Origin of the sequence: Arcanobacterium hippocoleae (assembly GCF_040360365.1) — a bacterium.
Taxonomy (GTDB): domain Bacteria; phylum Actinomycetota; class Actinomycetes; order Actinomycetales; family Actinomycetaceae; genus Arcanobacterium_A; species Arcanobacterium_A hippocoleae_A.
Window position 1 is genome coordinate 807,403 of sequence record NZ_CP136412.1, and the last position, 461,373, is coordinate 1,268,775.

A 461,373-nucleotide genomic window follows, 5' to 3' on the forward strand; every position below is an offset into this window, starting at 1 on the left:
TCAGAATATCTTCAGACTGGCAACGCTGTGAAAGGATAATCGCATCCTCGTAGTTGTATCCGTTCCATGCCATAAACGCGACAAGCAGATTCTGGCCAAGGGCAAGCTCACCGCCAGCGGTTGCCGGGCCGTCGGCGATTAACGAGCCGCGCTCTACACGGTCGCCTTCAGAAACTGCGACACGCTGATTGGTGCAGTTTCCTGGATTTGACCGTTCAAACTTGGTCAGTTTGTAAATCTTGTAAGTACCGTCATCTTGTGCGACATGTACCGCATCGGCACTTACTTCTGTCACTACACCTGCAGCTTCCGCAACAGTGGCATCACGGCCGTCGACCGCTACCCGCGCTTCCATACCGGTACCCACAAGCGGAGCAACCGGGCGAATCAGCGGCACTGCCTGACGCTGCATGTTCGCGCCCATCAGTGCGCGGTTTGCGTCATCGTGCTCAAGGAATGGAATCATTGCCGTACCGACAGAACACATCTGACGTGCAGAAACGTCCATGTATCCTACTTCTGCCGGCGGAACAAGCGCCGGTTCGCCGCCGGGGAGACGGACAAGAACTTCCTCGTCTACAAAGTTTCCGTTTTCGTCAACTTTTGCAGATGCCTGTGCTACTGCGTAACGATCTTCATCGGCTGCATCGAGATAATCAATCTGATCAGTAACACGGCCGTCAACAACTTTCCGGTACGGAGTTTCGATAAATCCGAATGCGTTTACCCGTCCATAAGACGCGAGCGAACCAATCAGACCAATGTTCGGACCTTCAGGTGTTTCAATCGGGCACATCCGGCCGTAGTGGGATGGATGCACGTCACGCACTTCCATTGATGCGCGGTCACGGGAAAGACCGCCCGGGCCAAGTGCAGAAAGACGACGGCGGTGGGTGAGACCAGCAAGCGGATTGTTTTGATCCATAAACTGGGAAAGCTGTGAAGTTCCGAAGAATTCCTTAATTGCTGCCACGATTGGACGAATATTAATTAAGGACGACGGTGTAATCGCTTCAGCTTCCTGCGTGGTCATGCGTTCGCGAACCATCCGATCAAGCCGGGAAAGTCCAGTGCGGACCTGATTTTGAATCAGCTCTCCTACTGCGCGAATCCGGCGGTTTCCGAAGTGGTCAATATCGTCGGTTTCGAGTACCACTTCGCGGCCGCCTTCGACGTTCACCAACTTCGCTTCGCCAGCATGCAATGCCAAAAGGTAACGAAGGGTTGCGATGATATCGTCAAGTTTCAGCTGGCGAACAGTTGGGTCAATTTCCAGCCCGAGCTTCTTATTAATCTTATAGCGGCCGACCTTAGTCAAATCGTAACGCTTGTTATTAAAGTAGAAGTTCTTCAGCAGATTCCGTCCAGCTTCTGCAGTTGGCGGTTCACCCGGACGAAGCTTGCGATAAAGATCTTGAAGCGCGCCCTCTTGGGTGTCAATTGTATCTTTTTCCAGAGTTTCAATCATCACTGGGAAATCCTTGAAAGTTTCCCGGATTTCAGATTCGGTCATTCCGAGCGCTTTCAGGAAAATAGTGACTGACTGCTTGCGCTTGCGGTCGATACGAACGCCGACAATATCTTTCTTGTCAATCTCAAATTCGAGCCATGCACCGCGTGATGGGATAATCTTTGTCGCATAAATGAGCTTGTCTGTGCCCTTATCGACGGCACGCTCAAAGTACACACCTGGAGAACGTACAAGCTGTGAAACAACCACACGTTCGGTTCCGTTAACGATGAACGTTCCCTGCGGAGTCATGATTGGGAAATCGCCAATGAACGTGGTCTGTGACTTAATTTCTCCAGTCTCGTAGTTTTGGAATTCTGCCGTCACATAAAGTGCAGCAGAATAGGTCATGTCTTTATCTTTGCACTCGTTAATCGAAGCTTTCTCATCTTCAAGGTGCGGATTTGAAAGCACAAGACCCATCGTATGAGCAGTGTTCTCAATCGGAGAGACTTCGTCAAAGATTTCTTCAAGCCCAGATTTTTCGCCGGGATGCTCAGCTCGCCATTCGTCTGATCCAATCAACCAGCCATAGGAAGCAGTTTGGAGCGAGAGTAAATCTGGCACCCCCAACGGTTCGGTGAGTTTGGCGAAAGATACGCGGTTTGGTACAAGCTTGCCGTCTTTTACTAACGGTTTTTCAATATTTGATGAGGTGCGCGAAGCAGCCAAAGGATTTTCCTTCCCTGAGTCCGGTAAGGCTTAAATTTTCCAGAATCTGCTTGTCGATCTTGGTTCCCTTGCTTATTGCATAATCCCGAGGTACTCAATCTGGCGAAGTTTCAACCAAAAGTACTCAATCAGAAGTATTAATAGCAAGTATCAACGTACAGACACTGCACAAATCTCAACTTTATCGAAATAGGGTAAACAAATCCAGCCCCAACCACTATGGAAGAGGTCACAACACCTATGATTTTCGTAACCCTCGAAGCGCTGCAGCTGGTGTGAATGCCGCATCTTCATCGATATACGAAAATATTTAAATCGGTAATACCTTAACATGCACTTTTCCATGCGCAAAACTTCGCCTGATTACCTGCCAATATTTTCGTGCATCCGAATTTTTGCGTATCCGAATTTTCATGCTTCCGATGTCTGCCCAAACCGTAACTGACGGCAAAATGCTTGTGCGCCCACGTAAGTGATGGCGAAATCTGTATTTTTTAACGTAAGTGACGGCAAAATCGGTGGTTTTGATTCCCGACGGGAAAGCCGTCGTTATCACGAGCCTATGACCTGCGAGAATGCAAACGCTTCTGCCGGCAAAAATCCCAACCCAAGTTCTTGCCGCCACTTACGTAACGAAAATAAGTTTCAGCCACTAGTTACGTAAAGTTTTCTACTTCCTGCCACCAGTTACGTAGTGAAATGACTTCTTGCCACCACTTACGTAACTTTCTTAGTTCTTGCCACTTTCTTGTGTTAGTGAAATAAAAAGCCGTATCTGTTCGGGTGGAAAGCGGTGTTTTTGTATAGATCAAGCCTGACCGCTATGCAAAACACCGCTTGGAACCAGCCAAACCAGACCCAACTAAAAAGCACTGCATATTTTTGGGCTGCAAGACCGTATCCGTCGGATTAGTGAACTGGGAAACACATATCATCCCGCCGTACTCAAGCTGAACCTAAGCAATCAAACCTCGAGCAGGAATTGAATATAAACCGGGATAAAACCAGAACAAGACCATACAAGCAATTAAAAATACTTTCCATAAAATAATAACCGCTGCCCCTTCGCCACTTCCGCCGCGCCCTCACACCCATACACAAACAAACAAAAATCAGCATTCAGATGCAACTATTCCCTCCTGCTGAACATGTCAGCGAATCTGACCAATTCCACACTTAAATCCACAGTCCCCAAAAATCAGCAGAGCCATTAAAGCGAAATAGTCGAATTGTGGTATTTAATGCAATAGACTGGAAACAGCGCTTCGATGCAGCTGCGGAAAACGGGCAGCTGCAAGCAGCGAATTCAATTGATACCGTTCGAAAGAACGGATGAATCACAGGTATATTTCGAAAGAAAAATAATGAAAAAGACTATCTCCTTTGTTGTGCCTTGTTATAACTCGGCTGCCTATATGGACGCTTGTATCAAGTCGCTGCTTGGCGGACCTGATGTGGAAGTAATAATTGTTGATGACGGTTCCACAAAAGATAACACAGCGCAGAAAGCCGATGAATGGGCTGCACGGTATCCGGATATTATACGTGTGGTACATCAGGAAAATTCCGGGCACGGCGGTGCAGTAATGGCCGGACTGCACGCAGCAACCGGTACTTATTTCAAGGTTGTAGACTCCGATGATTGGCTGGATACGCATGCCCGTGATTTACTTTTGCTGAAACTTCGCAGCTTTATCCAAAATGATCAAAACGTCGATTTGGTTGTTACAAACTATGTGTATGAGCATGTCGCAAGCGGTACTCAGAAAGTGATTCGGTACCACGGAGCTTTACCGACTAACCGTTTAATTGATTGGCAAGGGATCGGGCATTTTTCTATTGGGCAGCACCTGTTAATGCATGCTTCCACGTTCCGCACAAAAGTACTCCGTGAGTCCGGTCTCGAACTTCCAAAGCACACTTTCTATGTCGATAACATTTATGTATTCCACACTCTCCCGCATGTAAAGAGTTTGTTCTATTTACCTGTTGATCTTTATCGTTATTTTATTGGCAGAGAAGATCAGTCAGTCAACGAATCTGTGATGGTTGGCCGGCTCGACCAGCAAATGCGTGTAACCAAACTGCTGGTTAGTGCGTATCATGTTCCGAAAGATATTGAGAGTCCGAAGCTTGCAAAATACATGATGCATTTTCTTTCGCTGATTGTAGCAGCGTCTTCTTCACTTGCGAATGTCAGCCCGCATGATAACGCTGCGGAATTAAAGGCGCAAATGTGGCGTGATATTTACGCGCACGATGTGCAAATGGCAAAGCAGATTTCACGCAACCCGCTGGTATTTGGTGCAAATTTGAAAACCCGTACCGGTAAGAAGCTTGGGATAAGTCTTTATCGGATTGCGCAAAAGCTTTACCGTTTTAATTAATCTTTTTCTTTCATTAACTGTGATACCGGAGAAGCTCGGTGTTTTCACCGGAAATATCAAATAGCTCAGTTCCGATTGGTACTGGGCTATTTTCTGTCAGCGGTACTGGGAGCGGTTTTAGTTTCGAAAATTTCGGTAATTCGGCGTTTGCATCAGTCTTTGTGTAAGTCTGGGCAGTCTAGATTTTTTGAGCCGTCTAATTGGGCTTTCGCAAGACTGTCCGCGATTAACTTTACGACTTTTCGGATTTTTTGCGGCGAGTGCCGGAGCTCAGGCGGCGGTAAGGCGGCAGTGAGGCGGCGGTAATCTCGAGTAACTTATGGTGTAATCGCTGCAGGTTTATCTAACCGACGGCAAATGTGCAGAAACTTACGTAAGCGGCAGCGTAATAGGCGGTTTTATTTCACGACGGCATTCTTTGCCGGTATTATGCGCCGGTGACCAGCATAAACCTAGGCTTCCCCGACGGAGATAATCGTGCCCCGGTTCTTACCGCTAGTGACACAGCAGGAATACGGTATTACATCACTTGTATCGCGCCAAATTCTTCCGTTGTTAATTCACATTGTTAATTCAAATCGCGAAATTAACTTCCCAGCGGTAGTTGTATGAAGTTTTCTAGTCATTTTCACCGGCTGCACAGCGAGAAATAACTCTTGCTGTTTGATATGCCCGATTGCCGAAGGCACCGGGATATGGAATCGGCTTATCAGCACACAAAACGGCCGCAAGTTCACGTGAATAATGGCGAAGCGGGCGCCGGGTTTTGCTGCACACCCTCCGTGCTCCTTGAAGTAGATAAGTAACAGCGGAGCAGGCGCGGGATTTTGGGTTGAGTTTGGTTATTTTGTTTTAAACATTGGTTTACAATTTCTAGTTGAAAATGTGACATTTGAAATAAATGGTGGCAGCCCCGGTAATAATTCGATAGATTACGGGCGATAGTGTTGAATACTTTAAGGGTTCGGGGTGATTGCGCTGATTATAAACCTACTTCCGCCCCAGCAGTGCTTTGCTCGGGGGGAGCAGTATTTTCGTGTTTTAACTTCACTGTCTGAACTGCTTTCATTTCAGCCCGGTTATCCTATCGCAGCGCGCCGCATTTTCCGCTGTATTCTCTTCGCTTCATCTCTGCATACTTCGTTTTTGCGTCCCCCTGTTTTTCTTGTAGTTTGCGACAGAAAATTTGTAAACTTTTTCATCTTTTTCTTGGAAAGCTGCTTGCCGGCCCTGATACTAGTGCCGGTACGGCTGGCAGTACAAGTAATGCTGGAGATACGGTGAAACCTGATTTTTGGGACAAAATCAGGTTTGCGGATACTATCGGATACGAAAATTTTTCTTGCAGCAAGTTTTCCGCCGCGGCGGGTTTGCATCCTACATTTAATATGCATGTTTTACGCGACGGCGCAGTCGGAGATAGTCACTGTGAAATGCTGATTTGGATTTGCGCTAAATATGTGCTGGTGACGGCTTTTATCTTGCGGATTTTGGTTTCTGGTTTTTTGCAAGTTTTGTTGACGGCAGTGCAATTGCAAGGATGCGGTCTGATGCAAAGAGAAGGGCGGCGCTGTTAAGTACTAAATTTTTTGCGGTGAAGAAGTTTGGAGCAGACAACACTCTAGATGTCAATTAAATAAATTGCCGCGGATAATTTCACCTCTACCAGCATGGTAATTACACTATTACGGGTGCATCATGATGCACATTTTAAACTTATGAAGATTTCTTTGGACGAAACAGTTCTTAAATTATCTTCCGAGATTACTTTTCGGAATTTATTTATTTATCGCGAGTTCATTTAAAGCTTCATTTTGCAAAATACACATATCAATAAATTAAAAGGAGTTGGTTCGTTATGAAACGAATCCGGTTTGCCGGCGCCCTCGCGCTTAGCTTCCTGCTTGCCTTTCCAGTAGGGGGTGCGGCTGTTGCAGCCGTGCCGCAAGGAAGCCAGCCTTATGAGCAGCTTTATGGCACTTGGACTTTTCCGGCGGGAAATCAACTATATGTATATCGCGGGATTCCATATTCAAATGCTGCGAATCAGATTGAGCTTACTTCCGCACTAGACAAGCGTATTAGCGACGTCGCCGTGTCAGCTGGAGGTTCTGAATCTGGAAAAAACATTATAGATTTTAATGGTAGAAATGGGAGTAAAGTTACAGCTTTCCAAGGTCTGACCTTTAAGCCCCAAACAACTGGTGCAAATAATGCCAAACTGACTATTAGCGGAACAGCTGCGCAGTATAGCAGCCATAAGGATACAGAAGCAGCTTTTTCAGCGTACTTCGTATACAAATCAAATGGTAACGGCTGGACTCCGAATTATCCGAATTATGACGCAGGCGAGAAATTCCCTGCATCGTTCTTTAAACTCAGAATTCGTCCGCAAAACATGTTGTTTCAGCCAGTAGTGGTGCCAGTTGAGCTTGAGCAAGGGGAAGTGACTGCTGAGAAAATTCAGTCCGCTGTAACGGTTACGCTGGATCAAGCTGCGCTATATGATCCGAAATCTATACAATTCGAAGACATTAAAAAAGCTAAGGAAGCAGCTCAGATTACCCTAACCAATTCTCAGCTTCCGGGTAATGAGCAAGCTCCGCAGGAAAACAGTGCCCAGCATAATGTGTCTGTAACTATCACCTATAACGATAATTCTACGGAAAACGCAATTGTGAAACTCACCGTTAATCCGAAAGATTCAGATGATGACGGCTATACAGACTACGTTGAAGGGCTAGCAAAGACGAACATTAATGATCCAAAGAGCTTCCCTGCAGCTCCGAAGATTCATGCACCTGTCAAAGGCGAAACACTTATTATGGGTGAAGGGATCCCAACCACCCAGGTCACAGTAATCCTTCCTAACGGGCAACAGAAAGCCGTCAAAGTTAACGGCGGCGGATACTGGTCGTACAAACTCCCTGCCGGCACAGCACTTGACCTTGGTCAAACAGTGACTGTAAGCGATGTTGCAGGCCGTCAAACCTCTGCAAACGTTGGTAAACCAACAACCGTGAATCCTCCGGTCGAAGGAGAAGATGCAGTAACTGGTACAGGGCAGCCTGGCACTCCATTGCGGGTGATGATTCCTGGTAAAGAGCTGGTCGACACTGTTGTTGGTAAGGATGGGCAGTGGTCTGCTCTTATTGGGCGAGGTCTGGAGATTGGGGAAACCGTAATTGTTTCTCAGCCATGGAAAGACCCGCTTACGGTCACGGTTAAAGCTAAGGAATCGCAGAATGTGACAGTGTCTGTTGATTACAATGTGCAGCGTGCTGATGGCGGTTTCGATCCGATTCCTGGTACAGCACGAACTGCTGTGCTTTCTCAGCCAGCATTGAATCCTGATGGATCTAATCTGAAAGTTGATGCGTCTAGTTATGCCGATAAGATGGTGAAAGACAATAAGGGTCTGCCGTATCTATTTACTGGTGTTGAGATTGATTCAAAAGCTTTTGTTGATGATCATGATAACAATCCTTTGACTGGTGAGATTGATCGTCATTTTGCGGGCGATATTGTGATTCATCTGATTTACCGGAAGGGATATCAGTCTGGTAAGCCGTTGACTCAGCCGGAGAAGCCGGAAGTAACTGAAATTTCCGGTACACCGTTGGTTCAGCCGGAGAAGCCTGAGGTGACGGAGATTTCCGGTACACCATTGATCCAGCCGGAAAAGCCGAAGGGTGAGATTGGTATTTCAGGCGATCCACTAATCCAACCGGAAAAGCCGAAGGGTGAGATTGGTATTTCAGGCGATCCACTAATCCAGCCAGAGAAGCCAAAGGGCGAGATTAGTGTTTCTGGTAATCCTTTGGTGCAGCCGGAGAAACCGGTATTAGATCCGGATACGGTGAAAGCTGCAAAGAGCGCTGAGCTGAGCAAAACCGGCAGCACCGCAGCCGGTCTGCTTGGAGCTGCTCTTGCACTGACGCTCCTTGGTGCTGTATCCCTGATAACTCGCCGGAAACTAGCATAAACCCGATTAATAAGCTAGTTTTCAATATTTTCCGGTAAAACCCGAGCCGGTGCTTTGGAAAATCCTCCAAAGCACCGGCTCATCGTATATTTACAAATCTGCAAAATAAAATCTGACTCCGATAAGACATCACCAACTGCACTGCCAAAACCGATTACGCACAAAGCAGCCATCCGCCAATCCACCACGGAAAAACTAAAGCGCTAGATTCGTCCGCGTTTACGATTGAGCAGGATACTCAACAGCTGCTTTAGTTTGCGCATTTCGCAGCCGTGTAATTTCCACTACCCCGCCAAGTGCAATCAGTCCGCAAACAAGCATTATCATTCCAAGCGAAGCAGAAATTCCAGTCCCCTCTCCAAGTATTACGATTCCGTAAAGTACTGCCACAACAGGGGAAGTGATTGTCATCGCCGCAACCACAACATCAGCTTTCCCAGTAGCATAACCTTGCTGTACCATCCACCCTGCAGTAATGCTGCCAAATATTAATACCAGCAGAATAATCCAGAACGACGGTAATACTAATACATTCTCCTGATGTGCATATTGTAAAAGAGTTTTTGCAAGCGCAGCTTCAAGACCGTAAAGCATTGCTCCGCCCGATCCCCAAAAAAGCGCGCGTAATTTCTTCGTTCCGCGCCAGCCGAGTGTTCCAAAGCTTGCACTTAGCAGGTAGATGATTGCTGATCCGATACTGATTTTTAGTAAATCGAGCTCTTCCGGAGAAGATGAATATTTCGAGACAATAATCGTAAAGATTGCGGTTGCAGATACTGTTGCACAAACCCAGGCAACTAGTGTTTTCCGCAGCCGAACTTTCTCTACACGATTCTGAATCAGTACTGACCAGGGGAATGCAAGCAGACCGACTGGCTGCACAATAGAAACTGGTGCGAAAACTAATGCGACAATCTGACAGATAAGAGAGACTCCAAGCAATCCTAAACCGAAAAGCCACTGCGGGCTGCGGATTGCGGTTAAAAACTTCGTGCTTTTAGCGCTTCTTTCTCTGGATTCCCGCTGAGCTGCCGATCAATTGTGCCATGCTGGTACTTTGCGGCAAGTGCAAAGCAAAATGAACCAACAACCTGGATAGCAATAGCGAGAGAGATACTTTGCGAAATCATATGGAGATTATTTCCTCTTTCGTTACTGAAACTGCCAGCGCAAATTAAGCACAGTACAATCCAAAGTCTACCGGCTCTCTCAGTTTAATACATTATAATGGGAGGCTGTAAACCAAACGGTTCCAGCCTCCCATTATTACTCGTAAAATAACAAGTTTTGTAACGATAATCAGCGGTTTCACACCGCAAAGATTACTTCAGGGTTACGGTTGCGCCTGCAGCTTCAAGCTTTTCCTTTGCAGCTTCAGCAGTTTCCTTGTTCACGCCTTCGAAGATTGCCTTTGGAGCAGATTCAACGAGTTCCTTAGCTTCTTTCAAGCCGAGGTTCGAATCAAGTTCACGAACAGCCTTGATGACCTGAATCTTCTTGTCGCCAGCTGCTTCGATCACAACGTCGAATTCGTCTTTTTCTTCTTCAGCAGCAACTTCGCCGCCTGCAGCTGGAGCAGCAGCAGCAACAGCAACTGGAGCAGCAGCTTCAACGTCGAATTCTTCTTCAAACTTCTTCACGAAGTCGTTGAGTTCTACAAGGGTGAGCTCCTTGAAAGCTTCAATGAGTTCTTCAGCGGTAAGCTTAGCCATGATTGGCCTTCCTTCCTGTGCCTACGCGAGGCAATTTTAATCTGATTATTTTCGCTGCTACCTGCTTAGGATGCAGCTTCCTGCTTCTCGCGCAGGGCGTCTACTGTGCGCACCGTCTTTACGAGCGGAGCGGTGAATACGTATGCAGCCTTGTAAAGCGAAGCTTTAACGGCTCCGGCAGTCTTGGCAAGAAGTACTTCACGGGATTCAAGATCGGCGAGTTTGCCAACTTCATTCGCGTCAAGGAAATTACCTTCAAGTACGCCGCCCTTGACTACAAGAGCTTCGTTTTCTTTTGCGAATTCTCGAACTGCTTTTGCAGCCGTGGCGATGTCGCCAGTAACGAATGCAAGCGCGGTCGGTCCGGTAAGAACTTCATCGAGACCTTCAACACCAGCTTCGCGGGCTGCAATCCGTGCAAGCGTATTCTTTGCAACAGTGTACTTAGCTTCGCTGCCCATTGCACGACGAAGAGTCTTCATCTGTGCTACGGTCAATCCGCGGTACTCAGTTACAAGAACTGCCGTCGAGTTACGAAAATCTTCCGTTAACTCTACAATCGCTGCAGACTTGTCGGTCCGTGCCATGGGACCTCCTTCCGAATCTTTGCCGCAGATTTGTGAACTTAGAAAAAGAACCCTCAGCGCACAAAGCACGAGGGTCAAATCTTGATGTATTTAATACTGCAAGAATTAAGTTCGTACCTGCGCTGGCTTCCAAAAGAAATTCACCCCGTTGGCAACGGGCGACCTGCGGTCTTAGGCATTGTTAAGAATATCTGAACACAAACATTGTAACAAGCGCTGCAGTGAGTTCGTGAGAGAAATAACTAGACATTCCGCTATCACGGGCTTTTTATCGGAAACACCGATTATCGAGTTGATTTTGAATTCGATGGAAAATCATTTCGACAGCCACAAGATTCTGCCCGCCCTCTGGAATAATCACATCGGCAAAACGCTTTGACGGTTCCACGTAAAGTTCATGCATTGGTTTGACTGTGCGCAAGTACTGCGCACGTACCGATTCAATCGAGCGGCCGCGCTCCGCAACATCACGCTGCATCCTGCGCAAAATCCGCACGTCTGCATCAGTGTCGACAAATAGTTTTAAATCAAAGAGCGAACGCAGCTCTGGTTCAGCAAAAATAAGAATTCCCTCGACGATAATGACAGGAGCAGGTTCGACTTGCATTTTTTCTGCACTGCGGTTGTGAACAGCAAAATCGTATACTGGAGATTCAATCGCCGCACCGTCGATTAACTGCTTCAGCTGGGAAATTAACAGCTGGTTGTCGAATGCTTCCGGCGCATCGTAGTTGATTTGGGTCCGCTGTTCAAAAGTGAGATGATCCTGGACGCAATAGTAGTTATCGTGATACATCACGGCAACGCTGCCGGAAAACCGGGATTTAATTGCATTAGTCAAGGTACTTTTTCCGCTGCCGGTACCTCCAGCAATGCCAATTACAAGTGACTGTGCCATTAAACGCCTACTTCAAGATTCAAACAGCTAACGCTTTCTTAACCAATTGTCGCAAATTCTGGTTTATTGGGCAAAATAGGTATTCAGATACAGCCGCAGCCAAATCAGACTCGCTGAACTCAAATTATCCATCGCAGCTTCAATCCCCTGCTAACCGCCGCCGCGTTATTTCCTTTTCGCAAAATCAGCAAAAATGGGGACAGCTGGATTCAGCTGCCCCCATTTGCGTTACAATCCGATAAATTGCAATGTGCTAAGTTAATTCGCGGCTCTCACTTTGCTTGCGGAAAAACACATCAGCACATCTTAGGAACGTACAAGTTTTGCAACGTCAAGCGGAATACCAGGTCCCATCGTAGTCGCCATGGTTCCTTTCAGAATATAGCGGCCTTTCGACGAGGACGGCTTCAAACGGAGAATCTCCGCAAAAGCTGCTTTGAAATTCTCAGCAAGCTTTTCTGAAGTAAATTCGGTATTACCGAGAATGATTGGAAGATTGCCATGCTTATCAACACGGAATTCAATTCGGCCGCCTTTAATATCAGAAACAGCCTTTGCGGTGTCCATAGTCACAGTACCTGTCTTTGGGTTCGGCATTAAACCGCGCGGACCGAGAATCCGACCAAGACGACCAACTTTGCCCATCATATCTGGGGTTGCAACAGCTGAATCGAAGTCGGTCCAACCGCCGGCAACCTTTGCAACGAGATCATCGTCGCCAACTTCATCCGCACCAGCTTCCAATGCAGCCTGCGCCCGCTCACCGGTAGCAAACACAATCACGCGGGCGGTCTTGCCCGTACCGTGCGGAAGCGAAACGGTACCGCGAACCATCTGGTCTGCCTTACGCGGATCTACGCCAAGGCGGAAAACAGCTTCCACGGTAGATGGGAACTTCGTAACTGAAGTTTTAATTGCAAGATCAACGGCTTCTTCCACGGAGTAGAGTGCTCCGTCTTGAATCAGCTCCGCAGCCTTGCGGTAGTTCTTTGAGCGCTTTGCCATTCTGCTTTTCTCCTTAAAATTTAGCAGCAGTGGTATAACGAGCCAGCTCCGGGCTCTACCACATCAATACTTTCAACAAGTATTGGAAATTCTTAGATTGCGTCGGTGGTAATACCCATCGAGCGAGCAGTACCAGCAATAATGCGAGCTGCATTGTCGATGTCGTTTGCGTTCAAATCCGGTTCTTTCAGCTTTGCGATTTCGCGAAGCTGCTCGGCGCTCACATGCCCGACTTTCTGCGACTGCGGCACACCGGAACCTTTCTTGATACCTGCGGCCTTCTTGAGCAAATCAGCAGCCGGAGGAGTCTTTGTTACGAAGGTGAATGAACGGTCTTCGTAAACTGTAATCTCCACTGGAATAACGTTTCCGCGCATGGATTCGGTCGCTTGATTATACGCGGTGCAGAACTCCATGATGTTCACACCGTGCTGACCCAATGCTGGGCCGACTGGTGGAGCTGGATTTGCAGCCCCTGCCTGAATCTGTAACTTGATCAGGCCTGCAACCTTCTTCTTTTTCTTCGGTGGCATTTATTGATCCTTTTTGTTGTTCTTACCGTCACATGGCAAAAGTAACGGCTCCGTCGATAAGCAGGAAAATGAAAATTTAGCGAAACTTCGCGCAATCAATCCATTTTCTTTACTTGACCGAAAGATAAATCGACCGGGGTTTCCTGGCCGACAAGTGTCATCAGCACAGTAAGCCGTTGGTTTACTGCATCAACCTGAGAAATTGTAGCCGGCAAACCGACCCAAGGTTCAGTGGTGAGCGTAACTGTTTCACCAACCTCGAATTCAACCTCAAGAGTCGGAGCGCCAGACTTAACCGGCTTACCAGCAGCAATAGCTTCATGTGCTGCCTCTTGTTCGATTGTTGGCGTGAGCATTTTCACTGCTTCATCGAAAGTCAGCGCGACTGGATTGCGTCCGTTTCCGACAAAACCGGTAACGCCGTTAGTTTCTTGAACCACACGCCACGAATCATCGGTCAGATCCATCCGAATCAAAGCGTATCCCGGAATCCGTACCCGCGATACCAGCTTATTCTGCCCCTTCTTAACTTCGATGACCTCTTCCATCGGGACATCAATCTGGAAAATATACTCTTCCATATTCATCGAATGAATACGTGATTCAATATCTTGCTTCACGCGCTTTTCGTAACCAGCATAAGTGTGGAGCACATACCAGCGGCCGGGAAGCCCTCTTAGCTTTGCACGCACCATCGCTTCAGTAACTATGCCATCGACTGGCTGATCTGAAGCTGCCGGACTTTCAGATGCAATTTCAGTTTCATCCGCAGTAACCAAATCGTCGTCTTTGACTTCTTCAGCTGCAGCATCGCCTAACACATCTGCTGCTTCCGATTGCGAATCGGCGCTAGTATCTTCATCGGCAGTGATGCGCTCTTCGTTTTCGGTTAGTGCATCTTGAGTTTCTTCAGCCATTACCTGTTTCCCGCCTTGTCCGGTTTCGATAATTCGAATTCTAAGTGTTATTGGTTTATTACTATTTCAGCAATTCATCGCTTCTTGAATCACACTCATGCGAATGCGGATTTCCCTGTATTTTATCCAACTTTCGATACCCGCTTGAAATCACAAGCCGGTATTAAGTTCGAAAAATTACGACGGACAGCCGCTCAAACACTTCAGCTTTAGCCAAAGACCCAGAACACCAGCTGCCCGAAGACAAGGTCAAGAATTCCGACGAAGATCATCACGATAATCAAGAAGCTAATGACGGTAAGAAACATTTGCCACAGCTCTTCCCAGCTTGGACGGCGAACTTTCTTAAACTCCGCTAGAACCTGCTTGAAAAAGTGATGATACGAGCAAAGAAGCTCTGCTTCTCCGTTGCGACTTCGTTCAACTCATTTTCCTCTCGGTTAATGTGGAAAACGGCCCGTATGGGCCGCTTTCTTCGCAGGGCAGGAGGGACTCGAACCCACAACCGCCGGTTTTGGAGACCGGTGCGCTACCAATTGCGCCACTACCCTAGTGCGGTATTTCGACTTACCGCATCGGCGAGCAGTTCAGATTATGCCTGATAATCAAGCATCTTCTATGTGAATTGCACAGCTCTAGAAATTATAGCTGTAAATAAAGATCAGAGCCAAATCTCGACCGCCGCTTTTAGACAAAAGTGCAAAAGCTCTCATTTATTATGATTATCTGCGTTATTTTAAATGATTTTTCGTGCGGAAACGGCAAGAAACTATCCTGCAATGCGCTAAGCAATTTAAAAAATAAACTTTTGCCGCAATTTTCCGCTGATTGATTTGATCTGCAAATTTTTATTGCCGTCGGCACAAACTTATCGGCGGGAAATATTAATCTCAACACTCACCGCCGGAAGAAAAACACCACTATCTAAAATCCGCAGCAGATATGCGCAAAAGTATGTCAACATTGTTTCATGAGTAATATTTATAAAACACCGCAGAGCCGAGCTTCAGTACGTCTCGGCGCATTACAAGAATCCGCAACTCTTGCCGTCGATGCGAAAGCAAAAGCTCTAAAAGCTGCAGGTAAACCGGTAATTGGTTTTGCTGCCGGGGAGCCTGATTTCCCTACTCCGGCTCCGATTGTGGCGGCCGCACTTGCAGCTGTACAAGATCCGAAGAATCACAAATACACTCCGGCGGTTGGGCTGCCGGAGCTGCGCAAAGTGATTGCGGAGAAAACTTTACGCGACTCTGGCGTAGAAGTTGATCCAGCAAATATTATCGTTACTAATGGCGGTAAACAGGCAGTTTTCCAGGCTTTTGCAGCAATCGTTTCCGATGGCGACGACGTAATTCTTCCAGCTCCATATTGGACAACCTACCCGGAAGTGATTCGGCTTTGCGGAGGAAATCCGATTGAAGTTTTCGCCGGCGCGGATCAGGAATATAAGGTGACCGTCGAACAGCTAAATGCTGCACTTACCGCGAAAACAAAGGCACTGCTGCTTTGCTCCCCATCGAACCCAACCGGCGCGGTTTACACTGCTGCAGAGATTAAGGCGATTGGTAAGTGGGCGCTTGAAAACGGCATCTGGGTGATTTCTGATGAAATCTATGAACATCTCGTGTACGACGGCGAAGTTTCGTATCTTCTCCGCGAAGTACCGGAGCTTGCAAATCAGACGATTATCGTAAACGGTGTGGCAAAAACCTATGCCATGACCGGATGGCGCGTCGGCTGGATGTACGGTCCGGCGGATGTGATTAAGAAAGCCGCCAATTTCCAGTCACACCTCACTTCAAATGTTGCCAATATTTCACAGCGGGCAGCTCTTGCCGCGCTTTCCGGCGACCAGGGCGTGGTGGAAGAGATGAAGCAGGCATTTAATCGCCGTCGGAAAAAGATGGTCGAAATGCTTCGCGAAATTGACGGTTTCGAAGTTCCCGAGCCGAAGGGCGCATTCTACGTTTTCCCGAATGTGGAGCAGTTGCTTGGAACGGAAATTAACGGCCGGACTGCGAATACATCTTCGGAACTTGCAGTGCTGATTCTTGAAGAAGCTGAAGTAGCGGTAGTTCCCGGAGAGGCATTCGGCGCTCCAGGATATCTGCGCTTCTCTTATCCGCTTTCAGACGATGCTCTTGAAGAAGGCATCACACGTTTACAAAAGCTGTTTGCATAATTTACTTGCATAATTCTTGCAGTTAATGCATCGTCAGAAAATAAAATGCTGGGCCGGGAAAATAATTCCAAGCCCAGCATTTTTATTCAATATGTCTATTCAATACGTCCAACGGTTCGATAAATAACCCAGCACGTACTGGCAGTAATGCTTACCGCTTCTGAACATACTTGATCGAATCAAGGGTCACAGCTGCGAGAATGATAATACCGGAGAATACGAACTGGAGATTCGTATCGATGCCAAGAATCGTCAGTGCATAGGTGAGTGCAGTAAAGATAGTCACACCGGTAACAACTCCGGAAATCTTACCGATACCGCCGGTAAACGAAACACCGCCGACCACACAAGCTGCAATCGCATCCATATCCCAGCCCTGTCCGTATGCGGCCGAACCAGAACCAATCATTCGCAGGCACTCAAGCCACGAACCGAACCCATAAAGCACACCTGCCATAATGAAAGCGCCCATTGTCACCCAAAAACAGAAATGCCGGAAACTGCTGCTGCATCCGGATTACCGCCGACAGCATAAAGATTCTTACCGAACTTCGTCTTATTCCAGATGAACCAGACAACAACGATTGCAATCAGTGCCCAAATAATGATTGTCGGAATTCCGGCAAGCGTCGGAATGAATGTCTGCGGAATTGCCTGATCGATTGCGCCGAAAGAAACACCCTTAGTTGCATACGTGACAATACCGAAAATAATCAGCATATTTGCCATTGTCGAAATGAATGGATGCATCTTAAATCTTGCCGTAAAGAAACCGGCAATCGATGTGAAAATCACGCATAAGATGATACAAACAATTAAGGCAAAGATTGACTTTGTAATCAAACCCCAAGCGGAGAAATCATAAGCAACCCCGAATACGGTACCGGTATTCGGACCGGCGTGCATGATGACAGTAGCGGCAACCATGCCCATACCAACCATTCGGCCAATCGAAAGATCAGTACCGGTAAGCAAAATCAATCCGGCCACACCGAGTGCGAGGTACATGCGCGGAGATGCCTGCTGCAAAATATTCAAAATATTTTGCTGCGTAAATAGCGAAGTATCTTTCAAAATCGGGGTGATGATTGCAAGGATTACGAAGATTATTGCAATCACGATAAACAGCCCTTTATTCAGTAAGAACTGTTTCGTATTAAAGGTATACTTGTAGTTTTCCCAGCGCTGCTTTTGATTTTGGGCAAACGAGAAACGTGAAAGACGAAGTAAATCAATCAAATGATATTTGTGCGAGTACGCCTCATGTTTGCGTGTCTTCAGCTCTTCAAGCTTCTGCTTGTAGCGCACTTTCGCATCAAAAACTTTATTCTTATAAACGTACTTTTCATCCTTGATTTCTTGGTTCAAGTCGCCCGAGTTGTTGTGCCGAATATCAGCCAGCGATTTCTCGTGTTCTTGCTTTAACTCAACCAAGCGCTGCTCATAGTCCAGCTTTGCCTGCACCTGCTCAGCTTTTACCGATTCTTCCACCGGTTTGTAATACTGCTGATTATAATTCTGCTCAAGATACGCTTCAGCTTCGCCGACGAGCTTCTGCACTTCCGGCCGATTCTGCGCTTCAATCTTCTTTGCTTCCGCCAGTTCCGCTTTGTCAGCATTAATCTGTGCAGTGCGCTCTTCTTTCGTCAAATGCTTATCTTCGCTAATAAGCTTGATATGGTTCCGCAGAGTTTGAATCTTGTAGGTGCCCTGTGCCCGCAGCGCATCTACTTTCCGCTGAATTTCACTAACATGTGCGTCAATTGGCGCAAGTAACTTTTCTTCTTCTTCATATGTGAGAATGCCGGAAGCATTCGCTGTAGTTGTTTCGCTCATCTTCTGCCTCCGTTACAGGTACTTTGCGCTGAGCTGCAAAAGTTCTTCTTGGTTAGTTTCTTTAGTGTTTACAATGCCTGCAAGATGACCATTTGACATCACACCGATACGATTTGTAATCCCTAAAATCTCCGGCATTTCGGAAGAAACGAGAATAATCGTCTTTCCTTCTTTTGCCATCTTGATAATCAGTTCATAAATTTCATATTTCGCACCAACATCGATACCGCGGGTCGGTTCATCCATCATGAAAACCAGCGGATTGCGCTCAAGCCACTTTCCGAAAATCACTTTCTGCTGATTTCCGCCGGAAAGCGAAGTAATCATATCTTCTGGTCCCATACATTTGGTATGCATGATTTTGATTTCGTTTTGCGTCGCCCGCACCATCTTTTTATCCGAAAGGGCCGGACCGAGCTTGTAATGCGAAAGATTTGCAATCGTTGTATTGAAAGTCAAATCGCCTTTTAGGAACAGGCCGTCGGCTTTTCGCTCTTCAGTAATCATCGCAAAGCCATAGTCCATCGCCTGCTTTGGATTTTCAAAGTTCATCAGGCGGTCATTGTAGTAAACACGGCCGGCTGCCCGGGTCCTTGTACCGAAGATTGTCTGCAGCAGTTCGCTTCGCCCGGCACCAACCAGACCGTAAAGCCCGAAAATTTCACCTTTGCGCACATCGAAACTGATATCTGTAAGATGCGGAGCATACTTCGTGGAAATATTCCGCACCGAAAGGATTGTATCGCCCGGTACATTATCGACGGCCGGAAAACGATTTTCCAGTGAACGTCCGACCATTGCCGCAATCAGTTCATCAAGATTCGTGTCTTTGGTGTCTTTAGTTGCCACAAGTTTACCGTCGCGCAGAACTGAAACCTGATCGCAGATCTCAAAGATTTCGTCCATCTTGTGTGAAATATAGACGAGTGAGATTCCCTGATCACGCAGCTTGCGCATCATCTGGAAGAGTTTGCGCACTTCCGGTTCGGTGAGCGAGGAGGTCGGCTCATCAAGCACAATAATTTTTGAGTTGTACGAAATCGCCTTGGCAATCTCACACATTTGCCGGGCGGAAACCGACATATTATGCATTGGCTGCGTTAAGTTTACCGTCATTCCAAGACTGCGGAAAAGAATTGCCGCTTCTTTCTTCATTCGGGCTTCATCAATCACGCCCATGGCGTTAGTTGGATATCTTCCAAGGAATAGGTTATCCACAACCGAACGCTCCAGACACTGGTTCAGTTCTTGGTGTACCATCGCAACGCCATTTTCCAGAGCGTCTTTTGGACCAGAGAACGCCACCTCGTGCCCGTCGAGAACTATAGTTCCTTCATCTTTTGATATGTGCCGAAAAGGCACTTCATCATCGTCGATTTTCCTGCACCGTTTTCGCCCATGAGCCCCATGATTGAGCCTCGTTTGACGTCGAAATTAATTTTATCGAGCACCCGATTGCGCCCGAATGATTTCGACATGCCGCGGATTGACAGGACGACGTCATCTTGTGCTGCTGACATTGCGTCTCCTCTTGATATTTCGTGATTCGGGGCTGTGAAGAACTTACTGCTTCACAACCCCGTTCACTTTAAATTAGCGTCTCTCTAAGCTGCTGCTTACTTCAAGAGCGCGGTATAAGAAGCTGCGTTATCTGTCTTCACCATATTGATTGCGAATGCATCGTATGCGTCTGGGTTGCCAAGACGGTTGGTGATATTAGATTCGGTCTGTCCGTCACCAGCAATGTATTCAACTTTCAGATTCAACAGCTTGTCGTATTTCTGAAGCAGCGGCTGATAGGTGGAGCCGAGGAAGTTATCAGCAGAGTTGTAGATGTTCAGCCAAACTTTCTTTTCCGGGCTCTTTGATGCATCAAGCTGCTTCGAAACAGGTTCGTAGGTAACTGTGGAATCTAAGAAATCTTTATAGTTATCTGCAGTTACTGCGAGGTTCAAAGCATAGTAGGAACGAGTTGCTTCGTCGTACTTGTAATCTTCTTTGGTCAGCACGTTGCCGGCGGCATCAGCCTTGCCGATGCCGGTATCGATATCTACACCGTCGAGAGCGTTGCGCAAAACACGAAGTGTGAGGTAAGCCTGTACATCAGCGTGCTGGGAAATCGTGCCGCCATAGCCTTCAGCGATTGCTGCCACTGCGTCAGAGTTTGCGTCATAACCGAAGGTTGGGACTTTCTCACCCTTCGACCAGCCGTTAAACATCGCCATGCCCATGCCGTCGTTATTAGAAATAACTACATCGATTTGTTCGCCGAAAGAAGCTGACCAGGTTGCAATTGCGTTTCCAGCGGTTGCTGCATCCCATGTTGCGCCTGCGGAATTCTTCATTTCCTGCGAAGCAAGTTCGCGAACTTTCAGACCGGCAACTTCACCATCTTTTACAGCTTTCTGAGATCCGTCAACATTTGTACCGACGGCTGCCGAATCAATACTTCCCCGTTTTCGACGGAAGTGCCAAGTGCCTTACGCACACCGCGGGTACGGGCAATAGAATCGTTATGACCCACATCGCCAATTGCAAGTACGTATCCGACTGTGCCGTCACCGTTGCGGTCAATCTTGTCTTTGTTTGCGGTGATGTATTCAGCAATCATCTTGCCTTGAAGTTCAGCACCTTGGTTTGCATCGAAGCCAACATAGTAGGTTTTGTCATTAAACTGCAATGCCTGCATATCGAGTTCACCAGTGGAGCTGTTTGATGGCTGGCGGTTAAACCAGACAAGCGGCTTCTGCGCGTTTGAAACACCAGAGGATGCTTCACCAGATTTACCTGAATCTGCAGAACCGCCTCCGCATGCTGCAAGAAGTGCAGATGCTGCAATCACTGCTGTCACTTTGAAGATGTTCTTCATGTTCCCTCCGTTGGGAAATCGCTGTGCATCATTGCACATATTTTTTTCGGACAAAAATTAAATTAGCACATTTCACACTGCGCTGAAAACTTATCTGACGAATTATGGAAAATTTTTTCGCAAGCTGCCGGCATTCCCGCTGGAAGGTTGAGAAAAAGTTTTTGATAAGTGTGTAAGAATACATTTCAGCGATTGCTGGAAAGATGAAATTTACTTTTCCGACCCGCGAAATTTACATTATGAAATTACCGATTCAGATGCCTCCGCCGGATTCGCAATAGCTGCCGGCCGAATACAATTTAACGGACGGCAAAACCGCGGTCTACCCAGGCTTGAGCTGCGGTGAGCCGGTTGAGCGCTTCCACCTTCCACTTCACCCGTGATTTCCGCGCTCCGGCAACAAGTGAAAGCGCAGTGCCGGCAGCTGAAGCCGCGAGCGCAGCTTCATCCACACTAGATCCAAGTATCTGGTACCAATCGTCGGTAATAGATTGCACACCGTCATAAATTTTTGGCGCCAAGGTTGGCAAAACACTCATGTGCCCAAGCAAACAGCCCCAATCGTTAACCCGATATCCCGGTCCAAGCGAATCAAGATCAAGTAAACCTGAGACACGTCTCGTAACCGAATTTACATAAATATTTGCTTCATAAAAATCACCATGCGTGGCAACTTTTGGTCCAAGATCAGCGGATGAAAGTAACTGGCGAATATCGCGGGCAATCTTCGCGCACTGCTGTGCATGCTCCGGCAGCGTGAGCGCGGCTGCGGCAGCATAATGCTCGCAGCGATCAACCCAGGCCGGGCGCTGTTTTAATCCGATAGCAGTGGGCGGAAGTGCTTCAATAATTCCTTCCAGGTCTCGTAAAACTGCGCGAGCGCCTGATTTTTCAAGACGTTTCTCAGATTGAATATGTTTTGAGCTAGCCGCAAGTACTCGTGAAAGCGGCACGCCCTCAAGCGCAGTCATCATTACAATTCCAACTTCACGCGCATAAATCTGCGGACAGTTTATGCCGGCTCCTTTGACTATTTTGAGCCGATACTCAAAATCAGCTTGTACCTGCGGGCGAATAGTTTTCGCAAAAATCGGCGGTTTGTTTTCACGTATTACACGCACCACTGCTCTGCGTGTCGGGCGGTAACCGATAAGTTCAAGTTCGACAGATTCACCAAGATATTGACTCATTTTTTCGACATCACAGGCAAGGTCAAGTGCCGGCAGTTCCGGGTCGTATGGAAATTCCCAAATATTTACTGCAGTGCTTCCCAGGCGGAGACGTTTCCCGCCCACCTCAAGCACTTTTTCTTCTTGGATTTGCGCCGTAGATGCGACGGCGTACAAATCACGGCGTTCAAATGGATTACGGACATCAATAATCACCGAATATCCAACTGAAATTCCAGCTCCGGGACGATGGTGAATCTGGTGCACACTCCATGAGCGCAAAATACCATGATCGGCAAAAGCCAACCGCAACATTTCACCGGCGCGCTTTGATGTGAGAAGAGCTAAGTCATCTGCTTCACTAGCTGTACGTGCAGAATCGAGAGACGCTGCGGTGAGAGATTGTATCGGATTTGCCATAGTTCTTTTATAAGTGAGAGCAGTGTAAGTGTCTAGCCATCGCACATCTTGTGAATATTCACCAGATTTTGGTTGAAAATTTATTGCCGGATTACACAAAATGCTGTTTTGCCGATTTAAGCTTTTCTCCGCGACGGGCGGCGATTTTCACTGTGCAAAATATTTGCCGTTTTTTTGATTAGGCGCTGTTTAATCGGCGATTAATCTTCATATTTGCGCATTTCCGCATCACGCGATTTCATTTCGCTTCTAAAGCGTATCGGCACAATATGGCGGTAGACTTATTGCATCGAAGTCATGATGATTAGAAACCGGTGAGCCGATTTTGGCTTTCAGGAAAACGATAAAAACGAAAATAGGCAGAAAACACAAATGAATCTCACTGATGAAGCTGTTATTGCGCTTGGAACCGAAGATAAAATTGATGCAATTTATACAACTCTTTTTAAAATCGACGGCGAGTTCGTGCGAATGCGCCGGATCGGCAGCCGTGATTCGGGAATCAGAGCACAAAACCCGGACGCAGATAATGCAGATAATGCAGATAATGCAGATAATGATCGTGCCGCATTTGTATTAATTCATGGTATTGGACTGTCCTCCGCATACATGCTTCCGCTTGCTGAAGAGCTGCACGAAATCGGGCAGGTACTGCTTTTTGATTTACCTGGTTTTGGAGATTTACCAGTATCCGGCAAACCGCAAACAATTTCCCGTCTCGCTGCAATTGTCAGCAAAAGTCTGAAACTGGCTGGAGTACAAAATGTGATTTTGGTAGGGCATTCGATGGGTGCGCAAATCGTAGTTGAGATGATGGCACAGAATCATTCTTTTAATCGGGCGTGCCTGATTGGTCCGCCCGTGAATGCCGCTGAGCGCTCGCTGCGGCAGGCACTTATCCGTTATCTCCAGTCAGCGTTTTACGAAAAGGCAGGACTCGTCGGGGTCGCAACCTGGTCTTATTTGCGTTCTGTGAAAACCTGGCTGGTGAAACTTCTTCCGCAGATGCTTGATTATCAGATTGAAAACCGGATCAGTGCGGTAAATCCGCACAGTTTAATCGGAATTCTTAGCGGAGAACACGATTATCTGGCTCCGGAATACTGGCTTGAGCAGCTTGCTGACTCTGCAGCCGGCACAGCATGGATTGGCAGGATTGCGGGAGCGGCGCACTCAACAATTTTCTCAAACGACGGTGAGGCGGCAAAAGCAATTGCGCGTTTGGTGACGCATCAAGAGACGCAGGCGCAAGCAGAATTTATCCATGAGGAAGCACGGCTTGCGCAAGACGCTTTCACCCGCAGTGCAAAGAATGAGAATCCGGAATTTGTTCCGGCAGGTACGGACTAATGTCGGCAAAATCAGCAGGACTAGTTCGCCGGATTATCTCCGCTGTCCGTGTTATCTCACATCGGGTTTGGCAGGTATTTCTTGACTACTGGTGGTATCTGCGCCACGCACTTCCGTTTCCGAATTGGCTGCGGCATGTACTGCAAACAAAAATTAAGCGCAGCGGCAGCACCTCGCACGATTCATTCTTTTCGGGAATCTTTTCTGCGATTAGTCAAAACGGCCCGCATTTGCATAATTCACTGCAAGATTATTCCCGTCGTACAAACAATTTTGCAGGTATCGATAATCTTTCAGCTGCCAACCGGCGCCGGATCCAGCCGCAGCGGCTATTAATCGTTTTTTACCTGGAATATACGAGGGAATCTCTTATTTTCGCGAACTGCGGCGGAATCTGTACGATTATGAAATTATTGAGATTGGGCAGCTTCGCCGGATGGATTTGCCTGTTGCCCAGCTTGCAAAAATCGTAATTTCCCAGTTGCAGAAAATCGAGCAGCCAATAATTTTGCTTGCTCACTCCAAAGGCGGACTTGTCGGACGCGCTGTTCTTGCCGCAAATCTCCCGCATATATACGGTATGGTTACTTTCGCGACACCATGGAATGGTTCTTCGCGTGCCGCGATATTTCCTCCGTATCATTCCATGCGGAGTCTGCTTCCTAATGGAAGCGACACGTTTTCCCCTTGGTCTGCTGCGCTTGAGAAAGAAATTGCCGGCAAGATTATCTCTATTACACCGCGCTGGGATTTTCACGTCCCAGAAGGATCATTTTTACAAGATGCGGTAAATATTCCGCTTTCACAAAGCGGGCATTTCCGTCCGCTCTATCACGCCGACGGGATTAGTGCACTGCGCAGTGCACTCACGCAGCTTAAATCCCGGATTCCAAACGACTAACTAGATTTCAATGCCGACGGTGACGGGTTCAGGAACAAGCTTGATTCCAAATTTTTCGAATACCCCGTCGCGCACCTGACGGGCAAGGGACACGATATCAGCAGCAGCTGCGTCTCCGCGATTTGTTAACGCAAGGGCGTGTTTCGTTGAAATCGACGCACTGCCCGGCAGCCCGAATCCTGGTTTGAAACCGGCATGAGTAATCAGCCAAGCTGCAGAGGTTTTTATTTGTCCGGCAACTTTCGGGGCAGCTGCACCAATCTGGTTTTTCGCCGCATTGTTTAATACATCGAATCGCGGCGCATCCTCAGGAAGCTGCATTGCTGTTTCTGCACTAATCACTGGATTCGTGAAGAAAGAACCAAGTGAGTAGGTATCGCGGTCGGAATCGTCAAGAATCATTCCTTTGCTTGTGCGCAGATTGAGCACCGCCGCACGGACTTCACTCGCCGGCACGCGTTCGCCAAGCTGCACCCCGAGATGTTTTGCAAGCTGTGCGTAACGAATCGGTTCGCTCAGGGTGGCTCTGCGGAGATGAAAATCAACATCGAGCACAATCCACCGCGGGCAGCTGCCCCACTCTCCGCTCAGGATTGACTCTTTCAAAACCGAATAGCGGTAGCCAAAATCAAGATCACTGAGGAAAAAGTGCGCTGCTGCCCAGTTTTCCGGTCAAGTGTTCGGACACTTGCAATTACTCCAGATACGTCTGCTCCGTAGGCGCCGATATTTTGTACTGGCGCTGCACCGGCCGTACCGGGAATCCCGGAAAGACATTCCAGGCCCATCCAACCGTGTTCAATCGCGTAGACAACAACATTATCCCAAGGCGTCCCAGCTGATACGCGAATGCGCGCCCCGCCGCAAGCATCTTCATCAAGCAGTGTAATCTCGGCACGAGTATCATGCACCACTACCCCGTTGAATTCAGTATCTCCTGCGAGAATATTTGATCCTCCGCCAACGACGAGCAGTTCTTTTTATCAGCATCCGCTGTTTTCAACGCTTCGATGAATTCTTCGCGAGTGCCCGTGTTCACCACTTCGGCAGCTTTTCCTCCCACCCGGATTGTGGTCATCTGTGCGAGTGCGGATGAATCTCTCCGATAGCGCATTGCAGGTACTGGAGGAATAGTTTTGGTTGGTTCGGTTTCTTCTGGAACTGCACAATACATAGTTCAAGCCTACCGCAAGATTTTTTCAAACCTACCGCAGTGCTGAATGCGAAATACACAAAACACGTGGAATATGCGGAATATGTGAAAAACTTGAAGCATGTGCACGCAACCGGCGGCAAGAACTAGTTTTTATCACGTAACCGGCGGCAAGAACTCCGCCTAAAATTTCCACCAACCACCACCCCTTACATTTCCGCTGGTCACAAGGTTACAAGAACGACGGAGCACACCGTCGGAAACCAAAACCACCCATTTTGCCGCCGCTTACGTTAAAATGCAGATTTCGCTGTTAATCCGAGTTACTGCTAATCCACGCTTCAGCCATATAACATATATAGCCAATACATACGATGTCCAAATTTGAATCACACACAATATAAGAAATTACCGGTAGTCACCCTGGCTGCTATTCTTTTGTTCGATTACGTAAATACAGTAACCCTGCAATCATGATACTTGCCCCAATGACAAGAATCGCGAATACTCCGGTGCTACCAGTCAAAGGCAAAGCCGGCATATCGTAGCGTTTATTTTCGATATCCAGTGGAACCACTATCGGAAAGGCAGCTTCTTTCCCCGCCGTTTTCCCAAATAGTATCCTTTGCTGCTGGCCAGTATAATCCGTTTCTACAATCTGATGAGCGGATATGGTAAGATACCAAATTTTCTCACTCTTCTGATATCCGCTAGGTGATTCTATCTCGGTAAGTTTATAGCGACCATCTTTAATCTCATTCATATCAGGTACTTTGAGTGCGGTAAATTTTGATTTCCCTACCGTATATTCCTGCCAATCTTTTGTTAAATTGAAGCTGCGGGTGTAGAAAAAGTTTTCATCGTCAATTTTCGTGAATTGAATTCGAAGTGCTCCGCCAGCTGGGAGCAGCAAGCATTTCCCATCCACCAGCTCAGTATCTTTACACGCATTATTTGGCTGGATCTTGCGGATATACAAATCCCGCTGAGCGGAAGTCTTTTCATTGCCGATTGTCAAAGAAGGCAGCACATGTGCCAAACTGTTCTCTTTCACGGCGCTATCAGCACCCCTAAGCTGATATGTTCCCTCTTCGCTCAACTCAAACTCAATCGGATCTATGTGCTTATATTCCGGCAAAGGCTGCTCTTCTTTAAGACGATAGATACCTGGGGTGAGATTATCGAAAAGGATTTTTCCTTCACTATTCGTGATGATACTATTTTCACCTTGTGTCGGATAGGCGGCGAATGTATTATCGGCAGTTTGCTTTTCTAACGCAAAAATAACTCCCGGCAACACAAATTGTTTCGCGGCGCTGCTATCCGTCACGTCTTTCTTCAGAATCTCCAACTCTGGAATTTTTTATTACTTATATCTACACAATTGAGATTTTTAATATTTTCATGTGCACACTTCTCTGCAGGCATTAAGTTTACGTTGGATCCTGTAAAGTTTTTCACCACCAGCTTCGAATCATCAGCAGAGTTTGATTCTACCATAAATGTCCATATCAAAGAGTCCATTTGCGGATAACCGTTTGGCACACGTATCTCCCTGAGTACATATTTCCCTGGAGATAATTGTTGGAAGTAGAAAGTATCGCCCGGCATCGACATCCCAACCGTTTCTACTCTATTATCCGGACCTTCAAGTCTGAACATAGATCCTACGAGCTTTTTTCCGCTGGCAAAATCTTTTTCGTAAGCCGTAAAGAAGGATAATATGTCTCTGGTGCAGGAAGATTCGGCAATTGCACAGTGTGTATACCTGCAGTATTGCTGGAGAAAATCTGGCCTGTTTTATCTCCCGCAGGTCCAAAAGTCACTGTACCATCTCGATCTACAGCCAACTTATAGAGATTGTTCTTTCCCGCAATGTATCCGCTAGGCGCTATTGTTTCTTGAATATAATACGTCGAAGGATAAGGTAAATTATCAAAGGTGTAAGTGCCGTCGGATAAGGTGACATTGCGCAGAAATGCACCTCTAGCCCCGTTTATGTCAGCAGCAAATAAGCTTAATACTGCTGGAGTTTGTGCAGCTTCTGCCTTAATCAGCTGTTTTGTGTTGGCATCAATCTTTTGGATTGTCACCTTAGTAGTTGGCGGAATCTGCGCCGCCCCCATCCCCATTGAGGGATAATGCCGCGCATAAATACCAGACGAAGTTTCCTAGAATCTACACGGCTAACCGCAATTCGGTTATGAAAAATGTTTGTTGATTCAATTCTGGCTGTGTTCTTGTAGAAAGGAGAATTTAAATTAATTTTTTCGTCTTATAGCGCAACAAAATAGTTTTATACCCATCAGGAGTTGCAGCTTCCCATGCACCATTGCGATTAGTCAAAGATTTAATATGAACACGCAGCCCATAGGCTCGATGTTTATCGTTAGGGGTGTACTCCGTCGGATCATTGTAGCGCCGCAGATCCGGTTCGCCATTCATGATGGAATTACGCATATTGTGAGGATCATCTGGCCAAATCCGAATAAGAGTTTCTGGATTATATGCATTCGTGGCGCCGTATCCTTGAGCAAGATAAATCTCGACATCTTTTTCATAATGTCTCTTATAGTTGGCCCACTAGTGTAATTTGCAATATTCGGTTCCTCGCTCCAATTCAGCTGCGGATTATCATTAAACGAATCACGCAGCCACAAATCTTGCGCTAAGACACTCTTCCCGCTGGCGTTAAGGAGAACCTCCCATGTAAGGTAGTCAAGTCCTTCTTCGTAGAGACTTTTCGTAATGATTCCATCTTTCATCCTCCGAAAATCGGCATCCCAATCAATCGCGGCACTTGTTTGAATCACGCTCTTCCGCGGACCTGCATAATCGTGCCCAATCCATGTATTCGTAAATTGAATATCTTTCTCTACTAAAGTTTGCGATGGATCAATAGGATTCAACAGATAGTTTGGACTTGGACTCACACCTCCACGGAACTGTTTAATATCACACCCTTTACCAATCGTGTCAATGAGCTCGTTTTTCCCGTCTCCATATGGGTTATATGCTACAATCCCGATATTCGCTACCGCACCATTGTATGAGCATCCTTTGATTGGCAATAAGTTCCCAATATCAAATGTTCCCGCAAGATCTATCGGACTGGCAGCCTTATCAGTAGCTACAAACGCCAGTTGCTTAGAATTAATCAGATAAACCTCCATCAGCGCCTGTGTTTTATCATTTGGAAACTTGGTGCTGTATATATACCCATACGGCTCGTTATAACTAATCTTTCCGTTAATACTGACTTCTTTCGGGAGTTCAAGCAAAAACTCGTCGCCTTTTTTGGTATTTGCAGGAAGCTTCCAACGCGTTGAAATATAGCTATCATATCCAACCACGTTGTTTGGATTTCCAACTTGGTTTTCTCCACGTTCATAGAAATCAAAAGTCATATGATCAATCGAGACAATGCCATATCTAGCTGGGTCAGCTGTAGGGTCTGGAAGATCAGGTGTCGGAGCAAGCTTACTCAAACTTAGCAGCATTGATCCTTGCACACTATCAAATTCTTTTGTTTGCGCCCATGTACCTTCTGCAGGCGTGTATGCAGGTGTATATTCAATTCGCTGCAACGTACCATTTTGAGATGAAAACTTATCCACATCTGCTATCACGATATTTCTTACTTCAGGGGCGATCTGAGCAGAGTAGGATTTCTTAGGAAAATCAGATTCTAAAATGAGTCTCTGCTCTAAACGATATTGCGGGTCGACATCATTCCAAAGTCGGGTGGCGGTGATATCTGCTTTCAGCGCTTCGACACTACTCGAACCCAAAGAATGATACATTTTTTCACTGCCAGCAGTCACAGTAGTAATTAGCTTGCTGATTGCTACACTTCCTGGAGGCACAGGTTGTGCAGCAGCAAAATTTACCATCCGTTTTTCAGTATGAGTATGACCAAAGCTATTGGTTTGCGGATTGGGACGTTCTAGGAGATATAGCGCAGCATTAGATTTTCCGCTCTGCAGTTCCTGTGTTTTATCAACTACCGGCCAAGGCTTCGGCAGAATATCATCGCCTTTTACCAGACTATTACCTTTAATCTGATCTAGTCGATTGTTAATATCTACTACTGTCCATTCAATTGTGTGTTCTGATATATAGCGACCAAAAATAGTACGATTCTCCTCAAGAATCGGGATTGCTACCGGCCCTTCATGCGGATCATAGTCAGGCAGCTGTGAACCATCCTGAACCTGCGGAGCTGCAATCACACGTTTTGCAATGGTGTCCGGGTTCGCATCTGCACCTAATCTGCTCTGATAGTTTCCTAACTGCACAAATAGATCGATGGCGTATGCAGGTTGTACGTGATTAACGGAAGTGGAGAAAGAGATGCGGGCTTCTTTGTTGGAATCACTTGGCTGCCAAGTAACAGCATACGTACCTAAACCGGAATTTTGCGGAGATTGCAGAGATTTTCCAGTCGGCTTAGTTAATCCCGATCCAGGCAAAGCAGCAATCGTGACGGTAGGCTTCAGCTGACTAAAAGGTTCACCCCTCGATCTCAGCGTCACATCCCAACTGATTCTGCTCAGCTTACGTCCATTCTGCGTAAGATGAGCATTGTATTTAACTTCAAATTCCACAGGCTGTGCAGAGTCAGTCACAGCAGCGTTCACAGATGCCGGCAAAGCCAGAGAACTCATTGCCAACGCCAGCATCAAAACGAATAGTGTTACCCGTACTTTTAGATATCCGAAGGCACGTTTCTTAAATTCCCGCACCATTATTTCACCTTCTCAATCTGGTTGTTTAACCACACAGCTATACTTCTCGTTTTCATGCGGTATCTTCTCTATTTGAGATCTGTTTTCGCCAATGCATAAACAGATCTCTTTTCATGTATTTCTCTTTTTGGGTTTTAACCGCACAAATCCGAAATTCCGAATAAGAATCATCTTTTTGCATAAGGTAACAAGAGTATCGATATTCGATTTTGTTTACGCAATCTGCGGTACAGTTAGCTCGGTAGTCATTGCAAGGATGTGCCAACGGCGCCGTCAGGGTTAACCAGGCGCATTTCAATCTAGTTAAGAGCGTTTCATGATGCTGCGATAAAAAATAGCGACCCAGATGTGAGGATTCGCTATTATCAAATAATGCAAAGTATGAAGATTCTGAGCAAACTGCAGGAATAATCCGCGTCAGCCTGCCCCCCCAGCGAGTCTTATGCAGGGGGCGCGGTGATATAAATGCACTGCCCTTTTATTCAAGGCGGCTTGCGCAATATCGCGATAAATCAGCAGCAAGATTGAAATACTTGGAGTTATATCTTGAAATAACTCCCGGCATTCAGTTGCTGCTTTTTGCTGCCGTAAATCATTAATATATGAAAATACAATTAAATACACCAAAACGTGCACATTGGGCTGCAACAGAAAAATCAGTGAACGCAGCTTTTTATTCTCAGACTCTCTGCCTAATATTTTCCTGATTTGTTTGTTCTTATCTGCATTGCGAGACGGTATGGCACAATCCATCAAACCGTTTTTCAGTTTGAAAGCGGAAAGCTTGACAGGAGCGCCCATGCTGATTCTTCCTTACTTGCACCTATGACTCACATTTTGTTCATAGGCATAGTGCCTATGAACGCGCCACATAGAAACATGCCATGTCTGGAGCTGATGTCGGAAACTATTAACCTGTACACAGTCAGAGTCCAGATTAGGTTTATTCAACGCACATTTTCTTGTAAACGGCAATGCATTCAAAAAATCAACCGCAGACATAACACCGTTTCAATGATAAGTGATAGCGCAATGCCTTGTCCACCCCCGCAACGATAGCTTCGAACTGCCGCAGATTATTCTTCATATCGTGAACGGAAGTAATTGAAATTTGAGTAATATCCAAGATTTATCGAAGTTAAGGTCACAAATACTAGTTCAGAAACGCACATGACATCTGGCATTTTCGCCTCAGCTCGGCAATCAACTTCTATCTTCACGCAGTACTTCAACATTATTTTCGAAATCAGTTATGCCGCTGTCAGAAAGGATTTTCGTTACATCATCGATGGAAATAATGCATTTTCACCACACGAAATAACTACGGAAACAGCCGACACCGCACAAGAAGCAGGAAACTTTTACGCAACTGACGGCAAGAAGCAGAAAACTTCACGCAATTGGCGGCGCAATACCTGCATCGCAGTTTCCTGAGTTTCGCAACCGGTGTAATATCAGCCGTGCCGTATTTCAGGCACTTCGTCTGACCGCTTTCCCGGCTGCTGCAAAACGCAAATTTGAATTTTCCGCACTGCGCAAATTCAGTACGTATTCAATTCCGCATTCATTTAGCAGATCTAGCTATAAGCCAAGCAACTGCTTTTTCACTGCCTCAAATTCCTCTTGCGAGATTACTCCAGCATCAAAAAGTTTCTTCATATCCAAGAGCTTTGCAGTGACATCGCTAAAACTTTGCTGCGGCTGCGGCTCATTCGCCGGATTCGGATTTTCTTCCGCTGACTGCGCGGCCGCTTGACCCGGCATTTGCGGAGCGTTTTCTCCTGCCGCAAAAGCGCTGTTTTGATTAACCGCAAAAGCGCTATTTTCCTGCGGCATTCCGCCCATCATCCCACCGACGGCGTTCATACCTAATCCGAGGAAAGCCATATCAGTTCCCCGCCGTTTTCACCCGCTGCTTGAATCCCGCGGGCAGCAGCTTGCTGGAAGAATGTATTTGCGCGATTACCGGAAAGCGCATCTGCCTTCTTCACGTCTTGCAGCAGTTTCCTGGTTTCTTCATCATATTCGATCGCAAGAATTGCGGTCTTGATAATCTCCAGACCGCGGCTCGTCTTCCATTGATAGGCAGCTTCTACTGCTGCAGAAAGTGAAGCGGCAAAGCCAAGTTGATCGCCTTGAATCCGCGCCATACGGTTCCCCTTGTCGGGGTTGTTTGTGTAATTCGCGAACGCCGCAGAAAGACTGCCCACGACTTCGTTAAAGAGTTGTTCTCCAGCCGGATTATCGAAATCAGCAAAATCAAACACCGGAGCATCTTGAGTCAGGTAAGTCACGGGGACGAAGTTACGGATAAAAAGAATCGGATCGACAATTCGCAGCGTATAGGTACCGCGCGTCACCGCTCCAACCTGCGTCCCGAAAAATGCGTCGTCCCAATAAATCTCAGATTGCGTTCCAAAGCGATTGTTTGGAATTTCCTTTAAATTCACATAGAATAGGAGCTGCTGCACAGCAGGAATTCCGCCGAACTTGAACTTTTCAAACGACTGCTTTATCAGCGCGTCAATCACACTATTTCCGGCAAAGATCGAGCGTGCATTCGGATCATTACTTTCGTAGATATAAGCGCCTGGCTGTGAAATAAGACCAGTAATTCCGCCGTCTTGCATTGTTACGACGGCAGTCCCCTCCGGCACGATAATCTTCGTGCCGTTGGTGATAACATTTTGGTTTCCTTTATAGTTTGCCCCGCGTTTGTTGTTAGTGCCCAGAAGAATCCCGGGAATACCCCGGCTGTAGGCGAAACTTCCGGCAGCGGTCCGAAAAAATCTTTCCACTGATCTGCGAAAGTCCCGCCGATTGATCCTGCGACTGCCTGTATAAAGCCCATTACAACTCCTGTCTCGGGAATTATTTTCCGTGTTTCTTAGAAATCAAATCATTTAAATCCGCCAGCCTGAAAACATTATTGTTTTCTTTCAGTCATATGCTACATCTTTTCTCTTCTTTAAAAGTAAAAAATTGTGAAGTGTTTCACTGTTCGTTAATCGCTGTTTAGCTGCTGTTTACAAACAAAAGCATTCACCTGCGGCACACGAAAATCAGCATAATAAAAACACAGCAGCCGCGCATTAACATTGGGGATGAGCATTGGCAGCACAGCGAAACTCTAACTTCAGCGCAAATGAGCTGTCCCCCGAAAGAAAGAACTGAGTTAGTCAATTCAACTTTCGGGGGACAATTACCGGAGTCTATCCAAATCTGAATATTCGCTGCAGGTTCAGCAAAAACTCGTCACTTTCGCAACTTTTTCCGGGTAGCTGCGGAGAATACTGTTCCGGCAGCTACCGCACCGAAAGCTAAGAATCCAAGACCAAGAACATCGGATGAACCAGTCTTTGCCAGCTGCTTACTGCCTGATTTCGACGCAGCACCCGACTTGTTGCTATCCGGCTTCGGCATAGCGCCCGAATTACCGGTATTCGGCTTCGCCGCAGCACCTGCAGCCGTGCAATCTACCTTTACCGTAAGACCATTCGCCGCAGATACAACTGTGCCGAAATCGGTAGCAACTGTTACCGGAAGATTAACTACACCAGTCTGCCCGGTACAAACACCGTCGAGCTTGAAATCTGCAACGGCTTGGCCTGCACCGTCGGTGGTGATGATAGATTTTTCAGCCGAAGCATCCGGTTCAAGAAGCGAATTCTGCACTGGGAAACTTCGCTTTACATCTCCGACAGTTACATGCACATTCTTCGTAATTCCAGGGCCTTCTGAGAACGATAAACCGCGCATTGGAATCGATAATGTATCTCCCGCATGCAGCGGATTTTCCGGCAGAGACAAACCGACTCCGCGCTTAAGATTCGCTGCAGCGAGCTTTGGTCCAGTCACTTTCTGCAGGTACGCGTTGAAAGCATCCCGGTCGAGCACCCCGAAAGTTGTGACTTTCAGTCCCGGATCAAAATAGCCGTCGCCGCCCTGGAGCACAAACGTCATTGAACCAACATTGTAGGTTTTGTTCATATCCATTGGCTTACCGTTGAGCATAATCGACGTGATTCGCTTGCCAGCCGGCTGAGCTGCGTCGTAAGTATAGGTGAGGTTCGACGAAGTTCCCATCCGGAGCATTGGACGTGAATTCTGCGAATTCAAACCAGTCTTCCACTGATTTTCAAGCGCTTGTTTGAATTGCGCACCAGTCACTGGCGCATAACCCATTTCATTCGAGAACGGCAGAGCCTGGAAAGTTTGCGCATAGGTGATTGTTCCGTTTTCCGGAATCAAATCCGTGCGCAGACCGCCAGCGTTGATCACACCGATGTCAACTGGATTTGTTCCGTCAATCTTTACTTGATCCAAAATCGAATCAGCAACCAAATTCCCGAGTGTAGATTCAATACCGCGGTTCGATCCGGCTTTCGGATCCTTATTTTCCGGTGCAAGATACACGCCGCGGCGCCATTCTGCTTTCACATTGGTAACGATTGGCTTCTTACCGGCTTCTTTCGACTTTTCCGCAGCTTGCTGCACCGAAACTGCAGCATCAGATTTAGTCAAGCAGTCTGGCCGGTCTTGCTTCACTTTCGCCACCACATCTTTTGCCGGAATCAGAATTGAATCGGCAGAAAGAATCTTCTTCTGCTTAGTATCGTAAGAAATTTGCACCAGACCTAAATTATCGGTATAGGAACCAGACGCAATACCAGCCAAAAGCGGATTATTTTGGTTATTCAGCTTCACTTTGGAATTTACAGCGTCAAATTCATATGGGACGTGAGTATCGCCGCCCATCAGCACATCTACTTCCGCAGGCATCTTTGCGAAATTGTTCTTCACATCGTCGTCAAGCATTGCAACCACAATGTCAGCTTTCTTTTCTGCTTTCAGTGCCTTTGCCTGCTTCGTGATTTCAGCAATCGGATCCGTAAACTTTAATCCCTTAGTAGCTTCCGGACTTAACTTATACGGCACATCTTGTGCAATTGCCCCGATGAATGCAACTTTCACTCCATTGAGATCTTCGATAATCATGTCTTTCAGGTATGGAGTATCTTTGCCGTTTTCCTGGTAATTTCCCATCCCTTTTACGTTCGCGCCGAGATAAGGGAACTTCACTTTTACAAAATCTGCAGGCTGCGAACCGTCAATCCGCGCCTTGAATACTTCCTGCCCCAAATCCAGTTCGTGATTTCCAATGGTTGAGGCGTCAACCGGTAAATAATTTAACGCAGCAATCGTCGGATTGTCTTTCTGCGCTCCGGACGTGAAAGGTGAAGCACCGATATTGTCGCCAAGGAGGGTAAAAGTAGCATTCGGATTATCGGCGCGTGCGTCTGCCAGGTAGCATCCGACTGCGGGAATACCAGCTTCCTTTACCGCACCTTTATTTTCCACTAATTCAATATGCCCGTGAATATCAGTCAGTTTATATAAATCGATTTTCACCACTCCCGGCTGCGGCGGCGAGTCCGGAGTTTCCGGAGCAGCTTGCGATACTGCCGGGACAAGCACCAGCGACAGCGCGAAAATGCCGCCCGCTAACGGGCGCATAAATTTATTTTTCATATTTTCTCCATCGAAATTAAAGAGAGCCGACACACATAAACTATCAACGGCGCTGCCGAGAAACAAGTTTTTTCCTGAAATTTCAATCGGCATTAACTTATTTTTTACGAACTTAAATTGGAATTCATCCAAGTTGGAAAAATCTCTGCAGCACAGTAAGCCGCGGAGATTTTTCTCCCTGAACTCGGTAAAACATCGGTATCACAGCATTGCGGCATTGCGGAAATCAATGTTCTTGGCGCAATCACAGCATCACGGAAATCAATGCAATCTCCGCAGTTATTTTGACAACTCTAGATTAAGCCCGCAATCGTTGGGAGCCACAGTGAAATCGCCGGAACAAACACCACAACGAAAAGCATGAGAATGATTCCGACTAAGAATTGCCAGAGCTTGCCTACGACCGGTTCAATTCGTAATCCTGCTACTTTTGCCCCGACGAAAAGTACATTCCCGACAGGCGGCGTGATTACCCCAACGGAAAGATTCATAACAATCATCGCGCCAAAATGCACTGGATGCACACCGAGTTCCGTAACGATTGGAAGAAAAATCGGAACAAAAATCAAAATCGCCGGAGTCGGATCCATGAACGTTCCGACAATGAGCATAATCAGCATAATGATAATTAAAATTCCCGTTTTTGAATCTGTAATTCCGAGCAGTCCGCTTGCAATCAAATCAGGAATCCGCGCGAAAGCCATCACCCAGGAAAGTCCGGATGATACTGCGACAAGGAACATCACTACCGCCGTCGTTTTTGTAGCAGTTAAGAGAATTCCCGGCAAATCTGACAGTTTCAACGTCCGGTATGCGAAGCTGAGCACCAGACAATACACCACGGCAATCGCAGAAGATTCAGTTGCAGTGAAGAAACCGCCCAAAATCCCGCCGATTACGATGATAATCATTAGCAGCGACGGAACAGCACGCCATAATGTCCGCAACACGACTTTTACCGGAGGCCGTTCACTTGCCTGGAGCACATTTTTCTTTTCATAGCGGTAATAGAGATAGATGGCGACAGCGAGACAGGCGCATACCCAAAGTAAGCCCGGACCGACTCCTGCCATGAACAATGCCGAAATAGATGTGGAAGAAACCAGTGAGTAGACGATAAAAGTGTTCGACGGCGGAATCAACATCCCAGAAGGAGCGGAAGCGACGTTTACTGCTGCCGTGTACGGGCGCGAATATCCGTCTTTTACCATTCGCGGATTCATAATCGTCCCGATTGCCGATGCAGCTGCGACGGCGGCGCCCGATACGGCTCCGAACATCGCATTTGCAACGATATTCGTCTGCGCCATCGAAGCCGGAGTTCGGCCGACTAAAACTTTTGCCGCATCAATCAACCGGCTTGCAATTCCGCCTTGGTTCATTAGCACACCGGCAAGAATAAAGAATGGAATTGCAAGCAGCGTAAAAGAATTCACACCAGTGAACATGCGCTGCGCAATTGACATTGCAGCAACATCCGGCGCCATCACTGCCATTGCAGCAAATACCGTCGGCAAACCGATTGCAATCGCAATCGGAACTGATGAGGCGATCAGCAAAATTATTCCAATTAAAAGAATTAAACCTGCGGCAGTGGTTGGAGTCATTGTCCTAATCCTTTCTGCTGATGCTGATGCTGAGCTGCTTCCGCTTCCGGTACGGGATAATTTGCTTCTTTTCCGGTACCAATCTCAATCAAGTGATAGATTGCGTATAGCGCAATTGCTGTTCCAGAAATCGGAATCACCAGATAAACCAAACCAATTGTAAGCGGCAGCGCCGTCAGGTTTTGCGACCAGGCATTAATTGCCGCATTTACACCGCCCCAAATAAAGACGACGGCTGCCAAAAGCAACGCAGCAAGGTGCGTCCAGAGGGCGAAAATACGTTCGTGACGTGCAGGGAATTTATGGGCAAGGAATTCAACAGCCATATGCCCGCGTTCGCCGTAAACATACGCAAGACCGAGGAAAGAGAGCCAGACGAATAAAATTTTTGCCAGTTCTTCCGACCAGGTTACAGGCGAGTTCAATATGAGACGGGAAAAACCTGCCACGTCGTAGTGAGAACTAACAGTGAAAACAGGATAATGCAAAGAACGCCCAGAAAACGATCTGTTGCGGCAAAAATTTTCTTCATTACTTCATCCTTTCCGTTGTGTCAGCACGCCGAATTTTCTCGTAGAGACTGCGCTGATAATCCGTTTGCAGGAATTCGTCAACAATCGGAGCTAATGCTGCAAAAAATGCCGCTGAATCGACTTCGTTAAACTTTGCACCGTTTTTCTCAGCAATTTTCTTTGATTCGGCAGTGTAGTCAATCCACAGTTTCGTGTGATAGTCCATCGAGCCGTACCATGCGGCATAGAAAAGCTCGCGGTCGGCTGCCGGCATCGCTTTCAGCAGGTCGTGACGCATAATCATGTAATCTAAACCAACCAGATGATTTGTGAATGAATAGTAAGGGGCAACTTCCATGTGCCGAGCGGTATTAAAAGAAACTTCATTGTTCTCCGCCCCGTCAAGCACACCTGCCTGCAATGCCGAATAGACTTCGCCGTAGGACAGCGGAGTTGCCGCTCCGCCCATTAGCTCAATCATCCGAATATGCATATCTGATTCCTGCACACGAATCTTTTTCCCTTTTAAATCCGCTGGAGTTTTCACCGGACCGTAGGTTGTGTAAATGTGGCGTGCTCCTTGCGTGTATCCGCCAAGCACAGTAATATTTTCGTTTTCTTCAATCGAAGCAAAAAGATCTCCCACAATTTTTGGATCTTTGAGCACTTTAATTTGCTGCTCCAGCGACGTAAATGTTGTTGGCATATTTAAGACGCGAAAATCCTGATTCACATTTTCGAGCTGCGTGCCGGAAACAATCGCCATTTCAATGGCGCCCGATTTCACCATCTGGAGTACTTCTTGCTGCGATCCAAGCTGCTCATTCGGGAATACTTCAACCTTGTAGCGGCCATTAGTTTTTGCACTTATTTCTGCACCGAATTTTGCCAAGGCTTTGAATGACGGGTGTTTTTCAGTTTGGTTCAATGCAATCTTAAAATATGTAACGCTGCCCTCATCCCCAACACTATCTAACTTGATTCCGCCGAATCCGGCACAGCCAGACAAGGCGAGTGTTAGACCAGCAGCGAGTACGGCGATAATCCGCCAATGTTTTTTCATTGGTGCTCCTTATAGCAACCGTCTTAGTTGCAGTCATGTCTTGCAATTTTCTGCTCTTATATCACCGTCTTCATTGCCGCAATACAAGAAACTTCGCAAGTGTTATCGTATCAGTCATTGTCACTAATTAAACCGGATTTGCGGACTTATTTTATAAATATGAATCGGTATTAATTCACCGCCGGATACAGCTGCTAAATTATTGCGAAGTTTGCAAACAGCTTCTGCAAAGACGGCAAACAGCTCTCCTTGCAAGTTCCAATGATGAATAGATGAATAACTTACAATCGCCGGCAGATTCAACTGATGCTGAGATAGGCGGCTTAGCAGATGGGCAGCGGATAAAACGTGTTATTTTTTTGGGGGGGTTGCTGTGTTGCTGCGCGGAAGCTACTCCGGACAATTACAGTTTCCCATTGCTGAGGTTTGGATCTTGTTCTGCCTTTCCAGTACTGCTTTTAAGTATAACTTTTACTATATCTTTTAAATACAGCTGATTGATTTTTTCGTCTTTCGGCGTAGTTTTTCAGTATTTATGCTGGTGAGAGCAGCAAAATTTTTCAAAACCTGCGGTGAGCAAAGTGCACAGACTGAAAGATTATCGGAATGTCCGCCAAGCTGCAAGCCGAAGTATTCAGCCCAATTGGAAAGAAACAGGTGAAACAAAAGTCTCCTGCACAGAAAACACTGTGCAGGAGACTTCAAAAACTAAAGCGAAAAACTAATCAGACCCACTATTTATCGTGTTTCACGATGATTAGTTGATTCGTTACAACGCGGGCAGAACTTCTTTAGTTCAAGACGATCTGGGTTGTTTCGACGGTTCTTCTTAGTAATATAGTTGCGCTCCTTGCAAACCTCGCATGCGAGGGTGATCTTGGGGCGAACGTCTGTTGACTTGCTAGCCACTGTTTTAGTCCTCACGTTCGGTTTGTGCGGGAAGCGGTATTGCTCCTCGTCGTAGCGGAGGCGGGGTTTGAACCCGCGACCTCACGATTATGAGTCGTGCGCTCTGACCAACTGAGCTACCCCGCCGCATCATTCTCTAATTATAAACATAGCCAGAAAATGAATAGAGCCCCGAAAGGGAATCGAACCCTTGACCTTCTCCTTACCATGGAGACGCTCTGCCGACTGAGCTATCGGGGCAGCGTTGAAAACCTTACCAAACATTGCCGATAAAATTCCAACTGATTCGCAAACATCAGCGGTGAAACTAATCACCACTCCTTGCGATTTGTGGCGGGTGAGGGATTCGAACCCCGAACCCGAAGGAGATGATTTACAGTCACCTGCATTTGGCCGCTCTGCAAACCCGCCAGTTCGTAAATGAACTCCAAACGATTTTCATTCACTCACGAGCATCCAGATTAGCACTTTCACCCCGGCTGTTGTCAAACTAAATACAACTATATGACACTATACACATCCGCACATTTGAGAGCAGTACGCACACTCGGAAAATATAATCGATTCAATTAAAGCTGCAAATTGAACTGAAAACAGCCAGACACACTAATCGTTCCGAAGCAGCCGCCGCAAAAAACAGTGCCGAAGCAGCTATATCTCCGGCACTGCGCAATTTTCATTCGCTGCAGGTGAATGCGCAAATACTAACCGCAAATCACCGCAAGCATCAATAAAGCTTTCCGTCGTGCGGTTCTCCGCGCGAAATTGCCGTCATCGTTTCCCGCTCCACAACCTTGATTTTCTCACGGCCCTGCGCTGCACCAAGCGAGCGTTCGTAGGATTCAAGCAATTCCCAACCATGCCAAGTGGTGTACCGCACTGCTCGTGATTCAAGCAGCTGGCGCATTGCCTCCCAGCCAATTTGTTCAGTGCCTGCATGCAGCAGATTTGCTTTATAGTCAGCTACCAGATTCGAAATCGTTTCCTGAGCATCAGATTTGGTTGATCCAATCAACCCGACCGGACCGCGCTTAATCCATCCTGTTGCATATAAACCATTCACAACTTCACCATCGCGCTGCGCAATCACACGTCCGCCAATATTCGGCACTACCCCTTTTCGTTCATCGAACGGTGCGCCCGGAATCGGTGAAGAGAAATATCCGATTGCACGATACACTGCCTGCACCGGATAATCACGATACTCGCCAGTGCCTTTTACTGTGCCGTCGCCCTGCAATGCGGTGCGTTCCATCCGAATCGCTTCCACATGCTCAGACCCGAGAATTTCCACGGGCTGCTGGAGCAAATGCAGATGAATTCTCCGTGAAGCAGTCTTCGGCTCCTCCTGGTCGAGAAGATAGTCAGTCATAATGTTCACTACTTGCCGAGTCATCTTCGAGTTTTCGACGGCACTCTCCGACGCTTCATCGTAGTCATAATCTTCTTCGTAAACGATAATATCCACATCCGGAACTTCGCCAAGCTCCCGCAATTCCATCGGCGTAAACTTAACTTGCGCCGGACCGCGCCGCCCGAATACATGCACATCCGTAACTGGAGATTTCCGCAATCCCTGTTCCACATTCTCCGGAATCTCTGTCACCATCAGGTCTTCCGGATGCTTTGCGAGAATTCGTGCCACATCAAGTGCAACATTCCCCACCCCAAGCACTGCAATCTCTTTCGCCTCCAGCGGCCAAGTCCGCGGCACATCCGGATGGCCGTCGTACCAGTAGACAAAATCGGCAGCGCCGTAAACTTCCGGCAAATCCGCACCCTTGATATTAAAAGGGCGGTCACGGTCTGCGCCAGTGGCAATAATGACTGCATCATAGTGCTCATGCAATTGGGCGAAGCTGACATCTTTCCCGACTTCCACATTCCCAACAAGGCGGATATCGCCGCGCTGCAAGATATTGTACAGAGCCTTAATAATCTGCTTAATTCTTGGATGGTCCGGAGCTACGCCGTAACGCACCAGACCATAAGGAGCCGGAAGCTTTTCATAGAGATCAATCTGCACATCAATATCAGATTTCGCAAGAATATCCGACGCATAAATTCCAGCCGGACCTGCACCAATAACAGCAACTTGCAACGGGCGATTTGTCAACTTTTTACCTTCTTTTTCGTCTTTACGCACCAATAGGCTTTTCTAATTCTCCCTATCTTACAAAAGGCACCGCACATAGGGATAGATAAAGCCGACGGCAGGTGATGAATTCGTCAAAAATCACTACCTGCCGCCGGCCGCAGAACTCAAACAGTTACAATCATGGAAACATCACAAATCCTGCGAGTATCTCAGTTTCCACCGCGTATTTACTCCTCACCCGGACCAAATTCACTGGTTTTTGCGTCAAGGCGGATTACGCCGTAAGTCCATCCATGCCGCCGGTATGCCGCACACGGCTGATTCGTTTCTGCATCAATGAAGAGATAGAACGGATGCCCGACAAGTTCCATTTCATAAAGCGCCTGATCAACAGGCATTGGCTTAGCTTCATAAAGCTTTTGCCGGACAATAACTGGAGAATCGCCAAGCTGAGTTTCTACTGTTTCTCCCGGCTTTGTCGGAACCTGCAGTGCTTCTTCCGCTGCCGCTTCCGATTCCTGATGCTGCACAGCCGAAAGCGATTCGAAAAGTGCATCGAAATCCAGTTCCCCGCCGCCGTTATCTACTTTTCCGCCTTTGCGATGATGATCCTTGCGGCGTTCATTTGCACGCCGCAGCTGTTCAATCAGCTTTTCCGAAGCCAAATCCAACGCGCTAATCCGATCAGCAGATTTTGCTTCCGCACGGACAACCGGCCCTTTATCGCGTAGGGTGATTTCAATCTTTTCCGAGAACTCAGCCTGCGCCGGATTCGGTTCGTGCGTAACCTCAACATCTACACGCTGTACTCGCGGAGCAAAAGCGCAATCTTTGCCAGCTTTTCCTCAACATGTTCGCGGAAACTCTCTGAAATCTCGGCATTCCGCCCTTTTACTACAAATTCCACGATGGCCTCCAAAATTTCGCTATGGATATTCAGTAATCACAAGCAACTCACCGCACCGGCCGCGATGCCGGCTTCCTTTCCTGTTGTTTTATTTATTCCGGCGATTCATCTAACCAGATTCAGATTACGCCTTAAACAACTGGTGAATTTCTTGTAATTAATATTTTAACACCAAAGTCTTTCCTGTGAGCCATGGCACGATTTTTTCCGCTCTTGGCGCACTTATTTTCACGACGGCGTATTATGTGCTGCAGATTATAATCTCCGGTTCAATATGCCGCTAAACGGCGTCAGCACACATGCACCTCAGTATTCGCAAAACAGAAAGCGCCAATCACTTCACCCCCAGCTGCTGCCGCAGCCCGCGCACTGCCAAGCAGGGTCGCTCCCGTCGTTAATACATCATCAACTAAAATTATTTGTTTTCCGTGCAAGTCAACAACCGATTTAACTCCTTGCGTTTTCCGATAGCGCGCCGCAAAATCAGCTGTTTTCCGAGGCAGAAATGGAATCTGTGCCCGCAGTTTCTCCAGCACGAGTTTGATCTGGAATTTTTTCCGAAGTGCTTCAACCGGTTCCGCAGCAAAAATTTTGCAAGCCCGCAACTCAGCTTCCATGCAATCAGCTGATTATCGAAACGTCTGCGGAACCCAGAAGGCGCATTTACGATTAACAGTTCGCTCCCAGCCGGATTGAGCTTCGGAAACAGCAATTTCAAATCCGCCTGCGCAGCGCACAATATTTGCTGCAGCTCTGCAATTTGCGTACACCAAATCGCGAGCGCCTGCTGTTCAAAGTCGGCAATATTACTGTGTTTCCACTTCACCACAATTTCTTTTACTGAACCGCGATACCGATTCGGTGAATAGACCGGAAAAATTGCAGTCAATATTTCTCCATTGCGCACTTTCCCCAGCTGCGGATGTAAATCTTGCGGCAAAGAAACGTCCGCAGCCGGTTCAGCCGGAGTTGTGAGATAAATTGCTCCTCCATCGACACGCTGCCAATCAGCACGAATTTCACTTTTACATCTGCCGCATAAATCCGCATCCGGTATCCCGCAAAGCAGGCAAGAGCGGGGAAAGATTAAATTAAGCACATCATCGATTAATTTTTGCAAACATTTCATCCCGCCAGATTAATGCTGCCGGGAATGAAACCGCATTTCATTTACATTGCTGTGAATTCGAAAGTCATTTCCCGCAAATTGTGGACAACCGCAATAACGAAATCATCCTGCCATTGCCATCATCCTGCCATTGCCGGCGAACTTACCCCCTCAGCAAACTTTCGCCATGCACCCGAAGCATACTCATAGAGCACCCCCATTTTATCTGCAAGCAAAACAGAGTTCTCCCCGCGGGCACCGGTAATTTCGACGGCGCCGTCCATGACATTCAAACTCTCATCCGGACCGCCGATCTGCACCTCCACTAAAGACTCACTCGAATTTAACGCATATCTGCCAAGCACCATCAGCTCAGCATCGCCGGTCCATACCAAATCATTCACATCCGCCAGGCGTTGGGCAAACGGCATAAACTCGCCCAGCTGCTGCGGCTGCCCACTCGAACTGCGTACAAGAGCTGCTGCGCAAATAACGGTCTTTCCGTCGCGATTATAAACAATTACCGCGCGGGAACCTTCGCGTGAGATTTTTACAAAATCAATATTTGCACCGGAAAGTTCGGGCACATGCACCTTTTCAACCCGGCCGCTGCCGCTATCAATTACAGCTAATTCACCCGCTGAAGTTCTTTCCCCGCTCCAAATCCAACCAGCAGAATCGATACTTGGCGGGATCAAATTATTCCCGCGAAGCACATCATGTAAAGAACCGTCTCCAAAATTAAGCTGGTAAAGCACTTTGGAATCGTTTCCGAGTGCAGCGCCATAATGCAAATCTTCGCCATAGCTGAGCGCAAGATCCGCAAGCCCAAGTCCCTTAGTGAAAGTTCCGGAAATCAGTTCTGTGAATTCTTGAGTTTTCCGAGAAACCCGCACAACCGCGTCATTTCGTAACGCAATAACCGGCGATTCCTGAAGCGGATAGGTGGTGAATTCTTGACTCGTCTCACCAGATATTTGCACACCGGAAGCTGTTAAAACTGCGTCTTGCGCGACATTCGCCGCACTGAAGCTAAGCCGATACTGTGCTTGCAAAGTTGCTATTGTTTCTTGCGGAAGCGCCGTCGCACCTGAAGAAAAATCAACTACCGCTACGGAATCGGTTGCCCGCACCTGCGTCCCGGCAACCACAACGTCCGGCGGAAGCACAGTCCGTACAGCTGCCGCGAGCCATTTTGCCGGTCCTTTTGCAAGACCGCGGGCAATTGATCCCGCAAGCCCCTGGCGCGGATACCACCGCACATCTGCAATCATGCTTCTTCCGCTCGAACTGGGGAAATACAATGGAGCTTCAACATAAAGCGAATCAAACAGTGAACGAGACATAATCAAACCATCGTCAAGCACAGCAATCCGCCATTCTCCATCAGGGTTCCGGATTAAGGAAAACTCAGCAGCAATTTGCGATTCCTGGCTTGCAGAAGTATAGAGACCATCTGCATCGATAGTTCCGAGCGCCGGAACCGAAACCCGAAAAGCACCGGACGGAGTTTGGGAAGAAGAAAATGTTTGACTATCAGGATATATCCGCACTGTTGTCAAAGGATTCCAATTAGCCGACATTTCTTGAGTTAAGAATTGCCGGGCAGCTTTAAAATCGTCAGATATCCCAACAGAGGATGCCCGCAAAAATCCGGCGATCACCTGCTCCGCAGTTGCGCCTTTCAGCGGTCCTTTCGGATCGAGAACCACTTTTCCTTCACTTTGCACAGCCCGTTCAGCGATTTGTACATCACCGCTGGTTGGAAGCCCCGAGCAGCTGGTGAGAATCAGCCCGAGCATAATTGCCAGCACCGCAAAACACACCCGCTGCGGATAATTGCGAATATTTTTACTCAACTTCATCCGCACCCTCATCCAGATTATCTGCTGCATTTTTTCCTGCGGGAGAGCAGCCGCATCCGAGTCAGTTCCGGCTGACTCCGCTGCTAACTCAGCTTTGATTTGTTCATTACCGAAATTTTTGGCGCTTTTATACTGAGTTTCCGCTTTCGCAGTTTCCTTTTTATCGTCCGCGGATTGCTCTGTTTGCGCGTCACGCAGGAAATTTTCTGCTTCGCATTGCGCTCATCTGAAAGCTGCAGCGCAGCCGCCGCAGCTGATTCCGGAATCCTGGAATCGCCGATATCAGGCACATCGCTAATCTCAGGTAAATCGCTAATCTCAGATCCGGTAACCGGAATCGGTTTTACCAGCTGAATCGGCTTAATATACGTGGCCGCGGGCGTTTTCGGGACCGTCAGCAAAAATACTGCACCCACCCCAAGCTCTCCTGCTGCTTCTAAACTCCCGCCATGAATTAATGCGTCTTCGCGGGCAATTGTCAAACCTAAACCGGTACCGCCCGTCTTTCGCACGCGGGAAGAATCAGCACGCCAGAAACGATCAAATACATGCGCAGCCTGTTCATCGCTCAAGCCAATGCCAGCATCACGCACCTCTATTCCTACCGCTGTCTCATTTCCAACTACATTTACATGCACCGGATTTCCGTCGGAATGTTCAAGCGCGTTAACCACAAGATTCCGCACGATGCGTTCAATTCGCCGCGGGTCAGCTTCCGCAATCGTATTCCCGGAAGCGGCTGTCCGTACAATCACACCGTTATCGACGGCCAGCGGATCTAATATCGCGACAATATTCCGGACGATTTCCGCAAGATCAGTTTCCTCAGTCGCCAACGCCATTGCACCGGCATCATAACGTGATATTTCAAGTAAATCTGTCAGCATTGTTTCCAAGTTAATTACCTGATCATGCTGTAATTCCGCTGAGCGTTTCAAAATTGGCGGTAATTCATCGCGTTTATCGTAAATCAGCTGTCCCGCCATTCGCATCGTTGTCACCGGAGAACGCAGTTCATGCGATACCGCAGATACGAAATTAGTTTGCAATGCTGACATCCGCTCAAGCTTTGCGAACTGGTCTTCAAGCGATGCTGCCATCAAGTTAAAGGATTTTGCGAGCTGCGCCAGTTCGTCGCTGCCGCTGACTTCCATTCGTGCGGTGAATTCTCCTTCGGCTAGCTGCCGCGCATTCTGGGAAGCCTCACGGACCGGGCGCAGTACAAGCCGCAAAATTGCATAAGTAAGCAGCGCAATAAGCATTCCAAATACTACAACAGCGACGGCTAACACCCGCTGAGTAGTTTGCAATAATTTCTGCTGTGTTTCCAGCGAAAAGATTGCATAAAACTCATATTGACCTGAGTTCGGAATGTAAATTGATGTCCCCATCAGCACACCGGGAACGTTTCCGATGTCCGGCTGCATGATTTTTACCGACTGCCAGGCAATATCTTTCGATTCCACGACGGCGCGCTTCAGCTCATCAGAAATCAGCGGATGAATTTTTGCTGCCGGAGCAGTTGCCGGTTCAACAATTTGATTCGTGTTTGCAGGCTGCCCTGGAGAACGCACCAGCAATGCCCCGAGCATTCCCCTGTTCCGATCGTACATTTTTGAAACAAGATTGTTCGCAACCTGCTGAGTCTGCCCGGATGCGGATACAGCTGCCGCCAAAAAGTTCGACTGCGCAGTATTTGCGTCTGCACTGAACTCTTGGATATAAGAAGTTGTCGCCTGGTGAAAAATAGAAGCACTGAGCTGCTTCGTAATTAAGATTCCAGCGAGAGCGGTAATGAGCAGTCCGCCGACAAGAATTATTGAAGCAACACGAATCCGCAGCGAAGAAGCCCAATATTCGGTAACTGCGTCAACCCACGAAGCGATTTTCTCGAATGGACTTAAAATCTCGGCTGCCGGATCAGGATCTGCAGCAACTCCGGAAAAAGGCTCACTGTACTCACTGCGCTCGCTAATATCATCGCTTTCAGCTCCCGCCGTCGGGATTGTTTCGCGGGGCGATGAGTGCACATCAGCGGCTGTGAAGCTGCTGCCGTAATCAGCTTTCCGGCTATTAAGCTCTTGTAGTCTCGGAGTCGCCGTCAATACATTTTCACCTTTTCTGATTCACGCGAACCGTTTACAAACGAATGATGCAATTTCATGAAACAGGTGCGCCGTACACCGGTTCTTACTCTCGGCCGGATCCTGCACGGTACCCAACACCGCGCACGGTCAATACCACTTCCGGATTATCCGGATCCCGCTCGACTTTCGCGCGCAGCCGCTGAATATGCACATTCACCAGACGTGTATCTGCACTATGCTTGTATCCCCACACAATTTCAAGGAGTTCTTCACGGGAAAATACTTGGAACGGTTTCCGCGCCAGCACTGTCAGCAGCTCAAACTCAAGCGGCGTTAAATGCAGCACCGTATCATTGCGGCGCACTTCATGTGCTGTGAGGTCAATCTGCAAATCTGCAATTTTCAGCGTCTCAGATTCCGGTTCGCGGCGGCGGAAACGAGTTTTGATTCGCGCAAGTAAGACAGAATTATCGAAAGGTTTCGTAACGTAATCATCCGCACCGGCTTCGAGCCCCTTTATTACATCCGTCGAATCTGTTTTTGCGCTCATCATGATAATCGGGACGTCGGATTCTTCACGCAGTCCGCGGCAAACAGAAACTCCGTCCAATCCGGGAAGCATTACGTCAAGCAATACTAAATCTGGATGTTCCGCACGGAAAATCGGGAGCACTTTCGCACCATTTGCACACACTGTAGCCGTGTATCCTTCCGATTCGAGCAGAATTGCCACCATCTCGGAAATACCTGGATCATCGTCCACCACAAGGATACGCTGGTTCATTTTCTCTGAATTCTCCCTACTTTACTTTTGCTGCGATTTTCAAATATTCGATTTTGCATCTGTTTTGCATTTGCACTCTTTTCCCGTTCAGCTGCGCGCACTGCCTGTATTCTTCTGATTGAACTTTTCGGGTCCGCAGCAGCAGCTTACCGCAATACACACTTACGATAGACCGCTGCACTGTACAAACACACCGTTGCAAGCACAAACGCCCCGGAAAATCACGGCATTGCGCAACCTGCATGAATCTATCTTACATATCTTTCGATATCTGCTGCTGATACTGCGGTCTGCCGTGTATCGGAATTCCGGATAAACGGTAAGATTCACAGCCGATTTCTCCGTTTATGCTGTACATATCCGCGGATTATATTCTCGCCGCCCGGATAGTGCAGATTTAATTTTCAAATTCATATAAACCTGAAATTACCTCGCTACCAGCTGAAACCAACACATTTACATATTGATTTCAGCTAGACTTTCCCTAGATTCCCGCAATTTTACTGCGAATCAACGAATATTCAGCCACCAGGAGCGCAGATGAACATTCCGCCTATAAATTACGACGGTAAAGATAGCGATAAGAAACCTGATAATCAGGACGGCCAGTCACAATCCAATGCTGTCGGAAATATTAATCAACAGGATAGTTTTGGATATGAAAAACCGGATGCAAGCAATTCAGATCAGCAGGATCTGGTGCAGCCGCCGCAATACAATGATTACAGCCAGTACGGACAATACGGGCAGTATGGTCAGTACGGAAAAGCTGATTCAAATGCGCAGGCTTTTACTTCCGGCTACCGCACAGTAATTCCAATGCGTCCGCTCGGAGTCGGCGATACGCTTGATTCGGTAATCCGCCTAATCAAGTTCAATCCAAAAGCTTTTATCATTTTCCCGCTCATTATTTCGGTAACTTTCAGCATCTTCTCGCTGCTGATTGAATCCGCAGTTGGTGAAACTTCGCTTTCGCCGATGTCTTCACTTTTCGACTTTAATCTGGAAAGTACTGATTCTCTCGACAGTTCCTACCCGGAACTTTTTAGTCTTGGTGCCCTTGGTGTAACTTTCTTTATTTCGATGGTATTTTCAATTGTCCAATATGCAATCTTAAACGTTGCCGGCACCCGTGTGACTATTGCTTCCGTACGCGGATATCATCTCTCGCTGCGCGATACATGGCAGCTTATCCGCCCGCGCTTTTGGAAGCTTTTCTTCCGCATCATCGGTCTGGTTATCCTAAACACTATTATTTTTTCGCTATTCATACTCATTCCGATAGCGGTAATTTTCGTGGGCACTTCTGCGCTGAGCGGCATATCTGACAGCAGCTTAATTCTCATCATAATTCTGGGCGTGTTTTTATTTATCACTGCCATCATCGCTGTTTACACCCGGCTGATGATTTCGTTCTCAGCTCTCGTTGCAGAGGACTGCGGACCGATTACCGCAATTAAGCGCTCGTGGAGTCTCACTCGCGGATCTTTTTGGCATATCTTCGCGCTAATCGCATTTTCTTTTGTCTTCGTGTCAGTAATCTTCTTTACGATTTCATTCTTCCTCGGATTCGCAGCATTATTTATCGCCGGCATATCCGAAGGTGCGGCGGCAGTCGGAATTATAATTTCCGCACTCACGGTATTGTTTATGGAAGTTTTCATTTACCCATTCTTCACAGCTCTCACGAATACGATATACGTGAATATGCGTTTTAAGAGAGAATTTCCATCAGCAGCTGCTCTATGAAGCAAGCGAACAATACGGCACCAGCACCGGCAGTGCCTTTCAGACACACAATGGTTCCTCACAGCTGTGAGTAACCAACTACTGCACTCTCATCACCAGGCACGATGATGAATGTACCGGTTATTTTCAATCCAAGACACAGCTTCCCCAAAGGAGCTGCAGTTATTGCTGCGAAAAATCCATTCCGAATTATTGGCATGATAATCAGCGGCGCCTTTTTGAAATCGACGGCACCGCTGATTCTCCAATCCGATTACACTCCGGCTGCTCCTGATGCGGAACAGGCACGCAAACTCGCAGTTGAAGAACTTTCACGAGTGAAATATCAAACGAACGATTCTCTCTGGGACCGATTATTGGAGTGGTTTTCATCGCTGCTGGATCGGCTGTTTTCGGGGCAGACAGGGTCGCTTTCAATTTCGGAAATTCTCACACTGGTACTAATTGGAATTGTAATTATCGCGTTGATTATTTTCGCATTTCGAATTGGGGTTCGTCTCCGAAATAAGAAGACTGAAAACCGAAAAGAAACCCAAAATCAAAGTTTATTCCTGAATGACTCGCGCTCTGCTGCGGAACTCTTTGCTGCAGCCGATTCAGCAGAGCAAGCCGAAGACTTCAGCACTGCCGCAATTGAGCGTTTCCGCGGTGTAATCAGAAATCTTGATGAACGCAAGCTAATCTTGCTTCATCCGGGGATGACTGCGTTCGAAGCAACAAGACAGGCAGTTGAATCCTGCGGCGCGCATGACTTATTTTTCGACTGCGCACAATGGTTCAACAATATTTTTTACGGCTCGGCTGAAGCTGATTTTACTGCTGCTGAACGTACTTCCCAGCTTGCACAGTATGTACGTGAATTTTCCGAAAACCGCCCAAAAGGTTTCCGCAACGGCGTGAATTCACGCCTCCGAGACAGTGAACAGCAGCAGATTGGAGGATTTTTCGAATGACTTCCGCAATCGCCGAAAAATCAAATTCACTGCCGACGGGAATCCAATTTTCTGCTGCAAAATCTGCCGGCAGCGGAAAGAAAAACGGAAAGTTCCCAACCGTTCTCGTCACGATTTTAGTGATTGCGATTATCGGCGCACTCGTTGCAAATACTTTTCTGCGGCAGGAAACAAATAACCGCTTTCTCAGCGCTGATTCGACTTCCGCCAACGGCGCCGGCGCACTTGCCGCGCTGCTGCGCAGCACCGGAGTTGAGTTTATCAATGTTGAAGATCAGCACAAGATATCGCAAATTTCGGATCAGAGCACAGTTGTGCTGGTTAATCCGGAATTTTTGCACGAATCAGATATCAAAAAATACAAGATTCCGGTGCCGCTGTGCTGCTGCTGGTGAATGAGTTCGGATATTTTCTTCCAGAATGGGGAATCGAAGCAACTACGGTGCAAGCGAAAACCGATTCACATAAGCTTTCAGAATCAAAAAATTCAGCACAACTATCGGAAAATACGCCTTTAGATTCGCCGTTCAGCTCGAAATGGGAGCGGTACTATAACCGTCATAAAGATGCACCCATTTTACCTGCCCGGTGCAACTTTGCTCCTGCGGTGCGCGCTGAAAAGATTGGTCCGGTCCAAGATATTTTCACCGGGTTTGACTTCAGTGAAGCGGCATGTTTCCGCACCGATTCGCGAAACGGAACAAAAGAAGCTGCGGCTGCGCTGATTTCCTCTGCAAAATACCCGAATGTGTACGCTTTTTCAGCACCAGTCACATTCACCAATGCATTTTTAGCACACGCAGGAAATGCCGCTTTTGCACTGAATTTACTCGGTGCAAAACCGACGCTTTACTGGGTGGAAAATTACAGCTCACCAGAGCAATTCGATGACAATTCAAACCCTGCAGACAGTGCGGAACTGCCGGAATGGATTTCAATTTTTGCGATCGCATCGCTTCTTTCCGGATTCTGGTTCGTACTCTATCAGGGGCGAAGATTCGGTAAGCTTGTCCCCGAACCGCTGCCGGTAGTGGTACCAAGCGGCGAGACAGATTTCGGCCGTGCGCAGCTCTATGCGCAAGGGAAAGACTTTACATATCTGGCACGAATCATCCGCAACGAGTTCTTAATGAAATATGCGAAAACAGAGCTAAATGGGGTGAATCCTGCTGAACAGAATGATCGGTCAATAGCTATCAGCAAGATAGTTGACACGCTGCACAAACGCAGCGGGCAATCGCCTGATTATCTCGCTGACGTACTTTTTCCCGTCCAATAAAAACAAAATCAGAATTGAAAATACTGCAAAAAGAACTCGCGGATTTAACAAAGGAACTGTAAATGAGCAATACAATGAACTCGAATCCGGCAGCAGTCCCGGCACAGTCTGCCGCTTTCGAAAAATTTCAGGCAATCCGATCTGAGATTGCGAAAGCGGTTGTCGGGCAGGAAGCTGCGGTAACTGCGATTTTAATCGGGCTATTAACTGATGGGCATGTGCTGCTTGAAGGCGTTCCGGGAACGGCAAAAACGCTTCTGGTAAAAGCGCTCGCCAAAGCCGTAAATCTTGAAACAAAGCGAGTTCAGTTCACCCCGGATTTAATGCCGGGAGATCTCACTGGTTCCTTAATCTACAATTCGGCAAGCGCTGAATTTACTTTCCGTCCCGGTCCGATATTCACCAATATCCTGCTCGCAGATGAAATCAATCGTACTCCGCCAAAAACACAATCAGCGCTGCTTGAGGCGATGGCTGAAAAGCAGGTCACGATAGATGGAGAGCCGCGTCCGCTTGCATCTCCATTCCTTGTAGTGGCTACGCAAAACCCGATCGAATATGAGGGGACGTACACTCTGCCGGAGGCGCAGCTTGACCGTTTTCTGCTAAAAATCAATCTCGACCTCCCTGCGGCGCCGGCAGAGCTGGAAATTCTCCGTCGGCATTCACAAAACTTTAATCCGATAAATCTTGACTCTGCCGGAATCGTCGGTATCGCAGCCGCAGATGATATCTTCACGGCACGGGAAGAAGTAAGCCGCGGAGAAATTCACGACGATATTTTGCACTATATTGTGCAGGTTGTGCATGCCACCCGAACTTCCCCAGCCACTGTCCTTGGAGTATCTCCGCGCGGCGGGGTAGCAATGTTAAATGTTGTCCGTGCATGGGCGTGGCTGAACGGGAGAAATTACGTAATTCCTGATGATGTGAAAGTACTCGCGCCAGCTGTGCTCACACACCGGATTAAGCTTGCTCCGGAAGCTGAACTTGATGGGCTCACTCCGGAAAATGTGATTTCTGCTGTTCTTGACACTGTGCCGGTGCCGCGCTGATGTTCATCTCGCGAAACGCCGTAATCGTCTCACTTGCCGCAATTCTTGCCGCACTGCTCACCCTGAATATCGGAGTGCTGCTGGCAGCCCATTGTGTTCTCGCGGCAGCCTGCCTGATTGATATCCTTGCTGCACCTTCGCCAAAATCACTGAATTTTGTGCGTACAGGCACGAAGAGCCTAAAACTCGGAGAAACCGTCGAACAGCAAATCACACTGGAAAATACTGCAAACCGGAAAGTGCGCGGCTGGTTTCGTGATTGCTGGCCGCCTTCCGCCGGTATTTCTTCCGATATTTTCGATTTTTCACTGGCTGCGGGAGAGCGAAAAGGATTTGCCGAACAGTTTACTCCGCACCGCCGCGGAACCCGCCATTCCGATTTTATTGCGATTCGGACGATCGGACCGCTGCGCTTAGCCGGCCGGCAGCGCTCTTTCTCAACCGACTGGGATTTACAGATACTTCCAGCGTTTTCATCACGAAAACATCTTCCCTCACGCATCAAACGGCTGCGTGAAATGGAAGGTCATTCGCTGCTGCTCGTCCGCGGTCAAGGCACAGAGTTTGATTCTTTACGTGAATATGTTGCCGGTGATGATGTGCGGGCAATTGATTGGAGATCCTCAGCAAGACTCGGGCAAACTCTCGTCCGGACCTGGCGTCCGCAGCGTGATCGGCGCATAGTGGTACTCTTGGATTCCGGACGTGCAGGAGCGATGCGTATTGGCAGTTTTCCAGCATTTGACGATTATATTGAGACAACACTCCTGCTTGCCGCGCTGGCGCAGCGTGCCGGCGATTCACTCGACGCATATGTGATCGACAGCTCCGTACGCGCCCGCATACGTGCAGGCGCAGACCGACTCGCAATTCACACAATTGCAAACACACTTGCTGATATTGCACCGATTCTTACTTTTACCGACTGGCAGCTTGCTCTTAACGAGATTAACCGCAATTCAAAACAAGCCGCACTCGTCGTAATTCTCACTGCAGCTAATCTTTCAAGTATTTCCGACGGTCTTCTCCGTATTATTCCGCAGCTTGCGAAAAATCATCGGGTGTTAGTTGCCGCACCGCAAAATCCGCAGCTTGTTAATTTCCCGGATTCAGATTCAGATTCAGATTCAGATCAAGAAGAACATGATGTTTATTTTGCTGCTGCAAAAGCTCGCTCTGAACTTGAACGAAATGCGGTAAATCAGCAGCTGGCGATGCTTGGATCTACAGTAGTCGCAGCAAGTCCGGAAGATTTACCAGTTCGCGTAGCTGACACCTACCTTGCACTAAAGGCACAGGGGCAGCTCTGATTAAATATTTACCCGCACCCGAAATTTGCAAAGAATCTTGCCGAAATATTTGGATAAACTGCGGGAAATCACCAAAGTACAGTTTCAGATAGTGAACAAACTGCAAGCGTGCAAGTTTGGTCATTGCCTGCTTTTCGATAGACTTAGAAACGGCGCGGCGGTCGCTTTGTCCGCGCGTTTTGTTGATTATTTTTAGGGAGATTCATGAGCGACACCAATATCACTCGTGCGATTGGACAGCAGGTACGCACCGTTTCCGGACGCAATCCGCAGTCTGCAAATCCACTCGAATACTGGGCAGCTGCCGCAAACGCCGTAGTAGCTAAACTCGCCGATAATTGGGAAAAGACAGAAGAAACCTACAACGCCACCCGGATGCAGCATTATTTCTCTGCGGAGTTTTTGATGGGGCGCGCGCTGCACAATAACCTTTCGAATCTTGGGATGATTGCGGATGCCGCAGCAGCCCTCAAAGAATACGGTCAAGAGCTTTCCGACGTACTCGAAGCTGAAAACGATGCAGCACTCGGTAACGGCGGTCTCGGCCGGCTTGCCGCCTGCTTCCTCGATTCTTGCGCTACTCTCGATTTGCCTGTCCGCGGATACGGCATCTTGTACCGTTACGGTTTGTTCAAACAATATTTTGCAGACGGTTTTCAAGAGGAAAAACCGGACGCATGGATGGAAGAAGGATATCCATTCGTCATCCGTCGTGAAGAAGAACAAAAACTTGTCCGGTATGCCGACCTCACCGTGCGGGCAATTCCTTACGATATGCCAATCACCGGATATGGCACGAATAATGTAAATACGCTGCGTCTTTGGAAATCTGAACCGATGGAAGACTTCGATTATAATGCGTTCAACTCGCAGCGCTTCACTGATGCAATTGTTGAACGCGAACGGGTAAACGATATTTGCCGTGTGCTCTACCCCAACGATTCTACTTTCGAAGGAAAAGTGCTGCGTGTGCGGCAGCAGTATTTCTTCTGTTCCGCATCATTGCAGGCGATTATCGAAAATGAAATCGCTAAGCGCGGCAGTGTAAATAAGTTTAGCGAGTTCAATTCAATCCAACTCAATGATACCCACCCGGTACTCGCAATCCCGGAGCTTATGCGAATTCTCCTCGATGAACACGGTTTAAGCTGGAATGAAGCATGGAATATTGTTTCACACACTTTTGCGTATACAAACCACACCGTGCTTGCCGAAGCTCTGGAGACTTGGGAAATCACAATTTTTGAACGCCTGTTCCCGCGGATTATGGAAATTATTCGCGAGATTGACCGCCGCTTCCGGGAAGAACTTGCTGCGCAAGGTTTCCATCCGGGAAAGATTGACTACATGGCCCCAATCGACGGCAACCGTGTGCGGATGGCTTGGATTGCGTGCTATGCAGCGTTTTCAATCAATGGTGTTGCGGCACTGCACACTGAGATTATTAAGGCCGACACACTCCACGATTGGCATGATATTTGGCCGGAAAAGTTCAACAACAAAACAAACGGGGTAACTCCGCGCCGTTGGCTGAATCAGTGCAATCCAAAACTTGCCGCCTTACTTACGGAACTTGCCGGATCCGATGCCTGGGTTCGGAACCTGGAAGAATTGCAGCAGCTGAAGAATTTTGCTAACGACGCATCCGTACTTGAGCGGATAAATACCATCAAATATGAGAATAAAGTTGCTTTTGCGAAATGGATTAAAGATCGGCAAGGTATCGAAATCGATCCAGAAGCGATTTTCGATGTGCAGATTAAACGTCTGCATGAATACAAGCGGCAGCTAATGAATGCGCTTTATATTCTCGACTTGTATTTCCGGATTAAAGATAATCCGAACGAAAACTTCCCAAAGCGGGTCTTTATTTTCGGCGCCAAAGCAGCTCCTGGATATGTCCGGGCAAAAGCTATTATCAAGTTAATCAATGAAATCGCTGCGCTTGTAAACAATGACGCAGAAGTTTCCAAGATTATCAAGGTAGTTTTTGTTGAAAACTACAATGTTTCCCCTGCTGAACATATCATCCCGGCAGCTGATGTCTCCGAGCAGATTTCCACTGCAGGCAAGGAAGCTTCCGGGACATCCAATATGAAGTTTATGATGAACGGGGCTTTAACCCTCGGCACAATGGATGGCGCAAATGTGGAAATTGTGGATGCTGTCGGTGCAGAAAACGCATATATTTTCGGTGCTGAAGTTGCAGAACTGCCAGAGCTGCGCAAGAGCTACACCCCATATGCAGCCGTCGAAAATACGCCAGGGCTGAAGCGTGTAATCGACGCGATTGCCGGCGGCATGCTTGACGACGGAGGCACAGGGTTATTCCACGATTTGCTCAACTCGCTGCTCGAAAATAATGGCTGGGAACCAGCGGATGTGTACTACGTACTCGGCGACTTTGCTGCGTACCGCGAGGCACGGGACCGGATGGCAAATGATTTCTTTGCTGACCGGCAGGCTTGGGCGAAGAAATGCTGGATTAATATCGTCGAATCCGGCCGGTTCTCCTCTGACCGGACGATCCGAGATTATGCCGAAGAAGTGTGGAAGATTCATCCGCATCGGATTTAAGCGAATCGGGATTATCCCAAGCTGAAGCAGTTCATGAAAATAGCTGAAATCGGTGCAGCACTGAAATTTTTCCGGCGCTGCACCGATTTTTGATTTTGCAGATCCTCACCCCTCCTTGCCCGCTCTGGAGATTCCTGCGCGAAATACTTCTGCTGCAAAGCACCCAAATTTTTCTGAAAAACTGTTGCTGAATACTGCTGGAATTATAAAAAGTAATTTCATCCGAAACTTTTCGGAAAATAGTTTTCAGCAAATAGTGAATCGCATAATCGGCTGCATCTAACTCACAATCCGGGTAAACCCCGTGGTCAATGGAATATTTCCGCGGAGAATTGCGGCGGAAAGGTCCGTTTTAAATCAGTGCTGATTATTAAAATTCCCTCCATATACAGGCGCTTTCGATTAAGCTAGATATCGGAACTGCACCTGAGAAAAAACTGCAGATTTATCTTGAGTATTTAAAGAAAGTGGCGGATATGATTAGCACGAAAGCCGTTTCCGAAACCCCGCAGACAGCACCATACAGTCCAGTCGGCCGGATTCCGATTGTTGATGTCGCCCCAAGTATTGAAAATGGTGCGTGGCCGGCAAAAGGAACTGAAAATGAATCGTTCCCGGTACAAGCGACAATCTTCCGTGAAGGACATGATTTGTTTGCCGCCGAGTGCGTCCTAATTGACCCGAAAGGAAAAGAAGCGCAAGTCTGCCCAATGGTCGATATCGCTCCGGGTTTGCGCCGCCACGAAGGCTGGCTGACTCCCACCTATCCAGGTAACTGGGAATTTTTGTTCGGGCATGGAGTGATCCGATAGCTACCTGGCGGCATAATGCTGAGATTAAACTTAATGCCGATATCGATGTCCAGCTCGTCTTTCTGGAAGCTATTGCGCTTTTTAAGCGGGCAATGAAAGCGATGCCGCGCGGAAGTCAGGAACGCCAGACAATGCGGGAAGCAATCAAGGCGATTTCCTACAAACGCGTACACAAAAATGTTCGTTTTGCAGCCGCCACCTCACCGGAAGTCAACGCCGCACTCACAAAATATCCTGTGCGCGATAGTCTCTCCGAATCAGCACGATACCAAGTAAATGTGGATCGGATTCGCGCACTTACAGGTTCATGGTACGAAATCTTCCCGCGTACCGTCGGCGCGAAATATGACGAAACAGCAAAGAAATGGATTTCAGGTACGCTGCGCACTGCCGCCGAAGATTTGCCGCGAATTGCCGGCATGGGTTTCGATGTAGTTTATCTGACCCCGATTCATCCAATTGGCGCTACAAACCGTAAGGGACGGAATAATACGCTGATTGCCGGTCCGGATGATCCCGGTTCTCCTTATGCAATTGGTTCAAAAGCCGGCGGACACGACGCAATTGAACCGTCGCTTGGAACGTTCGCAGATTTCGACTATTTCGTCTCACAGGCGAAAAGTCTTGGCTTGGAAGTTGCGCTTGACGTCGCGCTCCAATGTTCTCCGGATCATCCGTGGGTGAAAGATCATCCGCAATGGTTCACTACCCGCGCCGACGGCACCATCGCTTATGCCGAAAATCCGCCGAAGAAGTATCAGGATATTTACCCCTTAAACTTCGATAATGATCCTGAGGGAATTTATCACGAAATCGTGCGGGTACTTGAAAAGTGGGTGCGCCATGGCGTAACGATTTTCCGTGTAGACAATCCGCACACAAAACCCCTCAATTTCTGGCAGCGGCTGCTCAGCTATTTCCGGAATCATCATCCGGAGGTGATTTTCTTAGCAGAAGCATTCACCCAGCCGCCGATGATGCAGACTTTAGGCAAAATCGGATTTCACCAGTCATATTGTTATTTTGCGTGGCGAAATGAAAAACAAGAACTTGAAGAATATTTACATGAGCTTTCGCACATTACTGATCCGCAGATGCGTCCGGCGTTTTGGCCGACCACCCACGATATTCTCACGCCGTATATGCAGCGCGGCGGAAGCCCCGCTTTTGCAATTCGCGCAATTCTCGCAGCTACCGGCGCACCAACCTGGGGGATTTACTCTGGATATGAATTGATTGAAAACATCGCCCGCCCTGGTTTTGACGAGCAGATTGACAACGAAAAGTACGAGTTTAAGGCGCGTGATTTTTCACTTGCAAAGTACAATGGGATGGAGACGCTGCTGACGATGCTGAATGCAATTCGGAAACGCCATAAAGCTTTGCAGCGTTTACGCAACGTCTGGATTCACGGTTCAAGCTCAGATAAAATTCTCGTATTTTCAAAACTTGCCCGTGAAGAAGAAAATAACGGCAAGCAGGATCTGGTGCTTGTCGTAATAAACCTTGATCCGTATGCTTCACGTGAAGCGATTTTGCATCTTGATTTGCGGGCATTCCGCACTCAGGCACGCTGGGATAATGCGCCGGTACTCAAGGTTACTGACGAGCTCTCCGGCGAGACGTATCTGTGGAACGATCATCCGTACGTACGTCTTGATCCGCATGGGCAGGCAGCGCATATTCTCAATGTTGAAGTAGTGGGATAAGTTAAAGGAGCTAAATGTTGACTGCAAATCCCGCATTTTCCGGTCATCAGACGAACCCGGCTTATCGCCTTGCCGGTGAAGGACCAGGATTGTCGAATGATCCTGAGTGGTTTCGTACCGCAGTATTCTATGAAGTACTCCTGCGGGCTTTTGATGATTCGCGCGGTTCAGGTACTGGGGATTTTCGGGGACTAATTAACCGGTTAGATTACCTCCAGTGGCTTGGTATTGATTGTATTTGGATTCCGCCTTTCTTCCCCTCGCCAATGCGCGACGGCGGATATGATATTTCGGATTACACCGCCGTCGATCCAAAATATGGAACCTTACAGGACTTCTCGGAATTGGTTACAGCGGCACATTTTCGCGGAATTCGGGTCATCATTGATCTCGTTATTAACCATACTTCCGATCAGCATCCATGGTTTCTTTCTTCACGTGAAGATCCGGACGGTCCCTACGGAGATTTTTATGTGTGGCGTGATACCGACGAAGAATATGCTGATGCACGCATAATTTTTGTTGATACTGAAGAGTCGAATTGGACTTTTGACGCGCAGCGGCGCCAATTTTTCTGGCATCGTTTCTTTTCGCATCAACCTGATTTAAACTATGAAAATCCTGCTGTACGGGAAGCAATTTTTGAGATTGTCCGTTTCTGGTGCAAGTTCGGTATTGACGGTTTCCGGCTCGACGCAATTCCGTATCTTTTTGAAGAAGAGGGAACTAACTGCGAAAATCTGCCGAAAACACACGAGTTTCTGCGGGATTTGCGGGCACTGATCGATGCCGAATTCCCTGGGCGAATTTTGCTTGCGGAAGCAAATCAATGGCCGGAGGACGTTATCGAATATTACGGTACTGCCGCGGAACCAGAATGCCATATGTGCTTTCATTTTCCCGTTATGCCGCGCATTTTTTACGCATTACGGGATCAGCGTGCAAGCGCAATTCGGGAAATCCTTGAATCCACGCCTGAGATTCCCAATTCGGGTCAATGGGGTACTTTTTTGCGCAACCATGATGAGTTAACGCTGGAAATGGTTTCGACAGAAGAGCGTGAAAAAATGTACTCATGGTATGCAGAAGATCAGCGGATGCGTGCAAATATTGGAATTCGCCGCCGTCTTGCACCGCTGCTTGGAAATTCCCGTTCCGAAATCAAACTTGCAAATTCGCTGCTGCTCTCTTTACCGGGTTCGCCGTGTCTTTATTATGGCGACGAAATCGGGATGGGCGACAACATCTGGCTTCCAGATCGGGATTCTGTGCGGACTCCAATGCAATGGAGTCCGGACCGCAATGGCGGTTTCTCACTCGCTGATCCGGGAAAGCTTTATCTTCCGGTGAATCAGTCACTTGTCTATAATTATCAAGCTGTGAATGTTGAATCCCAACTCGCCCAGCCGGGTTCATTGCTGCATTGGACTAGGGGAATTTTAGAAGCCCGCCGCGCTTTCCCAGTACTCGGTAACGGAAATTTTCAGCTGCAGGAGTCAAATGATGAGGCGATTCTTGCTTTCACCCGCGCAAATACTGAACAGACCATTCTCTGTGTCATGAATTTAGCCGCAAACCCGCGCACAACAATAATCGATATTCCGCAGCTTTCCGGAGCGAATCTTTTGACGCTTTCGGCGGGGCAAGCTTCGGTGCTTTTAATAACGACGGCCGCGTGACCTTAAATCTCGGTTCACGGCAGTTTTACTGGCTGGTAGTAGCGGAAAATGAAGGGGAGGATTATCTCGGCACTTCCCTTTCAGCTGCAGATTAGCGAAGGGGAAGAACGGAATTGCAAAGTAATAATTCACAGGAGCTGTCAGCAAAGTCTGTAGCTAATCTTGAAAAACTGATTAACGAGTGGATTGGGAAAACACGGTGGTTTATTTCCGACCGGGCAAATCCGCAGGCGCATATTCTGCACGGGTACACACTAGCTTCTGATTTTACCTCTTCTACCACTTTGCTTATCGTGCGCAGCGGATCTGCAGATTACTTTCTGCCGATTACTTTAAGTATCACTGATCCGGAACTGCTTTCGGCCCTTTCTGAATACCCGGAGGCGGTACTGGGTTATCTTGATATTAATGGGCAGAATCTGGCTGTTATTGATTCAACTGAGCATCCGAAAGGGCAGATTACGCTGCTGCAGGCATGTCTCGGTGAGCTATCGGTACCGCAGCTTAGCGGCAGTGCACTGCGCGGTCAGCTTTCACAGCTTCCCGCGTTTAAGCGAATCGATAAGCTCCGCTCTGAACAGTCAAACACTTCAATCGTTTACGAATTTGAAACATCCGATGAAGCCGATAGTTCCGGCTTGATTATGAAGCTGTTTCGAATTGTCCACCCTGGTGAAAATCCTGATGTGCAGCTCCAGGCCGCACTTGATAAATTCGGTTCTGCAACCGTACCGAAACAGTATGGAAGTGCACGGGTGGAACTTGGCGCAGCCGGCAGCGCGCCGACAGCAGATGTACTTTCGGTGCAGGAATTTCTTACTGGGGCTAAGGATGCGTGGCAGGTCTTTCAGCAGGAGCTGGCTTCCGGAGTGCAAACACCGCAGAATCCGGAAGCGATTTTCGCACTCGGAGCAGTTACTGCCGATATTCATAGTGTGCTGGCTGAGTCTTTTCCGACCGTTCCGATACATTCCGATGCAAAAATCTGACTCGTGCCAAATGGGCGCATCAAGCCGAACTGGCAATCGCTGCAGCGCCGAATCTGGCAGTGAATCGGGAAACAATTGACGCAATTTTTGATGCTGCACTCGCTGTCGAATGGCCGCAGGCACAGCGGATTCACGGCGACTATCATCTTGGGCAAGTGCTGAACGTGCCGAAACGCGGATGGATTGCTCTCGATTTTGAGGAGAACCGCTAAAATCTTTAGCTGAGCGAAGTCAGCCTGGTTTGGCGCTGCGCGATGTGGCCGGAATGCTTCGTTCTTTTTCCTATGCTGCCGGCGCTGCAGAGCTGAGCGGGAAACCAAGCAGCACTACGCTCACGTGGGCGAATGAAGCAATAAAGCTGTTTCTTGCCGGATACGGCGTATTGTCTCCGGATGAAGCAGTGCTTCTTGACGCTCTGATTCTCGAAAAAGCATTGTACGAGGTAGTGTATGAGGCAACTTACCGTCCGCGTTGGCTGCAAATTCCGCTTCGCGGAGTCGGGAAGATTCTCGGTTCTCACCGCTATTAGCCGGAGCTTTAGTTTCCAGATATTTACCTGTTTAGAGCGTTGGATTCAGCGTGATTATTTCTTAATCCGCGAAAAGTGTGAGCTGAGACAATAAACGTAGTAATCTAGATGTATATTCAGATATGTCGTTTCGCTGATGAAACTTTTCAGAATCATATTGCAAAGCATATTGCTAATTCTGATTTGCTGCAGAAAGCAAAACACATCGCATTCATATGGAAAGAAGGCTGAAATGAGCCCTCAGGCAATTACCGTCGATACTGATGTTCTTAACGCCGTCTCGAATGGCGCTTATCATGCTCCGCACGATGTACTCGGAGCACATAGCGACGGAGAAAATATTACGATTCGTGTCATTAGGCAGTTCGCTGAAGAGGTATATATTGTTACCCCCGCAGGCGAGTTTCCAGCACAGCATGAGCATAATGGCGTGTGGGTGTGTGTGCTGCCGGATACGCAGATTCCTGACTATCGTGTGCGTGCAGTCTATGGCGACTCAGAGTACACTTCAGACGACGCCTACCGGTTCTTGCCGACTATCGGTGAAGTAGATAAGTATCTCTTCGCTGAAGGACGCCACGAAGAGCTTTGGAAAATGCTTGGCGCACATGTGCGCACCTATGATTCGGTGCTTGGCGAAGTGCATGGAACAAGTTTTTCCGTCTGGGCTCCGGCTGCGCGCTGTGTGCGGGTGGTCGGTGATTTTAACGGCTGGAATGGTATCACTGCCGCAATGCGCTGTCTGGGTGAAACTGGGATTTGGGAGATTTTCATTCCGAACGCAGCTGCAGGGAACCGGTACAAGTTTGAGATTCAATATCAAGACGGTTCTTGGCATCAGAAAGCTGATCCGTTAGCTCGTTGTACTGAAGTTCCGCCGTCGACGGCTTCAGTAATTACTGATTCAGATTTTGTGTGGTCAGATCAGGATTGGATGAATCAGCGTGAGCACACTAATCCGCATGCAGGTCCGGTTTCAGTGTACGAAGTGCATATCGGTTCATGGCGAAAGGGATTGAGTTACCGCGAACTGGCTGAACAGCTGATTGGGCACGTTAAATATCTCGGGTTTACGCATGTAGAGTTCCTGCCGGTGGCGGAACATCCATTCGGTCCTTCCTGGGGTTATCAGGTAACTTCGTATTATGCTCCGACGGCCCGTTTCGGCTCTCCCGATGATTTCCGGTATCTGATTAATGAACTTCATCAGGCGGGAATTGGGGTAATTATGGACTGGGTGCCTGCCCATTTTCCGAAAGATGAATGGGCGCTGGCGAAATTTGACGGTTCAGCTCTTTTCGAAGATCCGAACCCGCTGCGCGGAGAACATCCAGATTGGGGAACGTTAGTTTTCAACTTCGGCCGGAATCAGGTGCGAAACTTTTTAGTTGCAAACGCGCTTTACTGGTTTGATGAATTCCATATCGACGGGATTCGTGTCGATGCCGTCGCTTCAATGCTTTATCTTGACTATTCACGGGAAAATGGACGCTGGCAGCCAAATATTTACGGCGGCCGTGAGAATCTTGAAGCAATTTCTTTTATTCAGGAAGTTAATGCGACGGCTTACCGCAAGTTCCCCGGAATCATGATGATTGCTGAGGAGTCTACTTCGTGGGGCGGCGTTACGGGAATGACTGAAAACGGCGGTCTTGGCTACGGGCTGAAGTGGAATATGGGTTGGATGAATGATACGCTCCGGTATCTTCAGGAAAAGCCGATTAACCGTCGGTGGCATCATGGCGAGCTGACTTTCTCACTCGTTTACGCTTTCTCAGAACAGTTCCTCCTTCCGCTTTCGCATGACGAAGTTGTGCATGGGAAAGGATCGTTATATAACAAAATGCCTGGAGATCATTGGCAGAAGCTTGCGGGATTGCGGCTGCTCTACGCATATCAGTGGTCTCATCCCGGAAAACAGCTGCTCTTTATGGGGCAAGAGTTCGGACAGATTGATGAGTGGTCTGAGGCACGCTCGATTGACTGGTGGCTTACCGATAATCCGCAGCATGATGGTGTGATGAGCTGTGTGAAAGCGCTGAACGAAGTGTATAAAACGCATTCTGCACTCTGGTCGGATGATTTCAGCAATTCCGGTTTCGAGTGGATTGATGTAACCGACGGCGATCACAATGTGCTCTCATATCTGCGGAAATCTCGTGACGGCAGCGAACAAGTTGCAGTACTTTGTAATTTCTCCGGCGTCGCATACAACGATTACCGTGTCGGGCTGTCTGCGGGCGGCGCTTGGGATGAGATTTTTAATTCCGATGCTGCTGAATTCGGCGGATCGGGCGTAGGTAATCTTGGTCAGGTAACGGCAGAAGCGGTTGGCTGGAACGGGCGTCCGTTCTCCGCACAGGTACAGCTTCCGCCTTACGGGGTAGTGTTCCTCGCTCCGGCAAATAACAGTTAGGAAGGATTTATTGCAGTTTGCAGTGTTTGCTTTTTGCAGGCAGCTGCAAACTGCAGCCTGTTTCAGCTGCCTGCAGATGTTTATTACAGATTTCCGTACAGAAGAATCACTGCAGGCTGCTGAAATATTTTCGAATTTTTCAGGTATTCCATTCCCCGGAAGCGCACTGTGCCGAAAGTTTGGTTACGGGAATTTTCGCATCGGGAATTTTTGCACAAGGAAGTGAAATCTCAGCTATGGCAGGAAAAATTCGGCTTGAAGATATTGCAAAACAAGCAGGCGTCTCAACAGCCACTGTTTCACGCGTACTTAATGATAAAAACTCGTGGCGCCTGAAACACGTCATGCAGTGATTAAAGCATTAGATTTGCTCGGTTATGAACGGCCAGAAAAACTCCGTGAACGTTCCAGCGGGCTGATTGGGATGATTGTACCGGAACTGACAAACCCGATTTTTCCGATTTTTGTGCAGCAATTACAAACCGCAATGTCAATGCAGGGTTATACTCCGTTGCTTACTGCGCAGCATGCTGGTTCCACTACCGAACAAACTTATGTAGACGCAATGCTCGAGCATAACGTTGCCGGTATTATCTTCCTCTCCGGTCTGCATGCGGATTTAACTGCGAATCTTGACCATTATCAGCGGATTATTGAAAAGGGAATTCCATATGTGACGATTAACGGCGCCAATCCGGCACTGCAAAATCCTGATTTTAGCTGTGATGACCATTTTGCTGCCGCTCTTGCCGTACGGCACTTGATTTCGCAGGGACATACGCAAATTGGTTTGGCTACAGGTCCGATCCGTTTTGGTGTCTCACGGGCAAAGAGCGAAGCATATACCGCAACAATGCGCCGGCTCCTGCCAAATGTTGTTCCGAAACAAGAATATACACTTTATACGGTTGAAGGAGGTCAAGCCGCTGCCGCAGCGCTCCGCAAAAAGGGATGCACGGCAATGATTTTTGCTTCAGATGTGATGGCGCTTGGTGCGATTCGTTATTTTCAGAATATTGGTTTGGACGTACCGCGTGATGTTTCGGTAATCGGTTTTGATGATTCACAGTTTGCCGCATTCACAAATCCGCCGCTCACTACTTTGCACCAGCCGGTAAAAGCAATGGCAGATGCAGCTGTTGCGACACTGATTTCGATGATTCGCGGCGAAAAACCAGCATTTGAATCAATGAAATTCCCGCCGGAGTTAGTGGTTCGTGCTTCTACCGGCGCATTACAGAAGCGGCAGCAGTAACGCCAAATTTTGGCGAATATGCGAAAATCAGTTAGAAAAGCACGTTTGCAAGTGCACGTCGGGAACTTTTCACAAGTTCATGCTCTGCACCGAGCGTTTCAAAAAGTCTTAATATCCGTTCACGTGCTTTCTCCCGCTGTTCGCCGTCAACAGCAGCAATCACATCAATTAAACGCCGAAAAGCTGCGTCTGGACGCCCAAGCGCCATCTCAATATCAGCTGCGTCCAGATGCGGGGCGATATCTGCAAGATCAGCTTTTGCAGCTTTCATTAAGATTTCTTGCGCGAGATGTGAATCTCGATTCGGATTCAGCAGATCCATCCGCTGCAGTAACTCTACTTGCGCAAGTGCGGTCTTGGCTTCAAGATCATGCGGATTCTCTTTCAAAGCTTTTGCATATGCTGCCTGCGCACGCGGAAGATCACCTGCATTGAGCGCTGCATTCCCCTCCTGATGCAGCGGTGAAAGTTCCGGATCCGGCGGGGTTTGTTGATCTGCTGTTTCGGTTCCGTCAAGTACGCCGACGATTCCATATTGTGCTGCAGCAGCGAGCAGTTTTTCAATTGTTTGGATAATATCTTCTTCATTTGGAAGCCCTTGAAAGAGCGGAATCGGCTGCCCCTGGAGCAATGCGGCGGCGGCCGGCACAGCATTAACTCCAAAAGCTTGCGCCACTGCCGGCTGTTCATCAGTAGAAACGGTTCCCGCACCAAAGCGGCCTTGGTATTGCACCGCCAAATTTTCTACACTTTTCCGCAGTTTTTCAGAGTTCGGCGATTGCGCAGAATAGAATACGAGCACGAATGGTACCTGCGCGGAAAGTTCAAGCGTATCTTTGAGGTTCGTTTCATTCAATTTGCGTATCAGCGCACCAGCAATTTTTCCATTGTGATCTGCATTAACGAGATTTGCATTATCGTTTCCGGCTTTCCGGGCTGGCGCTGCAGCTGTTTTTGCAGCATTAGCCTGGGCAAGAGCACTTAAATCAACTGCTCCTGAAAGATTTACTGGGAAATTTTGCACCATTTTACTGCTCCTCTATTTCTTTTCTGCCAGACCGATTCGCTAATCCGGAACTCAATTTCTGTATTATAACGTGTTGCTAAATTTGTATCAGCAACTCGGTTAATAATATTTTCGACAACTTTCCTGATTAAAGATAAGAGCTACTCATTGGTAACAGATACGAGTGTCGGTGCTGTCGCACCAATAACTTCCACGGTCTGATTCTGCTGTTTTTTCGATGTATCTTTCGGCGGAAGATAGAATGCTGCAAGCAGTGTATAGCTTGCGGTGAGTTTTTCTTCACATCTACCTGCGGCTGATCTGCACTGCCGGAGGCTAGCGCACCGATTTCGCCTTTTAAACGCAGTGTTGCATTTTCATCACTGCGTTCTACCACGACGTTATATTTTATCTCGCCGGTAAGAATCGCACCGCCGCCTTCTGCCGGCACTAGCTGGAATCCTTTATCCCCAACTGCAGCTCCGGTTTGCACCGCTGCGAGCTGGCCAAGCGCATTTTTGAGCTGTTCGCGCTGTTCTTTAATCTGGGTAAAAATCGGGTCGCTTTCGTTAAATTTCGGTTCTTTTTGCTCGCCAGAATTGAGATATGCAGTGTAAGAATTCAGCAGCTGCGCCGGATCTGTCAGGTATTTTTCAGCTTTCCGAATCGTCTTTACATCGGTGAGGTTTGACTTCAACTTTGGAATTTTCAAATCTGGGAAAAGGTAGGTTTGCCCCCAGAGTGTATAAGCAGCACGTGCACTTTCCTGCACCCAGATGCTCATTGTCTGGAAATTCTGTTTTTCAGTTGGCTGATTCACACTCGCCGCGACACGCGGAAATTCAGTTCCGGCAGAAATCGGCACTGCTTTTGGATCAATTACGACGGCAGCGAGCGGATAGTTATCGCCGAGAATTTTTTCAGCCGATACTGTGCTTCCCGCTGAAACTTCGTTACTCCGCCAATTCGCACACCCAGTTGGGTGCTGTCAAGAGTTTTGTCAGCTTTTTCCAGATTTTCTTTTGCCTGTTTGAGAATAGTTTCAAAGTTCTCCGTACTGACGATTGGTTCAGCGATTCCAGTAGTTTTCACGGCTGGGACTTCAACTGCGTTTGCACATGCAGTAAGCCCAATTGCGAGCATCCCTGCAAGGATGATTTCGGCTGCTTTACGCATTGTTTCCACCGCCTTTTTGCAGTTCAGCTTGTTCCGATAATGTTTCTTCGCTTTGCGGGTCAATAAATTTATGATGCTGTTTTTCTTCCAGGGATTCATTTTGGGATTCACCGTGATTCTGATTTGGGATTTCATCGTCGGCAGCCGTGAAATTCCAGAGCGATTTCAATCTTCTGCGTTTTCTGTACCCGGATCCGCCGCAGTGTTATCCGGCATGATTGTTTGATCTGCTTCCGGGGCGGAATCTGCTTCTGCCGTTTCCCTGTTTTCGATTTTCTCCGCTTGCTTCTCCGGTTCGGGCACCGCTGTGCCCGTATCTTTGTCAGGTTCGGATGAAACCGGAATGACGATTCGATCTGCAGCAGAAAGTTCGCGTGCACGCAGCGCGCTCGTCCGCGAAGTTCCGGGTAAAATACTTGCACCAAAGGCACTTTCAGTGTGTTCGCGTTGAATTTTCCGGTCTGTTTCAGGTGCTGCCAAATCACCTTTGAAAATTGGCAGAACTTCAGTTAACGCTCCGGCTTGTGCTGCACGATGTGCTTTCCGGTTAGCTTCACGTTTCCGGAAATAGTTCACACGTGCACGCGACTGACTATCTGCAAAAAGCAGATAAACACCAACGAGCGAAATCAAAATCCCGATAATCACAACCTGTACCGTGGGAAATCCTTGCGCTTTTACCTGCCAGCGGATTGTAATATCCGGGGCGATTCCTGCAGTAGAAGCAGCAATAAAAGAGCGCTGCGTATTCGCCGGTACAGTGTACTCCAGCTTCAGCTTCTTACTTTCACGGCCAGATTTTTCCCACAAATCTGATTTTTCCATCACGAGAGTGCCGTCGCGCAGCAGCTGTGTATCTGTTTGCTGCACCTGCGCTTTTGCCGGCTTTGCGGAAACTTTCGCTTCAGTGCTCGTCTGCAATCCGGCAACTTGGGTTACACTCGATTCACCTACATAAGCCAAAACGTCTTCACTGCGTCCGATTGCCCAAAGCAGCTGTGTACCTGGCGGTGTATTTTTCGGGATGTCGGCGGTAATAGTCACGGGTGCGCCGTTATAAAGTCCAAGTACTCCCGGAGCAGTGGTAATAAATGTGGATTTTTCAGCTGCTGCTTTAACTTCTACTGATGTACTAGTACTGCGTATTGCCCCATATACAAGGGCGAAAAGCGACAGGAGTATTCCCAGCACACTTAACGTAATGCCGGCAATCCTTTTTATCGACAAATCTTTCAATTTCCACACTCACGTTTCAAAGTCTTGGCATTATTTTTTCCGCTGAAAACCGCTCGTTACCGCGTCTGTGCCGCTAAATCACTGCAAAATTCCTTAAGGATTTGAGTGTACGGCACTTCCAAACACATTGCTCTCAGTATAACGATTTAACAACAATTCTCGCATCCAGATTCTCGCCGAGAGCTAAACCATGAACATTACAAATTTAACTGATATAAGCACAAATCAGGAGACTAACGCAAAATTGCCCAATACCGCTGCCGCAAACATTTTCCGCAGGAATTAACTCAGAGCATTGAACTCATTTCGCTGGTAGTGTATCGTGCAGCTAAACACTATCGCCGCATCCGGCAGGAAACCAGTATCACAACTATCTTCCGCTCCAGCGCGCATCCTACTTGCGTTGGATAGTTCCGATAGGCTTGATTTGGATGATTCAAATTCTTTAATCTTTCACACAGATTTTAATGGAGGCATTATGAGCGATAATCAACAATTGTTTCCGGTAGTAATGCGCGGATACGATCGAGCACAAGTAGAAGCAAAAATAATGCAGCTGCAGCAGGCTCTCGAAACTACCCGTGCGCAGGTATCGCACCTTGACGCGCAAATTCTGCAGCTATCTGGCGAACTTGCCAAAGCGCATGAAGCTGTCCGCGAGCAGGAGCGGCCAAGTTATTCAGGGCTTGGCTCCCGCGTTGAACGTTTGCTTCGCTCGACGGAAGAACAGGCACTTGATGTAATGACACGCGCCCGGAAAGAAGCTGCAGAGATTGTCGCAAATGCGCAGAAAAAGGCGGATAACTTACGGGAAAGCGCCGAGTTGGAGAGCCAGGAAATCCTGCGGGAAGCGCGTGCAGAAGCTGCTGCCGTGAAAGCAGACGCACAGCAAAGCGCACATACCCAAACTGAAAATACCCGAATTATCAGCGAAGAAATGCTTTCTTCGGCAAAACGTGAGGCAAAAATGATTGCAGCAGAAGCGCAGACAAAAACAGCTGGATTATACTCTCAGGCTGAACATGAATCAGAACTGCTGCGCAAACAGGCAGCACAGGAAGTTACCGAACTTCGTTCGGCAACAGAAAGCGATGTCGCTAAAATGCGGAACGAAACCGAAGCCGAAGTGGCAAAATTACGTGCAGACGTGCAAGTAGAAGTGGCGCAAATTCGTGAAGAAGCTGCAAAGGAGATTGCTGCACGTGAAAGCGCATCGGCAAAAGCATTAGCTGATAAAGAAACTGAACTGCGCACTCAATCTGCACAATTGCTCGCACTCGCCCGTGAGCAGGTAAATGAGGCGGAAGCGCGGGTTGCCGCAGCAGCCAAACGCGCTACTGAAATGAACGAAACTACGCTTGCGCAATCAAAGGAAATCCTTGCGGCTGCTCACGCTGAAGCGCATGACATTCTGCTGCACGCGCAGGAAGAAGCCGCCCAGCTGCGTCAGGCAGCGGAAGCAGCCGCAGAAGCGGAAAAACAAAGTGCTAGCGCCCACGTTGCCTCACTGGAAGAACAACGAAAAATCTCAGTGCCTATCTTGAAGATATGCGCACGCTTCTCACAAATTCAACAGAATCTCTCGCAATCCGCAAGATTACCGAAAATTCTCCAGCCAGCACCGAATAATCAGAGGGATAAAATCGAAAATACGCCTGCGGATTTGGTGTTAAGCAGAAACAAACTCTGCAAGGATTTTCGCCAACGCCGCAGGCTGTTCATCCGCACTGAAATGTCCCGCATTCTCAATTTCAACAATTCGCGGGCGTTCTGCACGCAACGCCAGATTCATTAAATACTCAAGAGAACAGGTAACATCATCCGAACCGCGGACAAAATACACTGGCCCGTCGACAAGTTCTACTGCGTCTGTGCGGTCTAAACGGTTCGCCATCGCCCGCTGGATCCAAGCCAAAGCATCGCCTGGAATTTTCCGGAAACGCTGATCAAGCGAGGTCTGCACTTCTGCAGTCACATTCGGCGAAACCATCGTGGTAGTCCAATTGGCAACCGCTTCATAAGCCTGACCATTTTCCGCCATATCTGCCATGTTTTCACGGAATGCCCGCTTACCTTCATCGTCAGCACCGATACCGGTATCCATCAGCGCAAGACCGGCAATCATTTCCGGATATTGCGCCACGAATTCGGCAGCCACTGCACCGCCCATTGAAAGTCCGCCAATCTTAATCTGCGTAACACCAGCGTCATCAAGCACAGCTTTAATCGCGCTTGCATAAGCAGGAATACTCGGCGTTTCACTAAAATTCTCACCTGCCGGAGATTCGCCGAAACCCGGAGCATCTACGGTAATAATATCAACTTCTTGAAGATTCTCCCGGACTTGATCCCACATTGAGGAATCAAGCGGAAGAGCGTGAATCAATACCAGCGGGCACGAAGACGGAGCGCCGCTGCGTTTCATTGCAAGTTTTGTACTCATACTTTCACACTATCACTTTCCGAAACTGCGTGCTCGTCCGCGTGCCCTCCAACAGCTTGTATGCCAATGCCGTCGATCTGCTTGCCCCGCTTCCACACCAAACCAGCCTGCTTCAGTCCAAGCTACTTCGTGCGACTCCCCAACGAGAATCACACCATTACATCCCGGACAGACGTACTGCTTTTTTCCGCTGACAATATGATGTACCTTGTATTCAAAACCGTCGGCGCCCAATTCTGTATGCGTATACCCCATAATCGCTGCGGTGTTCAGCGGGCGAACCGCACGCTGATATTTCTTTGATTTACGCATCTCGCTCTCCCGATTTATTAATTACCCTGCAGCGAATCAAAATTGGGATTATCGTGCCGGCACCGAATCAACTGCAATTTTATCTGAAAATTACACTATTGTGCTGGGACCTGAATCGCCGCACCGGAAAAATCTGCGTATTACACCGCAGCTGCAAATCCCGCAATACTCACGATATAACCGCAGCTTTAGAATAATCGGTCTTCAGGGTTGTCGAAACCGCGCATCGCGTCGTAATCAAGCACCAGACATTCAATTCCGCGATCTTCCGCAAGCACCCGGGCCTGGGGTTTGATTTCCTGCGCCGCAAAAATACCGCGGATCGGCACAAGTGTGGAATCCCGCCCAAGATATTCAAGATAGCGTGTAAGCTGCTCTACACCGTCGATTTCACCGCGGCGTTTCACTTCGACGGCAATATGGCCACCAAGTGCATCGAGCACCATCAAATCGACAGGACCAATCGGTGTTGGATATTCGCGGCGTACGAGCTGCATCCCCGGGCCGATCAGTTCCACCTGTTCTGCCAACAGCTTCTGCAAATGTGCTTCCACGCCATCTTTTACCAGCCCCGGCTCAATTCCAAAAGCTTGTTCGATATCGTGATGAATTTGTGAAATTCGCACAACCAGCCGATCATTGGTTTTTCTGCTCGCAACATCCCATACCTGCACTGCACCCGCCGAAAGCTCCGCTGAATCCGGCTCGCGCACCGTCAACTGGCATGGCGCGCTCATCCAATTCAATGGCTTATAGGAACCGCCGTCGGTGTGTACCAACACGGAACCATCAGCTTTTATCATCAGTAAACGCGTCGCAAGTTCAAGATGCGCGTCAAGACGTCCGGAATAATCAACAGAACAATCGGCAACAACTAGCCGCACTGGGGTCTACTCCTCGGTATCTTTCCCGCCAGATTCCACAACCACCATAATGTAATCGGAATCGACGGTCACAAAACCATTACTCGTTACAATTTCTCCTGCACCGCCGTCAGCAGTACGATACCGAACTTTTCCTGGAATAATTACGGCAAGCAGCGGGGTATGCCCGGGAAGAATCCCGAGTTCACCTTCCGAAGCATTTATCACTACTTCCGAAACCTCTCCAGAGAAAAGTTCTCCAGACTGTGCTACTACTTCGAGCTTCATAAAATCCTCGGCTTAGTCTTCGCTCTGAATCTTCCGGTAAGCCTGCTCAATATCGTCAATCCCGCCAATATTGAAAAATGCCTGCTCTGGAATGTGGTCGTATTCGCCATCACAAATCCGACGGAAAGCTTCCACAGTTTCATCAATCGGCACAGTTGAACCTTCAACTCCGGTGAATTTCTTCGCAGTGTAAGTATTTTGCGAGAGATACTGCTCAATCCGGCGGGCGCGCGCTACCGTAACCTTATCTTCTTCCGAAAGTTCGTCCACACCAAGAATCGAGATAATATCCTGGAGTTCCTTATTCTTTTGCAGGATTGCTTTCACATGGGTTGCAGTATCGTAGTGTGCTTGTCCCACATATTGCGCGTCAAGAATCCGCGATGTAGAGGAAAGCGGATCCACTGCCGGATAAAGACCGCGGGAAGCAATATCGCGTGAAAGTTCCGTAGTCGCATCCAAATGTGCGAAAGTGGTGGCAGGAGCCGGATCAGTATAATCATCAGCCGGCACGTAAATTGCCTGCAGCGAGGTAATCGAATGCCCGCGGGTGGAAGTGATTCGCTCTTGCAGCGCACCCATTTCGTCGGCAAGAGTCGGCTGATACCCCACAGCCGACGGCATCCGCCCAAGCAGCGTGGAAACTTCCGAACCAGCCTGAGTAAAACGGAAGATATTATCAATGAAGAGCAGCACATCCTGATTTTGTACATCGCGGAAGTACTCTGCCATAGTCAGCCCGGAAAGCGCAATCCGCAGGCGCACCCCCGGCGGTTCATCCATCTGCCCAAAGACAAGAGCTGTCTTATCGAGCACGCCGGCATCTTCCATTTCATTAATCAGATCGTTGCCTTCACGGGTCCGCTCCCCCACGCCAGCAAAAACAGATACGCCGCCATGGTCTTGTGCTACACGCTGAATCATTTCCTGAATCAGCACTGTCTTGCCCACACCTGCACCGCCGAAGAGACCAATCTTTCCGCCCTGCACGTATGGGGTAAGCAAATCGATTACTTTAATGCCCGTCTCAAACATCTTAGTTTCCGGTTCAAGCTCGTCAAATGTCGGAGCTTTCCGGTGAATCGGCCAGCGTTCGGTGACTTCGAACTTTTCACCATCTTCAAGATTCAATGGTTCACCAGTCACATTAAAAACGTGACCCTTGGTAATATCTCCCACTGGCACCGTAATTGGCGCACCCGTATCAATCACGGTGGCGCCGCGCACAAGACCGTCGGTTGGCTTCATCGCAATAGTGCGCACAATATTATTTCCAAGATGCTGTGCCACTTCAAGCGTCATCTTTAGCTTTTTGTCTTCGCCGGCTTCACCTAAATCAACTTCAGTAATCAGCGCGTTATTGATATCTGGGAGCGCATCCGGTGGAAATTCGATATCCACAACTGCACCCACGACCTGTACGATACGGCCGGTGGAAACTTTCTGTGTTTCGTCTACGACGGTCATTGTCTCTTCCTTATTTCAATCCCGGCAACCGGGTTTTCGTTGACGGGACTACTTCCCCAGCGCATCCGCACCGGAAATAATCTCAGTAATTTCTGTAGTGATTTCAGCCTGACGAGCGTTATTCGCCAAACGAGTATATTTCTCAATCAATTCGTGCGCATTTTCGGTTGCGGAATGCATTGCCTGCTGCCGTGCAGCAAGCTCAGCAGCTGCCGACATAAGCATTACCGAATGCACACGCTGCCCAATATACATTGGAAGCAAGGCATCAAAAACTTCCTGTGCCGATGGTTCAAACTCGTAGAGCGGTGCTGAATCATCAACTCCGTCATCAAGATGCTGGGAGAGTTCCGCGCCCGCATCGACTACTTCCAACGGCAGCATCCGACGAATCTCAACTACTTGCGAAACCATCGAAACAAATTTCGATGAGACCACATGCAATTCACTTACACCGCCCGCTTCTGCCGGTGCAAGGAACAAATCCAAGAACAGGTGTGCAATTTCCCGTGATGTTGCGTCTTTCGGCTTATCGGAATCGCCAACCCAACTCTTTTCCACGGGTATACCGTGGAAACGGAAATGTGAATCACCACGACGGCCGGAAACAAAAAGCACCGGCTCCTTACCTTGCCCGCGCAGGTCTGCTAACAGTTTGTCAGCTTCACGCAAAACTGATGAAGAATACGCGCCAGCCATGCCGCGGTCGGAAGTAACCACAAACACAATCACCCGATTAGTGTCTTTCCGCTCTCTCACCAGAGGATGGTCAGCGTGTGCGTGAGCAGCAACTGTCGCGATTGAAGCAGTGAGCGCGCGCGTATAAGGATCTTGCCCAAGTGCAGCATCGCGCGCCTTGCCGATACGTGAAGCCGCAATCAGCTCCATAGCTCGGAAGACCTTTTCGAGCGTGCCGGTGGCTCGGATCTTTTGCTTATAGATACGCTGTTTGCCCGCCAATTTCAGCCTCGCTTCTTGCGAACAATCTGTTCTTGAGTCTTTTCAGCTTCCAACTCGCCTGTTTTGCTCTCGTCTTGTTCCGGCATGTATGCGGCTTTAAAAGACTTTGCAAAATCTTCAGCAGCAGTTGTTAGTGCTGCTTCCGTGGATTCTTCAAGTTTACCTGTTTCGCTTAAATCGTGAAGCACAGAAGTATTTTGCTCAAGGTATGCAAGGAACTGCGCTTCAAATTCATGAACCTTTTCAAGCGGCACTGCATCGAGATAGCCTTTGGTTCCAATCCAGACTGAAGCTACTTGATGTTCAATCGGATACGGAGTATATTGCGGCTGCTTCAGCAGTTCCATCAAACGCGCACCGCGGGTTAACTGCCGCTGTGTTGCCGCATCAAGATCCGAAGCGAACATTGCAAACGCGGCCTGTGCCCGATACTGCGCCAAAGTAATCTTCAACGTACCGGCAACTTTCTTCATTGCCTTGATTTGGGCATCACCGCCGACTCGCGACACCGAAATACCCACATCTACTGCCGGACGCTGATTCGAGTTGAACAAATCAGACTGCAGGAAAATCTGGCCGTCGGTAATCGAAATAACATTGGTCGGAATGTATGCCGAAACATCATTTGCTTTGGTTTCAATAATCGGCAAACCTGTCATTGAACCGCCGCCGAGTTCATCTGAAAGCTTTGCACAGCGTTCAAGGAGCCGTGAATGTAAGTAGAACACATCGCCGGGATATGCTTCACGCCCTGGGGGACGGCGCAGCAGCAGTGAAACTGAACGGTAAGCTTCTGCCTGCTTCGAAAGATCATCAAACACAATCAGCACGTGCTTGCCCTGATACATCCAATGCTGGCCGATTGCTGATCCGGTGTATGGAGCTAAATACTTATATCCGGCTGAATCGGAAGCCGGGGAGGCAACAATCGTCGTATATGCGAGGGCACCTGCGCGCTCGAGCGTTGCGCGCACCGATGCGATCGTTGAACCTTTCTGGCCGATTGCTACATATATACAGCGAACCTGTTTGCGCGGATCGCCAGTTTCCCAAGCAGACTTCTGATTCAGAATTGTGTCGATTGCAAGTGCTGTTTTTCCGGTCTTTCGGTCACCGATAATCAGCTGCCGCTGTCCGCGGCCAATCGGAATCATCGCGTCGATTGCTTTAATCCCCGTTTGCAATGGCTCATGTACTGACTTCCGCATCATCACGCCAGGAGCCTGCAGTTCAAGCGCACGGCGTTCTGTAATATCGGCAATCTCGCCAAGACCGTCTATTGGGTTGCCGAGCGGATCTACCACACGTCCCAAATATCCTTCACCGACGGGCACTGAAAGTACTTCACCCGTGCGGCGAACTTCCATTCCCTCTTCGATGCCGGCAAAATCGCCAAGTACAACGACGCCGATTTCGCGTTCCTCTAGGTTCATCGCCAAACCTAAAGTCCCATCTTCAAATTTCAAAAGCTCGTTTGCCATCGCGCCCGGCAGCCCTGATACACGGGCAATACCGTCGGCGGTAAGGGTAACGTGGCCAACCTCTTCGCTTGCTACTTTCGTTGGCTCGTAGGAGCTGACGAAAGAATCAAGCGCCGCCCGGATCTCGTCCGGCTGGATGGTTAGTTCAGCCATTCCTTCTATTCCTTCGCTCGAAGCAAAGTATGTTTTCTTGCTGATCTCGATATTTGCCGCTAAAGCGGCTTTGGCGAGTATCTCGAGAATACATACTTCGCAATAGATTTAGTTATATTTTTTCAATGAATCTTTAACCGCAGCCAGCCGTGTAGCTAAGGTGCCATCGATTACGTCGTCTTTGATATGGATTCGCAAGCCGCCGATAACGGACGGCTCAACTGTGGTATGCAGCCGAACCGGCTGGCCATAATGGGATTCCAAAATTTTTGCCAAACGATTCTCTTGTCCGCTGGACAGCGGAATCGCGCTCATCACCGCAGCGACCAGATGTTTTGCTTGGATTGCGCTGCGCTCCACATACCGGCTGAGCGAAGCAGCGATTGAGTAATGCGTAGTTCGGCGCACTGCATGTGAAATAAGGAATCTGCTGTACGGGTTCACGTTTGCAAAAACCTTTTCCACAAGCCGTGAGCGCTTTCCCCGCGCATAGTACGTATCGTTAAGCACAAGCCGCAATTCGCGCTGCTGTTTCAAAAGCCGCATACTGTGGTAAAGTTCTTCTTCCGTCTTTGAAAGAAGATCTTCCCGCTGCGCACCGATCAGCACTGTGTCGATACCAATCAGTTCAAGCGCCTGCACGAGGTCGCCCTCTTGCGCCCAGCTTTCACGCACAATTCCGAGGATTAAATCGAGAACAGGCCCTTCGACCTTTCCAGAAAAGACTGCACGGGCCAGCTCTGCGCGGTCTTGTGCGTCCCGTGAAAGATCTTCAAGTGCACCGCGCAAACTTCCGCTGCCGCCGATAATATCAGCCGAATCAAATATTACACGTGCATATTCGATTTCTTTTCCGGGACACGATCTGAGCAGCCCGCCCCACATTTCACTAATTCGCTGCAGTGCAGCTTCACTACTTGACCGCATTAATGCTCCTGCACATTGCTTACAGATTTTGCTGGGAGAGTCTCAGCCAGTTCATCAAGGAAGCGGTCGATAACCCGGGAAGCAAGAGCCTGATCAGTAACTGCTTCCCCTAAAATCTTCCCTGCAAGATCAGTCGCCAGACTGCCAAGATCAGATTTCAGTGTCCGGTTTGCAGCTTCAGTATCTGCACTGATTCGCTTCTTCGCCGCATCAACGATTGAAACCGCATCAAGACGTGCTTTACGCTGTGCTTCACTCACAATCGCTTTCGCATTATCTTGCGCTTTTTCGCGAACAAGCGCAGCTTCACGCTGAGCATCAACAATTTCTGCAGCAAGATTTTCACGCTCTGAAGCAATCTCAGCGCGCGCAATCTCAGCTGCCTTTAAACCATTCTCAATCTTCTCAGTGCGCTCATCAAGCGTCTGGATGAATGTCGGCCATGCAAACTTGTGGATTACCGTTGCGACGAAAACGAAAGCGAGTGTACCCCAAATCAAATCTGGAAGTGACGGTAAGAGCAGATGATAGAATCCGCCGCCGCCTTCCACTGCGAGAATATCACCCGTTCCAAACATACTTATGCTCCAAATACGAATCCGGCAGCAAAGCCGATAAGACCGAGGGCCTCTACGAATGCTACCGACAAGAACATATTCACACGCAAGTACCCTTTAATTTCCGGCTGACGCGCAGTTGCTTCTTGATTCTTTGCGCCGATCCAACCAATGCCAAGACCTGGACCGAGAGTAGCAATACCATAACCGATGGTGGCGATGTTACCAATCATTGGATTCTTTCCTTTTGTTTAGATTTCAGTGTGCTGAAATGGATAGGAAATGTAAGCAGCGCTGAGCATCGCAAAAATGTATGCCTGCAGTGCGCCTACAAAAAGCTCGAAGACAACAAAGATGATGCCGACGAGAAGAGTGATGGATCCGAGCCCGGCGCCAAGTGCACCGGAAATCGTGAAATAAAGATAGTGTGTGCCGAGGAAACACAAAACCAAAATGAAGTGACCAGCCACCATGTTTGCAAGCAGACGGACGGTGAGAGTTATTGGGCGCAGCACAAAGGTGGAGAAAAACTCAATCGGCACCATTAAAAAATACAGCGGCCACGGCACACCTGGGGGCATAAGCTGTTCTTTGAAGAACTTTAGACCGCGTGCTTTCAATCCTGCTGCGATAAACCCGAAATAGGCGGCTAGTGCAAACACAAGCGGCATCCCAATCAGCGAAGTACCGGCAATCTGTAATCCCGGGATTACGCCGGTGAGATTCATAAACAAAATCCCGAGGAATATTGTGAGCAAAAACGGCTGATATTTTTTCGCATTTTCCGCGCCAAGGATTTCTTCACCAATCTGCACCCGTGAGAAATCAATCAAAGATTCTACAGCGCCTTGTGCCCGCCCCGGCACCAATTTCGCACGCTGTGCATACACCACCATCACCAATGTCAAAACCAACACGGCAATTAAGCGCACCAAAATAATGCGGTTCATCTCGAATGGGGTCCCCGCGAAGAATAGCGGTGCCGGATTAAATTCGTGATCAAGAGTAGGGCCGCTGAAACCCGAATCACTACTTGCAGCGTTCAAGAGCGGAATCATTAAAGCACTGGGCAGAATAATCACTTTCGAAAATCCCTACACTCACGTTTGGTACCGATTCATACGTATCCTGGAAAAACTCTCCAAACAAGTTTTCCCAGGATGCTGCGAATCAATTTTGTAAAGCCTGACCTTTCTTACTTTACATGAGAAAACCGAAATACATCAAAGAATTATGACATTTTAGCTAAATCTCATTTAACTAATTCTGTTTTGCAAATTCGCATGTAAATTTTTCATTTCTATTTTACGTTTCAAAGTCGGGGCCGTCGGCGCGCATAATTACTGCCGATGTGCCTAACAAAGTGAGAATCACCGCTGCTACGAACCCAATTAGCAGTGCTTTTAGCGACGGATATCCCCACGAACTAATCAGCGGCATACACACCAACAGCATCGTTATTTTCAAAAAATACGCACAAGGCAGCGCATATTTTTGCAAACCTTGCAGAAAGCGATTAATTAATAAGTCAAAAAGCCAGGCAATACTGCTTGCAATCCCGACAATCCCCACGCCTAACCCAAAACCGGCTGCACTTCTCGGCATCCCATTCATCCAAAGAATCAGTACCGCAGCCGCACCGAATAAAATCACTATCAGCAGATTCAATAAAGCAACAGCTGCCAGTAACTCGTCGGCACTGCGCCGGTATCCCGGTTTTTTGCACTCACCTGCTGCATCTCCCATCCCGCCAAAATCTCTTAATTTTCCGTTCTCCCACAGATTTCTCTTTCCGCTGCCCGCAGTATTTCAGGTGCAGTGTAATTTTTCCGTTTCCCGAACATGGTATTAATTCAGTACTTTTACCGCACCGGATTCTATTTCCGTGCACGGTTCCCAAGCAGATTGGCTGTCCGACTCGCTATCTTCTTTATTTTCTTTGTCTTCTCTATCTTCTTTACCGCCGGCAGCCGCAGCCTCTCCTGCCGAAAGATTGTTACCCGTCGGATCAGAACCTGCTTTATTTACAGGTAAATGCGGCGAAAGCACCCGCGCCGTCGCGAATACCGCAAGTACGAAAGCAATACTCACCGGAATGAGCACCAGCCGCGCCGGAAAAATAACAAAGGCGATTGCGCTAAACGAAGCAATTGCCGCCCAAATATATAAGATTAAAACGGCAGTCAAATGTGAGTGCCCGCGGCGAAGCAGCCGATGATGCAAGTGCCCTGCATCCGCTTCAAACGGAGATTTCCCGTGGCTAACTCGGCGAATAACTGCCCAGCTCATATCAATAAGCGGAATTAAGAGCACCAGAACCGGTACAAAAAGCGGCATAAATGCCGGAACCGCCATGCGCGCGGTAAGATTTGCCGGATCAATCTGACCAGTTACGGTAATCGAAGCGCCCGCAATCACTGTTCCAAGCATTAACGCCCCCGAATCTCCCATAAATATGCGGGCTTGATGAAAATTATGCGGCAAGAATCCAACACAAATCCCAACAAGCACCGCCACCGCCGCCGCACCCATCGACGCATAATCACCGGGAGAAGATTCACGCACTAAATAGTAGGCATAACCAAAGAACGCAAGTGCCGCAATCGCCACCACACCTGCCGCCAGACCGTCAAGCCCGTCGATAAAATTCACCGCGTTCGCCGCTACAAGCACCACAAATATTGTGCTTAAAAGTGTTAACCGCTCAGATCCGATCGTTAAACCAAGCAGCGGCACGGAAAGAAGCTGCACGCCAAACCATGCCATAATCGCTGCAGAGAGAATCTCACCAGCAAGCTTCGCATACCAGTGCAACTCCCAAATATCGTCAATCACCCCAATCACACACATTGCTCCGGCGCCAAGCAGGATTCCCCACACGATCGATCCCTTCACAAATGTATTGGCAACAAACGGAATTTGTGAAGCGAGGATAAAGGTAATTGCCATCCCCAGATACATTGCGACACCGCCAAGCCTTGCAATCGGCACAGTATGCACATCACGTCCGCGAACCTGCGTAATCGCGCCCACAGCGAGCGCAATATGTAAAATGACCGGCACAAGCAGGTATGTAAATACGCCCGAGAGCAGCATTAAGAGCAAATAGACTCGCACATTACCTCCGTTAAACTTCTAAACTTCGGCGCCGGATTTTAATCCGGCAAACGCACACAATTGCTCCGACGGAATCGCGCCTTCGCGAATCACTTCGACCATATCCGGAGTTTCCAGATTAAATTTCAAAATTGTCGACGGCACTCCCCGCGGCTTTTCCCGCCGTCAAGATAGACACTCACCGATTCGCCAAGCTGCGCTTGCGCTTGCTGAATCGTCTGCGCCGGCGGCTGGCCGGTAATGTTCGCACTGGTTACTGCAAGCGGACCAGCCTGGGAAAGCAGTTTCAGTGCAATATGTTCGTCCGGCATCCGCAGCGCCACGGTACCATGAGTTTCACCTAAATCCCATCCGAGATTTTCTTTCGCTGGAAAAATCAACGTAAGCGCACCGGGCCAAAACTTTTCGGCAAGCAAACGCGCTTTTGGGTTAATCCATGCAGCAAGCGTTTCAGCCGTCGAAAAATCGGGTACGAGCACCGGAGGAGGCATCTGCCGTGTGCGCGATTTCGCTGCAAGCAATGCGTCAATTGCGGCAGAATTGAAAGGATTAGCGCCAATTCCATAAACCGTATCTGTCGGCAGGCAAACCACTTCGGAACTTTTAATAGCAGACATTGCTGCAGAAATCCCAATCTGATATTCTGCGCCAGTCATGTTAAAAATCATCATCTTCTCTTTTCTCATCCTCTCCAATACTATCCGTTCCCATCGTGTTTCTCACAAAAAGCCGTAATCTTAACGCACAGAAAGTTTAGATCTGCAAAGTCCGTCGGCGGCGATAAAATATCTAAATATTGTACGGCGGAATATTCCAGATATTCCAGATATTCCAGATATTCCAGCAGTCCGGTACTTTGACACTCGGTACTTTTCGGTATTCCAGCAGTCCGGTACTTCGGCACTCCAAGCAGTCCAGCAATCCAGCAAGAACTTTTTCACTGCGTAACTGGCGGCAAGACATAAAAAGTTACGTAACTGGCGGCGGGAAGAAGAAAACTTTCCGTAACTGGCGGCAAGAACTCATTTTCGTTACGTAACTGGCGGCAAGAACTTGGGTTGAGATTTTTACCGTCGGGAGCGTTTGCATTTCTGCAGGTCATGGGCTTAAAGTTGCGAGGGCTCTCCCGTCGGGAATAAAAACCATCCATTTCGCCCTAAATCTAAGCTTTCATCTAAGCTTTCCGCGCAATCAAGTAACGCGGTTTACCTGCGAGATCCAATTTCGTCTGGGCATTCGCAAATCCTGCGGCACGGGCAATTTCACAAACAGCCGCTCCCTGCTCATCAGCATGTTCCATAATTAACATTCCGCTTTCACGCAAAAGGCGTGCTGCACGGAAAATTAGTTTACGCGGGAAATCAAGCCCGTCGGCGCCGCCGCCAAAAGTGCTTCCTCCGGATCAGCCAGTACTTCTGGCGACAACTCGTGAGTTAACGGCACATACGGCGGATTCGAAACCACGACAGCCGCTTTCCCGATAAACTCACTAAACTCAGTCAACGCATCACCAATGCGGAAAGTCACCGGAGAGCCGTACGCAATATTATTTGTTTCCGCAAGCATAAAAGCATTCTCTGCTAACTCCACAGCATGCACATTCCGATTCTTCGTTTCAGTGGCGACGGCAAGCGCAATCGCCCCGGACCCTGTACAAAGATCAATAGTTAACGGATCTTTTTCGCCAATAAGCTGCAGCCGTTGTATCTCCGAAATCGCCTCGCCTGCAACGAGTTCCGTCTCCGGACGAACAATAAAAACACCCGGAACAGACTTTAACTCAAGATAACGAAACCACATTTTCCCAATTAAATGCTGGAGCGGAATTCGCTGCGCACGCTGCGAAACGAGAGATGAAAAATTAGCATATTGCTGCGGAGAAAATTCTGACGGCGCCAACGCAAGATGTTTTCCCAAAACATGCGCTGCAAGTGCACGCGCATCAACAGCAGGCGAAGGCACACCAGCAGCAGCCAATTCGCGTACAGCGCCGGCTAACGCTGCCGTCAGCTTCTGCTTTTGCTCCAATTCCATCCACCACCCATAAGGTTTCATGACATCTCAATTGTTTTAGATTTTTCGTATGAACTAAGACCCTTGAGTTTTAACTGCTGATCCTGCCGCCCAAGAGCGTTATCCAGCAGCGTGTTCCAGCCGTTCTGCTTCATCCAGATCACGCAGCGATTGAATCACTGCGTCAAGATTTCCGTTGATTACTGAATCAAGATTGTATGCTTTATATCCAGTCCGGTGATCAGAAATCCGATTCTCCGGAAAGTTATAGGTTCGAACCCGTTCAGAGCGATCGACGGTACGCACCTGGCTTCGCCGCTGATCTGCCTCTTTCGCTGCTTGCTCTTCCAGCTGCATCTGCCGAAGCCGCGCCCGCAGCACCCGCATTGCCGATTCACGATTCTTGATTTGCGACTTTTCATCTTGCATTGAAACAGTGATTCCAGTTGGCAAATGCGTAATTCGCACTGCTGAGTCAGTGGTGTTCACGCTCTGACCGCCAGGCCCGGATGAACGAAAAACATCAATCCGCAAATCGTTGTCATTAATTTCGATTTCCCCGGATCTTCCACCTCAGCGAAAACAAGTACCCCCGCAGCCGAAGTGTGCACCCGTCCTTGAGATTCGGTAACTGGCACACGCTGCACTCGGTGTACACCGGCTTCAAATTTTAGCCACGCCCAAACACCGTCAGCCGGGTCTGCTGGTACGCTTTTCGCTTTCACGGCAATTTGGACGTCCTTATATCCGCCCATATCTGTCGCAGTCGCATTGAGAATCTGCGTATTCCAGCCTTTAGTTTCGGCATAACGCTGATACATCCGCAATAAATCTGCCGCAAAAAGCGCAGACTCTTCCCCGCCTTCACCAGCTTTTACTTCAAGAATCACATCGCGTAAATCATCCGGATCGCGCGGAATCAGTGCATTGCGCAACGACTCTGCAGCAGATTCGTACGCAGCTTTCAGACGCGGCAGTTCCGCTGCAAAAAGCTCGCCATCTGCACCGCCAAGTTCTACAATTTCCTGAGTTTCAAGAAGATCTTGCTCAATCTGCAGCCAGTTCTGGTACCGCGATACTACTGGACCGAGCTGCGCATACCGACGTGAAAGTGAGCGCAGCTTATCGGGGTTAGCCAGCACTTCCGGGCTTGACATCTGCACTTCTAACTCGCGATATTCTTCAAGCATCGCCTGTGCAGCAGGATATTTCACCTCAGATAACAAATTGAGATTTTCAAAGCTCATTATTTTCCTTCATTCGCTCCTTCACGGTATCCGTCGGAAGCTGTTTTCAAAGTTAGCTTTCAAAGTTAGCGCCGGAACCGCAGCATGCTGTAAGAAATCACGGAGGGATTAGTTCTGGATACCCGGCGTAAATGCACTGAGCGCCGGCTTCCGCGGATTGCAAAAAGCCGGCGCTCAGCATAAAAGCTACTTCTTACGCTTACCGTAACGTGCTTCGAAGCGTGCCACACGGCCGCCGGTATCAAGAATCTTCTGCTTACCGGTATAGAACGGATGGCATGCTGAGCAGACGTCCACACGAAGATGCTCGGTAGCAAGAGTGGAGCGAGTATCAAACTCAGCACCGCAAGTGCAGCTCACGTGCACTGGGGTGTATTCAGGGTGGATTCCCTGTTTCATAATATTCTCCTTGGATCGTTTAGTGCTCTGGGTCCGATTTACACTTTCTTCGTACGGACGAAGGCAGATTGCGAAACAATATTCCAAAACAGCATTCCGGAAAATATTGCGCCGCCATAAAACGGTGAACCAGCAGCCGACGTTTTATTAAACCACTTTTTCCAATGAATAGCTAGATACGTGAGCGATTACTCAGCATCACGATTATTCTGCTCCATTGGCTTGCATTCCCCGCACAATTGAAACCAAAAATTCCTGATTCGACTCAGTTTTGCGCAGCCGCCCGAGAAGATAGTCAGAAGATTCTTGGACATCAAGTGTGCCCAGTGCGCGCCGTAAATGCCACACAATCTTCAGCTCTTCCGGGCTGAAGAGCTGTTCTTCACGCCGCGTTCCCGAAGCATTCACGTCAACTGCCGGGAAAATCCGCCGGTCAGCAAGCTGACGTGAGAGCCGCAGCTCCATATTGCCGGTGCCCTTAAACTCTTCGAAGATTACTTCATCCATCTTCGAACCAGTCTCAACAAGCGCTGAAGCAATGATTGTAAGCGATCCGCCGTCTTCAATATTCCGGGCCGCACCAAAAACTTTTTCGGCGGATAGAGTGCAGCTGCATCCACACCGCCAGAGAGAATCCTGCCTGAAGCCGGAGCAGCAAGGTTGTATGCGCGGGAAAGACGTGTAAGCGAGTCAAGCAGGATTACCACATCTTGCCCAAGTTCAACCAAACGCTTCGCCCGTTCAACAGCAAGTTCTGCCACGATTGTGTGATCGGAAGCCGGACGGTCAAAAGTCGAAGCAATCACTTCGCCTTTCACTAGCCGCTGCATATCCGTTACTTCTTCCGGACGTTCATCAACGAGCACCACCATCAAGTGCACATTCGGATTATTATTCGCGATAGCCACAGCCATTTGCTGCATAATCATCGTTTTACCTGCTTTTGGCGGAGAAACAATCAGCCCGCGCTGCCCTTTTCCAATTGGGGCAACAAGATCGATTATTCGAGTTGTGAGCGCATTTTTGTCGTCTCCATCCGCAGCATTTCCTGCGGGTAAAGCGGTGTAAGCTTGTTAAATTCGGGTCGGCTTGCTGCATCTTCCGGAGAAAGCCCGTTAATCGAAGTCACTTCCACCAGCGGGTTGTATTTATGCTGACGCTGCCCGCGGCGCGCCTGGCCTTCGGTTACACTGCGTACTGCACCGACAACAGCGTCACCGCGCCGCAAACCGTATTTTTTAATCGTCTGCTGGGAAACGTAAGCATCAGACTTACCCGGCAGGTATCCGCCAGTGCGCAGATAAGAATTTGTTCCAGCAGTATCGAGAATACCGGCAACTGGAATCAAAACGTCCTCATGCGTACTCTGCGGTTCGTTATTATTTTGGACGTCCTCATATTGAGATCCGTCATCGCTGTTATTGCGCCGATCATTATTGCGTTCGCGCCGGTCACGGCGATTATTCCGATCTCGCCGGTCACGACGGTTATTGCGTTCGCTGCGTTCGCGCCGATTGCGGTTCCGCACTCCATCATGATCACTGTCTTGATCACTATTTTCACTATTCCGTTTGCTTCCGGCACGACGTGCGGCTGCGTCGCCGAGAGCGTCAAGCGCAGCTTGCTTTTCCGCTGCTGTCATCTCGCTTTTTGGCTGATTTTCAAGATTCTTTCGATTGCGGCGCAGATTCTCACGTAAATCATTTTCGTTGTGATCCTCTCCGCTTGCCGCTTTGTCCGGATTTTCAGCGCCAGTATTTTCGGAAACTGGCACGATTACCTGATCCAGATTTTCCTTTCTGGTGCGACGGGCACGTGCAGGCTTTTCTGCAGTATCTGCACTAGCCGGCTGCAGCTGTGCGCCATCACTAAGCTTTTCTTTAATTGCCGCCACATAATCAGCCTTTCGCGATTTCGGCGGCATCTTAATGCCGAGTTGAGCTGCGCGCTCCTTCAATTCTGAAAGCAACATTGCGCTTACTTTACGCTCTGAATTGGCAGTTTCGTTCACGAGGTTCCTTCCCCGGGCGTCTCAAATAAGACGCTTGCTATGTCAATCGGGATTAATGGATAACATGCTCACACAAAATTTGGCGAGACATCTGATTCTGGATTGGCAACACGCGATAACAAGCAAAACTGTTCGCGGTCCAGTAGGTCTAAATCTGAGCGACCTTGGTTGCCTGAACATTATCCTACACAATGAACTGCCTTTTATGGAAATAATCGGCCCGGAACAAAATGACTATTATCACGCCGACGCAAAATATTCTGCATATCCGCTGCTGCACGAAATAAATTTCCAATCCGGACGGTATGTTTCACATGCCGGCTTATTCGCTGTTTCTCTTCCGGCTTATATTAATATTTACCGGATTGAAGCTGCGATTTACCGGATTGGAGGTGCGATTTGGATTGGCTGCACGGTGAAACCTGCAGCTGTTAAATTTTCCGGCATCTTCCCGCGCAGTTCAGCAAAAACTAATATTGCGGAACCATTTTGCACTCCGAGCGCCGGCCAGCCTGCTTTTTGCAGCGAGAAAAGCAAATTGGCAATATGGCTTGTTTCCGCTAGTTTACACAGCTCACTTCCCCATTCCAGAAAGGCTGCCCGCGATACTTCCCGCAGTAGCAGCGGCCGATGTTCAAGCGCGTAGCAAAGCAAACCCGCAGCATCGTCCGGAACTCCGAAAACTGAATGCGCCAAATTATTGCGGTGCCTGCTGGTTTCCCGGATAGTGATTAGGGTCAGCTTCAGTGTCGGATGAAGCACAAGCGAAGCTGTATTTTGAACAGGATTAGTTTGTGCTGCAATACTCACATTCATCTCAGTATTTTCGTTTTGCTGCTCATTGCGATCCGGCCAAGAGATTATCCCCCGCCGGTAAGTGCTGCAGCTAAACGGGAACCGTCAACATCGAAATCAGCAGCAAGACGGGCTAGCTGCGCAGCAGTGAAATCATTCGGATTCCCAAGTAGGCTCTTAACCAATAACAGCCCTGCAAGAACTTCTGCTTCACGTTCACCGAGACCGAGACCGCGCGGAATATTATTTCGCGCCACAAGTTCAATCCCAGCCGCGGGAAGCCCTAAATGCTCCAGCGTATACATCATTACTTTGATTACAAGATGATTCGCATCTTTTGGCAATTCATTACTTCCTTGCCCCAGAATCAACGCTTTTGCAGCACCCGTCGTCAGTGTCACTGCTGTTTCATCCCAGAAATCCAGGCTTAGCGCGAGACCCGAAAAAGCTGAATTATAAAGCAGCGCACTTGCAGGTACCCGCACACTGGCACGCTCAGCTACTATCCGCATGACCACTCTTCTCTTTTCCGTGATTGCACAAAACCAAAGTAATCGAGATTAATTTTCCAAAGATGCACCTGCAAGCACCAAGCGCCGCAGAAAAACACGGAAAGACACTCCCGAACCCGTAAGTTTGCACACAAACGCTTTTTACATTTTCTCCGGTGCGCTCACGCCAAGCAGACCTAAGCCATTCGCAAGTACCTGACCGGCTGCATCATTTAGCCACAAACGTGCCTGATGCACCGGATTGACTTCTTCATCTGCCCGCGGAGTGACACGAGACTTCGCATACCAGGCATGGTATGCCGCAGCAAGATCTTCGAGATAGCGTGCCACACGATGCGGCTCACGCAAAGTTGCTGCTTGCGCCACTACTTCCGGATATTTCGCGAGAGCTGCGAGCAGTTCTCCGTCGGCAGCGGTATCAAGCTTACCCGGATCAAAATCATCACGAGTAACTCCATGCTCTGCCGCATTGCGGTCAACTGAACATGTGCGCGCATGCGCATACTGGACATAATAAACCGGGTTATCGTTGCTGTGCGATGAGATGAGCGCAAGATCGATTTCGAGAGTTGTGTCCATTGCGGCACGAACAAGCGAGTAACGCGCCGCATCCACTCCAGCCGCATCAACCAAATCAGAGAGCACAACAATCGTGCCGGCACGTTTCGACATTTTCACCGGCTGACCGTCTTGGACAAGATTCACGAGCTGCCCGATGAGAATCTCAAGATTTTCACCTTTACCCGCAGTGTCGCCAAAGGCGCGTGCCATCGCATACATTCTGCCGATGTACCCGTGATGGTCAGCTCCGAGCATATAAATCGCATAGTCGGCTCCGCGCGAGCGCTTATCAAGATAATAGGCAAGGTCACCGGCAAAATAGGCGGCTTCTCCGTCGCTTTTAATTACCACTCGATCTTTATCATCACCAAAATCGGTGGTGCGGACCCATTTGGCGCCGTCTTTCTCATAAATCATGCCGGAATCTTCAAGACGCTTGATTGCTGCTGTTACCGCACCAGATTCATGCAGGGAATCCTCATGGAAAAACACATCAAAATCTACTCGGAAATCGCGTAATTCCTGCTTGATTTCACCGAACATCATATTCACACCGTGTTCACGGAAAAATTCTTGCGCCGCAGAATCATCCATTGCAGTGAGATCAGCTTCCGGATTCTCCGCAAGCACACGTGCAGCAATGTCGGTAATATACTGCCCGCCGTATCCGTCGGCTGGTACTTCGCGATTCCGTGCGCGCGCAAGAAGCGAAGCAGAGAATCTGTCTATTTGCGCACCGTGATCATTAAAATAGTATTCACGGGTAACTTTTTGCCCGACGGCTTCAAGGATCCGGGCGAGCGAATCACCGACGGCTGCCCAGCGGGCACCGCCGATATGTACTGGACCGGTCGGGTTCGCTGACACAAATTCGAGATTAACTTTCTTGCCTTGAGCGGCGTTGCTCCGGCCATACTGCGTCCCTTGAGTGAGGATAGTCCGAGCAAGCTCGCCGGCAGCCCGTGAATCAAGGGTGATATTAATAAAACCTGGACCAGCTGCTTCTGCTTTCGCAATTCCCGGATTTTCGAGAAGTCTTCCAATCAAAGTTTCAGCAAGCGCACGCGGATTTGTGCCGGCTTTCTTTGCCAGCTGCAAAGCGACATTTGTTGCCCAATCACCGTGTTCGCGCGAACGCGGGCGCTCAACTTTCACTTCGGATGGTATGTCTTGTGCAGCAAGGGAAATTTCACCATTTGCCGCAGCGGATGACAAAGTTTTTTGGATAAATGCAGATAATTCCTCTGGAGTCATGAAGTTATTCTATCGGCGCTAACGCTTTGCTCCCAAGCGCGCAGAACGTGAAATCCGGCAACAGTTTCGATAATTGCGCAGAATTTGCCGCAATGCTTTTCAAAGATTGCAGCGCTGCTTAGCTTGGAGATTAGCCGGCGCTAGACGAAAATTGTGATTATTCCGACGGTATCCGCAGATTCTGCAGATGCACAAATATTGCTATACTGTACGAGTTGCAAGATTCTTGCGTTTTGCAAACATGCTGGTGCAGTTGCTGTGTTTCAGCGCTGCAGATTAGCCCCGATAGCTCAGGGGATAGAGCGTCCGCCTCCGGAGCGGAAGGCCGCAGGTTCGAATCCTGTTCGGGGCACTGCCGGAAAAGCCTGGTATCTCAAAGGAAAAGAGATATCAGGCTTTTCTTATTAGTGAAAGCAACACAGCCGCAGCAAAACGCTCTGCAAGATTACACAGCCGGCAGCAAAATCCGCAAAATCATGCCGTATCTCAATAGCCGCAAGAGTTAAGGGCGATTACACGATTAAGGGCGGGCGATAATCCCTTTTTCATCATCCGCATATATTTTCCCTTTGTAGCGCGGATTCATAAAAGCTTCTTCAGTTAGAATCTCATCTACTTCCGCAGCGGTAAGCAATCCCATCTCCACCACTACTTCCTTCACCGACTTCCCCGTCCGGGCAGCTGCGCGGCCGACTACATCACCGTTATAATGCCCGATAACTTCGTTCAGGTATGTTACAACACCAATCGAGTTATAAACATGCGCCCGCATCACCTCAGGATTTGCACTAATGCCGTCGATACATTTCTCACGCAAAGTATCGCAAGCGCTAATTAGCAGCGATATTGATTCATTAATTGCCTGCGCTATCACAGGTTCCATCACATTCAGCTGCAGCTGTCCGGCTTCTGCTGCCATCGTCACAGTCACGTCATTCCCAATGACTTTGAAGCAAACCTGATTGACAACCTCGGGAATTACCGGATTTACCTTCGCCGGCATGATTGAAGATCCGGCTTGCCTTTGCGGCAGGTTAATTTCGTTTAAACCAGCCCGCGGACCTGATGAAAGCAAACGCAAATCATTTGAAATTTTCGAAAGTTTATGGGCAAGACGCTTCAGCGCAGCATGTACGCTCACATAGTCGCCGTTATCTGAAGTTGCTTCAATCAAATCAGGCGCAGAGACAATATCCAGCCCGGTTACTGCAGCGAGTTTCGCTGCTGCAGTTTCCGCATAATTCGGCGGAGTATTCAGTTTTGTTCCAATCGCAGTTGCTCCAAGATTCACATGCAGCAGATATTTGGAAACACACTCTAGGACTTCGATTTCTTCGCGCAGATTCGTGGCAAAACCATGAAATTCTTGTCCGAGCGTCATTGGGACAGCATCTTGCAGCTGGGTTCGCCCCATTTTTAACATGCCGGCAAATTCTGCACCTTTTCGATCAAGAGAATCTGCAAGCTGCGCTACACACGAATTCAGTTTGCGGACGGCTGCGTAAATCATCAAATGCAATCCCGTCGGATAGGCGTCGTTCGTGGATTGCGACTTATTTACGTGATCGTTCGGATTAATCACATCGTAACGCCCTTTTTCAAATCCAAGCAGTTCAAGAGCGAGATTTGCAATCACTTCGTTCGTGTTCATATTTACCGATGTGCCGGCACCGCCTTGGAATTGGTCTACCGGAAATTGGTCAAAGCATCGCTGCTTTTCGAGAATCTCGTCGCAGCCAGCCGCGATTGCCTGCACAATATCGTGCGGCAGTACATGCAGCTCTTCATTTGCTAGCGCACAGGCTTTCTTCACCTGCACCATTGCGGTTATGAACTCTTTCATGTCGCAAATTCTTTGGCCGGAAATTTGGAAATTCTCTATTGCACGAAGGGTGTGAATCCCGTAGTAAGCTTCCGCTGGCACTTCACGTTTACCAAGGAGATCTTCTTCAATACGATGAGCCATTTTCTTCCTTTCAAGCATCATTGCACAAAAAGTACTTTCCGACAGACGTTCCGCTAGTACTGTCTGTTTTCATGCTCTCACTTTGCAATTGCACTGACATTTTTGCGGCGGTGCACGATGTATTTCAGCATCAACCGCAGATTCTTTAAGCTTAGCGACGGATATCAGACAACATCAGACGGATATCAGAAGTTGTGTTCGCGTTTACCTTTCAAAATAATCGTAGCTGAGAACTTGGTGCAAAAAACATTGCAAACACTAAATTCGCTAAAATCTCGATCTAAAGAGAAGTGGAAAATACAAGTTGTTCTGAGATTCGAAAAAGTACAGTAAATTCCTAGTAAGTACCATCCCAGTAATAATTAATTACCCGTCGGGCGAGCGAGGGTTCGTCCGTAATAATCGCGTCTACCCCCATTTTCAGCAAACGTATCATTTCGTCGGCTTCATTTACTGTCCAAACATGCACTGCCTGACCGCGACGGTGGCACAGCTCAATCATCGCCGGCGTAACCACATGAATCTTTGTAAAAAGGCACGGCACTTGAATTGCCTGCACTCCGCGCTCCACACCGGGAACAAATCGATCCACGAGCGGCCAAAACCGTTTCGGCAGCTTCGATTCCAACACAAGCAACGCCATTGCACCTTTCCCAAGTGAGGTGACCACGCCGGGAAGCATTCGCCGCAGCATTTTCAAACGGGTTTCATTAAATGAGGAAAGGCTTACCCGCCCAACTGCATCTGCTTCCCGAATTGCACGGGCAAGGGGGCGGACTACGTGAAAATTTTTTGCGTCAATATTCAGCACAAGATCTGGATATTTCTTAAATACTTCAGCTAAACGCAGCGGAGTGTTTCCGGATTCGTCGTGTACTTTGCGAAGCTCTTCCCACGTATAGCTGGAAACTTTTCCATGCCCGTTTGTGGTTCGATCCAGAATCGGATCGTGAAAAGAATTACGACACCATCTTTTGTCGCTTGCGAATCAGTCTCAATATATCGGAAACCGAGTTTCTGCATTTTTGCAAATGCAGAAAGTGAGTTTTCTGGAGCTTCATTTCCTCCAGCGCGATGTGCTAAAACAATTGGCTTCTCAGCAATTTTCCATATCCGCTCATCAAGCGCAGGAGTCCGCCGTCGTGATTTCCAAAATTTCATAGACTTTCCCACTTCTCACCATTTCACAATGATTCGAAAGTTTTTATTGCATCAGCTGCATTTCTGGGTAATATCAATCGCGCCAAGCTCACTAATGAAACTAATCGGCTCAACTGGTTCCTGGGTATAATCTTTTGACGGACGAATTTCAAAATGCAGGTGACTCCCAGTGGACTGCCCGGAGCTGCCGACTTCGGCAATTTTTTCTCCAGCCTTCACCTTTTGACCAACTTTCACAAAAATACCGTCACGGTAGCTGTGCAAGTACCAAGTGTAGAAAACTTTGCCGTTAATCTCGTGTTTTATTCGAATATCGTTGTTTCCGGGAGTTTCGGAACCATCCATCACAACTTCACCGTCAGCTGCCGCATATATCGGCGTTCCTTTTGGAGCGGCGAAATCAACTCCGGTGTGAAACTCGGTTCCCCGCCCAAAAGGATTGGCGCGCATCCCAAATGGGGAGCTGATTCTATACGATCCGACCTGCATCGGAAAGAATACTGCATTATCGAAGTTTTCATAGGCACTGGCAAGATCGTTTGCTCCGCCTTTTGCAGCACAGCGAATCTTTCCCTGGTTTGCAGCAAGCTGCGTTTCAATCATCTTGGCGGTTTCCGCTGCACCCGCGGTTGGCTTTAACACATCTTCGCTGCTTTCAGCGGCCGAGCTATTAACCGTGTGAACGGTGTCAAGCACAGAATCTGCTGCGGCAAAACCGGGAGCGCCAACCGCATTCTGAACTTTAATCACGCCGACGGATGCTGTCACGAGAACGCCGGCGAGAGCAACCGCGGAAAGCGCCGGACTTTTCTGCACGAAATTTTTCAGAAACGACGAACTTTTCGAAGCGACACCAACAAATTTTGCGTTGAAATTCCGCCGCTCCCTTTCGCATGCAATCTTATTTTCCCGGACTGTTGGAATGGCTTCAGTAACATCTTCATTACCGGTGCATACCGCAGCTGCAGAGCTTTCCTTTGAATCCGGAGCCGAAAAACTAACCTGCAGCGGACTTGCGGCGCTGCCTGCAGCCTTAACCGCTTTAGTTTTATCAATCGCGGATTCTGCCCAATGACGGCCATTCATATCAGCAGATGACTCACAGCGCGCAAGCATCTGCGCTAAGCGTGCTTCTTTTTCTGCTCTGGTTAATCCGGTTCTTGACACTGCTGCTTCTTGATGCGGCTTTGCTTTCCGCTCAGCTGCTTCCCGCGCGAGACGAAGTTCTTTCCGGGAAGGTAAAGTTTTCCCGTTCCGAAACTCTTGTGCCACTTCATCTCCCTTTGCCAATTTTCTGATGTGTTTGCAGTTCAGAATTTACCGATAATCCCGAAAGTAACAGCTCTGCGAGATACAGTCACTTTTTCTCAACTGCACTTAATCATAACGGTTTGGTAACATCACGTCTACTGCCGTGAAAAATTGTGACGCACCCCAGATATCAAATTTATCCGGCACTCCTGAATACTGTTTACAAATACATTTTCAGGGGAAATCCGAAACGGTAATCTGCTAAATAATTTCATACGGTTTCTTTAATCAGCTGCTGACGCGCCTTTACACTTACACCCAGAACTTGCTAAATTTCACTTCAAATCAAGGTAATTTTTCAATATCCCGCGCGCGCTGGGACTATCGTCACTATTATTAAATATGTCGGGATTAACGCAGATCAAAATCGAGACTCGGAAAGCACAAGCAATGGTAGATCAGAATTTTGGACCAAACGAAGGATTCGTAGCTGAACTATACGCCAATTACCTCGAAGATAATTCAAGTGTCGGTGAACAATGGCGGGAAATGTTCCATCAGTGGAAGCGCAGCGGTGTCGCCGCGAAAACACGTATTGCCCCCGCAGCAGACGATAATCCGGCCCAAGCAGCACACACCGAATCATTTTCCGCTGAAGATATTGCGGCACAGCATGCCGTCCACGCTAAACAAGATCGCGAAGCCACTTCTGAAGCGTATGTTACACGTTCCGACCTGCCGCCAGCACCGCGTTCAGCAGCCCGCCCCGCACTTACTCCCTATACTGCAAAATATGATTCAGCTCCGAATCTTGCAGCGAATTTTTGCGAAGATAACGAAGAAATTCTGCCGTTAAAAGGCGCTGAACGCGGTTTGGCAAAAAATATGGACGCCTCGCTTTCAATTCCAACAGCTACTTCCGTCCGCGCTCTCCCGGCACGGATTATGTTCGATAACCGCACCGTGATTAATAAATATCTTTCCACCACCCGCGGCGGAAAAGTTTCGTTCACACATTTAATTGCATACGCAATGGTGGAAGCGCTGGCAGAGATGCCGGAGATGAATTATTCATACAAAATTGATGAAAAAGGGCGCCCAAACCTGGTCAAGCCGGCCCATATCAATCTCGGCTTAGCCATTGATGTAGTTAAATCCGACGGGACACGCACACTTGTGGTCCCAAATATTAAAGAAGCCGAACGGCTCACTTTTAGCAAATTTCTTACTGCATATGAAGATCTTGTCGAACGCGGCCGGAAAAATAAGCTCACAATTGCGGACTATCAAGGAACAACAGCATCGTTAACTAACCCTGGCGGATTCGGCACGGTACATTCAATTCCGCGTTTAATGAATGGGCAAGGTTTAATTATTGGTGTTGGTTCAATGACTTACCCGCCAGAATTTCAGGGAACATCAAATGCTGCAATTTCGCGGCTTGGTGTCTCAAAAGTAATGCATTTGACCTCCACATATGACCATCGCGTGATTCAGGGAGCTGCATCCGGCCGTTTTCTGCGTTTAATGGAGCAAAAACTGCTCGGGCTTGACGGATTCTATGAACGGATTTACATGGCATTGCGCATCCCGTTCAAACCTTTTGTTTGGGAACGCGATGTGGAATATGATGCGGAACGTGAAATGGGTAAACCGGCGCGGATTGCAGAGTTGATTCACGCCTACCGCTCCCGCGGCCATCTGATTGCAGATGTTGATCCGCTTTCTTTCCATGTCCGCCGCCATCCAGATCTTGAACTGAAATCTTACGGTTTGACTCTTTGGGATCTTGACCGCACTTTCCCCACCGGAGGTTTCGCCGGAACCACGCATGCCACGCTGCGTGAGATTCTCTCGCAATTACGCGAATCCTACTGCCGGACTGTCGGGATTGAATATATGCATATACAAGATCCGATTCAGCGCCGCTGGTTCCAGGAGCGTATCGAATGCCCAGCCCAACCAACTTCGAAGAAAATGCAGCTGAATATTTTGCAGCGCTTAAATCAGGCAGAAGCTTTCGAAGTGTTCCTGCAAACAAAATATGTCGGGCAAAAGCGTTTTTCACTTGAAGGCGGCGAATCATTAATTCCAGCTCTCGATATTATTTTGCAAGGAGCGGCACATGATGGACTAAGCGAAGCTGCTATCGGGATGGCGCATCGCGGGAGACTGAATGTACTCACCAATATTGCCGGCAAGTCTTATACCCAAATCTTCTCTGAATTTGACGGTATTTTCGATCCTGCAGCGCAGCAAGGTTCCGGCGACGTAAAGTACCATCTGGGAACTGAGGGAACATTTACTTCACTCGACGGCGAACAAATTTCAGTCTACCTCGCAGCAAATCCCTCACATCTTGAAGCAGCCGACGGCGTACTTGAAGGTGCAGTGCGCGCAAAGCAAGATCGTCTTGATACAGGCGACACATCTTACCCGATACTCCCAATCTTAATCCATGGAGATTCGGCATTCGCCGGTCAGGGCGTTGTGGCAGAAGTTCTGAATTACTCACAGCTTCCGGCATACCGCACAGGCGGCACGATTCATATCATTGTCAACAACCAGATTGGTTTCACGACGGCTCCCTCCCTGGCGCGTTCTTCACGTTACACCACCGATATTTCGAAAGGTCTGCAGTGCCCGATTTTCCACGTGAACGGCGACGATCCGGAAGCCGTCGTGCGTATGGCGCAGCTTGCATATGAGTACCGGCAGGAATTCCACAAGGATGTGCTTCTTGACATCACTTGTTACCGCAAACGCGGACATAATGAGGGCGACGATCCATCAATGACTCAGCCAATCATGTATTCGCTGGTGAACACGAAACGGACTACCCGCAATCTCTACACTGAAGCGTTAATTGGCCGCGGCGAACTTACTTCTGAACAATTTGAGCTGTTAGAAAAGGATTTCCAGCATTTGCTTGAAGCAGCATTCACCGAAGTTCGTGCTGCGGAAGAAAAGACGAAAGAAACTGGTACAGACACCGCTGCCGCCGTGCTTGGTTTGCCGAAAGCACAGGTTGAAGAAGGCTCGACTGTAGTCGGCTGGGAGTCCGCGGCAAGTTTGCAAGTTCTGGAGCGGATTGGTGATACGCACATAAATCCGCCGGAAGGTTTCGTCCTCCATAAAAAGATCGGCCAGCTTTTCGAGAAGCGTTCAAAGATGGCGCACGGAGGGAAAGTCGATTGGGGGTTTGGCGAACTTCTCGCTTTCGGTTCACTGCTGATTGATGGCGTGCCGGTACGTATCTCGGGTCAAGATTCACGCCGCGGAACTTTTGTGCAGCGCCACGCTACTGCCCATTGTATTGCAACCGGAAAAGAGTGGACCCCGCTGTCATGTCTCACTGCAGACCAGGCCGAGTTTAACATTTACGATTCATCACTCTCCGAATATTCTGTGCTCGCATTCGAGTATGGCTATTCTGTGGAACGTCCGGACGCACTCGTCCTTTGGGAAGCGCAGTTTGGCGATTTCGCTAACGGCGCTCAAACAGTAATTGATGAGTTCATTTCGTCGGCAGAACAAAAATGGGCGCAAAGCTCTGGTCTGGTAATGCTGCTCCCGCACGGTTACGAAGGGCAAGGTCCAGATCATTCTTCTGCACGGATTGAGCGTTATCTGCAGCTTTGTGCAGAAAATAATATGATTGTTGCCCAGCCTTCAACTCCGGCAAACTATTTCCATTTGCTGCGTACGCAGGCATTTACCCGTCCGCGCAAGCCTTTGATTGTTTTCACACCAAAGCAGCTATTACGCCGGAAAAGCGCGGTTTCACCGATTACAGACTTTTCGCACGGAAAGTTTTTGCCAGTAATTGGCGAGACTGATTCCAGCCTGCGTGATGTGAATCGGGTTCTGATTTGTTCCGGTCGGATTTACTATGATTTGCTGGAAGAACGTGAGAAACGCGGCGATACCCAAACGGCAATTATCCGCGTTGAACGGCTTTATCCTGATCCGACGGCTGAGCTGGGCGCAGAAGCTGCAAAATATCAAAATGCAGAATTTTTCTGGGTTCAGGATGAGCCGCAAAATCAAGGCCCGTGGAGCCATTTCGCGCTTGAAGTATTCCCGCAAATTGGGATTGTTCCGAAGCTGATTTCCCGTCCGCGGGCAGCTGCTCCCTCCACCGGGATTGCTGCAATTCACCGCGCACAGATTGCGAATATCCTCGCCCAGTCGTTTGCGCGGTAGAAGGTAGAAATCGATAGATTTTACCGCTGAGTTCTCGGGTGTTTTCGCACTGATAACTTTCGGGCATAAACAGCAAAACGGCGGCGGTTCGCAATTATTTTCGAATATGCCACCATTTTGCTGTATCTTGCTGCAGTATAAATGGCGGAAAACAACGAAATCTGTGAAAATTTGAATACGCGGAAGTACTCTCCAGCTAGTATGATTGAACTGCTGCCGATCAAAATGTTCTGATTGGCGTGCGAATTGTTTAACGACGGAGATTTCAGAAATCGGGATTCGATAGCGGCTTGCCGGGTATATTCGGAAGTAAACAGGAGGTGGATTGTGCGAAATAAACAGATTTTCTTCGTCGGAGATGAACTTATTTCCGGTATCGGTGATGACCGTGCACTCGGTTGGGTCGGCCGCGTGCTTGCCCGTACTGCTTTTGATCCGCCGATTCTTCCAATCGTGCTTTCATTCCCTGGGAAGCTACATCAGAGCTAACCCACCGCTGGCAGCGGGAAGTAGAGCCGCGTCTCGATCGCGAATCCGATAACCGCCTTGTGATTGGTCTTGGTTCACACGATCTTGATGCCGGTATTTCCTCTGCCCGTTCTCGTCTTTATCTTGCAAATTTGCTTGATAACGCTGAGCGGCTGCAGATTCAAACGTTTGTGGTTGGTCCGCCGCCGCGGCAGATTACACCGCCCGCGAAGTTAGTCTGCTTTCGCAATCTTATGCTGATGTCTGTGCCCGCCGAAACACAATTTATGTTGACACATTTTCTCCGCTGGTAAATCACGAACAGTGGAATACCGATATGTCTATTTCTGCAAGATACACACCGCGGCAGGCAGGATACGGTTTAATGGCATGGCTGGTGCTGCATCGCGGCTGGCATCAATGGCTCGGCTTACCGCAAAATACCGCGGGCATATAGGGGTATATAGAACGGTAGCGCAGGCCTTTCGGCAGCATAAGGAGAATCCGGTTCGGTTACTTTCTGCGAATAAACTCTCCGGATTTTCCGCACTGTTCAGCAGCTATCATTTGCCGCACTTTTATGTTTCATAAGGAGAGAGGAAGAATCATTTTATCCTGGCCGAATATTGGTTCTCCCCGCTGCCCCCTACGAAATTAGACTTCTTTACCTTCCAACATTCACACACAGTCGCGGTTCTCCCGCCTCTACGAAATTACTTTCAAAATTGATTCACCCGACTCCATCGGGCTAATCGCAATCCGATTAGCCACAAGCTGTTTTAACTCGGGCACATGGGAGACGATTCCAATCTTTCTGCCGTTGCGCTGGAGCGTCCGAAGTGTTTGCATTACTAACTCACGGATTCCGGCCGACAAAGTTCCAAAACCTTCATCGATGATTAAGGTTTCAATCCGAACTCCGCCCGTTTCTTCTTGCACTACTTCGGCAAGAGCAAGTGCAAGTGCAAGTGAAGTATAGAATGTTTCTCCTCCCGACAGGGATGTAGTTGGGCGGGCAGTATCTCCTAAAGGTGAACCGTCGCGATCAATAATATTTAAACCGAGGCCTGTTTTCTTTACTCTGCCGCTCTCCTCACTCCGAATTAATTCGTATCTGCCATTCGAAATTTCGCTCAGATGCGAATTAGCACGTGCAACCACCATTTCAAAACGCCGCAGCAGCACCCACATATCCAGCGGAATCCGGCTATTTTGCGAATCTGCGGCATTGGCAAGATCAGCTAGCCGTACAATTTTCGCACTTTTTTCGATTGTGAGATGCCACGCTTTTGCAGCTGTGAGTATTGACGGATAAAGACGCGCTGAATCTGTTTTGAACTGCCGTGAAGCAGCAGCTTTATCCGCACTCTTCTTCCGTTCGGAAACGAGTTCCGCTAATGTTTCTTTCCGCGCTGCGACATTTGGTTTCGGTTTTCCCGCTGCCGCAGCGAGACTTGGGTCGCTTAGCAGCACCTGGGTGCGCTGCAGTTTCTTCTCATAAGCATGAACTTTACTTTCAAGTGCTGTTTTTGCGCTGCTGTCAGGCGTGCTTTTTCCACTTCCGCTTGATCCGCAAAGGAACTTTCATTAATCGCAGCGATTGCATGCTGTGCTGTTTTTGCCAGGGATGCAAGAATTATGGTTAATTCCCGCTGCGATTTTAAAAGCTCTTCCAAAGCAGCACATTCGTTATTCAGAAAATTAAGCCAGTTTTCAATCGTGTCAGATTTTCCTTGATTTTGCTTTAGTTTTTGTTGTTTCGCAGAAAGTTGTGCGGTAATCACTTCCAGCTCAGCTGTAATCGCACGAGTATCTGCTACGATCGTACTGCGTTCTTCATGCAGTATTTCCGATTTTTTCGGAGAGCTGTGAGTTCATTTTCAACTGCCGGTATTTTATCTTGCGCTTGCGCAGCCGTATCAAGCGCTTCTTTCGCCTTTGCGATTTCATTCGCCGCACTTTGCGAATCTAAACTCGAAACTTTCTTTTTCATCTCGGTAAGCTGAATCTCGAATTTATTTTTCACTCCCAGCATGGCAGTTAGTGCAGCTTGCGCAGCATCAGCTTTCGCTTGTGCTGATTTTACTTTGGATTCACTGGGCAAATTATCGGTAGTTTTGGCAGGATTAGGATGTTCAGTAGCACCGCAGACTGGGCAGGAATCCCCATCCTGAAGTTTGGCAGCAAGATGCGCCGCGAATCCGTTCTGCCAATTTTTAAATTCTGCAGCATATTCTAACTTTGCGTCACGCAAATTCGCTGCAGCCGTAGAAAAGTTCGTGTCTGCAGCTGCAAGATCTTTTTCAATTTGGAAAATCGTATCGATTGCTTCCTGCTGTGCGATCTTTTTCTCAAAATCAACTGTGAGCTGTGTAATATTGGCGGCTAAATCCGAGCACTGAGCCAGGCGATGTTCCGCTTTTCGAATATTTTCCGGAATCGCAGCAATCTTCTCCGCAATCTTCGCTGTTTTTACATCAAGCTTTGCAAGCTGCTGCTGTAAAACAGCGATTCGTTTTTCATCTGTTTTTATTTCAGACTCAAGTTCGCATAATGTTTCAAACTTCGCGATCTCTTTGCGCAGAAACTTTTCCCGATTTTCCAACTCGAAAGTTATATTCTTGCTTTTATCCTGAACTGAATTTATTACTTCCAGCGGCAGCAGCTCCCGCTCTGCAGCTGATAATAATTCAGTTAATTCCGATGCTGCTTCGGGCAATAGCGCCGCCAAATTTTCGTCTTGATTATCCTGAGCCGCGCTGGAAGCAGAAGCGGAATACTTTTCCGAAAGCTGCAGATAAGGAACTTGGGATGCGGCCAGTTTGCTAACTTCATCCTGATAATCTGCAATTCGTGAATCAGGAAGTTTTGCCTGTTCGGATAAGTTCAGCATTTGCAGGTCAGTTTGCTGCTGTTCAGCGTACAGTTCAAGATCTTTTAATTCAGATTCGAGAGTCAATCGTTTTTCAATTAAAGCTAAAAGGGTTTCTTCTTCTCCAAGCAGCTTCCGGCAAGTTTCCTCAGCTAGCTGTGCTTTTTCAGCCATTTTTTGATCATCGCGGGCATTAGCCGCAAGCGTATTATGCGCAGCTGCGATTGCGGCAAGCAGTTTTTCCTCAAAATCTGCTGCCCCTGATTCAGGCTGCGTGAAAAATTCTGTTGACAGCTCCGTTACTCTGCGGAGTTCTTCTTCATCAATACCTTGAATCGTCATCCACGTTTGAATTGCATGTTGATAGTTCTGTTTTTCTCCGCAATCTCCTCGCGGCTTTTCTTCGCCCGCATCGTCAGTTTCGCAGTGAAGTCGCTGTATTTCTTTGTCCGAAAAATCGCCTCTAAGATTGGTTTACGTTCACTGGATTTTAGCCGCAAAAATTCAGCAAACTGCCCTTGCGGCAGAATCACAGTTTGTAAGAACTGATCCTTGCTTAAACCGATTATCCCTTCAATCAACGGGCGCACTTCACGTACCTGCACCGCAATTGCTTTCGCGTCATCCCAGTTCCGGGAAGCTGCTCCGTCCGGATTGATTTCCCACAGTTTTGCCGTCTCATTTACTTTCGTAAAATCTGATTCCGCATAACTGACATCCGAAACACTGTTATCTGACTCAGAAATTTTTTCTTCGCTTTCCGCTTCAGCCGCATCCAGCTTGGTGAACGCCGCACCCGATAAGTTCCGGAACTGACACTAAACACTAAATCAACCCAAGATTCGATAGTCGGATCTGTATGTGTGGAACGGATCCGAGTATTCGAAGAATCTTTACCTGCTACTGAACCGAATAATGCAAACGTAACTGCGTCGATTAAAGTAGATTTACCGCTCCCGGTGGGACCGTCGAAAAGAAACAAACCATCAGCAGCAAGCCGATCAAAATCAATCGCATATTCACCTTTAAACGGACCAATTCCGGAAAATTTTAAGCTGCGGATAATCATTATTTCACCTCACTTTCGGCAGTAATTTCTTCCCATATTTCGCGGATTAAATCTCTTTCTCCAGAATTTAATACCCGCCCGCCGGACTCTGCAAAAAACATTTCAATCACAGCCCGCGGCTGCTGCCGCAGCATCTCAAAATTATAGTCTGCAGCGGCAGCGCTGAATCCAACGTGACTCACTTGCACTAAATGCGGGAATCTGCGGCGAAGTACTGCAACTAAATCCCGCGGCCGTTCCCGATCCGTTACTTCAATTCGCACAAAATCATCACTGTAAATCGAAAACTCCGGAGATTTAAGCATCTGCGCAGCACTGCCGCGCAAAGTCTTTAGCTTGCGGTAAAAAGTATGCGGCACCAGCTCGACATGAGTTTGGCCAGATTCAGAAAAATCGATTACAGCCGTACTTTTTGGTGATTTTCTTCTGAAAACGAGAACGGAATCGGAGAGCCTGCATAACGCATTAATGGATCGGCAGCAGTACCAACTTTTTGAGGACGATGCAGGTGCCCAAGAGCAACATAGTCTAACGGGCCGAGTTTTTCTTCCCCAGCCGAAAGAGCTTCGCCGGCACTGAATCTATCCCGCCAATGCTCAAGTCGAGTTCCGATTCACTCTTCTCGCTTCCGCTGACAAAAGCATGCGCCATCGCGATTCGCGGAACTTGCAGTGCAGAATATTTTCCGCCGGAAATATCTTCACGTATCAGCGCACAAGCACGCTGAATCACTGCCGAATGTGAACGTGCAAGCAATTCTTCACCTGCAGCCAACCTGGCACGCTCCGTATCCGGATCGAGATATGGGATTCCGTAAACAATCGCACCAATTTCACCCTGCATATTTTTCAACGCAATCGGCTGCCCGCTGCGTAAAGAATCAGTTTGAATATATAACCCGTCGCGTAAAAACTGCGCTGCAAAACCGAGCCGGCGCGCAGAATCATGGTTTCCGGAAGTTATTAACACCTGCGTAAAATCAAGCAGCCGCGCAAGAATATCCTCCAGCAATTCAATCATTTGCAGCGCAGGTATCCCCCGATCATAAACATCTCCAGAAATAAGCACCGCATCGGCTTGCGATTCACGCGCTAAATCCACAAGAAAATCTCCCCAACGCGCAAAACTCTCGCTGAGATCATTTTCGTAAAACTTTCGGCCAAGATGCCAATCTGAAGTGTGAATGATTTTCATGTAAATAAGCTTATCTGCGTCCGCCCGGAAAATTTCCGTGCTTTTTCGAAAAAAGTAATAAAACCAAAGCCAGCTTAAGGAAAATTAACTCTAATCAAATTTCAAGAGAGTCCGCAAACCAATATTTTGCGCTTGTTACTCCCAATCAGACTTCCCTACCGCTGCGAGTAACCGCCGGAAAGAATTCACCCGCGCCCGCAAACGCATATCAGTTAACGTATCAAAAATACATTCAAGATCATTCTCACGATGCATACATCCGCGCGGGCACTCCCGAGCCAGATTCGCTAAATCGGGAAAACCATGCAGAAGTTCCGCTGCTCCAACATGCGCCAGCCCAAACGTCCGCACACCGGGAGTGTCAATCACAATCCCGCCGTCAGGCAAATCAAATGCCACTGCAGCAGTAGAAGTATGCCGTCCGCGCCCAGTAACCTCGTTCACTTCACCCGTCAGCCGTTCCGCTTTCGGAATCAGCGCATTAATCAATGTAGATTTTCCCACTCCGGAATGTCCCACAAGCACTGAAACGCTCCCCGCTGCTAATTCTTTAATTTCTGCAACTGCCAGTGAGTCAAGAAATTCATCACCGGTCTGCGGATCTGTCCCCGCAAGATGTGAAGTAACGATATCTAAATCAAGTACCCCATAGTGATCAATCAGCGGTTCCGGATCAGCTAAATCGCATTTCGTTAACACAAGAATCGGACGCATCCCGCCGTCATAGGCAGCCACCAAACATCTGTCAATCATTCCCAATCGCGGAGTAGGCTGCGCCATTGCCGTTACAATAAATAGCTGGCTCGCATTCGCCACCATCACACGTTCATTTCCAGCAGCCTCTCCCTCTTCTGAAGTACGCCGAAGCTGTGACGAACGCTGATCAACTGCAGCAATCCGCGCAAGTGTATCCTTTTGCCCGGAAAGATCACCAGTCATCGCACAAATATCGCCAATAACCACAGAACGATGCGGCAGCTCACGCGCTTTTACCGCAATCACTTTATTTCCGGAATCAAGCATCCGCACATGATAACGGCCGCGATCAATACGGTAAACCTGACCGCGCGGTTTTCCCGAATAATCCGGACGAATTTTCGTGCGGGGACGCGAACCTTTTCCCGGACGGACTTTCACCCGATCATCGTCAGTACCAATATCTCTGCGGCTCAACTTACACACCTGCCTGCGAAATCTCAGTGGCTGAAGCAACGGAAACTGCCTGCGATTCGGCAATCATTTTTTCCCAGAGTTCAACAAAATTCGGCATCGTTTTCGAAGTAGTTTCGATATTTTCCACTTCCACACCCGGAATCCGCAGACCAAGAATTGCACCAAAAGCCGCCATCCGATGATCTGCATATGAACTAAGTTTTGCGGCTTTATATCCGGAAATTTTCTCCGCCGGAGGCGTGATAAACAAATCATCGCCGACAATGCAAGCGCCGACTCCGACTTTTTCAAGTTCACACACCAGTGCAGTTAACCGGTCTGTCTCGTGACCGCGCAGCTGCCCAATATCCCGCAGCACAGAAGGACCGCCTGCAAAAGCGCAAACAGCAGCAAGAGTCGGCACAAGCTCACCAATCGCATGGCAGTCTAAATCAAGCGGGAAAATCTCTTCCGGACCCCGAAGAGTCAGGACTCCGCCGTCGTGCCGATACGCAGTTTGCGCGCCTTGCGCCGTAAATATCCGCACAAATTCATTCCCTGCCTGCGTGGTTTGCCTTGGCCAATTCGGTATTTTTATCTGCCCGCCCGTAATCATCGCAGCTGCTAAAAATGGTCCGGCATTTGAAAGATCACTCTCGACGGTAATTTCCGGAAGTTGGATGATTCCCGGAGACACCTGCCAAGTCGCTCCATCCGCACTGTATTCGGCGGTTACCTGCACTCCGCATTCACGCAGCACGGAAATAGTCATTTCAATATGCGGTAAAGACGGAAGCCGATCACCGCGATGACGCAAGGTTACTCCGCGATTAAAACACGCCCCGACAAGCAGCAATGCCGAAACGAACTGTGAAGATTTTGCAGCGTCAATTTCAATCTCGCCGCCGTCAACGAATCCCTGCCCAAGAATCTGTATCGGCAGAGTATCTCCGCCGATACCGCCGGCGCGCACCTCCACGCCAAGCTGACGCAGGCTGGAAATCGTTGCTGCCATCGGCCGTTTTCGAGCTTGCAAATCGCCATCAAGAATTGTTCTGCCTGCTGCAATTGCCGCTATCGGCGGAATGAAGCGCATTACTGTACCTGCAAGACCAGCATTAATTTCAGCACCGTGAAGTTTCCCCGGCTTTATCCGCAAACTTTTCACAACCGGCACGTTCTTTCGACCCGCACTGCCTGCCGTATCCGCAGTCTCAGCCGAATCTTTTGCACTGCCGCACAATTTCCGTAACCTGCTTTATGCGCAGCAGGATTTTCTGGCTCGCGGACTATCTGCGTAATTTGCACTCCCAAAGCGCGCAGCGCATTCACCATCAGCAGTGTATCGCGCGCATCCAGGGGATTGTGAATGACGGTAGAATCAGCACTGAGCGCAGCTAAAATTAAATACCGATTAGTAAGCGATTTTGAAGCGGGAACCGCGATCTCCGCATTAACGACGGTACCGTTTTTTAGTGCCGGAGCGGGCCAGAAGATCAATTCTTACTGTCCAATCTGATTGAGTTTATTTTCCACTGATGTTTGAATATCGCCAGCCCAGTTCTTCGCCCGCCAAACAGCAGACGGCCGGCCCTCACGATCATAGGCAGCGATGACTGCACCTCCGATAAGACCGGCGGCGGCAGCAAAACCAATAACGTCTTTCCGCTGCTGCTCGCCGCGGCTTTCCCAGAAAGGATTATTTGCAAGTGCTACCGGCACTTGCAGCATTCCAAGCAGTGCAGAGCTGAGTCGGGGAAACTTTGAAGCTGCGAGCGCTGCGCCGGCAAGAGTCATTGCAGCTCCGGTTGCGCGGGTAACCGCATCGGCACGCTCATCGTTTGGGAGATTGACACCAATCTTTGCGAAAATTTTCGCCAACTTCGCAATGCGTTCACGATGTGTTTCGGGATGAGCAGCAGCATCGATTCCCGAAATAATAAATGGGGCAGCAAGCATTGGACGGGCAATAGAGCGGATGAGGTTCATAATCAATCCTTCACGAGTTTAGTTCCAAGCAGAGAAAATTTGTACACCTGCTTAAATATTCTACAGATTCAAATCCCAAAATCTCCAGATTCAATCCGAAAAATGCAGAAAGCAGCCGGCACAGCCGCATATAACACAAATCAGATACCTGTTTTCCAGCGAAATATGCACAATGCAGTGCAGACTTCCGGAAAACGCTCGTAAATATTTGCTAAAATCTACCGGAACACAGCAGCTGCGAAACACCGCAGCCGCCTGCGGAAAACATTAAACTGGAACCGTCGAAACCTAAATAATAAATATCGGCAGATAGCGGCGCAGCCATCCGATAAGCTTAGAAGTACTATGGAAGAACTTACCGTCAACAATCAATCCCCCGGCAAGAATTCAGCACCAGGAAGAAATAAAAAATCTTAAAGACTGCAGCGGCTTCACACGCAAAGTCTGCAGATTCATTGGCGGATACTGCCAATGCCGAAAGCAAAATCGCGACGGGTGAAACAGACGCATTAGCGCGTTTCGAATCTGAAGCACTTGTATACCTAGATCAACTTTATTCAGCAGCACTGCAGCTAACTCGAAAACCACAGGATGCTGAAGATTTAGTCCAAGATACATATTTGAAAGCTTTTGCCGCATTTCACCAGTACAAGCCCGGCACAAATATTAAAGCCTGGCTTTATCGGATTCTGCACAATACTTTTATTTCGAACTATCGCAAATCCCAGCGCCGCCCGCAAGAAGCCTCCGGAGCCGAAATTGAGGATTGGCAAGAATACAAAGCAGCTTCACATCATCCAATCGGTCTTGAATCGGCCGAGGTTCAAGCATTAGAGAATCTCCCAAATGAGGAGATTCGTCAAGCCTTTGCGAAGCTGCCTGAAGATCGCCGGCAAGTTGTGCATTTAGCAGATATTGAGGGATTTTCTTATCAAGAGATTGCCGAAATTATGGGAACACCGATTGGCACCGTGATGTCGCGGTTAAACCGCGGGCGGAAACAATTACGTGAAATTTTGCGTGATTACGCTGCCGAACTTGGATACGGATTGGAAGTAGCAAAGTGAATTATGAATCAGAGGAGCTATTGCAGCGCTTGATTGAAGAATATTTTAGCGACGGTTCCAGATCTAATTTTGACCGGAGAAAGCCGGAAAATCGGAAAAATCAGGAAAACTGGGAAAATTGGAAAACCGATGATTGTAACTGTGCGGAGCTCCATGCAAACTTTTTCGAATTCATCGATCGCGAGCTGCCGTCCGCAGCATTAAATCGGCTGTTGCATCACGTAGCTAATTGCCCGGACTGTATTAAATGTTTAAGCGAAGAACAACGCATCCGCGAACTGATTCGAAAATCCGTGTCAGATCATGCACCGGTATCTTTACGAATCCGAATCACGCAGCAAATCACTCGTTTCAAGCAAGACTAAATCCTGCTTTTACGCTGCAGCCCGCGCAGGAGAAATCAGACTAATCAAATTGAGATTTAGTGTGAACTTTGTACGGATTTAGTGTTACAAAGCTGCGAACTGCGCTGCTTTTTGATTAAATGGGTAGGCAGTGCAAATTTTCCGCACACAAATTCTTGTGTGTTTATCGCAGCACGAAGGAGATTGATATGTCGAAGCGAGCAAACAAGCGCCGCACCCGCAAAAAGGGCGGAGCAAACCACGGCAAGCGTCCAAACGCATAAGCCATCTGAAAACTACGGCGCATATTGCGCGGAACTATCAGGTTCCCGCATCTGCAGGAGCGGATTTCGAAACTTTTGTTTCAAAGTTCGCTCCTTTTGCTGCCAGATATGTACCTTGCCGCCAGTTACGTCAGCTGATACCAATAACGCAAACAAAATGTGCAGCGCCTTTTTAACCGGGTCGATTTTGGCCGGTTCCAAGCGTTGTTTTTGCACAGCAGTCAGGCTTGATTTATGCAAAAACACCGCTTTCCACCCAAACAAACACCAGCTTCATCGCAGCAACACAAAAATACGAAACGCCGTCGATACATTTGCGGAAAGCGATATGCCGGCGCATCTGCGTTAATTCCAGAGCAGATTTTCTGACTTTCAATTCGTAAGCTCTTGATACAAAGCTTTGCGTTCAATCGCGTCGTACCAAAGCAATTCGATATCTTCAGTTGCAATGAAAGCGTTTTCGTCACCGGCGACAGCGCTTTGCACCAATATTTCTTTCCCCGGTTCATCTACTAAAAATGATTCGAACTTTGTAATCGGAATTGGTTCCGCTAAGTAAATTGCTGATTCCAAAACTTCGTCATCAGCTTCCGGCAAAGTGAGCAGCGAGTTCGCCACTTCCGCCACTGCAACGATTCTCCGAAAGCTGCAAGTATCCTCAAGACTCATCATCCGCAATGAATCATCCGCAGCAGCGAGTGTCGCCACATATTCAAGACCTTCCGCATCTTCGTCTGGAACTGCTTTGCATAAATTGGAAGTCACCCCATGCACCAAACGCGATGAAATATCAATACCACTTAAATCCGCAAGTTTGAACGGAACAAATATACGCATAATCTGATTCTACGCGAGCAAATCTCCATTGGTAATAAGTAACAATATTGTGACGTTATTCCTCACTTCTACTGCCGCAAATAGTGCGATGCGAATTGATAAACACAATATTCCAAGGTCAGAGCAAAATCACAGAAAAAACCGAAAACACCGCATAATTACTCACAATGATGTAATTTTTCAGCGCGTCAACAGCTGGTTTTACCCCGTATTCACAACTCAAAATTAAACCATAGACTTCTCTAATTAACACTTAAGCAACCGCAAATATCCGCTTGCTTTATCAGCTGCACACGACCGCACATTTTGTATTCACGCATATTGCGCAGGTAAAGGCACCCGCACAATATGCACTAAAACACATCTTTTTTGTAAAGGCCAAAAATGACACAAGCACCGATTAACACACAGTCCTTAAACTCCGATAATAGCGAATCCGCGCTGCCCGCTAAGCTGCCGTTAACAAAGAACTTACAAAACGATGAAGAAACAGCAAAGCTGCAGGAATTTGGCACTGTCCAGTATCTTCGCAGACCTCCGCGCAGCATAAAATCACGCTATCTCTCAGAACAGAACCGGCAGGAAAAGCCGGAACATATGCTTTTACAAAAGAGCACGAACTTTTCCAAAACGAGATAACAATAAATGAATTTGACCGTACGAGTTTTCACTACAATCGAGATCACAATTGGAAATACAGCCAAATTGTCGATTCGAAAACTGCTTCGGAACAAATTATTGGAATACTTCCGCCTGCCGAGAATTTTATTCACGTTATTATGGTGCATATTATTGATGTGCTTAACGGACAAAGACCAGCAAAACACTTGCAGACTTGGATGACACCGCAAGCTTATCAAGCCTTAATTCGCCGTACCCGCCTAGGAATGGCGATTCACGGCGGAGCTGCAAAATGCGCTGCACCGCGAATTAGGAAAATCCGCGTCTTCCACCCAACTCCCAATATTGCGGAAGCCGGAGTGGTTTTATTCGACGGACGCCGTATCCGCGGTGCAGCAATCCGGCTTGAAACTCGGAAAAACCGGTGGCACATTGCCGAGATTGAAGTGATATAGAAAGTTACCAAACTGCAGCCATAAATTATCCGTGTTTACTACTCCAGTCTGAATGAATCCCATTAGGCGGGTGCTAGCCTAATAAGGAAAAAGAGCTAAGCAGCAAAGCTGAGCAGCGAATATTTCGCACGCATCTCGGCTTCAGATAAGAGTCGCAGAGGGTAGATTATGGGATGGAATCAGCAGTTCATACAGATAATCACCAGGATTCTGGCTAATAAAGATTTACTTTCACAATCTGCAAAAAAGCTTTCGGAGCGACGGAAAAATCTTTATCCGCAAGAAAACAGCATTGAAGTATCGAAGATTATTGCACCGATTCCTGCAGCACATTCCGGAAACCATTTCACTGCGTCTGCATTCAAAAATATCGCTGCTTGGAGTTATTTACTGCCAAAATAGCTCCAAGCCTGCATAAAACTGAAAACACAGTACCCGATTCCGCAGACACAAAAACACTCACGACTCCTCCGCGAATTCTCGGGCTAGACGGGTTGCGCGCAATCGCAATGATTTTCGTGGTGTTTTACCATGTTTTTCCGCAAAAAGTTTCCGCCGGCTTCATCGGAGTTGATGTTTTCTTTGTCATCTCCGGATTTCTGATAACCGCCTTGCTTTTGCGGGAGAAATGCGTGAAAGGCAAGGTAGATATTTTCCCTTTCTGGATGCGGCGAATCAGACGAATTATGCCGGTTGTAATCCTGACAACTCTTACCGCGGGCGCACTTGCCGTCCTCATATCCATATTCGGTCCGCTTTCAAGCAAAGATGCGACGACGGGCTTACGCTGGCAGATTTTCGGAGCTTTGACTGGGACCTATAACTGGTTCGAAATTGCTCACAGCTCCTCATATTTTGACTCTGCAAATCCCCTGCTGCTCACTAACCTGTGGTCGCTTGCCGTCGAACTGCAGTTTTACATCATCTGGCCGCTAGTACTCATGCTGCTGACCCGAATTACTGCAAGCACGAAAATACATCTCACATTCACGCTTGCTGCAGCTGCCTCCGCCGCAATCTGGCATCAGATTTTATTAGTACAAGATTCTGCAAACGCCACCCGCGCTTATGTCGGTACCGACGCACACATATTTGGAATGATGATCGGAGCTTCACTTGCACTGGCAATTCCAAATATTATGACACATCCGCAAAAACCTGCCGCACGCTATTGGGGCTGGATTTCATTTTCGGCACTGATTTCCCTCACAATATTAGCGATTCTCGCTCAAGATTCAGCATGGTTTTATCCGTGGGGGATGGTACTTGCAGCTATTTTCTCTGCCCTGACCATCCGCGGTATCCTGCCCGATAATCAGCATGGTCCGGGCGCACTGCTCGGTAAAACTTTAGAAACTAAACCATGCAAATGGCTTGGTGTGCGTTCATACGGCATTTACCTCTGGCACTGGCCGCTGTGGGTAATCGGATACTATATTTTCGAGATAGACCGGACATTTCTTGCACTTGTGGTTATTTTATTTTCGGTATTCTTCGCCCATCTCTCCTATAAATACGTTGAAGAACCGATTCGCCGCGGTACTTTCACCCCTTGGATGAAAAATATTTTCGGCAAACGAACTAAGGTTACTGCTGCTGTTTCCGCTTTCTCTTTCGCTGCAGCTGCTCTCACCGCATACGGCATATTTACCTCAAGCGATCTCACAAGCGCGCAGCAGATAGTCACTGCCGGAGAAAAAATTTGCAGGCGCAAACACAGCCGCAAGCACCAAAGGAAAACGAAACAGATCAAAACAAAACAGATCAGAGCCGAACCTCTCCGGAAGCAGAATCCAAGAAAACACAAGAACATCCTGAACCGGAAAAATCTGAATCAGCAGCACCGCCAATCGGCGAGCTTGGAGTTATCCCGCAAGTAAACGGGACAGACGTGACAATAATTGGCGACTCAATCGCCCTCGCAGCTTCACACGAAATTCTTACACAGCTGCCGGGAACAATCATTGACGCCGCAGTCTCCCGCGCTGCAGCTTCCGCGCCCGCAATCACCCAAAAATGAAAGCAAACGGCACGCTGCGCAAATACGTTGTTATCGCGCTCGCCACAAATGGAGTGATTAAACCCGAGACTATTACCGAGTTGTTTAATATTGCCGGATCTGATCGGAAGTTTGTATTCGTCACCGGATATGCTCCAAGATACGCAACCTGGGTTCCGCAAGCCAATGCTGTAATTCACGATCTCGCAAAAAGAATCCCGACCAGGTTGCCGTCGCAGATTGGGCAGAAATTGCCCCGAATCATCGTTCTGAACTTGCAGGAGATCAAATCCATCCCGGGAAAGCCGCCGCGCAATACTACGCAAATGAAATTGTCCGCGCCCTAAATTCACTAGTTTGAAAGATAATTCGAATCCAATGCGTATTTCTGAACATGATTTTGCACTAAACTTGATGCGAAAGAGGGATATACTCATTCCGCAGCTTCACAAATTACTTGCCTAACTGTTTTATAATCTTGTAATGATGCACGCAAATTGATGCCTTAGATATTTTGAACCAATCTCGATACTTTCTCGACAAATACCGATTTTACTCAAATCAGAAATGGACACTTGAGCAATGAATGAAATTTCGGAAACGAGCCGTAACAAGCCGCAACACAAACTTGCTGCTGTGCATCAACGGAAGAAATCTAAAATGCGCACATTTTGGCAGATACTGTTGGCTGTATTTCTCTCGTTATTCCTGTTCTTCGGCTCTGCTTTGGCCACAGCTTACGTGAAGCTGCAGAGTAATATCAAACAGCACGATATTAGCAATTACTTCACCACAAAACGCCCGGAACCAGTAGTTCCGCTAGATCAAAAAGCTGGACAGCCGCTGAATATCCTGGTGCTTGGTTCAGATACCCGCGACGGACTCGCCGGATACGAGAATTCAGGTATTGGCGGGATGCGTTCAGATACAACAATGCTTGTGCACATCGCAGCAGATCGGAAGCGCGCCGAAATTATCTCCATCCCGCGTGACACTTTAGTCGATATCCCCTCCTGCGCACTTCCAAATGGGAAAAAGACACGAGCACAAAATAACGCGATGTTTAACTCCGCTTTTATGCTTGGCGGGAGTACCGGCGATGTTTCTGCTGCTGCCGCTTGCACTTTGCAAACTGTAGAGCAGCTTACCGGAGTACTTATCGACGGTTTTGTGGTAGTGAATTTCAATTCTTTCCGTGATGTTGTAAATGCAATCGGCGGCGTGGAGATGTGCTTTAACCGCGAGATTAGCGACTATGATGCAGCGCTGCTGCTTCCGGCTGGATGCCATAACCTTAACGGAGACCAGGCGCTTGGATTTGCCCGTGCCCGTCATTCTATCGGCGACGGGTCAGATTTGTCGCGTATTGGCCGTCAGCAAGAGCTTGTAGGGAAAATTGCGCAGAAGATCTTTAGCATGAATATATTTACCAATCTTCCGAAGCTATACCAGCTGACGGCAAGCGTAACCAGGAATCTCGACACTTCTGCAGGTATCGGCAATATTGACTGGCTTGCCGGACTCATGTATTCAATGCGTTCAATGAGCACAAACGAGATACAGTTTATTACTATGCCGAATGCTCCAGATAAGAAAGATCGGAACCGCGTCCGGCCAACCGCGCAAGCTGCGCAGATTTGGGAAGCATTACGCACAGATACTCCGATTCCGGAATCTGCAATCCCGTTAAAGAATCCGAACGACGAGAAAGTAACAGTAGATTCAGCCAAACCGGAAAATTCAACACAATCAGGCAGCGGGAATCCCGCCGTCGAGAACTCAGGAACTCAGAACCGTAAATCTGGAACGAACTGAAAGCAGCTCAGAAAATGCCAATGGACCATCAGAAATTGCCGCCATCTTTTCAACCTCGGCGTATTGTGAAACGGCCAAGTGCGCGGGGTGCGAAACGTGTCGGCAATGGGGCTTTACCAATTTTACACAGAGATAAAGATTCCCTCCGGAGTCCATTGCCGCGGCAAACAGGTGCGCCGCGTTCGGCGCAAGCTGATTACGAGAATAATTTCCCGCCGTCGTTCTATCCGCGTTCATCGCCGGCGCGTTCGATACCGGCTGCACAAAATATGCCGCATATTTCAACCCAAAATGAGGCACCGCGTTTAACCGATCCGGCTAAACAGCCGCTGCAAACCGGGATGAAATCCCGCAAACCGTTTACTGTAAAACGTTTTTTGCTGTTAGCACTAACATTAATTGTTGTTTGCGTTATTGCCGTTGGCTCTTGGGGATTTTATCTGTATCAGCATGGAGCAAATCAAATGCGCACTCTCGAAGCACTCTCAGGAGCTGCGAATACTCCGGGCACAACTTATCTGATTGCCGGTTCTGATCAGCGGCACGGCACGGCGGCAGAAGATATTCCGGGGCAGCGCTCCGATACGATTATGCTTTTACATATTCCAGACACCGGCACTCCGGCATTAATCTCAATTCCGCGCGATACCTATGCGGAAATTCCCGGGCACGGCGGAAATAAGATTAATGCGGCATTTTCAATCGGCGGCGCGAAATTACTGGTACAAACGGTTGAGCTGCTTTCCGGATTAACAATCGATCACTATATTGAGATTGGTATGGATGGCGTAGTACAGCTCACAGACGCCGTTGGCGGAATTAACCTGTGTTTCGATCGCGATGTTGAAGATCCGTATTCAGAATTGAAATGGACTGCCGGATGCCATGATGCCGACGGGCATACCGCTCTGGCGTTTTCGCGGATGCGGTACCAAGATCCGGAAGGAGATATCGGCAGAGCGAAAAGACAGCGCCAGGTAGTATCGAAAATTCTGGAAAAAGCCGTCTCAAAAGAAACAATTTTTAACCCGTTTCGGCAAAAGCATCTGGTTGAAGCAGGCGCGAGTATCCTGACTGTAGATCAAACAGATTCTCTCTGGGATGTGGGGATGGCTGCACTTTCGTTAAAAAAGGCGACAAGTTCCGGCGGAGTTACCGGTACTCCCCAATTAGCAGTTTAAATTACCGCACAGCAAAATTAGCCGGATCTGCAGTCCAGCTTGATCCGAAACGGATTGACATGTTTTGGAATGATTTACGTCAAGGCACTCTCAGCCCTGAAAAATATGAAACTATCCATGCAAGCAACAGCTAAAGCAAAGTTATTGCTACCGACGATGGCGCCTTGCACCAACAGTGTACACGGCGCCGTGCGGCATTAACCGCGACGGATCGAGTGAAGCCGGCATTGACCGCATTGTCAGAGTGAATTCAGCAGATTCACGGCTCGTCAGCTCTAGACGTCCGCCAATATTTTCTGCGAGTTCTTTCGCCACAGCTAAACCAATTCCGGTCGATCCGCCAGCGGATACCCCGCGCATGAAAATTATCGGCGCCAGTTCTTCTGAGATTCCTCCGCCTTGGTCTTTTACTTTAATCACAATCATTGAAGCTGATTTCAGTGCACGGACAGTCGTCTTTCCAGCACCGTATTTCAACGAGTTCTCAATTAATGTTGCAAGAATCTGTGCAAGCGATCCGGGAGTTGCGAGCACTATCGCATCTGTTTCAATTGCAAACTTCAGTTCTCTGCCGGCATGTTCGAAAATCCGCTCCCATTCATCTTTCTGCTGATGGAATATGTCGTCAATTGAAAGTGCCTCCATGTTTCCATGTGCAGCCTTTTTGGTTGAAGCCATCAGCTCATTTATTACTCCGCCAAGACGTTCAATCTGTTCAAGTGCAATATCAGTTTCGCTAATGATTTTGGGATCGTCGGTGAGATATTGAATCTCTTCAATTCGCATACTTAATGCGGTGAGCGGTGTTCGTAGTTGATGCGCCGCTGCAGCCGCAAATTGCCGTTCTGCTGCGATTCTGCCAGCCACCCGGTCTGCTGTCCGTTCCAGCTCCTGATTTACTAAATCGATTTCTTCGATTCCCGATGGGTGAATCTGCGGGCGGACTTGCGCAGCACCGAGTTGTTCCGCAGAAGCAGCAAGGTAAATTAGCGGTGCGGAAATTTTTCGCGACTGCCGCAGCGCGATCAGCACGCCGATGGTAAATGCTCCGATTATCAGTGAAATCGCAAAAAGTAAGAAAACGGCAATCTTTTTCCCGACCGGCCGCGAATCCATAACCACGGTAATACGGCCGCCATTTTGTGTCTGCCCGACTGCTCTGATTGCATAATCACTGTTTTGCGGCTGCTCACCAACTGTAAAACTTCCTTTACCGGGAGCATAGTATTCCAGGTAAAGCGGTTCCGATTCGCTCAAGAACCGATAATGTTCCAGCAGCCGCGCAGTGACCGGCTGTTCTAGTTCAAGCCGGCGGTCAATTACGGTGACGATTGCGGCGCTGCGTGCGGTAACACGCTGCTGAGCACTGCCGTGAATATTTAAGATTCCAAAAATTATTGCCGGGATTCCAAGAAAAAGCACCGAAACAGCAACCGAAATTGAAACCATTTGAATTGCTCTCCGCCGCATTTTTAAACCTCATATATCTTAGATTGCTGAAATCAGACTTATAAAACGGACGAAAGCCAGCTCGGCAAGCGAACTGGCTTTCTGGAAACGGCTTGCGCTTAAGCTTCGAAACGGAATCCCATTCCGCGAACGGTAGAAATATAGTGCGGATTATTCACATCATCTCCAAGCTTTCGCCGCAGCCAAGAAATATGCATATCGAGCTTTTTGGTTGATTCTTCGATTTCATTTCCCCAAACTGCCCGCATTAAATCTTCGCGCGAGACCACTGCACCAGCATGTTTCAATAGCTGTGTGAGCAAATCGAATTCTTTTGCAGTTAGTGCAAGCTCTTTCGAATCAACATATGCACGGTGTGCTTCAATATCGACACGAACGTTCTGCGCTGTAAACTCGCCATTTTCACCGCCCTCTCCGACACTTCGCCGGAGTAATGCCCGCACCCGTGCAAGCAGCTCAGCCAGGCGGAACGGCTTAGTAACATAGTCATCCGCGCCGGCGTCTAATCCCACAACCATGTCTACTTCCTCAGCGCGTGCTGTAAGAATTAAAATCGGGAAGCTCTTGCCATCTTGCCGAGCTTTCCGCGCAACATCAAGCCCATCCATATCAGGCAAGCCAAGATCCAGCACCACGAGATCAAACGCGCTATTCATCTGCGCGAGCGCCGCCTCACCGGTCCCAACAGGCACAACATCGTAACCTTCACGGGTTAACGCACGAACAAGCGGCTCGGAAATTGCCGAGTCGTCTTCAACAAGCAATACTTTCGTCATACTTGCCACTTTAGTAAAGAATTGTTCAAGGTCGCAATAGAAACAACGAAATCTAAGCTCTCGGACGATTTTTCAAATCAGAACTAAATAACTGCAGGCGGAAAATATTACAGATGTATCCGGCGGGAAACTATTTTCGGATTATTTCATAGAGTTTCAGCACTGCTTGCGTTTCAATTTCCCGCTGTGTTTCCCGTTGATCCCCGTTGTGTCTCCCGTTTCCGCCGTCTTACCGTTTCCCCACACGCACCTGGGCAGCTTCAATATTTCCGATTCCCTGCAGCTCTGGAATCTCGTACGGTTCGATAGTGTAGCGCTCAGAGTCCAGAGTTCGCAGCTTCCGGGCAGTTTCATAATCGACGAGAATTCCGTTCAGCGGTGCGACGTTGCAAAGACGCGATGCGAGATTCACTTTCGGCCCGTATACGTCGCCGAAACGCGAAACTACCCCGCCCCAAACTAAAGACGCACGCACATCCGGCATATGCGGATTTTCCCGCAGCGATTCAACGATTCCGTCGACGGAAGCAATTCCGGTAGCTAAATCGTCAGCAATATATAACACCGCATCGCCAACCATTTTTACTACACGCGCTCCATGCGTCGAAATCACATCGCGGCAGGTAAATTCGAAAGTTTGGATGAAGTCCACGAGTGCGTGCGGGGAAAGTTCACCCGAGCGGTGTGTAAATGAAACTAAGTCGACAAAACCAAGTGCCCGTTTCAAGGGCATTTCGCCGTCTCCGCCGCCGCGCTGTCCGTCGAGCTCGGTTTCAGAGCGGCGCAAAAGCGCTGCCAAATGCCGCCGCCACGCGTATTTCATTTGATATATTAAAAACTCTTCATACTGGTCAATTTGATCTAACAGCATATAGCGAGCTGAGATTTCATCAATTCCGTACCGGCCTTCAAATTCTTCAACAAGCGCTTCGTGCTGCCATAGCACCATCCGATCGGCGAGATGCGATTGCGCCCGAATTAATGAATTTAACGTATCAAAATCAGCTAATCCTGCTTCACGCATTTGTAAATGCGCGCGCATTACGTCGATATCGTAATCGGTAAAAGTTTCTGCTCCGGATTAACAACTCCGGGGAAACCCATTGCCCGCCAAAATCTACTAATCACATCTGTACCGCAGTTTAGTATCTGCGCAGCTTGCAGCAAGTTATACTTTGAAGTACCGCCCAGGAGCCTTGCTACGTGCTTTTCAACCGTAGTGGGTACAGGAGTTTGCTGCGGCACTTCAGACCCATCCAGTTCAGACATCACTCATTCACATTCTATTTGGCGAGTATCTCGCGGTTCTTCCCGACTCTCGGCAGTGCCGATTCGGCTTATTTTTCCTGACCACCCCACAAGCAACACTGTGGTAACGGTCACAAGTATAAATATAGCAGTAAATACTGTTCAAGAAAACCGGATTTGAAATTCTCGTTTTTACAATACTCTCAATGCACAGCTAAATAGAGAAATCGTTGGCGGAATCGCTAATCTGGAGATATGAAAAACGCCGAGATACTCAAATCGATCAGTTAGCAAACAAATACTTTCAAGATTGTTTGAACACAAACCCGGAATTAGTAACCGCAATTGGCCTGCCGGGAGCCAGCGAATCAGATTTTGCCGACAATTCTCCGGCAGGTCTCGCAGCGCAGGCTGAATTAAAACGTGAATGTTTGCGCAATCTTTACACGATTCTCCCGCAAGACGATATTGATATTGTGACAGCAAACTCATTGCGGCAAACACTTTCTACCGAGCTGGAATTGTATGACTTAGGTGAATTTGGAGATTTAAACAATATCGCTACTCCGCTGCAAAGCACTGCCGAAATTTTCGATAATATGCCGCAGACCGCAAAAGAAGATTGGGAATTAATTTGCACCCGTTTGGAGCGGGTCGCACCGGCGCTTCAAGGCTGGGAAGAAACTCTTTCCCTACGCGCCGCTAAAGGCGCACCCTCGCAATCCGGCAAGTAGAAATATGCATTGAACAAGCGAAACGCTACGCTGGTGAAAATTCCCCATTCACTGCTCTCGCCGCCAAAGGCGCTAAAGTCCATCCGGCGCTTGCATCCCAACTTTCAGAAAATTCGCAAGCAGCACGGCAGGGGTACGCTGAGCTTGCCGATTTTCTCGAATATCAGATAGCTCCGCACGCATCCGAAAAGGATAGTTTCGGCCGTGAACGCTATGAATTGCGCTCTTACCAGTTCCTTGGCGCTGCTGTAGACTTCGATGAAACATATGAATGGGCTGAATCGGAACTAATGCGAATCGATTCCGAACAGAAGCAGATTGCGCGCGATCTTTACGGCGACGGCGTAAGCGTCCGCGAAGCAATGGAAAAGCTGAATCACGACCCGGCGCGATTACTTCACGGAACCGCTGAGCTGCAGGCTTGGATGCAAGAAACTTCTGATGCAGCGCTTGATGTTTTATCAGGAAAACATTTCGATATTCCAGATGTACTGCACAAACTCGAATGTATGATTGCTCCGTCAGGTTCCGGCGGAATTTACTATACCGGGCCGACGGATGATTTCTCGCGCGGCGGGAGAATGTGGTGGTCTGTACCAGCAGGAACCGACACTTTCACTACCTGGCAGGAAAAACTACCGTGTATCACGAGGGAGTTCCCGGCCATCACCTGCAGATTGGGCTTACAACTTATCTGCAAGGTCAGTTAAATAACTGGCGCCGTCACGGTTCGTGGGTTTCCGGGCATGGAGAGGGCTGGGCGCTTTACGCTGAAGAATTAATGAGTGAACTCGGGTTTATGGATGAACCGGGAGAGCGGATGGGCGTGCTCGATTCAGAACGTCTCCGCACAGCTCGTGTACTGCTTGATATTGGAGTCCACCTTGAAAAGAATGCGCCGGCGAAGTATCAGCATCTTTCCCCTATCTGGAACCGGGACGTCGCCTGGGAATTTCTTCGGGAAAATGTGGCGATGGATTCAGCTTTCTTAAAATTCGAGCTAAACCGGTACCTCGGCTGGCCAGGGCAGGCACCTTCGTACAAGATTGGGCATCGGATTTGGAAAGAACTGCGTGCAGAAGCCCGCAAGCGCGCCGGGGCTGATTTTAACCTGAAAGATTGGCATATGCAGGCGCTCGCGATTGGTTCGGTTGGTTTGGATATTATGCGGGAGGCACTGCGATGAAACTCCTGCTTGCTTCGGCTTCTCCTGCCCGCCGGCAAACATTGATTTCGGCTGGAATCACTCCGCTTGTGGCAGTTTCGGATGTGTCTGAAGAATCCTTGCTTGCGGATCTGAAAACACGTGTTCACCATCCGAGCCCAGCTGAGCAGGTCCAACTGCTTGCGACGGCAAAGGCACGTGATGTCGCCGGAAAGTTCGTTAATCAAGCCGATACAGATAATCTGCACGATGCAAATATTTTCCAGAATTTTCCAGACAGTGCAAATCCGCTTATTCCGCGGGTGGTCATTGGCTGTGATTCAATGTTTTCTTTTGCCGGCGAAGTTGTTGGCAAGCCGCACACTCCAGAAGTTGCCCGAAACCGGCTGCAGCGGATGCGCGGAAATGTTGGCGAGCTGTATACGGGGCATTGCGCAATTGACACATTAACTGGTGCAGAAAGCACTGGAGTATCTTGCGCCCGCATACATATCAGCGATATGAGCGATAGCGAGATTGAAGCCTATATTGCTTCCGGTGAGCCGTTGGGGGTTGCTGGTTCTTTCACAATCGACGGATTCGGCGGTCCTTTTGTTGAGCGGATTGCAGGCGACCATCACGGCGTGGTCGGTATTTCACTTCCGCTGCTGCGGAAACTGCTCGGCGATTTTGGGATGAGCATTGTTGACTTTTGGGATATTCGCCAAGCTTAATCCGATTAGGGAGCTGTGCTAGGCGCTGTATAGAATCTGGCAGGTTTTCGCTAACGACGGCAGTGCGGGCTGGAAAGTGATTTCCAGCCCGCACTTTTATTTAGTTTTCCGGCATTTGATTTTGCCGATATCGCGCGATTACTCTTCGCGGCGGCGGGAAATAACTGCGCCCGCTCCGCAGAGCACTGTTGCAATACCAATCAGACCAAGTACGCCCGCACCAGTCTTTGCAAGGTTATTGGCTGCCTTTCGGGAATCCTGCGCTTTCGGATTCAGCTCTGGGCTATTCGGTTCTGCAGGCTGCAGTTCCGGAGTATCTGGATTTCCCGGAGTTCCCGGCACATCTGGGGTTCCGGGCAGATCCGGATTATGCGGCGTATCCGGTGTGCCTGGAGTTTCCGGTGTACCCGGTACATCTGGGTGCTGCACTTTTATCGAATATTCGGCAGTGAGCGTCCCCTTATGAGTGTTAATCCCGGTGACCGTCACCATTGCGGTTCCCTCTTGCGTGTCGCCGGTGTAGGTTACACGGTAGTTCACACCTGCAGTGAGCTGCTTACCATCCTTACCGGTTACAGTCACTTTTTCCGGACGTGCAGGATGATCCGCGTCAACCTGGGCAACGGTAAGCTCTGCCGGTGAAATTTCAATCTTGTATCCAAGCTCTGGATTATTGAGATCAATTACCGGTTTTGCCGTACGCAAGCGGATTTCTGCAGCGCTCACAAACATATTCGGCTTAGTATCGCTCACCGTCGCCTTTGGCACAAGCTTCACATAACGAGCCGCGTAGACTTTGTCGAATTGGGCAATCTTCCATTCAGCATTGTCACTCCATGTACCGCTGGCTGCCTTAGTGTATTGGTCATCTGCCGGCAGTTTCACTCCATCCGGCAGTGCCGCTCCGGTTGGATTATCCGTGCTGCTTACAAAGACGTCGTATGCAGTGATGGTGCCGTTGTTATTTCCGGCCGGGCGCGGCAGGTAGCGTAATGCTTCGATATCCGCTGGCTCTTTCAGAATCAGTACTGCCCAGCCTTTTTCTGCGAACTTTGCAGAATCGCCGTTGATTGGATTAGCTGCACCCCACGGAGTGTGCCATTTGGTGCTTGGATTTCCATCAATAGCCGCATCTTTCGAGTCATCTCCGCTAGTGTTTGCCTGGCTTCCCACTTCAATACGGGTGTCTGCAGGTTTTACGTCACGGGATGCATCATCATCGGCAAGCGGTTGATCTTGCCCAAGGAAGATTTGGAAAGTATTGCGTGCCTTGTGATCCTCAGCTTCAACAATCAGCCGGACTACACCCGCATATTCCGGCAGCAGTGTTACGGCTGCGTTGTCTTTTGCAGTGTAATCGAGTGCAGCGATTTTTTCAGCCGGAGTCATGTATTTCCAGGAGGAAAGTGTGGATTCTGGGAGTTCCGCCCCGTTTACCTGCAGCGAAGCGAGTTTAGCTGCGGTATTTGCAGTGACTCCGCTGCGCTCTGTACCTTTCAAAAGCACTTCCGAAATACCGGTGCAAGGTTTGCGCTTATCAAGATTTTCAGCTTTATTTGTGACTTCAATCTTCACGTAAGTTGCCGTCACCGGTTTCACTAACTTGTATGTGTACGGTTTAACGTTAGTTTTCTCTGCTCCCATCGTCTCAGCGGTTTCCACTGCAGTCCATGGACCGTTTGCTGATTCACTCACAAAGAACTTTGTGGTGCCGGCATCCGGATAACGTGCAGACCAGTTGTCTTTGTAGAAATAAATTCCGAATTCGGAGAATTCCTGCTGCGTATCGTATCCGAAGACGATTTCAGCCTTGTTATCGCCAGCCTGAGCTGCCTTATAGTTGGTCCAAACATTCGGATTTGTTCCCTCGTTAATCGCAGGAACAGCGGTCTTGCCGTCTTTGATTGCGGCAAGTGTGTCACTCTGTTGATTTTCCGGAATGTCCTGGGTGAGGGTGGAAGCAGCCGGAGCAAGATTCTTGCCGACGGAAACATTTTCCGCAACTACACGAATTGCCGCGCTGACCTTTAATTCCTTTCCGAAAACATTTGCTGTCCCGTCGATCTTCACTGTGCCGGCTTTGGCGTATGCGCTTTCAGCTGGCGAATTCCATTTCACCGGGAAGTTCGTGTTCAGAACTTTTCCGTCTGGCATAACTGCAGGGCGGGATGCGGGCAGCGCAGGGGCTTGCCCGATTGCGGTAACTGCCGAATAGTTCAGCACAGCACCGATGGTATTCAGCATTGTCACATTCACACTGATTTTATCGCCGAGTGAGGTGGTACCGGCGAGTGTGAAGCTGCCGTCAGCTGAAATCTGTTCCGGAGTTGCTTTTTCCCAAGTTACGTCGGCTTGCTTCGCAGTGCCGTCTTGCATTACAGCATCAATTTTTGCCGGGAGCTTTGGCTGCTGCCCAACCTGTACGTAATAGTTCCGCGGGAAGTGGTAGTAGCTCACTGCATTCTGTGTTTGCGTTCCAGCTTTCACTGCAGTTACGGTAACCGTCTTTGTTTCAAGACCGTCGGCGCTGATTGTAATTTCACACGGACCGGAAATCGTTGCCGCTTTTACAATCCCCAGGACTTTCCCGGCAAACGCCTTTCGTTTCGGAGAAAGATAGGAGGTGTGATCGGCTTGTTCACCGTTATCGGTGCCAACGATGCTGCAGCGGCCATTTGCGGTGAACGAAACTACATTTTCCGCATTTGGTACCGGCACACCATTTTCGTCGGTGATTGTGACATCAAGGTAGGCGAGATCTTCGTTATCTGCCTTGATTTCTTTCCGGTCAACTTGCACATCGAACTTTTTCGCAGCGCCGGCAGTCTGTACACGGCTGCGTCCAAGTGCTTTTTCAATCTTCTTGCCGGCAGAATCGTAACCGATAGCTTCCAGGGTGCCGTCTTGATATGGGACTTCCCAGGTGAGATAAAGATTCTTGTGTTCTGCTGTGTTCTTGTCTTGACCTTCGTAAATCTGGTACTTGTATCCAGCTGTGGTGGTCTTTTCAGCGAATGTTTTCTCTCCCAGCTTCTTCTTTTCACCATTCTTCGGGGTGAACCAAAGTTCCACTTTGCGTGCATCTGAGTAGACCACTACGGGAACCTTTTGCTCGGAACCATTCTTCTTCACTACATCAGAGTTCCATGCCGGAAGAATATGCAGGGTATGCGCTTTATCGTTCCATTGGCTCTGATAGAAATAGTAGGAATCTTTCGGGAAACCAGCCGTATCAATAATGCCGAAGTAGGAATTCTTTGGCGACGGCCATGCGCCTTTTGCGCCGGGGCTAGTACCGTTCCAGTGGGTTGGCTCGCCGATATAGTCAAACCCGGTCCAAACCATTTCACCGGCAACGAAGTCCCGCTTAATCACGTCGTACCATGCCGAACTAGCTTCTGCACCCCAATTTACTTTCGAAGCGTCATAAGAGGTAAGTTTCTTATCGCTAGTTTGCTGATTGTCACTTGTGCGGAGATAGAATCCGCGGCTGTTTACCGAAGACGCAGTTTCTGATCCATAGATGGGCCATTTTGGATATTCTCGATGCAGGGAATCATATTTATCCCCGCCAACATAATTCAGCCCGGCAGTACCGCCAGCTGTAACCAGTGAGTTCATCAGGCTCTTTGCCGAAGCTGATCCGCCTTTTAGCTGGTTATCCCCGCGGGTAACCGGACGGGTCTGATCAACAGCTTGCGCCCACTGAATCAAACTGGCTTGCTGCTGCACATAGTTACTCATATCTGTATGAGTTTGCGTCCCCTCGCCAATTTCATTTCCGAGCGACCACATAATCACACTTGGCGCATTAAAATCACGTTTTAGCGTCGTCTCAAGATCAAACTGCGCCCAAGTACTGCCGGCGGAAACATTTTCCAGTTTCGTCCCAGCAGGTACAGTTTGTGCAAAGAAACGCGAGTAGTCATTCCGATTTCCGTTCTTCGGATACTGCAGCCCATCAAAAATTTCTTCAATCAGCAGCATTCCCTTTTCATTCGCCAGTTCCACCAGGTCACGGGATGCCGGATTATGGGTCACGCGAATCGTGTTTGCCCCCATCTCCTGCAAAATATCAATCTGACGTTCAATTGCCCGCCGGTACGCTTTCGCACCGAGCGCACCTTGATCATGGTGCATTGAAACACCCTTCAGCTTCAGCTTTTTCCCGTTAAGTTCGAATCCGGTATTCGGATCAAACTTGGTCTGCCGGAAGCCGGTAACAGTGTCTACGGTGTCAAGTACTTTATCTCCCGCACTCACTTCAGTGGTGACTACGTAGAGCTGCGGATTGTCGAGATTCCACAGTTTTGGAGAATTAGCAGCAAGATCTTGCTTTTGCGTTGCCTTTGCACCCGGCTGCAGCTCCTGAGACGCGCTGACTGTACCGAGCACGGCACCATCTGCCTTTGCCTTAATTGTGTGCTTCACCGTCACACTCTTTGCAGCAGCACTTTCATTCTCGAGCACCGTCGCTACTTCGAGATTCAAAGTACCCGTACCCTTGTAATTTTCAATATTCTTCGCAGTAACTTTTACGCCGTTATGCGCCACATGCACCGGATCAGTGATTACTAGATCTACATCGCGGTAAATTCCCGAACCGGAATACCACCGGCTTGATGGAAGCTGGTGATTTACGCGCACTGCAAGCACATTATCCTGCCCAAACTTCACTGATTCCGTTACATCCACTGAGAACGGAGTATAGCCATAAGGATGATTAGCGAGCTGTGTACCGTTCAAATAAATCGCGGCGTCCATATAAATGCCGTCGAAATTTAAATTAATCCGCTTCCCTTGAGCTCTTCCGGCAATGGCAGCACTTTCCGGTACCAGCCGACACCGCCAGGCAAGTAACCGCTTTCGGCTTCACCAGACTGGGTAAATTCCTGCTCAATACTATAGTCATGCGGTAAATCAACGTTTTTCCAGGCGGAATCATCAAATTGCGGATTTTCTGCGCCGCTCTGCTCACCAAGAATAAACTTCCATCCGGAATTAATCGTCTGCAGGCGAGAGTGCAAATCAAGCACACTCACCTTTACATCCTCCGCATTTGATACCATCTGCGTGGAAGTGTTTAATTCCGCATAGTCCATCGCACCATAAGCTGCGGGAACCATTCCGATAGCAGCCACTGCACCTGCGGCTGCAAATGCTAACGCCCGCGGCCCGATTTGCCGTGTTCGGCTTATGCCCATACTTCTTCTCCTTAACACACCCTCGTGTAACCTTTTACCGCGTATATCTGCGGGCGGATTTGCCGGATTACCAGATTTTACCGTCCGAGATTTACGTGTTTGCAGTTTGGGAACTTTGCTGTGCTGCCGCAATGAAAATAAAAGAAATTATTTTCCAGATTTATTCAATCTGCAACGGTTTCTTGAAAGCTTCGCAGCGCGCCGTCGCACCGCACAACACCTTTCCGCCACACCTATACTAGCAAACTGCCAGTAAGATTATCCCGCCAAAAGTCTCAATAGCGTCCAGGAAGCGAAACAGCAGCAAAAACAGCCAAAGTTTTCTCCACACCGCAATTTGCAGGAACGCACTCAGATGCAAACATACAAATGAATTTTTGCATATACTGCTAAACATATCGTGCTGGACACTGCAAATTTCAGCCGCTGCTGAAGCACCGAAACTTATCCAGCAAAGGAGCTGAGAATTGCAAAAATCATCTTGGCGAAACATGCTGCAGCGCGGAAAAATAAAAAACGGTGGGTGATGACCGCATGGTGAAAAATCCGCCAATTCCCGCCAAAACGAAGTGGATAGTGATAGCATTTACAGCGATTATTGTGCTATATTTCAGTGTTATTTTTCTGAAAATGGTATATGACAAAAACGGCGGACTTCACAGTGCCGAGATTGTTGAATATTTCAAATCCGCAGGAGTAATCGCGAAAGACGAAAAAGTAATCGACAGCGAAAGCGAACGCAGTTCATTCAATGCCAGAGATCATCTGTTTCTTCCGCATAGGTGCATTGTGATAATGGACTATCCGCCTACCAGCCCCGCTGTGGAAAAAATTGCTCAGTATAACTCATACGGCGAAATCGATATTGCAGCGATTAATCAAAACGCCATGATTTTCAAAATGATCTACGGCGGAGAGACGATCTGCCGAAAATACGATTCTGACGATGACAGTTGGTATGCAGATAACAGCGCAATCATTGACGCATTCAGAAAATACAAAAAGTAACTTCACCGGCCAGCAGCTTCAGGCGCTGGCTGAGCGAACCAGCCGCGAACAGCGGGCTGCAATCACGCTCGGCCAATGCCTGAAGATATGCTGCTAATCATAAAACAATCAATTAAACGATACCGTCTTCCAAATCAGAGAAACGCCGATTTTGTGTTTCACGTTCACTCATCGGCACCCAGTCACGCTCCGGAGCGCCAATATATACTTGCCTTGGCCGTCCAATTTTTTGCTCCGGATCCAAAATCAGCTCGTGATATTGCGCAATCCAGCCCGGAAGCCGCCCTAAAGCAAACAATGGCGTGAACATCTGCGTCGGGAACCCCATTGCCTTATAGATTAACCCAGTGTAGAAGTCAACATTCGGGTAAAGATGCCGTTCAACGAAATAATCGTCATTCAACGCAAACTGCTCAAGTTCACGCGCCATATCAAACAGCTCCGAATCACCGCCGAGTTTATCGAGAATCTCGTCCGCCAGCTCTTTCACGATTGTGGCACGCGGATCATAATTCTTATACACACGATGCCCGAAGCCCATCAGCTTCACTGAATTCTGCTTATCTTTAACCTGATCAACGAAATCCGAAATCTGCAGTCCCTCTTCCCGAATCGAATGCAGCATGTTCAGCACTGCTTCATTCGCTCCGCCGTGCAGCGGCCCGGAAAGCGCTCCAACTCCGGCAGCCACTGAAGCATAGATACTTGCGTGTGAAGACCCAACCAGGCGCACCGTCGAAGTGGAACAATTCTGTTCATGATCCGCGTGCAAAATAAACAGTTTGTCAAGCGCATTCACTATAGTTGGATCAACATCGTGCGCCTGATACGGCAAACCGAAAGTCATCCGTAAGAAATCCTCAGTGTACGACTTCGCTGCATCCGGATAAAGCAGCGGAAGTCCCGTCGCCCGTTTCGAAGCATACGCAATCATCGTCGGCACTTTCGCCAGCAGCAGCACCGACGCAAGATCACGCTGATGCGAATCATGCGGATCAAGCGTATCTTCATAGTAAGTACCAAGACCGGCAATCCCTGCTTGCAGAATTGACATTGGATGCCCATGTGACGGGAAAGCTGTAAAGAACGAACGAAAATCTTCATGCAGCAGAGTATGGCGCTTAATGCGATGAATAAACGCGGCCAGCGAATTAGCGTCCGGAAGACGGCCGTAAATTAACAAATATGCCACTTCCAGGAACGAACAGTTCTTCGCGAGCTGTTCAATTGGATAGCCGCGATAGCGAAGAATCCCTTTCCCGCCGTCGATATATGTGATTTCCGAGGCGCAGGATGCCGTATTCGTAAAACCCGGATCTAGCGTAACGGTACCGGAAGTTTGCAGCAAGCCGTTAATTTTGAAACCATCATTACCTGCAGTTGCATGAATCCGCTCAAGTTCAAGCTCGTTCCCGTCGATTACTAATTTTGCACTTGGAGCCATGAGTTTGCCTTTCGTTATTTGCACTGTACCGGGCGTGCTGCACTGCTTTCAGTTTTGAATTTCACCCCAGTCGATTCGAATCAAATTGTGAGCGCACCTCGCAGCATTACGACTGCACCCAAATGCATTTCCCTACTGCCGAAAGCTATTTGCTGCTGCGAAAAGCTATTCGCCGCCAGGAAAAGCTGAGAGATTTGTGAACTTAAGACCAAGTTATTTTCAGCCTACTCTATTGCAAGCCGGCCCGCACCTAATATCTCAATATTAAGATTTTTTCGCTCTGCTCTGCGTGAACACATCGGCCTTAACCAAATCTGATTTCACTCCCGAACTGACGCCAGCACAGCATTTACGCTGCACAAGTAATCGCATTATTGAGTTTCCGCAGCGCAGCTAACGGCAAAATCAGATTCGTTACGTGAATTAACGGCGGCATGCCGGCACTGCGTAAGCGGCGGCGGGAAGCCGGTTTTGTTGCGTAAGCGGCGGCAAGAACTCAGGCTGTATTTTTCACCGTCGAAAGCGTTTACGTTTGTGCTGGTCACAGAGGCAAAGGAACGACGGCGCTCCCGTCGTTAATCAAAACTATCCATTTTGCCGCCAGTTACGTAACCTCACAGAGATTTTGCCGCCAGTTACGTAAGCCGGATACTTGCGGCGCACAAACAAAAACGCAAATAACCGCTAACGCCGCAGGTTAAATCAAAAGCAGAAGTAAACGGCAAAAATAAAAGCAAACGGCGGCCGCCGGCCGAAAAACCGGAAACCGCCGTAATTAAACCCAAGCAAAAATTTAACTATTTTGCGGCGGAAGCTTCGCAATTAACGGATGATCATGCTTAATCACACCCATCTTTGCCGCACCGCCCGGAGATCCAAGCTCATTAAAGAACTCCGCATTCGCATCGTAATATTCAGCCCACTCATCCGGTAAATCGTCTTCATAATAGATTGCTTCAGTTGGGCAAACTGGTTCGCAAGCACCGCAATCTACACACTCATCCGGATGAATATAAAGAGTCCGCTCGCCTTCATAGATACAATCCACAGGGCACTCATCTACGCATGCACGATCTTTAATATCCACGCAAGGCAAAGCAATCACGTAAGTCATGTTCTACTTCCTTTTCTAAACGACGGGATTGTCCGCAATTTCTAAATTTTCCCCAACTAAAGCCGCCTCACGAGCATCCGCTGCAAATCGTTCCGCATTTACTGCCGAACAGAAACCTGAATACTCGCTTTTCGATACACATCTTAGCGGGATTTCTTCCGAAATGCAGTGGCGATTGGCACAAATGCGAGAATCGGGGCAGCAAAAATCCAAATTCGGGATGCGAGCTGTTCCTGGATTGCGGTCACATCATTCTGCAATGGGAACAGCATAAATCCCGCAGTAACTGCCGCCGCAGCAACAAAATATCCCACTGCGCCGAATTTCCCGCCCAATTCGACGGCGAACCATCCGCCAGCCAGAATCAGCAACGCCGCGAGAATCATTCCTACCCACTCATAGTTAACCGGACCAATATGCGCAATGAGTGCTCCTACTGCAGCACACCCGCCGACAAAAACGCCGGCAATTACGCGAATGAGAACATCTGAAAAACGTTTCCGGCGAATGCTGGAATCTTCCTGAGCCGGCAGCGGTTTAAACAAATCAGATTGCACTAACGAATCTGCCTCAGGATTTTCAGCTGCTGCGGTTTCCGATATCCCGCTCACGCCTGGGCACCTTTCGCTTCACGTTTCTTTCGCGCCGCTTCACGTGCGCGGTCAATTGCTGAAAGATGAACTTTCCGCACCCGCACCACTTCGGGAGTAACTTCAATGCATTCGTCTTCAGCCGCAAACTCAATCGATTCTTCAAGTGTGAGTGTGCGTGCTGCCTGCAGACTTTCAAACACATCCGCTGTCGAAGAACGCATATTCGTCATTTCTTTCGCTTTGACGATGTTCACATCCATATCCTCGTTGCGCGGGTTTTCACCGACAACCTGCCCCTCATAGGTTTCTTCACCCGGCTTAACAAAAACGTTCCGCGGTCTTCAAGGCGCTGCAAAGAGAAAGAAGTAATCTGCCCGGAACGATCCGAAACAAGCGACCCGGTAGTTCGCGATTCAATCGCCCCCGCCCAAGGCTGATATCCCTCAGAAATAGAAGCGGCAATCCCTGTACCGCGGGTTTGGGTCAAGAATTGTGTCCGGAAACCAATCATTCCGCGCGACGGCACCACAAACTCCATCCGCACCCAACCGGTACCATGATTTGTCATTGTTGCCATTTGCCCTTTGCGCGCCGCCATCAGCTGTGTGACTGCACCCAAATATTCTTCCGGCACGTCAATTGTGGCACGTTCCCACGGCTCATGAATTTCGCCGTCGATTACCCGTTTCACTACTTGCGGTTTGCCGACTGTTAATTCAAATCCTTCGCGGCGCATGGTCTCCACAAGAATTGCGAGCGCCAGTTCTCCGCGGTCTTGCACTTCCCACGCATCCGGGCGTTCAGTTGGAAGCACCCGAATCGAAACATTGCCGACGAGTTCCTGGGTTAAACGGTCACGCACTTGCCGCGCTGTAAGCTTATGCCCTTTCACTTTTCCGGCAAGCGGCGAAGTGTTAATTCCGATTGTCATCGAAATTGCCGGGTCATCAATTTTAATCCGCGGGCGCGGGCGCGGATCTGCAAGATCTACGAGCGTCTGCCCGATTGTAATATTAGGGATACCGGCAATTGCCACGATTTCACCTGCACCTGCTGATTTTGCCGGCTTCCGTTCCAGCCCTTCGGTGCGCAGCAGCTCGGTTACATGTACCCGTTCAAGATTGCTTTCCGGACCGTCCATTAGCCCAACCCAAGTATTTGCTGTAAGCGTGCCGGAGTAAATTCGGCAAAGCGCGAGCCGCCCTAAAAACGGGGAAGCATCAAGGTTCGTCACTTGCGCTACCAGCGGAGCAGCTTCTTCATATTCCGGAGCTGGAATGTATTCAAGAATTGCCCGGAAAAGCGGTTCAAGATTCTGATTCTCAGGCAGTCCGCCGTCGGCTGGCTGTTTGGTATCAGCATATCCTGCCTTTGCGGCTGCAAAAATTGTTGGGATTTCAAGAATCCGGTCTAAATCAAGCCCGGCAGTATCTTCAATATCAGCGGCAAGCGAAAGCAGCAAATCTTGGGTTTCGCTGATGATTTCCGAAATTCGGGCATCTTGGCGATCCACCTTATTGATTACCGGAATCACCGGCAGATTTGCTTCCAAGGCTTTGCGCAGCACGAAACGGGTTTGCGGCAGCGGCCCTTCAGAAGCATCCACAAGCAGCACAACACCGTCAACCATTGAAAGCCCGCGTTCGACTTCGCCGGAAAAATCAGCGTGCCCGGGAGTATCAATCACATTAATTGTGATCCCATTTGGTGCGCCGAATTCTGCAGCCGACGGCCCGGTGTATGTGATTGCAGTGTTTTTTGCGAGAATCGTAATGCCTTTTTCCCGTTCCAGGTCACCCGAATCCATAATCCGCTCACCAGTTTTTTCGACGGTAGTATGCGAATCAAAAGCACCGCCCTGCCAGAGCATTGCATCCACCAGGGTAGTTTTTCCATGATCGACGTGAGCCACAATTGCCACATTCCGCAAATCCGTGCGCTGAGCCATATAAGTCCTTTTGTCTGCTTTAATGATTAGTCATTTCGATTGTCTGCCGAGTTGGTCTGTTTTATATCTGCTCATCAAATCGTTTCGGCAAGGCAGTTTTCCGCGTCTAAGTTTACGCACGCATTGGGATGAAAGACATGTCAGCAGCACTTATGCGCTAAGTATCACCAAAACAGCCGCAGCGCCGCTGTACTTCGGCGCACTGTAAGCTATCTTTCCAAGCGCCACAGCGGCGGCAAACACGAGAAACCGCTATCGATAGCTGACAATATGCAGGGAAACCAGCCGAAATATCCGCTGCGCAGCAGCTGCGGGCATTTGATCCGCAATCCAGCTCAAATGCCCGCAAAAATATTTACCCCTATTTTCATGTATCAAGCATCTGGTTTGCATATCCTTCACGAGCCGAAAGCAGCTGCCCGCCGGGCACAGCTTCAATCAGTTCCCGTGTGTAGTCAGTTTTTGGATTGGCAAACATTTCATCAGCCGATCCATATTCCACCAGATTTCCATGCTGCATTACCGCAATGTCGTCAGCATTTTCGCGCACCACAGCCAAATCGTGAGTAATAAACAAATAACTCAGCGAAAGGCGTGCCTGCAAATCATTGAGCAAATGCAGAATCTGGTCTTGCACCAGCACATCTAACGCCGATACGGCCTCATCAAGTACCACTACTTCCGGGCGTAATGCGAGCGCCCGCGCGATTGCCACACGCTGCCGCTGCCCTCCGGAAAGTTCGTTTGGGTATCGGCGCATTGCGCTGCGCGGCAGCGCCACCAAATCAAGCAGTTCCGCCACGCGGTCTTCGCGTTCTTTCTTTGTTCCCGCCTTGTGTGTACGCAGCGGTTCTTCAATACAGCGGAACACCGAATACATCGGATCAAGCGAACCGTATGGATTTTGAAACACCACCTGCATTTTCCGGCGCATTGCAAACTTTTCCTGCTTCGAGAGCGTATCTAAATCGGTTCCCTCAAAGTAGATTTTTCCTGAAGTGGGCTGAAGCAGCCCGAGAATCATATTTGCGACGGTAGATTTACCTGAACCGGATTCGCCCACCACCGCCAGTGTAGTGCCTTTGCGCAAACCGAAAGACACATCATTTACTGCAGTGAGTTTTCCGGCTGCGCCTTTCGCCCCGCGAATATCGAAAATCTTCGTTAAGTTCGCAATTCGGATTACGTCTTCTGTGGCGGTGGCGCCTTTATTTGCGCCCATCAGTTCTTCTTCCGAATTATGCCCGGCTGCGTGTGCAGACTGGATCCGGTGCGAAGCAAGCGACGGCGCAGCTTTCACTAACCGCTGCGTGTATGGGTGCTGCGGGTTTTGTAAAATATCGCGCGATGGTCCTGATTCCACAATCCGCCCGCGGTGCATCACGATTAGATGTGCGGCGCGTTCTGCTGCAAGCCCGAGATCGTGCGTAATAAAAGCACTGCCGTGCCGGTAGAGCGAGTCAATTCTGCAAGGTTATCGAGGATTCGCCGCTGCACTGTGACGTCAAGCGCTGAAGTCGGCTCATCAGCAATCAGCAGTTTGGGTTTGGAAACAAGTCCCATTGCGATTAACGCCCGCTGGCGCATTCCGCCCGAAAATTCGTGCGGATACTGCTTCGAACGGCGTTTCGCATCCGGCAGTCCGGCTGCTTCGAGTGCGGCAATTGCCCGCGCAGCAATCTGTTCTTTCGGCACGGCGCCGGTAGCATGCAGCCCCTCTTCCACCTGCGTGCCGATCCGCCACACCGGATTGAGGTTCGACATTGGATCTTGCGGCACCATCCCGATTTTCCGGCCGCGAATTCGGCTCATCTCTTTCTCCGGCAGATTCGTAATATCTGCGCCGTCGAATTCGATCCGCCCCGCTGTCACCTTGCCAGTGCCGGGAAGCAAGCCAATAATTGCAGCTGCCGTTGTCGATTTTCCGGAACCAGATTCACCGACGATTGCCACTGATTGCCCCGGATAAATCGTCAGCGATGCTCCGCGCACTGCCGGCACCATCCCGGTGGTTGACTGGAAAGCTACTTCCAGATCGGTAACCCGCAGCAGCGGCTGGCCTTGACCGCCCGTAGTTGGAACGAAATTATCGTTAACCGTCATTTCTTCCTCGCCTTCGGATCAAGTGCGTCACGCACCACGTCGCCCATCATAATAAAACTGAGCACGGTAAGCGCCAGCGCAATCGACGGATAGAACAAAATCATCGGATTCGTGCGCAGTGACGTTCGCGCTGCGCTAATATCCGCACCCCACGAAACCACATTAGTCGGCAAGCCCAGCCCAAGGAACGAAAGTGTTGCTTCGGTAACGATAAAAGTTCCAAGAGCGACGGTAGCGTACACAATCACCGGAGCTGCCGCATTCGGCAAAATATGCGAGGTGAGAATCTTCCATTCCGGCACGCCAAGTGCCCGTGCCGCTGTCACAAATTCTTCGTTCTTCGTTCCCATTACTGCGCCGCGGGTAATTCGCGCAATCTGCGGCCAGCCGAAAATACCGAGTACGAGCACCACCATCCACACGGTACGGTCTTCTTTGAAGAGCTGCATAATCACGATTGCACCGAGGACAAACGGGATTGCGAAGAAAATATCGGTTAAGCGCGAGAGCAGTGTATCCGCCCATTTTCCAATGTATCCAGCAAGTGCGCCGAAAATCACGCCGACGATAGTGACGAGCACCGTCGCCATTACCCCGACAACTACGGAAGTGCGGGCACCGTAAATTAAGCGTGCATAAATATCGCAGCCTTGCCGATTAAAACCGAATGGATGCCCGGCAGATGGGCCGTGCGAAGAATTTGCAAGTTCGCAAAACCGCGGATCGGTGGAGGTAAAGAGCTGCGGAACTGCTGCCATCACTAACACGATTGCGATAATTGCAGCCGAGACCCAAAAAAGCGGGCGTTTGCGTAAGTATTTCCAGGCTTCTCCCCACATCGAGGAGGGGGCGGATTCATCAGCTACTGCATCTACCGCACCAAGCCCGGTTTCGTCTATTTCATCTACAAAATGTGTTTGATCTTCATAAATCTCAGACATAGCGAATCCTTGGATCGAGAGCGGCATAGAGCAAATCAACCAGCAGGTTCATCACGATATAGACGAGAACCAGTACCGTCGTAAAGGAAACTACTGTGGTTGCTTCACCTTTAATAATGGCTTGATAGAGCGTACCGCCGACGCCGTTGATTGCGAAAATACCTTCGGTCACGATTGCTCCGCCCATCAGCGCACCAAGATCTGCACCGAGGAATGTAACGACGGGAATCAGCGAATTCCGCAGTACGTGGCGCGTGAGGACTTTCCGTGAGCCAAGACCTTTTGCCCGTGCTGTGCGCACATAGTCTGCCGTCAAATTTTCGGCTACTGATTGCCGCGTAAGCCGCAGTACGTAGGCGAACGAAGCCGAACCGAGCACAATTGCCGGCATTAACAGCGATTCGACGGAAACATTTCCGCCCACTGTTACCGGGAAAATACCGAGTTTCACGCCGAAAATATACTGCCACAGGAAGCCGATTACGAATGTCGGCACTGAGATTACGGTGAGGGAAATTACGAGAACAAAAGAATCAAAAATCCCGCCGCGGCGCAAGCCGGCAATAAACCCGAAAGTTACCCCAAGCACTGCTTCAAAAACGAGTGCCATACAAGCAAGCTGAATCGTGACCGGGAATGCTCCAAGGAGCACATCAAGTACCGGCCGGTTTGAGAAGGTCGTGCCGAAATCCAGTGTGAGTACGCCTTTGAGATAGAGCAGGTACTGCACGATTACCGGTTTATCGAGATTAAATTCGGCGCGAATTTTTTCCGCTACTGCCGGATTTAAGCCGCGGTCGCCGCCGAGTGCCTGCACCGGATCGCCTGGCATCAAAAATACCATCACATAAATCAAAAGCGTAGCTCCAAGAAATACCGGAATGGCTTGCAGCAGACGCCGGAGAATATACTTTGTCATTTTTCTACTTTCAAGTATGCGGAGGGCAGCTCCGAAAGCCGCCCTCCACACCTGGTTGCAGAGAATCTTCTGGATTACTTTTCAATCAAGTAATAGAGCGGCTGGCTGTCCCAGCCGAATTTAACATTCTTCACGGCTTCGCCGTAACCGCCGTTCACATTCGAATACCAGAGCGGAATTGCCGGAAGATCCTGCAGCAAAATCTCCTGAGCTTTTACGAAGCTCTTGTTTGCTTCTTCCACACTGCTTGCCGCATTGCCGGCAGCAAGGAGCTGATCGAATTCAGGATTATCGTATTGGCCGTCGTTTGAAGGCGCGCCCTTTGCATATAGCGGTCCGAGGAAGTTGAACAAACCTGGATAATCTGCCTGCCAGCCGGTACGGAAACCAGACATCAGCTTGTGGTTGCTGATATCGTCACGTACAGACTTGAAATCCGGGTACGGGTTTCCGATTGCTTCGATTCCGAGGGTGTTCTTAATTTGGTTGGTCACTGCATCAACCCATGCCTGGTGACCGCCGTCGGAGTTATAGGCGATGGAGAATTCACCTTCCCACGGAGAAATTGCGTTTGCTTTCTCCCAGTATTCTTTCGCTTTTGCGGCATCAAACTTCAGCACTTCATTTCCGGTGAGCGAATCGGTATAACCATCGATAACCGGGGAGGTGAAATCGGTAGCCGGAGTGCGGGTTTCTTGGAAAATTGTCTTGGTGATTTCTTCGCGGTCGATTGCCATTGAAAGCGCGGCACGACGGAGTTTGCCTTCTTCATTCATCCCGAAATGCGGTGCGTTCACATCGATTGAGAATGACTGGAAGATTGCAGCGGCCTGATTGATTGCACGGTCGCCGAGGTCGGCTTCATAAGATTCAAATGCGGAATCCGGTACTGCGTCGAGTACGTCCAGGTTACCGGCAAGAAGGTCGGCATATGCAGCATCTTGCGAATTGTAAATTTTAAAATCAATTCCGCCGTTCTTTGCTTCACGGGGGCCGCTGTATTCCGGATTCTTTACGAGCTTGATTGAAACGTTGTGTTCCCAGCCGTTTTCCGCAACCATATACGGCCCAGAGCTGACTGGCGCTTCACCGAAAGCCTCGAGATTTTCGAATGCTTTTTCCGGAAGCGGAGCAAATGCCGAGTATCCTAAGCGCAGCGGGAAATCCGCCACGGATTTGGAAAGTTCAACAGTGAAGGTTTGATCGTCTACCACTTTCAAGCCGGTAAGTTCCGGCACGTCCGCATTTTCTTCGGAGGTGTATCCTTTAACATCTTCAAGGAAGTAGCCTTGCGCCTGTGCATTCTTCGGGTTCGCCATGTAGTTCCATGAGTCCACAAAGTTCTTTGCAGTGAGCGGGGAGCCATCAGAGAACTTCAAATCTTTTTCAGCTTAATAGTGAAAAGGCTATTATTTTCGTTCGGCTCAATTGATTCTGCAAGTTCGTTTTCGGTGCTGCCGTCGGCCTTGTAGTAAACCAAGCCGGCGTTAATCATGTTCAAAATTCTGCCGCCGCCAACTTCGTTGGTAATGCCGGGAATCAGCGGATGCTGCGGCTCGGTTGCGTTGACGGTGATTACTGCGTTCGCGTCGCCGCCTTTAGCAGCATCCCCATTGTCAGAATTGCCGCAGGCGCTCAGTGCAAGTGCGCCGGCGAGAGCCAGACCAACAAGTTTCATCGTGCGTGTTTTCATTTTTCCTCCTGTGTGTACCGACAGGGAATCTGCACTTAATGCGAGATTCGAGATGCATCAGGACATCTTAGCGAATAAGTATACACACAATCGGATAATCCGTTATTGGGAAATGTTCGCAAATTACCGCCGCAAAGCGTTTTCAGCATCCCGCAAACCAGAACCAAAATCTGCATAATTATTCACAAACTGTGAAAGGTATGCAAAATCCGCTTCGGCCGCAAGCGCCTGCAGCACAGCTTCCGACACGTTATTACCTGCTAAATCGATATGTACACGAAGTATTTTTGACTGCGCTTTTTCTTTACTTACGATTGCTTTAATATTCATTTACTCGTTTTAGATTCGCGCGCATTGCAGGCAGCAAAATAGGAGAAATGTAAACTAAACCACAAAAAACATTGTTCACATATTGAGATGCAATTCCAGATTTTATTACAAGCGCGAAGATACCGAAAATCCCGCCGCAGCAAAAAACAAAGAAAAACAAGAACTTGCCGCAAATCAATGGCCCGCAATCTGCGGCCCGCACCCGGAAAGAACCCGCACCGCAGAAATTCAAACAGCCGCGCACCCAAATACTACAAAGCGCTCTAAATAACCAGCAGCCAGATTCCGCCGGCAACCGCCGCCGCACACGCCGCACAAATCGCAATATTTACAGTATTCCACTGCACTTTCCGTGCAATTATTGACCGCTCCGTCGGTCCGCGATAAAGATCTTTCGGATTCGTGTGCTTCCGATGCAGCTCACGCATTCCATAAACCAATTCCGGAATCTCAGCGACGGTAACTTGCAATTCATGCACACCAGCTTTATCCCACAGCGAAGCCCGCTCCCCTGCACATACTTTGCCCGTGCCGGAAAAGCACCAACACTATCGCGGTACAGACGCGGTTTGCGAAACTTGCCGCCGCCGCTGGATTCACCGGCACTACCCTGAACACCGCCGGAGTTTTCCGGCTTCGAAAAACTAGCCGAATCAGTACACACATCCGCTTCACTTGCAACAACCAACCCGAAGCGCGTATCCACATTTCGGAAAATCTCCCAATGAATCTCACGCGTTGAAAATACATTCACCAGCCGCAAACCAACCGGAGTAACTTCAAAATACGGCACCAAATACCAGTAATACGCCATAACGCTGATTCCCAAAGCAACAAGAACGGGTTCAACAGTGGCATGAGAAGCACGATCGAGATAAATCACCACCGCAAAGAATGCCGAAAAAGCAACAAAAACAGCAAACTTCCAGAACTGATTTCGCCCCCGCAAAACATACCGTGGCTCATCAGGCAGGGAGGATTCTTTCATCGGCGGCAAATATTCGAAACTCATAGTTCTATTCTGGCGGTCTTGTTTCATTGAACGCAATCCCAACATTGAAAATACCCCCGCATGAAGCATAATCCCCATTCCGGAACACGATTCCCGCTCAAAAAAACAATCACGATTCCCTGATTCCAAAGCGAAAACACGAAAAACACTTCCCGTCTTGAGCTGACTCACAAGACACAAGTCGCAGCCCTAGGGCGAAAGTACTAGGCTGAACGTGTGCACATTTTGAATCTTCTCAATCACGGTCCGCTCGATTATATGCTCGTCGACGCAATCCAACGCCGTCTCAACACCGAAGTCGGTACACTGCAGCACCCAGACACTTTCATCGCATGGGAAGCAAACGACGTATACACTGCCGGACGGCGCACAAAACCCGAAGATATCCCGAACCGCGGCATTCCAGTAATTCAAATGGATCGCGGCGGTTCCGTCACCTATCACGGTCCCGGTCAGCTCGTGTTATATCCAATCGTGAAAGTCCAGGCACCGCACGATACCGTACGGTTTGTACGCAATACCGAAAAAGCAATCATCCGCGCACTTGCAGCATACGGCATACACGGCGAGCAAGTTGCGGGACGTTCCGGAGTCTGGATTCGTAAACCCAATATCCAAGACGAAAAACTCTGCGCGATTGGAATTAAATTCGCACACGAAACCTCAATGCACGGCATAGCTTTTAATGTCACCACAGAACTTACGAAATTCATGGAAGTAGTTCCATGCGGAATCTCAGACGCCGGAGTCACATCCCTCAAAGCACAAGGCGCGGAAAGCAGTCTCACAAATGCACTGCACCGCCTTGCCCCGCAGCTGAACGCCGCCTATCAAGAATTCATTCTCCCGCAGCGGTTCAGCACCGAACTCACCGAATTAGACCCAAACACTTATCTTGAACGCGCCCGGAAAGATCTTGCATCACGGCAACTTCCGAAAAAACCGGCGTAGCATGGAAACCAAAGAATGAGGAGGAAAAGTGAGCCCCGCACCGCGCGTTGACCCAGATGGACGCAAACTCCTGCGCGTTGAAACACGCAATATGGAAACCCCAATTGAACAAAAACCAAAGTGGATTAAAACAACAGCTGCCGTCGGAAAAGAATACCGCGATATGCGCTCGCGGGTGCATGGCGCTTCCCTGCACACAGTCTGCGAAGAAGCAAACTGCCCGAATATTTATGAATGCTGGGAAGACCGCGAAGCCTCATTCTTAATTGGCGGAGATATTTGCACCCGGCGCTGCGATTTCTGCTTCATTAAAACCGGACGCCCAACCGAATACGATACCGACGAACCGCGGCGGGTAGCAGAAAAAGTCCGCGAAATGGAGCTAAATTACACCACAATTACCGGAGTTACACGCGACGATCTAGAAGATGGCGCTTCCTGGCTGTATGCCGAAACTTGCCGGCAGATTCACCAGCTTTCCCCAAATACCGGTGTAGAACTTTTAATTGACGATATGCGCGGCGGCGCACCGGCTTTGCAGCAAGTTTTTGACGCACGCCCGGAAGTTATCGCACATAATCTCGAAACAGTACCGCGGATTTTCAAGAAAATCCGTCCGGCTTTCCGTTACGAACGTTCACTTGATTTACTCACATTCGCTTCCGAAAACTCACTGATTACGAAATCGAATCTGATTCTCGGAATGGGCGAAACACACGATGAAGTGATTGCAACGATGCAAGATTTACACGACGCAGGATGCGATATTCTCACGATTACCCAATACTTGCGCCCCTCTGCACTGCACCATCCCATCGACCGCTGGGTAAAACCGCAAGAATTTATAGAACTAACCAAGATTGATATGAAATCGGCTTTGCCGGAATTATGGCAGGTCCGCTGGTAAGATCTTCGTACCGCTCCGGCACGCTCTGGGCGCGCGCAATGAAAGCGAAAGGATGGGAGATTCCCGCACATTTACGCGCAATCGGAAACGATACGACGGTACCGCGCCAAGAAGCCGCCTCGGTTTTAGCACGAATCCAAAACTAGGCAGCCCGCCGGATAAAATCCGCACCGCCGGATGAACAACACACCAAACCAAAAGTAACCGCAGCGCCTGCATGCCCTGCGGTTACTTTCATTTTCCGAACTGCACGAATCCGCATTAGCTGAAATCCCGAGTCAGCCCGTTAACTCTTCCCCAAAATTTCCGCGAGAGCTGCACGGTCAACTTTTCCATTCGGAGTACTTGGAAATTCCGGCAGTTCACAAACAAATTTCGGAATCTTATATCCAGCCAGCTTTCCGGCAGCAAAATCACGCAGCTCCGGCAAGGACGGCAGCTTCTTCCCCGCCTGCATCACAAAAGCAGCCGCAATCGCTTCGCCCCAACGTTCATCAGGAATTCCGACGACGGTACACTCCGAAACACCCGGATATTCACTAAGTATTCGCTCGACTTCTTCGGGGGCGACTTTTTCACCGCCGGTATTAATCAGATTGTGGATTCTGCCAGTTACCCAGAAATTCCCGTCGGAATCCACCCGCACCAAATCTCCGGTCCGCAGCCATTGCCCGATAAAAGCCCGTTCCGTTGCTTCCGGATTATTCCAGTATTCGGTAATCACACTCGGCCCGCAAAGCAGCAATTCGCCCACGCCGTTTTCTGCGTCAAGTCCGGTAGCCGGATCTACCACACGCGCAGCAATCCGCGGGAACGGAACACCAATTGAGCCGACAGCCCGCAGCGCATTTTCGCTTGAAAGGCAGCATCCTGACGCAGAAGTTTCAGTCATCCCCCAGACGTTAATCGGGCGCAGCCCAGCTGCAGCCATACGGTTAAGCAAACTTGCCGCAGCCGGCGCACCTCCAATCAACGGCAAGCGAAAGGATGAAAGGTCGCGTTTTGAAAAATCCGGATGATTCAGCATCGCGGCATAAATCGTCGGCACGCCAAACATCATCGCCGCGCGATACCGCTCAATCTGCGCAAGCAGCTTCTGCGGGTCGAACTCCCGCATAATCACCACCGTGCCGCCATGCGAGAAAAGATCAAGCGTAGTGCCGTTGAAACCGCCGATATGCGTCAGCGGCGCAACTACAATCTCAGTATCAGCCGTAGAATACTCAAATCCATCACGCAGATTCTGATTCCCCCAGTAAAGCTGCTCATGTGTAAGTCCCACTGCTTTTGGCACACCGGCAGATCCGGAAGTAAAAAGAATCGCCGCTAATCCGGCAGCATATTTGACCCTGCTCAGCAGCAATGAACCTGGTTTCGAATCATCTCGGCTGCTTGCAGCAAACTGCGAAATTTCTCCGCCCGCAGCCGAAAGTAAATTCCCGGGAAACTTGCGGTATGCCTGCGCAAAAGGCTGCGCTGGAAACTGCTGCAGTATTACCGAAGAATCTGCCGGCGCCTGCGGATCGTCGTCAATAAAGAAATACCCTTTCAAATCCCGGTTCGCAGATTTTCCGCTTTTTCACTTTGCCGAAATATCTTTTGTTCGTTTGCCGTCTCTGAATCCGTAATTACGACGCTCGGCGTGCAAATCTGCAGCATCTGCGCCAATTCGCGCCGCTGCAGCCGATAAGAAATCGGCACAAACACGGCGCCGATACGGCAGCAAGCCGCGTGAATCAGCAGATGATAAGGTGAATTTCGCGAAATCAGCACCACCCGCTCGCCGCTGCGCACATCGCACGAAAGCAGCAATTCCGCGATTTGCCGTGCAGCTTTTGCGCTCTCGCTAACCGTCCAAACCTGTTCCCCGTAAATCAGATTCGCACGATTCGGATGGGCAAGCGCTGCACGGTCGAGACTCTGCGCCGGATTGAAATGCGAACCATGAATTGCGGGAAACTCAGCATCTTTCCCGTCGAAATTTTCACGAAAATACATATTGGAGTTCCCATCGCCGCCGTAAATAATACGCTTAGGCGCCGGCATAATATTCTTTCAATGTTTTTGCAAGCCCAAGCAAATCTGCCGGTGCGCTAATTTCGCGTACGGAATGCATCGAAAGCAGCGGAATCCCCACATCAACAGTAACAATCCCAAGCCGTGCTGCCGTTGCGGGACCAATAGTAGAGCCGCAAGGCACGTCGTTATTTGAAACAAATTCCTGGGTCGGGGCCGCACTGGATTCACAAGCGCGCAGCCAGAGCGCAATCCCCTGCGCTTCCGTCGCGTAGCGCTGCTGCGAATTGATTTTCAAAATTGCACCGCCGCCGAGCACAGGATGGTGTGCCGGATCATGTTTTTCAGCCTTATTTGGATTGATTGAATGCGCAGCATCCGCCGAGATACAGGATGAGTTTGCAAGCATCTGCAGGAAAGCTTCCGCACTATCGCTGGAAAATTGCGCATTCGCGGAGCTGCGGCGCGATATAAGCGATGTACATATCCGACGCAAAATATGTTCCAGGAGCGGCCCTTCCGCACCGGTAAAAGTACTTGAACCGACCTCTTCATGATCGAAAGCCGCAAAAATCAGCACATCTCCATCGTATTCATTTGCTTCATGCGCATTTGCTTCATGTTCATCGTGCGAATCAGCAATTTCGGCGGCCGCACCCGCGGTAAGCGCAGCAGCTTCCTGAAAAGCATTTAACGCCGCAAAAACTGAGGAAAGATTATCTTGCCGTCCGGCAGCGAAGAAATCCGCCCCGCTCACACCGCCGAAAATCCGCGGCTGTTCTGCGTCGTAGGCGTACAAATCCATTCCGGCAATGCGGTTCGCGGCAACACCGGCAGATGCAGCTAGGTATTCAAATACGCTTTGTTCCCCAAGCGCCCAGACGGGATGATAATCAACTTGTAAAGACAGTTTCAAATCTGTGTTTTGTGTGCGGTCAAGGTGCGGTGCAAGCTGCGGAATAAACATTATCGGCGGAGTCTGTACTAAATGTGTCTCGCCGTCAATCGTGCTGATTTGCCCGGCAATTCCAAGATCACGATTGAGCCAGGAGTTAAGCAACGGTCCGCCGTAAATTTCGACATTCACTTGTGAAAATCCGAACGCGGCAGTGTCTGGATTAGGTTTAATCTTAAACGACGGAGAATCGTTATGCGATCCGACGATCCGAAATCCGGTATTCGGACCGATTTTCGACGGAAGCTGCCACGCAATCACCGCTCCGGAACGCTGTACGAATCCGCGGGTGCTCCCGATCCATTTTTCATGTTCATCTTGTTCAATAAAACCTGCTTTCCGCAGTTCTGCTGCTTCCCAGGCTGCCGCATGATATGAAGTTGGAGCAGCGCAAATGAACTGCGCAAAACTCTGCGCAAAATCGATTGGTGTAAGTACTTTCAAATTAGCCATATGGTCATTTTACGCGCATCGCGGCAATCCTTGTATTCAGCTCCGCATACATCCCGCCGGAGTTAAACCGTTTCCCGCAATCCAGAATCGTGTGCATTGGATGCCGTTTTTCTCCGTACCGTAAGCTTCCCGTTTTCGAATCTGCCGTAATTCAGCGCTACGGGGCGAATACCGGATAATCCGCGGATGCCGGACAATCCCAGAGAATAATCACCCAAGCGCACCAAGCAAAAATAACCACGCATCGTGCCCGGGGCGGATTACATCATAATGATTAGCTCCCGGCACAATCGCAATATTGAACGGTTCGCTCTGCGCATCTTTCGTATGCTGCACCGGCACAGTCATATCGGCTGAACCGTGGATTAAATCGAGATGATATCCGCGGGCAGAGAAGCCGTTAGCCCCGCCAATCCGCGCATAAAGCACTGCCGGATCATATTTCGCATACACATCCGGAATATAGTATGGGGAACCTCCAAGCCATTTTGCGAGCGCATTTTCGGTGAAGTTGGCAGATTCCTCAACTTCACGGCGCAAATCCAAAATCGGAGCTGCAGCCACACAGCGCGATACCGGTGTTTCCGGATCCAGCAATGCCCCAATAACAAAAATTGCCCCGAATGAATGCCCGAACCAGATTGCATCCGCAAAAGACGGAAGCCGGGTAAGCGTGGAAATATCTTCAAAAGTAATTTCCGGATTCCGTTCAGCCTGCCGATATTCAACTAAAGCGACACGGTATCCGGCTTCTCCGAGGGCAAGCGCAGCCGGACGCAGGTATTTTAATCTTCCGCTCCCGTTTAAACCGCCGCCGTGAACGGCAACTACCGCTCGGCCATCCTGCGGACCGTACCATTCAATAAACTGATCCGGATGCACACCGTACTTTTCGACTTCCTGGCTCGCAATATCAAGCGAAGCAAGGTCAAACATGACCTGCTTCTCCTGCATTTGCGAGTTTTGCGTCGAATTATTCACTTGAACGAGTATATGGCGCATACCTTGGAACCCGCGAATCAAAAAAGAAATCTTTAGCAAATTGAGACATTTATTGCGGATATTCATGCCGAAAGGCGAAGATTCAACTATTTTTCGAAACCGTCAAGTCCCTCAGGCCGGGTTACGTATTCCCGGATAAATCCGCGCTGCGCCGGTGAGCTTACCGAGTTCCGGTTGTAGTTTTCACGCACGAATTCGATTGCCGCATCCGGAGCCATTCCTTCAAATACCGCAATAATTGCGAGCGCCGTTCCGACTCGCCCTACTCCGGTCCGGCAAACTATTTCCACGCGTTCATTTTCTGAACGTTCCCATGCCTGGCGCAGCTGTGAAAGCGCATGTGAAGCGCGCCGCGGCAGCCGTTCATCAGGCCAGTCAATCATAATGTTTTCCGTCGAACCGGGAAACAGCGAGTAACTCGCAAATTCTTTTCCGGAAACAGTTGTGAGAACAAGTGAAAAATCTGCTTCTTCCGCCACCGGATTTTTCCATGAGCGCCCGCGGATTCTTCGCCCCGAAGGAAATTGCACCAGCCCGTCGTCGAGTTTCCAGTTTTCCATTTATCCGCCCTCACCTTTGCCAAAATCGTTATCGCCAGCGCATTTTCAACTGAAAGTTTTCAAGAAAGCGACACGCATGACACCGACAACAATCTTGCATCAATATTGCAATAGCTGTTTGTTCCACGATTCTAGCCATGCTGAACAACGACGAACCAAACCAAATGGCACTTTTAGCGGTTTTCTTGAGCGAGTTCACATATATATGCAATCATCTTCATAGATTTTCCCTGACCGGATATGTTCTGCGGCACCTCTTTCAATTTTTCGTTACACGCAAATTTCCAGTGCATTCAAAAAATAATTATGCAGCCGATTTTCAGCTGCGGTTCGGAAATATCCGGATAAAAGTTATCCGCATTGGATTACATTTATTTCCGCTCAGAAAAGAAATATCTTAATATCAAAACATTTTCGGAATAATCAGCTATACTTACTGCAAAGACGATGCAGCTGTTTCGTAAATTCACCAAACCGGGTTTACGAAGCGCACGAACACCAAATTCGCGGCGAAAACGGGAATAAGCTGTTCCCAAACGTGCAGCGATTCGATTTCCGCCGAATCGCATACAGCCGCACAGCCGCATCAAAACTGCAACCAACAAAATACACTTGAAAAGTCAGTTCCAGCTATCCAGCAGAAAAAGAAACCGAATCAAACTAAACAGTTAGCGCGATAAAACAAGCAAAGGGGCAGCGCAAAATGGCTCAGATTATCTACACCCACACCGACGAATCACCAATGCTGGCAACAGCATCCCTCCTGCCAATCGTCGAAGGCTTCACCAAACAAGCCGGAATCAAAGTGGAAATTGCCGATATCTCGCTCTCCGGGCGGATATTAGCAGCATTCAACGATTATCTCCCTGCGAGCAGCGCACCCTGACGCCCTAAACCATCTCGGAGCTATGACGCAAAATCCGACAGCAAATATTATCAAACTCCCCAATATTTCCGCCTCACTGCCGCAGCTGAAAGCGGCAATCGCTGAACTGCAGACTCACGGATACGCACTCCCGGACTATCCGGATAATCCGCATACTCCCGAAGCGGAAGATATTCGTATGCGTTACGACAGCGTAAAAGGTTCCGCCGTAAATCCGGTGCTGCGTGAAGGAAATTCTGACCGCCGCGCCCCGCTTGCCGTGAAAAACTTTGCCAAAACACATCCGCACCGCATGGGATCCTGGTCTGCCGATTCAAAAACTCGCGTTGCAACAATGCATGCAGGCGATTTCCGCGCCACTGAGCAGTCCGTTGCAATCGATTCTGACGGTACCGTCGAGATGGTACTTGTACATGACGACGGAACAGAAACCGTGCTGCGCTCCGATATCCCCGTAACCGCATCCGAGATTTTCGATCTTTCAAAAATGAGCTGTTCAGCTTTAGCACAATTCCTCACCGAACAGGTTGCTCTTGCCCGGAAGGAGGGCCTGCTTTTCTCAGCACATCTAAAAGCGACGATGATGAAAGTCTCTGACCCAATCATCTTCGGACATGTGGTCGAAAAATATTTCGCTGCTGTCTTTGCAAAATACGGCGCACGTTTAGCGGAAGCAGGCTTACAGGCGCGCGACGGGCTCGCCGCAATTTTCTCCGGTCTTGAAAAATTAGCAGACGGATCCGAGATCCGGGAAGCTTTCCTTACGGAGCTTTCTGCAGGCGCCGGACTTGCAATGGTAAATTCCGACAAGGGCATTACGAACCTGCATGTGCCATCTGATGTGATTGTCGATGCTTCAATGCCGGCGATGATCCGCAACTCCGGAAAGATGTGGAATCGCGAAGGCGAGGCACAAGATACGCTTGCCGTAATCCCTGATTCTTCATATGCGGGCGTGTACCGGACTGTGATTGCTGATTGTAAAAAACATGGCGCTTTTGACCCGGCAACTATGGGGTCTGTAGCAAACATCGGTTTGATGGCGCAAAAAGCAGAAGAGTACGGTTCGCATGATAAGACTTTCGAAATTCACAAATCCGGCCAGGTAGAACTGCGCCGCTCCAACGGAGAGGTACTGCTGAAAATCGCGGCTGCAGCCGGGGATATTGTGCGCGGATGCCAGACAAAAGACGCTCCAGTGCGCGATTGGGTATCGCTCGCAGTGCGCCGTGCACGCTTAACCGGAACCCCGGCAGTCTTTTGGCTTGATCCGTCGCGCGCGCATGATTCGCTGCTGAAACAAAAAGTCTGCGCATATCTGGCGCAAGAAGATACCGACGGAATTGAAATTCAGATTCTTTCACCGGAAGCTGCCGCCCAGTTCAGCGCGGATCGAATCCGTGCCGGGAAAGACACAATTTCAGTTACCGGGAATGTGCTGCGGGATTACCTCACTGACCTTTTCCCAATCCTCGAATTGGGAACTTCTGCAAAAATGCTTTCTGTTGTTCCGCTAATGGCTGGCGGAGGACTTTTCGAGACAGGAGCGGGCGGTTCTGCCCCAAAGCATGTCCAACAGCTTGTCCAAGAGAATCACTTACGTTGGGATTCGCTCGGAGAATTCTTAGCAATTGCTGAATCACTGCGCCAGCTGGCCCGCACCGACGGCAATCTGCAAGCCGAAATTCTCGCCGATACGCTCGATACCGCCACCGAACAGCTATTAACCGAAGGGAAGTCTCCGCAGCGCAGCACTGGCGAACTGGATAACCGCGGCTCACATGCATGGCTTGCCTTGCGGTGGGCGGAAAACCTCGCCGCGCAAACCCGCGATGTGCAGCTGGCAGAAAAATTTGCACCTTTTGCAAAATCATTGAGCGAAAATGCCGAAAAAATTATTGCCGAGCTTGCAGCGGTCCAGGGCAATCCCGTCGATATCGGCGGATACTATCATCCAGACCTTACGCTGCTCGCAAAAGTCATGCGCCCTTCACGGACGCTGAATGGAATCATTGATTCAATGCGCGGCTGATAAAATTATAGTTTCAAAATGAAATCAGCTATTTTGTTCAACTACGCTGTGCGCTTTTTCTTTTCAGATTCCATCTTTGCACAAGTATAATTGCCATATGACAAACGGAAATCCGCAGTGGCAGCAGTCTGCACCAAACTGGCAAGACCCGCAAAATAGTCGCGAACAAACTAATTGGCAAACAAACAGCCAAAATGCATGGCAGCAGCAAAATAGCTGGCATGCAAACAGCCAACAGCAGCAATGGAACCGCCAGCCGGGACTCTTCGGAATTACTTCCGAAGAGCGCACCTGGGCTATTTTGGCGCATATTTCTGCCATTATCGCAACATTTATTTCCGCAGGCTGGCTTTCTTTCATTGGTCCGCTGCTTGTGTGGGCCATTAAGAAAGATTCAAGTGCTTATGTCCGCAATTCGGCTGCGCAGTCGTTCAATTTCAACTTAAGTTTGTGGATCTTAAACGCTTTGGCATGGGTGCTGTTTTTCACAATTATTTTGATTCCAATCGCAATACTCATTTGGATCAGCACATTTATTTTGCTTCTTTGGCACCATATTAGAGCAGTAATTGCAGCGTCAAATAATCGGGTATACCATTACCCGCTGCAGTTGAAAATTCTAAGTTAATCCGCAGCGGCGGAAAGAAACAGTCAATTCTGCGTAACGATACATAATTATACGCAGCGATACATAACGATACGCAACTGGCGGAAAAACTTTTTCGCACCTAAGCGGCGGAAAGAACTCGTGATGCGATTTTCCGCAGTCAGGTGCGTTCAAGTTTCCGCTGCCGGATCCATAAACCAGAGCAAAATCCGCACTAACTGCTGCTGCCGTTAATCCTTTTACTTCCTCCCGAAGCAGCTGAAAATCGGCAGATAAGTTTTTAAACTGCAGTAAGTTCCGCAAGATCATATGGCGTATCCTGATATACGTAATAATTCAGCCAATTGGCATAAAGCAAATGCGCGTGCGAACGCCAGCGAAATACCGGCAGGTTTTCCGGATTCTCATCCGGGTAGTAATGTTTCGGCGGCGCAATCATCTTTCCCGCAGCTAAATCACGGCGATATTCGGCATCAAGCGTGTAAAGATCATACTCAGGATGCCCGGTGACAAAAATCTGCCTGCCGTTATCAGTTTTTAACAGATATATTCCCGCTTCACCGCTCTTCGCAAGTACTTTCAAATCAGAACATTTGGCTACCGCATTCGCATCAATATCGGTATGCCGTGAATGCGGAGCAGCAAACACTTCATCGAATCCGCGCAGCAGCGGTACAAATGGGTCGACCACGCGATGCTCGAAAACTCCAAACATTTTCTCAGCAAGCGGCTTCTTCTCAATCCCGTAATGGTAGTAAAGCCCAGCCTGCGCACCCCAACACACATGCATCGTCGAATAAACATTCGTGAGCGAAAAATCCATAATTTCTTTCAGCTCATCCCAGTAATCAACATCCGTGAAATCAAGATGTTCCACTGGTGCGCCAGTGATAATCATGCCGTCAAAACACTGCTTCTTCACCTGCGCAAAAGTACGGTAAAAAGCGTCAAGATGCGCTTGCGAAGTATTTTTCGAGTCGTGTGAAGCCGTCTTTAAAAGCGTGAAATTAACCTGCAGCGGACTATTTGCCAGCAGCCGTGCAAGCTGTGTTTCAGTCTGCGTCTTCGTTGGCATCAGATTCAGAATCAAAATTTCGATTGGGCGAATATCTTGCCCGACGGCACGTTCACGATGCATCACAAAAACGTTCTCTCTGCCGAGCACGTCGTACGCTGGTAAATTTTGCGGAATAATCAAAGGCATCGCATTCACCCTTTTAAACTTAGTTATCTTTGCTGCCGGAGGAGAAAAGCGCCAATTCGCTATGTCCTTAGACATCAGTTAACCATAGGAACAGAAAGAAACAGGAAATTGCACACACTGCGAGAAGCGGGAACCAGATTCCGGTTAATGCGAGCACGCTAACCGCTCCAGTTCCCGCTGGTCACTTCCTGATTGACTTACTGATCGGCTTGCTAATCAACTTGCTGATCGGCTTACTGATCAACTTTCGTTGCCAGAACCACGTCAAGATCTTGCAGCTCACCATTGCGGGCAATCGTAAGCGTCACCCGTTCACCCGACTTATATTGGCGCACATATCCGGTAAGCGAGACAGCCGACACAACTTTCCGCCCATTTACGGCAACAACCACATCACCCTCACGAAGTTTTGCATTTGCAGCCGGAGTGCCGGGCTGCACCGAGTCAATCTGTGCCCCCAAACGCTGCTCTGCGCCGTACCGTGCCACGCCGTCGCGAATAGTCACACCCAAATATGCATGTTCAGCTACACCATTTTCAATCAGCTGGTCAGCAATATTTTTCGCAAGATCAATCGGGATTGCAAACCCCAGCCCAATTGAACCTCCTTGCGCACTTTCACTTGCCTGAGTAGTTGCAATCGATGAAGCAATCCCAATCACACGTCCTTGCGCATCAAATACCGGCCCTCCGGAATTACCAGGATTCACAGCAGCATCAAGCTGAATCGCATTCGTCACTACGCGGGCATCACTGATATTCTGCGCCTCGCGGTTTAGCGTCTGCACTGGACGGTCAAGCGCAGACACAATACCGGAAGTCATCGTCGAACTTAAACCAAGCGGATTTCCGATAGCTGCTACTGGTTCGCCGACTTTTAACTCACTGGAATTTCCTAAAACCGCTACCGCAAGATCCGACGGCGGGTTTTCCAAGGAGATTACCGCCAAATCAGTAGCCGGATCCTTTCCGTCAAGTTTTGCCGCAAACAAGCGGCCGTCGGAAAGTTTGACCCAAATATCTTTTGCACCGCTAATCACATGATCATTGGTCAGAATATGACCCTCTTTATCAATAATTACCCCTGAACCGGCTGCACTGCCTGAATTCGACTGCGCATCAATTGCCACAACCGTCGGACCGACAGTTTTTGCAACTGCTTCCCAGTCAGGAGTTTTGCCGTCAGTTTTCACCACCGGTTCCGCTTTTGCTTCCGTGGTGGAAAACGTTGAAGGCCGTGTTCCGTCGTAGCGAATACTCATTATCCCCACTGACATAACGGTGCCCAGCAGTGCAGAAAGAATCATGCCGACAACAAACGCAGACCAGCTTGGACCGCGCCGTTTCCGCTGCTTCTTCGGAAGCGCCTGCAGGTACGGCAGACTTGCCGCGTTATCAGCACTATTCAGACCGGCATAATGCAAATCTGCCCCATTCTGGTTTGCGATATTATCCGGAGCGAAAGTCTGCCCGGATGCACTTGCAGCAGCAAATCTAGAATTATCGGCAGTCGGCTGAGTTTGCGGCCATATTTGCGGATTATTAACTGCCTGCTGTTCCTGGTGTGAATCTCCTTGCTGCGATTGGTTTTGCGGCAATAACGGCTGCGGCTGCGGTTCTTCCCGCAAGTTGGAATCAGGCGGTGTTTGATTCGTATCTGTTGAAAGCGGAACGGCTGCCGATTGTGTTTGAAAATCTTTCCCGCCGGAAAACTCAGCAGGTTCAGCATATTCAGTAGATTTAGCAGATTCAGCAGGTTTAACAGCCGAGTTGGAAGCTGCAGAGACTTCCGGCACTTCAGATACTTCGGATATTTCCGACACTTCCGAATTAAATTCTGCTGCAGCGTGATTGTGCTGCGCACTAACCGGATAGTTTCGAATCACCGGACGAAGTGCCGGACGAGTCTCCGGATGAAGCGCCTGCCGCTGCCGGGCATTTTCCGAGAGAGTGTCTGCGGGAGTATCAGTGGGAGTATCTGTAAGAGTATCCGCGGAAATTTCACTCACAGCATCCGCGCTAGCAGCGTCGGCAGCGCCAAATTGGTGCGTAAACTGCTCTCCGACGTGTTCGGTCTGTTCACTCGGATTCCCATCGCGATGATAATCTGCCAAACCTCCGCTATTGGGCGGCGTCGTATTTATTGGCGCTGCCGGAATCTCGTTTTCAAAGTTATTATCTTCAGAATTCATTTTTCCTGCCTTCCCTCGTTCGCTGCACACCATTTTAACAGTCTAAATTGCGGCAAAATATTTCAGCACAAGCAGCGGACAATCACAGCTTGTTTCGCATTAATCTAGGTTTATATCTAGGTATAAACTTAGATATAAACACTTTTTCTTCAAAGAACATCTAGCTTTTCTGAATATTTGCTGAAAATTACGCGAATGTGATTGATTTACTATTAAACTGTTTTCGGTAATTTTTCATGAATTGTTTCGCTTCATTCGCGGTATGCGTATTTATCCGGCGCTGCATATTTTTGTACCGCGGGTATCGGCGTACATAACTGACGGTAAAATCCTCGCGAGTTCACGTAACTGGTTGCAGAATCGGCTTTGACGGCTCTTCACATTTTCTTTGTGTTAGTGGCATGAAAAAGCCGGTGTTTCTTCGGGTGGAAAGCAGTGTTTTTGCATAGATCAAGCCTGACCGCTGTGCAAAAACACCGCTTGGAACCCGGCCAAACCGGACCCAACTAACATAACCGATGGCAAAATCCGTATTTTTTAACGCAACTGGTGGCAAAATGAGCATTTTTAAGTAACGACGGGAGAGCCGTCGGAACTTTAAGCTCGTGACCAGTACAAACGCAAGCACTTTCAACGGCAATAATTGCAGCCTGAGTTCCCGCCACCACTTACGTAACAAACCTGAGTTCCTGCCGTCGCTTACGTAGCGTAAGCGCGGGAAAGCTGCATTCTTGGCATGCACATTATTCACGATAACACCGCAAATCGGTTCACTATCAGAAAAAATCGGCTTACCGTCAAGGAATCGGTTCGCTATCCGGAAATCTGGAATTAGTTCAGCACACTTTGAATTTGATTCCGCAAACTCCGGCGCGCACTGCGAATCTGGCGCATAGATTCACCACGTAAGTTGAAATACACAATTTCCACTCCATTCGGCGGCTGCGCAAAAAATCTTCCAATTGGGAAAAACTTCCGGTAAACTCACGGAATTTCACTTTTGCACCAAGTGCCTGGGCATACCGGCGAAAATCAAATTCTTTTGCGGTACGGAAAACCCGTTCAAACACTGCTTCATCACCATCGCCGTATTCGAGCGTGGCGAAAATCGATCCTCCGCCGTCATCAAGCACCACCACCTGCAAATCTAATTCACGATTTTCTCCGCTGGTTTTCACAAGCGAACCAAGATCGTGAATAAAAGCAAGATCGCCGACGGCAGCGCGCACCGGCTCACGCCGCGCATATGCAATACCGATTGCTGTTGAGATATTACCGTCGATACCGGCAAGTCCGCGGTTTACATACACTTCTTGGCGCGCACAGCTGCCGTAAAGATTTACTTCGCGAATAATCGAAGATGCAGCGTAAAAAGTCGGAGTCGAGCTGTTCGCAAGTGCGATGGCGATTTCCGTTTGCCCGAGCCGCGGCGGCTTTTCAGCCGCTTTTCGTTTCATATCCTGCAGATTCGCAGCGCTTTCAGCAGATACAGCCGCAGCGTTTTCAGCATTCACCCTCTGCGCCGTATCACCGGCTGGAAGCTGCGCAAGATGTTTCGCAATTATCCGCCGCGCCTGGAGAGAAGCACGCTCCCACTTTTTGTACCAGTCTAAATCTGCCGTCAAATATGCACCAATATCGGCAAGATTAATAATCTGCGCCGCATGACCGCTGATATCGGTGAAAGTGGGCGGTTCATCTACCGCAATTACTTCGACATCATCACGGGAAAGTAATGCACTCACTTCACGTGTCAGTGTTGGATGCCCAACCATAATTACCCGTTCGATTTGCGAACCAAGACTGCTGTGAAGCAGCTGCGGATAAGCTATTATCGCCTGCGGAATCCGGCGCAGAGCACTTCCCGGTTCAGCAAGTACTGGAATCTGCCCAATTTGCGGCAGAAAATGCTGTACAAATTCCGCAGTTTTTTCAAGCGGCGAGGGGCCGGCAACAATTACCGTGAGTTTTAAGATGCCGGCAAGTTTCGGATTTAGTTTGCACTGCACAGGTGCTGCGAATTGCGTCTGCGCCGTCATCCTTTCAGCCGCAAAATCAGCAGCACCGCAGTTATCAAAATCATTACTTCCCTCCGGAAGCGGAAAACTGCTGTGCTTGCGGGATGCAAGATTCCATGGTGCGGCAGTATGCAGCGGCGGGGCAAAAGCAGCATTAAGCTGCACCGGACCCGGACCTTGCGCACCGGAAAACCCAATCCCGAGCGCGCTGCGTACAACGCGCCGAACCTGATTCCGCACTGCACGCATATCGGATATTCCTGCCGGCAAATCAACCAATTTCCGAACTGACCCGCGCAAAATCTGTGTTTGATCCGTGGTTTGCGTAGCACGCACCCCGCGCAGCTCATGCGGCCGATCAGCACTGATTACAATCATCGGCACTGCCGAGCAGCAAGCTTCTTCAACTGCCGGATGCAGATTCGCCACTGCCGAACCGGATGTGGTGACGACGGCAGCAGGCTTGCCTGCTTTCCCCATTCCCAGCGCAATAAACCCTGCTACACGCTCATCAGTTTCCACGTATAAATCAAGTATCCCCGCCGCTTCAGCCTGCGCAAGTGCAATCGCAAGCGGTGCAGAGCGCGATCCGGGACAGAGGATAAATTGGCGAATTCCCAGCCGAACTGCCGTCGCAATAATCTCCCGGGCGACGGAAGCAGAAAGTTCAATGACAGGAGTTTGCGCGTGGTTTTGGATCATTGGCACACTTCCATAAAAATCATCACAGATATAAATAACGATTAACGCCGAATTGAAGTTTACCCTCAGGCTAATCGATACGCCATCAGAGATGAACTCACATCCAGGAAATTCCGGCTGTGTTTTTTGCACAGCCGAAAGGCAGCAGCTGAACGATTCGAAGTTACCTAAAATTTTATTGTTACCTGAATCTTATCTTTACCTGAATCTGCCGGTATTTGTCTGCCGTCATTAAAAACCGGCGAAAACTCGGCTTAGCGTTTGAAAACTCGGCTTAGCGTTTTCAGCACCAAGTATTATTTACCGTTATCAGGTATTCACACTCATAAAATATTCACGCTCATACAGCATTCACGCTTACAGCTGGATGAAATTACCCGAATCACAGCGACGCCAATTTTAGGTGCAAATCTTTCCCGACCCATCCGTGTTCGCGGCAATACTCCCAAACTTCAGTAATCCGCTGCTGCCATTTTCGCCAAGTCGCAATACTCGGCAGCGGTGCTGAAAGTTTTTCACCATTAACTGAAACGGCAGAATATTCACCCCTTGATTCCCTGCCGCGATACGCTGCCAGCAATAAATCCGGGGTTACCTCCCGCACTATCAGCTTTCCCCGCGTGCAATCAACGGATGCGGGGTGACGTCACCGGAAAAAGTTTTGCCGTACCCAGCCCGCACGCGTAGCGTAAATTCGGAAGCGCTCCCGCCAGATGCAGGCCGCTTGCCAAACCGAGAGAACTTTCAAGCGCCGAACTAACCGCAGCCGGCATTTCAATTTCCTGAAGCAGCTCAAGCACAGCCCGCACACCCCCCAACGGTTGGTTTTTCACAATTATTAAGTCGGCAGCTTCTTGCGCACGTACCCGGAACGGATCTTCTGCGCGGCGAATCGACTCATCAGCAGCAATTTTAATTTGCGGATACCGCCGGCGAATTGCCGCTAAATCTACCACTTCCATACAGGGCTGTTCGGCGTATTCAAGCCCGCCGGCAGCTCGATGATACTGCGGTAAAAGCTCAAGCGCCGTTTGCAAATCCCAACGCCCATTCACATCAATTCGAATCTTCGCATTCTTCCCCAACGCGTCCCGTACAGCAGCAAGCCGGTTTAAATCGTCTTTCGGGTCTTGCCCGATTTCAGCCACTTTTACTTTTGCAGTATCCGCTCCCAAACCAAGCGCAATCTGTGCAGCTTCCGCGGCGCCAACCGCTGGAACAGTTACATTTACTGCGATTTCGCTGCGCTGCACGTTCACAGGTCCGTTTATTGCCGTATCCAATGCTCCCAGCAGCCAGCGCGCACTATATTTTGTACTGTAACCCCAAAAAGGTGAAAATTCGGCCCATCCGGCCGGACCATGCAGCAGCACACCGTTACGCACGGTAATTCCGCGAAATTGTACGCGCATTTCAAGCTCGTATATGAATGCCTGAATCTCACCTTGCTCCGCTGCGAGTCTGGTAAATACACTCGGCTGAAAAATTGTTTTGCCCATGAAACCAGCATAGCTGGCACAATAGAACTATGAATAAAGCAGTATTTACTCCGCTCCCAAAGCAATGTTCCGAAATTTTCGATCCGCGCAAATGGCGTGCCGTTCCTGGTTTTCCGGATTCCGATATCACTTACCATCGCGGCACAGCCCGCGAATTTGCTGCCGACGGCACAATAATTTCGGAGCATGACCTGCCAGTGGCAAGAATCGCATTCAACCGCCCGGAAGTTCGCAACGCTTTCCGGCCGGAAACTGTAGATCAGCTCTACCGCGCGATTGACCATGCCCGCTTGACCGGCGAAATTGGAGCTGTAATTCTCACCGGAAACGGACCGTCGGAAAAGGATGGCGGCTGGGCATTCTGCTCAGGCGGAGATCAACGGATTCGCGGACGCGATGGCTACCGTTACAACGGCGCTGCAGGTGAACATGCAGAAAACAGCATGGGAGAAATCAGCTCCGATGAAACAGCGTTGCGTGCACAACATGCCCAGCTGCGCCGCGCCGCAAATCCTGCACGTGCCGGCAGGCTGCACATTCTCGAGGTCCAACGTTTAATGCGCACTTCCGGGATGGTGTTTATCGGCGCAATTTCTGGTTGGGCAACCGGCGGCGGGCATTCACTCAATGTGGTCTGTGATCTTTCCGTCGCTTCCCTTGAACATGCCCGTTTTATGCAGGTGGATGCGAATGTTGGTTCTTTTGATGCCGGCTACGGCTCGGCACTGCTCGCACGCCAGATCGGCGATAAACGCGCCCGGGAAATCTTTTTCCTCGCTCGGGAATATTCCGCAAAAGACGCAGAAAAATGGGGTGTGGTGAATGAGACTGTACCGCACACAGAATTGGAAGAAAAAGCTCTCGAATATGCACGGATTTTAGCAACAAAATCTCCGCAAGCAATCAGAATGCTGAAATTCGCATTCAATCTTGCCGACGACGGGCTTGCCGGACAGCAGGTTTTCGCCGGTGAAGCCACCCGGCTCGCCTATATGACTGCAGAAGCCCAAGAAGGGCGGGATGCTTTCCTGGAAAAGCGCAGCCCGGACTGGAGTGACTTCCCGTATTATGCATAGGATTCAGGTAATTGCGGATAAATTCCAAAAAAATACCAGCAACGGCAAACACGAAATGATTGAAAATTCTCTTTGTACTGTAATCACTGCAGGGCGCAGCACTGCAGAACGATATTCGGCTGCAGCTGAAATTGCGCACGCCTATTATACCTGGCGTGAATGGCGTGACCAGCGGAAACAGCATGAATTTCTTGAGCGGCACCCAGATGAACCGATTCAAGATTTCCGATCCGGCAGCTGCAGTATCAACACCTGCCGCCATTCTGCGCCGCCGTCCCGCAAACCAATTTTCGTGGTCTCTCCTGAATCAGATCCGAATGAGTGTGCGAAAGAGGTTGCCAGGCTCGGGGTACCTTCCGGAACCGGCGTACTTCTGCGCACTTCCGGATCGACCTCCGGGCAGGGAAAAATTGTGGCGCTTTCGTGGGAAGCGCTTGAAGCATCCGCTGCAGCCGCACACGAGTATTTCGGCGGCGGCGGAGCTTGGATTAATGTGCTGCCGCTCTATCATATTGCCGGATTCCAAACGGTTTTCCGTTCGCTTTTTTCCGGATTTGAACCAATAATCGGCGACTTTACAACTTTCGCTGATTTTAAAGCAGCAACCGCTGCGAGTCCTGCCCCGCGACATTATCTTTCACAGGTACCGGCGCAGCTTGCACGCTTGCTTGCTTCTGTTCCTGCCGGCTCCCCGGAGAATCCCGGCGGCGCCAATAAAACCGCACAGCACGGTTCGGCAGAAAAATGCGGAATTGACGTAAATCTTGTTGGCGGATCTTCAATCAACATAGATTTGCTGCAGCGCGCAAACAAAATTGGAATGCGCACTGTTACCAGCTACGGCATGACTGAAACATGCGGCGGATGTGTGTACGACGGTCTTCCAATCGGCGATGTCCGGCTTTCGATTTCTCGGAGCGGGCAAATTTCGATTTGCTCAAAAGTGGTTTCGCTGGGATATTTGGGAAATCTTGCCGCACCAGATTTTTCCGAAGATCACGACGGCATGCGCTGGCACCACACCCGTGATTGGGGCGAGATTACACCTGCCGGCATCCTGCAGGTGAACGGCAGAATTGACGATGCAATCACTACCGGCGGACTAACTGTAATTCCGCAGCTAGTTGAAGATGCCATCGCCGCTTATTTTCATACACAATGCGTTGTGGTCGGAATTCCAAACAAAGATTGGGGAGAAGAAGTTATTGCAATCACTGCGCAGAAAATTCCGGCTGGCAGGGTGCGGGAATTTGTGAAAACACGATTCGAACACGGCTGGGAACCGCGGCAGGTTTATGCGCTTGCGGAAGTAATCAGCCCGCAGCCGGGGAAAATATTAATCGGCAGCTATCTTTTCCGCTAACTGCATCCGGAAAAATTAACCGCCGCGAGTTGGAAAAACTTGTAAATCACTTTCTTGAACGCAGCTCTATCCGATAATTTACCGAATGTGATTTTCCAGAATTCTGAATTAAACGAAAAATGCTTTTGTGAAAGAAATATTTATCCGATTGGATTCTTCAGCTGCAGAGAAAAGAATCGGCAGCTGACTATCTTGAAATCACAGCTGCGAATTACTGCGCGATTACGCTTGCAAACAGTTGGGCAATTGCAGTACCGCTATACTTAAAAGAAACAATTTTCGGAAAAGATGGAGAAATATGGCTACGTTTCATGATTGGGCCGAAGGAGCGCGGGTACGCACGCTTCCTGCAGCAATCGCGCCAGTAATTGCCGGAGCAGGCATCGCATTTTCTGAGGGCAAATTCTCGTTAATCCGCACGATTCTCGCTGCTGCTGTCGCGCTAATGCTGCAAATCGGCGTCAACTTCGCAAACGATTATTCCGACGGAATCCGCGGCACTGACCAATTCCGTTCCGGTCCGCCGCGTCTCACCGGCGGCGGAAAAGCCAGCCCGAAAACAGTATTCCGTGCAGCTCTTATTTCTTTCGCACTCGCTGCCGGATTCGGTGTCATTCTCGTTGCAGTTTCCGGAACATGGTGGCTGATTTCCGTCGGTGCTGCCGCAATCATCGCAGCATGGTTTTATACTGGCGGCAAACATCCTTACGGGTACAGCGGATTGGGTGAACTTTTTGTCCTGATTTTTTCGGCTATACGGCAACCGTCGGCACTGTTTACACCCAAAGTCTCACAATGCCGTATCTTGCCTGGATTGCCGGCACTGGAATTGGTTTGATTGCCTGCGCGCTGCTGATGGTGAACAATATCCGCGATATTCCAACCGATGAACTCTCAGGTAAACGTACGCTCGCTGTGCGCCTTGGTGCGAAACGCGCCCGAATTGTTTACTTCGCATTGCTGATAATCCCGTTCCTGTTGCTTGTGATTGGTTTCTTCCCGAAATATCCGATTATGCTCGGCGCTTTACTGCTTCTGCCGTGGGCGACGGAAATCGCGAAGCCGGTAATTCGCGGAGCAAAAGGACGCGATTTGATTTCCGCTCTCCGCCAAACTGGTTTCTACGAGATCGGGTATGCTCTGATAATCGCCGTCGGCATTATAATTGAAGAATTAACAGAGCTCGGAGCGCTAATCGGCACTGCTGTTGCGCTGATGGTCAGCGTATTCTGGCTCGCTTTCGAAATCACTTCGCACACAAAGCGGTTCCGGGGCCGTAACCTGCAAAATGTTGGCCCGCACCGGAGGCAAAAATATGCAAAACAGGCAAATTTACGGAAAATATTATCGCGGAATTCACGTCCGTTCAAGAAAGGGCCGCGTTCTTCACGAATCCAAAACCGTCGCCGAAAATAGTATTCACCGCATATTCTCCGCGGTTTAATCATGTTTTCTTCCGCAGAATCCGGAAAATACCTTGCCCTTGGCGAAAAATCTTTGCGCCAATAGCGTTCCGCTGCCGATTTCCCTTAGAATTTCCCTATGCCTCGTATTCTTTTAGTTTTAATCCTTTTGGCAATGACGATTTATTCGCTGATTGATTGCGCCCGCACCGACGAATCTGCGATGCCGGCGCGTATTAAGAAACCAATCTGGATTGCGGCAATAATCATAGTTCCGATTCTCGGACCGGCGCTGTGGCTAATTTTTAAAACACAGAAAATGCTCAAAACCGACTCGGGTTTCGGTACGGCAAATATTCCGGGAAAACTGCGGAAACACGGAAATTCCGAACCGTCTGGTCCGCTTGCACCAGATGATGATCCGGATTTTCTCTCCCGCCTTGAAGCGCAAAACCGCCGCCGCCAATACGAACAGAAAAAGCGGAAGAGCACCCCGAACAAGCAAAGCGCAAGAAACAGCATCCTGACGATGACGAAAAACCGCAAGGTTTATATCGTTAGAATGGCTATATCGTTAAACTAGCTGTTTTCTTACGCAAATCTTTCAGTTCCGTGAGGTTTTCTTCGCGGCAGCTGAAGTGCCCGGAACCATGTCGGCTGCGGCTGCCAGCAGGTGCGCGGCAGGCTCCCAGTAATTCAATGCCGTGAGCCGATTTCCTGCAAAAACTAAAGATGTGCATGATGCGAGAGAACATTCGCGTTTCCCTGGATGATGTGCAAGCGGTTTTCTTTCAATAAACCGCCGTATCGTCCAAATCGGCAGCTGGTGTGAAACAAGTACTGCTTCGCCGCCGCGCGCAGTCTCAAGAGCAAAACGAATCGCACGGCTCATTCGCGCCGCAACTTCAATATATGGTTCTCCCCATGAAGGCTGGAATGGGTTTCGATACCAAGACCAATACTTCGGATGAGCCAGTAGAAAAGGATTGTTGTTTACCTGCAAGCCTTCGAACTTATTATCTGCTTCGATTAAATCTGCGTTTTTCTGAATTTTCAGTCCGAAAGCCTGCGCTGTCGGTGTGCCCGTCTCTACCGCACGTTCGAGCGGAGAAGTGATGACGGCACGCACATCATGCCCTTCCGATTTGAATACTTTACCGAGTTCCTGCGCCATTTCTCTGCCAAGATTGGTGAGGTGAAAACCGTCGCGACGGCCATAGAGCACCCCGTCAGGGTTGTCTACTTCACCGTGCCGTACGAGATGTACGGTGGTTAATATTGGCGAATCTACATCTTCAAAACCGGACTGCATTTAGTTTTCCTTATTTAACAGTGCCTGACGGCTGCGAGAACTTCTTATCCTGAATCATGCCAATGCGCTCTCCGTGAATACAGATACCGCCGTATCTGTGCAATAAATACCGGAGAACGCAAAACCATGCTGTTCCTAACTTACCTGAATCAAACCAGCTTCGCTGCCAATCTGCCAAATTCAAGCGCCTCTTTCTGTGTAAGACGTTCAAAAAGATGCCGGCGAACCGATACCACATGATTCGGCGCAGCTTCTTCAAGACGTTTAAATCCAGCAGCAGTCAGACAGCAAATAATTCCCCGCCGATCTTCATTACATCGGCAGCGTTCAACAAGACCTGCATTCTCAAGCCGCTTCACGGTATGCGTAAGTCTTGAACGCGAGTGCACGACAGCTTCCGCGAGATCAGACATTCGCATCTTCCCGTCTTCTGTTTCACTAAGGTGCACCAGAATATCGTACTCATTGATTTGCAGTTCATTATCAGATTCAAGATCGGCGCTAATGCGCTCAAACATTATTGCAGTACCGCGCAAAATGCTCCGCCACGCCTGCTGTTCAGCATTGTTGAGCCACGGAACATTCTCGTTATTTGCCACGCTAAACCTCTTTCTATCATCTGCCAACATCGTACTGATGTACTTGTACTCATGTACTGCATCGCCGCTAACGTCAGCATTTACCGCATCCTGCTCGGCGTGACCGAACAGTGTTCAGTAATATTCAGTTGCGGCTGTGCAAGAAAATGTCACGAAACTTATCCCGTGTATCTCCGCTTTTAAAAGAAGCAGGAACGGCAGGAAAACAGTTTCAGTAAATAAGCTTCAATAAATAATAACTTAGCAGGTAAATGCAAAATTAGGACCAGACTATGGAATGAATCGTTCACCTAAATTCTACTTACCGGATACCTGATCTTATTAAATTGTTTTAGAGCCGATTCGTATTGCGGCTTATCGGTAAAGCGCGCTGCTGAAGCTGGGAGTACTTGCGTAACCGTTACCATTTTCCGTTTGCCCGGTGTATGTACTGTTATCGATAAAATGAATCGCAAACAGCATCAGTCAGCTTTGCGAAAAAGGAATCAGCACCGCCAACAAGCCGAGATACAGCTTGGAAGCAGCATATTATTACCGCTTATTACCGCTGCCTGGTTCTGAGTCTAGTCTGGATTTGTTAAAAATGAATATAGCAAAAGTTGCGGGTCCCGCAACGAGATCCGCAACTTGAAACTATTCAATGGCTGTGCCTTGAAATGCTGCTAAAGCTAAAGCGCGCTTACTTCTTGTTACGACGCTGATGACGTGTCTTGCGTAAAAGCTTGCGGTGCTTCTTCTTTGACATGCGCTTACGACGCTTCTTAATTACGGAACCCAAAGTTCACCTCCACGATTGTATTGCTTGAACAGAAAGTCCAAAACATATTGACCAAATCAAAAAGATTCAACAATTAGCTATGCTACCAAAGGTTTGGGCAGTGTTAAGAATTAGCCGAGAATTGTGCGTCTAATCGCTTAATTTACGGGGATGCTGATTCGTTACGTAACTGGCAGCGGGATGCGGAAAATTTTACGTAAGCCGCAGCGGGAAGTCAGTTATGTTACGTAAGCGGCGGCAAGAACTCAAGATGCAATTATTTCCGGCAGAAGCCTTTGTGTTTATGCTGTTCACAGGGTTAAGGTAACGACGGCTCTCCCGTCGTTAATCAAAACCGCGCATTTTGCCGCCAGTTACGTAAGCCGGTACTCGTAGCATAAACAAAAATGTGAAGCGCCGACAACTCCGAAACTGCAGAAAGTTTAACTAATTCAGGGGCAGACTTGAGTTATCTCAGGTCCGCCCCCAAATTTTTCTTAAATTATGAAACCATATCCGCAGTTAATGCAAAACTGACATAAATTCAGCAATCTAAAATTAAGCTGAAAACCAGTCCGCATTTCACAAGCCTGCTTTACTCAGCTGCTGCAGTTTCGGCTGCTTCGCCTTCTTCCGGTACGTCAAGCTGCGGAACAGCCACAACTACCACCGGTTCTTCCGCATCAGAGATTGCTTCCACATCTGCCGGAAGTTTCAAATCTGCCACCCGGATTGTGGTGCCGTCTTCAAGACCTTCCACATCTACCACAATGTTTTCCGGAATCTCAATTGCGGGAACCATCACGTCAAGCGTCATGAGTTCGACGGAAGCCACCGCGCCTCCTACAGGTTCGCCCTCAAGAATCACCGGCACATTCACTTCGACTTTCTGCTTTGCATCAACACGCAGGAAATCAAGATGCTCAATAATGCGCGAAAGCGGGTTGCGCTGAATATCTTTCACAAGCGCGAGTTCGATTTTACCTTCAACATCAATCTTCAGCAGTGCGTTCGCATTGTAACGCACATGCATGTAAATCTCGTGTGCATCAAAGTGGATATGCGCCGGTGCTTCATCTCCGCCGTAAAGCACTGCCGGGGTGCGGTCATCCCGGCGCAGCTGACGGGAAGCCCCTTTTCCAAATTCGTTCCGTACTTGCGCTTTAATAGTAGCTACCATTTTGGTTATCTCCTTTTCGAATTTTATTGAAACCGCCTCGAACGGAGACTACATCCGAAAAGATATAGACAACCGCGTCGATTACGGAATATGCCAACCGTCTTGCAGGTTGGTCATTTGCAGCACTGCGCACATTTCTCAGGATTATCTTTAAAAAAGCAAATGTGCACTTTCTGCGATTCCCTCGCCGAGGCAACCCGCTAATTTTATCCCGATTTTTTGCGAAAAACCAAGCTTTTCTGCAGAAGCTGTGCGCAAACACATACCCGTCTGGAGATAGTTAATATCCGGCAGAAATCTAACTGCAGCATGAAATCGCGATAAATAACGACGGCACCGCAGAATAGATCGGGTGCCGTCGTGAATATAAATAGTGATTAAAATTTTTTGTTCGCGCTTTAGTTTCGAATCAACACAACTTAGTAGGCTCCGTCGAACAGTGAAGTCACCGATCCGTCGTTGAATACTTCTTCAATCGCATGTGCAATTACCGGTGCGATTGAAAGTACTGTGAGCTGTTTGAAACGTTTTTCCGGACCGATTGGGAGCGTATCGGTCACGACTAGTTCACGCAGCCCAGATTCAGACAAGCGCTGCACGGCAGGATCAGAGAGCACGCCGTGCGTAGCGGCAACGATTACGTCTTTTGCGCCAGCTTCGAGCACTACATTTACGGCGCCCACGATTGTGCCTGCCGTATCAATCATATCGTCGACGATGATTGCGGTACGTCCGGAAACATCACCCACCACGCGGTTTGCTACCGCTTGATTCGGACGGGTAATATCACGAGTCTTATGCACGAATGCGAGCGGAATTCCGCCAAGGCGCTTCCCCACTGTTCAGCAACTTTAATTCGCCCTGCATCTGGGGAAACGATTACCGAGGAAGCCGGATCTACCCGAGTGCGCACATAGTCAACAAGCGTCGGCATTGCCCAAAGGTGATCGACCGGGCCGTCGAAGAACCCCTGGGTTTGTGCAGCATGTAAATCTACCGACATAATCCGTTCAGCACCGGCAGCTTTGAACAAATCTGCCATTAGCCGCGAAGAAATCGGTTCGCGTCCTTTGTGTTTCTTGTCTTGCCGCGCATAAGGGAACGACGGCACCACAACGGTGATTCGTTTTGCAGAAGCCCGCTTCGCCGCGTCAACCATGATGAGAGTTTCCATCATCCACTTATTAATTGGGCAAGACATTGCCTGCATGATAAACACATCCGTACCACGCACAGATTCATCAAACCGGACATAGATTTCGGAATTTGCGAAATCGTATGCAGTGATTGGCAGCAGCTCAATCCCAAGCTCTTTGGCAACAGCTTTTGCAAGATCCGGATGTGCGCGCCCCGAAGCCAATACAAGATGCTTCTCGCCGCTGGTGTGGATTCCCGTCATCGTACGCTTCCCATTCTTTTGATTCTGATTGACAGTGTTTTCTTGCGGTAGAGCCGCGTACAATTTGGAGATTTGGAAAATGAATTCTCGGATTGTATTTGGCTGCCACCTTCAAGCCTAATACTTTCCGATCCGCACAATCTGCGGTACTGAAATTTGTTTTCCAATTTTAGTTTTGCGCAGCAACAGTATCTTCCGCAGCGTTTCCATGAAAACCGTGTTTGAAAATAGCTGATTCCGCTTATATTTTTCAGTAATTATTTTTTGAATTTTGGAATATTCTGCAGAGTAACCTGCGAAAGTGATGTGTGAAAAATATTTTTCAACAGTGAACACAGATTTTTCATCCGCCAGCTAACTTTCGCAAAATGAAACCGGAACGGTGAGAATGAAGAAAAGTTAAGCGGTGCGGAGCAGCTGCGCGAATAAAAAAATAGCGTCTTTGCTTTGAATCTGATGAGTGTGAAGCATTCTCAGGCATTAACACACTATCCTCCAAACGGAAAGACGCCGTAAAACTCAATGTTAAAGCTTTAAATATATTTTCAATACTTGGAAAGCTGAAACATTTCCGCTCCCCACAAGGATTCGAACCTCGAATAACGGTTCCAAAGACCGCTGTGTTGCCATTACACCATGGGGGAATACGTGCTCTATTGTGCCATTTTCTTCCCGCAAATTTCTAATCAATTCAAAAATGCAGCACGTGAGACTTCTCGCACCATTTGGAAAAATTAGTCAAATATGCCTGAAATATATTCTCGCCATCCTCCGTGATTCCCTGTTTTATCGGGTTTCTGCGCGATACCGCTCCGTGCGGTTTAGAACGACGGCTGACCGCGGAGCTGAAGAAAAAATTCTTATTTGTGACAGATATCTAGCAGCTGGGTTTCATCTCAGCTTGGGAGAGGCGGAATCTGGCGGCTGCAGCATCAGAACACACGCCCTGGTCCAGAAGAACAAATAATCGAACTAATCAATAGCAATTGATGCAACCGCCAATAGCACGCTACCAGCCGGGATACCCTCTGCTAGTTAAGATTTTTCGCGCCGAAACATAGACCAAAGTGAAGTGGCGGGATACCTTGCTAGCTGAGATACAGGTGTATAGTAAAACCGAAAGGTGCAATTTCTGATTTGGATGATTTGGAGAAGTGAACCAAAACAGAAAATCTACCTCTCATCTGAAAATGGAAACTGGAACTCACCGACACAAAATGATGCACCCAGATTCCCAAGAGTTACCAATTTTAAGCAATTAACATTAGTTCACGGATTAGTTTTAGATTCGTTCCACTAAAATTTTGAGGAGCACAATGACCTTACAAGCTGAATCCTTATATAAAGCTTTCGGTAAAACTCAAGCGTTAAACGGAATGAGTTTTACCGCGCACACAAACCAGATGTTTGGCTTTGTTGGATCAAATGGCGCCGGTAAAACTACTACCATGCGGATTATCCTCGGCGTGCTGAAAGCTGATTCAGGAAAAGCGCTCTGCAATGGAAAAGAAATCGATTTCGCTGCCCGGAAGCGTTTTGGATACATGCCGGAAGAACGCGGGCTATATCCGCGGATGAAAGTGCAAGAACAACTCGAATATCTCGCAAAATTACAGGGAATGAACAAAACAGATGCGCGAAATGCTGCACTTTATTGGACTGAACGGCTCGGCATAGCAGCTCGGCGCAAAGACCAGGTGCAAGCGCTTTCACTTGGCAACCAACAGCGCGTGCAGCTCTGTGCAGCTTTGATTCACGATCCGGACTATCTGGTATTAGATGAACCATTTTCCGGGCTGGATCCCGTCGCCGTCACCACGATGAGTGAAGTATTGAAAGAAAAAGTTGCGCAGGGTGCGACGGTGATTTTCTCTTCGCATCAGCTTGATTTAGTGGAACGAATTTGTGACCGTGTGGGAATCTGTTCGCAGGGTGCAATTGTTTCCGAAGGTACAATTGACGAACTTCGCCGTACTGAAGAGTTGATTTACGATATCACCGTAGATCCGCAAGACGCAGAAAACGTCGGCCGTATCTTGAACAGCTTAGGTACGCAGATTACAGCTGACGCAGCAAAATCGAACAGAATCCGTGCAGTCCTCCCCGTCGGCATGAGTGAACAGCAGGTGCTGCGAGCTGTGCTGGATATCGCACCGGTACGCAGTTTTGAACACTATCGGCCGCACTTAAACGAGCTCTTCTCGAACGTAGTATCAGTACCAAACAGTGAAGATAAATCAGGCAGCGGCGGGAAATCCAACGCAAAGAAGAAATCACGCGGTCTTGCAGGTCTGTTCGGAGGGAAGTAGAACTATGCTGAAACACATTATTTTCCGTGAGTTTAAGGTACTCGTAAATACAAAATCGCAAATTATCGGCACACTTTTTACGGTTATTTTGATTCTTGCCGCCGGTATAGCCGGAAAGTACTTTCTCGATCAAAATGCCGATGAAGATACCGCGAACTCACCTGTATCAAAAGCGGAAGCCGTTTCCTTGGCGCCGGAGATGAAAGATCTGGAACAGATTCTCGACAGCACCGGGATAGTGTCTGCCGAAGTAATCACAGCACAAAGCGACTATTCTCAGTGGTTGAAAGATGAAGCCAAAAAGATACTCCGTCCGCAGCTACAGTGGTTGCCGGCACGCTTGATGCACCAAAAATAATTCAATATGGGGATAGCAGCGCAATGAAATTACTGCCCAGGCAGTGAAGCAGGCGCTTACGCTCTATCATGTAAACGAAATTACCGGCGGAGTGAGCCAAGATCAAGCAGCAAAAATTGCAGCTGTGATGAATGTGCCGGTAACTATTGTGACCGGATCAAGCAATTTGATTGGCGAGAATCCAATCGGATTCTTTACCGCAGTTGCCGCACAGGTTTTGCTTTTCTTCGCGGTGATAACTGGTCTTTCAACCATTTCCATCGGTGTGGTTGAAGAGAAGAGTTCGCGCGTGGTAGAGATTCTGCTTTCGTCAGTACGTCCGCGTACGCTTTTACTCGGGAAAATTCTTGGTATTGGCTTATTTGTGCTCCTGCAGCTTGCATTATATATTTCCGCTGCAGTAATTTCACTGAAGATTTCCGGGCTTTGGATGGGATTTGAGATTTCCGCGCTCATTGTGTGGATGATTGTTTGGATCCTGGTTGGTTTCTTCATTTTTGTCACCATCTCCGGCGGTATCTCAGCTACGGTTTCCCGGCAGGAAGATCTTGGCGGAATCATTACCCCAATCACCATTGGCATGATGATTCCGTTCTATCTCGGAATGTATCTTGTTCCGGCGTTACCTGATTCGATTTGGACAAAAGTACTTTCAATGATTCCCGGATTCTCGTCGTTTATTATGCCGGCCCGGCAGGCATTCGACACGGTTGAAACTTGGGAATTATTCCTCGCAGCCGGCATTGGAATCGTTTGTTTACCGCTGCTTGCAGCTCTTTCCGGAAAAATTTATGAAAACTCGATTCTCCGGATGGGCAAGCGGGTATCTCTTCGCGAAGCATTGTCCAAAAAATAATTCGGATTCAGCTTTTCAGTGATTTTTCCGCACATCCCAAATATTGCGAGGAGCCGTCGGCGTTTGGATTAATTTCCAAAAACCGACGGCTCCTTGTTTTACGCGCGATTACAAATGCACGCAGCAATATTTTCCGGGTTCCAAGCTTACTTCTTTGCGTTTTCGTGGCGTTCAGCAACTTCTAAAAGCTGTTTAATTCCGGCGCGAAGTTGGATTTCTGCTTCCTGACTAAAATTCTCAAGGAATTCCCGCTGCACTTCCAACAGCGCCTGCATTGCATTATCAACGGCTTTAATCCCTTTCCGGGTAGCTTTCACATAGACTACACGGCGATCTTTCTCATCGCGATTACGTTTCACATAACCATGTTTTTCCATCTGATCAATCCGATTTGTAATCGTACCGGATGTGACGAGTGTTTCTGCCATTAACTGACCGGCAGTACGCTGATGCGGTTTACCTGCACGGCGTAAAGCTGCAAGCATTTCAAATTCCCACGTTTCGAGTTTATAAGCAGCAAAAGTAACCCGCCGAATCTGCTCCACATATCGCCCCAACCGCAGTAATCGCGAGAAAACAGCAAGCGGACGCGCATCGAAATCTGGACGCTGCTCCTCCCAGGCAGTAACTATATGGTCTACTTCGTCTTCCATTGTTTCTTGAACTTTAGCGTTTTCCGCAGACGCAAATTTTTCTGTAATTTCATTCAAACCATTCGCTTCATTCGCGCCGCCCAAATCAGGTGTTAGATTCGCTTTCATCTGCTAAACTCCCTGTTTATCTCATCTGCAAAATACTTTTTGAAATATATCTTGATTATCAAGATATCGGGATTGCCGCCGGAAAACAATACTTTTCCCAAATTCGGCCAGACCAGCCGGATTTTAACCCCAGCGCTCGATTTCCGCTGCTGCTTCCATCCACTCAGCCTCAAGCGTTTCAATTTCCGCAGCTATTTCCGCAATTTCACGGCCGATTTGCGCTAGTTGTCCGTAATCTCCGCTCATCGCAAATTCAGCTTGCCGTATCCCAAGCTCTTCCTTTTGCCGATTGAGTTTGGAAATCTTCCGCTCAGCACGTTCAAGAGCTTTGCGTGCAAGACGTTCTTTCGCAGCGTCCTTAGTATTTTCAACATCGTTCGAAATACTGCTTTCACAGTTAACTCCGCCGGCAGCACCGTTATTTCGTTTCACGACGGCAGTCGGATTTTCGAAAGCGGCGCTATTCTGCGAAAGTTCAAGATACTCATCTACTCCGCGGGGTAAATCACGCACTGTACCCCCAATTACCGCCAGCTGCCGATCAGTGATTCGTTCAAGCAAATACCGATCATGCGAAACCGCAATTAACGTTCCCGGCCAGGAATCAAGCAAATCCTCAATAGCTGCAAGCGTATCAGTGTCAAGATCGTTTGTTGGCTCATCAAGGAGCAGCACATTCGGCTCTGCCACCAGCAGACGTAAAAGCTGCAGCCGCCGGCGCTCGCCTCCTGATAGTTCAGCAACACGAGTCCATGCACGTTCACGGGTGAATCCCAGACGCTCTACAAGCTGTCCGGCACTTATTTCGTGTTTCCCGACAATCACATGCGGCGCAATATCCTGCACTGATTCCACTACCCGGCGATGCCCGATTTCGTCGAGTTCTTTCGTTTCCTGTGAGAGTGTTGCAAGTTCTACCGTTTTTCCGTGTTTTACTTTTCCCCGCTGCGGCTGCAGGGTGCCGTTAAGCAATCCGAGCAGGGATGATTTACCTGCACCATTCCGCCCGAGGATTCCAATCCGTTCCCCTGGCGCGAGACGCAGTGTCACATCATGCAATGTTAGCTGCTCGGATCCCGACCATCCGAAATCTACATTAATCAGGTCAATTACATCTTTTCCAAGACGTGCCGACGCCATTTTTGTTAGTTCGATTGTGTCCCGCGGCGGCGGCTCTGCCGCAATTAACTCGTTCGCAGCTTCAATCCGGAATTTCGGTTTTGAAGTGCGTGCCGGAGCACCGCGGCGCAGCCATGCAAGTTCTTTGCGCAGTAAATTTTCCCGTTTCGCTGCAGCTTGCTGCGCTAACCGTGCCCGTTCAGCCCGCTGCAGAATATATGCCGCATATCCGCCTTCATATACTTCCACATGCCCCGGCTGCGGCTTTTCCCTCCCGGACCGTCATTACCGGGAATAACCTCCCACATTTGGGTACAAACAGCGTCAAGAAACCAGCGGTCGTGCGTGACCGCCACTAACGCGCCGATTCCGCGGGCGAAACGCTGGTTTAAATATTGTGCAAGATAAGTGACTCCTTCAATATCGAGATGATTTGTTGGTTCGTCAAGCACAAGCACCTCAGCCGGTGTGCTCAAAGTTGCCGCGAGTGCTACCCGGCGGCGCTGCCCGCCAGAAAGTTCGCCCACTTTTGCTGCAAGCGGCACATCTGGAATCAGACCGGCATGAATCTCACGAATATTTGCCTGCGACGCCCATTCGAAAGATTCAATATCACCATGAATTGCCTGCTCAACAGTGTGTTCCGGATTTAGCGAATCTGTTTGTGTCAGATATGCAAAACGAGTGCCTCCGGCCATTGTTACCCGCCCGGTTTCCGGAGAAAGCCGGCGCATCATCAGCTTCAGCAGTGTTGATTTTCCGCCGCCGTTCGGCCCAACCACACCGATACGTGAGCCATCTTCCAGGGAAAGATTCACATTTGCGAGAATTGGGCGTGATCCGAGCGTAATTCCGATACTTTCAATATTTAAGATGTGTGCCATTTATTTCTTGCTCTGTATTCTCTTTGCTTTTAAATTCTCTTTACATTTATTTTGGTTTACGCTTTTATCTGCATCTTAATACTGCAAATTTTAGTATTTTGCAGTGAATTCCGGCTGCATTTCAGATCTGCGGGCGTTTGCCCCGATTCTCCGGTTCCTAATATCTGATAATGTTTTCCGGCAGAAACTGCAGTATCTGCGGCCCCCTATTTAATATGCGCGCCAGCTGCCGGTCCCATTGCTGTGAGCACACCGAGCTGCGGGAAACGCAAACGCAGTGTTGCTGCAGTTTTTCTACCTGCGAAATTTCACACAGAATCGCGATCGACGGACCCGATCCGGAAAGAATCCGCCCGATTCCCGCTCCGTCGATTTCCGCAAAAATTTCGGCAAGATCCGGGCGGAGCAGCGCTGCCGGCTCCCAGAGATCGTTTTCGAAAGCTGCTGCCAGGTCAGTAAGTTTGCCTGCCGTAATTGCGTCAAGTATCGGCTGTGTGCTCGCCGGAACCGCAGGCGCTTCCGGAAATATTTCATCGAATTTCCGAAACACGCTTGGTGTTGCTAATCCTTGCGGATTGGTGAGAATCACCCATCCATGCATTATTTTCGAAGTTACCGGCAGGAGCTTTTCACCGCGCGAGGTACCGCGCGCAATTCCTCCGAGCAACGCAAAGGGATATCAGAACCGAGTTCCGCGCCGAGTTCCGCAAGTTTTATTCCGCTTAAACCTAATCCCCATAGTGCATTTAGTGCAGTTAGCGCAGCTGCCGCGTCTGCTGATCCTCCTGCCATTCCGCCGGCGACCGGGATTCGTTTGGTAACTATCAAATGTGCTCCCGCCTGCACGCCAGTCTCGCGCTGTAAAATCCGAGCTGCACGGATTACGAGATTAGTTTCATCTACCGGCAGATATTCGCCGAAACCGCGGATTTCCATAGTCACTTCACCGGTTTCGGTGTGAAACGCTTCCACATCGTCAAAAATATCGAGTGCTTCAAAAACAGTATCTAACGGGTGGAAACCGTCGGTACGGGGAGCTCCGACACGCAGCGCAAGATTCACTTTCGCGGGAGCTGAAACCTTAATACTCGAATCTTGTTTGAGAATCATTTTCGCCTTATCATCATTTTTTGTTGTTTGATTCCGGTTTGGACATTGCTTTACCGCTAAATAGTTATTAAATAGTTATTGCAGTTCTTTGGGCTGATTCGCTGTGCAATCCTGATTGCCGAATCTTGTTTTCCCAATACTGAATCCAGGTTCAGAAATGTTTTGCAATCTCTGCAAACTCGGCAACTGTAAGTGTTTCACCGCGGCGCTTCGGATCTATTTTTGCGGCCGTCAAGATTTCTTCCGCCCGCGCACCTGAACCTGCCCAGCCGCTCAGTGCCGCCCGCAATGTTTTCCGCCGCTGTGCAAAAGCCGCATCTACCACAGCAAACACTTTTTCGCGAGCGATACTTTCCGGTTGCGGTTTACGCTGAAAATGCACTAAAGCTGAATCTACGTTCGGCACCGGCCAAAATACGTTCCGCGAAATTTTTGCTCCGCGCCAAACCCGCCCATACCAGTTCGCTTTCACCGACGGCACCCCATAAGTGCGTGAACCTGGTTCCGCAGCGAGCCGATCCGCCACTTCTGCCTGCACCATTACGGTAAATTTTTCTAAACTTGGAATCACTTCCAGCAGCGTGAGCAGAATCGGTACTGCCGCGTTATACGGCAAATTTGCCACGAGATTTGCGGGAATAAACTGCACCGGCCCGGTTTCAGCGCTGCCCGGTAATTCCCGATAAGAGGGCGGCACTGCAAGGCTGTCTGCTCCGGTCACTTCCAGCGCGTCGAGTAATTGGACTGCAAAATTTGCTGCTGTGTCAGGAAGATTCGCTGCAACTGTCTTTGAAATCTGTTTCGCGAGTTTCGGATCGATTTCGACGGCGGAAACGTAAGCTCCGGTTTCGAGTAGTGCAAGCGTAAGCGAGCCAAGACCCGGTCCGATTTCGAGGACTTTATCTCCGGCCTGCACACCAGCGTCCCGCACAATTCTTCGTACTGTTGATCCGTCGTGCACAAAATTTTGGCCGAGTGTTTTCGTGGGGCGAATATCCAGCTCTGCCGCAATTTCACGAATTTGCGTTGGCCCGAGGAGCATTCCGGCATGAGATTGGGAACGGGCGGAAGCAGATTCCGTCGAAGCGGTGTCTTTTGTATCTTTACCGACTTGCGCATTGCCTGTTTCGCGTACACCAGTTCCGCCCGCAACCGCGGCGGCGGGAGAATTGTTTTGCTCAGAAAAATAACCAGGCACCGGCGAACTATCACCGCTGCCTGATGAAACTTGATTCGTCATAAGCCACATCTTACCTGATGTGAAAATATTGCTTAATACCAACCGACGGATTGCGAATGTGCCCAAGCGCCGCATGGGTTTCCATAACGTCCTTGGATATATCCTAGACCCCAGCGAATCTGCGTTGCCGGATTTGTCTGCCAGTCAGCACCGGCAGCTGCCATCTTCGAACCTGGAAGCGATTGCGGAATCCCATATGCGCCTGAAGACCGGTTCATTGCATGTGCGTTCCAACCGGATTCACGCTGCCAGAGGGCATCAAGGCAAGAGAACTGTTCTGCACCCCAACCGCGGCTTGCCAACATTTCTTGCGCAATCGCCCGTGCAGATCCGGGGCTTGGAGCCGGCCCTGCCGGCGGTGCGGCAATACTGCTGCTGTTTTTCGTATTTTCCTTTGTCCCAATCTTTGTGATTTGATCTACACGTGCCGTGGTAATAGCTTCGGCAACAATTTGCCGGCTAATTTCTTTTCCGTCACGGTATTTCACAGTGAAAGTGCGGGTTCCTTTTCCGTCGACACCTGCAGTGGAAATTTTCTTTTCACCTTTTGGCAGGCTTGAATCTTCTTCGTCTTTATTTTGGAAGCTATCGACAAACTCTTCAGCTGCAGTGGAGAACGTAATGCGCGAAATTGTGATTTCAGCACCATCAGTGAGTTTCGCGTTCAGCGGTACGGAAATTTCGTCTTGCCCGCCGAGCTTTATTTCAGCGTTTTCAAGAGCTTGTGCGATGGTCACACCGGAAAGTGACTGCAGTTTTTAGTTTTCCCGTCGACGTTTACCGTGTAAGCGATTTTTCTATCGCCTGTGCATCTGCTTTGGCAGCATTTACTTCCGAATTATCTGCATACGCCAACCCTTGGATTGCAGTGTTTCCAAGAGAGAATGCACCTGCTCCCACACTGAAAATTGATGTGACAGCTACGAGTGCGACGACGGCTGACCGCGCATGCCGGAAAAGACGGGGTTTCGGATAGATTTCCATCTCTGAAACCTGGGAAACGACAAGATGTTCGTTCATATATTCCGCGAAAGTTTTATTTGCGGCAGCAGAAAGCGCCGGTTCGGCTGCGGAGGGTTCGGCTGTAACCGATTCCGGTGCGGAAGCGGGAACCGGAATAGTTTTTTCAGACTGCGGGTGCTGCGGGTTTTCCGCTGCAGCTTTTGCCGCAACGCGCTCTGCTTCACGGCGTGCCCGGCGCGAGCCCGGCTTTGGCGCGGTACTGCACATCTCCAGAGCGGTTCGCTCCAGATTTTCAAGTGTGAAGTTTTGTGCATCCGTGTTCAGGGTTAAACTATGTTTTCCCAAAGGTTTCTCCAGCCAACTATGCCGATTACTTTTGCTTTCTCAGCTTGGGAAATCGGCACCTGTTACATTTCCTAGACTCATTGTAATCAAATTGTTACATAACTGTTAATCGGCTGAGATGAATCACACTTTCCCGCAGCTTTACTTTTGCCGAAAGCGCCACTTGCTTGCTGCAAAATAAGTTTGCCAAAATCGCCCGCACCGCACGATTCAGCGGCAAGAAAAAATTTCGGCAGCGGCTAATAATCCAGTTCATTTACTGCCGCACCAGGATCAGACGCAGTGTTGAACAGGAGTTCCGTCAGCTGCACATGCAATTCTTCCGCTTTCGGCACATCACGCAGCTCAAGCGGATCATCTGCAGAAGTTTCCAAAACCAGAGTACCGCAGCCGAAAATACGGTCGATGAAATCATATTCGTATGCCACATTTGAAATCCGCGAAAGCGGAATATCGTGACCTGTCTTTGAAATTATTCCGCGGCGGGTAATAATCCGCCGATTTGTGACGGTATAGGTGGAAGTATGCCACTTCAGCCAAGGCCAACCGAAAAAATCAAAATCAGGAGAATCCCAATCCCGACAATTATCCAGGTTACATAATGCGGCACATTTTCCGGCATAAAGATCAGCGCGGAAATCATCGCCGCAAGCACAATAAATAACAGCAGCACATTCTTAAAGAGCGCTTTGAAATGTTCGCGAGTATGCATAACCACAAATTCATCACGTCCAAGAATTCGCTTTGCACCTGCCATCAGATTCTTCCCTCCGCTTGTCCTATTGAATTTTATCCCCGTCGTTTATAAGACGTTTTATTCCAAACTATCCGTACCGTCGTCTCTATGCTCGCACACTAAACTGTTTCATGCCAGAATTTGCCCATTTCAAGAAATATTCCGCAAACCGCCTGATTATATTTTTCTCCGGCGCGCTTGCCCTCCCTCCGCAATTAACACCCGCAAAATCCGCGAACCGCTGCCGGCAATCACAACATAAAAGAATAATTTACAATTTCTTTACTGTTTCCATAGGGCTAAAGAACCTTTTATAGATAAAAACCAGACTTAAAATAAGCAGTATGAACCGCACGATTAACACCAGCACAAACAGCGCTGCAAGCATAAAATCTGCTCTCCGGAACACAAAAACCGCTTTCGCCAATACCGAAACCGCTGCCGCACACACGGAAAAAGCCGCACTCACCTACCGCGGAAAAGAATACACTTTCCCAATAATTCGCGGAACCGAAGGTGAGTGCGCAATCGACATATCGACGCTCCGCGAAACATCGGGGCTGATCACTTTTGACGACGGATACGGAAATACCGGTTCATGCAAATCAGCAATTACTTTTATCGACGGAGAAAAAGGAATCTTACGGTACCGCGGTATTCCAATTGAACAGCTTGCCGAAAATTCATCCTTTATCGAGGTAGCTGAACTGCTAATTTTCGGACAGCTCCCCGACCCGCAAGACCGTGCCGAATTCCGTTCACTGCTTACCGAAAACTCTTCACTGCATCGCGATATGCGCAAGCTTTTGACGGTTTTCCAGCACACGCGCACCCGATGGCAATTCTTTCTGCCGTAATTAACGCACTCCAAGCCTACGACCTTCCCCAAATCGGGATTGAAGACGATTCCGCATTCCGACGCGCTTCTGCGCTGCTGATTTCAAAAATCCGCACAATTGCAGCTGCCGCATACAAATCACACTTAGGCGAACCAATCATATATCCGCGCTACGACCTTTCATACGCCGAAAACCTCCTGCACATGATGTTCACACAGCCTTACCGCGACTACGAACCCACTCCCGAAGCTGCGCACGCTTTAAATATGTTTTTGGTCTTACACGCCGACCATGAACAAAACTGCTCTACTTCAACAGTGCGGATGGTCGCTTCCGGCGGAGCAAACCTTTACACCGCCATCTCTGCCGGAGTATCTGCACTTTGGGGGCAAAAACACGGCGGTGCAAATATGGCAGTAATCGATATGCTTGAACAGATCCACCGCGGGAACCTCACTCCGGCACGTTATGTTGAAACCGCAAAAGACAAAAATCACATATTCGCCTGATGGGCTTCGGACATCGGGTCTACCGCAATTTTGATCCGCGCGCGCAAGTATTGAAAAAGCAGCAGATGAACTGCTTGAAAAAATGCACATAAACGATCCGCTTCTCGATATTGCGCGGGAAATCGAAACTGCAGCCCTCGCCGACGATTATTTCACCGAACGAAAACTTTATCCGAATGTGGATTTCTACTCCGGAATTATTTTGCGTGCGCTTGGAATCCCGAAAGATATGTTTACAGTAATGTTCGCAATTGGGCGCACCCCTGGCTGGATTGCAAATTGGAAAGAGGCCGCGGAGAACCCAAATCAGCGAATTCACCGTCCGCGCCAAATCTACGTCGGGAAAACTAAGCAAGCTTGGCAGCCGAAAGAGCTGCGTTAAACCGATTTATTAAAGTCGCGTCAGATTCCATACACTTGGGCCGTAGTGCGGTTTAAGATTTCACACCAGCTTTCCAGCGATACTCCACGGCGATTTGCCATATATTGCGCCGTATAAACACATCCCCAGGGAGCATTCGGATGCCCGCGATACGGAACCGGGGTTAAATACGGCGCGTCAGTTTCAACCAAAATCAGTTCGGCGGGAAGCAAATCAAACGCCCGCTGCAAATACTCATTTACCGGATAGGTGAGCGGGCCGGCAAAGGAGGCATACCAGCCATTTTCTTTACAGAGTTGGGCAAGAGTTTCATCTCCGGAAAAACAATGAAATACGGTTTTTCCGGTGCGCCGTCGCGCCGTAAAATCTCCGCCACATCTTCATGCGCTTCACGGTCATGAATCTGCAGCGGCTTTCCCAACTCTTTCGCAAGCTGGATATGTGCGCGAAAAGAATCCTTTTGCGCCTGCTTTCCCGCCTCCGCAGTGCGGAAATAGTCAAGCCCTGTTTCGCCGACGGCAACCACTTGCGAATCGCGCGCCAGTTCCGCCGCATTCGCGATTGCACTTTCCAAATCAAATTCAAGATGATGCGGCTCAGGTTGATGTTCTAAACCGTCGGGAGATTTCTCGTACGCACCGGAATGCATTGCAGCTTCATTTGGATGGATCGCAATTGCCGCCCAAATATTCGGCACACGTTTCGCAAGCTCAAGAGTATGCGGAAATTCCGGAATTTCACATCCGGATGTGATTGCACCGCGCAAACCAGCGCGAGCCATTCCATCAAGCAGCGTCTGCTCAAGCAGCGGCATTAGAATCCGCCCGTCAGCATCGTATCGCTGCACAGCCGCTTCACCGGGATTAGGATCCGGATCAGCACTAATATGCGTATGATTATCGACGATCGGCACGTTTAACGGCTGCAGCGGAATCTCCGGCAGAAACCGTTTCTGATGCTTCTTCCCCATCTCGTTCCTGTATATTTTCGCTATGCGCCTGGCGCCGCTTACAGCCCCAGCAGTTCAAGCTCTTGGGCGATTATCGAATCGTCAAGCTTTACAAAAGCCGGCTTCGGTTTGGAAATTGGCGTACCCGGCTTTACGATTCGCCGCTCCCATTTCGGAGCTTTCGTGTAGTCCCCAGTGATAATCGGGAACTTGTGCCCGGAATCAATATCTTCAGTTTCCACAAGCTGCGGCATTGGCGCAATCGTGCCGTCGCCGCCAAGAACCGTATCAATCGTATTCGAAGAATGCGGCAAGAATACACACATCATCGTATTCAAATCAGACACCGCCTGGATCAGAGTGTTTAATACTGTCCCAAGGCGTTCCCGCAGCGATTCATCTTTCATCTTGAACGGCTCCGTTTTTGAAACGTACCCATTTGCTTCACCAACGAGCCGCATGATTTCCGTAAGTGCAGCGCGCTGCTGATGATTCGCAATAAAACCGCCGACGGTTTCAAATCCGGCATTAATCGTATCGAGCAGTTCACGATCGATATCTGCAAGCTCGCCCGCAGCCGGAATCTCACCAAAGTTCTTCGCAATCATTGCTGCAGTGCGGTTTACGAGATTCCCCCACCCTGCTACCAGCTCAGAGTTATTCCGGCGCACAAATTCTTCCCACGTAAAATCCGAATCGGAAGTTTCCGGCCCGGCAATCGAGATAAAATAACGCAAGGCATCCGGCTGATAGCGCGAAAGCACATCACGTACATAAATCACTACTGACTTCGACGAAGAGAACTTCTTCCCTCCATTGTCAGAAACTCGGAAGCTACCACTTGCGTTGGCAAGTTTAGTTCGCCAAATTCTCCGGCTTCTCCGCCGCGAGCGCCTTTACCGTTATATGCAAGCAGCTCTGCCGGCCAAATTTGGGAATGAAAGACGATATTATCTTTTCCCATAAAATAATAGGTGAGTGCTTCCGGATTTTGCCACCACTGTTTCCAGTCTTGCGCGGAACCAGTTCCGGTAAGTTCGCGCCGCCGCGCCCATTCAATCGAAGCTGAAAGATAACCAATCACCGCATCAAACCACACATAAAGGCGCTTATTTGGCTGATCTTCCCATCCTGGAACTGGAATTCCCCAGCTAATATCGCGGCTCATTGCGCGCGGACGTACGTCTTCAAGCAAATGCTTTGAGAAAGAAATAACGTTCGGACGCCATTTCCCTGCTTCTTCTACCTCGTCAAGCCAAACTTTGAGCGCTTCGGCAAGCGCCGGCAAATCGAGAAAATAATGTTTCGTAGTCTTAAATTCCGGGGTAAGCCCGGAAATCTTCGAAATCGGATTTACCAAATCCTGCGGATCAAGCTGATTTCCGCACGCATCGCACTGGTCGCCGCGCGCACCGTCGGTTCCGCAAAGCGGGCAAGTGCCTTCAATGTAGCGGTCCGGCAAGGTATTGCCCGTCTTTGGGTCAATTGCTACCGGCGTTTCCTGCACAATCATATATCCGTTATCGCGGCATCCGGCGAAGAGCTGCTGCACTACCTGCTCATGATTTACCGTAGTAGTACGGGTAAATAAATCATAGGAAAGCCCGAGATTTACAAGATCTTCAACAATAATCCGGTTGTTCTTATCGGCAAGCTCCTGCGGCGTCATTCCTTCTTTATCTGCAGCCACCATGATTGGCGTACCATGCTCATCAGTACCCGATACCATCAGCACATCGTGCCCAGCCATTCGCATATACCGCGAGAACACATCGGATGGCACACCGAAACCTGCCACGTGACCAATATGACGAGGGCCATTTGCGTACGGCCAAGCTACTGCAGAAAGAATTTTAGACATACTTCTAGGTTACGGCGTTTACCTTGTTTGAAGCGAATTATTCGGCGATTTTGTGCGCAATTGAGCAGGCGTTATCAGCAATTCAGCTTTAAATTCAGCCCTATTTTCCAGTTTTTTGCTTCTGTTCAGAACAGCAAAATATTTTCCGATTCCGGATTCGCTGATAGTTTATTTATTTACCAGATTTTAATTCCAAAGGGCCGGCAAAGCTAGAATAGTGCCAACATATTTCCGGTTTCCGGCAGGATTTACAAACATCTGCATGGAGAATTGAGAGGTTTGAAATGAGCAGCGAAAATCGTGCACTGATTATTGTCGACGTCCAGCTAGCCTTCTGTGAAGGCGGAGTTCTGGGTGTGACCGGCGGAAACGATACCGCCCGCAAGATTGCCGATTTCGTAACAAAAATGCCGACGAATACTCATTCATTGTCACTACCCAGGATTGGCATATTGATCCGGGGAAACATTTTTCCAATAATCCCGATTTTGCACACACCTGGCCGCTGCACGGTTTGGCCGGTACCGCAGAGGCTGAGCTGCATGCGGAGATAGCGGCGCTGCCTTTTCACGATTCAGTGAAGAAAGGCGAATACACCGGGGCATATTCCGGTTTTGAAGGGAAAATGATTCTGGCGAACCGCTGGAAACGATTCTGCGCAATCATCAGATTACCGCAGTTGACGTTGCGGGTATTTCTGAATCATTCTGCGTGAGATACACCGCACTTGATGCGCTGCGTATCGGCTGGCCGGTGCGTGTTTTCTCTGATTTAACTGTTCCCGTATCTGAGAAACTTGGATTGGAAGCCCGGAAAGAAATGGATGAAGCTGGTATCGAGCAGATTCCATCAAGTGAAGCTTTTGGTTTCTATCAGGAGCAAGAAAACGTCTCGGCTCCAAGCGATACAGAATCTAACCTGACTTCCGGAAAAATTTCCGGATTTACTTTTGGACGTGCAGATTCGTGGGGGAACGATTCGGATGATTCCTGGGACGATTTTGCCGATGAATCCGATGATGAGAGCTATGGCAGCGATTATGATGAAAACGGCGGATCGCGCTGGGATTTAGATGATTCCTGGAATTCTGACGACGCAGCTTGGGATGATTCCGATTCAGAGTGGGGCGAAGATTTTAATAACGACGGCTATCGCGCCGGTTTCGAATCAGAAAGTGCTGACGATCCCTCGCCTGATTCTGTGGAAGCAGAAATTGCGGCAGCTACCGGAAAAATGATTCCGGAGGAAACTGGTGCGGATTCTCCGGGGAAAGCAGCCGCCGTCGGCACGAAACAAATACGCGACGCGGAAAATGCGCCGCACCCGAAGATTAACGCAATGCCGGACGAAGACCTTTCCGCACTTGCAGATTTTGCCGATTTCGATCTTAATCTCGACGACTTCGACGATTTAAATATCGACTTTGATGAGGATATTGACTTTTCCGACGAAGCTACCGATGAAGATTTCGATTTTTCCGATATTGACTTTCGGTTCGATAAATAGTTCCTGCGATTAATTTGATCTGAAATAATCCGGAAAAATAGCGGGTTAAAAAATAGCGGGTTAAAAAATAGCGGGGTTCCTGAGTACTTAACTTCCAGAACCCCGCTAAGACATCCGCAGATTATCTGCTGACTGTTATTTTCCCTTTTCGCTTGCAGCTACTTTTCGCGAAGTCCACGGCCACCAGACCGGACGCCCGATATCGTAAACCAATCCTGGAATCAGCAGCGAACGCACAATAAAAGTATCAATCAGAATCCCCAATGCAACAATAATCGCCAGCTGCAGCATAAAGAGCAGCGGTACTACTCCAAGCGCCGCAAACGTCGCGGCAAGCACGATACCGGCAGAAGTGATTACCCCGCCGGTAACCGTCACCCCGCGAATCACACCAGAATGCGTATCGGATCTAATCGATTCCTCACGCACACGCGACATTAAGAAAATCGTGTAATCGATGCCGAGCGCGACAAGGAAAACAAAAGAGTAAATCGGCACAGTCGCATCAGCACCCGGATAATCAAGCACATAATCAAAAAGCAGTTTCGCAATGCCGAGAGTTGCCCCGAACGAAATCAAATTCGCGATAAGCAGCAGCAGCGGCGCGACGATTGAGCGCAGCAACAACATCAGCATAATAAAAATTACGCCAAGTACGACGGGCACAATCTTCTGAAAATCGCTATTTGCAGTATTTTGCGTGTCGAGCGCCTGCGCTGCCGGACCGCCGACCAACGCGTCCGGATCCATTTTATGCACCGCCGCCCGAATATCAGCCACAACCTTTCGTGAAGCAATATCTTCTGCCGGCATTTCCGTGGTCACATTCAAAAGAACTTTCCCATCCACAACGGTTGGCTCAGGGAGCTTATCTCCCGCTGCCTGCATCTGCATTGCGGCAGCGGCTTCCGGCGGGAGTCCTTGCGCACTGGAACCAGGATTTGGCTGCCCGTGCGCTGCTTGTTCTTGAGCTGTGACTTGTGCGCTTTGCGAACCTTGCGCACCTTGCGCACCTTGTACACCTTCAGGCATTCCTGCCGGCATTGCAGATTCGCTTTGCACTGCAACAGAATCAACTCCGGAAATCTGTTCAATCTCTGCCTTTGCCTGCGCAAACTTTTCTTTCGCCACAACCACCGTCGTCGGCTGAGAAGATCCTGCTGCAAACTTCTCTGCAAGCAGTTCAAAACCCGCCACAGCATCAGTCCGCTTCAGAAAAGAATCAAGCGTAGAAGTACCGGAAGCCCGGAAACTTGGGGCAAACGCCGCAAAAATAACGAGCACTGCCAGTACGCTAACCCACACTGGACGCGCCTTTTTCCCCACAAACTTTGCCGTTTTCCCCCAAAAACCATGATTTTCAAACAGCGCCGCTTCACCGTGCGCATGAACTTTAATTTTCGCCGGCCAGAACATGATTTTTTCGTGTCCGCGCGGCAATAACAAAATACCTGGAAGCAAAGTCAGCGCCGCAATCATTGCAAAAACAATCCCAATTGCCGCAATCGGACCAAGTGAAGCCGTCGAGGAAAGGTCAGAAATCATCAGTGTCAGCAAGCCGGCAATTACTGTGCCGCCGGAAGCGAGAATTGGCTCCCACGAACCTTTCACCGCAATCGCCATTGCACGCATCGGCGAATCCGCTGCTCCGATTTCTTCACGGTACCGCGCAATCATCAGCAAGCAGTAGTCAGTTGTCGCACCAATAACAAGAATTGCCAGAATACCTTGAGTTTGTGAATTAAGCGCAAACACGTCAGCTTTCGCCAGTTCAAAAACCACCCACACTGCCGCGCACAACGCGGCCATTGAAGTGAAAAGTACTGCAACCGGCATTAACACGTAACGGTACACAACCACCAAAATCACAAAGACCAGCGCCAGCGTTACCAGCAGCAAAGTTAAATCGATTCCGGCGAAAGCGGCAGTAAGGTCTGCAACAATCCCCGCCGGTCCGCTCACATTCACTTGCACATTTGCTGCGGCAAGATCCCCGGCAGCTGCTTCTGCACGAAGCACGGAAATTAACGTGTTCAGCTGCTTATTACCGTCGCTGTCAAGCTCATTTGCCTTTGCCGAGTCAATTGCAGCAGGCATTAGCGCCGCAGTGCGATCAGCATTAGGAATCACCGGAATTGGGTTGGAAATCAAATCTGCCAACTTCACACCATCGGAAATTTCAAGATTCGGAATCTTTTCGGCAAATTCTTTCAAAGCCGCAAACTGTTCTGCTGAAAGCTCTTCACCATCTTTCGAAGATGCTGCAAGTAAAGCTGGAATAGTCTGAGATTCGCTAAATTCTTTTGCCTGCTGGTCAGCAAGCGTGGATTCAGCCGATGCCGGCAAGAAAACCGCAGCATTATTTTCCGCCACGGTAGAAATTTTCCCTTGCGCCATTCCGCCAAAAGCTAATGCGGCAAGCCAAAGCAGCAATAAAAGAATCCGCAGCGGAATTGCTTTTTCGAGGTCAGAAAGTTGAGCATCCGATCTGTGCGCGTATGCATAAGTTCTCCAAATTCCAATCAGTAACAATCGAGAAACGGTAAAAATTAAACAACTTTTGTTTTGTAAACATTACCCTGCACATTTATCAAGAAAACGCTTCCGAAGAGAAAAGGGGCGCTATCTCACCTATTTACCGGAAAGTAATTATAGCAAAGCCAAAAATTCTTAACATTCGCGGGAATTACCGGATTTTCCGCCAACCGTTTCCGCGGGTGCAGATATTAAACATGGCGAAGCAGAGATTCTCATCTTCCAATCTGCTCCGCCCCGTAAAAGCTCGCTGCCGTGCTATCCCAAACTTATTCCTGTGCTGCAAGCGCAGCCTGAAAAAGTTCATTCTTCCGCAAACCATGTTTGCGCGCCACATAGCCTGCAGCATCCTTTAACCGCAGCCCGAGCCGCGACAGTTCAAGCACGTCCGGAACAAGAGCTGTGAGCAGCGAATGCGAATTATCAGCAGAACCGGGAGCACCCTCTACCACGACCGCAATTTCACCGCGCACTTCCCCGCTGTTTGCCCAATCTTGAAGTGCGCCGAGCCGATTCCGAATCACTTCCTCATGCACTTTCGTAAGTTCTCGGCAAATAGCCGCACGTCTTTCAGCGCCAAACGCCTCCGCCATATCAGCCAAAGTTTGTGCAAGGCGCCGAGGTGATTCAAAGAAAATCATTGTGCGCCGCTCATCGGCAAGTTCCATTAGCATTTTTCCCGCTCTCCGTCTTTCCGCGGTAAAAAGCCTTCAAAAGTAAAACGATTTGCAGGAATTCCCGAAATCGCCAAAGCAGTTACCGGCGCCGACGGGCCAGGAATAACTGTGAGAGCGGCACTTTCCCGGGCAGCAAGTGCCGCGAGCCGGTATCCGGGATCAGATACCGACGGCATGCCAGCGTCGCTCACCACGACTACACTCTTCCCAGCTTGTGAAGCGGCAATGAGTTCCGGGGCTTTTTCCGCTTCATTGTGGTCGTGGTAAGGAATTACCGGAGCATGAATCTTTACACCAAGGCGGCCAACCAGATTCAGCAGCCTCCGAGTATCTTCAGCCGCGATAATATCTGCCGTCGTAAGAGCTTCACGTAAGCGCGGTGAAGCGTCAGAATCGTTACCAAGAGGAGTGCCCGCGAGAATAATCATGCTTTTATCGTCTCATATCCGACTAGAAGTTTTATATCCTGCAGATTGTCGGATATTTTCCACCGCATTCGCAATACTCGCAGCAGGAACTTATTTTTGTTGCATCGGGGACGGCAATGCGCGTTTCCGCTGCGCAACTTATGGCGGGAAGTCAGGTTCGTTACATAAATTAACGACGGACATACCAACACCACGTAAGTAATGGCAAGAAGTCATTTTCATTACGTAACTGGTGGCAAGAACTTGGGCTGTATCTTTCACCGGCGAAAGCACTTGCGTTTGCGCTGGTCACAGGATCGCGATAACGACAGCACTCCCGTCGTTAATCAAAACTGCCGATTTCGCCACCACTTACGTAAACATACAGAGCATTTCGCCACCAGTTGCGTAGGCTCGTGCCCGTCTCAGTTCCGACGGACACACTCCCGCAGCTCGAAAATGTGCAGATCTTTTTCGTTGGGTCTGGTTTGGCCGGTTCCAAGCGGTGTTTTTGCACAGCGGTCAGGCTTGATCTATGCAAAAACACCGCTTTCCACCCGAACACGCACCGGCTTTTTATTCCACTAAGCCGGACAAAAATGCGAAAAGCCGTCAAAGCCGATCCCGCCACCAGTTACGTAATCACACAGGACATTTCGCCGCCGCTCACGTACAATCGCAAGTACTTCGCCGCCGGTTACGTCAGGCGACACTCGCGACGTAAACAAAAATAGGGCTAGCGAACAAAAGTTATTGATTTTGGGTTAGTAGTCGTTTTGGTATGGGGTGGATGTGTGAAGGTTGTCCAGTCGATTCCGATGCCTCACCGTTGGTGTACGGGCTAGCGGGGAAAGTTGGTGTTATTCAGGTTGAGATGGTTAATAGCCTTGCTTCAGCTGAACTCCAAACCCTAAAAAGGCATAAAAAAATCGGACCCCATTGTCCGCTTTCCTTGTTTGTTATTTACTTGTATTGAAATCCAGATTACTTATCACCTAAGATTTCTGCGTTCAATATTGCCTGGTAAGCTTTCGCTTCTACCATCTGGCTTCCACGAACTTCGTGGTGACGTGATTTCTTAAAGAAACGCATCTGCTATTCACCTCCTTTTATCAACTCCTTTCAAATATTTTCGGTATTTACCGCCCGTAAAAACAAGCGGTAAATTCTTTCAAGACCCAGCAGGCCTTTCGTCTTATATTCTACACCCTGTTTCCGGAACAGACACTATGGCATTAGGCACATACGGCAGCAAAGCTGCAGGGATTATCTCCGCATACCTCGCCGCAGCTGCACATATCCGCTAAGTAAACGCGCCCAGGTTTTCTCGCCAAGCCATTTCGGTGCAGCAAGATGCATTAGCTTTTGTACCGCAACGGTACGAACATCACAATATTTCAAAATCCCTTCCGGCCCGTGGCGATGCCCCACTCCAGAATCTTTCATTCCGCCGCTTGGCGCCGCAATCGACCCCCACGCTGCAGCATATCCGTCGTTCACATTCACCGATCCGGCGTTTATGCGTGCAGCAAGTGCTTCTCCCGCCCGTAAATCTCCCGTCCACACTGCACTGTTTAGCCCATACCGCGTATTATTCACGAGCCGCAGTGCTTCTTCGTCAGATTCCACCCGATATAGTGAAACCACAGGTCCGAAAGTTTCTTCGGCATAAATTTTCATCTGCGGCGTAACCCCGGTGAGAATTGTCGGCGCAACTGCGCGCTGAGAAATCTGCGGCAGCAGTTCTCCGCCTGCAAGTACCTGCGCCCCTTTGCGACGGCATCTTGCACATGCGAAAGCACTTTCGTTACCTGCGTATCAGAAATCAGCGGTCCGATATCGCTCTTCCAGTCCAGGGCCGCGTCTACTTTCAACTTGTTCGTCACCCGCACAAATTCGGAGACGAATTCATCCCAGATTTCGCTGCGGATATAAATCCGTTCCATCGAAACGCATAGCTGCCCAGACGAAGCGAAACTTGCCTTTGCGGCAGCTTTTGCGGCGCGCTTCACCGGAGCATCTGCACGCACAATCATCGCATTCTTCCCGCCAAGTTCAGCCGAATAACCGACTAGCTGCGCACCGGCGAGCGCACCAATTTCCTTTCCGGTTGCGGTTGATCCAGTGAACATCATGTAATCACATTCGGCAATCATTGCCGGCCCAAGTTCCCGCCCGGATCCAATCACAATCTGGAAAACACCGCTGGGCAGCCCGGCACGTGCAAGCAAAGCCGCAGCTGCGATTGCTGAGTAAGGCGTGAGCGAATCAGGTTTAAGTATGACGGTATTTCCAGCCATCAATGCGGCTGCCGCATCGGATATGGCGAGAGTCAGCGGATAGTTCCACGGTGAAATAACCGCAACCGCGCCTTTTGGCTGGTATTGCACGCAGGCGCGAGTCAATATCGGCACGGCGCCAGAAACACTTCGCGGACGCAGAAACTTTTCTGCATATTTCGCATAATAAAGTGTATTTGTTAATACGTCATACACTTCTTCATATGCTGAACCTCGCGACTTCCCATTTTCCCACTGCAGCACATCAAGTATCTCTTCACGAAATTTCAGCACTTCGTCCGCGAAGCGCGAAAGTATCCGCTTGCGTTCTTTAAATCCGACGTTTCGCCAGTGCGTTCCCGCCTCCCGTGCTGCAGCAAAAATCTGCGGGATATCGTCTGCAGCTACCGTAGGCAGAGAACCAATCTCGCTGCCGGTTAACGCCGCAAACTTAACTGCACTATTTGCTTCTCCAGCTGCGCCTTTCGCGCAAAATCTGCTCGGGTTGGGCGCGATTTTCGCCAGTGAAGCACGTGCTTGCTGATCAATCGCAGCAAATTTACGGGCGCGTTTTTGCGCGTATTTTTCCTGAACACTCTCACCTTGCACATACCCGCTGCGCACATACCCGCCGTGCGCACACTCTTCGGCACCTTGCGCATGTTTTTCAGTATAAAATTTTTCACTGTCTAATTTTTCAGCGTCTAATTTTTCACTGTCGATTTTTTCAGCGTCTAATTTTTCACTGTCGATTTTTTCAGCGTCAAAGGTTTTAGCGGCTTGCCCGCGCGGATTCACTTCAGTCATGAAACAATTCTGCCCGGAACGCAAACAAAATTGCAGCTGTTCACATTAATGCACACTAATATTCTCCGGCAGCGAACCAGCAAAACTGCTTATCTCATCCTCAAGACTTTAGTCCTTAACTGCGGTAGAGTTGGGAGCAGCAGATTTTAAGTTCAAAGGAGACAAAGATGTCTAGTCAGAAAACGGGATCAAACCTGAAATTAGTATTTCACGTAAACGAAAATGACCGCTGGCCGTTTACGCTCCGGTCTGTCAGCAATTTGGTTCACTCTGCAGAACACGGCAAAGCCGTCGTAGTGGTAAACGGCAGTGCTGTCCGCTCATTTTCCCAGCTTGAGCTAGAACCAATGCGTTTTGCGAAAATTAAGGAGTTAGCGGACGCCGGCGTAAGGTTCGTACTCTGCGAAGTCGCCTTAAATGAACGCCAAATTAAACGCGAACTCATCCCGGACTATGTGGAAACTGTGCCTGCCGGAATCGTCGAAATTGCAAAACTGCAAAGTGAAGGATACGGGTACGTAAAAGCATAATCAGTAAACGCGTAAATATACCGAAATTTACACCGTTATTCACAAAAGCAAATCTGCGTTTACATATCGTTTCAAACACAGACTTCCGCATATTTCATACCTGACTTTGCATAAAATACGCGCATGGATTCAGGCAATTCGCGCAAATAAGTTCACGAAAAATGTGTTTTCGAAATTCCAACTCAACTCTCACCCGTCGAAAACCATGAATTACAATGGTGCCGATGGAGAAAATTACGGATTCGCACAAGTACCTCTCGGCAACAGCGACGGAAGCTGCGCGCGAAACAGTAGGCGCATGGCTTGCCGCCAGTGAAGAATACCGTAATTTCACCGCGCAAATCTTGCGGGAACACCGTGTGGCCGGCCGAAAACTCACAGCCACCGTCGTGAATCTTCCGCATTCGCAACCGCGCTGGAGTATTCTTCCGCTCCCCGCACAAGCCGGGGTGATGCTTGCAGCCCGCGCCCGTTACGCGCGCACACATTTACTGCGCACTGAATTTGATGCGTTCTTGAAGCTCTTATCCGACGGCGGTGCGCGTGCTTACCGCGATGTTGAAGCTTTCAGCTCTCCGCAGTTCACAAATCACCCGCATGCGCTTCGGCAAGCAAAAATTGCCGGCGAGTTCCTGGTAAAACTCGCTGCAGAGGGGAAACGGATTGGATTTACCAGCGATGCAATTAATCTTCGCGAACTGCAGCGCCAGGAGGAAATCCCTGATTTGCAGGATGCGCTTGAAGATCGTTTCAATCTTGCCGCACTGCTTTCAATTTCAGATACTGACGAATCCGTTGAAAGAAAACCGCGCGCCGAAAAAGTTCGCGAGTCGAAAGCAGCTTGGAAGATAACCGCGCAACTCTCCCGGAAACCGAAAAATACCGGAACCTCACCCGGAATCACTGGAATCTACCGCAGCGGCAGCGGAATCTGAAATCACGAAAGTCAAGAAATTCGATGCTTTGAACCTCACTGCCGCCGAGTTTGCTGATTTACCAAAAATTATCAGCAAACTTGATTTGCTCGCAGCTGAACTAGCTGAATATCGGAATCACTGCGTTCAACTCGCTACCGAATTGCGCCGAGAATTAGCTTCCCAAACACTGCAAAAAACTGATCTTGACAAACTGATTCCTTTTAGCTGGCAGCCGTTGAAAATCGGGGTGCTGAAAAGTGCCGGAATCACGAATGTCGCAAATTTGCTTAGCAAAAATGCAAAAATCAGCTCCATTGCCGGAATCGGCGAGAAAACAGCACAAGCCGTGCTGGGAGCAGCTCACGCTTTGCAGCGCGATGTCCTCGCCGAAACTCCGACACGAATCGACGCAAATAATCCCTCACCAAAAGCCGAAGCATTACTGCAAGCGCTTATTGTGTGGGAACAAGTCCAAGCACAGCTCACTGCAGCAGACCGCACCGCGCTTTCTTTTGCCGCAGCAATTAAACCGCGAGTGCATCAGCTGAGTCTCGGTATAGATCGGGTGATTGTGGTGGGCCGTGCACGCCCCGCCGCCGATTTTGTAAAGTTCATTTCAGCAGCACGTAAGCTTGCCAAAAACTTCCACGGATTTAAAACCGGAAAAAATAATCTGCTTGATTCGCCGGTACAAAACGTTTGGCAAGAGTTTCAATCCCGAGCTGCTTCGTTTTATGCGCAAATGGCGGAAATCGGTATTCCGACTTCAGATTCGCAGCGAATTTCCGGCGATCTTCCAGAACAGGTAGTATCGCAGGTGCAAAATACCAAACTCAGCACATCGCTCTTAAAGGTCTCGCTGCGCGGATATCAAAATTTTGGCGCCCGCTTCATCACAGCACAAGAGAAAGTGATTCTCGGTGACGAGATGGGGCTGGGAAAAACACTTGAAGCGCTGGCTGTTGCGGCAGATATTTGCGAGCAAAGCAAAGCACATATCGTGGTAATCTGTCCGGCAGCCGTCGTTACTAACTGGATTCGTGAAATAGAGTCAAAAACTACTCTCCCCGGATATCGTCTTCATGGCAGCGCTCGGGAGATGGCCGCAAAGACTGGCTTCGCATCGGCGGGATTGGAGTTACCACCTATGAGAGTCTGGGCTGGTTTGTTCCGTGGCTAAACGCGCAGGCTCCGCATAATTTTTCACTTTCCTATGTAATTGCAGACGAAGCACACTATGTGAAAAATCAGGATGCGAAACGTTCCCAACGTACCTCGCATTTGCTGCAGCGCGCACGAATGGCAGTGCTGCTTACCGGAACTCCGATGGAAAATAATCCGAACGAATTTCGTACTTTGATTCGCTATATTCATCCGCATCTCGCTGGGGTGCAGTCGCTTCGTCCGCTGCATTTTCGCAAGAAAGTTGCCCCGATATATTTGCGGCGGACTCAAGCGGATGTACTTGATGAACTCCCTCCCTGATTGAGAATGAAGAATGGATTCCATTTTCGAAAACTGATCAAGAAATTTACGACGGCGCTGTGAAAGATCGAAACTTTATGGCGATACGTCAAGCTGCGATGATTTCAAGCGAGTCTGCGAAAATTGCACGAATTAAAGAACTTTTATCTGAAGCGAAAGCGAATGGGAAAAAAGCGATTGTTTACTCGTATTTTTTGCGTCCGCTTGAGGTGCTGCAGAAAGCGCTTGAAATCGAAAATGGCGATGAACTTGCAGCAGAAAATATCTCAGCGGTATCCACTGCGGATTCTGCTGCTATCCGCAGTGCCGATAGCGAAAATGCCGATAACGACGATATTGCCGTCGGCAATACGCATAATGTTCGCAGTTTGAAAGTTCATACCAGACCGAACTGGAGTGCAAATTCGTTGATTATTGGTCCGCTGACCGGGAGTGCGAGTCCCGACCAGCGGCAGGCAATGGTTGATAAACTCACTGCGGCCGATCCAGGCGCAGTATTGCTTGCACAAATTGGCGCAGGCGGGGTTGGGCTGAATATTCAAGCAGCGAACGTGGTGATTATTTGCGAACCGCAGCTGAAACCTACTACTGAATGGCAGGCAATTGCCCGATCTTATCGAATGGGGCAAACTTCTGCGGTGCACGTTTACCGGCTCCTTTCTGAAAAAGGGCTGGATGCGCTCCTTCACCGACGCCTTGCCGAAAAAGCAAATCTTTTCGATGAATACGCCGATGTTTCCGAGACGGCTCTCGCCGCCGAAGCGACAAAAGATCTTATCAGCCTGCTTACACAAAGTTAGAAAGTTAAATCGGGTTAGCTTAGCACTAATTGCTTCCAATACTTTTTGAGCATTGCAGAAAAGACTAATTGTCGCCTTATCTTTCTATCACTACTATGTCACTCTCGGTCAGCCTTTCTTCCTGCAACATTTTTATTCGCTCTTCATGAGTAAGCTTTGCGCCAAATTTTCATCTTTGACAATCACAGGTGCGAGCAGCCGGCATGACGAGATGGTGTTTGGAACGGACCGGTAGATACTGTCGGTCGTAATCACCTTTTCCAAATACTCTCAATGGCACAACTTCGGTCAGATTTGAGTCTGTCATCGCTGCTGTACAAATCCGCCTGTAGATATTTTCACCATGTCTACGGTTTGCCAAATTCCGGTGAGTATTAGTCTTTTTCACGCCGCATTTCGCGATTGAGTGCGCTATGTATTTACCAAATGTCTAGCCTCGGATCGAAGTAGCAGTTTTCTTCCGATAACAATCGATGCTCTGACGTTCGATGGCGTGCAGCTTTTATGTCATCAACGGGTGGCAAAGTTCAAAATATCACTATCTTTGCCGAGCGCAACTTCATTCGCCACATACACCTGCCAACCAGACACAGATGACAGCTTGAGTTGTGAACCATATCCGTCTCGTTTATTACGATTCACATAACAGTAGTAGTCAACTAACGACTTACTCAGCAATGAAATTTAACATGGCCGATTTCTCAGACTTAGTGATGAGGTCGGGTCTTGATTTCTAGGAATGCTATTTGAACTTGATATGCAGGAGCTCGCGCCTATGGACGCGCCGTTCTGGGCAACTGCAGCAGGTGTTGTATCCGGAATCTCTGCACTGTCTGGAGCCGCATATACCGTATTAAATCACTCGTTGCGGCGTCAATCATCGCAACCTAATCCCGCTACGATTCATTAGTGCTTAGTAATACTGATGAGCTTCTGTGAACCTGAACGTTCAGGTTCACAGAGTTCCTATAAGAAGTGATACGTATGAATAAGGAAGTGATACACATGAATAAGAAGAACATTCCTCAGGATGGTACTACCAGAGTGCCTGGATTCTCATTGCTCTCCTCGCGGCAATCTTCGTCATCGTTAAGTTTGTCAATGAGAACTTTAAATCTGGTGCCCTATACATTGCACTAGTAGCTACTCTTGCTGCTCTGGCATATATAGGCTTTCGGAATCGTCGAAATAGATAGTTATGGCAGAAGCAGCAATTGACTTTCGAGGATTTTCGAAGTCTTTTGGCTCAGCGGCCGCCATTAAAGATGTTTCGTTTACCATCAAACAGGTCGAGTTGCGGGACTCTTGGGAGAAAATGGAGCAGGTAAGAATACATGTTTATGTGGACTCCTTGGTCTTATTAAGCCAACGCTGGCGACGCACTCATTTTCAGCAGTCCATTTAAAACCCGTCGCAAGACAAACATCGCGGGAACTTCAATTGACGGCATGGGATTCATCCCTGCAGCGACTGTCAAACGTGAACTTATGATTTGGGCGCATGCACACAACGTCAGTAGCAGGCGAGTTAACCAGGTACTGGAGCAAGTAAGCCTCACAGATGCCCGTAACCCTTTCCCAAAACACAGAAAGTTCTGAATTCAGAATCAGGTTTCCGCTTCCAACCGCATTTCCCGCTCACGGGCATTTTGCCACCAGTTGCGTTAGCTTAGGAGGATTCTGCCACCAGTTGCGTAACCTCGCGGGCACTTCGTTATCAGTTACGTCAGCTCATGCCCGTCTCATTGCCGACGGATACAGTCCTGCAGCCCGAAAAATGTGAAACGCCCTTTTATTCGGATCCAATTAGCCAAATCCAAGCTGCATCTTTTATCCCGGTCCAGTTTAGCTGGTTCCAAGCGGTGTTTTGCACAGCGGTCAAACTTGATCTATACAAAAACATTGCTTTCCGCCTGAGCAAACACCAGTTTCATTGCGTTAACACCAACATCGAATCCGCAGCACCCACACCTCCTCCCAAAAACCAACCTATCCGCGGCACCGCACAAACACCAGCCCCGCAACACAATCCCAAAACTCTTTTGAATACTTCCTAGGCATAAAACAATCCTCTCAAAACCTCGGAACAAAACCTGGAACGGTTCACCGCACAAGCATCAACCTCACCGCGCAAACACCGCGAATATAAATATGAAGAACCGCTAAATTCGCAAACCGTCGGAAAAGAAAATACCGGCGTTTGCACATCCAGGGATCAAACAACCTAAAAATCGTTGAATTTTAAAGAAAATCTTCATACAATAGTGCAGAGTAAACCGCCCGGTCAAAACTAGATCACACCTGCAAAACCGCTAATATAAGCCAAAATCTTGTTCAAGACCACAAAAACTAAAGCTGAATATTACTATGAAAAAGGGCAGAATTAGCAATGGTAGGTAATCAGAAGCATTTAATATCCCTGGAGAAAAATGTCTAAGAGAAAAATCACGTTCATTTCCCTGGCATCCGCAGCAGGAGTACTCATCGTACTCCTCGCAGGATATCTCCTGTATTTCGGGCTTGGAGAACGTGCACTTCCCGGTGTAAAAATTGGCGAAATTGACGTTACCGGGAAAACGGCAAAAGAAATTGAAGCACAGTTAAACGACGTCGTAAAAACTGAGCAGATTAACTTTACCGGCAATAAACTTGCGAAAAAATCCGCAAAACTTACAGATCTTGGAATCACGCTCGAAACAGCAGCTGCAGCAAAATCAGCTCTCACTCCGAACAGCAGCTTCGGGAATTACTTCACGCTGCCATTCACCGGGAAAAAATCACACCAAAGCTAAACGTGAATCAGGATGCGCTCATCAAATACGCTTCGCAGCTCGCCGCCCAAATTACTGACGCAAAACCTGCCGTCGAGCCAAAAATTATTGCTGAAGGAGAAGAATTCAAAATTGTGTCAGGGCAATCCGGACTCGGAATTGACTCAAAATTCTTTCCAATGCTGCAGAACAACTCGTGAATCAGCAGAAATCAGTAGCTGCGAAAATTGAACTCTCCGAAATTAAACCAAAAATTTCCGAAGCTGAACTAAAAACAACAAAAGCTGCAGCTGAAAAATACGTCGCCAGCGAAGTTAGCATCACCGCTGGGAAAAGAACCATCAGCGCAGATAAGCCCACGCGCGTTAACTGGATTTCATTCGAAAACAACAAAGCTGTCTTAAATGAAGCTGCGCTGAAAAATGGCTCACCGATATCGCTAACCCGCTATCGAAAAAGCTGTCGCCGGCACACGCAATGTAACCAATTCCGGGAATGTCGTCGAAATAGTCAAAAAGCACAGGCAGAAGAAAAAGTCACAAATTTTGATGAAGTTTTTAAAACAATCAAAGACAACCTGCAAAAAGGGCAAAACACACAAGCTGCCCTAAATGTTGAAGTCGGCACAGAAACATGGAAAGACCGAATAATCGCTCCGGGTGCAGAAAACCTCACATATAAAGCGACCGTCGGAGAAAAATGGATTGACGTAAACCTTTCAACTTTTAAGATGACCGCTTACGAAGGCGCCACCCGCGTCCGCGGCCCAATCACCGTCGTTACAGGCGAATCAGAAACACCAACGATTACCGGAAAATACAAGATTTGGCACAAGACCAAAGTGCAGGATATGCGCGGCACACATCCCGACGGCACCGAATATCACGCAAAGACGTACCGTGGAATATGTTTTTCCACGGAGACTATGCAATTCACGGGGCACCCTGGTGGGGTCCGAATCAATGGGGTTTCCAAGGTTCCAGCGGCTGTGTAAACACGCCAACGCCGGACGCAAAATGGCTCTACAACTGGGCGCCGATGGGCACTGTGGTAGTAACGCACTACTGACGCTTCTGCTGCCGGCAACGATCCGGCAACGATATTGCATCCAACGCCCGCAGTTTGCACGTTCACACCGTACTAGGCAGAAATTGCTGCCGCTTACTATCCGCCCGATACTGCTTCGTCACGTAACTGGCGGCAAGAAGTTGTTTTCGTTACGCAAGTGATGGCGGGAAGTCAATTTCGTTACACAAGCGGCGGCAAGAACTTAGTCTGGGATTTTCACCGCCGAAATCGCTTGCGTTTATGCAGGTCACAAGCTCGAGATAACGACGGCGCTCCTACCATTACGAAAAACTGCGCACTTTGCCGCCAGTTACGTTAAAAAACGCAGATTCTGCCGCCAGTTACGTAAACCGCGGCACCCGCGGCAGAACGAATACATGAAGAGTCAATTAAGTTCCCCGTGCGGTATGCCGCATACCGCACGGCCGCACAGCACAATAACAACACAATATCGGCGCACAGCACAACAGCCGCACAATACACTGCCGCGAGCACTAATCTTTTCCGTACATCCGCCCGCATCAAACAAGCCGAACAGCTGCACTAACCGCAGCACACTCACAAAAAACAGCCGATTACATCCGCTTAACTCTTCATTACATCAGCAATTGCAGCAGCACCGTATATTCAGAGCCATCAACGGGGTGACACGTGCAAAATTCTAATAGAATTTTCCGCAGTATTATATCCTCAAAAGCGGTGATTATCATCTCCGCACATCCCCTATGGAAAAGCTAAATCTTTCCGGCATACTAGATGGAATGAAGCGCGAGCATGCGCTCGATCAATGCAAAAGATTTTAGTTCTTCGAAAACTCGATTAACTGCTATCGCTGGCAAAACGGTCGCAATATGCACAGCGCGTGCCCGGCTTCCACACTGGCCGCGGCACCTCTGCCGAGGCTATCAAAGCAGACAATACAAATCTGGAGGCTTCAGTGCATAAAATCGGTTTTGACCGTGAAAAATATATTTCCATGCAATCTCAGCACATTATGGCACGCAGAGACGAAATCGGCGGAAAACTCTATCTTGAGATGGGCGGAAAGCTCTTCGACGATATGCATGCTTCGCGCGTTCTTCCAGGCTTCACCCCCGACAATAAAATCGTGATGCTTGAACAGCTAAAAGATGAGATTGAAATCCTGATTGCCGTAAACACGATGGATCTTGAACGTCAAAAAATTCGCGCCGATCTTGGAATTTCATATGAAGACGACGTGCTCCGCCTGGTAGACGTATTCCGCGAACGCGGCTTCCTCGTCGAAAATATTGTCCTCACACGCGCCGATACCGATCCGCGGATTGCCGCCGAATTCCGCGAACGTCTCACAAAACTCGGTTTGAAGGTTTCTTTCCATTACACGATTTCCGGCTACCCGACGGACACAAAACGAATCGTCTCAGATGAAGGTTTTGGGAAAAATGAATACGCTGAAACTTCCCGAAATCTCGTGATTGTGACTGCACCTGGTCCCGGTTCAGGGAAGCTCGCAACTGCTCTTTCACAGGTTTATCATGAGCATCAGCGCGGGGTAAACGCGGGGTATGCAAAGTTTGAAACTTTCCCGATTTGGAATCTCCCGCTCGACCATCCGGTAAATATCGCCTATGAAGCCGCTACTGCAGATCTTGACGATGTGAACCTGATTGACCCGTTCCATCTTGAAGCTTACGGCAAGAAGTGCGTGAACTATAACCGCGATGTGGAAGCTTTCCCGCTCCTTGCAAAGCTGCTTACCAAGCTCACCGGTTCGTCTCCATACAAAAGCCCGACGGATATGGGCGTAAATATGGCAGGAATGTGTATTTCCGACGATCAAGTCTGCCGTGAAGCTTCAAAACAGGAAGTTATCCGCCGCTATTATAAAGCGCTCGTAGAAGAAAAAATAAACGATGCCGCTCCAGTACAATCTGCACGTATCGCTGTGATTATGAGCAAGTTGGGGCTTGAGCCGGAATACCGCCGCACAATTCAGCCTGCTCTCGATTTAGAAGCAGCCACCGATGCTCCGGCTTCCGCAATCGAACTTACCGACGGCACGATTATTACCGGAAAGACTTCTGAACTGCTTGGGTGCTCAGCAGCAATGCTGTTGAATGCGCTAAAACATCTTGCCGGAATTGACCGAGAAGTGAAGCTGCTTTCTCCGGATGCGATTGCGCCAATTCAAACACTGAAGACAAAGCATCTCGGATCGCAAAATCCGCGTCTGCATACCGACGAAGTACTTATTGCACTTTCCGTTTCGGCAGAGAATTCTGCAGATGCACGTCTCGCTCTCGGCAAACTCTCCGAGCTGCACGGATGCGATGTACACACCACGACAGTACTTGGCACAGTTGATGAAGGAATTTTCCGGAACCTAGGCTGCCTGGTAACTTCTGAGCCAAAGCGCTCAAAGAAAGGGCTTTATTGGAAACGCTAAAGTGTGCTCATAATTTAGTGTAAATAAATCCGGCACAGTTTTAATTTCAAGTTAACGACGGCTGCGGGGTGCTGCGAGTTCGAAACCAGAACTCGCACCACCCCGCAGTTTCACTCAATAGTGGAAGTAAAATTCTTACTTCGCCGCCCGCAGCACTGTAAATTTCGGATTACGCGCCAATTCGATTACTGCACCAAAGCGCTTTTCTAATTCTTGCCGGTAACGCAGATGTGAATTATGCACAAAATAGAGCAGCCCATTAGCAGCTAGTTTTGCAGCTGCCGCGTCGAGCAGGTGTTGGACTATTGTCGGATCAATTTCGGTACCTTGATGGAACGGCGGATTCAGGAACACAAGATCCATTTCTCCGTCGGGAATTGAATGTGCCGCATCATCCCATGAGATTTTCACGCGCCCGTCGAGAATCTCACTCAGCATTGTTAAATGCGTGGAAGTAACCGCATCTGCCGAAATATCAGTATCAAAAATTTTTGCGTTCACAAATACATCAGCAAGCGCACGCGAGACTAATCCGTTACCGCATCCTAAATCAAGAGCTGCGAACTCGCGCTGGCGCGCCTGCAGTTGGCGTTTTCCTGGCTGATCCTGACTCGCTAATTCACACAGCCGTAAAAATCGGCAATTGCCGTCTGGGCAAGGAATTCTCCGCCGTGATCGGGTTTCCCGCCGGAAAATACTCCGCCAACTCCGTAAAGCGCGGCAGGTTTTTCCTGGCAAGGTAATTTCATTTTTCCGATTACTGGATGATACGGATCAGCTTCTGCACTTGCGCCAAATCCGACCAAACACCGGAATTTACCGCGTCCGCGTGAAGCATGGACTTGACTGAAAACTTCCCCGATTACCGCATTTTGGTTTCGCGTCAGGTACTTATTATTACCGCCGGCAATAAATACTAAGCTGCCCGGTTGTTTTTCGCTGCTTTCAGAATTAGCAATAGTTCTTTTTCCGGCTAACGAGCGCACAAAATAGCGCAATTCTTCAAGCGATTTCGGCATTTCAGTAAGCGCTAAATCAATCTGTGCCGGCGCAATCCTCCCGTTGAAACCAGCATTTGCGTCATCAAAAAATATATCCAGCTGAATTTCTGTTTCGTAACCAGCCGCGAATACGCGCGCTCCGACACCGGCGGCATCAGCAATATCAAGGGCAGCAAAAGTCTGCAAAATATCACGTGAACCAATGAAAAGCCGCGCATCTTCATGTTTGCGCAAATGTGCTGCCGCAAAAGCAGTAAGTGATCCGTGCGGATCGGAAAACACCGCAATATCACGCACTTTCGAAAGTTCATTAGTTTCTGCGCGCGCAACATCGCAGATTAACTGATCAAGCGTCTGCATTAAATTCTCTCCCTACTGGATAACCCGGATATTCTGCGTAATTTCAGCAATCTAAATATTGCGGCAATCTGTATCATCTCAGCGTTATCAGTAACATCCAATCCGATTATATTTGCATAAATTCCGATAATTACTTGCGGCTCTTCGCAGCGTTATCCCAAAGATTTACGCCGGATTCAACCGCATAACGATCAATCAAAGCAAGCTCTGCAGCGCTAAATTCAAGATTTTGCGTTGCAGCAACCGAATTTTCCAGCTGTGCTGCCGATGAAGCTCCAACCAGCGCCGTCGTTACCGTCTTTTTCCTTGATCGCGTAAAATCCAGGCAATCGCCATCTGTGCTAAAGTCTGCCCGCGCTTTTGTGCAATTTCATTCAAGGCACGTACTCGCTCCAGCACTTTTGCAGTGAGCTGTTCTTTCCGCAGCTTCCCTGCAGCTATCCGCGAACCATCTGGAATCCCATTTAAGTATTTGTCAGTGAGCAAACCTTGCGCGAGCGGAACGAAAGCAATTACACCCATATTCTCCCGTGCCGCAACATCAAGCAGTGAGTCTTGCGTATTTCCTGTTTCTCCGTTGCTTTCGCTGCCTTCAATCCACCGATTCAACAGCGAATACGACGGCTGATGAATTGCTAACGGCGTTCCCAGTTCGCGTGCAATCTTTGCTGCCTGAGCTGCGGCATTTGCTGAATAGGAAGAAATTCCGATGTAATGCGCCTTTCCTTGCTGCACAATATCATGCAGGGCCAGCATCGTCTCTTCAAGATTCGTGTCTGGATCCGGGCGGTGATGATAGAAAATATCAACATAATCCAAACCCATCCGCTGTAAAGAACAATCCAGGGAACGCATCAAATATTGGCGCGAACCACCGAATCCGAGCGGACCGTCCCACATATCCCATCCGGCTTTGGTGGAAATAATCATTTCCGAGCGATGCGCCTGAAAATCCTTAGCGAGAATCCGCCCAAAGTTTTCTTCAGCTGAACCAAACGGCGGCCCGTAATTATTTGCTAAATCAAAATGAAATACCCCCAAATCAAATGCACGGCGGATGATTTCACGCTGTGTCTGGAAAGGACGGTCGTCGCCGAAATTATGCCAAAGCCCGAGAGCCACCCGCGGCAGCTGCAAACCGGTATTGCCGCAGCGCGCATAAACTGCCTGGTCGTAGCGGTGAGGTGCCGGGCGGTAATAAATATCGTTAATTCGCGAATCAGCCATGCCCTAATCTTTGCATCTTCGCAGCAAACGCGCCAAACACTTTAGCCGTCAGCGAGTTTCCAATTGCCAGTATTGCATTTTATATACCATCCAGATAATCAGTATTACCGTTCAAGTATCTAGTATTGATTTTTTACGATAGCTTCGTAAAAATTACCAGATTTGCTGCCGCCGCTTCGTACCAGGTGTCTTGTACGCACCCCTTACTTGCGCCGCCCGCTTTCGATTCGCAAAATCACTTCCGCTGCATTCATCTCACGTATTCATGAGATATGTATCAAAAATAAAAACGTTAACGATAAAACGATAACTAGGATAAATCAGGATAAGAATTTTCATTTCTCTTCAGCAGCAAAAGCAAAATGCACTACACACATTCCAAGCAGCATCAACACGCCGAAAATCGCGAATACACTTTGATAACCGAGCAGATCACGCAGCATCCCAAAAGGTTTTGAAAAGATAATATTCCCGCCAAAAGAGGTTACATAATATCCAATTAAATAGACCGTCGCCGTTAAACGTAAGTCGAATTGCTCGGTAATATATTCCATTATCCCCAGCACCAGCAGCGGCACCATCAGCGCATGAAACACTTTGGTAAGCATAATCAGCACAATAGAATCTGCAATTGCCGAGCTAAACACAATGAATGCCATCACGAAAGCTGCTGCAAGCACAATGCGTTTCGCCCCAAACTTCCGCAGCAAAACCGGAACCGCGACCATCAGCAGCGTCTCGCAGATAGCTTGTATTCCAACAAAAATTCCAAATACCCGCTGTCCGAGAGCCGGATTTTGAAAATGCGAAGTAAAGAAATCCGGAAACATTTGCGATTCGTAGATTTGATACATACTCCATGTGAGCAGTGAAAATCCCATTACTGCCCACAGTTTCGGGTTACGCAGAACAAGCTTTGTAGCTGCGAATACTGATAACGACGGTTCACGAAGCATTTCGCTGCCGCCCGCATTCCCCGCTTTCTGCGCTTCCGCCGGCACTGGTATTTCAACTTGCCAAAATAGCTGCACACCCAACAGAAAAACTCCAAGGATCGAGGAGACCCAAAAATCAGCAGCGGCTCTACCGTAAACAAAAATCCTGCACTGAGCAGCGCAATTGCATAACCGAAAGATCCCCACATCCGCATTCTTCCAAAAACAATTCCGGCACGGGCACAGAGCCGCCCAAAATAGGCTTCGAAAATTGCCATTGCACCTGCGAAACCGAATGCGAAAAACGCGGATCCGAGAATTACCCCAAGCAAAAAATTAGTTTGTAATAGCGGGCGGAAAATCCAGGTTGCAAAAGGACCATTACAAGCTGCAAGCAAACTTGTAAAAATCAAAATTTGCCGGCGCAAATCAAGTTTGTCTTGAATCGCCCCGTAAAGAAATAACACCACGACCGTCGCCACGGAATAAAACGAAAAGAAACTCCCCACTTCCGATCCGTTAAGCATAATTCCTCCGGATTCAGAGGTGAGCCAAATTTGGAAAAAGCCCCACCAGATAGCCCAAGATGTAAACAGGAGCAAAAAGCTAAGCGAACCGTAGCCATAACTTGTGTTCGTTTTCAGCACTGCTGCCAAGGAAACCGCCTTACCTGGGTTTGAGGGAAAATTTAGCAGGAAATAATAATGAGCACGCAAAAGTTAAGTCAGTTTAAAGCTGATTAATAAATTCTGCAATATTTGCCGCATATTGTGCGGGTGCGTAATCATTCCATCCAGATTCCGCTCCGGAAATTGAAAAATATTCGATATTCGCGTGTTTTGCAGCTAACTGGCGGGTTTCACGCGCAATTTTCCGCTCTTTTTCTGCCGCGAGTAATCGAATCGGCACATTTACGTTTGCAAGAGATTGTGTGCCGAATTCCGAAATCCACGAGAGATAGTGAAACTCTTGGGAAGAATCCGCTGCTGTTGGTTTTCTGCGTTTACCGGCAAAAGCAAAACGGGCACGTATTTTCGCCAAACTAATCTGCCGCGCACTTACTTTAAATTGCGGTTCGCTGAGGAAAAGTGCTGCCACTTTCTGCGGATTTACGTGATAGTAGTGCAGTGCAGCTGCAGCCGCATTTCCGGCAGCGGCAATTACTACCGGCTCGTTAATGTTTAAGGCTTGCAGATCTGCATTAATCAGCTGTGCAAGTGCACTAGTTTTTGCGTTTGCATCCCAATCACCCACAAAGCGCTCCTGCACGCCATGTAAATCCGGAGCAATAACTGCCCATAGTGCTGGAAGTGAATCAGCCACACGCCGCCAGACCAGGGCAGTTTCTTTCGCATTATGCAGCATTAAGAGAGCGGTCATTGATTTCCAGCTTTCTGAAACAATCCATTTTCTTTAAGTTTCCAATTTCGGCAAGGTTTCTAATTTGCACAAAGTTTTCAAAATCGAAAGTTTATGCACGCCGACGGTCAAGCAAGGCGTCGAGTGTGGTTCCTCCGCCGAGCACGTCCGAGCGCAGTTCTTCTTTTCCGGTCATCTTTGGCGCCGGATTTGCTGTTTCTAACGGGCCTTCGCCAATTCTCTCACCGATCCGTACCGGACGGTAGGGAACTTTGCAAGTTCCGCGCTTGCGTCAGCTGCAGCGGTGTACGGAGCAACTTTCCGCTTTTGAATTTTCGGCTTTAGAGTATAGCTCGGAGCATTTTGGGCCCGGGATGGAAAATTAGTTTGCAATTCTTCAGAAAGCGGCTTTTGTTTGCCTGCGGTGTGAGTTTTTCGCAGTTTGTGGGTTTTCGGAATTTCCGGAGCAGCGGCCGGGTTCATCCGCACTTGTAAATCTGGGTGTGCTGCGGCAGCGTCACCGGATTTTTCTGCAATCGCGTTAGGCGTTCCGACGGAAGATTTTTCTGCAGGTATCGGCGTATTTTCCGGCGCAGTGCGAACGTATCTTGCAGCGGATTTTACTGTACCGGTTTTTGCAGCAGCGGAAGAATTTTTCCCTGCAGTTTTGCGTTCTGCCCGCGGCGCTCAAGATTTCGGCGAAGTTTTTGGGCAGCTTTCGCGATAATCTTCTCGTCTGCAAGATTTTCCGCATGATATTGCCGATGCGCGTAGTTGAATCCGGCAGAGCTGAGTGTAGTAAGTACAGTCCCAGTTACCGGATACAGGACTGAGAGCTGCATTGCCGGTACTAAAATCCATGCAGTGACGGTGAGTGCGGCAAGCAGCAAGAGCGCGAAAAACATTTTTCGCTGCCGCGCATTGCGGTTCTGAATTCGTACTTTTGCCATCGCGCGGATGGAAGCGAGCTCGCGAATCTGGCTGCGCTGCTTTGGTTTCCGCTGCTGTGCCGAATCTTGTTTTGCACCAGAATCCATCTTCAAATCAGCGGGTTTTACCTGCACCGCAGCTGTTTCTACTTGCAGTGTCGGATTATTAACTTTTGCGTTAGCTTCATTGTTCGCCATTATGCGCTCCGAATAGTATATTTTCCCGCGTTCGAGTCCGTCGTTATGGTGCAGATTAATTCCGCGCAGATGTGAATTGCGCTCTGCTCGCGGCGTTGTATTGAGCATACGCAAGTCTGCCGCGAAGCGTTCGTCTATCACAGTGCGCACAAGAATTGCACGGCTCCGATTTATGGCTGGAATCACGGAAAGCATCACAAATGCGACTGCGATAGCTATAGCAATTCCTTCTCCACCCATACTATTTAACGTATGCAAAATATGCTGGGGTTTTCGATAGCATGTGAGGCGTGTTGCTGCTGTTTTTCACCACATTTTTTCGCAGAATTTCCCACTATTCACACTATTAACATCAGTCACATTTTTTGGAAGATAGAAAACCGTTTGGGTGAAAAATAAATTTTGGTACTCCGGAACACCGCAAGATAATTTCACCGTGTCAGCGGTCAATCACGATACACTCAACCATCTCTCCAACACTCACCAAACGTGTTTCTTCCGCCACCGCAATTAAACAGTTCGCTCGCGCCATCCCGGTGAGCAGCGGCCGCCCTGGGTTCCCAATTGGCTCGACAGTATACCCATGCCCGGGAGCCCCAACTACCCGGGCTTGCACATATTCGCGTTTTCCAAGCGGAGATTCCCACCCTTTCAGAATCCGCGCTTTCACCGCCCGCCGATCAATATGCGTATAACCAGCCATTTGGCGCAAAGCAGGCCGAATAAAAACTTCAAAACTTACAAGCGCCGCAGCAGGCGCACCCGGCAAACAGAAAATCGTAGTATCGCCAATCTTTCCTACACCAAGCTGTCTCCCTGGAAAAATGCCAACATTATCAAACCGCACCGACCCAAGCGGAGAGAGAACTTCTTTCAGCGTATCTCCGCCGCCATACGAAAGTCCGCCGGTAGTGATGATGATATCGGCGCGCACAAGCTGATCTTCGATTGCCTCGCGCAAAATCCGCGGATCATCCGGCACCGCCCCGACCCGGAATACCTGCCCGCCCGCATCCTTAGCAGCACTTGCAAGAGCATGCGAATTTGCGTCAAACACTTTCCCGCGGATTGCCGCACGGCCCGGCTCCTGGAGTTCATCGCCAATGGAGAGAACCACCACGCGAGGTTTTGGCCGAACTAACACCGCCGCATGTCCGGCTGAGGCAAGTACTGCTATCTGGCGGGAAGCAATCCGCACTCCTTGCCGGAGAATCACTTGCCCGGAAGCAAGATCTTCAGCGCGGGCCCGCACATTTTCTCCAACTGAAACCGCAGTATTAAAGGTCACCTGCGCTTCCCCGCCGTCGGTGCATTCAATCGGAACGACGGCATTGGCGCCCTCCGGCAGCGGCGCGCCTGAAGAAATTTTAATCGCCGTCTTTGCAACAATCGAAACCGGATCAGTGTAGTTCGCATAAACTTCTTCCAGCACTGGAAACGTCACCGGATTCACTTCCGAAGCACCTAACGTATCTGCAGCATTCACCGCATAACCGTCGCGCCCGGCTAAATCCAGCTGCGGCACATCCACAAGTGAAGAAACATCTTGCGCAAGAACACAATCAACCGAATCGGCAAGCGTCACTTCAAACGGCGGAAGCACCTTTGCTGCAGCCAGACACTCATTCTTATGCTCTGCCACCGTCTTCATTGAATCTCCTTCATCCGGTTATCATTTCCGGCTTTTACTGTATACTTTAATATTTTAGATTTTCCGAATTCGCAAAATCTGCAGCCGCACCAGTTTTCCAAACTGACACAATTTGGACGGACACATTATGCGGCTGCTCATATTGCCTCGAATATCTATTTATAACCAATATTCTTATAACCAATATTCAAAACGAAATACTTTCGCATCCAACTCTAATACAGATACAGCCAGATGAAAGTTCGAGTTTAAGTTTATTGTGCAGATATAAAGGCTTCCTGCGGCGCATACCCTATCGGCGAAATCTCCGGTTTGCACTGGAACTTACATGAGAGAATTGGATTATGCCGAATAACTCCCTGAATTTCCAGGAAATCTCAAATCTTGAATCCGAAGATGCAAAACAGCTGCTTCGGGCGAAAGTGCGTAAAATCCGCAAAAACCGTTCAGAACGCGAGCTTGCAGAATCTGGAAAACAGTGGATTGAAACTGCACTTGAATATGTGCGTGATTACTCGAAAGTTGCTGCTTTTATTTCAATTCCCGGTGAGCCGCCCACATATGAACTTTGCAAAGCGATTGCAGATTCCGGAAAAACTCTCCTCCTGCCGAAGCTCGGTCCGGGGCTCACCCGCGCCTGGGGATACTTTAAGGGCTTAGACGATTTGCAGCAGATGGCTCCCGGCCGGCCGCCGGAACCGTCAGGCGCCGCATTCGATAACGATGTGCTCGGCGATATTGACGTAATGCTTGTCCCGGCGCTGCTTGTTTCAAAATTCGGGGAACGTCTCGGGCAAGGCGGGGGCTGGTATGACCGCGCACTGAAGAAAGTCAAACCGGGGCTGCCGATTGGAGCGCTCGTTTTCCCGGAAGAATTTGTAGATTTTCACCTGCCGCAAGATGAATATGATATGCATATTCAGAATGTGATTCTTCCAAACCAGATTATTGAACTTTTCTGATTTGAAACTATTTCCGAATTCCGCCCTCCAGGTTCATTACGTATTTATTTCCTGCTTATTTTGCCCCGCCCCTGTTCCGCCGCAGACTTATCGGCGCCGGAGTTTATCCGCAATTGTTTATTCGCAATTGTTTGTCCACAATTAAATAATCTGAATTCTTTTTCCACAAGTTTCTTTTCCCGCCGGATATATATTGACAAATTCAATCAGAATCTATGCATGTTCATTAAACGCCGAAAAAACCAGTATCCGAAGCGCGATACACGGAAAGAAAACCGAGTGTCCCGTCGGCAAAATTCTCACCCATTTGGCACAGTCGGCGCACGCAAAACACCAGACCTACGCAAATACCGAGTTTCTTCACCGCTGCGCGCATTCGTCTGGAGATGGAAATACGCCGCGCTGATCCTAATCACCTTTTCCCTCCTGCAAACATTCCTCTCACTGGAGTCAAACGACGGAATCGGCAGTGTCAAAGTACTTACCGCAAATTCGGATATTGCGGCCGGTGAAAGCTTTCACCACAGCAACACCCGCATTCAGCTCTACCCCAAAGATGTTGTGCCGGAAAACTTCGTCCCAACAGCAGCAGAAATCGCAGGGAAAATTGCCAGCACCCCAATTTCCAAAGGGCTGCCGATTACTTTCACCCAAATTCTCGACGATAATTATTTAGCTAACGCTCCCGCCGGCACCGTAATCACTTCCGTAAATTTACGTGATGATATTTCTGTAAAATTACTCAAGCCAGGAAATCACGTGGAGCTTTATGCTCCAGCACATACCGCAGGAGCAGCTGCCCAACTGCTCACCAGCGATGCGGTGGTAGTTGGGAAACCTGCAGCAGCTGCCAATTCAACATTATTCGGAGAAACAGTTAAACCAAGAGTGCTCTATCTTGCAATAAAGAAAAGCGATGTTAATCTTATTCTTGGTTTGCATACAAACACACCGCTGCAAGCAGTGATTACGAAAAGCTAATCTGGAAAATTCTGCCGGCTTAAATGCAAATGCAATTTGCATCCGCATTGCAAATAGATTCGCCTCACCGCTATCAAATTCCGCAAATCCGAAATATGATAGCAGCGGCGCAGAACACGCGAACGAAAAAGCATTGAAAGGAAAACCATGCTTCAAGGATTCAAAGATTTCATCTCACGCGGCAATGTAATTGATCTCGCCGTCGGCGTGATTATCGGCGGCGCATTTACCCCAATCGTTTCGGCTCTCACCGACAAAATTCTCATGCCGCTTATCGCCGCAATCTTCGGCAAACCCAGCTTTGATCATGTACTGGAATTCAGCATAAACGGTTCACTGGTTCAACCCGGAATTTTAATTACTGCCGTGGTAAATTTTTTGATCATCGCTGCTGCACTCTACTTTTGTATCGTCATGCCGATGAATAAACTCAACGAAAAACGTAAAGGCAAACCAGAATCAGCCGCACCAGTACCGGCAGATGACGTTGCACTGCTTACCGAAATCCGAGATCTTCTCGCCGCAAAATAAGCACAAATACTAGAAACAAAACGCTAGGCATAAATTACGACGGAACACAGGCTACGCACACCGCAATCCGAACCACTCCCGAGAAATCCGCTTTACTGCTCTTATGCACTATTTACCCCTGCTTTCGGTTCACGGTTATCCGCAGCACAGCCCAAAGCTGCCCTTCCCCAAAAAGACCGCCTAAAATACAGCCGAAATAAACAGCAGCAAGTTACAATTTACCGAAATGCGGCGGCACTTGCGCCAAGATTTCTCTTTCATGTGCAGATAGCTTCCGGACACGGGCAGCTGCAGCAGCCCGCACGGCTAGTTCCTCCTTGGAATACAGCTTCGGATGCACTCCGCGCGCATCCGAAGCATGTACCGCCTCTTCAGGAACCGAAATTTCACCCCGTGCAAGCCGCTCCTGATCCACACGTGAAAGCATTACCGCACGTCTCCCTGTGCGAACTTTATTTTCATGCGGCAAAATCGGAGAAGCAGGAAAATCAAAATCACTCTTTGCAGCTGCCATCAACAAACCTCACTTCGCCAGCCCTGAACGCCGAACTACGTTCCGAAGCACCGCATCAATCTGCGCACCCTGACGTAAAATCCCAAGTTCAGCACGTAAATCTGCTATTAACTGGGATTCGCTGCGGGGAATCCGATCGCTTGCAATCCAGGCAAGCACATCATCAAGCTGATCATCGGTATATGCCGACAACTGCAAACCTGGGGTGAATATTGGACGCATCGTCCGCTCATGGGCAGCTTCCGATGTTCCCGGCCGATCCGGTGTTCCTTCCGGTGAATTTACTGCCGGAAGCGAGCTGTGAAAACCGTTATCTCCAACGTGCGCACTGTTCTGCGAATTTCGGGAAAGCGGCTCTTCAACCCAATATTCACCGTCAAGAATTGGCGGAACCAAATTTGTTTCACTTGCCGCACCATGCAGCGCCCGAAGCTTTTCCGCAATTTCTGCAGCTTGCCCTGCAGGATCAATAAAAAGCGAAGTAGATAAGGTTTGATACACGATCCATCCGCGCTCAGCCACAGCCGTCGGGAAGAAACGGTCACGCCGCCGCAGCGATTCTTCTTTCACGTATTCCGCGTCATCAATCAGCACTGCCAGCTCCCAATCCGGATTTACGCCAGCTTTCCCCACCACTAGCGGAAGTTTGCGTGAACCGGCAAAGCCATAATTATACCCAACCGCAAAACCCTGCTCACGCAGACGCTCCCCAAGGTCGGCAAGCAGCGGATTATCGGTATAAGTTTCCACATTCGAAGCGTTATTCACAGAATTTCCGGCAGCCGAAATCACCTGTGCCAGGAGCTTCGGCCCAGGAGTTACCACACGCGCAATATCAATTTCACCAACTCCCAGCGAAGAAACCACTGTCATCGATTTACGCGCAGCTTCAAGCGAATCCACTAAATCGAGGAATCCCCGCGATTCCTGCAGCTGCCCGAAAGAATGCAGTACCCGCCCATGCACTGTTTTCCCAAAACCTGGCGAAAGAATCACATGATCGCGGCGCAAACCGTAAGCCTGCGAAATATTCGCAACCACAAAAGGCTCCACCGTATTTTGTTTCATGAACCGTTCCAGAATCACTGAAGACGCTTTCGCATTATGCAGCGCTTTTCGAATCTGACGTGCATGTAAATCAGAAATCGTGATTACAGCTAACGAATCCGGATTCCGGTCAAGAGCATAATTCAAAATCACATCGACAACAGCGTCCACTTCTGCCTGCGGTGCTTCAATCGCTCCATCACCTCTTGCGGAAGGAACCCCGCGTCCGTCAACTACAATCAATTGTGCAGCATTCTTCTGCGGACAAGCCGGAATTGGTGCAAATACGTCTTCATATCCGTGTGCAATTAGCGCCCGCGAAGAAATTTCGTCATGCTGCGCACGTAAAGTCGGCAATTCGAGCACAGGAAAAATTTCTGCAAAACTTTGAAAAGCGCCGGCAGATCCCAACTCGGCAAACTCGATATTCCCGGATACAGCAAAATCTGGATTCTTCACCGCCGCAGTTTTATCATCCCCCGATTCTCCCGCCTCCGCAGCAGTTTTCACCGTATTTTCCGATAAACTTCGCTGCGGATTACCGTCGGAAGAATCCGAAACCTCACCAATTTTCCGGATCTTATTGCGAGACGCGAGTCTTTCACCAGTATTCACAATCTCATTCCGACGGCGATCCCCCGCAATAACCAGCTGGCGTCCGCGCAAAAGCGTCGAAATAACTGCCGCAAGCTCAGTACGTTCCGTAGTATCACAAAGCACAAGATCAACCCAACGCATTTGCGGAATATAATCCAACGCCAAAATCGGCGGCACAATCCAGATTGGCCGTGCAAGCTGCACCAGCCGCGGATAGGTTGCAATCACATCACGGAGCACCCCAACCCCGTACTTTGCAAGCAGCTGATCCAGCCGAAGTGTTTCATTCCGATGTGCTCGCGCATATGTTCGCATATTGTTGATTGCCGCAAGCTGTACCGGGCCGGCAAGTGAGTTTACATGATTCTCGTCAAGGGTTCGGAACTGTGCAAGCAGTGCGGAAATATCCCGCGGCCCAAGCGCAGCAAGCAACTTCGATTTCCGTAAAAGCTGTTCAAATACTGAGGAAGTAAAGGCAAGAGAAAACTCTGCTTCAATTGCTTCCCGCGCAACACCGCGGACACGTAAATCTTCTCCAAAGCTCTCAATGCCGAGAAGCCGAATCTTTTCCAACATCAAATTCCGCTCTGGAAGTGTTTCCATATGCGGCGCATCTGCAATAAGTGCGGCAGTTAAAACATTAATTTGTTCAAAACTCAGCGCAAAATAATCATGCGCACCGACTTCTGCTGCGAGCGCGGAAAGCTCCGCTGTGAGCAGCTTGCGGCTATCATGAATCTGTGTCATACCGCTGGGAAGAGTCGGCCATCCGGCATCTTTCGTATACCGCTTCCAGATTTCCCGCTGTTCCTCCACTTTCACAAGTTCACTGTGTACATCTGACGGCACAGCGCCGGGGCGGAGCATGTCTGTAAGATCTCGACGGTACATGCGTTTCTCAGAATGGCTTAAATTGAATCCGTTTTTTGCCCGCCATTCTTTCGTTGCCGTAACAGCAATCAGGTTTACAGCCGAAGTTTCAAAAATCTGCGGCAGGAAATAATCTAAACTGTGCGAAATTCCTTCAAACATCTCGATTTGCTCGAACCATTGCGCAGGAGTCTGCGCTTGATACAAACCGGTCTCACCGGCAGCACGGGCTGCCTGCGAACGAACCGCCGGCAAAATAGTTTCATGGATCCGGCGTGCACGTTCAATCGCTCCGGCTGCAGCTTCGTGATCGGTAATCTTACAATTAGCCCAGGCAGAGATTTCCGTTTCCCGATCAAAAATTCCAAGTTCTGCACCTCGGTGCAAATCAGCAATAACTTCGTCTTTTCCCGCCGCCTTAATCGCAGCGAGCGCTGCAGAGCGAAAACGAATCCGAGTGCGCGGCGCCTGATCAGAAGCCGTAAGATGCGCCAGCTTCACAAGTAAATCAGATACGCTTACACCCCAATCGGGATTAACTGTATGCAATTCCGCAACAAAGTTTGTTAACTGCCGGCGCGTCCGGGAAAGTTCTTCCCGCTGCTCTGCAACAACTTCTGCATTCACTTCCGGCTTCGGCAAACGCAATCCGGTCCGAATCCGCTGCGGCACACTTTCCATATCGGAAAAATCAAGCACCATATCCCCAAGACCAATATTTTCCAGCTCAGTTTTCACAGCAGCAGCTGAAGATCCTCTTGATGGAATAAAAATCAGCGACTTTCCGGACGCGGCAGCATCTGCCATAATCGAAGCCAAAGTTTCAGTCCGCCGGCTTCCCGCAGGCGCATCAATCACAATCGAACGCCCGGAAGCCACTGCTTCGACCACATCGAGCTCGGCGGGATCTAAATCTCCGGCGCCGCGTTCTACTTCTGGAAGCCGATCAGCTTTCATCCCAGGAGGAATTGGCGCACCCGTAATCTTCCGCAGCTTTTGATCCCCGGCAAGCGCAGCCGCAATCCCAGAATTTTTAATATACGGTTCCATCGCTTCAAGATCAGAAAGCATCACTTTCGAGGGGTGTGAAAGCAACCGATAATATTTTGATTTTCAAGCTTGAATCCCGGCAGGAATGCACGGGCTAATGCAGCAAGCTGCGCTAACGGTTCATCGATACCTGCAGAACGCTGCGCGATTTCACGCAGTTTCGCTACACGTTCCGGATCAATCCCGCCCAAACGCAGAGCGTGAATAACTTCCGGATTAATCGCGGCCTGCGTGGAGAGTTTCAGCTTTGCATCGCCATCAGGGAGAAATTCAACCCGAATCCCGCGCAGCATTGCCGGTACCGTTCGTTCTGTTGCTGTACGAATTGGAGTTTTGTTTTGCGGTTCGATTTTAGCTGCAGATTGCGAATTTAACTTCTGAAGATTTTCCGCTTCCTGATTAGCAGGCACAGTTTCAGATTCCGCAGCCGGATATTCCTTATCAATATCGTTCGGCTGTGTCTGCCCGTCTGCAGTTTCCGCAGCGGGTGCGGCGGTTCCGACTGTTGATTTTTCAGCTAATTTTTTATCTGCAAAATCCGCTGCAGACGAATCTGCAGCATTGATTACAGTATCCTGCTTCTGCTGCGCACTTTCGGCACCGGCACCGCTAACACCTTGCTGAAACTGCGGAAAATCCAGACGCAGTTCACCAGTTGCATCATAAGTTTCACCCGTCCATTCCGGGATTTCCTGCGGATCTAACTGCGGGAGTTCGGTCCAGCTAAGACGGCCGGCAGCAAGCGAAATTGGAGCAAATCCATGTTCTTCCGCAATATTGCGGGTAAGTTCACGTAACTGTGCGAGCTTTTCTTTAGCGCGCGCATAAGCTTTCGGTTCACGAATCAAAGAACTTAAACGGGTTTCCATATGGGCATAGAACTGTGCTGCACCAGTTGGATGGGCGCGTGTAATATCGATTTGCCCAAAATATCTTGCGGTAGTTTTCGCCGCAGCCTCCGCAGCGGTTTGCTCCTGCAATGCCTGAACCCATGCGGTATAAGCTGCAGCGGCAAGCTCCTCCTGGTTTTGTTCCGGCGTTTTCTGTTTAACAGAACTCTGCCCAGGAGTCCGCACCGGTTTTTCGCTTTTTCCGTCGCGATTTTTTCTTCGCTGCCGTTTTCAACCCGCATATTTTCCGAGTTTCGCGCTTTCCCGGTTTCACTGCTCATATCACTGCCACCGGATTGCGCAGCTGTATCGCGGATATTTTTGTTTGCTGTACTGCTGCTTTGATTCAGATCTGCAAACTGTTTCACCGTGCTCCCGGATTCATTATCACGAATATTTTCACCCGAATTCTGCACGGCAGTTTGGACCGCAGCTGCCGAGGTGTTTTCTGCCGGCTGCGTTTGCTTATTTTTTTACGACGGAATAAAGGACTCACGCATATTATCCTACCCAGAAAATATGCTGAGACGGCAGAAGCAGCGGCTGGTGCGCTTTCTTAGTCCGCGAAACTGTGAGCACGCACCTTGCAGGCGGGATGATTTTCCCGTACAGCATAATTTTTTCGATTTTCTGAAAGTAACCCCGGCGTCTAATCATGGCTTTCACATTTCAAACCTGCCTTAAATTTTGCAAATTTACGCATCGCAATAATTCCGTCGGCAATGAGAAAAATCAGCGCGCACCAAACAATTCCGGTACCAATCCAACGCTCTGCCGGCATCACTTCCCCAAGAATCACCACCCCAATTAACAGCTGCAGAATCGGGGTAATATATTGGATAAAACCGAGCGCACCAAGCGGAAGATTCTGCGAGGCTTTCGCAAAAAGCAGCAGCGGAATTGCCGTCAGAATTCCAGCGCCGATGAGTAAAAGCATGATTCGGATGATTTGTGTCCCGTCGTTATTTTCGATACCGGTAATAGCGATTTTTTGTACGTCGCTTTGTTTCCGAACCAGCAGATAACCAAGATAACCCAAAAGAAATGGGAGAATAGCCGCGTTTTCTACCACCATTCCCGCAAGCGGCGGTACTTGACGCGAAATTTTCTTTTTCACAAGCGCATAGAAGCCAAAACTAAAAGCGAGCACAAATGAAATCCATGGGAGTGTCCCCATCGCGAAAAGCAGATAACTCACTGCTGCAATCCCGCATCCCAACGCAGCTTTTTGCAGCACAGTGAGCCGCTCACGCAAAAGCAGCATGCCAAGAAACACCGTCACCAGCGGGTTGATGAAATAACCGAGCGCAGCGTCTGTAGTGTGCCCTGTTTGGACTGAATACACGTATACAGTCCAATTAATAATTATTAATACTCCCGCGAGTGCAAGCCGGATAAGGATTGCCCAATTCCGAATTAGCGGAATAACGGATTTAAGATTGCGCATTGCCGCCAGCACAATCACACAAGTCAGAAATGACCAGAACGAGCGGTGCACAATCACTTCAAGGGAACCAATATCTTTGAGAAACACAAAATAGAGCGGGAAGAATCCCCAGAGCAAATAGGTAGAAATCCCGATAAGCCACGGAGCAGCGCTCGAATTATTTCCGACGGCGCCGGATTTAAATCTGGTTTCAGTTTCTGCGACGGAACCGGCTCCTGCAATATCTTTCCTCATCCCGATACAACTCTCATTCCCGTATTTATACCGTTAACTTCGACTTTGCCAAGAGTGCTTTGCGTCTGACGACGTGTTTCATTACCAGCTTTCCCGCACCCGCAAATCGATTATTTCAATAATTAATTCACTGCCTAGTTTCCCGCAGCAAGCACTATTAATGCATTTTTGGAAAAATATTGTTTTCGAATATACAAAGCACGGAGTTGATTTTTTTATCTGACTTATTTGCAAAAAACAGCGGATATCCAGAAATCTGTGAACTTCTGTGTTGTACTTCTGCAAACTTCTGTGAACTTCTGTAAACTTTCGCAAACACCGCATATCGAATGCTCTTCCGCACCGGCATGAGGTGAAGCATTCCGCGATGAAAACAAATCAAACAGCAGAATATCGGTAAAATCCAAAACCAGGAACACCGTGCCGCTTCTTCCAGTTTGCTACAAGTGTTCAGATTCTTCCGGTTCAGCATAACAGTGCCCCCGAGAGGAATCGAACCTCCGACACCGGCTTTAGGAGAGCCGTGCTCTATCCACTGAGCTACGAGGGCAAGTACACCGCGATGAGAATTCCGGCGGCAATAAAACATCAGCACACGGGGGCGCAGCTTCAAAGCTAACACCGCTGCAACGCCGCTGCCGGAAATACACAACGAAACAATGCTCTACCACTTTAACGCAAACAGGCGCATTCACGCGAACTATTCGCATATCCTTCGCCGGCTTTTTATGCAAAACGGTGAATTCAAAATAAGCGCTGCTGCCGGAAAGTATTTCGTCTCCGAAAAATATCGCTCGCCAAATATATTTAATTACACCCAACGCGCCTAATCTGCCCGAGATATCTGCCGCATATATCTGCCTCGCCTGATCTGCCTAAACACATCAAATCTAATCAAATCCAAGAAATTTGCAGAACTATCACAATGTTATAGTTCCGTTAGAGTAGATGTTACAGCTGCCGAAACACCAAACCGAAAAGCCCGCACTTTCCGCTAAATCACGCACTTTAACCCGCCGCAGCCGCACACTCACACTCACACTCACTGCAGCAAACCCGTATTCACATTCACGCTCACACCCGCACCGCAAATACGCATCACCACTGATTCAAATATTGCGGCGCCACATCGTCGTGTTCGCGTACACGTTTCGGCACAAGAAATACCGGGCATTGCGCCAATTCAATCACTGCCTGCGAAGTAGAACCGAGAAGCATCCCGATAAAACCGCCGCGCCCGCGCGTACCAAGCACTAATAAATCAACTTCTTTCGAAACTTCCGCCAACATATTAACCGGATTTCCTTGAGTTAAATTAATCGTAACTTTTACTTCGCGCCCTTCATTAACCTCGGCAATCTGACTCTGAATTCCAGCATATACATCGTCATAAAACTCTTTTGAAAGCGTAAACTGCGGCACCCAACTTACTGCATCCACATTTACCGTACTTACCACCAACAATTCCGCGTTCCAGCGATCTGCCTCCCAGAATGCTCGTTGGAGCGCCATCTTCGCAGCCTCAGAACCATCTATTCCAACCGCAATTTTTTCACCGGCAAATGCTCTGCCAGCACATCTGCACCAACAACCACAGTCGGACAGCAGGCATGAGCCGGAAGCGTAGTTGTAACAGTACGAAGAATCCGATCAGAAATAGTGCCTTTTCGATTCACTCTCCCGCCAACTGCAATCAGTGCGACTTTCTTCGAAAGCTCCGCCAACTCCTCAGTGGCGTCACCCTCAATAATCCGCGAAGTTACCTCCACGCCGCGGCCAGAATACTTTTCGGTCAGGTCAGAAATCATTGCAGCTGCAGAGTCACGGAGAAGTTCCCCTCATGCGAGACGTCCGGTGCCCCAATCGGAAAATTATGCGCCGCATAATAGGGAAGTTCATACACGCAGACAAGGCACAGCTTCGCATTGCGCTTTACTGCCTGCTCAAATCCCCATTCTATCGCCGCCAGCGAAGGCTTGGATCCGTCTACACCCACTACAATTACATTTTCGTGTTTCACATTGACCTCCTTGTACATGCCGTTAACAGTTTAACGACGGCTGTGCAATCCGAACTTTTCGCAAATTTACTTCACAGTAAAATCGCAAATATATTTTCAATTCGGAAAATGAAACTTTCAGTAAATTTTCCCACAGCTTTAATTTGTGACACCAGTTACAGAATAATATTTAAACAGCGGAATACGCAAAACCACCTGCACGCAAGCAGCAGTAAAAACAACGGACTTGCTTCACTAACAGGGAAAACGGCTATTTTCACGCAACTGCCGGTATTAACATGTTTTCACTGCGCAACCAGCGGCGGGAAGCAGAAAATTCTACGTAAGTAGTGGCAAGAAGTGAAAAAGTTACGTAAGTGACGGCGGGAAGTAAAAACTTTACGTAACTGGCGGCAAGAACTTAATTTCGTTACGTAAGTAGTGGCAAGAACTTCGGCTGCGATTATTACCGTCGGAAGCGATTTCGTTTGTGCAGGTCACAGGCTCACAATAACGACGGCTCTCCCGTCGTTAATCAAAATTGCTTATTTTGCCACCAGCTACGTTAAAAAATACCCATTCCGCCACCAGCTACGTAAACTCACGCACATTTCACCGCAGTTACGTCAATCCGAATCAATCCGCCGTCAACCGCACAATCCCGCAAGGCAAAACATCCGCAAAGTTGAACTAAACACCAAAACGAATCTAATGATTTCCGCTAAATCAGCACAATCCGCACCGCACCACCAGTAAGGCGCAGCAATAAGAACGAAATAAAAGAGGATGGCCCTATGCGAGCCATCCTCTCAAACATAAATTATGCAGAAAAATTAATCTGCGTAATTACGGAACCCGAATAAACGTTGGTTTTCCATACAATGGAGTTTCACGGGTACCGGCAGATGTGGTCTGAGCCGCAATATGCATCCCATTGCCGGTATAAATTCCAACATGCCCCGGCCACCAAACAATATCGCCTGGCTGTGCCTGCGAAGCCGGCACACGCACGCCTGCTGCAGCCTGACCAGAACTTGTGCGCGGAAGTGCGACACCAGCATTGGCATAAACATAGCCAACAAAACCAGAGCAATCCCAACCAGCAGGAGTTGTCCCCCATAAACATACCGCGTACCAGCAAATTGGCGGGCAAAAGCTACAACCGCTGCTCCCCGCCCAGATGCAGGAACATTTGAATACGCTGCAACCTGCTTTTTCGGAGCCGCCGCCGTATTTGCGGCAACATCACTGCGTCTGCGATTTTCGGTACGTGCAGCTGGAGCAGCCGCCGTTTCAGCTGCTTTCGCTTCAACTTCCACCTGCGAAAAATCCCAGCCGGAACTTGCCTGCACACCAGTCTCAATCTCAACGGCAGGAGCTTCAAATACGGACTGTTCTGTTTCAAGTGAAACAGTAGCTGCCACTGCCTTTTCCGGCACATTTGCCTCAGCCTTTGCAGTTTCCGGAGCAGCAAACGCTATCGGAGAAGCGAACCCTACAAACGTACCCGCAATAGCTGCAGTAGCAAGCCCTTTCACGCCGTTACGCGATGCAAAGCTATTTAGCACTTCAACCTTTAGGTGACGACCTGCCATCAAAATACTCCAACGAATCTAAATACTCATTTACGAATCAAACGAGAATTTCCTTTTAAACTGGATTTATCATAACAATGGAGCAACGAATTATCACAATAATATAACAATGGAATACATCACAGGTTTATAACATTTACATAACAGCAGTTCACAGCCGATTTCAGTATATTCATCCGCACTCCAGCACATCACAAATATCTGCCGTGCACTATTACAGCGCTTACACCCAATCACAGCGCCTGCCGGTAAGACCCGAAATCAACACTGCAAAATCGAAAATATACCTTTTCCGAAAACCGAAAAAGCACGTTTTACTTTACGAAAATTCTCGCCGCCACCGCAGTCGGCACAGCAAGTTTTTCTGTACCCACATCTACGAACACGTCATCACCGGAAATCTCCCGCACAATCACTTCCGCTCCCGGAAGCAATCCTGCAGCATCGAAAAGCGCAATCTGTTCTTCATCAAGCTGCAGCATTTCCGCAAAACGAACAACCCGAACAGTTTCTATTCCGCCTACAGGAATCTTTACTTCAGCAAGCGAGATTAGCCCCAATTCTTCCACTGAAGCACTTTCCCGCTCTGAACTAGCCTGCACAGGAATCGGATTACCAAACGGGTCTGTTGCTGGAGAACCAACAGTCTCCGCCATGCGCGCGGCGACTTCATCCGAAATAGCATGCTCCCAACGGCATGCCTCAGCATGTATCTTCGCAAGCGGCATTTTCAGCACATCCATGAGAAAACACTCAGAAATACGGTGACGCCGCATCACATCCACGGCACGCATCCGCCCTTGTGCCGTAAATTCAATATGGCGCCCATCGGGCATCACCAATAAGCCGTCACGCTCTAAACGCGCAACCGTCTCCGAAACGGTCGGGCCAGACTGCCCCAACCGCTCCACAATCCGCGCCCGTAATGCCGGCACTCCTTCTTCCTCAAGTTCAAATACCGTCTTCAAATACATCTCGGTAGTATCAATCAATTCACTCATTGCCAACCCTTTCCGCAGAGACGTTTGCAGATATTCGAAAATACAGACTTGAAACCGCCAAAATACCAATCCGAATAAAACACCAATCCAAAAGCAGGTGAAATATTCTAAGTTTCCACAATCACGAAATACATGTTCTTTAGATAATGGTAACTAAGCGCACTATAGATAGCACGTACACAAATAAACGCACCAAATCCGTCACTTAAATCTCGTATTAGCGAATTAGAGCGCGAGTTCGGCTGGTTTTCTCCATCTGCACGAGGAGGAAACCAGCCGAACTATTCCTTTCTGCAATTATTACGCTCAAAGCTGCACTAATTCGCAAATTCCGGAAAGTTTCTGCGTCGATAAAATAAACACTGGCACACTTCCAAAACCTACCGTTTAGCTAATTCACTGCGAAGCAGATCTCAGCCATTCCGACGGCGGAAGCGAACTGAAATCCCGGAAACACTGAGGAATGCCGCAATTAACAGCAAACCAAACACACCAGCGCCGGTCTTTGCCAGCCCGGCACCAACCTTCTCTCCAGCTGCAGTGTCCGTGTCGAGAATCGGCACCTCCGGCTGCACTGGTTTACCGCCAGGCTTTTCTCCAGGTTTTCCGCTTGGGTTATCCTGATTGCCAGTACCTGGATTAGTACCAGGATCGCTGCCGCCTGGGTTCACAGCCTTATTCGGGAAATCGTGAGTCCAGCCAGTTACCGCATTAGGGGCAACTTGCACCCCTGCCGCCCCCTCCTTCAGCTGCGCAGTTACCTGAGCGGTGTAGTTCGGCGCTACAGTTGGCTGTACACCCGGCTTGAGCAGCGTCGAACCGATTAGATAATCGAAATACTCCGAGTCAGGTATAGTGAAAGTCATCTTCGCATCATCCCATATCGGTTCTTCCGGAGCTATCACTTTGCGGAAAGTATGAATCCACGGAATGAAATTACCCTCAGCGTCAAAGAAAGAATCTGCAAAATAGAACCCGTCGGCCGGTACAGCCGTAAAGCCGAGCTTTTCACCCGGTTTTGCTTCATAAACTCCCGGTTCGATATTTTTACCCGCAACCTGATAGTTCACACCATCAATTGCTGGAATCGTATATTTCAGCCCCTCATAAGCCGGCCCAATTGGATTTACAAGCTTCTTTTTCGGAGCAGTACCCTTAATAATCTGAAGTTCTCCAGCAGACATCACCTTTGAATCACCTACGCCAGGCTGTGCATTCAGACCTTCAAGACGAAGGTACTTAGCTTTCACATTCAAGGCAACAGTTTGCGCCTCAGCACCGCTAACAAAGGAACCAGCTGCGATCGGTTCACCCCAGCCCGCAGCATCTTCCGGCAGCTCTGCAGCAGCATAAATCTTAAAGTCTTTCACGCGGCCATTCACATTATTTTGACGCGGAGTGTAAACAAAACCGCACAGATTTACTGATTCGCCGCCAACTTGCAAATCAATATAGTGCGGAAAGTCTGGCGTACTCCCTTGCCACCGGGTATGCCAATAAGTATTCGGATCACCGTCGCCTGCCTTTTCTTTTGACCCATTAGGCTTTGGTTCACCAGACTTTTCTTCAGAATCAGCAGCAACAATCGCTGCCGGTGCAGCGGCAAGACCACAGACTGCCATTACCTTAACCCGCGCTTCAGAAGTTTCACCGCCTGCAGAAACTTTAAACACAAATTCAGCATCCCCGAGATACCATTCAGGCTTTGCCGGGAAAGTCACTTCAGCAGAATCATTAGCCGGAATCGAATCAATTGTTTTTGGCGCTGATTCAAATTCCCAACCGGATTTCTTCGGAGGCACTACTTTAATCCCCGTAAGCGGAACATCGGTACGATTCGTAACGGTTACAGTAATCGCCGCCATACCGGCAGCATCGGCTGACGGATACGCCTTTGACGGATTAGCTTCTGCCGCTGCGCTAAAGGAACGGGTTGAGCTCTTAATTGTCCAAACATCATCAGTCATATCATCCGGGAACTGTACAACTTCACCAGCGCTTGGCTTGGTATTCTTATCCGTTCCGTTAAAAGTGCGGAAATCTACGTGTTCTTCAGTTCCCGCAGCCACTGCAAGATGCTGCAGTGTTACAGCATTCACCACTTCGAAAGTGTCCTTACCAACTGGCAGCAGCATCCACTTCTGCGTATTACGCTCACTATAGTTACTATTACCAGCCTGGTTTCCGATATAGATCTTCGAGACATCCGCACATGGACGGGCTTCCGGACGAGCACCTACTTGCGTAACTGTTGATAGATGTTTATATCCAGAGACAACCGAGAGGCATTGGTTTGTTGTCATGTTCTTTAACTGGTAGTAATGATCAGGTGTGGAAGTAAGCGTCCATTCGTCGTTACCGCCAAGCTTTGCATTATCCAACAATTTGAGCGATTCACCATTTGGCTGCGAAATAGTATATAAACCATCAGCAAGCGGCTTCCGATTTACGTTCTCCCACATTGGGGAACGCTTAATCTTGGCAACACGTTTTGCTTTAAAGTCAGCATAGGTTGGATTGTCGGCAGGATTTCCGCCCTTCCACGTAATTTGAGCTACATAACGCATCGCTTCATAAATATCCGCTTCAACTTCATTTTCAGTCTGCTTCACACCGTTATCCGGCCAAATCGAGAGCTTCGCGCCGAGAATATTCTCAGTCTTCTTCACCACACCATCGTTACCAGCAAATATATTCACTCCAAAGTTTGGATCGTCATATAAAAACGCAGGTCCGTTTGCTTGAATCGGATATGGATTTGCACGAGCAAAATAAAGTTTCAAATTTGCGTTTACTAGCTTGTAATCATCATTCGCAAGTTGATTTGCAGAACGTCCTGAACCAAGCCAATGCTCTACGATGATATCTTTATCGAGCGTCACTGCCTTTGTAGACACGATACCGTCATTCCAAATCCGCAGTTTCTTACCCTTATTTTTCACATACTTATTGATGTCGTTAATGAAGTATGTAAACGCATCAGCACCCGTTGCCGCATCATTACCGGTCATCTTCTTTGCATATGCAGCTAGCTGCGGGTACGCAGCATAGTTGGCACCCATCAAATACTCATCTGCGCCCATATGCCAGTATTTGGTGGAGAACACGCCGTCGTACTCATCAATAAGCGTCTTGTAGAACTTCACTGCTTTCGGGTTAGTGATGTCAAGCCGATCAGCGTTACCGCGCCCAGCTTGATCTTTCAGCTGGAAGTCGGGCAAGTTTTCAAGCCAAACATTCATATGCCCTGGCGAATTGATTTCTGGAATTACGTCAATTCCGTAAGAATCTGCTTTCTGCACAAACTTCTTCACATCATCACGTGAATAGTAAGAGAAAGTATTTGCTACCGGGTATGCATCAGACTTTAGCTTCATTTCCATTAACACAGAATTAAGCTTCAAATCTGCCATTTCATTTAAGAATCGCTCAATCCACTCCGTAGAGAAATTAATCTGGCAGGCGCAGAGAGTAACACCGCGTTCAGCATAGGCGGGCGCATCTGTAACCGAACCGCCGGGGAGAGTCAAGCTCTGACGCAGCATCTGCGAAAGTGTGCGCGTACCCCAAAATGCACCGCGATTTTCCGCAGCAGTGATTTTCACTCCCGTATCGGAAATTTCAATCCTGTAACCTTCTTCACCGAAAGTATTCTTCTGAGATTCGTCGATTACAATTTCAACACCTTTACCTGAACTAACACCCTTAATCGCAGCGCCTTCAGTATAAGCATTCAATTCGTCAACCAGCAGCTGCGCACTCTTTGCAAACGATTCAGGACGCACAACGGCAGCATCTTGGGTGAGAGTCCACGATCCATTTGTGCGTACAAAATCGTTTTTGAGTGATGGAATCGTAGCCGGTACCGGAACGCCATGATATTCGTACTCGTAGTTTACGCTCTGTGCACCATAAAACTTGAAACCATTCTTCGGGGCAGCTACTACGGTTGTAGTGCCCGCTTTCAGAGTTTGTTCACCAGTTACAGCCGCATTGCCAATCTTGTATTCCACCCCTTCGACGGTTGGAATTATAATTTTTGCAGTGTCTTCACTTTGTGCCGGTTTTTTCGGGGTCACGATCGTTTCATTTTCAGCTGTTTTACAACTTCCCACTAAGCGAATTTCGCCGACGGAAGTGAGCTTTTGACTATTCACCAATGCAGACTTCGCCCGCAAAGTCACGAACTTTCCTGATTTTTCCGCATCGAATTTTACAAGCTGCGGGTCGTTTAAATCCTTGAATGTGCCGGCGGCAGCTTTCAAATTTTCCGTAAAAGCAGAATCTTGCGTAATTGCAGCGTCCGAAACATAAATTTCATACTGACCGACGATACCGTTCTTTGCACCTTCACCGCTGCTGCCCTGACGTTGAGTATATTCCAGTCCAGCGAAACTGCAACTTTGCAGATTCTCATCTTTATATGCACCCACCGTAATGAAATGCGGCCCAGGCGTTTCCCCGCCTGAATAATTGGTATGCCAATAGCTATTCACATTGCCATCAATTGCCGCTGCTGCCGGACCGCTCGGTTCCGGCTCGCCGCTGGTTTGTTCAGAATCAAAACCTGCAATATACAAATCTGAACCGCTGATATATTTATCAACTGCAGGAGCAGCGAGCGCAGCCGGCGCAGCTGCCGTGCCGAACACACCTCCGCTCAAAATAACGAGCGCCGCTGAAACCCCGGCAACTATCCTTTTCCGAAATGCAAAATCAACGTTTTTCACATATGCTCCTTCGAACCGTGTGCGCATTGTGTTTTATTCCCTGTTTCACGATTAGCCCGCGGCGGAAAAAGTTTCTACTACCCCGCTGCGCTGTACCGGATAATCCGAAATACCGGCAGCAATCAGACGCAGATACCCGTAAAATTCTTGCATCTATGCAATTATTTTCGAGAGCAGAAAACCACGCCGACGAGATATTCCAAGTATTCCATACCTCCCAGCTGCGCGCTAGCAAGATTCGAAATTCGTGAAAGCATTTAATCCGCTTTGCACATTTGCAAGTCCGGAGAATATAACTAACGACGGCTGCCCGGGAATATACCCTGCAGCCGTCGTTAAGAAAAATGATTTTATTTCGCTGAAGCCCGCCAAACTAAATTTTCGGCGGCGCCAGCTTCAATGCCTTCCATGCCTACAATGCATCCAATGCCTAAATGCATCCAATTCCGGATGGAAAATCACTGCAGCAGCGCTGCCTGAATTGGACCAATCAGAAAATAGATTACGAAAAGCAAAGCCACCACCCACATCAGCGGATGAACTTTTCGGCCGCGTCCCATCACAGCTTCCATAATTACGTACGCAATAAAGCCCACACCAATCCCGACGGTAATCGAGTAACCGAACGGCATGAACGCAATCGTAAGGAATGCCGGTACTGCGATTGAGAAATCATTCCAGTTAATTTCGGAAACCTGCATCATCATCAATACACCGACGGCAACAAGAGCCGGAGCCGCTGCTTCACTTGGCACAAGCGCAGCAAGAGGTGCGAGGAAAGTTGAAAGCAGAAAGAAAAGTCCGGTGAAAACTGAAGCCAGGCCGCTGCGGGCGCCGTCGGCAACACCGGAAGTGGACTCGACGAATGACGTGTTCGAGGAAACACCGCCCATTCCGCCTGCGATTGCCGCAATTGAATCAACGAAAAGAATTGCACGTGTGCGGGGCGGATTTCCGGCTTTATCAAGCAGCTTCCCTCAGAAGCCACAGCCACCATTGTTCCCATTGTGTCGAAGAAATCTGCAAGCATTACGGTAAACGCAAGCACTGCCACAGTGACTACGCCGAGTTTTTGGAACGGACCAGTAATGGAGAATTGCCCGAGCGTATCAAAATGCGGAATCTGAATCAGTGAGTCTTGCACGGTCGGCACGGAGCTGGCCCAGCCGCCAAGATTTTCTTCACTTTTTGCACCGATATGCACTGCAGCTTCAAGGATAAAAGCAAGCACTGTGGTGGAAACAATCCCAATTAAAATTGCTCCGGGCACGCGCCGCGCCATCAGAATAAATGTCAGGAAGAGACCCAGAATGAAAACAAACAGCGGCCAGGTGTCGATTGATCCGGCATTTCCGAAGTTGAGAAGTGTCGGACCGGCATTATTTCCTTTCACCAGCCCCGCATTGGAAAATCCAATCAGCGCAATAAACATGCCGATGCCGACGGAAATTGAGACACGTAAAAATTTTGGAATTGCGCGGAAAATTGCTTCACGCAAACCCGTGAGCACAAGCACGACGATGAAAATTCCTTCAATCACAATAATTCCCATGCCGTCTGCCCAAGTCATACCCGGGATTTGTACGAGCATGTATGCCACTACCGAGTTCAACCCCAGTCCGGCCGCAAGAGCGAGCGGGAAGTTTGCGACGGCACCCATTAGCAGCGTCATTACGCCGGCAACAAGCGCGGTACCGGCAGCAATTGCGACGATATTCGCTTCTGTACCGCCGCCAAGAAATGCGCCGGTGGAGTCCGGACCGGAAAGGATTATTGGGTTGAGTACAAGGATGTACACCATTGAGAGGAAAGTGACGAAACCGCCGCGTAATTCACGGCTAACGTTGGTACCGCGTGCGGTGAGTTCAAAAATTTTTTCCAAAAAATTAGCGGATGAGTTGTTTTGATTTTTCTGCTTTGCATGAGCAGTGCCATTTGTTGTATTCACGCATCTAGTTTGCTCGAAGCGCAAAAACACCTCAAGGCACGCTCAAATTATGAGCGTAAACTGTACATATAGTGAGATTTGTGGGCGCGCAGTGTGCTTAGCATTACTTTCACGGCACGATTAAGCGGGTTCTCGTATTTTGTTTGTTTGCACGGGGAGGGGAGGAAAAAGCCGGCGGATTTAGTGAGTCTTGCGATATGACGGGTTTAGTTGGGCTGCGGGTTTAGCGGGGTGGGCGGAACCGGTGGGTTTTAGTAAGGCGGGTGGTTTTAGTCAGGCTGCGGGTTTAGTCAGGCGGGCGGGTTTAGCGGATCTTGCGGCATGGCGTACGGCCGGGTGGGCAGTGAATGAACATCGTGCGGCGGGTGCTCGCGGGGATTTTGCTACCAGTTACGGCAGCTGATGCCCGCGGTAGCAACAAATTGTGCAGGTTCTTTTTAGCTGGGTCTGGTTCGGCCGGTTCCAAGCGGTGTTTTTGCACAGCGGTCAAGCTTGATCTATGCAAAAACACCGCTTTCCACCCCAATAAACACCAGATACATTGCACCAACCCAAGTAATCAATCCGCAGCACCGTACAACCAACAGCAAGAACTCATTCTCATTACGCAACTGGTGGCAAGAACTCGGGCTGTGGTTTTCACCGGCGGAAACGATTATATTTGCGCAGGTCACAGGCGTAAAGGAACGACGGTAATCCCGTCGTTAATCAAAACTACCCATTTCGCCACCACTTACGTAACCACACAGGGCATCTCGCCACCAGTTACGTTAAAAAATACGGATTATGCCGCTACTTACGTTAGCCAAACTAGATCCCGCCACCAGTTACGTGACACTGGGAAGAGAAAATGCCGTCAGTTACATTAGCCGGCACCTGCAGCACAAACAAACATATAAAACGCCGTATAAATCAATTCATCACTGCAGAGAGCTGAAAACCGAAATCTTTAAAATCTTCAAAGATTTAGATAATTATTCCGAATAATCAATTTCCAATTCATCAACTACCGGAACGGATTCAACCCAAAGCTGGCTCTGGTGGCGGACATCCGTCTCTGAATGCGCACCGCAGCCATGATCAAGCGAAACTACACGCCCGTCGAAAGGGGACCATTCATTTGCGCACACCCCAAATATTTGCCGCGCACTCCCAGCCATCTTCAAAAATATCCGCACATAGAACAAGGGGCTTTCGCATCGCGCGTTGCCTGATTCCGCGGACCCGCATCAGAGCGGTACCAGCGGCGAAATGCTGCTTTCCGCCCGGAATCAGAAAGAACCCGTACACGGCCGAGACCAATCTCCCATTGTTCTGCCGCGTCAAGATCCGCACCAGTTTCTTCATATCCTTGAATTAAGTCCGGATCATTGCGGTCCAGATTTGAATCATCCGGATTATATGGAAGCCGATCAGACGGGCCGACATCCTGCGGTGTAAGCCGATCCGCCCACGGAACCCATTCCGGAGCAAGCAGCGCTTCATCTCCTGGGCGAATCGAAATCTCATTTACCGTAACCTTGGTTTTCCGTGTAGCACGGGCAAGAGTAACAGTCCAATACCAGCCGCGATATCCCGGAAGCAAACATTCGAACGCGTGTGTAACCACGCGGTCTGCTTCCTGCCACATCCCGGCATGTTTCCCGATATTTTTCTCCGCCGTAGTCTCAGACAATGCTTCACGAGCCGCATCCACAGCTTCCGCAAGCACTTTTTCCTTTGCTACCCGCGCTTTTAGAAAAATCCGATTATTAGACATCAAAATCCTTCGCTAACTCACGCAGTGCCTGCGCAATACGGCTCCCATGATCAGGATAACGGCCGCGCCGCAGCTGATCTGAGGATGCGTCGAGAATTTTGATTAAGTCTTCAATGAGCGGAAGAATCTCTTCCGGCTTCCGCCGTGCCTGCTCGGCGAGCGATTTTTCTTTGCAATCACAGAAACCTGCAGCGCTGCCGGACCGCGGCGTGTATCGCCAACACCGTATTCAACCCGCACCCCCGGGCGCAAACGCACACCAAGCGGCACAGAACTCTTCGGGAGGTACACTTGGTTGCCGTCGTCACCTGCAATAAAACCAAAGCCCTTAGCGTCGTCAAAGAACTTCACTTTTCCAGTAGGCACTTCAAATCTCCATTCCGTTTTTTAAAGGCAAATCCTGCATTTGCTGCGTGACCTTGCTCGCTGCTGCACGCATGAAAGCATATTCTACCTTTTTATTTTTATTTTGCACGCCTTGCAGACCTCACGCCCATTTAAATTCTACACACACTGTATCTGCACGATTACATACATTTTCTGCACTTTATAATATGTTCCGACAGCACATAAGGCTTCCGCAAGTTTAAGTCTTTACTCAGTATCTCATCTTTTTCCGCACTTCCCTAGTCCGTTTGCGATTTTCACAATCTTCTGCACTTTGGTGAGCGGAGAAACGCATCCGCTGCACCCGAAACTGCTGTAAGAATACAGCAGAACGCGGGCTTTCGATTGCCTTGTACACCCTGCGAACCCGAAACTGCTGTAAGAATACAGCAGAACACGGGAGTACAGCGGAAAACAGCTGAATAAAATTACACCAAACACATCTTTCCGGTTCAGATTCACGCTACGCTCCTGGCGTGAGCGGAAAAAGCAAGAGAATTTTCGGGGTAACCCTTGATAGATTGATATAAATAAGAATATCCGATTGGAATTAACCAATATTCGTACCTTGTATTGACTTAATAAAGGAGAAAGTAATGGCCCGGAATCGAATCCTGCAAATTGGAGCCAGTTCGGCAGCGGCTCTTGCCCTGCTTTTTCTGCCGCAAACTGCTTTTGCGGAAAATCCGATTGAATTAGACAAAAATTTTGTTGATTCTGCGAATGTGATTGTTAACGAAAATGCCGTGCAAGATGAGATTATGAAAGTGCGCGGAGCAGATCTTTGGGTAGTTGTTGTGAAAGATTTTTCAGGAGCAGAAGCCGATGCCTGGACGAAGAAAACTTTTAAACTCTCCGGTCTGCAATCACACGACGGGCTGGTAGCTATCTCTACCGGCACTCGCGAACTCGGGGTTACTGCCGGCGGAAAAGATGGGATGACGAAAACTCTCCTTGACAAAGCCACGAACAAAGAAGTACTGAATCTTTTCAAAGAAAAAAATGGGACGACGGCATTAAATTGCTTGCACAGAATGTGAATACGCTCATCGAAGGAGGATTACTAAATTCGCTTGGATTTGGCGGAACCGCCGCAATTGTTGGCGGAGCGGCGGTTGTCGGCGGAGGAATCTGGCTCTTCTCGCGCCGGAAGAAAAACGTGCAGCTGCTGCCGAAGAACTATCGCTAAAAGAACTTTCTGAGAAAGCTTCACGTTCGCTGCTTTCTGTGGACGATTCTGTCCGTTCTGCTGCTGCAGAGCTTGAATTTGCGCGTGCAGAATTTGGAATCCAGGCAACTCAAGATTTCGAGTCGGCGCTTCGCAATGCAAAACAGGCGCTTGACCGTGGCTTCGCATTACGGCGTCTGCTTGAAGACCCGGATCCGGAAACGCCGGCACAGCAGCGCCAAATGAATAACGAAATTTTAGATTTGGTAAGTCAAGCGCAAACCGTACTTACCCGGCAGCAAAAAGGTTTTAATAAACTGCGGGATCTTGCAGCACGTGTGGATCAAAAATTCCCGAGCTGCGAACCCGCGCCAGCGAACTTCGCAGTCAGATTCCGCTGGCGGCATCAAAGATTGACCACCTTGCCCTAAAATATCCAGAATCAATGCTTCAGGCATTACGCCATTATCCCGATCAAATTGAATCTTTGCTCAAAGCAGTTGCGGAATCTCTCAACACAGCACAAGAGCAGCTCGCAGCAGGTGAAAGAAACAGCGCTGTGCCATATGCGAAGATGGGTGAAGAAACACTCAGCCAAGCAGCCGCGCTATTCGCACGGATAGATTCAGCATCCACCGAATTAGAAACCGCGAAGGAACGCTTTTCCGGAAATATTGCTTCCTGAATTCTGATATTGCCGACGCAAACCGCCTGAGCAATGGGAATCCGGAAATTGAAAGCGCAAAAGCGGCAGCCCAAGCAGTGATTGCACGTGCAAAATCAGCGAATAGCCCGGATTATCTTGCGCTGAACGAAGAACTGCAAGCAACTGAAGCAAAACTTGACGCAGCACTGGAGCAAGTTCGCGAAGCAGAAGAAATACGGGCACGTTTAAGCGCGAATACAAATGCCGCAATGCAAAGTGCGCAGATTGCAATTTCCGAAGCAGAAGATTTCATTAACCGATACCGCTCCGGCATAGGTGCAAACGCCCGCACTTTACTGGCTCGCGCCAAAGAGTACTATAACCAAGCCGGAACAGTTCCATTGGAAAATCAGATCACTTTGTATCAAAACGCAAATTCTGCTGCCCGGCAAAGCATTAACGCAGCTGAGCGAGCAATAAATAACCACGGCACGCATCGTGATTTCGGCTCCCGCGGCGGTTCAACCGGCGATTTTCTCGCCGGCATGATTGTGAGTTCCATACTTGACGGAATCTTCGACGGCGGAAACCGCGGAGGCAGCAGCGGATTCGGCGGTTTCTCCGGCGGAGATGGTTTCTCCGGCGGAGGCGGTTTCTCTGACGGCGGCAGTTTCCGGAAGGGATTCTAAAACACCATATTCAGTAAATTCGCCAAACGCCGAAAAACTAAAATAAAATGTGGCACCAAGCACTTTTTCGGTAACATCTATCACGGATACTGCTTAACCAATGACACTTTATTACGAAAGGGAAACTAATGACTGAAAAGCAATCAATCCTCGGACGTATCGGGCAGCTTGCACGCGCAAATATCAACGCCCTGCTTGATCGCGCTGAAGATCCGCAAAAAATGCTCGACCAAATGGTTCGGGATTACACCAACTCAATCGCTGAAGCAGAAGACGCAGTAGCTGTCACCGTCGGCAATCTGCGCCTTGCTGAAGCCGACTACCAGGAAGACATCAAGTCTGCCCGCGAATGGGGTCAGAAAGCTGCTGCTGCCGTAAAGAAAGCGAAAGAGCTTACCGAAGCCGGAAATTCTGACGGTGCCGCAAAGTTCAATAACCTTGCAAAGGTTGCACTCGAACGCCAAATTTCCGCAGAAAATGAAGCTAAAACCGCGGAGCCGCTAATCGCATCACAAGAAGAAGTGGTCGCAAAGCTCAAGGATGGTCTCACCAAGATGCGGAGCAAGCTTGATGATTTGCGCAATAAACGCGATCAGCTCGTAGCCCGCCAGAAATCTGTAGCGGCACAAAATCAAGTTCAGAAAGCTATGTCCTCAATTAATGTTCTCGATCCGACTTCCGAACTTGGCCGTTTTGAAGACAAGATTCGCCGCGAAGAAGCCTCGCTGCAGGGCGGGCAGAAATTTCCGCTGCAGCATTTGAAGATCCTTTTGCCGAACTTGAAATTTCTACCGCCGATGCAGAAGTAGAAGCGCGTCTTGCTGCGCTTACTGCAGGAGAAGAACCGAAGACAATCGAAGGACGCGATTTCACATCATACTAATTTTAATTGCCGCAGCACATAGCAGCACATAATTCAGCACTATTGCTGCGTGATTGAAATTGATTTAACTCTGAAGCGGTTGGGATAGCCGGCACATCCCAACCGCTTATATTTCGCTAAAGTTGAAAAGCAGCTCCGAAAACCGAATCGTGCCGCTAATAAGTGTACGATTCAACTATGAATATGATTTATTTTCTTATTGATGGTGAAAACATTGATGCCACTCTTGGGGTAAATATTCTCAAAAGATTCCCGCGCGGCGAAGAACGCCCCCGCTGGGATCGGGTACTTCGTTATGACCCGTGGAACGAATACGCTCACAACAGTGAAACCAAAAATATCGAACTGCCCGAGATTTCCAAAAATGAAGCGAACAGCAGTTCAATAGCTGCCGATTCGCAAGAACAGCACCATGTAACTCCGGCGATTTTTACAAACAGCATCCATCACGAGCAGAAAAATTATCTCGATCCGAATTCAGATAATTATCAAGAAACTGCTGAGACTGCCGCAAATACTGAAACTGCTGAAATAACCGCAAAGTATGAAACAGATTCCGCACAAAATCCGGCAGCAAAACCAGATGTCCGCGGGCTTTTCTTCCTAAACGCCTCCCAGCGTGTTGCAAAAAGTTTCGTGCAGGCACTTCTTGCCATCGGCTGGCAGCCAATCCTGCTCACTTCCGAAAATCCGGAACTGAAGATTGTCGACATCGGCATCCAAAAACCATTGAAGCAATTGTGCAGGAAAAACCGACAGCAAAGGTAGTAATCGCTTCACACGATGTAGACTACTTGCCGCAAATCGAAATGCTGCTAGATGCCGGGCATGATGTTGCAATACTTTGCTTCCGTGAATATCTTTCACTCTCACTTGCAGAACTCGAAGAACGCGGTCTAAAGATTATCGATCTTGAATACGATGTAGATGCATTCACGATTCCGCTATCCCGCGTATCTACAATCGATATTGACGAATACAACCCATACGAATTCATCTAGCATCCGCAGTTAGCGATGCAGCAACGTATTTTAACCGGATTCTGAAACAGTAATTTTTCAGAATTCATTATTCTTCCGAATTTGAAATATCTGGATTTATCCCTTTGAAAGATTCGAATCATTTCGGACGGCTAATAAAAATTCCGATTCAGGAAACTTTCAGAAAAGAGTTTAAAATGACCCTCATGGATGGAAAAAAGCACCTGAAGCGAAGATTCTCGTAGTTGACGACGAACCGAATATTCGTGAACTTCTCTCGGTTTCGCTGAAATTTGCCGGATTCGAAGTTGCGACAGCACAAGACGGAAAACAAGCGCTGGAAATTGAAAGCAAGTTTGCCGCAGATCTGGTTGTACTGGACATTATGCTTCCCGATATGGATGGTTTTGAAGTACTTCGCCATCTGCGCGAACGCAACTACCAGCTGCCAGTACTTTTCTTAACCGCAAAAGATGATGTCCAAGATAAAATTCAAGGCCTGACAGTGGGCGGGGATGACTATATCACTAAACCATTCTCACTTGAAGAAGTAATTGCTAGGATTCGTGCAGTGCTCCGCCGTACACAGCCAGTTACCGACGAAGCTTCAATTATCCGTTACCTTGATCTTGAATTGAACGAAGATTCCTATGAGGTAACACGTGCCGGGCGCTCTGTTGACCTCTCCCCGACAGAGTTTAAGCTGCTCCGCTATCTGATGGAAAACCAGGAACGTGTTGTCTCAAAAATTCAGATTCTCGATCACGTCTGGGATTATGCGTGGAACGGCGAAGTCTCAATCGTCGAATCGTATATTTCATATCTCCGCCGGAAAATAGATTCCCCAGAATCACTGGGAATTACCGATCCGGAGGAAGCTGCACGTATCGTTCCATTAATCCATACCAAACGCGGAATCGGTTATGTGCTGCGCGAAAATAAGTAAAATGCCTGCGGCAGGCAACAGTGAAAATCCAAAGTTTGCTGATATACACTTGAGAAGTTTTGAGCATCCCGAAATATGAACAATTCAAAGACGACTGCACATCGAAACCCAAAATTCTACCAAACGCTGTCTTGGAAGCTGGTTTTGGTTTTCATCGGCATGCTTTCCGTGGTATTAGTCGGTCTTTTAGCGTTGGTTGCGGTCACGCTGAAATCATATCTCATGAATGAACTAGACAAATCGCTTACTTCTTCCGGAAAAATTTTCGCTTCCCAAACTGTTGACCAACTAATTACCGGTTCCCAAAACCAGATTCTTCCATCAGATTTCTATTTCCGTATCGATTTATATGGAGCTGGTTCAGCGCAGTTAGCACATCCAACTGTTATCCAAAACTATGGCACTCCGGCTAACTCCGAGATACTTCTGCACACAGTTGACCCAAACCCGCGTACTGTTATGGGAACACATACCGATATTCCGTGGCGAATTATCACGATTAAGCTCACTTCCACAATCACCGGAAACACTATCGGCACCCTGCTGATTGCACACCACTTGCAGAATGTGTATGCGATGGTCGACAGCGTAGTGCGGATTATGGCGTTCCTCTCTGCAATTATTGTGCTTTTCGGGGCTTTCTCTGCATATATTTCAATCCAGCTTTCGCTCCGCCGGCTGCGCGATATCGAACAGGTAACTCACGCAGTAGCGGCCGGAGATTACTCAGTACGAGTACCGAGCCTGACGCAAGACGAATCTGAAATCTCGCTTCTCGGCAGTTCCATTAATGAAATGCTGCGGGCAATTGAACAATCTTTTGAGGCAAAGAAACTTTCCGAACAAAATATGCGGCGCTTCGTTTCCGATGCTTCCCATGAGCTGCGCACACCGCTCGCAACTGTTCGCGGATACGCTGAACTTTACCGTTTGGGCGGTGTTCCTGCTGAACAGGTTCGCCACGCTTTCGAACGGGTTGAATCGGAAGCATCACGAATGGCGAATCTTGTTGAAGATCTCCTGCAGCTTGCGCGGCTCGACGAAGGCCGGCAACTGCGCTTCACGCAAGTCGAGTTAGTCTCAACTGCGATGAACTCAGTGGCAGATTTCCTCGTGCGGTCGCCGAACCGTCCAGCATCTGTAATTTCACTTTCGGGGCACGAACTCGAACCAATCGTCATCAATGCCGACCAAGATCGAATCACACAACTAATCACGAATCTCCTCACCAATGTGATTACACATACACCCGACGGCACTGCCGTGGAAGTAGCGGTTGGTGTCAAAGATAAATCTGGTAAAGATATTGAGCCACATACCGATCTTACAAAAACTGCAGACTGTTATGCAGTGATTGAAGTCCGCGATCACGGACCGGGTATTAACCCAGAGGATAGCGAACGAATCTTCGAACGCTTCTACCGTACAGATTCTTCACGGTCACGCGACTCCGGCGGTACAGGGCTTGGTTTAGCAATTGTCGCCGCAATTTGTGCAGCACACGGCGGTTCAGCACGAATTCTGCAAACTCCCGGCGGCGGTTTAACCGTACAAATGAAATTTCCGTCGTTATTAACGAAAGCGACGGAAAAGGCGCGCTGTATTGCCGAGTCTGAAGGTACAATTTCAACTCATCTGCCGTCGCAAGTACAGGCAATCATTACTGGAGATTACAAAGTAGAATAGCGGAGCAGGCCTCCGGGCTGCAGCCAGAGAACCGGTTTAATCCGCAGGATTAGCGCTTTCCTGCGTGAGCATTGCGGCGATGTGTGCGCGGATTCTCTCCGTGAATTCTTCAGCATTTTCTCCCGAAAGTGCCCGCATTGGCTTACCGATATATAACGCCACCTCAGGATGGTTTAGTTTCGGAAAAGATGCCCCTACCGGCATTGCTTCGCTGCCGCCCGCCATTGCGATCGGCAAGACCGGCACATCAAATTTGATTGCAAGAGCAGCTGCTCCAGGTTTGAATTTTCCAAGGCTGCCATCACGCGAACGAGTTCCCTCCGGAAAGAGCAAAATCGGAATACCATCCCGCAGCAGCCGCCCCGTCATCCCGGCAGCAGCACCTGGTTTGAGTGTTTTCTTCCCCGGACGCTCTACCGGATAAGTGTTAAAAAATAGCGAAGTAAGCTTTGAAATCCCTCTCCGACGGTAAAAATAATCAGCTGCAGCGCCTGTTGCAAGATTCTGCGTGACATTATTTGGGAGCAGCGAAAAAACCATCGGCGCATCAAGATGTGACGTATGATTACCGACCACCACGAATGCGCCGCTCAGCTCGGCAGCATTTTCTGCACCTTCAACTTTTGTCTTTAATAAAGTTTTGATTGTCGGTCTGGTTACAATTGCCCGAACTGCTTTGCGCATATTCCGTTTCACAGCGCTATGGTAATCAGCGAGCGGGTGAAGCTGCTGGCTCATTCTTTGCATTCCTCCCCAGTGTTAACGCCGACCCTTATTTAGTTTACGCCCAATTTTCCGAAGCACACTATCTGGTAAATGTTTTACGAATAATGAGATGAAGCGAATTTTCCGGCCGGGAATAACAGTTGGCTTGCCTGCTTCCGCACCAGCTAATGCTGCGGATACAACCTCGTCGGCTTCCATCCAAACCCAATTCGGCAACGAACTATTTGATACACCGGTGCGTGAATGAAATTCTGTATGCACCCAGCTTGGAAGAAAAGAGACCACATGCACTCCAGTGCCTTCAAGTTCGGTATAGAGCGAATCTGACCAGAACTTGAGCATTGCTTTAATTGCCGAGTAAGCTCCCATCGGAACAAGCGCCGCGAACGATACCGTCGAAATGATTAAACCAGATCCGCGTTCTTTCATCGCAACAGCCGCAGCACCGCCAAGTTCCATCGGGGTAAGCGCCATCAATTCTGCACTGCGCCGGATACCGGAATAGTCGGTAGATGTCAGCCGGTCATAGCAGCCTGCCCCGGCATTGTTAATAAAGACCGTAACCGGCTTTGCCGAATCAAGAAGACGTGCCTTCACCTGTAAAAACCTTCTTTTTCAAGCAAATCGACGGCAATATATTCAACATCAACACCGTATTGTGTTTTGAGACGGGCTGCTGTTTCTGCAAGCCGCACTGCATCACGCGCAACAAGCACCACGTCAAGCCCGCGTTCAGCAAGCTGCCGGGCGAAAGCATAACCAATCCCCGAAGTACCGCCCGTCACTAATGCCCGTCCGGAAATTTCAACGCTCCTGCTTTTGCGGGAAGATCCGGCGATATTATTTTCCCGGCCAGCGTCCAACGCATTTTCCAATACGTTTTTCGATGCAGTTTTTTCCGTATTTCGGGCTGGTGTCTTCCGGATTAGCATATCCCGAATAGATGCAAAACTCTTTTCACACCATAAATTACCGCTTTTTTCATACACAATAAAATATCGCGAAAGTTTGCTGACATAGAATTCTCAGATCCGAGTTGATAGCTTTTCTTCACTCTACTAACTTAAAACAGTTCCCGGCCAAAAGAAATTGGAAACGGTATCATTCTTGGTACCATCTTACACATTCATTCTGAAATCAGGGCAGATTTCCTGCGAAATATAAGTATCCACGGAAATCCGCAGCGATACATTTTTAAAATATTTCATTCGCGAAATCCGGCAGCGTCGAGAAAAGTAGCTGCCGCGCAGCTTTCGGTATAGGATTTGTTTCGTCTCGTCTCTGGAGGATTGATGGAATCGAAAGACACCCCGCAGTGGGTATCACAAAGTTTTCTCCGCAGTATGCTGAATGCTGGAGCTGCTGCTTCCCGCGAAAATATTATTGCCTGCTGCGATGATTTGATTCGCGCATGGTGCGCTCCCGGCAGATTCGAGCACGGATTCCAACATTTGCTTGATATGCTTTCGCGTGTAGATTCACTCGCACCTGAAACCCCTAATGCTGATTTGGTCCGAATTGCGACATGGTTTCACGGAATAGTATTTTCAACCTCAGATATAAATGTGTACACACGCAATGGCGGTGAAGACGAACATGCCTCAGCTCGGATGGCTGAGGAGAAAATGACTTTGCTCGGTTTACCCCGTGAATCTATTCAGGCGGTAAAAAAGCTAATCATCGGCTTAAAGAAACGCGGAATTGACCGGAAAACGGCAGAAATAATTCCGCCCCTTACCGAAACACATCTTTCTTCTGATACACACAATATGACTATTTCTGAAACCGGCGTGTTTGAAGCAATCGATATGGATCAACACGCATTATGCGATGCTCATCTCGGGGCGCTTGCTGTGGAACCGCAGCGATATCGGAAATATTCTCTGCGAATCCGTGAAGAATACGCACACATTCCGCTAACCCATTTTCTCGCCGCACGAATTAAGATTGTGCAGCGTCTCCTTGCGCGGAAAAAACTTTATATGTCTCCTTTAGCCAGTTCTTGGGAGAATATTGCCCGCCAAAATTTAACCGCAGAGCTTGACCAGCTCACAGCTGAGCTGGTACAGGTACGGGAAAGCGGGAATATACAAATCGCTGCAGCTGTGAGCAGCACAAATCATCAAAATCGCAATAACGGCGAATCCGTTCCCGAATCTGCTGTTCCGAATTCCGCCGCATCTGGTTCAATCGCATCTGGAAAATCCGGAATCACGTCCGCCGCTCCCGCGTTGTTCACAGCTGAACGCGATATTGCAAATCTAACTCCGGATTCACTTAAAGACGCTGCTGAAACCGGCACAACCCGCACAAATCCGGCTGTGCCGAATAATTCAGATTCAGAAAAGCCGTTATCAGTATCTTCTGAGTATGAAACGGTACAGTGCATAAACGGAAATACGCTCGTCCGAAAAGCTGTGCAGGCGCCGCTTTCCTCGCTTGAAGTAATCGATGAAGATTTCGACCCGAAACGTTCACCGAAGATTATCAAACCAAAATTTTCTTCCGGCACCCCAGCTGATTCCGCAGAACCAGCTAAACATGGAATTGAAGCTGAACCGGATTTTTAAACTGAACACAATCTCCTGTTATCGAAAGTTTGCTTTCACGTCTGCTTTCACATTTGCTTTCGACTTTGTTTTCGCATTTGCTTTGATCTGGTTCAGCTTGAAACGAATCAAATATTAACCCCGAGCAACTTGCATTAACTTTAGTCGCTCGGGGTTGGTTTACTCAGGTTGAAACCGCAGCAGTGCAAACCAAAACTAGTCAAGCAGCGCCGTGCGGACGATTGTCTGCTTGCGGCCCGGACCAACACCGATTGAAGAAATTCGGCATCCCGACAGTTTTTCCAGTTCAAGAATATAATTCTGTGCATTCACAGGCAGATCAGCAAAAGTTTCACATCCAGAAATATCTTCACTCCAACCTGGGAAATATTCATAAATCGGCTTCGCGTGATGCATCGCGGTTTGCGAATCAGGCATATCGTCTACGCGCTCGCCGTCGATATCGTAAGCGACACAAACTGGAATCTGTTCCAGCCCAGTGAGCACGTCAAGCTTGGTAATCACAATATCGGTGAGTGAATTAACCATCGTGGCATAACGTGCGACCACTGTGTCATACCAACCGCAGCGACGCGGCCGCCCCGTGGTTACGCCATATTCGCCCCCAACTTCACGCAGACGCTCGCCGTCGGCATCAAAAAGTTCCGTCGGGAACGGACCTTCACCAACGCGCGTAATATAGGCTTTCGCCACACCAACTACGCGGTCAATACGGCGCGGCCCCACACCTGAACCGGTACAAGCGCCGGCTGCCGAGCAAGAAGAAGAAGTGACGAACGGGTAAGTGCCATGGTCAATATCGAGCATTGTTGCTTGGCCGGCTTCGAACGCAATCGTTTTGCCGGCATCGAGCGCGTGATTCAGCTCCGATGTGACATTCATTAACATTGGTCTTACACGATCCGCATAAGCAAGCAGCTCTTCAGAAATTGCCGCTACATCGAATTGTTCGTCAAGCAAAGATTCAAGCATAACGTTCTTTTGTGCGAGGGCGCCTTCCACTTTTTGCCGCAAAATCGACGGGTCAAATAAATCTTGAATTCGAATCCCGATACGATTCATTTTATCTGCATAGGTTGGCCCAATACCGCGCCCGGTGGTGCCGAGTTTGCGCTTGCCGAGCATCCGCTCATTTACTGCGTCCATTTTCTTGTTGTACGACGGGATTACGTGCGCGTTCCCGGAGATTCGCAGCCGCGAAGTATCAATTCCGCGCGATTCAAGATCAGCAATTTCTGCGAAAAGAACTTCCAAATCTACAACTACACCGTTGCCGATTACCGGAGTGCAATTCGGGGTGAGAATACCGGCAGGAAGCAGGTGGAGTGCGAATTTCTCTCCATCTACCACTACCGTGTGTCCGGCATTATTTCCGCCGTTGAATTTAACTACATAATCTACTTGCGTCCCGAGCTGATCCGAAGCTTTACCTTTGCCTTCGTCGCCCCACTGTGCACCGACAATAACTACTGCTGGCATTTAAATCCACGCCCTTCTGCTTCCAGAGGTTTTTACAAATCCTTACGGTTAGCAACCGATTTTATTGGTAAAACGGACTCGAAAAGAACAAGTGGCGCTTTACTTTCCAAGTCTAGAAGATGCGGTAGCTTATCACAAGTCTTTGGCAAAGCGCACAACGCGGAAAATTATCAGCGGAGACGGCATTTTCGCCGTGCTCTTGGGTTATTTGCTGCTTTCGCCTGGAAAGATTTCACGGTTAATCCGTAACAGACTGGTATATCTTCACTGCATTTTTACCGCTCGGCATTAATCGGCTTAACCGCAGCTTTTATCACCCAAAGCTCGCCGAATCTGAACTAAATACGCAAGCGGGAATCCGCGGAGATTTCGCTCCGAAGAATTCCCGCTTGCATGACTCTTGAATTGCTTTGTTTCGCAAAAGCTGCGAAACATTTCAATCATGTTTCAATCATTACAGCAGACGTTTAATTTTTCGCGATCGTAATACTCCATTGCGCTTCCCCAACTTGCCGGAAATCGACTACTGGATATCCTGCCTGCGCAGCCCAGGCAGGAATTGAATCCGTTGCTTGAGTGCAGTCAAAATCAATCTGCAGTAAATCTCCCGCATTCAGCCCGGCAATCGCATTTTTCGCTTCAACTAATGGAAATGGGCAAACCTGCCCGAGTGTATCAAGCCGATAGGTATTACCATTTCCGCCCGCAGCTATCGGAGTTACTTCTTGTTTTTTCCGTTTTAATTTTAAAAATCCCATTACTGCCTCACTATTTTTCACTGGATTTTTCAATGATTCTTTGATTCTTTTCAATAAATTCGATTTTCAGTCAAATAACTTAACCGTGTTTCTTCAAATGTATCCGCACACGCATAAGTGCTCAGACGGCAGCCGCAAATGCAGCCGTCAATGCAACTGCAAACGCAGCCGCACTGCAGTAAAAATCTAACTTTGCACTACTAATTTCACTTGTGCAGTTTTCTGCGGCTGAATCAATAATTTTGCGCCAATCCCTACTCCGATAAAGGTAAACAACAGTGCAGCCCAGCCTTGCCACGAAAACAGTGCAGTGTAAACCAGCGAATTCCCAATCGAGCATCCGCCAGCAATTGCAGCGCCTATTCCCATCAAGCTTCCGCCCCAAATTGCCCGCACGACGGTTTTCGCATCAGGCACGCGGATTTTGAATTCGCCCGAAAGTTTTGCCGCCAGATACGAGCCGGGAATTATTCCGAGCACAAAAAGCATCCCCCAGTCAATCAGCTGCGTATTTCCTGTTGTCAGAAATGCAATGATATTTGCCGACGGTGTTGTGACCCCGAGTCCAGCGGCTCTTCCCGTCGCTTCCGAGAGCGGATAAGCTATTGCAGCTATTATTCCAACCGCGAGCGCAGTGGCGTTTGGACTCCATCTCTTTTCAAAAAGCAGATGTGCGATACCGCTTCTTTTTGCTGGTAATGCGGCAATTTTCGCCGTCTGCTGATGTTGGCGGTAAAACAGGTAACTCACGAAAATAGCGAATGCAATTACGAGCACCCACGGCGAGATTCCGAATGTGCCGTAAATAGTATTTTCGGAAAGTTCGTAGCTGCGCGCTGAGTGCTCAAGAGGCTGCCCGATTCCGTGTTTCATTACCGCACTTGAAAAAGCGTAGAAACCGAGTGCCACCCAAGAGCCAACAAGTCCTTCGCCGCTGCGATAATAGGTGCCGGTGGCGCACCCGCCAGCAGCCACGATTCCAATACCGAAAATCAGTGAACCGCCTGCTACTGCGAGCGGGGCGAAAGCTTCCAGTGCGGGATGAATTAAATCCAAACTTACGAAAATCTGCACGATTACTGCTTGCACTGCAATTGCCAGGAGAAATGCTTTCAGCCAGCGGGTTGCACCGGAAAGCCAGACGTCACGAAAAGCGCCAGTTACGCAAAAGCGTCCGCGCTGGAAAATAAAACCGAGAATAAGCCCAATAATTAAGCCGGAAAGTAACATTTTTAACCTTTGAATCTTTGAAATTTACGTTTCAAAATGCACTGAGATGCATTTTGCGAATTGTGATCTGCCAGGAAACGGATAACGGCTGCAGCGCGCCGCATCTGATTTGCCGGATCCGTATTTTGTAATGATTACGCCGAGCTGGAATCTGAAGTAGTTTGCAGTGAAACACTTAAAACACTAATCGCACAGTTATTTGCCTGAGACGTATTTGCCTGAGACGTATTTGCTTGACTCGTATTTGCCTGACATGTATTTACATGACTCGCGAAAACTAAAATCTGCAAAATCAAGCCGAAATATTCGATACTTCCGCGATGAAAGCGGTAATTTCTACAAAGCTATAAGTTTGAGCACGATTTCGGACGCGCAATTAACTGCTTTCCGCAAATAGCAGCGAGTGTATTATGGCGAAGCTGCTGCTTCAGATCGCCAAGCTCGGCATGGTACAGCTATCAAAACAGCAACAACACATCAATACGCCGAAGTTAGCGGCGGATGCATGCTGTGCGAAGATAGCCATTCGATACCCTTTCAAGATTCGGGCTTCAGCTGGCTGCAAAATTAGCCTGCCGTGCAGTATATGCACATTCTTCTGCATGTATTTTGATTTATTCATTTGCATATTTGCATATTGCATACATGCCTAGGCTGAAGCGCTTTGGATGAGAATGATGGTAGCAGAGAAAAAGCTGAATAAAAAGTTGACGATTTTTGCTTATGTAAGCCAAAGCAAATCCTGCTGCCAGTTACGTTGGTTTCTGATCGGGTTCGGGATTGTGCAGTAGTTTTGGTATTTTCGGCAAAAATAAAATTAGCTGCAGAGTGGGGTTAAATCCACTCCGCAACTAATAGTTTTAAATTATTTCAGCAGAATCTGAAATCTGGAATGCGGAACGTAAAAACGCTGCGCAGAAAACCTTACTTCATCTTCTTACCGATGGAACCGAGACGTTCGCAAGCTTCTACCACGCGGGCAGCCATGCCAGCTTCTGCAGCCTTGCCCCATGCGCGCGGATCGTACTTCTTCTTGTTGCCAACTTCGCCGTCAACCTTCAACACGCCTTCGTAGTTGGTCAGCATCCAGTCAACTACCGGACGGGTGAATGCATACTGCGTGTCGGTATCAACGTTCATCTTGATTACGCCGTTTGCCACTGCGGTTGCGATTTCTTCGTCAGTAGAACCAGAGCCGCCGTGCATCACGAGATCGAATGGACGCTTGTCAAGACCGAAGTGAGCTGCAACTTCTTCCTGAATCGTGCCGAGGATTTCCGGACGCAGCTTCACATGCCCTGGCTTGTAAACGCCGTGTACATTTCCGAAAGTAAGAGCGGTGATGTAGCGGCCGTTTTCTCCCAGACCAAGTGCTTCCACGGTCTTAATACCGTCTTCGGTGGAGGTGTAAAGCTTTTCGTTGATTTCACCGACTACGCCGTCTTCTTCACCGCCGACAACACCGATTTCAACTTCGAGAACCGTCTTTGCAGCTGCCGCCTTTGGCAGGAGACGCTTTGCAACTTCGAGATTTTCTTCGAGCGGAATTGCAGAGCCGTCGAACATATGAGACTGGAAGAATGGATTGCGCCCAGCCTTGACTTCTTCAATTTCCAGATCGATGAGTGCTTCGGTCCAGGTTGGAAGATTATCCTTGGTGCAGTGATCGGTGTGAAGTGCGACGGTTACGTCGTAATTCTTTGCAATTTCACGCGCGTAAGCAGCCATTGCAAGCGAACCTGCAACACGATCCTTCACGGTGGAACCTGACCAGTATTCAGCGCCGCCTACGGAAACCTGAATAATACCGTCGGACTCTGCTTCTGCAAAGCCTTGAATTGCTGCGGTGAGCGTCTGGGAAGACGTCACGTTAATTGCTGGGTATGCAAACTTGCCATCGCGGGCGCGATTAAGCATTTCGTTATAAACCTCAGGGGTTGCAATAGCCACGGAAAAACTCCTTTGAATGGATTTTTAGAACAGTACAATTATTTCACTATTTTGCGTTTCATTCTAGGTCTTAAGCAATGTGCCGGCACGAATTTTCACATCTGGAAACCGGCGATCAGTTTTGTACAGATACCTGCAATCTCCTCCCACCCGAAAACAACTCACAAAACAGTACATTTACAAGCATTTTGCGGATATTTCGCAAATATGAATCTGCTGTGCAGAAAAGATTCCACCACAAAATATCTCCTGCACAGCACACCCAGATACACGAGCCAGATTTCTTGAAAAATCGGTTCCATTCATCTGAAACGTATTCATTAATTCAGTTTTTCGTTTATGCACCTATTCACACAATGTTGCACCCTGCCAGGTAACGATAGCGATTCCATTCTCGGTATTCACTACCTGCTCACCTTCGCTGCCTGCAGAAAGCGCACCGATCAGAACTTCATCTGGGCGACGGCAGGGGAAGAATGAATCACTGAACGCAATTTGCTTCGCCCCATCACGAGCCAGACACACTAAAACAGTCTGCTCTGAGTGTTCGCGGATAAAGACGATTGCATCTTCAGAAATATGAATCCAGCGAAGGCTGCCGAAAGCAATCGCTGGTCCGCTCTTGCGCAGATCTCCAAGTGTCTGCAAAAGCGGACGCAAATCAATCGCTTGCCCTGCGAGATCACCCCAAGGAATCGGAACTCTGCAGTTGAAATCTCCTACGCTTCCCAATCCGAGTTCGTCTCCATAAAGCACCATTGGCACACCCGGCATCGTGTAGCAAAGTACCATCGCCACAGCAGCCCGCACTGGATCTTGCACAATATCCATCAGCCGCGCAGTATCATGTGACGTAATCAAATTGAAAGAGGCAGCTCTCACGTTCCACGGGATTTGTGCCGAAAAATCTGCGGTAGTCTCCACGAATTGCAGACCCGATTGCGTAGTGACTGGCACTGGCGACCCCATAAAAATCGGCGCTTTCAACGTACCAACGAGCCATTCCCATACCGGACGGGTAAAACCGGCATAGTTCATTGCACCGTGGAAAGTTCCGCCGCGAATATCCTGCGCGAAATCATGTGCATGTTCCGCAACCAGTATTTTATCTTCACCAGCAGCGTCAACAGCGGCACGCAACTCCTCCGCCACACTCTCATACAGTTCACTGGTTCCAAAACGTCCAGTCATATTTGCAACGTCTATGCGCCATCCGTCCATATTAAATGGCGGCTTCAAATATTTTTGCACCACGCCATCTGGCCCAAACATCCGCTCCCGCAATTGCGGCGAATCATAGTTAAGTTTCGGTAGCGTCTCGACACCAAGCCAAGCAGCATATTTTCCGTCTTCTGCAAAGAAATAAAAATCTCGTTCAACTGAATCGGGATCAGCAACTGCTTTCTTGAACCATTCATGCGTTACCCCGTATGATTCGTGGTCAAATCACCCAGAAACCGCATTCCCCGCTGGTGGCATGCTTCAATTAAAGCAATCAGGGCTTCATCTCCACCCAGATTTGGATCTACATGCTCAAACGAATGAGCATCATAGCGATGCGAAGATCTGGCTTCAAAGAAAGGCGTAGAGTAAATCGTGTCAAAGCCCATTTCCTGAATATAGTCTAAATGCTCAATGACACCCCACAAATCACCGCCGAAAAGCTTCGTTTGCGCCGCGTCTTCATCCCACTCACTTGGATTTTCACCCAGCCACCCAGCCGACCACGCAGGTAAACCTCGCACTTGCGTTTGTGCTGAACGCGCAAACCGATCCGGGAATATTTGATAAACCGAAGATTGCAAATGTGCCAACGGCGCGAGCCCTGTAAGCCGAGCGCTGAAATCTGCATGATCTGGAATCGTGCGGTTCCAGATCCCTTCAGCATTGAGCCAAAGCATTTCCTTATTTTCAAAGGTAATCAGCCAGCGGTACGTAAAATGCGGAAGCTTCGTAAATACGTTCACTTCCCACCATTGACCGCTCATCCCAATACCCTCATTCGCAATCCGTTCGCCACGTGTAAACGACGGTTCTCCATCGATAAGTGTCCGGAGGAGTACATGGTCAATTGGTAAATCTGTGCCGCAACGGAGTCTAATTTTAAGATTCCAACCGTTAGCGACAGATTCTTTTGTGAGATATAAATCCGAAGCGTCATGATGTATCAGAATTTTATTCATTTTATTTTCCACTTCCCTGAGTCAGCCCGCCAGTAAGTTCATTTTGGAACAAGAAATAAATGACAACGACCGGAATAGACGCAAGCAAAGCTCCGGCACAGAATTGACCAAAGTAAACATTCCGGTCAGCCGTGAGCATCGCATTCAATCCAACTGCCAAAGTTTGTCTGTCAGCATCCTGCAAGAATAGCCCTGCCAACATGAATTCCGAATAAAACGAAACGAAAGAAAGAATAAATACCGTCACCAATATTGGCCGGGTAAGCGGCACAATAATCTGGAAAAAGAAACGCACATGCGAGATTCCATCAATCGCAGCCGCATCATCAATCTCGCTTGGGACGGTATCAAAATACCCTTTCAAAAGCCAGATATTTGCGCCCATTGAGCCAGCCGAATATGCCAGAATCAAACCCGTAGTTGTATTTAAGCCGATTTGCGGGATTACATCACCGATCTGATCGAAAGTCATATAAAGCGCAACGAATGACAATGTACCCGGGAACAGCTGAATCAACAACAGAAGCATCAATCCTTGCCGACGCCCTTTGAACCGCATGCGTGAAAAAGCGAACGCCGAAAGAGCTCCAATAAACACGGCAATTGTCGAATTTACTGTACAAATCACCAATGAATTAATGAACCACATCCCAAACGGACGCGAACTTGAACCAAGCAGCTCCTGAAAATTGTGCAAGCCAAACGCACGCGGAATGAGATCAGTAGTAGAAAGCGTGCCGGCAGGGTTAAAGGCTGCAGAGACAACGAAAATAATCGGGAACAATGCCCAAAACAAGGCAGCTAAAGCTGCCAGATGCAGCCCAAGAGAAGAAATCTTCCACGGTTTCTTTTGCGATACCGCATCCGCTCCAGGGCGTGAAAATTTTCGCGGCGCATTATCACGCGCAGAATCAATAGCAGTAGTTTTCATTGCTCTATCTCATTTCTTCCCAAGCTTTGGTTCTTCCAAATCCAATTGCACCCATTGCTGCAACGATAAAGAAGATCACGAGCGAAACCGCAGATGCGAGTCCATAGTCATTTCCAGATCCGCCAAATGCAATCCGGAACGCATAAGTAATCAACAAATCCGTAGCACCCACCGAAGTATTATTTCCAGTGAACGGACCACCGTCAGTCAAAAGATAAATCAAGCCAAAATTATTGAAATTGAATGCAAAGCTGGCTACCAGCAAAGGTCCGACCGCCACGAGCAGCAACGGCATCGTAATATATACTGCGCGTTTGAACTTTGAAGCTCCGTCAAGAGTGGCAGCTTCCTGAATATCATGCGGAATTGACTGCAATGCTCCAGTGCAAACAAGGAACATATACGGGAAACCTAACCACAAATTCGTAAGGATTACCGCGAACTTTGCAGCCGTCGGATCTCCAAGCCAATCAATATTCAAATTCAACAGCGTATTAATTAATCCAAATTCCTGATTAAACATTGAACGCCAAACTAATGCCGTCACAAATCCAGGAATTGCATAAGGCAAAATTAAGAGTGCTCTGCCGATTTTCTTTCCATGCAGCTGCTTTGAGTTAAAAATCAATGCAAAGAGCAGACCAAGCAAGAAAGTAGTCACTACTGACAAGAAAGCAAAAACTACATTCCAAATAAAAATTGACACAAACCCATTCCGGATCGTCGGATTCTCAATGATTCTTGCGAAATTCTCCCAACCAACCTGCTTATACCAGCCTTGAGCTAGCGTCTCTCCATCATCAGCTCGCCAGAATCCATCATCTGCAGCATAAACTTTGCCTGTTTCGAGATTTTTTATCACATCAGCCTGTGCGTCGTATTGCAGCGTTGGCCGCCCCTCGATTGCTGATTTGATGCCAAGCGGACGGATAATCCGATCTTCGATATGAATACTGAAAGTTTGAATATCTTTTCGTCCGCCAATATCTTTCGCCTGCAGAATCTTATATCCGGCAAACTCAGTTACTTTCCCTGAGCTATCCGTATCAACAAGATCTTTTGCTACCGGCTTCAGCGAATCCTTTGTAGCGAGAAAATATTCTGCCGTCTGCTCTTCTTTCAAAAGTGCATAAATATTTGTATCAGTTACATCATTTGAGCTGAGATACGTCAGTTCATATCGGCGTGAACTAGGAAATTCCTGAAACGAATCAGCTTCTATTTTTGCAATCGTTTCTTCTTTGGTCAGTAGATGCCCGTCTCCATAATTCGTGAATGAAATCAGCACCGTGAAAACTGTGGGCCACACTTGAAACGCAATAAGTAACACGATTCCTGCATAAAAGTATTTTGCAGGCACGAATTTTTTGACCCGTAAATTAGAAATGCAAAGAGCACAATGATGGAAACGATGATGATTCCAATCCAGCTGCCTTGCGGCAATAGCACCGTGATCACACCGGCTGCAATGATCGCGATCAGTGCAAGAATAACCCATTTTATAATCGCTGCAATTACTGCACCGGTAGTTTTATTTGCCAGCCTGCGTTCTAAATGCGCACGCCTCGGCTTTTGAACCACATCGTCCATTATTTGCCTTCCCTCATATTTCCGATTGCGGGGTGCCATTCCTCAAGCACAGCACCCCGCAATATCGGTTCACGTTAAATCTGCGAATTACTTCTTTGACTCCGCAATCGCTTTCCGAATTTCTTCTGCTGCTGCATCAAAGCGCGGACCAGGCTCCGCAGCTCCAGAAATCACATCTGCCGAGGCTTGCCCGAGAGGACCCCACACAGCATTCATTGCTGGAATATTCGGCATCGGAAGCGCATCTTTCCCGGCTTCGAACCAAGCGATAATATCCTTATCACTTGCGGATACCTTTTCCAGCGCAGACTTAAGCGCAGGCGCACGATGCCCAACGTTAAAGAGTTCTACTTGCAGCTGCTCATTTGGAAGCGTTTCAAGCAAAAACTCTTCCGCTACACCAGGATTTGCCGCGTGAGCAGATACGTAAAACATCTGGACACCTACGAATGGCTGCATTGCACCGCCATTCGGGACGGTAGGCAGTGAGCTGATGCCGTAATCAATTCCAGCCTTCTTCGCGCTTTCCACAGCCCACGGGCCAGAAATCATGTATGGAGTACGCCCTCAGCAAAGAGTGCATTAGCATTGTCTCCGGAGATATTTGTTGAGAGCACGCCTTCTTTACCAAGTTTTGCGAGCAGTTCAGCACCCATCTTTGATTCTGGTGAATCAACTATCACCTGCGTTGAATCAAACTGTCCGTCTTTAACTGCGAAAATACCGCCCTTGTATGCAGAAAGGTACGGATATGCATAGTAAGCATTTCCTGACTTTGATACTTCCTGGATCAGTACCCGATCAGTTTTTCCTTGATCTTGCAAAGCTTTACCATGCGCAAGCATTTCGTCAATACTCTTCGGAGCCTCTGGTGCCAATGCTTTATTCCGAATCAACGCAATATTCTCAACCGCATAGGGAAGGCCGTAAACTTTTCCTTCATATTTCGCACCTGTAACTGCGGTATCCGAGAACTTGCTCAGTATTCCGTCGCCCACGGAAAGCGGCTTCACCATACCATTTTGTACGAATCCGCCAAGCCAATCATGAGCGCCGATAATAATATCTGGACCTTTCCCAACTTTCGAGGCGGTTTCAAATTGTTTGCGCACATCGCCGCTGACCTGAATCGCAGCTTTCAATCCGCGTTCTTTTGCAAACTCTTCTGCATACTTCTGAATAATTGGCGCACGGTCGTTATCACACCAAATCACTAAATCGGCATCTGCACGCTGCAAATCTTCAGCTTTTTCGCTCTGCTGCTCTTCCTTTGGAGCGTCTGCATCAGTTTTCTTTTCCGCACCACCAGAGCAAGCTGCCGCAGTAAATATCAGTGCCGCTGCAGCCATTACTGCAGATACTCGTTTCATTGTTTTCATAATTTTGTCTCCTTTCAGAATTCCAATAAAAGTGAGTGATAATTTTTAGAATTGCCAAGAATAGTGGGGTGAATCTACAGCCCCTTGTTTAACTGTGGGAGTGTGAAGAATATGGCTGGATCCACCTTCCCAAGTTACGTTTCCGCTCGAATCTTTCTTAATGAACTTAAATGAGATGTCACGGTTAGCTGGAACAGCGATTGGCAGGAACCATTCAGGGTATGCCGGGTTAAACATCGGCCCAATTGCTTTCGAGGGGTCATTATTTCCAAGTTCAGGCACGTCGCCGACAACATAAACCTGCTCACCTAAGTTGGTTTGCACATTTTCATGGAAAATAACTTGAACTTGCGAATCTGAATGTGCCTTAAAAGAGAAATTATTTGAGTTTCTTCCATCGACGGAAACACTCACTGCCCCTGTTCCAGATACACCTTCCGGTACAATCGCTTTCACCTGTTCTGGACTCCAGCAACTTATTTTTGCTTTCTTACCAAGAACTGAAACGGAACCAGAAACATTACCAAACCCCTCACCGTCAATAGTGATGATGTCACCCGATTTAGCTACTGAGTTTCCAACAGCTCCAATCAGCGGAACAGAAGATTTATTCACTGAACTCCAGACACCAATTTCTGATGGACCAAGATCAAATGGAGCAACGTCGCCATTTGAAACAGAAATATTATTTCCCGAGTGGCGTCCGCCCAAAACATCCTCATAGATTCCATTACTTAGTGATGTCTTCAAACCAGAAATATTGAAATTACTTCCAGAACGATTAATGGCAACAACGACAGTATTTTCTCCGAAAGTCCGTTCAAAGATTAGAACGTCATTATTTTTCCAGCGAACTTCAGTATCACCATATCGAAGAGCAGAATTTTCCTTGCGAAGTTTTGCCAAATCTGCAATAAGCTTGTATGCCTCAGTTTCCTGGTTGAAACTTGTCATCCAAGTTCTCCCAGCATCTCCGTTTGGACCTGGCATGTATTGTTCCGTTCCGTAATAAATTACCGGAGTACCGCGGCTCGTCATTAAAAATGCAAGTGCCGTATGGAAGATACCTTTATTTGACTGCAGCGAGTACAAACGTTCCTTATCGTGCGAATCAAGCCAAGTCACTGCATCATTAACATGCCAGTAATCATTTTCGGTGCGTTCAAGCATGCCAGCAAGATCGTGCATATTTTTTGTAAAAGGACCAAAAACATCACGCGCCACATTTGCATATTCAAAGTCGAGAATATTGATTCCGGTGGCCTCAGGCGAATGACGATAATCGTCATACTTGGAATCAGGCGTAGAAATGAAATATTCACCAAAATGAAAAACTGGTTTTGCACCATTTACATGGTCAGAAAATACAGTACGGAACGCCTGCGACTGATGTAACGTAGCATCGTTTCGGATTCCATCTACACCGTGCTGAAGCCAAACATCGATTGCATCGTTCAGATAATTTTGCACAAAAGAATTCTCAGTAGAAAGATCTGCTAGATTTGCCAAATCTTTGAATTGGTAATCGAAAAGCGTCGAATCATTATTTGCGCGATTCCCGAGGTGATGAAATAAACCTTGTCCGCCAATATCATCACTGTAACGCCCAACCAGTTTCCCTTCCCGATAAAGAGCAGCATTTTCAACTGAATCTGTATGGTTAGTATGATTAGGCGCAAAGTCAATTACAACCTTAATTCCTTGCTGATGCGCCGCTGAAACTAACGCATCAAAATCAGCCCAGCTTCCCCAATGCTCGTCCGGCACAAAATAATCCTTTGCCCAGTAACCATGATACGCATTGTAATAGTTCCCGTTTTCAAGATAAGGGTCATCAAGATTGTTATAAGGCGGCGAAATCCAAATTGCCCCTACTCCCATATTTGCTAAGTAAGGTAGTTTTTCAGTGAGCCCTTTCCAATCTCCGCCGAAATAGCGGTTTATATCTTTATGTTCCGGGTCATAACTATTGTTTTTCCCGTACGGATTATTATTATTTGGGTCACCGTCATAAAAACGATCTACGAGAACTTCATAGATTAAATCCCCTTCATAATTAGAGACATTTTCAACCGAAGAAGAACTGCAGGTCTGCAGTGAAGCAAATGCCTGCGGAACACTATTAACTGCCGCAAATCCAGAAAACGCTAATGCGGCAACAGCCATAAAGCTTCCGGAAATAGTTGTTTTCATTTTTTCATTGAGGCTCCTTTGCCGCAAGTATTAAGTCCATACACGTTTGTACCAAACTACTTGAAATTGATTATAGAACCGCATTATCGCCATTCAACTAGAGAAATTACTTATGCAAGATTTGTGTGAAACAATCCCTGAAAAATTTGTAAGATAATCTTCACGAAACACTTACAAATACTGAAATATCAACAAAACACTGCATTTAAGGCAGGAGACCGCAAAACAGATTCTGCAAGATTCTTGCAAGAAATCTTTCCTGCACAGCACATTCAAGCACACGTCCTTAAAATATCTTCGTCAGCTTTCATAGGCGAGAGAGTATTTATTATTAGGAAGCTTTTTCTGATGACGACAATTACTTATGCAGTTCACGTTCACTAGCGAAGTCCGCATAAATTTTCAAAAATCAATCACCGCATTAGAAAAATCGCTTTTCCACGCAAATTTTCATAATAGTTTTTGCAGGTTTCCAACGAAACTAATTTCATCCATGCAACCCTACGGGAAAATTATGTAAATTAAGCTCACATGGCAGGATTTCTAGATCAAGCCCATATAGTAGCTCTCACAGCTTGAAACCAAAGAAAGACACTCACTCCAAACGTTAGGTACACAAATTGCAATTAATTCACGATTCACTCCCGCACCAAGAATGGTGGAAAGACGCAGTGATCTATCAGGTTTATCCAAAGTCCTTCGCATCGAGCAAAGGACCCGTCGGCGATTTGCGCGGGATCACGAACCGGCTTGAGCATATTGCCCGTCTTGGCGTTGATGCTCTCTGGCTTTCCCCGTTCTACACTTCACCGCAAAAAGATGGCGGATACGATGTAGCCGACTACCGGCAAGTAGATCCAATGTTTGGCACAAACGAAGATGCCTTTGCTTTGATTGCACGCGCTAATGAACTCGGTTTACGCGTGATTGTAGATCTCGTGCCAAACCATACTTCCGATCAGCATGGATGGTTTCAGGCAGCATTACGCGGCGGAAAAGACGCCCCCGAACGGGCATCCTACTGGTTCCGTGACGGCAGTGGAGCAGATGGAGAAAACCCACCCAATGACTGGCTCTCAATTTTTGGCGGCTCGGCATGGACGCGGATTTGTGATCGCGCCGATGCGCCCGGATCCCCGTGGGAAAATGACCGGCAATGGTATTTGCATCTCTTCGACGAGAGCCAACCTGATTTGAATTGGGAAAATCCTGCCGTCCGCGAAGAATTCTGCGATATTCTTCGTTTCTGGCTCGATCATGGAGTAGCAGGATTCCGAGTTGATGTAGCGCACGGATTAGTGAAAGATCCGGAATTGCCAAACTGGCAATTCCATTGGGAAATGGTCAATGGCGGAAGCGAACTTGCCGAAAATGTGCCGCACCCGCCAATGTGGAATCTGCCTGCCGTACACGAAATCTACCGGCAATGGCGCAAAGTACTTGACGAATACGGCACTGACCGGATGCTTGTAGCAGAAGCATGGGTTGATCCGCTCTCCGAAATGGCAAAGTATGTGCGTGCAGACGAAATGAGCCAGAGTTTCAATTTCCCATTCCTCTGCGCCCCATTTGCAGCATCCGCATATCATCAAGTGATTTCCGAATCATTCACCGAGCTGGATCTTGTTGGCGCACCTGCTACCTGGGTACTTTCAAATCATGACGTAGTTCGTGCCGTATCACGCTTTGGTCTATCGGATACCGGGAAAAGTAGTAATGGAATTTTTGCTCATGCGGAACAGCCGAATCTGATTCTCGGAAAACAGCGTGCTCTTGCTGCACACATGCTCCAAAGCGCACTTCCCGGATCTTGCTATATTTATCAGGGTGAAGAACTAAATCTTCCCGAACATACCACTCTTCCAAATGAATACCGGCAAGATCCCGCATTTTTCCGGACGAACGGGAACGAAGCCGGTCGCGACGGGCAGCGTGTGCCAATGCCTTGGGAAGCTAGCCTCCCCGCATTCGGTTTTTCGCCAAACGGAACTTCCTGGCTTCCACAACCAGCAGAATGGGCAGAAATAGCTGTCGATAAGCAAAATAGCGATTCCGCCTCGGCACTTTCTTTCTTCCAAAAATGTATGCCTTGCGCAAAAAATTAAAACTCGGGCAGGCTGCTTTGTTTTATGCCCTCACGCCCGCTGATGAAAGCGAAATAAACCATTTGCATTATGTTTCCCGGATTGACGGGAGATCTGATGTACATATCCTGATAGCTTTTCGTGAGCCCGTGACAATTCCGGAAAATGCGCAGATCCTGCTCGCTTCCACAGCGATCGATACAGTACTGCCGGCAAACTCAGCCGTCTGGTATCTGCTCAAGGAATAAATCTCAGCAATTTCTATATTGCAAATTTTATTTTCGGTGGTGTTTTGCGTATTTCACGCCTGGCACCACCGAAAATTTTTCTCCCTGATATTATCAAGAGCAGGACGAATACGATTTGCAAATATTTTGTGAACAGCTCGCAATGCTCATCGGGAATTTCTGATAAAGAAAGGTAAAGGCGATATAAAGTGCATGCCAAAAAGAAAAGCATGACGTCAATTTTTTGCAGCGGATTTCTGCCAAAGCAGCAGATTTTCCGCGCAACGCAGCCAAAACGTCCTGCAATTTAGGCAAAATCGCTAAGAAAATCGGCACAAGATTTGCCATAACCGCCGCTGGAAAATCCCCGCAAGCTCATCTACTGCCGCTGCCGCTTTCAGCGAACCTGCAAATTTTAGCAAGCCCGCTGATTTCACTCCCGATTTTGATGTAATCATCGTCGGCGCTGGCGTAGCTGGTTCCGTTGCGGCAATCGATCTTGCGCGCAAAGGCCATAATGTGGCATTGATTGAACGCGGGCAGACGCCGGGTGAAAAAATCTTTCAGGCGGAATTTTCTATTCGCGCATCATGGAGCAGATTTTCCCCAATTTTCTCACAGCAGCTCCAATCGAGCGCAAAATTACTCGCAATATAATTTCTTTCCTCAACAACGATTCACATGTAAATATCGACTATTGGGATAATCGGCTCGCAAATCCAGTTAATGCCGTCAGTGTACTGCGCGGAAAACTTGATGCCTGGCTTGCTGATCAAGCTGAAGCAGCCGGCGTAATGCTGATGCCCGGCGTGAAAGTTGATCAGCTGCTTCACACTGAAGCCGGGGAAGTCTGCGGAATTATTGCAGGCGAAGAGGAGCTTACCGCGAATATCGTGATTGCAGCCGACGGCGTAAATTCCTTTCTTGCCCAAGAAGCAGGAATCCGCGAAAAACAGCCTGATCAGAATCTTGCCGTCGGCGTGAAATCAGTGTACAAACTGCCGGCAGAAAAAATTACGGAACGATTCAACCTTGGGCGAAATACTCACGACGGCGCCGATACTCCCAACAGCATCCCCGCAGACGGTGCAGCATTCGCTTTTGTCGGTGATGCGACACAAGGTGTTGCCGGCGGCGGATTCCTTTACACGAATCATGACACAATTTCAGTTGGAGTGGTGCTTCGGCTTGATGATCTCCAAGCAAAAGGGCTCAGCTCAGCCGAAATTCACGACCATTTTCTAAATCATCCTGCAATCATCCCGTATTTGAAAGACGCACAGCCAATTGAATACGGCTGCCATTTGACGATCGAAAACGGACCCGCGATGGTCGCGCAACCAATTAGCGCACCTGGCTTCTTGATCATTGGCGATGCGGCTGGTTTTACAATCAACAATGGTTTCACAATCCGGGGAATGGATTTGGCTGTGCAAAGTGCTCTCTGTGCAGCCAAAACAGCCGATAATGCGCTTACTGCCAACAATTTTTCGGCAGCAGCAATGAGCCAGTATCGCGCAGAAATTTCAGCTTCTTGGCTCGGCGCAGATTTAGATCATGCGAGACATCTTCCCGAATTTCTCGAAAATCCGCGAATTTTTGAAAATTATGGGCAAATGCTTGCCGATACGTTATACGGGATTTACAACATTGATTTACAACCGCGCAAACCGCTTCGAAAAATTGCGTTTACCGCTCTGCAAAATACGGGCGTAAAGTTGACGCAGGCAGCACGTGATGGAATCGCAGCACTGCGTGCTTTTTGAGCGGAAAATTCACGCCCGCTCCAGAGCGCAAAACACGCGTTACAATTAACCGTATCAATGCCGTAACGAGTAACGCAGCAACAGACACAAGTATTAATTTCGCAAAAGATTTGGATTTTTACGATGGCACGATCTGCTTCACACCAACATTTGGCACATACAAATTTTGAAACTGACGAGATTGGGCATATCCAGATAAATCAACAACTCGTTCAGCTCGCCGGTATCGGCGAGACGTTGATCAAAGTTTGCCCAGCCGGTGTGTATTCACGTGATTCACATGGCGCAATCCAAGCCGAATATGCTGCATGTTTAGAATGCGGCACTTGCCGGCAAATCGCTCCCGAGGGCGCACTCAGCTGGCATTATCCGCGCGGTGCATATGGGGTAATGTATACCCAAGGTTAAAACTCAAACATCGGCTGAAAACATGTGACCAGACGAATAAATCTCGGCCGAGTTTCGTTCAGACGCGATATTGCGCAACCCACCAGTGCATTGCAATTGCAGCCGCAGCTGCCACGTTCATTGAACGCGTCGAACCAAACTGCGGAATATACACGGCTTTATCGCATTGCTCCAGCAAATGCGGGGTAAGCCCATTTGACTCCTGCCCAAATACGAGCAGGCAGCGTTTTGGCAGTTCCGTCTTTTCCAGCTGCGTTGATCCCGGCAGATTATCTACCGCTACCAGCACATAGTTGTTATCACGCGCCCATGCGGCAAGATGATTCGGATCTGGATGGGAATATACTTCCATGTATCTGTCGGTCATTACCGTACCGCGCCGATTCCACTTATTCCGCCCAACAATATGTACTCCGCCAACATTGAAAGCGTTTCCGGTGCGCACGATTGACCCAATGTTCAAATCATGTTCCAGATTCTCGATTGCAATCTGCAGTTCGGAACGTGTTTTTGCAAGATCTTCCCGGATTGCTTCAATTGACCAGTAGCGGTATTTGTCAACCACATTGCGATGATCTCCTCGCGCAGCAACTGTAAATCTAATCGGGGATCATCTGGGAATTCGCCTTCCCAAGGGCCAACGCCGTCGATTTGGGTTTGATAATCCGGACTATTTTGGTCAAGCACCGTCTTTTTACTCTTCCGTTCGCCTAATTTAAGTTTTTCATACGGGATTTCTAATGACGGTAATTCTTGCCTGCGCTGTTTTCCATCTTCCATACGTTTAAGTCTACAATCAGCGCACGATCACCTTACAACCGGCCCGACATTTTCGGACCAGCCACCTTCCGCACTAAAGCACGCGGAGCAATTTTCAACGCACAATATGCTGCTTTGTAAAGTAAAGACGGCACTACAATCACCTGCCGACGGCGTGCCCCATTGAGCGCAGCATTCGCTACGTCATGCGCGTTAAGGAACATCCATTCAGCCCACTGCTGCGAATCAACATTCGCGCGTTGATGAAATTCAGTATGCATCAGCCCCGGCAGCACAGCTGTCACATTCACACCTGTACCCTCCAAATCGCATGCAAGCCCTTCAGTAAAAGTCTTCACCCACGCTTTCGCTGCAGAATATGTACCTTGCGCAGTAAGTGCGGTAATTGAAGAAATATTGATGACGGTACCGCGCCCACGCGCAGTCATCGCACCGAGCGCTGCATGAGTTAGCAGCATTACCGCGTTGATCATCACATTCGCCGCACCGAGTTCTTTTGCTGCAGATCCGCCAACAAACTCTTGCCCAAGCCCCATACCCGCATTATTTACTAACAGCGTGACGGGGCTTTCGGACTCTTTCAACCGGTTCGCCACACGCTCTACTCCGTCGGCGCGCGCTAAATCTGCCGGCAAAACTTCTACGTTCACATTTGCTTTTTGCCGGATATCTTCAGCCAAGTCTTTGAGCCGTGCAGCACTGCGCGCCACTAAAACCAGATCATTTCCTTCTGCCGCGAGAATCCAGGCAAATTCAGTGCCCAGCCCAGAGCTCGCGCCCGTAATAAGTGCTCTACCCATAACTATAAGAGTAGTGGATGTTTCCGTTATTAACAGAATCTGCACATATTTAATATCCGATCCGCGGTTATCGGCCAAATTATCGACGAACACTAAACATTGCAGCTTACCAGGCTGCAATGTTTATTTTGTTTATTGCCGCGCACTCTTTGCGCATTATTGTATGTTCATCCGCCGCGCAGCAAACACCGCCTATATCCCGTTTAACTAGTTTTTATTTTCAATTTCTGATACAAACTCTTTAATTTGCGTCAATACTTTCGTCCATGTTTTTGTACCTGATACCGATAATGCTCCATGGAATGTACCGGCAAACAAATGCATCGATAACTGTGCCCCCTGGTCAATTTGCTTCGCTGCCCAAGTTAGAGCTTCATCACGAAGCGGATCTGCGGGGTTAACGAACATGATCGTTGGCGGCACACCATGCGGAAGCACATTTGGAGCTATCAATTCAGCCCTATCCCGATCTCCGAGATAGGCTGCCCATGCAGACGCGGCAGCATCACGCGTCCAGATTGGACCTTGAGAAAAAGTCGTATAAGAGCGTGCAGACATGCTTGAGTCAATACAAGGTTCAAGCAGAATTAAACCAGCTAAACTATTTACTAATGTTTCATCGCACAATTGCAGCATTTGATTAGCTAACCCGGCTCCAGCGGAATCTCCATACACATAAACAGGTAAATCTGGATAAACTTCAAAACAATACTTCAAAGCGGAAATACAATCCTCAACTGCCCCCGGATAAGGAGTTTCCGGAGCGAGACGATATTCAGGCGAAACCGCAACAGTGCCCGCCAATTCCGAAACAATTTCCGTATTCCGTAAATCATCAAAGCGCGCACGGCCAGCAACATATCCTCCTCCATGAATTGCAAACACAACTCTCTCCGGGGTTTTGCCGGGCTCTTGAATTATCCTGCTGAAAATCGCACCCGTTTTAACATCCGTAACTTCTGCATTATCCGGAAGCGGAACGCCGGTTCCAAAAAGCGCATCACCTTTATCCCGTATTGCCGCAGGATTCCATGTTGTTTGCTCGGGCGTTTGCGCAATCACCGGCACTAGTTCCGGATTTAGATAATAATTGCTATTTGCGAACTGTGAATGAGTAATTATTTGATCAAAAAACGAATCAACGGCATGATAAAAATCTGCACTCTGATCACGACGCACAGTATGTGCAGCATTAGAAATTTTTATCGTTTGGATATTCGGATTACCGTATTTCAGCACTTCCTGAAGTCCGCTTTCACCAAACAGCACATCATCCCCATCACCAGTAACCAAGAGTGTCGGCACTGATAGTGTTTGGAGAATTTCGCGGCCTTTCATTCCAACAACGCCTGCAGCGATAAAATCTAAATCTACCTGCATTTTTCCTTGCGCCCATCCAAGGTATTCAATAGGCGGCCAGTTTGGATAGGCTTCCCGCAACGATTCGATAGATTGCGACGGATAGCGGCTTACAGTTTCTTGCTTTTCAACAAGCATGCGTGCGCTATGCTTATACATTGCAAACTGCTCTGCGGTAAGCAATGCCGGATCTTCCAACACTAAAGCTTGCACTATATGCGGGAAATCGAATGCTGTTTTCGCCGCAATTGCCCCGCCAAGAGAATGCCCGCAAAGCACAACCCGCCCAGTCGGAGTGCCGGATGCAATTTGCATTAATGTATGTTCTGCTGCGCGTACCATCGCCGCGAACGGATCTTTTAGATCGGCTTCACTAAACCGCTCCGAAAGCCCATGCCCAAGCGTATCAACAAGGATTACTTCCCAATCAGAGTTGTAGTGTTCAGCTAAATCCATCAACGACGCGGCACTATCGGTAACCCCATGAAAAGCTACGATCGTTCCGCGTAAAGGTTTTCCCGTTTTTATAAACGACAAACGACTATCAATCATCAGAACTCCTTTGTCTCGACTATTTGCACAATTCCTAATTTAACTCACAATAATCTTAAACAAATTAACATTTTCCCAAAATCAAACTTTCATAAAATAAAATAGAAATCATGAAACTAGCTACCTGGAATATTAACTCTGCCCGCGCCCGAACCCAGCGCATTATTGATGTGTTAAAACGGCACGATTTAGATGTACTCGCACTCCAGGAAATAAAGTGCAAACCAGAACAATTTCCAACCGCTGAACTACAGGCACACGGATATCAAGCAGCTGCACACGGATTAAATCAATGGAACGGCGTAGCACTAATTTCGCGCCTGCCGCTCGAAAATGTGCGCACCGCTTTCCCAAATCAGCCCGGTTTCAAAAAAGGCACCCCAGAACCAGACAGCGAAGCAAAATATTTCCCTGGCGAACCAGAAGCACGTGCAATCGGCGCCGAAATCGATGGCGCCGAAATTTGGAGCCTGTACATTCCAAACGGGCGAGCCGTCGGCGATCCGCACTACTATTATAAACTCGACTTCCTCACGCAGCTGCAGAACTTCGCTGCAGCAAAACTTGCCGCCAATCCTGCGGAACGCTTTGCTTTTGCCGGAGATTGGAATGTTATCCCCACAGATGCAGACGTCTGGGATCCGCGTGAAATGGAAGACGGACTCTACTTGAGTCAGCCTGAACGCACCGCATTTTTCGCTCTCGAGAAAGCCGGAATGCATGAAGTTTCACGCCAATTTGCCGCAAACTATACTTTCTGGGACTATCAAAAACTGCGTTTTCCAAAAACGAAGGAATGCGGATCGACTATGTTTATGCTTCACCCGCGCTCGCTGCGAGTGCCGTCGGCGGAGAAATTGACCGCAATGAGCGCAAAGGCAAAGGGGCTTCAGACCACGTGCCGGTGATTATCGAATTTGCATAAATTCCGTATCTAAATTTTCGACCGGCGATGCCCTAATTCAAAGCGCGCATTTGCGCAGTGAGATCGCCCCAACGCATAATATGATCCTGCCCAAAATTACGATTACTGAGGAATACTCCAGCTTTCCGCACCTGCGGATCAACCCAGATAAATGAGCCGGACTGCCCGAAATGCCCAAAACTGTGCGCGGAAAAATCAGGCGCAAGCCAATGCGGAGATTTCTGAGCACGAATCTCAAAGCCCAGCCCCCACGCATTGTTTTCTTGCCGCCCGTAACCGGGAAGCACTCCGGGAATATTATTAAAAGCAATTTCCGTCGCTTTTGTAAATAATTCGGAAGATACCAGTGTTGGCTGAAGCAATTCCGCCGCAAAACGAATCAAAGAATCAAGAGTTGAACGCCCGGAATAAGCAATCGAACCGGGAATCACAGTGGTATCCATACCCAGAGGATTCAGCACATTTTGCTGAATATAAGCCGATATCGGCTTTCCGGTATGCTCTTGCACCCACGAGCTGAGCACATCAAAACCATAGTTCGAATAAATCCGCCGTTTCCCCGGCTGTGCAATCGGTTCGCCAGGCATCGACGGCAATCCCGAAGCATGAGAAAGTAAATGCGCCAATGTTGCACCTTGCGGCCCAGCAGGAGCTTCAAGCGGGAAATCTCCGCGTTCAACCCCGCAAGCACTGCATAAGCTGCGATTGGTTTTGTAACTGACGCTAAAGAAAATGTTTTATCCGGGTCTCCGACAAGGAGCGCAAGCTCCGGAGTATTGCTTTCAGGATCGAAACCTGTTCCGGATTCAGATAAACCTTTTTCGACGGCACTGTTGCTATTTTCGGATTTCATACACAGCACAGCGTAGGCGACTTCAAATGGAAATGTGTCTGCAGGCAGCGGCGTAAACTTCATATTTCCAGCTTAGCTAACCTGAGCTGGAAATGAATGATTTGCAGCGCACTTAAACTTCGAGATATTAAACGAGTATTCATCTCAGCAAAGCCGGCAAAACTTCCGGCTGAAAATATGCATATTCACTGCCGTTTGGGTGTTATCATGATTCTTGATTGAAAAACACATTCGCTCCGTAGCAGAATTATTACCGGGTGGAATCATTGCCGCTTCCGCTGACTATTTAAAAGGAGACTTGTTTATGAGCAAAATTCGCGTGGCGATTGTGGGCGTCGGAAACTGCGCAAACTCACTGGTTCAAGGCGTGCACTTCTATCGCGATAGTACAGATACTGCTTCGGTACCAGGAATAATGCATGCAGACTTCGGCGGATATCACATCCGCGATATTGAATTCGTAACCGCATTCGATGTTGATGCCGAAAAGGTCGGCACAGATTTGGCTGCAGCAATTTGGGCAAGTCAAAATAACACGATTAAATTTACTGACGTGCCGGTATTGGGTGTAGAAGTATTGCGCGGGAAAACTCTCGACGGTCTTGGCGATTATTATCGTGAAACGATTACAGAATCTGCCGCTCCGGAAGCAGACGTGGTGCAGGTACTGCGCGATAAACAGGTTGATGTAATGGTTTCCTATCTGCCGGTAGGTTCAGAAGAAGCAGACAAATTCTACGCACAATGCGCAATTGACGCGGGCGTGGCGTTCGTAAACTGTCTGCCGGTGTTTATTGCTTCGAATCCGGAATGGGCTGCAAAATTTACGGCTGCGGGCGTGCCGATTGTGGGAGACGATATTAAATCACAGTATGGAGCTACTATTTCACATCGTGATATTGTGCGTCTGATGGAAGAACGCGGAGTCCGGATTGACCGTACCTATCAGCTAAATGTTGGCGGGAATATGGACTTTAAAAATATGCTGCAGCGGAATCGTCTCGAATCGAAGAAAATTTCAAAAACCAATGCTGTCACTTCTAATATGACCGGCGACGTCAACCAACACAACATCCATGTCGGTCCGTCTGATTATGTACCATGGCTTGATGACCGCAAGTTCGCATTTGTCCGAATTGAAGGGACTACTTTCGGCGAAGTCCCGATTCAGCTGGAATATAAGCTTGAAGTTTGGGATTCACCAAACTCTGCCGGAATCGTAATCGACGCACTGCGGGCTGCGAAAATTGCACTCGACCGCGGAATTGGCGGGCCGCTTCTTTCTGCCGCATCATACTTAATGAAATCTCCGCCTGAACAGCGCCGCGATAATATTGCGCGCGAATCCGTCGAAGCATTTATCCGCGGTGAAGTTGAACGCTGAAACCGCGCTAAACGTCTGACGGATCTGATTCATCTCCGCCGCGAGATTTTTTCCGATGTTTTTCAGATTTGCGGTAACGGCGGTAACCGAAAAACCCAATCACAATCCCCGTCACAATCGGCATCCAAAGTTTCGGATGCGCGATTATCCAGTCAAGCCAGGGCGGTAAATCTATCTGCGGGAATGGAATCCGGATTTCGGGAATAAGAGATTTAATCCAAGCAAAAAATCTGCCAATTGGCGTGAAAATAATGGAAAGGATAGAAACGATACCGTTCCAAATCCAGGCGAAGAATGTTCCAATCGGCGCAAAAATCCATGCAAAGAAGCTGATAATTGGGGCGAAAAGCCATCCCAGAAACTCTAACACCGGGGCAAGCAGCGCCGCCATCACCGGACTGATTACGAGTACTGCCAGCGCCCAGCCGACTTTCCCCAAACCTCCCGCAATCGGATAAACAAGTTTCTTCCAAATAGAAGCACGCAGAATTTCATCACGCTCCGCCGCAAAAGAGCCTGGCGGCGGAGTGAGTGCGTAGACATCATTTTTCGTCTCATAGAAAATACTCACAATCTCACCGAAAGGCCCGGCCTCAATCACAAACCGCGGTTTCGTTCTTACCATTTGCCGCGCATCATATTTATAAGGATTAGATGCAAAATTTTCGCCGGAATCCTGATCCGAATTTGCACTCACGTTGGTATCTGTATCTTCTGGAGCGACGGTGCCGGTATCAATATCAGAATCAAGCTGGAGATCAGAATCAATCTGGAAATCAGAATCTATTGCAAGCTTTGCAGCTGCCGGGTAGGCGGAACGAAAAATCGTTTTTCCATCGCAAAATACGCCGAATTGCATCAGCGCATTATTTTCTGCACGTATTGCCGTTTCTAAAATCTTCTCACGCTGCTTTTCCGGAAGCCTTTTCAGATTAGCAAGCCGTCTGAGGATTTTTGCTAAACGCTGGAGTTTCTCGCGGTTAACCTGGGATTCACTATCTGGATTATCACCTTCGGGGAGTTCTGCAGATTCACCGCCGGATTCAATTTCAGGCGGATCAGCAGCTTCAGATTCGGTTAGCATTTGTTCAGCGAAATTTTCTCCGCCGGCATCTTCTGGGTTAAGAGCGGCTGCTTCATTTTCATCCGGTTTCCGGCCGTGTTTCTGATTTCCCGGCCATTGCGGATCGCGTTCTTGAAAATACTTGAGCGGAGCCTCCACAAATTCAAATTTGCTTCCATTTTGCGCAGTAAAGTACCAGATTCGCGCAAACTGCGAACTTGAATTTCTTTCCTCTATTTCCATTCACACATCTTTCTCATATCGCGGCGCAGACTCTCTTAATTTTGGCAGATTATCTCATTTTTGGCAGGCTATCTTATTTTTCGCAGGCTATCTTAATCTTAATTTTGCCGGAAGCACGATTTTTCTGTTTCTTGTTTGTACAGCGAGTATCGATTTACGTAACTGGTAGCAAAGTGCCCGTGAAATTACGCAAGTAATGGCGAAGTTCGCGCCAAGGCACGCAACTAGCGGCAAAATGCTTGCGGGCTTACATAAGCGTGGCAGGATCTGCTTTGGATAACGCAACTGGCAGAAAAATCCGCGGTTTTACGTAACGCCGGCAATCCCGTCGTTATCATAATCCTGCAGCTTACACACTAACCACAGCTGGTTCTAACTGAGAGCGGCACTGCCGCACCCGAGTACCGCTCTCAGTTTTGCTGAAATCATTATCAGCAGCGGAAAAAGTTTTAATCCTGCACTTTCAAAACGAGTCTGTGGCGACGATTCACGAATCCGCCATTACTGCCGGTTTCCGCAAACACCGCAAGCTCCGAAGTATCCGGCTCAGCTGCATCCACGAGCAGCGCATCCCCGTCGCGAACTTTGCCGCTAAGCAGCATCCGCGCAAGCTGGTCGCCAATCTCGCTTTGGATCAGGCGGCGCAGCGGACGAGCACCGTAGGCCGAATCGTAACCATTCACTGTTAACACATCTTTCGCAGCTTCAGTGAGTGTGAAAGAAATTCTCCGCTCCTGCAAACGCACTGCCAGCTGCGCCAATTGCAAATCCGCAATCTTGCCAATCTCGGCAATCGTGAGCGGATCAAACATCACCACATCATCCAAACGGTTCAAGAATTCCGGTTTAAAATGCGCATGCACTGCAGCCATCACCGCATTATTCTTTTCTTCCGCCGGCAAATCCGGATTAGTGAGGAATTGCGATCCAATATTTGAGGTGAGAATCAAGATGGTATTTCGAAAATCTACAGTCCGCCCCTGCCCGTCGGTAAGTCTTCCATCGTCAAGCACTTGCAGTAAAATATCAAAGACTTCCGGATGCGCTTTTTCAACCTCATCAAGCAGCACTACGCCATACGGACGGCGCCGGACTGCTTCGGTCAGCTGCCCTCCCTCTTCATAACCGACGTATCCTGGCGGAGCGCCGATAAGGCGAGCGACGGAATGTTTCTCACTGTATTCAGACATGTCAACGCGGACCATCGAACGTTCATCGTCGAAAAGCAGTTCCGCGAGAGACTTTGCTAACTCAGTTTTCCCTACACCCGTCGGACCAAGGAAAAGGAATGAGCCGGTAGGACGATTCGGATCAGAAACACCCGCCCTTGAGCGCCGTACAGCATCAGAGACTGCTGAAACTGCCTGTTTCTGGCCAATCAGCCGCTGCCCGAGATATTCCTCCATCCGCAACAGTTTCTCCGTCTCGCCCTGCATTATTCGCCCAAGTGGAATCCCGGTCCATGCCGCAACTACTTCCGCGATTCCGTCGGCATCAACTTTTTCGGCGATCATCGGCGCATGCGCTGCGGTTCCAGTGTCTGAATTCCGCGCTTGGCTTTCCGCCGCTTCTGCTGCCGTAATTTCCTGTTCAACGGCTGGAATCTCACCGTTTTGAATTCTTCCGGCGTCTTCGTAACGTCCTTCACGGATTGCTTTCTCCAGTTCGGTACGCAGTTCATCAAGTTTCACACGCAAATCGCCCACTTGATTCCGCCCGGCTTTTTCAGATTCCCACCGTGCATTCAGCGCCGCAAGTTCTTCAGAACGATCAGCAAGTTCGGCTTCAATTTTTTCCAGCCGATCTGCCGCAGCTTCATCGCGATCGCCTTCAGTTTCTTTCAGGTATGCCTGTTCCATTTTCAACCGGTTTACTTGCCGTTGAAGCACATCAATTTCCTCTGGCGAAGAATCGAGCTCCATCCGCAGTCGGGAAGCGGCTTCGTCGATTAAGTCAATTGCTTTATCCGGAAGCTGCCGCCCGGAAATGTACCGGTCTGAAAGCGCAGCTGCCGCTACCAGTGCGCTGTCGGAAATTGTAACCTTGTGGTGCGCCTCGTACTTCGGTGCGATTCCGCGTAAGATTGCGACGGTATCTTCCACCGACGGCTCGCCAACATACACCTGCTGGAATCGGCGTTCAAGCGCCGGATCTTTTCCACGTGCTCACGGTATTCATCAAGTGTGGTGGCGCCGACGAGCCGCAGCTCTCCTCGGGCAAGCATTGGCTTGAGCATATTTCCGGCGTCCATCGCGCCGTCAGCTCCGCCGCCGGCCCCCACTACGGTGTGCAGCTCATCAATAAAGGTAATTACTTCGCCGTCGGCATCTTTAATCTCCTGCAGCACTGCTTTTAAACGCTCTTCAAATTCGCCGCGATACTTTGCCCCAGCAACCATTCCGGCAATATCGAGAGATATCAGGCGTTTTCCGGCTAACGAATCCGGCACGTCGCCGTCGACGATTCGCTGTGCAAGCCCTTCAACGACGGCAGTCTTTCCCACACCCGGTTCACCAATTAGTACCGGATTATTTTTGGTTCGCCGTGAAAGTACCTGCACCACACGGCGAATCTCAAAATCGCGGCCGATTACCGGATCGAGTTTTCCGGCACGAGCCATTGCGGTTAAATCATTTCCGTACTTTTCAAGCGCTTTGAAAGTGCCTTCCGGATCGGGGCTATCCACTTTCTTCGATCCGCGCACATTCGGCAAGGCTGCTGTAAGAACATCATGAGCCGCTCCTGCAGCGCGGAGGATTTCCCTGCGGAATGCTGGCTTTCGGAAAGCGCAAGTAAAAGGTGCTCAGTGGAAATATAAGAATCCCCAAGTGCTGCCGCTTCCTTACCGGCGCTGCTGAGTACTAGTGAAAGATTCCGCGAAGGCTGCGGCTGCGATACGGCAGAGCCGGATACACCCGGAAGCGCGGCAAGTGAACCTTTTACCCTGGTTTGAATATCGCTGCGATTTGCACCGGCTGCTTCTAACAGCGCGTTTGCTACGCCGTCTTCTTGCGCGAGCAGCGCAGAGAGCAGGTGGGTCGGTTCAAGGTGCGGGTTGCCTGCCGTCACCGCTTTTTCAATCGCAGCTGCGATTGCTTCTTGCGATTTTGTTGTCAGTTTGTCCATTGTTTTACCTCTTGTGTGCGCTCGCTTTCATATTGCTGTCTGCGAGCGGAATTCTTTTGTCAGTCAGTACAACGCATAAAAAGTTGAGTCTATTCCACTCAACTTGCTTCTTCTTTTCCGGATGCGGGTTTTTACAGTTGCCAATATAATCTTATTGCCTGCAGCAAATTCGGCTGCAAAATTTATCTAAAATTTAACTGCATGAAATTAGCCAAAAGGAGTTTTCTACAATGGGAATTTTTGACACAGCAAAAGATGCATTAAACAATGCGAAAGACGCTTTACACACCCAGAAAGCTGAAGAATTAACCGATCAGCTGCTCGATAAGGGTGCAGAATTCGCCAAAAACAAACTCGGCACCGGCAAAACCGCACAAATCGACCAGGTTCGCGAATCTATCGACAAAAACCTCGGCAGCGAATAACTAAAATTTTTTCACCACGAGCGGATTAGATATTTATTCAATATTTGCTCAATATTTATCGGCTGCTCTTTACAGGCTCTCTTTACCTATTGCGCTTTCGGTGTACCGCCAAGGATCGAGAATCAGCTTTTGCGGATAAAAACTTCAAGAAACTCCGCCGCCGACCCTGCTTTCGGCAACCCGAGTGAAAGGCTGAGCATCCCAACAATTTCTGCCGCCGAAATTCCTTGCGCAGCGAGCTGTTTTAACGTTACTGCGCCGTCGCGCTTGGCAAGGCGGACTCCGGCAGAGTTAAGCACCAGCGGCACATGCGCATATTCAGGCTGCGGATAACCGAGCATCTGCTGCAGATAAATTTGCCGCGGTACCGACGGGAGTAAATCATCCCCGCGCACGATTTGCCCGACGCCTGTGAGCGCGTCATCGACCACGGAAACGAAATTATACGAAAAACGCCGTCGCCGCGCATAATTACTAGATCATCAATCGCGCCGCGATATGCACCATAGTTTCGGTCAACAACGGTCATTTCGCTGAGCTCTGTTTTTATCCGGAAAGCCGGACCGCGATTTTGCAATCTTGCAGCCCGCTCTTTTCGCTCGTCTCGCGAAAGATTCCGGCATGTGCCCGGATATGATCCGGGCGGACGGTGCGGTGCTGATGCCACATCGTTCAAATCCTTGCGCGTGCAGTAACATTCATAAAGCAAACCCTGTGCCTGGAGCGTCTGGAAAATTTCCTGATAAATTTCCAGACGTTCAGACTGACGTACCGGCGTGCCATCCCAATCAATACCCAAAGCTTCCAAATCGCGTAATTGACTGGCTTCGTGCTCTGGCCGCGAACGCGCATCAAGATCTTCGATCCGTAAAAAACTTCCTGCCGTCATAACGCGCAAAAGCCCACGCCAAAAGCGCAGTACGCAAATTTCCCAAATGTAAATCTCCCGACGGGGAAGGAGCATACCGCCCTGCTCCGATTTTTGGTTTCATCATCGTACAAACACCTGCCCGCCCAGCACATGCGCCCCAAGCACATTGGCGAGTTGTTTCCGCACCGAGAGCGTTACGCTGCCGCCATTTTCAACTCGTTCCCCAGATTCCGCCAACTCTGCCGATTCTCCTAATTCCGCAGATTCTCCTGATGTTCCCGCTGTTATTTCCGGAGCAAAACCTGCAGCAAGCAGCGCTTTTGAAATAAGTGCAAGCGCTGGCAGCGGTGCAAGCATTGAAGTTTCCTGCAATCCATCCAGTTCTTGCAGATCTTGCGGGTACTGTGCTTCGTTAACGACGGCGAAAGCCGGAATATCACCAAGCGCCCGCGCAAGCAGCATCGTTACTACTTCAAGTGCGGAGATGTCTTTTGCGCAAGTTTGCAATGCCGGAGCGAATACGATTTGATCGACGGCAATACTCCGTGAAAATCCAGCGCCAAGTGCAGACGCACGAAGCACACCAAGAAGCAGACCATCTCGGGCAGCAACCCAGTAAGTAGCACTTCGAGTACCCATAATCTCTGCCGTCAGTGCTTCGAGTGTGCCGTCAAAAATATTAGCATTCACAAGCAGCTGGAAAATATCTTCAGCCTCTGCAAGATTAGCTGAGCGAATCGCAAACTTAAAACTCATATCCCCATTTTCATACACCTGTGAACTCCAGGCAAAGTAACTGCCAGTCATATTAAGAAATCTGTGGGCGAGATTAAAGTTTCGTCCGTAGGAAAACACCGAGCTGGAATCGGTCCAACATAATATGTGCAGCATAGCCGGAATTAGCCAACTATAATAGGCGCATGGCAAAGAAAAAGAAGCACGACGGCGACGGAGCTGGGCAGGGCGCTACTCCCGCATTGCAAGTATTGAATAATCTCGGTATACCTTACGAGCTGATCGAGTATGAGCATAGCGATACGATGGATCAGGGTTTTGCGCTCGACACCGCCGGCGTGCTCGGGGTCGATCCGCATACGGTTTTTAAGACGTTAATGGTAGAGACGGATTCAGGGAAAGCAGCCGTCGGCGTGGTTCCGGCCTCGGAGAAATTGAATTTGAAGTCGATTGCAAAAGCGCTCGGGGCGAAAAGCGCAGCAATGATGGATCCAATGAAAGCTGAACGAATCACTGGTTATATCAGAGGCGGGATTTCCCCAATCGGGCAAAAGCGCTTGTTTCCAACGATAATTCATGAAAGTGCGCTTAGCTGCGATACGATCCTAGTTTCCGGCGGGAAACGTTCACTTTCACTGCGGATATCGGCAAAAGACCTATCGCAAGCAATCCAAGGAAAATTCGCAAATATTACGCTGTAATTTCTAAAGCTTGCTACCCATGGTAATTAAAATGTTGAAGCGTTCCCGTAATAAACAAACTGAAACTCGCATAACTTGCAGTTTCAGGGATCATAAACGCCATCTCTTAGAAAGCGTTGACACAACTCCGTTAGGTGATTTTGGAATATATCTACGCTTTTAGGTTTCCATCAAGCAGCTGCATTAGGAGGTGTTTATTCAATTGGGGATTCGGTTGTGCTGCAAAACGATTTTATCGTTTGCCTGCAATCTAATCCGCAAGTAGCGCAAGTAAATACTGCCGCACTGCATGTTTTGGATCTTGTGTTTCAGGGAGTAGAAACATTTGAAAAATATCAGTCAAACATACTTTTCCGCGATTTACGAAGATCCAAAGTCTTCACCCAAGTGTATCCAGACTGCACTATTTAAGTGATAATAAATTTTTACCAGGCAAATTTGAATGCAAGATATCTGTACCAAAATACTCGGTATCCCGAATTAAAAATATTGAACTTTTTGAAGATTCGGACTTTCAAATTCGAAATCTTACACTTAAGCAATTCCCGTCTGCACTAACCTCCAATGCCGTTTTCTGTATGCTGAGCGGAGAGTTCTTATTAAACGATGCAAGCGGTATTAGTTACGGACGGATATTAGATCAAATTCTCGAATAAATTTTTCTTTTATCATCCCCTTACACCACAGAAACCACACTGTTCATAAATGAAGCAGCACATACATAAAAATTTGACACCAATTGGGGGGGATAATAGCTTCAAACCTCTAAAACGAAGCTAATTAGCGAATTTCGCAAGAAAATCAGCATAGGAGTCCACAAATGGCACAAACCCAAGGCGTAAAGTCAGAAAAACCATTCTATCAGCGAATTTGGTTCATTATTATTGTCGCGATTGTAGCAATCGGCGGTATCAGCGCATACCTGCAAGGCAAAGATGAAACCGGTTCTTCTTCCGCAAAATCTACAAGTGTTACAGAAAAATCTACCGAAAGTAAATCTCCGAAAAATCAGCAGGAAAAAGCGGAAAAATCCACGCCAGATGTACCTAAGGAATATGAAAATGCGCTAAGGAAAGCAGAGTCATATTCCGACATGATGCACATGTCTAAACAAGGAATTTACGATCAATTAACCTCTAAATACGGTGAGAAGTTTTCTCCCGAAGCCGCGCAATATGCCGTCGATAATTTGAAAGCTGATTTCAAGAAAAACGCACTTGAAAAAGCAAAATCGTACGAAGAGACAATGAACATGTCTCCGGATGCAATAAAAGATCAACTAACTTCTGCACATGGTGAAAAATTCACTCCGGAAGAAGCACAGTGGGCAATTGAAAATCTTGGCAAGTAAATAATCCGCTGAAATTAAAATCGATAATATCAAGCTTGCGGGGGTGAGCTGATTTGAGTTCATCCCTGCAACATAAAATACATTACCGCTGGAAAATAGTGATATTGCGCGGATTCCACAGCACCATCCCGCCAGCAGAGTCCGGCACTGAAACTTCATCGCGCATATCAGCCTCACGCAAATCAGCTTCATGCAATGCTGCCCGCAGCTGATGAAAACGCTGCGCCACCGTCACATCGCCCGTCGCTGAAGCCGCAAAAACCCGATGTTCCCGCGACGTAAACCGCTCCAACTCCGAACGCATAAATTCCCCAAGAATCTGCATTTTCTCAATCTTATGCTGCAGCTTTGCGTTACGTAACCGAAGTTTTTCAACCTCGTTCTCAAGCTCTACGATCCGCGCAATTCCTGCAAGATTAATCCCCTCTTCCTGCGAGAGCGCCTGAATCCGCAAAAGCTGATCAACATCATTCAAGGAGTAGCGACGGCCTCCGCCGCGGGTGCGTTTTGCCACCACAAGCCCGAGCCGGTCATATTGGCGAACCGTCTGCGGATGCATTCCCGCAAGTTCTGCTGCTACCGAAACCGTTAAAATCGGCGCACTGCGTGAAACTTTTGCCATCGCCTCTCCTTAGAAATCAAAATCCGATGCTAACTTGAAACTTCCGTTTAAAGTTTTGCCATGCTCGAAACTCGGCGCGCGGATCAGCACCTGCAGCAGCTGCCCGGAATGCTTCCACCGCAGCTCGTGATTCCTCCGAAAGGGACTTCGGAACCACCACTTTCAAGCGCACGTACATATCGGAACGTTCGCCTTTCGGATTCTCAATACCTTTTCCGCGCACCCGCATTGTTTTATCGGTTGATGAACCTGCGGGAACTTTTACCCGCACAATTTCGCCGTCAAGCGCCGGTACTTCAATCGTCGCTCCAAGCGCAGCTTCGTCGAAAGAAATCGGCACGTTTACATACACATCTTTTCCGCGAAGTTCATAAACCGGATGTGGTTCTACCGTGATTTTCACTAAGATATCTCCCGGTTCTCCACCATTTACACCCGGTTTGCCTTTTTCGGAATTCGAATTTTTTGCCCGTTTGTTACGCCTTTTGGTACTCGTGCGCTTACCGCGCCGGTTGGCGCATTCACTTTCACCGTCGTCCCATAAACCGCATCATGCAGCGGAATCGAGACAGATGCCGTGATGTCTCCGCCGCGTTCAGGGCGTCTGCGTGAACCAAAACCGTTAAAACCGAAACCGCCGCGTCCATCAGGCTGCGGAGCACCGGCACCAAACATTGAAGAAAGAATATCTTCAAATCCGGGCGGAGTTTGCCCGCCGCCTGTTGCATACGCTGCACGTCCGGCACCGCCGGTACCGCCGGCAAAGGCAGAAAAATATCTTCAAATCCGCCTGCGCCGCCCGCGGAGAAACGTGCGCCCGATCCGCCCATTGCACGAATCGCATCGTATTGTTTCCGGTCCTCATCATCCGAAAGTACCTGATATGCTTCCGAAACTTGCTTAAACTTTTCTTCCGCAGCTTTATCGCCCGGATTTTGATCCGGATGGTACTTTCGTGCGAGTTTGCGATAAGCCTTTTTATTTCCGCTTTCGCCGCCGTTTTTCCACGCCGAGATCACGATAAAAATCTTTCGTCAGCCAATCTTGACTAGCCATCACACCTCACCCCCAAAACTTGTATTTATATTTATTTTCACGGCAGATTTTTCTCTGCCGGTGCCCGTATTTCACACCGTAGCTCCCGCACCGGACTGCAGCTGCTCTTTCCCGGTCCGCCGTCGTAACTTTCATCTGATGAAATCTCTTACTCGGGTGAAATCACACCAACGCGAGCCGGGCGCAGTATTTTCTCGCCTTGTTTGTATCCGGCTTGGATCAGCACAGAAACTTCTTCCTTTTCCGCATCTGCAGAAGTTTGATGCATTAATGCTTCATGAATCGTCGGATCGAATTCATCACCGACGGATCCGAAACGTTCAAGACTGAAATTCGTACGCAGCGTATTTTCCAGTTCAGCAACTACTTTTCCGGCCGGTCCGGTAAGTTCGCCATGTTCACGCGCAAGCGCAGCATTATCAAGCACGCTGAAGAGTGTTTCAAGTACTTTCTGCACACCGGCTTCTTTATGCGCCTGTGCTTCAAGACGGGTCCGTTTCACATAATTCGAATATTCTTGCTGTACGTTATACAAATCAGCATTACGGCGCGCAAGTTGTTCTTTCAGGTCTGCCGCTTCCAACAGTGCCTGATCCAGTTCGGAAAGCTTGCCGGTATTTTCTTCCGCGGGGATATCTGCAGATTCTGCTGCTGAATCTGCATCTGACGGCAGCGAATCGGCAGCATTTTCCGCAGTGTCCGCAGTTTTATCAGTTTCCGCAGTTTCAGAATTTCCTGCAGCATCTAATTTTTCTTTCGCCGAACCTGGAGCAGTTTCCTGCGCTATCTCGTCGAAATGTTTTTCGTTATTCATTTCATCAGCCATATTTGCACCCCATATCGTTAACAGTTTTCTTGCAGTTAGCACTATCATCTGCGAAAATCTGCTGCCCTTCGGTTCTTTTTACTGACTGCAAAAAGCAACCTGTTCAAAACTTATTTTGCCAATGAGGGCCAGCAACCATAGATTTGCTTGCCAGCCCTCATTTTGCGCTAATTTCCAGTTCTAGCTTGAAATCGTGAAAACTGTTTACTTCTTTTCGTTCTCGTCATCTACGATTTCAGCGTCAACCACATTTTCGTCACCAGCTGCGTTTGCGCCAGCTTCTGCTGCACCGCCGGCATTTTCAGCAGCTGCAGCTGCTTGTGCCTGCGCGTAAAGTGCTTCGCCGATCTTCTGCGACTTTTCGTTCAGCACTTCTTGTGCTGCTTTAATCGCTGCAAGATCTTCCCCTTCGAGTGCTTTGCGCAAGCCGTCGTTTGCTTCTTTAACTTCGGTTACGACGGAATCTTCAAGCTTGTCGGCGTTGTCCTTGAGCAGTTTCTCGATTGCATAAACCTGCTGTTCGGCAGAGTTGCGCACCTCAGCTTCTTCCTTGCGCTTCTCATCTTCTGCAGCGTGTTCTTCAGCTTCTTTCACCATCCGGTCGATATCTTCTTTCGAAAGTGCTGAACCGCCGGTGATTGTTACTGACTGTTCTTGACCAGTGCCGCGATCCTTTGCGGACACATGCACGATGCCGTTTGCATCAATATCAAAAGTCACTTCAATCTGCGGCACACCGCGCGGAGCCGGAGCGATACCGCTGAGTTCGAAAGTACCCAAGAGCTTATTATCGCGCGCGAAAGAGCGCTCGCCCTGGTAGACCTGAATCAATACCGACGGTTGGTTGTCTTCGGCAGTGGAGAAGACTTCGCTGCGCTTGGTCGGGATTGCGGTGTTCCGCTCAATGAGCGTGGTCATCATGCCGCCTTTGGTTTCAATACCGAGAGAAAGCGGGGTGACGTCAATCAGCAGCACGTCTTTGCGGTCGCCGGTAATCACACCGGCCTGGAGTGCAGCACCGACGGCGACTACCTCATCCGGATTCACACCCTTGTTTGGTTCGCGCCCGCCGGTGAGTTCCTTTACCACTTCGGTAACAGCCGGCATTCGGGTAGAACCGCCGACGAGTACCACGTGATCAATCTCCGAAAGCTTAATTTCTGCATCTTCGATTACTTTCTTGAACGGAATCTTTGTGCGTTCAAGCAGGTCTTTTGTCATTTCTTCGAATTTTGCACGGGTGAGTTTCTCATCCAAGTGGATTGGCCCGTTTTCACTCATTGAAAGGTATTGCAAGGTGATGTTTGTGGAGGCAGCTGAGGAAAGTTCTTTCTTCGCCTGCTCAGCTGCTTCTTTCAAACGCTGGAGTGCAATCTTATCTTTGGAAAGGTCTGCACCGTAGTTGTTCTTCACCTGGGCAACAAGCCAATCAACGATACGCTGATCCCAATCGTCACCGCCGAGTTTGTTGTCGCCGGAGGTTGCGCGCACCTGAATTGTAGAGAATTCGTCTTCATCCTTGCCCACTTCGAGGAGTGAAACATCGAACGTGCCGCCGCCAAGATCAAAGACGAGAATCAGCTCATCTTCTTTCCCTTTTTCGAGTCCGTATGCAAGAGCTGCAGCTGTCGGTTCGTTTACGATCCGCTGCACATTCAGACCAGCAATCTGCCCGGCATCTTTTGTTGCCTGGCGCTGTGCGTCGTTAAAGTATGCCGGAACAGTGATGACGGCATCTGTTACCGGTTCACCAAGATATGCTTCCGCATCTTTCTTTAGTTTCTGTAAGATAAATGCGGAAATCTGCTGTGCGTTATAGCTCTTATCGTCAATATCGACTTTCCAAGCAGAATCGCCCATGTAGCGTTTTACCGAGGAAATTGTCCGGTCAACATTTGTTACTGCCTGCCGCTTTGCGATTTCACCGACGAGAACTTCACCCGTCTTTGAAAAACCGACGACGGATGGCGTGGTGCGGGCGCCTTCAGCGTTTGCAATAACGGTTGGTTCGCCGCCTTCAAGTACAGAAACTACTGAGTTTGTAGTACCAAGATCGATGCCTACTGCACGAGCCATGTCATATTCTCCTTCTTCTGTGCTAAATCGTCTGCTCTGCCGTCCGCATTAGCCGTAAGAACTCTTTTGTTTATTTCCTGTTATCTTCCGCAGCTTTTGCGTCGGCGAAATTTCCAATCTAGCAGCTTTGAAAATTTCTTCGTTCTCAAGTTTGCTACGCTTCATCGACTTGCGTCAAATCGGCTGAGTAATTCTTGAGTCTAATACACTCAACTTTTTATGTGTTAGTTTTATTCCCGAAATAAAAATCACATATTTCACAGCTGCTGGTGTTAGCTTTTATTTTGTTTAGCAGCACGAATGTTTTGCCGGGTTTCGATATGTAAATTTAATATGCGGAAAGCTCCCAAGCAGATTAATTCCTGCCTGGGAGCTTTCACTTATATTCTGTTACAGATTGTTATGCACACATGCACTTTGCGCCAGTGCTTCTCTTATTTTCTGCGTTTTAATCCAAGTGCGATTAATGCGCTTCCTGACAGCACAATAAGCAGAGCATATAGAATCAGGGCTGTGGCATTTCCGCTTCCGGTTTGGGAAAGTTCACTGCCTGCTGAATGGTCTTGATTTGTTTCTGGTTCGATGTCAGGAGTAGGCGCTTCAGCCAAAGCATCAACCATCACAATCGGAGCATCAGAATCAAGCCGGGTCTCACCCACACTAACACTTCCATCCACACCAACAGTGAAATCAATCGCCGTCGCAACCTCATAACCCTGCGGAGCAGCACTCTCAACAAGACGATACTCACCAGCAGTCAACACAAACTCATGCGGCACCTTACCAGAGACCCACTCATGAACCGGATCCCCAACCTGCTCACCAGCAACCCGAGCAAACACCTGCAAAGAAGCACCAGCAAGCTCAACACCATCCACAGCCAAAGCCCGCTTACTCACCTTAACCGGATAATCAGCCAAAGCATCAACCATCACAATCGGAGCATCAGAATCAAGCCGGGTCTCACCCACACTAACACTTCCATCCACACCAACAGTGAAATCAATCGCCGTCGCAACCTCATAACCCTGCGGAGCAGCACTCTCAACAAGACGATACTCACCAGCAGTCAACACAAACTCATGCGGCACCTTACCAGAGACCCACTCATGAACCGGATCCCCAACCTGCTCACCAGCAACCCGAGCAAACACCTGCAAAGAAGCACCAGCAAGCTCAACACCATCCACAGCCAAAGCCCGCTTACTCACCTTAACCTTATGCTCTTTTGGGGCATCCGGCTTTTCTTGGTTCACAACCTTATAATGATTTTCTTTCACCTGCGAAAGAGTTGCAAGGAAAGTTCTGCCATCAATTGCAACTTCAACCTGCTGATCAAGCTGCAGCGCCACATTCCCTTCTTTAAAAGAATACTTATTCAAAGCAGCCGCGATGTAGTAATCATTACTCGTAACCGTGGTAGTAAAATCATGATTCTCTCGAACATTATGCCCTTTATCATCAGAAGCTTCGAGGAATATCATTGATTTCAATGAATCGTCTTTCAGCTCCCCACCAGATTTGTCTTTCCATTCCTTTTCGATAGTAATCACCGACATGCGGACATTATCAAAGATCCGGCTATAGACATTTGGCGAATCTTCTACCCACTTATTCGCAGGCGGAATTACTTCATAGGTTGTATCACCTAAGACGATATATTTAATAGGCTTTTCATTCTTTTCGTTAAGCTCATAGACATAATAGGATTCAAGTTCACTCTTTTTAATCCCAGTCCAAGTAAGTTCATGCTGATCCGCATTTAACGTTTGCACCGTATCTGGCACAAGCTTGCCGGCTTTGAACAAACCGAACTTAGTTACAGGATGACCTGCTTTCTCTTTCCCATCCCAAGTCTTCTTCACCTTGAGAGTGACAGTTTCTGCTGCAACTTTCTTTTTATTAGTAACTGAAACCGTATTGCCTTTAAATTCAACACCATCAATGGATTTGCCTGTTTGGGCCACTCCTGATCATTAATTTTAAAAGTGATATCCTCAGCAACTTTCACATACCCATCCGGCGCCGAAAGCTCCCGCAAAACATATTCGCCTGCTTCCAGCTTCAAATTAATATCTTTTGTTCCAGTAAGAAATTCCTTAACCGGATTTACCGGATCAGCTTTCTTATATAAACCAAACTTCGCGTCCGCCAAAGCCTTTCCAGCTTCATCCAACTTCTTAAAAGTCACAGCAAATTTATCCGGCTTTTCTTGATTCACAACCTTATAACGATTCTCGCCCGCTTTAGAAAGAGTTGCAAGGAAAGTTCTGCCATCAATTGCAACTTCAACCTGCTGATCAAGCTGCAGCGCCACATTCCCTTCTTTAAAAGAATACTTATTGAATGCAGCTGAAATATAGTACTTGTTGCTCTTAGTTTCGGCATTAAAGTCATGGCTTTCGCTAATAGTTTTCCCGGCTTCGTTAGCTGCCGTTATATCTATTGCTGCAGTTGGTAAACCAGCAGTTAATTCTGCTCCGTCTTTACCTTTCCATTCCTTTTCTACGGTAACAACTGTTACAAGAGAATTGTCATAGGCATAGCTGTAAACATTCTTTTCTTCGGCTTGCCACTCAGTAACCTTTGGAACAACTTTATAGGTTTTACCGTCTAAAGTGATGTACTTTTCAGCTTTTTCGTCATTTTCGGTAAGCTCATACACCTTATATAACGGAAGTTCACTCTTTTAATCCCAGTCCAAGTAAGTTCATGCTGATCCGCATTTAACGTTTGCACCGTATCTGGCAGAAGCTTGCCGGCTTTGAACAAACCGAACTTAGTTACAGGATGACCTGCTTTCTCTTGCCCATCCCAAGTCTTCTTCACCTTGAGAGTGACAGTTTCTGCTGCAACTTTCTTTTTATTAGTAACTGAAACCGTATTGCCTTTAAATTCAACACCATCAATGGACTCACCCGTTTGAGTGACTTTACCTTTATCATCAACCGCAAACTTTATATCCTCAGCAACTTTCACATACCCATCCGGCGCCGAAAGCTCCCGCAAAACATATTCGCCTGCTTCCAGCTTCAAATTAATATCTTTTGTTCCAGTAAGGAATTCCTTAACCGGATTTACCGGATCAGCTTTCTTATATAAACCAAACTTCGCGTCCGCCAAAGCCTTTCCAGCTTCATCCAACTTCTTAAAAGTCACAGCAAATTTATCCGGCTTTTCTTGGTTCACAACCTTATAATGATTTTCCTTCACCTGCGAAAGAGTTGCAAGGAAAGTTCTGCCATCAATTGCAACTTCAACCTGCTTGCCCAGCTCTAATGCCGCATTTTCTTCTTGGAAAGAAAGTTTCTTGAACCCCGACGAAACGTAGTAATCATTACGATTAGTCTTAGCGTCAAAGTAATGATTGTATCGTGGGCTCTGACCCTGTTCGTGAGTTGCAGTTATGTAGATAATCGCCTTTGATGGAATGTCTTTTAACGCTTTTCCATCTTTACCTTTCCATTCTTTATCCACAGTAATAACTGTTATTGAAGAATTGTCAAAGGCCCGGCTATAGACATTCCCGCCCTCATGCTTCCACGAATTATCTTTCGGGAAAATCTCATAGGTATTACCAGCTAAAGTAATATACTTTCCAGCCTTTTTACCATTTTCATTAACTTCATACACATTATATGACTCAAGCTCGCTCTTCTTGATGTTGTCCCAAGTAAGTTCATGCTGATCTGCGGTTAATGTCTTAACTGTACTTTCTACAAGTTGCCCATTTTTCAACAAACCAAACTTAGTTACAGGATGACCTGCTTTTTCTTGCCCATCCCAAGTCTTCTTCACCTTGAGAGTGACAGTTTCTGCTGCAACTTTCTTTTTATTAGTAACTGAAACCTTGCTACCGCTAAAGTTGACACCATCAATGGATTTTCCTGTTTGGGCCACTCCTGATCATTGATCGTAAACTCAATGTCACTATCAACTTTCACATACCCATCCGGCGCCGAAAGCTCCCGCAAAATATATTCGCCTGCTTCCAGCTTCAAATTAATATCTTTTGTTCCGGTAAGAAATTCCTTAACCGGATTTACCGGATCAGCTTTCTTATATAATGCAAAATCAGCTTCCGGCAAGTATTGGCCCTTTTCGTCCTGCTTCTTAAGAGTAAGATCATATTCCGGCTTCTGTTTTTCGTCGTATACAATAAGCGTGTCTTCGGTCAATTGATCCGCATCAGCAAATTGTGCCTTTGTCGGAAGCTTTTGTTTCTCCCAACTCCCGTCTTTTTGCTTAATTAGAATCCACTTTCCCCGTTAAGCTTATCTTCACCAGCGACGGTAAATACAATGGGATCCGTCTTTTTATATCCGTTTGGAGCTTCAGATTCTACAAGAGTAAACACATCCCCAAATCTCTTACCATATTTCCCGAGATCAAACATTGCACCCGCAAATGCCAAAGGAGTCTCCGGATACATAGATAAATCTACAGACAAAGGAGATCCGCTTATTCCTTCACCGGCAAAAATTTTCAGCTCAGCGCCAGTCAAAGCATTCGGCTCAATTTTTCCGTTTTCCACTCCGACCTTGGTAATGTAAATCGGATCTTCTCGACCGAATTGGTCTTTCGGCGGTTCAGGAGCTGGATGATTTACTTTCGTTACCAAGATATTTTGGTACTGGTTCCCGGACTCTTTTGCGGTTTGCGTAGTGGTAAATAAGTCCATACCGAATTCGTTGCCAGGCTGTTGCAGAGTATTTTCGATTAGCTTTTTATAAACGGCAACTTTAAGCTCATTAGCCTTTTTCGCATCCTGATCGGCTAATGCAAATTCTTTCTCATAATAATCTTCCGGATTAAACTGATCGGTGTAGTGCCACACTACCCACTGGGTGACTTCCCGGAAAAAACCATCTTTTTGGACGTCTTTTACAAAGTCTTTTCCATCAAACTGATTTGAAAGTTTACTTGCATCATTCGGATACCCGTGATACAAGACTCTCCTTAAATCTTTAATAAGCTGATCTTGCTTCGCTTTATCATCAATCGGCTTAGACAAAGATTTTCCGTACTCGGCAGCAGTCCCCTGAGTTTTCTCATAGTAAATCGTGTCATCAACTTTTCTTGCCGGCGCTTCCCGCTTTTTGTTATAACAATAAGCAATATACCGTTCTTTAGTGCCTTCTTGGCCGAGATAGAACGCAGCAGAATAGCTCCCTGCCACTCTGACCACCCTAAATACTTTTCACCAGCACCATACGCCGCATTTGCCCCGAAAGAAACCGTCGAAAGCATTGTGAAAACGGCTAAAACCAATACCAGCGGCTTCTTTAATTTCTCTTTCACGTCTACTATCCTTTAGTACATTTCTCATCACGAACGAAAGTCACCGAGCGAATCACTTCCAGCGCCAACGCCTTTGCCGACGCATAATTCGGCACCATCAGTACACTCAGTTTCTTTAGTTATGCCGGAAAATCGCCTTTAGAAACAGCTACGCCCCTAATATCCCCCAGCAGTATAAGAGATAATGATAATCAGAAAAATTTAGCAACTCAATAAAAATAGCAATATCACTTAAATTGCGAATCAAAACATTCCGAAAATATTAGCTTCCAAATATTGAACAAAAAGCCTTAAGCCCTGTAAAATACGAGCAATTCATGCAAAAATATATCTATGGCTCTCAGTATTGGTATTGACGTTGGCGGAACAAAAATTGCCGGCGGTGTGGTAGATGAAAACGGCGAAATTCTTGAAATGGTAAAGATTCCAACACCGGCTCAAGATTCGCAAGCATCAATTGATGCAGCAATCAAAATCATAAATGACCTGAAAACTCGTTATCACGTCACAGCCGTCGGCATCGGCGCTCCCGGCTTTATTAATAGCGACCGTTCCGAAGTCATTTTTGCCCCGAATGTAAACTGGCGCAACGAACCAGTAGCTGCAAAAGTTGCTGAAAAGACCGGCCTTCCCGTCGTCTTGGAAAATGATGCAAACGTAGCCGCCTGGGGCGAATTCAAATTCGGAGCAGCAAAAGAGTGCAGCTCCGTCGTGATTGTAACTGTTGGCACCGGTATTGGCGGCGGAATTATTCTCGACGGCAAACTGATCCGCGGTTCGCACGGTTTCGCAGCCGAAATCGGGCATATGAGTCTCGTTCCAGACGGACCGCTCTGCCCGTGCGGGGAATATGGCTGCTGGGAAATGTATTCATCCGGCACCGCTTTAGTCCGGCTCGCTAAGGAGCGCGCAGAAAAATCTCCGGCGACGGCAGCAAAACTCCTTGAGCTGGTAGCAGGCGATATTGATGCGATTGACGGCAAAATTATCGATCAAGCGGTTGCCGCTGGTGATAGTGCCGCATCCGATTGCTTCGCCGAAGTTGGCAAATATCTCGGGCAAGGAATGGCGAACCTCGCAGCAGCACTCGATCCGGAAATGTTTGTGATTTCTGGAGGAGTGTGTAATTCCGGCGACTTCCTCTTAAAGCCAGTCCGTGAAGCTTTCGAAACGCGCGTAACAGCCCGCAGCCTGCGCCCGCTGCCAGAAATTCACCTTGCAAAACTCGGCAATCTGGCTGGACTAATCGGAGCGGCAAATATCGCATTCGAGACGGAATACACAGCTTAAAAGAGAATCCGCCGCTGCGCTTAATAAAGCGTGCGGACAAAATAAGCTCGGCAGGCAGAATAAGCTCAGCGCCAGTTACGTGTGCTTGCGGGGATTATGCCACCACTTACGTAACCCGCAAGCATTTCGCCACCAGTTACGCAAATTTTGCTTTTTGGTAATCAGCTGTGAATGTTTTCAAAAAATTTAGATCTGAAAACTCGACAAACAAGACAAAAATACCTATTTTCAGTTCAGTATTTTTCCTAAATTCTCGCACAAAAATTGCGAATTAAATTTTTCAACCGCAAAGTTCATCTGCGCACCCAAAGCACACTTGTACTTTCGAAAATTCGCAAGCCCCCACACACAAGGAAGCTGCTGCAAGGGTTCCATTACCCTGATTTTTGGGGACGCCCCACGCACACAAGGAAGCTGCACTGGCACTGACTAAACCGGCACTTCGCTCACTAAAGATATCTAAATTACTGCAGCGCTACGCTAAGTAAAGAAAAACCGCAACAAAAATCAATAACACCGCAAAAATAAACGTCAATGTCGAGTTCTTTGCTTTCCGTGAAACCGGCCCGCCAAGCAAACCTCCAAGCATTGAAGCCGCCGCAAAAATCAAGACAATCCCCCAATCAACTGCTAAATCAGAACCAATTCGGGAAAGCAAACCAGTAGCCGAAGTAATCACCATAATTAAAAGTGAGGTCGCCGAAGCTTCCCGCATCGGCATCCGCAACGCCAAAAGCAGCATTGGCACCACCACAAACCCGCCGCCAACTCCAAAAATCCAGTCAACAGCCCGGTTAGCGAAGCACAAAAATCAAAACAAAAATTCGGGAAAAATCTCCAGTGCGCAATGCGCTTTCCGAATCCCTTGATTCTCTCGAATCCGCAGCACTCGCTGCGCCCGCCGAATCCGCCGCCGCTTCCGCTTCCGCTCCCCGCTCTTTCTGCAACTGCCGCACCGCCTTATGAAACATCGCCGCCGAAACACAAAGCAACAAAATCCCAAAGGAATACATCAACAAATCCGGATCAACAAGAAGATTTAAGCGCGAACCGCCCCACGCACCGAGAATCGAAAGCGTTCCAAAAACAATCCCGTCGCGAAAATGAACCCGACGGTACTGTGCAAAAAGTGAAACCAAAGCTGTTAAACCAACGATTACAAGCGAACCTGCCGCCGCCGCATGCGGGTCTTGCCCCAAAACATAGACCAAAATCGGTACCGAAAGAATCCCGCCGCCAGCACCGAGCATCCCGACGATGACACCCACAAAAAGCCCCACAGCCAGCGCAATCGCGATGTTTCCAAACATTTTTAACGCAACTCCTCACACCCGCCCGCGCGAAACTCCGCATCTCCATCTGCGCGGGAACAAACACAAAAACCAAATCTCAAACCCGACGGAACGCCGGATTCACACCCCAAAACCCGGCAGCACAGAAACTACCGCACTCTCACAACACACAATAACGCAGAAACTACTGCACCCTCACAATTCGATACACCGCAAACTAAATTTCGTTAATCAGATTCCTGATACGGTTTCATCTTCATAATTTCACTCGCCTCACGCCCAGCTGCCACTAAACGCGCCATCCGCAGCACATCAGCGCGGATATGCCGATAAAAATCCTGATATCCGGCGCAGAGATAATTTTCCGCATTACCTTCCCGAAAACTTCCGCCAACAAAACGATCTTTCGGGCACCCTCCCCAGCAGAACCGCAATACGTCGCACGAACGGCACTTTTCAGCTATTTGCTGCAGTTTCTTTTTCTGAAATGTCTGCATTTTTTGCCCTGCAGCAAGCTCTGCAAACCCGCTGCGATATACATTCCCAAGCTTCCACTCCGGCTCCACCCAATGATCGCAGGCATAAACATCGCCATTGAACTCCATCGCGAAATTATTTCCACAGCCGGGCGCATGAACACAAACCGAATACGTGCCGAACACTGCCGCCAGCGCCGCATCAAAATCCTGCACAAATACCGTGCCCACATCGCATTTCACCCAAATATCAAAGATTTCACGTAAAAACTTTCCATACCGGAGCGGATTCACACTCCGCGAAGTTACCGCGTCACCATGCTGCTGATACATTAACTGTGCACCGTGCCCCCAGCCGGCTTCAGCTTTCGCTAAATCTTTCCGTTCTACACGTTCAACAATTGGAATGAACTGCAAGAATCGTGCGCCAAGCACGTCACGGAAATATTCGTACACTTCGCGGGGATGGTCTTGATTTGCCGCATGTACCGTACAGAGAATATTCGTTTCCACACCAGCGGATTGGAGAATTTCCCATCCGCGCAGTACTTGTTTGTGCGTGCCGCGGCCAGCTCGATTTACCCGATATGAATCGTGAATATTCGCCGGCCCATCCATTGAAATCCCGACCAGAAAATCATTCTCTCGAAAAAACTCAGCCCACTCAGCATTAATTAAAGTGCCATTAGTCTGAATTGCATGCGAAACCTGCTGCTCGGGACGCGCAAACTGCTTTGCATAGTCCACAGCGCAGCGAAAAAATCCAAACCGCGTAACGTTGGTTCACCGCCTTGCCAAAGCAGCGTAACCGGCCCATCAGGATGGGCTGCCAAAAATTCTTGAATATACACACGTAAAGTCGCTGTGCTCATTTTTTGCTGCTTCGCATTGTAAAGCAGCTCTTTCGAGAGAAAAAACAATACGAACAGTCAAGATTACATGCAGCACCAGTCGGTTTTGTAACCACAGAAAGCGGAATTCGCTTCATAACCTCATCACCGTCGCGATACTCTCGTTTTTTATCTGTAAAGCCGCGACGGAAGTTTTCACCGCGCAAACCGCACCCCACGCACAAGCAGCACCATCCATCGGGATAGAACTAATCGGCACTTCCCACTGAATCGCCGGACTAAAATTCCGGCGCATTTGCGCTTGCGTAAGCGAAACAATCTGCGGTAATTCCGCCACGACTTCACCGCCAAGATAAATATGCGACGGATGTGCCGCCATTGCAACTTGCGCACAGGCAAAACCAAGCGCAGCTGCCCCGCGATTCAGCACATCAGCCGTCTGCGGATCTCCAGAATCTAATTTCTGCCGGAAATCAGCTAAAGATTCCACTTCCGCTCCATTGCAGAGCGCCGCATAGGAAGCCGCCAATTCAAGACATCCAATATTTCCGCAGTGACACTTCTGCGCAATACCCGGTATCGAAACATGCCCGAACTCTCCCGCAACCACTTGCGGAATATTTTCCACCGGAGAACTCCACATAAAACAGCTGCCGACTCCGCCGGAAAGCCGCACATACATCTGCGGCGAAGCCGCTAAACTTCCCGCCGGTGAATGCAAATGCGCCAGAGCCGCCATCGCCACAATATTGTCATACACGCATCCGCCCGACCACTCTTCACGCACCATCGCCGCAGCTTTTGCCGCATCACTATCGCGAAAAGCAGACATCGGCAAAGCTACCCCGGTACCGGCAATCGTTTTCGTATCAATCGAGTTTTCAGCTATTCCGCGCATCAGCAGTGAAAGCAACTTTCGCAGCGGCTTTTCCCAACCGCGGTATGCCAAATACTCAAAACTTGTTGCAAACAGCTGCTGACCAGCACGATTAATCAGTACCCCAGCAGCCTCATTCCGCCCAATACTCAACCCGACGATATATGCTGCACCATCAACAAGACTCAAATACTGCACCGGCCTGCCAGCGCCGCCTTCACGCGCAGAAACCTCACTCAAAACAAATCCGTCGTGAATCATCGGATCGAGAGCACGAGAAAGGACGGGGCGCGAGACACCAAGCTTTCGCGTCAGCTGTGCGCGAGTATAGCTTCTTTCACCAAGCGCCAATGCAATCAAATCTTGCAGTGTATTGCCGAATTGGTTTATTTGCGCCTGCACCGCCGCCCAATCTCCTCTCGAAGTTTCTTCACATCTACGAAACTCTTTATTATTTCTGAAACAAAGAACTCCAATCAAGAGCTGTGACATCTTCAAATATCACAGCTCTTGATTAAGAACCGAGAACTTCGTCAAGATCAGAACGCGCGGTATTCACCAACGGGACATCAAAATCCGTCATTGCCGCCATCCACTTTGCAAATGAATGGTCGCCGCGCGCACGCAGCTGCTTGTAAAGATTCGTTGCCAGCTCGCTGCGAATCTCACGATAAGCCGGAGCTTCATAAACGTTATTCATCTCCGCCTTGTCATACCGCAAATCGTAAAGTTCATTAATTGATTCCGGAGAAACAACAAGCTTAAATTCACGGGTGCGCAGCATCCGCTGCTGCAGCGGGAAGTGATGGCCATGGAATTCACAGACAATATCCTCACGCCAACCCGGCACTGTCTCGCCGCGGGTCAGATCCACAATCGACCGTCCATCTTCAACCAAAGCCGGATCAAGCCCCGCAATATCGAGCACGGTTGCCGGCAAATCAATTAGCGAAACGAACGCATCTGATTGGCCGACGGCTGAAACACCTGGAATATGCGCAATAAACGGCACGTTATAGATATCGTCATACATTGCCGGGCCTTTATCGTTCATCCGATGCGATCCAGTAAATTCACCGTGATCGGCACAGAAGAACACTGCCGTATCGTCAAGGATTCCAAGTTCACGCGCCACATCCATGATTCGCCCAATCTCGTAATCAATCATTGCCACGTAGCCCCAATAGACTGCAATCAGCTTTTTCCACTGCTCATTCGTAAACGACGATGTCGACCAATAAGTAGCATAATTTTGCTGAATCTGCGGTTTCCCAATCAGCGTATCGCCAAAGTTTTCCGGAAGCGTTACAGAATCAGGATCAATCAAATCGAACCATTCATCCGGCAAGAAATACGGCAGGTGCGGTCCATAGAAATGAACATCAAGCGAGAACGGTTTGCCGTCGTTTTTCCATTCACTGGCATATTTCCGCATCCGCGCAATTGCCGTATCTGCGATAAAACGTTCAAACGTAGCTTCTTCCGGCTGGTCAAGACGAGCGGCAATAATATGCCCGTCGCGATTCCCCGGCAATTTTCCGCGCCAGAAATCGTGAGCTTTCACCGGCGGCAAACCATTTTCCTCCAGCCACGCCACATAGCGTTCATTCGCTACCGGATTCTCTGCACCCCAGAAAGAGTCATCATCCATCCCGAACTTATCCGGCAGATTATGCCCGCAATGATACTTGCCGACGATCCCCACGTTATAACCGTGATCGCGCAGCTCTTGCGTATAGGTCCACGAATCTAACGGAATGTCGGTATTGTATGCGATATTCCATTCTGGATTTGCCAAAACTTGATGCTTCCGCGGAAGTTTCCCGGTAAGCAGCGAAGCGCGGGCCGGAGTACAGATTGCCGTCGGAGTGAAAGCTTGCGTGAAAGCAAAGCCGTTGTTTCCAAAATTATCAAGCACAGGTGTTTGTGCGTGCGGATTTCCGAGGCAGCCAATCGTATCCACCCGATGCTGATCCGTCATAATTACCAGCACGTTCCGGACATTATCTGGAATATCGCGCTGCAAAGGTGTTTTCATACCAGTTTGCGATGTCATTTCTTCATTCCGTTTCGTTTACTTTGTTAATTTATCCATGTCTTCAAGCTCTACGCCTGAAGTTTCGTGCAGATACTTGCCGGTGAAAATCACTGCCAAAACGCCGAAAGCGAAGAAAATCCAGTAAACACCAGCCGGCGACCAAGCCACCATGTATGGGAAAGAAAGTACCACAATCAAGTTCACCACGAAATCTGCACCCGAAACCAAACTCATTGCGCCGCCGCGAATCTTTTGCGGGAACATTTCACCCATCAAAACCGAGAAAATTGGCCCCCACGAAGATGTGAAGCCGAGAAGGAACAGGCAGAAGCCAGCAATTACGAGGTAGCCAAGGAACGGTACTGAAGTAATATCCGTATGCCCGTCGGCGTTTGTTGGAGCGAAAGTGAATACCGAAGCAATAACGCCAAGCGCAATGAAAATCAATGCTCCGCCAACCATCAGCATTCGTTTGCGGCCAACTCGATCAACAAGCAAAATACCTGCAGTCACACCGACAATCTTGAATGCGCCCAGGAAGAGCGTCTGATAGAGCGCCGTTGACTCGTCATAACCGACAGATTCGAAAATCATTGTCGAGTAGAAGAAAATTCCATTTGTTCCAGTGAGCTGCTGGAATGCTGCAATTGCGACGCCGACCAGGACGAGCGGACGCCAGTTCGAAGCGAGAATCTTCCCGACGCTCCAACCTTTCATCCCGACCTCGCCGATTGAAGCGCGAATCGAATTAATCGTATCCGCAATCACGGTATGCTCTTCACCAGTAACTTTTTCCAGAACTTGCGCTGCTTCACGATCTTTTCCAACGCTTACCAGGTAGCGCGGAGATTCTGGAATCGTCGCGGTAAAAATGATAAAGCACAGTGCTGGGATCATCAGGAAGAGGAACATCCACTGCCAGGTCATAATTCCGAAAGCAAGCTCTTTTCCAGCGCCGCCCGAAATGCTGACGATTACCGCGTTAATTACTGCAGACGAGGTTAAGCCGACAATGATTGCAAGCTGGCGGAATGCGATTAACCGCCCGCGAATTGCAGCTGGAGCAATTTCGGCAATATAACCAGGGGCGACGGTGGTTGCCGCACCAAATCCGATACCGCCCACGATCCGGCAGAAGAGCAAGAAAAGGTATCCGCCATTTTGCCCGAAAAGCGGTGAAATAACGCCGAAGATTGCTTCGAACATTAAGAATGGACCGACCCACATCATTGTGGTGCGGCGGCCGATTTTATCGGAAATCCGCCCTGCAGCGAATGCACCGATAATTGCGCCGATAATCCCTGCCGAACCGGCAACGCCTTGTGCAAAAGCGCCCAGTTCGAAAGTTTTTCCGACGGCACCAATTGCACCGTTCAAGACCATCCCTTCGAAACCATAAAACAATGGACCGAGAGTTGCGATGAGTGCAAGACGGGTAGCATACTTATGCGCTTTTTCTTTTATTGCCGTGCGCTGCGCATTTGTTTGTGCAGTCAATTTAATCCTCCGTTAGATTAGGCTGTTTAAACTGGGGCAGCCTGAGCGGCGGATTCAAAAAATCCGGGTGTTTAGTCAGGCTGGAAGATGGATTCAAAAATCCGCATGTTGAACATGTTTAATAGGAATAAATGCGTATTGTTCTAATAAATCAACATCTAATCATGGAGGGGTTTTTGACCGCAGGGACGGGCAAAACTGTTTTTGTGAACTGCGGCACACTTGATTTGTTTTCGAGTTTATTTGGGTTTACCCGGCTTTACCCAGGTTCGCTTCCAGGTTTGCTTCCGGGTTTGCTTCCGAGCTCGCTTCCGGGTTTGCTTCCGGATTTGTCCGTGAAAGTAATTAAAGCTATTTCGCCGCCACTTACGCGAGCCGATACTCGGGGCACAAAGAAAAATTTGCCGAACCGGTTAAAACGCAATAATAAATGCCCGCCCCTCGCTATTCGCGGGAGACGAGCATCTATTTCACCTCTGCTTTATACGCAGTTGAGATACAGCTAACTATCCGGCAGTAATTATTTCGCTATTTACCGCATTCAAATCAGCTTTCTGCGGATTCTTCTTATCCTTAGGACCTCTTAGTCCTCTTCGTTTGGATCAGCTTCTGCATCCGCCTGTGTTTGATGCACAGTACCAGCCACATGATCCGGGTGAGCATAAATCGTGTAGAGCTTCAAAGGTTCGTCGCCAGTATTGGTTACGTTATGCCACATATCAGCAGGAACGAAGATTGCGTCGTCGTCATGAACTTCCTTTTCGAAATTCAAATCATCCTCAGCCGGCCCCATCTGGCACAAGCCCTTACCGGCTTCAATCCGCAGGAATTGATCGATTCCGTGATGCACTTCCAAGCCGATATCACCGCCAACCGGAATGCTCATCACAGTAAGCTGCAGCTTTTCACCAGTCCACATCGTAGTGCGGAAAGTATCATTATCGACGGTTTCTTTCTCAATATCGACAACCCACGGCTGCTTTCCTTTGTCATCATATTGATGTGCGTACTCTGCCATATCGTTCTCCTAACGACGCCAAGCTTGGCGTTTATTTGGAATCATTACATTTTTATTATCGCGCGAAATTAAAATTTTCACGTTAACTTTTGCTAGAAATGAAATCTCACCCGAAAAATGAAAGTTCACCCCAACAGTTTGCAGCTGCCGTTATCTTCCATGTGTGAAAAATATCCATCCAAGAGCGACGGCAATCAGCACTCCGCCTGAAATTAAGTATGCGAAGGAAAAACCGGCAACATCTACAATTAGTCCCGCCGCTACCGGACCAAGAATTGAACCAAAATCTGCCGCCTGCTGGAATAACGAAACAACGGATCCGCCATTTCTTTTTCCGACAATATCCGCGAGCGCGCCCTGCTGTGAGGGTTGAATCAAACCCGCGCCATAACCTGCAACTGCACTAATTCCAATCAGAATCCACACATTCGCCACTTCACCCATGAAAATCGTAAAAATTCCCGAAAGCAGCAGCCCGATAACCACTAGCCGGCGCCGGCCATAGATATCCGACCACCGTCCGGAAGTGAGAAGCGAAAACGCATTCCCGGCAGCAAAAGCAGTGAGCAGACCGCCCGCAAGCCAAACCGGAGCGCCCGCAATCGTTGCTGCAAACAACGGCACAACCGAAAGCCGTACTCCCATATTCGTCCAACCTTGCGCAAATGCGGTAAGCAAAATGACTTTAAAACGCCCGATTGCCCAAGCTTCCTTTACCGTGATTATTTCCTGCCGCGCCGGCAGCGAATTCGGATCGGCTGTTTTCACGGTCCTGCCGTCGGCGCTATTTATTTTCAGCGAATCCGATAACTCCGGCACCTGCGATGTTTCCGACGAATCGGATGATGCCAAATAGTTTTTCACCCCATGCCGATTTCGCACACGACGCAGTAAATGCAGCCGATGCTTGTTCTCACTTGGAATCATTACGATCACAATCAGGGCAGCGATAGCCAGAAAAACAGCATAAATCACGAACGGCGGACGGTATCCTAACGGCGCAAGCACTGCGCCGACGGCAGGACCAGCGATATTCCCAATCAAAAATCCTGAACCATAAGCGGCTGAAGCCCGCCCGCGCGCACCCTCCGGCGCCCATTGGAAAATTAATGACATTGCCGAGACGGAAAACATTACCGATCCGATTCCGCCGAGTCCGCGGTAAAGCAACAATTGCCAGTAGCTGGCAGCAAAAGCCGAAATGAACGACGAGAGCGCAACAATCATAATTCCAAGCAAATAGATACTGCGCTCATTGAAACGATTTGAAAACAACCCGGCAGCGGGGGCAAATGCAAGACGCATAAACGCGAACACCGAAACGACAAGCGTCGCAGCAAAGTTCGTAACATCAAAACTTTTTGCAAATTGCGGAAGTACCGGCGCGACAATACCATAACCGAGCGCAATGGAAACAGACGCAGCTACAAGCACCCAGATTTCTTTCGGAAGCGGTACTGCAGCATGTTCTTTCTGACCAGTTCTTATTTTTACCACGCGCGCTTGACCTGCTTTCATTATCGCCATCGTTTTCGAATTAATCCTATTTTGATCTTTTGATCTTTAAACTTTTAATCTTTCGGCTTTTTAAACTGTCGGCTTTTTAAACTTTCGCCCCAGACCTTCGCTCCTAATAATCTCATCTAATTGATTCAGTATCTAAATCGGGCGGCTTAACATATTAATTCACATATACTTTCCGCTTCATCTCCAAAAAATACAGGTTCTCCGCCGGTAAGATATCTCTCGGCAAGATATCTCCCGGCAAGAATCTCCTGCAGATTGCCTGCCGGCAAGTTGTTCTCACGGCAAACTCCACACTCCTTTTACATTTCCGGAATAACCCGCATAATTCACATAATTCGCACAATTCACATAAATAGCACTTTCGGTAAAAATACACGAAATTTTCAGAGATAGCACGATATGCTTGAGCCATGAATAGTTCTTTTCATCCGCCGCTCACGAAAATGGCCGACGGCACAATTAAACAGGTGAATCCGTTTTCGGATACCGAAGTCTGGACGGTACCCGGGCGAGCAAATCGCCCATTTGCGATGAAACTCCCAGATCCGCAGCCTATTGACCACGAGATGTCTGGCAATACTTGCGCTTTCTGCACTCAACGGGTCCTGGAAACCCCGCCCGAAAAATCAAGACTCGTGAAAAAACGCGACGACGCCGTAATCTACCGTTCTACCGGCGTAGACATGCTTACACGGGAATGGGAATTTCGGCGAATTCCAAATTTATTCGAAATTGTTTCTTTCGAATATTGGGAGAAAAACTACGACTTCCGACTTCCGCACGAAACACAGCAGCGGATGGATTCTTACCTCGCCGACCCTGCCGGGAAAGCGCATATTTTCAGTGTACTGCGCGCAAAGCTGCGCGGTACTTTTTCCGATACAGAATGGGATGAACTTCCAGAATTTGAAAAGTTTCAGTACGCGCAAAGTCTTTTCGGGTCCGGGCACGATTTAATTGTGGCACGCCGCCATTTCGTCGACGGCGCCACCGACGATTCACAGCTCGCTTCAGCCGGAACACTCACTCCGCAAGAGCATGAATGGTATATCCGTTTAACGGTAGACACAATGCAAGATTTGTATCAGAAGAACCGTTACGTGAAATATGTGCAAGTATTCCAAAACTGGCTGAAACCAGCCGGCGCTTCATTCGACCATTTGCATAAACAGCTGGTTTCGATTGACCAGCGGCCGGTAAATGCACAGCTGGAAGTGGAGAAAGCACGGAAAAATCCAAACCTGTTCAACGAAGCAGGCGTAGATTATGCCGGATATCACAATCTCGTAATTGCCGAGAATCAGCACGCCGTCGCAATTGCCGGTTTTGGGCATCGCTATCCAACGCTTGAGATTTGGTCGCGTTCCCCGCATTGCCAGCCGTGGGAGCACACGCCAGAGGAGCTGCACGCAATGTCTGATCTAATTCATGCAATGCATGCCGCCACCGGCACACTGGTTCCGACAAACGAAGAATGGTATTGCAAGCCAATCGATGCAGATGTAGCAATGCCCTGGAAAGTGCTGATCAAGTGGCGTGTATCTACACTTGCCGGATTTGAGGGCGGCACAAAGATTTATGTAAACACAATCGACCCGTGGGCATTACGCGACCGCGTGGTGCCGCGCCTGCTGGAACTGCGCGCAGAAGGAAAGATTGCTCAAAATATCAATATCGCCACCGAATGTTCATGCAAGGTAAACTCGCTAAAATACAACCCATTCCTGCAGTGAATGCAGGCGAACTAAGGCGAGCTTGCCGCAGATGAAAGTAATCGAAAGTAATCGGCAGCAAGCTGGCGGATTATCGCGAACCTAGGTGAACTACAGCAGATTCCAGCGAATCAGGACGAACTGCAGCGAGCTGCGGTGAAAGATTATTTTAAGCTAATCCAATAGCGTTGGATTACTTTAGTTTTCTTCCCAGCCTGATCTTCGAAGTTTTCCGCAATTTCAGCTGCGCTTTCTGCTGCACGCCCTTTTGTTCCGCACATTCTGTGCCGGAGCCGTCTTTTTCGTCCGCCAATATTCCGACGGTATCGAGTACCTCATTTTCGAGTACTCCGCCGTTCGCAAGAATCGTTCTGCGCGATCCGTCGTTAGTTTTATTGCAGGTAATAAGGACTTTTTCCAGACCTTCTTGTTTCGCAATTTGCAATACCTGCGCCAGCATTTCTTTCGCATACCCTTTGCGGCGCTGTGAAGGAAGCACACTATAGCCAATATTCCCACCGAAATTGAGCAAAAACTCGCTAAGTTCGAGCCGTAAATCAATCATTCCAACAAGCTCATCGGTATCTTCAGCCACGCCAAGAAATACTTTTTGCGGCACGTAACCATCGCCATAAGCAGCGCGCCCGCGTTCTGCAAACCTGACCCACTGCGCAAAAGTTTCGCACCGTTCCAGGCCAGCGCAGCCGGCAAGACTATCCCCGTTCGCAAGCATTTGCGCTTTATAATCCATCACTTGCTGAGCATAATGCTCAGTTGGTACAGCTAATTTAATTCCCACTGCAGCCTACTTCCTCACGTTTCATAATTGCGCATTTTAAGATTTTTCATCCTCTCATTTTTCGCTATTTATTACAAAAGTTTTCGAAAATACGCGCGCGCCGCAGCACCTTGCTCTCGGGCGCTTTTACAGTGAAGAGGTGCTGAAATTGGAAAACATTTTTCAATTTGCGTCATTCAGCCTGTTACGGAAAGGTTTTCGGATGCAGTCTATATTCAAACGTAAAGCATACGACCAACTAGTTAAATGGAAGCGTCTCTCGAACGGAAACACAGCAGCCTTCCTGGAAGGCGCACGCCGAATCGGAAAAAGCACTGTAGCCGAAGCTTTTGCGCAAAAAATTATGCAGACTATCTGCTGATAGATTTCGCTTCGGAAGGCCCAGAGATTCGTGAAAACTTTCGCGCGAATCTCAATAATCTCGACGAATTTTTTCGGCTGCTTTTCCTTCTGAAAGGAAAATCTTTACCCGCAGGGGATGCCGTCATTATTTTCGATGAAGTACAGCTTTTTCCGCTCGCGCGCCAAGCGATAAAAGCGCTTGTAAAAGACGAACGCTACCACTACATCGAAACTGGTTCCCTTATTTCCATCAAGAAGAATATTCGCGATATTCTAATCCCCTCCGAGGAATATAAAATCGTAATGTATCCGATGGATTTTGAAGAATTTTTATGGGCCTTAGGCGACAGTGTTACAGCATCAGCAATTCACACAGCTTTTTCTAAAAATCACCCGTCGGCGAAGCAATTCATCGAAAAATAATGAAGACCCTGCGTACCTACATTGTAGTGGGCGGAATGCCGCAAGCCGTGGAAGCGTATGTAAACGGCAAAGACTACGAAGAAATAGACTTTATCAAACGGTCCATTCTCAATCTCTATGAAGAAGACCTGCATCGTTTTGACGTAGAAGAAAAAGGACGAGTGGAGGCGATATTTAAAACGCTTCCCGAACAGCTTAGTTCGAAAAAACGGCAGTTTAGATATGCGCTGCTAGGGCAAGGTATGCGCTACCGCCGTCTGCTTGATTCACTCGACTTTTTAGCAGAATCGATGATTGTAAATCTTTGCACGCAGGTGACGGTTCCCGATGTAATGATGGAACTGTATGCTCAGCAATCTACGTTTAAAATGTTTATGGCAGACACCGGTCTGCTCATTTCTCAGATATCACCTAAATTTGACGCTTCGCTCTATAAAGCTTTAATTTTCGGTTCCTCAGGAGCGAATCTGAGCATGATTTATGAAAACATGGCGGCGCAGATGCTTACGGCAAACGGGCATAAGCTGCATTTTCACGAATTCAAATACCAACCGGAGGAAAAGATAAGGAAAACTCATACGAAATTGATTTCGTGATTTTACAAGGAAAACGCATTTGCCCAATCGAAGTGAAATCTTCAGCATACAAAACACACAAATCTTTAGACTCGTTTATCGCAAAATACCAAATGAAAATCCCAAACTGCTATGTGCTTTACACCAAGGATCTGCATTTTGAAAACGGCGTCACTTATCTGCCGCTCTATATGGCGATGTGTTTGTAAACGAATCTATAAAGCTGAAAGAGTAGCGCAAAGCGGTAATAATATGCCGCGGAATATGGAATTATCTAGCATAAATCGGCGCTGCACGTTTTATTTGTGTTGGGGCAATAAAGCTGATGTTTGATCGGGTGGAAAGCGGTGTTTTTGCATAGATCAAGCCTGACCGCTATGCAAAAACACCACTTGGAACCAGCTAAACTAGACCCAAACAAAAAGGCGCTGCACATTTTTGTTCGGGCTGCATGGCTACATCCGTCAGACTAACGAACCAAGAAACATCCGCCAGCTTAGCAAACACCGACTAAATCTGAATGCTCAAACCCCAATCAAGAACGGATTACGGGAAGCTAGATGCACAGCCCGCCGTCGCCAATGAAAACCATCTCATGCTCTGTGCCGCGCAATCAACAGGTAAAATAATAAACCGAAATGATTTACGTTGTAAACTATATTGCAGGCAATGTAAATATTTAAGTGAGGGATGTCAAATGGCTACCGTACCAACTCAAATTCGGATTGATGCAGATGTGAAAATTCAGGCAACCCAACTTTTTCAAAGCTAGGGCTAGATATGTCGAGCGCAGTAAACGTGTTTCTGCGGCAGTGCTTAATGCGCGGGGCTTACCTTTCGATGTTGCGGTTTTAGCAAATGATTCCGAGATTGAGAATGTGTCCAGAGCTGAACTAAATGAGATTTCTGAGCGAATTATTACCCGCAACGCCAAGGTATATAACGAGCTTGCAAAATGAAAGTTCTTACAAGGGAAGACGTTCTCGCGCTGCACAAAGCTTTAATCTCGTATTTTGGGGAAGTGCTCAACTGAGAGATTTATGCTGCTAGACGCAGCCATAAATGCGCCATTTCAAACTTTCGGAGGTGTGGATTTATATCCAACCTTAATTGAAAAAGCAGCATGTTTAGGTTATTCACTTTCAGCCAATCACCCGTTTGTTGATGGAAATAAGCGCATTGGAGCCCACGCCATGCTTGTATTTTTATCGGTAAATGGAGTAGAGCTTTCATATCGCGACGAGGAATTAGTAAAGCTATATTTAGATATTGCATCTGGAAAAGAAAGCCAGCAAAGTTTAGCGTCATGGATTGAAGCGCACATGATTGATAAGAATTTTCTTCAATAACATCTGACAGTCCCTGCACTTTCAGATTCGCACCAGATGCCGACGAATGGATTCATCCGATCGCGGATATACGAACTGCTTTCAGCAGGATGCGCTGCCTACTTTCAATCAGCCGAATCAACTGTAAGTGCGTGCAGCATTCTTTGCGGCAGCACACGCTTTATTTGCAGCAATATGCACTTTATTTACGATTTACGGCGACACACGCTTTTGAATCTCTTGCATCATCACAATCCGATCAGCTACCAACTTAGCTTCTTCACGATCATGAGTAACAAAAAGTGCGGTAGTACCGGTATCTTTCAAAATCTTCCGCAGTTGCTTCCCCAGCCCGGCACGAAAATCTTTATCGAGTGCAGAAAGCGGCTCGTCGAAAAGAATAATCTTCGGCTTAGCTGCAAGTGTGCGGGCTAAAGCAATTCGCTGCGCCTGCCCGCCGGAAAGCGTCGTCACACTGCGGGCAGCATATTCACCCATCCCCACAAGCTGCAGCAGTCCCGTCACTTGCCTCTTGATTTCGGCGCGTTTCAAACCAGCCATCTCAAGTCCGTAAGCCACATTCTGGAAAACATTTCGATGCGGAAAAAGCTGCCCATCTTGAAACACCATCCCCACATTCCGCAAATGCGTTGGGATACGCGCCATATCGCACCCGTCGATAAGAATCCTCCCAGCGCTCACACGTTCAAGCCCGGCGACGGCACGCAGCAATGTAGACTTTCCCGAGCCGGAAGCTCCGAGCAGTGCCGCGATCTCACCGCCGAAAACCTGCAAATCCGCATCTTTTACCGCAGTAAATCCGTTCGGATAAGTCACGCAGACACGATCAAATACCAGCTCTGCTCCGTGCCGATCCATCATTTTACCCATTTCATCCATTTCACTGATTTTCCTGCTGCCGCACACAAGATTCCGTACTTCCGCGTGAACCAAGGAACTCTGCCAACATCATAACTATTCCCGTCGCCAAAGCAAGGATCACTGCTCCTGCCAATGCCATACCATAATTATCCGCACCCGGCCGCGAAAGGAGCTTTACGATCACGACGGGCAGCGTAAGATAATCTGGGTTTGCCAAAAACGATGTTGCGCCAAACTCGCCGAGCGAAATCGCGAAAGCAAAGCCAAGCGCTAAACCAAGCCCGCGCAGCAAATAGGGCAGATCAATCGTCCGCAGCACCTGCCACGGAGTTGCGCCGAGAGTCCGGGCAGCCTCACGCATTCGCGGATCAATCGCCCGCAAACCCGGCACCAGGAAACGGAGAAAACCGGCACCGCAGCAACTGCCTGCGCAAGCGGCACAAGTAATGGTGAATTGCCAATCGTGCTGCCGCCGAAAGCAATCAGAAAACCGAAGCCAACCGTTACCGTCGAGACCCCCAGCGGGAGCAGTACAAATCCATCAAGCAGCTGCTGTGCCCATGCTAAAGATCCGTGCACTCGGCGCGAAAGCACTAATGCCAAAGGCACACCGATAAAAAATGTGATCAGCGTAGCGTCACCAGCAATTTTCACTGAATGATTGAGTGCTTCCCACACGCTAGTTCCGCCAGCAAAACCCGCCCCCGGTTCACTTAACAGCAGGTAGTTACGTATGCTCCACTTTCCGTCTGCCTGAAGTGAACGAATCAGAAGGGTAACTAGCGGCAATAAAATAAAAGCTGCCATGCTGAGCGTGATTCCCAAAGCCCACCAATCTGCTCCCTGCACCCGCCGATATGAACGCGCCTTAATTTTCAGCGCCGTCTCAGTACGCACCCGTAAATGGTTAGAAAACACCAACGAAATCGCGACAATCACAAATTGCACCACTGAAAGCATCGCTGCTTTATCCAGATTAAAGAAAATTGCGGTCTGACGGTAAATCTCAGTTTCGAGCGTCCCATAGCCAGGATTTCCGAGCGTGGTCACAATCCCGTACGCCGTCGAACAGTAAAGAAACACAAGTCCTGCTCCGGCGGCAGCTGCCGGCCCAAGCTGCGGGAGTGTCACCGTGATAAAAGCACGAAAAGGCGGCGCTCCGAGTGTTCGTGCCGCCTGACTCATCCGTTCATCAATCCCTTGCCATACGTTTCCAAGCGTGCGCACAATTACGGAAAAATTAAAGAAAAGCATTGCCAGAACGACGGCCCACACCGAGTTTTCCAGCTTGAGAAAAGCAAACGGGCCGCGGAAAACAGCAGTGAAAGCAATACCCGCCACCACCGTCGGCAGCACAAAAGGAACTGTGATAATCCCGCGGATAAGACGTCTGCCTGGGAAATCAAGCCGATACAGCGCATAAGCGCCCGGGATACCGAAAAATACTGAAAGTATTGTGCCGGCGAGCGCCATCCAAATCGTCTGCCAGATAATTTGCCGCGTATGACCTTGGGCCAGAAGTGCATACAGACCGCCAAAGAAATTCGTGCCTGCTGCTCCCGTACCGGAAATCCCGACACCGTTTCCGGCAGCTTCCGGTGATCCGAAAAACCCGCGTGCCAGCATTGCCCCTACCGGAAAAGCGAAGAAAAATATCAGGAAAGCAAGCGGGAGCGCCGCCGCGATTCCCCAGATAATCCAACGCATTTGCTTCATATTCACTGTGCTTTCTTTCGATACGCAACTTCAATCCGCAACTTCGGCGTCCGTATCCCCCTCCGCCATTTCATCCGCCGATTTTGTTTCCGCCGCAACTGCTTTCAGGGCATGCCGCTGTTTTTTAGTTTCCTGACGGAGGGGCGGTGTAAAAGCGCTGTTTTTACTTTCCAGCAGCCTGATACAGTGCAGTAAACTCGTTCAGCCAAGTTTCCCGATTCTTCGCAACTTTCTGTGCATCCACCTTGATTGGATTCGCGGCGCGCTTGGCATATTTCGCCCAATCTTCCGGCAGCGATACATCAGCTTTCACTGGATATACATACATTTGCGTTGGGAGCGAAGCCTGTACTTTCTCGGAGAGCAGGAAGTCGATGAACGCCCGCGCGCCCTCCGGATTTTCCGCATTTTTTACCACACCAGCATATTCGAGCTGCTCCACACAAGTATTGTCGACGGAAGCGGTCGCACCTTTGGATTCTGCAGGCGAGGAAGCATAGGAGAGCACGATTGGGTATGGTCCTTTCCCTTCCGAACCGGAGAAGTCTGTGTAATACGCATCCGACCAGCCAGCAGAAATTTTTACACCATTAGCAAGCAGCTTCTGCCAATATTCCTTCCAGCCATTCTCACCATATTTTGCGATTGTGCCGACGAAGAAGGCAAGCCTGGGAGTTGATGCGACCGGATCCGTGAGCACGGTCAGGTCTTTATATTCTGGTTTCAACAGGTCATCGAAGCTTGCTGGAGCCGCAATCCCCTTCTGTGCAAACCAAGTTTTATCGACGTTTAGGCAAACGTCACCTTGATCAATCGCCACAAGTTTGCCGTCAACCATTAGCGAAGCCGGTTCAACAGGTGTTTCCAGCTTTGCAGCAAGATCTTCTTTGATTACTTCTGAGACGGTGAAATTGTCGATACCGTAAAATCCGTCAACAACAGGCGCATCTTTCTTCAACCGCAGCTGGTTAATTACTGTTCCGTCGCCAGCGGAAATAGTTTTCAGCTGATAACCGCTTTCTTTCTCGAATGCGGCAATATCTGCCTGATCCAGTGCGAAAGAATCGTGGGTTAAAATCGTGACGGTTTTTGCACTGCGCCCGCATCGCCGCCCTTTGCGGTATCTTTTGCTTTCTGGTCTGCTAACGAGCATCCTGCCGATGTGAACAGTGCTGCAGCGGCAAGCACTGCCATCGATTTTTTGATTAGTTTCATTTTTCCTCCCAACAAATTGTCTGGAGGGGACTTTGGATGATTTCACAGTTTAAGAGAAGTTTTTATTCTGCAAAGAGTTCGTTAACAGCTCCGGCTGAACAGCCGAAAGTAAATCTGCTAACACTCAACAGAAACTCACCTCAGCATTCGATCCATGAACGAAAACGGTTCGAATGCGCTTTTGCCCTGGAATCAAGCAAAGCGGAGAGAACGCAACTCCCTTCGCCGGTACTAACCGGATCAGGTTCGAGGGTCTGCTTTCGCACTCTCAGCGCCTTCCGGCGCTCCCCTGTGGTCAAGTCAAGTATAACGAACCCGCGAAGCAAACATTGGCAAGAACGCTGCTTAGTGGGCTGTTAAATAGTTTTACTTCTTTTCTTTCCGGTATTTTGCTTTCAGCTTGCGGTCAATCAACGCAGTTACTACCGAATTAACTCCGGCAGTTACCGCAGCAAACGCTGCAATCTGCAGTGCCGGTAATTCTTCATCGCTTTCATCACCTTTCGGTTTTTGATTCTGCAGCACTTTTTCCCAGAAAACTTCAACACCTTTCTGCGCTGCAAAACCAGCACCTGCACTCACACCAATGCTAACGAGCTTCCAAAGCAGATTCATTTTTCCTCCAAAGTTAATCCGGCCTACCAGCCTAATTATCCTAGTTCAAACACACGATTGCCACTGTTAAAGATAAATCGCACTTTGAAACCGCATAGTTTTATGTTCCGCGCTCCGACGGTTTGCTTGAGAATTCGTCACTTTTCGCAAAAGTCTGCACTTCTTGCAATTCAGTTTGAAATAAATCTTTCTGCACAGCAGATATCTCGGAAGCCGCAGCCGAATTATTTCGATTCGGCTGCGCTTGCGGTGTTATTCCGCGGTGATGCCGATCTGTACCGGTACGCAAATCCACGCCAAGTTCGTCAACCACAAGCTCTCCGGCAAGCACCCTGCCGGTGCGGTATCCGGCGCGGGAGAGCATATGTGCGGAAATCGGCGATGAAACAAGCTGAAAAACAATCACAATCAGCAGCGTCCAGGTGACAGCTGATTCACGCACCAGCAAAATCACCCCCAGCAGGAACATTATCACTGAAAACACCTGCGGTTTTGTGGCAACATGCTGGCGTGAAAGTAAATCCTGATAACGGAGCATTCCAATTGCGGAGATGAAGATGAATCCGGATCCGAGCACTAAACAGAAAACACCGAGTATATCGGCAGCGGCTGTCCAGCTAATAGCTGCAAATATCACTGTTTACCTCCAGATTCGTCCCAATTCGGATTCTGATTCGCTGCCGGCATCGGATTCTGGTCGGAAATTTTCTGCAGCATAGCGTTATCAGCATCTTTTTCGTCCTGAACTTTCCGGTCTGCCGTATCGTCTGCTGCACGGCCCGCTGCATGACCCGCTGCCGCATCCGATATTGCTTTCCGCACCGCCGGCGCCAGCGGCACCGAAAAACGCGCTAATGCAGTAGAACCAATGAATCCGATAATTGCAAGCACCACAAATACCGGCAGCAAATCCGCACGCCTGGCGGCAGCAGCAAGCAAAGCAAAACCGCCAATCAAAATCGAAGTAAACATATCCACACTAACCATTCGGTCCAACACGGTCGGCCCTTTTGCAGTGCGGTACACGATCATCAATGCCGAGATAAACAATATCGCCGCGCATCCAAAGATTGGATATTCTAAAACCATCTCACTTCCCCTTACCGCTGCCGGCGTGCGGCGCTTTCATCCCGCTGCCGTCCTCAGACTCACTGCCGATATCACGGGCACATTTTTTATCCGGTTCACTGTGCGCATCACGCTTTCCCGCAAATTTTCCTTGCAATTCATTCCCGGCAATCTGCGAAAACGACGGTGCCTGACCGTTGAAAGCAGCGGATAACTGCACTGAATCCTGCACAGAAGAAGACCCAGTATCTGGAGCATACGGGGTTGGAAGCCGGCCGGCACTCGGATGCGAACCGGGAACATACCCGGCATCCACCAACTCATCGTGCGAGGCAAAAGCACGCAGCACCCGCTCTTCCTGTTCAAGCACAGTCTTGTACACTCCGGCAATCCCTCCGGCAAGACCAGTATCAAAAACGTGTACATACAGCGTACCGGTTGCGTTATGCACATCCACTACGACGGAACCTGGAACAAGACCAGTCATTCCAGAAACCGTCGCTAAATAAAAGTCAGAATGCGAACGCAGCTGCACCCGAATAATCGCCCCGTTTGGTTTCTTTCCGCGCAGAATAAAGCTCGCCTGCAAAATTGATGCCCGCACAATATCGACGAAAAAATCACTAACAGCCGCAGCACCCCAAGCGGCCGGAACCGTCCGTCAAACGGGGTTGCCGGAAATGGCGCTACCGTCGTAATAAATAGCGCAAGCAGAAACCCGGAAACAAAATTTGCGGTACTTGGATCTCCCCAAAGCAAAACCCACACAATCGTAAGCCAGATAATTGCACCCATTGATGCGTGCGGAAAACGGCCCGGCCGGCGGGTCGCAATGGCAATTTGCCGTGCCGCCTGCGAACGCTTGCGCGCTTCCGTTTTCAGCTTTTTTCGAAATTTTTCCGTACACTCCGCTCTTTGTGCGAATTCTGCTCGCGATCTTTCACGTCAGCCGGCTCGTTTGCCGGTACCGCCGCAGCTCCCGGCACACTCTCCGGTACGGCTGCCGCCGTATTTACAGTTTTACTCACCATCACTTCCGCCTCTTCCCTGTCCGTGCCGCTCCATCCCAGAATCGTTTTTGTAATTCTCCAAATGCGAACCGCTGTTCCCGGTACGCTCCTTTCCGGTACTTTCCTGCTCAGTCACTTCATGTGAAATACCGCTGCCGCGGCCGCCGTCAGGAAGTACGGAAACGATATAAGGGGAACGTAACTCAAGCTCAACCGCTCCGTCGCGCGTATATTTGTTGACCGGACCAGAAAACACCGAAAGAAACACGGTTATCAGCACGAGTGTGCCCGCAGCTGCAGTCATCCCAAGCGGATTACGTTTTGCAGGAAGATTCTCAGGCGGAGTCTGCCAGAAAGCCATATTCCATGCACGCATCACCGCATACAATGTGAGCAGCGAAGTTAACATCCCCACCGCAATCAGCACCCAATCCACCCATAAACCGCGGTCTACCGATGACTGAATTAATCCGACTTTCCCGAAAAATCCGGAAAATGGCGGAATCCCCGCCAAATTCAATGCCGGAACGAGATAAAGTACCGCAATCAACGGAGCTGTCCGCATCAATGCACCAAGCTTTGTGAGCGAAGTTGTTCCGCCATGCCGCTCAATCAGCCCCACCACCAGAAAGAGTGCCGTCTGCACTGCAATATGGTGAACTGCGTAATACATTGCGGCGCCAAGCCCATTCACCTGCGAAAGTGAAATTCCCCAAATCATATAACCAATATGCGAAACAAGCGTGAAAGAGAGCAGCCGTTTAATATCATGCTGCGCGACGGCACCAAGAATCCCAATCAGCATCGTCAAAGCCGCGAACACTCCCACAATCAAATCTAGCCGATTGCTCGGAAATAGCAGCACTTGCGTCCGGATAATCGCATAAACACCAACTTTTGTAAGCAATCCAGCAAAGACGGCAGTTACCGGCGCAGGAGCCGTCGGATAAGAATCCGGCAGCCATGCTGAAAGCGGGAAAATTGCAGCTTTCACTCCGAACCCTGCAAGAAGCAGCACCTGAATCGTTAACCGCACTCCCGAATCTATTTCCGGCAGACGCAATGCGAGCTGGGCAAGATTCACCGTTCCCGCTGCGGCATAAACTAAGGAAATACCAATCAAGAAAATGAACGACGAAAGTAACGAAACTACCACATACACGATACCCGAACGAATCCGGTCACGAGTACCGCCAAGTGTAATCAGCACAAACGAAGCCATCAGCAGCATTTCAAAACCGACATAAATATTAAACAAATCACCGGAAAGAAACGCATTCGAGACACCAGCTGAAAGAATCAGAAATGCCGGATGGTAGACGGCAATCGGCGCGGCTTCATCACCGTCGGAAGCGCCTTGGGCAAGCGAATAAAGCAGCACAATAAGCGTAACCGCAACCGAAGTAAGCAGCATAATCGCGGAAAGACGATCCGCAACAAGCACAATCCCCACAGGCGCCGCCCAAGAACCAATATCGAGTACAACCGGTCCATTCATCGACATCACCAAAAGCGCAACTGCCACGCCAAGCGAAACCGAAAGCACTGCTGCGCTGATTATCCCCTGAAAACGGCGAAATGCAGCAAATGAAAGCGAAAGACCCGCCCCGAGCAGCGGCAGCACAATCGGGAGTGCGATTAAAATATTCCACCCAAATGTACTCTGCCCGTGAATTGCGGAACCTTCCATCAGGAAACGCGCACTGCGAAAAGTACTGATTGCAATCTCGGAAAAAATCATCGGCGCACACCCCACGAATCACTGACCGGATACTGTTCACGCGGACGGTCAAGAACCGGATCAATCGTTCCAAGCAGTTCGCAATCTTCACGCAGCCCTTCAGTTTCATCATGCGTATCGGCAGCATCATCTTCCACTGCTGCGCCGCGTTCAGCACGCGCCGCAAGCTTCTCCCGTTCTGCACGTTTCAAAATTCGTTTGTCTTCCAAATCGTCCTGAACTTCGTCGTTACCATGCAATTGCCACGAACGGTATCCCATCGCAAGCAAAAATGCCGTAGTGGCAAGCCCAATCACAATCGCGGTAAGCATCATCGCCTGCACAAGCGGATCCGACATCGCCTGCACTTGACCTTCTCCCACAATCGGCGGCGCACCCGACGGTCCGCCCGCCACAAGGAACAAAATATTCACACCATTCGTAATATTCGCCAACCCGAGCACAATCCGGGAAAGTGAACGTTCAAGAATCAGATACACACCGACGGCAAGCAGCACCGCGCCAAGAATTAAGAGTGCCAGTGAACTTTGCATTATTTAGCGCTCCTCACTCGTACGTACAGATTTTTGCAGTTTCTCTCGACCGGAGTTATCCAGCACAGTTAAATCATCTGCTTCGCCGCGCAGCTCTGCCGCATACATTTTCTCGGCAATAAGCACCTCAGCAGAAATGCGGCGAACGTCTTGCTCCGGCACAATTTCATAATCTTCCGGCGTTTCGATTCCGGCAATCTCACCATGCCGATCAATTTCTGCACCAAGTGAACGCAGAATATCCAGCACAAGCCCGACCACCACGAGATACACACCAATATCGAAAAATATCGCCGTCGCTACCTTTATTTCACCAAGCGCCGGCAGCGTGAAATAAAACTTCGCAGTTTGGAAAATTGTGCCGCCGAAAAATAGCGGAATAATTGCCGCCATCGCCGCAATTACAAGCCCGCTCCCCAGCAAATGTCCGGGATGAAGCGGAACAGCCGCACCCAACTCATAACGGCCGCCAGCCACATAGCGCAGTACGAGCGCCACTCCAGCCGTCATCCCGGCAGCGAAACCTCCGCCAGGATAATCGTGGCCGGCAAACAGGAAATAGAGCGAAATCAACACGAGTGTATGGAAAATCAGCCGTGTACCGACCTCAAGAATTACCGAACGGCGCTGCTGTGCAAGCGTGTGGGTGCCGGCAAGCCAAACTAAGTTTCTCCCCGGTGCGCGAACCGCGTTCCCGAACCGATATGCGCTGCGCCGATTCAAATTTTTCTCGCGCATTTCCTGTTCAGTACGATCTTTCCGCATACCCGCACTTTGTAAATCAGAATCCGCAAGATTCCGGAACCGATCAATTCGACCTTTTTTGTCACGAATAAAAAGCAGTGAAGATACTCCGATTGCCGCAGCTACCACTACCGAAATTTCACCGAAAGTATCCCACGCACGAATATCTACCAAGGTTACATTCACAATATTTGTGCCGTAGCCGTAATAATATGCTTCCTTTGGGAAAGCGAGCGAAATCGGGGCATGTACGCGCACTCCAGCCGCAAGCCACGCAATTGCCGCTCCGGAAATACCGACCACTGCAGCCAGCACAATCCGCACCCAGCGTGTGAGACGTATCGGCCGATTCGAAAAATATGCCGGCAAACGCCGTAATACCAGAATAAAAACAACAAGCGTCATTGTCTCAGACAAAACCTGTGTCAGCGCCAAATCAGGTGCTCCGTAGAGTTCATAGGTGAGCGCTACACCGTAGCCGGAAATCCCCATCAAAAGCACAGCTTTCATCCGATGGCGCGCCCGAGATCCAACAAGTGCCGCAACCGCCGTCAAAATCACAACTGTAAACTGCCCGAGCGAATCATAAACGCGCACTGTACGCACTGTCGCAAGATTTCCGAATAGTAAGGCAAACGTGCCGGCAGCAAGGGCAAAAATAAAAGTGGTCGACAGGTAGGCCGGCAGTGATCCGCGCTGCGTAAAACCGGTAACATACCCGGAGAGCGTTTCAAGCCTGGTAATAGCCGCACGGTAAACTTCATCAGCAGCGAATGGGAATTTGCAGCGTTCAGCGAACCGCAGGAACGGATTGGTGACGGCGAAAAGCAGCATCCCGAGAATTAACACCCCGCAAGTAATCCCAAGAGCCGGAGTGATTCCGCCCCAAATTGCGAGATGGCCAGCCGCACCTGGAAGAGTCTGCGCATGCAATTCGAACACTGCTGTAAGCGGTTTGGAAGCTAATCCCAAAATCAATCCCACCGCAGCGAGAATCACAACCGGCATTAACATCAGCCACGACTTTTTCTTAACTGCTATTTCTTCCACATCCGGCTTAGTCCAGAATGCACCCCAAATAAAACGCAGGGTATAGCCGACGGTAAGCACTGAACCGAGAGCAATCGCAATCCAAGTTAGTGTTGCTGATATGCCCGTATCCGTGTTTGTGAGCATCTGTGCGTCGGTAAGCGCATGCAATGCGGCTTCTTTCGCCACAAATCCAGCCATCGGCGGAATCCCAGCCATCGACGCAGCAGCAAGCCCGGCAAATACGGCAAGCACTGGCATTTTTCGCGCAATACCGGTGAGTTTTCGCAAATCCCGCGTGCCCGTCGCCCAATCAATAATCCCAACAGTCAAGAAAAGTGCAGCTTTAAACATCGCATGTGCAGTAAGCATCGCTAAACCGGCAAGCATCATTGCACGGGTACCGAATCCAACCAGAATCATTAATAAACCAAGCTGGGAGACGGTTCCGAAAGCAAGCACAAGCTTCAAATCATGTTGTTTCAACGCACGGTAGCCGCCGAGCAGCAATGTGCAAATCCCGAAAATCGTAATGAGCAGCGTCCAAAATGGGTTGCTCGGTGCAAATCCAGGAGTTAAGCGCGCAACCAAATATATGCCCGCCTTCACCATCGCCGCAGCATGGAGGTATGAAGAAACCGGTGTCGGCGCAGCCATTGCGGCCGGCAGCCAGAAGTGAAACGGCACTAATGCCGATTTACTGAATGCGCCGAAAAGAATCAGCACAAGCGCAGCAGTAATTACAGCTCTCGGGGTAAAGTCGGCATGTATTTCTGCAGCACCAAGAGAACCGTCTTGCGCGTGCGAAACTAATTCGCTGATTGAATAAGATCCGCCTGGGATTTGCCCAAGAATTATAATTCCGGCAAGCATTGCGAGTCCGCCTGCCGTCGTAACAATAATCGCCTGCATCGCAGCTCTCCGGGAAGCAGACTTCTCCGAATAATGGCCAATTAGCAGGAATGAAAAACAGTGGTGAGCTCCCAGAAAAGATAAAGAGCGAGAGTGTTATCTGTGGTGACAAGCCCAAGCATTGCTCCGGAAAACGCGGTGAAAACTCCGGCAAATCGGCCGAGCCCACGCGCGCTTGCCGAAAAATAACGTGAACAATACATTAGAACGAGTGCGCCCACACCGGAAACAATTAACCCCATCATCCATGAAAGCGGGTCAATCCGGAAAGATATTTCGAATCCAATCCCAGGAGCCCAAGGGAAATTTTCAACATGATAGCCGGCAGCCGCAGATGTCCCGTTTGCACCCGCAAGAGCCGAACTGCGCAAGGTGAAAAGGCAGCCGAAAGCACTTGCTGGAATCAGCGCGAGGATTAAGAATCCGAGACGTCCGCGTTTGAGGAGAACAGGCGCAGCCAAAGCGCCTAGCGTGAACAGCAACAGCAGGACGAGCATCCATTCTCCTTATCGGATCAACGTTTTCCAAAACCAGTGCGCAATATTCTGCGCGTTATTTCGTATATTCACTTTGCGTGTATTACTTTGCACATATTCGTGTGTATTACTTTGCATACATTTGCATTGGTTTTACACAGATAAGTTTCGGCGCAACTTCAAGAGTGAAACATGGCAGTCGAAAACATACTGATGTTCGGGGACGAAACGCCAGCAGTTCGTCCAAAAACAATTCCCGCGAAACGAAAGCAATTTCCGCGAAAACAATTCCTCGAAACGAATTAACCAACAATTTCACTCTTCCGTTCTTCTGTTCTTCCACTCTCACACCGCGTCTCACCTTTCACACTTCGTCCCGCAGAGAACAGTAAACTTATTTCGCTGCAAGATAAGTGCACATTTATCTCCAAGATACGCACACAGAGCTGAAAATAATCAGCGAGCGCAGCCGCTCGGCAGCAAAGCGCTGTTTTCGACGGACTCCAGCAGAAAACCGGCGAAAACAGAACCAGCGCAACCAACCCCGTCGATTACACATAACCAGACACAGTTTATATTTATGCGTTAAATTTATACGGAAAATCGTGCACGCCGCACCCTCATTTTAACTGATAAACACATTGCGGTGCGAGATGTTTCGTCTCACGGTGAAGCATTCATTGGAGATACCGCACAAAGTGCAGCGTTAGCAGATAATGCTGTACTAACGGATAACACAGCATTAATAAACAACACAGTATCAACAGATAACACGTACCGAAACGCACCGTCGCCTGTTAAGAGCGTTAACAGACGGTGCTGTGCGGCAATGCCGTGTTAACAGACAACACGGCACCACAAACGAGATAAAACCGTCGAATTTACGAAAAATTTGCGGAAAATTTACAAAGACTACGCGGCATCAATAAATGTAACGAATAATCACACTGGATTACATTACAGCTCGCGCGACGTGTCGAGACGGTGAAAGTTTAAATGCGAACGTGATGCGGTTGGACCAAGCTGACCTTGATACCGCGAATGCGTCGCACCTTGCCCATACGGCCGCTGCGCAGCTGAAGAAAGCTGGAAGAAGCAAAGCTGACCGACTTTCATCCCCGGATAGAGCTTAATCGGCATGGTAGCAGTGTTCGAAAGCTCAAGAGTAACGTGCCCGGAAAATCCGGGATCAATGAAACCTGCCGTCGAATGCGTGAGCAAACCAAGCCGGCCGAGCGAAGATTTACCTTCAAGGCGGGCAGCTGCGTCATCCGCAAGCGTCACTTGTTCAAAGGTTGATCCGAGTACAAACTCGCCCGGGTGGAGCACGAAAGACCCGTCGGCAGAAACCTCAATTAATGTGGTCAGGTCGGATTGGTCAACGGCCGGATCAATTACGTCATAGCGGTGGTTGTTGAAAAGCCGGAAGTAACGGTCAAGATGAACGTCGACAGATGAAGGCTGTACCATCTGCGGATCCCACGGATCAAGTATGATTCGGGAATTTTCGACGGCATTGAGAATATCTTTGTCTGAAAGTAACACCATTCGATTCTGGCATGAATCAGTAAATTTTGCAGACAATTTCAGATGTGGGATGAATCCGTTTTATTTTTCTTCTTTTTCATGTTCGTACGTTTTTTTAATTTTGCAGGTTTTTTAATTTTGCAGGTTTTTTAATTTTGCAGGTTTTCGCTTTCGCACTTTCCCATGTGTCATGGAGTGCATTTTCTTCGGCGGACACACACTCCTATGATTACATGCACATTTTCCTCCAGCCGCACACTACCATGGTTACCCGTTTCTGTGGTTACCCGTTTCTGCGGTCACATGTTTTTGTGTTCATCCGTTTTGTGTTCATGCATTTCGTGTTCATGCGCCGAGACAAAAACACCCTGTGACACATCTAACGCTGCGTAATATTTAATGCAGCCAGCACAGCTAATACACCAATGCAGCCAGGAAAGACAGCACGTCTGCGAAAGACAGTACGTCAGCAGATATTACCCGCACCCGCCCATCACTCATCTGCTGCTTTAGTTTGAAATATTGCCGATTACTTCACACGATTATTAGCTAAGAATTATTAGCCAAGTTTCACCATTTTCAACCAATTTTCTGGCACATTTAGCATTTTCAGCAACCATTTATCGACCCAGCTTCGCCTATTTCTCAACCCGCTTTTTCTCAATCCGCTTTTTCTTAACCGCTTTTTCTCAACCGCTTTGCCGAATCGCCCAATTCGGTTTACACTAGAGGAGTTCGCGGGTGTAGTTCATCGGTAGAATGGCAGCTTCCCAAGCTGCAGAGGCGGGTTCGATTCCCGTCACCCGCTCCACTATGACGTCGAAAATGATAAGTCCCCGGTTGCGTTAGCGGGTATGCCCCAAGGGGGTCAAAACGTTAGCGAGTGTTTAGCGCGTTAGCCCTGACCTGCGGAAATACTTTCCAATCACCAGCGCCTCGCCCTTGTGAGGTTTTCTAGGCATGAGAAAAGCCCGTGTCCGCGCACTCATGCAAGAACGGGCCAGAATCTTCATTTCAGATCTAAAGCTGGATGCTCACTACCTCACCAACCCGGAACACGAACCGGATCGCATCCTCACTAACCACAGCGTGGTCGATGAGTGCGCTCCACTGCGCAGGGTGAAACTCGCTCACTGGCTCCCCTGCCAGATCGCCTAGAGTTGTGGTGATGGCAGCGTGCTTGGCAGCGTTCGCTGCAATATCCGCTTCTAGGCTCGCTTTGCATGCGAGTATCTTACGGTAGGCAGTATCGAGCTCTGTGTACTTGTTTTGGTAGGCGTCTTGATCGAGCGCGCGTTGCTGATTCTCATTAATCAGCGCCTCGATCTGCTCGGTCAGCTCCACGAGTGTGGCCTGGCACGCTACGGCTTGTTCTTCCAAACGGCTCGTATCGAACATGTCGCCAAGAATCTGCGGTAGCTGGCTTTGCTGCGGACGGCGGGCGATCAGTTGATTGAGCGCTTGCACGAAAGAATCCTTGATCTGCTCGTCTTTTACCGTCGCGCTGCTGCAAGGGTGCTCGCCTGCGTATTTGTGGTTGCATTGCCAAACTGTGTACTTGTATTTCGTGTTCGACGCCCACGTTTTACGCCCATACCACGCCCCACACTGAAAGCATTTGAGCCGCGTGGAGAACAAGCCAACCTTCGCTGAAGAAGTGTTGCCATGGCGGGTAGCTAGTTCGTATTGGACTTGATCCCAAATACGCGGAGCAATAATCGGGTCATGGTTGCCCGACACGTAGTATTGGGGCACTTCGCCCTCGTTGACTTTCATGCGTTTGGTTAAGAAATCCGTGGTGAACGTCTTTTGCAACAGTGCATCGCCCTTGTATTTCTCATTCGACAAGATCGAGCGCACCGTCGATGTCGACCACACTTCTTTCCCACGCGGGGTAAGAATCTTGCGAGCAGCCAGTTCGGTTTTAATCTCACTGATCGCCATCCCATCAAGGAAAAGCTGGTAGATCAGCCGGACAGTCGGTGCCTGGGTCTCGTCAATCACGAGGCTGCCGTCCGCTCCTTTCTTGTATCCGAGCAGCGACTTGTAGGGCACCATAATCTTCCCATCAGCAAAACGCTTCCTATGCCCCCAAGTCACGTTCTCGGAGATTGAGCGGGATTCTTCTTGCGCCAGGCTCGACATGATCGTGATGAGCAATTCGCCTTTGGCGTCAAAGGTGTAAATATTTTCCTTCTGAAAATACACCTCGACGCCTGCATCCTTGAGCTTGCGTACGGTGGTGAGCGAGTCGACGGTGTTGCGAGCAAACCGGGAGACGGACTTGGTGAGGATCAGATCAATTTTACCTGCCAGGGCGTCATCGATCATGGTTTGGAAACCTTCGCGACGTTTCATAGAGGTACCAGAGATGCCCTCATCGGAGTACATGCCCGCGAACTGCCAATCATTACGGGAGCGAATGTAGGTGGTGTAGTAGTCAATCTGTGCCTCATAGGAGGAGGTTTGTTCTTCCATCTCAGTAGAAACGCGAGCGTAGGCCGCCACCCTTCTGCGTGCCGGGACCCCGGACAGGGTTGCGGCAGTCCAGGGTTTCTTTGTTGCGGGTATCGCAGTGACCGTGCGACTCATGCCAACCTCCCCTCGTTTGTTAACTGAACTGGTGCCATGGTTCCATCCGCGAGATGGAAGGTGAGCTGATGCTCGAAGGCCTCGATCATCACGACCTGCTCGCCAACCACAGCCGGGTCGAACCCTTGGGTGCCGAGCACGTCCGTGCAGGCTTGTTCGAGGAGGCTTTCTCGCAGGTTGTGCCCACTACAGGGGTTTCCGTTCCCAGTGCAGGCACTCCAACAGCGCCAGAACTTATACGAAGTTCCAGACTTGTAGGTGCGGGTTTTACGTTGATAATTCTTCCCGCACGCGCCGCAACAGATCCGCCCGGTGAATACGCCCGTGTTTTTTGACGGGGTCGCAGCCGGACCTGCCTCACGCCTGTGCGCGATTTCTTCCTGCACCGCGTCAAAGGTTACTTCGTTGATGATTGCTGGTAGCGCATTGTCGACCCAGTATCGCGGCAGCTCCCCGTCGTTGAAGGAGCGTGTGGGTGCTTGGATTGTGGGGCGGTACATTTTCTGTAGCATTTGGCAGCCCTTGTACCGCTCATTTTCGAGCATGCGACGAAACACGGATCCGTAGAACCGTCCCCCTCCTCGAGAGCGTTTACCTTCAGCATTGAGCATCGTCGCGGTTTTCTCCGGGCTGATCCCATCGAGATAATTGGCAAACAGTAAGCGCACGATCTTGGCTTCTTCTTCGACGATCGTGAACTGGCCGTCTGCCCATTGGTATCCATAGACAACGAAGGAGTTCGTGCCACCGCTCTTGTATCGGTTCCGGATCGCCCATTTCACGTTCTGGGATAGCGAGCGTGATTCTTCTTGAGCAAACGACGCCAACAAAGTCAGCAACAGTTCCCCGTCAGCGCTAAGGGTGTCGATACGTTCGCGTTCGAACCGTACGGCCACGCCCAGGTCTTTGAGCTCACGGACCGTAGCGAGCAGATCGACAGTGTTGCGAGCCAGGCGTGAGATCGATTTACACAACACAATATCGACACCCCCACTCCTGGCTGCGTCCATCAAGTCTGCCAGGCCTTGCCGGGATTTCGTTGACGTACCCGTAATACCCTCATCGGTGAACACGCCCGCATAGGCCCATCCGGGTGTGGACTGGATCAGGCGCGAATAATACGAAACCTGCGCCGATAGGGATGCTAACTGCTCCGCACCGTTGGTCGAGACCCTCGCGTATGCCGCCACGTTGACCAGCTTCGGGGCAGGCGACCGCACCGGTGTCACCACACTAACTTGTGCCACGTTTTCTCCTTTCGCGTTAGGTCTATACACGCTCTAAACCAAGTGTTTATCCAGTCGTTTCGCCCACAATCTGTGGTTGATAGATCGGCGTCCACGCCCTCCATAACAACCGGTGAGCACGCTGATACTCTGCGGGTGTGAGCACACCCCGCCCCGCCAGCACGCTCAACGTGTGAGAGTCCGTAATGAAGGCGAGTTCTCGGGCGAACACGTCAGGTTGGGCCAGTTGATCAACAGGAGCGGCGAGCGTGTTCATGGTCGTCCGCCCCTCGTGCCGAAGCGAGCACGTACATAACAGGCGTGACAGCAAAACTTTTGACCTGGCTTATCCACGATCGCGAAGCGGCGTCCGCAGTGCGTACAGGTCTGCTCGCGCACAGGCTCGGTTTTCTGTCGTTCCCGCCATGCTTTGTGTCTGCAGGCGGGCGAGCAAAACCGAGCCCGAACACCTCCCTGTATAGGGCTGGCACACCAGTGGCATACCTGCCAAGCCATCACCGGAGCGGCGTCAAGGTTTCGGCTGGTGCAGTACGAGCGCACCTGGTCACGAGTCAGGCCACAAAAATCGGCAATCGCTTTATACCCCCAGCCAGCCATGCGCAGGTTACGGATACGTTGTTCATCAAGATCATTCACAGTAGGGTCACTCCCTTCACCCCACTGCCGACAAACCTCCGATTGTTAAATCCGCCCGTAAAATGACGAAAAGCCCCGCCACCACCAGCTCCCCGAGGATTGGGAAGTCACAGTGATGACGGGGCTAGATTGCGCCGTAACGCGTGTTAGTAGCCGAGCTTGGCGTTCACTCGCGCCTGCACGGCGGCGTAGAGGTTGCCCAGGCGGCGCTTACGTTCCTCACCATTGCCATAGTCGCCACGGATTACCGCGTCGGCGAGGGCGTCAATGTTGGGTGCGGCAGGATTGGCAGCAGGCGCACGGCCCGCGAGCTTTTCGTTGACTCGCTGTTGGACGGCGGCGTAGTTGGCTCCGAGGCGGCGCTTGCGCTCGTCACCGTTCCCGTATTCACCGCGGATTACCGCGTCAGCCAACGCGTCAATATTCGGTGCCGCAGGAGCAGGTGCAGGATTCGGAGCTGGTGCTGGCGTGTTGCCTGTCATTTGGTCGTACCAGTACTGGGCGCGTGCCATGTAGGCGGCATGCTGGGAACCAACAAGCGATGCCGGGCAGGCCGTAGCAGAGAAGTCTTTGTGCCCGAAGACATTCTTGCCCCAGGCCGGGCGGCCGAGACCGTAGAACTTGCAGATCGCGGCGACGAGGTGTGCTCCATTGTCGAGGCACGCCTCGGATACAGACCAAGGATCGGAAGAAACATCTGCGTGTTCAATACCAATGGAGGTGGTGTTAGCGTCCCAGTTTCCTGCATGCCATGCAGTATCGCGATCCCATACGAGCTGGCCTATGCGTCCGTCGGTTTGGACTTGGTAGTGGGCTGAGGCTGGGCGGGTTTGCCACACGTCGTAGCAGCCTTTAATGGTGAGGTTGCCTGCGTTGTGGTGGATGATGACCTTATCGATCCGCCGCCCGTTACGCCCTGGCGTGTAGTGTTTGTTCATGATGAGGTCGATATCAGCCTCAAGCGTGTTCCAATTCTTCATGACTGGTTCTCCTTTTCTGTTGGGTTGTTAGCGGTTGAGGGTTTGGTTAGTGGGGGTCTGGTTTCGGCTCGGTTAGCGATCGCATCGAGCGCCCCACGCATCTGCGCCGGGACAGGCAGGCCGAGTCGGGTGGCATTTTCGATTAGGGAGATGCCTTCGTTGGATAGGTAGAAGAAAATGACCGCCGCCCGTAGCACTCCTGGGGTGTCGAGGACGTGGACGTCGATCAGGTGGGCGAGGCCGACGAGGGTGAAGATGATCAACGCGTAGACGAGGCCGTCGAGGCCTCCAAGGTAGGCGGCGAGCCACGCACCGATACCGGCGATTGTGGTTTGGGTGGCGTGCCAGATGGCGTGTAGAGACATGAGAATTATTCCTTATCTATTGGGCATAAAAATTGCCTACACCCACATCGGGTGAAGGCAACAAAGAATCCGGCGTCGCAGCGACTTACATGGTCGGGTCGGTGAGCACTTCCAGAATTGGCATGGTTAGGTCGAGTGAAGCGCTTGCTGGCTCTAGGATCGCAGTAGTTTGAACGTCATCTGCTGGTGGTGCGGGCGTGGCATCAGATTCGACTGGGACGATCGGCAACTGCACCTCATCTGGTGATGACTCATCGACGGAAACTTCGGTCAGTTCTGTGTCCTTTTCTTCCTTGGCCTTCATTGGCCACCCTTGGTGATGGCGTCGTAGAGAACGTCGTAGGCTTCCGCCGCCACGCCAGACAGTTCACCCTCATAGCCGTCAAGAAGTGCTTTCACGTCTTTTTCGTGGTTTTCGTAGGTCGGGCCAGAGACTTCAGCGACCGACGCGAGTAGTGCTTGGCGGGCGTCGAGAAACTCACCAGCTTTCTCGGGGTTGGCGAGGACGAAGGTTCCGTCTTCTGCGAATACTGGGCGGCCGTGCTCGTCGAGCGTGGCGTAGGCGGTGACGAGGTCGTATTCGTCTTCCCCGAACCGGGCAATCGCCTCCTTCACCAAGGTGAGCAGTTTCGAGCGGGCACGAGACTGCGCGGACTTCAAGGGCATGCTGGTGAGTAGCTCTGCGATAGGTTGTAGATGCTGGTTGGCGATCATGATTTCCATGGATGTTTCCTTTCCTTATGCGAGGTTGGTAGACATGGTAGATAGGCCGGTGTTGGAGTAGTACTGCCAAGTAATGTTTGTTCCTGAGCGTGAAATGGTGGTGATCCATCCGTGGTTAAGGAGCGAGATCAGTGAATTCACTCGGCTCATCAAATCCTTGGTGCGATCGAACAGGCGGGTCATGTTGTAATACGAACCGTTGGTGACGACCATCAGGTCGTAGGTGTGGAAGACGATTTTCGACAGCCCGCTTTGTCCCACCCAGCCCGAGTGCGTGCCGCTGCCTGTGAGCGTGCAGTCTTGCAAGGTGACGTAGCGTGAACCGGTGGTGTAGAACTTATACCCACCAGTACGCAGGTCGGAGCCGAGGTGGATTCCGGCTTTCCCGTAAAACAACCCTTTCGGGTCAAGGGTCAGGCACGTGTAGTAGGTGCCGCCTTCGGTGTCTTGGTAGGTCCAGGCAACGTAGTCGCCTTTATAGGCGAGCTGGCCTACGATGCCTTGCACATTGGGCTTGTCCTTATGGGCTCTGCGTGCGAACTCGCCGATATAGCGGGTGCCGTACCAAAACTGCATCCCAGCACTCGTGATCTTGCCTTCCAGCGTGTCCCCGTTATACCAGGCGATTTGATATGGGCTAATCCTGATAGATTGTCTCCAGTCTGCCAGCCCTACTTGGATTGCGTTAGTAGAAAGCTTGTCGCCTGTAATCGACCTAGCGGCGATCCTGCCTGCGTTGAGATAGCCGGTGGTGATCTTGCCAGCATCCAGCGAAGCGATCTTCGCGCTCGTGACCGCAGCGTTTTTAATCATCGCATTAGTAATAAACCCGTTAGCGATCGTGAGCTTATCAGAGGTAATACTTCCTGCAGCGATCCTAGCTGCGGCAAGAGTACCACTAGTGATTTTACCGGCTGACAGGGAGCCGATTTTCGCGTCGGTGATCGCGGCGTTCGCGATCATCGCGTTCGTAATAAACCCGTTGGCGATTGTGAGCTTGTCGGAGGTGATTGATCCAGCCTGAATGCGTGCCGCTGCCAGGTAGCCGGTGGTGATTTTCGCGGCGGACAGTGAGCTGATTTTCGCATCTGTGATTGAAGTGTTGGCGATGTGTGCGGTGCCGATTGCGGCATCTGCGATGTGTGCTTGGCTGATCGCTTTCGACCCGATCATCGCAGCCCCAACTGGTGTTGGTTCCCATTGGTTGTGGGAGAGAATATATTGGCGGGCGATCACGCCATCTACACGCACTTGCCATAGTGCGCCTTCTGGCCTGCTGGTCGCGTCCGCCACAGTCGGATCGAGGCTCGCAACCGTGAGCCGTCCATCCGAGGTAACCGCAATATCGTGGGCATCCTGCGCTAGCTCAGCCGCAGTCGCTGCAGCCGCCTTCGCTTCGTTGATATCATCTTGCGCCCCTCGGAGGCGCTGACTGACCTGGTCTACTATGGTCTGCGCTTCATGGGCAGCGGCGAGGGCTTGATCTCCTTGCACGCGCGCCGCATCCAGCTCTGCACTGATTTGGGCATGATTCAAATCCGTCGCCAATGCAACCCAGCCTGGTTGCCCAGTGTCAGTGAGCTGGTAGATCCAGATTTCGGTTGTCTCACCATTGCTTTTAAACCATGTGTCACCTAGTTGAGCTTTCTCAGGTTGGGCGCTGCCGTAGTGGTTGGTGTTTTTCCCATCCGCACTAGCCAACGCAAACCCTGCCACATCCGATGCCGATACCGCCGTGCTCATCGCAGACTTCACTTGCTGGGTGACGGAGGTGAACTTCCGAGCAGCAGAGCCGAGTTCGACCGAAATATAGTTACATGTGAGCGGGTTGTATTCGTATGCCACCACCCGCGCCGTGAGCGCAATCCCAAGATCGCCGTGGCGGACGGTCACGGTGTCGCCAATTTCGACGGTTTCGAGCTGGGCGAGGTCTGCGTATTCCTTGATGGTGGCGAGGTCGACGAACCGCACCTTATACGACCCAGACGGCTCATCCACATGCTTGACGCTAAATTCTGCTGCCGCGAGACGGCGCAGCTGCGCGTGTGCCTGATCGAGTGGAAGTTCGCTCTCACGTGGATTGTCAGTGTCGGTGATGGCTTTAACCTGCCCGTAGCGGATGACGCGGATGCGTGGCACCACATAATCACCCAGTCTCGAGCTATCAACATACAGTTCAGGCAAAAGTAGCCCATCATAACCGACTGGCAAAATCCGCGTCATCACCGTCGAAAAATCAATAGTCGATTCAAACCCGGTGAGATTCTTCCGCTCACGGATAACCATCCCATGATCAGCTCCACGCCGTGGGGTGTGGTGGATCAGCCAATTATCGCGGGCCAGTTCACCACCCCAACGCGAAGCAAACGAATTATCCTCACCCGCATCCATCAAAGCTTGGGCGACGGGCATGCGCACCATCCGCGCCGACGAGCGCGTCACCGTATCCGAGGATGTCGCAGTGAAACCGTGTTTGGTGTTCGCCGCGCCAAGAATCTGGGTCAGTGCGTCTTTCGCAGTCTTGTTGACAACGTAGGTGTCGGCGACCAAATTCGCAGCCAGATCATAGAAGACGTGAAACGCGCTCACCTCGAGCAAGCCGTCAAGGGTGGTAGTAACCTCGCTAATCCGAAAACCCTGACGTTGCTCCAGCCCTGGCACGGGCGCTGCCACAATGTTCTCAAGTACGAGGTGCTGTGCTGCAGGCCCATCTGCCGGATAGGTGAAGATCAGTGAGAATTCACCGCCAAGCTCTTCGCTCACGATCGGGTTGATAATCTCCCGGTCGAGCACGCCGAGTCCGGTGGTGGTGAAAATAGTGCTAGTGCGGGCATGAACTGTAATCATTGAAGACCCCTTTCCAAACAAGACAAGACGGCCAGCCAGTGCACAAACGGCTCAAAAATAAATGCACAAATAGGGTGCGGACGTTTTTCCGTACCCCAAATGGCTTAGTTTAATTTGACGAAACACAGATAAATGCATGAGTAAGGATGATTTTAAAGACCCCGCCAATTCGGTATGATGACCACTTTTGATATGCCCGCGCCAAGAGTGATCTGATTTAAACCAGGTTTTAACACTGGGAACGATCCTGTTAACGCATCGGTCTGGACTTTCCCGTGGGCGTGTGCGACGAGGCGTTCGCTGTCGAGCGTGACGGAGCCTGCTGGCGAATTCACGTGATAGACGCGCGCATTGATCGTCAAAGACAACGCTCCGGTGCCAGTAACGGTGATGATCGGATCAGCATCCAACAGGCTAGGGTTGGTGAGCGTCCCCGACTCCAACATCGTTACGGGCTTCAAGCCCTCAGACAAATAGCTGAAGGGCTGGCAGGTGAGCCACGCAGTGAAGAACCCCCACCCCGACAACTCCCTCCGAAGTTCGCTCACTTCGCAGTGCTTAACCTTGCGGTAAACACCAGGATCGGCAGTGAACGCGATCGTAGAAGCATTCGTGAGCTCGTAGACGGCTTTCCTGTAGTTCTCGAGCCTGTCGCGGATAGGAATCGCAAGCTCAAGCTCAAATTCAGCGTCCTCCCAGCCCGTGAACCTGGTCAACGTGCCTGCACGGCCTTCGACCTTAATATCGTCAACAGCTCTTATTGCAACTGGCAGCGCGACTGGTGCGGTAAGCCGCAGCCCAAGCGAAGCCGAAGTGGTCTGGTCGCCCAGGGTGAAGCCGTACATTAGTAGCCTCCTGCCATCACGGCCTGTCTGCGGTCAAGGCGTGCAAGTTGTTTGTCGAGAGCGGGTGCGAGTTTGCCTACCAGCGTCCCATCCGAGAGCGTCACGCTGATGTCCAGTGAGGACAGGATACGTTTCGCAGTCGCATCCACAATCCCAGCCACATCCACACGCTCATTCGCGCTCTCACTGCTTCGCTGAGATACAGCCTTGGGTTGCGGGGTAAGATCAACACTCGGCACTTGCAGATCTGTAACCGCGTCGATCGGGACACTCAGCCCGTTTCCAAGGTCAGCGAATGCGTCCATCGTGTCCTTAGCCAAACCAGTAGCAGCGCTGATGGCTTTGTTCCCATCGGTTTTGATGGAGCCTGCTAGGCCTTCGACGAGCATCCGTCCAGCCCAAGCCATCTTCCGAGAAGGACTGTGGATACCGAAAAAGCCGGTGATCGAGTCCCAAATCCCGCGTGCCCAATTCGAGACCCGATTCCACAACCAGCCCGCCAAGCCTTGGATACCGTTCCACAGGCCGTAAACCAGGTTCTTACCCGCATCAGCCATCGCTGAAACACCCTGCCCGACCGCGCGGACGATACCAGAAATAATTGCTGGAATATTTGACACGATGGTTGAGATGATTCGAGGCATCGCCCGAACCAGCGCGGTAAGTAAATGAATACCAGCTTGGACGAGTTGCGGGATCGCCCCACCAATAGCAGAGACAATCGCGGCAATGATCTGCGGCAAGGCTGCCACGATCGTCGTGATGATTTGCGGTAGTGCGTCAATCAACGCGGTCAACAGTTGGATACCAGCGTCGATAAGCTGCGGGATAGCACCGACCACGCCGGACACGATAGCGGTAATAATCTGCGGCAAAGCAGCCACAATCGAAGTGATAATCTGCGGCATAGCCCCAATCAACGCAGTGAGCAGTTGGATTCCTGCTTCGATGATTTGCGGGATCGCACCCACAAGAAACGTGACAATCCCAGTGATGATCTGCGGCAATGCTTCAATAATCACAGGGATCGCTGCGATCAGACCTTCTGCAAGTCCAGTAATCAACTGTAGTGCCGCGTCCAACAAAAGCGGCAAATTATCCACCAAACCCTGCACGAGCGCCACAAGCATCTGCACCGCCGCTGGAACAAGCTCCGGTAAGGCTTCACCAATCCCAGAAACCAAAGTGGCAATAATCTGTATCGCCGCCTCCAACAAGGACGGGAGAGCTTCGATAATGGCTTCCACTAACGCAACAATCAACGTCACCGCCGTCTTGGCTACTTGTGGGAGGACTTCAATAATCCCTTCGAGCAGTGCGGTGAGGATAGACATGCCGGTTTCAACCACCATCGGTAACTGGTCAGCAATAAACCCGAGAGCCTCCTGTAAGACTTGACCGAGGATGTCGATGAGGGCGGGTGTGCCGCCTTCTTCAAACGCTGCGGTCAGTTCATCAATCCACCCGTTCACCATCGGTAACACCGACCCAGCCAGAGTATCACTCAGTCCGCCAGCTAGCACGACTTTGAGGTTTTCCACCCCGTCGTGCATTGTCGCAAGCTGACCAGAAAACGTTTTGGATTGGGCGTCCATAGCCCCGTAAAACCTGCCACCCTCGCTCGTAGCCGAAGCGAACGCGTCCGCGACCATATCCGCAAATATAGCACCCTTGGCCATCTCTTCTTTCAACTCACCAATCGACTTGCCAGTCTTACGCGAGATTTCCTCGAGCGGGTTAAATCCAGCGTTAATCATCTGCAACAAGTCCTGACCCGTAAGCTTGCCAGTCGAAGACATTTGAGCGAAGGCGAGCGTCAAAGACTCCATCTTCACTGCATCCCCTGGGAAATATCACCGATCTCATTCAAGTGTTTCTTCGCATCCTCCAACGACATGCCAAACGAGAGCAGGGTTTGCATGTTGGAAGCTAAATCCTGCATACCAAACGGAGTCTTCGCCGCCTGAACCTTCAAATCATTAACCAGCTGTTGAGCCTTCGCCTGATCGCCGAGCATCGTCGTAAAGCTTGTGGAGTATTGCTCCATGCGAGCGTTATACTCCACGCCCTCTTTAAGGGCACCTGCCATGCCACGCCCAATAGAAGCGATCGCATGCCCAATACCTTTCACGCCTGCGATGATCGCTTCAGAAGCAAGGTTGGCTTTGAGCACGTCACCGAAAACACGGGTCTTACCGGAAGTGGAATCCATCTCGTTGCCGAGATCATCGACCGCCCCTTCGAGCCTGCCCGCATCTTTTGCCGCCCCTTTGGCATCATCGCCCGCATCGTCAGCCTCGTCCCCAAAATCCGACAGGGCATCATTATTCGATTTGAGTTCACCCTCGAGCTGGTTGAGCTGCGCGCCCGCGTTATTAAGCTGGATCTGCCAATTCTTCGTCCGAGCATCATTCTCCCCAAACGAGGAAGCGCTGTTTTCAAGCGCCGCACGCAAAGTCTCAATCTTAGCTTTCTGCGCCTCAATCTCTTTACCCAACACTTGGTTACGGGCGGTGAGAGCTTCAGCGGACTTGTCGTTCTTATCAAACGAGGACGCCACCAGCTTCATCTCGCTGCCAAGCACCCGCATTTCACGGTTAATCTCGGTGATCGCGCGCTTAAACTCACGCTCACCCTCCAAACCAATCTTCAAACCAAAACTGGAATCAGCCATAAGTCTGTATTCCCTACATAGATAAATAAAAACAATGACGGATACGAATGTATTTATGTGCTTTTAGGAGGTTTCCTATAATCCTGGGTTAAGTAAACAGTTATCTAGTTTTCCTCAATGAAAGATGTAGGTATGAAAAAGTCAATCATCAGAAGTATTGGATTCACTGTGGCTCTCGCTCTTACTACTAGCACAGGAACAGCATTAGCAGCAGAGAATTCCTCGCTTACGAATTCGGATTTCGCATTCAGTTCAATCATGCACACGCACAATTCCAATGTTGTTGTGACAGCTCAAGGGGTTTCTATAAATGGTGTTTTCTACACACAACAAGAGTTTCGCAGTGCTCTCGATCAGGCAGTAATGTTGTGTTCCACTTATAACTCTGGGATCATGCCAAGAGCAGCGGTTGCTGCTCTTCCAGGTCTCTATTTTATTCCAGGTATTGGGCAAGTAGCCATCGCAGCAACAGGAGCTATTGTTGTTGCAGGAGTGACCATTTCAGTTGGTAGTTGGTTATGGAATACTATTACGTCATGGCTAGCTGATTCACATTCACAATCTATAGCTCGTATTCGGGCTTCTATCCCTTCTCAGCTAAAGAAATCTAACGGTGATGTGAATCTTGGGAAATTTACTAAGAAGCAAAAGGGACGTCAAGAATGGAAGGCTGATAATGGCTGGAGCATTGACAAAGATACAGCAGGACACGGTGGAAGGAAATGGAAGTTAAAGAACAAACAGGGTAAGAGAGTTGCATCTCTAGGCGAGAATGGCGAGGTACTTGGTGACTAGTAATGAGGAAACTGATAGGATGAACGATTTTCTAAGTCATATTGACCAGATCCAAGAAAGTTCATCGTGGCATGTGTTGGACTTCATCCCTTTTCAGCCCAAAAATCCAGATTTTCTTCACTATGAACAATTCTTAGAAACAGGTAACTATGTGCAGGACTTTGCTCGTCGAATTTGTTTCATTTCTTTGACTCTGATAGCTGAATATGAGGCAAAGCTTTACCTTACTGAGAATGAGACTTTCTTTAAGCTTCATCCAGATCTTAAACCGCTCCATAATATACGTGAGCTTCCGTATCAAAAGTTAGATGAGATTATAAAGGAAGTAATCGTTAATGATCTATCATCATTACAAATTTTTTCACAGATGAAAATGTTCTACTAAGCATTGATGGAGCACTTCAGGTAACGCTCTACAACGCTTGTGGTAGTTTCCTCGAGACATTACGTCTACTTGTTCAACAAAACGGTCTTTTCCTCAAGTGTCATAACGGAAGTGACATCAAAATTTCCTAGATTCCAGCGGGAATCACGTCGTCGATGAACCATTGACGCAGCGGCTGCGCTCTGCCGGTTTCTAACCGCCAACAGTCGACGAGATCCAAAAGTTCGCCGAACACGGTCAGACCCACCTCCACGCGTGTCATGTGGAGGTGGGCTATGCCAATATAGGTAAGCCGTGTGAACACAGCATGGTCGTTTTCGACTATGCGTCCGCCACTGGTGCTTTTGGGACTGGCTCGGTGAGCACATCACGCCTAGTGCCTCGCTGTAAAGCCTCAGCGATTGCGCTACGATAGTCTGCCAGATCGGCAGGGACGGTGAGCAGTTCGACCTCGTCCTCGCTCAATTCTGGGCGTTTATCATCAGGGTGATGGTGGTTGTGGATCTGAACTGATTGGTTGGCCAGTAGCGTGATCAACCAAATCACCTCACCTAATGTTTTACCCAGGTCCTCGGAGGTTTCGAGGGTGTCGCCTAAATGTTCGAGCCCGCCATAGCGCTCGGCGATCAGCCTAGTGGCTTTCGTCGTAAGCACAAGCTCGTAGTCCTCCCCGCCGATGCTGACGGTTGCAGAGCGCCTCGGTTCAACAACAGAGTTTTTCTTTTTGGTGGTCATCGTTTAATGTTCCTTGCTTGTTAGTTTTTGGCAGGCTCGTAGACTTGGTTGTACCAGTTGGTAATCGTTTCTTGTTTCACACCAGTCCCACCCTCGAGCACTTCAGCTTTCCACGGATGCCGCCCCTTACTATCGGGTTTGTTACGCCGTAGAATCGTGCCCTCAATCGAGGGTGTGGAGAACGTGATCGAGTCGGCTTTGGTGGCCAGCGTTTCGGTGGGCAGGGCAAACTTAACCCGATAAAGCCAAAAATATTGATACTTCCCGTTGGAGCGTGCGGCGCGGAAGCCGATCGCCACCGGGCTGCCGCCGTCTTCGGAGGCGGAGATGAGGACGCCGTTAGAATCCACGCTCGCACCCGTCAAGGCGGCCGCTGCTTCACCACCCAGATCGTCAATACCGAGGGTGAGGGTGCCGGATTTGAATTCTTTCACGATCTCACTTGGCCCGTCATCGGCATAGAGGATTGCTTCAGCCACCTCGACGGAGAGTTCTGCGGAGATAGCTTTGGCCAGCGGTTTGGGTTTGGCGTAGGTTTCCTCACCCGTATCGGGGTTTTCGGTGATGGTGGCGTAGTAGAGTTTGTCTAAACCAATCGTTGCCATGGGTGTGTTCCTTTCAGAGTGTGTGGTGGGCCGCGACGTCTATCGCGTAATGGTGGAATCCGGTGTTGGTTTCGAAGCCGACATACCGGCGTGCTGTGATGGTTAGTCCTGCGTCGAGCAGTGCGCGGGTAATCCGGTTGCGCAGGTCGAGATAATTGCTGCGTGTGAATAAAGCGAGGCGGACTTCTTCGATCTCAACGCTGGGCTGGTTGTCGGCGAACACGTCTAACACGTCAGCCAGTGGTGTTGTTACCAGATACGTATCTGGTGCTGGTGTTGTAGTAAACAAGCCGATTTCGAATGGTAGGTCGAGCTTGTCAGCAATATTCGTGAGCTGTTCTAGTAATGCGGTCATTGTCTCACCTGCTCGATCCGCGCCGTGAGCGTCGTTTTCATAGCCTCGATCGCACCACGCCTGGTTTGTGCCCTGGTGGGTGCAAGGAATGGGCGTGCAGGCTGATTAGACCGGCCGTGTTCGAGGACGTTGGCGATCAACGCATTCGCTTTGCTGTCACGCCGGTTTTCAGCGAAGCCGACCTTAATATTGTGATCACCTCGACTGTTCACCTTCACGCTCGTTGTGCCCAGTGCTGCGAGTAGTTGCCCTGTCGAGCGTGATGTCTGTTTGGTGTTCCGGCCGATTACGCTCGTGAGGTTTGCTCGCATACGCGGCTCGACTACGGCGGCTCCCGCCTTGAGTACCTCATCAGCTGAATACTCCAGTACACGGCTGGCGGCGTTGAGGGAGTCAATGAACGCGTTCGGCAAGCGGATCTGCACTCGAGCCATTAGTTGCTCCCTTCAGGGCTGGTGTGGTGAGCAAGAATCTCAACATACCTGCCGATCACTTCGACCGTGTCGATCACATACCGCCCGTCTGGGCTACTGATCTGCATATCCGTCGTGACGGGCAGGTTTGGGAGGTTGCGGATGCGGAAGAGGACGTCAGCCTGTGAGTACGCTGCCCGGTTCACCCACGCAGCACTCGCGTGCCGCACCTCGACCTGCGCCCGCACGGTTGCCCGCACTTCATCGCGTGTGGTGGTGAACCCTGCCTTATCACGCACCGTAACCGGGGTGATGAGGTCGATCGTGGTGCGCATGGATCCAAGAGAAGCCATCGGTTACACCTTCCAATCTCGATCCAGACGCAGCAGGTTGTTCACCGCGTTCCACACCGCTTTAGCGGCATCCGGTTTATCTGCCCAAAAGCCTGCCGTCGAACCATCACGCGACTCATAGAAATGGGAGGCGAGCATGACAATGCCCTGCCTGGTTGCCCCAGACATCTCGTGTGTTCCGTAGTGGTTTTCAGGCAGGTGCTGGAAAGCGCAGGCGTAGGAGGTGGCCGCATTGATCAACGCAGCAATCAGTCTGTCGTCATCATCGAAGCCGATGAGCAGATTCGCCTTCACCTGATCGATAAGCTCTGTTGTGGTCATTGCGGCCACCTCCTCTCCATGTGCGGGGTTTGTTATGCTCCGGCCTTCTGGGTCAGCAGCTTGACTGCTTCGGGTAGGACGAGCTTGCCGTCCAGACGCTGGGAAGCCAGGAATCCGACCTGCCCGGTGGTGGCGAACAATTCGTTGAGCCGCTTAAACGAGCGGCCCTGTCGGTCGGCGATCCAGTAATACGACAAGTCACCGAAGGCCACCGTCGACGCACCAGCCTTAATCTCCGGAACAAACGTGGACGTATGGACCGGGCGGCCGAGAACCAGATCAGGGGTTCCTGCGGTCAGGGCTGGCTGCCACAAATACTGGCCATTACCATCCTTAAGCTTGCGCACGGTCTTGACGGTCGAATCGTTCATCAGCCACACCGCGTTCTTCCGATACGGGCCGCGCAGGCTATAGTGCAGGTCGATAAGCTCATCAGCCGTAATATCCGTTGCTTTAGCTGTGGTCACCGCCTTCTCACCACCGCCAGATGCAGTGAAGATGCCGGTGGGCTTACCCTTGCCATCCCCGGTGAGGAAGGCTTCTTCTTCAGCAGCGCCAATACGGCGAGCAAACTCCACAGCCAGATACTGCTCAACATTAAACGCCGCATCGTTGAGCAGCTCTTCGCTGATTTTGAGGAAGGTGCCGAGCTTAAACGCCGACAGTGTCACCTGGGTGAAGGCTTCGTCCGATTCGGTATAAGGCTTGCCCTCGTCCAACCAGCCTGCAGTGCCGTGCGTGGAAACCACGGGGATTTTACGGTCCCCGCTAGTGGTTTGGATAACCTTCGCCAAAGAACGCATGATGTTCTGATCCTCCAGTGAGGAGATCAGCGTGCGTTCAAACTCATCAGGCACCAAATATCCGCCTTCAGTGTCGACGCCTTCGGACAGGGCGTTGCGCACCTCCATCGGAGAAGCGTTGAGCCGCATCGCATCCCAAAACGCCCGTTTGTACGAGGCGGTTGCTCGAGGTGCAGTCGGCTTGGCTTCATCATCAGGGCTCATACCGGGCATGGAGGTGAGCGGCATGTTGGTTGCCTTGGCGAGGTCGGCGTCGCGGCGCAACGCGCGTTCAGAACGCGCGATCTCGTTAGTGAGTTGGTCGATCTCGGCTTCCATCTTCGCGTAAGCCTGATCATCTTCAGCAGATAGGCAACCGGTGCTGGTGTCGCGGCGCTCATCAAGGAAGGCCTTCGCCTTCTCCCAAACATCTGCGCGCTTGGTACGAAGGTCAGAAACAGAAAGTGAAGTAGACATGGATATTGGTCCTTTCAGTGGGGTTGATTGATCAATTCGGCGTACAAATCAAGAACCCGCCGACCAACAGGTGCAGCGGGTGTAGTGGTGGGGCGTGGTGGTCGCACAAGCTTCGACGACGACGGTGGTGATGTGGCGGTCAGGTGCGCGACGAGTTTTTGCTCGGCTGCTCGGCGTGAAAACACCGTGCCTTGTCCCACGTTCTTGGGTTGGAACGGAGGGCGCTTCGGCTCCTCGCCGTCGTCCTTGTCAGGCTCGTCAGGCGACTCCACATCGTCCTCATCGTCTTCTAGTTCTTCGTCCGGCTTAGCGTTGAAGGCCGGGCTACGTTCGCCGGTCAGGAGTTCGTCGGCGAAACCCATGTCAATCGCGGCCCGAGCATCCATCCAGGTCTCAGCGTCCATGAGCTTGGACAGCTTCGCCCGACTCAGGTTCGTCTTCTCCTGATATGCATTCAGAATCGATTCTTTAACCGAATCAAGCATGTTCATTGCACGTGCGAGTTCGTCCTTGTCACCGACCGCCATGGTGGCCGGGTTGTGAATCATCAACATCGACACGGGGCTCATGGCGACCTTCGTGGCGGCCATCGCGATCACGGACGCGGCGGATGCGGCGATGCCGTCGATATTGACGGTGACTGTGCCTGGGTAGTCGATGAGCATGTTGTAGATCTGTGCGGCAGCCACCACGTCCCCTCCGGGGCTGTTGAGCCAGATCGTCACCGGACCAGAACCGGCGTTCAGTTCTTGGGCGAAGATACTGGGTGTGATGTCGTCATCGAACCAGGATTCTTCAGCGATCGTGCCGCTGATACGCAAAACCCGGACTGCATCTACGTCCAGGTCGTTGTGTGGCTCGGGTGTGAGCCAGTTCCAAAACGTCTCATATCCTCCTCCTTACAGAAGATTCACTCGTAGGTTCCTGGGGCGGTTCAGGCTCCGGTTCAGATGCGGCTGTTTGTGCGTAGGCTCCGGCAAGGCTGAGCGGGAGCATGTTCCCGTTCACCAAATAGAGGTCACCGCCTGCCTCGGGACTGATGCGGTCGAGGTTTTCTAACTCGCGGATATCGTTAGCGCTCATCCACCCGTTCTGCCGCGCCACCGCATACCCATCCATCCGCGACTTATAATCCCCACGCAGCAAGCCTTCAAGATTAAACTTCACATACACCTGTGGTTTCTCACGCTCAGCAAGGAGGGTTTTGCTGATGGCTTGTTCGAAGCGGATCACCCACGGATCCAGCGTGTACTTCACGAACTCGAGCGATTGCTGCTCAATATTGGAAAACGAGGATTTTTCGAGGTCGCCAATCATGTGCGGCGGAATACGGAAGATTCGAGCAATTTCGTTGATCTGAAACTTTCTCGTCTCCAAAAACTGGGCCTGCTCAGGTGAGACGCTGATGGGCGTGTATTTCATGCCCTCTTCCAGCACGGCGATCTTGTTGCCGTTCCTCGCTCCGCCGAACGTCGACTGCCATGATTCGCGGACGCGAGCTGGGTCTTTGATTGTTCCTGGATGCTCCAACACGCCACCGGGAGCCGCACCATTCGCGAAAAAGCTCGCACCATAATCCTCCGTCGCTTGAGCCAAGCCGATAGCGTTTTTTGCCATCGCAATCGGGCTGTAGCCGACCAGGCCGTCAAAACCCAACCCTGGAATATGGAGCACTTCATGCGGTGACAGGCGTACAGTTTCAAACCTGCCACTTGGTTCATTCCACGTACGCTGATACTCGTAATACAGCCGCCCAGCCTCATCCCTGCCCACGGTCATTCTGTTTGGCATCAGCGGATACAAGCCGATAACCTCATCGCGGCCGTTACGAATCACCTGAGCAAACGCATTACCCCAGAGCAGTAGATGTGTCATGAGCGTTTCTCGGAACACGAAGGACGTCATCTCCGGATTCGGCTCATCATGCAACAACCTATAGAGCGGATGATCGAGCGCCTTCACCTTCGCCCCATCAGCACTCTGCCGGTAAACATGCAACGGCAAACCCGCGACCGCCTCAGCCAAAATCCGCACACACGAATACACGGCAGTCAACTGCATCGCGCTACGCTCAGTCACCGGACGACCAGACGACGCAGCCCCGAAGAAAAAGCTATAACCCGAGCCAATCGCGCGATCCTCAGTAACGCGGGTGGTGTCGCCACGCAGCCAATTCAGAAAACCCATTTCTCACCTCCTAGAAGAGCAGGCATGAAGATGGGCACCTGCCACAAGACAGATGCCCATCAGATATGCAAAATCGAACCTATAGAAAAATCTAGACAAATAAGATCATTTATCAGGAAACATCACGGTTCTTCGATGTTGCTTTCGAGTAAATCAATCCAGTTAAAGCCACAAGAAAACCAGCTAAGCACAAGAACTCGGCATGAGAAATATCCAACCACAGCAGAACGATACCCACGACGCAAAGCAACCAGCCCACTATGTTAGTTGCACGCATTTAATCTCCTATGCCACATACGTCCATTACTGTTTCCCATCAATCAAGGTTCAATTCCTCTACCTTTTGTTATAACGTCCACATCTCAGTCTTCCGTTATCACCCGTTTAGCGGCCTCTGCGGTATTTCGCCACGCTTCACGTACTTCTTCATCGTTCATTCCTGGTTCCCAAGACCTCAGTAAGGTAACAGAAACCAGCTCCACGGCTATTGCGAGCGCTACCATGATTCCTGCTGACAACAGGGAGTTAAGTAGCGCGTACGACGAGGCGAAATAAGTAATTGCTAAAAGAAAAAGCTTCACAAAGATGGGTCGCCAACCACCTGGAGAATTATGTTTCTTTTTCTTGCGTAATACTGATCAAATATGGTCGATAGTGTTTCGCAAACAACCACACTTACTCCCACAATAATTATCAATAGATACACAGTCGCCTTGTGGGGTATCAGCCAAAACACAATGTTAGAGGCTATGAAAACACATATACCAATAATAAAACCAGTGATTATGTGTCCCCACCAGGCGTAAGAAAACGAGATAGGCTTCCAAGTCGTACTCATATCACTTCTCCGCTTTCACCCGAAGCAAGCGGAAATCACCCCATCGAATCCGAGAATCATCTCGAGAGCTTGGACACCTTCCTCGCCAATCTCAGCAAAAGCTGCTCCGCTTTTAATGGCTCTCCAAATGCCGCTTACGCCACCCCAAATTTTCCGCGCTTCCTTCAACCATTTGAGTATTTTGCCCACAGGAAGACCATATTGAACAATTACACTTGCTACCTCAGCACCGCACTGCCACCACGACGCTCGCGTAGCTATCCCTCCAACACGTATTCCGTTTAGCGCTCGAGAAAGCTCGGCTTCATAATTCGGCGTTGTCCTCGGGTTTGCATTCCTTAAGTTTTCTGGAACTCTATCTAATGCCTGAATAAGACGGTCAAGTTCCGCGTCACTCAGCGAAGGTGAAATCGAGTTTATGTTAACCGATGTCGAGACTGCTGGTATCGAAACACCTCTACCGTTCCCTTCACTCACGCTAGCAGCAGCTACACCTGTACCTGCTAATCCGAGTGCCAAACTTACAGAGGCTCCAATGATCATATTGTGGATTTTCATTTTTCTCCTTATTTGTCACGTTGTCGGCATCATGTCGGCAACCTCTGTTCCGCAGTAAGTGTCGATGCTTACTGCAGGTAAAACAGTATTTGCGCAACAACTTTGTTGGCTAAATACTGTTATCTATATTGTATATATATATCTCACATTATGTTGTCAAGAGAAAATTCTTTTACAGCACGAGTAGTCCTCGTTGGTCGTAAACGCTTCCGGTTTCGGTTCCTTGTCCGCAGCGGATGGCGCGGTCGAGTGCCATGATTGTGGCGACGACGCCGTCGATCTTCTCAGTGTCTTTTGCTTGTCGGGCTTGATGTTGCCTGCCGGATCTTGGAGGATACGGACGTTATCTATTAACCAGACGTTACTGATATTTTATCTGGAAAATATCGAGCATCTTGTGCAAGACGAAAAAACCGAAAGGCTAACAATAATTAAAATTGTTACTATTGTTGAAACAATTTGCGCCCATCTTATATTTACATATATAGAAAAAGGGAACATGCAAAGCCCGCCGATTAACAAAACCGCTGCTGTTCTCATCCCCAAAAACTGTTGCCTCTTAAAACACATCACAAGCGCCAAAAGCCAACTGTAACTGAAAACAATAAAGGTGATTGACGCATTTTTAGCATACCCCAGAGCTAGATGCGTAGCTAGAGCGAACCAAACGGTGTAGACGATAGAAGTAAGAAAAATTCTCCAACTACCCACATTGTCCGCACCGTCTGATTCTGACCTTTGGCAGAACATATTTCCCCTATTTCACACTATCGCTTTCGAGAAGAGCCCCTGCAGCAGCCCCAAGACCAAACATTTTAAGCGCTTGTGCAATCACGGTCTTATGAGCGAGGATGGTTTTCACCAAACTTGCCTGCGTCGCACCAGGAACGCAACTGGAAGAAAATACTACTTTTGTTTCTCGGAGTCGTACTTTAAATACATGGTAACTGCGGGAAATACCACCGAGATCACCACAACTGCAGCCATATTCTCGTGCACTATGTCGTTAAAAAACTCAGAAGTCAAGGTACCAATAAAAAATAAGAGACCGATCAATGCTGTACATACAACCGCCTGTAAAACGTATCGGAGCTTCTGTGACATGAGAATCTTCCTCCCTCCCGTTTCACTACCGCGACCACGGAGTCGCACACCAAATAGCAGATGCAGCCAATGATGCAGCAAGACCTACAACGCCGCCTTTAATTGCATTTTTCCCTACAATTTTAACGATATAAAGAGCAGCTTCCTTCCAAAGTTGTCTTTCGATTAGCTTGGTAAAAGCTCCAGTAAATAATCCCGCAATAGCTCCAAGCCCTGTAACATCAATTACGCATTTTGTGTAATCGCTGGATCTAGTTTGAATAGCAGTATTATTGACAAATGGCTCGCCATTCAATCTTGCTGCTATCACTTCAAGATCCGCTTTATTGACATGCGACATATACCCCGCCTCAGTGACATACCAACGTCCTGCATCATTCTGAGACAAATATGTAGCAAAAATATTTTCTAGCTCTTGCGCAAGTTGCTCTAATTCCTGGCTCGAAGCTATATCGGAGTTCATTACAGAGACTTCAGTATTTCCTCCACCTACAGTATTTATATCTGCAGCTGTTGCGACTCCTACGCTTGACATAGAGAGGGTAGCACTCGTGATAGCTGCTATAATCGCTGTTTTAGCTGTCATAATATTTCTCCTTAGCATGCTTCATTACATGATTTTGCTCTGGCAACATCTGCCCCACAGTGAGTATTGATGTCCGCCACGGAACAACACACTATTACACAACTTCCTTGTTGCTTAAAGTGTTAGCGTTATTCTAACACACTCTTCATTCGCACAGTCAACAAGCATATTGATTTGGAATTCAAAATACTAACAATCCGCGCTCGTCATAAACACTTCCGCTGATGTGTCCGGTGCCGTTTCGGATGGCGCGGTCGAGTGCCATGATGGTTGCGACCACGCCGTCGATCTTCTCGGTGCTCTTTTGTTTGTCAGGTTTGATGTTGCCTGCCGGGTCGGTACGCACGTGAATGTTGTCGACCATCCATGACAGCACCGGGTGCCCGCCGTGCGCTAGGCGTCCTTCGAGTGCGAGTTTCATCAGCTCCTTCGAGGGCGGGCTCATGTCTTTGAAGCCTTGCCCGAACGGGACAACGGTGAAACCTGAGGCTTCGAGGTTTTGGCTCATTTGGACTGCGCCCCAACGGTCGAAAGCAATCTCCCTGATATCGAACCGAGTCCCTAGTTCTTCGATGAAGGTTTCGATCGCGCCGTAGTGGACGACGTTACCTTCCGTGGTCTGCAGAAACCCTTGCTGCTCCCACAGGTCGTATGGCACATGGTCGCGCGCGACGCGGAGTTTGAGGTTGTCCTCGGGGATCCAAAACCAGGGCGCGATAACGTATTTGTCGTCACCAGTTTGGGGTGGGAAGACGAGCACGAACGCTGTGATATCTGTCGTCGAGGCTAGATCAAGCCCGCCGTAACACACATGCCCCTCCAAATCGGACAGACCAACAGGTGCGTTGTTAGCGTTCCAGATGTGCATGGGCATCCACCGCACGCTTTGTTTGACCCACTGGTTGAGGCGAAGTTGTCGGAAGGTGTTTTCTTCGGCTGGGTTTTGTTTCGCGCTCGTGCAGGCTTGGCGAACCTTCTCGATCGGGACGGTGATCCCTAGAGAAGGGTTAGCCTTCGCCCAGACTTTTCGTCCGTCCAGTCGTCTTCGCGCTCCGCCCCGTAAATCACTGGATAGAACGTCGGGTCATGTTTCTTGCCTGCGAGGATGTCTTCGGCTTTCTCATGCTGCTCATAACAAATCGAATGTGTATCGGTACCCGCTGTTGTGATGAGGAAGTACAACGGCTGGGTGCGGGCATCACCAGAACCTTTGGTCATGACGTCGAAGAGGGCGCGGTTTGGTTGGGTGTGGAGTTCGTCGAAGACAACACCGGAGATATTAAACCCGTGCTTCGAATACGCCTCTGCACTTAGGACTTGGTAGAAGGAGTTGGTGGGCTTGTAAATAATGCGCTTTTGTGAAGAAAGAATCTTTACTCGCTTCGAGAGGGCTGGGCTCATGCGGATCATGTCGGCAGCTACCTCGAACACGATGCTCGCTTGCTGGCGGTCTGCAGCGCACCCATAGACTTCGGCGCGTTCTTCACCATCCCCGCAGGTGAGCAGGAGCGCGACTGCGGCGGCGAGCTCACTTTTGCCCATCTTCTTAGGGATCTCAACATAGGCGGTAGTGAACTGCCTAAACCCGTCAGCCTTGACGGTTCCGAACAGGTCACGGATGATCTGCTCTTGCCAATCAATGAGCTGGAAGGGTTTGCCTGACCAGCGGCCCTTCGTGTGCTTCAAGGCTTGGATGAAGGCCACCGCATAGTCGGCTTTGCGCTTGTCATAGGTTGAGCCGTCAGCCATGAACCGGGTTGGCGTATAGGTGTCTAGTTGACGCATCGTGTCCCACCTCCTCTCCAGTGGCATAAGAAAAGCCCCAACAAGCGGGGCGAAAAGTTCTCAGAGCACAGCGCCCAAACCATGTAGGTACAGGCGCGTTGTGCTGGGGTTTAGATCAGGGCGTCGAGCGCGGCGTATTCGGCCCGGCGGGCTTCGAGCTGGTGGACGATGATGGAGGCGCGGAAGGTGTTCTTCTCCCGTCCCAGCTTGTTTTCTAGGGCGGTGATTTCAGCCTTACGACGCTTCATCACCTGAACTGAATCGCCGTTCTGAATTGCTAGCTGGTCGCGTTCGAAGCTGTTCATGACCTTGCCCCTTCTCTTGTTTGGTCATGTACATACTGTGAGACTTTTGGGTGTGGCTGGTCTGGGATCGGCTGGCAGGATTAGACCATAGCTCTGGTGGCGTGACTCGTGTATATACCGGCGCAGAGATATTGATCTCCCTGTAAGGGGAGCAAAGTTTCTGGTGCTTTTTGGCTGACATGTCCGCTACCGGGGTTGTGGTCTGACCCGGCCGGTATGTATTGGCTTGATTAGAAGCATGTCCGCCAGTTTTCGTTGGCGTGACTCGTCACAGTATTGCCAGCAAACCAAGTCCTAGACACGACTCTAAGAACACGATGCCGGATCAGACCTCAAGGTAAGAAACAACCCAACGTTTCAACAACCGAGGAGGTTGAATCCATATGGCAATTGTCGCACACCTCTACCGTTTCATCGTAGGCATCGATACACACGCCAGAAACCATGTGTTATCGATCCTAGAGTGCGCCACAGGTGCTGAAATCGTCTGTCAGACGTTCGCCAACACTTCTCAAGGACACGTCCGCGCGCAAGCATGGATCACCAAACATACAAGAGCTGATTTACGTGAGGTTTTAGTATCTATGGAAGGCACAGCCTCCTATGGCACTAGGTTACGTGTTGCTTTAGAGCAGGCAGGTTACCGCGTGGTTGAAGCCCCACGCCTGTTAGTAAGGGGTCGTAAGAAACTCGCTAAAAACGATGTAATTGATGCCTTTCAGATCACCGCTAGGACTCTTGGTAAAGATGAAACCGAGCTGACTATCCCAAAACAAGGAGATTATCGTGAGGCTCTGCGTATCCTGGTTGCTGCTAGGAAACAGCTCACACGTGCCACAACCGTTAACATCAACTCGTTGACAGCTCTGACCCGCTGTACAGACCTTGGCATTGATGCCAGACGAGCACTGTCGGTAAAACAGATCCACCAAATCGCCGCACTTGAGGCACAACCCGGTGACGCTATCGACGTACTCGTTGCCAAACAAGAAGCAAAACGCCTAGCCAAAACCATCATTGACGCTCGAACACAACTGGCAGAAAACCAAAACCAGTTAGCAATGATCGTTCAGCTGGTGACGCCAGCGCTACTGGAAATGCCAGGAGTAGGCCCTGTCACCGCCGCGCAAATGATTATCTCTTACTCCCACGTGGGCAGGATCAAAAGCGAAGCGGCTTTCGCTGCCCTAGCGGGGACAAGCCCTATACCAGCATCGTCAGGAAACAAGGTACGCTACCGGCTCAACAGAGGCGGAGACCGAGCACTCAATAACGCTCTACATACCGTGGCTCTCGTACGCCTGAGAAACGATGACCAGACCCGCGCTTACATGGAAAAACGACTAGCCGAAGGAAAAACCAAACGCGAGACTATTCGGCTGATAAAACGTTACCTCGCCCGCAAAATCTACCGGCACCTCACCAAAGAACTAACCCGCAAACAAGTCACTCTCGCAGCTTGACAAATATAGAAGCGTCAACCATAGGTGTGGGCGCTTATCCAGTCCCTGCGCGAGCAAAATTCTTCAGTCTTTCAAGGACGTGGCGAGCCACGGGCAAAGCGATCGCGTTACCCCACAACTTGTATTGGGCACTATCACTGGTTGGATTCTTCAACCAAGTAGTGACTTGGCGTGCGGTTCGTGGTTTCACGCCGCGCGCCCAGTTCCAGGTAGCCCAAATGCCCGTCCAATACTCTATGTCCTCGCTTGTCGGATCCTCGATAGCAAGACCGTCACACCAATCGTCAGGAAACCCCTGCAACCGGGCGCACTCGACCGGCGTCAACCGCCTGGGGCGCAGCGACGAGCTGGCGACCATGGGCGGGTCGGTGTAATCCGTGGCCAGCAGCGCACCTGCTTGGTTCCTGGTGGCGCGGGTGAAATAGTCGGCTTTGGATGTGGCATAGACGGGCTCCAAGATGACCATGCCGCCCTGGTTGCAGGTCGGCTCTCCGCCTTTCAGGTCGAGGGTTTTCGACACTTCCGCTTCGTAGCCGTAGTGGCCGCCACCGTTGCGGGACTGGTGGATCGAATTCAGGCCAAACACCCTGCGTTCCTCTGGGGCGTCGAGGAGGATGGGGACGTTAGTGGGTGAGTTGCCCATCCGAGCAGTCAGCGTCTGCACCACCCCCGAGGAGTTAACGGTCAACCTCGAGTCCTGCGGATGATGATCCATCAATATCACCGAGCTGCTACGGCCTCCAAGGCTTGCTTCAGGGGTGTGGGCATGGTCTTGTTCTTGCGTGCCGCACGATTCAGAATGCCCTGAGCTGCTCGCGGGCTCAAATAGAATCTCGGGTGCGGATCGGCCTGCAAAATCTGCGACAAGGTAGATGCGGCGGCGTCGTTGGGCCACGCCGAAATATTGTGCGTCGAGTACTCGCCATGCCAGTGAGAATCCCTCACCCATGACACATCCCGCGTACGGCCATCCACCCTCAGGGACAGGCATATCAGGCGTGCTCGGGTCGACGATGCGCGTGAGCGTGGTAAGGACGGTGGCGAAATCGGCTCCTTTGTGTGAGGAGAACGCGCCAGGGACGTTCTCCCAGATCGCGTAGCGTGGAAACATTCCATGGGTTGCTTTCCTCATCTGGTCAATAATTCGTACAGCATGAAAGAACAGGCCCGAGCGTTCACCCGCCAGGCCTGCTTGTTTACCTGCAACGGATAGGTCTTGGCAGGGAGAACCAAACGTGATCACATCCACCGCATCAACATCAGCCCCGTTGACCCCGGTCACATCACCCACATGAGTGAGCTGCGGCAGGCGGCGGGTCGTAACGAGAATCGGGAATGGTTCGATTTCACTCGCCCACACAGGACGAATACCCGCCTGAATACCTGCGAGAGGGAAACCACCCGAGCCATCAAACAAGGAACCCAACGTCAACTCACTCACGGTTCACCCCTCTCAACATCGCGCACCAAATCCAAATACGCATACTCTTTGCCGCCTCGCAGGCAAGTAATCCCGGCAGCGTCCCCGGTGTGTTCGGCATAACGGCGCAGAATAACGCTCGCGTATTTCTCGTCGAGCTCCATGCAATAGCAGATGCGGTCGCTGGCCTCGCACGCCATCAATGTGGAGCCTGAGCCGGCGAAGGTGTCAAGTATGATCGCGTTCGCCTGAGTGGAGTTACGAATCGGATACGCCAACAAATCCAACGGCTTGCTGGTCGGGTGATCAGCGTTACGACGCGGCTTGTCAAACCGCCAGATGGTGGTTTGCTTCCGGTCGGCATACCAGCGATGCTTACCCGTCTTCACCCAGCCAAAGAGCACCGGCTCGTGCTGCCACTGATAGGGCGAGCGACCAAGAACCAGAGAGTCTTTGGCCCAGATGCAACACCCCGAAAGATAGAATCCAGCCTCGGCGAAGGCGCGGCGGAAGTTTAAGCCTTCAGTGTCAGCGTGGAAGACGTAGGCGGACGCGCCCTTCTCACACACCCCAGCCATGTTGGTGAACGCTGCGAGGAGGAAGTCGTAGAACTTATCGCCATCCATTTTGTCGTTTTTAATCGACAATCCGGAGCCTGATTCGAAGGCGACGTTATAGGGCGGATCGGTGAGTACGAGGTTCGCGCGCTTACCATCCATAAGTGTGGCGATGTCCTCGGCGCTGGTGGCATCCCCGCACACCAGTCGGTGGCGGCCAACCGTCCACACATCCCCGCGCTCAACGAAAGCTGCCGCTTCGAGGGCGGCGGTGAGGTCGAACTCGTCGTCTTCAACTTCGCCCTCATTGAGGGAGCCGATCAGCTGCGCGATCTCAGCATCGTCAAAACCGGTGAGTTCAGCGTCGAAATCCGAAGCGTCGAGGTCGGCAATCAAAAGTGCAAGCTTGTCTTGATCCCAGTCGCCGCTGATCTTGTTGAGCGCGATGTTGAGTGCTTTCTCGCGGGTCTCATCGAGCTCCACGACGATTACATCCACGGTGTTGTGGCCGAGATCTTCGAGCACCTTCAAGCGCTGATGACCAGAGATGACGGTGTTGTCGTTCGCCGCGTTAACCACCACTAGCTCGACGTAGCCGAACTCGTCGATGGAGCGCTTGAGTTTTTCAAACTCAGCATCGCCAGGCTTGAGTTCCTTACGCGGGTTATATGCGGCAGGTTTCAGTTCAGCTATCGGTAGCTGCTTGATCAGCATGCTTCTTCACCGCCTCTCGTAGCGTGTCGACGTGAGTGAACGAGTTCTCCCAATGCAGACCGGCATGGCCGAAGTGCCCATAGGTTGAATACTGTGTAAAGCCAGGCTTTCGAAGATTCAAAGCATCGATGATTGCTCCTGGGCGCAGCGGGAACACCTCGGCTGCGGCCTTAGCGAGGATCTGGTCGGAGTGCTCACCACTGCCGAGCGTGTCAACAGTGAAGGCGAGCGGGTCAGCCTTCCCAATCGCATAAGAGATGCTCACTTGGCATTCGTGAGCCAGACCTGAGTCGACGATTGTTTTTGCGATCAGGCGCGCCATATACGCACCCGAGCGGTCAACCTTCGAGGCGTCCTTACCCGAGAACGCTCCACCGCCGTGTGGGGCGAGACCGCCGTAAGTGTCGACCATCAGCTTGCGACCAGTGAGTCCCGTGTCGGCCTTTGGACCACCCACCGTAAACAGGCCCGAGGGATTCACCAGGATCTCGGTGTCAGCGTTGATCGGCAGGTACGGCTTACAGGCGGATGCGACGATGAGGGTTTTGACCTCTGCCGCAAGCTCATCCAGATCCTTGATCTTCTCGTGTTGGATCGACACCACCACGGTCTCAACCGCCACGGGTCTACCAGCAGCGTCGTAGCGAACTGTCACCTGCGCCTTACCATCGGACTTGATGCCGGTGATCGTGCCGTCCTTGCGGGCTTTGTCGAGCCGGGCGCAGATCTCATGAGAGAGCACAAGCGGCAATGGCAAACGCTCCGGAGTCTCACGAGTGGCATAACCATAAACAGTGCCCTGATCACCCGCTCCTTGGAGTGCGAACTCGGTGTCATCACCGAAACGTGCCTCTAAGGACTTGGAGACTCCGGCATTGATGTCTGGGGATTGGCGACGTGTGAAGAGGAAGACGAAGAACTTCCACGGCACATAACCCGCCTCCACCAACGCGTAACGAACCGACTCACGAATACGCGGACGAACCTTCGAAGTGATCTCGCCAGTCACAATGATCCTGTGGCCAGAGGCCATCACTTCTACTGCAACGCGGGCAGCAGGATCCTCATAGAGGATGTCATCAAGGATCGTGTCAGCGATTCTGTCGCAGAGCTTATCGGGATGGCCGACACACACGGCCTCAGCAGTCTTCGTAACAGACATACACACACTCACTTTCAGATCAAAAGGGGCGAAACAAAACGCCCACCCGTAAAACACAGGCAGGCGCAAGAAAAAGGGTTAGGAGCGGGCTTTGAGCAGTTGCTCCATCACGTCATCACCCGGAGATGTGCCCGAGTAGTCGGTGGTGCAGGTGGCGCGGACGATCTCGTAAATCTCGTACCAGTACACGTTCGCTTGTTTACCGAACGACTGGGACATGGCAACGAACGGGCTAGCGATCGCAGCCCCAGTCGTCGGGTGCTTGCCGAGCAAGCCAAACTTGGAGATCGCCTGTTCACATTGCACATAGCGCGCGAACGCCTGCGCATAGGATTCAATCAGCCTGGGTGCCACGAACTGGGAACAGCCGCGTTGGTCGAGCCACTGCCATGTTTCTCGGTAGACCAAATCTGCGCCGAGTGGTTTACCATCACGCTGAATGTCGGAAAGATAACCCGATGGTTCGGGCATGGTCTCACCAGCGAGCACCGCACCGTCCCCAATATCGCTGCCTTCGAAGTCAAACGGCTCACCCAGCGGATCATCAAGCCGCGTGGCTGGGCGGCCTGCGGCGAGCTTCTCATTCAGCGGATCAGGTTTCGCGCCTGCGCGTACGCGGCGTCCGCCACGGTTCGTTCCGTCTTTGGCCATGGGTTTTCATCTGCTTTCCTGCTTTGAGATAATTAGTGGCGTGCCGAGACCGAAGACGAAAACTGAACTATTGGATGCCGCCGAGGCGCAGTATGTGAAACTGGACAGCCTCATTGAGGGCATGAGTTCCGACGATCAGCATACGCATTTTGATCCCAGCATCACCCAAATCGGTAAAGAAGCCCACTGGGCGCGGGATAAAAACCTGCGCGACGTACTAGCCCACCTGCACGAGTGGCAGCGCATGCTGCTTGGCTTCGTCGACGCCAACCCCCACGGTCAACCTCGGCCGTTTCTTCCGTTTCCTCACACGTGGCGAACCACGCCAACGCTCAACCAAAAGATCTGGACTCAATATCAGGGCACTGAGCTTGTGGCTGTCGGCGAAAACCTCGCCGACAGCCACACCGCAGTAGTGGCTCTCATTGGCAAGTTCACCAACGGGGAGCTATTCACCAAGGCGCATTTCCCTTGGACGGGCACAACCTCGCTCGGCTCCTACTGCGTGTCAGCCACATCAAGCCGCTACGAATGGGCAATCAAAAAGCTCCGTGCATTCACCAGAAAGCCGCCAGAACAACCCCATAACCAAGCCCCCAGTAGCTTCTTACCACGCTGTACACCACAGACAGATACTCGGGAGCCTCTGGTATAGGCGCTCCTGTGCGTCTTTTCATGACTGTCGGGTTCAACGCACCAGGCCTCGTGCCCGCATTCACGCGACATCCGCCCGATCAGCACTACCCTTAGCAATGCAGGGAAACCTTCTTGTAGAATGAAAACCTATTGGGGCATACAACTCCTGATGCCGTTGCCGTATCAAAATGTGTAGCGAAAAGTTGAAGGGACTGGTCATCAAAAAATATCTGTGTTTCTTGTATCCGCTCTGGCATATTTTGTCGGCGCGTGGCTTTTCATCGCCATCTTTCAACGGTGCAAGGATCAGGATCAGAGATTTTTTGTGGTCTTCTTTTGATGCCAATCATGTATGTGTGTTTCACGATTCTTCTTCTGCTTTTCAATAAGCATATCATCGGTATTCAATCTGCCCGCGTGTTGCAACTTTCAGCAGGAGCCTTTATCGGACTCTCAGCTTTTCTGTTTTCGCTCGATGGTGTTGGCTCGTTAGTTCATAGTGATTCTTTTTTCAACTGCTGAGCCAGTTTTCCGTTCCCGCCATCGGCGCTCTTGTTGTTGGTGGTGTAGCGCTTGGGTTTAGCGTTTTTACCCAAGCGCCACACCAAGGAAAAGACCAAATCAATTATCAGTAGATGAATTCAGCTAGCTTTCGGCAAGCTGTCAAACGAATCTCTTCCTTGACGTATCCAGCCAAGAACCATCCTAAAACGGCGCTATCCAAGTCGGCATATTCACTTATTTTCTGATATGCCTCAGTGGAATTATTCGCCCCCAAGCTCCAGCCAATCTGCTTGAATCTGTTGGCAAGTTTGCTGGAATTGTTGTAGTATTCTCGCAATGTTGCTGACAGAAGATGAGCGTTGGAGTCGTTGCCGTTTTCTAGCGTGTTGGCGATGATAATGGCGTCTCCATCACAGCAGAGATCGTCACGGTTACAGTTGTTTCCTACCGAATCCCACTGTCCCTTGTCATTTTTCTTGTCAAGTACTAGCCCCTTCAAGCCAGGATGCTGACGGTAATCGTTACCTTGACCGACTAGAGCTGTGGCCACCTGATCCAGGTTCGCACTGGGATTCCACTCAAGCGTTTTCTGAATGTTTTCCATCGCTGTGGCTAGATCTCCGGCCCAGCCAGTCCACGCGTCTGGGATTAGGTTCCAGTTGGTGTATCCAAGTGTTGTTGCCGCCAGATGCGCAAGGTCAACCGATTCTCCGGTCTTGTCGGTCATGGATTGCCGCCAAGTTTTATCAATATAGCGATTCAAGGCTGCGATAATCTTCTTGCCTACAGCGTCCTTCTCGAGCACGTTTGCGTCAGCGCTCCTGAAACTTTCTGCAGACACGGACCAATTCACTGCAGAGCCGCTACCACCGTCACGCAGGTAGGCTTTTGCTAAATAGTTGAGTATGCAACGCCAAGTTGGAACAGTGACCCATGTTCCTCCACCATGAGATCCTGCAACGTAGTCTTTTCCAACCTTGCCACTGGCACGAAGTTCTTCGAAGCGTTTTTCTAAATGCCAGATCAGATCAATCGGAGCCAGCTTATTGTAGTCAATGCTGGTGTCGGGCGCAGCGTCACCGGCACTCGAAGGAGCAACATGATCCACTGCCGCTGCTTGTCCTGAATAGGCGACCCTGTCTAGGTCAAAACCAGCACCCTTGTAGTCACTGATTTCAGTGAACTGGTCATAGTTCCAATCGTCAGGAATAGGGAAGCCGAGGTTGCCGGAGAATCCTGTAGACATGTCCGAGACGAACGCGCTTCCAGCGTAGCCGGCTTTAATGATGCGGCTACAAATGTTACGCGAGGCGTAGATGCCTACTTTGTATCCGCCTCCCAGGCTTCCTCGCACACCCTGGAAATACGGAAGAATGTGACTTGTGACCTCGGGGTCGGTCGCGTCGAAATCAACTGCGAAATAGATATACGTTCCCGGAATGCCAAGTCTTTGGGCTGCTTGCCTTGCGAGCGTCGCGTGCCGAGCGCCGTTTTCCCGCGTGAAGTGTCGAAGCTTGGTTGAGTACTCCTGGAAAATCGGGAAGAACTTCATCCCTCCGTTGGTGATGCGTTCAAGTTCTCCGGGGCGAATAGCTTTGAAATAGTCAGACGGATCTTTTGAATCCTGATTCGGCTCAGTCAGGTAACGTCCTACGATCTCATAGCCGTTCGCCTTAAGTAGGTTGAGTCGCTCAGCCGTAATCTCGAAGCGCGTGTCGCAAGCGACGCACGGACGGTTGGGATCACCTTTCGAGGTCAAAAGGCTCATCCAAGTCGTTGGGTCAAACTTGCCGGTTTGTGGGATCTTGTACCTGTTCTGAAAACTTTTAATCGCAGCGGGGATTGAAGGATCCCACGCTGTAACTACACGCTGCCCAATTCCATTACATACGAGTGCAGCTGTACCAATCCATACCCATTCGCTGGTGCCTCCGCTAATTGTCTTCAGGCGCGCCTTGGTTCCTGTCCCGAAGTTACCGGTAGCCTGGGATGGAGTGAAACCTTCGATAGCCTGCAATACTTGAATCAGCGCTTTATTCATTTCGCGCCCATATAGGCCGTCAGTGGGAACAATACCACTGTAGGCTTTGTAGCGACGGTTAATCTCTTGCTGTATAGCGCGGATCTCGCTCTTGCCGCCATAGGCAGACAACAGTTTGAACTGCTTCATTGATAGCAGTGCCATCATTAGCTCAAGGTCAATGGTAGCCTCAGTGCTTGTCATGCCTATGTCTTGCTTCAAGACTTTAATTGAGGAAACCATGCCGTTAGTGAATTCGTTCGTGATACCGCCATATACAGCAGGATAACCTTTGCACCAGAGCGCTCCTTGGATGATCCCGTGCACGTTACTTTGTGCCGTGTTTTGGCGAATACCGTTCGGCCAGCGGTTCTTAAAACGTGATTGTGTTCCAGAACCGAAATTGTTCGCGGTTGCCGTGATTCCTAGTTCGATTTGCAGGGCACGAATCAAAGCATTGATCGTGTCCCATCCTGTTTTCCCTGTTTCTTCGACTGAACCGAATCCCGTTTTATTTTTGTAGGTAGCGTTCAACCATTGCTGTGTTTTTAGTACCATTTGATCTGTCATGATTCCTCCTTTTTTGGAAACCAGTTTGTTAATTCAAGACAGGTAAACACCTGCCAGGGAGGGATCCAGAACACCGGATGAGAAGCTCCGAGTTTTTGCCCTCACCTGTACGTCCCTGGGAAACCCAAATCCGGACGGACAAAGCGCAAGAAAACCGAGCAACACTCAGCGGTATTTCACCCCTCACTGGTATTGCCGACGAAGCCCGAAGTGTTAATACCCTGTTTGATTCGGTCTTTTTGTGTATGGTTGGCCCCGCCCGCTGACCTCTGACAAGGCGTTAGAGATTCAAGACCCCCAACCCCTCACCATCGCCGCGACGTTGCACCGTGTTCGGCAAACGCCAGGAGGGTAGGCATCTTTGAGGTTCCAGATGATCGACGCGACAGCAGGCAACGTGTGGACTCGTCAATACGAGTAGACCCGAGGTTGTTGCCTCCACCGATCATCATCAAGCGCGGTCTGCCTGGAGTGGCAGGGCTTGCACAGTGAGCGAAGGTTATCAAAGTCGTGGGTGCCACCGTGCTCGAGTGGGAGAACGTGGTGGACCTCTTGGACAGGCGTATACCGGCCCGCCTCTAGGCAGTCCTCACACAAAGGATGTTGTGCGATGTAGGCGGCGCGAATCTTGCGCCAGCGCGCGCCGTAGCGGGCGTTGATCTTCGGATCCCTTTGGTAGCGCCGGTAGCGTGCGTCCTCTTCCTTGGCGTGGGTCTCGCAGTAGCGGTCGCGGGTGAGCTCGGGGCAACCAGGGTGGGAGCATGGGCGGGCTGGTTTGACTGGCATCGCTGGCTCCTTCCCCGAACATGGTGAAGCCCCAAGATTCCCGTGTGTGGGTTCTTGGGGCTTCTTCTAGTTTTCAACCACTTATATGTTCTCACACTGATATGTGGTTTTCTATCGCATGTTTCGGATACCCGCTAACGCTAGAGCTGTCCGTACAAGGCGGTGGCGAACCTGTCGAGGGCGCGGTTCTTGCGCCGATAGACCGTGTCACGTTCGACGTAGAAGTGATCGGCTATCATCGACACCTTCTCATCTTGCGTGCCCTCGCTGAGGAAGAAGCCTTCGAGGATGAAGCGGTCGTCTTCAGCGATGACTTCCCACGCAGGCAAGAACCAGTCCATGTACTGGCGGGCCTGCAGGTAGCGAGCCTTGTACGCATCTATTCGCTCAATGCTCGCGACGATCCGGTTCTCCGAAGCGTGCAGGTCGCCTGATGGTGGTGTGCCGTCCATGCGTGGGGATGCGGGGCTAGCTGCATCAGCATAAGCCGCCTTGATTGAGCTGTCGGTACTCTCGATGATCTGTTCCATCACCGCATAATCCTGCAGAGCGGCGATCGCGGCTTTCCTTGTGTCGAGGTATTTCGTCATCACATGCATGAGCGTGTCCTTTCAGTGGTTGTGTGGATTTCTTGTGCGACCGCGTCGATCAACGCAGCCTGCGTAGCGTCTTTCGCATCAAGGGCTTTGAGCACGACTTCATCGAGCGTCCCTTCAGAGATCAGGTGCGTGATCGTCACAGGTTCGGATTGCCCTTGCCGATAAAGCCTGGCGTTCGTCTGTTGATAGAGCTCGAGACTCCACGTCAACGAGAACCACACCAGCAGATGCCCACCGCTCTGGAGGTTCAGACCGTGACCCGCAGATGCGGGGTGAAGCAGCCCAAGCGCAATCTCGCCCTGGTTCCAAGCCTCGATATCAACGCTCGTTTTGAGTTCGCGAGCCTGCGGGAAGCGGGAGGTGATGCGTTCGCGGTCATGGGTAAACCAGTAGGCCACGAGCAGTGGGTTGCCGTTGGCTGCCTCGATGAGGTCTTCGAGAGCGTCGAGCTTCCGCTCATGCACGGGAGCCCACTGATCGTCGCCGGTGTAGATCGCGCCGCTCGCGAGTTGGAGTAGCTTGCCGGAGAGTGCAGCGGCATTCGCGGCATCAATCGTCTCGTCACCAAGTTGGAGAACGAGGTCGGCTTTCAACTGTTCGTAGACCTTGCGCTCTTTCGGCTCCAACGTCACGGGCATTGTCGTCACCGTAAATTCCGGGAGTTGCAGGTGGTCGGTGGTTCGCATCGACAACGTCATGTCACCAATCGCCGCATAGATCTCGTCCTCAGCACCCACACGGGGCTTATAGGTGAACACCTGCATCCCGTTCCTTTTGTCGGGCACGAACCAGCGCTCGCGGTAACGGGTAATGAACCTACCCAAACGCTCGCCGCCGTCGAGGAGACGGAATTGCGCCCACACATCCATCAGCCCATTCGACGCGGGCGTGCCGGTGAGCCCGACCCAGCGTTTAACGAAGGGCCGCATTTTCACCAGCGCAGTGAACCTTTTGGCTCGATGGTTTTTAAAGCTGGAGAGTTCGTCGATGACGACCATGTCGAACGGCCAGCTACCCCCGAGTTGGTTCACGAGCCATGGGATGTTTTCACGGTTAATAATGGTCACCATCGCAGACTTGGCTAACGCCGCCAGCCGGTCTCGCTTGGTTCCGACAGCAACCGCGACCGTCAAACCTCGCAGGTTATCCCATTTCTTCACCTCAGCGGGCCAGGTATCGCGCGCCACTCGCAGCGGGGCAACCACCAGCACGCGGGAGATGGTGAAGTAGTCAAGCATCAACTTCCAGATCGCCGTCAACGTGATGACGCTCTTACCCAACCCCATGCCAAGGAGAATCGCGGCCTCGTCGTGGTCGATGATGAACTGGGTCGCCTGCCGCTGGTAGTTATGCGGCTGATAGTGCATCAAGCACCTCCCGTATGCCGTCCATCGAATCGACAACGAAGGTCTGGAATCCCTGGTCGCGCAGTTGGTTCATCCGACGTGCTTGGATTGGGCGTGGCTGTTTGCCTGGTGCTTTGAGTTCAACGAAAACTACGCGGTTTCTCATCAGGCATATCCGGTCAGGTACGCCGCTGGTTCCAGGGCAGACGAGCTTCCAGCACAAGCCGCCATGTTCTTCAACGGCTTTTTAAGCTGAGCTTCGATTGTTTTCTCGTTCATGGTCACTCCTTGAATTCAATTCAGGGGTGACGGCATGTGACGAGTCGTTCCTAACCTTTTATATAGAGAAAAACACCATGTAATTTCACATGCGTAAGGTAGGGAATGGCTCGTCACAGCTCGTCACCATGGGGTTAGTTGCCGAACTCGGATGCAATCGCGAGCCCGTAGACATACATGCCGTGCTTGGTCTTTTTCCGCACGAATCCGGCTTGTTCGACCGCAGCGTTGAAGTCGACCATCGGGCGCGCCCATCCTGAGGTGTTTTGCGCCCACGCCCGATACGTCTGGTAGAGGTCGCCAGCCCTCTCCGATAATCCGTCCTCGATGTCGCATGAGTCCTCAAGGAACTGCGAGAACCAGTCGTTGTCCTCCTTATATGCTTGCGAGGCTTGAACCACCTGAGGCGGGGCTTTGAGCTTGTAGCCCTCGGAGTGGATGAGACGCGCGCCCTCCATAATCCACGTAAGGATTGCTCCGCCCGCTTTTTCGAACAGGTGGTCGGCGTAGTTCTTCACGTCCGTATCGCCTTCGATGGTGGCGTTGAACGGGATGACGATGAGCCTGCGCCAGATGCCTGCGTCCATGGCTCCCACACGCGGTAGATGGTTCGTGTAGAGCACGAGGGTGTGGGAGGGGTGAAGGCGAAGGGGTCCTTGAACTTTTCTCTGCCGAGATCTGATCGGTCGAGGCAAGCTGTTTAACGTTCGAGGTTGATAGGCGCATACCTTCCTCGGTTTCAGCCGCGATCAAGAGACGCTTGCCTCTGGCTTCGGCGAGTTCGGGTTTGACGTTGCGACGCACCCCGACAGTGAGCGCGTCGGCTGAAATCGTGCCCGAATACGTCCCCAACACTCGGGCGATAGTGTTCCAAAACGTTGACTTGCCGTTGCGGCCGTCCCCGTAAGCTATGACGAGCGCTTCGACGAAAACCTGACCGATAGCCGCCAGGCCGACAATGCGCTGCACGTAACCAATCAGCTCAGGATCTCCTTGGAAGAACACGTCGAGCGCATCGGCCCAAATCTGTGCGCCCTCATCGCTGGGGCTGACAGCGGTCTGCTTGGTCAGCAGATCGGCCGGGTTGTGCTCACGGCTTGTGCCGTCGCGCAGATCCCAGGTACCTGACGGGGTGTTGAGCTGGTAGGGGTCGACGTCAAGGTCACGGATACGTACCTGCAAGATCGGCCCGGCTTCTTTCAACGTGGCCGTGATGTTGCGTGACAAACGCCTGGAGAGAACGAACTTGTGGTAGTTCTTTGCCTCATCCCAGGCTCGAAACGCGGTCGCTTGCACAGGCGTGAGCTTGGCGATGCCGCGTGCTTTCGACGAGGCGGATGCCATGACTAGATCTGCGCCGGTTGCCGTCATGGTCTCCCACGTGGACGCGATCAGGCGGTCGGCTTCTTCGAGCTGGCGGGAAGTTAGCTCTTGAACGACGCCTTGTGCGGACAGGTCGTTCTCATCCCACACGCCATGGTCGTAGACAAGCCACTTGGTGGCGAGCGAGTAGCGGATCTTGTTCGCATACTCGCCAGCTAATGTGTCTGCCTGACCGACATCGGAAAAATCATCCGGGCGCAAACCCGCCAACGCCTCATAAGCCTCAGGAGGTAAATAGCCTGGATCAGCAGCGACCTTCGAAGCAAACCTGCACGCCGAGTTCCAGATCGTCTGCAGTTCACCCTCGCTGAGCGGTGGTTCGCACAGATTCGCCTTCCGGTCAAACAGGTCACGCGCCTGATCGGTCTGCCCGTAGCGGATGAGGACCCGCCCAGCGAAGCGCGACAAGGTGGCGTTGCGCGAGCCTTCACCAATCACGAGAGTGCTTTGATCGAAGGCGGCGAACACGTCGATCTCGTCAGCCGCATCGAGCCACGCATCGAGCAACTGGTCGCCCTCATGCACCGTGACCTGTGGGTTGGTGGTGCCGTAAATGAACCTGCCTGCGTCCAGAGCGTTACGATCGAAGAACCCAAACCGGCTAGCGAGGCGATGCTTCAATCCTGCGTATTCGTCTGCGCCTTGTACTTCTCGGACTGGGAAGTAGACGTGGAAACGCGGCCGGGCGGAGAGCACACCCTTCGCCTTCATGTGATTACGAGACGTGGCGGTCATAAACTCCACCCCGGACATGAGCTCGTCAAGCTTCTCAGGCGTGATCCAGTCGGTTTGGGTTTCGGTGTGATCGTTATCGATATCCATCACCACGCAATCCGAGGCTATGAACGCTGCGGTTGAGCGGCGATCATTCACATAGGAGGCAGCCACGTGATCAAAGCCCGCTGCCGCCGTCAACGATGCCACGTCAGTGATGAGGTGCTGGTTCGGGTAGTGGTTATTGTTCTGCACGCCGCTCACGGTGGCAGCAAACAGAGTGAAGGGCGTGGTCATGGCGTGACCTCCTTGAAATCAGAATCGAAATACTTAATGGGCAGGTCGAGGCCACGTGCCCACCCGATCTCCAGGCGCATACCAGGGCTGACGTGACCGACATATGCCCACAGCGCTTCGCACTTGGCGAGCAGCACCCTGTTGAAAAACATTGCTAGCTCACGCTGATCAGGATCGGCGTCATCCATGAACTGCGGGAACAACAGGTGTGGGGCGAACGGGATTTTGCCCGCGCTCACTGCGAAGGCACAGAACTGGCGGGCGAGCTCAACGTTCGCTTGCACGTCGCCTGAGTAGGGCGAGCAGATATAAACCAAGGGCCGGTAACCGAATTGTTCGCGCTGCAGCTTTTTGAGCGCGTGGTAGCTGGTTAGGTCCAGGTAGCCTTCGGTGTTCTTCTTCGAAAACCCAATATCAAGAGTCGTGGCGCTCATGCGTGCACCTGACCTTCACGCTCGATCACCGGCAGGATGCCGAGCTGGTTCTTCAAAAGGTCGTAAATAAACAAGCGTCCCTTTTGCGTCCAGTACATGTGGGTGCGGGTCTGCCCCTCGCCGTATTCGTGGGTCTTGGACTGGGTGTATCCCTGCTCGGCGTACTTCGCGTAGAGGAACCACCGGCCAGACTGATGGAACTGCACGTGAGCATCACGCAGGATCCGGTTGAGCTTCTTCGCGCTCATCCCGTAGTCCTTCGCAATCGCCGTCGTCGTCAACAACGAATCGGACTGCAGCACGACGTCGTAGTACGAGACTTTCGGTGCCGCTTCCAGCAGGGCTTGCTCTGCTGCCAGGCGCTTGGCCCGCTCGGCACGCAGCGTGGCGATGGCATGCTCGAGGAACTCATCATCAGCGAGCAGTTCGTCGTATGCGTACATGCCGTGGCGGCGAATCGTCGGCAACATCTCATCGAACACCCAGGCTTCGAACTTCTGCGCTGCCGGGAGCTTTGAAGAGATGATGAGGCGGTAGAGGTTGCCCTCGGTAATGAAGCGGACCTGCTGGATTCCGCCAGCGGTCTCAAGGGGGTGGTAATTTGCCACCCCTTGCAGTGCAGCTTCACCGCGTTCGTCGGATCCTGGTAGCCGAGCGCGGTGGCGACGTCCTTCCCACAAAACAGCGTCTGGCCATCGTTGGCGATGGTGCGGATGGTGCCGAACACGTCGTTGGTGAATGTTTGAATCTGGTTTCCCATGGCGGGGTTCCTTCCCGAGACCCCGTCGAGAAAAGTCGTGCCGGTCGGCACAAGGGTTAAGGGCCTCACCCCACTGCCGACGAGCCCGAAAGTGTTAAATCACGGGTACTCAATCGCTTCTCGTTCTGGCACGATTGGTGTTGAAGCCCCGGTGGAGCGCTATCTGTTAGAGCAATCTGGCAGGTATTCTCGCCGGGGCATAGACAAATTTCTCGAGTGCTCTGTGTGGAAGAACCATCATTCTCTTGCTACAGCGGTGCCGACACGGTGGTCTTTTAGACAACATGACCGGTTCCGCTGCCCGCCTCGGTGGGAGCGCAGGGTCGGTTCTCGTTTCTTAGCGGTCTTGGATAAGCTTTCTTCTCTGATGGTGATACTTCGCCGAGTTCTTGATTCTGTCGCTGTTTTCGCGGTATAGTGATTACCACTAGTACCGGCTCGCTTGTATCGGTTTCCGAGACAGGTCAGAGCCGGTCTTCATGTTTTTGGAAGCAGGTGGGCTGGTGGTCGATAAACCGTGGGCCAGTATCGATGAGCAGATTAATATTCTCACTCGTCGCGGCCTATTGGATGCCGGTGATTACCGCCGCGAGTTATCTACTGTCGGCTATTACCGGCTTTCGGGATACTCCTACCCGTTGCGTCAGATCGCTCCATCTGATTCTCCGCAGCGGCGTTTGGACCATTTCGTTCTCGGTGCACGTATGGGGCATGTGGTAGAGCTGTACGAGTTTGATGAGCGGCTACGCTTGGCTGTGTGGCAGGCGCTATGCAAGCTGGAGGTGTGCCTGCGAGTTGACGTGGGGCACGTGCTGGGTGAGATCGATCCGTTCATTCACCTCGACCTCGAACGGATTTGGCCGTCGGGGGCGATGAATCACAGAGCAGCATTCTTTACGCAGAAGCTCACCCAAACACAGTCGCGCTCTACAGAAGATTTCGTCAAGCATTACAACCAGACCCACGATGGGCGTTTGCCCGTGTGGGTGGCCACCGAGATCCTCGAATTCGGACAACTCGTGACCCTGTTTTCGTTGGCTCCCTTCGAACAGCGTCGTCGCATTGCTGACAAGTACTTGGCACGTGCCGACGAGTTGGAATCGTGGATGCGCACAGTGAATTACATTCGTAACATATGCGCTCACCACGCCAGACTCTGGAATAGGCAACTCGTTATCCGTCCACTGGTCAAACACCGCCGCAGTGACCAAACGCTATCGGCCGTGACACATTCTTCAGGACGTATGTACACCGCGTTGGTGCTCACCGCATTCCTTTTGCGACGAGGAAATTTCACCGCTGAAATACAGGCCATCAGCGACGTCCTAGACAGTTTCCCCACCGAAATTCCTGGCGTCGATCTAACGCACATAGGTGCCAGCCCCAGCTGGAAACAAGATCCCATCTGGACAATCAACAGCTAATCCTTACGGTAATAGGCGCATTCGTACCCGTCCGCGTCCAGCGGTAACCCTTTGGCCCATGCTGGGAGGGTGGACATGAGCTCGCACGCGTCAGCAACGGTGAAGCCGGAATTTTCGGGTTCGTCGATGACGATTTCGTCGTGAACATGCATCACAATCTGGTGCCCCGCCTCGGCGACTGCGTGCATGCCAGTGACGAGAAGGTCGCGAGCGATCGCCTGGACGATGTTCTCGACGAGTTTCCCGCCGTAGGTTTCTAACTGTCCCCAGCGTCTGGCTGTGGTGGTGCCGGTGTAGGTGATGGACGTGCCACCCCACTGGTTCTCACCCAGACGCGGCTGCACATAGGCAAGCCGTCTTCCCGAGGGTAGTTCGATGAAGAAAATCCCAGACTCAACGGAGAATCGCAGGTTACGCAAGCGGATCGGCTGGCGCGACGAGATCGCGGCGATAGCGGCTTCTTCGACATCTGCCCAGAGCCCAACGATGTGCGGGTTGGCTTGCCGCCATGCGTCCACGATTGGTTTGAGTTCGTGTTCGGTGAGTCCCATGGTGAGGGCTCCCATGGCTTTGAGAGCACCGACCGAGCCGCCATAGCCACAGGCGAGCACAGCGATCTTCCCCTTCTGCCGAAGCTCGCCATTAATGCCGTGCTTTTCGACCGGGACGCCGAACATGCGTGATGCGGTTTCGCAGTAGAGGTCTTTGCCCTCACGGAAGGCGGCCACGGTGGTTGTTTCTCCGGCGAGCCATGCGATAACGCGCGCTTCGATTGCAGAAAAGTCCGCGACAATAAACCGATTGCCGGTACTGGGGATGAAGGCGGTCCGGATGAGTTGGCTGAGCGTGTCGGGCACGGAGTCATACAGCAACTCCAACGCGTCAAGGTTGCCTGTTCTGACGAGCGTGCGTGCTTGGTCAAGGTCAGGAAGATAGTTCCTGGGGAGGTTTTGGACTTGGACGAGGCGTCCGGCGAAGCGTCCAGTACGACCCGCTCCATAGAATTGGATGAGTCCGCGTGCCCGGCCGTCACTGCCTGCGACGTTTTGCATCGCCTGGTATTTCTTCACCGAAGATTTAGCTAGATCACCGCGAAGTTCGAGGACTTCTTTCACCTCGCCCGTGGCGGTATCGTGGGCGGCATGGACGTCGGCTTTCGCTAGCGATTCGAGTTCGCAACCTCTGGTGGCAAGCCATTGTTTGAGCTGGATGGGCGAGTTCGGATTGTCCAACCCCGTGAGCTTCTGCGCCCGAGCAAGCGACGCGTTGCGGTGGTGCTCATCCACGCCGACTGCGTTGTCCACGAGCGTGTGGTCGAGAAGAATCCCCGCATCGTTGATGGCCTGGTCGAGGGCGTAGGTGTTCCACTCGGCATCGAGCATCGGGAACAATGAGAGCCGCTCATGGATGGCGAGCTCGACTTCGACGTCGCGGCGGTTGTAGTCAATAAACCGTACCCACCCGGCGGGATCAGCTGATGGTGGATTCCTGTGTTTGCCGCCGTTCAGGACTGAGGGTGTGGCGGGTGTGCAGAACTGCTTGATCAACTTGCGCCCGGCGCTGTCCTTCTGCACGTCAAGCTTCAAAACCGTGGCTACCGCATCGAGGCTCATCGGCAACCCCAAATAGGCGCTCCACACCATAGTGCAGCGCCACTGCCTTGGGTCAAGAAACCCATCAGCGAGAAGCTCGGGATGATGAGTGCGTAGCCAGGCAGACAGGCAGACTCGTTCGAAGGCGGCGTTATGCGCCCACTTGACCACATCCGGATCCACCAGTGCCGCTAGCACCTCGTCGGGCATGGATTGTCCGCCTGCGAGATCCACTATTTCGACCGGGCTGCCGTCAATCGAATAGCCGAAGAGCAACAGGTCGAAGTCGGGGTGTTCGCAATACGGGTAGACGCCTGTCTTGGCGAGTTGGGTGGGGCTGAAAGTCTCGATATCGCAGAAGAGTGTTCGCATGACGGGGTTCCTTTCACGTCAGAGGAAAATGTGGAGGGAACCAACGGCATGTGCTGGTTCCCTCCACGTGTGGGGATGGTTAGTTCAGGAAGTCTTCATCAGCGGCGAAGGCACCGAAGTCGGTCTCAGCCGAGACACGCCCGCCGCCGAGACTTTCACCGTCACGGGTCTTTTGAATGTTGCCCAGTCCGCAGGCGATTCCTCGGTTGCCGTTCGTGTTAAACGCATAGAACGACAGGGATACTCGTGCGTAGCAGCCCGAGTAGACTTCGGCGCGGTCCAGGATCGGTGCGACATTCATGTCGACGATTTGCGGAGCGGTCAGCGAGTTGGCGTTGAGGAAGTAGGCGCCCTTGTAGGCTTCGTCGTCACGCTCAATATCGCCATCGCGCAGCGGCAGCTTCAAGGCGGCCTTGTTGGGTCGCTTGCCCCCAAACTTGCCGATCCCGGCCTCGATGGCGGCATCCACGGCCTTCTCAATGGCTGCGATGGTGGCGGTGTCGGACTTGGGGATAATCAGGGAGACGGAGTACTTGGGCTTTCCTCCTTGGATGGAGTTCGGCTCCCAAATATGGGCATAGCTGAGGCGTACTTCGCCGGTCACAATACGAGTTGTGTTAGTCGTTGTCATAATCTTTTCTTCTTTCTACTTGTTACTTGTTTGTTTGAAAATCGGTGGCCGCGCTCACCAGGTCGAGCGCTGGCCGTTTGTCGGATGCAGGAACCAGGGTGGGTTTGCCTGCAGGTTTGGTCACGAGATCGCCAAGAATCTCGTTGAAGGCGGGTTTACCCATCAGCTTTTCCATTGCTGTAAGAGTGATGAGCTTGCGGTCATAGATGTCCCTATAGCCCGCCGCTTCAGCCGCCGCAGCCACGTCGGTTTCGGAGGTGTATTTGCGTACCGAGCGACCTGCGACGAGCTTGAAGCCCTCAAAGACCACGCCCTGGTTGACGGCTTTCGACAGGGCGTAGGCTTCCACGTCGGATGCCCAGGACTTCAGATTCGGAATCTTCGCTAGTACGTCAGCGATCTCCGCATCACTCAGTTCTGCTGGTGGGGCGAACTCGAGCTTGGCCAGCGCAAGATTGGCTTCTGCTCTTGCCCGGCAGGTGGGAGTGAGCTTGCAGAACTGACACCACGACCCCGGACAAAACTCACCCTTACCTGCAGCGGCGAGCTTGGCTTTAGGTTTGACCTCTGCTTCAGCCCACTGTTCGAGCTCGGCAACAGAAATTTCCCAGGTGTCGACGTTCGCCCGGCGTGGCTGGTAGATCGTGACTGCTACGCGCTCGATGTCGTACAGGCTCCCGAAGGCGTGAAGCGCTCCGAGCGCATACAACATCAACTGCGGATTGTTCGCGGCCTCGACGAGGACGCCTTGCCCGTACTTCAGATCAATGATCTGCAGTACGGGTTCGGCGATGATGACGCAGTCCCCGGTGCCAAAACCTCCCGGCACAATGTGGCTAAAATCCAGGCGCTGCTCGATCAGCACCTGCGGATCACCACAGGTTTGCTCTGCCAACGAGATGTGTTCTTGGACGTAAGCTACGTAGTCGTCGGTCAGGTGTTCCATCTCGGTATCGATCCAGGTCGAAACTGGACGTTTCGAGCGCTGCTTGAGAGCCCTGCGGAGTTTGTGCTCAGCCAGTGCGTGAGCGGCGGTGCCCTGCTCGGCCGCAGCAGACGTGGATTCTGGCTCATCGGATTCCAGGCGGGCGGAGGGCGTGCAGTTAAGCCACCTGTGAGCACCAGAAGCTGAGAGGAGTGCGTGATCAGACGGTGCCATCAGCAATCTCCTTCGCCCGATCCAGAAGCCAGCCGAACTTCGACGGATCCACCGCCGAGAGCTTGTCCTCACCAGCCTCGACGATCAGCTCACGAACCTTCGCGGTGTGGCCTTGCGCTGAGAGCTCGGAAAGAAAAGCACGTACTTCATCGAGCGTCACTACCGGTTCAGGTTCAACCTCTGGCTCGTCCGCGAGTAGTTCTGGCTGGCTGTGCACAGCTGGGATGGTTTCGAAGGGTTCCTTGATCTGCAGGGCAAGCTCTGGGCGTTCACCAGGCATTCCTGCGTGGTCTTCGAAACTCTCCTCAACGATCTGCTGAGCCCGCGCAAGCAAATCAGCGAGCGATCTCATCGTCTGGTTCCCATCACGAATAAAGGAGTTAATTTCTGGCATAATCATTTGGATTCACCCGCCTTGAGAGCATAGGCCAGGGCCATGAGGTCGTCATCGGTGTTTTCGGTGATGTCGATCTGCTTGACCGAATCACCAGGGACAAGGATCATGACTTTGCGCGGGGTGCCAAGCAGTAGGCGCATGAGCCGTTCACGCAGCGTCACATTCTTGGTGGCGACGATTCCGGGGTCGTCAGGGATATGCCGGGCGATATGAAGCTTGAGACTATGTCGAGCCATCGGGCTTACCTTTCTTCCTCATTTGCGGGAGTAGCCCGGTTGGCTTCTCCCTTCACCCCACTGCCGACACCGCCCGAAGTGTTAAATCGGGCATCCTCAACCGCCTGACGGATCAGCGGTTTCACCTCTGCCACCAGCTGCGATACCCGAGCACGGGTCAACCCCATATCGCGCGCCACCTGCGCCTGATTGAACTTGTCGGTTGCAAGAAGGCGCGTCATCACCTCACGATGCTGCGAATCCAAACCAGCGATGACGCCACGCATCACCTTGAGCTCACGGGCGCGCTGGACACTGTCCTCGCGTTCAATAACCTGATCCTCGGCGCTGATACCCGGCGAAGCAGGGTCAAGATCGATCTCGAGCATCTGCTCATACGAAAACGGTGCGTTGTTCGGCAGACGGCATCCACGTCGAGGAGCGCACCCAGCCCCGCACGTGCATTTCTTCTTACCCTTGCCGCGATCGGCGCGAACCGCCTTATGTGTGGCAGCTTCTTCTGCGTTCCACAACTCGTCGAGAATCTTCTGCGGTGTGCGGGGCTTGACCTGATCGAGCGGAACACCAGTAGCTGCGGCGCGTTGCTGCCGGTCGGTAGCGATCATGAGAGCGAACTCGCCAGGGTCGATGTCGAAAGTGTCAGTGATGGACTCGTTCTTGTTGTTGTCGGCTTCGCGCTTGAAGGTGACCTTCATCGAAGGATCTCCATTTCTCCGGGAATCCCGGTGAATTGGAGACCTGATCTGTTTTTGGCTCAGATCACTGGTGAGAACTGCTAGGAAGACGACAAAGGCGAGCCACCCCACCCGTCCCTCAGCAAAGAGGGGTTGGGTGAGGTGACCCGCCGAGCGCTCCCAGAGCAGGTCTCACTAGTGAATAAAGTTGTCTACAACCACAGCCAGCACTCGCCGTGGAGGTCGCCCACCCGCCAGATGAGCTCCCGAACAATCACGTTCAGGCTTGGAGAACGTCAGTGCCGGTGGCCACCAGCGCTACCGTCTCCACCTGCTCTGGTGCGGGAATCACTCACACCAGAGCAGGAGTGGTTGCGGCTACTTGCCCCGCTTAGATGGCCTGGCCTGCGCCAACGCCGACGCGGCAACAGACTTGGTCCGTTCCGATGAACGACCATCGGTCAGAATCTTCGACGCCTTGGACGCCACCTTCGCAGACGTATGCTTACGGTTCCTTCCCATGTGCTTCACCTCCTCACAGATTCGGGCCAATAATTCTTCGCAACCGCGAGATAATTTCGGTAGAATGAGTGAGAGTTGTTGTTCTACTCAGTTAGCTCGCTGCCACTGCCAATGACGTTACGGAGCCACTTGAGACGAACTGAGACACGATTTGAGACAGGGCTAAGACGAGGAGGTACTGGTGGAGTTCAAAGACTTCTTTAAGCTGCTGAGCTCGAACCTTGACCTTGGCTCCAACCGGGAAGATCGGATGCGTAACCTGTTGTCTCTGGTGTGTGAGGCAGACCCAGGTTTTGAAGGCGCTGAGGATGATCCGGTGATGGCCCCTCCGGCTGCGTCGTTGAACCACATCGCCTCCGGCAACAGGCCCTTCAACTCAGATATTGCAGAGCCGATCTTGCGCCACAATTTCGAGCCCTATGGACTTGTTGTGACGTTGCAGGAGCGTAGCCAGCCCCAGCTGGAACGCATGGCGGAGGCAATCCGCCCCTTTGAACCGTCAATCGCGTGGGATCGTGTCCCTGAATGGTGTGCTGATTACTTCACGCGAGTCTTAACTGCGGCGACAACGAACCAGCAACTGGTGGAGGATGCGCGAGAAAAAGTTCGGCGTATCCAAACGGTCGTAGCGCACAAGCGTTTGGGGCCTGCTTTGCAGATGGAAGCTGGGTCGACCTGCCCAGCCTTGAACTGCTTGAATCAGCTTCTTCAGGTCAATGATCAAGGCGTGGCAGTCCCGAGCTTTGAGGTGACCGTCATCGACCCCGCAAACGATCCGCGAGATCCTGCGAATCTGATCGCGCTGTGTCCCCATCATCATGCGATGCACACGGGCGCTAATCCACAAGCTGTCCAAGAGCTCAAGGCAATAAAGGATCGACTCGTTTCGCAGTTCAAATCTCGCCTGGCCATGTCTCCAGAAGGCATGGAGCAGTGGATACGGCAAGTGTTGGAGAAGATGGGCGGCGCTGGACAAGGCGATCTGTATCAACCGATCACAGAACCACTGGCGGTCGAAACAAAAATCCCAGATGACGTCATATTGCAGCAGGCTGTATTGGCACACGTCGCTGCGTGGTACGTCTTCATCGAATCGACGTTGAAACAGCTTGACTACAACGACGGCTGGGATTTCGACGAAGTCCGGCACTCGATCAACTCTCAATACCGCAGACTCAAACGCCTTGGAATACCCCAGGACGACGTTTTCACTCAGCTTTCGCAATGGTTGCACACCACCACCGGTGGCAAACTCGTCGCGTGTCAGGCAGTGGTGTCCTACTTCATCCAAAAATGTGACGTGTTCGAAGCACCGTATCCGCCTGTCACCAGTGGGAAGGAGCCTCAGTATGCGCTTTCCTAACAAGCTCTACCCGTTCGGCGAATCCACGCTCTCACTATTCGCGCCAATTCTGACCATCCTCGAAGCCGAACCCGTCAGCATCAGCGAGCTTCGCGTGCGGCTCGATAATCCTGCGATCGAGGACGTTCTCGATGCGCTCACTGCCTTGTTTGCTCTCAAACAGATCAACGTCGACTCCACGACAGGGGTGATTGTCCGTGCTCGTTAGCGTCTGGTCAGACAAGTTCCGCAATAACGGTCAGGTTCGTCCACCGATCGTGTTCCATCCCGGATTGAACACGGTGCGTGGCGGGCAAAGCGCCCAAAACTCGATCGGTAAGTCCACCTTGCTGTTCATCGTGGACTACGCGTTCGGCGGTTCAACATTCGCAAAATCCAAAGCCGTCAGCGCGAAAGCTGAAGGTGCTCACACGATCTACTTCACCTTCCGCTTCAACGACGTGGACTATTACTTCTCGCGCACCACTAACGTGCCAGGGTTCGTCCAAACCTATGAGGATCCCGAATACAAGAACCCCGCTGAGCGGTGGGAGTTCGATGAATACGTAGGCTGGCTCAAACGCCAATACGGATTGTCAGGCATGGATGCTTCCTTCCGGCAGATCATGACAAGATTTGCCCGCATCCAGCAAAAAGCACTGAGCAACGTTGAGACCCCATTACAAGGCCCCGGCCGTGAACCAGTAGCCACTGGGCTGGCTGTGATGCGCCAGCTTTTCGGTGTCTATGACTACCTCAAAGAACTCGAACAAGCTCTCACCACGGCAACGGAAAATCTCAAGGCCGTGCAAAGAACCCAAAAGATTGGTGTGTTCCAATCACAAAAACTGCGGTTGAAGAGGGAATACACGCAAGCGGTCAAGCACGTTCACCAACTCGAATCAGAACTCGACGCACACATCAAAGGCACCGATCAAGCAATGCTTGAACTCGACGTCGAGCACTCCGACCAGGCTGCAACGATCAAGAGCCATCTGCACGGGCTACGAATTGCACGCGGCAGACTGAAAGCAAAAATTCAGCGCCTCACACAGTCCCTAAACGAAGATTTCCCCACCATCACCGACCCAGACCTCGCACAACTACACGTATTCTTCCCCGACGCGGACCTCGAACGAATCGAAGACGTCCAACTCTTCCACCGAACTATCACCGAGATCGTCTCCGACGAAGTAGAAGACCAGATCACCGCCTACCAGCAAGAACTGGGCTCGCTGACCACCTTCATCGGTGAGGCCGAACAACAGCTCCGAGATCTGAATGTGCCCATCCACGTCTCAGAGAAAGAACTGCGCCGCAACGCCGAAATCGGCGGGCAGCTTGCACTCGTCAAGGAACAAGTAGAAGCCTGGGAAGCAACCCAAGACCTCAAATCAGAGAAGAAAGACGCTGAAGCCCGCCTGAATGAGACCCGTAAGAGCTACGACCGTGAGATCGAAACGAAACTCAACGCTGAGATCGCACGCCTCGACCGCTTCATTCATGAAGGCTCAGGCGACTGGTACCCGCCAGTGTTCACATTCTCCGACACCGGCAAGAGCTACACCTACGGCTCCGAAGTTGACGATGGAACCGGCACAACCGGAAAGAACCTGATCCTGTTCGACCTAGCCATGCTGGAGCTGACCGCGCTGCCATACGTGATCCACGATCACCCGCTGCACCAAAGCATCGAAGACGCAACCGTCGGTCGAATCCTTGAGCTCTACCAGCGCTTCACCAACAAGCAGATATTCATCGCCTTCGATAAAGACGAGCACTATGCAGAAGCGCCCGAAGTCAACACAATCGTCACCCAAACAGCAGTGATCGAACTAGGCAAAGAACACGAAGCACTCTACGGATGGACATGGAACAAGAAACCCAGCAGGAACCCCAAACAAGAGGAAGGCGCGCGATGAAGATCAGCTACAAACCATTGTGGAAGCTCCTCATCGATAAAAGCATGAGGAAGCAAGACCTGCAAGTCGCCGCCAAGATCAGCGCGGGTTCCATTGCGAAGCTTGGCAAAGATGAAAACATCACCACCGATGTCCTGATCAAGATCTGCAACGCTCTCGACTGCGACCTGTTCGACATCCTCGAAACCATCCCAACCAACAACATCCAGAACGTAACAGCACCTGAACAACAAGGAGAAGCGAATGGCCGCTAAAAGTAAGAAAACCCTAGAACAAAAACTGTGGGACGCGGCCGACAAGCTTCGCGGCAACCAAGAGCCCTCAGAATACAAGCACGTCGTGTTGGGTCTGGTGTTCCTCAAGTATGTCTCTGACCGTTTCTAGGAACGTCGCGCAGCGCTCAAAGATGAACTACGCGAAGATGGCATCGACGAGGCCCAGTTCGAAGACTTCCTCGAAGACCGTGACGAATACGCGGGACACAACGTTTTCTGGGTACCTGAAGGAGCACGCTGGCACCATCTACAAGATCAAGCCAAGCAACCAGAGATCGGCCAGCTCATCGATGAAGCGATGCAGCTGATTGAACGGGAAAACCCGACGCTGCGAGGCGTCCTCCCACGCAACTACAGTCGCGAAGGTTTAGACAAGAAACGCCTCGGCGGGTTAGTCGATCTCATCGGCACAATCGGGTTCGGCTCGGACGCTGATCATGGTTCCGACGACGTGCTCGGCTCGGTCTACGAATACTTTCTCGGACAGTTTGCAGGAAAAGAAACAGGTAAGGAAGGCGGAGCCTTCTACACGCCGCGTTCTGTCGTCCAAACGCTCGTGGAAATGCTGCAACCATTCGAAGGACGTGTGCTGGAAACTAGCCGACCGGATTGGATACATTTCAGCGCTGGCTTTGCGCTTGTGGCCTGACTGGTTTAAAATGAGAGGTAGTGGTTCAACTGAAGAGACCGGGTCGTGGCTTTTCTACGGACGACGGATATTCTCCGCGGGCTTTTGTCATTGCGGGCAGGTTTGTGGAAGCCGAGCTAGGAGAGTGATTGTTGAGTGAGTGACCTAGTTCCGAACCTGGAGGCTTTAGAGGCAGAGGTCATTGAGTCTGACAGGACCGATGACCTCAACAGTGTCCTCGCTGCCATCGGTGCAGCCAAAACCCCTGAGGACGCAGTTGCCGGAGTAGTAGCTGTCGTTGATGGCTGGGTAGATGGAGACTAAGGAAATGGCTGAGCTTTCCAAAACCCCAGCCGCTCCTGTTTGGCTTCTTCGGCTCAGAATCCACGGCTTCAGGTCGTATGGGACCGAAGTTCGTGAGATCAACACAGATTCGCCAATCACCCTTATCAGCGCCGAGAACAGCCAAGGGAAGACCGCCACGGCGGAAGCCTTCGAGTTCTTGGTTTCTGGCCAAATAAGCCGTCGTAGCATGTTCGGTGGGGCGAAATCGGAGTACGACAGAGTGCTAACAAACGTCCACCTCGATCCAGTGGAGGACGTGTGGGTAGAGGGCGACTTTAGGTATGGCGATGGCTCCGTAAGAACTGTGAGGCGCTCTCTCTTGAAGGACTTTGACCAATCGAAAGACTGCGAAAGCCGCATAACGATCGATGGAGAGTCAGTCGAAACCTTCGACGCATTCGGCAGTCTGTTGAGTCCGCAGCCAATGCAAGCCCCTGTTCTGCTTCAGCACAACTTGAGATACGCGCTTAGCACCGAACCTCAGAAACGCGCAGAGTACTTCAGTGCAGTTCTCTCATTGGACGACCTCAAGGTCGCGTCTACCGCTCTCCGGGAAGCCAAGCAGCATCTGGAAAACCTTCCTACCCTCGAACTACCGTCGACGTTGAGGGAACTCGCAAACATAGCTCCAGAACTGGCACCTGATGTGAAGGTAGCGCTGAAATCAAAGACGAAAGACTCTCTCCGAAAGGCGATGCATCAGACGACGATCTCGTTTCTCGGTGTCGCGACTGAAAATCTTGACGACTCCTTGGCGACACTGGCGGAGCGAAAGAGAAAGGCAGAGGAGGACGTCTTCCCTTTGCGTTCCATTAGCTTGCCTGTAGAAGAGCTTACGGAGCTGCCTTCGGTAGACACATACTCGGCAGCCGCAACTGAGTACGAGACGAGGCTGGCTGAATCTGGTGAAAGCACAGCGGAACTGGCAACACTATTTCAGGCCCTGGTTCACAACGAGCGGTACTCGGGGATCTCCAAGCCGACGATTTGCCCTGTATGCGAAGATGGCCGACTCACGGTCTCTCGGATTGACGAGATCAAAGCCTCCCTCAAGGGACAATCTGAACTGAATGAGGCTTCCGAAAATCTGGCCACAGATATTCGTGCTCTTGAACGCGACATCAGGGCGTACTCCAATGCGTGGTCAGGGATAGCGCCCGACTGCCTGAACTGGAGCGACGAACAGTGGGAAGCGAACGAGAATCGACTGCGTGAGCTCCTTTCTGGAAGTCAGCACTCAGTCTCCCTTCTAGGGACGAACGGTGTTCGCGAGCGCTTTCAGTCGTTCAAGAGCCTTCTGAAGTCACTGAGGACCGAATGCAAGGACATGCTGACCCGTGCCGAGGACTTGTTGGTCCTCGTGGCCGCTAGGAAGCAGCTGGGGCGTTCGTTGAGCGATGATTTACTGAAAGTGCGCGCGGTGGCAGAGAAGCTGGCTGCAATGTGCGCTGAATCCGAAGGTGTTGTTTCGCGGCTTCGCGATGAACTTGGCGATAAGTTGCTGGCCGTCAAGTTGCCGGGAGGAACGCGTGAACTTCTGCGGCTCGGAGCAAATGTGGACATGTTATGGAGCCAGCTTTCCTGCGAAGCGCGTAGGACAGACGCTAAGCGACGCCTATCGAAGGTCTCGCGAACGCTAAGCAGTGCCGAGAAATCTCTGATCGATCGTCGATTCGATCAGATGGGAGCAGAGATCGAGCGGTGGTGGTCTTCACTTCGACCTTCCGAGCTGATCGGTTTTGGCGGGGTGGAGCGCAGGGCGTCAGGACGCCGATTTGTTAACCTATCCGCAACGATGTCTCCTGCAGAAGGTGAAGCACCCGAGGAACGATCAGCCATCGGCGTGTTTAGCGACAGCCAGTTGAATGCGCTCGGCCTATCGGCCTTCTTGGCACGTCAAGTACTTGCTGGGATCCCCATTGTTATGCTCGACGACCCTCTACCCGGTTTTGACCCAGACCATACGGAAACATTCGCGGACTTGACTCTCGGGCAGCTGATCGATTCAGAAATCCAGGTGATACTTCTGACCCACAACCCAAAGCTCCAAGTCGCCGTGAGGGAACGGTATGCGCACATGGGCATCCAGCACTATCGACTCTCTCTCACTGAGCCATGCGAGGGGACAGAGACAACGGACGAGGGCGACGTCTTTGGTAACTACATGGCCACTGCACAGGACTTGATTGGCAGCAGAACCCTTGGCGGACGCAAAAACGCTTCCCTTCACCTGCGCTGCGCGGCAGAGCGATTAGCTAAGCAAATCATCGCAACGAACCGGACCGAAGACGGCGCCCCAACCCGAGTTTCGGAAGTCAGGGAGAAAACACTTGGAGAACTAGAAAATGAGGTGCGCCCGTATGCTTTGTCGCCCGATGAGCCCGGACGTTGGAGACGCTGGAAGAGCCTGCTAAATCCTGGCAACCACGACAACGATGTGCCATCTTCAGCTGATCTCAAGGTGGTGTTTGGGGATCTCCGCAAGCTGCGGAAGAACCACGAGAAGCATTGGCCAAATGGATTGCTAACGTAGCGCGACTATCATGCCTCGTTAGACCTCCGAATCGAGCGACAACGGCTCGCGTCTCGAAACGTGAAGGTGGAGTGGGCTAGGTTTTGTTCCACTTTACAAACTAGCTATTACAGGCAGATTTTCATAATACGGGTTTGGTTGACGGTTTGTATGGTTATGTTGCGAGCTGGTTGCTCGCGTTTTGATTGTATGTTGTTTCGTATTCGATGGGTGTGAGTTTGGCGAGTCTGCGTTGGCGGCGTTTGCGATGGTATTTGCCTTCAATCCAGGAAATGATCGCTAGGCGTAGTTCTTGACGGGTTTGCCAGGTCTTAGAGTCTAGGACGTTCTTTTGCAGTAAGTACCAAAATGATTCCATTGCCGCATTACCGCCGCAAGCCCCGACCCACCCTATAGATCCTTGCAGCTGGTTGGTTTCCAGCGTGCGGGTAAAGGATTTAGAGATGAACTGGCTTCCTCGATCCGAATGAATAATCACGCCTTGGGGGGTAGCCGCGATGCTGGAGCGCCATTTCTAGAGCGTTAACCGCGATACGTGCTTTCATACGCTTGTCGATACTATAAGCCAACGATCCGATTCGACCACAGATCCTTGAACGCACATATATACATCTTTCCCTTCCCTAGTGTGATGCTCGGTAATATCTGTTACCCACACTTGGTTCGGACCAGAAGCTGTGAAATCACGCTTAAGTAGGTCATCATGAACCGGATACCAGCCTTACGGTAGCCTCCCTTACGGCGAATTATCTGTGATGCGACCCCTGCCTTGTTACACAATCTCCATACCCGACGCTCACAAACCATTGGCCGGCCTTGGGATTGGTGTTCATCGTTAAGATCATCGGCAAGTATCCGATACCCGACATAAGGATCTTCACCATGGAAATAGGCCAGCCGCTCAATAAGCGCCCGATTTTGCATTTCGAGTCTAGATATTGGTTGTTTAACCCACTTGTAGTAGTCCTGCCAGCTAATCTTTAACACCCGGCAAGAAAACCGTACCAGGATATGGAACAGGAAACGCTGGGCGGCTAGCTCACGTACAAGCGGGTAAATCATTTTGGGGCAGATTCGCCTGGCTTAAATACGCCGCCGCCCGACGCAACACCTCGTTTCCCATCTCCAACTCACGAATCCGCTTCAAAGCCTTACTTAAATCCCCACCATCAACCGAAGCTGATGATAACGGCAAACCATGCTCAGATAGACGATGATAACGCAACCAGGCCTACAATGTTCCCCGGCCTACCCCCAGATCCCTAGCAACCTACTTAACCGCGATACCCGACTCCACAAGGCTAATCGCATCATTCTTAAACCCTTGGCCTGAAGTAGTCTGGGTTTTCTTTCTAGGTGTTTACCTTGTTTTCCGTTATCGATGGCGATTTATGTCGGCACCAGTACTCTTCCTCGATTTCCTGCGGCGTGCGGGAGTCAAGGTTCTCGTGTAGGAGCACGTGTTCCACCAGGTCACCCACTCAAAGGTCGCGATCCCGACCTCAAGGACATTGTCCCACAAGCAAGCATGGATAAGCTCGTTATTTGTACGAGCCGTTAACATTTTCAGCTAACGCGTTATCCCACGAATCCCCTACACTGCCCGTTGACTCACCAATACCAGCCCGTGTGAGACGCTCATGGTAGACCAACGAGACGTACCGAGAGCCATGGTCACTGTGATGGATTAGATTAGTGGTTGAGTGAGCATTACGGATTGCTTGATTCAACACCTGCAAGGACAGAGCTTCGGTCCGCATCAAGTTCGATAAAACCCATCCCACAATTCTCCTTGAAAAGAACGTCGGTAACAAAAACCGCGTAGACGAAACCAGCACGAGTTTTAACGCACGTAATATCAGCAACCCATAGACCGCGTAGTTCTCTTTATGGGGTTTTGCAGACGAACTCGATGAGTTGCCAATCACGCTTGACTCGAGCCGAGAACTGACAGGCCTTCACCCGCGATACCCACGCGAAGTAATGAAACCTCCCTCACGCTCCTAGTTTAACGTCGCACAAATGAACTCGACCAGAAAACGATCACGATATCCATCAATAAACACGATCATTTACGACGTTTCGAGTCAAGTGCGGAAACGAAAAAGCCGACGCCAATTTCAAAATCTCGTTACTGTCACGTAACTCTTGACTCTCACGTCGTAACCTAGCGTTTTCAGCGATCACATCTTCTTCTACTATCCTGAACGTACCTGAACATCGGGCTTGTTGAACCCACTACCTAGCCGTATGCCAACAGACCCCAAACTTAGGAACAACAACCTCACACGCGACCTGAATCGACGCCCCTCAGCAAAGATCCAATCCTCAACCAAACGAACCACACAATCCTTCACACCTCAATCAAACTTCTCTAACACAACCCAGATCTTCCCATCCACTCAAACAAAACAAAACCCAGACCACTTCAGTCACGAGCAATAACAGCCAACACCAATCTTGCCAGCCGATCCCAGACTAGCTACCATAAGACTCACAAACTTTTCAATTTAAAACGTAATGGCTCATTAGTGAAGATTCTCATTGGCGTTAAACTCATTAATGTTCTGGAAAGCGACGATGGAATCAATAGGGGAAATGAGACGATCCCTAAATGGGTAATCTAGTGGAAGTGTTTTACAAATTACGGCTCTCAGTCCGGGCTCGAGTCCCCATGCCAAAGCGTCATCAATATTATCTTGTGTAGCTTCCCTCAAATGCTTAAATCCAGAGGCTTCAAGTACGCTGAAGATGCCTTGTGTTCCAGAAAAAGCTGTAGGCTGTCCACCGGTTGTCTGATATCCTCCATTATCTAAAATAAGGCAAAGCATATTTGAGGGGAAGCTGTCGCGACTGTTGCAACAGCTCCAAGATTCATTAGCAGACTACCGTCTCCCTCAACAGCGACAATCTTACATTTTGACCCAAGGGCCAAACCAAGGCTGACAGGTAACACCATGCCCATAGAACCATATAAAGGCAAAACTACTCCCTCAGGAAAAAGATCCATTGCAAGAAAAGCTGTAGGCCCCAGGTGACATACAACCTGCAAGGTCGTGGAGTGGGTGTTTAGCTTAGTAAACAAGTATTTTATATCAATTGGTTTCTGATTCATTACTATCCCTCAATGAGAACAGCAGTTGGAGCAGATCCAAAACGTGCAGGTAAGGGCTTAGATGATATTTTGCATAAAACATCGATCCCCTCACTTGACGAAGCAGTCACTATTTTACAACCCATAGTTGCAAGAGTTGACTTAACCGCAAAACCCGCAGGAATTTGCGTTGGGTTGCACTCACCGCGACCACCTCTCAACGCTACAGCGATTACGAGTGGAATACCGTATGCAATAACAAGAGAGCCTAATGTGTTCAAAGAAGACATTAGACCAGAAGATTGCATCATCACAAGAGGACGACGTCTTGCTATATACAATCCAGCACCAATAGCAATAGCTTCTTCCTCACGTGAACAGAAGAAGACATCGTTGAGATTAATTAATTCAACCATGTCGTTCAATTCTGAACATGGAACCAAAGGAAAGGAATCGTAGCAATTATTCAGCATATAAGATGGCGAGAGTACAGAATCAAACATGTATCTCACTCCCTGTGACTATTCGGAGTTTCTATAAGAAAAGACATTGCTGTCAGCAGCACAAGGATTATACTTAAGGCATTAAGCGAAGAGGTCAAACCGACTTGTGACAGTAAAAACCTGCGGACAGATTCGAAAGACCACTACTAATATCATATGATGCTCCGATAGCGGCATTCATCTCTGTTTGTTGCGCTTCTCTATAATGTTCACCTATAAGCACGAAAGAAATGATGAACATGATCGTCATAGCAGAACCCAAAACTATTGAGCCAATAACAACAAATAGTAGCCTGGATCCGAGTGATATAAATACTACTCCGACTGCGATAGAAAGTGATGCAATTTGGTATTGAGAGCTGATGCTAAGTGACCTGGGTTTTATTTTTCCGAAGAATAAGCCTGCGAAAAATCCAGAAAAACTGATTATACTGAGAAAGATGCCAGAAGCGGATTGTTCACCTAGCGATGCTTCAGACCACTTGGTGAGTAGAATACTTAAAGCACCCATCGCAGAGCCAAGACCAAGAATTGGACCAAGAATTCTCCAGGTAGCTCGATTGAGGTAAATCGAGCGGAAATTACTTTTGGAGATTTGGGAGCCATTGCTGTATCGACTCTTGATTGATTAATTATCAGATCACGAGTAGATACCTCCTTTCTCCCAGCTAAAATAATCAGCGCTGTCGTGCCCATGAATCCGCATAATAGACCGAGCGGAATAGCCCAAAATGCTCCGACAGTAGACCATAGAAGAGCAGTAATCAACGGAGTTATAGCAAACACGAGTTCTTCAGCCACAGAATCAAGTGCATGAAGTGCGCGATTAAAATCGTCGTTTTGAGCAATGCGTGTCCATAACGTTCGTACGAGGGCAGGAGTTGGCGGGACTAACAATGTTCCAATAAACAAAAAACTACGGCAATATGAAATGGCTGATCAACATAACTAAGAAATGCGCCAAGCGCCATGAATGAACAATATCCGACAGACATAGGAACAATTGTCCTGAGCGGTGAAAATCTCATGATCAGCCTGCCTTTATATGGCGCAGTGAGTGCACCTGCTGCCATCAGCAGCGATGATGCAATGCCAGCAAACATGTACTCATGTTTGCTGGCATATAAAGCGATTAGACCGAATGGCACCAAACCTGCAGCTAAACGACTGAAATTGATCGCTAGAAGCAGTGGTGAAGCTTCACGATCGGAAAGAATCTCTTTGTACATTATCTGCTCACTTTACGCTTTCAAGAGGAGCTGTCCAAAGTTGGAGGATATCTCTAACTTTGCTTTCGACAAAACCTGGATTGACGCTATCGACAATTTCCAGATTTTCCACCGTTACGTTGCCATTTGAAACTCTGGCAGCTATCCGTCCGATAATGTCTTCATTGCTCAGCAGGGGCATGGAAAAGTAGCCAAATTCGCGTTTATGCGCTGGCTTGTAAACTTCGAGCCGATAGTCCTTGCCAAACAGGGCAAGCTGCCGTGGGCGATGCCAAATGAGTGAATCAAAAGGTGAGAGCACCACAATCTGAGAACTGGTCCAATCAAGTTCGTCAACTGCATTGAGCAAGTGTTCACTAACCAGCCAGGTATCTTTAATCCCTTCAATACTGACCGGAATAAAACCTTTTTCATAGCAGTATTCGGCAATTCGTGGGTCTTTCGGGAATCGAAAGTAATCATAAACATCTTTGAGCGTTGCGATGCCCAGAGCATCCAATGCGATATCTACTGTTTTTCGTAGACTTTCCTCAACGCTCAAAACCTCACCAGCTGGCAAATTTGCTTGTTCAGGGGTGCTGTAAATTCTTTGCCAACGTTCATCCCGGCTTACCACAGCCAAGTCGCCAAAGCTCAATAACCATTCGCAGGCGACTTTCACTTCACTACTACGATCCCAGCCGGTGCCGTGAGTTTTGCTCAACATCGCCTGGGTGGCAGGCCCTCGTCGCGAATCCGCTGCAAAACCTCAGCACCCACTTTCCGATTATATGGAGGCCCAGTAAGACCATTTTTACGAATTAAACTGCGACGCCAGTGAAAAATAGGCCACGAAGACTGAGGGAGTAGCGAATGTGCATGTCCCCAAGTTTCATATAAGCCCGCCGCTGCGTTGTAAAGACCATCAACTTCAGACCGCTGCACTCCCCGGGAAAGAAGCACAATTTCTTGCGAACGCCGCACCGCCTGAATCGAATCAACCTGTACGCAGCCCAACCGCTTCACCACCGAGTCCAAAGAATTGACCGACTCAAGCTGCGCTGGAGCCAACCCCTGCGCCAACACCGCCACTTTACGCGCCATCCGCAGATCAATATTCACAGCATATTTTACTGGCTGGCCTTCGATCATAGTCTCATACACTCACGGCTTATTGGAATCAGACGCGCAACCTCATCCCCTCTTTTAATCTCAACTCGGCGTTTTGGAGCGATAGCGATACTTATGCCTTTAGGCGCAATTCGCTTAAGCGTAGCTGGCGATAATAGTCCTATCTCAACTCCAAGATCCGGCATCAGCGGTGAAGGGATAATAAGGACTCCTACGTCATCCCATTTTTCAACAGTCCATCCCTGCCTCCACTCGATAGTGCCAAGAGCATTGGGAAGGAACATCGATTGTCGACCTGCATCGCTTTCAAACTCATATGAATTTAACCATGGCGGGGGATCGAGAGCTATTGTTGCGTCTCCACGAGTCCAAACCTGACTTTTTCCGACAGCCCGTGCAGAGTTTTCAACAGAAACTCCTCCTGCGACTTCAATTTGCTCAATCGGATAGTTGCAATCTTACGCACAGTTCCATTCGCGTCTTCAAAGACCGACAAGGTTCCAGAGTCTGTGTCCGTGGAGTATATTTCAGTCATGCATTTTCCTTCGTCTGACCTAGCTATTAATGTTACCTACACTATCATACATATCATTCAAGCGGTTAAGTGCCAGGTGTGTTACCCAGAAAGTATTCCTTGTCTTTGGCACTTGGGGTGCACCATTACAAGATACCCTCACCACTGATAAGGTTGGCTCCGATGATCCATTCATTTTATCTATCCCGCCGAAGTAATAAGCACCATTTGCACCAGGCACGAAGAAAATACACCAAGCATGCACCCAAATGCGCCAGCCTAGAGAAATTTGCATCACCCAGCAAGCCTTTGCACCAAGCAACCCGCTTTGTATTAAAATGAACGTCTAAGTCTCGCACAACTATCCGTATTGGATACAAAGCCCGTTTGGCTCGCGATGGTGAGCTAGGCGGGCTTTTCGCTTGATACTAGGCGAAATGCCGCTTGCGGATGTGCGCATGGTACTCACCTCCTGCCCTGATATCAGCTTCTGGGCTAGCGGGCAATTGTTATTGATGGTTTTCTTGTTTTTCGTTGGTGTGGTGGGGGTTTCTGGGTGAAAACTCGTTTCGATTCGAGTTTTCGGTTGGACAATTGTTATTGATTTTGTTGCGGGTTTTCCTTGCTATAGTAAGGAAAAGTCGTGGTGAAAGTCGGCTCATACTGGTGGGTATGGGATCGAATAAGAAACACTGCCCGAAGTGTGGTGGCGGCATGGTGAAAAACAGTAGAGATAAATGCGGGTATCAACGCCGGATTTGTACCTCGTGCAGGGTAACAACGCGTTGGGATAACGATGTTATAGCTCGGGATCTGCGCGTGTTCCTTGACGTACTCATGGGAAAAACAACGCAACGAGAATTACCAGGTCAGGGTCATACATTTAGGCACAGGGCTGCCCCGTTATGGGAAATCTGGCCAGTCTGTATGCCTGATGGTCAGGTACACAAGGTGATCCATGCAGATGGAATACATTTAGGACGTGAAGCAGTTGTACTCATTGCCTGTAGCCGTGAATATGCGGTTGCTTGGCATGTAGCTAGGCGTGAATCTAGACAAGCATGGATGGATTTGCTTGTGAAGATTCCACCACCAGAGATGGTCGTAACTGATGGCGGTACAGGGTTTAAAACAGCTCATGCACGACTCTGGCCTACAACTCGTGTTCAACGCTGCACGTTCCATGCGTTTAACCAAGTTAAACGCTATACCGCCACGAAATCACGCACCGAGTGCGGTCGGCAATTATATCGGCTGGGTATTGACCTGTTGCACGTAACAACCCCTGCAGCAAGGGATGCGTGGATTGATAGTTTCTATGCTTGGCGTGAGCATTGGAGCGTATTTTTGAGTGAGAAAACCAAAAACGAGCAAGGGAAACTCGTAGATAAACACGAACGACTCGTCAAAGCCTGCAACAGTCTAACTAGACTCATCAATAGTGGGTACTTGTTCACGTTCCTTGACCCTCACCTGTATGATGACGGCGAAATTATCGGTATCCTACCAGCGACGAACAATCAGATAGAAGGTGGGATCAACTCCCCTTTACGCGAATTACTACATCGGCATCGAGGGATGAGTATTGATCACCGTATCCGGACTATCGGCTGGTGGTGCTACCTGCACACTGAAAACCCTGCTAGCCCCGCCCAGATTCTACGCATCATGCCCACAAACACAGACATCACCCGTGCCTACCAGCAAGCGGCCGCTTTACGCCACGCTGACCGTAACAACCAACGATGGGGCACCGGAATCGACTGGAACGACCTCCACACCAGCACACCCTACCAAAACGACTACTAACCAAAAATCAATAACTTTTGTCCGCTAGCCCAGCTACGCCTATCAGCATATTGGTATCCTGCCCGAGTACTTACACACGACGGGAATAGAGATGATAGTTTCTGTTCGGGTACGCGTTTTAGTGACGCGGTCGAGTTATATGAGGCAGACCGGAAACTGCGGGCACTCGTCCATGACGGTATGGAACGTATCGAGATTGCTATGCGTACCCGTCTCGGAGAAGCCTTAATCGCCACTGATCCTTTTGCCTATATGGATTCACAACGTTTTCGCCTAACGTTTAACCATCAACAGTGGATTATGGTAATCAATAAACGCATCGCGCGTGCAGGTAGGAATAATGAAGCTATTAAGCATTATCGCGATAACTATGATGGGCAGTATCCGTTTTGGGTGCTAGCTGAGGTGCTTGATTTTGCTGACATCTCACGTCTCTACGAGAGGTTACCTGCATCTGACCAGCGTTCAATTGCTGAGAATATGGGCATTACCATTGACCTAGCGGCTTTATCGAAAAATCAGCAGCGTAAAGCCAAACTACAATCACCGCTCGTGCGCTGGATGGAACATTTGACCATTGTCCGTAATTTTTGCGCACACCACGCAAGACTGTGGAATAAATCCTTCGCCCCTGCGCCTACTGCAGCTTTGCGAACACTTCCTCAATTCCAGAACCTACCAGAAGGGCAAAGCGAGCAGATGTTCGGGGTTCTTACTGTCATGGCCGGCCTTATTCGTATCACATCACCTGGAACAACATGGCCAGACAAAATCACGAATCTCATCAATCATGAATTTTTAGTAAATCCTCTTGTTGCCCCGACCAGTATGGGAATACCAGAAAACTGGAACCGCAGCTTCTAAACCCTACTCCTCGCGATAGTAGCTGCATTCGTACCCGCCCATCTCCAATAGCTCCAGCAACATTCCCTGCAATTCTACCTGAAACACTTCCTATAAGGGGGGATGGTTACAGTTCCGACTGCAGCTCCACCAAGTCCGAGCGTGCCCCCTGTCACAGCTCCACCGCTGATACCTGTTAGGCATTTCCAGACACTACGTGTCTGATAAAGCTGAGCAACAGAGATGAGAATTCCCTTTTCGGTTTGGGTGTATCTGACTGCTACTGGAATACCTTTTGAGTCATTCGCTTGCGTAGGGAGACCCTCGGTGTGCTCATAGGAATCGGGTTATCTGAGCGGGATTTTTGAGTATTAGCCCCTTATTTCAAACCGGCTCGGAGTGTGTACATAACGGTATGCTCCATTTTATGCACACAGGATAGAATCGAAGGGGATTGAAAATTTGCCGTATCTATCTACTACTATTGACAGTATAAATCCTCATGAGGAATTGCTTCGCGAGAGTCGTGTTTTGAAAGATGACGGGCTTGGGCTTCTCACATCTGAACCAGAGTTTTTTGTTACTTGGATGGATCCAGATTTGCGGCCTGGCGGACTTCGGGCAGCCATTGTGGCAGCTGAGGATTTAGCTGTTTTGCAGATTCCAGAGATGAAATTGCAAGCTGTGGTAATTGTCGAAAATCGGGAAACAGCAAAGGCATTACCTGAAGCTGCAGGGCTTATTGGAATCTGCGGAGAAGGGATGCGAGCTGTGGAATTAAAACGCGTGCCGTGGTTATCACAATATCCAATAATCTATTGGGGCGATTTAGACTCGTATGGATTTCAAATTCTTGCAAAACTTCGTGAACGAACCGGATTCAACGTACGTTCAGTGCTTATGGACGTTGCGACGCTGGAAGCACACAAAGAGCTTTGGGGGAGTGAAGCAGTTTCAACTTTTGCACATGAATGCAGTTGGCTCACCGGAGATGAACGCATTACATTGTCGTATCTGCAGATGCATGGAAATGATGGTTTTGCAGTGTGTCTTGAGCAAGAACGAATTGCTTGGGATTATGCGTGGGAACGTATTGTGCAGATGGCTGACCATTCAAAGTAGTTGATGCTGATTTCAAAAAACAGGGATTGGTGCATGGGAATATTTTATTCAGCTATTCAACAGTTGCGGAGAAATTTGATTCGCCTGGTGCTCACTCTTGGTAGGTTTCATCTGGCGTTTCACTTCTGAGTCTGTGATGTGAAATAACGTTCCTTACTACTTGGCGAGTTTGATCTGGCGAAACTCTTCAAGGGTGCGGGAGAGCCGCTCTGCCGTCAAATTCACACTCTAGAGTATGAATACTTGAACTCTAGAGTGCAACTTATTGGTAGAAGAGTTTCACTGTTGCATTCGGTATTTGCACTGTGGGATCAAAGTTATTCTCTCGCAGGAACCTGGAACTTGCAGGCATCGGTAGAGTTATTATGGGCAAGACCTCTAGTTGCGGATTATCCTTAAGTGCAATAAGGGCAAACTATCCAATATCTCGGTTTTGATATTCAATCGAGTGACTCAACTGCCTAAAAGCCCAAAGAATTCTCGACTAGCTAAAAACGTACTTAAGTTGGGGTTAAAGCCTGAAATAAAAATAGAAAGTACAACTTTCGCCGTTATTACTCTGGCTGCGCGGGACGGAGTGAAAGAAGACTTTAATCTAGTGAGCGCCTGCATTAAAACGCTCATTGCCGATATTTTCGCCGGAATACTCGGCTTGACCGTCGCTCTTATCTTGATTAAAGCTGTAGGTTGGCATTTTAAATATGTGCTGATTTGGAGGAAAAGAATTAGTTCCAATATGCATCCTAGTAAAGCTGTTCATAATGCTGCCTATTGTTGTAGTAATGTCGCGACGGCAAGTCGGAAGAAGATAAATGAGGAAGATTTGCGGCTTGCTAAGCTAGGCAGTCTCGCGGATGATAAGGGATGTTGGTAATTGGACTATTTGCACCGCTGCTCCATTAATCAGATCCAATGCTACCTCACACGCTTTTTCTCCTTGCTCATGCATTGGCTGAGAAATAGTAGTCAGTTTGGGTGAAAGGGTTCTAGCAAGCGGGTTATCGTCATATCCGATAACTAAACACTGGTTAGGTACCATAATGTTGTTTTGTGCCAATACGGCGATCGCCCCGCGTGCAATGCGATCAGAACCAGCGAGGATGCAGTCAAACTGCATACCGCGCTGCAAAATTTCTTTACAGCCGGATACTCCGGTTTCTTCCGACCAATCACCCCAAAGGATTCGTTCAGGAGAGAGGTTGGGATAAACTTTCCGGTATCCGTTCAATCTTTCAACTGCTGCCGGCTGATCTTTGTTTCCCATTATTACTACAGGATTTCTGACATTCTTTTGGAATACGTATTCAGCTGCTTGTTTTCCGCCTAACTCATCGTCTGAATAGACTGAAGCAAAGCGGTTTGCAAAGTTCAGTTTTCCGTATTGCCCGCAAAGAACTACTGGAACTTCGCTTTCTGAGAGTCTGTCGAGTAGTCCTTTGTCAGCCCAGGGTGATAAATGGATTACTGCATCTACGGTTTGATTTGAAATTAACCTGTATGTTTTTTCCTGTTCTTTTGCAGTAACGGAGGAGAGTAGAACCGGCACTATTTCAGTGTCAGTTAATTTTTGGGAAATGCCGTGTAGGATCCGGGAAAAAGTTGGATCCGCAAAAAATAAATCAAGCGGCTCAGAAATAACTACGGCAATCGCATTTGATCTGCCGGTTGCTAAAGATTTTGCTCGTGAAGATGCCGTATAGCGAAGTTTTTCGACTGCGAAGTTCACTTTTTGAGCTGTCTCTTCTGAAACTGGATAGTCCCCGGCAAGGACGCGTGAAACGGTAGCTTTCGATACTCCAGCCATCGCAGCCACATCTTTTATTGTTGTTCGCCTGGGCACTTTGCTCCTGTTCTGAGTTTAAGTATTAATGTTTCGGCTAATGCTATTCCAAAAGTTACACGACTTTTTCAGATATTCTCTTGACAACCGGTTTCTATCTGGTTTAAATTTATTACTAACAATCATAGAAACCGGTTTCTATTGCCGGCATCACACGCAAAGGTGCAGGGATGATGACGAAACAACATGCATGGGAAAATCAAAACGAACTTTCCAAGTACCGACTCGCCGCGCATGCGCACTTTATTCCTTACGCTTCATTGATGGAAGTGGAAAAAGACCTCAGACTTGGCAATCTTGGAATTAATCGTGAGCGTGCAGAAAAATACATATGCCTGAATGGAACGTGGAAATTTCAGCTATTCGACAGTCCGCTGCGCGTTAATGATGAAATAAAATCCGCGATATGCCCCGAATTTCCAACCGTAACTGTTCCGCATATGTGGCAATTTGACGGCTATGGGAAACTTCAATACACCGATGAAGGCTATCCTTTCCCGATTGATCCGCCGTTTGTTCCCTCAAATAATCCAACTGGCGTTTACCAACGAAACCTCGAAGTAAAAAATTTTCATACGGAAAATCATTACATTCTGCGTTTTGAAGGAGTGGAATCGTATTTTGAAATTTATGTAAACGGAAATTTTGCCGGCTTTTCTAAAGGCTCACGTCTCACAGCTGAATTTGATATTAGCACTTATTTGCACAACGGCTTAAACACTCTGGTAGTTGTAGTTGCGCAGTATTCAGACGGTACTTATATTGAAGATCAGGATATGTGGTGGGCTGCGGGAATTTTCCGTGAAGTAAGTTTGCTTGAACGCCCAAAAACACACATTTTTGATTTTTACTGCACCACTACCAGCGATGCTGGAGAAGCTGTAGCAAATTTCGATTTAGAAATCACGCTGAACCAGCCTCACGAAGGATCAAAAATACGCTGGTCTATTGTTGATAAGGACGATATTGACAGCAATATTGCTAAAGGAATTGCTGTTTTTGATAATCTTGGGAAAGTGCAAATCTGCACGCAAGTCCGCAATGTGCAATGGTGGAATCCGGAAAATCCGAAACTTTACGGATTAGTTCTCGAATTTTTGAAACTGAATCAGATCCTCAGCCGATAGAAGTGATTGCTCATCCGCTAGGTTTCCGTGATCTACGTATTGAAAACGGTCAGATACTTCTTAATCATCGCTATTTCAAAATGCATGGTGTGAATCGCCATGATCATGATCCGAAACGTGGTCGTGCAGTCAGTTTGGAGCGAATGCAAACCGATTTACATTTAATGAAACGGCATAACATTAATGCAGTACGCACCGCACATTATCCGAACGATCCACGTTTTTATGCTTTGTGTGACAAGATCGGATTAATGGTAGTTGCTGAAACAGATTTGGAAAGTCACGGTTTCACTGCTACGGGAAATATCTCCCAGATTACTGACGATCCAGCCTGGGAAAAAGCATATGTTGACCGCATCGAACGCCATGTTCTGGCGCAGCGAAATCATTCCGCTATCGTAATGTGGTCGTTGGGAAATGAATCTGGCTATGGGTGTAATATCCGCGCAATGTACCGCCGTTGTAAAGAACTTGATGCTATTCGTCCAGTTCATTATGAAGAAGATCGAAACGCAGAAGTTGTAGACGTAATTTCAACAATGTACTCTCGCGTATCGCAAATGAATGATTTTGGTGAATTTCCCCATCCGAAACCGCGTATTATTTGCGAATATGCACATTCGATGGGAAATGGTCCGGGTGGTTTAAGTGAATATCAGGAAGTTTTCCAAAAGTGGGATCACATCCAAGGACATTTCGTTTGGGAGTGGGCAGATCATGGCGTGCTGGTAAAAAACGAGCACGGTCAGGAAACGTATTGCTACGGCGGAGACTTTGGAGACTACCCAAACAATGGAAATTTCTGCGTTGACGGTCTTGTATTCCCGTGGCAAGAGCCTTCACCTGGACTAACAGAGTACTCGTTTGTGATTGCCCCGCTTAGTTTTACATTTTCTGATAATCAATTGCGGGTTACTTCCCGAAAATGGTTTACAGAGATTTCAGGCATCGATATTCGTTGCAAGATTACTTGTAACGGAATTGAATTAGCTGCTTGCAAACTTGTTTTACCTATTCTTAGCCCAGGAGAAACACACATTTTTTCCTTAGCTGAACTCATTTCAGAAGCGCAGGCAGCGCCGCAGAAACAAATCAACAATCCGGAAATGTGTAGATTCGATTTGTCAGTGCAAGCCGTATCGTCAGGCGGAGATCGCTGGCATCTCCCTGACGCAATATTTGCGCAGGATCAGTTTGCATTAGCATCGGATCAATTCATCAAGCCTGCCCCGAAAAGACTTTCGCAGGCAGGAAAAATCACAGTTGATTCAAAGAATCATATCCTCAGTATTTGCCATCCATCTTTTATCGCGCGATTCGATCAGATTACTGGCAAGTTGATCTTCCTTGGCAGTGAAACGGAAAACATCTTCAGCAGTGCGCCTGAGATACGTTTTTTCCAGCCGCTTATCGATAATCATCAACAGGAATACGACGAAATCTGGAAACCGCGTCTGCTTGATCATCTGCAAGAATCCACTCGCGGATTTACTTATCAAGAACACGACGACGGTGTAACTGTGAATGTGGAAGCCGTCGTCGCTCCGCCAACTTTTGATTTTGGAATGCGTTGCGGATATCAGTGGACTTTCGATAATTGCGGCAAAATCACATTGCACATATCGGGAAGCCCTTACGGAGAATATGCCGATATTATCCCGCGAATTGGGGTAAGTTTCGCTCTACCGAAAGAATTTTCCCAAATAAATTATTCTGGTTGCGGACCGGGAGAAAACTATCCGGATTCAAAGCGTGCAAATCTTTTCGGCAGCTATGAAACTACCCCTCGACAGATGGTAACTCCTTATGTTGTGCCGCAAGCAATGGGAAATCGTTGCGAAACAACTGACGTTACGATTTGCGATAGTCAAGAACGGGGAATCACCATTCTTGCTCAGCAGCTGCCGTTCAGCTTCCGCATATTGCCCTATTCTGACGAACAAATTTCACGAGCTGCTCACTTGAGTGAACTCAGGCAAGAGCAAACAAACGAAGTCAATATTGATTTTGCACTACTTGGATTAGGTTCTAATTCTTGGGGTTCGGAGGTTTTACAAAGCTATCGTACCCACTGGCAAGATTTTGCTTTTTCGCTCGGTTTTTCCTCTGCACAGGAACGGAACAATGATATGTTAAGGTACTCAAATCTCACGTCGGCACGGCAGGTTCTTGCAGGAACAAAGAAGTGGGACCGCACATTTGAAGCAATCGCAGCAGCAGAATCCCTTCCGTCGGGAATTACATTTTCCGTAGGAGATTCACTGACTTGGCGAAGAATAGACGGAGAAAATTCCGATCCGGATTTTATCCAAAGTATTCGCTATTTGCGCGTGCTGTATTGTGCATCAGGAACTGCTGAGATTGCAGTTTTGCGCGGAGGTCAGATGAAGGAGCCCTATTCTGACCTTACCGATCGAATGCTTGTAGAAGTTCAAAGCCAGCGCGCAAACAGTTTCGGAAAAGCGCCGGAAGTAATAAAAATTTCAATTCAACCAGGAAATCTGGTCATTTTTGATGCTCCTGAGGCAACACAGTTGTTCACCTCAAGAGACTTTTCGGGAGTCCAACTGCGGGTAACTGTAGAAGGAATCAGCTTCCACAATAAGTAAACATTGGATTCACTCAAGCGAAGGTTAAATCATGAATACCAATACTAGAGCGCGTGTAGGAACATATGCGCTTCTCACAATGACCGTAGCAGCGGTTTTTAATTTCAGAAATGTAATCAACAATTCTGTGTCAATCGGTTTGGCATCGGCGCCAGCATTTTTCTTTGCGACACTTCTCTACTTTTTACCTTACACCTTGATTATTGCAGAACTTGTGGCACTCAATAAGAATTCTGAATCAGGTGATTACCAATGGGTGAAGACTTCACTTGGCGGTAGGTGGGCATTCCTTGGCGCTTTCTCATACTGGTTCGTGAATCTTTTCTATTTTGCGTCTTTACTGCCAATTATTTTGGTGTATGCTTCTTATACTTTTTGGGGTCAAGAGAAAGTATTTTCACAAACTACGATTGCGGTAATCTCAATTGCGATATTTGCTCTCGCCACATGGGTATCCACAAAAGGAGCTACCTGGATCGGTAAGGTCACTAGTGTCGGAGCGACGCTGATGATGGTCATGGCACTTGCTTTTATTATTCTTACTGCGGGTGCGCTGCTCGGCGGTTTAGAACCAGCTACGCCAATAACTTTAGGCGCTATGAAACCCGACACCACTTCATTTGCTGCAATGTGGGCATTTTTCGGTACTTTGGCTTGGATTATTCAAGGTGTAGGCGGTGCCGAATCAGTAGGTGTATATATTAACGATATTCGCGGGGAGTAAAGACTTTCATTCGCACAATTATTTTTGCAGGTTTAATGATTGGTCTGCTCTACGCGATAGCTTCATTACTGATGACGGTGTTCGTTCCTGTCGGAGAACTAACGTACTCTGATGGTATTTTCCAGACGATGGGTGGTTTAGGTGCATACTTTGGTGTCGGAACCGAAATTGTAAATCGCATTGTTGGATTAGTGATGTTGGCTGCAACACTTGGTTCATTATTGATGTGGACGGCTACTCCAGTGAAAATTTTCTTTTCTGAAATTCCAGCTGGAATTTTTGGTAAGAAACTCGTCACCCTCAACGATAAAGGAATTCCCGTGCGCGCTGCTTGGCTGCAGTTTATTATCGTGGTACCAATTTTGTTAATCCCTGCTTTGGGTTCAGAATCAATTGATGGAATGCTGCAGATTGTTATTAATATGACCGCAGCAACTGCGCTCATTCCACCCTTGTTTATTTACTTGGCATATTTCTTCTTCCGCAAGAATTTCGATAATGTACCAAGGTCATTCCGTGTTGGGTCACGCAAATTCGGCATGATTATGTCTGCATTTATGATGTCAGTGTTCGCATTTGTCTTTATCACTGGAACCTTGCCCTATGGTCAAGAAGTTTGGATGACTCTTGTATACAATATTGGCGGTGTTGTAGTGTTCATTGGCGGTGCTTATCTGATTTATCTACGCTACATCAAACGTTTGAAAAAATCTGACCCAAACGCGGCAAAACTAGAGCTTTCACCCACTGCTGTGCGTCTATTGCCGCAGTCTGAAGCCTTTGCGCAGTCTGAGGTGCAGAGCAAAGAGATTCCGAGTAAATAGTTCACTGCGCTGATTTTTGCCGGTACGCATCACAATCATGATTCGTACTTGGCTGAGTACAATACAACAACTGGAAAATTGGAATAGGGTTGCTGGAGTTATTTGCGAATGGCTCCAGCAACCCTGCAATTGGGAAGTGCTGCGAATTTGCTTATTTAGCTCGCGGTTTATAGTCAGATCTTTAACGTATTTCTGTGACAAGCCAGTCTTCGGCGGCGAAATCATGCTCTTTTCTGCAGTATGGGCATCGTTTCAGCGATGAAGCGTCAAAGCTGCCTGCGCAATAATGGCATGTTACTTTCTTTACGGAGTAGTCTGGTTTTGCTAGTACACCGTGTTTGTGCACGATTTTCAAATTAACATCTTGTTTACGACGGATGATGCGTTTTCCATCATGAAAGTACAGAATAAGCGGAACTGCTAGTTCTAGTTCCAAATATCCGTTATTTATATGGAGGTTTTTAAATTCCACAACGCCTTGATAATCGAGGTGAACTATCTGCTCTCCCCAAGCGGGAAAAGCATTAGCGGCAAATTGCGGAAATTGCTGCACATTCGGGTGAAATAAAAGAATCCGGAGCAAGGTGAGTGTTTTGGAGACGAAATACTCGTAATTAAAAGAAGGATCTAGCGACCACAGTTGAGAAGTCACCCATTCGCGGTTGCGTTTACCGCGGTTGAGTAATTTTTGTTGTTTTATCCCTAACTTTATCAGCCGGAAAAGGGTAAATATTGCGCGTGCTAAATAAACGAAGAAGAAAATAGGGATAGAAACCGCCAGCATATTTAGTAGTAGGAGAAAGGAAAAACCTTCTTGCATGAATCTCCATGTTGATAGCGCTGCAAGGCAAATTAAACCGACGAAAATTACAAAATTTTTTATGCTGGCAACTTCTTTTTTCCTAAATCTTCTTGAAAATAGAAGTTGTTAACTTTCGGAAATAGGTCTTTGATGAGATAACGTGTCCTGCAGTAGGGGCACGCCGTCAATAAATTTTCCACAGTTGTAATATTCCCACAACTACTGCACACATAAGTCGTGTCGTGAATATTTTCGATTTCTTCTTCAGCGGGGCTGACTATGGCCTCATATAAGGCGTAATCTTTTTCTTTTCTTTGTAAACCGTGCGGGAATTTTTACAAAAGCGAAGGGAACGTAGCACCGTCTGGCTATTGAGAGCTTTGGCAAATTTTGCTGAGCGAAAGTTGAAACTAGAAACGAGATCGAGAAATTTATCAGTGGATGCAATATATCCGTATGGTTCAATATCTATATCACATTCAACACCGTGTGCTGCTAAGCGTTTTTTCTGCAGTGAAAGAAAATATTGCACGTCCTGGTTGCCGCTTTTTGCTTGTTCGCCTCGCTCTAAAGCTGCCTCATAATCGTGAATAAATTGGCTAAAAAGTTCTTTATGCTCAGATGCCAAAATGTCGGAAAATTGGACATCTTTGGTATTTTTCTGGTTTTCTTCTTGCATACTGAACCTCGTTTCGAGATCGCTTTTTCCTTTATTTTTCCCCTCATCAATCATCGTAGTCTGTCAATTTATTTTTCAGCTATTTACTATTATTCGACGGTATATTTATTTACCTTGCGGTAACTGAACTGTTGAATCCTGTTTCCTTTCTCCACACAATCTAACGTCTTTATAGAACCTAATATTGCCGTGTGAAACGTGGTTTTCTTTCACATGCCTCAGCATATTCCAGGTTTATTCCGTTTGAGTAGACGGGACGATTTGGGTTATGCCAAAGAAATTTAACCAAGAAGCCAAGGACAGAGTTGTGAGGTTAGTCGAGGACAGAATCCCTGCTGAGGGCACTCTCGGATTTGCGCGGCTTCTGAAGCACTCCCACTGCAGGCGCTAAAACAAGCGATTTAGAACGCGAGGTCTGCCGCGGGACTGATTCACCATAGTGATCATAGAATGTAATACGTGCCACCGGTCTACCGTCAGTATTTGTTCGATGCTGGGATCGTTAAATCCATTAGGAGTGTGGTGATAGCTACGACAACGCTCTGGCCGAGAACATAAATGGTTCGTATAAGAACGAGATTATCCACTCCCGCAAGTGGACTGATGTCCTCAAGGTCGAGATTGCTGCATTCGAATGGGTGAACTGGCGGAACACTAAACGTCACCAAACACTAAACTAATGATGACAGATTTACTCTTCCGCACAATTCCGATTTGCATTCCCAATTTCGTAAGGTTTCAGTCGCGCGCAGCAGCATCTTCGTGTACATTGTTCGATTATCTCGATGCCACTCAACTATGGCTGCGGCTTTCTCTTCGGCCCTACTAATTCAGTGGCGATTAATCAAGGAGCACACCGCCACACATATGGCCAAAAACGGTTTCTAGTGACAATTGCAACGGTTGGTTTTATAGCACGAGTTCAAACCCCTCCTCGCTTGTTTTTATAAAGCGAGATTGAATTGGCCTGATTCTGCAGAAACTAGCAGACCATGCAGCAACATCTGCGCATCAGCTAGAAAATGAACACAATCATCACTCTCCCGCGCAGCCGCTCACGGCGCTGGCAAAAATCTCCCCGCCTGCGAATATTTAAATTTGCTTTGACGAATGCCCACTGCTCTGCTCGCGAATCCACTACTGGAACAGATTCTTGAATGCACCTCCCTCACGAGGATGATACGGACCATACACACGCTGAACAACTGGGCGGCGAGTAGATAGCGTTCGCTGCAAATCTTTCCCAGGAGCAGATAACGTCGGAATCTGGCGAATCATATCTGCAGCACCACAACCAAGATAGAACGGGAATTCTGGAGCGAATGCCTTACGCCCGAGATAGGTAGTAAAGCCCGGAGATCCAAGTGCGTCCTCCAATTCATCAGCATGCTCTTCACAAGTAATCCGCACGATAAACTCGCCGTCTGCGAGATAGGTTCGATTCACTACCGACGTGCCGCCTTGGGCGTCCGGAGTGAAGATCAGAGCCTTTTTCCCGCGAGCTTTCCCACGCTCAGCTATTAATAGACGACGGCGAAATTCTTCAGCTTCCGGACGATAGTTGATCGTGTGAAAATCATCGGTGAAATACGGTGCCCGATCTTCACGAACCACAAATTCAACATCACCCAGCCAGTTCGGAAATTCCCCCGCTTTGCACCTAAAGCTGCGGCTAACAGCCCAATCAGCCCTGAACGCGTCGGAAACCTCTCAGTGCGCACAATATTTCCCGTAACAGCGGGCCCAGCCCAAGATTGCAATGGTGCAGCGAGCCTAATATACAGCGACTCATTCACTGGAGCATCCAATCCACCACGGCATCAATCAGCTCATCAAGGTTCGCGCGGCGCACACCAACAAAAGCATCGTCCGAAATCTCACCCACACCTGCAACTATTTCAAGCGGGCCAAAATTGCCCGGATCAAAAGCGCGCGCTTGGTTGAACTGCTTTGACAGCTCTTTCACCGTCGGTTCATCATATCCGCCTGCTCCTCCCACACGCACTGGCTTTTCAAAGCTATAGGCAGCACGGTAACGCTGCTCTTCCGCCAATACAAGAACCGGCAAAGTATAAGGAGCCGTGGAGTTTTCTTTACCGCGCGGCAGACCATACACAGCGGCACGCACAAATTCGCGTAAGTTGTTACGGCCAGATTCGAGGCGATAACCAGTCCAACTACGTTTCAACTGTGCTTTATCAATCGATACCGTGCGATAAAAAGTACCATTTACGTAGCGAGAAACACCGAGATACGTAGCACCAGATTCGTGCTTCCGCTCGCGAATATCGTCTACCGTGGAAAAATAGTCTGTTTCAATCGTTACGGCGTGAGTGGTAACACCAGGCGAGACGGCAATAGCAGCTTCTGTATTTTTTGCTGGAGCATTGGCGAACATCCGCCCGAAAGCTGCAATTGCGAGCGAACCTGTACGCCCGTCGGCAATAAATTGCGCCTTACTATCACCCGCAAGCAGGCTTGTTGCCAAAGTAGTAATTTCTTCCGTACTCATCCATGACGAACGATCCGGCTCGCCTGCACTGCTTTCACCCTTGGTGAGCTCACCGATACGAGCCGCTGCGGCTTTTTTGAACGCGTCTATATCAGCATCCGGTTTGAGCTCTCGTAGAACATCGAGCACCTCATCAACGAGTTTCCCCGAGCGCACGGACGTATCCAAGCTGGCTTCCTCATATTTTGTGCGAATACCGCGCTTGACACTTTGCGATGAATGCAGCGCACGGAGCGCACCGCCCTGCATTAAGCGCTTCGGTGTGCCAGCATCATCCCTGTTCAAATTGGAATAAGGGATATTAGTGACGATGTGCAGAGTAAGGTTCTTTGCCATAATGGTGCTTCTTTCATCTAATTTTTATTGTTGTTAGGTTTAGTTTTGAGAGATCTTGGCAGGAAAATCCGAGACGAATGCATTATCGATGTTGCCGTAATAATCTTGCAGCACACGCATGCGGAGGCTTCGTGATTCATCACTGATTCCGTTACCCCACCTGCCAAGCAGCCGATACACGGCAATATAATCACACGCAGGTACAGATTTCAGCGACTGCGCAATCTGCATGAGCCTCCATACTGAACGGAATGCTTCTTCAAAATCTTGCGTATGCAAAAATGCGAGACGCTGCGCTATAACGTCCGGTTTATCTGGGTTGAACAGCGATATTTCGCCGTCACGCCGCATCGCCAATGCTGCGCTAACCTCACTGCACCAACGGCCGAAAGATTTGCCCTTCTCCTCTTTCGGCACTGGAGGAACATCGACAAATTCGGCAGTCAGAGCTGCCATCCGCACGAGTGTTGTACGCTGTTTCTTTGTCGCATGAGGCCCAAGAATAGGCATCACGTACGGGTAAGCATAATGCTCTGTGGTTTCATCAATTCCGCGCCGCAAATTTGCGCGTTGTTTGCGGAAGTTTGCGCTGCGAATCTTATTTTCTTCACTTCCATCTTCGGCGGTAGATTCCTGCTCGCCGCCGCGCCGTTCTAGAATCTCATACAAGAATCTAATATCGTTTACCGTTTCATCATTTTCGACGTTCATCGCTCAGTTTCCTCGCTTCTCATTCGTTACCGTAGCCCCGTTGCTTTTTAATACTGCTTCGCATAATTCTCGCGATTTCACTCCGCACGGAGTAAATCTGCTCAGGATATTGGGCAAGATATGGAGAAGTGACGGCGTCATACGCTTCAATGCCAGCTTTATAAACGCCAATATACAATTCATCACTACGATCCACACCTTCCCTTAAACCTGCAATATAGCTTTCATACACAGGAGTGAGACGTCGCCAGAAAGCATTGCCTGCATCTACAGCCACTGTTTCGAGCGCATCCAGCACCCGAATCCGTTCGCCAGCTTTTATGCGTTCCTCATCTTTTTATTTTTCCGGCGGAAACAACTTGTAATCGTTTTATAAATTGACCAAACGAACGCTGCTTCTTCAGAAATATGCACTTGATCCTCGTAGTCAAGGTCGAATCCCCAGAGCTGCGGATCAGGTACAAATACCTCAGACGCTCGAATTGTGGGCGACGAAGCAGTGCCTTCGATTTGGTGCCGGTAAAACACTGGCGTGCGCGTCTCGCCGCCGTAAGGGTAAACGTTTCCGCTGCCCGCCTGAATCAGGGCTGCAATCTTGCCCTCTTTCGCCCACTCAACAGCTAAATCGGCACCATCACGCCCAAAATCAATACGCTGAACTTTTAGCTCACCATCTTTGTTTGGGATATGAAGGTACATTGGATCGTGTTGGTTGCGCGCGTCCCAGAATTCCTTGAGCTGCGTTTCGCCTTCTTTATTGGTGACGGCAAACGGGAACCACTCTGGGGGTACGCCGCCAACACGCACACCCGTGAGAACCATTTCACCATCCTTTGATTCCCAAAAACCGACAGCAGTATTGGAACTCCACGTAGAAACCCATAGCGGATGAATCCCACCGCTCTTCAGGCGCGATGTACGGAGTTGCCGGTCTGCCCATGCCGGCAGACCTGCGCCTTCCACCCATGATTGCGGAAGCGCAGCAAGCAAGGATCCCAAAAGGGAATGATCTTCATAACGCCAGATAAACTCCGTTGCAGCATTACCTTTCCCGAGGAAGCGAATACCTGGAGCACCCATGCGTGTTTTATCGCCATCATAGTTGTTATTACCAGCCATCGAGTAATAGTGATAGGTGACAAGCTTCAAAACCGCTTCGCCAAGCGGCAGCTCACCCGGAAAAGCCACAATTAAATTCCAGTAGTCTTCTCCTTGTGCAGAGGGCATCGACGGCGATAGCTTCTTGACTTCCAAATTAGCACGCCCAATCCGCCGAGAGGCGTCTTTTGCTGATGTTGGCGCAAGCGCCGGGCGCTGCATAAACGGCATCTTTGAATCGAATACATCTGCTGCCGTGCCCAAATCAGCAATCGCCGCATCAACCGCAGCACTTGAAAGCCCTTCCGTGAGTAGTTTTTCTGGACGGTAAAGCGTCACTCGTCCATTGGCTATTTCGTGGCGAACAGCGAGCGCTGTAACCGACAACAAGAAACGAAACTGAGTAGTAATCTCGTATGCTGGCAAACTCTGGTCAAGATCGAGATTAGCGTTGTGCGCTCTCAGAAAAACTTCACGCGGTGTAAGAACCCCAATATTAGTTTTTACCCAAGCGATATCAGTTAATGCGTGAGCCACTGCAAAAACCCCACTTTCTTAACGACTTTCAACATATTATGAAGTGAATCATAAATAAATCAAGAAGTCAATTAAAACTAAAATGTCCGCTATTTTCAAAGATATGTTACGCTAAGACAAAGTGGGGGTGCCGCCGTCCGACGCCACCCCATTCCCCGCAGCGGCGGGGACTTATAAAAACAAAAATAGAAATACCCCCGACCGGCGAGGAACAGCTACATCCTAGCATTCGCCTCGGATTACTCAAGGAGACGCCATGCCATCTGTTTACCTTATCAAGTATCCGATCCATGTGGCACTAGCTCAACGTGCAAAGAACAAGCCAGCTAACGGATGGGATATGGTCAATCCAAATTTCAGACACCGTGCCGTGATGGCGCTATTTGACCAGATAGATAGCAGCACTCCGCGAAGCGAAGCGGGAATCTTATTCCGCACAGAATATCTCGCTGGTCAAGCACCATTTTTCCTCATTCAGTCCCTGATTGCTCCAGTGAATCTGCCAGACGGAGCCGAGATGAAACAGATTGAATTGCCTACATACCCGCAAGGAACCCAAATCCACTTCCAAGCCAGCATCAACGCAATTCGGCGAGATTCAAAGCATGAATCAAACAGATATAAGGCGATTCCCGTCCCGTTCGACGGGTCAGATGAAGCAAATACTTATTCAAGCATGACACCTTGGCTACAGCAAAAACTTGCACCGGCACTAAGCGAAGTAACGATTACAAACCATCGACGCGAATTACTCGGTGCGGATAGAACTGGACGCACCGCTAATGCTTTCACCGTTCAAGTAGATACCGTCGCAGGCCTTGCCGTCGTTGCAAATGAAGATGCGCTTAACGCACTCACGCTTAACGGAGTTGGACGCGCCAAATCGTATGGGTGCGGGCTGATTACCGTCCAAGCGATATAAGCAATCTCTACTAAATTCGCTCCAAAAATCCTGAAACAAACGGAATTGGCAAAACCTATGGATACACGGACTGAGCTTTGGGCCAAGCATAATGGCTTTCACGATGCTTATCCCCTGCTTGCACACCTCCTTGATACGGCGACAGTCGCTGGCGCGCTGTACAACCTTTGGCTTCGCCAAGGTTTACGCGATCTTTTCACTGAATTTCTCGGGCCGCAGGCGCGCAATATTGTGCAATGCGTGGTCGGATTACATGATGTTGGTAAAGCTATACCGATGTTTCAACTACGCCCACACGATGAAGATTCATGCTGGAAAAGTATTCGAGAAGCAATTAATGCGACCGGAAAATACCACCCCACCCGTAAGGACTCCTCGCTTACGAAATATCAGAACGAAATCGCGAGACGGCACGAGCGTTGGTCTGCATTAGAGATCCAAGGCTCGTTCCCGGTACCCGGAAGTTATTCGCAAGAATATTGGCTCAGCCTTGTATTGAACGGGCATCATGGACGCTTCACATATTTTCCAGGGGACAATAAACGAGCAGCAGGAATCATTCGCAATTTAGACACCGCAGGCTGGGCCGCGGCTCAGCACGATCTCACCGAATGCGTTCTTTCAGCTTGTAAGCTGACGCGTGAAGATTTACCCGCAACTTTAGATCCCACCATTACGATTCTGCTCTCTGGAATAACGATTTTGGCAGATCGAATTGCCTCAGGTGAGCCGTTCGTCGAAGGCGGACTGGCATTGCTTAAAACATCTCCGAATATTCTTCACAATCCGATAGTATGGATTGCAAAGCGTACCAAAGAAGCAGAAATACGCATTCGCTCCACGGTAGGCGTTTATTCACCATGGAGCAGCCACGAATCTGCGCGATACGCTATACTTGGCTCCCGCAAACCACGGCCAATCCAACAAGCAGCACTTAAAGCAGCTGACGGCTTATGGTCGCTTATGGCTACCACCGGCAGTGGAAAAACTGAAGCAGCTCTGCTTCGCCATTCAACACGGAACGAACGTCTCATTTTCTTGCTGCCCACGCAAGCAACCTCGAATGCAATCATGAAGCGCGTACAAAAAGCATACGAAGATACAACTAATGTTGCTTCTCTTGCCCACAGTCTCGCTTCAATCGAAGATTTCTACCAGCAGCCGCTTTCGATATACGACGACGAAGCAAGCGGAGAAACAGCCGTCGATACACCAAGCGGCCTTTACCCGTCGTCATTCGTACGCGCTGGGGCTGCCCGTTTGTTCGCACCAGTGTGTGTCGGCACAGTAGACCAAGCATTAGCAGCAGCACTCCCCGGTAAATGGCTTCATTTCAGGCTGCTCGCGCTAGCCAATGCTCATATTGTGATAGACGAAGTACACACCTTGGACTCATATCAAACAAAACTTCTCGAAGAATTGCTCCCTTGGCTTGCGCATACACGCACCCGCGTCACATTCCTCACAGCAACCATGCCAAGTGCGCAGAGAGAACTATTAATGAATGCTTATGCTCAGCGAGAGTTAACACTTACCGCTCCAGCATTTCCCGCGATTGACGCAATTGAAGAAAATACCCTGACTTCATCTGCGCTTGCGATCCCGCCTGTTGTTACGAATCTTGAACTAATTGATGCACCTTATGATGAGCTAATATCTTCACATGTTGAATGGTGGCAACGGACTAGAAACCACTACCCTAAAGCCCGAATTGGCATTATTTGCAACACAGTCAGACGCACACAAGACCTTGCACAAAAAATTGCTCGCACGGGTGAGGAAGTAGTCGTCTTACATTCGCGTATGACGGCAGAGCATCGACGAATTGCTTCCGAAAAATTACTGTCGCTTATTGGCCCGCACGGAACTGGTGCAGCGGTAACGGTCATCGGTACTCAGGCGATAGAAGCATCGCTCGACATTGACCTCGACTTCCTAAATAGTGAAATCTGCCCTGCACCGTCACTTATCCAACGTGCTGGAAGACTATGGCGACGAACAGATGCTAAACGATATACGCGCTGCGGAGATCTTGAAAACAAACAATTAACCGTCACATGGATTACTGCTCGAAATCCGTGGCAACACCGGCCATACCTCTCAGCCGAGCTAAGGAGAACGCACGAGTGGCTGTGCCGTCACTCCGCGTTAGTCATTCCACACAATGCACAAGATTTTATCGACTCGTCATATGTGAGCTTTGAAGATGCCAACTCTGATGAAGATTTTGCAGCACTAGGCGAACGGACACTAGATATTATGAAAGGTGAACTCAATCGTGCGCCGATTACAAAAGCGCTCTTCCCAGAATCAAAAGTAGGCGACTTTAGTGCATTAACGACGGATGACGCCGCAAACGAGGCACGCACACGTCTCATAGATGACGATTACCAGTATCGCCTCATTCTCGGTAGCCATAATCGTGCAGCAGTTCCTGGTGCATGGAGCGGTAATGCCGAGCAGTTAATTGCGCTTCACTCCCTGACCAAGCTTCTATTCGCGTTGCCATGAAAGCATCTATGCCTGTATCGCTTTCTGCAAAAGCGCGAGAAATCTTAGAAGCTGCGGGCATGGAGAGTTTAAAAGCAGCTCATTCTCTACTCGCAGGATATTTTTCTTACCCAATGCCGAACGCTTTTATGATTCGACAGCAGGATTTACATTACCTAGAACTACTAGCACAGATGGTGCACATACATGAGTTATTCACAAGACGCCCTCACATTCAGCACGATCCCGCCAAGCTACCAGATTCGTATCGAAGATCGTGTATCTTTTCTATATTTAGATTATTGCCTCGTGCGCCAAGACCGCACTGGAGTTATCGCTATTCGTAACTCTCATAATGACGATAACGATAATGACGCTGACCCACATGACGATACTCCGATGCAGGGGGTTGATAGTGCGCAGATTCAGCGTCTCCAGTTACCAGTTGCTGGATTAGGCGTGCTGTGTCTCGGACCAGGAACAAGCATTTCCAATGCGGCAATTACATCATGCACACGCTCGGGATGTACTGTTGTTTTCAGCGGAGGCGGAGGCATTAATGCATATTCTCACGCCACACCTCTGACGTCATCAGCTCGTTGGGCGATTGCCCAGGCACGAATGTTTACATCGGATGAGTATCTGAAAGAAGCAGCCGTCAAACTTTACAGTAAGCAATTTGGCGCCCAGAAAATGCCGACGGCACGGATTGCGGCCATGCGAGGCGTTGAGGGCAGGATGATGCGTAACCTCTATCGCGAGGAAGCGAAAAAGCGAAGATTCGCGGATTTAAGCGAGATACAAAAGCTACAGACCCTGTTAATACTGGACTTAATGTTGCCAACTCAATAATGTATGGACTTGCTGCGACAGCATGTGCCGCAATCGGCGTGAACCCTGCACTTGGAATTATCCATCGCGGCGACATCCGAGCCTTACTATTCGACCTTGCAGATTTATATAAAGCACGCATCGTGATCCCACTCGTTTTTCGACATGCACACGACCAAAATCCGATCGAATCAATCAGGAAAGAGCTCCGCCAAGAAATCTTCAAAAGAAAGCTGATGGAAGATCTGTTAGAGACTCTAATGATGGTCCTCAAACCACATCTTCCCGATCGTCATGACGATCGTTTGATCGATGATGAGGGTGAAGTCGCTGGACATATACGATACGACAAGGATGAAGAATAGTGTTTTCCGTGATTTCCGTGACGGCTGCTCCTGAACATGTGCACGGGTATGTTACACGTTTCCTAATCGAGGCAGACACTGGTTTGTATGTTGGAAATATATCTCCAACAGTATGCAAAAGACTATGGGAGCGCGTAAGTTCCACCATTGAAGATGGTCATGCCACTATGATTTATAGTGATTCATCGCGAGAGCAGGGATTTGCAGTGAGAACTGCTGGAAATAATTCAAACCAGATTTTCGATTACGAAGGACTCTTCGTGATCTCTGCACGTCCTGGACGTGCACAGCAAAATTGCTAAGCACCCAGCAAAACCGCAGGTGAGTTAGTCTCTTCCCGCACACGCGGGGTATTTCCAGGAGTGTCAGTCTCAGCTCTCTTAAATCCGCCTCTTCCCCGCACACGCGGGGTATTTCTAAGTATTTGGCTTCTTTCAAGCTGATTGGCGTCTCTTCCCGCACACGCGGGGGTATTTCCAACTTAGCCATCACACTCACACCCCTCACGCTCTCTTCCCCGCACACGCGGGGTATTTCCAAATTCAGTCGCTGCGAATGTACGGGCACTAGCTCTTCCCGCACACGCGGGGTATTTCCGAATAGCTGGTGTAGCGAAGATAGATATCATACTCTTCCCGCACACGCGGGGGTATTTCCGAATAGCTGGTGTAGCGAAGATAGATATCATACTCTTCCCCGCACACGCGGGGGTATTTCCATCTAACTCAGCAAGATTTAGACACTTTCGGTCTCTTCCCCGCACACGCGGGGGTATTTCTTCCCATTCCCCGCCATAAGATTTGGTGGCTGTCTCTTCCCGCACACGCGGGGGTATTTCCGGCGAAGGAAGATCTACACCAAGATTTGCCAACTCTTCCCCGCACACGCGGGGGTATTTCCGTAAATGACGCGCGTTTTTTCGCTAACCGTTCCTCTTCCCGCACACGCGGGGGTATTTCCTAGCTGGGCGGTGTCTTGCTTGATTTTATATACTCTTCCCCGCACACGCGGGGTATTTCCCGCAATTTCTTTCCCTTCATGCAGAAGTTTTTCTCTTCCCCGCACACGCGGGGGCATTTCCGGGAAATTCTCACGCGAAGTCTCAGCATCTAACTCTTCCCGCACACGCGGGGGTATTTCCGAATACTGCTCAGGCAACCCGCGTGCAACATCCTCTTCCCCGCACACGCGGGGGTATTTCGATGTTTGGAGAGTTTTTCTGTGAGGGCTTGTGCTCTTCCCCGCACACGCGGGGATAATCACGGTAGTTATAAATTGTTTGTGCCGTGTTTGCTTCTCTTGTGAGTGCAGGTATGTACATTACTGTGAATATAGGAATGCATGAATCAGCTATCAGAGTACGTTACAGCGAGAAAAGACAACTTACTCTGATTTCAAACAGCACACAAGCACTCTTATCTTTCATTTCTATATTTTTGAGTTGCTTTGGTGCAGCACGCATAGTATTTACTTCGTCACTCAGGAGTAAGCTCCTATTTTTTTGTTTGTTCACATTTCGTGATGTGTTTGTTTACTTGTTCTATTTGCCTGTTAATACCTGTGATGATTTTTTCGATACGGGCTTGGGACATGTTGGGATTTAGTCCAAGCAGTGCTTCTACTTCGTTTGCGAATCCGTTTAGCTTGTCTGGATGAAACCAAGAGAAATCAGACAAGAAATCTAATTGCCGTGACGGAGCAAGACCACTACGCCCAAACGGTTTTGCAATGTATTCATAGTCTTTGTGAGTATCTAAAGATTCCGTGTTACACCACAGACTGTTGCCTGTGTCAAAGATCGGAGCAAAACGTGTATATTCAAGCGTTTCCACATTCCTTATCACTCCAAAGTTTTGATAGTGCCTGTCGAAGTTACCCACTATGAAGTCACAGACAAACATTTTAGATAAGTATGTTTGCACGTCTTTTAATCCCAAACTTTCAAAGCACGAAACAAGAAATTGATAATCGTTTTGCGAGTTCGGTTTTTTCCGATTTTGAATAATGTGCAGTGCAGGTATCAGTTCTTCATCTTCTTTGAGCATATTAGGGCATACGCAGTAGGTGCGGTGTCCTTCGTGATAGAACGTGTAGGGAATATACTCATCTTCTGATAACAGTTGTTGGTGAAGACGTGTAGCGATAACTTCGTTATAGACTTCTTGATTAGCAAAACCGCTTCCACTTTTAACAAGCAGTCTTTGCCCGTCAACAAGCGTCCATTTTTTACTTAAATCTCCACCTACTGTTGAGTTAGGAGACATCAGGTTCGGGTCTTGAGTTGAGGAATCTTGTCCGAGTGTGAGGATGCCAAGATCATCGGTAAAGGCATTATCAAAGAAGTTGATAGTGCTCCACTCTTGAGGATGGCTAGGGTCGTTTATCCAGTATCTATCAGAGAGAGATAGACCGAAGCTTTTCTCTGCAAGGGCAAGCGTAGTATTAATATCCAGCGTCTCCATAAGCTGTTTAAGTTGAGCACGCGATGCAGGAATAGCACGATGCTGCCACCAACTATCCAGTGCTGCCCTTGTGATATTTCCTTTCACGTCGATCACGGCTGGAGGTGCATAGCTACTTTCGTGCAGATTGAGAATCTTTACAACATGATGTGTCTCTATGTCATATAAAAAGTCAAGTATCACACGATTTTTATTCATCAACACATATTTCACATTACTCATACACAACAGCTCCCTTCTGTAACACTAGTAAGCCCCGCACACGCGGAAATTATCCTGCCTTCCCCATTTTATGTCATAATTCATATGTGTCGTAAGCCCCGCACACGCGAGGATTTCCGCAAAATGAACTGAAAAGAAAATTTCAATATGGAAAACTAAGGCTATGAATATACAAGGAAAACCCCGAGTCAATATGACTGAGCACACTAAAGCTTTAGTGTTGATAATGGCTGAAAAAATGCAAAAACTCGGGATTACCCAAAAAGAGCTTTCAAAAAAACCGGCATTTCAGAGCCCACGCTAAGCCGAGTTTTCAAATTTTCCCGCGTGCCAGATCTGAACGAGGTAGAGCAAATCTGCTCCACGCTAAACCTGCGCTTATCAAGGCTGGCTATACAGGCAGAGGATGCTCTAACCCAAACCCCGCAAACCCCTAAAACTATCCCAGCCTCACCGCGACCCGACGCTTTCATCAACTAACTACAAATACCTCACAGTCAGAAAATACGCGCTAGCAGCACAACTTGTGTCCGCGCCGATGCTCGGTTACTTCTATGCGCGCACACCTCAGGAGATGCAGGGCCGCTCAGCTGCGATTATGACGGTAGCTGGGATGGGAATCGGCGCTTTCGCACCTTTAGTATCTGCCTGGCTGGTCGCCGCAAACCAGCAGATTTCCGGCTTCATCGGCGGAGGTGTACTGATGGGGATTTGCGCAGTTATCTTCTTCTCTCGCATAAAGTGCGCGGAATTGGCTTGCCCGAAACCTGGGCCGTCGAAGCCTAAAGCATGGCAGAGTGAAAGTGTCCTGGGTCTTCTTCCTAGGCGTTTGCCATGTTTTTATTTTCTCTGATGTGCCGGCAATGCGCCAGTAGTCGTTCGCAACTTCGAGCGGCGTGTGGTAGTCGAGTCCTTGGTGGAGACGAGTCGTGTTTGTGCTCTGTCCCCTGAAAGTTGGATAACGCTGAACAGCTTCCACTTTATTTTGAAAGGATACGTTGACTTCATAGGTTTCTCCGCAAGAACAAGACTGCCATGAATCTGCAAACAATCCCACAAATTCTGCGAAGTTTTACAACCAACTCCAACCACACACGCCAGCGGAAAACCCCAACCATGCTCAAATAACTCAACAAGCCGCTCACGCTGTTCAACACTAGCCCTACTCGATGCAAGCATAGAAATACTCCCTGAAAGAAGGAACTGAATTAACCAGTCCAACTTTCAAGGAGCACTTCATTGAAGAGATAAGAGAACTAGTACTTTGATACAAGGATGACGGCAGGAGCTGATTCACAGGATTTTTCCTTCAAAGAGATGAGAAAAGTGGCGGGTTTTCAATGTGCGTATTGAAAACCTGCCACTTTATTGCTGAAACAGTGTTTTAAAGGAGCGTAATCATCACGCTTTATGATTACGTTTGACTGCTATGCTGCCGAGAGCAAGCAATGCGAGCGAACTAAGCATGAGCCATCCGGAAGCGGATCCAGTATGCGGCATTTTATCCAGTTTCTTGTCTGCTGATTCGGGTTTCTCCTTCCCTGGTTGCACAGGTTTCTCAGGTGTTGGGTCGGCTGGCTGATCACCATCTGGCTGATTGCCGCCTGGCCGATCCGGTATCACTAGCGGTTTATTTTTATAGAACGCTTTTAACGTCACTTCGTTACCAGGCATAGTGAACGTGAGTCTTGGCGATGTCTGCTGCTCATCCGTGAGAGTAACACCCTGTACATTCCAGCCAGCAAAAACCTGACCATCCGGGGCAGCAGCAGCTTTTACCGTCACCGTATCGCCAGCTGGTGCAGCACTCACCGCAATATCGCCAACGGAAGCAGTCGCATTCGTCAGGTTGAGATTCCACATCTTGATTTCCGCTGCAGGGAACGTATGCTCCCATTGTGCATTGTTGGGGCTGCCCAATACGTATCCAGTCAAAGCTTCAGCGGTCACTGTTACTGTCACCTCTCCAGTACCTTCTACTGTGATCGTTCCCGTCACCGGCTCGCCATTCACCTTGTACTGCACACCGGTCAGCTCCGGGATTGTGTACGTGCGGGCAGTATCATCCCATGTAGGTTCCTGCGGTGTTACCTTTTGATTAGCAGGAGCTGCACTGAGCATATAGGCAGTACCGGCAGTGGTGGGGAATAGGATATGCGTATCGTCAAGGATTGTCGGATTGATAATCGTACCTGCCGTATCTTTAACGACCATCGTTCCGGCACCTGGGAAAGCGAGTACAGCCTGATTCCCCTTGTGTGACGTGACTTTCAGATTAGCGATGGTTCCTTGCTTCCAAGTCATATCCACGTCGAAATTGCCGCGTGCTACAAGCCCGTGAGCAGAGCCGTGCGCTGCCCACGCATCTGGCAGAGCCGGCAGCAGATTAATATAGTTCCGGTATGCTGTGCCGTCTTTCATATAGGTGCTGTTGCTCTGCATAAGCATTTCGTTTACCCCGCTGGTATTGCCGAAATTGCCGTCAATCTGGAATGGAGGGTGAGCATCAAACAGATTAGGATACATGGCGCTCTTGATCTGTTTTTCAATCAGCGTATAAGCATGGTTGCCATCGCCTGTGCGCGCCCATGCATTAATGCGCTGTCCAACACCCCAGCCAGTAGCGTCATCACCACGCGTTGTGAGTGAAACTTTTGCTGCGTCCATATAGTCGGCATTATCTATCGTGATGAGATCTCCAGGGAAAAGTCCCAGCAGGTGGGAAAGATGACGGTGATGATGATCGGCCTGATAATCACGAATCGGGCTGCCGTCAGACATTTTTCCAATCGCGCCTTCAAAGAACCATTCTTTGATCTGCCCGCTGGCTCCTACCTCAATCGGCTTGAGCAGTGTTAATGCGCATGTCCAGGATCGATTTGCGTCCGCGTTGATCCATGCACCAGCATCATTTTTCTTCCAGTTATCGGCTGAGCAATCTCCTGTGCCGTGCACGAGATTCTGATCCACACCCAGCGTTGTGGCAGATTCAATGGAATCGTTCAGGAGCTGCCACACGAGCGCACTTTCATATGTGTTGCCGTCAGTGCCTTGCGGGCCATGCTCAGGAGAGTAAGCCACACCTGTCGTGAGTCTTGGCTTGCCGTCTGCAGCAGGCTGGCGTCCTTTATGAAGCATATAATTGATGTAGAAATTAGCTTCTTCTTTCAGCAGAGGATAGACACGCTTGTTCAGCAGATTTTGATCCCCGTGTATTCCCATGCTTCGTAGACGTTTTGCAGCAGCCAAGGCATTGCTGCAGGGCTCCAGCCCCACGCAAATGCGTAACCTGGAGTCGTCCAGCCATAGGCGGTGTTTTCCGTATGAACCATATAGCCGTTGCCTTGACCGATTTTTGTGCCTGGCTCTGTTGATGCACCGGCGTAGATCTTCGCCGTGATGCGACCTGGCTCTACCAGACTCTCAGCGTAAGCAATAAGAGGCTCCGCAAGTTCAGCCATATTGCCAGAATATGTGGGCCAATAATTCATCTGCAGATTCACGTTCATGTGGAAATCAGATCCCCACGGGGTAGCGCCATGCCCATTGGAATCTGCCGTGCTGCTCCAGATCCCCTGTAAGTTGGAAGGGAGCTGGCTGTTTTCACGTGATGAAGCAATAGTGAGATAGCGTCCATACTGGTAGATAAGCATTTCGAGTTCGCGCTTTTGTTCCTCAGTCGCTTGACCAGTTTTATATTTGTCAATCAGCTTGTCGGTGGCGATTGCTCCGGCATCTGCATGTCCGGATTGTCCAAGGTCGATGCTGACTCGATCATAGTATTGTGCATGATCCTCGATATGGGCAGCTTTCACTGCATCGAATCCTTTGTCAGCTGCATTCTGCACATAGCCAGCCACGCGCGTATCGAGTGTTTGCTCATTTTCTCCACTGCGGTATTTGGGCCATTCATTCTTATATTCTGTGGCAGCAGCGATATAGAGCGTGACGCCAGCAGCGTTCGAGATTTTCAGTTCGCCGTTTTCTCCAGCGGAAACTGTGCCCTCGCCGTTATCAAGTACGGCTTTAATTTTGGCGTTATAGAGTAAGCCATTATTAGCCAGAGCGCCGCGCACTGTGAGTGTATCGCCAGCTATGACGGATGTTTCTCCGTTTTTCAGTGCTCCCGGATTTGTGGGGAACGTGATACCAAGGTTCATTGCGCCTGCTTGTTTTGCGGTGAGGCGAGCAACCATCACATTATCAGGATTGGATACAAAGAATTGACGCTGATAGTCCACGCCATCTTTAGTAAATGCGACGTTTGCAAGAGCCTTCGATATGTTGAGGCTGCGCTTGTAGTTTGTGACGCTAGCATTATCGAAACCGTAATTAATGTAGATATTTCCCCAGTTTTGATACGCTCCTTGCTCGGCTGGGTTCTCTCCGCCGGTGAGATTGTTGGGATTGACAGTCTGGCTGCCGTTTTCAAGCTGCTTGTTCAGCTCGCGAAGCGTAGCTCCGTTGCGGCCTTTGGACTCATTATTTCCGCCATTGTAGGTTGATGTGGTTCCAGGTCCGCCTGTCCAGAGCGTTTCTTCATTGAATGTGATACGTTCTCTGGACACCTCGCCCCAGATGGTGCCGCCCACTTTGCCGTTGCCGACGGGAAGGGTGGTACGCTGCCATTTGTCGTTATCATTCCCGCTGCCGATGGATCCTGCGCTCACAGATCCGTTCGGAGTTTGCGAGCTGGGGGCGGTGTACCATAGCAGCTCGTCATGTGTAGTATCTCCATCGCCTTCATCTGCGGTGCTTGATACCACATACACGTTAAATGTGGCAGTAATTTTAGGGTCGCTCTTGAGAGCCACCTTAATAGGGTATGCTCCTACATGGTCAGCATGAAACTCGGAAGAATCAAGGGTGTACTGGTCTGCAGCGAGCTGTTCGCTCGTGCCGGACACGTGATTTTTCGTGACCGCTAAACCGGCGGGGTCAAATGCTTCACCTTTGTTGTACGTCACTTTTGCAGGCAAAGTAGTAATAGCAAGACTCGTCTCCGGCACGGCTTCTGTTATCACCATGCGAGGAGCCATTTCCTGTGCGCTGCCCGGCAGTAAACCTCCTGCACCTTCGGTTGATGCAAAACGCAGCTCTTTTCCTTTGTTTTCTTGAACAGCGAAAGTAATGACTTTCTTATCTTGGGCAAACTGCTGTTCAACCAGTGCGGTGACATCTATTTCGACGGTGACGGCATTGTCAGGATTGACTGTAATAACATCGGCTCCGTAGGTGACAGAACCATACTGGAACGCAGCTGAGGTAGCCGTGTTTTCAGAGGAGACTGTAAAGTTGGGTCGTTTTGCCCACGTAGCGGTATTCGCGCCGCAGGTCTGTGCGTTATCCGTGCATTGTGCCGTATCGACAGGTGTCACACTTATCGTGGCGGTATCAGTGGCGGTAGGATTTCCGCGATGCCCGAGATATGTAAGCTGGAATTTAGCGCTTTGCGGAGCTTCAGTAAGAGAGCTGAGATTAAACTCTACCAAGCCCATTTTGGCATCTGTGCCATCGTTAGTATCTGTGCTGACAAACTTTTCACCAAAGTCTCCTTGGTTCAGAGGTTTGAGGGCTCCCAGATACGGTTTATCTGCTTTGACTCTATTTTTTCGTTCATCCACGCCTGCAGAGTTGTATCTGCACTCGCATAGATAATTTTCTCCCCAGCTGCTGCTGCGGGACTTGTTCCTCCGCCTATCAGTGCTGTTGCCAATAAGGCAATGGCAGAACCAAGAGATATGGAGCGGGCTGTTTTTCCGCGTTTCATATAGATCTCCTCGCGTAGTGCTTTCTTTGTTTGTGGTGTGATTACGTATTTACTGTTTGCTTATATGTGATTCGTTCGCCCATTACCGCTGCTGTTGTTTCTGCTGTTCACAACGATCCTTGACGACGGCGATGTGTCAGGAACGTACCCATTGCGAGCAGTCCGAGCGAGGCAGCAGCAACCCACGCGGTATGCGACCCTGTATTGGGCATTGACGCAAGAGCTGGTTTTGCAGAACCCGGGTCGGAATGCGGCTTTTCCGGATGAGAATCTGTATGCGGCGTTTCTCCCGGATTATCCGGATTTGCTGGGTTCTCCGGATTTACCAGCACTAATGCAGCCTGTGCGCGTGATAATGCTTCTGCTGCAGAATTGATTTGCTGTTGAGACGTTGGATTGGATAGTGCAGCCTCTGCCTCTGCCAAGGCCTCAGCAAATGGCTGCCAGCTTTCAGGCGTATATTCTCCTGGTTTAAGAGCTTTCGCTTGTTCCGCTGCCTGAGCCAGTAGTTTCGTATCAATCTGCGGCTGCGGATTTTGTGCTTCTGGGAAAGTATGCTCCCAATGCTGAGAACCGTAAGAAGCAGAAGTCATATAGTAGCCCAATGCTGGACGTGCATAAATGTCTGCTGACGACCCTGGATCTGCATGATGCGCTCCAGCAGTCACGACGGCACCGTCTTTCAGATAGATAAGACCTGCTGCCGCAGATGCGGTGTATGTACCAGCAGTATCATCAAAGGTTACTGTGCCTGTCTCGGCAATACGAGGCTGAGGAGTTTGCGGAGCATCGCCGTCACGTAAAAACACCCATCGATATACACGCTGAGCATTGCCGCTTGGCGCAGTCACATACGCTTCCAGCACGGTAGCGCCGCGCGTTACTGGAATCTCAATATGTGTGCCGGTTTCCTGCATTTTCTTGCCGTTCAGACGGAAAGATACTGTTGATTGAGGATCTGCAGCGGTGAGATTCAACGTCACCGAATTGACAGAACTTTCAAGCTTGCTCACGAATCCTTCTCGTTCAGCAAGGTCTATCCCATCCGAAGATAAGGGGATGCTTCCTTCAGCTCGCACCAAATTCGCATTATCTGATTCTCCTTCAGGAATGCTGTCTGCAGCGCCCGGCACACGTTCTCGGGTCAGAGCAAAAGGAGTATCTGTTATTGCCATGTCAGAATATTTGAAGATATGTGAATCGCTTTGCGCCCCAGCACGTCCAGCTGTTACTAAAGCAATTGCGGAATGCTCATCAACCGCATCGTTCGTCACCTCTGAACCCAGATTCGTGAACTCTGTGCCATTCAAAGAATAGCTCCCTTGAATACCGGCAGATGTGCGGGTGAGACGAAGCCAGATCACCGGCTGAGCAGGGTCAGCAACTTCTCGGCCCTCGTTAGCTTGACCATTATTTTCAGTGACAACCCGCAGCATCGGAGTGCCGCCATTATGTTTACGCTGAATAGACACATAGTTATCGTCATCGGTGTAGAGCATTAGCCCTGCTTCTTCCCAGCCGGAAGCCGTGCGCCCTTCAAGTTTTACCGTGACAGAATCATTCAGGGCCAGCTTTTTCTCCGGGATACGCAAAATATTGTTCGCAGTCCCTGTGTGCCATTCACTTCCTGCAGCAGGGGTCATCGTGAGCACATTGCCTTCTGCTCCTACACGATGCGGCTCACCGCGAACCGCATCAAAAGTAATCGGTTCCATCAGCGTTGTGACGCCAGAAGCAGCAGCCCCAACCGTTACCGTGACTTTATTAGTGCGTACAATCCCTGTTTCACCCACGAGTGCAGCCGCAATATCTGCTGTTCCCTCGCTTAGCGCAGTGACAGTTCCGTTGCTATCAACGGAAGCAACAGCAGGATTTGATGATTCGTAAGCAACACGGCCAGCAGAGCCTCCCGCTTTCGTCACGTCAGGATCGGAAACCGTCACGTCTGAATCATTCATGCCATTATTGATGCCATAACCAGGATTTTGCCCATAGCCATACTTGTTATCGCCAATGTTTACATCAGTAGAACTGTAGAACCAATACAGCGGCTTAGAGTTAGCAGACACGCCAGCCACATCTGCACGCGCCGCTTCGCCAACTGCAAGCTGCGCATTATTGATGCTTAGTGTTGGATTCAAACCGTAAAGGATATAGCTGTTATTGCTGATCTGCAGACCTTTCACAGATTTTGCATCGATTGCAGTTGTAGGCACGTTGGTCAGGAATTTATTGCCGGTAATCCGGATATTTTCGTGAACGGCTTGCCCGGTATTGCTGGAAGTTCCGATAGGATCCACGAAAATCGTCTGCGACACGGGTTTAATGAATGTGTTGTTGGTGATTGCGACATCACATACAGTCGAAGATTCATACCAGTTGTTTGCATCGCCAGAGATGTAGATAGATGCCATATTCATTTGATCGAAAGTATTTCCGTCAAGCACAACAGGCTTGCGAGTGGTGACCAAAATTCCGCGCGTGGCAATAGCTTCGAAATGGTTATTGCTGATATTCACTTCTGGGCTGTACGTGACGTTTTCAGCTACTACGCCGTTTACTTGCGCTTCAGCAGGAAGCGGCCGATCGAACGTCACCTTAAACTGACGCAGATCCCCATCATATGATTCACCTGTAGGGCCTTGTACATCAACGACGGTCCCCTCCCAGTCAGGAACTTCCGTCATATTGCTCTTATAGATGAGACGAACCTTGTCTCCCGTATAAAATTGCGGGAAACCAGCCGTCTCTAAATGTTTATATCGGAAAGTTCCTTGATTTCCATTCTTCGCTGTGAGCTGTACGTACGTGCCGTGAACGTTAATGGGATCATCGTGAGCAAAACCGAAATTGTTGCCCTCAATCGTCACCTTTCCTTTATCGCCGCTCACCTGAATCAGATCTGCAAAACCTACATCGTGGCGCCAGCTTTCAGCAGGGGCGCGAAAATGAGAATCAAGCACATTGAGAGAATCGGAGAACTGGGAGACAATTCCGAAACCGTGCAAATATCCGATATCAAGATTACGAAGAGTTGTATTATCTGATTCCCAAATAAACATACCGGGAGTGTCGCGTACGAGCGTGCGCATTTGAAAAACTTTGCCAAGATTGCCCGGGTTGGCATTAGAACGATAAGTAAACTTGTAGGTCGTATCTGAAGTTTTTTCGACTTTTTCCACACCTTTGAACAGGTCATCGCTGCCCCAATACCATCCTGTACGGATAGCTTTTCCGCTATCTAAATCCAGGGTGTGCTGTGTAAAAGATTCAATATTGTTTGTCCATGCTACATAAGCACTCATAGTGTTGTAGCTCCAATATGGCTGATGCGTGTAGGGAGAATTTTCTGAAGAAACTTTCAGTGATCGTCCTACCACGTCCGTATTGTAACCATCCGGGGTAGTGTATTCACGCACAACCTTGCCGTTTTCTTCATAGGCACCTGTGGTCGTCATTTCAAATACACGCGGCGTGACCCAATCTATTGAAAAATTTTGGGCTGTGATACGGGAGCTGCGCACAGACGAAAGAATGGTCTGTTGTCCATGCATACGAAGCAGCGAACCATCTCCGTCGATAATCACGTTGCGTGAATTTTCGAAATGCATGGCAATGTGTTTTGTGGTGTACTTCTGATTGTCTCCCACAGTGTTGGTCACGTAATAGGTACGTGTTACTGCCTTGTCCGGATAAAGGTCATATGTGCCTCGGGGAAAGCATAAAATTGCGGGAGTATTTTTATCTGCACGAGCGTTTACTGCCGCAATGGCTCTTTGTACGGCAAGCTGTGAATCCTCAGCAAAAGCATCTGCCGTTCCGGTTGGATCTGCACCATAATCGAGTACGTTAAAAACTTGTGCACCTGGATACTTTTGTGCAGTTGCCGCGCAGGTTCCCGACCCGGCAGCAGCGTGATTACTGGCAATCACTGAGTTTGAATCTGCTTTCTGCGCTGTTGATTCTGCTGCAGATACTGCTGTGCTGGGGAAAGCAAAACTTGTACAGCATATACTTGCTGCGGCCAAAACCGACATGGCAGAGACTATAGTGAGCTTGCTCATGTTTATTTCCTCTCTCGGCACCTTTGCCGAAGCGTACATACTATGCGGGAAGCATGTGAACCCAATCCAAGCTATGCATAGATAGATTTTCTCGTGTGTTTTAACGAGTATATATTCATCACAGTCTACCTAAAACTGAAGAGAGGCAGCGGGTATTAGTTCCTAACTTCCGGCAAAGATGACGAATATGCGCAAAACTTTTGACGATTCTTTGCCGCTTCTGAGGATTGCTTTTCCATTCTGCAGTGACTGCCCCTCGATATGCGGGCTTATAGAGACTGCTGCTTTGATTTTACTGCGGTATTCCTGGTGTTTGCCCAGCTTGCCTGCCAAGCCCTGTGCGGGCAGCAGCGGGTAATGCATGAAACTGCCACACAGCTAACCGCACACAGCCAATCACGCAACTACGCATCCCTTTTGGCGGCGAGATAGGTGAGAACCGTATGCAGACATAAACGGCCATCACCTGCATCGCGGAGCGTTTCGTCACCGGCCGACCAGCCGACGTGAGCCCAAAGAAAAAGCTGTAACCGCTGTGCGTGAGCGTCTCGTATTCGATGATGCGCTTTCTGAAAAAGTGCATCAGAGACTCATAATTAGCTGCTTTTTCGTAAATTAAAGCCGTCCCGCCACGTTTTATACCGTGACGGGACGAGCGAGGAATATGAACCTAGTTCCTATTCGTTAAAATTATCTTTCTTACGCTGGATTATATGAGCAATGGAGAGTAGGAAAGCTAACGCAAGAGCAGACCAAAAGATTGGGTTTCCCGCAAACGCTTTGTTAGCTGGTATGCCGATGGCTAAAAACCATAAACCACTACCAATCCCGGCAATCACAATGCCGACAATATAAAGCCAGAAAAATCGCTTATTAGAAACACGCTGCTGCTGCACCTGACATACCTCCTCCGAGTGCTCCTCCAACGAGACCTACAATACCGGCACTTACTGTACCGACTATAGGAAGCGTCACCGTACCAATGGCAGCTCCTCCGATACCGCCAGCTGTTCCGCCACCGATAACTCCGCCACCGATTCCGAGAAGACACTGCCCCGCACCACGAGTTTGAATCAACGAAACAGTTCGAATTAGCACTCCGTCGTCAGTTTGCTTGTATTTGATAGCTACAGGCTGTTCATTGACATCAGTTGCGGTGATTGGTAATTTTTCGGTCACTCCGTTTTGCGTAACAGTCAAATCTGTTTCATTAAAAAATACGTCGTCTGCAAGGTTCCATAAAACGGTTGATTCATCAACATATGAAACTAAACCAGAATTAACAGTGTTATCAGGGTCTTGGGATTGGGCGATAACCGCATATGTCTCGTCAGATATGCTGGATAGTTCGCTTGCGTTTGCCGATGTTGGGATGGCTGCACCCAACGCGGTTACTGCGAGTATTGCGCCAAAAGTTTTGAATAATGTATTCTTCACGAGTTTGACTCCTTGTGTTTCCGGCAGGAGTCTAGCGGGGCTCCCGCTTTATGTTTGGGGAGTGTCTCCACGCCCGGTATCCAATCCGGGAACGAAACAAAACCTTGCCGGTTTCGCAACGCTCGGGACGCTCAAACTTGGGAGCATCCTCCGCAAAAACACCATCACACTAACTGATTGTGTGATTGTGTATGTTTTCTAAGCTCATCAGCTTGCAATATACTTTATAACGGTTTGGTAACAAAAGCAAGGTTGGTTTTAGAAACTACATTGTTTGCGCAGGTAAACACCATCAAATAAACAATAGCTCACGTTCGCTGCAAACCGAGCTGCCCGTATTCGCATTGCTGCTTCTAATCGCCCATTCTAGAACCATGATGAGGGCGACGGTGCCGTCGATTTTCTCCGCGCTCTTTTGTTTGCCGGGTTCAATATTCCTTGCCAGGCATGTTTCTCGTGCTCGATATGGCTATAGTGCACCGCGTTGCTCTCTACGGTTTGCAGGAAGCATTGCCAGCGCCGCAGGCAGTGGGGTACGTGATCTATCACGGGATTTCGGGGAAAAAGTAACGGCTGCTGTTACCGCTAAAGATTTTGGACAGCTCAAACAACTTTTGGGAAATCCTATAGCCGTCGAGACTATCCGAAATGATGTTGGAAGCGGGAATGAGCCGGTTCATCTCGGGCAAGTACAAGCATCAAACTCGAAAACCCAATATTTTACTATAATCATTTCCACTACTCCGGAAAAGGAAATCTTCGTTCACCCATCAAAAGACGAATCAGGTTCTTGGCGGGCGAACATTCCGTAATCTTAAGTCGATTAAACACGAACTTTTAAGTGCTGCTTTTTGAATCCAGGAAGCAATTTCTAACCAAAACATACAGAAAATACACCTACCGACTACCAAGAAATGAAAAACTCTAGCAACATCGAGAGAATTGAGATTCTGCTGTCGTTTTTGGGGTTTCGAAGACGACAGCAGAATCTCTTTGGCGGAGCTTATTCAGGCAAAACAAAACCCGAGGGAGGAGCAGGAAAACATCCTTACCCCTCCCCCAGGAATCAGCCGAGGCTGGAATCACTCACAGAGCAGTAAATACTCTTCAAACGACCTTCCAGCAACACATTACGCGGCGTGACGACGACGCAACACAAACGCTCCAGCACCAGCCGCACTCAACAAGATAGCAAGGCCAGCAAGACCAGCAACCTGACCACCAGACACCGGCAATGATCCATCAACAACAGACGGCTCAACAGGCTTAACAACAACTTTCACAGCCTCAGCATTGCCCTTGATATCATTCACACCCTCAATACTGGTCTTACCATCAGCAACAGCCTTACCCACACCAGCATCATCTTGAGCATCAGCAACAGCCTTCTTCGCAGCCTCAACAGCCACCTCAACAGCCGTCTTCTTCTCAGCCTTCACCTCATCCGACAAAGTCGTATCAGCATCAATCTCAGCAGTTTCAGCAGCAGCCACACCATCAAGAACAGCCTCAGCATTGCCCTTGATATCATTCACACCCTCAATACTGGTCTTACCATCAGCAACAGCCTTACCCACACCAGCATCATCTTGAGCATCAGCAACAGCCTTCTTCGCAGCCTCAACAGCCACCTCAACAGCCGTCTTCTTCTCAGCCTTCACCTCATCCGACAAAGTCGTATCAGCATCAATCTCAGCAGTTTCAGCAGCAGCCACACCATCAAGAACAGCCTCAGCATTGCCCTTGATATCATTCACACCCTCAATACTGGTCTTACCATCAGCAACAGCCTTACCCACACCAGCATCATCTTGAGCATCAGCAACAGCCTTCTTCGCAGCCTCAACAGCCACCTCAACAGCCGTCTTCTTCTCAGCCTTCACCTCATCCGACAAAGTCGTATCAGCATCAATCTCAGCAGTTTCAGCAGCAGCCACACCATCAAGAACAGCCTCAGCATTGCCCTTGATATCATTCACACCCTCAATACTGGTCTTACCATCAGCAACAGCCTTACCCACACCAGCATCATCTTGAGCATCAGCAACAGCCTTCTTCGCAGCCTCAACAGCCACCTCAACAGCCGTCTTCTTCTCAGCCTTCACCTCATCCGACAAAGTCGTATCAGCATCAATCTCAGCAGTTTCAGCAGCAGCCACACCATCAAGAACAGCCTCAGCATTGCCCTTGATATCATTCACACCCTCAATACTGGTCTTACCATCAGCAACAGCCTTACCCACACCAGCATCATCTTGAGCATCAGCAACAGCCTTCTTCGCAGCCTCAACAGCCACCTCAACAGCCGTCTTCTTCTCAGCCTTCACCTCATCCGACAAAGTCGTATCAGCATCAATCTCAGCAGTTTCAGCAGCAGCCACACCATCAAGAACTTTTACTGCTTTTGCTTTACTGTCACTTACAACAGCACTAAGAGCAACGGTGTCGCTCGTGCCATCCTTATAGGTTACGGTAACGTTTGCTTCAGTAACGTCTACGGATTGGACAACATCGGCATTAGCGCTGTCTTTTACTGCTTCTTTGATTTTTTCTTTAACAGTTTCTTTTTCTTCTCCTGTTAAAGCTGCTGCGTTCTCAACCTGGACTTTAGCAGGGAGGGTTGGATTATATGCTCCCGCCTGTGTCTGCACCGTAACACGAACTTTAGATGCGTGATGTTGCAGACCAGTGTCGTTTAAGCAAGAATCACCACCAGCACCGGTGAGGCAGATGTAGCGTGTCCATACAGCGCTTTGATTTTCCTGAGTAAGGACATCATCCTGAGTACTGCCCTTTTTAGTGTTGAAATTAGCTTTAAGATCAAAGTTAATGGTGACGTTATCGCCGTCTCTCGTTACCGTGACACCATTGTCTTGAGTAAGCAGGTTTTCTGCTTGCGAGCCGCCCTGTAGGAGCTTCGCGCCCGTAACAACATTGTTCGGGTTTGTGTAGGGAAATATTTCAGTTGATGGTACACCGCGTACAACAGTAACCGGATGCCCTGTTACTTGAGGCCTGGCGGTGGTGCCCTCGTCGTCAGCGGCGAAGGCTACCCCCCAGGTAATACAAGCGCCAGGCCCAGTGCGGCTGCGCTTGCGAACGTAAATGGTTTACGTGCCATTACGCTTACTCCTATCTTCACAACCTGTTTTTACAAAACCAGGCTCATTTTTGTCTTATGTGCGCCTCCCCTCGCAAGACAATCAGCACAAAACACCTAGCGCAGGAGAAGAAGAGAACCCAGACCCGCTACGCGCGGGTCTGTCACCCATCATGATAGGACAACAGACCCGCACTGTTCAAGCAAATCCCACAAATACGCAGCATCACGCACGCGTGATTGTGAGGTTATGCAGCTGCCGAAGATAATACAAATGATCGAACACCGACAAATCAAACCAGTCCTCGCTAGAACACTTCCCCTAATACCAAGAGGTGAGTGCACGGTCAATAGTGTTACGGGTAACGACCTCGACCATCGCCATAACACCCTGCAAAACTGCCGCAAGCTCAATATTCCACGCATACAAGGTGAAAGCATCATCGAGATCACCATCAGCAGCTACGATGTACGTGCTCATACGGCTTCAGAAAGCAAACCCATCACATGCACACTATCCCAACCTGCCATTAACAAATCCGCCTCCTACGGTAAAATGATAGCTGAAGACCCCGGAACGATCACCAGCCTCGGCTGAATCGCCGGGGCTTCATCGGCGGAGGTGTACTGATGGGGATTTGCGCAGTTATCTTCCTTGTCTCGCATAAAGTGCGCGGAATTGGCTTGCCCGAAACTTGGGCTGTCGAAGCCTAAAACCTGGCAAAGCTTCGAAAATCTTGGAAACCGGCTCATCTAATCCTTGTATTCACTGCTAAAACTGCTATCGTTTCCGTGTTGTTTCATCTCCGCCGTTTGACTTTGCCGATATTGTTTCCAAAAAATGAATGCTCCCAAGATAATCAGCACAGCGAGCCGATTCCAACTGCCCGGTTTCCAACTGCCCAGCCTGCCCTCCCTGAGTCACCCGGATTCCAAAACTTATTCCGGCTCAGAAACTCGCTCGGATTCCAAATCTTTCTCCGGGATGCGCGAGTACCAGACAAACCAGTTACTTGCAATAAATACTGTAATCCAAATAATCAGCCACCACGGAAAGTGCGGCAACTCGGAAACAGCGGTCGCCTTGTCAGCAGCGTCGCTTGGCGTAGGGAATACCCGTTCGCCAGTGACGACGATTCGATGCGTATTGATCCCCAGCGGGGTGCAGGTGATTAATGTGGCAAGATCCGCATCGGCTTCGGCGCGGATTGACTCGGTATCTTCCGGGGCTACTACCTGAATATCTTTAATCCGGTAGACAAGTGTCTGGTCAAAGATCTGTAAAATAAACTCATCGCCCATCTTGGCGCGGTCGAGATGCGTAAACATTGCCGCATCAGCTAACCCGCGATGAGCTGTAATTACGGTGCGCGTGCCTTTCCCGCCGACGGGCAGCGCTGTGCCTTGTAAATGCCCGGCTCCTTTCAGCAGTGTTGCGTCCGATGTGCCGTGATAAATCGGAATATCAATATCGGCGCTTGGCACCAAAATTCTTCCCATTAAACCAGTGTTATTTGCCCGCAGCTGTTCCTCGTAAGGTGCAATTCCCTGCTGTTCGGGGGTGAGCTGCGATTCCCTGATTGTCGGCACATGCCCGGCAATATCGACGAGCTGTTTGCCTGCCAGCAGCTGATTGTATTGGCGTGCCCGCGATACTTGGACTGCTTCACTCGGTTCAGAAGTTCTCGCAATTTTTTCATAATCGCTCACGATTCGTGATTGGCGCAGTTGACTAAACCATTGTGCCGCTTGCGGATAGAGAATCACGGTAGTGCCGAGCAGTAAGAGAATCGCAGCAATCACTGCACTTTTGCTGAAGCGCTTTTTACCCGTTTTCTTCGCGGCAAAACGGTCTGCGCGGCAGGTAAAATCGGCATTCTTTGGTTCATGCGGTTTTCTGTTTCTGATCTTGGTTTTAGCACTGAATTTATCGCCGATAATCAATAATGACGGCGCCCGAACGGTGAAATGTGTTGGAATTAAGCTGTTTTGAGTTGAGCCGCACCCCATATTTTGTGCCGGGAGTTTCTGCTTGGCTGGGGGCGCTGCTCCTGCGTTTGGCTCTTGCTTTTGGCAGCTAAATAATCCCTGCCTGGGGTTAAATTCCCGTGTTTGCGGCTAAACGCCGGAATTTCGGCTGCTGTGAACCAAAATTCCGGCGTTCCCGATATCTCTTGCTAGCTCATGTCTAGAGCTGCAGATATTTTTGCTTTCTGCGCCTGCGGTTACTGCTCTTGGTGATTGCGGCGGCGCATTGCAATAATCACGAATCCAGCACCGGCAGCGAGAATCATTCCGCCGAGAACTGTCAGGATTACAACTCCAGCAGCACCGGTGAGCGGCAGGTTCGGCAGCATTCCGCCCTCGCCATCATTTGCCCGGAGGTTGATTACTTCCAGCGCGGTTCCGATACGGTCAGTAACTTTAACAACGAGTCCTTTCTTGTAGAATGGATCAATCTCGTATCCGAGCGGGGCTTCAATTTCTTTCACGCAGTAGTTGCCCGCAGCAACCATCAAAGACGCGGTGCCGTCGTTATCACTTGTGGTGATTGTACGGGAAGAGGTTGATTTTCCTTCACATTTTTCACCTTTAACCGGCGAAATTTGGAACTTTGCACCGCCAAGAGCTTGCTTGTCATTATTGACCTTCTTGATAAACAGCTGACCAAAAACAGTCTCGGTCGGATTCTCATCACCAGGTGAATCCGGAGCGCTGCTGGATTTAAAATCTACACCATTAATATTCGTAATAGACTGATTTACCAAGGAATCTTCAATTAGTGCAGAAACTTCAGCTGAAATAATCACATTAACGGTCAAGCCGCTGGTTAGCTTTGCTAATTCACCATTTTCGAAAGTGACTGTTACCAGATTTTTATTAACTTCAACCTTGGGGGTGATTTTCTGAATCTTATTCTTACTATCCTTCACCCGCACAAAAACGTCTTTAGTACTAATCTGATTCACACCCGCTGGCAGCCGATCAGTAATCTTGAAAGACTTCAGAGTTTCGCCCACGCCTAAAGCCGGAATCTTCTGGGTAATCTGCCAAATAATCGTGTCCCCGGGAAATGTACAGCGTCCGCATTAACAACGGTTTTCACCGGCTTATCACTATCGGTCAAAACCGTATTCTTCGGATAAACGTGAACATCGTAAAGCCAGCCGGATTTATCGTTCGGGAATGGAATCGTCACCAGGAATGGCGCAGACTTTGTGGTCACATTTTCAGGAGCTTCCACTTCTTTCACGAGGTACACACCTAACTCCAATTCAGGAGATTTTGAAACACCATCTATGCCAGTAGGAACCATATTCTGGGGATTATCCGCGGTATACGACGAACCACCGTCACTATCAGTTATTTTCCCTCCGGTGAAACTTGAAGCTTTTTAGCTTTAGCCCAGCCATCATTATCTTTCAAATCTACTTCTTTTACCTTGGCATAGCTGAAGACCACATCTGCCAGAGGAACAGCAGAATTCATGTTCTGCTTCGTGCCATCACCAGGAGTGCCGGTACCCGGGTTCTCATACTTATGGATCGTAATGGAACCTTTTTGCTTAGTGTCAATATTCCCCTCGGCTGCGCGCGCGAACGGGGTCAGCCCAATGAGCACTAAGCCCATCAGCATTACCGCAAGCAGCGCAATCCCTTTTTACTCATACGCAGTGCGTACATTCTTGTTTCTCCTTAATTATTAAATACGTCTTGAAATCTGGGTGGAAATGGCGGTTGAATTAATGCGTGGCTCCACCCCTTTCGCGGCGTTTAACACTAATTACTCCCGTTACCGCAGCAGCGACTACCACCGCTGCACCAATGAGGAGGAAAATCGTGGTGCTGAGACCGCCGGTGATTGGCAGGGTCGGTAAAAACTCGGCAGTGATGCGCGTGTTCACCACTTTGCCAGCGTCTTTTCCGGAGGTTAAATCTGCAGGCCCAACAGTGCCTTTTACTGGCTGGGTAAGTTTTGTAAATCCGGCAGGAGCTGCAGTTTCGGTAAGTTCCCACTTTCCTGCTGGCACGTTTTCGACCTTGTATTTACCAGCTTCCGGATCTTTATCGGGGCCTTGGCATTTCTCTGCACTATCAGCCACGCAGTCGGTAATATCGGCAACCGTCTGCTCGGTGTTCTTTGCGTCAATAGTCTTTAGCGAGAACACAGCACCTGTGAGCAGCTTGTGCTTTTCATCCACTTTCGTCCAGCGCAGGGTGGTGTTCGGGGCGAGTTCAACTTTATTCACTGCAGTGACCATATTTACTTGTTCACCGATGAGCTCCGCAGCAGCAGTAATTGTATTTGTAGTTTGATATTCGACTGGATTCTTCCAGCTGTACGCTGCAGATCCTGCCACTGGCTTGGCTGGATTTGTACCACCCTGTGATGTAGATGTGATTTTTGTTTGCTTGATGGTGCAAGAAGCACCGGCTGGAATCAGATCCGTGGCTGGATCAGACGTCCAAACGTTGCCAGCTTTCACCGGGCCCCAGGTTCCATCAACCTTTGCAGCGCTCGTGAAAGGTCCGACTGTTGGAGCTGTACAGCTGTACGTTCCCGCGAACTGCAACTCATTATCGATTTGCGGAAGCGAACCAGCCTCGGAAATATCGACGGTCGGTTTGACTGAAATCTGCCCGTACGGCTGATTTGATACCGTGCAGTTCATTACTGAAACCGGCGAGAGCTCCACCGAAAAAGCGTTCTTTTTGCTAGAAGTAACCTTTGGCGCGATTTCTTCCGGCCAAGCATATGTATCAGCTTGGTTTACATACACTGGCTTCCGTTGATTCATCGACGCAGCAGCGTTATAGGCTTTTACGGTGGTGAACTGCTGATTCTTTTCCGCAACTTCACATCTTGTGTTCGGCGCCATTTGATATCCGGTTTTTGGCATCTCCGAAACCGTTGCATTAACTATCGGTGCGGTCTGCCCAGTATCGGTAAGCTCTGGTTTCAGCCCTGTAAAAGATAACGGCCACGAAACAGTGCCGGCTTTTGCGATGGCAGTATCTTGTTTTGAAGTAGTTTGTGCTGCGAGAACATCAATGAGTTTCGCTCCCGGAGCTGATAGCTTTGGGAAAGTCGTGTTCGGTACATCGGCGGTGAATCTAAAACCAGCACGGTCGGCATCGTTTTTCGGCTGCCCGTTAGAGCTAAGAATCTGCTTCGTAACTGTGAGCGTTGGGCGCACCAAAGTGACCGCGTGATCTTCTACTTCACCGTCCGGCAGCAGTGAGTTGAAAGAATATTTGGCTGTCGGCTCGGTAGTCGCCATCAGGCGCAGCACACTCCTTTCGATGGCTTTCTCAGCTCCCGGGAGCATTTCCGGCGTTACATTCCAAGTTAAAGCAGCTTGGTTATTGTTTTCGCAGGTGGTATCGCTTCGCTCCTGATTAGAGAAGTGACCGTCCGCATTCCAATCGAGCCAACCTGAAACATTCGTTTGCTCATGTACTGCGGGTTTACACTTTATTGTTTTTGTAAATTTACCCGGCTGCGCCGTAACCAGCATTGGCTTCGTGATAGCGTCTTCATCATCAAATATTGATCGTGAGTAAGCATCACCATCGGAAGTAGAGTTAAACGAATCATCGTTTCGCAGGGAATTCCAGAGTTTACGGCCAAAAAACTGCGTCTCTAAATCAGGACCATTATTACCAAGGAAAGGAGGAATCCCCTGCTGCACCTCAGCCACTGGTAGATCTTTTATACTCTCGACGGTACGAGTAATCTTAGGTCCAGTTATTTGCGGCTGGACTACCGCTCCTGCGTTACCATAGTTTGCCGGAGCGTCACCCATATCGCCGCCAAGCACTACACCGATTGCAAAATAATTACCGCCGCCAGCAACTATATCAATATAAGCCCCATCAGCATTGCTGGCATAAAGAGTAGTTGCTGGTTGAAAAGGTTTACTGCTTAGAGATCGCCCAACGAATTTTACCGCATTGCTTGGATCAAGCTGACCAGAAAGCTGCGAATACTGCCACAGATAAGTATGCTTATCTGGATTGAGCCCAAAAGCATTTTGCGGTCCGTCACTGTCTTTATTGGGACCGTACTCTAATTTAATCTTAGTACTATCTCCAGATGACTCGTGATACTCAAGTTTGCGCCATTCGACGCTTTTCCGTGTATCAATTTTAGCAGGCACAATATATGCTGATTCACCACTGCTCATCACCTCAGCATCAGCAAACACCAGACCATTAATCGGAATCTTTCGCGCCTGACCATTAGTTATAAGCTGAGCATCGCAGGATACGTCAAAACGCACACGTCCAGCATTAGCACGCCCAATCCCGACAGGGATCCCCGTTTTAGACGATTTCTCATAGCGCTGATAAACATTATCCCATCCGTCTTTTTCATACGTACCAGGAATATGGATATCCAACGGAGCGTTGCGATCTATAGGAAAAGTACCCATTGCATTTTGCTTGAAGTTCATAATAGAACATGAAGTTTCGATCGTGACATTCTTACTTAGCTGTGTCTTGCTCTTAACTTTGTATGCGCCACCGTCCCGAAGATCTTTTGAATACAAAATTCCAGCAACTTGATCGCCCCAGTTAACTTCCCCATATACAGGAGAATCAAATACTCCTTCTTTCTTTTTTCAAGCTTCCTACAGTTATCCGGACCGTCACATGCCGACCAATCTACCCAATCAATTAGCCCAAGATAGCGTGATGTCTCGTTGGAATCGTAACCGCCCTCGCCAAAAGCTGCCTGCGCTTTCAAGTGCGTAGCCGGGGAAAACGTAAAGGATAATGTGAGAGCCGTCGTAAAAAGCAAGATCCAAAAAGTATGCGAAATTCTATCCGTAATAGTCTGCTTCTGGTACGACGCCACAATGCCCTGCAATTCATAAATATCTAAATTTATTTTTATTGTGTGAACGCAAAGTGAGTTAATTTAACTTTTAATAATCCACCTTTGCCTTGTCGATTATTCCACCCCCCCGAATTTTCAAGTCGGAAAGGAAACGCCCGCATCCCTGTGCGAACGCAAAACCAAAAATAAATCCGCACAGAAAAATCCGGCAGAATTAACACCAAAACTCAAAACCTGAAATCAACACTGAAACTCAAACTGAAACTCAAAACCGAAAAACCGCAGGAAAATATTGCGGGTGCAATAGCATGTAGAATAACAGGTAAAATAAGCGGAAGATTTTAAATATCTGATTGCACAAGCGAACCGGAAACGGAATCAGATAACCGGCAACGGAATCAGATAACCGGCAGCAGAATCAGATCAGGAAAAAATAAAGCGGAGAATTAAATGTGTTTGTGCGTACCATGCGAAATCCTTGCGATTAACACCGGCATTATGCCGATGGGCAAAATTTCCGTAAACGGTGAAGAACAAGATATTTGCATGGCATACTTACCCGAAGCACAAGTCGGCGATTACGTGATGATTCAAGGCGGATTCGCAATATCACTGCTGAGCAAAGAAGAAGCAGAAAAATCTTTTAACACTTGGCAGGAAATGGGCGTAGACGCGGTACGCTCAATAATCGGATAAACTCCGAAACCCTTTCACCCAATTTTCACCAGTTTAATTTCCGCCAGTTTATTTTTTGCCGGTTTATCTCCCAAAAACCATCCGAAAAGTAACAGAAAACCGATTCTCATCCGCACAAAACAACACCTGCCGAACTCGCCAAACCCGCAGACCGCAGCCAAACATCTCTGCCCGTCCAAGATTAAAACATGTTCAGTCCGCAATCACAACCGACTGCGCAGTCGCCTTATCAATACGCCCAAAATTGTAGTATGCCGCGCAAGCACCTTCCGGTGAAACCATGCATGTACCAATCGGATTCGCTGGAGTACAGGCAGTACCGAACACCTTACATTCCCAAGGTTTAATCTTCCCCACCAACACTGAACCGCATTCGCAGGCCTGCGGATCCGGAACACGCTTGGCAGGCATATTAAAAATCAATTCCGCATCAAACTGTGCATAATCAGGATGAATCCCGAAACCAGAATCGGAAATAAATCCAAGCCCCCGCCATTCAAAAGCAGCACGACGGGCAAAAGTCTGCTCCATCAGCCCCAGCGCCGCCGGATTCCCGTTATCCCGCACCACACGCGCATACTGATTTTCAACCAAAGCATTGCCGCCTGCCACGCCGCCGGAAACATACTGCTCAAGCAGCATCGTTACCGACTGTAAAATATCGAGCGGTTCAAAACCAGCAACCACCACCGGCAGATTATATTCACGCGGAATAAAATCAAACGCATGCGTACCCGTAATTGTCGCTACATGCCCCGGACCAATAAACCCGTCAATCTTTGAACCGTCGGAATTAAGAATTGTCCGCAGCGGCGGTTCAATCCGCACATGGTTACAGAAAATCGAAAAATTTTTCAACCCCTCAATCCGGGCACGATAAAGCGCCACTGCAGTAGACGGAGCGGTAGTTTCAAATCCGACAGCAAAAACACCACTTTCCGGCCCGGATTCTCCCGCGCAACCTGCAAAGCGTCAAGCGGCGAATACACAAAACGCACATCGCACCCTTTAGCTTTCGCCTGCAATAGCGAACCATTCGTTCCCGGAACGCGCATCATATCCCCGAAAGTAGTAAAAATAACGCCATCCTGATGCGCCAACCACACTGCGTCATCCACGCGCCCCATTGGGATCACGCAAACCGGGCAGCCTGGTCCATGAATCAGCTCCACATTTTCCGGAAGCAGATTTTCAATCCCATAACGATAAATAGTGTGCGTATGCCCGCCGCAAACTTCCATAAAGCTATGCGGCCGCTCAAGCTGGGCAGCAAGCTTTTCAATCCTTTTCAACAGGGAACGGGCAGCAGCCGGATCCCGGAATTCATCTACGAATTTCATCGGATCACCGACCCAGCAAAAGCGTCAAGTTCATCTTCAAAAGTATTCCCGCCAAGTTTTTTAATCTGATCAAGCGTAATGGCAGCTTCCTGCGCGTCAATCTTCGAGAGCGCAAACCCCACATGCACAAGCACCCAATCCCCGAGATTCAGCTCATCCGCATCAAGCAAATCAATCGAAACATCGCGGTGCACACCAGAAATGTTCACTTTCACAATCTGCTCGCTGCTGGCATCGGCAAGCTCAACCACCTGCGCCGGCACACCTAAACACATATTTTTCGTTTCCTTAATTCTTGATAACTTACCAGATTTCAAAAAAGTTATTTAACTTTTGAAAACTTTCCGACACGAGCTAAATCACTAAATTCACAAAACAACAAATCAGCAAATTCGCGGCAGCGGATCTCCAACCAGCATATCCACCATTCGCGTACCGCCGAAACCAGTCACAAGCACGACGGCATTAGCAGGCTGAGCTACTATTTTCCCCAGAATCTCCGCCTCCGATCCGCCGGGAACCGCCCGCACTGCCGCGAGCGCCGTCTCAGCTTTGTCAGCTGGGACAACGGCAACAAACATTCCCTCATTAGCTACATAAAGCGGGTCAATACCGAGCATATCGCAGGCGCCGCGCGTCATCTCCCGCACCTGCAGCGCCGTATCGTCAATTGCCACCCCTAATCCCGTACTTTGGGCGAGTTCGTTAAGCACAGTACCAAGTCCGCCGCGGGTCGCGTCACGCATCCAACGAGTCTCCGGCACAGATGTTAATAATGCTGCCGTCATTGCGTTTATTGCTTTCGTATCAGACTCGATTGGGGCGTCAATTGCGAGATTGCCGCGCGCCATCATCACCGCCATTCCATGATCGCCAATCGGGCCGGAAGCGATAATTTTATCTGTCCGCATTACCTTTTGCGCACCAAGATCAACTCCGGCCGGAACAATACCAATACCAGCCGTCGTGATATAAACCTGATCAGCACTGCCTTTCGGAACTACTTTTGTATCACCAGTTACGATCTGAACTCCGGCAGTTTCAGCAGCTTTGCGCATATCTGCTGCAATTTCGCGCAGCAGCAGAATCGGCGTGCCTTCTTCAATCACGAAAGCTGCTGAAATCACCAGCGGTTTCGCCCCCATTACGGCAAGGTCGTTTACGGTTCCGTTTACCGCTAAGTCGCCGATTGAACCGCCCGGAAATTTAATCGGGTTAACCACATAAGAATCGGTAGACATTGCAATTTTGGCTCCTGCGGCAGCGCCCCAACCTGGTTTAGCATTTCCTGCAGCCCGATTACCGCGCCGTCATCTAAAGCCGCAAGAGTTTCATTGCCGTATCCGTTCAGGAAAACCTGCTGCACCAGCTGCGCGGAGGCTTTCCCGCCGGCACCGTGCGCCATCGTGACATATTCGTCTTTGAGTTTGTCGCCGAATTGCCGCACCTTATCAATCTGTGCAAGCACTTTCGCTTCTGAATCGTTAAGCCGATTCTTTGGAGCGTCCATCATCTCCCTCTCGCTAAATTTTTGCCGAAATATTATTAAAATCTTGCACGGATTCCGCAGATTTTTAGTTTCCAGTTTTCAGTCTAAACGTTTACTTTAGATTTCACTTAAATTTATTTAGTTCACGCGCGCAATTGCTCCCTGTGCATGAATCAGCACTAAATCCGCGCGCCGCACTTCCCCCACAAGCATCACATCAATTTCTTCCTCACCGCAAGCTGTGCGCGCAAGTGCAGAAAAGGTTTGCGGATGCGGTTCTAAAATTTCCGCCAACCGCCCCTCATCCGAGCAGGTAATACAGACCCATTGCGGGTCTTTGCGGCTGCTTTCCCGGCCGAGCCTTTCAGCGAGCAGCGTGAAAAAATTTTTATCGCTGGCACAATTTCATTTTCTGCTGAAAAGTTTTTCCTTTCTGCCGGAAAATTTTCGAGTTCCACGAAAGTATTAAAAGAATCAGAAAGCTTTTCATTAACGACGGTTCCAGCCGGTAAAAACCAGACCCCACTAGCACCCCAGGCAGGCAGCCGGCGCGCAATCGCACAGATCTCATTTTCTTCCGCGATTTCACCCAGCACCACTATTCCGTCGCCAATTTTTACTTCGCTCCGCGCCGACTCTAAATCCTGGGCAATTCCCACAATTAGCGGATGCCCAATTTTTTCCGCTATTTCCGGAGGCCAGAGATGGATTCGTGATTCGCGGCACCGATTCTCAGTGAGAGTGTTCAGCGCACGATTCAGCACTTCATCTTTCACTGCTTCGCCTTGCAGCGTTTCCTCTTGCAGCGTTTCATCTTGCAGTTCCGCGCCTGGCAGAGTTTCCTCTTGCAGCGCTGCATCTTGCAGTTCCGCGCCTGGCAGGGATTCGCCCGCGGCCGCATTATTTTCTAATACCGCTTTGGTTTCGGCTGCTTTCCCTGCCCGGTCCATTCCAAATTTCACTGCCCTTTCCGTTCCAGCTGCCGGCGCTGCTTGTGATTGCTTAATATCCCCGATGAAATTCATCTCCGCACTCCCTGTTCCCGTTCACCCGAATTTTCGTTTTCACGCTGATATCCGCTGTGCTGCTTTTGCACATTTCATTCCGGCACTATATTTATTCCGGCACTATTTCCCGCTGCAAATCTGCTCTCCGGAAAAATTTTCAGAATTTCCGCTCGAATCCCCATTAGAAGTTCCATCAAAAGTTTCATCCAAAGTTCCATCAAAAAACAGACCATAATAAGCTTGCCCGAGCGCCAATCCGCCGTCATTCGGCGGAACTATTGAGTGCGTAATAAACTGCAGCCCTGCCGCTTTCACCATCTCACTCAAAATTTGCACGAAAAGCTGATTTAATGCTGCTCCGCCGCTAATACCGACGGGAATCCTGCCGCGCTGGCACGATTTTGCAATCAGCACGCCGGCAAAAATCTTTGCCAATTCGAAATGAAAACTGAATGCAATTTTTCCCGCAGCTGCAATCTTTTCTGCACTATCGGTTTTTCCATCAGCTGGTGCATTTTCAAAATCTGCCGCACTTGCAGCAAGATCCGCTTCCCGCGCCATTTGCGCCGTTTTTGCAATCAGTTTTCGGAAATCTTCCTGCGCCGTATCGCCGCTCACAAGACTCGATTCCGCAAATTCACCGCACCCGCCAAACTCACCAACTAGATTCGCCGCACCTGCGCGGGCACCGCAATCTTCTCCCCCAAACCCGGAATGCGCCGAAACTAAGTCCGCAAAATCCGGGCAGCCTTGAGATTGCCAGTAAGAGACAGCCAGCTGCTGGAAAGCTACCGCAGCTTGTGCTTCATAATTAGCTTCAGTAATCCCCACAAGCGCAGCAACCGCGTCAAAAACACGCCCGAGCGAAGTAGTGCGCACTGTGCCGATCTGCGAATTTAACTGCGAAATCACCAGCTTCCCCGCCGGAGTTGTTTCCATTTGCGCCAACGGAGTTCCCGCATAATCAATTCCATACTCACGGCAAATCCCAAGCCCGCACCGCCATGGCTGCTTTACTGCCTGATCCCCGCCGATAAGCGGAAACTCCGGAATATGCCAAATCCGCTCAGTTTCCACACCCTGCACCGCAATTACTTCGCCGCCCCAAATTTTGCCGTCATCGCCAAAACCAGTTCCGTCTAAACAGGCAACAATCATGTGCGGTATTTGCGCTTCTGCGGCAAGAGACAACGCATGAGCACGGTGATGCTGCAGCGCAATTTCCCGCACCGGTTTCCCGGCAGCCCGCAGTTTTGCACAATACCGCCGCGCCCAGCCGGCAGTGGCATAATTTGGATGTTTATCATAAACCACCACTGCCGGAGTCTCACGGTGAATTTGCAGCATCTGATTTATGGCCGCCGCAAATGCTTCCTGCGAAGCAAACGAACCCATATCCCCGATATGCGCCGACATAAAAGCCGTATTTTCCCGCACCAGCGCAAAAGTATTTTTCAATTCACCGCCGACGGCGAGCACAATCGGCGAGCGTGACTGCGGCGCTGCCGCCGGTTTTTGGCGCACTCTAAATCCGAACCTAAATCTAAACCTGAATCTGAATGTTCCGCACAGCCGGATAGCGGCGCTGTATCCGCTCGGCTCTGCGGAGAATCCTGCCTTGGACGATGTAAAACGACGGGAAGCGGAGCATAACCGCGTGAGCGCCGCACAGGAGTATGAACCGGGCGCAGTTTCCAGCCTGAATGCACTACCGAATCTTCTACCGGCACATGTATTTCACGATTGTGCAGTAAAAACGCGTCCGCAATCAGACGCAGCCGCGAAAGTGCGTCTTGATTTTGATAGCAAAGCGGCTCATCAGAAAGATTACCTGAAGTTGCCACTACCGGCCCGAAACCCGCTAAAAGTAAAACATGCAAAGGCGTATAAGCAAGCATCACCCCTAAGGAATCTAAACCCGGAGCTGCCTGCCTGCAGACGATTCCGCCGGTACGGCGCGGACTGAGCACAATCGGATGCGCAATCGAAGTGAGCAGGCGCTCATCTTCAGCCGTCAGTTCAACTTCTTGACGGGCCTGAGAAAGCGATGAAACCATAATTGCAAAAGGCTTATCGGAACGCTGCTTCCGGATGCGCAGCCGTTCTACCGCCGCAGGATTCGCAGCATCTGCAAGCAAATGAAAACCGCCGACACCTTTCACTGCAAGAATCTTGCCGCTGCGCAAAATCTCACGCGCCTTTTGCAGCACATCATCTTGTGCTTTTTCGTTCTCTCCCCGCGCGAACCGTCCCAAAGCTCTGCCTGCGTATTATGCTTTTCAAAAACGCAAACGGATCCGGTTCTGCAATTTCGGCTGCATCAACAAGCCAAATATGCGGACCGCATTCATAGCAGGAAATCGGCTGGGCATGATAGCGCCGATCAGCGCTATCGGCATATTCTGCCTGGCACTGCGGACACATCGGAAAATCTGCCATTGTGGTCAGCGGCCGATCATAAGGCAAATCTTTAATAATCGAAAGCCGCGGTCCGCAATTCGTGCATGTGGTGAAAGCATACCCATAACGGCGGTTTTGCGGATCTTGAATATCAGCAAGACAATCTTCACAAATAGTCACATCAGGCGGGATTAGCGTGCGCGCACCTGCCGCCCGTTTTGAAGCCGCAATTTCAAATCGCGCCCCGCCCGCTTTATCACCGCCGGAATCTTCTGCCTGAACCGGAATATCTTGCTGCAGCACATCTGCCACATAAGCCAAAGGCGGTAAAGTATCGAGCATTTCACGCATAAAACCGTCGAGAGCTTCCGTGTCTCCCTGCGCTTGAATAAAGACGGAAACGTCGTCGTTCCCGCAAAACCCGCTAATCGGATATTTTCGAGCCACCTGCGCCACATGCGGGCGAAACCCCACGCCCTGCACTACACCAGTGAGACGATACGCCCGTCGTACAATCTTCTCCATCCCTAAAGATTACCGCAGATTAAGAAGCTGATATCCGTTAAAATACCACCATGCACGAAGTTTCACTTTGCCAGTCAATGCGCTTAATTGCAGAACGCGCCAGCAAAGGGCGAAAAGTAACTGCCGTCAGCGTCGATGTGGGAGCATTGCGGCAAGTTGTGCCGGCAGCTCTCGACGCTGCATGGGGTGCCGTCGCAAAACAAAGCATGATTCTCACCGGTTCTCATCTCGAAATACGGCTGATTCCAGCAAGTTTTGACTGCAAAGAATGCGGCAGGCACACAACTTTGCAAAATGAAGTTATCTTTCAATGCGGATGCGGATCACGAAATATTATCGTAAGAAGCGGGGAAGAATTTATGATTACTTCGATTGACGTAGCTGATTAGCAGCTAAATCAGTGGCAAATTAAGCGAAAACAATTTATTCTGGCTTTAAAACCAATTTCCGCAAAAAGCTTTCGCGAATCAATGCAGACACATCAGCAGCTTTCCAATCATTGAAAGGATTTCCCATGGGACGTTTCCATCGCCATGACGGAGAAGACGGGCACAGCCACAGCCATACGCATGAACACAGCCACGAACACCCGCATTCACATCACCACGAGCATGACCATGAGCACGAGCACGGGCATAACCATGACCATGACCATGACCACGAGCACCCGCACAGCCGCGAAGAACTTGGCGATCACTCAAAATACGAAACCGGCACCGAACGCATTGACGTCCTGGAAGATATTTTCGCTGAGAACGACCGCAAAGCCGCACACAACCGCGAAGCTTTCGACACGCACGGAATCCGCTGCATAAATTTAATGTCCGCGCCGGGATCAGGAAAAACTACGCTCCTTGCAGCCACTCTCGCAGCTCTGCCGAAAAACATCCGCGTCGGCATTGTAGAAGGCGATATTGAGACATCACTCGACGCAGACCGGCTTGCCGGATTCGGCGCACAAATTTCCCTGCTAAATACCGGAAACGGTTTCGGCGGAGAATGCCACCTCGATGCCCCAATGGTAAATCATGCACTTGCAGGGCTGAACCTTTCCGAACTTGATCTCGTACTGATTGAAAATGTTGGAAACCTTGTTTGCCCAGCAGAATTTGCAGTAGGCGAACATGCAAAAGCAATGGTTTACGCAGTTACCGAAGGTGAAGATAAACCGAAGAAATATCCGGTGATGTTCCGCTCCGTAGACGCAGTAATCGTAAACAAAATCGACCTGCTCGAATATCTCGATTTCGACCTTGAATTATTCAGGCAGAATCTGCGCGACGTTAACCCAAACGCAATCGTAATCGAATGCGCAGCTCATCCGGCAGCAAAAGCAAAAATTCACGGCAACGGCGGAAAAATCGAGCCAATCGGGATTGATCCGTGGATTAACTGGCTCACTGCACAAACAGCACTGGCAAAAAAGCAGCATCCGCAAACCGAAACTACCAGCAAATAAAAACAACCGCACAAAAATTGAAAGCTGAGCTGAAAGCATGGAGTTTTTGGAATCTCGACGGGCGAATTCCTAATCATTTCCCTGGTCGGGCTGCTAATCGTCGGCCCAAATACTCTCGCTTCGCTGCTGCGCGCAACATCGGCCTTTATTAAAAAAGCGAAAAATTACTCGGCACAGTTACGGGCAAACACTAACTTCAGCGAAGCTTTCAATTTTGGCAGCACAGCGCCGCAAAACTTCAATCTAAATGAGCTAAACCCCGTGCGGACATTAAAAAATACTGCACGTGAAGAAGCCGACGCTTGGGCAAAAAGTATCTTCAATTCCGCCGGCAACACAGATACTGCCGCAGCCAACACCAATAACACACAAACCCCAGACACATTAAAAACACACACGCAAAACACACTAAACTCAGCCGAAAAAATCCCAGAATCACAGTCAGCACCGGGATACCGGATGAACGAAAAACGGCGGCAGTTTTCGAAGCTCTCGCAAACGCCCAAAAACCAAAAACTGCTGTAGCATCAGAGATAGAAAAACCAACCCTTAAGGAGATTTGCGATGAAACCAATGCATTTCGCAGTGCTGATTGTGGTACTGATTATTATTTTCGGTGCGGCAAAATTACCGGATATCGCCCGCAATATTGGAAAAAGCGCAAAAATTCTCAAAAAAGAAATGAAAGAATTAACTGAGGATGAAACAAATCCTCCAATTCCGGCGGTATCTCAGGCCTCAATACCGCCGGCACAAGCAGCAGCACCGCAAACTGCGCAAACCCAGCAGATGCTCCATCCGCAATATTCAGTACCATCTGCCCAACAGCCGGCACCGCCAATGAACCCAACCCAGCCATCCCCGCGGCTGCAGCCGGATCCGCAGCCGCAGCAAACTCCCGAAAAACTAAATCCAGCCGGAAACGACGGCACTGCACCGCTTAGTTAAGCAAAAACTGAAACCAACCACTCCGCCTAACCGCCTCTTACCTGAACAGCAAATGACCAAACGAGTCAAAAACCCGGCAGGAACAATGAGCATCTGGGCTCATTTCCGCGAGCTTCGCAAACGAATTCTGCTTGCCGCAATCGGCATTTTCCTTGGCGCATTCATCGGCTGGTACTTATACAATCCGGTAATGAATTTTATAACTGCACCGCTTGCTGACGTAACAGCACCTGGGAAAAATCAAACCGCGCAGCTCAATTTTCAAACAATCGGCGCCGCCTTCGACTTGAAACTAAAAGTTTCATTATGGATTTCACTAATCCTCACTTCCCCATGGTGGGTCGGGCAGATTTTCGCCTTTATCGCACCCGGATTAAAGAAACGCGAAAAAATATATCTCACAATTTTCGGAGCTGCCGGCGTGCTGCTTTTTCTTGCCGGCACGTATTCCGGTGTGCAATTAGCTCCCAAAGCAGTCGAAATTCTCACATCTTTCACTCCAGAAAATGCTGCCGTACTTTTACAGGCAGAAAGCTACGTGTCTTTTTATATGCGCCTCGTAGCAGCATTCGGACTCTCATTCCTGATTCCCGAAATTCTTGTCGTACTAAACTTCCTCCGCCTGCTAAGCGCAAAACGAATGCTGAAAAGCTGGCGCACAGCAGTGATTTCCGCTTTCACCTTTGCCGCAATCGCCAACCCGCTTCCGCAGCCGTGGCCAATGATTGTGCAGGCACTCATCCTAATTACGCTTTATCTGCTTGCCGTCGGAATTTGCGCAATAAACGACTTTATCCGCACCAGAAAAAGAAGAACGCAAAAGCAGCTGATTTACGCGCAAAAACGCTAACTTAATTCCGCTTATTTTTGCAGGGCATAAGTCGTCTTTGCCCCGTATCATTTATCTGTATAGCTATCTATACCAACACGCAGCAACACCAAAAGGATTGAGTCAATGACGTACAATATCCAACCTTGGCAAAAAGGAACGCTCAGCGAAAATATAAAACGCGCCGGCGTAAGCCGCCGTGATTTCTTGAAATTTTGCACCGCACTCGCAGCAATCTACTCCGTCGGCACCCCAAACTATGCCCGCGCAAGCACCGCGAAAGCAGGCGAAATTCTCGCCGAAAAGCTCGGAAATGTAAAAACCGAATGTGGTTTGGCTCCAACTGCAAGAATGTACCGGATGCATGGAATCAACACTGCGTTCAGAAGGAACCACCGTCGAAGAAGTCGTGCTGAACCTGCTTTCAGTCAATTACAACGAACTCGTAATGGCAGCGTCTGGTGAAGCTGCCGAAAACGCACTTGCAGAAGTAAACAAAGAAGACCACATCCTCGTAGTAAACGGTTCAATCCCGCTCAAAGACGACGGAATCTACTGCACTATCGGCGGAAAATCCACCGAACAGATTCTCCGCGAATCTGCTGAAAACGCCTCAGTAATTCTTGCCGTCGGCGCATGCGCAGTATTCGGATCAGTGCAGGCAGCCAAACCTAATCCAACCGGCGCAGTAGGCGTGGATGAAATCATCAAAGATAAACCGGTAATCAACGTCTCCGGATGCCCGCCAATCGGTGAAGTAATCACCGCTTCGCTTGCCTATATTTTGACCCACGGCAAACCACCGGAAGTGGACGCAGAAGGCCGCCCAACTTTCGCCTACGGGCAGCGAATCCACGATTCATGCCCGCGCCGCGCCCACTTCGACGCCGGCCAATACGTGCGGACTTTCGACGATGCAGGCGCCCGCGCCGGCTGGTGCCTCTACGAAGTCGGATGCAAAGGACCATCCACATTCAGCCCCTGCCCAATCTTACAGTGGAACATGAAAGCAGGCTGGCCGATCGGCGCCGGCCACCCCTGTATTGGCTGCACTGAACGCGATTTCTTCGACCGCTTCACCCCGTTCTATCAAGTACTGCCAAACGTAACCGGAATTGGCGTTGAAGCTGCCGCAGAGAAAATCGGCTGGGGTGCGCTCGGATTAGTCACTGCCGGCGTAGCAGTACACGCAGGTGTAACAGCAGCAAAAACAGCTCTTGAACGAAGAAGTGCAGCGAAATCCGGGCCGCTTTCCGCTTTCGGCGACAGCCCGCGCGAACTCCTCCCGCTGGCAGGCACCGTCAGCAGCAGTGAAAACGAATGCTGCGGCGGAAACAGCAGCGGCGGATGCTGCGGCGCAAATACCGCAGCGCAAGCAGCGCAAACTCCGCAAAAACCAAACCAATCAGATGATGCAGATTCGAATTCAAACATGAAAAAATCAGGTGAGGAAGAGTAATGACAGAACGTGTAGTAATCGATCCGCTCACCCGAATAGAGGGGCACCTTCGCATCGAACTCGAAACCGAAGGGCAGGAAATTAAAAAGCCTGGGCGCAAACCACACAATTCCGCGGCATTGAAACAATCGTAAAAACCGCGACCCGCGCGATGTTTGGGCGTTCGTACAGCGCATTTGCGGTGTTTGCACCTCTACACATGCAGTCGCTTCAATCACCGCAGTTGAAGATGCGATTGGGATTAACGTACCCGAGCAGGCAAAGCTGATCCGCGATATGGTAGTCGGCGCAGTGGAAGTGCAAGACCACGTAATCCACTTCTACCATCTGCATGCGCTCGACTGGGTAAACGTTGCAAACGCAGCAAAAGCAGACCCGGCAAAAGCACTGGAATTCGCACATTCAATCGGATCAAAATGGCGCGGAAATTCACTGAAACGTTTCACCGAAGTTAAAGAAACACTAAACGCAGTACTCGATTCCGGGCAGCTTTCCGTGTTCACCGGCGGATACTGGAACCACCCAGATTACCGCCTCCCGCCAGAAGCCGACTTAATGGCTGTGGCACACTATCTGGACGCACTCGAATTCCAACGCAGCATGATCCGGATTTGCACCGTTTTTGGCGGGAAAATCCGCATCCGAATTTCTTAGTCGGCGGTATGGCTTGCTCAATTGATCCAAACGAATCAGAATCAATTAACCAAGTGCAAACCGATCAGATTAAAAATTGGATTGACGAAAGCGTCGAATTCGTTACCGATTGCTACTATCCTGATGTGCTTGCAATTGCCGGAGTATATAAGGATTACTTCGATATCGGGATTTCCACGCCAAACTATTTAGCCGTCGGCATGGCGGGAGCCGCATATACCGGCGACCCGGCTAAATCACGCTCCTCCTCTGAATTTAATGCAATTAAACCAGGAGTAATATACAACGACCAGTTCGATTCCGTAGAAGATTTCGACCCGAAACAGATTGCAGAATTTATCAATTCAGCATGGTACGAATATTCCGAAGGCAATGATCAAGGACTCACTCCCGATAAAGGCGAAACAACTGTAAAATACACCGGCCCAAAACCGCCGTACGAATGGCTCGCCGACGCTGAAGACGGTAAATACACTTGGTGTAAAGCACCGCGTTATAACGGAAAACCAATGCAAGTCGGTCCAGTTGCGCGAATCATTCTCGGATATGCACGCGGGCATAAACGCACTGCAGAACTGGTCGACGGCGCCGCCGCCGCACTTGGAATTACACTCAAACAGCTCAACTCCACCATGGGACGCACTTTCGCCCGCGCAGCAGAAGCCCTAATTTCCGCTGAACTGATGAAAGTTACTTATGAGCAGTTCATAGCAAATATTGCCAAAGGCGATATTGACGTATTCGATGCCGCGAAATGGGAACCGGAAACCTGGCCTGCCGAATGTGCAGGATACGGTTTACTGGAAGTGCCGCGCGGCTTCCTCTCACACTGGGTCACCATCAAAGACGGCAAAGTTGAAAACTATCAAGCAGTAGTGCCAACTACTTGGCTGGCAGGCGGACGCGACCCGCAAGGAGTACAAGGCCCGTACGAAGATTCCCTGGCGCTCACAGGCAGCCATCCGCTGGCAGATCCGCATCAGCCGCTCGAACCGCTGCGCACAATCCATTCCTTTGACCCCTGCATGAGCTGCGCAGTGCATGTGCTCGATCCGGAAGGAAGCACAATTACTGAGGTGGTGACAGGCGGATGAGCACCCCAAATGAAGTAGAATTTTTCGCACCATCCGAAGCTGCAGCCAATTTACCGATTGAAGTCGGCGGAGCATACTCTATTGGAAAACTTTCAAAGCGACGGCTCCTCTCGATGGCAGCCGTCGCCCCGGAGAACACGCAAGATCCAGTAGATTTAGCGCTAAATTACGCTTTGCAAAACGAGACAAACGGACTGATGGAAGCACGCCGTGTACCGGAAACCGCCCACGAAGAAGCTACACCTGAACGGCGTTACTCGCTCACAGCAATTCCTGATTTCGTGACCACTGAAGGACAAACGCATGATTTAATGATTATGCGCGGCAACCTTGAATCAGTTTTACGCGCCGCAAAATGCTCTCGCGAAGACCGCACACTGATGCGCCGAAATGCGCAAATGGCAAAAATGCGCGGATACCGTTCCCTCGCAGTTGCAAGTGCGGAAGTGATCAACGGCAATCCGGAAGAATTCCAAGTTCAAGGATTTGTAAATATTCGCCCGTCGGAACTTTCTGATTTAAAAGACGACGGATCTGAAGCCACCCGCGGCGATTGGGTGCGGTTAAACGTCTGGTCGCCGCTGCTGCGCCTGCTGCATTGGGCAAATGTGGCGCTTATTTTTGTTCTGTCCTGCACCGGATATTACATTATGGACCCATTTTTCGGCGGATCCTACTTTATGGGAATTGAACTTGGATTTTTAATGGGCTGGGTGCGCTACACCCATTTCACAGCAGCATTCTTATGGATTGCAATCGGTGTGCTGCGATTATGGCTGGCGTTCACTTCACGCGACCGCTATATGCGTTGGCCGACTTTCTGGCCGTTGAAGAATAAAGAAGATTTCCGCAATCTTTGGGGAACAGCAAAACATTACCTATTCCTTACAGACGACGGCCCGCTCTATATCGCACACAACCCGCTGCAGCAGCTCACCTACACTGGAATTTACGTAATTGGGTTTTTCCAGATGATTACCGGACTCGCACTCTACGGGCTTTACCATCAGAACAATCCCGTTTGGCAGTTTTTCGCAATGCCAGTGCATTGGATCGGTATTCCCGCCACCCGCCTGATTCATGCAATGATCATGTTTATCTTCTGGTGTTTTGTAATAGCTCACGTATATTTGGCTGTCCGTGCCGATTCAATGGAACGTCACGGCGGTATTTCATCGATGATAAACGGAGGTGTTTGGTTAAAGCGCGGGTCAAAACCAGTGGATGCCCCAGAGGTTTAACCTGCCGCTGCTATCAACCGCAGCAATTAAAAGTTTCAGAACTGCCGCAATAAAAACTGCCGCAATAAATATGCAAGCATTGATACGGTTACTTTCATGACGAATTCTGAGTTTTTCCCGCAAGATTCCTTCATCCGTTCACGTCCGCTGCCGAATTTGCACGCCGCCGCACTTAACGCAAACGATTTAGCACAGCTAGATGATGCAAAACAAAAAGAAATTGTAGTGCTCGGTATTGGTAATGAAATTATGGGCGACGACGCAATTGGAATCGAGCTGCTTCGGCGCGTCCAAATAATGGCAGCCGCCGCCGAAATCGATTTCGCCGACATTGATTTTATCAACGGCGCAACACTCGGAATGGAGCTACTACCCGTTGTTGAGCAGGCAAAACGGCTGTTAATTCTCGATGCCGTCGCACAGCACGGAAAAGATCCCGGCACTCCAATCTTTTTGCGCGGCGATCAGGTGCCGCGGCTGCTTTCCGCAAAGCTCTCCCCGCATCAAATCGGATTGCTCGACGTGCTCACATCCTGCCGGCTCCTTGAACGTGAGCCGGCAGAACTAGCAGTAGTTGGCGTGGTGCCTGAAAACGTCGATCTCGTAATTGGAATTTCTGATTCGGCGCAGCAAGGTTTAGCAGAAGCTGCGAAACTCGCGCTGCACGTAATCAGCAAATGGGCCGCCGGTTAAATTCATTCCCGCTGCGGATTCGAATCCCGCTGCAGATTAGGCCTCCGCCGGTGATCCAAATAGCTTTCCGATGCCGGGGAGCTAACGTTAAATACCGCTTTCCCACTCAACCCAAGCTATTTCAAACTCTTTTCCGCGGGTAATGTTTCCCGTCGGCGTGCCGCACTGCGGGCACAGCAGCGCGAAAAACTCATCAATTTCTACATCACGCGCACAATTCGGGCAATAAACGGCCGCTGCGATAACTTCAATTTCCAATTGCGCTCCCGAAAGCAACGTGTTCGCAACAGCAATTTCCCACGAACCAGAAAGCGCCGCTGGTAATGCGCCGGATTCGCGCCCTACGCGCAGCGCAACTTTCGAAATCTTGGTAGCCTTAGCCTTAAGTGCGGCTTTTTCGACGGCCGCCACCACCGAGTGGCAAAGTGCGAGCTCATGCATATCTTTATCTTGGCAGGTTTTGAATGAAAATCAACCTTAACGAAACAGTAGATCTTTTCGGTGCGAAAATTTTCGTGAACCGCAACCCGGCAGGGGAACGTGAAGCCCGGTTCGATCTCTCCGGTCTGCCGCGGGTAGACGGACTGCTTATCGGGCAAAAAGTTACCGAAGCACCAAGTATTGTGGAGCATCTTTGCGGAATCTGCCCAGTACCGCATCATCTTGCCGGAATGCGTGCATTAGATGCCCTCGCCGGCCTAGCCCTGCGGAAAAAGATCAGCTCGTCCGCTCATTACTGCATCATTCATCAATCGTGGAAGCTCATGCACTTCGGCTGGTTGAAATTGACCGCGAATTAGCGTTAGCGCTGCGGAAGTTTTCGAAACATGCGCTCACAGTTTCTGGATGCCCCGGGCATTTTCCAGCCGTTGCAGTCCCCGGCGGAGTGAAATTTTTCCCAACAGCGGCGGCGCTAAACGAATTTCGCACAACAACGTTGGAAGCGAAAATTGCAGCGGAAAAACTTTCTTTGCTTGCACTGAATCAGAACCCGAATCCGATTCTGAAATCAAAATCTGAAAACTCCGATACTTTCGCAGATAACATTGCGCTGCCGAATCTTGCGTTAATTGACGAAAACGGAAATCCAAGCCTTATCGGCACAAAAGCGCGGGTCACTCTCTCAAATAACGAAGTGCTTACCGAGTTCAGCGCTGCACAGTGGCTCACTGCCGTCGGCGAAGAAAATCCCGGCAAATCAGCTTCACGCCCCTATTTGAAACTCCTTGGCAGCAAAGCTTATTACCGTGTCGGACCAATTGCACAGCTTAGCATTGGAAAATTAGCAACTCCGCTTGCCGCAAAATGCAAGCGGTTTGGCTGAAACAAAACCAGAGCGCCTTGAGTGCAAGAGCAATTATTACGCTGCACGCAATTGAAACCATTGAAAATTGCCTGCAGCAGCTGCTGCAGATTACCGAAACTGATGGGTTATCTGCCGTGAAAAAGAATCAGCCGGATCCGGAATCAACTGCGCCCAACACCCGCAGTATGCAGCTTTCCGGCACTGCAACAGGCTGGATTGACAGCCCGCGCGGAATCCTTGCGCACACATACACAGCAGACGAAGGGATAATTACAAACGCGCAAATTATCACGCCGACGGCACAAAATGAGCCCTGGCTGGGAAAGCTGCTAACAGCAGCCGTACAGCAAGCAGACGTACATCAGCGTGAGGAAGCATTAGAGGAGTCGATTCGCAGTGCTGATCCATGTTTGCCGGTATCTTCAGCCCCCAAAGGGCATATGTCGCTGCGGATTGAGGAAAAATTGCAGCCGCCTGAATAAAATTTCAGCAGCCGGAAATTATATTTCCACAATCCGCTGTGTCAGCTGGTGCAGCAGTTTTTCATCATGCGAGACGATGAGCATTCCAATTCTGCGTTTTTCTGCCTGCGAAATGAGCGTATGCCAAATTGCCGCACGCGACGGCAAATCGAGCATCGCCGTAATCTCATCACAGATTAAGAATCGTGTCTGCGCTCCCAAAGCCCGCGCAATGCAAAATCGCTGCAGCTCACCCCGGAAACTTCACTCGGATAACGGTGCAGCCATTCGTGTTTTATCCCGAATTCTTCACAGGCCGGAAAAATATTTATCCCCGATTCGGCAAGTGTTTTTCCCAGACGCAAGCGCGGATTTACCGAAAGCTCCGGATTTTGAAAAATCATTTGCACCGGCTGATATCCTTTTTTCGGCAAAGGCTTTCCCGCACAAAGCACTTCCCCTGCGGCGGGAGCCAAAAATCCTGCCGCGATTTTGCATAACGTACTTTTCCCAGCTCCGGAGGGTCCGAGCAGCCCGACACGTTCTCCCGCCGCTACCTGCAGCGATACATTATGCAAGATCCGCTCACCGATTCGCGGGTATGCAAAACTGATGTTCGTCAGATTGAGAGATTCCGGCTCAATAACCTTTCTGAAATTACCGCTGCGATTCATTTCAGCGAATTTAGCTGAGACGTTTGTTTCATTTACGGCGTTCGTTTCGTTTACGATGTTCGTTTCGTTCACGGTGTTCGTTTCGCACGATTTGCTTGACTTACTTAATTCACTCGCTCCAGCCGATGTGCTTACCTGCGGAATTTGCAAATTACCGGCGCGCTCAAGATCTGCAAGCGTCAAATCAGGATTGATTTTCCCGTCGGCAAATACAAGCACTCTATCGGCAAGATTCCGCGCCAACTCAAGATTATGCGTAATAATCACTACGGCAGTACCGCCTTGTGAAGCAATTTTGAAATCCGCAGCTACCTGCCGAGTGAGTTTTCGGTCAAGACCAGGAGTTGGCTCATCAGCAATTATCAGTTCAGGAGAATTTATCAGCGCACCGCAAATCAGCGCCCGCCGCGCCATTCCGCCGGAAAGTTGATGCGGATAATAGTCTGCAACTTTTTCGGCAAGCCGATAGCGCGCAAAAAGCTCCGCAAGTTTCTCATCATTCCCATACACGCCCTTGATCTGCGCGCCAATCTTCATCATCGGATCAAGCGCGTCAATCGCCTGCGGCACATAAGCAAGTTCCCGCCCGCGAAGTTTCGTCAGCAATTCACGGTCTAAAGGCAGTGACCGATAGCGGATATCTCCGCTGAGAAGCGCATTATTCGGCAACAATCCAAGTATTGCGCTTGCAGCAACACTTTTTCCCACGCCGCTTCCGCCGACAATACAGACAATCTCACCGGGATAAATTTCGAAAGTTAACCCTTTCAGCACCCGCCGATCTTTTTCCGTTTCACCCGCAGACACGCTGCTGCCATTCGCCGGTGCGGAAATCCGGCGCGCCGACGGAGCATACATCGAAAATTCCACACACAAATCACGCACTTCCAACAGCGGTGCGGCTCCGGGCACGCGATGCCGGCAAGTGCTGAATTCGCCGCCGCCCGCAGCCGGATTCATTTCATTATTTCCCGCAAACTCATCCATTATTCTTGTGCGCTCCTTGGATTGAAAAGTTTTTGCATTTTCTCCCCACCCCGAAAATCAGTGCTACTGCAAGGAAAAGCAGCAGACCGGGGAAAAGCGCCAGCCACCAATTTCCCATAGCCAAATAGTTCATCGCATTTGCCAAAATATTTCCGATTGCCGGGATTTCTCGCGGAAGCCCGAATCCGAGGAAAGTAATCGCTGCTTCATGCATAATGGCATGCGGAAACAGTAAAATCGCCCCCACAAGCGCCGCCGGAATAATATGCGGCAAAAGATGGATGTGTGCAATTTGGAAACGGGTTTTCCCTAATGCGCGCGCTGCCATCACATATTGCGAACTGCGCACAGCAAGCACTTCTTCCCGCACTACCCGAGCAAGAGTAGGCCAATGTGTGAGCGCAACTGCAGCAGCGACACCGAATATTCCTTTCCCAAACATGAAAGAAATTAAAATCAGCAACACAATATGCGGCATACTCAGGAAAAGATCAATCAGAAAATTTATCCCCCAATCAACAGCACCCCCGTAAATAGCAGCAAGCAAACCAAAAATAACTGCAAGAAACGTCGAGACAAGAGTTGCGATCAGCCCAATTATCAGCGAATTCGCCATTCCCTGCAGTGAAAATGCAAGCATATCCCGCCCAAGCTGGTCAGTGCCGAAAAGATGCGAAAGCGACGGTGAAAGCAGTTTCTGAGTGTAATTCACTGCGGTACTTTGCATCCCCATGCTGGTAAAAGTGAAAATAACGACGGCAAGCAAGTAAATTCCAAGTATCGTACTCAAAATAGCTAGCTTAGTACGAATGCTGAAATTGGTGAGCTTAACAGCTTCCCCAAGTTTCTTGAAAGTATATCGGCTGCGCTGTTCCATGTGCTTCACATTATTGCGGCGGCCGTTTTGATTGCGGGAACTATTTTCCTGCTGCGGCAAAGGCGAATCTGCAGCGCTCATTTTCGATTACCTCCAAAAATAAATCAGCGGCCGAATCAGATGCTGATTCACCTGCTGTATCAGGTGTTGCTGCAAACTCTAAAGCCCGATCAGGTTCATCGGAAGAAACACTGCCCCGATTAAATCCTTTCACTTTTTCGTTCTGCTAATTCCGTGTGCACGGCGAATCCGCGGATCAATTACGCTGTAGAGCAAGTTTGCGATACCGTTGCCCGCAAAAACGAAAATCGCACTAAAAACAGAAATCCCAAGCAATAACGGCACATCCGCAGCAAGCGCACTGGCGGTTAACGCACTGCCGATTCCCGGATAAGAAAACACATTTTCTGCAAGCGCCATTCCGCCAAATAGTTCATTAAACGACGCAAATTGTACGGTAATTGCAGGCAGCGAGACATTGCGCAAAATATGTCTCCAAGTAAGCTGGCGGGTAGATTCACCGCGGGCGCGGGCATAATCCGCCATCTGCGAATGTAATTCAGTACAAACTTTTTCACGAGTATAAAGCAGCACGTCGCCGATTGAAACAAGTGCGAGTGTAAAAGCGGGAAGCACAAGATGATGCAGCCGGTCCGTAAAAGTCACTTCGGCAGCAAGTTTTCCCAGCGGAGCGTTCATCCCAATGGGAAACCAGCCGAGAATTACTGCGAAAATAGTGAGAATCACTAATCCCAGCCAGAAAGTTGGTGCGGATTTCAGCGCCAGCACAATACTTGTAACCAGACGGTCAAAGACACTGCCGGCACGCAGTCCGCAAATTACGCCGAGGAGAAAACCGAAAATCCCAGCAACCAGCCATGCGCTTATCATCAACAGGAGTGAAGCTGTAAAACGTCCGACGATTACGGCAGCTACCGGGGCTTGATAGGAAAGCGAATATCCGAAATCTCCGTGCAGCACATTGCCCAGCCACATGAAATAACGTTGAACACCGTCTTGGTCCAGTCCCCAATGCGCAACTATTTCCGCACGTGCTTCCGGTGAAAGTGCCGATTCTGCGCCAATGAACGCAGTGAGCGGATCAATTGGCGCATTTGCAATCAGCATAAAAGCCAAACTGCTGACACAAAGCAGCAGCGCAATAACTCGCAGCAGATGGAAACTCCCAGTGAATACAGCGCGCAGCACCCGATTGCGTGAAAAGGCACGAATCTGCAGTCTCACTTCCGCAGTTTCCAATCAGCTAAGTTGCACAAAATTGGGCTGCCGTGCCCGTGCGGATGGTCGATTTGCGTTGGAAGTGAAAGGTCAAGCCGATCTGATACAAAATATGTATGCTCAATATTTGCAATGTACAGATAAGGATTATCTACTGCCGCAACCTGTTGAGCTTCCTGCCACAGCTTGTTCGCATCGTCTTGATTGTTTGCTGCAAGCGCTCCCGAAATCAGTTCATCAACCCGCTTGTTCTGATATTGTGCAGTATTTACATAAGATTCACCGGCAGTATCCGGGGCAACTGAGTGCAGTAAATTTGGCAGTACAGTTGGCGAGTATTGCCCCCACCCCCAAACTACCGGATTCGCATAAGCAAATGCAGCAATTTCATCCCAAGAAGCAGTTTTTACCTGCAATTCAATCCCGAGTTGTTTCGCGTTTTCACTGAGTGCAACTGCGAGATTATACCGGTCTTCATCACCGCCGGGAGCATAGATATCGACGGCCGCACGCAAACCGTCTTTTTCACGAATGCCGTCGCCGTCGGTATCTTTCCAACCTGCGTTTTCCAGAAGCTTCACTGCACCTGCAGAATCCGCTTTTTCTGCATCCGCACGGCCGGCAACCCATTCCAGATTTCCAACAAACCCGGCTGCAGGTTTTCCGACCCCATTGAAAGCATTTTTGATGATTTGCGTCCGGTCAATTCCAATCGCGAGCGCTTGCCGGATTGCCGGATCAGAAGTCACATCGTTGCCGATTGTGAAAGGCTTTCCAGCATTATTTGTAATCTGATGTGCTTTTTCAACTGGCAGATTTAGCTGGCGCACATCCATTGTCTGCAGTTTTTGCACCTGCATTCCATCGATTTTTTCAGTTGTATAAGCTGCCGGCACCATCACTGCGTCAAGCTGACCGCTTTGTGCAGCTCCGAAAGCTGCTTCTTGTGAGAGATTCACAAGGGTGACCCGCTCAATTTCCGGCAGTTTTCCGTTGTAGTTTTCGTTTCGTGCAAGCACAATCTTCTGGTTTGGCTGATATTCGAGTATTTGATATGCTCCGGAGCCAATTGGCGCGGTATCGAATTTTGCCGAATCATATGCGTCTGCGGGCACAATCTGCAGCATTGCACAAATATCAAAGAATGGGCTGAAAGGCTGGTTTAGTGTAAATTCCACCGTTTGCGCATCCAGTGCTTTCGCACTTTCTAAGACAGTGAGATCTACATCTGGATTATTTTCCTGATGTTTTTCAACTTCTTGGAAAGTAAAAACTACATCTTCAGCAGTGAGCTGGGAGCCGTCGGAAAATTTCAAATCGGGAGCAAGCGTGAAAGTGTATTTCAATGCGTCTTCGCTGATTTTCCAACTTTCGGCAAGGTCTCCGACATATCCGCCTTTAGGCGCCGCTTTCAAAAGCGCATTGTTAATAAACGGATAACCATAGCTCATCGCGCCTTTTATTGGATCAAGCGAGCCTTCGAAAATATTTCTGCCAACGTAAAGCGTAATTGCGTCCGCACTTGTCTCTCCCGCAGCTGCACCGTCTTGCTTTAAGCGCGGATCCTGCGCAGTACTGCACGCACAAAGCGTGCCCAGTAAAATTGCGGAAACAACGATTGCGGCTCTGATTCGTCTAGTTATCATCTCTTTTCGAACACCTTTCATAATGACCCGGTTTTGAGCTAAATCCTAGGCTCGATAATACCGCAACGGATAAAATCTTGTTTTAATATTTGTGATTTACCGTGAGCGCAGGCGCAGGTTAGATTTTTTCTTCCGGTAAAAGATCAAAAAAATGCCCAGTTTTGCGAGATGCCTGCGAAGATTAAAACGAATAGTAATACTATGACAAAGATTAAAACGAATAGTAATACTACGACAAAGATTAAGACGCGAATTAAGATGCGAATTAAGACGCAGACTAAGACGAAGCAGCGCTGATTTCACCGCCGGTAAACAGTTAGCACTGGCAGTTTGAACCGCACTCAATGATGCAAATCCCGCCCGAAGCTTTATCAGCAGCACACATCGAATCGCTATTTGATTTTTGTTATTTGCGATTTTTACGGCGGCGCTGCCAGCATTACTTACGGGGATTACTTACGGGGACACTGCCAGCAACAGCAGCGCCCCCGCAAACTATTCGATATTTAGTTCTCACTGTATTTAGTTCCAACTATTTTTGATTCAGTTCCAACTATTTTGGGAAAGAAATTATTTCTGCGGCAGGCTGTTTGCATTGCGCAGCGCAGCGTCCTTTGCTTTCGCCAGAGCCAGTTCAAGTTCATCCATGGTCATCTTTACTTCACCGAAAGTAGCACCGACACGGAACCACACGCCAACAGCCTTAGTAATCTCTTTGTTCAAAGCATTATAATCAGCGAACTTTGCCTTGCCGAGAACATACCGATCACGTTCAAAACGGGTATTCCAAATAACCTTGTTCAGTGCAGACTTATCATAGATATTTGCGCGGTCATTATCTCCGCGATCGTCAGCTTTCAGACCTTCCTGCATGTCTTGTGCCAGCTCCTCGATGGACTTCTTAATATCATCGACGGAAGCCAAAGGATTAAGAATCCGGATCGTTGCCTTGGTCAAAGCCATACCGACAGACCACTGCACCCACTGCGGTTTGTTGCGCAGACCGTTTTCATCCGAGATAGCTTGCTTTACGGTAGTAATCGCAGATTTCAGCAGCTGGATTCGAGCCGGAATGGTAAGCACGAAGTCAACGATTTGCGCCGGAGTTGACAGCAGTTCACCGGAAGTTGCAGCGGTGATTGTATCCTTAAGCTCAAAGGCAGTGTTCATGAGTTCTTTCAGCTCATTGGCGTAATTAGGCAGTTTTTCGCCGCTGCGCGCAGAGATTCCAGCCTGCATAACAGCCTGTGAATTTTCCGCCTCAAAAGTCTTAATATCTTGCACAAGGGTGTCCAGTTCACGCAGCTGTGCGTCGGTATTTTCCGCAGCAGCGGCGGCAACAATGGGAGCCGGAGTTGCGGCAGGGGCAGCGTTTGCAACGATAGTGGGGGAAACCAAACCCGCCACCATTACCGGGACAATAGAGATTTTCGCTATTTTATTTAGTTTCATGATTAGGAGACTTTCTTTCCTGATTACTCCTGCAGACCAGTCGATTATTCCTGCAGACCAGTCACTGCAGATGATTTTCAAATATCGGCAAACCCGATGAGACTAAGGTCGCATAACCGAACAGATGCTGTCAAGCATTTTTTGAAATTAAAGGCATTAATTTACGAAGATTTTTCAATGAATTTTCAAGTAATTTTCCAAGATTTTACGACGGGGATTCAGTGCAGCGCCAAATATGCCTTAAGTACCGCGCAAATACGCCTTAACACCGGGCATCGCATCTTAACTGCCGCGGCGCATCGCAGCTTAAGCAGCGCGGCAAGTACCGCGGAATTGCAGCCTAAGGCTGAACATTATTACACCGCAGGGTGTGCATAGCGCCATAGGCATGTGCATAGTACAGCAGGCATATGCTTAACACTATAAGCAGACTCCATAGCCAGCAGGCACTGCGATAACATCGTAGACATTGCGATAAACGGTTTCAGGTGCTGCAGCAAATACCGGCGAAGCAATCCCGATTTCCTTAAGGCTTTTCCGCGTCTTATATCCGCAAGAAAGGAAAACCAATCCAAATCAATAATTCAGCAGGAAATCTAGCAAGTTCAAAGCCGACATACTGAATTACTCAGATTTCAATTAGAATTTGGGTTTCAACCGGAATATCGAGTTTCGCCGCAATAGGGGTGTAAAGATCGATACCCTGTTTCTCAGTCTGAAGCGACAGAATTAGCACATAACGGATTGGAAGGTCACGTCGATTTTTCCGGTTATTATTCTTCCACCAGCCACCAACCGGATAAACAGCCAAGTTGCTGCACTTGGCAAGTTCAGCCCCTGTTCCGGTCCATTGGTCTTGATGAAGAGAACCAAGATTCCGACCTCGTTCTCCAAGGAACCAGCGCCCAGATTCACTCACACGAGATCCGGCTTCTTCAACCCAAGCTTCTCTGTTAACGCGATGAATAAACTCGTCTTGCCGCTCCAAACTCCCCTGAAGATCAAAACGCAGCCCATGAGAAGCATACGAGTACTTATTACTCCAGCCTCGACGTGAAGCAGATGGTTCAATGAAGTATGACAATGTAACACGGAGCCTTACAAGAGTCTCGCCAAGACTTTCCAGAACATCAGTCGGCCATGGCAGCTGATGTAATCGGAAATTCCGCATTTTATATCCATCCCCCGTGAAAGGAATGAAGCTATCTTGAGAAACAAGCGTTACCGCACCAATTCCTGAGTTCAGTACAGCATTTTCGGATGGGACACCCCATCCAAACTCACGCAGCAACTTCTTTCGGTCAGTTTTACCGTTTACTTTTTTCAGTCGCTGCAGCATAGTATCAGTCCATTCAGCCGAATGCGTCAGCAGCCCGCGAATTGTCTCTGGCCAATAGGCAGGATACTTATCCATCACAAGAGCAGCAAGACGTGACGCTTGCGCAGCAGCAGCACTGGTGGCATTGGCTGATGCAAGAGAAGTATTGGTGCCGGATCCAGTGGAGCGCAGTGAAAGATTTGGAAGCCGATTCTCAAAAAGATTTGCACCGTCGCTAAGGACATTTCCCCTTCCATACAGATATCGGGTTTTATCGGCCATCTTTTCAGGTCAAAGTACAGCGACGTACTCGTGTGGGGAGAAATATCCCCTGCAGCGGCAACCACTTTCCATCCTGCATACTGGGGATGCATTGGAGGAGTTGTCAAGTCAGTATAGGCGCCTACTGTAAGCGCATTCCACGCTTGTGCGGGATTTTGGATAGGAGAATTTATGCAGTTTTTCTGGTAGTCATCATTATATTCGGAGACATTTCCGGCAGCTATCACAAAGAGACGTGCAGCATCTGGATTTGGCTTTGACAGCAGCTGAATCTCGTTACCTGACCGAACAATGTCAGTTCCCACAGCAAGTGCATCAACTGTAGCGGACCAAAGCGACGGTTCTCCAGGAATGTCCGAATCAGTGCTCAAAGCAAGACAAAATACCCGATTTCGACTATTGCAATGCACCTCTGGGAGAGTGACCGCTTCTACGGTTGCAGTACCGTAATCCAACGGGTTAAGTTTCGATTCTCCACTTCCATGAAGCATTCGCACTGATTCCAAACGATGCCGGAGCAATACCGGCATGGTGCCGGTGAGGAGTGAATCAAGATTTCCATAAAGCGCAAGACCGGCCATCAAGGTTCCATGCCCTCCTGGATAAACATCTGTTCCTGATCCTCCAAAAATCGAATGATGATCTCCGATTGCAAGGGAATTCTCAAGAAGGATGTGAGTACGCAATACACCCGTATCGAGATGGCATACAGCTGGCGCCAACTCAGGTGCAGGAGAGATACGGACGGCAAGGTCTTCCACATATTCAGTCTGTTCATCCAAGGAAAGATCTTCGACACTATCGATAAATTCAGGGCTGCGAATCTCGGCAACTGGAACTGATGTGAAAAGTAGAATTTCAAGCTGTTCCCGAGTTGCCTCTACCCAGATGATTAAGCGATCCCCGAAGCAAAACTCTCGATTACGAGATTTCAATTTATATAAATCAACAAATTTTTTCCAATCAGCGATATGAGGACTGGTTGCGTCTAACCATATCTCCCACCAGTGCTTTCCGGTACCTGGCAGTTTCGATTTCGAGGTCCAAAGATCTTCAAGTACCGCTTTCCGAATGCGGGAAATATTTGCGACAAGGTTTTGGTTCTTTGGTTTACCCGTCTTTGTGTTCTTATCGTCATTCAGATAGTCCGCAAATAGTTCCAAGAACTTTTTCCGATATTCGTCAGAAACCCAGACAGTTGCCTGCTCTGATTTCTCCTCATCTTCAGATACTCGCACGGAAAGCAAGAGCCACTTCGGTTTACTGCAGCGCCCTCCAGTATGGGAATTTAAGGAGTCTAACTTGAGCGGATAAATAGCACCTTCGCCCTCAAGAACTATTACCGTGCCGGCTGCGCGAAGCTCAGGATTAATATCAATAGAAAGCAGACTACTATCGAAGCTGTTGAAAACGGCGTTAGCTGACTTTTTAAGAGCTAGTCCATGTTTGCTGCGGTCACCCACTTCTCGAATCTTCTTGCCAGGCCCTCCGCCTTGCCGGTGAAAATCCTCCGATTTCACATACCCCGGATGTATAGGTGGTCAAGTTTACGTTCGTTATCTGCCAAGGCTTGCCGTCCTTCGTGCAGTAAGCGCAGCTATGAGATCATCTTGATGAACACGGGATTCGCCGCGCATAATCACAGTCTTGGCTGCAGTCTCGGCAGCTTTCACAAGCTCTGCATGGCTCAAACCGGATGTGTATTCACCAAGTTTTGCCATACTGGTACCCTTAGCAAGAGTGCCAAGACGCGCTTTCATTACCGCAACTGCCTGGCGCGCATCCGGCAAAGTGTATGTTAAAACCGCGTCAAAACGGCGAAATAGTGCATAATCTAAAATTTTTCGGTGATTGGTTGCAGCTAACACCAGAGACTCAGAACTAGCTTCTTCGAGGAAAACTAAGAATGAGTTTAATATCCGACGGGCCTCACCTACGTCGTTTCCGCTTCGATCTGCACCGAGGGCGTCAAATTCGTCAAAGAAGTAGACCGCACGCCGTCGCGCTACAGAATCAAAAACTAACCGAAGTTTGCTTGCCGTCTCGCCCATGTATTTACTTAGCAAACTATCCAACCGCACCGTGACCATCGGAATCTGAAGCTCTGTAGCCAGAACAGCAGCCGTCATGGTTTTGCCGGTCCCCGGAGGACCTTCCAACAACAGCCGATGTGCCGGAGTGAATCCGTAATCAAGGAGATTCTTTCGCTGCCGCTGTTCAGCCAGTATCTGTTTAATCTGCGCAGTCAACTCCGAGGGGCAATAAGTTCTTTCAGCTTCACATTTGGATGTGCAGCTTCAACCAATTCCGCCAATTCACCGCGCGGCTGTGCAAGCATTGCAACCTCAGCCAGCGGCTGACGTTCACGGGAAGTATCAACTGCTTTCTTAATATCGTTCGCGAGTACATGATGACCCGCTCTGGCTTCACGTGCAGCAATCTGGAGTGCAACTGAGTAAAAACTTTCATCATCACCCGAGGCGTGACTACGCACCATCGCCACGACATGCTGCCCACTGCCAGCCATACGCACCTCCCAACACAGATAACCAGAAGTCTTACAAGCAAGTGTACCGTCTGAGCTTCTATAACCAATAGCAGGCTTACTATATCTGCCGAAATATCTTAAGTTTTCGCCCGCTTGCGCAGGCAGAAGAAATTGCCGGCATTCCCATTGCAGCAACAATATACACCGAAAACTCAAGTCGTAAATGGTTTAATTGAACGAATCAGAATCCGAATCTCACGAATTTCTTAAATCAATCATTTGCGCAATACTGGGTGAATAAAAGCATAAAGAGTGATTGCTGCAATCAACACAATGGAGACAATGAAAGGGACGAGCGGATTCCATCCGTAAAGTGCAGCAGACACTACAGGTGCCACGGCATAAGCGATACCGTTGTTTGCATTGATAACTCCCGCAACCGCACCCTGTTCATCTGCATCCATTTGCAAAGTGGGGCCAGTGTTATATCCCGGCATCGCCACCCCCATCCCCACTCCCAAAAGAACACACCCAATAGCGAGCAGAATATGGGAGTTTACTGGCCACAGACAGACAATTCCGATGAGCAGCAATGCGAGGCCGGTGCGAAAGAGTTTGGCGGCGCTCCATCCAGTTTTCGGCGCAATAACAGCTTGCCCAGCAATCATTGCAAAACCCATCACAGTCAGGTAGATGGCAGAAATTCCTGCAGTAGCTTCGCCGGAAAAATTAAAGCGGTCTTGGATGGTGAATCCGAAGATTGTGGCTAATGAAGAAAAACGAGAAACATGAACAGTCCGCCGATAAGCCAAGGACGGATACGCGGGTCAGTGAATCGAATATGTTTGGGCCGTTTAATCAGCTGCGTTCCCTCCTGCGGACGAAACTTAAAGATGAGAACAAAGATGCCGATTAGCATGACGGCCGGCATGACTGCCAGCGGCAGCAGCAGTCCGCCCAAAGCAGCGAGTATTCCGCCGAAAATCCCTCCGACGACGGACGCTATACCTTGCGCAGCTCCAATCATGCCGAGAGCTTTGACCCTTCCAACCTCAGAATCTATGTGCGTAACCAGGTGTGCCTGCGCCGTCGGTGCGACTGCAGAAATACCCGCCCCATAGAGCAGACCGCGCGTAACCATTACTGCAATAATCAAAGAAAAACCGGTTAATATCCGGTTCACACCCAGGGAAGAGATGACGCTGAAAGCACTCAGCGCGACGACAGCAATTAGCATGCCGGTTACGAGTACGCGCTTCACTCCGAGCCGCTGGGAGGCACGCCCCCAGTAAGCACTAAAACTCGCCAAGACAATAGCGGCCAAGGAGATTGTTGCTCCGACATGCCATTCCCGTAAGCCCATCTCTCGCGACAGCGGCGCAATAATGGGATTGAGAATCATTTGCCCCATGTAGGTCAAAAACACGATAGCAGTCATTAGCCCAGCTTGCGCCGATACTGGAATTACGGTTGTTTCCGCAGCGTCTGCACCTGCGTTTGTCATTATCTTCCGCCTTTCTAGAACACTGTTCTACAATTGGTAGTGTAGAATATTGTTCTAATTAGGTCAAGAATGAGCTGGAGTAAACACATGGCAATATCGCCGACCGGCCGCAGAGCCGGGCTATCAAAACAGTTTATTATCGGCAAGGCCGTCAGTCTGTCTGAACAAATGGGTATAGACGGCTGGACGATGCGCGATATCTCTAAAGAACTCAACGTCGTCCCCTCAGTGCTTTACCACTACTTTCCAAATAAAGAATCCCTCTGCAGCTCTGTCGTAGAGCAAGTGTGCGCCGACATAACACTGCCAGATGAGAATCTTGACTGGAAAGCGTGGTTCACCGCAATGGCCCATGCCGTCCGGCCTGTACTGCTGCGCTATCACGGGATTACAGACCGGTTTGCGCGCGGCAAATTCACTGAGAAATTCCTGCCCAGTCTCGACATCGCCTACCGAAAACTAATGGAAGCAGGATTTGGAGACAAAACCGCCCTTGCCTATATGATTATTTCCAATTCAGTGATACACACAATCGGAGCACGCAATCTGCGCTCATCTCACCAAATCGGGGAACGGCACGATTTGAACACTATGATTGGACGTTTTAAGCCAATGATGGAAAAATCGCCCGGCCTGCGCGCAATGGTAGACACCTATATTAAACCGCTTTCAACTCCGGAACGGGAAGACGAATTATCAGCGGAATACTACGGTCTTATCGTCGCCACAGTACTGGAAGGTGTTGAACGCGTCCTCTTACCGCAAGCAAACCCGCAATCCAGCAACTCCCAAACCGCTTAAATCACTTCCAGTTTGCAGGAATTACGCCGTTACTAATATAATCTCACGGATATTTTGCCGCCAGTTACATAAGCCCGGATTGATTTCGCCGCCAGTTACATAAACCCGGATTGATTTTACCGCCAGTTGCGTTAGCCAAAGCAGATTCTGCACCAGTTACGCAGGCGCATGCTTATCTCAATGCCGACGGATACACTCCCTCAGCCCGAAAACGTACAGCACTCTTTTTGGTCGGGTTCAGTTTGGCCGGTTCCAAGCGGTGTTTTTGCACAACGGTCAAGCTTGATCTATGCAAAAGCATCACTTTCCACCCGAACAACCACCGACTTTTTTATCCCACTAAGCCAAACAAAAACACGAAAAGCCGTCAAAGCTGATTTGCCGCCAGTTACGTATGCTCGCGGAGATTATGCCGCCAGTTACGTATGCTCGCGGAGATTATGCCGCCACTTACATGGACTTATAAGCATTTCGCCGCTACTTACGCAACCTCGCAAAAACCCTCCGATTTTCACGCACAAAAGCGGCGGAATATCGCAAGTGCAATACTCCGCCGCTTCATTACACCAAAGTGTTCACTTATGCGAACTTATACGAACTGATGCGAACTGCGCTTACGCAAGAAGATTCCGCCGCCAATCGCAGCAAACATTGCAGCTGCAAGTCCAACTACACCGGCGCCAGTAGCGGCGAGACCAGATGCAGCATTCTCACTCTCAGTTTTCAGCGGCTGCTTTTCGTTTAACTTCGAATCTGCTTTCACTTTCTCTTCGGTTTTGAATGCTTTCTCCAGTTCATCCTTTTCCTTCGGAACACCAGAATCTGCAGCCATCTTGACGCCGAGTACGTCACCAAGCTTGCGGACAGCTGGAATCTTTGCCAGCACCACCCCGCCGCGGCCCGTCGGACCACCCGCACGATCCGCACCGGCAACCATTAAATTCCCGCGGAACTCATTAAACCCATTCACTACACCAACCGCACGGCCCAAACGATCCTTTGAACCGTTCAATTCAACCGCATAAGCCGGGTCAATCTTGGCCAAATCCACCACGCCGCCAAGCTGATTACCGTCGGCAGCTGCAGCGAACTTGCGCGGATTATCTATCGAACCAGTCAAAATAGAAGTGTCAAAAGCAGTGACACGGGCAGATTCAGAACTGCCGAGCACAATTGTGCCGGTATACCTGTCGGCAGCCGGCACAGCCGCCATACCATAGCCAAGATAACCAGCACTGCGTGAATCAATAATCCACCAACCACGGCTGCCCACCGAATCGGTTACCGGGAAAATATCGGCAGGATTAATTTTCACAGTCTCATTCCGGGGCGCACCCAACACTACTGCCACAGCCCCATTACCCTTAACAGGATCTGCAGCAATCATCATGTCCGCATAGCCATCCTTGTTCAGATCACCGGCTGCCGCCACCGAAATACCCAGCCGATCCGCTCCGCGCAACGGACCGTAAATCGCATAACCGTCGAACTTTCCGGCCACATTTACTACGCCCCGGGACTTACCCGACACTACCCAGGCCATACCGGATTTCGGCGCATTCGCACCCGGTACGCTGGCATAATAGCCGCCCACCAAAAGGTCATCAAAACCGTCGCCATCAACGTCTCCCGCCCCGGCCACATTGAAAACCGGCAGATCTTTACCGCCCTGCACCCGCAGCAGCACACCAGTATCGTCAGCTAAAGATACGGTTCCCGACGCCGATCTTCCAGCAAGCACAGTAATCTCGCCTTTCTTATCCGGACCGCCCGCCTGAGATGCGACTGCAATATCAGCCTTGCCATCCTGATTCAAATCTCCAGCGCCGGTGACAATCCAGCCGGCACCCAGCTTCGGAGCGCCCGCAATCTCAATCCCCTTACCGCCCAGCTTATCCAAATGAATCGGAGCACGATCATCGGTGCCAAACACCACATACCCGCGATCAGCCTTGTGTGCTGAAATACCGATATCAGCTTTGCCGTCGCCATTTACATCGCCAACACAGTTAACATTAAATCCGGCCAAAGAAGCCGCTTTCGGACCGTAAATCTTGAGCACCCCATTATCCGGCGCATCCAAGTCGCCCGGTTTGGAACCATTCGGCACTACGTACGCCGCACCCAACATTCCGATACCTTTTTCCTGCTCCTGATGCGCCCAAGCACCAATAACCAAATCAGGCTGGGAATCGCCGGTGAAATCACACGCCTGCTGAGCTACCGATGAACCGGCAGCAGCACCCGGCGCACCAAAATACTGAGTCAGCGCACCCGGAATCAGAGCCGGAGCCGGCACAGTATTTACCGGCGGAAGCGGCTTACGCTCAGAATCAGGCTGCTTAGGCTGTTTAGGCTGCTCGGTTTCCGAATCACCCGACTTCCCAGGCTCATCACCCGACTTTCCCGGCTCGTCAACCCGCTTTCCAGGTTCACTGCCCGGATTCTCCGGCTTATCACCCGGCTTTCCCGGCTTATCACCCGGCTCCGCAGCATCCGGCTTTCCCGGATCTTTCTTCGGCGCAGTGTTAATCTTAATCAAGCCGCGCGGTTCGAGACTGGAGTATCCTTTCGGCACGTCCACGAACTTCAGATTCGAAAGCACACCAGGATCTGCAGGATTTTCTGAAACATCCAACCGGTAGAGCTTACTCAAACCAGCCAGCGGGGAAAGATCAGTAATCTTATTCTCACGAACCGAAACTGATCCAAGCTCAGCCAAATTAGCTGCTTCAGATATCGATGTAAGCTTGTTCGCACCCACTTCAAGAACATGCAAACCTGCCAGTTTCTCGATTCCCGCAAGAGAGGTCAGCTTATTATGATGTGCTTTGAGTGTGTGAAGCTTAGTGAGCCCGGCAAGCGAAGCGAGCTTTTCAACCCTGTTCTGCGCCGCATTCAACTCAGTAAGCTGCGAGTATTTCGTTACCGGAGTCAAGTCTGTAATCTCATTTTTCAGCACAGACAGCTCGGCGAGCTTCGGAAAATCGCCTAAGGTATCGAGCGCGGAGATACCGTTATCATACAAGTAAAGCTTCTCAAGGTTGGGAAGTTCTTTGAGCGAACTGAAATCTTTCAGACCAGTACGATCCAGACGCAACTCCTTGAGATTCGTCAAGTTATTCAGCGGGCTCAAATCAGTAATTTCGTTCTGCGTCAGATTAAGACTAACCAGCTTCTTTGCAGATTCAAGACCAGTCAAATCTTTCACGCCCATCCCAGTGCAATTCAATGCGGTGAGACTCCCGACGTTCTCCGCCGTCGGCACAGCATTACCGCTCAGACGCGGTTTGGCGTTCAAACGAACGCAAGCACGCAGCTTGGAATCCTTAATCGGAGACTGTGTCTGATCTTGTCCCGCAGCAGAGGGAGCCGGGAACGGCTGCAAATCCCCATCCGCCGCTGCAGCGTGAGCAGCTTCTTCCCGCGGCTGAACCTCGGGAGAATTTAACTCTTCTCCATCCCCCTCGGGATTGGCCGGTGCGGCAGGCCCGTCCTTTTCGGTCTCATCCGCTTCCGGAGTGTTCACCCCTGAATGATGGGAGGGAAATTCCTCGAACATCTCCTTAAAATCTTCATTAACGTAATCACTCGAGCTAAGCTGAGCGACAGCAATCGGGACACCCGCCCCGACAGCCGCCGCACCGACGACGGCAAGCATCGCAATGCGCGCAGTATGCCTGCGCGTACGCTCTGGCTGATTTTTCATTGTTCTCCTTGTAAAATGGGGAACGGCCTTGCGGCTTGTTCCAGGTATCATGTGCGAACAAAACGCAGGTTCGCCTGCGGCATTGCCGTCGGCCAGGTGGGAGTTCAGGTGCGAACTGGACTCCCGCCTCCTGTTATTCGTCTCGGCTCGCCAAAACAAATAACTTAGGCAACCCTAAGTTTCATTCAAGTAGAGCATAACGGTTTCTCGCAAATTTTCATATCCGCTTTGCAAAATGTCGCTAACACAACCCATCGCCGAAGAACATCAGCACGACGGCGCTTCATTCAGTACACTTAAAGCACAAATGGCGAAAAAGAGCCCCAAAGTCAGCAATAATCCAACATTCGCAGCTGCAAAACACAAAACCAGAGAATTATTACAACGGCAGATAAAGCATCAAATAAAGCGATAAAATCTTCAGGTGTCGCACGAATGCCGGGAAAACACGATTCATATGCCGCATTCCGCAGCGCGCCGCGCCCGGCGCAAGCGCTATGTGCAGTTACCGAAAAGTTCCGCTATCGTAAAGTTCCGCTATCGAAAACGACGGATTGAATTTCGTCACGGCAGCAAAAGATTCAAAAACCGATACTAACACTGCTGCAGTATCTACGGCACGAACAGCACACACGGCACCGCACGCCATTCACAGCACACGTAGCACCATGAAACCAGCAAATTCTTACAGCACAGCAATTGCCGCCGCCAGTTCAGCGGTCACCACTGCGCCGATTGGGTCTGCCGCGCCCCGCGGTGAGAGCTGCTAGACTTCAACCAGCATTAGTACTTCACTGAAAGATCCAAACAAGCCCAGCAAGCCGAAAATGCGCAGTGTCTTTTTAGTTGGATTCAGTTTAGCCGAGTCTAATTTACCCAGGTTCAAGCGGTGTTTTTGCACAGCGGTCAGGCTTGATCTATACAAAACACCGCTTTCCGCCCAAACAACCACCAGCCTTTTATTCCACTAAGCCAAACAAAAATACGAAAAGCCGCCAAAGCCGATCCCGCACCAGTTACGTGCAATCGCGAGGACTTTGCCGTCAGTTACGTTGCTTCGTGTCTGTTCCACTATCGTCTGGCGTATTCTCGCAGCTTGAACAACCCACCCGCACCGCACAACTGACAGCAGAATCATTTTCAGCACAGTTTTCAGCTGCCGCTAACACTCGGATAATACCAACCGCAATAGACAGATAGTAGTAGATAGATAATAGATAGATTTGTAAATGAGTTTTTCCTTGACACCACATATTGGAACGATTTAGTATTTATATAACTTAGTTTCGATTGGAGAACAACGATGTTCAGACAAAGTACAAAAAATAACCTCGCCAAAGTTGATTCGATTCGCCGGAAAATGCTAGCGGCAACCGCTTCTGCGATGCTATTTTTCGCCGGCCTTACAGCTATTAATAGTCCATCCGCCCAAGCAAACCTCACTGATTCGCCATCCCTAGGTCCGCTAACAACTGATTCGCCATCTCCAGGTCCGCTAACAGAGGGAGATGTGATTTATCAGGTGCTGGTTGACCGTTTTTCAGACGGAGACTCACGCAATAACGATCTAAACGACGGATCGTATCGCCCAGACGATCTAGGCTTCTATCATGGCGGAGATTGGAAAGGACTCACCAATAAACTTGACTATATCGCCAACCTTGGCGTAACAGCTATTTGGATTTCTCCAGTTTCCGAGCAGGAACCAATTTCTAAAGACGGAAACGAAGGGTCGTATCACGGTTTCTTCACAAAAGATTACGCTACACCTAATAAACATTTTGGAAGCCGAGAAGAGCTGCAAGAACTTATTGATTCTGCCCATGCAAAAGGTCTGAAAATGATTTTGGATGTAGTACCAAATCATACAGCAGATTATCTTGACGCATTAGGAACCTCATACCCGAGTGATAACTACCAACCCAGCGCACCTCTCAATAATGCT

General features: G+C 49.4%; 406 protein-coding genes, 8 tRNA genes, 46 pseudogenes and 1 riboswitch (2 of these 461 cut by a window edge). Of the genes and pseudogenes, 148 read left to right on the top strand and 312 right to left on the bottom strand.

Annotation, left to right across the window (positions count from 1 at the left end; all coding sequences use genetic code 11):
• Positions 1-2,182, bottom strand: partial view of a DNA-directed RNA polymerase subunit beta gene (gene rpoB, locus RQN30_RS04275; RefSeq protein WP_491608701.1) — the 5' portion only. Its footprint begins 1,292 nt before the window's first position; only the first 2,182 of its 3,474 coding nucleotides appear in the window; it begins with the start codon at positions 2,180-2,182; its stop codon lies beyond the left edge, outside the window.
• A 1,364-nt stretch (positions 2,183-3,546) separates the two neighbouring features.
• Between rpoB and RQN30_RS04280 the strand changes: the two genes are divergently transcribed.
• The 3 genes from RQN30_RS04280 to RQN30_RS04290 all read left to right on the top strand — a co-directional run bounded on the left by RQN30_RS04280 (position 3,547) and on the right by RQN30_RS04290 (position 8,554).
• Positions 3,547-4,569, top strand: coding sequence for a glycosyltransferase family 2 protein (locus RQN30_RS04280; protein WP_353061398.1), 1,023 nt, complete (start codon positions 3,547-3,549; stop codon positions 4,567-4,569).
• 1,172 nt (positions 4,570-5,741) lie between these two features.
• On the top strand, positions 5,742-6,146 hold the full coding sequence (locus RQN30_RS04285) for a hypothetical protein (protein WP_353061399.1): 405 nt from the start codon (positions 5,742-5,744) through the stop codon (positions 6,144-6,146).
• Between the two features lie 281 nt (positions 6,147-6,427).
• Positions 6,428-8,554 carry a hypothetical protein gene (locus tag RQN30_RS04290; RefSeq protein ID WP_353061400.1) on the top strand — a complete coding sequence of 709 codons (2,127 nt, stop codon included), beginning with the start codon at positions 6,428-6,430 and terminating at the stop codon, positions 8,552-8,554.
• Between the two features lie 219 nt (positions 8,555-8,773).
• Here RQN30_RS04290 and RQN30_RS04295 read toward each other — a convergent pair whose 3' ends face one another.
• From RQN30_RS04295 to RQN30_RS04340, 10 genes are all read right to left on the bottom strand, one after another.
• Complete coding sequence (locus RQN30_RS04295) at positions 8,774-9,496, bottom strand: EamA/RhaT family transporter (RefSeq protein ID WP_353061401.1); 723 nt, start codon at positions 9,494-9,496, stop codon at positions 8,774-8,776.
• Between the two features lie 38 nt (positions 9,497-9,534).
• A complete protein-coding gene (locus RQN30_RS04300; RefSeq protein WP_353061402.1) occupies positions 9,535-9,684 on the bottom strand; it encodes a hypothetical protein in 150 nt (49 codons plus the stop codon).
• 192 nt (positions 9,685-9,876) lie between these two features.
• The gene (rplL, locus tag RQN30_RS04305) at positions 9,877-10,266 is read right to left on the bottom strand and encodes a 50S ribosomal protein L7/L12 (RefSeq protein ID WP_353061403.1); all 390 of its coding nucleotides are present in this window, start codon (positions 10,264-10,266) and stop codon (positions 9,877-9,879) included.
• A gap of 65 nt (positions 10,267-10,331) precedes the next feature.
• The gene (gene rplJ / locus RQN30_RS04310; RefSeq protein WP_353061404.1) at positions 10,332-10,853 is read right to left on the bottom strand and encodes a 50S ribosomal protein L10; all 522 of its coding nucleotides are present in this window, start codon (positions 10,851-10,853) and stop codon (positions 10,332-10,334) included.
• Between the two features lie 268 nt (positions 10,854-11,121).
• On the bottom strand, positions 11,122-11,751 hold the full coding sequence (gene udk, locus RQN30_RS04315) for a uridine kinase (protein WP_353061406.1): 630 nt from the start codon (positions 11,749-11,751) through the stop codon (positions 11,122-11,124).
• Positions 11,752-12,057: 306 nt separating this feature from the next.
• Positions 12,058-12,756, bottom strand: coding sequence for a 50S ribosomal protein L1 (gene rplA / locus RQN30_RS04320; protein ID WP_353061407.1), 699 nt, complete (start codon positions 12,754-12,756; stop codon positions 12,058-12,060).
• Between the two features lie 92 nt (positions 12,757-12,848).
• Positions 12,849-13,289: a 50S ribosomal protein L11 gene (gene rplK, locus RQN30_RS04325; protein ID WP_353061408.1), complete on the bottom strand. Its 441-nt coding sequence runs from the start codon at positions 13,287-13,289 to the stop codon at positions 12,849-12,851.
• A gap of 95 nt (positions 13,290-13,384) precedes the next feature.
• Positions 13,385-14,206: a transcription termination/antitermination protein NusG gene (gene nusG / locus RQN30_RS04330; protein WP_353061409.1), complete on the bottom strand. Its 822-nt coding sequence runs from the start codon at positions 14,204-14,206 to the stop codon at positions 13,385-13,387.
• Between the two features lie 209 nt (positions 14,207-14,415).
• On the bottom strand, positions 14,416-14,523 hold the full coding sequence (locus RQN30_RS04335; RefSeq protein WP_353061763.1) for a hypothetical protein: 108 nt from the start codon (positions 14,521-14,523) through the stop codon (positions 14,416-14,418).
• A 161-nt stretch (positions 14,524-14,684) separates the two neighbouring features.
• A tRNA-Trp gene (locus RQN30_RS04340) sits at positions 14,685-14,757 on the bottom strand.
• A gap of 419 nt (positions 14,758-15,176) precedes the next feature.
• Between RQN30_RS04340 and RQN30_RS04345 the strand changes: the two genes are divergently transcribed.
• Positions 15,177-16,388 (top strand): pyridoxal phosphate-dependent aminotransferase, encoded by a 1,212-nt coding sequence (locus RQN30_RS04345; protein ID WP_353061410.1) that lies wholly within the window; start codon positions 15,177-15,179, stop codon positions 16,386-16,388.
• Between the two features lie 151 nt (positions 16,389-16,539).
• On the opposite strand, the gene RQN30_RS04350 is transcribed toward RQN30_RS04345, so the two are convergent.
• The 7 genes and pseudogenes from RQN30_RS04350 to RQN30_RS04380 all read right to left on the bottom strand — a co-directional run bounded on the left by RQN30_RS04350 (position 16,540) and on the right by RQN30_RS04380 (position 22,682).
• Positions 16,540-16,860: a hypothetical protein gene (locus RQN30_RS04350; RefSeq protein ID WP_353061411.1), complete on the bottom strand. Its 321-nt coding sequence runs from the start codon at positions 16,858-16,860 to the stop codon at positions 16,540-16,542.
• Positions 16,861-16,862: 2 nt separating this feature from the next.
• A complete protein-coding gene (locus RQN30_RS04355; protein ID WP_353061412.1) occupies positions 16,863-18,224 on the bottom strand; it encodes an ABC transporter permease subunit in 1,362 nt (453 codons plus the stop codon).
• A 12-nt stretch (positions 18,225-18,236) separates the two neighbouring features.
• A complete protein-coding gene (locus RQN30_RS04360; RefSeq protein WP_353061764.1) occupies positions 18,237-19,307 on the bottom strand; it encodes an ATP-binding cassette domain-containing protein in 1,071 nt (356 codons plus the stop codon).
• Positions 19,281-19,744, bottom strand: a pseudogene (locus RQN30_RS04365) (ATP-binding cassette domain-containing protein); the annotation flags it as partial. The gene RQN30_RS04360 and the pseudogene RQN30_RS04365, both read right to left, overlap by 27 nt.
• A 96-nt stretch (positions 19,745-19,840) precedes the next feature.
• Positions 19,841-20,569 (bottom strand): substrate-binding domain-containing protein, encoded by a 729-nt coding sequence (locus RQN30_RS04370; protein WP_491608702.1) that lies wholly within the window; start codon positions 20,567-20,569, stop codon positions 19,841-19,843.
• 50 nt (positions 20,570-20,619) lie between these two features.
• Complete coding sequence (locus RQN30_RS04375) at positions 20,620-21,093, bottom strand: type 1 periplasmic-binding domain-containing protein (RefSeq protein ID WP_353061413.1); 474 nt, start codon at positions 21,091-21,093, stop codon at positions 20,620-20,622.
• A gap of 299 nt (positions 21,094-21,392) precedes the next feature.
• Positions 21,393-22,682, bottom strand: a complete 1,290-nt coding sequence (locus RQN30_RS04380) for a phosphotransferase (protein ID WP_353061415.1) — start codon at positions 22,680-22,682, stop codon at positions 21,393-21,395.
• Between the two features lie 372 nt (positions 22,683-23,054).
• Here RQN30_RS04380 and RQN30_RS04385 point away from each other — a divergent pair, with 372 nt between their 5' ends.
• The 3 genes from RQN30_RS04385 to RQN30_RS04395 are packed head-to-tail and all read left to right on the top strand — an operon-like array spanning position 23,055 to position 24,933.
• Positions 23,055-24,032 carry an alpha/beta fold hydrolase gene (locus RQN30_RS04385; protein ID WP_353061416.1) on the top strand — a complete coding sequence of 326 codons (978 nt, stop codon included), beginning with the start codon at positions 23,055-23,057 and terminating at the stop codon, positions 24,030-24,032.
• Complete coding sequence (locus RQN30_RS04390) at positions 24,032-24,505, top strand: hypothetical protein (RefSeq protein ID WP_353061417.1); 474 nt, start codon at positions 24,032-24,034, stop codon at positions 24,503-24,505. The genes RQN30_RS04385 and RQN30_RS04390 overlap by 1 nt, the downstream gene beginning before the upstream one ends.
• Positions 24,469-24,933, top strand: a complete 465-nt coding sequence (locus RQN30_RS04395) for a lipase family protein (protein ID WP_353061418.1) — start codon at positions 24,469-24,471, stop codon at positions 24,931-24,933. The genes RQN30_RS04390 and RQN30_RS04395 overlap by 37 nt, the downstream gene beginning before the upstream one ends.
• Here the strand turns inward: RQN30_RS04395 and RQN30_RS04400 are convergent, their stop codons facing one another.
• The 26 genes and pseudogenes from RQN30_RS04400 to mtrA form a co-directional block, all read right to left on the bottom strand.
• On the bottom strand, positions 24,934-25,539 hold the full coding sequence (locus tag RQN30_RS04400; protein ID WP_353061419.1) for a UDP-N-acetylmuramate dehydrogenase: 606 nt from the start codon (positions 25,537-25,539) through the stop codon (positions 24,934-24,936). It abuts the gene before it with no gap.
• On the bottom strand, positions 25,536-25,847 hold the full coding sequence (locus RQN30_RS04405) for an FAD-binding protein (protein WP_353061420.1): 312 nt from the start codon (positions 25,845-25,847) through the stop codon (positions 25,536-25,538). The genes RQN30_RS04400 and RQN30_RS04405 overlap by 4 nt, the downstream gene beginning before the upstream one ends.
• On the bottom strand, positions 25,847-26,107 hold the full coding sequence (locus RQN30_RS04410; RefSeq protein WP_353061421.1) for a hypothetical protein: 261 nt from the start codon (positions 26,105-26,107) through the stop codon (positions 25,847-25,849). The genes RQN30_RS04405 and RQN30_RS04410 overlap by 1 nt, the downstream gene beginning before the upstream one ends.
• A gap of 409 nt (positions 26,108-26,516) precedes the next feature.
• The gene (locus RQN30_RS04415) at positions 26,517-27,437 is read right to left on the bottom strand and encodes a SpaA isopeptide-forming pilin-related protein (RefSeq protein ID WP_353061422.1); all 921 of its coding nucleotides are present in this window, start codon (positions 27,435-27,437) and stop codon (positions 26,517-26,519) included.
• Positions 27,425-27,748, bottom strand: coding sequence for a SpaA isopeptide-forming pilin-related protein (locus RQN30_RS04420; protein ID WP_353061423.1), 324 nt, complete (start codon positions 27,746-27,748; stop codon positions 27,425-27,427). Before RQN30_RS04420 ends, RQN30_RS04415 begins: the two co-directional genes overlap by 13 nt.
• 5 nt (positions 27,749-27,753) lie before the next feature.
• Positions 27,754-28,218: a SpaA isopeptide-forming pilin-related protein gene (locus RQN30_RS04425; RefSeq protein ID WP_353061425.1), complete on the bottom strand. Its 465-nt coding sequence runs from the start codon at positions 28,216-28,218 to the stop codon at positions 27,754-27,756.
• A 124-nt stretch (positions 28,219-28,342) separates the two neighbouring features.
• On the bottom strand, positions 28,343-28,546 hold the full coding sequence (locus tag RQN30_RS04430; RefSeq protein ID WP_353061426.1) for a hypothetical protein: 204 nt from the start codon (positions 28,544-28,546) through the stop codon (positions 28,343-28,345).
• The gene (locus RQN30_RS04435) at positions 28,528-30,834 is read right to left on the bottom strand and encodes a hypothetical protein (protein WP_353061427.1); all 2,307 of its coding nucleotides are present in this window, start codon (positions 30,832-30,834) and stop codon (positions 28,528-28,530) included. The genes RQN30_RS04430 and RQN30_RS04435 overlap by 19 nt, the downstream gene beginning before the upstream one ends.
• Positions 30,835-31,251: 417 nt before the next feature.
• Complete coding sequence (locus RQN30_RS04440) at positions 31,252-31,635, bottom strand: hypothetical protein (RefSeq protein ID WP_353061428.1); 384 nt, start codon at positions 31,633-31,635, stop codon at positions 31,252-31,254.
• A gap of 780 nt (positions 31,636-32,415) precedes the next feature.
• Positions 32,416-32,700, bottom strand: coding sequence for an SHOCT domain-containing protein (locus tag RQN30_RS04445; protein WP_353061429.1), 285 nt, complete (start codon positions 32,698-32,700; stop codon positions 32,416-32,418).
• A 2-nt stretch (positions 32,701-32,702) separates the two neighbouring features.
• Positions 32,703-33,632 carry an SPFH domain-containing protein gene (locus RQN30_RS04450; protein ID WP_353061430.1) on the bottom strand — a complete coding sequence of 310 codons (930 nt, stop codon included), beginning with the start codon at positions 33,630-33,632 and terminating at the stop codon, positions 32,703-32,705.
• Between the two features lie 457 nt (positions 33,633-34,089).
• A complete protein-coding gene (locus RQN30_RS04455; protein WP_353061431.1) occupies positions 34,090-36,366 on the bottom strand; it encodes a bifunctional metallophosphatase/5'-nucleotidase in 2,277 nt (758 codons plus the stop codon).
• Between the two features lie 293 nt (positions 36,367-36,659).
• The gene (locus RQN30_RS04460) at positions 36,660-37,973 is read right to left on the bottom strand and encodes a TRAP transporter large permease (protein ID WP_353061432.1); all 1,314 of its coding nucleotides are present in this window, start codon (positions 37,971-37,973) and stop codon (positions 36,660-36,662) included.
• Positions 37,970-38,398 carry a TRAP transporter small permease subunit gene (locus RQN30_RS04465; protein ID WP_353061433.1) on the bottom strand — a complete coding sequence of 143 codons (429 nt, stop codon included), beginning with the start codon at positions 38,396-38,398 and terminating at the stop codon, positions 37,970-37,972. Before RQN30_RS04465 ends, RQN30_RS04460 begins: the two co-directional genes overlap by 4 nt.
• Before the next feature lie 106 nt (positions 38,399-38,504).
• Positions 38,505-39,548: a TRAP transporter substrate-binding protein gene (locus RQN30_RS04470; RefSeq protein WP_353061434.1), complete on the bottom strand. Its 1,044-nt coding sequence runs from the start codon at positions 39,546-39,548 to the stop codon at positions 38,505-38,507.
• Between the two features lie 738 nt (positions 39,549-40,286).
• Positions 40,287-40,457, bottom strand: coding sequence for a 50S ribosomal protein L33 (rpmG, locus tag RQN30_RS04475; protein WP_353061435.1), 171 nt, complete (start codon positions 40,455-40,457; stop codon positions 40,287-40,289).
• Positions 40,458-40,509: 52 nt separating this feature from the next.
• Positions 40,510-40,583 (bottom strand) — tRNA-Met (locus tag RQN30_RS04480).
• Between the two features lie 41 nt (positions 40,584-40,624).
• Positions 40,625-40,697, bottom strand: a tRNA-Thr gene (locus tag RQN30_RS04485).
• A gap of 91 nt (positions 40,698-40,788) precedes the next feature.
• A tRNA-Tyr gene (locus RQN30_RS04490) sits at positions 40,789-40,868 on the bottom strand.
• Positions 40,869-41,184: 316 nt separating this feature from the next.
• Positions 41,185-42,573: an FAD-dependent oxidoreductase gene (locus RQN30_RS04495; RefSeq protein WP_353061436.1), complete on the bottom strand. Its 1,389-nt coding sequence runs from the start codon at positions 42,571-42,573 to the stop codon at positions 41,185-41,187.
• A gap of 209 nt (positions 42,574-42,782) precedes the next feature.
• Positions 42,783-43,462 (bottom strand): annotated as a pseudogene (gene hpf, locus RQN30_RS04500) (ribosome hibernation-promoting factor, HPF/YfiA family).
• Positions 43,463-43,752: 290 nt separating this feature from the next.
• Positions 43,753-43,896 (bottom strand): phosphoribosyltransferase family protein, encoded by a 144-nt coding sequence (locus RQN30_RS04505; RefSeq protein ID WP_353061437.1) that lies wholly within the window; start codon positions 43,894-43,896, stop codon positions 43,753-43,755.
• Positions 43,878-44,561, bottom strand: a complete 684-nt coding sequence (locus tag RQN30_RS04510; protein ID WP_353061438.1) for a hypothetical protein — start codon at positions 44,559-44,561, stop codon at positions 43,878-43,880. The genes RQN30_RS04505 and RQN30_RS04510 overlap by 19 nt, the downstream gene beginning before the upstream one ends.
• Before the next feature lie 149 nt (positions 44,562-44,710).
• Positions 44,711-46,465, bottom strand: coding sequence for an LpqB family beta-propeller domain-containing protein (locus tag RQN30_RS04515; RefSeq protein ID WP_353061439.1), 1,755 nt, complete (start codon positions 46,463-46,465; stop codon positions 44,711-44,713).
• Positions 46,466-46,518: 53 nt separating this feature from the next.
• Positions 46,519-48,540 (bottom strand): MtrAB system histidine kinase MtrB, encoded by a 2,022-nt coding sequence (gene mtrB, locus RQN30_RS04520; protein WP_353061440.1) that lies wholly within the window; start codon positions 48,538-48,540, stop codon positions 46,519-46,521.
• Positions 48,541-48,625: 85 nt separating this feature from the next.
• Positions 48,626-49,306, bottom strand: a complete 681-nt coding sequence (mtrA, locus tag RQN30_RS04525) for an MtrAB system response regulator MtrA (RefSeq protein ID WP_353061441.1) — start codon at positions 49,304-49,306, stop codon at positions 48,626-48,628.
• Positions 49,307-49,846: 540 nt separating this feature from the next.
• Here mtrA and RQN30_RS04530 point away from each other — a divergent pair.
• The 15 genes and pseudogenes from RQN30_RS04530 (at position 49,847) to RQN30_RS04605 (ending at position 67,618) form a co-directional block, all read left to right on the top strand.
• Positions 49,847-51,055: a DUF7847 domain-containing protein gene (locus RQN30_RS04530; RefSeq protein ID WP_353061442.1), complete on the top strand. Its 1,209-nt coding sequence runs from the start codon at positions 49,847-49,849 to the stop codon at positions 51,053-51,055.
• Between the two features lie 104 nt (positions 51,056-51,159).
• The gene (locus RQN30_RS04535; RefSeq protein ID WP_353061443.1) at positions 51,160-52,008 is read left to right on the top strand and encodes a hypothetical protein; all 849 of its coding nucleotides are present in this window, start codon (positions 51,160-51,162) and stop codon (positions 52,006-52,008) included.
• Positions 52,005-52,403, top strand: a complete 399-nt coding sequence (locus RQN30_RS04540; protein WP_353061444.1) for a hypothetical protein — start codon at positions 52,005-52,007, stop codon at positions 52,401-52,403. Before RQN30_RS04535 ends, RQN30_RS04540 begins: the two co-directional genes overlap by 4 nt.
• Positions 52,400-53,287, top strand: a complete 888-nt coding sequence (locus RQN30_RS04545; RefSeq protein ID WP_353061445.1) for a hypothetical protein — start codon at positions 52,400-52,402, stop codon at positions 53,285-53,287. The genes RQN30_RS04540 and RQN30_RS04545 overlap by 4 nt, the downstream gene beginning before the upstream one ends.
• Before the next feature lie 74 nt (positions 53,288-53,361).
• Positions 53,362-54,342: an AAA family ATPase gene (locus RQN30_RS04550; protein WP_353061766.1), complete on the top strand. Its 981-nt coding sequence runs from the start codon at positions 53,362-53,364 to the stop codon at positions 54,340-54,342.
• The gene (locus RQN30_RS04555; protein WP_353061446.1) at positions 54,342-55,652 is read left to right on the top strand and encodes a DUF58 domain-containing protein; all 1,311 of its coding nucleotides are present in this window, start codon (positions 54,342-54,344) and stop codon (positions 55,650-55,652) included. The genes RQN30_RS04550 and RQN30_RS04555 overlap by 1 nt, the downstream gene beginning before the upstream one ends.
• A gap of 204 nt (positions 55,653-55,856) precedes the next feature.
• Positions 55,857-58,229: a glycogen/starch/alpha-glucan phosphorylase gene (locus tag RQN30_RS04560; protein ID WP_353061447.1), complete on the top strand. Its 2,373-nt coding sequence runs from the start codon at positions 55,857-55,859 to the stop codon at positions 58,227-58,229.
• Positions 58,230-58,705: 476 nt separating this feature from the next.
• Positions 58,706-60,750: pseudogene (locus tag RQN30_RS04570) on the top strand (alpha-1,4-glucan--maltose-1-phosphate maltosyltransferase).
• A 14-nt stretch (positions 60,751-60,764) separates the two neighbouring features.
• A pseudogene (treS, locus tag RQN30_RS04575) lies at positions 60,765-62,524 on the top strand (maltose alpha-D-glucosyltransferase).
• An 18-nt stretch (positions 62,525-62,542) separates the two neighbouring features.
• Complete coding sequence (locus RQN30_RS04580) at positions 62,543-63,418, top strand: hypothetical protein (RefSeq protein WP_353061449.1); 876 nt, start codon at positions 62,543-62,545, stop codon at positions 63,416-63,418.
• 59 nt (positions 63,419-63,477) lie between these two features.
• Positions 63,478-63,630: a hypothetical protein gene (locus tag RQN30_RS04585; RefSeq protein WP_353061450.1), complete on the top strand. Its 153-nt coding sequence runs from the start codon at positions 63,478-63,480 to the stop codon at positions 63,628-63,630.
• Between the two features lie 53 nt (positions 63,631-63,683).
• Positions 63,684-63,947: a hypothetical protein gene (locus RQN30_RS04590; protein ID WP_353061451.1), complete on the top strand. Its 264-nt coding sequence runs from the start codon at positions 63,684-63,686 to the stop codon at positions 63,945-63,947.
• Between the two features lie 232 nt (positions 63,948-64,179).
• On the top strand, positions 64,180-66,363 hold the full coding sequence (glgB, locus tag RQN30_RS04595; protein ID WP_353061452.1) for a 1,4-alpha-glucan branching protein GlgB: 2,184 nt from the start codon (positions 64,180-64,182) through the stop codon (positions 66,361-66,363).
• Between the two features lie 179 nt (positions 66,364-66,542).
• A complete protein-coding gene (locus RQN30_RS04600) occupies positions 66,543-66,716 on the top strand; it encodes a LacI family DNA-binding transcriptional regulator (protein WP_353061453.1) in 174 nt (57 codons plus the stop codon).
• Positions 66,689-67,618 (top strand): LacI family DNA-binding transcriptional regulator, encoded by a 930-nt coding sequence (locus RQN30_RS04605; protein WP_353061454.1) that lies wholly within the window; start codon positions 66,689-66,691, stop codon positions 67,616-67,618. The genes RQN30_RS04600 and RQN30_RS04605 overlap by 28 nt, the downstream gene beginning before the upstream one ends.
• Positions 67,619-67,649: 31 nt before the next feature.
• Here RQN30_RS04605 and RQN30_RS04610 read toward each other — a convergent pair whose 3' ends face one another.
• The 28 genes and pseudogenes from RQN30_RS04610 to argS form a co-directional block, all read right to left on the bottom strand.
• Complete coding sequence (locus RQN30_RS04610) at positions 67,650-68,645, bottom strand: tetratricopeptide repeat protein (protein WP_353061455.1); 996 nt, start codon at positions 68,643-68,645, stop codon at positions 67,650-67,652.
• 127 nt (positions 68,646-68,772) lie between these two features.
• Positions 68,773-69,489 (bottom strand): hypothetical protein, encoded by a 717-nt coding sequence (locus RQN30_RS04615; protein WP_353061456.1) that lies wholly within the window; start codon positions 69,487-69,489, stop codon positions 68,773-68,775.
• A gap of 14 nt (positions 69,490-69,503) precedes the next feature.
• On the bottom strand, positions 69,504-69,800 hold the full coding sequence (locus RQN30_RS04620) for a hypothetical protein (RefSeq protein WP_353061457.1): 297 nt from the start codon (positions 69,798-69,800) through the stop codon (positions 69,504-69,506).
• On the bottom strand, positions 69,793-69,969 hold the full coding sequence (locus RQN30_RS04625; RefSeq protein ID WP_353061459.1) for a hypothetical protein: 177 nt from the start codon (positions 69,967-69,969) through the stop codon (positions 69,793-69,795). Before RQN30_RS04625 ends, RQN30_RS04620 begins: the two co-directional genes overlap by 8 nt.
• Complete coding sequence (locus tag RQN30_RS04630; protein WP_353061460.1) at positions 69,966-71,045, bottom strand: hypothetical protein; 1,080 nt, start codon at positions 71,043-71,045, stop codon at positions 69,966-69,968. Before RQN30_RS04630 ends, RQN30_RS04625 begins: the two co-directional genes overlap by 4 nt.
• A 1,660-nt stretch (positions 71,046-72,705) precedes the next feature.
• Positions 72,706-73,479 carry an alpha/beta fold hydrolase gene (locus tag RQN30_RS04635; RefSeq protein ID WP_353061462.1) on the bottom strand — a complete coding sequence of 258 codons (774 nt, stop codon included), beginning with the start codon at positions 73,477-73,479 and terminating at the stop codon, positions 72,706-72,708.
• Positions 73,480-73,491: 12 nt separating this feature from the next.
• Positions 73,492-73,791, bottom strand: coding sequence for an Rv1322 family protein (locus RQN30_RS04640; RefSeq protein ID WP_353061463.1), 300 nt, complete (start codon positions 73,789-73,791; stop codon positions 73,492-73,494).
• Positions 73,792-73,979: 188 nt separating this feature from the next.
• Complete coding sequence (gene nucS / locus RQN30_RS04645; RefSeq protein ID WP_353061464.1) at positions 73,980-74,675, bottom strand: endonuclease NucS; 696 nt, start codon at positions 74,673-74,675, stop codon at positions 73,980-73,982.
• 6 nt (positions 74,676-74,681) lie between these two features.
• Positions 74,682-74,942 carry an ATP synthase F1 subunit epsilon gene (gene atpC / locus RQN30_RS04650; RefSeq protein ID WP_353061466.1) on the bottom strand — a complete coding sequence of 87 codons (261 nt, stop codon included), beginning with the start codon at positions 74,940-74,942 and terminating at the stop codon, positions 74,682-74,684.
• A 12-nt stretch (positions 74,943-74,954) separates the two neighbouring features.
• Positions 74,955-76,409, bottom strand: coding sequence for a F0F1 ATP synthase subunit beta (gene atpD / locus RQN30_RS04655; RefSeq protein ID WP_353061467.1), 1,455 nt, complete (start codon positions 76,407-76,409; stop codon positions 74,955-74,957).
• Positions 76,410-76,457: 48 nt separating this feature from the next.
• Positions 76,458-77,369, bottom strand: coding sequence for a F0F1 ATP synthase subunit gamma (locus RQN30_RS04660; protein WP_353061468.1), 912 nt, complete (start codon positions 77,367-77,369; stop codon positions 76,458-76,460).
• Positions 77,370-77,371: 2 nt separating this feature from the next.
• Entirely contained in the window at positions 77,372-79,003 is a 1,632-nt protein-coding gene (gene atpA, locus RQN30_RS04665; protein ID WP_353061469.1) for a F0F1 ATP synthase subunit alpha, read from the bottom strand.
• 108 nt (positions 79,004-79,111) lie between these two features.
• The gene (gene atpH, locus RQN30_RS04670; protein WP_353061470.1) at positions 79,112-79,930 is read right to left on the bottom strand and encodes an ATP synthase F1 subunit delta; all 819 of its coding nucleotides are present in this window, start codon (positions 79,928-79,930) and stop codon (positions 79,112-79,114) included.
• Complete coding sequence (atpF, locus tag RQN30_RS04675; protein WP_353061471.1) at positions 79,930-80,508, bottom strand: F0F1 ATP synthase subunit B; 579 nt, start codon at positions 80,506-80,508, stop codon at positions 79,930-79,932. Before atpF ends, atpH begins: the two co-directional genes overlap by 1 nt.
• 2 nt (positions 80,509-80,510) lie before the next feature.
• On the bottom strand, positions 80,511-80,720 hold the full coding sequence (gene atpE, locus RQN30_RS04680; RefSeq protein ID WP_353061472.1) for an ATP synthase F0 subunit C: 210 nt from the start codon (positions 80,718-80,720) through the stop codon (positions 80,511-80,513).
• 18 nt (positions 80,721-80,738) lie between these two features.
• Positions 80,739-81,569: a F0F1 ATP synthase subunit A gene (atpB, locus tag RQN30_RS04685; protein ID WP_353061473.1), complete on the bottom strand. Its 831-nt coding sequence runs from the start codon at positions 81,567-81,569 to the stop codon at positions 80,739-80,741.
• Positions 81,570-81,792: 223 nt separating this feature from the next.
• The gene (locus tag RQN30_RS04690; protein WP_353061474.1) at positions 81,793-82,233 is read right to left on the bottom strand and encodes a hypothetical protein; all 441 of its coding nucleotides are present in this window, start codon (positions 82,231-82,233) and stop codon (positions 81,793-81,795) included.
• Positions 82,234-82,335: 102 nt separating this feature from the next.
• On the bottom strand, positions 82,336-83,604 hold the full coding sequence (locus tag RQN30_RS04695; protein WP_353061475.1) for an MraY family glycosyltransferase: 1,269 nt from the start codon (positions 83,602-83,604) through the stop codon (positions 82,336-82,338).
• Positions 83,605-83,622: 18 nt separating this feature from the next.
• Positions 83,623-83,748 (bottom strand): hypothetical protein, encoded by a 126-nt coding sequence (locus RQN30_RS04700; RefSeq protein WP_353061476.1) that lies wholly within the window; start codon positions 83,746-83,748, stop codon positions 83,623-83,625.
• On the bottom strand, positions 83,730-84,290 hold the full coding sequence (locus tag RQN30_RS04705; RefSeq protein WP_353061768.1) for an L-threonylcarbamoyladenylate synthase: 561 nt from the start codon (positions 84,288-84,290) through the stop codon (positions 83,730-83,732). The genes RQN30_RS04700 and RQN30_RS04705 overlap by 19 nt, the downstream gene beginning before the upstream one ends.
• Positions 84,291-84,778: 488 nt before the next feature.
• Positions 84,779-84,904, bottom strand: a complete 126-nt coding sequence (locus tag RQN30_RS04710; protein ID WP_353061477.1) for a hypothetical protein — start codon at positions 84,902-84,904, stop codon at positions 84,779-84,781.
• Between the two features lie 44 nt (positions 84,905-84,948).
• Positions 84,949-85,659: a N5-glutamine methyltransferase family protein gene (locus RQN30_RS04715; protein WP_353061478.1), complete on the bottom strand. Its 711-nt coding sequence runs from the start codon at positions 85,657-85,659 to the stop codon at positions 84,949-84,951.
• 78 nt (positions 85,660-85,737) lie between these two features.
• Positions 85,738-86,864 (bottom strand): annotated as a pseudogene (gene prfA, locus RQN30_RS04720) (peptide chain release factor 1).
• A gap of 186 nt (positions 86,865-87,050) precedes the next feature.
• On the bottom strand, positions 87,051-87,263 hold the full coding sequence (gene rpmE / locus RQN30_RS04725; protein ID WP_353061479.1) for a 50S ribosomal protein L31: 213 nt from the start codon (positions 87,261-87,263) through the stop codon (positions 87,051-87,053).
• A gap of 204 nt (positions 87,264-87,467) precedes the next feature.
• Positions 87,468-89,235: pseudogene (gene rho / locus RQN30_RS04730) on the bottom strand (transcription termination factor Rho).
• A gap of 417 nt (positions 89,236-89,652) precedes the next feature.
• Positions 89,653-90,084, bottom strand: coding sequence for a hypothetical protein (locus RQN30_RS04735; RefSeq protein WP_353061480.1), 432 nt, complete (start codon positions 90,082-90,084; stop codon positions 89,653-89,655).
• A gap of 50 nt (positions 90,085-90,134) precedes the next feature.
• Positions 90,135-90,581, bottom strand: coding sequence for a GHMP family kinase ATP-binding protein (locus tag RQN30_RS04740; RefSeq protein WP_353061481.1), 447 nt, complete (start codon positions 90,579-90,581; stop codon positions 90,135-90,137).
• 141 nt (positions 90,582-90,722) lie between these two features.
• Positions 90,723-92,396: an arginine--tRNA ligase gene (gene argS, locus RQN30_RS04745; RefSeq protein ID WP_353061482.1), complete on the bottom strand. Its 1,674-nt coding sequence runs from the start codon at positions 92,394-92,396 to the stop codon at positions 90,723-90,725.
• 279 nt (positions 92,397-92,675) lie between these two features.
• On the opposite strand from argS, the gene RQN30_RS04750 reads away from it, so the two are divergent.
• Positions 92,676-92,748, top strand: a tRNA-Arg gene (locus RQN30_RS04750).
• Positions 92,749-92,916: 168 nt separating this feature from the next.
• Here the strand turns inward: RQN30_RS04750 and aspA are convergent.
• The 3 genes and pseudogenes from aspA to RQN30_RS04765 all read right to left on the bottom strand — a co-directional run bounded on the left by aspA (position 92,917) and on the right by RQN30_RS04765 (position 96,795).
• A complete protein-coding gene (gene aspA / locus RQN30_RS04755; RefSeq protein ID WP_353061483.1) occupies positions 92,917-94,362 on the bottom strand; it encodes an aspartate ammonia-lyase in 1,446 nt (481 codons plus the stop codon).
• A 337-nt stretch (positions 94,363-94,699) separates the two neighbouring features.
• A pseudogene (locus tag RQN30_RS04760) lies at positions 94,700-95,523 on the bottom strand (glycerophosphodiester phosphodiesterase family protein).
• A 51-nt stretch (positions 95,524-95,574) separates the two neighbouring features.
• The gene (locus tag RQN30_RS04765; protein WP_353061484.1) at positions 95,575-96,795 is read right to left on the bottom strand and encodes a M23 family metallopeptidase; all 1,221 of its coding nucleotides are present in this window, start codon (positions 96,793-96,795) and stop codon (positions 95,575-95,577) included.
• A 429-nt stretch (positions 96,796-97,224) separates the two neighbouring features.
• Here RQN30_RS04765 and RQN30_RS04770 point away from each other — a divergent pair, with 429 nt between their 5' ends.
• The 3 genes from RQN30_RS04770 (at position 97,225) to RQN30_RS04780 (ending at position 101,762) form a co-directional block, all read left to right on the top strand.
• The gene (locus tag RQN30_RS04770) at positions 97,225-100,980 is read left to right on the top strand and encodes a multifunctional oxoglutarate decarboxylase/oxoglutarate dehydrogenase thiamine pyrophosphate-binding subunit/dihydrolipoyllysine-residue succinyltransferase subunit (protein ID WP_353061485.1); all 3,756 of its coding nucleotides are present in this window, start codon (positions 97,225-97,227) and stop codon (positions 100,978-100,980) included.
• A 327-nt stretch (positions 100,981-101,307) separates the two neighbouring features.
• A complete protein-coding gene (locus RQN30_RS04775; protein WP_353061486.1) occupies positions 101,308-101,469 on the top strand; it encodes a hypothetical protein in 162 nt (53 codons plus the stop codon).
• Between the two features lie 59 nt (positions 101,470-101,528).
• A complete protein-coding gene (locus tag RQN30_RS04780; RefSeq protein ID WP_353061487.1) occupies positions 101,529-101,762 on the top strand; it encodes an SGNH/GDSL hydrolase family protein in 234 nt (77 codons plus the stop codon).
• Between the two features lie 391 nt (positions 101,763-102,153).
• Here RQN30_RS04780 and RQN30_RS04785 read toward each other — a convergent pair whose 3' ends face one another.
• The 11 genes from RQN30_RS04785 to RQN30_RS04835 all read right to left on the bottom strand — a co-directional run bounded on the left by RQN30_RS04785 (position 102,154) and on the right by RQN30_RS04835 (position 109,724).
• Positions 102,154-102,921 carry an SbcC/MukB-like Walker B domain-containing protein gene (locus RQN30_RS04785; protein ID WP_353061488.1) on the bottom strand — a complete coding sequence of 256 codons (768 nt, stop codon included), beginning with the start codon at positions 102,919-102,921 and terminating at the stop codon, positions 102,154-102,156.
• Positions 102,912-103,232: a hypothetical protein gene (locus RQN30_RS04790; RefSeq protein WP_353061489.1), complete on the bottom strand. Its 321-nt coding sequence runs from the start codon at positions 103,230-103,232 to the stop codon at positions 102,912-102,914. Before RQN30_RS04790 ends, RQN30_RS04785 begins: the two co-directional genes overlap by 10 nt.
• A gap of 32 nt (positions 103,233-103,264) precedes the next feature.
• A complete protein-coding gene (locus RQN30_RS04795; RefSeq protein WP_353061490.1) occupies positions 103,265-104,662 on the bottom strand; it encodes a hypothetical protein in 1,398 nt (465 codons plus the stop codon).
• Positions 104,659-104,925 carry a hypothetical protein gene (locus tag RQN30_RS04800; RefSeq protein ID WP_353061492.1) on the bottom strand — a complete coding sequence of 89 codons (267 nt, stop codon included), beginning with the start codon at positions 104,923-104,925 and terminating at the stop codon, positions 104,659-104,661. The genes RQN30_RS04795 and RQN30_RS04800 overlap by 4 nt, the downstream gene beginning before the upstream one ends.
• A gap of 77 nt (positions 104,926-105,002) precedes the next feature.
• Positions 105,003-105,389, bottom strand: coding sequence for an AAA family ATPase (locus tag RQN30_RS04805; protein ID WP_353061493.1), 387 nt, complete (start codon positions 105,387-105,389; stop codon positions 105,003-105,005).
• Entirely contained in the window at positions 105,389-105,748 is a 360-nt protein-coding gene (locus RQN30_RS04810; RefSeq protein WP_353061494.1) for an exonuclease SbcCD subunit D C-terminal domain-containing protein, read from the bottom strand. The genes RQN30_RS04805 and RQN30_RS04810 overlap by 1 nt, the downstream gene beginning before the upstream one ends.
• Positions 105,749-105,917: 169 nt before the next feature.
• Positions 105,918-106,583 carry a metallophosphoesterase family protein gene (locus RQN30_RS04815; RefSeq protein WP_353061495.1) on the bottom strand — a complete coding sequence of 222 codons (666 nt, stop codon included), beginning with the start codon at positions 106,581-106,583 and terminating at the stop codon, positions 105,918-105,920.
• Positions 106,584-106,718: 135 nt separating this feature from the next.
• A complete protein-coding gene (gene rsgA / locus RQN30_RS04820; protein WP_353061496.1) occupies positions 106,719-107,756 on the bottom strand; it encodes a ribosome small subunit-dependent GTPase A in 1,038 nt (345 codons plus the stop codon).
• Position 107,757: 1 nt separating this feature from the next.
• Positions 107,758-108,978 carry a carboxyvinyltransferase gene (locus tag RQN30_RS04825; protein WP_353061497.1) on the bottom strand — a complete coding sequence of 407 codons (1,221 nt, stop codon included), beginning with the start codon at positions 108,976-108,978 and terminating at the stop codon, positions 107,758-107,760.
• Positions 108,900-109,235 (bottom strand): carboxyvinyltransferase, encoded by a 336-nt coding sequence (locus tag RQN30_RS04830; RefSeq protein ID WP_353061498.1) that lies wholly within the window; start codon positions 109,233-109,235, stop codon positions 108,900-108,902. The genes RQN30_RS04825 and RQN30_RS04830 overlap by 79 nt, the downstream gene beginning before the upstream one ends.
• 3 nt (positions 109,236-109,238) lie before the next feature.
• Positions 109,239-109,724 carry a DoxX family protein gene (locus RQN30_RS04835; RefSeq protein WP_353061499.1) on the bottom strand — a complete coding sequence of 162 codons (486 nt, stop codon included), beginning with the start codon at positions 109,722-109,724 and terminating at the stop codon, positions 109,239-109,241.
• 455 nt (positions 109,725-110,179) lie between these two features.
• Between RQN30_RS04835 and RQN30_RS04840 the strand changes: the two genes are divergently transcribed.
• The 3 genes from RQN30_RS04840 (at position 110,180) to RQN30_RS12545 (ending at position 111,419) form a co-directional block, all read left to right on the top strand.
• The gene (locus RQN30_RS04840; RefSeq protein WP_353061500.1) at positions 110,180-110,791 is read left to right on the top strand and encodes a sigma-70 family RNA polymerase sigma factor; all 612 of its coding nucleotides are present in this window, start codon (positions 110,180-110,182) and stop codon (positions 110,789-110,791) included.
• Entirely contained in the window at positions 110,788-111,156 is a 369-nt protein-coding gene (gene rsrA / locus RQN30_RS04845; protein ID WP_353061501.1) for a mycothiol system anti-sigma-R factor, read from the top strand. The genes RQN30_RS04840 and rsrA overlap by 4 nt, the downstream gene beginning before the upstream one ends.
• A 188-nt stretch (positions 111,157-111,344) precedes the next feature.
• Entirely contained in the window at positions 111,345-111,419 is a 75-nt protein-coding gene (locus RQN30_RS12545; RefSeq protein ID WP_369794720.1) for a 50S ribosomal protein bL37, read from the top strand.
• 232 nt (positions 111,420-111,651) lie between these two features.
• Here the strand turns inward: RQN30_RS12545 and RQN30_RS04850 are convergent, their stop codons facing one another.
• Together RQN30_RS04850 and RQN30_RS04855 are read right to left on the bottom strand one after the other, a co-directional pair.
• Complete coding sequence (locus RQN30_RS04850; protein ID WP_353061502.1) at positions 111,652-111,795, bottom strand: hypothetical protein; 144 nt, start codon at positions 111,793-111,795, stop codon at positions 111,652-111,654.
• Positions 111,792-112,256 (bottom strand): DUF6912 family protein, encoded by a 465-nt coding sequence (locus RQN30_RS04855; protein ID WP_353061503.1) that lies wholly within the window; start codon positions 112,254-112,256, stop codon positions 111,792-111,794. Before RQN30_RS04855 ends, RQN30_RS04850 begins: the two co-directional genes overlap by 4 nt.
• Before the next feature lie 743 nt (positions 112,257-112,999).
• On the opposite strand from RQN30_RS04855, the gene RQN30_RS04860 reads away from it, so the two are divergent.
• From RQN30_RS04860 to RQN30_RS04890, 7 genes are all read left to right on the top strand, one after another.
• Entirely contained in the window at positions 113,000-113,332 is a 333-nt protein-coding gene (locus tag RQN30_RS04860; RefSeq protein WP_353061769.1) for an Rv3235 family protein, read from the top strand.
• Positions 113,333-113,500: 168 nt separating this feature from the next.
• Positions 113,501-113,734 (top strand): hypothetical protein, encoded by a 234-nt coding sequence (locus RQN30_RS04865; protein WP_353061504.1) that lies wholly within the window; start codon positions 113,501-113,503, stop codon positions 113,732-113,734.
• Positions 113,710-115,212 (top strand): acyltransferase family protein, encoded by a 1,503-nt coding sequence (locus RQN30_RS04870; RefSeq protein ID WP_353061505.1) that lies wholly within the window; start codon positions 113,710-113,712, stop codon positions 115,210-115,212. Before RQN30_RS04865 ends, RQN30_RS04870 begins: the two co-directional genes overlap by 25 nt.
• 11 nt (positions 115,213-115,223) lie before the next feature.
• Positions 115,224-115,352 (top strand): hypothetical protein, encoded by a 129-nt coding sequence (locus tag RQN30_RS04875; protein ID WP_353061506.1) that lies wholly within the window; start codon positions 115,224-115,226, stop codon positions 115,350-115,352.
• Positions 115,349-115,678, top strand: a complete 330-nt coding sequence (locus RQN30_RS04880) for an SGNH/GDSL hydrolase family protein (protein WP_353061507.1) — start codon at positions 115,349-115,351, stop codon at positions 115,676-115,678. Before RQN30_RS04875 ends, RQN30_RS04880 begins: the two co-directional genes overlap by 4 nt.
• A 313-nt stretch (positions 115,679-115,991) precedes the next feature.
• Complete coding sequence (locus tag RQN30_RS04885; protein WP_353061508.1) at positions 115,992-117,146, top strand: LCP family protein; 1,155 nt, start codon at positions 115,992-115,994, stop codon at positions 117,144-117,146.
• A 20-nt stretch (positions 117,147-117,166) separates the two neighbouring features.
• Positions 117,167-118,327 carry an LCP family protein gene (locus tag RQN30_RS04890; protein ID WP_353061509.1) on the top strand — a complete coding sequence of 387 codons (1,161 nt, stop codon included), beginning with the start codon at positions 117,167-117,169 and terminating at the stop codon, positions 118,325-118,327.
• 147 nt (positions 118,328-118,474) lie between these two features.
• On the opposite strand, the gene RQN30_RS04895 is transcribed toward RQN30_RS04890, so the two are convergent.
• The 4 genes from RQN30_RS04895 to RQN30_RS04910 form a co-directional block, all read right to left on the bottom strand.
• Positions 118,475-119,776 carry an ATP-binding protein gene (locus tag RQN30_RS04895; protein WP_353061510.1) on the bottom strand — a complete coding sequence of 434 codons (1,302 nt, stop codon included), beginning with the start codon at positions 119,774-119,776 and terminating at the stop codon, positions 118,475-118,477.
• Between the two features lie 119 nt (positions 119,777-119,895).
• Positions 119,896-120,573 carry a response regulator transcription factor gene (locus RQN30_RS04900; protein WP_353061770.1) on the bottom strand — a complete coding sequence of 226 codons (678 nt, stop codon included), beginning with the start codon at positions 120,571-120,573 and terminating at the stop codon, positions 119,896-119,898.
• Positions 120,574-120,802: 229 nt separating this feature from the next.
• Positions 120,803-121,615, bottom strand: a complete 813-nt coding sequence (locus RQN30_RS04905; protein WP_353061511.1) for an adenylate/guanylate cyclase domain-containing protein — start codon at positions 121,613-121,615, stop codon at positions 120,803-120,805.
• Positions 121,615-121,842, bottom strand: a complete 228-nt coding sequence (locus tag RQN30_RS04910; RefSeq protein WP_353061512.1) for a hypothetical protein — start codon at positions 121,840-121,842, stop codon at positions 121,615-121,617. Before RQN30_RS04910 ends, RQN30_RS04905 begins: the two co-directional genes overlap by 1 nt.
• A gap of 293 nt (positions 121,843-122,135) precedes the next feature.
• Here RQN30_RS04910 and RQN30_RS04915 point away from each other — a divergent pair, with 293 nt between their 5' ends.
• From RQN30_RS04915 to RQN30_RS04925, 3 genes and pseudogenes are all read left to right on the top strand, one after another.
• On the top strand, positions 122,136-122,555 hold the full coding sequence (locus tag RQN30_RS04915) for a DUF885 family protein (protein ID WP_353061513.1): 420 nt from the start codon (positions 122,136-122,138) through the stop codon (positions 122,553-122,555).
• A gap of 8 nt (positions 122,556-122,563) precedes the next feature.
• Positions 122,564-123,741: pseudogene (locus RQN30_RS04920) on the top strand (DUF885 domain-containing protein).
• The gene (locus RQN30_RS04925; protein ID WP_353061514.1) at positions 123,738-124,433 is read left to right on the top strand and encodes a Maf family protein; all 696 of its coding nucleotides are present in this window, start codon (positions 123,738-123,740) and stop codon (positions 124,431-124,433) included. Before RQN30_RS04920 ends, RQN30_RS04925 begins: the two are co-directional and overlap by 4 nt.
• A 138-nt stretch (positions 124,434-124,571) precedes the next feature.
• Here RQN30_RS04925 and RQN30_RS04930 read toward each other — a convergent pair whose 3' ends face one another.
• Both RQN30_RS04930 and RQN30_RS04935 read right to left on the bottom strand, forming a co-directional pair.
• Positions 124,572-129,197 carry an Ig-like domain-containing protein gene (locus tag RQN30_RS04930; RefSeq protein WP_353061515.1) on the bottom strand — a complete coding sequence of 1,542 codons (4,626 nt, stop codon included), beginning with the start codon at positions 129,195-129,197 and terminating at the stop codon, positions 124,572-124,574.
• A gap of 17 nt (positions 129,198-129,214) precedes the next feature.
• The gene (locus RQN30_RS04935; RefSeq protein WP_353061516.1) at positions 129,215-129,637 is read right to left on the bottom strand and encodes a hypothetical protein; all 423 of its coding nucleotides are present in this window, start codon (positions 129,635-129,637) and stop codon (positions 129,215-129,217) included.
• A 630-nt stretch (positions 129,638-130,267) separates the two neighbouring features.
• Between RQN30_RS04935 and RQN30_RS04940 the strand changes: the two genes are divergently transcribed.
• Positions 130,268-130,645: a hypothetical protein gene (locus RQN30_RS04940; protein ID WP_353061517.1), complete on the top strand. Its 378-nt coding sequence runs from the start codon at positions 130,268-130,270 to the stop codon at positions 130,643-130,645.
• A gap of 112 nt (positions 130,646-130,757) precedes the next feature.
• Here RQN30_RS04940 and RQN30_RS04945 read toward each other — a convergent pair whose 3' ends face one another.
• The 11 genes and pseudogenes from RQN30_RS04945 to RQN30_RS04995 form a co-directional block, all read right to left on the bottom strand.
• Positions 130,758-132,089 carry a citrate synthase gene (locus tag RQN30_RS04945; protein ID WP_353061518.1) on the bottom strand — a complete coding sequence of 444 codons (1,332 nt, stop codon included), beginning with the start codon at positions 132,087-132,089 and terminating at the stop codon, positions 130,758-130,760.
• Between the two features lie 793 nt (positions 132,090-132,882).
• On the bottom strand, positions 132,883-133,203 hold the full coding sequence (fdxA, locus tag RQN30_RS04950; RefSeq protein WP_353061519.1) for a ferredoxin: 321 nt from the start codon (positions 133,201-133,203) through the stop codon (positions 132,883-132,885).
• Positions 133,204-133,346: 143 nt separating this feature from the next.
• Positions 133,347-133,814: a hypothetical protein gene (locus RQN30_RS04955; protein ID WP_353061520.1), complete on the bottom strand. Its 468-nt coding sequence runs from the start codon at positions 133,812-133,814 to the stop codon at positions 133,347-133,349.
• A pseudogene (typA, locus tag RQN30_RS04960) lies at positions 133,811-135,744 on the bottom strand (translational GTPase TypA). Before typA ends, RQN30_RS04955 begins: the two are co-directional and overlap by 4 nt.
• A gap of 367 nt (positions 135,745-136,111) precedes the next feature.
• Positions 136,112-137,847 (bottom strand): annotated as a pseudogene (locus RQN30_RS04965) (dipeptide ABC transporter ATP-binding protein).
• Entirely contained in the window at positions 137,844-138,788 is a 945-nt protein-coding gene (locus RQN30_RS04970; protein WP_353061521.1) for an ABC transporter permease, read from the bottom strand. The pseudogene RQN30_RS04965 and the gene RQN30_RS04970 overlap by 4 nt, the downstream one beginning before the upstream one ends.
• Complete coding sequence (locus tag RQN30_RS04975; RefSeq protein WP_353061522.1) at positions 138,781-139,707, bottom strand: ABC transporter permease; 927 nt, start codon at positions 139,705-139,707, stop codon at positions 138,781-138,783. Before RQN30_RS04975 ends, RQN30_RS04970 begins: the two co-directional genes overlap by 8 nt.
• 74 nt (positions 139,708-139,781) lie before the next feature.
• The gene (locus RQN30_RS04980; protein ID WP_353061523.1) at positions 139,782-141,086 is read right to left on the bottom strand and encodes a peptide ABC transporter substrate-binding protein; all 1,305 of its coding nucleotides are present in this window, start codon (positions 141,084-141,086) and stop codon (positions 139,782-139,784) included.
• Positions 141,083-141,400, bottom strand: a complete 318-nt coding sequence (locus tag RQN30_RS04985; protein WP_353061524.1) for a hypothetical protein — start codon at positions 141,398-141,400, stop codon at positions 141,083-141,085. The genes RQN30_RS04980 and RQN30_RS04985 overlap by 4 nt, the downstream gene beginning before the upstream one ends.
• A 123-nt stretch (positions 141,401-141,523) precedes the next feature.
• On the bottom strand, positions 141,524-141,730 hold the full coding sequence (locus RQN30_RS04990; RefSeq protein ID WP_353061525.1) for a hypothetical protein: 207 nt from the start codon (positions 141,728-141,730) through the stop codon (positions 141,524-141,526).
• Between the two features lie 358 nt (positions 141,731-142,088).
• Positions 142,089-142,742: a hypothetical protein gene (locus RQN30_RS04995; RefSeq protein WP_353061526.1), complete on the bottom strand. Its 654-nt coding sequence runs from the start codon at positions 142,740-142,742 to the stop codon at positions 142,089-142,091.
• A 216-nt stretch (positions 142,743-142,958) separates the two neighbouring features.
• Here RQN30_RS04995 and lipB point away from each other — a divergent pair, with 216 nt between their 5' ends.
• Positions 142,959-143,693 (top strand): lipoyl(octanoyl) transferase LipB, encoded by a 735-nt coding sequence (gene lipB / locus RQN30_RS05000; protein WP_353061527.1) that lies wholly within the window; start codon positions 142,959-142,961, stop codon positions 143,691-143,693.
• Between the two features lie 28 nt (positions 143,694-143,721).
• A pseudogene (gene lipA / locus RQN30_RS05005) lies at positions 143,722-144,746 on the top strand (lipoyl synthase).
• 140 nt (positions 144,747-144,886) lie between these two features.
• On the opposite strand, the gene RQN30_RS05010 reads toward lipA, so the two are convergent.
• From RQN30_RS05010 to RQN30_RS05030, 5 genes are all read right to left on the bottom strand, one after another.
• Positions 144,887-146,152: a class I adenylate-forming enzyme family protein gene (locus RQN30_RS05010; protein WP_353061528.1), complete on the bottom strand. Its 1,266-nt coding sequence runs from the start codon at positions 146,150-146,152 to the stop codon at positions 144,887-144,889.
• Positions 146,149-146,646, bottom strand: a complete 498-nt coding sequence (locus RQN30_RS05015) for an AMP-binding protein (RefSeq protein ID WP_353061529.1) — start codon at positions 146,644-146,646, stop codon at positions 146,149-146,151. Before RQN30_RS05015 ends, RQN30_RS05010 begins: the two co-directional genes overlap by 4 nt.
• Positions 146,633-148,024 (bottom strand): M18 family aminopeptidase, encoded by a 1,392-nt coding sequence (locus RQN30_RS05020; RefSeq protein ID WP_353061530.1) that lies wholly within the window; start codon positions 148,022-148,024, stop codon positions 146,633-146,635. The genes RQN30_RS05015 and RQN30_RS05020 overlap by 14 nt, the downstream gene beginning before the upstream one ends.
• 210 nt (positions 148,025-148,234) lie before the next feature.
• Complete coding sequence (locus tag RQN30_RS05025) at positions 148,235-148,960, bottom strand: alpha/beta hydrolase family protein (protein WP_353061531.1); 726 nt, start codon at positions 148,958-148,960, stop codon at positions 148,235-148,237.
• Positions 148,961-149,112: 152 nt separating this feature from the next.
• On the bottom strand, positions 149,113-149,586 hold the full coding sequence (locus RQN30_RS05030; protein WP_353061532.1) for a protein-tyrosine phosphatase family protein: 474 nt from the start codon (positions 149,584-149,586) through the stop codon (positions 149,113-149,115).
• Between the two features lie 703 nt (positions 149,587-150,289).
• Here RQN30_RS05030 and RQN30_RS05035 point away from each other — a divergent pair.
• Both RQN30_RS05035 and RQN30_RS05040 read left to right on the top strand, forming a co-directional pair.
• Positions 150,290-152,504 (top strand): annotated as a pseudogene (locus RQN30_RS05035) (NADP-dependent isocitrate dehydrogenase).
• A gap of 97 nt (positions 152,505-152,601) precedes the next feature.
• The gene (locus RQN30_RS05040) at positions 152,602-153,132 is read left to right on the top strand and encodes a DUF4870 domain-containing protein (protein WP_353061533.1); all 531 of its coding nucleotides are present in this window, start codon (positions 152,602-152,604) and stop codon (positions 153,130-153,132) included.
• Positions 153,133-153,391: 259 nt separating this feature from the next.
• On the opposite strand, the gene metA is transcribed toward RQN30_RS05040, so the two are convergent.
• The 6 genes from metA to RQN30_RS05070 form a co-directional block, all read right to left on the bottom strand.
• Positions 153,392-154,315, bottom strand: coding sequence for a homoserine O-acetyltransferase MetA (gene metA, locus RQN30_RS05045; protein ID WP_353061534.1), 924 nt, complete (start codon positions 154,313-154,315; stop codon positions 153,392-153,394).
• A 233-nt stretch (positions 154,316-154,548) separates the two neighbouring features.
• The gene (locus tag RQN30_RS05050) at positions 154,549-156,507 is read right to left on the bottom strand and encodes a S1C family serine protease (protein WP_353061535.1); all 1,959 of its coding nucleotides are present in this window, start codon (positions 156,505-156,507) and stop codon (positions 154,549-154,551) included.
• A gap of 340 nt (positions 156,508-156,847) precedes the next feature.
• Complete coding sequence (locus tag RQN30_RS05055; RefSeq protein ID WP_353061536.1) at positions 156,848-157,186, bottom strand: hypothetical protein; 339 nt, start codon at positions 157,184-157,186, stop codon at positions 156,848-156,850.
• Positions 157,187-157,343: 157 nt separating this feature from the next.
• On the bottom strand, positions 157,344-159,227 hold the full coding sequence (menD, locus tag RQN30_RS05060) for a 2-succinyl-5-enolpyruvyl-6-hydroxy-3-cyclohexene-1-carboxylic-acid synthase (protein ID WP_353061771.1): 1,884 nt from the start codon (positions 159,225-159,227) through the stop codon (positions 157,344-157,346).
• Between the two features lie 382 nt (positions 159,228-159,609).
• Positions 159,610-159,831, bottom strand: a complete 222-nt coding sequence (locus RQN30_RS05065; protein ID WP_353061537.1) for a hypothetical protein — start codon at positions 159,829-159,831, stop codon at positions 159,610-159,612.
• Positions 159,832-159,853: 22 nt separating this feature from the next.
• Positions 159,854-160,726: an o-succinylbenzoate synthase gene (locus RQN30_RS05070; RefSeq protein WP_353061538.1), complete on the bottom strand. Its 873-nt coding sequence runs from the start codon at positions 160,724-160,726 to the stop codon at positions 159,854-159,856.
• A gap of 29 nt (positions 160,727-160,755) precedes the next feature.
• Here RQN30_RS05070 and RQN30_RS05075 point away from each other — a divergent pair, with 29 nt between their 5' ends.
• The 4 genes and pseudogenes from RQN30_RS05075 to RQN30_RS05090 all read left to right on the top strand — a co-directional run bounded on the left by RQN30_RS05075 (position 160,756) and on the right by RQN30_RS05090 (position 165,151).
• A complete protein-coding gene (locus RQN30_RS05075) occupies positions 160,756-161,802 on the top strand; it encodes a 1,4-dihydroxy-2-naphthoyl-CoA synthase (protein ID WP_353061539.1) in 1,047 nt (348 codons plus the stop codon).
• Between the two features lie 55 nt (positions 161,803-161,857).
• Positions 161,858-163,165 carry an AMP-binding protein gene (locus tag RQN30_RS05080; protein ID WP_353061540.1) on the top strand — a complete coding sequence of 436 codons (1,308 nt, stop codon included), beginning with the start codon at positions 161,858-161,860 and terminating at the stop codon, positions 163,163-163,165.
• A 298-nt stretch (positions 163,166-163,463) separates the two neighbouring features.
• Positions 163,464-164,581: pseudogene (locus RQN30_RS05085) on the top strand (1,4-dihydroxy-2-naphthoate polyprenyltransferase).
• A 126-nt stretch (positions 164,582-164,707) separates the two neighbouring features.
• Complete coding sequence (locus RQN30_RS05090; RefSeq protein WP_353061542.1) at positions 164,708-165,151, top strand: PLD nuclease N-terminal domain-containing protein; 444 nt, start codon at positions 164,708-164,710, stop codon at positions 165,149-165,151.
• A gap of 21 nt (positions 165,152-165,172) precedes the next feature.
• Here the strand turns inward: RQN30_RS05090 and RQN30_RS05095 are convergent, their stop codons facing one another.
• The 6 genes and pseudogenes from RQN30_RS05095 to RQN30_RS05120 all read right to left on the bottom strand — a co-directional run bounded on the left by RQN30_RS05095 (position 165,173) and on the right by RQN30_RS05120 (position 170,458).
• The gene (locus tag RQN30_RS05095) at positions 165,173-165,880 is read right to left on the bottom strand and encodes a histidine phosphatase family protein (protein ID WP_353061543.1); all 708 of its coding nucleotides are present in this window, start codon (positions 165,878-165,880) and stop codon (positions 165,173-165,175) included.
• A 149-nt stretch (positions 165,881-166,029) separates the two neighbouring features.
• Positions 166,030-166,479: a MarR family winged helix-turn-helix transcriptional regulator gene (locus RQN30_RS05100; protein WP_353061544.1), complete on the bottom strand. Its 450-nt coding sequence runs from the start codon at positions 166,477-166,479 to the stop codon at positions 166,030-166,032.
• 679 nt (positions 166,480-167,158) lie between these two features.
• Entirely contained in the window at positions 167,159-167,257 is a 99-nt protein-coding gene (locus RQN30_RS05105; RefSeq protein WP_005504750.1) for a 30S ribosomal protein bS22, read from the bottom strand.
• A gap of 574 nt (positions 167,258-167,831) precedes the next feature.
• Complete coding sequence (locus RQN30_RS05110; RefSeq protein ID WP_353061545.1) at positions 167,832-168,416, bottom strand: 50S ribosomal protein L25/general stress protein Ctc; 585 nt, start codon at positions 168,414-168,416, stop codon at positions 167,832-167,834.
• Between the two features lie 419 nt (positions 168,417-168,835).
• A pseudogene (locus RQN30_RS05115) lies at positions 168,836-169,815 on the bottom strand (ribose-phosphate diphosphokinase).
• 572 nt (positions 169,816-170,387) lie between these two features.
• Positions 170,388-170,458: transfer RNA gene (locus tag RQN30_RS05120), tRNA-Gln, on the bottom strand.
• Positions 170,459-171,131: 673 nt separating this feature from the next.
• On the opposite strand from RQN30_RS05120, the gene RQN30_RS05125 reads away from it, so the two are divergent.
• Genes RQN30_RS05125 through RQN30_RS05135 form a run of 3 tightly spaced genes read left to right on the top strand, consistent with a single transcriptional unit; the run spans position 171,132 to position 173,338 of the window.
• Positions 171,132-172,124, top strand: a complete 993-nt coding sequence (locus RQN30_RS05125) for an ABC transporter ATP-binding protein (RefSeq protein ID WP_353061546.1) — start codon at positions 171,132-171,134, stop codon at positions 172,122-172,124.
• Positions 172,125-172,128: 4 nt separating this feature from the next.
• Positions 172,129-172,482, top strand: coding sequence for a hypothetical protein (locus RQN30_RS05130; protein WP_353061547.1), 354 nt, complete (start codon positions 172,129-172,131; stop codon positions 172,480-172,482).
• A 43-nt stretch (positions 172,483-172,525) separates the two neighbouring features.
• Entirely contained in the window at positions 172,526-173,338 is an 813-nt protein-coding gene (locus RQN30_RS05135) for an ABC transporter permease (protein WP_353061548.1), read from the top strand.
• A 146-nt stretch (positions 173,339-173,484) separates the two neighbouring features.
• Here the strand turns inward: RQN30_RS05135 and RQN30_RS05140 are convergent, their stop codons facing one another.
• The 9 genes and pseudogenes from RQN30_RS05140 to RQN30_RS05180 all read right to left on the bottom strand — a co-directional run bounded on the left by RQN30_RS05140 (position 173,485) and on the right by RQN30_RS05180 (position 180,517).
• Positions 173,485-174,099 carry a MarR family winged helix-turn-helix transcriptional regulator gene (locus tag RQN30_RS05140; RefSeq protein ID WP_353061549.1) on the bottom strand — a complete coding sequence of 205 codons (615 nt, stop codon included), beginning with the start codon at positions 174,097-174,099 and terminating at the stop codon, positions 173,485-173,487.
• A gap of 123 nt (positions 174,100-174,222) precedes the next feature.
• Positions 174,223-176,102 (bottom strand): annotated as a pseudogene (locus RQN30_RS05145) (ABC-F family ATP-binding cassette domain-containing protein).
• Positions 176,103-176,259: 157 nt separating this feature from the next.
• Positions 176,260-176,769, bottom strand: coding sequence for a hypothetical protein (locus RQN30_RS05150; RefSeq protein WP_353061550.1), 510 nt, complete (start codon positions 176,767-176,769; stop codon positions 176,260-176,262).
• A complete protein-coding gene (locus RQN30_RS05155) occupies positions 176,715-177,212 on the bottom strand; it encodes a GHMP family kinase ATP-binding protein (protein WP_353061551.1) in 498 nt (165 codons plus the stop codon). Before RQN30_RS05155 ends, RQN30_RS05150 begins: the two co-directional genes overlap by 55 nt.
• Before the next feature lie 151 nt (positions 177,213-177,363).
• A complete protein-coding gene (gene rsmA, locus RQN30_RS05160; protein ID WP_353061772.1) occupies positions 177,364-178,254 on the bottom strand; it encodes a 16S rRNA (adenine(1518)-N(6)/adenine(1519)-N(6))-dimethyltransferase RsmA in 891 nt (296 codons plus the stop codon).
• 230 nt (positions 178,255-178,484) lie between these two features.
• Entirely contained in the window at positions 178,485-179,189 is a 705-nt protein-coding gene (locus tag RQN30_RS05165) for a resuscitation-promoting factor (protein WP_353061552.1), read from the bottom strand.
• 40 nt (positions 179,190-179,229) lie between these two features.
• The gene (locus RQN30_RS05170; protein WP_353061553.1) at positions 179,230-179,760 is read right to left on the bottom strand and encodes a hypothetical protein; all 531 of its coding nucleotides are present in this window, start codon (positions 179,758-179,760) and stop codon (positions 179,230-179,232) included.
• Between the two features lie 239 nt (positions 179,761-179,999).
• A complete protein-coding gene (locus tag RQN30_RS05175) occupies positions 180,000-180,353 on the bottom strand; it encodes a PH domain-containing protein (protein ID WP_353061773.1) in 354 nt (117 codons plus the stop codon).
• Positions 180,293-180,517 (bottom strand): hypothetical protein, encoded by a 225-nt coding sequence (locus tag RQN30_RS05180; RefSeq protein ID WP_353061554.1) that lies wholly within the window; start codon positions 180,515-180,517, stop codon positions 180,293-180,295. Before RQN30_RS05180 ends, RQN30_RS05175 begins: the two co-directional genes overlap by 61 nt.
• A gap of 323 nt (positions 180,518-180,840) precedes the next feature.
• On the opposite strand from RQN30_RS05180, the pseudogene RQN30_RS05185 reads away from it, so the two are divergent.
• Together RQN30_RS05185 and RQN30_RS05190 are read left to right on the top strand one after the other, a co-directional pair.
• A pseudogene (locus RQN30_RS05185) lies at positions 180,841-181,844 on the top strand (citrate/2-methylcitrate synthase).
• Positions 181,844-182,226: pseudogene (locus RQN30_RS05190) on the top strand (citrate/2-methylcitrate synthase). The pseudogenes RQN30_RS05185 and RQN30_RS05190 overlap by 1 nt, the downstream one beginning before the upstream one ends.
• Before the next feature lie 20 nt (positions 182,227-182,246).
• On the opposite strand, the pseudogene RQN30_RS05195 reads toward RQN30_RS05190, so the two are convergent.
• Positions 182,247-183,196, bottom strand: a pseudogene (locus RQN30_RS05195) (TatD family hydrolase).
• Between the two features lie 38 nt (positions 183,197-183,234).
• Positions 183,235-185,036 (bottom strand): annotated as a pseudogene (metG, locus tag RQN30_RS05200) (methionine--tRNA ligase).
• 284 nt (positions 185,037-185,320) lie between these two features.
• Between metG and RQN30_RS05205 the strand changes: the two are divergent.
• A pseudogene (locus RQN30_RS05205) lies at positions 185,321-185,900 on the top strand (isochorismatase family protein); the annotation flags it as partial.
• A gap of 777 nt (positions 185,901-186,677) precedes the next feature.
• Here the strand turns inward: RQN30_RS05205 and RQN30_RS05210 are convergent.
• From RQN30_RS05210 to RQN30_RS05225, 4 genes and pseudogenes are all read right to left on the bottom strand, one after another.
• Positions 186,678-188,975 carry an MMPL family transporter gene (locus RQN30_RS05210; RefSeq protein WP_353061555.1) on the bottom strand — a complete coding sequence of 766 codons (2,298 nt, stop codon included), beginning with the start codon at positions 188,973-188,975 and terminating at the stop codon, positions 186,678-186,680.
• A gap of 371 nt (positions 188,976-189,346) precedes the next feature.
• A complete protein-coding gene (locus RQN30_RS05215; protein WP_353061556.1) occupies positions 189,347-189,745 on the bottom strand; it encodes an SAM-dependent methyltransferase in 399 nt (132 codons plus the stop codon).
• On the bottom strand, positions 189,745-190,182 hold the full coding sequence (gene rsmI / locus RQN30_RS05220; RefSeq protein WP_353061557.1) for a 16S rRNA (cytidine(1402)-2'-O)-methyltransferase: 438 nt from the start codon (positions 190,180-190,182) through the stop codon (positions 189,745-189,747). The genes RQN30_RS05215 and rsmI overlap by 1 nt, the downstream gene beginning before the upstream one ends.
• A 1,245-nt stretch (positions 190,183-191,427) precedes the next feature.
• Positions 191,428-193,247 (bottom strand): annotated as a pseudogene (locus tag RQN30_RS05225) (succinic semialdehyde dehydrogenase).
• A gap of 167 nt (positions 193,248-193,414) precedes the next feature.
• Between RQN30_RS05225 and RQN30_RS05230 the strand changes: the two are divergent.
• From RQN30_RS05230 to RQN30_RS05275, 10 genes and pseudogenes are all read left to right on the top strand, one after another.
• Entirely contained in the window at positions 193,415-193,777 is a 363-nt protein-coding gene (locus tag RQN30_RS05230) for a DsrE family protein (protein WP_353061558.1), read from the top strand.
• A gap of 224 nt (positions 193,778-194,001) precedes the next feature.
• The gene (locus tag RQN30_RS05235) at positions 194,002-194,712 is read left to right on the top strand and encodes a hypothetical protein (protein WP_353061559.1); all 711 of its coding nucleotides are present in this window, start codon (positions 194,002-194,004) and stop codon (positions 194,710-194,712) included.
• A 28-nt stretch (positions 194,713-194,740) separates the two neighbouring features.
• Entirely contained in the window at positions 194,741-195,874 is a 1,134-nt protein-coding gene (locus RQN30_RS05240; RefSeq protein ID WP_353061560.1) for an SNF2-related protein, read from the top strand.
• A complete protein-coding gene (locus RQN30_RS05245) occupies positions 195,850-196,179 on the top strand; it encodes an SNF2-related protein (RefSeq protein WP_353061774.1) in 330 nt (109 codons plus the stop codon). Before RQN30_RS05240 ends, RQN30_RS05245 begins: the two co-directional genes overlap by 25 nt.
• A 77-nt stretch (positions 196,180-196,256) precedes the next feature.
• Complete coding sequence (locus RQN30_RS05250; protein WP_353061561.1) at positions 196,257-196,979, top strand: C-terminal helicase domain-containing protein; 723 nt, start codon at positions 196,257-196,259, stop codon at positions 196,977-196,979.
• Between the two features lie 1,198 nt (positions 196,980-198,177).
• Positions 198,178-198,384, top strand: coding sequence for a hypothetical protein (locus RQN30_RS05255; protein ID WP_353061562.1), 207 nt, complete (start codon positions 198,178-198,180; stop codon positions 198,382-198,384).
• A gap of 1,023 nt (positions 198,385-199,407) precedes the next feature.
• Positions 199,408-199,770, top strand: coding sequence for a hypothetical protein (locus RQN30_RS05260; RefSeq protein ID WP_353061563.1), 363 nt, complete (start codon positions 199,408-199,410; stop codon positions 199,768-199,770).
• Complete coding sequence (locus RQN30_RS05265; protein WP_353061775.1) at positions 199,755-199,949, top strand: peptidoglycan binding domain-containing protein; 195 nt, start codon at positions 199,755-199,757, stop codon at positions 199,947-199,949. The genes RQN30_RS05260 and RQN30_RS05265 overlap by 16 nt, the downstream gene beginning before the upstream one ends.
• 530 nt (positions 199,950-200,479) lie before the next feature.
• A pseudogene (locus tag RQN30_RS05270) lies at positions 200,480-200,817 on the top strand (L,D-transpeptidase).
• Positions 200,818-201,754: 937 nt separating this feature from the next.
• Positions 201,755-203,245 carry a DUF1846 domain-containing protein gene (locus RQN30_RS05275; RefSeq protein ID WP_353061564.1) on the top strand — a complete coding sequence of 497 codons (1,491 nt, stop codon included), beginning with the start codon at positions 201,755-201,757 and terminating at the stop codon, positions 203,243-203,245.
• A gap of 135 nt (positions 203,246-203,380) precedes the next feature.
• Here RQN30_RS05275 and RQN30_RS05280 read toward each other — a convergent pair whose 3' ends face one another.
• The 7 genes and pseudogenes from RQN30_RS05280 to RQN30_RS05310 all read right to left on the bottom strand — a co-directional run bounded on the left by RQN30_RS05280 (position 203,381) and on the right by RQN30_RS05310 (position 210,905).
• Positions 203,381-203,941 (bottom strand): class I SAM-dependent methyltransferase, encoded by a 561-nt coding sequence (locus RQN30_RS05280; protein WP_353061776.1) that lies wholly within the window; start codon positions 203,939-203,941, stop codon positions 203,381-203,383.
• Positions 203,860-204,606 carry a hypothetical protein gene (locus RQN30_RS05285; RefSeq protein WP_353061565.1) on the bottom strand — a complete coding sequence of 249 codons (747 nt, stop codon included), beginning with the start codon at positions 204,604-204,606 and terminating at the stop codon, positions 203,860-203,862. The genes RQN30_RS05280 and RQN30_RS05285 overlap by 82 nt, the downstream gene beginning before the upstream one ends.
• A 291-nt stretch (positions 204,607-204,897) precedes the next feature.
• Positions 204,898-205,833: an aldo/keto reductase gene (locus tag RQN30_RS05290; protein ID WP_353061566.1), complete on the bottom strand. Its 936-nt coding sequence runs from the start codon at positions 205,831-205,833 to the stop codon at positions 204,898-204,900.
• A gap of 335 nt (positions 205,834-206,168) precedes the next feature.
• A pseudogene (locus RQN30_RS05295) lies at positions 206,169-207,415 on the bottom strand (oligosaccharide MFS transporter).
• Positions 207,416-207,497: 82 nt separating this feature from the next.
• Positions 207,498-208,148: an alpha/beta fold hydrolase gene (locus RQN30_RS05300; protein ID WP_353061567.1), complete on the bottom strand. Its 651-nt coding sequence runs from the start codon at positions 208,146-208,148 to the stop codon at positions 207,498-207,500.
• Between the two features lie 599 nt (positions 208,149-208,747).
• Positions 208,748-209,494, bottom strand: a complete 747-nt coding sequence (locus RQN30_RS05305; protein ID WP_353061568.1) for a hypothetical protein — start codon at positions 209,492-209,494, stop codon at positions 208,748-208,750.
• 199 nt (positions 209,495-209,693) lie between these two features.
• Positions 209,694-210,905 (bottom strand): molybdopterin molybdotransferase MoeA, encoded by a 1,212-nt coding sequence (locus RQN30_RS05310; RefSeq protein ID WP_353061569.1) that lies wholly within the window; start codon positions 210,903-210,905, stop codon positions 209,694-209,696.
• A gap of 344 nt (positions 210,906-211,249) precedes the next feature.
• Between RQN30_RS05310 and RQN30_RS05315 the strand changes: the two genes are divergently transcribed.
• The 3 genes from RQN30_RS05315 (at position 211,250) to mscL (ending at position 213,379) form a co-directional block, all read left to right on the top strand.
• Entirely contained in the window at positions 211,250-211,867 is a 618-nt protein-coding gene (locus RQN30_RS05315) for a 5-formyltetrahydrofolate cyclo-ligase (RefSeq protein ID WP_353061570.1), read from the top strand.
• A 219-nt stretch (positions 211,868-212,086) separates the two neighbouring features.
• The gene (locus RQN30_RS05320) at positions 212,087-212,848 is read left to right on the top strand and encodes an SAF domain-containing protein (protein WP_353061571.1); all 762 of its coding nucleotides are present in this window, start codon (positions 212,087-212,089) and stop codon (positions 212,846-212,848) included.
• A 147-nt stretch (positions 212,849-212,995) separates the two neighbouring features.
• A complete protein-coding gene (gene mscL / locus RQN30_RS05325) occupies positions 212,996-213,379 on the top strand; it encodes a large conductance mechanosensitive channel protein MscL (RefSeq protein ID WP_353061572.1) in 384 nt (127 codons plus the stop codon).
• 211 nt (positions 213,380-213,590) lie between these two features.
• Here the strand turns inward: mscL and RQN30_RS05330 are convergent, their stop codons facing one another.
• The 8 genes from RQN30_RS05330 to RQN30_RS05365 form a co-directional block, all read right to left on the bottom strand.
• On the bottom strand, positions 213,591-213,893 hold the full coding sequence (locus RQN30_RS05330; RefSeq protein ID WP_353061573.1) for a hypothetical protein: 303 nt from the start codon (positions 213,891-213,893) through the stop codon (positions 213,591-213,593).
• A 9-nt stretch (positions 213,894-213,902) separates the two neighbouring features.
• Positions 213,903-217,481: a hypothetical protein gene (locus RQN30_RS05335; RefSeq protein ID WP_353061574.1), complete on the bottom strand. Its 3,579-nt coding sequence runs from the start codon at positions 217,479-217,481 to the stop codon at positions 213,903-213,905.
• Entirely contained in the window at positions 217,478-218,533 is a 1,056-nt protein-coding gene (locus RQN30_RS05340) for a hypothetical protein (protein ID WP_353061575.1), read from the bottom strand. Before RQN30_RS05340 ends, RQN30_RS05335 begins: the two co-directional genes overlap by 4 nt.
• A gap of 463 nt (positions 218,534-218,996) precedes the next feature.
• Entirely contained in the window at positions 218,997-220,028 is a 1,032-nt protein-coding gene (gene rarD / locus RQN30_RS05345) for an EamA family transporter RarD (RefSeq protein WP_353061576.1), read from the bottom strand.
• Positions 220,029-220,505: 477 nt separating this feature from the next.
• A tRNA-Arg gene (locus RQN30_RS05350) sits at positions 220,506-220,578 on the bottom strand.
• Between the two features lie 548 nt (positions 220,579-221,126).
• Positions 221,127-221,540: a universal stress protein gene (locus tag RQN30_RS05355; protein ID WP_353061577.1), complete on the bottom strand. Its 414-nt coding sequence runs from the start codon at positions 221,538-221,540 to the stop codon at positions 221,127-221,129.
• Between the two features lie 20 nt (positions 221,541-221,560).
• Entirely contained in the window at positions 221,561-221,836 is a 276-nt protein-coding gene (locus RQN30_RS05360) for a universal stress protein (RefSeq protein WP_353061578.1), read from the bottom strand.
• Positions 221,833-222,048 (bottom strand): universal stress protein, encoded by a 216-nt coding sequence (locus tag RQN30_RS05365; RefSeq protein WP_353061579.1) that lies wholly within the window; start codon positions 222,046-222,048, stop codon positions 221,833-221,835. The genes RQN30_RS05360 and RQN30_RS05365 overlap by 4 nt, the downstream gene beginning before the upstream one ends.
• 420 nt (positions 222,049-222,468) lie before the next feature.
• Between RQN30_RS05365 and RQN30_RS05370 the strand changes: the two genes are divergently transcribed.
• The gene (locus tag RQN30_RS05370; protein ID WP_353061580.1) at positions 222,469-222,783 is read left to right on the top strand and encodes a hypothetical protein; all 315 of its coding nucleotides are present in this window, start codon (positions 222,469-222,471) and stop codon (positions 222,781-222,783) included.
• A 77-nt stretch (positions 222,784-222,860) separates the two neighbouring features.
• Here the strand turns inward: RQN30_RS05370 and RQN30_RS12550 are convergent, their stop codons facing one another.
• The 4 genes and pseudogenes from RQN30_RS12550 to RQN30_RS05390 all read right to left on the bottom strand — a co-directional run bounded on the left by RQN30_RS12550 (position 222,861) and on the right by RQN30_RS05390 (position 231,301).
• A complete protein-coding gene (locus RQN30_RS12550) occupies positions 222,861-223,622 on the bottom strand; it encodes an NlpC/P60 family protein (RefSeq protein WP_491608703.1) in 762 nt (253 codons plus the stop codon).
• Between the two features lie 314 nt (positions 223,623-223,936).
• A complete protein-coding gene (locus tag RQN30_RS05380; RefSeq protein WP_353061581.1) occupies positions 223,937-224,623 on the bottom strand; it encodes a metal-dependent transcriptional regulator in 687 nt (228 codons plus the stop codon).
• Between the two features lie 413 nt (positions 224,624-225,036).
• Entirely contained in the window at positions 225,037-229,380 is a 4,344-nt protein-coding gene (locus RQN30_RS05385; protein WP_353061582.1) for a family 20 glycosylhydrolase, read from the bottom strand.
• A gap of 431 nt (positions 229,381-229,811) precedes the next feature.
• Positions 229,812-231,301: pseudogene (locus RQN30_RS05390) on the bottom strand (NCS2 family permease).
• A gap of 244 nt (positions 231,302-231,545) precedes the next feature.
• Here RQN30_RS05390 and RQN30_RS05395 point away from each other — a divergent pair.
• Complete coding sequence (locus RQN30_RS05395) at positions 231,546-231,704, top strand: hypothetical protein (protein WP_353061583.1); 159 nt, start codon at positions 231,546-231,548, stop codon at positions 231,702-231,704.
• A 211-nt stretch (positions 231,705-231,915) separates the two neighbouring features.
• Positions 231,916-232,170 (top strand): hypothetical protein, encoded by a 255-nt coding sequence (locus RQN30_RS05400; RefSeq protein WP_353061584.1) that lies wholly within the window; start codon positions 231,916-231,918, stop codon positions 232,168-232,170.
• Positions 232,171-232,275: 105 nt separating this feature from the next.
• Here the strand turns inward: RQN30_RS05400 and RQN30_RS05405 are convergent.
• Together RQN30_RS05405 and RQN30_RS05410 are read right to left on the bottom strand one after the other, a co-directional pair.
• Positions 232,276-233,060 (bottom strand): annotated as a pseudogene (locus RQN30_RS05405) (DUF3027 domain-containing protein).
• A 102-nt stretch (positions 233,061-233,162) separates the two neighbouring features.
• Complete coding sequence (locus tag RQN30_RS05410; RefSeq protein ID WP_353061585.1) at positions 233,163-233,426, bottom strand: cold-shock protein; 264 nt, start codon at positions 233,424-233,426, stop codon at positions 233,163-233,165.
• Positions 233,427-234,043: 617 nt separating this feature from the next.
• Here RQN30_RS05410 and RQN30_RS05415 point away from each other — a divergent pair.
• The 10 genes and pseudogenes from RQN30_RS05415 (at position 234,044) to RQN30_RS05460 (ending at position 240,445) form a co-directional block, all read left to right on the top strand.
• Entirely contained in the window at positions 234,044-234,487 is a 444-nt protein-coding gene (locus RQN30_RS05415) for a TPM domain-containing protein (protein ID WP_353061586.1), read from the top strand.
• Positions 234,469-234,636 carry an LPXTG cell wall anchor domain-containing protein gene (locus RQN30_RS05420; protein WP_353061587.1) on the top strand — a complete coding sequence of 56 codons (168 nt, stop codon included), beginning with the start codon at positions 234,469-234,471 and terminating at the stop codon, positions 234,634-234,636. Before RQN30_RS05415 ends, RQN30_RS05420 begins: the two co-directional genes overlap by 19 nt.
• A gap of 38 nt (positions 234,637-234,674) precedes the next feature.
• A complete protein-coding gene (locus RQN30_RS05425; RefSeq protein WP_353061588.1) occupies positions 234,675-235,046 on the top strand; it encodes a hypothetical protein in 372 nt (123 codons plus the stop codon).
• Between the two features lie 14 nt (positions 235,047-235,060).
• On the top strand, positions 235,061-235,300 hold the full coding sequence (locus tag RQN30_RS05430) for a hypothetical protein (protein WP_353061589.1): 240 nt from the start codon (positions 235,061-235,063) through the stop codon (positions 235,298-235,300).
• 77 nt (positions 235,301-235,377) lie between these two features.
• Complete coding sequence (locus RQN30_RS05435) at positions 235,378-235,950, top strand: hypothetical protein (RefSeq protein ID WP_353061590.1); 573 nt, start codon at positions 235,378-235,380, stop codon at positions 235,948-235,950.
• A 128-nt stretch (positions 235,951-236,078) separates the two neighbouring features.
• A pseudogene (locus RQN30_RS05440) lies at positions 236,079-236,833 on the top strand (PspA/IM30 family protein).
• A gap of 183 nt (positions 236,834-237,016) precedes the next feature.
• Positions 237,017-237,601: a hypothetical protein gene (locus RQN30_RS05445; RefSeq protein ID WP_491608704.1), complete on the top strand. Its 585-nt coding sequence runs from the start codon at positions 237,017-237,019 to the stop codon at positions 237,599-237,601.
• Complete coding sequence (locus RQN30_RS05450) at positions 237,574-237,834, top strand: hypothetical protein (protein ID WP_353061592.1); 261 nt, start codon at positions 237,574-237,576, stop codon at positions 237,832-237,834. The genes RQN30_RS05445 and RQN30_RS05450 overlap by 28 nt, the downstream gene beginning before the upstream one ends.
• A 214-nt stretch (positions 237,835-238,048) precedes the next feature.
• Entirely contained in the window at positions 238,049-238,759 is a 711-nt protein-coding gene (locus tag RQN30_RS05455) for a response regulator transcription factor (RefSeq protein WP_353061778.1), read from the top strand.
• Between the two features lie 75 nt (positions 238,760-238,834).
• Positions 238,835-240,445 (top strand): sensor histidine kinase, encoded by a 1,611-nt coding sequence (locus RQN30_RS05460; RefSeq protein ID WP_353061593.1) that lies wholly within the window; start codon positions 238,835-238,837, stop codon positions 240,443-240,445.
• A gap of 36 nt (positions 240,446-240,481) precedes the next feature.
• Here the strand turns inward: RQN30_RS05460 and RQN30_RS05465 are convergent, their stop codons facing one another.
• Genes RQN30_RS05465 through RQN30_RS05475 form a run of 3 tightly spaced genes read right to left on the bottom strand, consistent with a single transcriptional unit; the run spans position 240,482 to position 242,046 of the window.
• Complete coding sequence (locus RQN30_RS05465) at positions 240,482-241,183, bottom strand: lysophospholipid acyltransferase family protein (RefSeq protein ID WP_353061594.1); 702 nt, start codon at positions 241,181-241,183, stop codon at positions 240,482-240,484.
• A 21-nt stretch (positions 241,184-241,204) separates the two neighbouring features.
• Positions 241,205-241,768, bottom strand: coding sequence for an SDR family NAD(P)-dependent oxidoreductase (locus RQN30_RS05470; RefSeq protein ID WP_353061595.1), 564 nt, complete (start codon positions 241,766-241,768; stop codon positions 241,205-241,207).
• Entirely contained in the window at positions 241,765-242,046 is a 282-nt protein-coding gene (locus RQN30_RS05475) for an SDR family NAD(P)-dependent oxidoreductase (RefSeq protein WP_353061596.1), read from the bottom strand. The genes RQN30_RS05470 and RQN30_RS05475 overlap by 4 nt, the downstream gene beginning before the upstream one ends.
• Before the next feature lie 417 nt (positions 242,047-242,463).
• Between RQN30_RS05475 and RQN30_RS05480 the strand changes: the two genes are divergently transcribed.
• Positions 242,464-243,741, top strand: coding sequence for an HD domain-containing protein (locus RQN30_RS05480; RefSeq protein ID WP_353061597.1), 1,278 nt, complete (start codon positions 242,464-242,466; stop codon positions 243,739-243,741).
• A gap of 195 nt (positions 243,742-243,936) precedes the next feature.
• Here RQN30_RS05480 and RQN30_RS05485 read toward each other — a convergent pair whose 3' ends face one another.
• The 7 genes and pseudogenes from RQN30_RS05485 to RQN30_RS05520 form a co-directional block, all read right to left on the bottom strand.
• Complete coding sequence (locus tag RQN30_RS05485) at positions 243,937-245,220, bottom strand: adenylosuccinate synthase (RefSeq protein WP_353061598.1); 1,284 nt, start codon at positions 245,218-245,220, stop codon at positions 243,937-243,939.
• A 467-nt stretch (positions 245,221-245,687) separates the two neighbouring features.
• Complete coding sequence (locus RQN30_RS05490; RefSeq protein ID WP_353061599.1) at positions 245,688-245,978, bottom strand: sulfurtransferase TusA family protein; 291 nt, start codon at positions 245,976-245,978, stop codon at positions 245,688-245,690.
• Between the two features lie 186 nt (positions 245,979-246,164).
• Positions 246,165-247,208, bottom strand: coding sequence for a YeeE/YedE family protein (locus tag RQN30_RS05495; RefSeq protein WP_353061600.1), 1,044 nt, complete (start codon positions 247,206-247,208; stop codon positions 246,165-246,167).
• A 924-nt stretch (positions 247,209-248,132) separates the two neighbouring features.
• Positions 248,133-249,176: a class II fructose-bisphosphate aldolase gene (gene fbaA / locus RQN30_RS05500; protein ID WP_353061779.1), complete on the bottom strand. Its 1,044-nt coding sequence runs from the start codon at positions 249,174-249,176 to the stop codon at positions 248,133-248,135.
• Positions 249,177-249,503: 327 nt separating this feature from the next.
• Positions 249,504-251,341 (bottom strand): annotated as a pseudogene (locus RQN30_RS12555) (glycoside hydrolase family 13 protein).
• Between the two features lies 1 nt (position 251,342).
• Positions 251,343-252,272: a sugar ABC transporter permease gene (locus RQN30_RS05515; RefSeq protein WP_353061602.1), complete on the bottom strand. Its 930-nt coding sequence runs from the start codon at positions 252,270-252,272 to the stop codon at positions 251,343-251,345.
• Between the two features lie 4 nt (positions 252,273-252,276).
• Positions 252,277-253,602, bottom strand: a complete 1,326-nt coding sequence (locus tag RQN30_RS05520; RefSeq protein ID WP_353061603.1) for an ABC transporter permease subunit — start codon at positions 253,600-253,602, stop codon at positions 252,277-252,279.
• Between the two features lie 72 nt (positions 253,603-253,674).
• Here RQN30_RS05520 and RQN30_RS05525 point away from each other — a divergent pair, with 72 nt between their 5' ends.
• Positions 253,675-253,848 (top strand): hypothetical protein, encoded by a 174-nt coding sequence (locus RQN30_RS05525; RefSeq protein ID WP_353061604.1) that lies wholly within the window; start codon positions 253,675-253,677, stop codon positions 253,846-253,848.
• 101 nt (positions 253,849-253,949) lie between these two features.
• Here the strand turns inward: RQN30_RS05525 and RQN30_RS05530 are convergent.
• A pseudogene (locus RQN30_RS05530) lies at positions 253,950-255,241 on the bottom strand (sugar ABC transporter substrate-binding protein).
• A 45-nt stretch (positions 255,242-255,286) separates the two neighbouring features.
• Positions 255,287-257,434, bottom strand: a complete 2,148-nt coding sequence (locus tag RQN30_RS05535; RefSeq protein ID WP_353061605.1) for an alpha-amylase family glycosyl hydrolase — start codon at positions 257,432-257,434, stop codon at positions 255,287-255,289.
• Between the two features lie 620 nt (positions 257,435-258,054).
• On the opposite strand from RQN30_RS05535, the gene RQN30_RS05540 reads away from it, so the two are divergent.
• Positions 258,055-259,539, top strand: coding sequence for a glycoside hydrolase family 13 protein (locus RQN30_RS05540; protein ID WP_353061606.1), 1,485 nt, complete (start codon positions 258,055-258,057; stop codon positions 259,537-259,539).
• Positions 259,524-259,766, top strand: a complete 243-nt coding sequence (locus tag RQN30_RS05545) for a hypothetical protein (protein ID WP_353061607.1) — start codon at positions 259,524-259,526, stop codon at positions 259,764-259,766. Before RQN30_RS05540 ends, RQN30_RS05545 begins: the two co-directional genes overlap by 16 nt.
• 93 nt (positions 259,767-259,859) lie before the next feature.
• Here RQN30_RS05545 and RQN30_RS05550 read toward each other — a convergent pair whose 3' ends face one another.
• A complete protein-coding gene (locus RQN30_RS05550) occupies positions 259,860-260,093 on the bottom strand; it encodes a hypothetical protein (protein WP_353061608.1) in 234 nt (77 codons plus the stop codon).
• Positions 260,094-260,201: 108 nt separating this feature from the next.
• On the opposite strand from RQN30_RS05550, the gene RQN30_RS05555 reads away from it, so the two are divergent.
• The 3 genes from RQN30_RS05555 to RQN30_RS05565 all read left to right on the top strand — a co-directional run bounded on the left by RQN30_RS05555 (position 260,202) and on the right by RQN30_RS05565 (position 261,919).
• Positions 260,202-260,402, top strand: a complete 201-nt coding sequence (locus RQN30_RS05555; RefSeq protein ID WP_353061780.1) for an NAD(P)/FAD-dependent oxidoreductase — start codon at positions 260,202-260,204, stop codon at positions 260,400-260,402.
• The gene (locus RQN30_RS05560; protein WP_353061609.1) at positions 260,336-261,511 is read left to right on the top strand and encodes an FAD-dependent oxidoreductase; all 1,176 of its coding nucleotides are present in this window, start codon (positions 260,336-260,338) and stop codon (positions 261,509-261,511) included. The genes RQN30_RS05555 and RQN30_RS05560 overlap by 67 nt, the downstream gene beginning before the upstream one ends.
• 123 nt (positions 261,512-261,634) lie before the next feature.
• Positions 261,635-261,919, top strand: a complete 285-nt coding sequence (locus tag RQN30_RS05565) for a ferredoxin family protein (RefSeq protein ID WP_353061610.1) — start codon at positions 261,635-261,637, stop codon at positions 261,917-261,919.
• Between the two features lie 58 nt (positions 261,920-261,977).
• Here RQN30_RS05565 and RQN30_RS05570 read toward each other — a convergent pair whose 3' ends face one another.
• The 3 genes from RQN30_RS05570 to RQN30_RS05580 form a co-directional block, all read right to left on the bottom strand.
• Complete coding sequence (locus RQN30_RS05570) at positions 261,978-262,484, bottom strand: TrmH family RNA methyltransferase (protein WP_353061611.1); 507 nt, start codon at positions 262,482-262,484, stop codon at positions 261,978-261,980.
• Positions 262,485-262,731: 247 nt separating this feature from the next.
• Positions 262,732-263,499 carry an SDR family NAD(P)-dependent oxidoreductase gene (locus tag RQN30_RS05575; RefSeq protein WP_353061612.1) on the bottom strand — a complete coding sequence of 256 codons (768 nt, stop codon included), beginning with the start codon at positions 263,497-263,499 and terminating at the stop codon, positions 262,732-262,734.
• 207 nt (positions 263,500-263,706) lie between these two features.
• Complete coding sequence (locus RQN30_RS05580; protein ID WP_353061613.1) at positions 263,707-265,410, bottom strand: alpha/beta hydrolase; 1,704 nt, start codon at positions 265,408-265,410, stop codon at positions 263,707-263,709.
• A gap of 110 nt (positions 265,411-265,520) precedes the next feature.
• Between RQN30_RS05580 and RQN30_RS05585 the strand changes: the two are divergent.
• A pseudogene (locus RQN30_RS05585) lies at positions 265,521-266,335 on the top strand (exodeoxyribonuclease III).
• A gap of 32 nt (positions 266,336-266,367) precedes the next feature.
• Here the strand turns inward: RQN30_RS05585 and RQN30_RS05590 are convergent.
• Positions 266,368-266,961, bottom strand: a complete 594-nt coding sequence (locus tag RQN30_RS05590; protein ID WP_491608705.1) for a serine hydrolase domain-containing protein — start codon at positions 266,959-266,961, stop codon at positions 266,368-266,370.
• A 531-nt stretch (positions 266,962-267,492) separates the two neighbouring features.
• Here RQN30_RS05590 and RQN30_RS05595 point away from each other — a divergent pair.
• On the top strand, positions 267,493-268,572 hold the full coding sequence (locus RQN30_RS05595) for an inositol-3-phosphate synthase (protein ID WP_353061614.1): 1,080 nt from the start codon (positions 267,493-267,495) through the stop codon (positions 268,570-268,572).
• Between the two features lie 7 nt (positions 268,573-268,579).
• Here the strand turns inward: RQN30_RS05595 and RQN30_RS05600 are convergent, their stop codons facing one another.
• Both RQN30_RS05600 and clpB read right to left on the bottom strand, forming a co-directional pair.
• Positions 268,580-269,878: a hypothetical protein gene (locus RQN30_RS05600; RefSeq protein ID WP_353061615.1), complete on the bottom strand. Its 1,299-nt coding sequence runs from the start codon at positions 269,876-269,878 to the stop codon at positions 268,580-268,582.
• Positions 269,879-270,327: 449 nt separating this feature from the next.
• A pseudogene (clpB, locus tag RQN30_RS05605) lies at positions 270,328-273,004 on the bottom strand (ATP-dependent chaperone ClpB).
• A gap of 230 nt (positions 273,005-273,234) precedes the next feature.
• Here clpB and RQN30_RS05610 point away from each other — a divergent pair.
• The gene (locus tag RQN30_RS05610; protein WP_353061616.1) at positions 273,235-273,429 is read left to right on the top strand and encodes an antitoxin; all 195 of its coding nucleotides are present in this window, start codon (positions 273,235-273,237) and stop codon (positions 273,427-273,429) included.
• A 122-nt stretch (positions 273,430-273,551) separates the two neighbouring features.
• On the opposite strand, the gene RQN30_RS05615 is transcribed toward RQN30_RS05610, so the two are convergent.
• From RQN30_RS05615 to RQN30_RS05625, 3 genes and pseudogenes are all read right to left on the bottom strand, one after another.
• Positions 273,552-273,860, bottom strand: a complete 309-nt coding sequence (locus RQN30_RS05615; protein ID WP_491608706.1) for a glutamate--tRNA ligase family protein — start codon at positions 273,858-273,860, stop codon at positions 273,552-273,554.
• 137 nt (positions 273,861-273,997) lie between these two features.
• Positions 273,998-274,424: pseudogene (locus RQN30_RS05620) on the bottom strand (glutamate--tRNA ligase family protein); the annotation flags it as partial.
• Positions 274,421-275,074, bottom strand: a complete 654-nt coding sequence (locus tag RQN30_RS05625; RefSeq protein ID WP_353061617.1) for a hypothetical protein — start codon at positions 275,072-275,074, stop codon at positions 274,421-274,423. The gene RQN30_RS05625 and the pseudogene RQN30_RS05620, both read right to left, overlap by 4 nt.
• A gap of 146 nt (positions 275,075-275,220) precedes the next feature.
• On the opposite strand from RQN30_RS05625, the gene ybaK reads away from it, so the two are divergent.
• Entirely contained in the window at positions 275,221-275,736 is a 516-nt protein-coding gene (gene ybaK / locus RQN30_RS05630) for a Cys-tRNA(Pro) deacylase (protein WP_353061618.1), read from the top strand.
• Positions 275,737-276,556: 820 nt separating this feature from the next.
• Entirely contained in the window at positions 276,557-277,087 is a 531-nt protein-coding gene (locus RQN30_RS05635) for an Ltp family lipoprotein (RefSeq protein ID WP_353061619.1), read from the top strand.
• Between the two features lie 82 nt (positions 277,088-277,169).
• Here RQN30_RS05635 and RQN30_RS05640 read toward each other — a convergent pair whose 3' ends face one another.
• The 11 genes and pseudogenes from RQN30_RS05640 to RQN30_RS05690 form a co-directional block, all read right to left on the bottom strand.
• A complete protein-coding gene (locus tag RQN30_RS05640; protein WP_353061620.1) occupies positions 277,170-277,709 on the bottom strand; it encodes a heat shock protein transcriptional repressor HspR in 540 nt (179 codons plus the stop codon).
• A 16-nt stretch (positions 277,710-277,725) separates the two neighbouring features.
• Positions 277,726-278,112 carry a DnaJ C-terminal domain-containing protein gene (locus RQN30_RS05645; RefSeq protein ID WP_353061621.1) on the bottom strand — a complete coding sequence of 129 codons (387 nt, stop codon included), beginning with the start codon at positions 278,110-278,112 and terminating at the stop codon, positions 277,726-277,728.
• A gap of 26 nt (positions 278,113-278,138) precedes the next feature.
• Positions 278,139-278,384, bottom strand: coding sequence for a DnaJ C-terminal domain-containing protein (locus RQN30_RS05650; protein ID WP_353061622.1), 246 nt, complete (start codon positions 278,382-278,384; stop codon positions 278,139-278,141).
• Positions 278,385-278,611: 227 nt separating this feature from the next.
• A pseudogene (locus tag RQN30_RS05655) lies at positions 278,612-278,728 on the bottom strand (DnaJ domain-containing protein); the annotation flags it as partial.
• Between the two features lie 185 nt (positions 278,729-278,913).
• Positions 278,914-279,591, bottom strand: coding sequence for a nucleotide exchange factor GrpE (gene grpE, locus RQN30_RS05660; protein WP_353061623.1), 678 nt, complete (start codon positions 279,589-279,591; stop codon positions 278,914-278,916).
• A gap of 204 nt (positions 279,592-279,795) precedes the next feature.
• The gene (gene dnaK / locus RQN30_RS05665; protein WP_353061624.1) at positions 279,796-281,667 is read right to left on the bottom strand and encodes a molecular chaperone DnaK; all 1,872 of its coding nucleotides are present in this window, start codon (positions 281,665-281,667) and stop codon (positions 279,796-279,798) included.
• Between the two features lie 434 nt (positions 281,668-282,101).
• Positions 282,102-283,634: an MSCRAMM family protein gene (locus tag RQN30_RS05670; protein ID WP_353061625.1), complete on the bottom strand. Its 1,533-nt coding sequence runs from the start codon at positions 283,632-283,634 to the stop codon at positions 282,102-282,104.
• On the bottom strand, positions 283,529-284,332 hold the full coding sequence (locus RQN30_RS05675; protein ID WP_353061626.1) for a SpaA isopeptide-forming pilin-related protein: 804 nt from the start codon (positions 284,330-284,332) through the stop codon (positions 283,529-283,531). Before RQN30_RS05675 ends, RQN30_RS05670 begins: the two co-directional genes overlap by 106 nt.
• Positions 284,281-285,567, bottom strand: a complete 1,287-nt coding sequence (locus RQN30_RS05680) for a SpaA isopeptide-forming pilin-related protein (RefSeq protein WP_353061627.1) — start codon at positions 285,565-285,567, stop codon at positions 284,281-284,283. The genes RQN30_RS05675 and RQN30_RS05680 overlap by 52 nt, the downstream gene beginning before the upstream one ends.
• The gene (locus RQN30_RS05685; RefSeq protein WP_353061628.1) at positions 285,462-285,845 is read right to left on the bottom strand and encodes a SpaA isopeptide-forming pilin-related protein; all 384 of its coding nucleotides are present in this window, start codon (positions 285,843-285,845) and stop codon (positions 285,462-285,464) included. The genes RQN30_RS05680 and RQN30_RS05685 overlap by 106 nt, the downstream gene beginning before the upstream one ends.
• Positions 285,846-285,916: 71 nt before the next feature.
• The gene (locus RQN30_RS05690; RefSeq protein WP_353061629.1) at positions 285,917-286,846 is read right to left on the bottom strand and encodes a thioester-forming surface-anchored protein; all 930 of its coding nucleotides are present in this window, start codon (positions 286,844-286,846) and stop codon (positions 285,917-285,919) included.
• Between the two features lie 455 nt (positions 286,847-287,301).
• Between RQN30_RS05690 and RQN30_RS05695 the strand changes: the two genes are divergently transcribed.
• A complete protein-coding gene (locus RQN30_RS05695) occupies positions 287,302-288,258 on the top strand; it encodes an ROK family glucokinase (protein WP_353061630.1) in 957 nt (318 codons plus the stop codon).
• 475 nt (positions 288,259-288,733) lie between these two features.
• Here RQN30_RS05695 and RQN30_RS05700 read toward each other — a convergent pair whose 3' ends face one another.
• The 8 genes from RQN30_RS05700 to RQN30_RS05735 all read right to left on the bottom strand — a co-directional run bounded on the left by RQN30_RS05700 (position 288,734) and on the right by RQN30_RS05735 (position 297,834).
• Positions 288,734-289,012 carry a TSUP family transporter gene (locus RQN30_RS05700; RefSeq protein ID WP_353061631.1) on the bottom strand — a complete coding sequence of 93 codons (279 nt, stop codon included), beginning with the start codon at positions 289,010-289,012 and terminating at the stop codon, positions 288,734-288,736.
• Positions 289,013-289,052: 40 nt separating this feature from the next.
• The gene (locus RQN30_RS05705) at positions 289,053-289,568 is read right to left on the bottom strand and encodes a sulfite exporter TauE/SafE family protein (protein WP_353061632.1); all 516 of its coding nucleotides are present in this window, start codon (positions 289,566-289,568) and stop codon (positions 289,053-289,055) included.
• Positions 289,569-289,777: 209 nt separating this feature from the next.
• Entirely contained in the window at positions 289,778-290,773 is a 996-nt protein-coding gene (locus RQN30_RS05710; protein WP_353061633.1) for a radical SAM/SPASM domain-containing protein, read from the bottom strand.
• Positions 290,774-291,010: 237 nt separating this feature from the next.
• On the bottom strand, positions 291,011-292,156 hold the full coding sequence (locus RQN30_RS05715; protein ID WP_353061634.1) for an ROK family protein: 1,146 nt from the start codon (positions 292,154-292,156) through the stop codon (positions 291,011-291,013).
• Between the two features lie 112 nt (positions 292,157-292,268).
• A complete protein-coding gene (locus tag RQN30_RS05720) occupies positions 292,269-293,810 on the bottom strand; it encodes a sulfatase family protein (protein WP_353061635.1) in 1,542 nt (513 codons plus the stop codon).
• Positions 293,811-293,828: 18 nt separating this feature from the next.
• Positions 293,829-295,295 (bottom strand): sugar porter family MFS transporter, encoded by a 1,467-nt coding sequence (locus RQN30_RS05725; RefSeq protein ID WP_491608717.1) that lies wholly within the window; start codon positions 295,293-295,295, stop codon positions 293,829-293,831.
• A gap of 577 nt (positions 295,296-295,872) precedes the next feature.
• Entirely contained in the window at positions 295,873-296,307 is a 435-nt protein-coding gene (locus tag RQN30_RS05730) for a cupin domain-containing protein (RefSeq protein ID WP_309956536.1), read from the bottom strand.
• Between the two features lie 150 nt (positions 296,308-296,457).
• Positions 296,458-297,834, bottom strand: a complete 1,377-nt coding sequence (locus tag RQN30_RS05735) for an MFS transporter (protein ID WP_353061637.1) — start codon at positions 297,832-297,834, stop codon at positions 296,458-296,460.
• Between the two features lie 410 nt (positions 297,835-298,244).
• Here RQN30_RS05735 and RQN30_RS05740 point away from each other — a divergent pair, with 410 nt between their 5' ends.
• Positions 298,245-299,567, top strand: coding sequence for a DUF4921 family protein (locus RQN30_RS05740; RefSeq protein ID WP_353061638.1), 1,323 nt, complete (start codon positions 298,245-298,247; stop codon positions 299,565-299,567).
• Positions 299,568-299,739: 172 nt separating this feature from the next.
• Here RQN30_RS05740 and RQN30_RS05745 read toward each other — a convergent pair whose 3' ends face one another.
• Entirely contained in the window at positions 299,740-300,345 is a 606-nt protein-coding gene (locus tag RQN30_RS05745; RefSeq protein ID WP_353061639.1) for a GNAT family N-acetyltransferase, read from the bottom strand.
• 246 nt (positions 300,346-300,591) lie between these two features.
• On the opposite strand from RQN30_RS05745, the gene RQN30_RS05750 reads away from it, so the two are divergent.
• The 5 genes from RQN30_RS05750 to RQN30_RS05770 all read left to right on the top strand — a co-directional run bounded on the left by RQN30_RS05750 (position 300,592) and on the right by RQN30_RS05770 (position 303,034).
• Positions 300,592-301,110: an AAA family ATPase gene (locus RQN30_RS05750; RefSeq protein ID WP_353061640.1), complete on the top strand. Its 519-nt coding sequence runs from the start codon at positions 300,592-300,594 to the stop codon at positions 301,108-301,110.
• Complete coding sequence (locus RQN30_RS05755; protein ID WP_491608707.1) at positions 301,110-301,706, top strand: DUF8612 domain-containing protein; 597 nt, start codon at positions 301,110-301,112, stop codon at positions 301,704-301,706. The genes RQN30_RS05750 and RQN30_RS05755 overlap by 1 nt, the downstream gene beginning before the upstream one ends.
• The gene (locus RQN30_RS05760) at positions 301,703-301,894 is read left to right on the top strand and encodes a DUF4143 domain-containing protein (protein ID WP_353061642.1); all 192 of its coding nucleotides are present in this window, start codon (positions 301,703-301,705) and stop codon (positions 301,892-301,894) included. Before RQN30_RS05755 ends, RQN30_RS05760 begins: the two co-directional genes overlap by 4 nt.
• A gap of 603 nt (positions 301,895-302,497) precedes the next feature.
• Positions 302,498-302,644: a hypothetical protein gene (locus RQN30_RS05765; protein WP_353061643.1), complete on the top strand. Its 147-nt coding sequence runs from the start codon at positions 302,498-302,500 to the stop codon at positions 302,642-302,644.
• Positions 302,645-302,725: 81 nt separating this feature from the next.
• Entirely contained in the window at positions 302,726-303,034 is a 309-nt protein-coding gene (locus RQN30_RS05770) for a type II toxin-antitoxin system death-on-curing family toxin (RefSeq protein WP_353061644.1), read from the top strand.
• Between the two features lie 192 nt (positions 303,035-303,226).
• On the opposite strand, the gene RQN30_RS05775 is transcribed toward RQN30_RS05770, so the two are convergent.
• The 14 genes and pseudogenes from RQN30_RS05775 to dcd all read right to left on the bottom strand — a co-directional run bounded on the left by RQN30_RS05775 (position 303,227) and on the right by dcd (position 316,499).
• Positions 303,227-303,913: an ABC transporter ATP-binding protein gene (locus RQN30_RS05775; protein WP_353061645.1), complete on the bottom strand. Its 687-nt coding sequence runs from the start codon at positions 303,911-303,913 to the stop codon at positions 303,227-303,229.
• A 1-nt stretch (position 303,914) separates the two neighbouring features.
• Positions 303,915-304,256 (bottom strand): ABC transporter permease subunit, encoded by a 342-nt coding sequence (locus RQN30_RS05780; RefSeq protein WP_353061646.1) that lies wholly within the window; start codon positions 304,254-304,256, stop codon positions 303,915-303,917.
• Entirely contained in the window at positions 304,166-305,611 is a 1,446-nt protein-coding gene (locus RQN30_RS05785; protein WP_353061782.1) for an ABC transporter permease subunit, read from the bottom strand. Before RQN30_RS05785 ends, RQN30_RS05780 begins: the two co-directional genes overlap by 91 nt.
• Positions 305,612-305,774: 163 nt before the next feature.
• Positions 305,775-306,872: a thiamine ABC transporter substrate-binding protein gene (locus tag RQN30_RS05790; RefSeq protein ID WP_353061647.1), complete on the bottom strand. Its 1,098-nt coding sequence runs from the start codon at positions 306,870-306,872 to the stop codon at positions 305,775-305,777.
• A gap of 154 nt (positions 306,873-307,026) precedes the next feature.
• Positions 307,027-307,127: riboswitch (TPP riboswitch) on the bottom strand.
• Between the two features lie 65 nt (positions 307,128-307,192).
• The gene (locus RQN30_RS05795) at positions 307,193-307,441 is read right to left on the bottom strand and encodes a DUF4235 domain-containing protein (protein ID WP_353061648.1); all 249 of its coding nucleotides are present in this window, start codon (positions 307,439-307,441) and stop codon (positions 307,193-307,195) included.
• Between the two features lie 100 nt (positions 307,442-307,541).
• Positions 307,542-308,078, bottom strand: a complete 537-nt coding sequence (mnhG, locus tag RQN30_RS05800; protein WP_353061649.1) for a monovalent cation/H(+) antiporter subunit G — start codon at positions 308,076-308,078, stop codon at positions 307,542-307,544.
• Positions 308,075-308,530 carry an MrpF/PhaF family protein gene (locus RQN30_RS05805; RefSeq protein WP_353061650.1) on the bottom strand — a complete coding sequence of 152 codons (456 nt, stop codon included), beginning with the start codon at positions 308,528-308,530 and terminating at the stop codon, positions 308,075-308,077. The genes mnhG and RQN30_RS05805 overlap by 4 nt, the downstream gene beginning before the upstream one ends.
• A gap of 1 nt (position 308,531) precedes the next feature.
• A pseudogene (locus RQN30_RS05810) lies at positions 308,532-309,304 on the bottom strand (Na+/H+ antiporter subunit E).
• Positions 309,305-309,387: 83 nt separating this feature from the next.
• Positions 309,388-309,540 (bottom strand): hypothetical protein, encoded by a 153-nt coding sequence (locus RQN30_RS05815; protein ID WP_353061651.1) that lies wholly within the window; start codon positions 309,538-309,540, stop codon positions 309,388-309,390.
• Entirely contained in the window at positions 309,530-311,260 is a 1,731-nt protein-coding gene (locus RQN30_RS05820; RefSeq protein ID WP_353061652.1) for a Na+/H+ antiporter subunit D, read from the bottom strand. Before RQN30_RS05820 ends, RQN30_RS05815 begins: the two co-directional genes overlap by 11 nt.
• A complete protein-coding gene (locus RQN30_RS05825) occupies positions 311,257-311,793 on the bottom strand; it encodes a Na(+)/H(+) antiporter subunit C (protein WP_353061653.1) in 537 nt (178 codons plus the stop codon). The genes RQN30_RS05820 and RQN30_RS05825 overlap by 4 nt, the downstream gene beginning before the upstream one ends.
• Positions 311,794-311,796: 3 nt before the next feature.
• Positions 311,797-314,553 carry a Na+/H+ antiporter subunit A gene (locus RQN30_RS05830; protein WP_353061783.1) on the bottom strand — a complete coding sequence of 919 codons (2,757 nt, stop codon included), beginning with the start codon at positions 314,551-314,553 and terminating at the stop codon, positions 311,797-311,799.
• Positions 314,520-314,975, bottom strand: coding sequence for a hypothetical protein (locus RQN30_RS05835; protein WP_353061654.1), 456 nt, complete (start codon positions 314,973-314,975; stop codon positions 314,520-314,522). The genes RQN30_RS05830 and RQN30_RS05835 overlap by 34 nt, the downstream gene beginning before the upstream one ends.
• Positions 314,976-315,911: 936 nt before the next feature.
• Positions 315,912-316,499, bottom strand: coding sequence for a dCTP deaminase (gene dcd / locus RQN30_RS05840; protein ID WP_353061784.1), 588 nt, complete (start codon positions 316,497-316,499; stop codon positions 315,912-315,914).
• A 719-nt stretch (positions 316,500-317,218) separates the two neighbouring features.
• On the opposite strand from dcd, the gene RQN30_RS05845 reads away from it, so the two are divergent.
• A tRNA-Gly gene (locus RQN30_RS05845) sits at positions 317,219-317,292 on the top strand.
• Positions 317,293-317,501: 209 nt separating this feature from the next.
• Here RQN30_RS05845 and RQN30_RS05850 read toward each other — a convergent pair.
• From RQN30_RS05850 to RQN30_RS05890, 9 genes and pseudogenes are all read right to left on the bottom strand, one after another.
• Complete coding sequence (locus RQN30_RS05850) at positions 317,502-319,073, bottom strand: recombinase family protein (RefSeq protein WP_353061655.1); 1,572 nt, start codon at positions 319,071-319,073, stop codon at positions 317,502-317,504.
• Positions 319,070-320,320, bottom strand: a complete 1,251-nt coding sequence (locus tag RQN30_RS05855) for a recombinase family protein (RefSeq protein ID WP_353061656.1) — start codon at positions 320,318-320,320, stop codon at positions 319,070-319,072. The genes RQN30_RS05850 and RQN30_RS05855 overlap by 4 nt, the downstream gene beginning before the upstream one ends.
• A gap of 782 nt (positions 320,321-321,102) precedes the next feature.
• Positions 321,103-321,936, bottom strand: coding sequence for an N-acetylmuramoyl-L-alanine amidase (locus RQN30_RS05860; protein WP_353061657.1), 834 nt, complete (start codon positions 321,934-321,936; stop codon positions 321,103-321,105).
• A complete protein-coding gene (locus RQN30_RS05865) occupies positions 321,933-322,301 on the bottom strand; it encodes a phage holin family protein (RefSeq protein WP_353061658.1) in 369 nt (122 codons plus the stop codon). The genes RQN30_RS05860 and RQN30_RS05865 overlap by 4 nt, the downstream gene beginning before the upstream one ends.
• A gap of 85 nt (positions 322,302-322,386) precedes the next feature.
• Positions 322,387-322,605 (bottom strand): acetyl-CoA carboxylase, encoded by a 219-nt coding sequence (locus RQN30_RS05870; protein ID WP_353061659.1) that lies wholly within the window; start codon positions 322,603-322,605, stop codon positions 322,387-322,389.
• Positions 322,602-323,024: a DUF1617 family protein gene (locus RQN30_RS05875; protein WP_353061660.1), complete on the bottom strand. Its 423-nt coding sequence runs from the start codon at positions 323,022-323,024 to the stop codon at positions 322,602-322,604. Before RQN30_RS05875 ends, RQN30_RS05870 begins: the two co-directional genes overlap by 4 nt.
• Before the next feature lie 15 nt (positions 323,025-323,039).
• Complete coding sequence (locus RQN30_RS05880) at positions 323,040-325,871, bottom strand: phage tail spike protein (protein WP_353061661.1); 2,832 nt, start codon at positions 325,869-325,871, stop codon at positions 323,040-323,042.
• A gap of 152 nt (positions 325,872-326,023) precedes the next feature.
• Positions 326,024-326,716, bottom strand: a complete 693-nt coding sequence (locus RQN30_RS05885; RefSeq protein WP_309956141.1) for a hypothetical protein — start codon at positions 326,714-326,716, stop codon at positions 326,024-326,026.
• Positions 326,716-329,390 (bottom strand): annotated as a pseudogene (locus RQN30_RS05890) (phage tail protein). Before RQN30_RS05890 ends, RQN30_RS05885 begins: the two are co-directional and overlap by 1 nt.
• A gap of 132 nt (positions 329,391-329,522) precedes the next feature.
• On the opposite strand from RQN30_RS05890, the gene RQN30_RS05895 reads away from it, so the two are divergent.
• Both RQN30_RS05895 and RQN30_RS05900 read left to right on the top strand, forming a co-directional pair.
• Positions 329,523-330,185 (top strand): hypothetical protein, encoded by a 663-nt coding sequence (locus RQN30_RS05895; RefSeq protein ID WP_353061662.1) that lies wholly within the window; start codon positions 329,523-329,525, stop codon positions 330,183-330,185.
• A complete protein-coding gene (locus RQN30_RS05900) occupies positions 330,178-330,570 on the top strand; it encodes a hypothetical protein (protein ID WP_353061663.1) in 393 nt (130 codons plus the stop codon). The genes RQN30_RS05895 and RQN30_RS05900 overlap by 8 nt, the downstream gene beginning before the upstream one ends.
• A 321-nt stretch (positions 330,571-330,891) precedes the next feature.
• On the opposite strand, the gene RQN30_RS05905 is transcribed toward RQN30_RS05900, so the two are convergent.
• From RQN30_RS05905 to RQN30_RS05980, 16 genes and pseudogenes are all read right to left on the bottom strand, one after another.
• Positions 330,892-331,305 (bottom strand): polysaccharide deacetylase family protein, encoded by a 414-nt coding sequence (locus RQN30_RS05905; protein WP_309956133.1) that lies wholly within the window; start codon positions 331,303-331,305, stop codon positions 330,892-330,894.
• Between the two features lie 20 nt (positions 331,306-331,325).
• Positions 331,326-331,910, bottom strand: a complete 585-nt coding sequence (locus RQN30_RS05910; protein WP_309956131.1) for a major tail protein — start codon at positions 331,908-331,910, stop codon at positions 331,326-331,328.
• 13 nt (positions 331,911-331,923) lie between these two features.
• A complete protein-coding gene (locus tag RQN30_RS05915; RefSeq protein WP_309956129.1) occupies positions 331,924-332,265 on the bottom strand; it encodes a hypothetical protein in 342 nt (113 codons plus the stop codon).
• Positions 332,262-332,699, bottom strand: coding sequence for an HK97-gp10 family putative phage morphogenesis protein (locus tag RQN30_RS05920; protein ID WP_309956128.1), 438 nt, complete (start codon positions 332,697-332,699; stop codon positions 332,262-332,264). Before RQN30_RS05920 ends, RQN30_RS05915 begins: the two co-directional genes overlap by 4 nt.
• Positions 332,699-333,031 carry a head-tail adaptor protein gene (locus RQN30_RS05925; protein WP_309957494.1) on the bottom strand — a complete coding sequence of 111 codons (333 nt, stop codon included), beginning with the start codon at positions 333,029-333,031 and terminating at the stop codon, positions 332,699-332,701. Before RQN30_RS05925 ends, RQN30_RS05920 begins: the two co-directional genes overlap by 1 nt.
• A 3-nt stretch (positions 333,032-333,034) precedes the next feature.
• Complete coding sequence (locus RQN30_RS05930; protein ID WP_353061664.1) at positions 333,035-333,352, bottom strand: head-tail connector protein; 318 nt, start codon at positions 333,350-333,352, stop codon at positions 333,035-333,037.
• Positions 333,353-333,384: 32 nt separating this feature from the next.
• Positions 333,385-334,611: a phage major capsid protein gene (locus tag RQN30_RS05935; RefSeq protein ID WP_309956126.1), complete on the bottom strand. Its 1,227-nt coding sequence runs from the start codon at positions 334,609-334,611 to the stop codon at positions 333,385-333,387.
• Positions 334,612-334,625: 14 nt separating this feature from the next.
• Entirely contained in the window at positions 334,626-335,432 is an 807-nt protein-coding gene (locus RQN30_RS05940) for a head maturation protease, ClpP-related (RefSeq protein ID WP_491608708.1), read from the bottom strand.
• 64 nt (positions 335,433-335,496) lie between these two features.
• Complete coding sequence (locus RQN30_RS05945; protein WP_353061665.1) at positions 335,497-336,798, bottom strand: phage portal protein; 1,302 nt, start codon at positions 336,796-336,798, stop codon at positions 335,497-335,499.
• Positions 336,799-336,910: 112 nt separating this feature from the next.
• Positions 336,911-337,075, bottom strand: a complete 165-nt coding sequence (locus RQN30_RS05950) for a hypothetical protein (RefSeq protein WP_353061666.1) — start codon at positions 337,073-337,075, stop codon at positions 336,911-336,913.
• 85 nt (positions 337,076-337,160) lie between these two features.
• The gene (locus RQN30_RS05955; protein WP_353061667.1) at positions 337,161-337,301 is read right to left on the bottom strand and encodes a hypothetical protein; all 141 of its coding nucleotides are present in this window, start codon (positions 337,299-337,301) and stop codon (positions 337,161-337,163) included.
• A 350-nt stretch (positions 337,302-337,651) separates the two neighbouring features.
• Positions 337,652-338,155 (bottom strand): hypothetical protein, encoded by a 504-nt coding sequence (locus RQN30_RS05960; RefSeq protein ID WP_353061668.1) that lies wholly within the window; start codon positions 338,153-338,155, stop codon positions 337,652-337,654.
• 211 nt (positions 338,156-338,366) lie between these two features.
• Positions 338,367-338,551: pseudogene (locus tag RQN30_RS05965) on the bottom strand (terminase TerL endonuclease subunit); the annotation flags it as partial.
• A 772-nt stretch (positions 338,552-339,323) separates the two neighbouring features.
• Positions 339,324-339,884 carry a hypothetical protein gene (locus RQN30_RS05970; protein WP_309954381.1) on the bottom strand — a complete coding sequence of 187 codons (561 nt, stop codon included), beginning with the start codon at positions 339,882-339,884 and terminating at the stop codon, positions 339,324-339,326.
• Positions 339,885-340,065: 181 nt separating this feature from the next.
• Positions 340,066-341,669 (bottom strand): annotated as a pseudogene (locus RQN30_RS05975) (terminase large subunit).
• A 110-nt stretch (positions 341,670-341,779) separates the two neighbouring features.
• Positions 341,780-341,974: a hypothetical protein gene (locus RQN30_RS05980; RefSeq protein WP_353061669.1), complete on the bottom strand. Its 195-nt coding sequence runs from the start codon at positions 341,972-341,974 to the stop codon at positions 341,780-341,782.
• Between the two features lie 383 nt (positions 341,975-342,357).
• Between RQN30_RS05980 and RQN30_RS05985 the strand changes: the two genes are divergently transcribed.
• Positions 342,358-343,437: an IS110 family RNA-guided transposase gene (locus RQN30_RS05985; protein WP_353061670.1), complete on the top strand. Its 1,080-nt coding sequence runs from the start codon at positions 342,358-342,360 to the stop codon at positions 343,435-343,437.
• A gap of 34 nt (positions 343,438-343,471) precedes the next feature.
• On the opposite strand, the gene RQN30_RS05990 is transcribed toward RQN30_RS05985, so the two are convergent.
• The 4 genes from RQN30_RS05990 to RQN30_RS06005 all read right to left on the bottom strand — a co-directional run bounded on the left by RQN30_RS05990 (position 343,472) and on the right by RQN30_RS06005 (position 347,941).
• Complete coding sequence (locus RQN30_RS05990; protein WP_353061671.1) at positions 343,472-344,878, bottom strand: DNA cytosine methyltransferase; 1,407 nt, start codon at positions 344,876-344,878, stop codon at positions 343,472-343,474.
• On the bottom strand, positions 344,875-346,128 hold the full coding sequence (locus RQN30_RS05995; RefSeq protein ID WP_353061672.1) for a site-specific DNA-methyltransferase: 1,254 nt from the start codon (positions 346,126-346,128) through the stop codon (positions 344,875-344,877). The genes RQN30_RS05990 and RQN30_RS05995 overlap by 4 nt, the downstream gene beginning before the upstream one ends.
• On the bottom strand, positions 346,100-347,290 hold the full coding sequence (gene metK, locus RQN30_RS06000; RefSeq protein WP_353061673.1) for a methionine adenosyltransferase: 1,191 nt from the start codon (positions 347,288-347,290) through the stop codon (positions 346,100-346,102). Before metK ends, RQN30_RS05995 begins: the two co-directional genes overlap by 29 nt.
• 78 nt (positions 347,291-347,368) lie before the next feature.
• Entirely contained in the window at positions 347,369-347,941 is a 573-nt protein-coding gene (locus tag RQN30_RS06005; RefSeq protein WP_353061674.1) for a P27 family phage terminase small subunit, read from the bottom strand.
• Here RQN30_RS06005 and RQN30_RS06010 point away from each other — a divergent pair.
• Positions 347,940-348,596: a ClbS/DfsB family four-helix bundle protein gene (locus RQN30_RS06010; RefSeq protein ID WP_491608718.1), complete on the top strand. Its 657-nt coding sequence runs from the start codon at positions 347,940-347,942 to the stop codon at positions 348,594-348,596. The two genes, RQN30_RS06005 and RQN30_RS06010, sit on opposite strands and share 2 nt — an antisense overlap.
• 609 nt (positions 348,597-349,205) lie before the next feature.
• On the opposite strand, the gene RQN30_RS06015 is transcribed toward RQN30_RS06010, so the two are convergent.
• From RQN30_RS06015 to RQN30_RS06055, 8 genes and pseudogenes are all read right to left on the bottom strand, one after another.
• Entirely contained in the window at positions 349,206-351,671 is a 2,466-nt protein-coding gene (locus RQN30_RS06015; protein ID WP_309956100.1) for a glycoside hydrolase domain-containing protein, read from the bottom strand.
• A gap of 408 nt (positions 351,672-352,079) precedes the next feature.
• The gene (locus tag RQN30_RS06020) at positions 352,080-352,457 is read right to left on the bottom strand and encodes an HNH endonuclease (protein WP_353061675.1); all 378 of its coding nucleotides are present in this window, start codon (positions 352,455-352,457) and stop codon (positions 352,080-352,082) included.
• Between the two features lie 140 nt (positions 352,458-352,597).
• Complete coding sequence (locus RQN30_RS06025) at positions 352,598-353,056, bottom strand: hypothetical protein (RefSeq protein WP_353061676.1); 459 nt, start codon at positions 353,054-353,056, stop codon at positions 352,598-352,600.
• Complete coding sequence (locus tag RQN30_RS06030) at positions 353,047-354,423, bottom strand: SNF2-related protein (RefSeq protein WP_353061677.1); 1,377 nt, start codon at positions 354,421-354,423, stop codon at positions 353,047-353,049. The genes RQN30_RS06025 and RQN30_RS06030 overlap by 10 nt, the downstream gene beginning before the upstream one ends.
• Positions 354,404-354,568 carry a VRR-NUC domain-containing protein gene (locus RQN30_RS06035; RefSeq protein WP_353061678.1) on the bottom strand — a complete coding sequence of 55 codons (165 nt, stop codon included), beginning with the start codon at positions 354,566-354,568 and terminating at the stop codon, positions 354,404-354,406. The genes RQN30_RS06030 and RQN30_RS06035 overlap by 20 nt, the downstream gene beginning before the upstream one ends.
• Positions 354,569-354,815: 247 nt before the next feature.
• Positions 354,816-357,075 (bottom strand): annotated as a pseudogene (locus RQN30_RS06045) (phage/plasmid primase, P4 family).
• Entirely contained in the window at positions 357,072-357,509 is a 438-nt protein-coding gene (locus RQN30_RS06050) for a DUF7768 domain-containing protein (RefSeq protein ID WP_353061681.1), read from the bottom strand. The pseudogene RQN30_RS06045 and the gene RQN30_RS06050 overlap by 4 nt, the downstream one beginning before the upstream one ends.
• Positions 357,506-358,269: pseudogene (locus RQN30_RS06055) on the bottom strand (phage antirepressor). Before RQN30_RS06055 ends, RQN30_RS06050 begins: the two are co-directional and overlap by 4 nt.
• Before the next feature lie 479 nt (positions 358,270-358,748).
• On the opposite strand from RQN30_RS06055, the gene RQN30_RS06060 reads away from it, so the two are divergent.
• Positions 358,749-359,693: an Abi family protein gene (locus tag RQN30_RS06060; protein WP_353061682.1), complete on the top strand. Its 945-nt coding sequence runs from the start codon at positions 358,749-358,751 to the stop codon at positions 359,691-359,693.
• Here RQN30_RS06060 and RQN30_RS06065 read toward each other — a convergent pair.
• From RQN30_RS06065 to RQN30_RS06090, 6 genes are all read right to left on the bottom strand, one after another.
• Positions 359,690-361,657, bottom strand: coding sequence for a DNA polymerase (locus RQN30_RS06065; RefSeq protein WP_353061683.1), 1,968 nt, complete (start codon positions 361,655-361,657; stop codon positions 359,690-359,692). The two genes, RQN30_RS06060 and RQN30_RS06065, sit on opposite strands and share 4 nt — an antisense overlap.
• Before the next feature lie 79 nt (positions 361,658-361,736).
• Positions 361,737-362,288 carry a DUF2815 family protein gene (locus RQN30_RS06070; protein WP_353061684.1) on the bottom strand — a complete coding sequence of 184 codons (552 nt, stop codon included), beginning with the start codon at positions 362,286-362,288 and terminating at the stop codon, positions 361,737-361,739.
• A gap of 22 nt (positions 362,289-362,310) precedes the next feature.
• Complete coding sequence (locus RQN30_RS06075) at positions 362,311-363,447, bottom strand: DUF2800 domain-containing protein (RefSeq protein ID WP_353061685.1); 1,137 nt, start codon at positions 363,445-363,447, stop codon at positions 362,311-362,313.
• Entirely contained in the window at positions 363,434-363,847 is a 414-nt protein-coding gene (locus RQN30_RS06080; RefSeq protein WP_353061686.1) for a hypothetical protein, read from the bottom strand. The genes RQN30_RS06075 and RQN30_RS06080 overlap by 14 nt, the downstream gene beginning before the upstream one ends.
• A complete protein-coding gene (locus tag RQN30_RS06085) occupies positions 363,844-364,080 on the bottom strand; it encodes a hypothetical protein (protein ID WP_353061687.1) in 237 nt (78 codons plus the stop codon). Before RQN30_RS06085 ends, RQN30_RS06080 begins: the two co-directional genes overlap by 4 nt.
• A gap of 5 nt (positions 364,081-364,085) precedes the next feature.
• Positions 364,086-364,775 (bottom strand): sigma-70 family RNA polymerase sigma factor, encoded by a 690-nt coding sequence (locus RQN30_RS06090; RefSeq protein ID WP_353061688.1) that lies wholly within the window; start codon positions 364,773-364,775, stop codon positions 364,086-364,088.
• A gap of 682 nt (positions 364,776-365,457) precedes the next feature.
• Between RQN30_RS06090 and RQN30_RS06095 the strand changes: the two genes are divergently transcribed.
• From RQN30_RS06095 to RQN30_RS06130, 8 genes and pseudogenes are all read left to right on the top strand, one after another.
• Positions 365,458-366,639: an ABC-three component system protein gene (locus tag RQN30_RS06095; protein ID WP_353061689.1), complete on the top strand. Its 1,182-nt coding sequence runs from the start codon at positions 365,458-365,460 to the stop codon at positions 366,637-366,639.
• Positions 366,626-366,847 carry an ABC-three component system middle component 7 gene (locus tag RQN30_RS06100; RefSeq protein ID WP_309956068.1) on the top strand — a complete coding sequence of 74 codons (222 nt, stop codon included), beginning with the start codon at positions 366,626-366,628 and terminating at the stop codon, positions 366,845-366,847. Before RQN30_RS06095 ends, RQN30_RS06100 begins: the two co-directional genes overlap by 14 nt.
• Complete coding sequence (locus tag RQN30_RS06105) at positions 366,837-368,540, top strand: DUF2326 domain-containing protein (RefSeq protein ID WP_353061690.1); 1,704 nt, start codon at positions 366,837-366,839, stop codon at positions 368,538-368,540. Before RQN30_RS06100 ends, RQN30_RS06105 begins: the two co-directional genes overlap by 11 nt.
• Positions 368,537-368,794: a helix-turn-helix domain-containing protein gene (locus tag RQN30_RS06110; RefSeq protein WP_353061691.1), complete on the top strand. Its 258-nt coding sequence runs from the start codon at positions 368,537-368,539 to the stop codon at positions 368,792-368,794. Before RQN30_RS06105 ends, RQN30_RS06110 begins: the two co-directional genes overlap by 4 nt.
• Positions 368,784-369,206 (top strand): annotated as a pseudogene (locus tag RQN30_RS06115) (type I restriction-modification system subunit M N-terminal domain-containing protein); the annotation flags it as partial. The gene RQN30_RS06110 and the pseudogene RQN30_RS06115, both read left to right, overlap by 11 nt.
• A gap of 60 nt (positions 369,207-369,266) precedes the next feature.
• Complete coding sequence (locus RQN30_RS06120) at positions 369,267-369,464, top strand: N-6 DNA methylase (RefSeq protein ID WP_309957492.1); 198 nt, start codon at positions 369,267-369,269, stop codon at positions 369,462-369,464.
• A 135-nt stretch (positions 369,465-369,599) separates the two neighbouring features.
• Positions 369,600-369,767 carry a hypothetical protein gene (locus RQN30_RS06125; protein ID WP_353061692.1) on the top strand — a complete coding sequence of 56 codons (168 nt, stop codon included), beginning with the start codon at positions 369,600-369,602 and terminating at the stop codon, positions 369,765-369,767.
• 4 nt (positions 369,768-369,771) lie between these two features.
• Positions 369,772-372,321, top strand: coding sequence for an ATP-binding protein (locus tag RQN30_RS06130; RefSeq protein ID WP_309956061.1), 2,550 nt, complete (start codon positions 369,772-369,774; stop codon positions 372,319-372,321).
• 154 nt (positions 372,322-372,475) lie between these two features.
• Here the strand turns inward: RQN30_RS06130 and RQN30_RS06135 are convergent.
• The 8 genes and pseudogenes from RQN30_RS06135 to RQN30_RS12560 form a co-directional block, all read right to left on the bottom strand.
• Positions 372,476-373,627: pseudogene (locus RQN30_RS06135) on the bottom strand (IS3 family transposase).
• 235 nt (positions 373,628-373,862) lie between these two features.
• Positions 373,863-374,249 (bottom strand): DDE-type integrase/transposase/recombinase, encoded by a 387-nt coding sequence (locus tag RQN30_RS06140; RefSeq protein ID WP_353061693.1) that lies wholly within the window; start codon positions 374,247-374,249, stop codon positions 373,863-373,865.
• A 600-nt stretch (positions 374,250-374,849) separates the two neighbouring features.
• A complete protein-coding gene (locus RQN30_RS06145; RefSeq protein WP_353061694.1) occupies positions 374,850-375,152 on the bottom strand; it encodes a thiamine pyrophosphate-dependent enzyme in 303 nt (100 codons plus the stop codon).
• Positions 375,134-375,436 carry a thiamine pyrophosphate-dependent enzyme gene (locus RQN30_RS06150; RefSeq protein WP_353061695.1) on the bottom strand — a complete coding sequence of 101 codons (303 nt, stop codon included), beginning with the start codon at positions 375,434-375,436 and terminating at the stop codon, positions 375,134-375,136. Before RQN30_RS06150 ends, RQN30_RS06145 begins: the two co-directional genes overlap by 19 nt.
• A 2-nt stretch (positions 375,437-375,438) precedes the next feature.
• A complete protein-coding gene (locus tag RQN30_RS06155; RefSeq protein WP_309956058.1) occupies positions 375,439-375,918 on the bottom strand; it encodes a hypothetical protein in 480 nt (159 codons plus the stop codon).
• A 94-nt stretch (positions 375,919-376,012) separates the two neighbouring features.
• Positions 376,013-376,543 carry an MFS transporter gene (locus RQN30_RS06160; protein ID WP_353061788.1) on the bottom strand — a complete coding sequence of 177 codons (531 nt, stop codon included), beginning with the start codon at positions 376,541-376,543 and terminating at the stop codon, positions 376,013-376,015.
• A gap of 265 nt (positions 376,544-376,808) precedes the next feature.
• Entirely contained in the window at positions 376,809-377,147 is a 339-nt protein-coding gene (locus tag RQN30_RS06165; RefSeq protein ID WP_353061696.1) for a hypothetical protein, read from the bottom strand.
• A 7-nt stretch (positions 377,148-377,154) separates the two neighbouring features.
• Positions 377,155-378,278, bottom strand: a pseudogene (locus RQN30_RS12560) (DNA glycosylase AlkZ-like family protein).
• A 1,165-nt stretch (positions 378,279-379,443) separates the two neighbouring features.
• On the opposite strand from RQN30_RS12560, the gene RQN30_RS06180 reads away from it, so the two are divergent.
• The 4 genes from RQN30_RS06180 to RQN30_RS06195 all read left to right on the top strand — a co-directional run bounded on the left by RQN30_RS06180 (position 379,444) and on the right by RQN30_RS06195 (position 383,419).
• The gene (locus RQN30_RS06180; protein WP_353061699.1) at positions 379,444-380,580 is read left to right on the top strand and encodes an IS1249 family transposase; all 1,137 of its coding nucleotides are present in this window, start codon (positions 379,444-379,446) and stop codon (positions 380,578-380,580) included.
• A gap of 6 nt (positions 380,581-380,586) precedes the next feature.
• On the top strand, positions 380,587-381,444 hold the full coding sequence (locus tag RQN30_RS06185; protein ID WP_353061789.1) for an Abi family protein: 858 nt from the start codon (positions 380,587-380,589) through the stop codon (positions 381,442-381,444).
• Between the two features lie 441 nt (positions 381,445-381,885).
• Positions 381,886-382,545 (top strand): Wadjet anti-phage system protein JetD domain-containing protein, encoded by a 660-nt coding sequence (locus tag RQN30_RS06190; RefSeq protein WP_353061700.1) that lies wholly within the window; start codon positions 381,886-381,888, stop codon positions 382,543-382,545.
• Between the two features lie 505 nt (positions 382,546-383,050).
• Positions 383,051-383,419 (top strand): hypothetical protein, encoded by a 369-nt coding sequence (locus RQN30_RS06195; RefSeq protein ID WP_353061701.1) that lies wholly within the window; start codon positions 383,051-383,053, stop codon positions 383,417-383,419.
• Here the strand turns inward: RQN30_RS06195 and RQN30_RS06200 are convergent.
• Positions 383,384-384,385: a LacI family DNA-binding transcriptional regulator gene (locus RQN30_RS06200; protein WP_353061702.1), complete on the bottom strand. Its 1,002-nt coding sequence runs from the start codon at positions 384,383-384,385 to the stop codon at positions 383,384-383,386. The two genes, RQN30_RS06195 and RQN30_RS06200, sit on opposite strands and share 36 nt — an antisense overlap.
• 170 nt (positions 384,386-384,555) lie before the next feature.
• Between RQN30_RS06200 and RQN30_RS06205 the strand changes: the two genes are divergently transcribed.
• Genes RQN30_RS06205 through RQN30_RS06220 form a run of 4 tightly spaced genes read left to right on the top strand, consistent with a single transcriptional unit; the run spans position 384,556 to position 389,669 of the window.
• Positions 384,556-385,512 carry a sugar-binding domain-containing protein gene (locus RQN30_RS06205; RefSeq protein ID WP_353061703.1) on the top strand — a complete coding sequence of 319 codons (957 nt, stop codon included), beginning with the start codon at positions 384,556-384,558 and terminating at the stop codon, positions 385,510-385,512.
• A 2-nt stretch (positions 385,513-385,514) separates the two neighbouring features.
• Positions 385,515-388,121 carry a glycoside hydrolase family 2 TIM barrel-domain containing protein gene (locus RQN30_RS06210; RefSeq protein WP_353061704.1) on the top strand — a complete coding sequence of 869 codons (2,607 nt, stop codon included), beginning with the start codon at positions 385,515-385,517 and terminating at the stop codon, positions 388,119-388,121.
• A gap of 31 nt (positions 388,122-388,152) precedes the next feature.
• The gene (locus tag RQN30_RS06215; RefSeq protein WP_353061705.1) at positions 388,153-388,845 is read left to right on the top strand and encodes an amino acid permease; all 693 of its coding nucleotides are present in this window, start codon (positions 388,153-388,155) and stop codon (positions 388,843-388,845) included.
• A 35-nt stretch (positions 388,846-388,880) separates the two neighbouring features.
• Complete coding sequence (locus RQN30_RS06220; RefSeq protein WP_353061706.1) at positions 388,881-389,669, top strand: amino acid permease; 789 nt, start codon at positions 388,881-388,883, stop codon at positions 389,667-389,669.
• A gap of 181 nt (positions 389,670-389,850) precedes the next feature.
• Here RQN30_RS06220 and RQN30_RS06225 read toward each other — a convergent pair whose 3' ends face one another.
• Both RQN30_RS06225 and RQN30_RS06230 read right to left on the bottom strand, forming a co-directional pair.
• Entirely contained in the window at positions 389,851-390,489 is a 639-nt protein-coding gene (locus RQN30_RS06225) for a hypothetical protein (protein WP_353061707.1), read from the bottom strand.
• A gap of 259 nt (positions 390,490-390,748) precedes the next feature.
• Positions 390,749-391,204: a hypothetical protein gene (locus RQN30_RS06230; protein WP_353061708.1), complete on the bottom strand. Its 456-nt coding sequence runs from the start codon at positions 391,202-391,204 to the stop codon at positions 390,749-390,751.
• Positions 391,205-391,731: 527 nt separating this feature from the next.
• Here RQN30_RS06230 and RQN30_RS06235 point away from each other — a divergent pair.
• On the top strand, positions 391,732-391,830 hold the full coding sequence (locus RQN30_RS06235) for a hypothetical protein (RefSeq protein ID WP_353061790.1): 99 nt from the start codon (positions 391,732-391,734) through the stop codon (positions 391,828-391,830).
• Positions 391,831-392,287: 457 nt separating this feature from the next.
• Here the strand turns inward: RQN30_RS06235 and cas5e are convergent.
• The 5 genes and pseudogenes from cas5e to RQN30_RS06260 all read right to left on the bottom strand — a co-directional run bounded on the left by cas5e (position 392,288) and on the right by RQN30_RS06260 (position 396,344).
• Positions 392,288-392,946: pseudogene (gene cas5e, locus RQN30_RS06240) on the bottom strand (type I-E CRISPR-associated protein Cas5/CasD).
• Positions 392,943-393,998, bottom strand: coding sequence for a type I-E CRISPR-associated protein Cas7/Cse4/CasC (gene cas7e, locus RQN30_RS06245; protein WP_353061709.1), 1,056 nt, complete (start codon positions 393,996-393,998; stop codon positions 392,943-392,945). The pseudogene cas5e and the gene cas7e overlap by 4 nt, the downstream one beginning before the upstream one ends.
• A 39-nt stretch (positions 393,999-394,037) precedes the next feature.
• Positions 394,038-394,709, bottom strand: a complete 672-nt coding sequence (locus RQN30_RS06250; protein WP_353061710.1) for a type I-E CRISPR-associated protein Cse2/CasB — start codon at positions 394,707-394,709, stop codon at positions 394,038-394,040.
• Between the two features lie 19 nt (positions 394,710-394,728).
• On the bottom strand, positions 394,729-395,007 hold the full coding sequence (locus RQN30_RS06255; protein WP_353061711.1) for a hypothetical protein: 279 nt from the start codon (positions 395,005-395,007) through the stop codon (positions 394,729-394,731).
• Between the two features lie 20 nt (positions 395,008-395,027).
• On the bottom strand, positions 395,028-396,344 hold the full coding sequence (locus RQN30_RS06260) for a type I-E CRISPR-associated protein Cse1/CasA (RefSeq protein WP_353061712.1): 1,317 nt from the start codon (positions 396,342-396,344) through the stop codon (positions 395,028-395,030).
• 256 nt (positions 396,345-396,600) lie between these two features.
• Between RQN30_RS06260 and RQN30_RS06265 the strand changes: the two genes are divergently transcribed.
• From RQN30_RS06265 to cas2e, 5 genes are all read left to right on the top strand, one after another.
• Positions 396,601-397,266 (top strand): type I-E CRISPR-associated protein Cas6/Cse3/CasE, encoded by a 666-nt coding sequence (locus RQN30_RS06265; protein WP_353061713.1) that lies wholly within the window; start codon positions 396,601-396,603, stop codon positions 397,264-397,266.
• 57 nt (positions 397,267-397,323) lie between these two features.
• On the top strand, positions 397,324-399,777 hold the full coding sequence (gene cas3, locus RQN30_RS06270; protein WP_353061714.1) for a CRISPR-associated helicase Cas3': 2,454 nt from the start codon (positions 397,324-397,326) through the stop codon (positions 399,775-399,777).
• A gap of 186 nt (positions 399,778-399,963) precedes the next feature.
• Positions 399,964-400,608 carry a CRISPR-associated endonuclease Cas1 gene (locus RQN30_RS06275; RefSeq protein WP_353061715.1) on the top strand — a complete coding sequence of 215 codons (645 nt, stop codon included), beginning with the start codon at positions 399,964-399,966 and terminating at the stop codon, positions 400,606-400,608.
• On the top strand, positions 400,608-400,952 hold the full coding sequence (locus tag RQN30_RS06280; RefSeq protein WP_353061716.1) for a CRISPR-associated endonuclease Cas1: 345 nt from the start codon (positions 400,608-400,610) through the stop codon (positions 400,950-400,952). The genes RQN30_RS06275 and RQN30_RS06280 overlap by 1 nt, the downstream gene beginning before the upstream one ends.
• Positions 400,952-401,254, top strand: a complete 303-nt coding sequence (gene cas2e / locus RQN30_RS06285) for a type I-E CRISPR-associated endoribonuclease Cas2e (protein WP_353059733.1) — start codon at positions 400,952-400,954, stop codon at positions 401,252-401,254. The genes RQN30_RS06280 and cas2e overlap by 1 nt, the downstream gene beginning before the upstream one ends.
• Positions 401,255-401,804: 550 nt before the next feature.
• On the opposite strand, the gene RQN30_RS06290 is transcribed toward cas2e, so the two are convergent.
• Both RQN30_RS06290 and RQN30_RS06295 read right to left on the bottom strand, forming a co-directional pair.
• Positions 401,805-402,110 carry a hypothetical protein gene (locus tag RQN30_RS06290; protein ID WP_353059734.1) on the bottom strand — a complete coding sequence of 102 codons (306 nt, stop codon included), beginning with the start codon at positions 402,108-402,110 and terminating at the stop codon, positions 401,805-401,807.
• Positions 402,111-402,445: 335 nt separating this feature from the next.
• Positions 402,446-403,636 carry a hypothetical protein gene (locus RQN30_RS06295; protein ID WP_353059735.1) on the bottom strand — a complete coding sequence of 397 codons (1,191 nt, stop codon included), beginning with the start codon at positions 403,634-403,636 and terminating at the stop codon, positions 402,446-402,448.
• A gap of 526 nt (positions 403,637-404,162) precedes the next feature.
• On the opposite strand from RQN30_RS06295, the gene RQN30_RS06300 reads away from it, so the two are divergent.
• Complete coding sequence (locus RQN30_RS06300; protein WP_353059736.1) at positions 404,163-404,489, top strand: hypothetical protein; 327 nt, start codon at positions 404,163-404,165, stop codon at positions 404,487-404,489.
• Between the two features lie 548 nt (positions 404,490-405,037).
• Here the strand turns inward: RQN30_RS06300 and RQN30_RS12565 are convergent.
• The 5 genes and pseudogenes from RQN30_RS12565 to RQN30_RS06325 all read right to left on the bottom strand — a co-directional run bounded on the left by RQN30_RS12565 (position 405,038) and on the right by RQN30_RS06325 (position 414,907).
• Positions 405,038-405,499, bottom strand: coding sequence for an InlB B-repeat-containing protein (locus tag RQN30_RS12565; RefSeq protein ID WP_491608719.1), 462 nt, complete (start codon positions 405,497-405,499; stop codon positions 405,038-405,040).
• A 227-nt stretch (positions 405,500-405,726) separates the two neighbouring features.
• Positions 405,727-409,260: pseudogene (locus tag RQN30_RS06310) on the bottom strand (glycosyl hydrolase family 95 catalytic domain-containing protein); the annotation flags it as partial.
• Positions 409,261-409,513: 253 nt separating this feature from the next.
• Positions 409,514-413,470: a beta-xylosidase family glycoside hydrolase gene (locus tag RQN30_RS06315; RefSeq protein WP_353059739.1), complete on the bottom strand. Its 3,957-nt coding sequence runs from the start codon at positions 413,468-413,470 to the stop codon at positions 409,514-409,516.
• 677 nt (positions 413,471-414,147) lie between these two features.
• The gene (locus RQN30_RS06320; protein WP_353059740.1) at positions 414,148-414,366 is read right to left on the bottom strand and encodes a hypothetical protein; all 219 of its coding nucleotides are present in this window, start codon (positions 414,364-414,366) and stop codon (positions 414,148-414,150) included.
• Positions 414,344-414,907 (bottom strand): hypothetical protein, encoded by a 564-nt coding sequence (locus RQN30_RS06325; protein WP_353059741.1) that lies wholly within the window; start codon positions 414,905-414,907, stop codon positions 414,344-414,346. The genes RQN30_RS06320 and RQN30_RS06325 overlap by 23 nt, the downstream gene beginning before the upstream one ends.
• Before the next feature lie 61 nt (positions 414,908-414,968).
• On the opposite strand from RQN30_RS06325, the gene RQN30_RS06330 reads away from it, so the two are divergent.
• Positions 414,969-415,109: a hypothetical protein gene (locus RQN30_RS06330; protein WP_353059742.1), complete on the top strand. Its 141-nt coding sequence runs from the start codon at positions 414,969-414,971 to the stop codon at positions 415,107-415,109.
• A 412-nt stretch (positions 415,110-415,521) separates the two neighbouring features.
• The gene (locus RQN30_RS06335) at positions 415,522-415,719 is read left to right on the top strand and encodes a hypothetical protein (protein ID WP_353059743.1); all 198 of its coding nucleotides are present in this window, start codon (positions 415,522-415,524) and stop codon (positions 415,717-415,719) included.
• Positions 415,720-416,037: 318 nt separating this feature from the next.
• Here RQN30_RS06335 and RQN30_RS06340 read toward each other — a convergent pair whose 3' ends face one another.
• The 8 genes from RQN30_RS06340 to RQN30_RS06375 form a co-directional block, all read right to left on the bottom strand.
• Positions 416,038-417,558 carry a DUF1542 domain-containing protein gene (locus tag RQN30_RS06340; RefSeq protein WP_353059744.1) on the bottom strand — a complete coding sequence of 507 codons (1,521 nt, stop codon included), beginning with the start codon at positions 417,556-417,558 and terminating at the stop codon, positions 416,038-416,040.
• A gap of 771 nt (positions 417,559-418,329) precedes the next feature.
• The gene (locus RQN30_RS06345) at positions 418,330-418,488 is read right to left on the bottom strand and encodes a hypothetical protein (protein WP_353059745.1); all 159 of its coding nucleotides are present in this window, start codon (positions 418,486-418,488) and stop codon (positions 418,330-418,332) included.
• Positions 418,489-418,946: 458 nt separating this feature from the next.
• Positions 418,947-420,017 (bottom strand): class C sortase, encoded by a 1,071-nt coding sequence (locus RQN30_RS06350; RefSeq protein WP_353059746.1) that lies wholly within the window; start codon positions 420,015-420,017, stop codon positions 418,947-418,949.
• 215 nt (positions 420,018-420,232) lie between these two features.
• On the bottom strand, positions 420,233-421,027 hold the full coding sequence (locus RQN30_RS06355) for a SpaH/EbpB family LPXTG-anchored major pilin (RefSeq protein ID WP_353059747.1): 795 nt from the start codon (positions 421,025-421,027) through the stop codon (positions 420,233-420,235).
• A 2-nt stretch (positions 421,028-421,029) separates the two neighbouring features.
• Positions 421,030-421,323: a pilin N-terminal domain-containing protein gene (locus tag RQN30_RS06360; protein ID WP_491608659.1), complete on the bottom strand. Its 294-nt coding sequence runs from the start codon at positions 421,321-421,323 to the stop codon at positions 421,030-421,032.
• A gap of 47 nt (positions 421,324-421,370) precedes the next feature.
• Positions 421,371-421,643 carry a hypothetical protein gene (locus tag RQN30_RS06365; protein WP_353059748.1) on the bottom strand — a complete coding sequence of 91 codons (273 nt, stop codon included), beginning with the start codon at positions 421,641-421,643 and terminating at the stop codon, positions 421,371-421,373.
• Between the two features lie 106 nt (positions 421,644-421,749).
• The gene (locus tag RQN30_RS06370; protein WP_353059749.1) at positions 421,750-424,560 is read right to left on the bottom strand and encodes a CshA/CshB family fibrillar adhesin-related protein; all 2,811 of its coding nucleotides are present in this window, start codon (positions 424,558-424,560) and stop codon (positions 421,750-421,752) included.
• Positions 424,500-424,868 (bottom strand): hypothetical protein, encoded by a 369-nt coding sequence (locus tag RQN30_RS06375; RefSeq protein WP_353059750.1) that lies wholly within the window; start codon positions 424,866-424,868, stop codon positions 424,500-424,502. The genes RQN30_RS06370 and RQN30_RS06375 overlap by 61 nt, the downstream gene beginning before the upstream one ends.
• Before the next feature lie 432 nt (positions 424,869-425,300).
• Between RQN30_RS06375 and RQN30_RS06380 the strand changes: the two genes are divergently transcribed.
• Positions 425,301-425,546 carry a HypC/HybG/HupF family hydrogenase formation chaperone gene (locus RQN30_RS06380; protein WP_353059751.1) on the top strand — a complete coding sequence of 82 codons (246 nt, stop codon included), beginning with the start codon at positions 425,301-425,303 and terminating at the stop codon, positions 425,544-425,546.
• Positions 425,547-425,738: 192 nt separating this feature from the next.
• Here RQN30_RS06380 and hypD read toward each other — a convergent pair.
• From hypD to RQN30_RS06425, 9 genes and pseudogenes are all read right to left on the bottom strand, one after another.
• Positions 425,739-426,886, bottom strand: a pseudogene (hypD, locus tag RQN30_RS06385) (hydrogenase formation protein HypD).
• The gene (locus RQN30_RS06390) at positions 426,883-427,161 is read right to left on the bottom strand and encodes a HypC/HybG/HupF family hydrogenase formation chaperone (RefSeq protein WP_353059752.1); all 279 of its coding nucleotides are present in this window, start codon (positions 427,159-427,161) and stop codon (positions 426,883-426,885) included. Before RQN30_RS06390 ends, hypD begins: the two are co-directional and overlap by 4 nt.
• A gap of 108 nt (positions 427,162-427,269) precedes the next feature.
• Positions 427,270-428,127 carry a hydrogenase expression/formation protein HypE gene (gene hypE / locus RQN30_RS06395; RefSeq protein WP_353059753.1) on the bottom strand — a complete coding sequence of 286 codons (858 nt, stop codon included), beginning with the start codon at positions 428,125-428,127 and terminating at the stop codon, positions 427,270-427,272.
• Positions 428,064-428,396, bottom strand: coding sequence for a hypothetical protein (locus RQN30_RS06400; protein ID WP_353059754.1), 333 nt, complete (start codon positions 428,394-428,396; stop codon positions 428,064-428,066). Before RQN30_RS06400 ends, hypE begins: the two co-directional genes overlap by 64 nt.
• Positions 428,397-428,513: 117 nt before the next feature.
• Positions 428,514-428,669: a hypothetical protein gene (locus RQN30_RS06405; RefSeq protein ID WP_353059755.1), complete on the bottom strand. Its 156-nt coding sequence runs from the start codon at positions 428,667-428,669 to the stop codon at positions 428,514-428,516.
• A complete protein-coding gene (locus RQN30_RS06410) occupies positions 428,654-429,337 on the bottom strand; it encodes a hypothetical protein (protein ID WP_353059756.1) in 684 nt (227 codons plus the stop codon). Before RQN30_RS06410 ends, RQN30_RS06405 begins: the two co-directional genes overlap by 16 nt.
• A gap of 165 nt (positions 429,338-429,502) precedes the next feature.
• Positions 429,503-430,906, bottom strand: coding sequence for a Kae1-like domain-containing protein (locus RQN30_RS06415; RefSeq protein WP_353059757.1), 1,404 nt, complete (start codon positions 430,904-430,906; stop codon positions 429,503-429,505).
• Positions 430,837-431,637 (bottom strand): Sua5/YciO/YrdC/YwlC family protein, encoded by an 801-nt coding sequence (locus tag RQN30_RS06420; protein WP_353059758.1) that lies wholly within the window; start codon positions 431,635-431,637, stop codon positions 430,837-430,839. The genes RQN30_RS06415 and RQN30_RS06420 overlap by 70 nt, the downstream gene beginning before the upstream one ends.
• Positions 431,594-432,307 (bottom strand): acylphosphatase, encoded by a 714-nt coding sequence (locus RQN30_RS06425; protein WP_353059759.1) that lies wholly within the window; start codon positions 432,305-432,307, stop codon positions 431,594-431,596. The genes RQN30_RS06420 and RQN30_RS06425 overlap by 44 nt, the downstream gene beginning before the upstream one ends.
• 50 nt (positions 432,308-432,357) lie before the next feature.
• On the opposite strand from RQN30_RS06425, the gene RQN30_RS06430 reads away from it, so the two are divergent.
• The 12 genes and pseudogenes from RQN30_RS06430 (at position 432,358) to RQN30_RS06480 (ending at position 440,684) form a co-directional block, all read left to right on the top strand.
• A complete protein-coding gene (locus RQN30_RS06430; protein ID WP_353059760.1) occupies positions 432,358-432,696 on the top strand; it encodes a hydrogenase maturation nickel metallochaperone HypA/HybF in 339 nt (112 codons plus the stop codon).
• A gap of 125 nt (positions 432,697-432,821) precedes the next feature.
• The gene (gene hypB, locus RQN30_RS06435) at positions 432,822-433,766 is read left to right on the top strand and encodes a hydrogenase nickel incorporation protein HypB (protein ID WP_353059761.1); all 945 of its coding nucleotides are present in this window, start codon (positions 432,822-432,824) and stop codon (positions 433,764-433,766) included.
• Positions 433,767-433,817: 51 nt separating this feature from the next.
• Positions 433,818-433,937, top strand: a pseudogene (locus RQN30_RS12570) (Sec-independent protein translocase subunit TatA/TatB); the annotation flags it as partial.
• 90 nt (positions 433,938-434,027) lie between these two features.
• Complete coding sequence (locus RQN30_RS06440; RefSeq protein WP_353059762.1) at positions 434,028-434,291, top strand: hypothetical protein; 264 nt, start codon at positions 434,028-434,030, stop codon at positions 434,289-434,291.
• A 39-nt stretch (positions 434,292-434,330) separates the two neighbouring features.
• Entirely contained in the window at positions 434,331-434,714 is a 384-nt protein-coding gene (gene tatA, locus RQN30_RS06445) for a Sec-independent protein translocase subunit TatA (protein ID WP_353059763.1), read from the top strand.
• 85 nt (positions 434,715-434,799) lie between these two features.
• The gene (gene tatC, locus RQN30_RS06450) at positions 434,800-435,564 is read left to right on the top strand and encodes a twin-arginine translocase subunit TatC (protein ID WP_353059764.1); all 765 of its coding nucleotides are present in this window, start codon (positions 434,800-434,802) and stop codon (positions 435,562-435,564) included.
• 105 nt (positions 435,565-435,669) lie between these two features.
• On the top strand, positions 435,670-436,008 hold the full coding sequence (locus RQN30_RS06455) for a twin-arginine translocation signal domain-containing protein (protein ID WP_353059765.1): 339 nt from the start codon (positions 435,670-435,672) through the stop codon (positions 436,006-436,008).
• Positions 435,908-437,002 (top strand): hydrogenase small subunit, encoded by a 1,095-nt coding sequence (locus RQN30_RS06460; protein ID WP_353059766.1) that lies wholly within the window; start codon positions 435,908-435,910, stop codon positions 437,000-437,002. The genes RQN30_RS06455 and RQN30_RS06460 overlap by 101 nt, the downstream gene beginning before the upstream one ends.
• Complete coding sequence (locus RQN30_RS06465) at positions 437,002-437,136, top strand: hypothetical protein (protein WP_353059767.1); 135 nt, start codon at positions 437,002-437,004, stop codon at positions 437,134-437,136. Before RQN30_RS06460 ends, RQN30_RS06465 begins: the two co-directional genes overlap by 1 nt.
• 40 nt (positions 437,137-437,176) lie before the next feature.
• Positions 437,177-438,750: pseudogene (locus RQN30_RS06470) on the top strand (nickel-dependent hydrogenase large subunit).
• Positions 438,747-439,991 carry a Ni/Fe-hydrogenase, b-type cytochrome subunit gene (gene cybH, locus RQN30_RS06475; RefSeq protein WP_353059768.1) on the top strand — a complete coding sequence of 415 codons (1,245 nt, stop codon included), beginning with the start codon at positions 438,747-438,749 and terminating at the stop codon, positions 439,989-439,991. The pseudogene RQN30_RS06470 and the gene cybH overlap by 4 nt, the downstream one beginning before the upstream one ends.
• A 96-nt stretch (positions 439,992-440,087) precedes the next feature.
• Positions 440,088-440,684, top strand: coding sequence for a HyaD/HybD family hydrogenase maturation endopeptidase (locus RQN30_RS06480; protein WP_353059769.1), 597 nt, complete (start codon positions 440,088-440,090; stop codon positions 440,682-440,684).
• A gap of 87 nt (positions 440,685-440,771) precedes the next feature.
• Here RQN30_RS06480 and RQN30_RS06485 read toward each other — a convergent pair whose 3' ends face one another.
• Positions 440,772-441,125 (bottom strand): hydrogenase maturation nickel metallochaperone HypA/HybF, encoded by a 354-nt coding sequence (locus RQN30_RS06485; protein WP_353059770.1) that lies wholly within the window; start codon positions 441,123-441,125, stop codon positions 440,772-440,774.
• A gap of 23 nt (positions 441,126-441,148) precedes the next feature.
• On the opposite strand from RQN30_RS06485, the gene RQN30_RS06490 reads away from it, so the two are divergent.
• Genes RQN30_RS06490 through RQN30_RS06500 form a run of 3 tightly spaced genes read left to right on the top strand, consistent with a single transcriptional unit; the run spans position 441,149 to position 442,472 of the window.
• Positions 441,149-441,484 (top strand): hypothetical protein, encoded by a 336-nt coding sequence (locus RQN30_RS06490; RefSeq protein WP_353059771.1) that lies wholly within the window; start codon positions 441,149-441,151, stop codon positions 441,482-441,484.
• Positions 441,439-442,008 carry a hypothetical protein gene (locus tag RQN30_RS06495; protein WP_353059772.1) on the top strand — a complete coding sequence of 190 codons (570 nt, stop codon included), beginning with the start codon at positions 441,439-441,441 and terminating at the stop codon, positions 442,006-442,008. Before RQN30_RS06490 ends, RQN30_RS06495 begins: the two co-directional genes overlap by 46 nt.
• Positions 442,009-442,025: 17 nt before the next feature.
• Positions 442,026-442,472, top strand: a complete 447-nt coding sequence (locus RQN30_RS06500; RefSeq protein WP_353059773.1) for a nickel-dependent hydrogenase large subunit — start codon at positions 442,026-442,028, stop codon at positions 442,470-442,472.
• Positions 442,473-442,490: 18 nt separating this feature from the next.
• Here RQN30_RS06500 and RQN30_RS06505 read toward each other — a convergent pair whose 3' ends face one another.
• The 13 genes from RQN30_RS06505 to RQN30_RS06565 form a co-directional block, all read right to left on the bottom strand.
• Positions 442,491-442,628 carry a hypothetical protein gene (locus tag RQN30_RS06505; protein WP_353059774.1) on the bottom strand — a complete coding sequence of 46 codons (138 nt, stop codon included), beginning with the start codon at positions 442,626-442,628 and terminating at the stop codon, positions 442,491-442,493.
• Between the two features lie 20 nt (positions 442,629-442,648).
• Entirely contained in the window at positions 442,649-444,112 is a 1,464-nt protein-coding gene (locus tag RQN30_RS06510) for an ABC transporter ATP-binding protein (protein ID WP_353059775.1), read from the bottom strand.
• Positions 444,105-445,070, bottom strand: a complete 966-nt coding sequence (locus RQN30_RS06515) for an ABC transporter permease (protein ID WP_353059776.1) — start codon at positions 445,068-445,070, stop codon at positions 444,105-444,107. Before RQN30_RS06515 ends, RQN30_RS06510 begins: the two co-directional genes overlap by 8 nt.
• Positions 445,030-445,203: a hypothetical protein gene (locus RQN30_RS06520; protein ID WP_353059777.1), complete on the bottom strand. Its 174-nt coding sequence runs from the start codon at positions 445,201-445,203 to the stop codon at positions 445,030-445,032. Before RQN30_RS06520 ends, RQN30_RS06515 begins: the two co-directional genes overlap by 41 nt.
• Positions 445,200-446,234 carry an ABC transporter permease gene (locus RQN30_RS06525; RefSeq protein ID WP_353059778.1) on the bottom strand — a complete coding sequence of 345 codons (1,035 nt, stop codon included), beginning with the start codon at positions 446,232-446,234 and terminating at the stop codon, positions 445,200-445,202. Before RQN30_RS06525 ends, RQN30_RS06520 begins: the two co-directional genes overlap by 4 nt.
• On the bottom strand, positions 446,231-447,895 hold the full coding sequence (locus RQN30_RS06530) for an ABC transporter substrate-binding protein (RefSeq protein WP_353059779.1): 1,665 nt from the start codon (positions 447,893-447,895) through the stop codon (positions 446,231-446,233). Before RQN30_RS06530 ends, RQN30_RS06525 begins: the two co-directional genes overlap by 4 nt.
• Before the next feature lie 549 nt (positions 447,896-448,444).
• Complete coding sequence (locus tag RQN30_RS06535) at positions 448,445-449,326, bottom strand: CAMP factor family pore-forming toxin (protein ID WP_353059780.1); 882 nt, start codon at positions 449,324-449,326, stop codon at positions 448,445-448,447.
• 628 nt (positions 449,327-449,954) lie between these two features.
• On the bottom strand, positions 449,955-450,836 hold the full coding sequence (locus RQN30_RS06540; RefSeq protein WP_353061792.1) for a S8 family serine peptidase: 882 nt from the start codon (positions 450,834-450,836) through the stop codon (positions 449,955-449,957).
• Positions 450,740-452,389, bottom strand: a complete 1,650-nt coding sequence (locus tag RQN30_RS06545; RefSeq protein ID WP_353059781.1) for a S8 family peptidase — start codon at positions 452,387-452,389, stop codon at positions 450,740-450,742. The genes RQN30_RS06540 and RQN30_RS06545 overlap by 97 nt, the downstream gene beginning before the upstream one ends.
• Positions 452,390-452,482: 93 nt before the next feature.
• On the bottom strand, positions 452,483-453,175 hold the full coding sequence (locus RQN30_RS06550) for an AAA family ATPase (protein ID WP_353059782.1): 693 nt from the start codon (positions 453,173-453,175) through the stop codon (positions 452,483-452,485).
• A complete protein-coding gene (locus RQN30_RS06555) occupies positions 453,172-453,453 on the bottom strand; it encodes a hypothetical protein (protein WP_353059783.1) in 282 nt (93 codons plus the stop codon). The genes RQN30_RS06550 and RQN30_RS06555 overlap by 4 nt, the downstream gene beginning before the upstream one ends.
• A gap of 236 nt (positions 453,454-453,689) precedes the next feature.
• The gene (locus RQN30_RS06560; protein ID WP_353059784.1) at positions 453,690-454,226 is read right to left on the bottom strand and encodes an MFS transporter; all 537 of its coding nucleotides are present in this window, start codon (positions 454,224-454,226) and stop codon (positions 453,690-453,692) included.
• Positions 454,181-454,918, bottom strand: a complete 738-nt coding sequence (locus RQN30_RS06565) for an MFS transporter (protein WP_353059785.1) — start codon at positions 454,916-454,918, stop codon at positions 454,181-454,183. Before RQN30_RS06565 ends, RQN30_RS06560 begins: the two co-directional genes overlap by 46 nt.
• Before the next feature lie 87 nt (positions 454,919-455,005).
• Here RQN30_RS06565 and RQN30_RS06570 point away from each other — a divergent pair, with 87 nt between their 5' ends.
• Complete coding sequence (locus RQN30_RS06570; protein ID WP_353059786.1) at positions 455,006-455,719, top strand: TetR/AcrR family transcriptional regulator; 714 nt, start codon at positions 455,006-455,008, stop codon at positions 455,717-455,719.
• A gap of 589 nt (positions 455,720-456,308) precedes the next feature.
• On the opposite strand, the gene RQN30_RS06575 is transcribed toward RQN30_RS06570, so the two are convergent.
• Complete coding sequence (locus tag RQN30_RS06575) at positions 456,309-459,428, bottom strand: leucine-rich repeat domain-containing protein (RefSeq protein ID WP_353059787.1); 3,120 nt, start codon at positions 459,426-459,428, stop codon at positions 456,309-456,311.
• Between the two features lie 1,303 nt (positions 459,429-460,731).
• On the opposite strand from RQN30_RS06575, the gene RQN30_RS06580 reads away from it, so the two are divergent.
• Positions 460,732-461,373, top strand: partial view of an alpha-amylase family glycosyl hydrolase gene (locus RQN30_RS06580; protein WP_353059788.1) — the 5' portion only. The gene runs 399 nt beyond the window's last position; 642 of the gene's 1,041 nt are visible here — the first part of the coding sequence; it begins with the start codon at positions 460,732-460,734; its stop codon lies off the right edge, out of view.

Bases quoted from the DNA above. Each gene is read 5' to 3' on its own strand.
- RQN30_RS06215 (WP_353061705.1), top strand. From the start codon at position 388,153: ATGAATACCAATACTAGAGCGCGTGTAGGAACATATGCGCTTCTCACA.
- RQN30_RS06275 (WP_353061715.1), top strand. From the start codon at position 399,964: ATGAGTTATTCACAAGACGCCCTCACATTCAGCACGATCCCGCCAAGC.
- RQN30_RS05075 (WP_353061539.1), top strand. From the start codon at position 160,756: ATGAATAAAGCAGTATTTACTCCGCTCCCAAAGCAATGTTCCGAAATT.
- cas3 (WP_353061714.1), top strand. From the start codon at position 397,324: ATGGATACACGGACTGAGCTTTGGGCCAAGCATAATGGCTTTCACGAT.
- RQN30_RS06180 (WP_353061699.1), top strand. From the start codon at position 379,444: ATGGGATCGAATAAGAAACACTGCCCGAAGTGTGGTGGCGGCATGGTG.
- RQN30_RS06515 (WP_353059776.1), bottom strand. From the start codon at position 445,070: ATGAGCGCTGCAGATTCGCCTTTGCCGCAGCAGGAAAATAGTTCCCGC.
- RQN30_RS05015 (WP_353061529.1), bottom strand. From the start codon at position 146,646: ATGCCGGCGCCTAAGCGTATTATTTACGGCGGCGATGGGAACTCCAAT.
- RQN30_RS05380 (WP_353061581.1), bottom strand. From the start codon at position 224,623: ATGAGTGAATTGATTGATACTACCGAGATGTATTTGAAGACGGTATTT.
- tatA (WP_353059763.1), top strand. From the start codon at position 434,331: ATGAAACCAATGCATTTCGCAGTGCTGATTGTGGTACTGATTATTATT.
- RQN30_RS12550 (WP_491608703.1), bottom strand. From the start codon at position 223,622: ATGGCAGGTCGTCACCTAAAGGTTGAAGTGCTAAATAGCTTTGCATCG.
- RQN30_RS06430 (WP_353059760.1), top strand. From the start codon at position 432,358: ATGCACGAAGTTTCACTTTGCCAGTCAATGCGCTTAATTGCAGAACGC.
- RQN30_RS04385 (WP_353061416.1), top strand. From the start codon at position 23,055: ATGAATCTCACTGATGAAGCTGTTATTGCGCTTGGAACCGAAGATAAA.
- RQN30_RS05260 (WP_353061563.1), top strand. From the start codon at position 199,408: ATGTCTAAGAGAAAAATCACGTTCATTTCCCTGGCATCCGCAGCAGGA.
- RQN30_RS05215 (WP_353061556.1), bottom strand. From the start codon at position 189,745: ATGGAACTTGCCGATGAGCGGCGCACAATGATTTTCTTTGAATCACCT.
- RQN30_RS05300 (WP_353061567.1), bottom strand. From the start codon at position 208,148: ATGACCGCTCTCTTAATGCTGCATAATGCGAAAGAAACTGCCCTGGTC.
- RQN30_RS04620 (WP_353061457.1), bottom strand. From the start codon at position 69,800: ATGCGTAAAGCAGCCGAAATCATCCTTGCAGGGATGCTCGCAATTGGG.
- rpmE (WP_353061479.1), bottom strand. From the start codon at position 87,263: ATGAAACAGGGAATCCACCCTGAATACACCCCAGTGCACGTGAGCTGC.
- RQN30_RS06100 (WP_309956068.1), top strand. From the start codon at position 366,626: ATGCGCTTTCCTAACAAGCTCTACCCGTTCGGCGAATCCACGCTCTCA.
- RQN30_RS04355 (WP_353061412.1), bottom strand. From the start codon at position 18,224: ATGAGCGAAACAACTACAGCGAATGCTTCCGGCATTCTCACATATGAA.
- RQN30_RS05955 (WP_353061667.1), bottom strand. From the start codon at position 337,301: ATGGTAGCGCTCGCAATAGCCGTGGAGCTGGTTTCTGTTACCTTACTG.
- RQN30_RS05755 (WP_491608707.1), top strand. From the start codon at position 301,110: ATGAAGACCCTGCGTACCTACATTGTAGTGGGCGGAATGCCGCAAGCC.
- RQN30_RS05650 (WP_353061622.1), bottom strand. From the start codon at position 278,384: ATGTTTGGTGCCGGTGCTCCGCAGCCTGATGGACGCGGCGGTTTCGGT.
- RQN30_RS04880 (WP_353061507.1), top strand. From the start codon at position 115,349: ATGAAAGCAAACGGCACGCTGCGCAAATACGTTGTTATCGCGCTCGCC.
- RQN30_RS06365 (WP_353059748.1), bottom strand. From the start codon at position 421,643: ATGCTGATGGGCTTAGTGCTCATTGGGCTGACCCCGTTCGCGCGCGCA.
- RQN30_RS06015 (WP_309956100.1), bottom strand. From the start codon at position 351,671: ATGACAGATCAAATGGTACTAAAAACACAGCAATGGTTGAACGCTACC.
- RQN30_RS05235 (WP_353061559.1), top strand. From the start codon at position 194,002: ATGGAGAAAATTACGGATTCGCACAAGTACCTCTCGGCAACAGCGACG.
- RQN30_RS06010 (WP_491608718.1), top strand. From the start codon at position 347,940: ATGGGTTTTCATCTGCTTTCCTGCTTTGAGATAATTAGTGGCGTGCCG.
- RQN30_RS04895 (WP_353061510.1), bottom strand. From the start codon at position 119,776: ATGGTTTCAATTTCGGTTGCTGTTTCGGTGCTTTTTCTTGGAATCCCG.
- RQN30_RS06485 (WP_353059770.1), bottom strand. From the start codon at position 441,125: ATGCATGAGCTCGCACTTTGCCACTCGGTGGTGGCGGCCGTCGAAAAA.
- RQN30_RS05535 (WP_353061605.1), bottom strand. From the start codon at position 257,434: ATGAAAACAACTATTTCCGGAAGCTTTATGGCTGTTGCCGCATTAGCG.
- RQN30_RS04905 (WP_353061511.1), bottom strand. From the start codon at position 121,615: ATGCGCGCGCATTTACAAATGCGTGAAGCAGGATTAGCTGATTTTGAT.
- RQN30_RS04815 (WP_353061495.1), bottom strand. From the start codon at position 106,583: ATGAAAATCATTCACACTTCAGATTGGCATCTTGGCCGAAAGTTTTAC.
- RQN30_RS05850 (WP_353061655.1), bottom strand. From the start codon at position 319,073: ATGAGTCGCACGGTCACTGCGATACCCGCAACAAAGAAACCCTGGACT.
- RQN30_RS06505 (WP_353059774.1), bottom strand. From the start codon at position 442,628: ATGCTCGATTTGCCGTCGCGTGCGGCAATTTGGCATACGCTCATTTCG.
- RQN30_RS05110 (WP_353061545.1), bottom strand. From the start codon at position 168,416: ATGGTAGCTACTATTAAAGCGCAAGTACGGAACGAATTTGGAAAAGGG.
- RQN30_RS05305 (WP_353061568.1), bottom strand. From the start codon at position 209,494: ATGGGTGGAGAAGGAATTGCTATAGCTATCGCAGTCGCATTTGTGATG.
- RQN30_RS06480 (WP_353059769.1), top strand. From the start codon at position 440,088: ATGACGAATTCTGAGTTTTTCCCGCAAGATTCCTTCATCCGTTCACGT.
- ybaK (WP_353061618.1), top strand. From the start codon at position 275,221: ATGGCAAAGAAAAAGAAGCACGACGGCGACGGAGCTGGGCAGGGCGCT.
- RQN30_RS05935 (WP_309956126.1), bottom strand. From the start codon at position 334,611: ATGTCTACTTCACTTTCTGTTTCTGACCTTCGTACCAAGCGCGCAGAT.
- RQN30_RS04890 (WP_353061509.1), top strand. From the start codon at position 117,167: ATGGACCATCAGAAATTGCCGCCATCTTTTCAACCTCGGCGTATTGTG.
- RQN30_RS06565 (WP_353059785.1), bottom strand. From the start codon at position 454,918: ATGACAAACGCAGGTGCAGACGCTGCGGAAACAACCGTAATTCCAGTA.
- RQN30_RS06065 (WP_353061683.1), bottom strand. From the start codon at position 361,657: ATGCGAACACTCTTCTGCGATATCGAGACTTTCAGCCCCACCCAACTC.
- fdxA (WP_353061519.1), bottom strand. From the start codon at position 133,203: ATGACTTACGTGATTGCTTTGCCTTGCGTGGATATTAAAGATCGTGCA.
- RQN30_RS05030 (WP_353061532.1), bottom strand. From the start codon at position 149,586: ATGGAAAACTGGAAACTCGACGACGGGCTGGTGCAATTTCCTTCGGGG.
- hypB (WP_353059761.1), top strand. From the start codon at position 432,822: ATGGGACGTTTCCATCGCCATGACGGAGAAGACGGGCACAGCCACAGC.
- RQN30_RS05815 (WP_353061651.1), bottom strand. From the start codon at position 309,540: ATGGTGAGTAAAACTGTAAATACGGCGGCAGCCGTACCGGAGAGTGTG.
- RQN30_RS06155 (WP_309956058.1), bottom strand. From the start codon at position 375,918: ATGTTTGATTCTGTACTCTCGCCATCTTATATGCTGAATAATTGCTAC.
- RQN30_RS05285 (WP_353061565.1), bottom strand. From the start codon at position 204,606: ATGCAGACGCTTGATCAGTTAATCTGCGATGTTGCGCGCGCAGAAACT.
- RQN30_RS04515 (WP_353061439.1), bottom strand. From the start codon at position 46,465: ATGCAGCAGATAATCTGGATGAGGGTGCGGATGAAGTTGAGTAAAAAT.
- RQN30_RS05910 (WP_309956131.1), bottom strand. From the start codon at position 331,910: ATGGCAACGATTGGTTTAGACAAACTCTACTACGCCACCATCACCGAA.
- RQN30_RS05485 (WP_353061598.1), bottom strand. From the start codon at position 245,220: ATGCCAGCAGTAGTTATTGTCGGTGCACAGTGGGGCGACGAAGGCAAA.
- RQN30_RS06465 (WP_353059767.1), top strand. From the start codon at position 437,002: ATGACAGAACGTGTAGTAATCGATCCGCTCACCCGAATAGAGGGGCAC.
- RQN30_RS04460 (WP_353061432.1), bottom strand. From the start codon at position 37,973: ATGACTCCAACCACTGCCGCAGGTTTAATTCTTTTAATTGGAATAATT.
- RQN30_RS05230 (WP_353061558.1), top strand. From the start codon at position 193,415: ATGTCTAGTCAGAAAACGGGATCAAACCTGAAATTAGTATTTCACGTA.
- RQN30_RS06575 (WP_353059787.1), bottom strand. From the start codon at position 459,428: ATGAAAAATCAGCCAGAGCGTACGCGCAGGCATACTGCGCGCATTGCG.
- RQN30_RS04740 (WP_353061481.1), bottom strand. From the start codon at position 90,581: ATGCGGATAGTAGCTGAGCGTGCCAGTGTGCGGGTACCTGCAAGTGCG.
- atpF (WP_353061471.1), bottom strand. From the start codon at position 80,508: ATGTTTGGAACGGGTGATATTCTCGCAGTGGAAGGCGGCGGCGGATTC.
- RQN30_RS05320 (WP_353061571.1), top strand. From the start codon at position 212,087: ATGTTCATTAAACGCCGAAAAAACCAGTATCCGAAGCGCGATACACGG.
- RQN30_RS05360 (WP_353061578.1), bottom strand. From the start codon at position 221,836: ATGATTTCTGACCTGACCGAAAAGTATTCTGGCCGCGGCGTGGAGGTA.
- rarD (WP_353061576.1), bottom strand. From the start codon at position 220,028: ATGAGGAAAGATATTGCAGGAGCCGGTTCCGTCGCAGAAACTGAAACC.
- RQN30_RS04350 (WP_353061411.1), bottom strand. From the start codon at position 16,860: ATGGGCGCTTTCATTATGGCAGGTGTGCTTTATGGGTTCGGTTCGTGG.
- RQN30_RS05600 (WP_353061615.1), bottom strand. From the start codon at position 269,878: ATGGAAATAGAGGAAAGAAATTCAAGTTCGCAGTTTGCGCGAATCTGG.
- metA (WP_353061534.1), bottom strand. From the start codon at position 154,315: ATGCCTTTGATTATTCCGCAAAATTTACCAGCGTACGACGTGCTCGGC.
- RQN30_RS05330 (WP_353061573.1), bottom strand. From the start codon at position 213,893: ATGGCAGCTGCAAAGAGTGATTTTGATTTTCCTGCTTCTCCGATTTTG.
- RQN30_RS05580 (WP_353061613.1), bottom strand. From the start codon at position 265,410: ATGATTGATAGTCGTTTGTCGTTTATAAAAACGGGAAAACCTTTACGC.
- RQN30_RS06090 (WP_353061688.1), bottom strand. From the start codon at position 364,775: ATGAAGGTCACCTTCAAGCGCGAAGCCGACAACAACAAGAACGAGTCC.
- RQN30_RS04360 (WP_353061764.1), bottom strand. From the start codon at position 19,307: ATGTCGGTTTCCGCCCGGCAAATGTGTGAGATTGCCAAGGCGATTTCG.
- RQN30_RS05825 (WP_353061653.1), bottom strand. From the start codon at position 311,793: ATGCAAAGTTCACTGGCACTCTTAATTCTTGGCGCGGTGCTGCTTGCC.
- RQN30_RS06025 (WP_353061676.1), bottom strand. From the start codon at position 353,056: ATGCATGTGATGACGAAATACCTCGACACAAGGAAAGCCGCGATCGCC.
- RQN30_RS05980 (WP_353061669.1), bottom strand. From the start codon at position 341,974: ATGAACAGCTTCGAACGCGACCAGCTAGCAATTCAGAACGGCGATTCA.
- metK (WP_353061673.1), bottom strand. From the start codon at position 347,290: ATGTCTGTTACGAAGACTGCTGAGGCCGTGTGTGTCGGCCATCCCGAT.
- RQN30_RS06020 (WP_353061675.1), bottom strand. From the start codon at position 352,457: ATGCCAGTCAAACCAGCCCGCCCATGCTCCCACCCTGGTTGCCCCGAG.
- RQN30_RS04390 (WP_353061417.1), top strand. From the start codon at position 24,032: ATGTCGGCAAAATCAGCAGGACTAGTTCGCCGGATTATCTCCGCTGTC.
- RQN30_RS06035 (WP_353061678.1), bottom strand. From the start codon at position 354,568: ATGAGAAACCGCGTAGTTTTCGTTGAACTCAAAGCACCAGGCAAACAG.
- RQN30_RS05880 (WP_353061661.1), bottom strand. From the start codon at position 325,871: ATGATTACAGTTCATGCCCGCACTAGCACTATTTTCACCACCACCGGA.
- RQN30_RS06455 (WP_353059765.1), top strand. From the start codon at position 435,670: ATGACGTACAATATCCAACCTTGGCAAAAAGGAACGCTCAGCGAAAAT.
- RQN30_RS05315 (WP_353061570.1), top strand. From the start codon at position 211,250: ATGCCGAATAACTCCCTGAATTTCCAGGAAATCTCAAATCTTGAATCC.
- grpE (WP_353061623.1), bottom strand. From the start codon at position 279,591: ATGGCTGATGAAATGAATAACGAAAAACATTTCGACGAGATAGCGCAG.
- RQN30_RS06555 (WP_353059783.1), bottom strand. From the start codon at position 453,453: ATGGCTGGCAGTGGGCAGCATGTCGTGGCGATGGTGCGTAGTCACGCC.
- RQN30_RS05385 (WP_353061582.1), bottom strand. From the start codon at position 229,380: ATGCGCACACGGTTCGAAGGAGCATATGTGAAAAACGTTGATTTTGCA.
- rplL (WP_353061403.1), bottom strand. From the start codon at position 10,266: ATGGCTAAGCTTACCGCTGAAGAACTCATTGAAGCTTTCAAGGAGCTC.
- RQN30_RS05255 (WP_353061562.1), top strand. From the start codon at position 198,178: ATGGCAGAAGCAGCAATTGACTTTCGAGGATTTTCGAAGTCTTTTGGC.
- RQN30_RS04425 (WP_353061425.1), bottom strand. From the start codon at position 28,218: ATGGGGATGGGGGCGGCGCAGATTCCGCCAACTACTAAGGTGACAATC.
- RQN30_RS06145 (WP_353061694.1), bottom strand. From the start codon at position 375,152: ATGCTTTGCCTTATTTTAGATAATGGAGGATATCAGACAACCGGTGGA.
- RQN30_RS06265 (WP_353061713.1), top strand. From the start codon at position 396,601: ATGCCATCTGTTTACCTTATCAAGTATCCGATCCATGTGGCACTAGCT.
- RQN30_RS05950 (WP_353061666.1), bottom strand. From the start codon at position 337,075: ATGCGTGCAACTAACATAGTGGGCTGGTTGCTTTGCGTCGTGGGTATC.
- RQN30_RS05490 (WP_353061599.1), bottom strand. From the start codon at position 245,978: ATGGGATTTTTAAAATTAAAACGGAAAAAACAAGAAGTAACTCCGATA.
- RQN30_RS05995 (WP_353061672.1), bottom strand. From the start codon at position 346,128: ATGCTGATCAAGCAGCTACCGATAGCTGAACTGAAACCTGCCGCATAT.
- RQN30_RS04380 (WP_353061415.1), bottom strand. From the start codon at position 22,682: ATGGCAAATCCGATACAATCTCTCACCGCAGCGTCTCTCGATTCTGCA.
- glgB (WP_353061452.1), top strand. From the start codon at position 64,180: ATGAGCCCTCAGGCAATTACCGTCGATACTGATGTTCTTAACGCCGTC.
- RQN30_RS04995 (WP_353061526.1), bottom strand. From the start codon at position 142,742: ATGAGTTTCGAATATTTGCCGCCGATGAAAGAATCCTCCCTGCCTGAT.
- RQN30_RS05870 (WP_353061659.1), bottom strand. From the start codon at position 322,605: ATGAAGGCCAAGGAAGAAAAGGACACAGAACTGACCGAAGTTTCCGTC.
- RQN30_RS04555 (WP_353061446.1), top strand. From the start codon at position 54,342: ATGTTCATCTCGCGAAACGCCGTAATCGTCTCACTTGCCGCAATTCTT.
- RQN30_RS04925 (WP_353061514.1), top strand. From the start codon at position 123,738: ATGAAACTCCTGCTTGCTTCGGCTTCTCCTGCCCGCCGGCAAACATTG.
- RQN30_RS06280 (WP_353061716.1), top strand. From the start codon at position 400,608: ATGTATGGACTTGCTGCGACAGCATGTGCCGCAATCGGCGTGAACCCT.
- RQN30_RS05515 (WP_353061602.1), bottom strand. From the start codon at position 252,272: ATGAAAACTACTGCTATTGATTCTGCGCGTGATAATGCGCCGCGAAAA.
- RQN30_RS05575 (WP_353061612.1), bottom strand. From the start codon at position 263,499: ATGGGTAGAGCACTTATTACGGGCGCGAGCTCTGGGCTGGGCACTGAA.
- RQN30_RS04990 (WP_353061525.1), bottom strand. From the start codon at position 141,730: ATGAATATTAAAGCAATCGTAAGTAAAGAAAAAGCGCAGTCAAAAATA.
- RQN30_RS06080 (WP_353061686.1), bottom strand. From the start codon at position 363,847: ATGATTATGCCAGAAATTAACTCCTTTATTCGTGATGGGAACCAGACG.
- RQN30_RS06130 (WP_309956061.1), top strand. From the start codon at position 369,772: ATGGCTGAGCTTTCCAAAACCCCAGCCGCTCCTGTTTGGCTTCTTCGG.
- RQN30_RS04395 (WP_353061418.1), top strand. From the start codon at position 24,469: ATGGATTTGCCTGTTGCCCAGCTTGCAAAAATCGTAATTTCCCAGTTG.
- rplK (WP_353061408.1), bottom strand. From the start codon at position 13,289: ATGCCACCGAAGAAAAAGAAGAAGGTTGCAGGCCTGATCAAGTTACAG.
- RQN30_RS06530 (WP_353059779.1), bottom strand. From the start codon at position 447,895: ATGAAAGGTGTTCGAAAAGAGATGATAACTAGACGAATCAGAGCCGCA.
- RQN30_RS05705 (WP_353061632.1), bottom strand. From the start codon at position 289,568: ATGTTTGGAAACATCGCGATTGCGCTGGCTGTGGGGCTTTTTGTGGGT.
- RQN30_RS06360 (WP_491608659.1), bottom strand. From the start codon at position 421,323: ATGGTTCCTACTGGCATAGATGGTGTTTCAAAATCTCCTGAATTGGAG.
- RQN30_RS04835 (WP_353061499.1), bottom strand. From the start codon at position 109,724: ATGAACCTCATCCGCTCTATTGCCCGTCCAATGCTTGCTGCCCCATTT.
- RQN30_RS05735 (WP_353061637.1), bottom strand. From the start codon at position 297,834: ATGGCGATAATGAAAGCAGGTCAAGCGCGCGTGGTAAAAATAAGAACT.
- atpE (WP_353061472.1), bottom strand. From the start codon at position 80,720: ATGATTGGTAACATCGCCACCATCGGTTATGGTATTGCTACTCTCGGT.
- RQN30_RS04540 (WP_353061444.1), top strand. From the start codon at position 52,005: ATGACTTCCGCAATCGCCGAAAAATCAAATTCACTGCCGACGGGAATC.
- RQN30_RS06345 (WP_353059745.1), bottom strand. From the start codon at position 418,488: ATGAGCACGTACATCGTAGCTGCTGATGGTGATCTCGATGATGCTTTC.
- RQN30_RS04885 (WP_353061508.1), top strand. From the start codon at position 115,992: ATGCGCACATTTTGGCAGATACTGTTGGCTGTATTTCTCTCGTTATTC.
- atpA (WP_353061469.1), bottom strand. From the start codon at position 79,003: ATGGCTGAACTAACCATCCAGCCGGACGAGATCCGGGCGGCGCTTGAT.
- RQN30_RS06460 (WP_353059766.1), top strand. From the start codon at position 435,908: ATGGAATCAACACTGCGTTCAGAAGGAACCACCGTCGAAGAAGTCGTG.
- RQN30_RS06005 (WP_353061674.1), bottom strand. From the start codon at position 347,941: ATGGCCAAAGACGGAACGAACCGTGGCGGACGCCGCGTACGCGCAGGC.
- RQN30_RS04560 (WP_353061447.1), top strand. From the start codon at position 55,857: ATGAGCGACACCAATATCACTCGTGCGATTGGACAGCAGGTACGCACC.
- RQN30_RS06570 (WP_353059786.1), top strand. From the start codon at position 455,006: ATGGCAATATCGCCGACCGGCCGCAGAGCCGGGCTATCAAAACAGTTT.
- RQN30_RS05550 (WP_353061608.1), bottom strand. From the start codon at position 260,093: ATGGCAAATCTTGTGCCGATTTTCTTAGCGATTTTGCCTAAATTGCAG.
- RQN30_RS04300 (WP_353061402.1), bottom strand. From the start codon at position 9,684: ATGATTTCGCAAAGTATCTCTCTCGCTATTGCTATCCAGGTTGTTGGT.
- RQN30_RS06230 (WP_353061708.1), bottom strand. From the start codon at position 391,204: ATGATTGATGAGGGGAAAAATAAAGGAAAAAGCGATCTCGAAACGAGG.
- RQN30_RS05865 (WP_353061658.1), bottom strand. From the start codon at position 322,301: ATGTCTCTACACGCCATCTGGCACGCCACCCAAACCACAATCGCCGGT.
- RQN30_RS04940 (WP_353061517.1), top strand. From the start codon at position 130,268: ATGGTATATGACAAAAACGGCGGACTTCACAGTGCCGAGATTGTTGAA.
- RQN30_RS04640 (WP_353061463.1), bottom strand. From the start codon at position 73,791: ATGCGTAAATCAAAGAAATATCAGCGTGCGGTTCGCCCGCTGAACACC.
- RQN30_RS05785 (WP_353061782.1), bottom strand. From the start codon at position 305,611: ATGAAGCAAATGCGTTGGATTATCTGGGGAATCGCGGCGGCGCTCCCG.
- RQN30_RS06060 (WP_353061682.1), top strand. From the start codon at position 358,749: ATGTTTTTGGAAGCAGGTGGGCTGGTGGTCGATAAACCGTGGGCCAGT.
- RQN30_RS06220 (WP_353061706.1), top strand. From the start codon at position 388,881: ATGATTGGTCTGCTCTACGCGATAGCTTCATTACTGATGACGGTGTTC.
- aspA (WP_353061483.1), bottom strand. From the start codon at position 94,362: ATGGCTCATCGTATTGAAGAAGATCTCCTTGGTAAACGTGAAGTGCCA.
- udk (WP_353061406.1), bottom strand. From the start codon at position 11,751: ATGGCACAGTCACTTGTAATTGGCATTGCTGGAGGTACCGGCAGCGGA.
- RQN30_RS05925 (WP_309957494.1), bottom strand. From the start codon at position 333,031: ATGGCTTCTCTTGGATCCATGCGCACCACGATCGACCTCATCACCCCG.
- RQN30_RS04610 (WP_353061455.1), bottom strand. From the start codon at position 68,645: ATGGTGCAAAATTTCCCAGTAAATCTTTCAGGAGCAGTTGATTTAAGT.
- atpC (WP_353061466.1), bottom strand. From the start codon at position 74,942: ATGAAGCTCGAAGTAGTAGCACAGTCTGGAGAACTTTTCTCTGGAGAG.
- RQN30_RS05070 (WP_353061538.1), bottom strand. From the start codon at position 160,726: ATGGGCAAAACAATTTTTCAGCCGAGTGTATTTACCAGACTCGCAGCG.
- mscL (WP_353061572.1), top strand. From the start codon at position 212,996: ATGCTTCAAGGATTCAAAGATTTCATCTCACGCGGCAATGTAATTGAT.
- RQN30_RS05560 (WP_353061609.1), top strand. From the start codon at position 260,336: ATGGAGCAGATTTTCCCCAATTTTCTCACAGCAGCTCCAATCGAGCGC.
- RQN30_RS04770 (WP_353061485.1), top strand. From the start codon at position 97,225: ATGGTAGATCAGAATTTTGGACCAAACGAAGGATTCGTAGCTGAACTA.
- RQN30_RS04855 (WP_353061503.1), bottom strand. From the start codon at position 112,256: ATGCGTATATTTGTTCCGTTCAAACTTGCGGATTTAAGTGGTATTGAT.
- RQN30_RS06070 (WP_353061684.1), bottom strand. From the start codon at position 362,288: ATGACAACGACTAACACAACTCGTATTGTGACCGGCGAAGTACGCCTC.
- RQN30_RS04985 (WP_353061524.1), bottom strand. From the start codon at position 141,400: ATGAAAACACGCACGATGAAACTTGTTGGTCTGGCTCTCGCCGGCGCA.
- RQN30_RS05970 (WP_309954381.1), bottom strand. From the start codon at position 339,884: ATGACAGCTAAAACAGCGATTATAGCAGCTATCACGAGTGCTACCCTC.
- atpD (WP_353061467.1), bottom strand. From the start codon at position 76,409: ATGACCGTCGTAGACGAAACACAGAAAGTTTCCACCGGCCGTATCGTA.
- RQN30_RS05695 (WP_353061630.1), top strand. From the start codon at position 287,302: ATGGCTCTCAGTATTGGTATTGACGTTGGCGGAACAAAAATTGCCGGC.
- RQN30_RS05090 (WP_353061542.1), top strand. From the start codon at position 164,708: ATGCCTCGTATTCTTTTAGTTTTAATCCTTTTGGCAATGACGATTTAT.
- cas7e (WP_353061709.1), bottom strand. From the start codon at position 393,998: ATGGCAAAGAACCTTACTCTGCACATCGTCACTAATATCCCTTATTCC.
- RQN30_RS05465 (WP_353061594.1), bottom strand. From the start codon at position 241,183: ATGAGCCAGCAGCTTCACCCGCTCGCTGATTACCATAGCGCTGTGAAA.
- RQN30_RS04530 (WP_353061442.1), top strand. From the start codon at position 49,847: ATGAACATTCCGCCTATAAATTACGACGGTAAAGATAGCGATAAGAAA.
- RQN30_RS05565 (WP_353061610.1), top strand. From the start codon at position 261,635: ATGGCACGATCTGCTTCACACCAACATTTGGCACATACAAATTTTGAA.
- RQN30_RS05930 (WP_353061664.1), bottom strand. From the start codon at position 333,352: ATGACCACAACAGAGCTTATCGATCAGGTGAAGGCGAATCTGCTCATC.
- RQN30_RS06510 (WP_353059775.1), bottom strand. From the start codon at position 444,112: ATGGATGAGTTTGCGGGAAATAATGAAATGAATCCGGCTGCGGGCGGC.
- RQN30_RS05095 (WP_353061543.1), bottom strand. From the start codon at position 165,880: ATGCAGTCCGGTTTTGAAGATGTAGATTCGCCAATATTAACCACCGTA.
- RQN30_RS06490 (WP_353059771.1), top strand. From the start codon at position 441,149: ATGAAAATCAACCTTAACGAAACAGTAGATCTTTTCGGTGCGAAAATT.
- RQN30_RS05920 (WP_309956128.1), bottom strand. From the start codon at position 332,699: ATGGCTCGAGTGCAGATCCGCTTGCCGAACGCGTTCATTGACTCCCTC.
- RQN30_RS05730 (WP_309956536.1), bottom strand. From the start codon at position 296,307: ATGGCAGAGTACGCACATCAATATGATGACAAAGGAAAGCAGCCGTGG.
- RQN30_RS04970 (WP_353061521.1), bottom strand. From the start codon at position 138,788: ATGTCTGAGATTTATGAAGATCAAACACATTTTGTAGATGAAATAGAC.
- RQN30_RS05750 (WP_353061640.1), top strand. From the start codon at position 300,592: ATGGAAGCGTCTCTCGAACGGAAACACAGCAGCCTTCCTGGAAGGCGC.
- RQN30_RS06380 (WP_353059751.1), top strand. From the start codon at position 425,301: ATGTGTTTGTGCGTACCATGCGAAATCCTTGCGATTAACACCGGCATT.
- RQN30_RS04900 (WP_353061770.1), bottom strand. From the start codon at position 120,573: ATGACGAAAGTATTGCTTGTTGAAGACGACTCGGCAATTTCCGAGCCG.
- RQN30_RS05915 (WP_309956129.1), bottom strand. From the start codon at position 332,265: ATGACCGCATTACTAGAACAGCTCACGAATATTGCTGACAAGCTCGAC.
- RQN30_RS05050 (WP_353061535.1), bottom strand. From the start codon at position 156,507: ATGAATTCTGAAGATAATAACTTTGAAAACGAGATTCCGGCAGCGCCA.
- RQN30_RS05895 (WP_353061662.1), top strand. From the start codon at position 329,523: ATGAAAAAGTCAATCATCAGAAGTATTGGATTCACTGTGGCTCTCGCT.
- RQN30_RS04975 (WP_353061522.1), bottom strand. From the start codon at position 139,707: ATGACAAAGTATATTCTCCGGCGTCTGCTGCAAGCCATTCCGGTATTT.
- RQN30_RS06085 (WP_353061687.1), bottom strand. From the start codon at position 364,080: ATGGCTCGACATAGTCTCAAGCTTCATATCGCCCGGCATATCCCTGAC.
- RQN30_RS06250 (WP_353061710.1), bottom strand. From the start codon at position 394,709: ATGAACGTCGAAAATGATGAAACGGTAAACGATATTAGATTCTTGTAT.
- rplJ (WP_353061404.1), bottom strand. From the start codon at position 10,853: ATGGCACGGACCGACAAGTCTGCAGCGATTGTAGAGTTAACGGAAGAT.
- RQN30_RS05180 (WP_353061554.1), bottom strand. From the start codon at position 180,517: ATGGCAGGTGCAAAGCGAATTCTTGGACGTGATGAATTTGTGGTTATG.
- RQN30_RS04795 (WP_353061490.1), bottom strand. From the start codon at position 104,662: ATGACGATTCAAGGTATTGATGAAGAAGAACTCCGCAGAGTAACGGAG.
- RQN30_RS05820 (WP_353061652.1), bottom strand. From the start codon at position 311,260: ATGATTTTTTCCGAGATTGCAATCAGTACTTTTCGCAGTGCGCGTTTC.
- RQN30_RS04455 (WP_353061431.1), bottom strand. From the start codon at position 36,366: ATGAAAAATAAATTTATGCGCCCGTTAGCGGGCGGCATTTTCGCGCTG.
- RQN30_RS05635 (WP_353061619.1), top strand. From the start codon at position 276,557: ATGGCACAAACCCAAGGCGTAAAGTCAGAAAAACCATTCTATCAGCGA.
- RQN30_RS05025 (WP_353061531.1), bottom strand. From the start codon at position 148,960: ATGTTTGACCTTGCTTCGCTTGATATTGCGAGCCAGGAAGTCGAAAAG.
- RQN30_RS06030 (WP_353061677.1), bottom strand. From the start codon at position 354,423: ATGCACTATCAGCCGCATAACTACCAGCGGCAGGCGACCCAGTTCATC.
- RQN30_RS04805 (WP_353061493.1), bottom strand. From the start codon at position 105,389: ATGATTATCCGCAGCTTAAAATTTTCCGGAATTGGTCCGTTTAAAGGT.
- RQN30_RS05495 (WP_353061600.1), bottom strand. From the start codon at position 247,208: ATGTTACTTTCCGGCTTAATTATTGGGCTTATTCTCGGTTTTATTTTC.
- RQN30_RS05250 (WP_353061561.1), top strand. From the start codon at position 196,257: ATGGCGATACGTCAAGCTGCGATGATTTCAAGCGAGTCTGCGAAAATT.
- RQN30_RS05875 (WP_353061660.1), bottom strand. From the start codon at position 323,024: ATGGAAATCATGATCGCCAACCAGCATCTACAACCTATCGCAGAGCTA.
- RQN30_RS05140 (WP_353061549.1), bottom strand. From the start codon at position 174,099: ATGAAAGCGAATCTAACACCTGATTTGGGCGGCGCGAATGAAGCGAAT.
- RQN30_RS04420 (WP_353061423.1), bottom strand. From the start codon at position 27,748: ATGTTCAGACTTGAAGGTCCGGATAATAGAGTAGAAACGGTTGGGATG.
- RQN30_RS06110 (WP_353061691.1), top strand. From the start codon at position 368,537: ATGAAGATCAGCTACAAACCATTGTGGAAGCTCCTCATCGATAAAAGC.
- mtrA (WP_353061441.1), bottom strand. From the start codon at position 49,306: ATGAACCAGCGTATCCTTGTGGTGGACGATGATCCAGGTATTTCCGAG.
- RQN30_RS05610 (WP_353061616.1), top strand. From the start codon at position 273,235: ATGGGAATTTTTGACACAGCAAAAGATGCATTAAACAATGCGAAAGAC.
- RQN30_RS04290 (WP_353061400.1), top strand. From the start codon at position 6,428: ATGAAACGAATCCGGTTTGCCGGCGCCCTCGCGCTTAGCTTCCTGCTT.
- RQN30_RS05430 (WP_353061589.1), top strand. From the start codon at position 235,061: ATGCTTCAGGCATTACGCCATTATCCCGATCAAATTGAATCTTTGCTC.
- RQN30_RS05640 (WP_353061620.1), bottom strand. From the start codon at position 277,709: ATGGCAAAAGTTTCACGCAGTGCGCCGATTTTAACGGTTTCGGTAGCA.
- RQN30_RS04440 (WP_353061428.1), bottom strand. From the start codon at position 31,635: ATGGGCGCTCCTGTCAAGCTTTCCGCTTTCAAACTGAAAAACGGTTTG.
- RQN30_RS04280 (WP_353061398.1), top strand. From the start codon at position 3,547: ATGAAAAAGACTATCTCCTTTGTTGTGCCTTGTTATAACTCGGCTGCC.
- RQN30_RS05775 (WP_353061645.1), bottom strand. From the start codon at position 303,913: ATGGATGAAATGGGTAAAATGATGGATCGGCACGGAGCAGAGCTGGTA.
- RQN30_RS05155 (WP_353061551.1), bottom strand. From the start codon at position 177,212: ATGATTCTCAAACAAGATTCGAGTATTAAGGTTTCAGCTCCCGCGAAA.
- RQN30_RS05985 (WP_353061670.1), top strand. From the start codon at position 342,358: ATGGCAATTGTCGCACACCTCTACCGTTTCATCGTAGGCATCGATACA.
- RQN30_RS05290 (WP_353061566.1), bottom strand. From the start codon at position 205,833: ATGGCTGATTCGCGAATTAACGATATTTATTACCGCCCGGCACCTCAC.
- RQN30_RS06535 (WP_353059780.1), bottom strand. From the start codon at position 449,326: ATGAAACTAAATAAAATAGCGAAAATCTCTATTGTCCCGGTAATGGTG.
- tatC (WP_353059764.1), top strand. From the start codon at position 434,800: ATGAGCATCTGGGCTCATTTCCGCGAGCTTCGCAAACGAATTCTGCTT.
- RQN30_RS04690 (WP_353061474.1), bottom strand. From the start codon at position 82,233: ATGGGAGATGCAGCAGGTGAGTGCAAAAAACCGGGATACCGGCGCAGT.
- RQN30_RS05310 (WP_353061569.1), bottom strand. From the start codon at position 210,905: ATGAAGACGGTGGCAGAGCATAAGAATGAGTGTCTGGCTGCAGCAAAG.
- rsmI (WP_353061557.1), bottom strand. From the start codon at position 190,182: ATGATTATTCTCGCGGGCACTCCTCTTGGTAACGATTCTGACGCTTCA.
- RQN30_RS04865 (WP_353061504.1), top strand. From the start codon at position 113,501: ATGGGATGGAATCAGCAGTTCATACAGATAATCACCAGGATTCTGGCT.
- RQN30_RS04535 (WP_353061443.1), top strand. From the start codon at position 51,160: ATGATGAATGTACCGGTTATTTTCAATCCAAGACACAGCTTCCCCAAA.
- RQN30_RS04375 (WP_353061413.1), bottom strand. From the start codon at position 21,093: ATGAAGAACATCTTCAAAGTGACAGCAGTGATTGCAGCATCTGCACTT.
- RQN30_RS06205 (WP_353061703.1), top strand. From the start codon at position 384,556: ATGATGACGAAACAACATGCATGGGAAAATCAAAACGAACTTTCCAAG.
- RQN30_RS05130 (WP_353061547.1), top strand. From the start codon at position 172,129: ATGCTGAAACACATTATTTTCCGTGAGTTTAAGGTACTCGTAAATACA.
- RQN30_RS04410 (WP_353061421.1), bottom strand. From the start codon at position 26,107: ATGTATTGTGCAGTTCCAGAAGAAACCGAACCAACCAAAACTATTCCT.
- RQN30_RS05480 (WP_353061597.1), top strand. From the start codon at position 242,464: ATGGAATCGAAAGACACCCCGCAGTGGGTATCACAAAGTTTTCTCCGC.
- RQN30_RS05445 (WP_491608704.1), top strand. From the start codon at position 237,017: ATGATTTATTTTCTTATTGATGGTGAAAACATTGATGCCACTCTTGGG.
- RQN30_RS06295 (WP_353059735.1), bottom strand. From the start codon at position 403,636: ATGAGTAATGTGAAATATGTGTTGATGAATAAAAATCGTGTGATACTT.
- rsmA (WP_353061772.1), bottom strand. From the start codon at position 178,254: ATGCTCCTCGGGCCAACGCAAATTCGTGAAATTGCGGCAGAGCTGGAT.
- RQN30_RS04550 (WP_353061766.1), top strand. From the start codon at position 53,362: ATGAACTCGAATCCGGCAGCAGTCCCGGCACAGTCTGCCGCTTTCGAA.
- RQN30_RS05835 (WP_353061654.1), bottom strand. From the start codon at position 314,975: ATGCTCGTCCTGCTGTTGCTGTTCACGCTAGGCGCTTTGGCTGCGCCT.
- RQN30_RS06390 (WP_353059752.1), bottom strand. From the start codon at position 427,161: ATGTGTTTAGGTGTGCCGGCGCAGGTGGTTGAGCTTGCCGATGCCAGC.
- RQN30_RS06400 (WP_353059754.1), bottom strand. From the start codon at position 428,396: ATGGACGCTCCAAAGAATCGGCTTAACGATTCAGAAGCGAAAGTGCTT.
- RQN30_RS04430 (WP_353061426.1), bottom strand. From the start codon at position 28,546: ATGCGTAATTCCATCATGAATGGCGAACCGGATCTGCGGCGCTACAAT.
- atpH (WP_353061470.1), bottom strand. From the start codon at position 79,930: ATGCGGTCAAGTAGTGAAGCTGCACTGCAGCGAATTAGTGAAATGTGG.
- RQN30_RS04910 (WP_353061512.1), bottom strand. From the start codon at position 121,842: ATGTCTGAACTGGATGGGTCTGAAGTGCCGCAGCAAACTCCTGTACCC.
- RQN30_RS04590 (WP_353061451.1), top strand. From the start codon at position 63,684: ATGCTTCGTTCTTTTTCCTATGCTGCCGGCGCTGCAGAGCTGAGCGGG.
- nusG (WP_353061409.1), bottom strand. From the start codon at position 14,206: ATGGCTGAAGAAACTCAAGATGCACTAACCGAAAACGAAGAGCGCATC.
- RQN30_RS05040 (WP_353061533.1), top strand. From the start codon at position 152,602: ATGACAAACGGAAATCCGCAGTGGCAGCAGTCTGCACCAAACTGGCAA.
- RQN30_RS05460 (WP_353061593.1), top strand. From the start codon at position 238,835: ATGAACAATTCAAAGACGACTGCACATCGAAACCCAAAATTCTACCAA.
- cybH (WP_353059768.1), top strand. From the start codon at position 438,747: ATGAGCACCCCAAATGAAGTAGAATTTTTCGCACCATCCGAAGCTGCA.
- RQN30_RS05720 (WP_353061635.1), bottom strand. From the start codon at position 293,810: ATGACATCGCAAACTGGTATGAAAACACCTTTGCAGCGCGATATTCCA.
- RQN30_RS04370 (WP_491608702.1), bottom strand. From the start codon at position 20,569: ATGAAGAATTCCGCAGGCGCAACATGGGATGCAGCAACCGCTGGAAAC.
- RQN30_RS05595 (WP_353061614.1), top strand. From the start codon at position 267,493: ATGAGCAAAATTCGCGTGGCGATTGTGGGCGTCGGAAACTGCGCAAAC.
- RQN30_RS04705 (WP_353061768.1), bottom strand. From the start codon at position 84,290: ATGAGAAAAGAGAAGATGATGATTTTTAACATGACTGGCGCAGAATAT.
- RQN30_RS04635 (WP_353061462.1), bottom strand. From the start codon at position 73,479: ATGAGTACAAAACTTGCAATGAAACGCAGCGGCGCTCCGTCTTCGTGC.
- RQN30_RS04345 (WP_353061410.1), top strand. From the start codon at position 15,177: ATGAGTAATATTTATAAAACACCGCAGAGCCGAGCTTCAGTACGTCTC.
- RQN30_RS06350 (WP_353059746.1), bottom strand. From the start codon at position 420,017: ATGGGGTGCGGCTCAACTCAAAACAGCTTAATTCCAACACATTTCACC.
- RQN30_RS05780 (WP_353061646.1), bottom strand. From the start codon at position 304,256: ATGCGTGAGGCTGCCCGGACTCTCGGCGCAACTCCGTGGCAGGTGCTG.
- menD (WP_353061771.1), bottom strand. From the start codon at position 159,227: ATGATCCAAAACCACGCGCAAACTCCTGTCATTGAACTTTCTGCTTCC.
- RQN30_RS04715 (WP_353061478.1), bottom strand. From the start codon at position 85,659: ATGAAACCTTATGGGTGGTGGATGGAATTGGAGCAAAAGCAGAAGCTG.
- RQN30_RS04710 (WP_353061477.1), bottom strand. From the start codon at position 84,904: ATGGAACATGCTGATGAGCAGGGAGCGGCTGTTTGTGAAATTGCCCGT.
- RQN30_RS04930 (WP_353061515.1), bottom strand. From the start codon at position 129,197: ATGGACGCCGCGATTTATTTGAACGGTACACAGCTCGCTAATCATCCT.
- rplA (WP_353061407.1), bottom strand. From the start codon at position 12,756: ATGGCAAAGCGCTCAAAGAACTACCGCAAGGCTGCGGAGCTGATTCAA.
- RQN30_RS05525 (WP_353061604.1), top strand. From the start codon at position 253,675: ATGGAAACGATGATGATTCCAATCCAGCTGCCTTGCGGCAATAGCACC.
- RQN30_RS06075 (WP_353061685.1), bottom strand. From the start codon at position 363,447: ATGGCACCGTCTGATCACGCACTCCTCTCAGCTTCTGGTGCTCACAGG.
- RQN30_RS05125 (WP_353061546.1), top strand. From the start codon at position 171,132: ATGACCTTACAAGCTGAATCCTTATATAAAGCTTTCGGTAAAACTCAA.
- RQN30_RS05355 (WP_353061577.1), bottom strand. From the start codon at position 221,540: ATGGCGCTCCAACGAGCATTCTGGGAGGCAGATCGCTGGAACGCGGAA.
- RQN30_RS05795 (WP_353061648.1), bottom strand. From the start codon at position 307,441: ATGAATCTGCTTTGGAAGCTCGTTAGCATTGGTGTGAGTGCAGGTGCT.
- argS (WP_353061482.1), bottom strand. From the start codon at position 92,396: ATGACTCCAGAGGAATTATCTGCATTTATCCAAAAAACTTTGTCATCC.
- RQN30_RS05770 (WP_353061644.1), top strand. From the start codon at position 302,726: ATGCTGCTAGACGCAGCCATAAATGCGCCATTTCAAACTTTCGGAGGT.
- RQN30_RS06165 (WP_353061696.1), bottom strand. From the start codon at position 377,147: ATGTACAAAGAGATTCTTTCCGATCGTGAAGCTTCACCACTGCTTCTA.
- RQN30_RS06225 (WP_353061707.1), bottom strand. From the start codon at position 390,489: ATGCAAGAAGGTTTTTCCTTTCTCCTACTACTAAATATGCTGGCGGTT.
- RQN30_RS05740 (WP_353061638.1), top strand. From the start codon at position 298,245: ATGAATAGTTCTTTTCATCCGCCGCTCACGAAAATGGCCGACGGCACA.
- RQN30_RS05415 (WP_353061586.1), top strand. From the start codon at position 234,044: ATGGCCCGGAATCGAATCCTGCAAATTGGAGCCAGTTCGGCAGCGGCT.
- RQN30_RS04935 (WP_353061516.1), bottom strand. From the start codon at position 129,637: ATGGGCATAAGCCGAACACGGCAAATCGGGCCGCGGGCGTTAGCATTT.
- RQN30_RS05860 (WP_353061657.1), bottom strand. From the start codon at position 321,936: ATGAAGAATTGGAACACGCTTGAGGCTGATATCGACCTCATCATGAAC.
- RQN30_RS05080 (WP_353061540.1), top strand. From the start codon at position 161,858: ATGATTGAAAATTCTCTTTGTACTGTAATCACTGCAGGGCGCAGCACT.
- RQN30_RS04445 (WP_353061429.1), bottom strand. From the start codon at position 32,700: ATGAACGCCGTCGGTGGGATGATGGGCGGAATGCCGCAGGAAAATAGC.
- RQN30_RS12565 (WP_491608719.1), bottom strand. From the start codon at position 405,499: ATGTGGAATCTCAACCTGACGAATGCGACTGCTTCCGTTGGCGATATT.
- RQN30_RS04470 (WP_353061434.1), bottom strand. From the start codon at position 39,548: ATGAAAAAACATTGGCGGATTATCGCCGTACTCGCTGCTGGTCTAACA.
- RQN30_RS06425 (WP_353059759.1), bottom strand. From the start codon at position 432,307: ATGGAGAAGATTGTACGACGGGCGTATCGTCTCACTGGTGTAGTGCAG.
- RQN30_RS05805 (WP_353061650.1), bottom strand. From the start codon at position 308,530: ATGGTTTTAGAATATCCAATCTTTGGATGCGCGGCGATATTGTTTATC.
- RQN30_RS04435 (WP_353061427.1), bottom strand. From the start codon at position 30,834: ATGGTGCGGGAATTTAAGAAACGTGCCTTCGGATATCTAAAAGTACGG.
- RQN30_RS05945 (WP_353061665.1), bottom strand. From the start codon at position 336,798: ATGGGTTTTCTGAATTGGCTGCGTGGCGACACCACCCGCGTTACTGAG.
- RQN30_RS06050 (WP_353061681.1), bottom strand. From the start codon at position 357,509: ATGAGCGCCACGACTCTTGATATTGGGTTTTCGAAGAAGAACACCGAA.
- RQN30_RS06315 (WP_353059739.1), bottom strand. From the start codon at position 413,470: ATGAGCAAGCTCACTATAGTCTCTGCCATGTCGGTTTTGGCCGCAGCA.
- dnaK (WP_353061624.1), bottom strand. From the start codon at position 281,667: ATGGCTCGTGCAGTAGGCATCGATCTTGGTACTACAAACTCAGTAGTT.
- RQN30_RS05020 (WP_353061530.1), bottom strand. From the start codon at position 148,024: ATGGCTAATTTGAAAGTACTTACACCAATCGATTTTGCGCAGAGTTTT.
- RQN30_RS05905 (WP_309956133.1), bottom strand. From the start codon at position 331,305: ATGACCACCAAAAAGAAAAACTCTGTTGTTGAACCGAGGCGCTCTGCA.
- RQN30_RS04945 (WP_353061518.1), bottom strand. From the start codon at position 132,089: ATGGCTCCAAGTGCAAAATTAGTAATCGACGGGAACGAGCTTGAACTT.
- hypE (WP_353059753.1), bottom strand. From the start codon at position 428,127: ATGTCTACCGATTCTTATGTGGTTAACCCGATTAAATTTCCGGGCGGT.
- RQN30_RS05885 (WP_309956141.1), bottom strand. From the start codon at position 326,716: ATGTACGGCTTCACCCTGGGCGACCAGACCACTTCGGCTTCGCTTGGG.
- RQN30_RS06150 (WP_353061695.1), bottom strand. From the start codon at position 375,436: ATGAATCAGAAACCAATTGATATAAAATACTTGTTTACTAAGCTAAAC.